The 461,373-nt window shown below is 31.6% G+C and carries 427 protein-coding genes, 11 pseudogenes and 5 riboswitches (2 of these 443 cut by a window edge); of the genes and pseudogenes, 125 read left to right on the top strand and 313 right to left on the bottom strand.

The annotated features are described in order from the left end of the window. From rpsK to rpsJ, 27 genes are all read right to left on the bottom strand, one after another. A protein-coding gene (rpsK, locus tag MHI13_RS03325) for a 30S ribosomal protein S11 (protein WP_000101625.1) crosses the window boundary here: on the bottom strand, nucleotides 1-209 show its 5' portion. Its footprint begins 181 nt before the window's first position; only the first 209 of its 390 coding nucleotides appear in the window; its start codon is at nucleotides 207-209; the stop codon falls past the left edge of the window. A gap of 23 nt (nucleotides 210-232) precedes the next feature. Next, the gene (gene rpsM / locus MHI13_RS03320; protein ID WP_002448629.1) at nucleotides 233-598 is read right to left on the bottom strand and encodes a 30S ribosomal protein S13; all 366 of its coding nucleotides are present in this window, start codon (nucleotides 596-598) and stop codon (nucleotides 233-235) included. 22 nt (nucleotides 599-620) lie between these two features. Continuing rightward, nucleotides 621-734 (bottom strand): 50S ribosomal protein L36, encoded by a 114-nt coding sequence (gene rpmJ, locus MHI13_RS03315; protein WP_001829709.1) that lies wholly within the window; start codon nucleotides 732-734, stop codon nucleotides 621-623. A 31-nt stretch (nucleotides 735-765) separates the two neighbouring features. After that, nucleotides 766-984, bottom strand: a complete 219-nt coding sequence (infA, locus tag MHI13_RS03310; RefSeq protein ID WP_001829792.1) for a translation initiation factor IF-1 — start codon at nucleotides 982-984, stop codon at nucleotides 766-768. Between the two features lie 199 nt (nucleotides 985-1,183). Next, nucleotides 1,184-1,834 carry an adenylate kinase gene (locus MHI13_RS03305; RefSeq protein WP_002448556.1) on the bottom strand — a complete coding sequence of 217 codons (651 nt, stop codon included), beginning with the start codon at nucleotides 1,832-1,834 and terminating at the stop codon, nucleotides 1,184-1,186. Between the two features lie 18 nt (nucleotides 1,835-1,852). After that, the gene (secY, locus tag MHI13_RS03300; RefSeq protein WP_002448596.1) at nucleotides 1,853-3,145 is read right to left on the bottom strand and encodes a preprotein translocase subunit SecY; all 1,293 of its coding nucleotides are present in this window, start codon (nucleotides 3,143-3,145) and stop codon (nucleotides 1,853-1,855) included. Continuing rightward, the gene (gene rplO / locus MHI13_RS03295; RefSeq protein ID WP_017174842.1) at nucleotides 3,145-3,585 is read right to left on the bottom strand and encodes a 50S ribosomal protein L15; all 441 of its coding nucleotides are present in this window, start codon (nucleotides 3,583-3,585) and stop codon (nucleotides 3,145-3,147) included. The genes secY and rplO overlap by 1 nt, the downstream gene beginning before the upstream one ends. A gap of 19 nt (nucleotides 3,586-3,604) precedes the next feature. Next, nucleotides 3,605-3,784 carry a 50S ribosomal protein L30 gene (rpmD, locus tag MHI13_RS03290; protein WP_001096576.1) on the bottom strand — a complete coding sequence of 60 codons (180 nt, stop codon included), beginning with the start codon at nucleotides 3,782-3,784 and terminating at the stop codon, nucleotides 3,605-3,607. Between the two features lie 16 nt (nucleotides 3,785-3,800). Beyond that, a complete protein-coding gene (rpsE, locus tag MHI13_RS03285) occupies nucleotides 3,801-4,301 on the bottom strand; it encodes a 30S ribosomal protein S5 (RefSeq protein WP_002448405.1) in 501 nt (166 codons plus the stop codon). Between the two features lie 20 nt (nucleotides 4,302-4,321). Further along, the gene (gene rplR / locus MHI13_RS03280) at nucleotides 4,322-4,684 is read right to left on the bottom strand and encodes a 50S ribosomal protein L18 (protein WP_017174843.1); all 363 of its coding nucleotides are present in this window, start codon (nucleotides 4,682-4,684) and stop codon (nucleotides 4,322-4,324) included. 31 nt (nucleotides 4,685-4,715) lie between these two features. Then, a complete protein-coding gene (rplF, locus tag MHI13_RS03275) occupies nucleotides 4,716-5,252 on the bottom strand; it encodes a 50S ribosomal protein L6 (RefSeq protein WP_002448579.1) in 537 nt (178 codons plus the stop codon). 24 nt (nucleotides 5,253-5,276) lie between these two features. Continuing rightward, a complete protein-coding gene (gene rpsH, locus MHI13_RS03270) occupies nucleotides 5,277-5,675 on the bottom strand; it encodes a 30S ribosomal protein S8 (RefSeq protein ID WP_002448514.1) in 399 nt (132 codons plus the stop codon). A gap of 31 nt (nucleotides 5,676-5,706) precedes the next feature. Further along, the gene (locus MHI13_RS03265; RefSeq protein WP_001140799.1) at nucleotides 5,707-5,892 is read right to left on the bottom strand and encodes a type Z 30S ribosomal protein S14; all 186 of its coding nucleotides are present in this window, start codon (nucleotides 5,890-5,892) and stop codon (nucleotides 5,707-5,709) included. A gap of 22 nt (nucleotides 5,893-5,914) precedes the next feature. After that, nucleotides 5,915-6,454 carry a 50S ribosomal protein L5 gene (gene rplE / locus MHI13_RS03260; RefSeq protein WP_002448593.1) on the bottom strand — a complete coding sequence of 180 codons (540 nt, stop codon included), beginning with the start codon at nucleotides 6,452-6,454 and terminating at the stop codon, nucleotides 5,915-5,917. Nucleotides 6,455-6,479: 25 nt separating this feature from the next. Beyond that, nucleotides 6,480-6,797, bottom strand: a complete 318-nt coding sequence (gene rplX / locus MHI13_RS03255; RefSeq protein WP_002448459.1) for a 50S ribosomal protein L24 — start codon at nucleotides 6,795-6,797, stop codon at nucleotides 6,480-6,482. Nucleotides 6,798-6,832: 35 nt separating this feature from the next. Beyond that, entirely contained in the window at nucleotides 6,833-7,201 is a 369-nt protein-coding gene (rplN, locus tag MHI13_RS03250) for a 50S ribosomal protein L14 (protein ID WP_002432661.1), read from the bottom strand. Between the two features lie 31 nt (nucleotides 7,202-7,232). Then, complete coding sequence (gene rpsQ / locus MHI13_RS03245) at nucleotides 7,233-7,496, bottom strand: 30S ribosomal protein S17 (RefSeq protein WP_002448443.1); 264 nt, start codon at nucleotides 7,494-7,496, stop codon at nucleotides 7,233-7,235. 26 nt (nucleotides 7,497-7,522) lie between these two features. Continuing rightward, a complete protein-coding gene (rpmC, locus tag MHI13_RS03240) occupies nucleotides 7,523-7,732 on the bottom strand; it encodes a 50S ribosomal protein L29 (RefSeq protein WP_037545088.1) in 210 nt (69 codons plus the stop codon). Further along, the gene (rplP, locus tag MHI13_RS03235; protein ID WP_002448374.1) at nucleotides 7,722-8,156 is read right to left on the bottom strand and encodes a 50S ribosomal protein L16; all 435 of its coding nucleotides are present in this window, start codon (nucleotides 8,154-8,156) and stop codon (nucleotides 7,722-7,724) included. The genes rpmC and rplP overlap by 11 nt, the downstream gene beginning before the upstream one ends. Nucleotides 8,157-8,158: 2 nt before the next feature. Continuing rightward, on the bottom strand, nucleotides 8,159-8,812 hold the full coding sequence (gene rpsC, locus MHI13_RS03230) for a 30S ribosomal protein S3 (protein WP_017174845.1): 654 nt from the start codon (nucleotides 8,810-8,812) through the stop codon (nucleotides 8,159-8,161). Nucleotides 8,813-8,835: 23 nt separating this feature from the next. Beyond that, on the bottom strand, nucleotides 8,836-9,189 hold the full coding sequence (gene rplV, locus MHI13_RS03225; RefSeq protein WP_001829734.1) for a 50S ribosomal protein L22: 354 nt from the start codon (nucleotides 9,187-9,189) through the stop codon (nucleotides 8,836-8,838). A gap of 30 nt (nucleotides 9,190-9,219) precedes the next feature. Next, nucleotides 9,220-9,498, bottom strand: coding sequence for a 30S ribosomal protein S19 (rpsS, locus tag MHI13_RS03220; RefSeq protein ID WP_002448348.1), 279 nt, complete (start codon nucleotides 9,496-9,498; stop codon nucleotides 9,220-9,222). A 64-nt stretch (nucleotides 9,499-9,562) separates the two neighbouring features. Continuing rightward, nucleotides 9,563-10,396 carry a 50S ribosomal protein L2 gene (gene rplB / locus MHI13_RS03215; RefSeq protein WP_002448473.1) on the bottom strand — a complete coding sequence of 278 codons (834 nt, stop codon included), beginning with the start codon at nucleotides 10,394-10,396 and terminating at the stop codon, nucleotides 9,563-9,565. Nucleotides 10,397-10,432: 36 nt separating this feature from the next. Next, a complete protein-coding gene (gene rplW / locus MHI13_RS03210) occupies nucleotides 10,433-10,708 on the bottom strand; it encodes a 50S ribosomal protein L23 (RefSeq protein ID WP_002448403.1) in 276 nt (91 codons plus the stop codon). Next, nucleotides 10,708-11,331: a 50S ribosomal protein L4 gene (gene rplD, locus MHI13_RS03205; protein WP_002448327.1), complete on the bottom strand. Its 624-nt coding sequence runs from the start codon at nucleotides 11,329-11,331 to the stop codon at nucleotides 10,708-10,710. The genes rplW and rplD overlap by 1 nt, the downstream gene beginning before the upstream one ends. 27 nt (nucleotides 11,332-11,358) lie before the next feature. Continuing rightward, a complete protein-coding gene (gene rplC / locus MHI13_RS03200; RefSeq protein ID WP_002448523.1) occupies nucleotides 11,359-12,021 on the bottom strand; it encodes a 50S ribosomal protein L3 in 663 nt (220 codons plus the stop codon). A gap of 27 nt (nucleotides 12,022-12,048) precedes the next feature. Beyond that, nucleotides 12,049-12,357 carry a 30S ribosomal protein S10 gene (gene rpsJ / locus MHI13_RS03195; protein ID WP_001118667.1) on the bottom strand — a complete coding sequence of 103 codons (309 nt, stop codon included), beginning with the start codon at nucleotides 12,355-12,357 and terminating at the stop codon, nucleotides 12,049-12,051. A 385-nt stretch (nucleotides 12,358-12,742) separates the two neighbouring features. On the opposite strand from rpsJ, the gene MHI13_RS03190 reads away from it, so the two are divergent. Beyond that, nucleotides 12,743-13,132: a hypothetical protein gene (locus MHI13_RS03190; RefSeq protein ID WP_019835779.1), complete on the top strand. Its 390-nt coding sequence runs from the start codon at nucleotides 12,743-12,745 to the stop codon at nucleotides 13,130-13,132. Between the two features lie 57 nt (nucleotides 13,133-13,189). Here the strand turns inward: MHI13_RS03190 and MHI13_RS03185 are convergent, their stop codons facing one another. Further along, entirely contained in the window at nucleotides 13,190-14,524 is a 1,335-nt protein-coding gene (locus MHI13_RS03185; RefSeq protein WP_002448576.1) for an NCS2 family permease, read from the bottom strand. 112 nt (nucleotides 14,525-14,636) lie between these two features. After that, nucleotides 14,637-16,772 carry a DNA topoisomerase III gene (locus MHI13_RS03180; protein WP_070547827.1) on the bottom strand — a complete coding sequence of 712 codons (2,136 nt, stop codon included), beginning with the start codon at nucleotides 16,770-16,772 and terminating at the stop codon, nucleotides 14,637-14,639. Nucleotides 16,773-17,058: 286 nt separating this feature from the next. On the opposite strand from MHI13_RS03180, the gene MHI13_RS03175 reads away from it, so the two are divergent. Then, nucleotides 17,059-17,922 (top strand): GRP family sugar transporter, encoded by an 864-nt coding sequence (locus MHI13_RS03175; RefSeq protein WP_017174849.1) that lies wholly within the window; start codon nucleotides 17,059-17,061, stop codon nucleotides 17,920-17,922. A gap of 21 nt (nucleotides 17,923-17,943) precedes the next feature. Continuing rightward, nucleotides 17,944-18,735: a glucose 1-dehydrogenase gene (locus MHI13_RS03170; RefSeq protein ID WP_070547825.1), complete on the top strand. Its 792-nt coding sequence runs from the start codon at nucleotides 17,944-17,946 to the stop codon at nucleotides 18,733-18,735. A 68-nt stretch (nucleotides 18,736-18,803) separates the two neighbouring features. On the opposite strand, the gene MHI13_RS03165 is transcribed toward MHI13_RS03170, so the two are convergent. Continuing rightward, a complete protein-coding gene (locus tag MHI13_RS03165; RefSeq protein ID WP_070547823.1) occupies nucleotides 18,804-19,712 on the bottom strand; it encodes an AEC family transporter in 909 nt (302 codons plus the stop codon). A 132-nt stretch (nucleotides 19,713-19,844) separates the two neighbouring features. Here MHI13_RS03165 and MHI13_RS03160 point away from each other — a divergent pair, with 132 nt between their 5' ends. Both MHI13_RS03160 and mspA read left to right on the top strand, forming a co-directional pair. Beyond that, complete coding sequence (locus MHI13_RS03160) at nucleotides 19,845-20,012, top strand: SE1832 family protein (RefSeq protein ID WP_101804312.1); 168 nt, start codon at nucleotides 19,845-19,847, stop codon at nucleotides 20,010-20,012. A gap of 72 nt (nucleotides 20,013-20,084) precedes the next feature. Next, nucleotides 20,085-20,402, top strand: coding sequence for a membrane stabilizing protein MspA (mspA, locus tag MHI13_RS03155; RefSeq protein WP_019834800.1), 318 nt, complete (start codon nucleotides 20,085-20,087; stop codon nucleotides 20,400-20,402). Between the two features lie 67 nt (nucleotides 20,403-20,469). On the opposite strand, the gene MHI13_RS03150 is transcribed toward mspA, so the two are convergent. The 3 genes from MHI13_RS03150 to MHI13_RS03140 form a co-directional block, all read right to left on the bottom strand. Then, nucleotides 20,470-23,643, bottom strand: a complete 3,174-nt coding sequence (locus MHI13_RS03150) for an efflux RND transporter permease subunit (RefSeq protein ID WP_049420248.1) — start codon at nucleotides 23,641-23,643, stop codon at nucleotides 20,470-20,472. A 106-nt stretch (nucleotides 23,644-23,749) separates the two neighbouring features. Continuing rightward, a complete protein-coding gene (locus MHI13_RS03145) occupies nucleotides 23,750-25,012 on the bottom strand; it encodes a lipid II:glycine glycyltransferase FemX (protein WP_049420244.1) in 1,263 nt (420 codons plus the stop codon). Between the two features lie 414 nt (nucleotides 25,013-25,426). Continuing rightward, complete coding sequence (locus tag MHI13_RS03140) at nucleotides 25,427-26,197, bottom strand: VOC family protein (protein WP_019834797.1); 771 nt, start codon at nucleotides 26,195-26,197, stop codon at nucleotides 25,427-25,429. 170 nt (nucleotides 26,198-26,367) lie between these two features. Between MHI13_RS03140 and MHI13_RS03135 the strand changes: the two genes are divergently transcribed. Together MHI13_RS03135 and MHI13_RS03130 are read left to right on the top strand one after the other, a co-directional pair. Continuing rightward, the gene (locus tag MHI13_RS03135; RefSeq protein WP_048682439.1) at nucleotides 26,368-26,811 is read left to right on the top strand and encodes a MarR family winged helix-turn-helix transcriptional regulator; all 444 of its coding nucleotides are present in this window, start codon (nucleotides 26,368-26,370) and stop codon (nucleotides 26,809-26,811) included. After that, nucleotides 26,798-28,003, top strand: coding sequence for an MFS transporter (locus MHI13_RS03130; protein ID WP_048762095.1), 1,206 nt, complete (start codon nucleotides 26,798-26,800; stop codon nucleotides 28,001-28,003). The genes MHI13_RS03135 and MHI13_RS03130 overlap by 14 nt, the downstream gene beginning before the upstream one ends. Nucleotides 28,004-28,077: 74 nt before the next feature. On the opposite strand, the gene MHI13_RS03125 is transcribed toward MHI13_RS03130, so the two are convergent. The 7 genes from MHI13_RS03125 to MHI13_RS03095 form a co-directional block, all read right to left on the bottom strand. After that, on the bottom strand, nucleotides 28,078-28,428 hold the full coding sequence (locus tag MHI13_RS03125; RefSeq protein WP_017174859.1) for a SarA family transcriptional regulator: 351 nt from the start codon (nucleotides 28,426-28,428) through the stop codon (nucleotides 28,078-28,080). Between the two features lie 232 nt (nucleotides 28,429-28,660). Continuing rightward, the gene (moaA, locus tag MHI13_RS03120; protein ID WP_017174860.1) at nucleotides 28,661-29,683 is read right to left on the bottom strand and encodes a GTP 3',8-cyclase MoaA; all 1,023 of its coding nucleotides are present in this window, start codon (nucleotides 29,681-29,683) and stop codon (nucleotides 28,661-28,663) included. 14 nt (nucleotides 29,684-29,697) lie between these two features. Beyond that, nucleotides 29,698-30,303 carry a molybdenum cofactor guanylyltransferase MobA gene (mobA, locus tag MHI13_RS03115; protein WP_017174861.1) on the bottom strand — a complete coding sequence of 202 codons (606 nt, stop codon included), beginning with the start codon at nucleotides 30,301-30,303 and terminating at the stop codon, nucleotides 29,698-29,700. A gap of 2 nt (nucleotides 30,304-30,305) precedes the next feature. Continuing rightward, nucleotides 30,306-30,539, bottom strand: coding sequence for a molybdopterin converting factor subunit 1 (gene moaD, locus MHI13_RS03110; protein WP_017174862.1), 234 nt, complete (start codon nucleotides 30,537-30,539; stop codon nucleotides 30,306-30,308). Then, nucleotides 30,540-30,989, bottom strand: coding sequence for a molybdenum cofactor biosynthesis protein MoaE (locus MHI13_RS03105; protein ID WP_048762097.1), 450 nt, complete (start codon nucleotides 30,987-30,989; stop codon nucleotides 30,540-30,542). It abuts the gene before it with no gap. Next, complete coding sequence (gene mobB, locus MHI13_RS03100) at nucleotides 30,976-31,467, bottom strand: molybdopterin-guanine dinucleotide biosynthesis protein B (RefSeq protein ID WP_017174864.1); 492 nt, start codon at nucleotides 31,465-31,467, stop codon at nucleotides 30,976-30,978. Before mobB ends, MHI13_RS03105 begins: the two co-directional genes overlap by 14 nt. Next, the gene (locus MHI13_RS03095) at nucleotides 31,464-32,723 is read right to left on the bottom strand and encodes a molybdopterin molybdotransferase MoeA (RefSeq protein ID WP_017174865.1); all 1,260 of its coding nucleotides are present in this window, start codon (nucleotides 32,721-32,723) and stop codon (nucleotides 31,464-31,466) included. The genes mobB and MHI13_RS03095 overlap by 4 nt, the downstream gene beginning before the upstream one ends. A 142-nt stretch (nucleotides 32,724-32,865) precedes the next feature. Here MHI13_RS03095 and moaC point away from each other — a divergent pair, with 142 nt between their 5' ends. Further along, on the top strand, nucleotides 32,866-33,360 hold the full coding sequence (gene moaC / locus MHI13_RS03090) for a cyclic pyranopterin monophosphate synthase MoaC (RefSeq protein ID WP_048762098.1): 495 nt from the start codon (nucleotides 32,866-32,868) through the stop codon (nucleotides 33,358-33,360). An 87-nt stretch (nucleotides 33,361-33,447) separates the two neighbouring features. On the opposite strand, the gene MHI13_RS03085 is transcribed toward moaC, so the two are convergent. The 5 genes from MHI13_RS03085 to modA form a co-directional block, all read right to left on the bottom strand. Continuing rightward, nucleotides 33,448-33,954: a MogA/MoaB family molybdenum cofactor biosynthesis protein gene (locus tag MHI13_RS03085; RefSeq protein ID WP_017174867.1), complete on the bottom strand. Its 507-nt coding sequence runs from the start codon at nucleotides 33,952-33,954 to the stop codon at nucleotides 33,448-33,450. A gap of 13 nt (nucleotides 33,955-33,967) precedes the next feature. Further along, nucleotides 33,968-34,972 (bottom strand): ThiF family adenylyltransferase, encoded by a 1,005-nt coding sequence (locus MHI13_RS03080; RefSeq protein WP_048762099.1) that lies wholly within the window; start codon nucleotides 34,970-34,972, stop codon nucleotides 33,968-33,970. 101 nt (nucleotides 34,973-35,073) lie between these two features. Beyond that, a complete protein-coding gene (locus MHI13_RS03075; protein ID WP_017174869.1) occupies nucleotides 35,074-35,679 on the bottom strand; it encodes an ATP-binding cassette domain-containing protein in 606 nt (201 codons plus the stop codon). Beyond that, complete coding sequence (gene modB, locus MHI13_RS03070; RefSeq protein ID WP_017174870.1) at nucleotides 35,680-36,351, bottom strand: molybdate ABC transporter permease subunit; 672 nt, start codon at nucleotides 36,349-36,351, stop codon at nucleotides 35,680-35,682. An 11-nt stretch (nucleotides 36,352-36,362) separates the two neighbouring features. Continuing rightward, nucleotides 36,363-37,154: a molybdate ABC transporter substrate-binding protein gene (gene modA, locus MHI13_RS03065; RefSeq protein WP_017174871.1), complete on the bottom strand. Its 792-nt coding sequence runs from the start codon at nucleotides 37,152-37,154 to the stop codon at nucleotides 36,363-36,365. Nucleotides 37,155-37,341: 187 nt separating this feature from the next. Here modA and fdhD point away from each other — a divergent pair, with 187 nt between their 5' ends. Next, nucleotides 37,342-38,136, top strand: a complete 795-nt coding sequence (fdhD, locus tag MHI13_RS03060; protein ID WP_049379341.1) for a formate dehydrogenase accessory sulfurtransferase FdhD — start codon at nucleotides 37,342-37,344, stop codon at nucleotides 38,134-38,136. A 38-nt stretch (nucleotides 38,137-38,174) separates the two neighbouring features. Here fdhD and MHI13_RS03055 read toward each other — a convergent pair whose 3' ends face one another. The 7 genes from MHI13_RS03055 to MHI13_RS03025 form a co-directional block, all read right to left on the bottom strand. After that, nucleotides 38,175-38,939 carry a GNAT family N-acetyltransferase gene (locus MHI13_RS03055; protein WP_070547815.1) on the bottom strand — a complete coding sequence of 255 codons (765 nt, stop codon included), beginning with the start codon at nucleotides 38,937-38,939 and terminating at the stop codon, nucleotides 38,175-38,177. Nucleotides 38,940-38,974: 35 nt separating this feature from the next. After that, nucleotides 38,975-39,520: a biotin transporter BioY gene (locus MHI13_RS03050; protein ID WP_070547813.1), complete on the bottom strand. Its 546-nt coding sequence runs from the start codon at nucleotides 39,518-39,520 to the stop codon at nucleotides 38,975-38,977. A gap of 74 nt (nucleotides 39,521-39,594) precedes the next feature. Then, nucleotides 39,595-40,536, bottom strand: coding sequence for a nucleoside hydrolase (locus MHI13_RS03045; RefSeq protein ID WP_017174875.1), 942 nt, complete (start codon nucleotides 40,534-40,536; stop codon nucleotides 39,595-39,597). A 90-nt stretch (nucleotides 40,537-40,626) separates the two neighbouring features. Next, nucleotides 40,627-41,772, bottom strand: a complete 1,146-nt coding sequence (locus tag MHI13_RS03040; protein ID WP_070547811.1) for an acyl-CoA dehydrogenase family protein — start codon at nucleotides 41,770-41,772, stop codon at nucleotides 40,627-40,629. Between the two features lie 145 nt (nucleotides 41,773-41,917). Further along, nucleotides 41,918-42,262, bottom strand: coding sequence for a transcriptional regulator, SarA/Rot family (locus tag MHI13_RS03035; RefSeq protein ID WP_017174877.1), 345 nt, complete (start codon nucleotides 42,260-42,262; stop codon nucleotides 41,918-41,920). 274 nt (nucleotides 42,263-42,536) lie between these two features. Next, nucleotides 42,537-43,265 carry a transcriptional regulator, SarA/Rot family gene (locus MHI13_RS03030; protein WP_049379339.1) on the bottom strand — a complete coding sequence of 243 codons (729 nt, stop codon included), beginning with the start codon at nucleotides 43,263-43,265 and terminating at the stop codon, nucleotides 42,537-42,539. A gap of 177 nt (nucleotides 43,266-43,442) precedes the next feature. Further along, on the bottom strand, nucleotides 43,443-44,168 hold the full coding sequence (locus MHI13_RS03025) for an AraC family transcriptional regulator (RefSeq protein WP_340761011.1): 726 nt from the start codon (nucleotides 44,166-44,168) through the stop codon (nucleotides 43,443-43,445). 747 nt (nucleotides 44,169-44,915) lie between these two features. Here MHI13_RS03025 and MHI13_RS03020 point away from each other — a divergent pair. After that, a complete protein-coding gene (locus tag MHI13_RS03020; RefSeq protein WP_049414033.1) occupies nucleotides 44,916-45,698 on the top strand; it encodes a CHAP domain-containing protein in 783 nt (260 codons plus the stop codon). A 302-nt stretch (nucleotides 45,699-46,000) separates the two neighbouring features. Here MHI13_RS03020 and nhaC read toward each other — a convergent pair whose 3' ends face one another. Beyond that, nucleotides 46,001-47,386 (bottom strand): Na+/H+ antiporter NhaC, encoded by a 1,386-nt coding sequence (nhaC, locus tag MHI13_RS03015; RefSeq protein WP_048680488.1) that lies wholly within the window; start codon nucleotides 47,384-47,386, stop codon nucleotides 46,001-46,003. 56 nt (nucleotides 47,387-47,442) lie between these two features. Next, nucleotides 47,443-48,513, bottom strand: a complete 1,071-nt coding sequence (locus tag MHI13_RS03010; RefSeq protein WP_002448510.1) for an NAD/NADP-dependent octopine/nopaline dehydrogenase family protein — start codon at nucleotides 48,511-48,513, stop codon at nucleotides 47,443-47,445. A 776-nt stretch (nucleotides 48,514-49,289) separates the two neighbouring features. Here MHI13_RS03010 and MHI13_RS03005 point away from each other — a divergent pair. The 4 genes from MHI13_RS03005 (at nucleotide 49,290) to MHI13_RS02990 (ending at nucleotide 51,874) form a co-directional block, all read left to right on the top strand. Then, nucleotides 49,290-49,985, top strand: coding sequence for a CHAP domain-containing protein (locus MHI13_RS03005; RefSeq protein WP_411847819.1), 696 nt, complete (start codon nucleotides 49,290-49,292; stop codon nucleotides 49,983-49,985). Nucleotides 49,986-50,189: 204 nt separating this feature from the next. Further along, nucleotides 50,190-50,519 carry a DMT family transporter gene (locus MHI13_RS03000; RefSeq protein WP_048681895.1) on the top strand — a complete coding sequence of 110 codons (330 nt, stop codon included), beginning with the start codon at nucleotides 50,190-50,192 and terminating at the stop codon, nucleotides 50,517-50,519. Between the two features lies 1 nt (nucleotide 50,520). After that, nucleotides 50,521-50,835 carry a DMT family transporter gene (locus MHI13_RS02995; RefSeq protein WP_017174884.1) on the top strand — a complete coding sequence of 105 codons (315 nt, stop codon included), beginning with the start codon at nucleotides 50,521-50,523 and terminating at the stop codon, nucleotides 50,833-50,835. Between the two features lie 79 nt (nucleotides 50,836-50,914). Continuing rightward, on the top strand, nucleotides 50,915-51,874 hold the full coding sequence (locus tag MHI13_RS02990; protein ID WP_017174885.1) for a 2-hydroxyacid dehydrogenase family protein: 960 nt from the start codon (nucleotides 50,915-50,917) through the stop codon (nucleotides 51,872-51,874). Between the two features lie 56 nt (nucleotides 51,875-51,930). Here the strand turns inward: MHI13_RS02990 and MHI13_RS02985 are convergent, their stop codons facing one another. From MHI13_RS02985 to MHI13_RS02955, 7 genes are all read right to left on the bottom strand, one after another. Beyond that, nucleotides 51,931-53,055 carry an FAD-dependent monooxygenase gene (locus tag MHI13_RS02985; RefSeq protein WP_017174886.1) on the bottom strand — a complete coding sequence of 375 codons (1,125 nt, stop codon included), beginning with the start codon at nucleotides 53,053-53,055 and terminating at the stop codon, nucleotides 51,931-51,933. A gap of 20 nt (nucleotides 53,056-53,075) precedes the next feature. Further along, entirely contained in the window at nucleotides 53,076-53,867 is a 792-nt protein-coding gene (locus MHI13_RS02980; protein WP_017174887.1) for an N-acetylglucosaminidase, read from the bottom strand. Nucleotides 53,868-53,890: 23 nt separating this feature from the next. Then, nucleotides 53,891-54,112 carry a hypothetical protein gene (locus MHI13_RS02975; protein WP_017174888.1) on the bottom strand — a complete coding sequence of 74 codons (222 nt, stop codon included), beginning with the start codon at nucleotides 54,110-54,112 and terminating at the stop codon, nucleotides 53,891-53,893. A gap of 165 nt (nucleotides 54,113-54,277) precedes the next feature. Beyond that, entirely contained in the window at nucleotides 54,278-54,745 is a 468-nt protein-coding gene (locus MHI13_RS02970; RefSeq protein ID WP_017174889.1) for a DUF1641 domain-containing protein, read from the bottom strand. A gap of 1 nt (nucleotide 54,746) precedes the next feature. Further along, nucleotides 54,747-57,698, bottom strand: coding sequence for a formate dehydrogenase subunit alpha (gene fdhF, locus MHI13_RS02965; protein WP_070547808.1), 2,952 nt, complete (start codon nucleotides 57,696-57,698; stop codon nucleotides 54,747-54,749). Between the two features lie 254 nt (nucleotides 57,699-57,952). Then, the gene (locus tag MHI13_RS02960; RefSeq protein WP_340761006.1) at nucleotides 57,953-58,900 is read right to left on the bottom strand and encodes an LCP family protein; all 948 of its coding nucleotides are present in this window, start codon (nucleotides 58,898-58,900) and stop codon (nucleotides 57,953-57,955) included. 115 nt (nucleotides 58,901-59,015) lie between these two features. Continuing rightward, entirely contained in the window at nucleotides 59,016-59,795 is a 780-nt protein-coding gene (locus MHI13_RS02955; protein ID WP_048762118.1) for an inositol monophosphatase family protein, read from the bottom strand. Between the two features lie 368 nt (nucleotides 59,796-60,163). Between MHI13_RS02955 and MHI13_RS02950 the strand changes: the two genes are divergently transcribed. The 3 genes from MHI13_RS02950 to MHI13_RS02940 all read left to right on the top strand — a co-directional run bounded on the left by MHI13_RS02950 (nucleotide 60,164) and on the right by MHI13_RS02940 (nucleotide 62,514). Next, nucleotides 60,164-60,859 carry a helix-turn-helix transcriptional regulator gene (locus tag MHI13_RS02950; protein ID WP_017174893.1) on the top strand — a complete coding sequence of 232 codons (696 nt, stop codon included), beginning with the start codon at nucleotides 60,164-60,166 and terminating at the stop codon, nucleotides 60,857-60,859. Nucleotides 60,860-60,964: 105 nt separating this feature from the next. Further along, nucleotides 60,965-61,318 carry a hypothetical protein gene (locus tag MHI13_RS02945; protein WP_017174894.1) on the top strand — a complete coding sequence of 118 codons (354 nt, stop codon included), beginning with the start codon at nucleotides 60,965-60,967 and terminating at the stop codon, nucleotides 61,316-61,318. A 323-nt stretch (nucleotides 61,319-61,641) separates the two neighbouring features. After that, on the top strand, nucleotides 61,642-62,514 hold the full coding sequence (locus MHI13_RS02940; protein ID WP_017174895.1) for a MurR/RpiR family transcriptional regulator: 873 nt from the start codon (nucleotides 61,642-61,644) through the stop codon (nucleotides 62,512-62,514). 215 nt (nucleotides 62,515-62,729) lie between these two features. Here the strand turns inward: MHI13_RS02940 and MHI13_RS02935 are convergent, their stop codons facing one another. Next, the gene (locus MHI13_RS02935) at nucleotides 62,730-64,118 is read right to left on the bottom strand and encodes an amino acid permease (protein ID WP_070547806.1); all 1,389 of its coding nucleotides are present in this window, start codon (nucleotides 64,116-64,118) and stop codon (nucleotides 62,730-62,732) included. A 326-nt stretch (nucleotides 64,119-64,444) separates the two neighbouring features. Between MHI13_RS02935 and MHI13_RS02930 the strand changes: the two genes are divergently transcribed. Beyond that, a complete protein-coding gene (locus tag MHI13_RS02930) occupies nucleotides 64,445-64,789 on the top strand; it encodes a hypothetical protein (RefSeq protein ID WP_017174897.1) in 345 nt (114 codons plus the stop codon). A 4-nt stretch (nucleotides 64,790-64,793) separates the two neighbouring features. Continuing rightward, the gene (locus tag MHI13_RS02925; RefSeq protein ID WP_002448560.1) at nucleotides 64,794-64,982 is read left to right on the top strand and encodes a hypothetical protein; all 189 of its coding nucleotides are present in this window, start codon (nucleotides 64,794-64,796) and stop codon (nucleotides 64,980-64,982) included. A gap of 56 nt (nucleotides 64,983-65,038) precedes the next feature. Here MHI13_RS02925 and MHI13_RS02920 read toward each other — a convergent pair whose 3' ends face one another. From MHI13_RS02920 to MHI13_RS02910, 3 genes are read right to left on the bottom strand one after another with little or no spacing between them, the layout of a single operon-like run. Further along, nucleotides 65,039-65,230: a hypothetical protein gene (locus MHI13_RS02920; protein WP_080979238.1), complete on the bottom strand. Its 192-nt coding sequence runs from the start codon at nucleotides 65,228-65,230 to the stop codon at nucleotides 65,039-65,041. Between the two features lie 5 nt (nucleotides 65,231-65,235). After that, on the bottom strand, nucleotides 65,236-65,880 hold the full coding sequence (locus tag MHI13_RS02915) for an HAD-IA family hydrolase (protein WP_017174898.1): 645 nt from the start codon (nucleotides 65,878-65,880) through the stop codon (nucleotides 65,236-65,238). Between the two features lie 49 nt (nucleotides 65,881-65,929). Beyond that, nucleotides 65,930-66,844: a bile acid:sodium symporter family protein gene (locus MHI13_RS02910; RefSeq protein ID WP_017174899.1), complete on the bottom strand. Its 915-nt coding sequence runs from the start codon at nucleotides 66,842-66,844 to the stop codon at nucleotides 65,930-65,932. A gap of 285 nt (nucleotides 66,845-67,129) precedes the next feature. Here MHI13_RS02910 and MHI13_RS02905 point away from each other — a divergent pair, with 285 nt between their 5' ends. Next, nucleotides 67,130-67,660: a hypothetical protein gene (locus MHI13_RS02905; RefSeq protein ID WP_070548453.1), complete on the top strand. Its 531-nt coding sequence runs from the start codon at nucleotides 67,130-67,132 to the stop codon at nucleotides 67,658-67,660. Between the two features lie 45 nt (nucleotides 67,661-67,705). On the opposite strand, the gene MHI13_RS02900 is transcribed toward MHI13_RS02905, so the two are convergent. Next, complete coding sequence (locus MHI13_RS02900; RefSeq protein WP_017174901.1) at nucleotides 67,706-69,307, bottom strand: alpha-glucoside-specific PTS transporter subunit IIBC; 1,602 nt, start codon at nucleotides 69,305-69,307, stop codon at nucleotides 67,706-67,708. Between the two features lie 201 nt (nucleotides 69,308-69,508). On the opposite strand from MHI13_RS02900, the gene MHI13_RS02895 reads away from it, so the two are divergent. Beyond that, on the top strand, nucleotides 69,509-70,270 hold the full coding sequence (locus tag MHI13_RS02895) for a MurR/RpiR family transcriptional regulator (protein ID WP_048679170.1): 762 nt from the start codon (nucleotides 69,509-69,511) through the stop codon (nucleotides 70,268-70,270). Nucleotides 70,271-70,327: 57 nt separating this feature from the next. Here the strand turns inward: MHI13_RS02895 and MHI13_RS02890 are convergent, their stop codons facing one another. The 6 genes from MHI13_RS02890 to hutG all read right to left on the bottom strand — a co-directional run bounded on the left by MHI13_RS02890 (nucleotide 70,328) and on the right by hutG (nucleotide 76,226). Then, the gene (locus MHI13_RS02890; RefSeq protein WP_070548455.1) at nucleotides 70,328-70,846 is read right to left on the bottom strand and encodes an SRPBCC family protein; all 519 of its coding nucleotides are present in this window, start codon (nucleotides 70,844-70,846) and stop codon (nucleotides 70,328-70,330) included. Between the two features lie 121 nt (nucleotides 70,847-70,967). Beyond that, nucleotides 70,968-72,260 carry a Na+/H+ antiporter NhaC family protein gene (locus MHI13_RS02885; protein WP_017174903.1) on the bottom strand — a complete coding sequence of 431 codons (1,293 nt, stop codon included), beginning with the start codon at nucleotides 72,258-72,260 and terminating at the stop codon, nucleotides 70,968-70,970. Between the two features lie 96 nt (nucleotides 72,261-72,356). Next, nucleotides 72,357-72,968 carry a flavin reductase family protein gene (locus tag MHI13_RS02880; protein ID WP_017174904.1) on the bottom strand — a complete coding sequence of 204 codons (612 nt, stop codon included), beginning with the start codon at nucleotides 72,966-72,968 and terminating at the stop codon, nucleotides 72,357-72,359. 77 nt (nucleotides 72,969-73,045) lie between these two features. Further along, complete coding sequence (locus tag MHI13_RS02875; protein WP_019835630.1) at nucleotides 73,046-73,927, bottom strand: SDR family oxidoreductase; 882 nt, start codon at nucleotides 73,925-73,927, stop codon at nucleotides 73,046-73,048. Nucleotides 73,928-74,015: 88 nt separating this feature from the next. After that, the gene (locus MHI13_RS02870; protein WP_019835631.1) at nucleotides 74,016-75,134 is read right to left on the bottom strand and encodes an amidohydrolase; all 1,119 of its coding nucleotides are present in this window, start codon (nucleotides 75,132-75,134) and stop codon (nucleotides 74,016-74,018) included. 156 nt (nucleotides 75,135-75,290) lie between these two features. Next, on the bottom strand, nucleotides 75,291-76,226 hold the full coding sequence (gene hutG / locus MHI13_RS02865; protein ID WP_054105729.1) for a formimidoylglutamase: 936 nt from the start codon (nucleotides 76,224-76,226) through the stop codon (nucleotides 75,291-75,293). Nucleotides 76,227-76,482: 256 nt separating this feature from the next. Between hutG and MHI13_RS02860 the strand changes: the two are divergent. Continuing rightward, nucleotides 76,483-77,311: pseudogene (locus tag MHI13_RS02860) on the top strand (lysostaphin resistance A-like protein); the annotation flags it as partial. 271 nt (nucleotides 77,312-77,582) lie between these two features. Here the strand turns inward: MHI13_RS02860 and MHI13_RS02855 are convergent. Beyond that, the gene (locus MHI13_RS02855) at nucleotides 77,583-78,272 is read right to left on the bottom strand and encodes a ribose 5-phosphate isomerase A (protein WP_049382599.1); all 690 of its coding nucleotides are present in this window, start codon (nucleotides 78,270-78,272) and stop codon (nucleotides 77,583-77,585) included. Between the two features lie 160 nt (nucleotides 78,273-78,432). Here MHI13_RS02855 and MHI13_RS02850 point away from each other — a divergent pair, with 160 nt between their 5' ends. Beyond that, a complete protein-coding gene (locus tag MHI13_RS02850; protein WP_049434493.1) occupies nucleotides 78,433-79,089 on the top strand; it encodes an MOSC domain-containing protein in 657 nt (218 codons plus the stop codon). 55 nt (nucleotides 79,090-79,144) lie between these two features. On the opposite strand, the gene MHI13_RS02845 is transcribed toward MHI13_RS02850, so the two are convergent. Then, nucleotides 79,145-80,155, bottom strand: a complete 1,011-nt coding sequence (locus MHI13_RS02845; RefSeq protein ID WP_048680392.1) for an aldose epimerase family protein — start codon at nucleotides 80,153-80,155, stop codon at nucleotides 79,145-79,147. Between the two features lie 29 nt (nucleotides 80,156-80,184). Beyond that, nucleotides 80,185-80,511 carry a YnfA family protein gene (locus MHI13_RS02840; RefSeq protein ID WP_070547984.1) on the bottom strand — a complete coding sequence of 109 codons (327 nt, stop codon included), beginning with the start codon at nucleotides 80,509-80,511 and terminating at the stop codon, nucleotides 80,185-80,187. Between the two features lie 293 nt (nucleotides 80,512-80,804). On the opposite strand from MHI13_RS02840, the gene MHI13_RS02835 reads away from it, so the two are divergent. Next, nucleotides 80,805-81,413: a DNA-3-methyladenine glycosylase gene (locus tag MHI13_RS02835; RefSeq protein WP_049382598.1), complete on the top strand. Its 609-nt coding sequence runs from the start codon at nucleotides 80,805-80,807 to the stop codon at nucleotides 81,411-81,413. A gap of 61 nt (nucleotides 81,414-81,474) precedes the next feature. Here MHI13_RS02835 and fni read toward each other — a convergent pair whose 3' ends face one another. Both fni and corA read right to left on the bottom strand, forming a co-directional pair. Further along, nucleotides 81,475-82,524, bottom strand: a complete 1,050-nt coding sequence (gene fni / locus MHI13_RS02830; RefSeq protein ID WP_019834785.1) for a type 2 isopentenyl-diphosphate Delta-isomerase — start codon at nucleotides 82,522-82,524, stop codon at nucleotides 81,475-81,477. Nucleotides 82,525-82,558: 34 nt separating this feature from the next. After that, nucleotides 82,559-83,506 carry a magnesium/cobalt transporter CorA gene (corA, locus tag MHI13_RS02825; protein WP_017174915.1) on the bottom strand — a complete coding sequence of 316 codons (948 nt, stop codon included), beginning with the start codon at nucleotides 83,504-83,506 and terminating at the stop codon, nucleotides 82,559-82,561. Between the two features lie 121 nt (nucleotides 83,507-83,627). Between corA and MHI13_RS02820 the strand changes: the two genes are divergently transcribed. Together MHI13_RS02820 and MHI13_RS02815 are read left to right on the top strand one after the other, a co-directional pair. Further along, nucleotides 83,628-84,107 (top strand): thioesterase family protein, encoded by a 480-nt coding sequence (locus tag MHI13_RS02820; protein WP_017174916.1) that lies wholly within the window; start codon nucleotides 83,628-83,630, stop codon nucleotides 84,105-84,107. Next, the gene (locus MHI13_RS02815; protein ID WP_017174917.1) at nucleotides 84,107-84,523 is read left to right on the top strand and encodes a hypothetical protein; all 417 of its coding nucleotides are present in this window, start codon (nucleotides 84,107-84,109) and stop codon (nucleotides 84,521-84,523) included. Before MHI13_RS02820 ends, MHI13_RS02815 begins: the two co-directional genes overlap by 1 nt. A 51-nt stretch (nucleotides 84,524-84,574) precedes the next feature. On the opposite strand, the gene MHI13_RS02810 is transcribed toward MHI13_RS02815, so the two are convergent. Further along, nucleotides 84,575-85,474, bottom strand: coding sequence for an alpha/beta hydrolase fold domain-containing protein (locus tag MHI13_RS02810; protein ID WP_048682300.1), 900 nt, complete (start codon nucleotides 85,472-85,474; stop codon nucleotides 84,575-84,577). A 194-nt stretch (nucleotides 85,475-85,668) separates the two neighbouring features. On the opposite strand from MHI13_RS02810, the gene MHI13_RS02805 reads away from it, so the two are divergent. Further along, nucleotides 85,669-86,304 carry a hypothetical protein gene (locus MHI13_RS02805; RefSeq protein ID WP_017174919.1) on the top strand — a complete coding sequence of 212 codons (636 nt, stop codon included), beginning with the start codon at nucleotides 85,669-85,671 and terminating at the stop codon, nucleotides 86,302-86,304. A gap of 76 nt (nucleotides 86,305-86,380) precedes the next feature. On the opposite strand, the gene MHI13_RS02800 is transcribed toward MHI13_RS02805, so the two are convergent. Further along, nucleotides 86,381-88,474 (bottom strand): DHA2 family efflux MFS transporter permease subunit, encoded by a 2,094-nt coding sequence (locus MHI13_RS02800; RefSeq protein WP_340760998.1) that lies wholly within the window; start codon nucleotides 88,472-88,474, stop codon nucleotides 86,381-86,383. 12 nt (nucleotides 88,475-88,486) lie between these two features. Further along, on the bottom strand, nucleotides 88,487-89,134 hold the full coding sequence (locus tag MHI13_RS02795) for an HlyD family secretion protein (protein ID WP_048682185.1): 648 nt from the start codon (nucleotides 89,132-89,134) through the stop codon (nucleotides 88,487-88,489). Between the two features lie 120 nt (nucleotides 89,135-89,254). On the opposite strand from MHI13_RS02795, the gene MHI13_RS02790 reads away from it, so the two are divergent. After that, on the top strand, nucleotides 89,255-89,806 hold the full coding sequence (locus MHI13_RS02790) for a TetR/AcrR family transcriptional regulator C-terminal domain-containing protein (protein ID WP_017174922.1): 552 nt from the start codon (nucleotides 89,255-89,257) through the stop codon (nucleotides 89,804-89,806). A gap of 53 nt (nucleotides 89,807-89,859) precedes the next feature. Here the strand turns inward: MHI13_RS02790 and MHI13_RS02785 are convergent, their stop codons facing one another. The 3 genes from MHI13_RS02785 to MHI13_RS02775 all read right to left on the bottom strand — a co-directional run bounded on the left by MHI13_RS02785 (nucleotide 89,860) and on the right by MHI13_RS02775 (nucleotide 93,011). Next, nucleotides 89,860-91,065, bottom strand: coding sequence for a multidrug effflux MFS transporter (locus tag MHI13_RS02785; RefSeq protein ID WP_017174923.1), 1,206 nt, complete (start codon nucleotides 91,063-91,065; stop codon nucleotides 89,860-89,862). Between the two features lie 20 nt (nucleotides 91,066-91,085). Beyond that, on the bottom strand, nucleotides 91,086-92,450 hold the full coding sequence (locus tag MHI13_RS02780) for a zinc ribbon domain-containing protein (RefSeq protein WP_019834778.1): 1,365 nt from the start codon (nucleotides 92,448-92,450) through the stop codon (nucleotides 91,086-91,088). A 99-nt stretch (nucleotides 92,451-92,549) separates the two neighbouring features. Continuing rightward, the gene (locus MHI13_RS02775; RefSeq protein ID WP_049415279.1) at nucleotides 92,550-93,011 is read right to left on the bottom strand and encodes a MarR family winged helix-turn-helix transcriptional regulator; all 462 of its coding nucleotides are present in this window, start codon (nucleotides 93,009-93,011) and stop codon (nucleotides 92,550-92,552) included. 171 nt (nucleotides 93,012-93,182) lie between these two features. Here MHI13_RS02775 and MHI13_RS02770 point away from each other — a divergent pair, with 171 nt between their 5' ends. Next, nucleotides 93,183-94,139, top strand: a complete 957-nt coding sequence (locus tag MHI13_RS02770; protein WP_019834777.1) for a YdcF family protein — start codon at nucleotides 93,183-93,185, stop codon at nucleotides 94,137-94,139. A gap of 69 nt (nucleotides 94,140-94,208) precedes the next feature. On the opposite strand, the gene MHI13_RS02765 is transcribed toward MHI13_RS02770, so the two are convergent. Both MHI13_RS02765 and MHI13_RS02760 read right to left on the bottom strand, forming a co-directional pair. Beyond that, nucleotides 94,209-94,874, bottom strand: coding sequence for an ABC transporter ATP-binding protein (locus MHI13_RS02765; RefSeq protein ID WP_017174927.1), 666 nt, complete (start codon nucleotides 94,872-94,874; stop codon nucleotides 94,209-94,211). Further along, entirely contained in the window at nucleotides 94,874-95,929 is a 1,056-nt protein-coding gene (locus MHI13_RS02760; protein ID WP_019834776.1) for an ABC transporter permease, read from the bottom strand. The genes MHI13_RS02765 and MHI13_RS02760 overlap by 1 nt, the downstream gene beginning before the upstream one ends. A 130-nt stretch (nucleotides 95,930-96,059) precedes the next feature. Here MHI13_RS02760 and MHI13_RS02755 point away from each other — a divergent pair, with 130 nt between their 5' ends. Both MHI13_RS02755 and MHI13_RS02750 read left to right on the top strand, forming a co-directional pair. Further along, nucleotides 96,060-96,734: a response regulator transcription factor gene (locus MHI13_RS02755; RefSeq protein ID WP_049415276.1), complete on the top strand. Its 675-nt coding sequence runs from the start codon at nucleotides 96,060-96,062 to the stop codon at nucleotides 96,732-96,734. Further along, a complete protein-coding gene (locus tag MHI13_RS02750) occupies nucleotides 96,727-98,100 on the top strand; it encodes a sensor histidine kinase (RefSeq protein ID WP_049415270.1) in 1,374 nt (457 codons plus the stop codon). Before MHI13_RS02755 ends, MHI13_RS02750 begins: the two co-directional genes overlap by 8 nt. A gap of 52 nt (nucleotides 98,101-98,152) precedes the next feature. On the opposite strand, the gene mqo is transcribed toward MHI13_RS02750, so the two are convergent. After that, nucleotides 98,153-99,631: a malate dehydrogenase (quinone) gene (mqo, locus tag MHI13_RS02745; RefSeq protein WP_070547996.1), complete on the bottom strand. Its 1,479-nt coding sequence runs from the start codon at nucleotides 99,629-99,631 to the stop codon at nucleotides 98,153-98,155. Between the two features lie 311 nt (nucleotides 99,632-99,942). On the opposite strand from mqo, the gene MHI13_RS02740 reads away from it, so the two are divergent. Then, nucleotides 99,943-101,088: a glycosyltransferase family 4 protein gene (locus MHI13_RS02740; protein ID WP_070547998.1), complete on the top strand. Its 1,146-nt coding sequence runs from the start codon at nucleotides 99,943-99,945 to the stop codon at nucleotides 101,086-101,088. A 49-nt stretch (nucleotides 101,089-101,137) separates the two neighbouring features. Here the strand turns inward: MHI13_RS02740 and MHI13_RS02735 are convergent, their stop codons facing one another. Next, nucleotides 101,138-102,739, bottom strand: a complete 1,602-nt coding sequence (locus MHI13_RS02735) for an L-lactate permease (RefSeq protein WP_048680371.1) — start codon at nucleotides 102,737-102,739, stop codon at nucleotides 101,138-101,140. A 355-nt stretch (nucleotides 102,740-103,094) separates the two neighbouring features. Here MHI13_RS02735 and MHI13_RS02730 point away from each other — a divergent pair, with 355 nt between their 5' ends. Further along, complete coding sequence (locus tag MHI13_RS02730; protein ID WP_048680374.1) at nucleotides 103,095-104,780, top strand: CDP-glycerol glycerophosphotransferase family protein; 1,686 nt, start codon at nucleotides 103,095-103,097, stop codon at nucleotides 104,778-104,780. A 55-nt stretch (nucleotides 104,781-104,835) separates the two neighbouring features. On the opposite strand, the gene MHI13_RS02725 is transcribed toward MHI13_RS02730, so the two are convergent. After that, a complete protein-coding gene (locus MHI13_RS02725; protein WP_048680377.1) occupies nucleotides 104,836-105,351 on the bottom strand; it encodes a GNAT family N-acetyltransferase in 516 nt (171 codons plus the stop codon). Between the two features lie 176 nt (nucleotides 105,352-105,527). On the opposite strand from MHI13_RS02725, the gene MHI13_RS02720 reads away from it, so the two are divergent. Together MHI13_RS02720 and tatC are read left to right on the top strand one after the other, a co-directional pair. Beyond that, the gene (locus MHI13_RS02720; protein WP_017174935.1) at nucleotides 105,528-105,752 is read left to right on the top strand and encodes a twin-arginine translocase TatA/TatE family subunit; all 225 of its coding nucleotides are present in this window, start codon (nucleotides 105,528-105,530) and stop codon (nucleotides 105,750-105,752) included. After that, nucleotides 105,721-106,449 (top strand): twin-arginine translocase subunit TatC, encoded by a 729-nt coding sequence (tatC, locus tag MHI13_RS02715; RefSeq protein ID WP_071560781.1) that lies wholly within the window; start codon nucleotides 105,721-105,723, stop codon nucleotides 106,447-106,449. Before MHI13_RS02720 ends, tatC begins: the two co-directional genes overlap by 32 nt. Before the next feature lie 69 nt (nucleotides 106,450-106,518). On the opposite strand, the gene MHI13_RS02710 is transcribed toward tatC, so the two are convergent. The 3 genes from MHI13_RS02710 to efeO are packed head-to-tail and all read right to left on the bottom strand — an operon-like array spanning nucleotide 106,519 to nucleotide 110,307. After that, a complete protein-coding gene (locus MHI13_RS02710) occupies nucleotides 106,519-108,249 on the bottom strand; it encodes an FTR1 family protein (protein WP_048680379.1) in 1,731 nt (576 codons plus the stop codon). Further along, complete coding sequence (gene efeB, locus MHI13_RS02705; protein ID WP_061544266.1) at nucleotides 108,230-109,456, bottom strand: iron uptake transporter deferrochelatase/peroxidase subunit; 1,227 nt, start codon at nucleotides 109,454-109,456, stop codon at nucleotides 108,230-108,232. Before efeB ends, MHI13_RS02710 begins: the two co-directional genes overlap by 20 nt. Further along, on the bottom strand, nucleotides 109,453-110,307 hold the full coding sequence (gene efeO, locus MHI13_RS02700; RefSeq protein ID WP_048680382.1) for an iron uptake system protein EfeO: 855 nt from the start codon (nucleotides 110,305-110,307) through the stop codon (nucleotides 109,453-109,455). Before efeO ends, efeB begins: the two co-directional genes overlap by 4 nt. Before the next feature lie 318 nt (nucleotides 110,308-110,625). Here efeO and MHI13_RS02695 point away from each other — a divergent pair, with 318 nt between their 5' ends. Then, complete coding sequence (locus MHI13_RS02695; protein WP_002448474.1) at nucleotides 110,626-111,621, top strand: acrylyl-CoA reductase family protein; 996 nt, start codon at nucleotides 110,626-110,628, stop codon at nucleotides 111,619-111,621. 90 nt (nucleotides 111,622-111,711) lie between these two features. Here the strand turns inward: MHI13_RS02695 and MHI13_RS02690 are convergent, their stop codons facing one another. Beyond that, entirely contained in the window at nucleotides 111,712-114,090 is a 2,379-nt protein-coding gene (locus tag MHI13_RS02690; RefSeq protein ID WP_170076296.1) for a DUF1542 domain-containing protein, read from the bottom strand. Nucleotides 114,091-114,469: 379 nt separating this feature from the next. On the opposite strand from MHI13_RS02690, the gene MHI13_RS02685 reads away from it, so the two are divergent. Both MHI13_RS02685 and MHI13_RS02680 read left to right on the top strand, forming a co-directional pair. Further along, nucleotides 114,470-114,871, top strand: a complete 402-nt coding sequence (locus MHI13_RS02685; protein WP_071859956.1) for a sporulation protein — start codon at nucleotides 114,470-114,472, stop codon at nucleotides 114,869-114,871. Between the two features lie 56 nt (nucleotides 114,872-114,927). Continuing rightward, a complete protein-coding gene (locus MHI13_RS02680; RefSeq protein ID WP_167805733.1) occupies nucleotides 114,928-115,089 on the top strand; it encodes a hypothetical protein in 162 nt (53 codons plus the stop codon). Between the two features lie 2,291 nt (nucleotides 115,090-117,380). On the opposite strand, the gene MHI13_RS02675 is transcribed toward MHI13_RS02680, so the two are convergent. From MHI13_RS02675 to MHI13_RS02600, 16 genes are all read right to left on the bottom strand, one after another. Next, nucleotides 117,381-117,953, bottom strand: coding sequence for a terminase small subunit (locus tag MHI13_RS02675; protein WP_002448435.1), 573 nt, complete (start codon nucleotides 117,951-117,953; stop codon nucleotides 117,381-117,383). A gap of 10 nt (nucleotides 117,954-117,963) precedes the next feature. After that, on the bottom strand, nucleotides 117,964-118,293 hold the full coding sequence (locus MHI13_RS02670) for a helix-turn-helix transcriptional regulator (RefSeq protein ID WP_285327746.1): 330 nt from the start codon (nucleotides 118,291-118,293) through the stop codon (nucleotides 117,964-117,966). Then, nucleotides 118,290-118,727, bottom strand: coding sequence for a pathogenicity island protein (locus MHI13_RS02665; protein ID WP_285327747.1), 438 nt, complete (start codon nucleotides 118,725-118,727; stop codon nucleotides 118,290-118,292). The genes MHI13_RS02670 and MHI13_RS02665 overlap by 4 nt, the downstream gene beginning before the upstream one ends. A 54-nt stretch (nucleotides 118,728-118,781) precedes the next feature. After that, on the bottom strand, nucleotides 118,782-118,994 hold the full coding sequence (locus MHI13_RS02660) for a hypothetical protein (protein WP_002448371.1): 213 nt from the start codon (nucleotides 118,992-118,994) through the stop codon (nucleotides 118,782-118,784). Then, on the bottom strand, nucleotides 118,994-119,584 hold the full coding sequence (locus tag MHI13_RS02655; RefSeq protein WP_285327748.1) for a pathogenicity island protein: 591 nt from the start codon (nucleotides 119,582-119,584) through the stop codon (nucleotides 118,994-118,996). Before MHI13_RS02655 ends, MHI13_RS02660 begins: the two co-directional genes overlap by 1 nt. A gap of 14 nt (nucleotides 119,585-119,598) precedes the next feature. Continuing rightward, nucleotides 119,599-120,351 (bottom strand): hypothetical protein, encoded by a 753-nt coding sequence (locus MHI13_RS02650; protein WP_285327749.1) that lies wholly within the window; start codon nucleotides 120,349-120,351, stop codon nucleotides 119,599-119,601. Between the two features lie 9 nt (nucleotides 120,352-120,360). Continuing rightward, complete coding sequence (locus MHI13_RS02645) at nucleotides 120,361-120,693, bottom strand: hypothetical protein (protein ID WP_002448465.1); 333 nt, start codon at nucleotides 120,691-120,693, stop codon at nucleotides 120,361-120,363. Between the two features lie 416 nt (nucleotides 120,694-121,109). Next, complete coding sequence (locus MHI13_RS02640) at nucleotides 121,110-121,754, bottom strand: pathogenicity island protein (RefSeq protein WP_285327750.1); 645 nt, start codon at nucleotides 121,752-121,754, stop codon at nucleotides 121,110-121,112. A 1-nt stretch (nucleotide 121,755) separates the two neighbouring features. Beyond that, the gene (locus tag MHI13_RS02635) at nucleotides 121,756-122,277 is read right to left on the bottom strand and encodes a hypothetical protein (protein ID WP_002448496.1); all 522 of its coding nucleotides are present in this window, start codon (nucleotides 122,275-122,277) and stop codon (nucleotides 121,756-121,758) included. Nucleotides 122,278-122,590: 313 nt separating this feature from the next. Continuing rightward, a complete protein-coding gene (locus MHI13_RS02630) occupies nucleotides 122,591-124,300 on the bottom strand; it encodes a DUF927 domain-containing protein (protein WP_242577428.1) in 1,710 nt (569 codons plus the stop codon). Nucleotides 124,301-124,313: 13 nt separating this feature from the next. Beyond that, entirely contained in the window at nucleotides 124,314-125,183 is an 870-nt protein-coding gene (locus MHI13_RS02625; RefSeq protein WP_242577429.1) for a primase alpha helix C-terminal domain-containing protein, read from the bottom strand. 93 nt (nucleotides 125,184-125,276) lie between these two features. Further along, nucleotides 125,277-125,609: a hypothetical protein gene (locus MHI13_RS02620; RefSeq protein ID WP_242577430.1), complete on the bottom strand. Its 333-nt coding sequence runs from the start codon at nucleotides 125,607-125,609 to the stop codon at nucleotides 125,277-125,279. A 3-nt stretch (nucleotides 125,610-125,612) separates the two neighbouring features. After that, a complete protein-coding gene (locus MHI13_RS02615) occupies nucleotides 125,613-126,026 on the bottom strand; it encodes a pathogenicity island protein (protein WP_242577431.1) in 414 nt (137 codons plus the stop codon). Then, the gene (locus tag MHI13_RS02610; protein ID WP_181383309.1) at nucleotides 126,016-126,174 is read right to left on the bottom strand and encodes a hypothetical protein; all 159 of its coding nucleotides are present in this window, start codon (nucleotides 126,172-126,174) and stop codon (nucleotides 126,016-126,018) included. Before MHI13_RS02610 ends, MHI13_RS02615 begins: the two co-directional genes overlap by 11 nt. Before the next feature lie 16 nt (nucleotides 126,175-126,190). Further along, the gene (locus MHI13_RS02605; protein ID WP_054105604.1) at nucleotides 126,191-126,463 is read right to left on the bottom strand and encodes a helix-turn-helix domain-containing protein; all 273 of its coding nucleotides are present in this window, start codon (nucleotides 126,461-126,463) and stop codon (nucleotides 126,191-126,193) included. A 3-nt stretch (nucleotides 126,464-126,466) separates the two neighbouring features. Next, complete coding sequence (locus MHI13_RS02600; protein ID WP_054105605.1) at nucleotides 126,467-126,676, bottom strand: helix-turn-helix domain-containing protein; 210 nt, start codon at nucleotides 126,674-126,676, stop codon at nucleotides 126,467-126,469. A gap of 163 nt (nucleotides 126,677-126,839) precedes the next feature. Between MHI13_RS02600 and MHI13_RS02595 the strand changes: the two genes are divergently transcribed. From MHI13_RS02595 to MHI13_RS02580, 4 genes are all read left to right on the top strand, one after another. After that, nucleotides 126,840-127,544 (top strand): helix-turn-helix domain-containing protein, encoded by a 705-nt coding sequence (locus tag MHI13_RS02595; RefSeq protein ID WP_054105606.1) that lies wholly within the window; start codon nucleotides 126,840-126,842, stop codon nucleotides 127,542-127,544. A 140-nt stretch (nucleotides 127,545-127,684) separates the two neighbouring features. Next, the gene (locus MHI13_RS02590; RefSeq protein ID WP_242577432.1) at nucleotides 127,685-129,076 is read left to right on the top strand and encodes an SAP domain-containing protein; all 1,392 of its coding nucleotides are present in this window, start codon (nucleotides 127,685-127,687) and stop codon (nucleotides 129,074-129,076) included. 13 nt (nucleotides 129,077-129,089) lie between these two features. Beyond that, the gene (locus MHI13_RS02585) at nucleotides 129,090-130,313 is read left to right on the top strand and encodes a tyrosine-type recombinase/integrase (RefSeq protein WP_285327751.1); all 1,224 of its coding nucleotides are present in this window, start codon (nucleotides 129,090-129,092) and stop codon (nucleotides 130,311-130,313) included. A 175-nt stretch (nucleotides 130,314-130,488) separates the two neighbouring features. Continuing rightward, nucleotides 130,489-131,175 carry a DUF3800 domain-containing protein gene (locus MHI13_RS02580; protein WP_285327752.1) on the top strand — a complete coding sequence of 229 codons (687 nt, stop codon included), beginning with the start codon at nucleotides 130,489-130,491 and terminating at the stop codon, nucleotides 131,173-131,175. A 147-nt stretch (nucleotides 131,176-131,322) separates the two neighbouring features. Here the strand turns inward: MHI13_RS02580 and ebh are convergent, their stop codons facing one another. From ebh to MHI13_RS02545, 7 genes and pseudogenes are all read right to left on the bottom strand, one after another. Then, entirely contained in the window at nucleotides 131,323-139,521 is an 8,199-nt protein-coding gene (ebh, locus tag MHI13_RS02575; protein WP_285327753.1) for a hyperosmolarity resistance protein Ebh, read from the bottom strand. A gap of 404 nt (nucleotides 139,522-139,925) precedes the next feature. Next, on the bottom strand, nucleotides 139,926-140,327 hold the full coding sequence (locus tag MHI13_RS02570; protein WP_048683321.1) for a GNAT family N-acetyltransferase: 402 nt from the start codon (nucleotides 140,325-140,327) through the stop codon (nucleotides 139,926-139,928). A gap of 88 nt (nucleotides 140,328-140,415) precedes the next feature. Beyond that, nucleotides 140,416-140,832 carry a DUF2871 domain-containing protein gene (locus MHI13_RS02565; protein ID WP_019834838.1) on the bottom strand — a complete coding sequence of 139 codons (417 nt, stop codon included), beginning with the start codon at nucleotides 140,830-140,832 and terminating at the stop codon, nucleotides 140,416-140,418. A gap of 128 nt (nucleotides 140,833-140,960) precedes the next feature. Then, entirely contained in the window at nucleotides 140,961-141,572 is a 612-nt protein-coding gene (locus MHI13_RS02560) for a YcnI family protein (protein WP_048762147.1), read from the bottom strand. A gap of 16 nt (nucleotides 141,573-141,588) precedes the next feature. After that, entirely contained in the window at nucleotides 141,589-142,836 is a 1,248-nt protein-coding gene (locus MHI13_RS02555; protein WP_048762149.1) for a copper resistance CopC/CopD family protein, read from the bottom strand. A gap of 154 nt (nucleotides 142,837-142,990) precedes the next feature. After that, nucleotides 142,991-143,152, bottom strand: a pseudogene (locus MHI13_RS02550) (MATE family efflux transporter); the annotation flags it as partial. Nucleotides 143,153-143,258: 106 nt separating this feature from the next. Beyond that, a pseudogene (locus MHI13_RS02545) lies at nucleotides 143,259-143,606 on the bottom strand (YhgE/Pip domain-containing protein); the annotation flags it as partial. Between the two features lie 135 nt (nucleotides 143,607-143,741). On the opposite strand from MHI13_RS02545, the gene MHI13_RS02540 reads away from it, so the two are divergent. Both MHI13_RS02540 and MHI13_RS02535 read left to right on the top strand, forming a co-directional pair. Continuing rightward, the gene (locus MHI13_RS02540) at nucleotides 143,742-144,365 is read left to right on the top strand and encodes a TetR/AcrR family transcriptional regulator (protein ID WP_002448440.1); all 624 of its coding nucleotides are present in this window, start codon (nucleotides 143,742-143,744) and stop codon (nucleotides 144,363-144,365) included. 24 nt (nucleotides 144,366-144,389) lie between these two features. Next, nucleotides 144,390-145,331, top strand: coding sequence for a magnesium transporter CorA family protein (locus MHI13_RS02535; protein ID WP_002454917.1), 942 nt, complete (start codon nucleotides 144,390-144,392; stop codon nucleotides 145,329-145,331). A 41-nt stretch (nucleotides 145,332-145,372) separates the two neighbouring features. Here the strand turns inward: MHI13_RS02535 and MHI13_RS02530 are convergent, their stop codons facing one another. Further along, a complete protein-coding gene (locus tag MHI13_RS02530) occupies nucleotides 145,373-146,815 on the bottom strand; it encodes a sucrose-specific PTS transporter subunit IIBC (protein WP_019834834.1) in 1,443 nt (480 codons plus the stop codon). Nucleotides 146,816-147,872: 1,057 nt separating this feature from the next. Between MHI13_RS02530 and rsp the strand changes: the two genes are divergently transcribed. The 3 genes from rsp (at nucleotide 147,873) to MHI13_RS02515 (ending at nucleotide 150,974) form a co-directional block, all read left to right on the top strand. Then, nucleotides 147,873-149,978 carry an AraC family transcriptional regulator Rsp gene (gene rsp / locus MHI13_RS02525; RefSeq protein WP_049379325.1) on the top strand — a complete coding sequence of 702 codons (2,106 nt, stop codon included), beginning with the start codon at nucleotides 147,873-147,875 and terminating at the stop codon, nucleotides 149,976-149,978. 44 nt (nucleotides 149,979-150,022) lie between these two features. Further along, entirely contained in the window at nucleotides 150,023-150,445 is a 423-nt protein-coding gene (locus MHI13_RS02520) for a pyridoxamine 5'-phosphate oxidase family protein (RefSeq protein WP_002488735.1), read from the top strand. 175 nt (nucleotides 150,446-150,620) lie between these two features. Next, entirely contained in the window at nucleotides 150,621-150,974 is a 354-nt protein-coding gene (locus MHI13_RS02515) for a DUF4889 domain-containing protein (protein ID WP_070547909.1), read from the top strand. Nucleotides 150,975-151,101: 127 nt separating this feature from the next. Here the strand turns inward: MHI13_RS02515 and MHI13_RS02510 are convergent, their stop codons facing one another. Both MHI13_RS02510 and MHI13_RS02505 read right to left on the bottom strand, forming a co-directional pair. Beyond that, complete coding sequence (locus tag MHI13_RS02510; protein WP_017174953.1) at nucleotides 151,102-152,379, bottom strand: cation:dicarboxylate symporter family transporter; 1,278 nt, start codon at nucleotides 152,377-152,379, stop codon at nucleotides 151,102-151,104. 366 nt (nucleotides 152,380-152,745) lie between these two features. After that, nucleotides 152,746-153,105, bottom strand: coding sequence for a DUF3139 domain-containing protein (locus MHI13_RS02505; RefSeq protein ID WP_049382386.1), 360 nt, complete (start codon nucleotides 153,103-153,105; stop codon nucleotides 152,746-152,748). Nucleotides 153,106-153,386: 281 nt separating this feature from the next. On the opposite strand from MHI13_RS02505, the gene MHI13_RS02500 reads away from it, so the two are divergent. Together MHI13_RS02500 and MHI13_RS02495 are read left to right on the top strand one after the other, a co-directional pair. Then, the gene (locus tag MHI13_RS02500) at nucleotides 153,387-153,830 is read left to right on the top strand and encodes a MarR family winged helix-turn-helix transcriptional regulator (RefSeq protein WP_002448339.1); all 444 of its coding nucleotides are present in this window, start codon (nucleotides 153,387-153,389) and stop codon (nucleotides 153,828-153,830) included. A 233-nt stretch (nucleotides 153,831-154,063) separates the two neighbouring features. Beyond that, the gene (locus tag MHI13_RS02495; protein WP_002488807.1) at nucleotides 154,064-154,480 is read left to right on the top strand and encodes an Hsp20 family protein; all 417 of its coding nucleotides are present in this window, start codon (nucleotides 154,064-154,066) and stop codon (nucleotides 154,478-154,480) included. Nucleotides 154,481-154,739: 259 nt separating this feature from the next. Here MHI13_RS02495 and MHI13_RS02490 read toward each other — a convergent pair whose 3' ends face one another. The 18 genes from MHI13_RS02490 to MHI13_RS02405 form a co-directional block, all read right to left on the bottom strand. Further along, nucleotides 154,740-155,897, bottom strand: a complete 1,158-nt coding sequence (locus MHI13_RS02490; RefSeq protein ID WP_017174955.1) for a nitrate/nitrite transporter — start codon at nucleotides 155,895-155,897, stop codon at nucleotides 154,740-154,742. 256 nt (nucleotides 155,898-156,153) lie between these two features. After that, complete coding sequence (nreC, locus tag MHI13_RS02485) at nucleotides 156,154-156,807, bottom strand: nitrate respiration regulation response regulator NreC (protein WP_070547908.1); 654 nt, start codon at nucleotides 156,805-156,807, stop codon at nucleotides 156,154-156,156. 25 nt (nucleotides 156,808-156,832) lie between these two features. Continuing rightward, nucleotides 156,833-157,843 (bottom strand): nitrate respiration regulation sensor histidine kinase NreB, encoded by a 1,011-nt coding sequence (nreB, locus tag MHI13_RS02480; RefSeq protein WP_202596555.1) that lies wholly within the window; start codon nucleotides 157,841-157,843, stop codon nucleotides 156,833-156,835. A gap of 33 nt (nucleotides 157,844-157,876) precedes the next feature. After that, nucleotides 157,877-158,329, bottom strand: a complete 453-nt coding sequence (gene nreA, locus MHI13_RS02475; protein ID WP_017174957.1) for a nitrate respiration regulation accessory nitrate sensor NreA — start codon at nucleotides 158,327-158,329, stop codon at nucleotides 157,877-157,879. A gap of 20 nt (nucleotides 158,330-158,349) precedes the next feature. Next, entirely contained in the window at nucleotides 158,350-159,039 is a 690-nt protein-coding gene (gene narI / locus MHI13_RS02470; protein WP_017174958.1) for a respiratory nitrate reductase subunit gamma, read from the bottom strand. Beyond that, nucleotides 159,032-159,607, bottom strand: coding sequence for a nitrate reductase molybdenum cofactor assembly chaperone (gene narJ / locus MHI13_RS02465; RefSeq protein ID WP_002448445.1), 576 nt, complete (start codon nucleotides 159,605-159,607; stop codon nucleotides 159,032-159,034). Before narJ ends, narI begins: the two co-directional genes overlap by 8 nt. Beyond that, nucleotides 159,600-161,159, bottom strand: a complete 1,560-nt coding sequence (gene narH, locus MHI13_RS02460) for a nitrate reductase subunit beta (RefSeq protein ID WP_002488804.1) — start codon at nucleotides 161,157-161,159, stop codon at nucleotides 159,600-159,602. Before narH ends, narJ begins: the two co-directional genes overlap by 8 nt. Continuing rightward, nucleotides 161,149-164,832, bottom strand: coding sequence for a nitrate reductase subunit alpha (locus tag MHI13_RS02455; protein ID WP_070547906.1), 3,684 nt, complete (start codon nucleotides 164,830-164,832; stop codon nucleotides 161,149-161,151). The genes narH and MHI13_RS02455 overlap by 11 nt, the downstream gene beginning before the upstream one ends. A gap of 206 nt (nucleotides 164,833-165,038) precedes the next feature. Next, entirely contained in the window at nucleotides 165,039-165,989 is a 951-nt protein-coding gene (cobA, locus tag MHI13_RS02450) for a uroporphyrinogen-III C-methyltransferase (protein WP_017174960.1), read from the bottom strand. After that, the gene (gene nirD, locus MHI13_RS02445) at nucleotides 165,980-166,294 is read right to left on the bottom strand and encodes a nitrite reductase small subunit NirD (protein WP_061815425.1); all 315 of its coding nucleotides are present in this window, start codon (nucleotides 166,292-166,294) and stop codon (nucleotides 165,980-165,982) included. Before nirD ends, cobA (MHI13_RS02450) begins: the two co-directional genes overlap by 10 nt. A 2-nt stretch (nucleotides 166,295-166,296) precedes the next feature. Further along, a complete protein-coding gene (gene nirB, locus MHI13_RS02440) occupies nucleotides 166,297-168,702 on the bottom strand; it encodes a nitrite reductase large subunit NirB (protein WP_070491918.1) in 2,406 nt (801 codons plus the stop codon). A gap of 210 nt (nucleotides 168,703-168,912) precedes the next feature. Further along, on the bottom strand, nucleotides 168,913-169,626 hold the full coding sequence (locus MHI13_RS02435) for a sirohydrochlorin chelatase (protein WP_049379318.1): 714 nt from the start codon (nucleotides 169,624-169,626) through the stop codon (nucleotides 168,913-168,915). A 124-nt stretch (nucleotides 169,627-169,750) separates the two neighbouring features. Further along, nucleotides 169,751-170,569, bottom strand: coding sequence for a formate/nitrite transporter family protein (locus MHI13_RS02430; protein WP_002448547.1), 819 nt, complete (start codon nucleotides 170,567-170,569; stop codon nucleotides 169,751-169,753). Nucleotides 170,570-170,693: 124 nt separating this feature from the next. Beyond that, the gene (locus MHI13_RS02425; RefSeq protein ID WP_002448340.1) at nucleotides 170,694-170,876 is read right to left on the bottom strand and encodes a hypothetical protein; all 183 of its coding nucleotides are present in this window, start codon (nucleotides 170,874-170,876) and stop codon (nucleotides 170,694-170,696) included. Between the two features lie 71 nt (nucleotides 170,877-170,947). Next, the gene (locus MHI13_RS02420; RefSeq protein WP_019834821.1) at nucleotides 170,948-171,418 is read right to left on the bottom strand and encodes an SRPBCC family protein; all 471 of its coding nucleotides are present in this window, start codon (nucleotides 171,416-171,418) and stop codon (nucleotides 170,948-170,950) included. 111 nt (nucleotides 171,419-171,529) lie between these two features. Next, nucleotides 171,530-172,045, bottom strand: a complete 516-nt coding sequence (locus MHI13_RS02415) for a YceI family protein (protein ID WP_019834820.1) — start codon at nucleotides 172,043-172,045, stop codon at nucleotides 171,530-171,532. A 299-nt stretch (nucleotides 172,046-172,344) separates the two neighbouring features. Further along, a complete protein-coding gene (locus MHI13_RS02410) occupies nucleotides 172,345-172,941 on the bottom strand; it encodes a thioredoxin domain-containing protein (protein WP_049382396.1) in 597 nt (198 codons plus the stop codon). A gap of 24 nt (nucleotides 172,942-172,965) precedes the next feature. Further along, complete coding sequence (locus MHI13_RS02405; RefSeq protein ID WP_017174967.1) at nucleotides 172,966-173,325, bottom strand: DUF4467 domain-containing protein; 360 nt, start codon at nucleotides 173,323-173,325, stop codon at nucleotides 172,966-172,968. A 267-nt stretch (nucleotides 173,326-173,592) separates the two neighbouring features. On the opposite strand from MHI13_RS02405, the gene MHI13_RS02400 reads away from it, so the two are divergent. Together MHI13_RS02400 and MHI13_RS02395 are read left to right on the top strand one after the other, a co-directional pair. Continuing rightward, a complete protein-coding gene (locus MHI13_RS02400; RefSeq protein WP_017174968.1) occupies nucleotides 173,593-174,840 on the top strand; it encodes an aminoacyltransferase in 1,248 nt (415 codons plus the stop codon). Between the two features lie 40 nt (nucleotides 174,841-174,880). Beyond that, nucleotides 174,881-175,303, top strand: a complete 423-nt coding sequence (locus MHI13_RS02395) for a MaoC/PaaZ C-terminal domain-containing protein (RefSeq protein ID WP_017174969.1) — start codon at nucleotides 174,881-174,883, stop codon at nucleotides 175,301-175,303. Nucleotides 175,304-175,405: 102 nt separating this feature from the next. Here MHI13_RS02395 and MHI13_RS02390 read toward each other — a convergent pair whose 3' ends face one another. From MHI13_RS02390 to MHI13_RS02375, 4 genes are all read right to left on the bottom strand, one after another. Then, on the bottom strand, nucleotides 175,406-176,137 hold the full coding sequence (locus tag MHI13_RS02390; protein ID WP_017174970.1) for an amino acid ABC transporter ATP-binding protein: 732 nt from the start codon (nucleotides 176,135-176,137) through the stop codon (nucleotides 175,406-175,408). Further along, nucleotides 176,134-176,853 (bottom strand): amino acid ABC transporter permease, encoded by a 720-nt coding sequence (locus MHI13_RS02385; RefSeq protein ID WP_002448600.1) that lies wholly within the window; start codon nucleotides 176,851-176,853, stop codon nucleotides 176,134-176,136. Before MHI13_RS02385 ends, MHI13_RS02390 begins: the two co-directional genes overlap by 4 nt. Beyond that, the gene (locus tag MHI13_RS02380; RefSeq protein WP_070547903.1) at nucleotides 176,834-177,634 is read right to left on the bottom strand and encodes a transporter substrate-binding domain-containing protein; all 801 of its coding nucleotides are present in this window, start codon (nucleotides 177,632-177,634) and stop codon (nucleotides 176,834-176,836) included. Before MHI13_RS02380 ends, MHI13_RS02385 begins: the two co-directional genes overlap by 20 nt. Nucleotides 177,635-177,752: 118 nt before the next feature. After that, nucleotides 177,753-179,192, bottom strand: a complete 1,440-nt coding sequence (locus tag MHI13_RS02375; RefSeq protein WP_070547901.1) for an MDR family MFS transporter — start codon at nucleotides 179,190-179,192, stop codon at nucleotides 177,753-177,755. 95 nt (nucleotides 179,193-179,287) lie between these two features. Here MHI13_RS02375 and MHI13_RS02370 point away from each other — a divergent pair, with 95 nt between their 5' ends. Beyond that, the gene (locus tag MHI13_RS02370; protein ID WP_017174973.1) at nucleotides 179,288-179,386 is read left to right on the top strand and encodes a putative metal homeostasis protein; all 99 of its coding nucleotides are present in this window, start codon (nucleotides 179,288-179,290) and stop codon (nucleotides 179,384-179,386) included. A 133-nt stretch (nucleotides 179,387-179,519) separates the two neighbouring features. On the opposite strand, the gene MHI13_RS02365 is transcribed toward MHI13_RS02370, so the two are convergent. Continuing rightward, nucleotides 179,520-180,206 carry a 2,3-diphosphoglycerate-dependent phosphoglycerate mutase gene (locus tag MHI13_RS02365; RefSeq protein WP_017174974.1) on the bottom strand — a complete coding sequence of 229 codons (687 nt, stop codon included), beginning with the start codon at nucleotides 180,204-180,206 and terminating at the stop codon, nucleotides 179,520-179,522. A gap of 348 nt (nucleotides 180,207-180,554) precedes the next feature. Between MHI13_RS02365 and MHI13_RS02360 the strand changes: the two genes are divergently transcribed. Next, the gene (locus tag MHI13_RS02360; RefSeq protein ID WP_017174975.1) at nucleotides 180,555-180,998 is read left to right on the top strand and encodes a hypothetical protein; all 444 of its coding nucleotides are present in this window, start codon (nucleotides 180,555-180,557) and stop codon (nucleotides 180,996-180,998) included. Between the two features lie 40 nt (nucleotides 180,999-181,038). On the opposite strand, the gene MHI13_RS02355 is transcribed toward MHI13_RS02360, so the two are convergent. From MHI13_RS02355 to MHI13_RS02345, 3 genes are all read right to left on the bottom strand, one after another. Further along, complete coding sequence (locus MHI13_RS02355) at nucleotides 181,039-181,914, bottom strand: cation diffusion facilitator family transporter (protein ID WP_017174976.1); 876 nt, start codon at nucleotides 181,912-181,914, stop codon at nucleotides 181,039-181,041. 181 nt (nucleotides 181,915-182,095) lie between these two features. After that, entirely contained in the window at nucleotides 182,096-182,476 is a 381-nt protein-coding gene (locus MHI13_RS02350; RefSeq protein ID WP_017174977.1) for a GtrA family protein, read from the bottom strand. 2 nt (nucleotides 182,477-182,478) lie between these two features. Further along, the gene (locus MHI13_RS02345) at nucleotides 182,479-183,975 is read right to left on the bottom strand and encodes a hypothetical protein (RefSeq protein ID WP_017174978.1); all 1,497 of its coding nucleotides are present in this window, start codon (nucleotides 183,973-183,975) and stop codon (nucleotides 182,479-182,481) included. A gap of 150 nt (nucleotides 183,976-184,125) precedes the next feature. On the opposite strand from MHI13_RS02345, the gene MHI13_RS02340 reads away from it, so the two are divergent. From MHI13_RS02340 to MHI13_RS02320, 5 genes are all read left to right on the top strand, one after another. Further along, the gene (locus tag MHI13_RS02340; protein WP_070547899.1) at nucleotides 184,126-185,271 is read left to right on the top strand and encodes a glycerate kinase; all 1,146 of its coding nucleotides are present in this window, start codon (nucleotides 184,126-184,128) and stop codon (nucleotides 185,269-185,271) included. 15 nt (nucleotides 185,272-185,286) lie between these two features. Next, complete coding sequence (locus tag MHI13_RS02335) at nucleotides 185,287-186,009, top strand: hypothetical protein (RefSeq protein WP_002488783.1); 723 nt, start codon at nucleotides 185,287-185,289, stop codon at nucleotides 186,007-186,009. Nucleotides 186,010-186,149: 140 nt separating this feature from the next. Beyond that, nucleotides 186,150-187,346 (top strand): multidrug effflux MFS transporter, encoded by a 1,197-nt coding sequence (locus tag MHI13_RS02330; RefSeq protein WP_145423080.1) that lies wholly within the window; start codon nucleotides 186,150-186,152, stop codon nucleotides 187,344-187,346. A gap of 225 nt (nucleotides 187,347-187,571) precedes the next feature. Next, nucleotides 187,572-188,237: an iron-sulfur cluster repair di-iron protein ScdA gene (scdA, locus tag MHI13_RS02325; protein ID WP_070436313.1), complete on the top strand. Its 666-nt coding sequence runs from the start codon at nucleotides 187,572-187,574 to the stop codon at nucleotides 188,235-188,237. A gap of 539 nt (nucleotides 188,238-188,776) precedes the next feature. Next, nucleotides 188,777-189,388, top strand: coding sequence for a C39 family peptidase (locus MHI13_RS02320; RefSeq protein ID WP_017174981.1), 612 nt, complete (start codon nucleotides 188,777-188,779; stop codon nucleotides 189,386-189,388). 51 nt (nucleotides 189,389-189,439) lie between these two features. Here the strand turns inward: MHI13_RS02320 and MHI13_RS02315 are convergent, their stop codons facing one another. Then, the gene (locus MHI13_RS02315) at nucleotides 189,440-190,252 is read right to left on the bottom strand and encodes a metallophosphoesterase (protein WP_017174982.1); all 813 of its coding nucleotides are present in this window, start codon (nucleotides 190,250-190,252) and stop codon (nucleotides 189,440-189,442) included. A gap of 306 nt (nucleotides 190,253-190,558) precedes the next feature. Between MHI13_RS02315 and MHI13_RS02310 the strand changes: the two genes are divergently transcribed. Further along, nucleotides 190,559-191,959 carry an amino acid permease gene (locus MHI13_RS02310; protein WP_070468509.1) on the top strand — a complete coding sequence of 467 codons (1,401 nt, stop codon included), beginning with the start codon at nucleotides 190,559-190,561 and terminating at the stop codon, nucleotides 191,957-191,959. Nucleotides 191,960-192,093: 134 nt separating this feature from the next. Further along, nucleotides 192,094-194,190 carry a cation:proton antiporter gene (locus MHI13_RS02305; protein WP_070547895.1) on the top strand — a complete coding sequence of 699 codons (2,097 nt, stop codon included), beginning with the start codon at nucleotides 192,094-192,096 and terminating at the stop codon, nucleotides 194,188-194,190. Between the two features lie 53 nt (nucleotides 194,191-194,243). Here the strand turns inward: MHI13_RS02305 and MHI13_RS02300 are convergent, their stop codons facing one another. Next, nucleotides 194,244-196,070 (bottom strand): APC family permease, encoded by a 1,827-nt coding sequence (locus MHI13_RS02300; RefSeq protein ID WP_017174985.1) that lies wholly within the window; start codon nucleotides 196,068-196,070, stop codon nucleotides 194,244-194,246. A 272-nt stretch (nucleotides 196,071-196,342) separates the two neighbouring features. Here MHI13_RS02300 and MHI13_RS02295 point away from each other — a divergent pair, with 272 nt between their 5' ends. Further along, nucleotides 196,343-197,836, top strand: a complete 1,494-nt coding sequence (locus MHI13_RS02295) for a serine hydrolase domain-containing protein (protein WP_049414010.1) — start codon at nucleotides 196,343-196,345, stop codon at nucleotides 197,834-197,836. Nucleotides 197,837-197,933: 97 nt separating this feature from the next. Beyond that, the gene (gene yidC, locus MHI13_RS02290; protein WP_017174987.1) at nucleotides 197,934-198,776 is read left to right on the top strand and encodes a membrane protein insertase YidC; all 843 of its coding nucleotides are present in this window, start codon (nucleotides 197,934-197,936) and stop codon (nucleotides 198,774-198,776) included. A 56-nt stretch (nucleotides 198,777-198,832) separates the two neighbouring features. Here yidC and MHI13_RS02285 read toward each other — a convergent pair whose 3' ends face one another. The 3 genes from MHI13_RS02285 to MHI13_RS02275 all read right to left on the bottom strand — a co-directional run bounded on the left by MHI13_RS02285 (nucleotide 198,833) and on the right by MHI13_RS02275 (nucleotide 201,996). Next, the gene (locus MHI13_RS02285) at nucleotides 198,833-199,306 is read right to left on the bottom strand and encodes a DUF1440 domain-containing protein (RefSeq protein ID WP_017174988.1); all 474 of its coding nucleotides are present in this window, start codon (nucleotides 199,304-199,306) and stop codon (nucleotides 198,833-198,835) included. A gap of 100 nt (nucleotides 199,307-199,406) precedes the next feature. After that, on the bottom strand, nucleotides 199,407-200,339 hold the full coding sequence (locus MHI13_RS02280; protein ID WP_048678842.1) for a 2-dehydropantoate 2-reductase: 933 nt from the start codon (nucleotides 200,337-200,339) through the stop codon (nucleotides 199,407-199,409). A gap of 256 nt (nucleotides 200,340-200,595) precedes the next feature. Next, nucleotides 200,596-201,996 carry an MFS transporter gene (locus tag MHI13_RS02275; RefSeq protein ID WP_017174990.1) on the bottom strand — a complete coding sequence of 467 codons (1,401 nt, stop codon included), beginning with the start codon at nucleotides 201,994-201,996 and terminating at the stop codon, nucleotides 200,596-200,598. 264 nt (nucleotides 201,997-202,260) lie between these two features. Here MHI13_RS02275 and MHI13_RS02270 point away from each other — a divergent pair, with 264 nt between their 5' ends. The 4 genes from MHI13_RS02270 (at nucleotide 202,261) to lrgB (ending at nucleotide 206,178) form a co-directional block, all read left to right on the top strand. Continuing rightward, nucleotides 202,261-204,015: a sensor histidine kinase gene (locus MHI13_RS02270; RefSeq protein WP_070547893.1), complete on the top strand. Its 1,755-nt coding sequence runs from the start codon at nucleotides 202,261-202,263 to the stop codon at nucleotides 204,013-204,015. After that, entirely contained in the window at nucleotides 204,016-204,786 is a 771-nt protein-coding gene (locus tag MHI13_RS02265) for a response regulator transcription factor LytR (protein ID WP_017174992.1), read from the top strand. It begins immediately after the preceding gene. Nucleotides 204,787-205,021: 235 nt separating this feature from the next. Next, entirely contained in the window at nucleotides 205,022-205,477 is a 456-nt protein-coding gene (gene lrgA, locus MHI13_RS02260; protein ID WP_340760989.1) for an antiholin-like murein hydrolase modulator LrgA, read from the top strand. After that, nucleotides 205,477-206,178: an antiholin-like protein LrgB gene (gene lrgB / locus MHI13_RS02255; protein WP_002448343.1), complete on the top strand. Its 702-nt coding sequence runs from the start codon at nucleotides 205,477-205,479 to the stop codon at nucleotides 206,176-206,178. The genes lrgA and lrgB overlap by 1 nt, the downstream gene beginning before the upstream one ends. Nucleotides 206,179-206,241: 63 nt before the next feature. Here the strand turns inward: lrgB and MHI13_RS02250 are convergent, their stop codons facing one another. Genes MHI13_RS02250 through MHI13_RS02235 form a run of 4 tightly spaced genes read right to left on the bottom strand, consistent with a single transcriptional unit; the run spans nucleotide 206,242 to nucleotide 209,818 of the window. Then, nucleotides 206,242-206,919, bottom strand: a complete 678-nt coding sequence (locus tag MHI13_RS02250) for an ABC transporter permease (RefSeq protein WP_002448417.1) — start codon at nucleotides 206,917-206,919, stop codon at nucleotides 206,242-206,244. A gap of 2 nt (nucleotides 206,920-206,921) precedes the next feature. Continuing rightward, nucleotides 206,922-207,860 carry an osmoprotectant ABC transporter substrate-binding protein gene (locus tag MHI13_RS02245; RefSeq protein ID WP_017174995.1) on the bottom strand — a complete coding sequence of 313 codons (939 nt, stop codon included), beginning with the start codon at nucleotides 207,858-207,860 and terminating at the stop codon, nucleotides 206,922-206,924. 24 nt (nucleotides 207,861-207,884) lie between these two features. After that, nucleotides 207,885-208,520: an ABC transporter permease gene (locus MHI13_RS02240; protein WP_017174996.1), complete on the bottom strand. Its 636-nt coding sequence runs from the start codon at nucleotides 208,518-208,520 to the stop codon at nucleotides 207,885-207,887. Continuing rightward, a complete protein-coding gene (locus MHI13_RS02235; RefSeq protein ID WP_017174997.1) occupies nucleotides 208,520-209,818 on the bottom strand; it encodes a betaine/proline/choline family ABC transporter ATP-binding protein in 1,299 nt (432 codons plus the stop codon). Before MHI13_RS02235 ends, MHI13_RS02240 begins: the two co-directional genes overlap by 1 nt. Before the next feature lie 447 nt (nucleotides 209,819-210,265). Between MHI13_RS02235 and MHI13_RS02230 the strand changes: the two genes are divergently transcribed. The 3 genes from MHI13_RS02230 to MHI13_RS02220 all read left to right on the top strand — a co-directional run bounded on the left by MHI13_RS02230 (nucleotide 210,266) and on the right by MHI13_RS02220 (nucleotide 214,714). Further along, on the top strand, nucleotides 210,266-211,321 hold the full coding sequence (locus MHI13_RS02230; RefSeq protein WP_029376761.1) for a 2,3-butanediol dehydrogenase: 1,056 nt from the start codon (nucleotides 210,266-210,268) through the stop codon (nucleotides 211,319-211,321). A gap of 298 nt (nucleotides 211,322-211,619) precedes the next feature. Then, nucleotides 211,620-213,263 carry an APC family permease gene (locus MHI13_RS02225; RefSeq protein ID WP_048762191.1) on the top strand — a complete coding sequence of 548 codons (1,644 nt, stop codon included), beginning with the start codon at nucleotides 211,620-211,622 and terminating at the stop codon, nucleotides 213,261-213,263. A 101-nt stretch (nucleotides 213,264-213,364) separates the two neighbouring features. After that, nucleotides 213,365-214,714, top strand: a complete 1,350-nt coding sequence (locus MHI13_RS02220; RefSeq protein ID WP_145423078.1) for a carboxylesterase family protein — start codon at nucleotides 213,365-213,367, stop codon at nucleotides 214,712-214,714. 48 nt (nucleotides 214,715-214,762) lie between these two features. On the opposite strand, the gene MHI13_RS02215 is transcribed toward MHI13_RS02220, so the two are convergent. The 5 genes from MHI13_RS02215 to lnsB form a co-directional block, all read right to left on the bottom strand. Beyond that, on the bottom strand, nucleotides 214,763-215,938 hold the full coding sequence (locus MHI13_RS02215) for an MFS transporter (protein WP_048682568.1): 1,176 nt from the start codon (nucleotides 215,936-215,938) through the stop codon (nucleotides 214,763-214,765). A gap of 131 nt (nucleotides 215,939-216,069) precedes the next feature. Further along, entirely contained in the window at nucleotides 216,070-216,846 is a 777-nt protein-coding gene (locus MHI13_RS02210) for an ABC transporter permease (protein WP_017175002.1), read from the bottom strand. Next, the gene (locus MHI13_RS02205) at nucleotides 216,839-217,501 is read right to left on the bottom strand and encodes an ABC transporter ATP-binding protein (RefSeq protein ID WP_017175003.1); all 663 of its coding nucleotides are present in this window, start codon (nucleotides 217,499-217,501) and stop codon (nucleotides 216,839-216,841) included. The genes MHI13_RS02210 and MHI13_RS02205 overlap by 8 nt, the downstream gene beginning before the upstream one ends. A gap of 129 nt (nucleotides 217,502-217,630) precedes the next feature. Next, nucleotides 217,631-218,440 carry a CPBP family intramembrane glutamic endopeptidase gene (locus tag MHI13_RS02200; protein WP_048678923.1) on the bottom strand — a complete coding sequence of 270 codons (810 nt, stop codon included), beginning with the start codon at nucleotides 218,438-218,440 and terminating at the stop codon, nucleotides 217,631-217,633. A 22-nt stretch (nucleotides 218,441-218,462) separates the two neighbouring features. Next, nucleotides 218,463-219,245: a CPBP family lipoprotein N-acylation protein LnsB gene (gene lnsB, locus MHI13_RS02195; protein WP_070547889.1), complete on the bottom strand. Its 783-nt coding sequence runs from the start codon at nucleotides 219,243-219,245 to the stop codon at nucleotides 218,463-218,465. A gap of 183 nt (nucleotides 219,246-219,428) precedes the next feature. Between lnsB and MHI13_RS02190 the strand changes: the two genes are divergently transcribed. Further along, complete coding sequence (locus MHI13_RS02190; protein WP_070547887.1) at nucleotides 219,429-221,009, top strand: FMN-binding glutamate synthase family protein; 1,581 nt, start codon at nucleotides 219,429-219,431, stop codon at nucleotides 221,007-221,009. Between the two features lie 53 nt (nucleotides 221,010-221,062). On the opposite strand, the gene MHI13_RS02185 is transcribed toward MHI13_RS02190, so the two are convergent. Further along, complete coding sequence (locus MHI13_RS02185; protein WP_445684211.1) at nucleotides 221,063-221,530, bottom strand: DUF1307 domain-containing protein; 468 nt, start codon at nucleotides 221,528-221,530, stop codon at nucleotides 221,063-221,065. Between the two features lie 155 nt (nucleotides 221,531-221,685). On the opposite strand from MHI13_RS02185, the gene MHI13_RS02180 reads away from it, so the two are divergent. Continuing rightward, a complete protein-coding gene (locus MHI13_RS02180) occupies nucleotides 221,686-222,762 on the top strand; it encodes a M42 family metallopeptidase (protein WP_017175008.1) in 1,077 nt (358 codons plus the stop codon). A 387-nt stretch (nucleotides 222,763-223,149) separates the two neighbouring features. On the opposite strand, the gene MHI13_RS02175 is transcribed toward MHI13_RS02180, so the two are convergent. Then, on the bottom strand, nucleotides 223,150-223,968 hold the full coding sequence (locus MHI13_RS02175) for an SDR family oxidoreductase (protein ID WP_019834997.1): 819 nt from the start codon (nucleotides 223,966-223,968) through the stop codon (nucleotides 223,150-223,152). A gap of 215 nt (nucleotides 223,969-224,183) precedes the next feature. On the opposite strand from MHI13_RS02175, the gene ppx reads away from it, so the two are divergent. Beyond that, entirely contained in the window at nucleotides 224,184-225,725 is a 1,542-nt protein-coding gene (gene ppx / locus MHI13_RS02170; protein WP_070547884.1) for an exopolyphosphatase, read from the top strand. Between the two features lie 102 nt (nucleotides 225,726-225,827). Beyond that, nucleotides 225,828-227,993 carry an RNA degradosome polyphosphate kinase gene (locus MHI13_RS02165; protein ID WP_070547882.1) on the top strand — a complete coding sequence of 722 codons (2,166 nt, stop codon included), beginning with the start codon at nucleotides 225,828-225,830 and terminating at the stop codon, nucleotides 227,991-227,993. 56 nt (nucleotides 227,994-228,049) lie between these two features. Here the strand turns inward: MHI13_RS02165 and MHI13_RS02160 are convergent, their stop codons facing one another. Both MHI13_RS02160 and MHI13_RS02155 read right to left on the bottom strand, forming a co-directional pair. After that, on the bottom strand, nucleotides 228,050-229,282 hold the full coding sequence (locus tag MHI13_RS02160; RefSeq protein ID WP_070547880.1) for an acetylornithine deacetylase: 1,233 nt from the start codon (nucleotides 229,280-229,282) through the stop codon (nucleotides 228,050-228,052). 122 nt (nucleotides 229,283-229,404) lie between these two features. After that, nucleotides 229,405-230,100 (bottom strand): SDR family oxidoreductase, encoded by a 696-nt coding sequence (locus tag MHI13_RS02155; RefSeq protein WP_070647434.1) that lies wholly within the window; start codon nucleotides 230,098-230,100, stop codon nucleotides 229,405-229,407. A gap of 156 nt (nucleotides 230,101-230,256) precedes the next feature. Between MHI13_RS02155 and MHI13_RS02150 the strand changes: the two genes are divergently transcribed. Further along, nucleotides 230,257-230,538, top strand: a complete 282-nt coding sequence (locus tag MHI13_RS02150) for a DUF1413 domain-containing protein (protein ID WP_017175015.1) — start codon at nucleotides 230,257-230,259, stop codon at nucleotides 230,536-230,538. 155 nt (nucleotides 230,539-230,693) lie between these two features. Here MHI13_RS02150 and MHI13_RS02145 read toward each other — a convergent pair whose 3' ends face one another. The 22 genes from MHI13_RS02145 to MHI13_RS02040 form a co-directional block, all read right to left on the bottom strand. Further along, nucleotides 230,694-230,885, bottom strand: coding sequence for a hypothetical protein (locus MHI13_RS02145; RefSeq protein WP_002448449.1), 192 nt, complete (start codon nucleotides 230,883-230,885; stop codon nucleotides 230,694-230,696). Between the two features lie 246 nt (nucleotides 230,886-231,131). Further along, a complete protein-coding gene (dcm, locus tag MHI13_RS02140) occupies nucleotides 231,132-232,202 on the bottom strand; it encodes a DNA (cytosine-5-)-methyltransferase (protein WP_242276220.1) in 1,071 nt (356 codons plus the stop codon). A gap of 199 nt (nucleotides 232,203-232,401) precedes the next feature. Further along, complete coding sequence (locus MHI13_RS02135; RefSeq protein ID WP_145423076.1) at nucleotides 232,402-233,364, bottom strand: phospholipase D family protein; 963 nt, start codon at nucleotides 233,362-233,364, stop codon at nucleotides 232,402-232,404. Between the two features lie 2 nt (nucleotides 233,365-233,366). Further along, entirely contained in the window at nucleotides 233,367-234,056 is a 690-nt protein-coding gene (locus MHI13_RS02130; RefSeq protein ID WP_070647429.1) for a hypothetical protein, read from the bottom strand. A 1-nt stretch (nucleotide 234,057) separates the two neighbouring features. Beyond that, complete coding sequence (locus MHI13_RS02125) at nucleotides 234,058-235,014, bottom strand: hypothetical protein (protein WP_070647427.1); 957 nt, start codon at nucleotides 235,012-235,014, stop codon at nucleotides 234,058-234,060. Nucleotides 235,015-235,016: 2 nt separating this feature from the next. After that, on the bottom strand, nucleotides 235,017-237,053 hold the full coding sequence (locus MHI13_RS02120) for a hypothetical protein (RefSeq protein WP_145423074.1): 2,037 nt from the start codon (nucleotides 237,051-237,053) through the stop codon (nucleotides 235,017-235,019). Then, nucleotides 237,050-239,818, bottom strand: coding sequence for a Z1 domain-containing protein (locus MHI13_RS02115; RefSeq protein ID WP_145423072.1), 2,769 nt, complete (start codon nucleotides 239,816-239,818; stop codon nucleotides 237,050-237,052). The genes MHI13_RS02120 and MHI13_RS02115 overlap by 4 nt, the downstream gene beginning before the upstream one ends. Before the next feature lie 182 nt (nucleotides 239,819-240,000). Beyond that, entirely contained in the window at nucleotides 240,001-241,242 is a 1,242-nt protein-coding gene (locus MHI13_RS02110; protein ID WP_070491828.1) for an LlaJI family restriction endonuclease, read from the bottom strand. Further along, the gene (locus MHI13_RS02105) at nucleotides 241,235-242,737 is read right to left on the bottom strand and encodes an McrB family protein (protein WP_070491825.1); all 1,503 of its coding nucleotides are present in this window, start codon (nucleotides 242,735-242,737) and stop codon (nucleotides 241,235-241,237) included. Before MHI13_RS02105 ends, MHI13_RS02110 begins: the two co-directional genes overlap by 8 nt. 60 nt (nucleotides 242,738-242,797) lie before the next feature. After that, entirely contained in the window at nucleotides 242,798-244,315 is a 1,518-nt protein-coding gene (locus tag MHI13_RS02100) for a DNA cytosine methyltransferase (protein ID WP_070647423.1), read from the bottom strand. After that, nucleotides 244,308-245,303, bottom strand: a complete 996-nt coding sequence (locus tag MHI13_RS02095; protein ID WP_145423070.1) for a DNA cytosine methyltransferase — start codon at nucleotides 245,301-245,303, stop codon at nucleotides 244,308-244,310. Before MHI13_RS02095 ends, MHI13_RS02100 begins: the two co-directional genes overlap by 8 nt. Before the next feature lie 535 nt (nucleotides 245,304-245,838). Next, a complete protein-coding gene (gene galU, locus MHI13_RS02090; protein WP_017175024.1) occupies nucleotides 245,839-246,705 on the bottom strand; it encodes a UTP--glucose-1-phosphate uridylyltransferase GalU in 867 nt (288 codons plus the stop codon). 157 nt (nucleotides 246,706-246,862) lie between these two features. Continuing rightward, on the bottom strand, nucleotides 246,863-248,218 hold the full coding sequence (locus MHI13_RS02085) for a gluconate:H+ symporter (RefSeq protein ID WP_145423068.1): 1,356 nt from the start codon (nucleotides 248,216-248,218) through the stop codon (nucleotides 246,863-246,865). A 43-nt stretch (nucleotides 248,219-248,261) separates the two neighbouring features. Then, a complete protein-coding gene (gene gntK, locus MHI13_RS02080; RefSeq protein WP_054105871.1) occupies nucleotides 248,262-249,800 on the bottom strand; it encodes a gluconokinase in 1,539 nt (512 codons plus the stop codon). Nucleotides 249,801-249,822: 22 nt separating this feature from the next. Further along, complete coding sequence (locus MHI13_RS02075) at nucleotides 249,823-250,503, bottom strand: GntR family transcriptional regulator (protein WP_049334723.1); 681 nt, start codon at nucleotides 250,501-250,503, stop codon at nucleotides 249,823-249,825. 117 nt (nucleotides 250,504-250,620) lie between these two features. Further along, nucleotides 250,621-251,343, bottom strand: coding sequence for a MerR family transcriptional regulator (locus MHI13_RS02070; RefSeq protein ID WP_049413696.1), 723 nt, complete (start codon nucleotides 251,341-251,343; stop codon nucleotides 250,621-250,623). 91 nt (nucleotides 251,344-251,434) lie between these two features. Beyond that, complete coding sequence (locus MHI13_RS02065) at nucleotides 251,435-252,310, bottom strand: alpha/beta fold hydrolase (protein ID WP_145423066.1); 876 nt, start codon at nucleotides 252,308-252,310, stop codon at nucleotides 251,435-251,437. A 123-nt stretch (nucleotides 252,311-252,433) separates the two neighbouring features. Then, a complete protein-coding gene (locus MHI13_RS02060; RefSeq protein ID WP_049413692.1) occupies nucleotides 252,434-253,135 on the bottom strand; it encodes a GTP pyrophosphokinase in 702 nt (233 codons plus the stop codon). Nucleotides 253,136-253,290: 155 nt separating this feature from the next. Beyond that, complete coding sequence (locus MHI13_RS02055; protein ID WP_070549160.1) at nucleotides 253,291-253,704, bottom strand: DUF2188 domain-containing protein; 414 nt, start codon at nucleotides 253,702-253,704, stop codon at nucleotides 253,291-253,293. 72 nt (nucleotides 253,705-253,776) lie between these two features. After that, nucleotides 253,777-255,714 (bottom strand): FUSC family protein, encoded by a 1,938-nt coding sequence (locus MHI13_RS02050; protein WP_170999980.1) that lies wholly within the window; start codon nucleotides 255,712-255,714, stop codon nucleotides 253,777-253,779. Between the two features lie 95 nt (nucleotides 255,715-255,809). Beyond that, complete coding sequence (locus MHI13_RS02045) at nucleotides 255,810-256,094, bottom strand: putative quinol monooxygenase (protein ID WP_002448351.1); 285 nt, start codon at nucleotides 256,092-256,094, stop codon at nucleotides 255,810-255,812. A gap of 177 nt (nucleotides 256,095-256,271) precedes the next feature. Further along, nucleotides 256,272-257,552, bottom strand: coding sequence for an MFS transporter (locus tag MHI13_RS02040; RefSeq protein ID WP_017175033.1), 1,281 nt, complete (start codon nucleotides 257,550-257,552; stop codon nucleotides 256,272-256,274). 347 nt (nucleotides 257,553-257,899) lie between these two features. Next, a riboswitch (TPP riboswitch) is annotated at nucleotides 257,900-258,009 on the top strand. Between the two features lie 67 nt (nucleotides 258,010-258,076). Here MHI13_RS02040 and MHI13_RS02035 point away from each other — a divergent pair. The 7 genes from MHI13_RS02035 (at nucleotide 258,077) to MHI13_RS02005 (ending at nucleotide 264,565) form a co-directional block, all read left to right on the top strand. Further along, on the top strand, nucleotides 258,077-258,667 hold the full coding sequence (locus MHI13_RS02035; RefSeq protein WP_048679547.1) for a thiamine phosphate synthase: 591 nt from the start codon (nucleotides 258,077-258,079) through the stop codon (nucleotides 258,665-258,667). Then, entirely contained in the window at nucleotides 258,660-259,775 is a 1,116-nt protein-coding gene (gene thiO, locus MHI13_RS02030) for a glycine oxidase ThiO (protein ID WP_049382419.1), read from the top strand. Before MHI13_RS02035 ends, thiO begins: the two co-directional genes overlap by 8 nt. Continuing rightward, nucleotides 259,759-259,959 (top strand): sulfur carrier protein ThiS, encoded by a 201-nt coding sequence (gene thiS, locus MHI13_RS02025; protein ID WP_017175036.1) that lies wholly within the window; start codon nucleotides 259,759-259,761, stop codon nucleotides 259,957-259,959. Before thiO ends, thiS begins: the two co-directional genes overlap by 17 nt. 1 nt (nucleotide 259,960) lies before the next feature. Continuing rightward, nucleotides 259,961-260,728 carry a thiazole synthase gene (locus MHI13_RS02020; RefSeq protein ID WP_019834971.1) on the top strand — a complete coding sequence of 256 codons (768 nt, stop codon included), beginning with the start codon at nucleotides 259,961-259,963 and terminating at the stop codon, nucleotides 260,726-260,728. After that, nucleotides 260,728-261,726, top strand: coding sequence for a HesA/MoeB/ThiF family protein (locus MHI13_RS02015; RefSeq protein ID WP_145421651.1), 999 nt, complete (start codon nucleotides 260,728-260,730; stop codon nucleotides 261,724-261,726). The genes MHI13_RS02020 and MHI13_RS02015 overlap by 1 nt, the downstream gene beginning before the upstream one ends. Nucleotides 261,727-261,843: 117 nt before the next feature. Next, nucleotides 261,844-262,455, top strand: coding sequence for a DedA family protein (locus MHI13_RS02010; protein ID WP_002448460.1), 612 nt, complete (start codon nucleotides 261,844-261,846; stop codon nucleotides 262,453-262,455). Between the two features lie 145 nt (nucleotides 262,456-262,600). Further along, nucleotides 262,601-264,565, top strand: coding sequence for a fructose-1,6-bisphosphatase (locus MHI13_RS02005; protein ID WP_002448538.1), 1,965 nt, complete (start codon nucleotides 262,601-262,603; stop codon nucleotides 264,563-264,565). 56 nt (nucleotides 264,566-264,621) lie between these two features. On the opposite strand, the gene MHI13_RS02000 is transcribed toward MHI13_RS02005, so the two are convergent. Further along, on the bottom strand, nucleotides 264,622-266,406 hold the full coding sequence (locus MHI13_RS02000) for a cation:proton antiporter (RefSeq protein ID WP_002448595.1): 1,785 nt from the start codon (nucleotides 266,404-266,406) through the stop codon (nucleotides 264,622-264,624). 282 nt (nucleotides 266,407-266,688) lie between these two features. Here MHI13_RS02000 and MHI13_RS01995 point away from each other — a divergent pair, with 282 nt between their 5' ends. Together MHI13_RS01995 and aldA are read left to right on the top strand one after the other, a co-directional pair. Continuing rightward, nucleotides 266,689-267,774, top strand: a complete 1,086-nt coding sequence (locus tag MHI13_RS01995; protein WP_002448392.1) for a YkvI family membrane protein — start codon at nucleotides 266,689-266,691, stop codon at nucleotides 267,772-267,774. A gap of 75 nt (nucleotides 267,775-267,849) precedes the next feature. Next, entirely contained in the window at nucleotides 267,850-269,274 is a 1,425-nt protein-coding gene (gene aldA, locus MHI13_RS01990; RefSeq protein ID WP_340760983.1) for an aldehyde dehydrogenase, read from the top strand. A 59-nt stretch (nucleotides 269,275-269,333) separates the two neighbouring features. Here the strand turns inward: aldA and MHI13_RS01985 are convergent, their stop codons facing one another. Next, the gene (locus MHI13_RS01985) at nucleotides 269,334-270,290 is read right to left on the bottom strand and encodes a metal ABC transporter solute-binding protein, Zn/Mn family (protein WP_049379280.1); all 957 of its coding nucleotides are present in this window, start codon (nucleotides 270,288-270,290) and stop codon (nucleotides 269,334-269,336) included. Nucleotides 270,291-270,471: 181 nt separating this feature from the next. On the opposite strand from MHI13_RS01985, the gene MHI13_RS01980 reads away from it, so the two are divergent. Together MHI13_RS01980 and MHI13_RS01975 are read left to right on the top strand one after the other, a co-directional pair. Beyond that, a complete protein-coding gene (locus MHI13_RS01980; RefSeq protein ID WP_002448625.1) occupies nucleotides 270,472-270,753 on the top strand; it encodes a GNAT family N-acetyltransferase in 282 nt (93 codons plus the stop codon). Between the two features lie 127 nt (nucleotides 270,754-270,880). Then, nucleotides 270,881-271,687 carry a VOC family protein gene (locus MHI13_RS01975; protein ID WP_145423064.1) on the top strand — a complete coding sequence of 269 codons (807 nt, stop codon included), beginning with the start codon at nucleotides 270,881-270,883 and terminating at the stop codon, nucleotides 271,685-271,687. Nucleotides 271,688-271,719: 32 nt separating this feature from the next. On the opposite strand, the gene MHI13_RS01970 is transcribed toward MHI13_RS01975, so the two are convergent. The 3 genes from MHI13_RS01970 to MHI13_RS01960 all read right to left on the bottom strand — a co-directional run bounded on the left by MHI13_RS01970 (nucleotide 271,720) and on the right by MHI13_RS01960 (nucleotide 275,252). Beyond that, nucleotides 271,720-272,628 carry a phosphate/phosphite/phosphonate ABC transporter substrate-binding protein gene (locus tag MHI13_RS01970; protein ID WP_049416339.1) on the bottom strand — a complete coding sequence of 303 codons (909 nt, stop codon included), beginning with the start codon at nucleotides 272,626-272,628 and terminating at the stop codon, nucleotides 271,720-271,722. A 331-nt stretch (nucleotides 272,629-272,959) separates the two neighbouring features. Further along, nucleotides 272,960-274,453, bottom strand: coding sequence for an aldehyde dehydrogenase family protein (locus MHI13_RS01965; RefSeq protein ID WP_017175047.1), 1,494 nt, complete (start codon nucleotides 274,451-274,453; stop codon nucleotides 272,960-272,962). Nucleotides 274,454-274,583: 130 nt separating this feature from the next. Beyond that, nucleotides 274,584-275,252 carry an NAD(P)H-dependent oxidoreductase gene (locus MHI13_RS01960; RefSeq protein ID WP_079335305.1) on the bottom strand — a complete coding sequence of 223 codons (669 nt, stop codon included), beginning with the start codon at nucleotides 275,250-275,252 and terminating at the stop codon, nucleotides 274,584-274,586. Between the two features lie 317 nt (nucleotides 275,253-275,569). Between MHI13_RS01960 and MHI13_RS01955 the strand changes: the two genes are divergently transcribed. Beyond that, nucleotides 275,570-276,562 carry a D-lactate dehydrogenase gene (locus MHI13_RS01955; protein ID WP_017175049.1) on the top strand — a complete coding sequence of 331 codons (993 nt, stop codon included), beginning with the start codon at nucleotides 275,570-275,572 and terminating at the stop codon, nucleotides 276,560-276,562. Between the two features lie 89 nt (nucleotides 276,563-276,651). Here MHI13_RS01955 and MHI13_RS01950 read toward each other — a convergent pair whose 3' ends face one another. After that, the gene (locus tag MHI13_RS01950; protein WP_049419625.1) at nucleotides 276,652-277,461 is read right to left on the bottom strand and encodes a Cof-type HAD-IIB family hydrolase; all 810 of its coding nucleotides are present in this window, start codon (nucleotides 277,459-277,461) and stop codon (nucleotides 276,652-276,654) included. A gap of 177 nt (nucleotides 277,462-277,638) precedes the next feature. Beyond that, a complete protein-coding gene (srtA, locus tag MHI13_RS01945) occupies nucleotides 277,639-278,244 on the bottom strand; it encodes a class A sortase SrtA (RefSeq protein ID WP_017175051.1) in 606 nt (201 codons plus the stop codon). 148 nt (nucleotides 278,245-278,392) lie between these two features. Between srtA and MHI13_RS01940 the strand changes: the two genes are divergently transcribed. Then, nucleotides 278,393-278,890, top strand: a complete 498-nt coding sequence (locus MHI13_RS01940; RefSeq protein WP_017175052.1) for a GNAT family N-acetyltransferase — start codon at nucleotides 278,393-278,395, stop codon at nucleotides 278,888-278,890. 397 nt (nucleotides 278,891-279,287) lie between these two features. On the opposite strand, the gene sdaAA is transcribed toward MHI13_RS01940, so the two are convergent. From sdaAA to pgsB, 10 genes are all read right to left on the bottom strand, one after another. Then, nucleotides 279,288-280,190: an L-serine ammonia-lyase, iron-sulfur-dependent, subunit alpha gene (gene sdaAA / locus MHI13_RS01930; protein WP_019835129.1), complete on the bottom strand. Its 903-nt coding sequence runs from the start codon at nucleotides 280,188-280,190 to the stop codon at nucleotides 279,288-279,290. Between the two features lie 13 nt (nucleotides 280,191-280,203). Beyond that, on the bottom strand, nucleotides 280,204-280,890 hold the full coding sequence (locus MHI13_RS01925; RefSeq protein ID WP_017175055.1) for a serine dehydratase beta chain: 687 nt from the start codon (nucleotides 280,888-280,890) through the stop codon (nucleotides 280,204-280,206). Between the two features lie 2 nt (nucleotides 280,891-280,892). Beyond that, nucleotides 280,893-281,936, bottom strand: a complete 1,044-nt coding sequence (locus tag MHI13_RS01920; protein WP_017175056.1) for a PTS sugar transporter subunit IIC — start codon at nucleotides 281,934-281,936, stop codon at nucleotides 280,893-280,895. A 388-nt stretch (nucleotides 281,937-282,324) separates the two neighbouring features. Next, a complete protein-coding gene (locus MHI13_RS01915) occupies nucleotides 282,325-282,618 on the bottom strand; it encodes a hypothetical protein (protein WP_019835131.1) in 294 nt (97 codons plus the stop codon). A gap of 243 nt (nucleotides 282,619-282,861) precedes the next feature. Next, nucleotides 282,862-284,343, bottom strand: coding sequence for a xylulokinase (gene xylB, locus MHI13_RS01910; protein WP_048762243.1), 1,482 nt, complete (start codon nucleotides 284,341-284,343; stop codon nucleotides 282,862-282,864). A gap of 190 nt (nucleotides 284,344-284,533) precedes the next feature. After that, nucleotides 284,534-286,132 (bottom strand): gamma-glutamyltransferase, encoded by a 1,599-nt coding sequence (locus MHI13_RS01905; RefSeq protein ID WP_070547869.1) that lies wholly within the window; start codon nucleotides 286,130-286,132, stop codon nucleotides 284,534-284,536. 1 nt (nucleotide 286,133) lies between these two features. Continuing rightward, on the bottom strand, nucleotides 286,134-286,295 hold the full coding sequence (locus tag MHI13_RS01900; RefSeq protein WP_002488200.1) for a hypothetical protein: 162 nt from the start codon (nucleotides 286,293-286,295) through the stop codon (nucleotides 286,134-286,136). Then, complete coding sequence (locus tag MHI13_RS01895) at nucleotides 286,285-287,355, bottom strand: CapA family protein (RefSeq protein WP_017175060.1); 1,071 nt, start codon at nucleotides 287,353-287,355, stop codon at nucleotides 286,285-286,287. Before MHI13_RS01895 ends, MHI13_RS01900 begins: the two co-directional genes overlap by 11 nt. A gap of 23 nt (nucleotides 287,356-287,378) precedes the next feature. After that, complete coding sequence (pgsC, locus tag MHI13_RS01890; protein WP_017175061.1) at nucleotides 287,379-287,831, bottom strand: poly-gamma-glutamate biosynthesis protein PgsC; 453 nt, start codon at nucleotides 287,829-287,831, stop codon at nucleotides 287,379-287,381. A gap of 1 nt (nucleotide 287,832) precedes the next feature. Continuing rightward, on the bottom strand, nucleotides 287,833-288,990 hold the full coding sequence (gene pgsB, locus MHI13_RS01885) for a poly-gamma-glutamate synthase PgsB (protein ID WP_017175062.1): 1,158 nt from the start codon (nucleotides 288,988-288,990) through the stop codon (nucleotides 287,833-287,835). Nucleotides 288,991-289,340: 350 nt separating this feature from the next. On the opposite strand from pgsB, the gene MHI13_RS01880 reads away from it, so the two are divergent. After that, on the top strand, nucleotides 289,341-289,646 hold the full coding sequence (locus MHI13_RS01880) for a hypothetical protein (protein ID WP_048762467.1): 306 nt from the start codon (nucleotides 289,341-289,343) through the stop codon (nucleotides 289,644-289,646). Nucleotides 289,647-289,927: 281 nt separating this feature from the next. On the opposite strand, the gene MHI13_RS01875 is transcribed toward MHI13_RS01880, so the two are convergent. Next, the gene (locus MHI13_RS01875) at nucleotides 289,928-290,905 is read right to left on the bottom strand and encodes an alpha/beta hydrolase fold domain-containing protein (RefSeq protein WP_048682925.1); all 978 of its coding nucleotides are present in this window, start codon (nucleotides 290,903-290,905) and stop codon (nucleotides 289,928-289,930) included. 161 nt (nucleotides 290,906-291,066) lie between these two features. On the opposite strand from MHI13_RS01875, the gene MHI13_RS01870 reads away from it, so the two are divergent. Next, on the top strand, nucleotides 291,067-292,029 hold the full coding sequence (locus MHI13_RS01870; RefSeq protein WP_017175065.1) for an L-lactate dehydrogenase: 963 nt from the start codon (nucleotides 291,067-291,069) through the stop codon (nucleotides 292,027-292,029). A gap of 54 nt (nucleotides 292,030-292,083) precedes the next feature. On the opposite strand, the gene MHI13_RS01865 is transcribed toward MHI13_RS01870, so the two are convergent. Then, nucleotides 292,084-292,410, bottom strand: a complete 327-nt coding sequence (locus MHI13_RS01865; RefSeq protein WP_017175066.1) for a thioredoxin family protein — start codon at nucleotides 292,408-292,410, stop codon at nucleotides 292,084-292,086. 206 nt (nucleotides 292,411-292,616) lie between these two features. Here MHI13_RS01865 and MHI13_RS01860 point away from each other — a divergent pair, with 206 nt between their 5' ends. Beyond that, the gene (locus MHI13_RS01860) at nucleotides 292,617-293,669 is read left to right on the top strand and encodes a zinc-dependent alcohol dehydrogenase family protein (protein ID WP_048762247.1); all 1,053 of its coding nucleotides are present in this window, start codon (nucleotides 292,617-292,619) and stop codon (nucleotides 293,667-293,669) included. Nucleotides 293,670-293,843: 174 nt separating this feature from the next. Here the strand turns inward: MHI13_RS01860 and ptsG are convergent, their stop codons facing one another. The 5 genes from ptsG to cidR form a co-directional block, all read right to left on the bottom strand. Beyond that, nucleotides 293,844-295,871, bottom strand: coding sequence for a glucose-specific PTS transporter subunit IIBC (gene ptsG, locus MHI13_RS01855; protein ID WP_017175068.1), 2,028 nt, complete (start codon nucleotides 295,869-295,871; stop codon nucleotides 293,844-293,846). 269 nt (nucleotides 295,872-296,140) lie between these two features. Next, nucleotides 296,141-297,880: a pyruvate oxidase gene (locus MHI13_RS01850; protein ID WP_017175069.1), complete on the bottom strand. Its 1,740-nt coding sequence runs from the start codon at nucleotides 297,878-297,880 to the stop codon at nucleotides 296,141-296,143. Nucleotides 297,881-297,929: 49 nt separating this feature from the next. Next, a complete protein-coding gene (locus MHI13_RS01845; protein WP_002449420.1) occupies nucleotides 297,930-298,616 on the bottom strand; it encodes an LrgB family protein in 687 nt (228 codons plus the stop codon). A gap of 2 nt (nucleotides 298,617-298,618) precedes the next feature. Continuing rightward, nucleotides 298,619-299,008, bottom strand: coding sequence for a CidA/LrgA family protein (locus MHI13_RS01840; protein WP_017175070.1), 390 nt, complete (start codon nucleotides 299,006-299,008; stop codon nucleotides 298,619-298,621). A 203-nt stretch (nucleotides 299,009-299,211) separates the two neighbouring features. Beyond that, entirely contained in the window at nucleotides 299,212-300,096 is an 885-nt protein-coding gene (gene cidR, locus MHI13_RS01835) for a cidABC operon transcriptional activator CidR (RefSeq protein ID WP_049414289.1), read from the bottom strand. Nucleotides 300,097-300,320: 224 nt separating this feature from the next. Between cidR and MHI13_RS01830 the strand changes: the two genes are divergently transcribed. Together MHI13_RS01830 and MHI13_RS01825 are read left to right on the top strand one after the other, a co-directional pair. After that, on the top strand, nucleotides 300,321-300,536 hold the full coding sequence (locus MHI13_RS01830) for a sterile alpha motif-like domain-containing protein (protein WP_002454831.1): 216 nt from the start codon (nucleotides 300,321-300,323) through the stop codon (nucleotides 300,534-300,536). Between the two features lie 216 nt (nucleotides 300,537-300,752). Continuing rightward, nucleotides 300,753-301,187, top strand: coding sequence for a CHAP domain-containing protein (locus MHI13_RS01825; RefSeq protein ID WP_054105890.1), 435 nt, complete (start codon nucleotides 300,753-300,755; stop codon nucleotides 301,185-301,187). A gap of 73 nt (nucleotides 301,188-301,260) precedes the next feature. On the opposite strand, the gene MHI13_RS01820 is transcribed toward MHI13_RS01825, so the two are convergent. Next, complete coding sequence (locus MHI13_RS01820; RefSeq protein WP_070547868.1) at nucleotides 301,261-302,538, bottom strand: hydroxymethylglutaryl-CoA reductase, degradative; 1,278 nt, start codon at nucleotides 302,536-302,538, stop codon at nucleotides 301,261-301,263. A 1-nt stretch (nucleotide 302,539) separates the two neighbouring features. Then, complete coding sequence (locus tag MHI13_RS01815) at nucleotides 302,540-303,694, bottom strand: thiolase family protein (RefSeq protein ID WP_019835142.1); 1,155 nt, start codon at nucleotides 303,692-303,694, stop codon at nucleotides 302,540-302,542. Nucleotides 303,695-303,806: 112 nt separating this feature from the next. On the opposite strand from MHI13_RS01815, the gene MHI13_RS01810 reads away from it, so the two are divergent. Beyond that, a complete protein-coding gene (locus MHI13_RS01810; protein ID WP_054105891.1) occupies nucleotides 303,807-304,973 on the top strand; it encodes a hydroxymethylglutaryl-CoA synthase in 1,167 nt (388 codons plus the stop codon). Nucleotides 304,974-305,094: 121 nt separating this feature from the next. Here MHI13_RS01810 and MHI13_RS01805 read toward each other — a convergent pair whose 3' ends face one another. Then, entirely contained in the window at nucleotides 305,095-305,616 is a 522-nt protein-coding gene (locus tag MHI13_RS01805; RefSeq protein ID WP_019835144.1) for a methylated-DNA--[protein]-cysteine S-methyltransferase, read from the bottom strand. A gap of 151 nt (nucleotides 305,617-305,767) precedes the next feature. Then, nucleotides 305,768-306,232, bottom strand: coding sequence for a hypothetical protein (locus MHI13_RS01800; RefSeq protein WP_017175077.1), 465 nt, complete (start codon nucleotides 306,230-306,232; stop codon nucleotides 305,768-305,770). A gap of 327 nt (nucleotides 306,233-306,559) precedes the next feature. Between MHI13_RS01800 and MHI13_RS01795 the strand changes: the two genes are divergently transcribed. Further along, entirely contained in the window at nucleotides 306,560-307,108 is a 549-nt protein-coding gene (locus MHI13_RS01795) for a TetR/AcrR family transcriptional regulator (RefSeq protein ID WP_017175078.1), read from the top strand. Between the two features lie 71 nt (nucleotides 307,109-307,179). On the opposite strand, the gene MHI13_RS01790 is transcribed toward MHI13_RS01795, so the two are convergent. The 4 genes from MHI13_RS01790 to pruA all read right to left on the bottom strand — a co-directional run bounded on the left by MHI13_RS01790 (nucleotide 307,180) and on the right by pruA (nucleotide 311,369). Then, nucleotides 307,180-307,368: a FeoB-associated Cys-rich membrane protein gene (locus MHI13_RS01790; RefSeq protein ID WP_017175079.1), complete on the bottom strand. Its 189-nt coding sequence runs from the start codon at nucleotides 307,366-307,368 to the stop codon at nucleotides 307,180-307,182. Nucleotides 307,369-307,379: 11 nt separating this feature from the next. Further along, nucleotides 307,380-309,374 (bottom strand): ferrous iron transport protein B, encoded by a 1,995-nt coding sequence (gene feoB, locus MHI13_RS01785; RefSeq protein WP_017175080.1) that lies wholly within the window; start codon nucleotides 309,372-309,374, stop codon nucleotides 307,380-307,382. Nucleotides 309,375-309,378: 4 nt separating this feature from the next. Then, nucleotides 309,379-309,606, bottom strand: a complete 228-nt coding sequence (locus MHI13_RS01780; protein WP_002449375.1) for a FeoA family protein — start codon at nucleotides 309,604-309,606, stop codon at nucleotides 309,379-309,381. A 218-nt stretch (nucleotides 309,607-309,824) separates the two neighbouring features. Further along, complete coding sequence (gene pruA / locus MHI13_RS01775; RefSeq protein WP_145423062.1) at nucleotides 309,825-311,369, bottom strand: L-glutamate gamma-semialdehyde dehydrogenase; 1,545 nt, start codon at nucleotides 311,367-311,369, stop codon at nucleotides 309,825-309,827. A gap of 270 nt (nucleotides 311,370-311,639) precedes the next feature. Between pruA and MHI13_RS01770 the strand changes: the two genes are divergently transcribed. After that, nucleotides 311,640-312,590, top strand: a complete 951-nt coding sequence (locus MHI13_RS01770) for an NAD-dependent epimerase/dehydratase family protein (protein WP_048681963.1) — start codon at nucleotides 311,640-311,642, stop codon at nucleotides 312,588-312,590. A 43-nt stretch (nucleotides 312,591-312,633) separates the two neighbouring features. Here the strand turns inward: MHI13_RS01770 and MHI13_RS01765 are convergent, their stop codons facing one another. The 3 genes from MHI13_RS01765 to MHI13_RS01755 form a co-directional block, all read right to left on the bottom strand. Further along, entirely contained in the window at nucleotides 312,634-315,141 is a 2,508-nt protein-coding gene (locus MHI13_RS01765) for a glycosyltransferase (RefSeq protein WP_145423060.1), read from the bottom strand. A 226-nt stretch (nucleotides 315,142-315,367) separates the two neighbouring features. After that, complete coding sequence (locus MHI13_RS01760) at nucleotides 315,368-315,961, bottom strand: sugar O-acetyltransferase (protein ID WP_054105897.1); 594 nt, start codon at nucleotides 315,959-315,961, stop codon at nucleotides 315,368-315,370. Between the two features lie 95 nt (nucleotides 315,962-316,056). After that, complete coding sequence (locus tag MHI13_RS01755) at nucleotides 316,057-316,926, bottom strand: SDR family oxidoreductase (RefSeq protein WP_019835151.1); 870 nt, start codon at nucleotides 316,924-316,926, stop codon at nucleotides 316,057-316,059. 190 nt (nucleotides 316,927-317,116) lie between these two features. On the opposite strand from MHI13_RS01755, the gene MHI13_RS01750 reads away from it, so the two are divergent. The 3 genes from MHI13_RS01750 (at nucleotide 317,117) to copZ (ending at nucleotide 320,143) form a co-directional block, all read left to right on the top strand. Continuing rightward, on the top strand, nucleotides 317,117-317,323 hold the full coding sequence (locus MHI13_RS01750; RefSeq protein WP_054105898.1) for a hypothetical protein: 207 nt from the start codon (nucleotides 317,117-317,119) through the stop codon (nucleotides 317,321-317,323). Nucleotides 317,324-317,457: 134 nt separating this feature from the next. Continuing rightward, complete coding sequence (locus MHI13_RS01745; protein ID WP_017175087.1) at nucleotides 317,458-319,845, top strand: heavy metal translocating P-type ATPase; 2,388 nt, start codon at nucleotides 317,458-317,460, stop codon at nucleotides 319,843-319,845. Between the two features lie 88 nt (nucleotides 319,846-319,933). Continuing rightward, nucleotides 319,934-320,143 (top strand): copper chaperone CopZ, encoded by a 210-nt coding sequence (gene copZ / locus MHI13_RS01740; protein ID WP_049419633.1) that lies wholly within the window; start codon nucleotides 319,934-319,936, stop codon nucleotides 320,141-320,143. Nucleotides 320,144-320,180: 37 nt separating this feature from the next. Here copZ and MHI13_RS01735 read toward each other — a convergent pair whose 3' ends face one another. The 6 genes and pseudogenes from MHI13_RS01735 to MHI13_RS01710 all read right to left on the bottom strand — a co-directional run bounded on the left by MHI13_RS01735 (nucleotide 320,181) and on the right by MHI13_RS01710 (nucleotide 327,143). After that, complete coding sequence (locus MHI13_RS01735) at nucleotides 320,181-321,179, bottom strand: D-lactate dehydrogenase (protein ID WP_019835153.1); 999 nt, start codon at nucleotides 321,177-321,179, stop codon at nucleotides 320,181-320,183. A gap of 27 nt (nucleotides 321,180-321,206) precedes the next feature. Further along, nucleotides 321,207-322,376 carry an aminotransferase class I/II-fold pyridoxal phosphate-dependent enzyme gene (locus MHI13_RS01730; protein WP_017175090.1) on the bottom strand — a complete coding sequence of 390 codons (1,170 nt, stop codon included), beginning with the start codon at nucleotides 322,374-322,376 and terminating at the stop codon, nucleotides 321,207-321,209. Between the two features lie 68 nt (nucleotides 322,377-322,444). Then, a riboswitch (SAM riboswitch) is annotated at nucleotides 322,445-322,559 on the bottom strand. A gap of 63 nt (nucleotides 322,560-322,622) precedes the next feature. Further along, nucleotides 322,623-323,234, bottom strand: a pseudogene (locus MHI13_RS01725) (phytoene desaturase family protein); the annotation flags it as partial. A gap of 115 nt (nucleotides 323,235-323,349) precedes the next feature. Further along, complete coding sequence (locus MHI13_RS01720) at nucleotides 323,350-324,078, bottom strand: hypothetical protein (RefSeq protein WP_054105900.1); 729 nt, start codon at nucleotides 324,076-324,078, stop codon at nucleotides 323,350-323,352. Nucleotides 324,079-324,504: 426 nt separating this feature from the next. Continuing rightward, nucleotides 324,505-325,974, bottom strand: coding sequence for a phosphate--AMP phosphotransferase (locus MHI13_RS01715; RefSeq protein ID WP_145423058.1), 1,470 nt, complete (start codon nucleotides 325,972-325,974; stop codon nucleotides 324,505-324,507). A 110-nt stretch (nucleotides 325,975-326,084) separates the two neighbouring features. After that, on the bottom strand, nucleotides 326,085-327,143 hold the full coding sequence (locus MHI13_RS01710; protein ID WP_019835156.1) for a PTS transporter subunit IIC: 1,059 nt from the start codon (nucleotides 327,141-327,143) through the stop codon (nucleotides 326,085-326,087). Nucleotides 327,144-327,432: 289 nt separating this feature from the next. Between MHI13_RS01710 and MHI13_RS01705 the strand changes: the two genes are divergently transcribed. From MHI13_RS01705 to MHI13_RS01680, 6 genes are all read left to right on the top strand, one after another. After that, nucleotides 327,433-327,999, top strand: a complete 567-nt coding sequence (locus tag MHI13_RS01705; protein WP_019835157.1) for a TetR/AcrR family transcriptional regulator — start codon at nucleotides 327,433-327,435, stop codon at nucleotides 327,997-327,999. 157 nt (nucleotides 328,000-328,156) lie between these two features. Then, nucleotides 328,157-329,101, top strand: a complete 945-nt coding sequence (locus tag MHI13_RS01700; protein WP_054105901.1) for an LLM class oxidoreductase — start codon at nucleotides 328,157-328,159, stop codon at nucleotides 329,099-329,101. Nucleotides 329,102-329,113: 12 nt separating this feature from the next. Further along, nucleotides 329,114-329,350 carry a DUF896 domain-containing protein gene (locus tag MHI13_RS01695; protein ID WP_054105902.1) on the top strand — a complete coding sequence of 79 codons (237 nt, stop codon included), beginning with the start codon at nucleotides 329,114-329,116 and terminating at the stop codon, nucleotides 329,348-329,350. A 381-nt stretch (nucleotides 329,351-329,731) separates the two neighbouring features. After that, nucleotides 329,732-330,433 carry a class I SAM-dependent methyltransferase gene (locus tag MHI13_RS01690; protein ID WP_070548504.1) on the top strand — a complete coding sequence of 234 codons (702 nt, stop codon included), beginning with the start codon at nucleotides 329,732-329,734 and terminating at the stop codon, nucleotides 330,431-330,433. After that, nucleotides 330,402-330,827: an NUDIX hydrolase gene (locus MHI13_RS01685; protein WP_002449463.1), complete on the top strand. Its 426-nt coding sequence runs from the start codon at nucleotides 330,402-330,404 to the stop codon at nucleotides 330,825-330,827. Before MHI13_RS01690 ends, MHI13_RS01685 begins: the two co-directional genes overlap by 32 nt. Beyond that, entirely contained in the window at nucleotides 330,820-331,689 is an 870-nt protein-coding gene (locus MHI13_RS01680) for a DMT family transporter (protein WP_070548506.1), read from the top strand. The genes MHI13_RS01685 and MHI13_RS01680 overlap by 8 nt, the downstream gene beginning before the upstream one ends. 91 nt (nucleotides 331,690-331,780) lie before the next feature. Here the strand turns inward: MHI13_RS01680 and MHI13_RS01675 are convergent. Beyond that, nucleotides 331,781-331,954: pseudogene (locus tag MHI13_RS01675) on the bottom strand (VOC family protein); the annotation flags it as partial. A 52-nt stretch (nucleotides 331,955-332,006) separates the two neighbouring features. Beyond that, on the bottom strand, nucleotides 332,007-332,861 hold the full coding sequence (locus MHI13_RS01670; RefSeq protein ID WP_070548508.1) for a fructosamine kinase family protein: 855 nt from the start codon (nucleotides 332,859-332,861) through the stop codon (nucleotides 332,007-332,009). Nucleotides 332,862-333,086: 225 nt separating this feature from the next. On the opposite strand from MHI13_RS01670, the gene MHI13_RS01665 reads away from it, so the two are divergent. Continuing rightward, entirely contained in the window at nucleotides 333,087-334,157 is a 1,071-nt protein-coding gene (locus MHI13_RS01665) for a quinone-dependent dihydroorotate dehydrogenase (RefSeq protein ID WP_048762268.1), read from the top strand. 71 nt (nucleotides 334,158-334,228) lie between these two features. Continuing rightward, a complete protein-coding gene (locus MHI13_RS01660) occupies nucleotides 334,229-334,504 on the top strand; it encodes a hypothetical protein (RefSeq protein WP_070548510.1) in 276 nt (91 codons plus the stop codon). 52 nt (nucleotides 334,505-334,556) lie between these two features. Here MHI13_RS01660 and MHI13_RS01655 read toward each other — a convergent pair whose 3' ends face one another. From MHI13_RS01655 to alsS, 4 genes are all read right to left on the bottom strand, one after another. Further along, the gene (locus MHI13_RS01655) at nucleotides 334,557-335,273 is read right to left on the bottom strand and encodes an epoxyqueuosine reductase QueH (RefSeq protein ID WP_017175101.1); all 717 of its coding nucleotides are present in this window, start codon (nucleotides 335,271-335,273) and stop codon (nucleotides 334,557-334,559) included. A 258-nt stretch (nucleotides 335,274-335,531) separates the two neighbouring features. Beyond that, the gene (locus MHI13_RS01650; RefSeq protein WP_017175102.1) at nucleotides 335,532-336,464 is read right to left on the bottom strand and encodes a zinc ribbon domain-containing protein; all 933 of its coding nucleotides are present in this window, start codon (nucleotides 336,462-336,464) and stop codon (nucleotides 335,532-335,534) included. Nucleotides 336,465-336,589: 125 nt separating this feature from the next. Further along, nucleotides 336,590-337,294: an acetolactate decarboxylase gene (gene budA / locus MHI13_RS01645; protein ID WP_002449310.1), complete on the bottom strand. Its 705-nt coding sequence runs from the start codon at nucleotides 337,292-337,294 to the stop codon at nucleotides 336,590-336,592. A gap of 28 nt (nucleotides 337,295-337,322) precedes the next feature. After that, on the bottom strand, nucleotides 337,323-338,987 hold the full coding sequence (alsS, locus tag MHI13_RS01640) for an acetolactate synthase AlsS (protein ID WP_070548512.1): 1,665 nt from the start codon (nucleotides 338,985-338,987) through the stop codon (nucleotides 337,323-337,325). 740 nt (nucleotides 338,988-339,727) lie between these two features. Here alsS and MHI13_RS01635 point away from each other — a divergent pair. Then, complete coding sequence (locus MHI13_RS01635; protein WP_070548514.1) at nucleotides 339,728-341,179, top strand: APC family permease; 1,452 nt, start codon at nucleotides 339,728-339,730, stop codon at nucleotides 341,177-341,179. 126 nt (nucleotides 341,180-341,305) lie between these two features. Here MHI13_RS01635 and MHI13_RS01630 read toward each other — a convergent pair whose 3' ends face one another. Then, nucleotides 341,306-342,643 carry an aspartate aminotransferase family protein gene (locus tag MHI13_RS01630; RefSeq protein ID WP_070548516.1) on the bottom strand — a complete coding sequence of 446 codons (1,338 nt, stop codon included), beginning with the start codon at nucleotides 342,641-342,643 and terminating at the stop codon, nucleotides 341,306-341,308. Between the two features lie 202 nt (nucleotides 342,644-342,845). After that, nucleotides 342,846-343,661, bottom strand: coding sequence for a MetQ/NlpA family ABC transporter substrate-binding protein (locus tag MHI13_RS01625; RefSeq protein WP_002449288.1), 816 nt, complete (start codon nucleotides 343,659-343,661; stop codon nucleotides 342,846-342,848). Between the two features lie 108 nt (nucleotides 343,662-343,769). Then, a riboswitch (SAM riboswitch) is annotated at nucleotides 343,770-343,876 on the bottom strand. A gap of 147 nt (nucleotides 343,877-344,023) precedes the next feature. Here MHI13_RS01625 and MHI13_RS01620 point away from each other — a divergent pair. Together MHI13_RS01620 and MHI13_RS01615 are read left to right on the top strand one after the other, a co-directional pair. Then, nucleotides 344,024-344,449 (top strand): hypothetical protein, encoded by a 426-nt coding sequence (locus MHI13_RS01620; protein WP_070548518.1) that lies wholly within the window; start codon nucleotides 344,024-344,026, stop codon nucleotides 344,447-344,449. 166 nt (nucleotides 344,450-344,615) lie between these two features. Continuing rightward, nucleotides 344,616-345,236 carry a cell surface protein gene (locus MHI13_RS01615; RefSeq protein ID WP_285327761.1) on the top strand — a complete coding sequence of 207 codons (621 nt, stop codon included), beginning with the start codon at nucleotides 344,616-344,618 and terminating at the stop codon, nucleotides 345,234-345,236. Between the two features lie 156 nt (nucleotides 345,237-345,392). Here the strand turns inward: MHI13_RS01615 and MHI13_RS01610 are convergent, their stop codons facing one another. Both MHI13_RS01610 and MHI13_RS01605 read right to left on the bottom strand, forming a co-directional pair. Next, nucleotides 345,393-346,727 (bottom strand): putative glycoside hydrolase, encoded by a 1,335-nt coding sequence (locus MHI13_RS01610; protein ID WP_070548521.1) that lies wholly within the window; start codon nucleotides 346,725-346,727, stop codon nucleotides 345,393-345,395. A 192-nt stretch (nucleotides 346,728-346,919) separates the two neighbouring features. Next, nucleotides 346,920-347,411, bottom strand: a complete 492-nt coding sequence (locus MHI13_RS01605) for a topology modulation protein (RefSeq protein ID WP_017175435.1) — start codon at nucleotides 347,409-347,411, stop codon at nucleotides 346,920-346,922. A gap of 175 nt (nucleotides 347,412-347,586) precedes the next feature. Between MHI13_RS01605 and MHI13_RS01600 the strand changes: the two genes are divergently transcribed. After that, entirely contained in the window at nucleotides 347,587-348,477 is an 891-nt protein-coding gene (locus MHI13_RS01600; protein ID WP_002449395.1) for a fructose bisphosphate aldolase, read from the top strand. A gap of 141 nt (nucleotides 348,478-348,618) precedes the next feature. Here MHI13_RS01600 and lqo read toward each other — a convergent pair whose 3' ends face one another. From lqo to betB, 9 genes and pseudogenes are all read right to left on the bottom strand, one after another. Next, a complete protein-coding gene (lqo, locus tag MHI13_RS01595) occupies nucleotides 348,619-350,121 on the bottom strand; it encodes an L-lactate dehydrogenase (quinone) (RefSeq protein ID WP_002449218.1) in 1,503 nt (500 codons plus the stop codon). Between the two features lie 314 nt (nucleotides 350,122-350,435). Further along, on the bottom strand, nucleotides 350,436-351,266 hold the full coding sequence (locus MHI13_RS01590; protein ID WP_017175436.1) for a pyruvate, water dikinase regulatory protein: 831 nt from the start codon (nucleotides 351,264-351,266) through the stop codon (nucleotides 350,436-350,438). A gap of 6 nt (nucleotides 351,267-351,272) precedes the next feature. Beyond that, nucleotides 351,273-353,897 carry a pyruvate, phosphate dikinase gene (gene ppdK, locus MHI13_RS01585; RefSeq protein ID WP_017175437.1) on the bottom strand — a complete coding sequence of 875 codons (2,625 nt, stop codon included), beginning with the start codon at nucleotides 353,895-353,897 and terminating at the stop codon, nucleotides 351,273-351,275. Between the two features lie 213 nt (nucleotides 353,898-354,110). Beyond that, nucleotides 354,111-355,703: an acyl-CoA synthetase MbcS gene (gene mbcS, locus MHI13_RS01580; RefSeq protein ID WP_017175438.1), complete on the bottom strand. Its 1,593-nt coding sequence runs from the start codon at nucleotides 355,701-355,703 to the stop codon at nucleotides 354,111-354,113. 131 nt (nucleotides 355,704-355,834) lie between these two features. Next, nucleotides 355,835-356,272, bottom strand: a complete 438-nt coding sequence (locus MHI13_RS01575; RefSeq protein ID WP_202596562.1) for an antibiotic biosynthesis monooxygenase family protein — start codon at nucleotides 356,270-356,272, stop codon at nucleotides 355,835-355,837. A gap of 119 nt (nucleotides 356,273-356,391) precedes the next feature. Beyond that, complete coding sequence (locus MHI13_RS01570) at nucleotides 356,392-356,598, bottom strand: YozE family protein (RefSeq protein WP_017175440.1); 207 nt, start codon at nucleotides 356,596-356,598, stop codon at nucleotides 356,392-356,394. Nucleotides 356,599-356,721: 123 nt separating this feature from the next. Further along, a pseudogene (locus MHI13_RS01565) lies at nucleotides 356,722-357,903 on the bottom strand (amidohydrolase). A gap of 129 nt (nucleotides 357,904-358,032) precedes the next feature. Further along, the gene (betA, locus tag MHI13_RS01560; RefSeq protein ID WP_002449442.1) at nucleotides 358,033-359,739 is read right to left on the bottom strand and encodes a choline dehydrogenase; all 1,707 of its coding nucleotides are present in this window, start codon (nucleotides 359,737-359,739) and stop codon (nucleotides 358,033-358,035) included. A gap of 136 nt (nucleotides 359,740-359,875) precedes the next feature. After that, nucleotides 359,876-361,366, bottom strand: a complete 1,491-nt coding sequence (betB, locus tag MHI13_RS01555) for a betaine-aldehyde dehydrogenase (protein ID WP_049382377.1) — start codon at nucleotides 361,364-361,366, stop codon at nucleotides 359,876-359,878. Between the two features lie 239 nt (nucleotides 361,367-361,605). On the opposite strand from betB, the gene cudC reads away from it, so the two are divergent. Continuing rightward, nucleotides 361,606-362,160: a choline uptake/conversion transcriptional regulator CudC gene (gene cudC / locus MHI13_RS01550; protein WP_017175444.1), complete on the top strand. Its 555-nt coding sequence runs from the start codon at nucleotides 361,606-361,608 to the stop codon at nucleotides 362,158-362,160. 93 nt (nucleotides 362,161-362,253) lie between these two features. Here cudC and MHI13_RS01545 read toward each other — a convergent pair whose 3' ends face one another. From MHI13_RS01545 to MHI13_RS01465, 17 genes are all read right to left on the bottom strand, one after another. Then, complete coding sequence (locus tag MHI13_RS01545) at nucleotides 362,254-363,876, bottom strand: BCCT family transporter (protein ID WP_017175445.1); 1,623 nt, start codon at nucleotides 363,874-363,876, stop codon at nucleotides 362,254-362,256. A gap of 411 nt (nucleotides 363,877-364,287) precedes the next feature. Next, nucleotides 364,288-365,580 (bottom strand): anaerobic C4-dicarboxylate transporter family protein, encoded by a 1,293-nt coding sequence (locus MHI13_RS01540; RefSeq protein WP_017175446.1) that lies wholly within the window; start codon nucleotides 365,578-365,580, stop codon nucleotides 364,288-364,290. 165 nt (nucleotides 365,581-365,745) lie between these two features. After that, complete coding sequence (locus MHI13_RS01535; RefSeq protein WP_017175447.1) at nucleotides 365,746-365,988, bottom strand: hypothetical protein; 243 nt, start codon at nucleotides 365,986-365,988, stop codon at nucleotides 365,746-365,748. 203 nt (nucleotides 365,989-366,191) lie between these two features. After that, nucleotides 366,192-366,974, bottom strand: a complete 783-nt coding sequence (locus MHI13_RS01530; protein WP_049382376.1) for a CHAP domain-containing protein — start codon at nucleotides 366,972-366,974, stop codon at nucleotides 366,192-366,194. Between the two features lie 426 nt (nucleotides 366,975-367,400). Beyond that, nucleotides 367,401-368,000: an adenylyl-sulfate kinase gene (gene cysC / locus MHI13_RS01525; RefSeq protein WP_048680071.1), complete on the bottom strand. Its 600-nt coding sequence runs from the start codon at nucleotides 367,998-368,000 to the stop codon at nucleotides 367,401-367,403. 18 nt (nucleotides 368,001-368,018) lie between these two features. Then, entirely contained in the window at nucleotides 368,019-369,197 is a 1,179-nt protein-coding gene (gene sat / locus MHI13_RS01520; protein ID WP_049415760.1) for a sulfate adenylyltransferase, read from the bottom strand. 45 nt (nucleotides 369,198-369,242) lie between these two features. After that, nucleotides 369,243-370,118 carry a sulfite exporter TauE/SafE family protein gene (locus MHI13_RS01515; protein ID WP_049415761.1) on the bottom strand — a complete coding sequence of 292 codons (876 nt, stop codon included), beginning with the start codon at nucleotides 370,116-370,118 and terminating at the stop codon, nucleotides 369,243-369,245. A 21-nt stretch (nucleotides 370,119-370,139) separates the two neighbouring features. Beyond that, entirely contained in the window at nucleotides 370,140-370,751 is a 612-nt protein-coding gene (locus MHI13_RS01510; RefSeq protein ID WP_054105909.1) for an NAD(P)-binding protein, read from the bottom strand. 33 nt (nucleotides 370,752-370,784) lie between these two features. Beyond that, nucleotides 370,785-371,549, bottom strand: coding sequence for a uroporphyrinogen-III C-methyltransferase (gene cobA, locus MHI13_RS01505; RefSeq protein WP_048761808.1), 765 nt, complete (start codon nucleotides 371,547-371,549; stop codon nucleotides 370,785-370,787). A 36-nt stretch (nucleotides 371,550-371,585) separates the two neighbouring features. Further along, nucleotides 371,586-373,307: an assimilatory sulfite reductase (NADPH) hemoprotein subunit gene (gene cysI / locus MHI13_RS01500; protein ID WP_054105910.1), complete on the bottom strand. Its 1,722-nt coding sequence runs from the start codon at nucleotides 373,305-373,307 to the stop codon at nucleotides 371,586-371,588. 18 nt (nucleotides 373,308-373,325) lie between these two features. Continuing rightward, complete coding sequence (locus MHI13_RS01495; RefSeq protein WP_049419645.1) at nucleotides 373,326-375,179, bottom strand: assimilatory sulfite reductase (NADPH) flavoprotein subunit; 1,854 nt, start codon at nucleotides 375,177-375,179, stop codon at nucleotides 373,326-373,328. 163 nt (nucleotides 375,180-375,342) lie between these two features. Beyond that, nucleotides 375,343-376,074, bottom strand: a complete 732-nt coding sequence (locus MHI13_RS01490; RefSeq protein WP_054105911.1) for a phosphoadenylyl-sulfate reductase — start codon at nucleotides 376,072-376,074, stop codon at nucleotides 375,343-375,345. A 217-nt stretch (nucleotides 376,075-376,291) separates the two neighbouring features. Continuing rightward, nucleotides 376,292-377,029: a zinc-ribbon domain-containing protein gene (locus MHI13_RS01485; protein ID WP_054105912.1), complete on the bottom strand. Its 738-nt coding sequence runs from the start codon at nucleotides 377,027-377,029 to the stop codon at nucleotides 376,292-376,294. Nucleotides 377,030-377,096: 67 nt separating this feature from the next. Then, a complete protein-coding gene (locus tag MHI13_RS01480; protein WP_186363336.1) occupies nucleotides 377,097-377,852 on the bottom strand; it encodes a zinc-ribbon domain-containing protein in 756 nt (251 codons plus the stop codon). A gap of 189 nt (nucleotides 377,853-378,041) precedes the next feature. Further along, nucleotides 378,042-379,148: a 5,10-methylene-tetrahydrofolate dehydrogenase gene (locus tag MHI13_RS01475; RefSeq protein WP_070548525.1), complete on the bottom strand. Its 1,107-nt coding sequence runs from the start codon at nucleotides 379,146-379,148 to the stop codon at nucleotides 378,042-378,044. After that, on the bottom strand, nucleotides 379,145-380,347 hold the full coding sequence (locus MHI13_RS01470; RefSeq protein WP_054105914.1) for a 5,10-methylene-tetrahydrofolate dehydrogenase: 1,203 nt from the start codon (nucleotides 380,345-380,347) through the stop codon (nucleotides 379,145-379,147). The genes MHI13_RS01475 and MHI13_RS01470 overlap by 4 nt, the downstream gene beginning before the upstream one ends. 89 nt (nucleotides 380,348-380,436) lie before the next feature. Further along, nucleotides 380,437-382,029 (bottom strand): solute:sodium symporter family transporter, encoded by a 1,593-nt coding sequence (locus MHI13_RS01465; RefSeq protein ID WP_054105915.1) that lies wholly within the window; start codon nucleotides 382,027-382,029, stop codon nucleotides 380,437-380,439. A 276-nt stretch (nucleotides 382,030-382,305) separates the two neighbouring features. After that, nucleotides 382,306-382,407, top strand: a riboswitch (TPP riboswitch). Between the two features lie 123 nt (nucleotides 382,408-382,530). On the opposite strand from MHI13_RS01465, the gene MHI13_RS01460 reads away from it, so the two are divergent. Continuing rightward, on the top strand, nucleotides 382,531-383,280 hold the full coding sequence (locus tag MHI13_RS01460; protein ID WP_054105916.1) for a 3-oxoacyl-ACP reductase: 750 nt from the start codon (nucleotides 382,531-382,533) through the stop codon (nucleotides 383,278-383,280). Nucleotides 383,281-383,343: 63 nt separating this feature from the next. Next, entirely contained in the window at nucleotides 383,344-384,636 is a 1,293-nt protein-coding gene (locus MHI13_RS01455) for an LLM class flavin-dependent oxidoreductase (protein WP_054105917.1), read from the top strand. Between the two features lie 95 nt (nucleotides 384,637-384,731). Here MHI13_RS01455 and MHI13_RS01450 read toward each other — a convergent pair whose 3' ends face one another. The 7 genes from MHI13_RS01450 to MHI13_RS01420 form a co-directional block, all read right to left on the bottom strand. Beyond that, nucleotides 384,732-385,496, bottom strand: a complete 765-nt coding sequence (locus MHI13_RS01450) for a DUF4064 domain-containing protein (protein WP_070519038.1) — start codon at nucleotides 385,494-385,496, stop codon at nucleotides 384,732-384,734. Between the two features lie 92 nt (nucleotides 385,497-385,588). Beyond that, entirely contained in the window at nucleotides 385,589-387,544 is a 1,956-nt protein-coding gene (locus MHI13_RS01445) for an FtsX-like permease family protein (protein ID WP_054105919.1), read from the bottom strand. A gap of 1 nt (nucleotide 387,545) precedes the next feature. Next, entirely contained in the window at nucleotides 387,546-388,295 is a 750-nt protein-coding gene (locus tag MHI13_RS01440; protein ID WP_002488212.1) for an ABC transporter ATP-binding protein, read from the bottom strand. Between the two features lie 131 nt (nucleotides 388,296-388,426). Continuing rightward, the gene (locus MHI13_RS01435; protein WP_054105920.1) at nucleotides 388,427-389,323 is read right to left on the bottom strand and encodes a sensor histidine kinase; all 897 of its coding nucleotides are present in this window, start codon (nucleotides 389,321-389,323) and stop codon (nucleotides 388,427-388,429) included. Nucleotides 389,324-389,328: 5 nt separating this feature from the next. Then, nucleotides 389,329-389,994: a response regulator transcription factor gene (locus MHI13_RS01430; RefSeq protein WP_002454771.1), complete on the bottom strand. Its 666-nt coding sequence runs from the start codon at nucleotides 389,992-389,994 to the stop codon at nucleotides 389,329-389,331. A 12-nt stretch (nucleotides 389,995-390,006) separates the two neighbouring features. Next, complete coding sequence (locus MHI13_RS01425) at nucleotides 390,007-390,174, bottom strand: hypothetical protein (RefSeq protein ID WP_002488268.1); 168 nt, start codon at nucleotides 390,172-390,174, stop codon at nucleotides 390,007-390,009. A gap of 170 nt (nucleotides 390,175-390,344) precedes the next feature. Then, the gene (locus MHI13_RS01420) at nucleotides 390,345-390,518 is read right to left on the bottom strand and encodes a hypothetical protein (protein ID WP_176743953.1); all 174 of its coding nucleotides are present in this window, start codon (nucleotides 390,516-390,518) and stop codon (nucleotides 390,345-390,347) included. Between the two features lie 71 nt (nucleotides 390,519-390,589). Next, a riboswitch (SAM riboswitch) is annotated at nucleotides 390,590-390,691 on the bottom strand. A 208-nt stretch (nucleotides 390,692-390,899) separates the two neighbouring features. Between MHI13_RS01420 and MHI13_RS01415 the strand changes: the two genes are divergently transcribed. Then, complete coding sequence (locus MHI13_RS01415) at nucleotides 390,900-392,375, top strand: alkaline phosphatase (RefSeq protein WP_054105921.1); 1,476 nt, start codon at nucleotides 390,900-390,902, stop codon at nucleotides 392,373-392,375. A gap of 107 nt (nucleotides 392,376-392,482) precedes the next feature. Here MHI13_RS01415 and MHI13_RS01410 read toward each other — a convergent pair whose 3' ends face one another. The 19 genes from MHI13_RS01410 to MHI13_RS01320 all read right to left on the bottom strand — a co-directional run bounded on the left by MHI13_RS01410 (nucleotide 392,483) and on the right by MHI13_RS01320 (nucleotide 409,527). Continuing rightward, nucleotides 392,483-393,427 (bottom strand): LCP family protein, encoded by a 945-nt coding sequence (locus MHI13_RS01410; protein ID WP_054105922.1) that lies wholly within the window; start codon nucleotides 393,425-393,427, stop codon nucleotides 392,483-392,485. After that, entirely contained in the window at nucleotides 393,414-394,628 is a 1,215-nt protein-coding gene (locus MHI13_RS01405; RefSeq protein WP_054105923.1) for an O-antigen ligase family protein, read from the bottom strand. The genes MHI13_RS01410 and MHI13_RS01405 overlap by 14 nt, the downstream gene beginning before the upstream one ends. Nucleotide 394,629: 1 nt before the next feature. Further along, nucleotides 394,630-395,838 carry a lipopolysaccharide biosynthesis protein gene (locus tag MHI13_RS01400; protein WP_054105924.1) on the bottom strand — a complete coding sequence of 403 codons (1,209 nt, stop codon included), beginning with the start codon at nucleotides 395,836-395,838 and terminating at the stop codon, nucleotides 394,630-394,632. Next, nucleotides 395,831-396,925, bottom strand: a complete 1,095-nt coding sequence (locus tag MHI13_RS01395; RefSeq protein ID WP_070519033.1) for a glycosyltransferase — start codon at nucleotides 396,923-396,925, stop codon at nucleotides 395,831-395,833. The genes MHI13_RS01400 and MHI13_RS01395 overlap by 8 nt, the downstream gene beginning before the upstream one ends. Before the next feature lie 32 nt (nucleotides 396,926-396,957). Beyond that, nucleotides 396,958-398,205, bottom strand: coding sequence for a glycosyltransferase family 4 protein (locus MHI13_RS01390; protein WP_054105666.1), 1,248 nt, complete (start codon nucleotides 398,203-398,205; stop codon nucleotides 396,958-396,960). 13 nt (nucleotides 398,206-398,218) lie between these two features. Further along, complete coding sequence (locus tag MHI13_RS01385; protein ID WP_054105667.1) at nucleotides 398,219-399,406, bottom strand: ATP-grasp domain-containing protein; 1,188 nt, start codon at nucleotides 399,404-399,406, stop codon at nucleotides 398,219-398,221. Between the two features lie 13 nt (nucleotides 399,407-399,419). Then, a complete protein-coding gene (locus tag MHI13_RS01380) occupies nucleotides 399,420-399,920 on the bottom strand; it encodes a GNAT family N-acetyltransferase (protein WP_054105668.1) in 501 nt (166 codons plus the stop codon). Between the two features lie 3 nt (nucleotides 399,921-399,923). Beyond that, nucleotides 399,924-400,520 (bottom strand): sugar transferase, encoded by a 597-nt coding sequence (locus MHI13_RS01375; RefSeq protein WP_054105669.1) that lies wholly within the window; start codon nucleotides 400,518-400,520, stop codon nucleotides 399,924-399,926. Beyond that, entirely contained in the window at nucleotides 400,520-401,734 is a 1,215-nt protein-coding gene (locus tag MHI13_RS01370) for a DegT/DnrJ/EryC1/StrS family aminotransferase (protein WP_054105670.1), read from the bottom strand. The genes MHI13_RS01375 and MHI13_RS01370 overlap by 1 nt, the downstream gene beginning before the upstream one ends. Before the next feature lie 18 nt (nucleotides 401,735-401,752). Continuing rightward, on the bottom strand, nucleotides 401,753-403,042 hold the full coding sequence (locus MHI13_RS01365) for a nucleotide sugar dehydrogenase (RefSeq protein WP_081002153.1): 1,290 nt from the start codon (nucleotides 403,040-403,042) through the stop codon (nucleotides 401,753-401,755). Then, the gene (locus tag MHI13_RS01360; protein WP_054105671.1) at nucleotides 403,032-404,879 is read right to left on the bottom strand and encodes a polysaccharide biosynthesis protein; all 1,848 of its coding nucleotides are present in this window, start codon (nucleotides 404,877-404,879) and stop codon (nucleotides 403,032-403,034) included. The genes MHI13_RS01365 and MHI13_RS01360 overlap by 11 nt, the downstream gene beginning before the upstream one ends. Nucleotides 404,880-404,912: 33 nt before the next feature. Further along, a complete protein-coding gene (locus tag MHI13_RS01355; RefSeq protein WP_054105672.1) occupies nucleotides 404,913-405,680 on the bottom strand; it encodes a tyrosine-protein phosphatase in 768 nt (255 codons plus the stop codon). Continuing rightward, nucleotides 405,677-406,384, bottom strand: a complete 708-nt coding sequence (locus MHI13_RS01350) for a polysaccharide biosynthesis tyrosine autokinase (protein WP_054105673.1) — start codon at nucleotides 406,382-406,384, stop codon at nucleotides 405,677-405,679. The genes MHI13_RS01355 and MHI13_RS01350 overlap by 4 nt, the downstream gene beginning before the upstream one ends. A gap of 12 nt (nucleotides 406,385-406,396) precedes the next feature. After that, a complete protein-coding gene (locus MHI13_RS01345) occupies nucleotides 406,397-407,059 on the bottom strand; it encodes a YveK family protein (protein ID WP_054105674.1) in 663 nt (220 codons plus the stop codon). Between the two features lie 392 nt (nucleotides 407,060-407,451). Further along, entirely contained in the window at nucleotides 407,452-407,553 is a 102-nt protein-coding gene (locus MHI13_RS01340) for an SE2200 family small protein (protein WP_017175470.1), read from the bottom strand. A 160-nt stretch (nucleotides 407,554-407,713) separates the two neighbouring features. After that, the gene (locus tag MHI13_RS01335; RefSeq protein WP_049334832.1) at nucleotides 407,714-407,992 is read right to left on the bottom strand and encodes a hypothetical protein; all 279 of its coding nucleotides are present in this window, start codon (nucleotides 407,990-407,992) and stop codon (nucleotides 407,714-407,716) included. After that, a complete protein-coding gene (locus MHI13_RS01330; protein ID WP_002449400.1) occupies nucleotides 407,989-408,606 on the bottom strand; it encodes a DUF1361 domain-containing protein in 618 nt (205 codons plus the stop codon). Before MHI13_RS01330 ends, MHI13_RS01335 begins: the two co-directional genes overlap by 4 nt. A gap of 254 nt (nucleotides 408,607-408,860) precedes the next feature. Next, nucleotides 408,861-408,998, bottom strand: a complete 138-nt coding sequence (locus MHI13_RS01325; protein ID WP_176743954.1) for a hypothetical protein — start codon at nucleotides 408,996-408,998, stop codon at nucleotides 408,861-408,863. A gap of 73 nt (nucleotides 408,999-409,071) precedes the next feature. Next, nucleotides 409,072-409,527 carry a MarR family winged helix-turn-helix transcriptional regulator gene (locus MHI13_RS01320; protein ID WP_070548527.1) on the bottom strand — a complete coding sequence of 152 codons (456 nt, stop codon included), beginning with the start codon at nucleotides 409,525-409,527 and terminating at the stop codon, nucleotides 409,072-409,074. Nucleotides 409,528-409,674: 147 nt separating this feature from the next. On the opposite strand from MHI13_RS01320, the gene MHI13_RS01315 reads away from it, so the two are divergent. Both MHI13_RS01315 and MHI13_RS01310 read left to right on the top strand, forming a co-directional pair. Further along, on the top strand, nucleotides 409,675-411,315 hold the full coding sequence (locus tag MHI13_RS01315; RefSeq protein ID WP_070548529.1) for an alpha-keto acid decarboxylase family protein: 1,641 nt from the start codon (nucleotides 409,675-409,677) through the stop codon (nucleotides 411,313-411,315). A 221-nt stretch (nucleotides 411,316-411,536) separates the two neighbouring features. After that, nucleotides 411,537-411,944 (top strand): serine O-acetyltransferase, encoded by a 408-nt coding sequence (locus tag MHI13_RS01310; protein ID WP_049334853.1) that lies wholly within the window; start codon nucleotides 411,537-411,539, stop codon nucleotides 411,942-411,944. Nucleotides 411,945-411,992: 48 nt separating this feature from the next. Here MHI13_RS01310 and MHI13_RS01305 read toward each other — a convergent pair whose 3' ends face one another. Then, the gene (locus MHI13_RS01305; protein WP_049437053.1) at nucleotides 411,993-413,135 is read right to left on the bottom strand and encodes a CapA family protein; all 1,143 of its coding nucleotides are present in this window, start codon (nucleotides 413,133-413,135) and stop codon (nucleotides 411,993-411,995) included. A 242-nt stretch (nucleotides 413,136-413,377) separates the two neighbouring features. On the opposite strand from MHI13_RS01305, the pseudogene MHI13_RS01300 reads away from it, so the two are divergent. Further along, nucleotides 413,378-413,512: pseudogene (locus MHI13_RS01300) on the top strand (DUF4870 domain-containing protein); the annotation flags it as partial. A gap of 43 nt (nucleotides 413,513-413,555) precedes the next feature. Here the strand turns inward: MHI13_RS01300 and MHI13_RS01295 are convergent. From MHI13_RS01295 to isaB (MHI13_RS01285), 3 genes are all read right to left on the bottom strand, one after another. Next, nucleotides 413,556-414,317, bottom strand: a complete 762-nt coding sequence (locus tag MHI13_RS01295) for an alpha/beta hydrolase (RefSeq protein ID WP_070519028.1) — start codon at nucleotides 414,315-414,317, stop codon at nucleotides 413,556-413,558. A gap of 136 nt (nucleotides 414,318-414,453) precedes the next feature. Next, nucleotides 414,454-415,689, bottom strand: a complete 1,236-nt coding sequence (arcA, locus tag MHI13_RS01290) for an arginine deiminase (protein WP_054105836.1) — start codon at nucleotides 415,687-415,689, stop codon at nucleotides 414,454-414,456. A 252-nt stretch (nucleotides 415,690-415,941) separates the two neighbouring features. Next, nucleotides 415,942-416,466, bottom strand: a complete 525-nt coding sequence (gene isaB, locus MHI13_RS01285; RefSeq protein ID WP_070548531.1) for an immunodominant staphylococcal antigen IsaB family protein — start codon at nucleotides 416,464-416,466, stop codon at nucleotides 415,942-415,944. A gap of 331 nt (nucleotides 416,467-416,797) precedes the next feature. On the opposite strand from isaB (MHI13_RS01285), the gene MHI13_RS01280 reads away from it, so the two are divergent. Continuing rightward, the gene (locus tag MHI13_RS01280) at nucleotides 416,798-417,196 is read left to right on the top strand and encodes a YolD-like family protein (protein WP_070548533.1); all 399 of its coding nucleotides are present in this window, start codon (nucleotides 416,798-416,800) and stop codon (nucleotides 417,194-417,196) included. A gap of 45 nt (nucleotides 417,197-417,241) precedes the next feature. On the opposite strand, the gene isaB (MHI13_RS01275) is transcribed toward MHI13_RS01280, so the two are convergent. After that, a complete protein-coding gene (isaB, locus tag MHI13_RS01275) occupies nucleotides 417,242-417,763 on the bottom strand; it encodes an immunodominant staphylococcal antigen IsaB family protein (protein WP_070548535.1) in 522 nt (173 codons plus the stop codon). 202 nt (nucleotides 417,764-417,965) lie between these two features. On the opposite strand from isaB (MHI13_RS01275), the gene MHI13_RS01270 reads away from it, so the two are divergent. Continuing rightward, on the top strand, nucleotides 417,966-418,472 hold the full coding sequence (locus MHI13_RS01270) for a hypothetical protein (RefSeq protein ID WP_070548536.1): 507 nt from the start codon (nucleotides 417,966-417,968) through the stop codon (nucleotides 418,470-418,472). 55 nt (nucleotides 418,473-418,527) lie between these two features. Here MHI13_RS01270 and MHI13_RS01265 read toward each other — a convergent pair whose 3' ends face one another. Beyond that, nucleotides 418,528-421,356 carry a YhgE/Pip domain-containing protein gene (locus MHI13_RS01265; protein ID WP_070548539.1) on the bottom strand — a complete coding sequence of 943 codons (2,829 nt, stop codon included), beginning with the start codon at nucleotides 421,354-421,356 and terminating at the stop codon, nucleotides 418,528-418,530. 264 nt (nucleotides 421,357-421,620) lie between these two features. On the opposite strand from MHI13_RS01265, the gene MHI13_RS01260 reads away from it, so the two are divergent. Then, a complete protein-coding gene (locus tag MHI13_RS01260; RefSeq protein WP_070548541.1) occupies nucleotides 421,621-423,822 on the top strand; it encodes an amidase domain-containing protein in 2,202 nt (733 codons plus the stop codon). 54 nt (nucleotides 423,823-423,876) lie between these two features. Here MHI13_RS01260 and MHI13_RS01255 read toward each other — a convergent pair whose 3' ends face one another. The 3 genes from MHI13_RS01255 to MHI13_RS01245 all read right to left on the bottom strand — a co-directional run bounded on the left by MHI13_RS01255 (nucleotide 423,877) and on the right by MHI13_RS01245 (nucleotide 428,651). Beyond that, nucleotides 423,877-425,454 carry a YfcC family protein gene (locus tag MHI13_RS01255; protein ID WP_070548543.1) on the bottom strand — a complete coding sequence of 526 codons (1,578 nt, stop codon included), beginning with the start codon at nucleotides 425,452-425,454 and terminating at the stop codon, nucleotides 423,877-423,879. Nucleotides 425,455-425,725: 271 nt separating this feature from the next. Continuing rightward, on the bottom strand, nucleotides 425,726-427,921 hold the full coding sequence (locus MHI13_RS01250; protein ID WP_145423049.1) for an LPXTG cell wall anchor domain-containing protein: 2,196 nt from the start codon (nucleotides 427,919-427,921) through the stop codon (nucleotides 425,726-425,728). A gap of 118 nt (nucleotides 427,922-428,039) precedes the next feature. Next, nucleotides 428,040-428,651 (bottom strand): metallophosphoesterase, encoded by a 612-nt coding sequence (locus tag MHI13_RS01245; protein WP_054105831.1) that lies wholly within the window; start codon nucleotides 428,649-428,651, stop codon nucleotides 428,040-428,042. Between the two features lie 256 nt (nucleotides 428,652-428,907). Between MHI13_RS01245 and MHI13_RS01240 the strand changes: the two genes are divergently transcribed. Further along, nucleotides 428,908-429,792, top strand: a complete 885-nt coding sequence (locus MHI13_RS01240) for a LysR family transcriptional regulator (protein WP_054105830.1) — start codon at nucleotides 428,908-428,910, stop codon at nucleotides 429,790-429,792. 253 nt (nucleotides 429,793-430,045) lie between these two features. Beyond that, nucleotides 430,046-430,213: a hypothetical protein gene (locus MHI13_RS01235; protein WP_002449294.1), complete on the top strand. Its 168-nt coding sequence runs from the start codon at nucleotides 430,046-430,048 to the stop codon at nucleotides 430,211-430,213. A 101-nt stretch (nucleotides 430,214-430,314) separates the two neighbouring features. Here MHI13_RS01235 and MHI13_RS01230 read toward each other — a convergent pair whose 3' ends face one another. Continuing rightward, nucleotides 430,315-431,493, bottom strand: coding sequence for an MFS transporter (locus MHI13_RS01230; RefSeq protein ID WP_054105829.1), 1,179 nt, complete (start codon nucleotides 431,491-431,493; stop codon nucleotides 430,315-430,317). 212 nt (nucleotides 431,494-431,705) lie between these two features. Here MHI13_RS01230 and MHI13_RS01225 point away from each other — a divergent pair, with 212 nt between their 5' ends. Both MHI13_RS01225 and MHI13_RS01220 read left to right on the top strand, forming a co-directional pair. Then, nucleotides 431,706-432,059 (top strand): DoxX family protein, encoded by a 354-nt coding sequence (locus MHI13_RS01225; protein WP_054105828.1) that lies wholly within the window; start codon nucleotides 431,706-431,708, stop codon nucleotides 432,057-432,059. Between the two features lie 139 nt (nucleotides 432,060-432,198). Then, nucleotides 432,199-432,552, top strand: coding sequence for a hypothetical protein (locus MHI13_RS01220; RefSeq protein WP_002449196.1), 354 nt, complete (start codon nucleotides 432,199-432,201; stop codon nucleotides 432,550-432,552). Between the two features lie 50 nt (nucleotides 432,553-432,602). On the opposite strand, the gene MHI13_RS01215 is transcribed toward MHI13_RS01220, so the two are convergent. The 14 genes and pseudogenes from MHI13_RS01215 to MHI13_RS01155 form a co-directional block, all read right to left on the bottom strand. Further along, nucleotides 432,603-433,079 (bottom strand): peptide-methionine (S)-S-oxide reductase, encoded by a 477-nt coding sequence (locus MHI13_RS01215; RefSeq protein ID WP_054105827.1) that lies wholly within the window; start codon nucleotides 433,077-433,079, stop codon nucleotides 432,603-432,605. Between the two features lie 25 nt (nucleotides 433,080-433,104). Continuing rightward, the gene (gene gtfB, locus MHI13_RS01210) at nucleotides 433,105-434,445 is read right to left on the bottom strand and encodes an accessory Sec system glycosylation chaperone GtfB (RefSeq protein WP_070519021.1); all 1,341 of its coding nucleotides are present in this window, start codon (nucleotides 434,443-434,445) and stop codon (nucleotides 433,105-433,107) included. After that, nucleotides 434,442-435,947 carry an accessory Sec system glycosyltransferase GtfA gene (gene gtfA, locus MHI13_RS01205; protein ID WP_049382162.1) on the bottom strand — a complete coding sequence of 502 codons (1,506 nt, stop codon included), beginning with the start codon at nucleotides 435,945-435,947 and terminating at the stop codon, nucleotides 434,442-434,444. Before gtfA ends, gtfB begins: the two co-directional genes overlap by 4 nt. Nucleotides 435,948-435,964: 17 nt before the next feature. Further along, nucleotides 435,965-438,355, bottom strand: coding sequence for an accessory Sec system translocase SecA2 (gene secA2 / locus MHI13_RS01200; RefSeq protein WP_054105825.1), 2,391 nt, complete (start codon nucleotides 438,353-438,355; stop codon nucleotides 435,965-435,967). Next, on the bottom strand, nucleotides 438,336-438,887 hold the full coding sequence (asp3, locus tag MHI13_RS01195) for an accessory Sec system protein Asp3 (protein WP_049382160.1): 552 nt from the start codon (nucleotides 438,885-438,887) through the stop codon (nucleotides 438,336-438,338). The genes secA2 and asp3 overlap by 20 nt, the downstream gene beginning before the upstream one ends. Continuing rightward, a complete protein-coding gene (asp2, locus tag MHI13_RS01190; protein ID WP_049382159.1) occupies nucleotides 438,871-440,433 on the bottom strand; it encodes an accessory Sec system protein Asp2 in 1,563 nt (520 codons plus the stop codon). The genes asp3 and asp2 overlap by 17 nt, the downstream gene beginning before the upstream one ends. Continuing rightward, nucleotides 440,423-441,991 carry an accessory Sec system protein Asp1 gene (asp1, locus tag MHI13_RS01185; protein WP_054105824.1) on the bottom strand — a complete coding sequence of 523 codons (1,569 nt, stop codon included), beginning with the start codon at nucleotides 441,989-441,991 and terminating at the stop codon, nucleotides 440,423-440,425. Before asp1 ends, asp2 begins: the two co-directional genes overlap by 11 nt. A 9-nt stretch (nucleotides 441,992-442,000) precedes the next feature. Continuing rightward, the gene (gene secY2 / locus MHI13_RS01180) at nucleotides 442,001-443,200 is read right to left on the bottom strand and encodes an accessory Sec system protein translocase subunit SecY2 (protein ID WP_054105823.1); all 1,200 of its coding nucleotides are present in this window, start codon (nucleotides 443,198-443,200) and stop codon (nucleotides 442,001-442,003) included. A gap of 242 nt (nucleotides 443,201-443,442) precedes the next feature. Then, nucleotides 443,443-443,715, bottom strand: coding sequence for an LPXTG cell wall anchor domain-containing protein (locus MHI13_RS01175; RefSeq protein ID WP_235444184.1), 273 nt, complete (start codon nucleotides 443,713-443,715; stop codon nucleotides 443,443-443,445). Between the two features lie 2,985 nt (nucleotides 443,716-446,700). Then, a pseudogene (locus MHI13_RS23440) lies at nucleotides 446,701-449,670 on the bottom strand (hypothetical protein); the annotation flags it as partial. Nucleotides 449,671-450,771: 1,101 nt separating this feature from the next. Next, a pseudogene (locus MHI13_RS23435) lies at nucleotides 450,772-454,329 on the bottom strand (hypothetical protein); the annotation flags it as partial. A 2,634-nt stretch (nucleotides 454,330-456,963) separates the two neighbouring features. Further along, a pseudogene (locus MHI13_RS01165) lies at nucleotides 456,964-457,065 on the bottom strand (KxYKxGKxW signal peptide domain-containing protein); the annotation flags it as partial. 247 nt (nucleotides 457,066-457,312) lie between these two features. Next, nucleotides 457,313-458,499, bottom strand: a pseudogene (locus MHI13_RS01160) (transposase). Between the two features lie 284 nt (nucleotides 458,500-458,783). Next, a complete protein-coding gene (locus MHI13_RS01155; protein ID WP_054105637.1) occupies nucleotides 458,784-459,266 on the bottom strand; it encodes a GNAT family N-acetyltransferase in 483 nt (160 codons plus the stop codon). 626 nt (nucleotides 459,267-459,892) lie between these two features. Here MHI13_RS01155 and MHI13_RS01150 point away from each other — a divergent pair. Beyond that, the gene (locus MHI13_RS01150; protein ID WP_256277557.1) at nucleotides 459,893-460,018 is read left to right on the top strand and encodes a hypothetical protein; all 126 of its coding nucleotides are present in this window, start codon (nucleotides 459,893-459,895) and stop codon (nucleotides 460,016-460,018) included. Nucleotides 460,019-460,338: 320 nt separating this feature from the next. On the opposite strand, the gene phnE (MHI13_RS01145) is transcribed toward MHI13_RS01150, so the two are convergent. Together phnE (MHI13_RS01145) and phnE (MHI13_RS01140) are read right to left on the bottom strand one after the other, a co-directional pair. Then, a complete protein-coding gene (gene phnE / locus MHI13_RS01145) occupies nucleotides 460,339-461,166 on the bottom strand; it encodes a phosphonate ABC transporter, permease protein PhnE (RefSeq protein WP_017175496.1) in 828 nt (275 codons plus the stop codon). Further along, on the bottom strand, nucleotides 461,163-461,373 hold the 3' end of the coding sequence (gene phnE, locus MHI13_RS01140; RefSeq protein WP_054105638.1) for a phosphonate ABC transporter, permease protein PhnE. It continues 590 nt past the right edge of the window; only the last 211 of its 801 coding nucleotides appear in the window; its start codon lies beyond the right edge, outside the window — the gene reads right to left on this strand; its stop codon occupies nucleotides 461,163-461,165. The genes phnE (MHI13_RS01145) and phnE (MHI13_RS01140) overlap by 4 nt, the downstream gene beginning before the upstream one ends.

Raw genomic sequence — 461,373 nt, 5'->3', positions numbered from 1 at the left:
GCAGTTTCAGATGCCATTTGAGCAGCGAATGGTGTTGATTTTTTTGATCCTTTGAAACCTAATGCACCAGCTGATGACCAAGATAAAGCATTACCAAATTCATCAGTGATAGTTACGATTGTATTGTTGAATGTTGAACGGATGTGTGCTACACCATTTTCAATATTCTTTTTAACTCTACGTTTACGAGATACTTGTTTACGTGCCATTTATATTTTGCCTCCTTTACCTATTATTTTTTCTTATTAGCTACAGTTTTAACTGGGCCTTTACGAGTACGAGCATTGTTTTTAGTTTTTTGACCACGAACTGGTAAACCACGACGGTGGCGAATACCACGGTATGATGAAATTTCCATTAAACGTTTAATGTTTAAGTTTTGTTCACGGCGTAAGTCACCTTCTACTTTATAACCGTCAACTACTTCACGGATACGACCTAATTCGTCATCTGTTAAATCTTTTACACGTGTATCAGCTGATACGTTAGCTTCTTCAACAATTTTTTTAGCTGTTGAAGTACCGATACCATATACGTAAGTTAATGAAATAACTACGCGTTTTTCACGTGGAATATCTACTCCTGCAATACGTGCCATATATTTTTACACCTCTCTTTTATTAACCTTGTCTTTGTTTGTGCTTAGGATTGTCACAAATTACCATAACTTTACCTTTACGTTTAATGACTTTACATTTTTCGCAAATAGGTTTTACTGATGGTCTTACTTTCATTTTTATACCTCCCTATATTATGGAGTGACGATTATTTATAACGATACGTAATTCTACCGCGTGATAAATCATACGGAGACATTTCTACTGTTACTTTGTCGCCAGGTAGAATACGAATATAATTCATTCTAATTTTACCACTTACATGTGCTAAAATTTCATGACCATTTTCTAATTCTACTTTAAACATAGCATTTGGTAAAGTATCAAGTACTGTACCTTCTAATTCTATTACATCTTGTTTCGCCATTGATTAACTTCCCCCTTTTTACAATAGTAAGGTAATCGTCAATAGACAACTTCAACGATACGAATCTAATATAGTGAATAGTTATTATAAGTTTAACAAAATGCGGGAATTATGATCGTCATACGACACTCAAAAAATAAATTCTTGCCAGAGAAACCTAATCAAAGTTCACATAAATCTAGATCGCACATTAGTTGACCTATTTTAATTGATCTAAGATATCAATGACATCTTTGGTTACTTCGTCAATATCTTTCGCACCATCAATGTTTTTCAATACGCCTTTTTCATCGTAATACTCTAAAATTGGCTTAGATTGTTTAACATTAACGCTTAAACGATTAGATACTGTTTCTGGATTATCATCTTTACGTTGATAAAGTTTTCCACCATCGATATCACAAACACCATCAACCTTTGGAGGATTAAATACAAGATGATAAGTTGTACCACATTTCTCACAGATACGACGACCTGTAAGACGATTCATTAGCTCTTCCTCAGGAACTTCAATATTGATAACAGCATCAATATTTCTGTCAAGCTCAGACATAATGTTGTTTAATGCCTCAGCTTGCTCAATTGTTCTAGGGAATCCATCTAATAAGAAACCTTTTTTTGCATCGTCTTCAGAAATTCTTTCTTTAACGATACCTACAGTAACTTCATCAGGGACTAATTCTCCACGATCCATGTATGATTTAGCTTCTTTTCCTAAATCAGTTTCATCTTTAATCGCTTTTCTGAACATGTCACCAGTAGATATATGTGGTATTGGGAATTTCTTAACAATTTCACTCGCTTGAGTACCTTTACCAGCTCCAGGTAAACCCATTAAAATGATATTCATAAATTGCCCTCCTACAAATTATCTACCACCAAAGCCTTTATATTCTTTTTGACTCACTTGTGCTTCAAGTGATTTCATAGTTTCAATTGCTACACCAATAACGATTAATAAACTTGTACCACCAATTTGAATTGATTGAGGTAAATTCATAAATTTTGTCGCTATAATTGGAAGAATAGCAATAACTGCTAAGAAAATAGAGCCTACAAAAGTTAAGCGATAAAGTACTTTAGTAATATATTTTTTTGTTTGTTCCCCAGGTCTAATTCCTGGTACATAACTACCTTGTTTTTTCAAGTTGTCAGCCATTTTTTCAGGATTAACTTGAACAAAGGCATAGAAATATGCAAATGCAATAATTAATATAACATAAACAATCATACCATAAGTGTTTGAAGGGTTAGCATATTCTGCAATATTTTGCGCCCAATCAGCTTTAGGGAAGAACAATGTTAATGTTCTTGGCAATAAGAAGAATGCCATCGCAAAGATGACTGGAATAACCCCTGCAGAGTTTACTTTTAAAGGTAGATATGTTGCTTGTGATCCTAAACGTTGTGCAGATTGTTTTTTAGCATACTGAATTGGAATTTTACGTTTCGCTTCCAATACATAAATCGCTCCAATTGTTAATAAAATTAATCCAACAATTAAACCGATGACTTTTAACCATGCTAACGTTGTATCGTCATTACCAACAAATGCTTGTTGCACAAATTGGATAATTGATGATGGCAACGTTGATAAAATACCTGCAAAGATAATGATTGAAATACCATTACCTACACCAAACTGTGTAATTTGATCACCAAGCCAAATTAAAAATGCAGTTCCAGTTGTTAAAACTACAGCAATCAATAAATAACTCATGACAGATTGATGAATAATCAATTTACCGCCTAAATAGTTATTAAATTGAAATGCCATACCAATTGACTGTATAAATGCCAATATGATAGCGAAATAACGTGTTACATTGCTAAGCTTTCTTTTACCTACTTCACCTTGTTTAGCCCATTCAGTAAATTTAGGGACAATGTCCATTTGTAATAATTGCATTACGATAGAAGCAGTGATGTACGGCATTATACCCATAGCAAAGATAGAAAAGTTCTTTAAGGCTCCGCCACCAAACGTATTAAGAAGAGCAGCGACACCTTGATCAGAACCTTGCTGTTCAAAAGGCTCAGGATTAACTCCAGGAGCCGGAATATAAGTTCCTATTTTGAATATTACTAACATTGCTAATGTGAAGAAAATCTTGTTTCGAACTTCTTTAGTTTTAAAGAAGCTCATAAACGTTTGAAACATTAGATCACCTCGTGTGCTCCACCTTTAGCATCGATAGCTTCAACCGCTGAAGCTGAGAATTTGTGAGCTTTCACTGTCAATTTTTTATCAAGTGAACCATTACCTAGTACTTTAATACCAGATTTTTCATTCTTAACCACACCAGTTTCAACTAATAAAGCTGGAGTTACTTCAGTACCATCTTCAAATTGATTAAGTTGGTCTAAGTTAACAATAGCATATTCTTTACGATTAATGTTAGTGAAACCTCGTTTTGGTAAACGACGGAATAAAGGTAATTGTCCACCTTCAAATCCTGGTCTTACGCTACCACCTGAACGTGCTTTTTGACCTTTTTGACCGCGACCACTAGTTTTACCATTACCTGTACCAGCACCACGACCTACACGATTACGTACACGACGTGAACCTTCAGCTGATTTTAACTCATGTAATTTCATTATTTAGGCACCTCCTTAATTATTTTTCTTCAACTGTTAATAAGTGTTTAACTTTGTTGATTTGCCCACGAATTGCAGGGTTATCTTCAACAACTACTGAACTATTAGTCTTTTTAAGACCTAATGCTTCAACAGTTTTACGTTGTGTTTCAGGACGACCAATAACACTACGAGTGAGGGTAATTTGTAATTTAGCCATTATTTATTTTCCCTCCTTAATTATATAATTCTTCTACTGATTTGCCACGTAATTTCGCAACATCTTCAGCGTTTTTAAGGTTTTGTAAACCATTTAATGTCGCACGTACCATGTTGATAGGTGTATTTGAACCTAATGATTTACTTAAGATATCAGTGATACCTGCTAATTCTAATACGGCACGTACTGGACCACCAGCGATAACTCCTGTACCAGGTGCAGCTGGTTTCATAAATACGCTACCAGAACCATAACGGCCAGTGATAGTGTGAGGAGTTGTTCCTTCTACACGTGGAACTACTACTAAATCTTTTTTAGCTGCTTCTACAGCTTTTTTAATAGCTTCTGGTACCTCTTGAGCTTTACCAGTACCGAAACCTACACGACCATTTTTATCTCCTACTACTACTAATGCAGTGAAACGGAAACGACGTCCACCTTTAACAACTTTAGCAACACGATTAATTGTAACAACGCGTTCTTCAAATTCTTTCGTTTCTTCTTCTCTACGAGCCATGTATTTGTCCCTCCTTTAAATTAAAATTCTAATCCGTTTTCTCTCGCAGCTTCAGCTAACGCTTTAACGCGACCATGATATAAATAGCCACCACGATCAAATACGATTTCTTTGATACCTTTATCTGAAGCTTTTTTAGCGATTACTTCACCAACTTTAGTTGATAAATCAACTTTAGAAGTAGAATCACTAGCGATATCTTTATCTTGAGATGAAGCTTGTACTAAAGTTTCACCTTTAACATCATCAATAATTTGTGCATAAATATGTTTGTTTGAACGGTATACATTTAAACGTGGTTTTTCAGCTGTACCTGATAATTTAGTACGCACACGAGCATGTCTTTTCAAACGCACTTTGTTTTTATCAATTTTACTGATCATTGTATTACTCCTTTCTTTAGAGAGTTATCTATTATTTACCAGTTTTACCTTCTTTACGGCGAACATATTCACCTTGGTAACGGATACCTTTTCCTTTATAAGGTTCTGGAGGTCTTACTGAACGAATATTAGAAGCGATAGCTCCAACTTGTTCTTTAGATACACCAGATACTGTAACAGTTGTATTTTTCTCTACTGCGAAAGTAATGCCATCTTCAGCTTTAATTTCAACAGGATGAGAGTAACCAACGTTTAATACTAAGTCATTACCTTGCATTTGAGCACGGTAACCTACACCAACAAGTTCAAGAGTTTTAACAAAACCTTGAGAAACACCTTGTACCATATTATTTAATAACGCACGAGTTGTACCGTGAACTGTTCTATCTTCTTTAGAATCAGTAGGTCTTACAACTTCTAGAGTGTTTTCATCTTGTTTAAAAGTCATTCTTTCATCAAAAGTTCTAGTTAATTCACCTTTAGGACCTTTTACAGTAGCTGTTTGTCCGTCAAAAGTTACTGTAACGTCACTAGGGATGTCAATAATTTTCTTACCAACACGACTCATGTTATGGCACCTCCTTATTTATTATTACCAAACGTATGCGATGATTTCTCCACCAACGTTACGTTTTCTAGCTTCTTTATCAGTGATAACACCTTCAGAAGTTGAAACTAATGCGATACCTAAACCATTTAATACTTTAGGCACTTCGTTCGCTTTAGCATATACACGTAAACCTGGTTTTGAGATACGTTTTAATCCTGTGATAACACGTTCATTGTTTTGACCATATTTTAAGAATAAACGAATAACACCTTGTTTATCATCTTCAACGTATTCTACGTTTTTAATGAAACCTTCATTTTTTAAGATTTCAGCAATTTGTTTTTTAATATTTGATGCAGGTAATTCTAATTTCTCGTGACGCACCATGTTTGCGTTTCTTACACGAGTAAGCATATCTGCGATTGGATCTGTCATAGTCATTTATTGTTGCCTCCTTTCAAACTCTTTTATCTTACCAGCTAGCTTTACGTACGCCAGGAATTTGGCCTTTATAAGCTAATTCACGGAAACAAATACGGCATAATTTAAATTTACGATATACAGAATGTGGACGACCACAGCGTTCACAACGAGTATATTCACGTACTGCATATTTTTGTTTTTTCTGTTGCTTAGCAACCATAGAAGTTTTAGCCACTTAATTAGCCTCCTTTTAGAGATTATTTACGAAATGGCATACCGAAGTTTGTTAACAATTCACGAGCTTCCTCGTCAGTGTTAGCAGTTGTTACGATAACAATATCCATTCCTCTTACTTTACTTACTTTATCATAATCGATTTCTGGGAAAATTAATTGTTCTTTAATTCCTAAAGTGTAGTTACCACGACCATCGAAAGCTGTTTTAGAAACACCTTGGAAGTCACGTACACGAGGTAATGAAACTGCGATTAATTTATCTAAGAATTCATACATTCTTTCTCCGCGAAGTGTTACTTTTGCACCGATTGGCATACCTTCACGTAAACGGAATGTTGCAACTGATTTTTTTGCTTTAGTGATTAATGGTTTTTGTCCAGTGATTAATTCTAACTCTTCAACAGCATTATCTAACACTTTAGAGTTTTGAACTGCATCACCAACACCCATATTTACAACGATTTTTTCGATTTTTGGTACTTCCATTACTGAACTATAGTTGAATTTTTTAACTAAGTTTTGAGTAACTTCAGTATTATATCTTTCTTTTAAACGGTTCAAAGTGGATCCTCCTTTCAACTAGTTATTAATTATTAGATTTGATTTCTTCGCCAGATTTTTTAGCGATACGAACTTTTTTACCATCTACAAATTTGTAACCAACACGAGTAGGTTCATTTGTTTTAGGATCTAATAATTGTACGTTAGAAACATGGATTGCTGCCTCTGTTTCTAAGATTCCACCTTCAGGATTTAATTGAGTTGGTTTTTGGTGTTTTTTAATAACGTTAACACCTTCCACAACGACGCGGTCTTTTTTAGGTTCAGTAGCGATTACTTTACCTTCTTTACCTTTATCTTTACCTGCGATAACTTTAACGTTGTCACCTTTTTTGATATGCATGTGGGCACCTCCTTAAATATTATGGTTTTTATAAATTATAGTACTTCTGGTGCTAATGATACGATTTTCATGAAGTTACCTTCACGTAATTCACGAGCAACAGGACCAAAGATACGAGTACCACGTGGGCCTTTGTCATCACGAATAATGACACATGCATTTTCATCAAATTTGATATAAGAACCATCGTTACGACGTACGCCTGATTTAGTTCTAACAACAACAGCTTTCACAACGTCGCCTTTTTTAACAACGCCACCTGGTGTTGCATTTTTAACAGTACATACGATGATATCGCCAATGTTCGCTGTTTTGCGACCAGATCCACCTAATACTTTGATTGTAAGTACTTCACGAGCACCAGAGTTGTCTGCTACTTTTAAACGCGTTTCTTGTTGGATCATTAGTTAAACCTCCCTTATCTCTAATCTTGTATTAAATAATTACTGATTCTTCAACAATTTCTACTAAACGGAAACGTTTTGATGCTGATAAAGGACGAGTTTCTTGAATTCTAACAATATCTCCTAATTTAGCTGAATTGTTTTCATCATGAGTTTTATATTTTTTAGAGTATTTTACTCGTTTACCGTATAATTTGTGTGTTTTGTAAGTTTCAACAAGTACAGTAATTGTTTTGTCCATTTTATCAGAAACAACTTTACCTACATAAACTTTACGATCGTTTCTTTCACTCACTTTTGTAACCTCCTCTTTCTTATACTTTATTTATTAGCTTTACTTTGTTCAATTTCTCTTTCACGAGCAACAGTTTTTAGACGTGCAATTGTTTTTCTAACTGTACGAATACGTGCAGTTTCTTCTAATTGACCTGTAGCTAACTGAAAGCGTAGGTTAAAAAGCTCTTCTTTTGAAGATTTGATTTGTTCTTCGATTTCTGAAGTGGTTAAGTCTCTAATTTCCTTAGCTTTCATTTGTTTCACCACCCAATTCTTCACGTTTTACAAACTTAGTTTTTACTGGAAGTTTGTGACTTGCTAAACGTAATGCTTCACGAGCTACATCTTCAGATACACCAGCGATTTCAAATAAAATACGACCTGGTTTTACAACTGCGATCCAGCCTTCAACAGCACCTTTACCAGCACCCATACGTACTTCTAAAGGTTTTTTAGTGTAAGGCGTATGTGGGAAGATTTTAATCCAAACTTTCCCGCCACGTTTCATGTAACGTGTCATAGCGATACGAGCAGATTCGATTTGACGAGATGTGATCCAAGAAGTTGTTGTAGCTTGTAAACCATACTCACCAAATGTTACAAAGTTACCGCCTTTAGAACGACCAGTTGTTTTTGGACGATGTTGACGACGATATTTAACACGTTTTGGTAGTAACATTATTATTTTCCTCCTTCACTAGTATTCTTAGTAGGAAGAACTTCACCACGATAAATCCATACTTTAACACCTAATTTACCATAAGTAGTGTCTGCTTCAGCATGTGCATAATCAATGTCAGCACGTAAAGTATGAAGTGGAACAGTTCCTTCTGAATATTGTTCAGCACGAGCGATGTCAGCTCCGCCTAAACGACCTGATACTTGAGTTTTGATACCTTTTGCACCAAGTTTCATAGCTCTTGTAATAGCTTGTTTTTGTACACGACGGAATGAAGCACGATTTTCTAATTGACGTGCGATATTTTCTGCTACTAAACGAGCATCCATATCAACTTTTTTAATTTCTACAACGTTGATGTGTACTTTTTTATCAGTTAAGTTATTTAATTTATTACGAAGTTTTTCAATTTCTGAACCGCCTTTACCAATTACCATACCAGGTTTACCAGTGTGGATTGCGATGTTAATACGGTTAGCAGCACGTTCAATGTCAACGTGAGAAACTGACGCTTCTTTTAATTCGTTATCAATGAATTTACGGATTCTTAAATCTTCGTGTAATAAAGAAGCGAAATCTTTTTCAGCGTACCATTTAGCTTCCCAATCACGGATAACTCCAACACGAAGTCCGATAGGATTAATTTTTTGACCCACAGTATTCCCTCCTTAAATAGTTATTAAGCTTCTTTAGCTTCTTCTTTACCGTCACTTACGACGATTGTAATGTGGCTTGTACGTTTGTTGATTGCACTTGCACGACCTTGTGCACGTGGACGGAAACGTTTTAAAGTTGGTCCTTCATTTGCATATGCTTCTTTAACAACTAATTCATCTGTATTCATGTCATAGTTATGTTCAGCATTTGCTAAAGCGGACATTAATACTTTTTCAATTACTGGTGATGAAGCTTTATTAGTTAATTTTAAAATAGCAATAGCTTCTCCAGCATTTTTACCTCTAATTAAGTCAAGAACTAATCTTACTTTACGAGGTGCGATTCTGATTGTTCTAGCAACCGCTTTTGCTTCCATTAGGATATCCTCCTCTACTTATATATATTATTATCTACTAGTTTTTTTATCGTCAGCTGCATGTCCTTTAAATGTACGAGTTGGAGCAAATTCACCTAATTTGTGACCAACCATATCTTCAGTTACATAAACAGGTACATGTTTACGACCATCATATACTGCAAAAGTATGACCGATGAAATTTGGGAAAATTGTAGAACGACGTGACCATGTTTTGATTACTTGTTTCTTTTCACTTCCGTCTTGAGCTTCTACTTTTTTCATTAAATGATCATCAACGAAAGGTCCTTTTTTAATACTACGAGCCATTTGGGCGCCTCCCTTCTTATTGTGTGCGTGCAGCTGTTAAGCCGCACACTCAAATAAGTTGTTATTATTTTCTTTTACGTCCACGAACGATAAGTTTATCAGATGATTTTTTACCGCGACGTGTTTTCTTACCAAGCGTTGGTTTACCCCATGGTGACATTGGAGATGGTCTACCGATAGGAGCACGACCTTCACCACCACCGTGTGGGTGATCGTTAGGATTCATTACAGAACCACGAACTGTTGGACGGATACCTTTCCATCTTGAACGACCAGCTTTACCAGCGTTAACAAGTTCATGTTGTAAGTTACCAACTTGACCGATTGTAGCACGGCAAGTAGATAAAATCATACGTACCTCACCAGAACGTAATCTGATTAATACATATTTACCTTCTTTACCAAGTACTTGTGAACTTGCACCTGCTGAACGAGCAATTTGTCCACCTTTACCAGGTTTTAATTCGATATTATGAATTACAGTACCAACTGGAATATTTTGTAATGGTAAAGCATTACCAACTTTGATATCTGCTTCAGCACCACTTTCAACTGTTTGGCCTACTTGTAATCCTTTTGGTGCGATAATGTAACGTTTTTCACCATCAGCATATACTAATAAAGCAATGTTAGCTGAACGGTTTGGATCATATTGGATTGAATCAACTTTAGCAGTGATTCCGTCTTTATTACGTTTGAAGTCAATTACACGATATTGACGTTTATGTCCTCCACCATGGTGACGAACTGTTAATTTACCTTGATTGTTACGACCCGCTTTTTTCGGTAGCGGTTGTAATAATGACTTTTCAGGTGTAGTCTTCGTGATTTCAGCGAAGTCTAACGTAGTCATATTACGACGACCATTTGTAATTGGCTTATATTTTTTAAGAGCCATTGTCGCTTACCTCCTTAATGGTAATATTATTTTATTTTAGTTGAATAAGTCGATTGAACCTTCTTTAAGTTTTACAATCGCTTTTCTTCTTTTATTTGTATAGCCTTGATAACGGCCCATACGTTTTTTCTTTGGTTTGTAGTTGATGATATTTACACTTTCAACTTTAACGTCGAAAATTTCTTCAACTGCAATTTTAACTTGAGTTTTGTTAGCACGAGTATCTACGTCAAAAGTATATTTATCTTCAGCCATTGCTTCAGAAGATTTTTCAGTGATTACGGGGCGCTTAAGAACATCTCTAGCTTCCATTATCCGAGCACCTCCTCAACTTTTTTCGCAGCTGATTCAGTAATGATTACACTGTCAGCGCTAGTGATATCTAATACGTTTAATCCTTGAGCAGTACTTACTTGTACACCAGGAATATTACGTGCAGATAATTCAACATTTACATCTTCGTTTTCTGTTACTACTAACACTTTTTTAGGTTGTTCAAGTGTAGTTAAAACATTTTTGAATTCTTTTGTTTTTGGTGCATCAAAACCAAAAGTATCAACGATTGTAAAGTTGTTTTCTTGAACTTTGAAAGATAATGCAGAACGTAATGCTAAACGACGCATTTTCTTAGGCATTTTGTATGAATAGCTTCTTGGAGTTGGTCCGAAAACGATACCACCACCACGCCATTGTGGAGCACGGATTGTACCTTGACGTGCACGTCCTGTACCTTTTTGTCTCCATGGTTTACGTCCACCACCACGAACAGCTGAACGATTTTTCACTGCGTGTGTACCTTGACGTAAAGAAGCACGTTGTAAATTGATTGCTTCGAAAAGAACACTGTTGTTTGGTTCGATTGCGAAAACTGAATCGCTTAATTCAACTGAACCAGATTTTGATCCGTCTACTTTTAATACATCATAATTAGCCATTATGCTTTTTCCTCCTTTCGCTACTTATTATTTATTACCTTTTTTAATTGAAGATTTAATTTCTACAAAACCTTTTTTAGGTCCAGGTACATTACCTTTTACTAAAATAACATTGTTATCAGTATCAACTTGAACAACTTCTAAGTTTTGAACTGTAACTGTGTTACCGCCCATACGTCCAGGCATTTTTTGACCTTTAAATACTCTTGAAGCATCTGAAGCCATACCTACTGAACCTGGAGCTCTGTGGAAATGAGAACCGTGAGCCATTGGTCCACGACCTTGACCATGACGTTTAATTGCACCTTGGAAACCTTTACCTTTTGAAGTTCCTGTAACATCAATAATGTCTCCAGCTTCAAAAGTATCTACTGTGACTTCTTGACCTACTTCGTATTCATCAACATTAACGTTTCTGAATTCACGAATGAAGCGCTTAGGTGCTGCGCCAGCTTTTTTAGCGTGACCTTCAGCTGGTTTATTTGCATATTTATTTGATTTAGCATCTTTTTTATATGCTTGTTTGTCTGCAAAACCTACTTGGATAGCATTGTAGCCATCAACTTCTTCAGTTTTCTTTTGTAATACTACGTTTTGATTTGCTTCTACTACTGTAACAGGGATTAATTCACCGTTTTCTCCGAATACTTGTGTCATCCCAATTTTTCTTCCTAAGATTCCTTTGGTCATCGAAAGTCCACCTCCTAAATTGATCTATTATAATTTAATTTCGATGTCTACACCAGATGGTAAGTTTAAGCCCATTAAAGCATCAACTGTTTTTGGTGTTGGGTTAACAATGTCGATTAAACGTTTATGTGTACGTTGTTCGAATTGTTCACGAGAATCTTTATACTTGTGCACCGCACGAATAATTGTATAAACAGATTTTTCTGTTGGTAACGGAATTGGTCCAGATACATCTGCACCAGAACGTTTAGCAGTTTCAACAATCTTTTCTGCTGATTGATCAATTACACGGTGATCATAAGCTTTTAATCTGATTCTGATTTTTTGTTTTGCCATAATTTTCCCTCCTTGTTCGTCTACATTGAAGTGATAGACTTCTCCACGAAAACTATCTCACACAACGCCATGGCAAAGCGGCCGGGTGTGTCAGTAACCTTTCGCTTCATCGCTTTCTTTAAGTCCAACATTAAATATGTTACAAGAAAAACACTGATAAATCAAGGTTTTTCTTTAACTTTTTTTATTTACGTCTAACACATACTTAAGTATTGTACTGGAAATTTTTATGTAGTTCAACCATTTTGAGTAAATTTTTTCCCTTTTTTCTATAAACCTTTATAATAGATATAGAGAGTAATGAATTTTGAAATTATAGCTATACATTTTTAATGCTAATTTATTTTAAAATTCATGAACTTTATCGGAGGTGAATATAATATAAATGAAAAGAAATGTGAAACTTACTTTAGCAATTATTAGTATCTTCTTAATAGCTAGTGAATTTTTCTATGGTATTCCTTTTTTAGGAGGCTCAGTTATTCTTGGCTTTGGTTGGCAACCTTTATTATTAAATGCTTTACTTTATCTTATTTTAGGAATCATTCTATTAGTAGATTCTCAAAACACAATTAAGCCAATGGCAATGATTCCATTTATTGGATTAATTGGATCATTTGTTGCTTTTCTACCTATTATTGGTATGTTTACGCATTGGGTACTCTTTTTCTTAATGGTATTCTTTATATTTGTTGTGCTCAACGCACCAACTTACATTCCAAATAAAGATTCTAAAGTTATTTATACTCAATACAAAGATGATAAAAACAATTAATAATTTCAATATTAAAAAGACACATTTAATTCAAAAATTAAATGTGTCTTTTTATGTCTAACCGTGTACAAACACGAAGTATAAAATAAATAATACCATTAATACATACATGATAGGATGAACTTCTTTATGTTTTTTAGTAATTAACATTGTTATTGGATAGAAGATAAACCCACATGCAATACCTGTAGCAATTGAATATGATAAAGGCATCATAATGATTGTAATAAATGCTGGTACTGCTACTTCAAATTTTTTCCAATTAATTTCAGCAAAGTTTGCCGCCATTAAAATACCAACTACAACTAACGCTGGTGTTGTTACTGCACTTGTAACGACTTCAATTAGTGGACTAAAGAATAATGCTAATAAGAAACAAAAACCAGTTATGATACTTGCAAAACCTGTACGTGCTCCTACTGCAACACCAGAAGTAGATTCAATATAAGAGGTTGTTGTAGTTGTACCAAAAATAGCCCCAACAATTGTAGCAAGTGAGTCTGCAAATAATGCTCTTCCAGCTCTTGGTAACTTATTGTCTTTCATTATACCTGCTTGGGTTGCTACTGCTACTAAAGTACCTGCAGTATCAAAGAAATCAATAAAGAAGAACGTTAAAATAACAATAAGAAATTGGATAGTAAATAATTGGCCTGGATCTTTAAATGCTTCAAAAGCTGCTCCAAATGTAGGTGTAATACTTGGAATTTTACCTACAATACCTGATGGTGTATGAATTTGACCTGTAATCATCCCTACAATTGCAGTTATAATCATACCAATAAAAATTGAACCTGGAACCTTTCTAGCATATAAAATGATTGTTATAGCAATCCCAAATATAGCTAAAAGTACTGATGGTTTAGTTAAATGACCTAATGTTACAAGCGTTGAATCATTTTTTACAATAATACCTGCACTTTGTAAACCTACAAAAGTAATAAATAGCCCTATACCTGCCGAAACCGCCATTTTCATTTCATAGGGTATTGCATTAATAATTATTTCCCTCAATCCAGTTGCTGTTAATATCGCAAAGAATATACCTGAAAATAGCACACCTGTTAAACCGATTTGCCAAGGAATTCCCATTGTTAAAACAACTGTAAATGCAAAGAACGCATTTAACCCCATCCCTGGGGCAAGCGCAATCGGATATCTTGCAATCAGTCCCATGAATAAAGATCCTACAAAGGCTGCTAATGCTGTCGCTACAAAAATGGCACCTTGATCCATTTTCATATCACCAGATATACCTTTAACACCTGCTAAACTTAAGACTTGAGGATTCACGGCTAATATATAAGCCATTGATAAGAAAGTTGTGATACCACCGATGATTTCTCTTTTGTAGTTAGTACCATACTCGTCGAATTGGAAGTATTTTTTCACAGCTTTAAACTCCTTTTTTTGAAATACTTTAATAGTTTAATATTACTTACTTAAAAAAACAATACTAAAAACGAACTTTTATCGACTTATTTCATTATAAGTTCGATTTTAGTTAAAATTTTAAGTTCTTTAATGCATCTTTAAAAGGATTATTATCCAATTCATCATGATTATTCATATATTTTTTCATATCTTTTTTAGAAACTTTACCATTATTTTTATTTTTCAATCGTTGATCCATTTGTGCTTGGGTTTCAGTATGACCGCATACACATCGGTAGACCGCTTCTTTTCCTCTTCCAAACAATGTCATTTTCTTTTTACAGTTAGGACAACGTGCATTCGTTTTACGTTGAATATTCTTTTTAGTATGACAGCTAGGATCTTGACACACTAGCATTTGTCCGTTTTTAGTTTTTACTTTTATCATAAATTTACCGCAATTGGGACATTCAGTAGAAGTTAAATTATCATGTTTATATTTTTGATCACTATGTTTGATTTCCCCAACAATTTCTTTAGTAAAATCTTTCATCTCATTAATAAATTGTTTAGCGTTATATTTACCTTTCTCAATAGAAAGTAATTTTTCTTCCCATTCTGCAGTCATTAAAGGAGAAGTCAGCGCTTTAGGAGAAAGCTCTAATATTTGTTTTCCTTTAGATGTCACTTTTAATTTCCCATCTTTTGATTCTATTGCATTAATATTGAATAGTTTTTCAATAATATCTGCACGCGTCGCTACTGTTCCAATTCCTCCCGTCTTATGAAGGGTATTAGCGTACTTTTTGTCATTCAATTGAATATAATTTTGTGGGTTTTCCATCGCCTTAAGTAAGCTACCTTCATTGAAATATTCAGGTGGTGTTGTTTCATGTTCGTTTACTTTGACTTGTTGTACATGATAGGTCTCTTCCTTGCTAAAAGTGATAGCCTTATTAGCAGTTGAATCATTGTTACTAAGTGCTTTAAATCCTAATTTACGTGTGACGTTTTTGGCATGTTTAAATTGATATTCTCCCACTTTTAAAAAAACCTGTGTCGCTTCATACTGATAAGGATCCATTAATGTTTCTAAAAATCGTTGTGCAACCATTAAATATAGTTTTGTTTCTCTGTTAGTTAATGTATCAAAGTTGGGTCTAATTTCAGTTGGGATAATCGCATGATGGTCTGACACTTTTTGATTATTAAAAATATGCATCTTAGTTGTAAATGACTTAGTCAATAACTGACGAGCATGTGATTTATAATCAGTCGCTAATAAGGCTTGGAGACGTTCTTGTATGGTATCTGTCATATCGTTAGACAAGTAGTTAGAATCTGTTCTTGGATATGTTAATAGTTTATGACGTTCATAAAGACTCTGTAAGGTATTTAAAGTTTCTTTGGGTCCCATTTTAAATCGCTGGTATGATGCTTGTTGTAAATCAGTTAAATTATATAAAGGTTTTGCGTAAGATTTTTTTTGCTTAATTGAAACATCTTCAATCTGACCTGATTGTCCTTCTATTTTTTTAGATAATTTTTGTATTTCTTCTTTATTAGTAAATCTTTGATTCGTTTGAATATCAAATATAGCGTCATTTACATTTAAAGAAAGTGTGTAATACTTTTGAGGTTTAAAATGATTAATTTCTTGTTGTCGATGATAAACCAGTTGAATCGTTGGTGTTTGTACTCTTCCTAATGAAAGTTGAGCATCATATTTAGTTGTCAGTGCTCTAGTAGCATTAATACCCACTATCCAGTCCGCTTCACTTCGTGCAAGAGCTGCTTGATACAAGTGATTATATTCACGTCCATCTTTTAAATGTTTAAAGCCTTGTTGTATTGCTTTTTTAGTCACCGAACTAATCCATAAACGTTTAATTGGCTTTTTATTTTTTACTTTATCTAAGATGAGACGTGCTACCAGTTCTCCTTCACGTCCAGCATCTGTAGCAATAATAATGTCTTTCACATCTTTATTTAATATTAAAGATTTTACAATTTTAAATTGTTTACTTGTCTTACCTATGACCACAGTATGCATTTGCTTAGGTAATATAGGTAAATCTTCTAATTTCCATTCTTTATATGTTTTATCATAATGTTCTGGTTGCGCATTTGTTACTAAATGACCTAAAGCCCATGTCACTATATAGCGATGATTTGCAATATATCCATTATGTTTTTCTTTAATATTTAGTGCTTCTGCAATATCTCTCGCTACTGAGGGTTTTTCCGCTAGAATTAATGATTTCATTCAAATTTCCTTTCGCATTCTTACTTTTTATTTTCATACGTTTAATATTGTAACATGTATAGCAATAGTGTTACTTTCCATCTCAACTTATTAATTTAAAGTAAAACCCCTATATTAAATTCAGCTTACTAAAATACTTAGGCTATACATTTTTATAATATTAGTCTTTTATATTTTATAAAAAAATGAGCAATTGCGTTTTATATCAATCACAAATAATATAAAATATTCACCAAGTGTTATGGAAAGGAAAGCACTTATTTTTGAAAAGGAGAGTGAGTAATAAATGCAGATTATTAACATATTAATCGCCTTATTACCTGCATTATTTTGGGGAAGTCTCGTATTAATCAATGTATTTGTAGGAGGAGGTCCATACAATCAAATTAGAGGTACAACGTTAGGTACATTGGTTATTGGTTTAATCTTACTTCTTACAGGTCATGCACAATTTGATAACCCTACTGTCATCATTGTAGGGTTAATTTCTGGTGCAATGTGGGCATTCGGTCAAGGAACTCAATTACAATCTGTTAACCTTGTCGGCGTATCTAAAACAATGCCTATTTCTACTGGTTTACAATTAGTAGGTACAACTTTATTTAGTGCTATCTTTTTAGGTGAATGGAGTACTGGATTACAAGTTACTTTAGGACTTATTGCAATGGTTTTATTAGTAACAGGAATTGCCCTTACATCACTAAAAGGAAAAAATGAGCGTTCTACAAAAGATCCTAATTTTAGTAAAGCAATGGTGATTCTAGTTGTAGGTACATTAGGTTATGTAGGTTATGTAGTAATCGGGAATATATTTGGCGTAAATGGTACTGATGCCTTATTCTTCCAATCAGTTGGTATGGCTATTGGTGGATTTTTACTTTCAATGAGACATGAAACAAATATTAAATCTACCACACTTAATATTATTCCAGGGATTGTTTGGGGAATAGGTAACTTATTTATGTTCTATTCTCAACCTAAAGTTGGTGTAGCAACAAGTTTCTCATTATCACAATTATTAGTTATAGTTTCTACTCTTGGTGGTATATTCTTATTAGGTGAGAAAAAAGATCGACGCCAAATGATTGGGATTTGGTCAGGTATTGCGTTGATTATCATCGCAGCAATTATATTAGGAAACTTAAAATAAGTATATTGAGGAGGTCATACAATGTTTTCTGAATTAGAAAATAAAGTTGTTGTTATTACTGGCTCTGGCAGTGGCATAGGAAAAGCAATGGCGGAAGTTTTTGGTAAAGAAAAAGCGAAAGTAGTCTTAAATTATAGATCAGAAAGTCATATGAAAGAACTTGATGCCCTTCAAGAAACAATCAAAAAATCTGGCGGTGACTCAATTACGGTGCAAGCCGATGTTTCAGTCGAAGAAGATGTGAAACGATTAGTAGAAACGGCTGTTAAAGAATTTGGAACAATTGATATCATGATTAATAATGCTGGTTTTGAAAAAGCCACTCCAAGTCATGAAATGTCTATGGCTGAATGGCAAAAAGTTCTTGATATTAACTTAACTGGTGCATTTATTGGTTCACGTGAAGCGGTAAAACAATTTTTAAAAGAAGATAAGAAAGGTATTATTATTAATACTTCAAGCGTGCATGATACCATTCCTTGGTCAAATTACGTTAACTATGCTGCAAGTAAAGGCGGTCTTAAGTTAATGATGGAAACAATGTCAATGGAATATGCCCAACACGGTATTCGTATTAATAATATCTCTCCAGGTGCCGTTGTGACTGAGCATACAAAAGAAAAATTCTCTGATCCAAAAACACGTGCCGAAACATTAGAAATGATTCCAGCTAGAGAAATCGGTGATGCAAAAGATGTAGCAAACGGTGCATTGTTCTTAGCTTCTAATTTAGCTAGTTATGTTCATGGAACAACATTATATGTTGATGGTGGTATGATGAACTATCCTGCATTTATGGGTGGAAAAGGGTAATCATACTATAAAGTAAAAAAGCAAGCGATGATTAAAAATCGCTTGCTTTTTTCATATATATATAGTTTTTATACAAAGATAGCTTGATAAATATATATAATAATAATACTTATCACAATAGAAATATTAGTAACCATTCCAACTAATGGCAATGTTTTATATTTAAACTGAATTGAATATGGAATAATTGCTACACCCACAGGAAGTAACCATGTAATTAATAACGTTGTTTTAATCATATCATCCGATGTTGGTAAGAAAAAGTGGACTAATAAACCAGCAATACATCCAAGTCCGTAATGGACAATTAAATATTTCACTGCAATTGGTAAAAATTGTTTTTCAATTCTGAAGCTCAACATAATTCCAAGTAAAATCATTGATAATGGCATGTTCGCTTTAGAAATAATGGTAAAAAAGTCAATTGAAGCTTTTGGTAAATGAATATTAGCCATATTAAGTATAAACATTACAATATAAGTAACGAGTGGTACTGAAGAAATTAACTTTTTCCCTAAAAATTTGAAATTAAATTGATCACTACCTTCACTGTAATAACTACCTACAAAGTAAGTGACTCCAAACATAATAATTGCCCCACCGATATCGGCCATACCAAAATAAATCATACCATTTTCAGGCCAAATTGTTTCTACAAGTGGATAAGCAAATAAACCAATGTTTAATGACGCTGCCATCATACCTACTGAACCCTTGACATGATTATCATATTTTCTAAATAATGAAACCATAATTACTTTGGCCAATATGCCATAGATGAGCATCATAATTGGTAAAATAGAAAATGATAAATCAAGATTCGCACTATTTAAATTGACAATAACTAAAGAAGGTAATGTGACATTCAATACAAGCGTAGACAATACTTGACTATCTGCAGACTTAATAAAATTAATACGTTTAAGTAAGTAACCTAATGCAATTAACAAAATAATTATTATAAATTGCTCAGTCACAATTCATCCCTTCTTCCCTAATATTCCATTACAACTAATTACTCTAACACAATTAACAGTATTTTTAGAAGTTACTTGTTTCATGCTATAATCATTACTAATCATATTAATAAATAAGGAGTTCGACTAGACATGGACTTAGAATCACAATTAGCTGAGCTTAAATACGATTATATTCGTTTACAAAATGATTTAGAGAAAAAAGAATCACTAAATCAACAGATTGATCCTTTAGTAAAACAATTAGAAGAAATTGAAAAAGAAATTTCAGACATACGTTCAAAATTACATCAGAAATAATTTTTCAATATATCTAGGCATGAAAGTTCATGAATGCTATGATATTAGTCGTAATAGAAAGGATGTCATCAAGTGAAAATATACTTAATTTTATTACCCATACTGTATCTTATTGTAAGTTATATCAGTATTTTTAAAATGAAATCAATGTTCGTACATATTTTACGTCTTATTATGGGAATATTATTATTATTTGTAGTAGCTATCACTACGATCCAATTTCCTAGTGAAAATTGGTGGGTATTTGTTGTATTGCTTCTTCTTGTAGGAAATGTAGAAGTTACAGCTTTTAAAGCACTTAAAAACGATTATAAAGGTGTTTCAATTTTAAATATTATATCTATTATTATTTTTGTAATATATATTATTTTAACTTTTACTATGTATTAATAAAAAAGCAATTGAACGTATGTGCATACGTCTCAATTGCTTTTTTTGACTTATCCTAAATTTATCTTTATTTACGTGTAAGTTTGTTTTTTAAAGTAAAGAGTATTTCATAGATAACTGGCACTACGATTAAGGTTAGTAGTGTTGATGATACTAATCCACCTATGACTGTAGCGGCCATTCCTTTAGAAATTAGAATTGAACTATTTTGCCCAAATAATAATGGTAATAATGCACCGATTGTTGCAACTGCAGTCATCAAAATAGGTCTAATTCGGGTTCCACCCGCTTCAATTAAAGCTTCTTTCATTAACATACCTTGTTGTTCATTTGAAATCACTCTATCAATTAATACAATTGCATTTGTAACAACAATACCAATTAACATCAACATACCAATTAAACTTGGTACTGAAATGGTTTCTCCGGTAATCAATAATGCAAATACTATACCAATAGCTGTAAATGGTAATGAGAATAGAATTGTAAATGGTGCTAAACCACCTTTGAATGTGATAACCAACACAAGATACACAATAACAATAGCAATAAGCATTGCAAAAGCGAGTTGGCTCATAGCTGTATTAATATCATCTGTTGCACCACCAACATTAAACTTAACGTTATTAGGTTTATCAATTGTATTGATTTCACGCATCACTTTACTAGAAGTTCCACCAACATCAGAAGCGGTAATTTTACCTGAAATTGTTGTAGCATAATCGCCATCTTCTTGAACAAGTTTACTTGGTGTTGTTGTTTTGTTTAGACGTGCAATATCTTTTAATTTAACAGTTTCTCCACTTGGTGCATGTAAGTCGATGTTTTCTAGTTTATTTTGAGACCAATTTGTTTGTTTATTCTGTTTTACTTTTACATCTATATTATTACCATTTTCTTTAACAGTTGTAATTGTTTTTTCTGGTAAGTTCTCATTTAAATTCAATGCTAATTGTGCAGCTGAAATACCTTTATCTGTTGCTTTATTTTGATCTACTTTGATTTCATATTGATCATAGGTTTGTGATAAATCTGAATTGACATCTGCTACACCTTTAATGGATTTCATTTTATTTTCAACTTTAGTTACTGTACTTCTAATTGCATCAGTAGAAGATCCTTTAACAGTTACGTCCACTGAATTGTTTCCAGCTCCTGTACCTAAGTCTTGATTTTTCCATTTACCTGGGTTTTTCATTTTAGAAAGATGTGTAACCACTTTATCTGGTTCTTCCTCAAAGTGCGGCGTATCCGAATCATATTCCACCATAATAGCCATGCTATTCGTACTTCCCGTTGGATCTGCTGGAGAAGGTCCCCCTACAGAAAATTGAACTGTTTTAACTTTATCTTTACTTTGAAGGTATTTTTGAGCTTTTTCAGCATGTTTAAGTACTGCTTCTTCAGTTTCTCCTGGTTTAGGTGTATAAGTTAACGCTAAAAACTTATCTTCCCCTGTAGAAATATAACTTGTTCCTAATTTAGCTGCACCAATTCCTATACTCGCAATTAATATAACAATACTAATAATAAGAACAAGCCATTTATGATTAAGTGACCAACCAAGTACTCGTTTATATCCCTTACTAATCCCTCCTAATTTATTTTCTTCATTAACATTGCCCTTTATGTTTATTCCATTTTTAAAGAATGTTGAGGCAAGGGCTGGCACAACAGTAATAGAAACAAGAAGCGAAGCCAGTAAACTAAATGTGATAGCTAACGCAAATGGTCGGAACATTTCACCTACTGAGCCGGAAACAAAAGCTAGCGGTAAGAAAACTATAATTGTAACAATCGTAGAAGATAAAATAGGTTTAAATACCTCTCTCGTTGCACTAATAACTAAATTGTTCCCTTTTAATTGTTCACTTGGATCTGATAATCGTCGATAGATATTTTCTACTACAACAATAGAATCATCTATGACCCGACCAATCGCAATCGTCAATGCACCTAAAGTTAAAATATTAAGTGATACATTACTTAATTTCAGTGCAATAAGTGCAATCAAAATAGATAACGGAATTGAAACGATAGATATCGCTGTTGTTTTAATATTTCTTAAGAATAATAAAATAACAATAATTGCGACGATGGTACCTAATGCCGCTTTTTCAATCATAGTATATAATGAATCTTCAATTGGTTTAGCTGTGTCCATTGTTTTTGTAGCTTTGATATCACTATTATTCTTAACAAACTCGTCTATTTTCTTTTGCGTTGCTCTAGCCACTTGAACTGTATTTGCATCTTGTGCTTTCATTACTTGTACGTTCACTGCGTCTTTACCATTTGTTTTTGAAATAGAATCTCGTTCATCGCCCACAGTGATGTTAGCTAAATCTTTAAGTGGCACGCTTGGCATTTGACCATTTGTTCCTTTTAAAGAGCTATTCGTTTGCGATTGACTTGCACTAGATGATTGACTACCTTCTTGGCCAGTACTACTAATACTATTATCGTTAGAATCACTTGATTGTCCTTGGCCTGCTATAGAAAGCGGGATGTTTAAATCTTTTAATGCACTGACTGATTTAAATTGACCATCCACAACAAGGGATTTTTCATTATTTCCAAATTGGAATAAACCGAGTGGTGTTTCTCTTGTCGCTGTCTTAATGTAATTTTCAACATCCTCCGCAGATAACCTTACTTTATCCAATTCCTTTTGTTTAAATTTTAAAGTAACTTGACGTGTAGTTTGTCCATTCAGTTGTGCACTTTGAACACCATCAACAGTTTGAAGTTTAGGTATTAATTGTTCATTAATTTCCTTTGTAGTGGTTCTTAAGTCATTACTCTTATTTGTAAATGAGTAAGCTACGATAGGAAAAGCATCGATAGAATTACGTATTAATTCTGGTTCGCTTACTCCATCCTTAAAATCGATTTTGTCTATTTCTTTTTTCAGTACTTCTTCAGCTTTATCCATGTCAGTTCCGTTGTTATATTCAACTTTCACAATTGAAGCATTAGGTATCGATTGTGTTTCTACACTTTTTACATAAGCGAGTGATCTGACTTGTTTATCAATTTTCGAGCTAATTTCACCTTGTGTCGTTTGAGGTGTAGCGCCTGGCATCGTCGTTTGGACAGAAATAATTGGGTTTTCAACATCAGGTAATAATTCTAATTTAAGTTTAGCACTTGAATATATGCCACCTATAATGACTAAAAGAACCATTAAGAAAATAGCAAACTTATTACCTAATGAAAATTGAAGCATTTTTTTAATCATTTAATTACTTCTCCTATAATAAGTTATTAATATTGGTAAAAAAATCTGAACGTTTCTTTATAGAATCGTTCAGATTAAATACTGTATCTACAATACTGTAAATTAATTATTTACGTTTTAATTTGCGAGAGAGTTTAATTTTGGCTTTTGTAAGTCTTGGTTTAACTTGTTCGATTAATTGATATAACGGCTGATTTAAGACATAATCAAACTCACCAATTTTTTCACTTAAATAAGTGCCCCATACACGTTTAAAAGCCCATAATCCATAGTGTTCAGAATCTTTTGATGGATTATTATCTGTGCCACCAAAGTCATACGTTGTTGCACCATGATCTCTTGCGTATTTCATCATTTCATATTGCATATGATGGTTCGGTAAGAAATCACGATAATCATTTGAAGAAGCTCCATATAAGTAATATGATTTTTTACCTGCAAACATAAGTAATGCGCCTGATAAATATACGCCTTCTGGATGTTCTTGATTTAATCTTTCTAAATCTTCTTTTAATTCAGTTGTCTTAGAAATCTTATTTTTTACATCATTTAATTTGTTAGCTGTTTTTTTATCATTTGGACGTGCTTCTGACTTCGCTTCTAGTTTAGCTTTTTCTGCTTCTTGAGCTTCTAGATCTTTATTCGTTTCATCAAGCACTTGTTGTGGCTCTAATTTCACTAAGAATAATTCTGCATCCCCATCTTCATGTAATGAGTCATAAATATTCTCAAAATAGCTAATATCACGTGTTAAGAAGCCATCACGTTCACCCGTAATTTGCATTAATTTCGCAAATGTTTTAAGCCCTTCACGATTTGAGTGTTCAACTTTAGTACCTCGTTTAAGCGCCAATCTAACTTTAGAACGATTACGACGTTCAAAGTTTTGAATAATTTCATCATCCGTCTTATCAATAGGTGTAATCATTGTCATACGAGGTTGAATATAGTCTTTTGATAATCCTTCTTTAAACCCTTTATGTTTAAATCCAAGCATTCTTAAATTTTTAAGTGCTTCTGTGCCATGTTCTACTTCAACATCTGGATCAATCTTAATCGCATACGCTTTTTCTTCTTTAGCGATTTTTTTGGTTTCATTTAAAAGTGCTCTCAGTACATCTCTATCATTATAATCGGCTACGAATCCACGTGATACGTAGCATAATGTAAATGGTAACTTCGGTATCTTTTTAAATAATAACTGTCCTACACCTTTAATTTCACCATTTTCACCTACTGCCACACATTTTGAATACCATCCAGTTAAGCGCTTTGTCTCTGCCCACTTTGTCAGTTGCAATAAATCACCATTCGGATGAGTTTTTACAAATTCGTCATGTTCCTGATTTGTGATATTCATCTTTTCCATGCTATATAAAACTCCTTTATCTTTGCATTACTTATCATTATACATTGTAGATTTGAGAGTGTCGACAAACTCATAATAGAAGTTGAATTTTCTTCAAAAAGCTATTCTTTTTGTTATACTTAATGAATGAAAAACACTACTATTTTTTATTAAAGAGGTTTTTAAAATTGAGAAATATAATTTTACTTATATTTATTGTATGTAATGCTATTGCAATAATTTATACAATGGCTCATCCTTTAACTATAAATTTTTTTAGTCTGAGAGTGATGTTTGTCGCTTTATCACTTGTACTTACCATTTTATTTATATTATTAAAAACAAATCGTTTTTCTTTAATATTAAGCTTAATCTCTCTAGTACTAGTTTTTATTCATATTGCTTTTATCGCACATAGTACTTATACCTATCTATTTAATTAGTTCCTTCATTCGGTTCGAAACGATATTTGGCTCCTTTAATAATAATTGAATAAGGAGTCGTAGTTTCATTATCTTTAAAAACAATGGTATTGTATCCAGATTGAGCCGCATCTTGAATCCGATAAACGATAGTATCCCCCTCTAATTTTAAGTCAGTGTAGTTCTCATTTTCTTCTATAATGTCCATATTAAACCAGCTTTGCCACTTAGTTAAGGTTTTAGAGCGTTTAGAACTATCTATAATAATTTTATCAATTTTAAATTGTTTCTGAAAAAATGAGTCTAAATTTTGCATATGATCGACTTTATTTTTATTCCACTCAATAAAAAAAGGTGGCCTAACCATATAGTCGGGATCAGCGATATAGAGTAACTTCCATCTTATCTTTTCACCCTTTTTATCTTCTCTGTCCATATGTATAGGACCAATCGTATCAATATGACGTTCGTTTAAAGATTGTTTTACCCTCTCTATATCTTCCGTTCTAAATGCCATTGTTTTAAATCCTTGCTTAAAATCATCTTGAACAATTTTCGTTGCAAAAGCGACTCTACCCTCTTCAGTTTTAGCTTCTTTCTTTAACTTTTCGACATCTTCAACATCTAAGAGTTCGATGTAATTTCCATTTATATAAGTTAAACGATTGAAAGTGCCATATTGATGATGCTTGCCTCCAGAATGAATTTTTAATAACTCACCTGGATATTTAAATCCTTTTAATTGATCGACGTAATGAATCATATGATCAAATTTCAACTTCATTTATCAATATCCCCTTTACTAATTTAAACTTAATTGTATTTTAACAAATTTCACTATACTTTACTCTATAACTTATATTTAGTGTTGAAAAATGAATGAAATCGGCGTATAATATTTTTCGTCATCAATTAGTTAGCCTTGCTAACTATTTTTGAGGGAGATAATTCAAAATGCTCACAAATGAATTTTTTAATAGTTTTATTGGTATTTATCGTCCTTATATTAAACGTACTCAATCTATATTAGATCAGTTTGGTCTACATACAGGTCAGTGGTTAGTGCTTAAAGATATTGCTACATATGACCAAACGACTTTAGTTCAAATATCTAAACGTCGTTTTATTGAAAAACCAACTGCGCGTAAAATTATTAAAGTACTATTTGAAAAAGATTTACTTTTGGTTACTCCAGGTACTGACAAACGTGAAAAGCTATTAAGTTTATCTGAAAAAGGACAGCAATTATTTGAGAACATTAATGCTTGTATTACACCTATTCAAGAAGATTTAATCCATCAATCTAATATATCTAATGATGATTTGGATCACGTCATAGCAATTATGAAAAAATTACATAACACATTATTGAAGGGGGATCCTCATGAATCAGACTAGTACTACTAAACAACCTATTTTTACTAAAAGTTTTACGATCAATTTTATGATTAACTTCTTTGTTTATTTGTGTATGTACTTATTATTAGTTATCATCGCTGATTATTCTAAAACATCCTATCATGTGTCGGACAGCTTATCTGGACTTGTTGTAGGACTATTTATTATCGGATCATTGATAGGACGTTTTGGAACGGGAAAGTATGTCAATCGTTTTGGTCCTAAAAAGATTTTAATTGCTGGTTTAATTTTTCTAATCATTACTCAGTTACTTTATTTTATCCCAGGATCGATAACCATCTTGATGTTAGTACGACTCCTAAATGGAATTGCTACAGCTATCGCAACGACAGCTACAGGTACAATTGCTGCACATGTTACCCCTGTAGAACGTAAAAGTGAAGGCATTAGCTTATTTTCACTAAGTCTTGTTCTTGGATCAGCCATTGGTCCTTTCTTTGGAATTTTATTATTGAAATCATTCTCAATTAATTTACTATTTCTTATCTGTCTTATACTAGGAATTGCAAGTTTAATTGTTTCAGTCTTTATTAAAATTGACTTTAATCCTACTAAAAATGCAATTGATAGAAAAGTAGCCCAAGCTTCTGGTTTCAACATTCATAATTTCATTGCTAAAGAAGCTGTACCAGTAGCAATTGTGATGATGATTATCGGGTTGAACTATGCTTCAATCCTAACATTCTTAAAATCTTTTGCTGAGCAACGTCATTTGTTAGAAGCATCTAGTTATTTCTTTATTTTCTATGCGGTCGCTTCATTAATCACTCGACCTATTGCTGGTAGGATGATTGATGCAAAAAATGAAAATGTTGTGGTTTATCCAGCATTTCTTGCCTTAATTATCACATTTGTTTTATTAGTATTTAGCTATAATGGTTGGGTATTATTACTTGCTGGCGTGTTCTTAGGTATTGGCTATGGAAATCTCTCTTCTTCTATGCAAGCCATTGCAATTAAAGTGTCACCTTCAAGTAAATATGGAATTGCAACTTCAACTTACTTTATTGGATTAGATATTGGTATTGGTTTTGGTCCATCGTTGCTTGGATTATTTACAGGTTCAATCACGTATACTCAAGTTTATTTCATTATGGCTATTGTAGCCGCTTTATGTACGGTACTTTATTTAATTGTTCATGGTAGAAAAGTGAATGGTAATACGTATTAATCTTTCATTTAATATATAAAAAGAAGCACCCCTATGATTCGTTATAGAATATTAGAGGTGCTCTTTTTATTTAATTAATTTGCAATACTAATAGCTTCAATTTCATTTTTCATTTTATCTAATACTTTTTGTTGCGACGCATTAAAGAAATAAAATACTTGTCGTTCATCTGTTTCAGAACGTAATTTAGAAATTAATTCTTTCTTGTAAATTTTGCGGATGATGACGTCAATTTTACTTGTATCCCATAACATTTCAAAATGTAATGTATCGCGTAACTCTTTTCCGCTAATTTTTTTACCTTCATACACTTTAAATAAAACAACAAATTCCTCAATAGAAATTTTATACGTCATTTTCAACCAATGCTTCAATTGACTAAGTTCTCTTTCCGCTTCAATAAAGCGAGTCACTTTATTATTCATAGTACATGCCTCCAAAGTTGATTCTAAGTTGTATAAATACATAATATAATAAAATTGCTTAATTTAATTATATAACATATGCACAATTTAATCTATTACAAATATTAATTTATATCTGTTTAGTGATTAATATAAATTACTTTGAAATTATTAAAATTAATTAAAAATACTATCAAATTAAAATACAGAAGTAAGTGATATCACATATGATTATCACTTGCTTCTGTATAGATTAACCACCAATATAATTCATATTAATTTTCTTTCGTTGTCGATTTCTTACTGTTTGTTCTGTTCGTTCATCTGAATAACGATCATCACGTGCTTGCCATAATGAAATGAGCGTGTCTTTTAATTTTTGATGTGTAGCACCACTACGCAATAATGATTTAATATCAAAACCATCAATCACACTAAATAAACATCCATAAAATTTCCCATCAGATGATAATCTTGCTCTTGTACAAGTAGAACAAAATGAAGCTGAAACACTTGTGATTAGACCAAACTGTGCACCATTATCTTTATGTCTATAATATGTGGCAACTTCACCAAAATATTTAGGTGGAAGAGGTTCTATATCAAACTCTTCTTCAATAGTAGATAGCATTTCTTCTTTCGTAACAACTTTACTAAAATTCCAACCATTATCATTACCTACATCCATAAATTCAATGAATCTTATTTGAATATGTTTATCTTTAAAATATTCAATCATAGGTAGGATTTGATCATCATTAATTCCTTTTTGTATCACTACATTTACTTTTACATGAAATCCAATAGATATTGCATAATCAATTTGTTGCAAGATGGTAGAAGCTTTAATGTTACGGTTATTGATTGCTTGAAATACTTCATCATCAATTGCATCTAAACTTACATTAATTCTACGCAATCCTGCATCATACAACTTTTGACCATGTTTTTTTAAAAGTAAACCATTAGTGGTCATACCAATATCTTCAATACCTTCAATATGATTAAGTTTTTCAATTAATTTATATAAATCACGTCGTAATAAAGGTTCTCCACCAGTGATTCTTAATTTTTTCACGCCTAATTCAGCATAAACTTTGGCAATTGTTGTAATTTCATCAAATGTAAGTAATTCCTCTTTAGGTAAAAAAACAAAATCATCACCAAATATTTCTTTTGGCATACAATAATCACATCTGAAATTACAACGATCTGTTACAGAAATTCGTAGATCTCTTATAGGACGTCCTAATTTATCTTTAATTTGGATCGTCATTAACGTGTCCCCCTTTAATCATTAATCTGATGAAGTAAAGTATTCAAATCATCTTGATAATTAATATTTTTAGACCAATTTTTTAAAGGCTGAACCTCTTTAGTATCTAGAAAACATGTTATCACATTTTTATATACATGCTGTAAACTATAATCATTAGAATTGAGTGCTTTTTCAATATTCGAAATGACTCCTCGACTATAAAAAGCAATGGTCGGTATAGGTTTATCATCGTCTGAATAAGCTATAATATCGGCTTGATGTTCCATACGCTGTGAAATTGTAAATTGATATAGTTGACTTATTGCTTCTTTAGTAATCATAGGAGTATCTACAGAGACCACAAAAAATAATTCTTCATTATTATAATGTTTCATAACTGTGTAGATTCCTGATAACGGGCCTTTATCTGCATGTGTTTCTTCATCTACCATAATATGTTTATACTCAAATTCATTCTTAAGTTGTTTGTTTGTACTTATAATAATATCGTCAAATAAATTCGTTTCTGTTAATGTGTTAATAATTCGTTTATAGAACATTTCCCCGTGAATACAAGCAAATGCTTTAGGACTACCAAAACGTTTAGAGTGTCCCCCAGCTAGAATAATTGCTTTCATATTTAACCACCACTAACTGGAGGTATTAACGCAACAACATCATCTTGCTTTACAATATCATTAAGTTGAACAAATTCTTCATTTACAGCTACTTGAAATTTTTTATCACGAATGGATGGGTGACGTTCAAATAATAATTCTTTAAACGTTTCTACTGTAATATCTTCTATTAAATCAATGTCTTCTGAATTCATTTCTAATATTTCTTTTATTTCTGCAAAATATAATACTCTCATTTAAGCCTCTCCTTTAGTTGCTTGACTATAATCTCCTCTTTGATGTCCTTGCCATTCTGCACCGTCTTCCCAAATTTCTTTTTTCCAAATTGGCACAACTTCTTTAATTCTTTCAATCGCATACTCATTTGCACGATAGGCATCTTTACGATGTGGCGAAGAGACAGCAATCAATACTGCAATATCAGAGATTTGTAGGGGACCAATACGATGTACAATCGTTGTTATCGTTCCTGGCCAACGCTGTGTAATTTCTTCTCCAATTTGTTTTAGTTTTTTTTGAGCCATTGGAACATAAGCTTCATACTCAAGATATTCTGTTTTCACCCCTTTAGTCCATTCGCGAACATGACCTGTAAATACAACAACAGCTCCTTGATGTTCATTTAAAGTAAATGTTCTATATTGTTCGGGCTCAATTGGATTCGTCACGATTTCAAATTGTTTCATTTTTATGTTCATCCTTTCGTTTCATCCATTTTAGTAACCATTGCTCATAGTTTTTTAAAGCATTCTCATTATTATAATTATAAAAATATTGAACATGTGTAAGAAGTCTCAGTTCTTCTAATTCTTCTTGGGTTTTATATACCACTATTTTGTCATAATCCTCATTTTTAAACCCTTCAACTAAAATAACGTCATAACTAATAGTTACACTTTCTTTTATCAGTTGTTCAAGCGACGGCTGATTTCTACGTGTTACTGTTTGTTGATAAGCAGATCCTTGAACAATACTCTGATCTGCACCAGCTTCAAAATGTTTCATATGATCCACATTAGATGATTGAAGTGTAATATCATCTTTTTCATGTCCGTGATGTTTAATCGTCACAATGTGATAGCCTTGAGATTTTAAAAATGTAATAGATTGTTGTAACAACGTTGTTTTACCCGAATCTTTAAAACCAACTATTTGTAAAATCATAATGATAGTTCCTCTTCGAAAACATTCGATTCAGTTAAAATAACATCTACCGTATGGCCGGCTTTAAATCCTCTTGTACCCCCTGGCAACATAATCATTGCATTACTATGTGCTATTGCTACCACAGCACCCGATTTATTAAATCCGGATGGAACCACAGTCGCACAATTATGAGTAAAAGATGCAGTTGCTCGAATAAATCTTGTAAATGGATTGGCTTTCGCAAAATCTTCCATTAATGTTGCTTTCACAACTTGAGGGTAAACTGCTTTGGCTTGCATCATATGTTGCACTGCTGGTTTAACAAATAATTCAAAACCAGTAAAACAAGCCGATGGATTCCCTGATAAACCAAATAAATACGTCTTATTTGCAACTGCCACAGTTGTCACACTTCCAGGACGCATCGCAATTTTATTAAATAACACTTCTGCTTGAATTGCTTTGTATATCTTTGGTAAAAAGTCATAATCTCCTACCGAAACGCCTCCAGTAGTAATGACAATATCATGATCTTTCATTGCTTTAGTGATGACTTGAATACTACTTTCTAAGTCATCTTGTTGTATACTATAAGGCTCTATCGTTAATCTCATTTTATCAGCTAACGCTTGTATCATCGGACCATTAGAATTTCTAATTTTTCCTGGTTGTAATTCTTCGTCTACATTCAATAATTCGCTTCCAGTAGCAATAACTGCAATACTTGGTTTTAAAAATACAGGCACTTCTGTATAACCATAGGTCGCTAGTACTGCAATAGCTCCAGGATTAATGACTTGTCCTTTTTTTAAAACGATATCTCCTGTTTTAGTTTCTTCTCCTTTTAGCGACACATTTTCATTCTCTTCAAAAGGTTTTCTAATCGTAAATGTATCTCCATTTTCCACAGTTTGTTCAAACATCACTACTGCATCTGCACCCTCAGGAATTTGAGCGCCTGTCATAATACGAACTGCTTCATTTTCTCCAACTGTTTTATGAGATACTGTGCCTGCACCAATATGATCTATCACTTTAAACGTTTTACGATTTTTTGAAAAGGCACCAGCCGAATCTTCACTTCTTATAGCAAAACCATCATACGGCGATTTATTGAAACGTGGTATATCATAAGTTGCTACAATGTCTTCTGCTAAGACATATCCTAAACTGTCCTCTAATGATATATTATTTTGTTGAGTATATATATCTTGTTTTACAATACGTTCAATTGCTTCTTTAATAGGTATTGGTTTTCTTTTTTCAACTACCATTTTATCAACTCCAATTACACGATAAATTCATGCTATACTATTTTATAAACTCAGTAAGATAATGATGTACTCATTAAAAATAAATGTTTATAACTTTATTTATATGTTATGATTTTTTAGATATTTCTATAGGAGGCTATTTATGTCAAATTTTACACATATCAATCATCAAGGTAATGCAAAAATGGTTGATGTTTCTAATAAAAGTATTACAAAACGTATCGCTAAAGCGCATTCAAGCATCACAGTGAATGAGACGATTTACCGTCAAATTATAGACAATACAAATAAAAAGGGTAATGTACTTAATACTGCTCAAATTGCAGGTATAATGGCTGCTAAAAATACATCGACTATTATTCCTATGTGTCATCCATTGCCCTTAACTGGAATAGATATTGAATTCTCTTGGAATCAAGCAAACACACCACGCCACTATCAATTAAGCATTACTGCTACGGTTTCTACTACAGGTAAGACTGGTGTTGAAATGGAAGCTTTAACAGCTGCTTCAGTTACAGCTCTCACAGTATATGATATGACAAAAGCAGCTGATAAAGGAATGATCATTGGTGACACATACCTTGAATCAAAATCTGGAGGTAAATCTGGAGATTATCACCGTCAATGTGATTAATCTTTATGATTTTCTTCTATTATGATAGTCATAAGCAGCATTTTCAATTAGGGAAACCTATGATTTACAATGCTTTTTATGACTATTTTATTTATGGAGTTCATAAACCATATGATTTAATTCCGGAATAATGAGTTTAGTCATTGCTAACTTTACTGCCCCAGTTGATCCCGGCAACGTAAAGATTAATTTACTCATAACTGTTCCCGCTAATGCTCTTGAGAGAAGCGCTTTTGTTCCTACATCTTCCGTATAACTTAAATATCTAAAAAGTTCGCCGAATCCTTCAATTTCTTTATCTAAAAGTGGTTTTACAGCTTCTATAGTCACATCACGTTGTGCTATACCAGTGCCTCCAGTCGTTATAATGACATCAATATCTGATGCTAACCATTCGTCAATTTGAGATTGGATGTCTTCCTTGTCATCTTTAATGATATGATAGTGTTCTTCTGTCACTTCTATATTCAGTTCTTTCAAACACTTTTGAACTAATTGACCGCCTTTATCTGTTTCTTTATTTCGTGTATCAGAAATTGTTAACACTGCACATTGAATTGTTTTTTTAACTTCTTTGTTATCATGCTGATGCATCATCATTCTCTCCTTATCCAAATAGTTGATTGATTAAATGTATTGCTTCAGATTTCTTAGTTGTACCATGAATCAACATTCGCCCACCCTCAAAATATACAATTCTATGTTTTTTAAATTCAAATACTAACATATATTGGTTTTCATGGTAACGAATATCGAGTGCTGTAAGAAAATCAACTAATACTTTTTTTGTAATGTCTTTATTTTCATATTGAACTGTATCTCTACCACACAAAGTTGCATATGAAGTCGAATGAGCATATAAATACGGAAAGCTAGGATTCTTACCACAAGTTGGGCAATCATCACGACGCATTTTACTATAACCAAAAGAACAATGTGTATTCTCCCAAATATCTCCATATGTCAGCTTTGTGGGAATCTGTTTACCAATCAATATCTTTAAAGCATCCCGTAATTGAAAACTTGTGGTCATCGTTACGGCTGGCTGAATCACACCGACAGTATCACATGTCAGATTTATAACTGGTAACTGAGGCATTAAACAATTAAAGCAAGGGGTTTGACCTGGAATAAATGCAGTTTCTACATAGGTACTTTGAACTACTCCACCATAAATCCAAGGAATGCGATACCTATAGGAAAAATCATTGATTAATTGTCTTGTTTCAAAATTATCCGTTGCATCAATAATCAAATCTACACTCGTTGCATATTGCTCTAAAAATTGAGCATCTACATGTTCAATATAAATATTCATTTTTATATCAGAACGAATATGTTTTAAGTGATCTTGTGCAGCAACCACTTTTGGCAGCATACGATCTGCATCACTTTCTGTAAACAATGTCTGTCTTTGTAAATTACTATATTCAATATAGTCTCTATCCACAATAGTCAACTCTTGAATACCAGCACGAACAAGTCCTTCAGCTACATGGGTACCTAAAGCGCCCATTCCAACAATCAATACATGTTTCTGATTAATGGTTTGTTGTCCATGTTCTCCAATATCTTTAAATAAAATTTGTCTTGAATAACGTTCTTGAGTCATTATTTGAAACCTCTCTCAACATTCTCTCTTCTTTTTATTATAACGAAATAGGAGTAGGACAGAAATCTAAAACGTTCTAAACTTCGATATCCTACTCCTATTTATTTAATTTGAATAATTTCATCTGCTAATACTTCTGCTTCATAATTAGAGTGCGTTACAAAAATAATAGGTATACACCATTCCTCATGAATTTGCTTAACTAGATGGATGCCTTCATCTCTAGAAATATCATCTAAACTTGAAAAAGGTTCATCAAGTAAAATTAAATTGGGTTTCGTGCTTAAAGTTCGCGCGAGTGCTACACGTTGGGCTTCCCCACCAGACAGTGTCGGCGGAAATTGATTTATTAAATGGCTAATATTTAAACGTTGAATAAGCTCATCAATATGTTTAGACTGTTTAGTCATAAATGTAATATTCTGAAGAACCGTCATGTTAGGAAAAAGTTGATAATCTTGAAATAAATAGCCAATTTGGCGTTGTTGAATCTTTACATTAATATGGTTTTCAGTATCCACTAATAGATGATTATCAATATTGATATAAGCCTCATCTGGTTGTCTTAATCCCGCAATGATATTTAATATTGTCGTTTTTCCAATACCGGAGGGACCTTGTATTGCATATATTTTAGCTTTTGTATCTTCAATGTTAATATGAATCAACGTTTGCTTTAACTGATGTTGTAATTTAACTTGTAACATCTAGTCTACCTCCTGAACTTTATCACGATTCGCAAAATTCAACATACTAATGACTGTAATAGAAAATGCAACGAGTACAAGTACCCATAACCATGCCTGATTCTCTTTTCCTTGTTCTACTAAAAAATAGATTTCCAGTGGCAGAGTATTGGTTTTATTTGGAATATATCCTGCAACCATCAATGTTGCACCAAATTCTCCAATAGCTCTCGCAAAACTCATCATAATACCCGCAATAATTGAGCGTTTAGATAATGGTAGAATTAAACGATAGAAGATTTTACGTTCACTTGCTCCCATTGTTCGTGCAGTATTTAACATTTTAGGATTAATACTTCGAAATCCTTGAATAGTATGTTGGTACATCAGTGGAAAACTAACAATGACAGATGCAATTACTGCACCTGTCATTGTAAATACTACGGGTAAGTGAAGTACATTTTGAAAGAATTGGCCCACAAATGTTCTAGGTGAAAAAACAATAATAAGTATAAACCCTAGTACTGTCGGTGGTAAAACAATAGGTAATAATATTAAGCTTTCAAGAAATTGAGTTGCATGCCCTTTTCTTTTATATAACGTTCTACAAATAAAAATTCCTAATATAGAGACAATTATCGTACTGATAAATCCTACTTTAATAGAAATCCATAGAGGTGTTAAATCAGGCATATGTCATCCCCCTATACTTTAAAGTGATATTCTTTTAAAATATCTTTCGCTTTTTTAGATTTTAAAAATTCTATCCATTCTTTAGCAAATTTGTTATCTGATGTTGCTCCCGCTTCATAAGTGATAGGTTTTTTCAAATCCGCTTTTTTAATCTCATTTACTTTATCTGTTCTTTCATTATTCGTATATAAATCGGTCTCATATACAAATCCCATTTGAGTATTACCTTTTTCAACGTAATTTAATACTTGTTTAACGTCTTTGGCATATACAATTTTATCTTTTACATCACTATATAAATGTTGATTATCTAAATATTGTTTCGCATATTTACCTGCTGGTACAGTTTTCACTTCACCAATAGCTAATTTTTCGTTGTCTTTTAAATCTTTTACTGAAGCTTGATCACTGTTTTTATCACCAATCAATACCAACTGATTATGTGCGTATTTATATGTATTATGAGCTTGATTATGTTTTTTCAACATATCTACATCTTTCGTATTTGCAGACATAAAGACATCAGTTGGTGCACCTTTTTCAATTTGTTGTCTTAAGGCCCCTGATCCACCATAATTAAATGTTACATTTACATTTTTATGTGTTTTTTCAAACTCTTTCTTTAATGCTTTACTTACATCACTTAAACTTGCTGCTGCTGAAACTTTCAATTCAGTTTTAGGATTATCACTATTATTTGACTTTGAAGATTGCTTGCTATTGTCATTATCTTTTGAATTTGAACAACCTGCTATAATGATAATGAAAGTCCCTAACACCGCTAATAATCGTTTTACAGTCATTTATTTTTATGCCCCCTATTCAATCAAATATTATACGCTTTTTATATCTTTTGAACAGTTTTACCGTATTTTATATTTATTTCTAAATTTTAAAATATAAAGTTTTATATAATCATTCAATATTGAAATACTTTTTGTGAATATAATGATACAGTATAAAGTAGTTATAACCAAAGGGGAGACATTCATGGATAAAGATGCCGTTCAAAATCAACCAATTATTAGGTATGAAGATGAGCAACTCATCGAAACTGAAGACAGCTATGTAACCGAATTTCCATTAACGATTATGGTAAATGGAAAAGAATTTGCTACAGTAATCTGCAGTCCGACACATTTAGAAGAGTTAGTCATAGGATTTTTAGCATCTGAAGGAGCCATTTATAAAAAAGAAGAAATTAAACATTTACAAATTGATGATAGTAAAGGGTTTGCTCATGTAGAATTAACTAAGTCATTAAGCGACCGTTTTGAGTATTCTACAAAGCGCATGGTTGCTTCATGTTGTGGAAAAAGTCGAGAATTTTATTTTCAAAATGATGCAGCAATTGCTAAAACGTCTATGTCTAATATCATTCTCACTCCAAGACAAATTTTAAATATGATGACAGGTTTACAAAGTGCAAGTACCTTATTTAAACAAACAGGTGGCTTGCATAACGCAGCAATTAGTGATGGTGAGGCATTTTTTGAACATCGTCAAGATATAGGTAGACATAATGCCTTAGATAAACTTTACGGTTTTTGTCTTACTCATCAAATTCCTGTTAGAAATAAAGTACTTATTTTTAGTGGACGCATATCATCTGAAATTTTACTAAAAGCAGCTAAAATCGGTGTCGGTGTTATATTATCGAAATCTGCACCTACCACATTGGCAATAACACTGGCACATGACTTAAATATTACTGCTATTGGTTTTATTAGAGGTGATTCTTTTAATATTTATAGTCATCCAGAACGTGTAAAAGGAGTGAATTAGAATTTATTATAAATTCATTTTTCACTCCCTACTTTTATTTATATCGCATCTTCTTTGACTATCTGATATTGAAAGCTTTGAAAAATATAGCCTTGCTTTATATACATGTCTTTTGCTGTATCATCGCCATCTGCCACTAATATGACTGGTCGAGAACCGGCTAAATGGCCTACATAGGACTGCATCGTAGTACCTATTCCTTTATGACGATAGTCTTCTAAAACGCCGAACCCATCAATTTCAACAGTTTCATCTGTAACTATAACATCCAAAATCCCCACAGGTTTATGAAGATAATATGCAACTATACGAGTGACGTCATCTATTTGCTTTAATATTGCTTCTCTCGTTCGTTCTTCACTTTCTTTAGTAAACGCTTCGCCATACGGTTTTGAAAATTCATTGTAAACACTTAGATAATCTTCCATATTGAATGAAGTTACAGGTTCAATATCTACCTGAATATTGCTCTCAAATTGTTTTAATGTAGCACTGTCTATCGCATACAATTCAAGTAGTCCTAATTGAAATCCTTCATTGCGTATCGCTTCTAACCATGTAGAATGAAGTAATTGGTTTTCTGGAAATGTAAAAGATAAATGAGAAGAATGTTGTTTTTTATGCAAAATTCGTTGTTTCTCCATATCTGCATACCACTGATTAATTGAAGGTAACGTTTTGTACTGCCACTTATTCATGTGATATGTAATTGGATCAGAAGGTGTTAAATATATAATATTCAACTCATTTTCTAAGTATATTTTTCCATTTTCTTTAATCTGCTTCATTGTTATGTGTGTCATAGCAACCATCACCTTACTATGTATATTTTGTACTATTATATCAAATTCTTAAAACGTGAATGGTTAAGTAATGTTGTACCAATCAAGCTTGCAATAATCGCTTTAATGATATCTCCTGGAACAAATGTAAATGACAATAAGAATGCTTTACTTATAGGCATATGTATAATGAACCCCATAATGATTGTTCCTACAATATCTAATAATAAAACACCAAATACAAGCATACCAATAAATAATGTAAAGAAATTAATATGATTTTTAAAACGATCTCTTACTAAACCTATAAGATATGCCACTACTGGATATAAGAATAAAAATCCTGCTGAAGGACCTGCAAACACACCTATTCCGCCACGTCCACCTGATAATAATGGTAAACCTGTGGCTGTTAATAATAAGAAGATAATAACACTGAGTGCGCCATATTTACGTCCTAATATAACTCCTGCTAAAAAGATACCTATATTTTGTAATACAATTGGTACAGGCATAAATGGTAATGGTATTCCGGGTACTAGGCCTAAAATACAAATAACCGCTGTCATTAAAGCTGTATATACTAAATTTTTTGTACTCATTTGATTTCCTCCTTTTATGAAGAAAATTATACCACTTATGTAAACTGTTTTATATAAAAAGTTTACATTTGAAGTTAATGAGATACTTTTTTAGCTAAAGACGTGATATAGTTGAAGAATTCGTCATGATTGACATGATTAACGACACGCACTATACGTCCATCATCACTCTTATATGTACGTCCTTGACTTGGTCCTTTTGTATATACATCTACTTTAAGTTCTATAGAATCTGTTAAGCTTTCTTTACCAATTTGAGCAGTCGTCAATACATCCCATAAAAAATAAGTAGAGTTTGTGACAAAATGAGTAAGAGGAGGTACAGCTGCATAACTGATTCCTAAAAAATCAACTCCTATAAACTGACGTTGATTTGCCCACATTTGACGAATAGCTGGCGTCAATGGTACTTGATTAGTGCTTTCTAACGCTACCATTTCTATCTTGATAGACGTATCAAATATTGTTTTAACAGCTTCAGGATCCCAAAAAGCATTCCATTCAGCTGTGCCATCATGTTCGGGTTCTTCTACATTTCCCTTTTCTAAAAATGTTCCTCCCATCCAAACTAACTTTTCAATATTGTTTACTATTGCTTTATCATGTTTGATTGCTTTGGCTAAATCGGTTAACGGACCAGTAAACAATAAAGTCACCTTTTCTTTACTATTATTTAATACATTAATAATATCCTCATAAGCTTCAAATGTACTCGTTACAGAACGTTTATCAATCCATTTCTCATTTAAAATAGGAAGCGCATCCATAAAAAAGGCATGCATTCTCCAGTCTTTCGGAAAAGGGTTAACTCCTCTTTCATATGAAGGAGCTACATCAATAGATAAATTTGAAAAACGATTTATAATTTTACATGAAGCACTTAGAGAAGGTTCTAAATAACAATCTGCACCGATTGTACTTACACCTACTAATTCAACATTATCCATTTGTAGTAATAAGAATAGTGATATTAAATCATCAACGCCGCCATCATGATTAAAATATATTTTAGTCATTAAATCCCTCCAAAAATATGTAAAAAAGCTATGATTACATTATACGTAATCATAGCTTTCTTTAAACATATTATACATAAAAAATTCATTCTACATTAAATCAAGTATAGATTTTGCAATATTCGTATATGCTGCATCTTCCATAGGAGGATTATGTAGGCCCGCACGCATATTACGATAATAGCGTTGTAATGGACGATCCATTTCTAAACTTTTCGCCCCTACTATTCGCATAGCAAGATCCACTACTTCTAATCCTTGATTCATGACTAAAATTTTACTTGCAGATGTTTCATTCCAAATATTAAGTGTTTCATTATATTGATTGTAACCTCTAGCTGTGCTCCATAAAAAATGACGAGCAGATAATAAGAGTGATTCCATTTTTCCAACATTTTGTTGTACAGTAGGTAGCGTAGCAATTGTTCCATCAATACTATTAGGGGAATGCGTTTTGGCAAACTCAATAGCATAATCTCTCGCTGCTTGGGCAATACCTAAATATACACTTGGTATATGTAAAATCCATCCATTGGGTTGCGGTTTATGTTTCGTTTCTACAAAGTTTTCAAATGGAACTATAACATCATTTAATACTAAATCATGACTTTCCGTTGCACGCATCCCTAACATATTCCAATTATCTGCAATTTCTAAACCTTTACTCTCTCTAGGAATTAAAAAGAAGCCTACTTCTTGAATATCTTCTACAAATGCAGCAACAATATAATGTGTCAATGCTTTACTCATAGAAGTAAATGTTTTCACACCATTTAATTTATATCCGTCTTTAGTTTTTATTGCATGCGTAGCAGGTCTTCCACCACGAGTAGGACTACCAGTATCCGCTTCACTTACTGCTCTATTTACAAGTGCGCCATTTTTTACTTCTTTTGCAAATTGATCAAGCATAGTTTGACTCCACATATGCTGTTGATATAATTGCCCTACAACGCTTAGATGCCAGCCTATAGATAGTGCTGTAGCGCCATCTATGGCTCCAAGATACGATTGTAAAACGACCATATCTTCTATGGTTGCACCTTCTCCACCATATGATTTAGGTAAAGTTAACACACTATAACCTTCCTCTACAAGCCATTTTATATTGTCAAATGGGAATTTAGACTCAATATCTTCTTTTGCTGCTCTTTGTTTAAATGTATCTTCAATTGTTTTAAATTTTTCAATCCATTTTCTTTGAATATCACTACTTATTAAAAATGAATCTAACATGACTATCACCTATTCGATATTTGATATATTTAATCATAGTTTAACACTCGGTTTTAATAATATAAAGCATCTCATTCACATAGTATAATAGAATTAAAAAAGAGTGGACAGACATTCTGTCTCACTCATTTACCCCATCATCATTCTATTGTATATATTTCTCTAATTCAGCAATTAAAGCATTAATTCTCCCGCGTTGCTCTTTTGTTACATAAACAATAACTGTTCTTTCATCTTGTATACTACGTTTTTTTGATAATAATTGTAAATCTTTTAATTTTTGTAATGCTTTAGTTAAGTAATAAGGTTTGAATTCTGAATACGTTGCAATTTCTTTTGAAGTAATTTCATCTTTTTTACTTTTAACAATATAATTTAAAATATAAATTTCTTCATAATTCAGATTATATTTTTTCTTAGTGTCTTTAAAAAACTTTTTCACTTGAAATGTTGCGTTAACTAAATCATTGATGTCTTTAATTTGTCCCATATTCTAAACCACTCCTCTGATGTACATCTAGTTGCTAAAAGGTTCATGTATACTACTACTACAACACTAAACATTTCTTATGCTATAAAAATTATTTTATAACATTTAAGTATAATATTTCAATATTTTTATGAAATTAAAATGATATTATATATTAAAATCTCATTTGCCAAATTAAATTATACATAATTATTTCATGTGTTATACACCTAAAATAACTAGTAATGTAAGAGATAATCTTACATTACTAGTTATTTTTATTTTTTGAAACAAATTATAATGTTAATTCCTTTTTTATCATTTTACTACAATGACTCAAGATATAATGAATCTCTTCCTTTTTTGACATATTTAACTTTATACACACTCTACGTTCATCTAGATCATCTCTTTTTTTCAAAATATAACCACTTTGTTGTAATCGTTTAATTACTAAATTTATATTTATAGACTGACAACGCGAAAAATAGTTTATCGATTTCAACGAGATATCATTTTGATTCAACCAAATAATGCCTAAAACAAGCAAATCATTTAAACTTAACTGATAGTGCTTAATATTTTTTTCAATCTTACTTAAAACTTTATAAATAGTAATTAGATATGTTAACTTGCAATAATTCATATTCTTGATTGATGTTTTAAGATAGTTATTTTCAAGTAATTCTCCAATTTCTAATAATAAATGATTCATTTTTCTTTCATACATTTCTACAGGCAAGATTCTTAATCTTCGTTGATCATTTGCATCATAAGATTTAAAAATCCAATTTTCGTGATACAAATGGCTCACAAGATAAAGTAAAGTTCGTTTAGATAAATACGTTTTTTTCATTAGTGTTTCAATATCCATACCTTGATGGCTCGTTTTATGATAATCAATAATAGCATATAGTACATTTAGGTGTTCAATATTTAGGTTTTTAGAATATTTTAAAAGTTCATCGACTGCTTTATAAAATAAAAGATAAAATAATAGTACATCCATATCATTTTTTGTCATGATAGTCGCCACCTCGCAATTTATACAACAATTCTAGAAGACAGACTTTAGTATTGCGATACAATTTTAAAGTGTTACAAGTTTATCTCTATATCATACATATACTTACTTCATATTAAGTATGAGTAAAGGTCTAAATACTTTATCTTTTTACTTATTATTGGACTTAATCCTATTTTAGGTATGATAGTTACTTTTGGCCTCAGCTATAAGTAACTGTGCTTCATAATCTAAAGATATTTCAACCGTTTCGGTAGTCTTATATATTGGAGCAAATTGTTTTTTTCGTGCTTGACCTGGAGTCATCCCATATTTTTTACTAAATAATGCAATAAATCTCGGAAAATGATTAAATCCATGTTTATAAGCAATATCTTGAATAAATTCACTGCTATCTAAAATATCAAGTAAACATAATTTCAAACGAATATCATTAATATATTGAGCAATATTATGATAAGGTGTATGAAATTTAATCACTTGACTTAACTCTTTGTTAGACATATCAAGTGAATTCGCTAATGCTTGTTTATTAATCTTTTCATGATGATGTTCGATAATATATTCATGAACTTCATCTACAAGTGGATTGTCTAGTTTATAGTTTTGACGATGTTTTCTTTGAATATAACCTAATTCTACACATAAATGTTTAACTAATTTATCCCTTATGTGTGGAAGTCGAGGTTTTCGACTTTCAAATTCAAGAAGATTAATAATAAATGATTCTAATTGTTTTCGTTCAATAGAAGAAAATTTATATCCTTTTTGTCTGATATAATCGTCTGCAAACCTTAAATAATCTGTAAATGAAATTTCTATTATTGCAATAACAGAGTTCATTTCGCCTTCTATCGAATATAAATCATTTAACATAATAAATACGAGATCTCTTTTTTTCATATTATATGTATCTAAGTCTAAATTTATTTTTCCAGAACCCTTTAACCAATATATAAGTTTGATATTGGATTCTTTTTGTTTTACTATTCTCGTATTTTTTAAAAGCTTTACCGAAAAATTATCTATCATACGTCTTTCCTCTCGTTTGTAATATAAAGACTAGATATAAGCGATGACATTTCTCCCCTTTATTCATCACTTAATTCTATTGAATTATCGCCTCGATACTTATGCATGCGTATCGGAGATCTATCTTCATATACAATTTTATGTTTTATTTCGGTATTAGCAGTAGCAATATTTTGACTTATTTTATCACTTTATTATCTTATAGTATGATTTTATTATTTTTCAATATAAACTTACTTTATTTATATATAAAGAGGACATATAAAATGATTTTTTAGTATTTGTTTAATCAAGGAATCATTCAATAGGCTAAATTATTTTGTTATAACTTATTTTTCTATTATTTTACAAAAAGATTACAAGAAAATGAGTATTTTTTTCATATTCTTCTGTAAACACTGTCATAATAGCTTTTTTTATATTAAAAAATATTACTAATAATTAAATTTACAAGCTTTTATATTATCGAAAAATTACAAATCATTAACATTCCCCACAAATTGTAATTTTTTTGATAAAGTATTTCTTGTCGTTAAGTAAAATGATTTAAAGACTAAGTTAACAAATGACTATTAAATATAAAATAATATTAATTTAATTCTCAGGAGGAAATTTATAATGAAAAAAATCGCTACAGCTACAATCGCTACTGCAGGAGTTGCCGCAATTGCTATCGCCGGACAAGGACATGAAGCTCATGCAGCTGAACAAGGATATAATCCAAATGATCCTACTTCATATAGCTACTCTTACACTATCGATCAACAAGGTAACTACCATTACACTTGGAAAGGTAACTGGAGCCCAGATCGTTTAAATCATTCTAACTATAATTACAATTATAACTACAATACATATAATAATTATTCTAATACAAATTCAACATATAGTTATAACAACTATCATACTAATAACTCAAATCAAGTTGCTAGTAATCCAACACAATCTTACACAACAAATAATCAACAAACTGGTGGTTTAGGTTCAGCTTCTGCTTCTACTTCTAATAATAATGTAAAAGTAACTACTGTAACTGCACCGTCATCAACAGGTGTTTCAATTTCTAACTCTGTTAGCTCAGGTAGAAACTACTATACTTCTGGCCAATGTACATATTATGTATATGACCGTGTAGGTGGTAAAATCGGTTCAACTTGGGGTAACGCAAATAACTGGGCAAATGCTGCAGCATCTGCTGGTTACACAGTAAATAACCGTCCATCTGCAGGTGCAATTATGCAATCTACTGCTGGTGCTTACGGTCACGTAGCATATGTTGAAAGTGTAAATAGTAATGGTTCAATCACAGTATCTGAAATGAATTATGGACATGGTGTAGGTGTAGTAACATCTCGTACACTTTCTTCAAGTGAAGCTGCTTCATATAATTTCATTCATTAATTAAATTGATAAAGAAAAAAGATTTAGAATTCAATATGAATTCTAAATCTTTTTTTATGCATACATACAAAAAGCGTTCGAAACTTTAGTGTTTAGAACGCTTTAAGTTATCATATTAATCAAATTCGTTATTATGGATTGAATTCTCGCCACAAAAATTAAATCCACTTTTAATTCATTTTTTAGGATATCTAAAATGAATGTATTTTTTTAAATAACATCGCTACTATGTTTCTCATTAATACTTTAATCCTAATTTGTTATTTCCATATTGTAAGGGAATTAAACATCGAATTAATCATTTAATTTATTTTTTTACGTATTCCAATGCCAGTAAATCCATAAATAATTGCTAATATAGAACATAAATAACATGGTACTGCCCAAATAAAGAATTGATCAACTGAAACTCCTAATTGTTGCGCATAGTAAATACCAGATGTTCCCCAAGGAATTAATGGTAGAACCATAGTACTGGAATCTTCTAATGTACGAGATAAATTACTTCTATCTAAATTCATATCTTCAAACATGTCTTTCATAAGTACCCCAACCATAATAATAACAATTGACGCCACACCAGCAGCAAACACCAACATTAGGGACGATAGCACAGTAATAAGAACGAGGGTACCAACAGATTTAACACCTTTTGCAACAGTTTGTAACATTACATCTAAACAACCAGATTTCTCTACAATACCTGCAAATGCATAACCACAAAAAATGGTCACAATGATTTGTGTCATACTCATCATTCCACCTTGTTCAATCAATGTTTTTGCATTTTCGGTAACATGAGAATGCCCAGTCATAGATGATGTAAAACCATCAAACGTTGCTTTAAAACCATCTACAAATTTAAATCCATTATTAAACTTACCTATCAAAATAGCACTCAACGCTGAAACAAGCATAGATGGAACAGTTGAAATTTTAAATATTAAACAAATGATAATCACAATTAAAGGAATCCATACAAAAAAATTAATATTATAAATACTAGATAGTTCATTTAAAAGTACTTTTATTTGCTTAGTATTTACATTACCTTGGGAATTTAATCCTGCAAAAAACCATACGATAAGTCCAATGATTGATGCTGGAATGGTTGTCCACATCATTGCTCTAATATGAGAAAAAATGTTTACTTTTGTTACAAGTGCAGCAAGATTGGTTGTATCTGATAAAGGTGACATTTTATCTCCAAATACTGCACCTGCAATAATTGCACCTGCTGCCATTCCTTGATTTATACCAAGTTGACTTCCAATAGATATTAAGGCAATCCCAGCTGTAGACGCAGACCCCCAAGCTGTTCCGGTTGCTAAACTACATATAGCCGAAATGATAAATGCTGAAATTAGAAAATAACTAGGATTCAAAAACTTAAGTCCATAGTAGATTAATGCAGGTACAGTACCTGCGTACATCCAGCTACCTACAATAATACCTACAGCCAAAATAATGAAAATAGCAGGCATAGCTGTTGTCAATCGATGTGTAATTCCTTCTTCCAAATCCTTCCATTTTAAACCAACACGCATAGCAATAAAAGCAGCGTAGGTTGAGGCGATAAGTAACAATACTTGAATAGGGATATTGAATTTAATAAATCCAATTGTAACAACTATTACCATGACAATAATTGTAGATATTGCTTCTAGAAATGTGGGTTTTCTTTTCATATATCTGCTCCTTTTTCTTTTTTCTTAAGACCTCTTTTCTATACCAAACATTATACTTATTTTAATCCTAATTTATCTAAACCAAGTTCTTCTACTGTTAGCCCTTCATTAAAGAAATCACGTTCGAGAATAGTCGAGGCAATCGTAATTATCGCATCAATATTCGGTGTATCTACACCAATTTCACGTCCTAAACTTGACCATAATACAAGTCCATATGCGATATCTTCAGTAAGATAACGATTTTCTACAGAGTTCGGTCCTGGAATTTGTGAAAATACAGGACTTGTATTAAATAAACGATTTAGCGGTTCATCCTCGTCTTTACGTTCTAGATAACCTCGTTGAATACGCGCTTCTTTAGCAGTTAATAATTCAAAACCTAATTTACGCCCTAAAGTTAGACGTTCTAATTCTACAGCATGTAAAAGTCGCACTGTGTGTTTTGTGATACCTTCTTTATATAATGCAAATGTATCTGCATAATCTATACGACCTACATTTAATAGTGTAGGAGCTGGATGAACTTCAGGATTTCCATTTTCTAGATTCGTTTTCCACAAACTTTCTTCTTTTACTAATTGTGGATACAATTGGCTCACTTTATCAAAACATTCATTTAACTCTCTCTTATTGTACGTTGAGAAAAAGACTTTTCTTACATTAAGAGATAAATCCACTCGAGCCTCTTCAAAATCTACACGTGTTCCGTAAGTAAGGGTATTAGCTTCTGCATATTTAGGTTGAATATTAATATGACGTTCCTCTAATACATTCATAAATCGAATTGATCCCATAGCTGCTGCGATATTAAAGAAAATAATTTGTTCCGCCGTTATATAATGAGACATCACTTTTGCATAATATTCAATGTAAGATGAAGGAATCACTACTTGTATCACTTCTGCATCTTTTAATACATATTCAATATCATCACTAATATTTGTAAAAGGTACAAACGTTTCATGACCTTCATTATTAAAATCAAATCCACCTTTTTCTAACGCTCTATCAAATTTGTGAATTGATGAATTTCGACAATATAATTTGACTTCATGTCCTTGATTGACCATATCTACTGCAGCTGTAACCGCACCATTTCCTGATCCTACTATTGCAATTTTCATAGTTATCATTCCTCATTTCTCTATTTAGAATTTTTAATAGTCATCTAAAAAAATTATTATCAATAAATAAAGATGCAGATATAAATACTGCATCTTCAAAATAGTATTATTTTATTCTATAGCCTAATTTAAATTTTTACAAACACTATTAGTAGTATGATATCACATAAATCTCCATAAATGTAACCGCTTATCCTTTAAGTATATACCTATATATATAATAAGTTTATTACAAGGTGCTGTAATATAAATTCTATTAATATTTTCAAAAAAATTAGAAAATGTATAGCAAACATGCAGTTTGCAAGAAATATTTCATTAAGAAATATTAAACAGATTTTTATTACATAGTTGTACAAGAATTTTGAATTTCATTTACGGTAAAGTAACAATGCCTTACTACATGTTTTTATCTGATAAAGTATGACTTGTCGTTAACAGCGACAAGTTAATGTTAAAACATATTCAACATATCGCTAAAATTATCCTATTGTTGAATAGTATTTGGGAGGACTTTATTTATGAAAAAATTAATTACATTATCAACACTGACAGCAGGAATTGGAGTCTCTGCTTTTGGATTAAATATACATCATGCAGATGCAGCAGAATTAACTCAAAATCAAGCTACTCAACAAGTGAACCAACAAAAACAACATAATAATGGTGAACAACAACAAAATTTAAATCACCAACAAAATCAGAATCAACTTCAAAAGCAAGACTATAATCATCAACAAACAAGTCAATCTAATATAGCACATCAAGCACGTCAAATTAATCATTCAACTCTAAATAATCAAAGATATCATTTTGGTCAATCAAACTACAACGCACAAAACCAACCTACTCAACATTTGAATCACCAAAAGCAAAATCATAACGTAATTCACTATAATCAAGCAAAATCTAAAAAAATCGTCACTAACAAGCAAACACCTTCTCATTTCACTAATACTGTTTACTCAAACAATCATACAAATTCTAATCTATATTTAGCCAGTCATACTACAGAAGATGTAACTAGCGCCACATCTACAATGAATAAATTAAATAGTGTATCTCATACTACGTCATCTAGTAGTTCATCTACTGCAAATTCCTCAAGTGTAACGAGTACATCAACTAAGACAACATCTTCAACTAAGAACAACTTGTATACCGCTGGTCAATGTACATGGTATGTATATGACAAAGTGAATGGTGCTATTGGTTCAACATGGGGTAACGCAAATAACTGGGCAAATGCTGCAAAAGCAGCTGGATACACAGTTAATCATCATGCTGAAGCAGGTTCAATTTTACAAACCACAGCAGGAAGTTTAGGACATGTGGCTTATGTAGAAAGTGTAAATAGTGATGGATCAATTACAATTTCAGAAATGAATTACACAGGTGGCGCATACGTGACTGATACACGTACAATTTCAGCAAGCGAAGTAAGTGCTTATAATTATATTCATTTATCGTAAATATCTAAGATTGATATAACTTGAATATAAATATATTACCGTTTAAGATAACCTTTAAGATTATATTTTCATTAATTTAAAAGTGAGAAAATGAATTCATAATGAATTCTTTCTCACTTTTTTATTTTCTAAAATTGCATAACTCATAATTGTTTGAGAAAATATTTTTACTTATCAAAAATATTATAAGGAGTAATGGATATAATGCAATGGTTAAAGGTCATTTTATCTGGATTGATAGAAGTTGTTTGGGTTACGTGTTTAAATTACGCTCATAATACGTTTACTTGGCTCATCACTTTATTATTTATTGCTTTAAGTTTTTATTTAATGCTTTCTGCGACAAAACAACTTCCAGTAGGTACTGTTTATGCTGTCTTTGTTGGTATAGGCGCTGCAGGAACAGTTATCGTTGATATGTTATTTATTAATCACGTCATTTCACTTATGAAATTATTATTTATTATTTTATTAATTATAGGTATTATCGGATTAAAGCTTTCTACTGATGATCAATCTGAAGGAGGTCTATAAAATGGCGTGGTTATACCTTTTAGTTGCAGGATGCTTTGAGATTTTAGGTGTTGTTTTCTTAAATGAACTGAATCGTACACATAAAAAAATATATATTCTACTAGGTGCGCTTACTTTTATATTTAGTTTTAGTACTTTAAAACTATCTATGCAGACGATTTCGATGGGAACTGCCTATGCAATATGGACAGGGATCGGGACTGCTGGAGGTACCATTGTAGGTATGATTTTCTATAATGAATCAAAAAAATTTATTCGTATATTTTGTATTGGTTTAATCTTAATATCCGTAATTGCTTTAAAAATAATACAGTAACTTTATTCATATAAATTCTTTGTGTCCCTATCTTTCTTCCATTATACTTAATTTGAAAGAATACAAAGGAGTGAGATGGATGGAAAAAGTATATATAGCTGGTAAAATTCCAGAAGCTGGTTTAAATCTACTCAAAGAACATTTTGAAGTAGACATGTATGAAGGTGAAGGTATCATCGATAAAGAAACATTAAAAAAAGGTGTCAAAGATGCTTCTGCTTTAATTAGTATTTTATCCACTAATGTAGATAAAGAAGTAATTGACAGTGGTGAAAATCTTAAAATTATTGCCAATTATGGCGCTGGATTTAATAATGTAGATGTAGATTATGCACGTGAAAAAAACATTGATGTTACAAATACACCAAAAGCATCTACAGCTGCAACTGCTGAATTAACATTCGGCTTAGTATTAGCAATTGCTCGTCGTATTGTTGAAGGTGACAAACTTTCTCGTACAAAAGGATTTGATGGTTGGGCGCCATTATTCTTTAGAGGCCGTGAAGTCTCAGGCAAAACACTTGGTATTATCGGATTTGGAGAAATTGGTAGTGCAGTAGCTAAACGTGCAAAAGGATTTGATATGGATATCCTTTATACAGGTCCTCACCAAAAAAAGGAAAAAGAACGTGAAATTGGTGCTAAATACGTTGATTTAGATACATTATTAGAACACTCTGATTTTATTACAATCAATGCTGCTTACAATCCAGATATACACCACATGATTGATTCAGAACAATTTAAAAAAATGAAATCTACTGCTTATTTAGTCAATGCAGGGCGTGGACCAATCGTTAATGAACAAGCACTTGTTGATGCATTGAAGCATAAAGATATTGAAGGTGCAGCTCTCGATGTGTATGAATTTGAGCCAGATATTACTGAAGGCTTGAAATCTTTAGATAACGTAGTCATTACGCCACACATTGGTAATGCTACGTTCGAAGCTCGTGAAATGATGTCTAAAATTGTAGCTAATGATACAATTAAAAAATTGAATGGTGAAGAACCGCAATTTGTTGTTAATAAAAAATAAGGTTAAATAAAATAAGGAGTTATCATAGAATCCATAGTGAATTCTATGATAACTCCTTATTTGTCTTTTGTTTTATATAAAAATTTAGTTTGACCACTAAAAAATCGTTTTGGCATACGTTTCATGATAGCATTACGCAATGCAACAACTAGTTTATTATCTTTTTGAGCGATATTTCCGACTTTTCGAGAACGTTTTATTACTTTTTTAGTATGTTTTACACGTAATTTATTATATCGCTGTAATGCTTTTTCTAAGTCATAAGAAGCGATACAATTAGCTAAAACGATAGCATCTTCCATTGCTTGTCCTGCGCCCTGACCCATGTTTGGCGTCATTGCATGGGCAGCATCTCCTAATAAGACTGTACGACGATGTACAAATGAAGTTAAAGGTTTTAAATCATATAAATCGTTTTTAATAATACCTGTTTCACTTTGTTTATCTAACAATGCCCTCACTTGATTAGGATAATGATTAAAATAAGCCTGCAAATGTGGTTTTTCAAATGATACATATTTAGGATCTTTTTCATTTGCATTAATTGTAATAAACCAATAGGCTTGATTATTAATTAGAGGCACAATGCCCACGCGTCCACGTCTTCCCCAATATTCATCTGCTGTATATTGATTCATTATGTCCGCTTCATCTATCATTCCTCTAAAGCACGTATAACCTTGATAAATCACTTTAGAGTCTGGGAATAATGCTTTTCTAACGATTGAATGAATACCATCCGCTCCAATACATAAATCAAACGTCTGACTTGCATGTTTTGAGAAATGAAGCATTGGCAGTTCAGATTGAACATCCACTTTAGTCACTTCATAATCAGTAAATACAGTATTAGGTTTTACATATGAAGATATTAACTCTATTAATGACTGACGAGATAATGTCACATTTAATGTTCCCTCTTTCAACTTAGCAGATGTAAGCAAATCACCTTTATCGCTATAGATATTTAATGATTTTAAATTTTGTCCGGCATTTTTGATACCTTTAGCTAAATCATGATTACCGAGTTTTTTTAAAACGTTATCACCGATACCAATACCTGCACCTACTTCTTTAATATCAGTCTTTCTCTCAAAGACTTTGACATCATGCCCTTGTTCTTGTAAAAGTGCTGCAACCGTTAAACCTCCGATACCAGCACCTATCACTGCAACTTTCATTCTATTACACCTCAATATCTCTATTTATTAGATATATAGTAATTCCTACGTATCTTATCTTTTTTTATACCCAAACGTTCATAATCTTTTTTCATATTATCTGCAATTTTATCTGCCCACTCAATATCACTCGCATATTGATGAGACCCTGGATTTTTAGGATTCCATCTCATTTGATAAAGCGTAATTTGTTCGTTTTCAAAATATTGATGACGAATAAAAGCTGTACCGCCCATAATTGCTTTACTTGGTGTTGTCCAATTATGTTCTTTAGCATAACTATGACCAGTAGCAATGGCATCTTGATCAAATGCACCAATTCCAAAAAAATTATAGTATTTATGATTATTCTCTTTAATACCATTAGCCAGTTCGGATTGACCATTTGCTGTTTCTATGATTGCATGATTCATTAAATATATAATATTCACTTGATACTTATCTTGGGCTTTTAAAAATGTTTGAGCCTGATCTGTTAAAATACCTTTATTTTTAAGTATATGTTTTACCTCATCTTCATTCATTGGAACCGTTTTAGATAGATCCATATATTTTAAATCATTGTCTTTTTTAGAAATACTCATTGCTCTTTTCACTTCATTATTATTCGCTAGAACAAACTGATTATTTTTATCAATGGTATTTAATTGGTTCGATTGGGTTTGCTTTTGAAGGGCCTCTTGAAAACTGTATCTTCGATCATTACGTAGTATATCCTTATGATTGATACAAAGTAATACAATCAATATGATGAGAACAATAATAAAAAGTATAATAGATAAACGTAACTGATTACTATTTCTATATTTCATAAATTGAAATTCCTCTAATTGTCTTATTTAGATAACATACTGTATGCAACTATAATAGCAATAATGACGATGGCAAACGAAATATTAATAATAATTTTCATGCCCGTACGATCTCGAAATAAAACATTAAAAATAACAAGACTAATTGCCAATGAAACGGCAAACATTGCTATCGCTAACATTAATTTCATCATAATTAAAAATATAATTCCTAATACAACAAAAATATTAGAAATAATAGTCATTATTTTAATAATATTTGGATGAATAAGTCCTCTCTCCTTACACTTTAATTTATACACTCTACTTTATCATAATAGATGTATACTATATTTTACAAATTCATTTCTAAAAAAACTCCTCAACATAAGTCATTTCGTTCTTATATTAAGGAGTCGTATATATTCAATTTATTCTTTAGACATACCTTTAAGTAAATTTATCATGTACGTTAAGCTACGATTCATATCATCATCTTTTAATACACTCATTAAGCTTCGTATTGTCGTTTTGGCATTTGGACTTGCTTGATTAGCTACGTGTAAGCCACTATTAAGTTTATTTAAAAATTGACTTAGTTCTTTAACTTCTAAATTCCCAAGCATAAATACCATTGGAGCTAAATTTGTAATGAGTCCAGTATACATATCTTTATTTAATTCCGTAGCGAATTTATTTATAATAACTTGACGACCTTTAATACCACCGTTAATAGCATCTAAGAGTTTTGCATCATCTAAATTTTTAATAATACGAATAGCTTTTAAAATACTATCCTTATTTTCAACAATTGCATCTGTAACTTCATTCAAACTTTCCAACTTAAGTTGTTCTTTTGATTTTTCAAGACGATTAATTTTAGTTATTCTTTCAGCCATATTAATCCACCACATTTCCTGGGAAAATATAATCCTTACGTTTCCATTTTTTCTGAACTTGGACACTATATTGCGGATGACGATGTTTATCTACACGGAAATTCGTTGGATTTAAGGGAGATTTACCTTTTCTAGTTATAACCTCTAAACGACAATGTGTACGTTTATAAGATGGTGTGTGTGTAGCATAATCCACGTCACTATTAGTTAATTTATTTATAGCACCTATATCGCCATTACTCATAGCATCATTATTTAAAGGAATATATATTTCTTTTCCTTTAACTCTATCAGTAATTGTAGCAACTAAAGTAGCTTCTCCTGTATCAGAAATAAGTTTTACTTCTGCACCCTCATGGATATCGCGATCTTTGGCTAATTCAGGTGAAATTTCTACAAATGCGTGAGGCATTTTATATTTAATCATTTCTGTTTGATATGTCATATTTCCTTCATGGAAATGTTCTAGTACGCGACCATTATTTACATGTAAATCATATACTTCATCTTCTTTAAAGAAATTATCAAATGTTAATTCAAATAATTTTGCACGTTTATTATCGAAATTAAAGCCATCAAGATATAATGTAGGTTGATCTGTACCATCTGGTGCTACAGGCCATTGTAAACTGTTAAAACCTTCTAATCTTTCATAGCTAACACCTGAATAAGACGGTGTTAAGCGTGCAATTTCGTCCATGATTTCTGAAGGATGACTATAATTCCAATCAAAGCCCATTCTTTTAGCAATCAATTGGAAAATTACCCAGTCAGGTTTTGAGTCACCTAAAGGTGATAGTGCTTGATTAATACGTTGGATTCTACGCTCTGTATTTGTATATGTGCCATCTTTTTCTAATGAAGGACTAGCTGGTAACACAACATCTGCATACGTTGCTGTAAATGTTAAAAATTCATCTTGAACTACCAAAAATTCAACTTTTTCTAATGCAGATTGTACATAGTTAATATTTGAATCTACAATTCCAGTATCTTCACCATACAAATATAGTGAATGAATTTGTCCTTCATGAATACCATCCATCATTTGATGATTATCTCGACCAGGCGTTGGATTCAATGTAACACCATACTCTTTCTCAAATTTCGATCTAATTTCATCATTGTGTATCATTTGATAACCTGGAAATTGGTCCGGCATACTTCCCATATCACTTGCACCTTGAACATTATTGTGGCCACGTAATGGATAAGCCCCTGTGCCAGGTCTTCTATAGTTACCTGTTACAAGAAGAAGATTTGAAATTGCTGTACTTGTATCACTACCAATATCTTGTTGTGTGACACCCATTGCCCAACAAATAGCTACAGATTCTGCTTTTGCGCATTCTTCCGCAAAACTAATTAATCGCGCTTTTGAAATTCCTGTAACCTCTTCAGTATATTCTAATGAAAATGGAGTTAATGACTCATAATACTCATCAAAATTGTCAACCCACTCTTTAATAAATTCAATATCATGTAAATGATGATCGATAATATATTTTGTCACAGCGCTCAACCATACTAAGTCCGTACCAGGTTTAGGTTGATAAAATTCATCTGCACGTTCAGCCATTTCATGTTTACGAATATCAAAGACATGCATTCTTTGTCCAAACAATTTCTGTGCACGTTTAATTCTTGAAGCAATAACTGGATGTGCTTCTGCTGTATTTGTACCAATAAGTACCGTCATAGCTGCTTTTTCCAAGTCATCAATAGAACCTGAGTCCCCGCCATGTCCTACCGTTCTAAATAATCCTTTTGTAGCAGGTGCTTGACAATATCTCGAACAATTATCAATATTATTTGAACCAAATACTTGGCGAGAAAGTTTTTGCATTAAGTATGACTCTTCGTTTGTACCTTTTGAAGAGGCGATAAATGCTAGGTGATCGCCACCATATTCATTTTTAATGCGCTTAAAGTTCTTTTCTATAACATCGAGGGCTTCTTCCCATTCAACCTCATGAAATTCACCATTTTTACGTACTAAAGGTTTAGTTAAACGTTGATCCGAATTAATGTGTCCCCACGAGAATTTGCCTTTTACACAAGTAGAGATTTTATTTGCTGGAGAGTCGTGTGATGGTTGAACTTTTAAGATTTCTCTATCTTTTGTCCATACATCAAATGAACATCCTACACCACAATATGTACATACTGTTTTATTTTTGTTAATTCTTTCTTTACGCATCTCTGCTTCAGAATCCGACACAGCAAATAACAATCCATCACCTGGTTCAGCTTTTTTAGTTAAATCAATCATAGCTGCTAATGAACCCGGTTCTGTATCAGTTAAATATCCTGCATTGCCCTCCATATTGACTTCCATCATTGCATTACATGGACACACTGTCGCACATTGACCACATGATACACAAGACGATTCATTTATTGGAACATCATTATCCCAAATCACACGTGGGTGCTCACGATCCCAATCTATAGAAAGTGTTTCGTTAACTTCCACATCTTGACATGCTTCTACACATCTACCACATAGGATACATTGGTCTGGGTCATAACGATAGAAAGGACCATAATCTTTCTCATAAGGCTTTGTTTTATATTCATATGATTGTTCTTGTAATCCCCATGCATCCATTGCATTGTGAATCTCACAATCACCGTTATTATAATCACATACTGTACAATACAGCATATGTTTTTCTAAAATTCTATCTAATGCTTCTTTTTGGCTAGCTTTCACTCGTTTATTTTGAGTATTGACTGACATCGGACGGTCAACTACTGTACTACACGCTCGTTCAACTTTACCATCAATTTCAACCATGCAAGTATCACAGGTTTGAATTGGACCCATGGATTCGTTATAGCAAATTGAAGGAACGAAAGTATCACGAGATTTAATAAATTCAAGTAAATTTGTTCCAGGTTCTACAAGGTAATCCACATCATCTAGGGTTAAAACTAAATGTTCTTGCATTGCTTTCCCCACCTTATATTTATATTCCATAAACAACCAATTTCATTAAGATTCTGTATTATTTCCCCATATTCAATACAGAATTAATATTATTGTATAACTAAAATCATATAATGTTAAGGCTTTCAATCATATCTATTGACCTTTCTTTATTCTTTTAAATAAAGAATATACTTTTAAATTTTTATATCTTTAAATAAAAAATCTGAGACCTATAAATTAGTCTCAGATTTTTTAATTGCTATATATTTTTTTTATTTTTTCAAATTATTATTTAATACCTCTGTCATTTGCACTTTTGAACTTTCATTAGGAATAAAATACCATAATCCATCATTTTGAATACTACCTGTCCCTTCTAGCTGATGACGATTAACTGTATCATTAGCCTCTTTATAATGACTTCTAATTTCATTTAAATCCCCTAATGTTAAATCAGTTGTGACGTTCTTTTGAATTTGAGTAATTAATGATGGCAAATGTGTAATCGCTGAAGAACTAACCATTTTATTTGCCATAGCTTGTAAAACTAGTTGTTGACGTTCTTGACGTCCAAAATCACCACCTGCACCTGTTTCTTTACGACTTCTAATAAATGCCATGGCTGTATCTCCATCAACATGAGTAGATTGCCCTTTAGTAAATGTTGTACCTTGAACTGTAAATGTATCATTACTTACTATGTTAACACCGCCTACCGAATCAATCATGTCGTGTAATCCATCCATATCAATAGTAGCGTAGTGGTCTATTGGCACATTCATTAGTTTTTCTAATGATTTAACAGCCATGGTAGGCCCCCCATAAGCGTAAGCATGATTTATTTTTTCAGTTGTACCTCTTCCTACGATTTCTGCTTGAGTATCACGTGGAATACTTACAAGCTCAGTCGTTTTTTTCTTTGGATTCACTGATAAAATCATTATTGTATCACTACGTTCACCATCATTTGTGCTTTTACGTTGTGCATTAGAGTCAACACCAAATAAGGCAATTGTAAATGGATCTCCATTTTTTAAATTAACATTATGAGAACGCAATTCAGATTGTTGACGATGAAGCGAGTTATGAATTTTATTACCTGTTATCAATATTGTTGTCGCGATAACGGCTACAGTAACGACAGCTAACACAACAAGTATACTAATAATCCATTTCATTATTTTACTAGAGGAACGTTTTTTTCTATCAGGACGTTGCATCTTCCTCCTCCTATTCTACTTATATTAAAATATATCTCCATTATTATATATTAAATGATTTAATTTACTATACAACTTTAGTAGGAAATATATTAAATAACTAAGAAGAGAAGGATTAGTGTTTATCATTAATAATAGCTAATATCTCCTCGTAGCACCCTTTATTACTAATAATAAAGGGGCCACCTTTAGCGAAATCAAGATGTTGTCCATCCATCTGTGTCATCACTAATCCTAATTCTCTGGCGAATAAAAACTGTGCTGCGATATCCCAAGGTTTAGGATTAGTATTAAAATGTGCTCCAAATTGTCCTTTTATCACTCGCACTGAATCTAATCCGCAAGCTCCTATATATCTCACACTAAAAGACGATTGATACAAAGCTTTACTTAATTTTTCATTCACGTATTCTGAACCAAATGAAACAATAGTATCTTTAAGCGATAATACTTCTGGAGACTCAAGTTTGACATTATTCATGAAGGCCCCCTTACCTTCAATTGCTTTATATATTATTTTATGAGCGTAGTCATAAATATAAGATAATTTAGGTTGTCCATTTTCAAAGTAAGCTAAAATAATACAATAATCTTCTTGTTGTTTCACTAAATTGGCTGTTCCATCAATAGGGTCCATAATCCAAAGGTGTCCCTGATAAGGTTCAATACCCTCATTATTTTTTTCTTCAGCTAATAACTGATGTGTAGGAAAATACTTTTCCAGATAGGCCTCGAAATCATTTTGTATTTGTTTATCTACATTTGTAACTAAATCGAATCGATTTTCTTTTGTTTCTGTAACCATGTTTTTAATTAAATTAGGAATAATACCATCTAAATGTTGGAACCAATCCGTAATATGCTTATCTATAAATTGAAGTTGTTGTTTTTGCATGATGTCACCTCAACGTTTTTATTCATCTTATCATATAACATATTATTTTTTTTAAATAAAAAATCGGCTAGTCATTTGCTAGCCGACAAAATAGAAAGGAAAGTAAGTAATAAATATTGAAGATGTTTCGATGTAACCCGAACGATTCACCTTGAGCTATCTGTTATACAGCCCCTACCCCTTTGTTTGAAATCGTTCTACCCTGTTACAAATACTATATTAGCATAATTATCTAATGATTGTAAGCGTTTTCTAAATAAAAATAGTTTATTATTACACTTCCAATCAACTTATTACTAAAAATGTCTTGAATCTCAGTCTTATGTTATAATTAATGTAATATGTAATGTTCATAGGTGGTGAGTATATTGAATAAAATGGAAAGACAAAATCAAATTATTTCATTAATTCAACAAGGACATAAAATCAATGCGTCTGATTTAGCAAAACAATTTAATGTCTCTACCCGTACAATTACTAGAGATATTGATGATTTAGAATCTAAAGGAGTTCATATATACGCTCATAAAGGAAGACGCGGTGGATATGAAATTCAAAATACTGATCATTATTTTCATCTTAAATTAAATGAATCCGAACTTATTGCACTATTTTTAACTTTGCAAGAAAGTCAATCTCACTCTACATTACCTTACACTCAAGACATTCATTCAATTATGAACCAATGTTTAAAAACACCTAATACACAAATGCTAAAAATACTGAAACATATCTCCAATAATATTAAATTAGAAGATACACATTCTCTAACATTACCACATTTGTTTTCAGATATTTTAATTTATAGTAACGAAAGACATGTTATGCTTGTTGACTTTTCAGAAAATAATGAAATTACTGCAGAAAATGTGATATTCATCGGCTTACTGTGCCGTAACGGTCAATGGTTTGCTATTGTTTATGAAATTGGATTCGGTAGAACTCGTGAATTATCAATATTAAATATTGTTGATATTTCTTATTCATTTGAAAAAAAAATTCAAACATACGATATTACTATTCATAACTATAAGGAATTTCTACAACCTAAAAACAATGAATAAAGTGAGTATTGAAGAAATTTTCGTGTATTCTCACTTTCATTCTCAAATACTAAATGCTTACATACCAAATATCCTTAACACCCTCTTTTAAAGGATGAGTATACCATGCATTATAAAACCTTAATATACGATCAACACATTTTAATTCAATTATTAATTTTACTAGAAAAAGCTAAATATTATTATTTTATGGACATAGCACATTTATCTTTGGGAATTAAAGATTACAATAATTTTATTAATCATTGTCGTGCGCATTTTAAACATAATCAAATAAATAGTATTTCATCTCATTGTTCTGATTCACAAACGTATTGCTTCGAACAATACAATGAATTGATGACTCATTTAAAACAAATCCCTCTTCAAAATTTTAAAAATGGAAATTTAATCGTCGATTTGCAAGAACGTCAAAATCATATTTATAAAGTTTATAATCAAATTAATAATTATCAATAACCTTATTTTTTCGATAAGTTTAGTAGGTAAATTGTCATTGTAATTTATAGTATGTATAATAATGCTTGATTAATATTAAGTAAAAACTGCATACTGTTTTTTAATTCACGAAATAATGTCATATTGGTGGGAGAATATCACATTATTTCGGTAATCCTGTTACGTAAACCTTTACTTAACTTAATCACTTTACAGTTATTTATCGATATTTGTGGGAATTTAGATGTAATATATGATGTATTCACATGCCTAGATAGAGATGTTTTCATTTTCATCTATCTATTTATGATGAAAGAAAAACTTTTAATAAATTAGGTGATTGGATGACAAATATTTTAAGTAGGATAGATGAAGTCTACGCTTCGTCTTCTAAAAGTGAACAGAAACTTTCACGTTTCATATTAAATTCTCCACATAAATTAGTTTCAATGTCTAATGAAGCGATTGCAGATGAGCTTAATATTAGTGTGTCTACTATGAATCGTTATAGTCAAAAATTAATTAATCAAAATTTTAAAGCTATACGCGATGAAATTAAGCAATGGTTTCCTAAACAAGTCACACCGTATAATATCAAGTTAGTAGAAAATGAATCAGTAGAAAGCTTAAAACAAAAATTATATTTTCAAACTAAAGCGTCGTTAAAACAAAGTAATCATTTTATAGATCACCAAACTATTGACGCTATTTGCGAAACATTTAAACAGGCACATACCATTTTTCTATATGGTTATGGGAGTTCATACGTGTGTGCGCTTGAATTTTATCAGAAATTGTCCCGTATTGGTCTCAATATTCAATTAGTTCAAGATACACATTTACTAACTACAATGTTGTCTACACATAATAAAAATGATTGTGTCGTTTTTATTACCCATAGTGGTGAACAGAGCGAACTACAAGCAATGGTAAAAGTCGTTAAAGATTTTAACCTTTCAATGATTACAATTACAAGTTCTAACAATAATTCAATTGCAAAAGATTCTGATTTAGTTTTAACGTATAATGAAGATTATAAAAACGAACTGTGTATGAGTGCGACAACTGCATTGTTTGCACAATTATATACGATTGATATTATATTTTACCGCTTTATAGCACGTAATTATCACGCTTCTTTAGACTATATGACACAGTCAAAGATTTCATTAGATAATTACCACAAGTATTTATCAAAAATTGAATTTAAACATTAATAAAAAAGGAGTGGGATAAAACTCATTGTTCCACTTCATTCCCAACTTATGTTGGGCGTCGACGTTCTTTTTGAATGACTTTATGTTGGGGTCTCGGTCTACAATTAAAAAAACTTGATATTAGTCTATGTTTAATTTAGGGATTTACTATCCAAACGTTAAAAAATCTGAGACGTTTATGCACGTCTCAGATTTTTTATTATATATTTTTATCGTTATTTTACTCTTTTTATAGCATCATTTTTGTGATGACCGCGAATAAAGTAATACACTGTAACCCCTGCTAAGACAATAATACCTATAACCACTGAAATAACTGTGTCTTTATTAAATAACATACCAATTAAAACAATGAGTAAAAAGATAATTGTCATAACACTAGAAATTGTGCCTCCTGGCATTTTAAATGGATGATTTTCAACCTGTTCTGGATGTAATTTTCTGAAACGAATATGACTGATTAAAATCATAAACCATGGAATCATACCTGGTAAAATAGATGCACTATAAACATACACGAAAATACTATCAGCGCCTTTTATAAATAAAGGTAAAATAACATTTAATAATGCTCCAATTAAAATACCAATTGCAATAGTTAATACAGGATAAAATGGCACACCATTTTTCATTACACGTGTAAAGATTTTAGGCATTTGCCCTTTTTGAGCAAGTGTATATATCATACGACTTGCACTAAAAATACCAGAGTTACATCCTGATAATGCAGCAGTTAATACAACAAAGTTGATTAAACCTGCGGCAAATGTAATACCAATTTTAGAGAATGTAGCTACAAAAGGACTACCAATACTTTCTAATTGATTCCAAGGGTATATTGAAACAATAACAAAAATAGCACCTATGTAAAAAATTAATATACGCCATATAACACCATTTACAGCACTTTTAATATTCTTTTGAGGATTCTTTGTTTCACCTGCAGTAATACCAATTAGCTCAACCCCTTGATAAGAACCAATAACGATTGAAAGTGCAAAGAAGAAACCAACTAATCCATTTGGCATAAATCCACCATGTTTCCATAAGTTAGAAATACCGATAGGGTGTCCTCCATTACCAATTCCAAAGAAAATCAATCCTAATCCAGCAATAATCATTAATACAATTGTTACCACTTTTATCATTGCAAACCAAAACTCAAATTCTCCAAACGCTTTAACTGAAGCTAAGTTTGCTATTAATAATAATACTACTGCAATCACGCCTGGTATCCATTGTGGTAAATGAGGGAACCAATAATTCATATACTCACCTACGGCAATGACTTCACTCATCCCAACGACAATCCATTGGAATATATTACTCCACGCTGTCATATAGCCAGCAGCTGGATGTATGTATTCACTAGCAAATGTTGCAAATGAACCTGTTGTTGGATTTAAATAAATCATTTCTCCCATTGCTCTTATTATTAAAAATAAGAATATCCCTGCGATTAAATACGCAAAAATAACTGATGGTCCAGTCCATTTAATTGTACTTGTTGCCCCCATAAATAAACCTACACCGATTGTCCCACCCAGCGCAATCATTCTAATTTGACGTGCACTCAGTCCCCTATGTAATTCATTATTATCCATAAAAATACCCCATCTCTATTTGGACTAAGGTGCGATACTTTTAACCTTTAGAAAATATTTATTACGTTTTCTTAGTCGACATATCCTTTACCTTATTGAAGTTATTATACTATAATTTTCAGAAAATAAAATATATTTTTTAAATTCTGTCGAAAGCGGTTTCGTCAATTTACTTAAATTTTTTTACTTTTTGCAAAAATGAATAATCTAATATTTGTGTTATTGGGTTATTTTTAGTTGAGAATCATATTACTAAATTAATATATTTAATTGATACTTTAGCAGTATGCTATACTGCTTATATAGACTTAAAGGAGTTTAACCTTATGCAGCATTTATTAAAAAAGGATATGAAGGTATCTATTATTTTTGCTATTGTGTTCTTTTTACTGAACTTTTTTAGTGAACAACAACACATGGTAAGTTTGCTTATACTACGAACGCTTTTAGCAACTTTAGTATTTTTCTTACTATACTTAATTGTATTTTCAATCTTTAATTCTGATCAACGTAAAATAAAATTTAGTATTACTTTATCTATCGCTGTTATAATCTTTTTAATTATAGGAACATTATTATCTTCTCCAAAGTTCGGTGTTTTAACAGGAATCTGTGTAGGTATTATTGCAGGATTTATATGGGAATGGATTGAAAAAAGAAAAGGAGAATAAATATATGTCAGTCACTATTGGTATAATATTAATTATTGTTTTATTATTTTTAAGTCTCATACCAAATTATAATGCAATGAAACAAGCTAAATCTCAAGGATCTAAAAGCACTAGATTTACCGTAATGGTAGGTATTGATGCGATTTTAATTGTTTTATTAGTCTTTACAATTATTCTAAAAATAATTATTTAATAAAAAAGGAACCTTAGAAAAAGGTTCCTTTTTTACTGTTATATTGGTCAGTCACTTTATAATTTGCCTTGTAACAAAAAGAAATACGCTATAAAAGCAAGTATAAGATATATCATTGATCCTAACATGAATGAACGTATACGAACTCTAAAAGGAATACGTTTATTAAATATTGGACCTAAAACAAGATTTCCTATTCCGATAATAATGGGTCCAGCTAAAAAGAAGATGATTAATTGCGACGACATGTCATTCACACATGACCCTTTTCAAAAAAACGATTTATAATTTCTTCGCCATTTAAATCTTTACCAATATATGGAATAGTTGAGAAATCTTGTTTTTGAGTCATATCATTTGTATTTACTATAACATCTAATCCAGCGCGAAAAGCAGCTGTAGCACCATTTACAGAGTCTTCAATAGCTAAACAATGAGTTGGAGAATAATTAAGTTGCTGAACCGCAGTCAAATAAAGTTCTGGCTCTGGTTTTACATATTCTACACTTTCTCTCCCAACAATAATATTTATATATTCATCTAAACCTAAACTCTTAAATACTGGAAAAATATCCTTTTTATAACTACTTGTCGCAATTGCCATAGGAATATGACGTTGCTTCAAGTATTTCATTAATTGTTTAATCGTAGGATTAATTTCTAATTGATTACTTGTTTGATGATGTTCTTTATAAATAATTTCTTTATTATCTTTTCCAATCGTCTGTTCCAAATATTCGTGTAAATCCTTTGCTTCTCCACCAATATTTTCACGGTAAAAATCGAGTGTAATTGGTGTTGCTTTATGACTAATTAAATGCTTATTAATAATATTAAATAAATGTTGTTCAGTATCGACAATTGTACCATCAAAATCGAATACTATTGCTTTATACATGATATTTCTCCTTTAAACTTAATATTATAGGTAAGTTTAACATATTACATTAACGTTTAGACCAATATTTGGCAAGAATAGGTCCAGAAATATTATGAACAAAACTGAATACAGCTCCTGGCACTGCTGCTAGTGGACTAAAATGTACAGTTGCCAAAGACACAGCTAAACCTGAATTTTGCATTCCAACTTCAATAGAAACGGCCTTTTTGTCTCTTCTATCAAGTTTGAATACATGCGCTAAAACATAACCTAATAAATAGCCCACTACATTATGTAAAATGACTACAATAAAAATAAGGAATCCAGTTTTAAGAATTTGTGATTTACTCCCTCCAACAACAGCCGCTAAAATCAATGAAATCGCTACTACAGAAATAATTGGTAAAATTTTAGTAGCTTCCCGAGTTACTTTTTTGGAAGCAAGTTGTAAAAGGAATCCTATGATTATTGGTAATAAAACAACTTGAATGACCGACCATAACATACTTAAAAATGATACATGTAACCACTCATGAGCAAATAAATAAATTAAAGCCGGTGTTACAAATGGTGCTAATAAAGTAGATACACTTGTAATCGCTACAGATAACGCGACATTAGCATTAGCTAGATAACTCATGACATTACTTGATGTTCCGCCAGGACAACATCCAACTAAAATCACTCCAATTGCTAACTCAGCTGGTAAATTAAATATTTTAGCAATAGTATAGGCCAAGGTAGGCATAATAGTGAATTGTAAGATCACTCCGATAATAACAGACCTCGGCTCTTTAAAAACTAATTTAAAATCACTAGGTTTAATTGTCATTCCCATGCCTAACATCACAATTCCTAATAGCCATGGGACGAATTGACCCATCGTCGCTAGTTGAGTTGGAAATATAAAACCTATAATAGCAGCAATAAACATCCATAATAAAAATGTCTTAGTTGCAAATTCACTTACTTTACTTAACATAATGTCACCCTCTTATTTTAAATAATGAAATAAGAGTATCACAGGAGAAAAAGTAAAACAATGAATTTTCAGAATATTTAAAAATATGTATATTTTTATTTTTTCTCTTTTAAATAGAGTTACGAATATATTACAAAAATATTAAATTAAAATTCATTCAAAAGTCGTAGTGATAATCATAATAAAGAGTGATACAATCAGACTGTATATGGGAACGACGTGTTTCATTTTAAGAATGATAATGACATGAAGACTACATATTATTAAGAATTGGGAGGTTCTTGCATGTGGATAGATAAAGTTGAAACTTACATTCTAAATATTGTAGGTTTGCAATCAAGATCGACTAAAAAACAATTAATGAAAATTTGCAGAAATGTTCAATTTTGCGAATCATTTCAATACAACATTATTAAATATAACAATACTCCAGCCCTTGAAATCAGTTTGCCTAAACAACAATTGCCCTATTTCATTAGTTTTTTAAGTTTTTACCAAATTTCTATTTACCAAATTCTTTCTTCTAGAAATACACACATCTTATTGGATTCTGGACAATATTATTCTTCTTCTAAACGCTTTAATTTATGTATAGATGGATTACAAGATGCTTTTATTAAAGATAAAGTTATTGATATAATGACATATTTCTCTAATCAATATGATTTAACTTATACATTAAACAATAATTATGCTAGCGTATGTTGTAAACCAGAAATATTCTCGAAACTCATTCAGTTTATTGCTTGTCGAAATATTGATATTTTATCAGCCACATATAAAGCTCGCGCATTACATAATGCACGTATTTCTTAGAATACTAAAAGGGTCGAAACAAAATGTTTCGACCCTTTTAGTATCTTATTTTTTGTCATTTTCATCAAATACTAAGTGTTCAAATGCTTCTCGTACTTGTGGTACGGTCATCCCTACAACTACTTGTACATTCTTACCACTTTTTACAAGTCCATGTGACATTTGTTGATGTGTAAAATATGCAGTATCTTCTACTTTTGATTCGTCATTAACAGTTAAGCGTAAACGTGTTGTACAATTTGTCACATCTTTAATATTTTCTTTTCCACCTAAACCTTCTAAATAATAATATGCTTTTTCTTCATATTCATTACTAGGCTCAAAACCTGAAGTGTCTGTACTATCTTCACCTTTTTTCTCTTTATAATCTTTTTTAGAAAATAGTTTCACTTCTTCTTCAGCACGACGTCCTGGTAATGGAATATCAAATTTTAAAATAAGATATCTAAATACAAAGAAGTAAATTGCTGAGAAAATTAAACCAATAATAACTTGAGCTACATAAGTCATCCAGTGATTTTGTCCAAGTGGAATCCAGTTTGTTGCAATAAAGTCAAGTAGTCCTCCACCCATATTACCAACTACTCCAAAACCATACATGATTGTATCCATTGTTGCAGCTAATAATGCATGAATAACAAATAAGAATGGTGCAATAAATAAAAATGTAAATTCTAATGGTTCTGTAATACCAACTACAACAGCAGTTAATGTAGCAGGTATCAATAATGCAGCTACTTTTTTACGATTTTCTTTAGGTGTTGTAGAATACATTGCTAAAGCAATACCAATTGCGCCAAATACTTTACCATTACCTTGAAGCATGAAACCATAATGGAATTGATCTTTTAATGGTTTGCTACTTTCGGCAAATTGATTTAAATGTCTAAACCATTCTGCTTTTAAACCATCTTTTGCTACAACTGGACCTACTTCAATTGGTGCATAAACAAAATGGTGAAGTCCAGTAGGTATTAATACACGTTCTAAGAAATGGTATAACCATACGCCTATATAACCAGAAGCAATAATGAAGTGTTGTAATGATTCAATTCCGCTTTGAATCGTTGGCCACACTACACATGTAATGGCTGCTACAGGTAACATAACAAAGAATGAAATAGTGACTACAAATGTTAAACCTTGGAAAACACCAAGCATTTCAGGTAATTTCTTACTGTAATATCTATTATGTATCCAAGTTACAATAGCTGAAATAATGATACCACCTAAAATATTAGTATCTAATGTTGGAATACCTGCAATTGCTTTTAAACCTGTAACATTTTCAACACCTTTTTGTAAGTTTGCACCAAACGTATGTGGCCATTGCGTTAAAATGGTATTGATAAATGTATTAAACATTAAGTAACCCATTAAAGCTGCTAATGCTGCGTGACCTGGTGCTTTTTTAGCAAGTGAAATTGGTAAACCTACTACAAATACAATTTCCATGTGATTAAAGATAACCCAACCACCAGATTCAATGACTGACCAAAATTTAAACCAAAATGTGTGACTGTCTGCCAAACCACCCATTATTGTTGGGTTTTTAAATAGTGTTGCAAACCCCAATATAATCCCGAAGAATGCAAACATTAATACTGGAACTATCATTGCGCTCCCAAAACGTTTTATTGCGTTCATATGCTGACCCCCAAATCTAAATATCATAGTTAATCATATGATATTGCACTTTTTTAAGCGCTTTCTTAATATCTTAATTCTATTATAGTAAACGCTTTCATATATACAATGATATTGACTCATTTTGAAATATTTTTGTATAATCAGTTTATATTTTCTATAGATGAAAAAATTTTCAATATTATAACTTGAGGTGTTTATATGTTATTAGATGAGAGAGTTAATACTAACTTTGATAAATTAAATGACAATGATCTTCATATAGCTCATTTTGTTAATACACATATAGAACAATGTAAAACTTTAAAAATACAAGAACTATCACAATATACACATGCATCAAACGCAACTATTCATCGTTTCACACGTAAATTAGGCTTTGATGGCTATAGTGATTTTAAATCTTATTTAAAATTTGAAAGTCAATCTTTACATGAAGTTCCTACCGATTCAATCAAACAATTTAAACAAGAAATTGAAACAACATTTACTTACCTAGAAAGGGTAAATTTTAACCTTATTACTGAAAAAATTGATAAAGCTACCAATGTATACTTATATGGTACTGGACGAGCTCAGAAAAATGTAGCTGAAGAAGCACAACGTATCTTATTAACTATGCATAAAAATGTAATTGTATTGCATGATGAACATGAGATTAAAATGGTACTTAACTACTCTAATGAAGATGACTTATTTTTTGTGATTTCTTTATCTGGAGAAACTCACCAATTAACTGAGATTACTAATTTACTTCAATTGCGCCAACGTTATTTTATTTCTGTTACAACCATGAAAGACAATACATTAGCACAAAAGGCAAATTATAATGTTTACGTTTCTAGCCATACATTTTATTTATACAATGATATAGATTATTCTAGCTTTATTAATTATCATATCTTTTTTGAAACGCTACTAAGAAAATATAATGAGCGAAAAGAAAACGGTGAATTACAATAAATAAAAAGACCTATTAAGTAATAACTGACTTTTACTCAATAGGTCTTTTCATTTTAATTAAAGTAACATATCATTGTCCTCTACATATTGATCTAAAACTTCATTCATTCGATCAAACATTAATTCTAAACCATGTGCAGTAGAATCATGATATTCTTTCTTTTTATGTTTATATTCTAAAGCCGTTAAACGACGTTCTTTTTCTACTATAGATTGATAGTAAAAGAACATTTGCGTACCGCCTGATTCACGCTCTTCAAATTCTACTTCAATAGCATCTTGACTATCGCTTAATTCTGGCATTCCAATAGTCATTTTGATGTATTCATCGGATACTAATTCTTCATATTTACCTTGAATTACATTTTGTTTACCATTACGAGCATCTACTATTCGATATTGTCCACCTTCATGAATATCTGCATCAAATAATTTATTTGTTCGTTGGGAGGTCATAAACCATTGCTTTAATAAGTTTATATCTGTCCAAGCACTATAAACCAATTCTGGAGAATATTTAAATAAACGCTCAATATGAATCTCAACTTGTTCATTTTCTACATTATATTTTGCCACTCATCTCACCTACTTTCACTCTTAGTTATATTTTAACGCATTTATAAATACTACCAAAATTTCAACTATCAGAAATTAAAAAAAATATAAATTTAGATGATTTTAACTTGTTATATATCATTTATTTCGTCTTAAGACGTGGAAATCTAAATACAATTGCTAGAATTCCACAAATGCCTAATAAAATTGAATAAATACAATATGGCAACATACTAAAAGGAGATATTCCAGCGACACCCGCTGCTGCAATAAGTTGAGGGCTATAGGGTAACAGACCTTGAAAACATCCAGCAAAAATATCAAGAAGACTTGCTGATTTACGAGGATCTACTTCATACTCGTCGGCAATATTTTTAGCCAATGGTCCTGACATAATAATTGAAATTGTGTTATTTGCTGTAGCGATATCCGCTACACTCACAAGACTAGCGATACCAAATTCAGCACCACGTTTCGATTTCACTTTCGATTTCACAAAATTAAGCAACCATTCTACACCGCCATTATGTTGAATAAGACCAACAAGCCCACCAATAAGTAAAGCTATAATTGCAATATCTTCCATTCCAATAATTCCTTTTGATATAGCAGTTAATAAACCTTTCCAATTGAAAGAACCATCAATAAGACCAATGATTCCAGAAAGTATAGTACCACTAATTAAAACTACGATAACATTCACACCAATGACGGCTAAAACAAGCACTAAAATATAAGGAATGACTTTCACTAAGTTATAATCATATTGCTTAGAATGATCAATATGTACACCATTTGTTAAGAAAAATAAAATGATAATTGTTAGAATTGCACCTGGTAAAACAATCCAAAAATTAACTTTAAACTTATCGCTCATTTTTGTTTTTTGAGTACGTACTGCTGCTATTGTGGTATCTGATATCATTGATAAATTATCACCAAACATCGCACCGCCTACTACTGTTCCCATCGCTAACATAGCTGAAATATCAGTTGCCTGAGAAAATCCAAATCCTACAGGTGCAAGTGCTGCGATAGTTCCAACTGAGGTTCCCATAGAGATAGAGACAAACATACAAATTATAAACAATCCTACAATAATAAAATTTTGTGGTATGAGTGATAGTCCTAAATTAACTGTAGACGTAACACCACCCATTTTTTCAGCAGTAGTTGAAAATGCACCTGCTAAGATAAAGATGAAAACCATTAGGACAATATTTGAATGCCCTGCTCCTTGGGTAAATATTTCAATCTTTTTTGAAAATTTTTCTTTTCTATTCATCATTAATGCTACAATCACAGTAATCGTTATCGCAACATTTAAAGGCATATTACTAAAATCTCCAGTAGCGATTCCTATTCCTAAAAATAATGCAATAAATAGCACAAGAGGTAGTAGTGCCCATGCATGCCCTTTATTCCCTTCTTCCATATTTAACCTACTTTCCTTAATACTAATTGAATTTATATTTAAAGGTACAAGATTCATATATCATCGTCAATACAATTACATGTAAAATTCATATTATTATGATTCTGGACGTTTAATTGTAAATGTGTCTCCGAGTTTAGAATAATTATTTCCCGCTAAACGTGCTACCGGTTTAAGCTGATTAAAATCAATTTTACTATCCTCAAAATAGACATCTTCATTTATATGATACATAACAACTTCTCCTATAATTAAATCCGCACCATCATTTTTAGTACCTAATTGAATCATTTGATCTAATTTACATTCAAAACGAATATTAGCTTCTTTCACAGCAGGCGTCTGTATAATAGATGAACTGATAAGAGTCAATGATGTGCGTTCTAATTCATTGTCTTCGTATTTTAAAGGTGCAGCCGTCTCATTGATATCTTCAATATTGAATTCATCTGTAATATGCACAACAAATTCTTTTGTTTTTTCAATATTTATAGCAGTATCTTTACGCTTACCATTACTTCTTTGTGCTGCAATTGCTATCATAGGTGGCTTATTATTCACTACATTGAAAAAGCTAAATGGTGCACCGTTTAAATTACCTTTTTCATCTTCCGATGTTACAAACGCAATAGGTCTAGGTATAACTGAACCACTTAATAATTTATAATTTTGAATATCTGATAATTGATTTGGATTAATCCCTTTCATTTTTAATTCTCCTTTATAAAATAAAAAGCGAGAGATTTCTAAAAATCTCTCGCCAGTATACTTAACGTTTAACTAAATTAGTCGATTTGAATACCACCAGTAACGCTATGAACTTGACCAGTTAAATAACTACCATCTTCTGAAGCAAATAATACATATGGTCCCACACATTCAACAGGTTGACCTGCACGACCTAGTGGAGTAGCTTGGCCAAATTCTGGTATTGCTGATTGAGGTTGTCCACCACTGATTTGTAAAGGTGACCAAAATGGTCCTGGCGCTACACTATTCACTCTAATACCTTTATCTCCAAATTCTTCAGAAAGACTTTTTGTTAATGAAATAATTGCTGCTTTAGAAGCGGCATAATCATGTAAAATTGCAGCAGGTTTATACCCTTGCACCGAAGATGTCGTTGTAATTGAAGCACCTGGTTTTAAATATTTAGTTGCTGCTTGAGCAGTCCAAAAAATTGGATACACATTTGTTTCAAATGTTTCAGCAAATTGTTCAGTCGTAAATCCATGAATATCATCATGATACTGTTGATGACCTGCAACAAGAGTAATGTTGTCTAAGCCACCTAATTCATTATAAGCTTGTTTTACTAAATCATAGTTAAACTGCTCATTTCTCACATCTCCAGGGATAAGCACTGCTTTTCTTCCAGCTTTTTCGATGACTTCTTTAACTTCTTGTGCATCTTGTTCTTCACTTGGTAAGTAGTTAAGAGCTACATCAGCGCCTTCTTTAGCATAAGCAATTGCTGCTGCACGTCCAATACCAGAATCGCCACCAGTTACTAGCATTTTATAATCTTGTAAACGGCCATGACCTTCATATGATTCTTCACCACAATCTGGTTTAGGTGACATTTTATATTGATAACCTGGTGTTTCTTGTTCTTGTTTTTTATAATCAGAATCTTTAAATTTAGTTCTTGGATCTTGTGCACCCATTAAAATCATCTCCTATTTAATCACTCAATACAGCTTTACCACATTAAATAGTAATTAAATCATAATTCCAAAAATTTTCTAATAAATATTATGCTAATAATTGATAAATCAGTTCTATAAAATAATCAGGTGTTTTTTCTAAAATACGTTCATCTGGATTGTATTTTGGATGATGTAAATCATATTCGCTATTCGATCCAATAAATGCAAATACCCCTGGATGATGCTCTAATAAACCAGAAAAATCTTCTCCAATTGTATACGGATGTTCTAAATCAATTACTGTGTATCCTACTTTTTTTGCCGCTTCTTTAGCATGTTTTGTAAGCTCTACGTCATTAATAACTGCGCCTGGTAAACGTGTATAAATTAATTCAATCTCTATATTAAATAATTGTTCTAATCCTTTAGCAATATCATGCATACGTTGTTCAATATAATCTTGTACTTCAGGTTTGAATGAACGTACCGTGCCTTGAACATAAGCATTATCTGCAATAACATTCCAAGTATTACCTGAAGACACTTCTCCTATTGTAATGACAGCACTATCAAAGGCAGATAAATTACGACTAATAATTGTTTGCAAACTTGTAATTAATTGCCCTAACGCCATTACAGGGTCATTGCCTTGCTCTGGCTTGGCAGCATGAGCTCCCTTGCCATGAATTTTAAATTCAAAACGATCTACAGCAGACGTAATAGGACCAGATTTAATTGCAAATTCTCCAATATCTAATGTTGGATAATTGTGAAATCCAACAATCGCTTGTACATCATCTAATGCATTGGTTTTAGCCATGGCTTTAGCACCATACCCAAGCTCTTCAGCTGGTTGAAATAAAAACCTTACTCTTCCATTTAATTGTTCTTCTTCTTCTTTTAACTTGGTAGCAATAGCTAAGATACTAGCCATGTGAATATCATGTCCACAAGCATGCATCACTCCATCATTAGTAGAAGTAAAGTCTTGACTAACTTGCTCCTGAATAGGTAACGCATCAATATCAGTACGAACAGCAATACATTTTTCTCCTTGTCCTATTTCTGCTACTAGGCCCGTTTCCATTGGAATGTCAATCATTTTAATATTGTATGAAGTTAATATATCTTTTATACGTTGCGTCGTTTTATATTCGTATTTTGATAACTCAGGATATTGATGAAACATGCGTCTCCATTTTACAACGTCGTTAAAACTTGTCATCAATGTCACTTCCCTTTCTCTAAGTCCAATAAAATGTTGTATAGTCTATAGTATCATAATTATCAAACTTTTCTTATAACTAAATAAGAGTAGATATCCATTACTTAGAATGGTGGACTACTCTTATCTAAAAGTTCATTTCAATTTTTAAAATAACTACTCTATAAAATGGTGAATAAAATTCGCTGCAAGTTGAGCAGTACGATGATCAATATCATAATTTGGATTGACTTCAGCAATACTAATAGAAGATGTCTTTCCACTTAATATAACGCGTTTACCTATATTAAATACAGAATGAGGATTCAATCCGAGGACAGTAGGTTCACTTACTCCAGGTGCAAATGCACTATCGATGGCGTCCATACTAATTGTAAACATAATCGTTTCATGCTGATGAATAAAACGTTCAATCTTATCTTTAATGGTTGGAGACAAATCATTTAAAATTTCATCTGCATATACATAGATAATTCCTTTTTCTTCAGCATATTCATATAGAGAACGTGTATTTCTACCTTGAGATAAGCCTAAAACTAAGTAATCAACATTATCATCTTTTTCTAAAATTTGTCTGAACATTGTACCAGAATTAGATTGTACATCAGCACGCGTCTCAAAATGTGAATCGATATTAATAATGCCAATAGAAGCATCAGGATAAGTGTGTCTCGTTGCTAGGTATTGTGCGTATGCGATATCATGTCCTCCACCAATAAAAAAAGATTGGTGATGCTGTTGAATAACTCGAGCAGCCAAATCTCCCATTTCTTCTTGAACTTCACTTAGAGAACCTTTTGTATATTCTACATTTCCATAATCAACAAGAGATTCACATTCACTTAAATCAGGTAATTGGGCAAACGCTTTTTTTATTTCGTCTGGTCCTTTTTTAGCACCAATTCTTCCTTCATTCAGTTCAATCCCTTTATCAACGGCATAGCCTAACAAACCTACACCAACTTTATCAAAACGATTTTCTATTTTTTCTAAATTAGCAAATGTGACGGTCTGAAAATGCTTAAACTGCTTAGGATCATTTTGACTATCTACTCTTCCTTTCCATAGTTTTGGATTGCTTTCACTGTACATAATATTAGATGCCTCCTAATTATTTAAGGTTATCTTAATCATATAACATATTTTATACAATCAATACCCATTTTTATTAAATTATTTACCCTTTAATTTATGATTCAGACATTAAATATTAGTTTCAAAAATTTAAAAATAATTCAATACTATTACATTTTAATGATATTTAAAATGGACAATTTATTTATCCCCTTGTAATATGTATAATATTAAGAAAAGAATATATATGGTTACCCTAATGGAGGTTACATACATGAAGACGAAACGTATTTCAGGATTTCAATGGACTTTAACAATTTTTGTATTTTTCGTTGTTACAATGGCATTGTCTTTAATCCTGCGAGACTTTCAAGCATCTATTGGTATTAAACGTTTTGTGTTTAGTATTAATAATTTAGCGCCATTTATTGCTGCAATAATTTGTATTATTGCATTTAAAAATAAGCGTACTCAACTAGCTGGTTTGAATTTCTCTATTGATATTAGAGTTATTGAACGTATAATACTTGCGTTAATTTTGCCGCTCATTATTTTTATTATTGGAATGATGAGTTTCAATAGATTTGCTGATAGTTTTATTTTATTACAAGCCAATGATTTATCAGTATCTGTATTTACAATTATGATTGGTCATATTTTCATGGCTTTCTTTGCTGAATTTGGATTCCGTTCATATTTACAAAATATTGTTGAAAGTAAAGTCAATACATTTTTTGCTTCAATCATTGTAGGTTTAATGTATTCTATTTGGACTATTAACACGACATATGGAATGCAATATGCAGGTTATCACTTCTTATATACATTTATGTTTTCAATGATTGTCGGTGAATTAATTAGAGCAACTAAAGGTCGTACGATTTATATTGCAACGTTATTCCATGCTGCAATGACATTTGCTCAAGTATTCTTATTTAGCGAAGAAACTGGCGACTTATTCTCTATGAAAGTTATTGCTTTAAGTACTACAATTGTTGGTATTATTTTCATTCTTTTAAGTTTAGTCATTCGCTTTATCTTATATAAAACAACAAACCAATCATTAGATGAAGTAGAACCTAATAATTATTTAGACCATGTAAATGATGACATAGATGATTCAAATAAGATATCTAATAGTGAATTGGATAAAAAAGAAACGTCACATCAATCGTTACAAGAAAATAATGTGACTCATACACAGACTAATGAATCTGAAGTCCAAGACGGTGATCATCATTTAAAATCATCTTCTAAATATACAGAAAATAGACGCTCATCTGTAGTGGATAATGTAAAAGAAGAAATCAATGATATCCATAAATCTAATAAATAAAAAGAAAAGAGAGGAACTTAAACATGTTCCTCTCTTTTTTACTTCTTATTAATTACTTTAATTCCTTCTTGAGTGCCAATAATCGCTTGTGTTGTCATATCTAAAAAATAACCTGTTTCTAGCACACCTGTGAGATGAATTAAAAATTCATGTAATTGATAAGGATCTATCTTACTTTTTAATTCACAGTCTAAAATATAATTCCCATTATCTGTAATAAATGGTATATCCTCATTCATTCTTCGTTCGACTGAGATATCATTATATGCTTCAATTTTTTTAGATATCAGTAACCAGTTAAATTTATCAACTTCAATAGGTAATTTGAAAGTTTCACCTAAGTAATTTACCATTTTACTTTCGTCTGCTAAAACTATAAATTGTCTTGCCATTTCATCAATGACTTTCTCTCTGAATAAGGCACCACCGCCTCCCTTAATAAGGTTTAAATCTGAATCGATTTCATCTGCACCATCAATAGCTAAATCTATATAAGTAATATCATTAATATCAACCACATTAATATTATATTGTTTAGCAAGAAATTCACTTTTATTAGATGTACATACACCTGTAACATTTAAATTATCTTGTTGAATACGCTCTGCAATCTTAGGAATCAATAGTTCAATTGTACTTCCTGTTCCAATTCCAAGAATCATATTATCTTGGATTTGAGCTACTGCATCATCTGTCGTCATTAATTTGAGTTCTTTCGCATCCTTCATCGGTACTATAACTCCTTTTCATATACTCATTTATTATTTTACACTAGCCTTTTTAAAATACCTAGGTCTATTTTACATTCATTTAATTTATCAAAAGATATTTTTATACTTTTTAAAAATATAGTAAAATAACAGATATGATAAAAAAGGAGACCATAACATGATTCCGGTATATGCTATTTCAACTGGTAAAATTAAAACTTTAAACTATGATCAAAAACGTCCAATGCATTCTGCTTTAAATAAAACAATGTTTTCTGGAAAAATGTGGTTATCTTATACAGGGTTCAGTGAGGATGAACAAGCTTATAAGGACCATGGTGGTCCACACAAAGCTGTTTGTTGTTTTAGTAAGAAAAATTATGCAATGTATAAAGATGATATTAATATACTACCTGATTATGCAATGTTTGGTGAAAATTTAACTCTCGTTGACCTTGATGAAAATGATGTGTATTTTGGAAATCAATATCAATTAGGAGAGGCAATTGTAGAAGTTTCTGAAATACGTGAACCTTGCTGGAAGATTCAAAGAAAGTATGGTATTAAACATTTAGTTAAGCGGATGTCATCCTCAGGTAAAACAGGATTTTATATGCGTGTTTTAAAAGAAGGTTATGTGCAGCAACAAGATCATTTATTACTCCTTAAAACTGCTGAATCTCCTACACGCTTATCTGTTCAAAATTTGAATGATATTTATTATAATGACCGTGAAAATATAGATCGTTTAAATAAAGCTATTAATAATCCTTACTTATCTCCTAAACGTATTGAAAAATTGAAATTATTAAAAGAAAAAGCAATGAATAAATAGAAACATACCACTATCACTTAATGTCATAGTGGTATGTTTCTGAATAAAAATAAAGTTATTTTTCTGAAATATGATATATTGTCTTCGCATAAAATGGAACATTAGCTTTTAGAATTGATTTAGCTTTATTGCCTTCATTATTAATATCATTAGGTAAGTATTGTGTTTCTAGCGCTACACCTGAATGAGGTTTATAAATATTAAAATCACTCTTCCATTCTGATGTATCATTAAAAGTAAAAATTACTATATTAGTCATTGTTGTTTCTACATCTAACGCAAACTCGTTATTTTCAACGATAAGACGATGATGACCAATATCAAATGGGTGATCGAGACCTTTATTAAAATGTATTTGTTCTTTAATTTGTTTATCTTCAGAATTAAAAATATCTTGAAATTGAATAGGTCGATGATTAAATCGTTCTAATAAATCAATAGGCTGTTGACTGGAAATAAGATGGTTCTGATCAATAGGATACATTTTTAATTGTTCACTTATTATAGAGTGATTATCAATGACATTATTATCTCTATTTAGATTAAAGTACACATGATTTGTAGGATTGAATAATGTATCTTCATTTGATGTTGCTTCATATTCAATCGTCCAGCGATGTTCAACATCATATGTATGTATAACCTTAATCATCATATCTCCAGGATAACCATCCTCTTTTGATTGTATCTGAAGTTTAAATATAACTTTAATATTTGTTATATTATTTTGTATTTCATAATCAAACAACCGTCTGTCTAAACCATTACTACCGCCGTGAAGTTGATTAGTCATTTCATTTGCTTCCAATTGATAATATTTATTGTTCAAATTAAAAGAAGCATTTTCAATACGTCCTGCATATCGTCCAATAGTAGCTCCAAATTTATATGGATTTTCAGGGTAAAATTCATCCGCTTCTACTTTATTACCTAACACAATATTATTATCATGATATTTCCAACACACAATTCGTGCTCCATAGTTTGTAAATACAATATACGTATCGTCATTATCTATTTTAATTAAATCTATACCATGATTTTGTTTCTCTACTTCAACTATCATTACTTACGTCTCCCTCTCAACACGCTTGATCAGGCTCTATTTGGTAAAATCATTATTAATACACCAATAATGCATACAACAGCACCTAAGACATCATACTTATCTGGAATTTGTTTATCAAATACAAATGACCATATGATACTCATTATAATAAACACTCCGCCATATGCCGCATAGACACGTCCAAAGGTTGGAAACACTTGAAATGTAGCAATCACACCATATAAGACAAGTACTAGTCCACCAATACACCCTAACCAACTTAATTGTCCTTCCCTTAACCACAACCAAATTAGATAGCCTCCACCAATTTCACAGAGACCTGATAATACAAAAATAAATATTGAATATATCATTTCTTTATTCACCAACTTTTGAAAAGTTAGTTTCATTGTAGCAAACTGCTTTAAATTTCATCTATTACTTTTAAACTTTGACTTTATCATCAATACATATTGTTACACTTTTTTAATTAATATTCCATAGGTTTTATATAAATTAAAAATGTAAACGCTATCTATTAAATGTTTTTTCATTCTCTATCAATGTATTTAATATTTTCTAACTCTAACATTTTCCACTATAATAAAATTATTAAAAAATTTAGACAAGCATCCAAATGATTCATTTAAAGAAAGAGGTATTTATATTGGACTTTGTAAATAAACCAACAATTGAAACGGCTAAATCTTTATTAGGCGTTAAAATTAGTTATCAAGATCATACACAAACTTATAGTGGCTATATTGTCGAAACAGAAGCTTATTTAGGTTTTAAAGATAAAGCAGCACATGGATTTGGTGGGAAACAAACGCCTAAAGTCACTTCTTTATATCAACGTGGTGGAACCATATATGGCCATGTTATGCATACGCATTTACTTATTAATTTAGTAACACGTGAAGAAGGTATCCCAGAAGGTGTCTTAATACGTGCAGTTGAACCTGAAGATGGTATCGAAACTATGAAAATCAACCGAAATAAATCTGGTTTCGAACTTACAAATGGGCCAGGAAAGTGGACTAAAGCATTTAATATTCCTAGAGCAATAGATGGTTCAACAATTAATCAATGTCGTTTATCTATTGATGTAAAGAATAGAAAATTTCCTAGAGAGATTGAAGAAAGTGCACGTATAGGTATCCCAAATAAAGGTGAATGGACAGAAAAACACTTAAGATATACTGTTAAAGGAAATCCATATGTCTCTAGAATGAGAAAATCTGATTGTCTATTACCAGAAGAAACATGGAAGTAACACCTCATTCAATAAAAAAATCGCTTTTGAAAAGGTCATCCTTCTTCAAAAGCGATTAATATTATCCACGTTCAACTTTTAAATGTCTTTGTTCTATCCAAGACATTAACTTACTATCAAAAACAATTTTACTTTGTTTTAAATCATTAATATCTTTAGCATCTAACATTGTCATAATAGATTTCATATGGTCTATAAATGATTCTACATATTCAATGGTACTAGTGATACCAGCATGTTCAACTTGATTTAAAAATGGACGTGACATGCCAACAGCTTTTGCACCTAAAGCTAAACTTTTAATTGCATCTAAAGGTGTGCGTAATCCACCACTTGCAAATACATTTAGTTTATCTTGATAACTTATACTTTCAAGTAGTGATTCTACAGTCGATTGGCCCCAATTTGAAAGGTAATCCATGTCTTTATTTGAACGACGCTCATTTTCTATCGTGACAAAATTAGTGCCACCCTTTCCACTCACATCTACATACGTCACGCCTATATTTACTAAAGATTGTAGTAATTCTTTACTCATGCCAAATCCTACTTCTTTAATGATAACAGGTACACTCACGCGTTGAACAATTGCTTCCACATTTTCTAACCATGTCGAAAACTCTCTATTCCCTTCTGGCATCACTAATTCTTGTGGTGCGTTCACATGTACTTGTAAAGCTTGTGCGTCTAATAATTCAACTGCTTTAACAGCTTTATCTACTGGTACATCTGCGCCTACATTACTAAATATAATGCCCTCAGGGTTTGTTTTACGTACAATACTAAATGATTCAGCCATCTTAGGATTTCTTAAAGCTGCATGTGTAGATCCTACAGCCATAGCTAAGCCTGTTTCTCTAGCAACGACTGCTAACTTTTCATTAATTGTCTTAGTCCAATCACTTCCACCTGTCATTGCATTAATGTACAAGGGAAATGTCATATCAAAATTTGAAGTATGACTCGTTAAATCCACTTGATTCACATTGATATTTGGAATTGAATGATGTACAAACCTCATACGGTCAAAATCTGATTGAGGGACATCTTGTTGTGCCATTGCAATTTCTACATGTTCATTTTTTCTTTGCTCTCTTTGGATATCACTCATGTAACAACCTACTTTCCTTAAACTATGTTCTATATTAAAACCACTTTTTCTTTTTAAAGAAGAGAATTAATGCAATTGAAATGAGTAACATTATAGTTAAACAAATAAAATAACCATAATGCCATTTTAACTCTGGCATATATTCAAAGTTCATTCCATATACGCCTACTATAAATGTTAAAGGAGAAAATATAACTGACACGAGTGTCAATACTTGCATAATACTATTCATTCTAAAAGAAGAATAAGATTCAAAATTTTCTCGAATTTCATTTGTCATTTCTTGAGAGGTTCTAATAATATTATTTTGTTTAATAATATGATCATCAATATGTTGAATATACATTGAATGTTTATAATCTACAATTAAGTTACCTTCAGTCTTAATTGTATTCACAAGTTCCTGCATTGGGAATAATACACGTTTTATTTTTATAAGATTAGAACGTAATTGAAAGACATTATCCATTACTTTTTTACTATGTGTATCATCTACATGTGCATCTTCAAAGTTGTATACCTCATCTTCAATGGTATAAACAAAATCAAAATATTTATCTACCATCATATCAAGGATATGTATAACGATATCAGCACAATCTAAATCTGGATCATGTTTACGCGCATTCATCTTGACAACTTCCATTAATGATTCAAAATGATGTTGATGATAAGTAATTAATGTTTTTCCGTCTAGAAATACGTTCAATGCTATAGGAGTAAAATTATCTTTATGCATACTATGAAATACCATGTATTGGTAATCATCATAAGATTTATATTTAACTCGTGGTACCCCTTTAATGGCATCTTCTAATTCTAAATAGTTAAAATTATAGTTTTCAATCAAAAAATCATTTTCTTTGGATGTTGCATCTTCAAAATCCAACCACACAATAGTAGCATTATTAGGTACATCACTGATTTGTTCAACTTGAGTTAGTGGTTCGTCCTTAGTTTGATATCGAATTATCATGGTCATCTTTCTGTTTCCTCCTATTTAACCATACGGTTATCATTCTACCATGAATTAAATATTGTGTATGTGTTATTTTATGTTAGTAAAGTATTTTTATAAAATTTTAAAGAAGGGATAAAATATTATGAACTATCCATTTATTATTCATAAAAGTGTAGTATCTTCTCAAGTTGATTTTAACCAACATATGCACGATGCAGAATATAATTCAGTTTTCAGTGAAGTTATTAGTGAATTTAATCATTATAATGGTTTATCATTGAAAGAAAGAGAAGCGCTTAATTATACAACATTTACAGTCGAAGAACATACAACCTATTTAAAGGAATTACACTTCGAAGAATCATTTTCAGTTCGTGTTCGTATTTATAATTATGATGAAAAACGTGTTCACTTCTTTTTAGAATTATTTAAAAATGATGAAACTTTAGCTGCAACAAGCGAAATAATGATGATGGGTATTAATCGTTCAACACGCCGACCTGCTTCTTTCCCCGCACACTATAAATCTAATATCCAAATATACTATGATTCTCAATATGATAAGCGCTGGCCTAAATCATTAGGACATCAAATTGGCATTCCAAAGAAAGGAGAGGCATAATGACAGACACTATTTCTGAAATCTTAGAAAACACACTATTTGACCTTAGTGATACACTTAAAATACATTTAATTGAATTAAATGAAAACCGTTCACTATTTATGAATGGACCTAGTCGAGAGCTCATTCAACGAACATTTAATATTAGTTTTTACCAAGGACAAAAACAAGCGATAGAAGCATTAGATAGAGAAATTAAAACGACTACGGATGAAAATGATTTAATAGCTAATCTAAAAAGATATTCGCAAGACGTTGAAAAACAACTTTTAAATGTAATAGAGTTACATACTACAACTTATGAACCCAAAGAAAACTTAAGATTGGCACAATCTCTCGATACTTATTATCATTGTAAAGGCCAACATGATATAATTAGTGAATTATTATCGCAAGTCAATAAATATTCAATATAAAAATATAGGACTAAAGTAAAATCTAACTCGATTCTACTTTAGTCCTTATCATTATTCATGAATTGCCTTATTAATTTGTTTAATCACCTTATGAGATTCATGAATTGGGAATAACGCAAAGTCATGAAACATTTTTGGATACTCAAAAAATTGTATAGATTGATGATGCGTTTCCAATTCATATGCCAAACGTTGCATATCTGGATAATAAATTTCCTTACCACCACCAAACATTATAATTGGTGGCAATCCTTGTTTTATTCCATATATCGGCGAAATTAAAGAATTTGATAATGGTTCTTTATCACTCCACACATTCATTATGTTTTGAAGCCCTTGAATATTAACAAAGCGATCTTTTTCAACCAAATATTCAGTAATTTGAGGATTTGTCATTGTTGCATCAAGCATCGGAGAAATTAAACATATTTTGTATGGTAAAGGTTTGTCATTTTCTACTAATTGTTGTACATAACTAAGTGCAAGTGCTCCACCAGTTCCATCACCCATAATAACAATGTTTTCATTATTAACTTCACTTAATAACGATTCATATACATTATTAATTGCTTTAAATGTATCTTTAAGATGAAACTCTGGTGCTTTAGGATATATCGGTAAAACGACCTCATATAAAGTGTTGAGTGCAAGTTTATCCATTAATCTCCAATGGAATGGAGAAGGTTGTAACGTGTTATACCCACCATGAATATACAAAATTTTCTTTTTAGTTTCGTGACGAAAATTAAATCTAAACACTTGCATATCTCCTAAAGATAATTTATCAAGATTTGCTTTCACATTTAAAGTTGGAGGTTGCTTATGTTTCGCTCTATTAATATCTTTTCTACGCTCCATAAACGAGTTAAACTCGTCTTCACTCTTAAACTGAATTGAGCGATTATGTAGTAAATATTTATTAACAATTCTATTTACCATGCGTGTTTTCATAAAATTTTTACCTACCTTATAAATTTATAAAATTAATCAAACTTTATTACAGAAAGCTTAAAAAAACGATATAATACTATTTATATGATTAAAAATGAGCAATCTAGTTCATATAATTGCCTATTGCATATTAAATTCAGTATAAATGAGTCAACTATAGAAAACAAATGAATGACGGCAAAGGAGTAATAATAATGCAAAATCAAAATCCTAATAGATATCAAACAAATCGCCCCCCATATGTCCGTGTTAACCAACAAGCTTATTATGGTAAAAAGAAAAATTCGTGGATAAGTTTAATTATACATATCATCATTCTTATACTTGTAGGGATTACTTGTTATAGCATGTATAAACAGCCTATTCTAAATTTTGTTCTTGCAAATCAAGCGATTGATTTCTCTGAGATTAAAAACTTTCAAAATACAACTACTCAGATTGGACCGCTCAATATTAATATTAGTGAAGTCGCTAACTTACAAGGTATCATAGATAAATTTATTCTAGCCTTTAATATATTTTTCGTTTTATGTATTCTTAGCATGATTATTTCAATTTTAACCATTGTATTTAATAGAACGATTTTAAAAGTGATTAATTTCATCGTTATCGCTGTTGTGTTAATGATTGCTTTTTCCTTTAGTTATACAATTCAAATGGTAGGAAACCAAGTATCTCAGAACTTGCATCATTTTTTCTTAGATTTAGCACCAAATCAAATTATTACTGAAGCAGATGCTATTCACAATGCATTGATCTTACTTTCAAGTAGTTTAGCATTATTATTTATAAGCTTTTTCTTTAGAAATCGTCATCCTAGAATCAAATAGACATCTCATCTCATTCTATATTTAATAAAATAAAAAGGTATTGAACGTTTTATATGTCCAATACCTTTTTTATTTATTAAAATTTATTACTTTCTTTACTCATCAATCTGTTATGTTCAGCTTCAGCACCTTTTTTTCCTTTTAAGAATAAACTTAAAATGAATGCTAAGGCACTTAATGCTGTAGCAATCCAAAATGCATCATTGATACCTTCGATTGAGGCTAATTTATTTACATAAGTCAAGATAACTTGTAATGCACCTTGTTGACCTCCATATTGTGCGGCCATTTCACGTACATGATCTTGAATGACTGGATTAGTTTTATCTAATTCAGTTGCAAATGCATTAAGATGATTTGTAGATTGAGTTGTCATTACAGTAACAAGAATCGCAGTACCAATTGAACCAGCTAATTGTCTCATCGTATTTAAGAACGCATTACCATGAGAAATTAAGCGAGGTGGTAAAGCATTGATAGCTGCAGTCATTAACGGCATCATAACAAACGCCATACCTAGCGAACGTATTACATAAATACTCATAATATGAAGATAAGAAGTATCCATATTCAATTTTGTTAATTCATACGTTCCATAAGTCATCACTGCAATACCGAATAAAGCAAGTGGTTTAAGACCAATAGTATCAAGTAATTTACCAGCAACAGGTCCTAATACCCCCATTAATAATGATCCTGGTAATAATAGTAAACCAGAATCTAATGCTGAGAAACCACGTAAATTTTGAAGATATAATGGTAATAAAATCATACCTCCGAATAAACTCATCATTACTACCATGTTTATAACAGTAGTAAGTGTGTATGTTGGTGATTTTAGCACTTCTAAATTAAGCATTGGTGCTTTCATTGTTAATTCACGAATAACAAATAAGATGATGAACACAACACCAATGATAAACATTATAATGATTTCAGTTGAACCCCATCCTTTATTACCAGCTTCACTAAAGCCATATAATAAAGCACCAAATCCAATTGTACTATATACGATACCACGATAATCTGCTTTAGGATTGATTGTTTTTTGATAAATTTTGAACCATGCTAATCCAAATAAGAAAGCAAGTAGTCCTAAGATAAACATCATATAAAACATAACATTCCAATGATAATTTTGGACGATGTAACCAGATAATGTTGGCCCAATCGCTGGAGCAAGAATCATTGCGATACCCATTGTTCCCATTGCCACACCACGTTTTTCAGGTGGGAAAATGATAACAATTACATTAGATCCTAATGGCATTAATATACCTGCGCCAATCGCTTGTAAAACACGTCCTCCCATCATAATTGGGAAGTTAGTTGAAATACCACAAACTAATGAGCCAAGTGTAAATAATGCAAGCGCTATTAAAAATAGCTTACGATATGAATATTTATTAAATAAGAACGCACTTATTGGTATTAAAATACCGTTTACTAACATGAATCCTGTCATCAACCATTGACCAGTTGAAGCAGAAATATTGAATTCTGTATTAATTCTAGGTAAAGCTACATTAAGTAATGTTTGGTTTAAAATTGCGATAAACATACCAAACAACATAGCAGCTAAAATTTTACCTCTTGTAATCCCTTTACCGAAAACAAAATCTTGGTTTTGATTTTTTATACGTTCGTTCACACGTCCTTCTTGTGAATCAGGATTAATAGGTTCATAAATAGAATCTTTGGAAAGATGTTGATTATTAACATCTCTATCATTATGATTTACTGTATCTTCAGAATGCGTATTGCGTTGTTCATCATCTGAGTAGTGTAAGGAATGTGACGTTTGTTTTTGCTCAGGATGAATTTGTTCTGAAGATGAATCTTGTTGCTCTTGTTCTTCTTCAAAATGATTTTTTCTTTTATCATTATTGATATCGTTATCTTCCTTATAATGAGATTGATCATTATTAAAGTAACGTTTTTTCTCTTCACTGATTTGAGAAGAGGATGCATTCTTTGCATCGTTATTTTGTTCTAAGTCACTCATTTTAAATTTAGATGGATTATTTTGACTCTTAGATTCTTCATTTACTTGTTGTCCCTTTGATTGATTTAATTTAGATTTATGACGTGATTTCAACACGAATAAATTAATTAAACCAACTAAAATGACCGCTGCAACGATATATCCAATAATGAAGGTCACTGTCATTTTATGACCTCCTTAGTCTTTATGAATTTTAACTTCAGCGTTCATTCCAGGAACAACATTTTTAGATGGTTGTGAATCTAAAGAAATTTTCACAGGAATCACTTGTGAAACTTTAGTATAGTTACCGTCACTGTTTGATGATGGCATTAATGAGAAACTATTTGCAGTTGCTTTTCCGATTTCTTTAATTTTACCATCGATTTTAGAATCTTGACCGTCGATTGTTACATCAACTTTATCGCCTTTTTCAATGCTACTTAAATCATTTTCATCGATATTAGCTGTAATGTATAAATCATCTAAATTATATGCATAAGCAATTGGTGAACCTGCTTGAGCGATAGAACCTTCCATTCCATCAGTTTTAGCAATTGTACCATCTTGTGGCATTTTAATTTTTTGATCTTGAGTTTGACCATCTTGACCTTGAGCAGTTACTTCTGCCACTGTGTCACCTTTTTTCAATTGATCACCTTGTTTTGCGTCAAAAGATTTAATTTGTCCAGATGCTGGACTCGCAATTTTAATTTGATTACCGTCAACTTTAGCGTTATCAGTTGTTACATAGCTAGTTGCATTATGATAGAAATAAAATCCAACTACTCCGATAATAACTAAAGCAACGATAGTAATGATATTGATTAACACCATTTTCTTCATTGAACTTTCCTCCTATTTGCTTTTAAAAATCACTTTATATATTATAAAGACATATCAGTAAAAAAAACACCAACAAAACTTAAAAAATTGTCGGTTATTTTTTAAATTTAGGTGACATGCATGAAATTAAAAGCGAAATATAAAATTATAATAAGTATGATCGATTTGCTAGAAGATTATCCCTTCGAACAAATTTCAATTAAAATGATATGTGCACAAAGTAAAATTAATCGTTCAACATTTTATGATAATTTTCAGGATAAATATGACTTATTGTCTACAATCCAAAGTTACCATCTAAATAAGTATGAAAAATTATTAAAAACACTTTCTAATAATTTTCACAATATAAAAAAAGAGCCTGAAAAAGTATTTAAGTTCTTTCATATTATTCTTAAATATATATATAGAAAGAAATCTTTTTTTCACGCTATTTTTATCTCAAATCCAAATAGAAGTTTAGTTATGGACTACTTAGATATTACAAAGAAATATTACGATAAGATTTTAGTTGAAAATGAAACCTTAATTCAAAATAGAGGACTTTTTATTTCTTATACCATTAGCGGTCAAATTGGAGTAATTCTTTATTGGCTAAGAAGCGGTTGCCAAGAAAGTCCTAAAGAAGTAGCAAATTCTTTATTATCCAATACAATTAAGTTACAGAGATAATAAAGAAGGGAGCAAGACAGAATCAAATTAAACTCTGTTTTGCTCCTTTTTATTTATCTTTTTGTTTTAAACACTTTAAAATTAATAAGGTGTAAAATAACAAGGATTACAATTGCACTAATAATGATTGTTAGATAAGGCATACTGTTATATTCTCCTTTTACATTTACCAAAGGTGTAACAATACCTCCAAATAAAAATTGTACAAGTCCTAATAAACTTGAAGCACTACCATTACCAGTGGTACTTTCCTCCATCGCAATAGAAAACCCTAAAGTAGCTACACCTGTAACTGGAGCTACTAATGTTATAAAACCAATCACTAAAAAAATGAATGATCCATGTTGGATGAGCGTTAACGAAACAATACATACACCAATAATTTGGATACATGTCAATAACCTTAAAAGTGTTTGCGTATGAATATAATCTACTAATTTTCCTGTTAATTGACTAGAGACGATTAATGTTATTCCTATTCCAGCAAACATCCAACTAAAATGCAGTGGAGAGACACCATAAATTTTTTGAACTAAAAACGGTGAAGCAGAAATATAACTAAATAATAAAATAAATGAAACACCTTGTATGAGCATGGGTAGCACAAATCGTGGTGTACCTAATAAGCTTTTAAAATTCTGAAATATCACTTTGATACCACTGCTATCTCTATACTCTAAACTTAACGATTCTGGTATTTTTGTTAGACTCCCCATTACCATTAATATACCGAAGATAGTTAATATAACAAATATGACTCTCCAAACTGCTACACTTAAAATGATACCTCCAAGCGCAGGCGCAATAACCGGAGCAACACCATTAACTAGCATTAATAAAGATAGGAATTTAGTTAATTCATTACCTTTATATAAATCACTTGCAATGGCTCTTGAAATAACTGCCGCGCCTCCCCCAGTAATACCTTGTAAAAGTCTTAAGATAATCATAAGCCATATGTTATGAACAAATATGATTCCGAGACTTGCAAGAGTAAAAATGGTCATAACGATAATTAAAGGTTTTTTACGCCCCAAACTATCGGAAATCGGTCCTACAAATAAATTACCAATTCCAAGACCAATCATAAAAAACGATAGTGTTAATTGAGCATGAGCTGTCGTAGTGTTGAAATCATTTTTCAATTCAGGTAAACCGGGTAAGAACATATCAATCGCTAAAGGTCCTATAGCAGTCAACATACCTAGAATAATAATAAATAACAAGGAATGCTTATCTTGGTTATGTCTTTGTTCCATTTAAATATTCTCCTTAGTATCTATTTAATGTTTATAATTTGTAATATTCCATTATCTTTATTTTCTTCTATTTCATAAGTGACATATTCTATTTCTCCGCGTTGATTAATTTGTTGTACTTTAGCTTTAATAATATCTCCACTTTGAGTTGCACTTAACAACTGTGAGAACTCAAAATGCTTTGAATCACTTAAATGATTTTTTATATCTATATATGCATCAGACTTATTTTTTAGAAATGGACTTATTATATCAAAATTTTGTTGATTAATAGCATTATTTAGAGCATAAGCATATTGATTAAAAAATGGTTCTAACGTAACTCTAAGTATACTTTCTTCTTCAGTTTTCTTTGAAACATAATCAGAAATTTTATCTTCATCAAAGTCCAGTATGGCACTATTAATGTTTCCTAAATCTTTTGCTTTTATTGTTTTACTTGTAGACGTAAATGTTTTGTCTTTAACCATACCTGTAGCTGAAACACTAATGTCTTTATTTTGAGGATATGGACCATATATTTTTGATGCATCATATTTCATTTCTTTATCATTAATAGTTACTTTTAATGTGTTTTTATCTAAGTCACTTTTACCCTTTAATTTAACTTTAAGTGCAGCTTCGTTAAAGTTCTCATTAACATCCACAGTATTTCCTTTAGCATATCTAAAATCAAATTTCATTTGACCTGTAAAATGACCATATTCCGTGTCTTTTTCAGCATCGATAGCATAAACACCTGGAATGTATTTGCCAATAGAAGTTGCTTGATTCGCCTTTGCATGAATGACTCTACGTTTTCCACCAGCTTTAAATTTATATTTTGTATCTATTTTCGGCTTAACAATAACCGTTTTTGTAGGTGGTCTATAACTCATGTTATTAAAGATTAAAAAACGCGTTCCATTTTTACTAATTTTTAATACATTTTTATCTGTTTTTGTTTGTATATAGGCAGAATCATGATTACTTTTATTTAATTTATCTGTTGTGTGTTTGACATCGTGAATAAATTTCATCATTCCAACTTCATCTTTAATATATTGAATATAAACACTTGCTTCTTCATCATCTACAGGAACATCTTTAGTACTAATTAATGTCGCTACTTTTTGAGCGTCATTGTTATCAATCGCGTTTACAAGAATTTTAGTTTGAGCTTCGGGGGAATTGAAATTTCTTAATAGTATGAAAACAATACCAATTAAAACAACAATGAAAGCTATAATGACCCACGGAATAAACTTTTTAAATTTTAAATTAGATTGTTCTGATTGAGAGGACGATGTTGCTTTATTTTTTTCTTTTGGTATCATATTTCCACAATTAGAACATTGCTTATCACTTTTATTTAATTCTTGTCCACAATAAGGACATTGTTTCATTTTCTCATCAACTTCCTCTCATAAGATGCAATGTCATTTATATTTTTCACACAAATATTATAACCCTTTTTTCTTGTGGAGATAACTTCCGATTAACGTTTATTTTACCTTAGCATTAAACTGCTTCACACGTTCATCTATAATATAAAGCACACTCAGAGCTTTTTCTATATCACTACTAGATAAGTCTTTAACCATATCATTCACAATTTGACTTATAATTTCGTTATTTTCTTCCGTATATTGGTGCCCTTTCTCTGTTAAGACAATATACTTTAAACGTTGATCTATTTTATCGTTAGGCTTCTGTAATGCAACAAAGTCACTTTCTATTAATTTTTTTATACGACGACTTACTGCCGCTTTATTAACCCCTTGTTTTTCAGTAATTTCTGTTATAGATAAAGCTTGATGATGACTAAGTAATCGTAGTACATTCGATTGCTCAGTAGAAACACCATATTTTACTTGTTGATCTTTTAAAAGTTTAGACGTTAATGTATTTGTATCGTCTATGAAATGTTTCATAAATTCAATATGATTTTTTGAGATTCTATTCATTACAAATCTCCTTACTTAAATAATTTCATATATTATGTAGTTAATTTTTATACTCTGTTAAATAATATCAATAATTTTCCACGTTGAAAACAAATAGAAAAATATAATAGTTGCTAAATTGTGACCCTTTCATTACATTTAAATATATAAATAGATATGAGGTTATTAAATATGCTAGCAATCATTTTATTATTTATTGTTTTAATTATTATCCTAAGTGTTTTGTTTAATATAAGACATTTTATCTCCCTTTCTTTTTTTATTACAAGCGTGATATTATGTTTCACCATTAATCTCATTAATATAATGACCATGACTCTACCAACTGGATTGTTTATATTAATTATCATTTCTACCATCGGTTTGCTTGTCAAACATTCTCATCTATTTAAAATAAAAAAAGGAACCCGTTTCTTAAACAAAATGTTTCGTAGATTAATAAATGGTGTCTTATTTATTGGTATATTTATATATCTTAGTACAATACCATTATCTATTTTAAATGGCATGTTTTTATGGATTGCTTTAATTTTATTTAGTGCTTGTTACACTTTCATTATATATTTAATTTTTTCTTCTGCATTTGGACGTGCTAAAACCCATAAACAATATGATGTGATTCTTATACTTGGCGCAGGTATATTCACTGAAACAGTCACTCCTATGCTAGCCTCTAGACTGGATAGAGCTTTAAAAATCTATAAAGTACAGTCGCATAATTGCAACATATTGGTAAGTGGTGGTCAAGGTCCTGACGAACCAATTTCAGAGGCTTTAGCAATGAAGAATTATCTCATGAAATGTGGCGTGTCATCTTCTTCAATATTGATGGAATCACAATCAAGCAGTACATATGAGAACTTTTTATATTCTAAATCTTTCATTAATACATCGTTTGAAAATGTCCCTAATATTTTATGTGTGACGAGTCAGTTTCATATTTTAAGAGCCTTACGTCTTGCACAAAAGTTAAATATAAACATAATAGGATTAGGAAGTTCAACGCCTTATCATTTTCTAGATAAAGCGCTTTTACGCGATTTCCTTGCACTTATGTATCAATATAAATTACTTTTGACTTTGTATTTAGTTGGACTATTTATAGTATCAATTTGGATATTACTTTAATATACAAAAAGTCTGGATCATTTTCTTATATGACCCAGACTTTTCCATCATATTCATACTACTCACTTTTTAATTAAGTATTTTGCCGTCTTCTAATTTTACGACGCGATCAGCATAGTCAAATAATCGCTCGTCATGTGTAATCATAATACCTACCATCTGTTCAGATTTTATACGTTCCCTAATCATCTCTACTACTTTCGTAGCACGACTTGCATCTAAGCTTGCTGTTGGTTCATCAGCAAGAATGATTTTAGGATTATTTGTAAAGGCACGCATAATTGCTACACGCTGCTTTTCTCCTCCTGATAACATATGTGGAAATGCATTCAAACGATCTTTGAGACCAATTTCTGTTAATAAATATTTAGCATTTGAAGCAGCTTCTTTTTTATTTACTCCCGCTTCCTTAGCAATAACAGTGAGTTGCTCTTCAACAGTTAGATAAGGAACAAGGTGTGATGCTTGAAAAATAAAACCAATATCATTAAGTCTTAATTCTGTACTATTTTTATAATTTGAATACAAATCATGACCTTCATATAATATCTTACCATCAGTAGGTGTCAACAACCCACCTAATATATTTAATAGTGTCGATTTACCTGAACCTGATGCACCATTTAAAATAATAAACTCTCCTGGTTGAACTTCTAAATTAATATCCTTTAATACGTTTGTCTTCGCTAAACCTTCTCCAAATGTTTTACTAATATGTTCGAGTTTTAATGTCATTATTCCATACCTCCAATAGCATCAATTGGATCCACTTTTAATACTTTGATAAATGATAGTAAGGCACCGATACATCCTACAATAAGAAAAATAACAATCATTAATAAAATTGTACCGTAACCTAAATAAAATGGCATAGTCACTGGCATAATTAAACTTAATATTAAAATAAGTATTGTGGCTAAAATAACACCCACCATAGTAGTTAAAATAATCTCTATAATTAATGAGCTTAATAAATGTCTCGTTTTAATTCCTACTGCTTTTAATATACCTATTTGTGAGATTTTTTGGATGGTCATAACATAAAAGAATGCACTTAATACAATTGCTGTAATCACGAACAAACTAATTATCATTAAATTCAATGGCATTTGTTCTGCTTGGTAACTTGCAATGTTATCAGTCAATGTTTTTTCATTAACAGTTGTTACATTAGAAATATCATTTATTCTATTTTTATCTTTTTTACTTAATTCTTTAACTGGATAGAATGTAGAATAATTTTTATTAAGTGCTTTAAAATCTGAATGATTCATCATAACCATTGAGCTATGAGAATACATTGTATCTTCAATAATACCACTTACTTTATAATCTTCTTTATGACCTTTAAACTTAATCGTATCCCCTTTTTTTACATCTTGTCCTGTTAATTTATCATTTATTGCAACTTCATGTGAGTGATTAGGATATCGACCTTCTTTTAAAGAGGGACGACCTTCTTTAGAGGTAGAGAAAGTAAGAATATCTTGATCTTGTTGTTTTAATTTTAATGTTTGAGGTCCAAGATGTGTTGCTTGTTGATTTATAATATCTTCTATCTTATTTTGTTGATTTGAATCAAGTTGTGATTTTTCAATTTTAGGTTCTTTCATTTTTTCAATAATATATGTTTGTGCATTTTGATTGTTTAAAAATGACACATTTTCTCTCGCTAAACCTTGAGCTAAACCATTAATAAACAATACCATACTCCCTAGTAAAAAGATGATTAGCATAATTAATATATATCGAAATTTATAAAATTTTATTTCTTTCCAAGCTAAATTCATTTCTTTTTTCCTCCCTATTTATCTTTATTAAACAGTATAGAGAGTAAATATGAACTGAATATGAACAACAAAGAAAATTGTCTTAGATTTTAAAGATTCGTATAATAACAAGAAAAGGAGCGAAAAGTAAATGATAAAATGTTTAATTGTAGATGATGATCCAAAACTCTTGCATTATGTTTCTAAACATTTAGAAGCGGATCATATAAAAACAGTGACACATTCGAGTGGAGAACAAGCTTTAAAATATCTTAATCATCATCTTGTGGATATCGCAGTTGTAGATATTATGATGACAGGTATGGATGGATTTGAATTATGTCAATTATTAAAAGATCGCTATCAATTACCAGTTATTATGCTTACAGCACGAGATGCATTAAGTGATAAAGAACGCGCATTTGTCAGTGGCACAGATGACTATGTAACTAAACCATTTGAAATTAAAGAATTATTATTTAGAATTCGTGCCGTTTTGCGTCGTTATCAAATTAATATACAAAATAAGATTGAAATAGGAAATGTTAGTTTAAATGATGAATTTATGGAGGTAAGTGTAGAATCTAAAAAAATGAATCTTCCTACTAAAGAATTCCAACTTCTATTTTTATTGTGTACTCATCCAAGACAAATTTTCACAAGAGAGTCTATTATTGAAAAAATTTGGGGTTTCGATTATGCAGGCGATGAAAGAACAGTAGATGTTCATATTAAGCGTTTAAGAGCACGCTTAAAAAAATTAGAAGCAACTATTGAAATTCAAACAGTAAGGGGACAGGGATACAAGGTGAATAAAGATGTTTAAAACATTATATAGTCGCATTGCGATTTATACTATTACTGTGATTATTTTTAGTGCATTAGTTAGTTTTTTCATTGCAAATATATATTATCATTTCAATCTCAAAGAAAATAATGACACTAAAATTATGCGTACGTTAAAAGAAGCTCGTACATACGAACATCAACTTCCTTCAAAATACGTAAAGTCTTATTTTCAACATTTAGGACAAATGAATTATCAAATCGTTACCGTCGATAAACAAGGACAAAAAACATTTTATGGTGAACCTTTTAGAAAAGATACACTGTCCTCATCATCTATTAACCAAGTTATGCGTGGTCATGATTATCACGGTATAAAAAACAAACCTTTTGAATTATTTGTGACAGGTTTCTTTGATAACGAAACAGATAACACGGTGGGCATAAGATTTTATGAAGACCATGAACCTATAGCAGTATTTATGCGGCCAGATATAGGTAAAACATTCGGCGAGTTTAGAATATTTTTATTTGTATTACTTATTTTCTTATTGCTGATATCTATTTCGCTTGTTATTGCTTCAACATACTCGATCATTAAACCTATTAAAAAGTTAAAAATGGCGACAGAACAATTAATGAATGGGAATTTTGAAACACCCATTTCTCGTACACGTCATGATGAAATTGGAACTTTACAGTTTCGCTTTGATACCATGCGTCAGTCATTAAAACAATTAGATGACATGCGTCAGCATTTTGTTCAAAATGTTTCACATGAAATTAAAACACCTCTTACACATATTGAAAGACTATTAACTGAATTACAATCTGCGCATTCAGAAGATGAACGTCATAGTTTAATCAATGATATTCATTTAGAAATTACACGTCTTAGTAACTTAATAAAAGAACTACTATTACTATCTGAATTAGATAATGCGAATCACTTATCTGTTGACGATAAATTAGAATTATCTTCACTTATTACTGATATCATTCGACATGAACAATACACGATTGATGATAAATCATTGATGTTATTATCTGATATGCATAACATATATTTCCAGGGAAATCGTCGCCTTTTACATCAAGCATTTTCGAATCTAATTCAAAATGCTATTAAATATTCAGATATAAATGGCATTATCGATATTACTTTGAATCAAGAAAATAATCATATTATTTTTGCGGTAACAAATGAAGGACAAACTATTTCTAAACAAGCGATACCACATCTATTTGATCGTTTTTATAAACTCAATGCTAGTGATAATAGTAATGGTTTAGGACTAGCAATTACTAAGTCCATCATTGATTTACATCACGGTAAAATATGTGTATCTAGTAATTCTGAAAGTGGCACGACATTTAAAATTCTATTTCCACATACCCTATTTTAACTTATTAGACAAAAACAGGCAGTGTTAAAAAGGACACTACCTGTTTTTTTGATTATTTCACATTTAAATATTTTCTTACTTCTTTATTTACTGCGTTATAAACTTCTTCATGCTCATTAAGTTTAAGTCCATACGATGGAATCATCTCTTTAATTTTTGGAATCCAAGCATCAAATTCATTTTTGTAACAGCGTTTTAATACATCTAACATGATGTCGACAGCTGTTGAAGCTCCTGGAGAAGCACCTAATAATGCTGCAAGTGATCCATCATCAGAAGTAATGACCTCTGTACCAAATTGTAAGTTCCCTTTACTATCTTCTGTATCTTTAATCACTTGAACACGTTGTCCAGCAATAACAACTTCCCAATCTTCGTCTCTAGCATTCGGTAAAAAGATTCTTAAATCATTCATTCGATCTTTATGACTAAGCATTAATTGAGAAACTAAGTATTTAGTTAAATTGAACTCTTTAACTCCTGCTGTTAACATCGTCACAATATTATTCGGTTTAACAGAGCGAATTAAATCTAAATTTGATCCTGTTTTCAAAAATTTAGGTGAGAAACCTGCAAACGGTCCAAATAATAGAGAGCGTTCTCCATTTACAAATCGTGTATCTAAATGTGGTACAGACATCGGCGGTGCTCCAACATCTGCTTTACCATATACTTTTGCATAGTGACGTTCAATAACGTCTTCGTTTTTACAACGTAAGAAAAGACCACTTACTGGGAAACCACCTACATGTTTAGACTGCTTAATTCCAGTTTTTTGTAGAAGTGGAAGACTTGCTCCTCCAGCACCAATGAACACAAACTCAGATTCAAACGTGTGAATTGTATTAGACTTCAAATCTTTGACAGTCACTTTCCAATAACCATTATTTAATCTTTCAATATTTTGAACTTCTTGATGATACGTAACATCTACTTTATGTTCTTTTAAATTAGAAATTAATTTTTTAGTGAGTGCTCCAAAGTTTACATCTGTACCAGTTTCATCCCGAGATAATGCAATAGGAACGGGTGATGTTCTACCTTCTACCATTAACGGCACCCATTCAACAATTTTATCTCGATCTTCTGTGATTTCCATTTTTTGAAATAAAATATTTTCTTTTAAAGCTTTTACACGTTTTTTCAAAAAGTCTACGTTTAAAATACCTTTAACAAAGCTCATATGTGGCACAGATTGAATAAAATTACCTGGATGTTCTAGTTGACCAGTTCTGACTAGATAAGCCCAAAATTGTTTAGATACTTGGAACTGTTCATTAATTTTAATTGCTTTTGTTACATCAATACTGCCATCTTTATTTTCTTTTGTATAATTCAATTCACATAGAGCTGAATGTCCTGTTCCAGCATTATTCCATACATTAGAACTCTCCTCACCTGATTGTTCCAATTTTTCGAAAATTTTAATTTCTTTTTCTGGAGATAAATCTTTTAGTAATGTTCCTAATGTTGCGCTCATTATTCCGCCACCGATTAAGATGACATCTGTTTTGCTATGTTCTATACTCATAACAACCCAGTCCCCCTTTTATAATCACATCTTCAGTCGAAATAAACACGACCATTTTTAATTTAAAACGCTTTCTTTTATCGATAAAAAAATAAATATTAATTTGACGTTAAAAGCGTAAATAAAATTTTAATTACTATAGTAATTATATACATAATTTCTCTTTGAAAAAAGTATTTACACGAATTATCACATTATTTTATCTCTATTTTCAAAAATATTTTAATTTTATTATAAAGCTTACAACATTTATACAGTTGGTTTATTACATGCTATAATTTTTATAATATTATTAATAACGAGGTACAATCATGAAATCATTTACTTTTTTAATGCATAATATATACGCCTTAGGTGGCACAGTTAAAGCAATTACTGAATTAGCAAATACCTTAGCGGACAAAGGTCATAACGTTGAAATTATCTCTGTTTTTAGAGCTAAAGATAAGCCTTACTTCAAACTTAATTCTTCTATTAAAATAAAACACTTAGTTGATTATAGACTAAAACCACAAAATGTGATTTCTATCTTCATGAATCGGCTTAATAAATACACTCCTTTATTAAAGCCTATCTACCTTTCAAAACATGAGCCTGGTTTAAATCAATTCTCGAAGTATATTGAACATAAATTGATACGCGCAATTAATGATATAGATACCGATGTACTCATAGGTACAAGAGCAAGTTTTAATATATTTATTTCTAAATATTATCATGGACATGCAATGACAATAGGTATGGAGCATATGAATTTAAATGCCTATCCCAAAGCATATCGACAAGAAATATTAGATGCTTATCAACATCTAGACGCACTAACCACTTTAACTCATACGGATAAAGACCATTATGAATCATTCATTAAAACGCCTGTATATGTCGTCCCTAATATTATTCGAACTAAAAAATTAAATCTACCTAAAAAAAATATTATTTTAAGTGCCGGACGTCTAGAATATGAAAAAGGTTATGATATTTTAATCGAAAGTGTCCAACTCATTAAAGATACGCTTAGACAGAAAAAATATAAAATTGAGATTTATGGTGAAGGTCAAGAACATCAACATTTACAAGAAACTATTAATCATCACCACCTTAATGACTTAATAACTATACATCCAGCTACTCAACACCTTAATGAAAAATTAGCGCAAAGTCGAATGACTGTCGTTCCTTCACGAAATGAAGGATTTGGAATGGTCATATTAGAAGCAATGGCTCAAGACAATATTGTTATTAGTTTTAAAGATACACTTGGACCTTCACAACTGATTCAACATAATAAAAATGGTTATTTAGCAGACTATGCGAATGCACAATCATTAGCAAAATATATTGATCTTGCTATTCAAAAGAAAGAGCATTCAGAAAACATGATTAAATCGAGTCATCGAACTCTTGAACATTATTCTCCAGATAAAATTTACGATTATTTTTATTCTATTTTCAAATAAAAAAGGATTGCAATCGGAATTCTCCGAATTGCAATCCTTTTAATGATATCTACATAAATATAGATAAGATAAATGTCCAAATACAGATAAAGATAAGTAATCCTATACTGTATTTCAGAGTCATTTTAAGTAATTCTGATTCTTTACCTACTTGTTTTACAGCTGCTGTTGCAATCGCAATAGATTGTGGTGAAATCAATTTAGCTGCAACCCCACCAACAGTATTAGCTGCAACAAGTAATGGTGCACTTGTACCAATTTGTTGTGCTACAGAAGCTTGGATTGGTGCAAATAATGAGTTGTTGTTTACAACTGATCCTGTCATAAACACACCGATCCAACCTAATACTGGAGATAAGATTGGGAAGACGCCACCTGCTTTTGCAATACCTTGACCCATAGCTGCACTTAAACCGCCATAAGTTGTGATTTTAGAAATTGCTAAGATGAAGCAAATTGTTACAATTGGTAACCATAATTCTTTAAATGCTTCGACAAATAAACGACCTGCATCACCAAAGCTAACTTTTTTAGACATTAATACTGTAATAATAATTGTTAGTAAAATGGCAGTACCAGTTTGACCAATAAAGTTAAAAGTTAACATAATTGGTTTGTGTGTAACATCACTGTATGTGCCTGGTAAATTGAAATTAAATACTAATGCTGATAAAGGACCATTTGGTGCAAATAAGTTTTTGAAGAATGTTGCACTCCAAATCATAACAATAACAGTTAAGATAATGAATGGACTCCATGCGTATAGAATTTCTTTACCACTATGCGGTTTAACCGCTTCTGGTTTAACATCTTTTTGAATTCTAAAGATATTTTTCGGTTGAACTTTTTTAGAAAATACTGCTAAAACTCCCATTGTTACTAATGGTGGGATAATATCAGCTAATTCTGGTCCAACAAATACTGTAATTAAACCTTGTAATACAGTAAACGTAATTGATGCTACCAAAATTTGAGGTAATGTTTCTTTAATACCTTTAAATCCATCGATAATAAAGATTAATAAGAATGGAATAATAAAGTTAATAATTGCCAAAGTTAAAGTAGATGTTTGAGAAACAGCCATAGCTTGTACGTGACCTGGTAAATGAAGTGTATTCACAATACCTACTGGAATACCGATTGCACCAAATGCACCTGAAGCCGCATTAGCAATTAAACATAACATTGCTGCTTGTAAAGGTTTGAAACCTAATTGAGCAAGTAATAATGCACAGATTGCAATTGGCACACCAAAACCAGCAGCACCTTCTAAGAAACCATTAAACGCAAAACCAATTAATAGTAATTGAATACGTTGGTCTTGAGAGATACTCATGATACTATCTTGAATTGTACTAAATTGACCTGATTCTTGAGTCGTTTTATATAATAAAACGGCCATGATAACAATATAACCAATGGGAATAATACCTTGATAGAATCCTTCGATTACACCGCCTGTCGCAATACCACCTGGTAATTTAAAGAATGGGATAGCGATAAGTAAAGTCACTACTAAAGTAGTAATTGCTGCATAAATACCTTTCATTTTAAACACTGTTAAACATAACAAGAATAAAATGATTGGAATCGCTGCAATCAAACTAGATAACACTAAGTTACCAAAAGGGTTAAAAGAATGTACTAACATAGTTTAAACGCTTCTTTCCTTAATATTTTATTATATTGATGAATTATCTAGCTAAACAACTAAAAATTCACTTTTCTAATTTTAACAGGTATTCACAAAAATTAACATATTGTATTCAAGTTAAAATTAGAATATTACACTTTTTATTTTTGTGAATATTTTCACAAAAATAATATAACATTTCTTATCACAATTGACAATACTGTAAAAATAATTTATGTCAACAATAGTAGTAAAATCTATTTGAATTTTCATTAATATATGATTTTATATGATCATTCATGTAAATATGAATTTTTTAAAAGTGCATGGTAAAATAAAAATATGAAATTTAGGAGTTAAAGGATAATGCATAATGATTAAACAAATAAATATATCTAATATGGCACATCTAGATATACAACTTAATAAAGCTAAATCTGCAGGGTATTCACATTTTATCCCCTATTCTAACGAAATAAAAATTAATCAAGACATGCTTAATGCTGTCCCATTAGGTGAACATTCTATTGCGGTTGATTACACAATCCATGGTGTTTACCTTAATGATTGTCGTTATTTTGGGAATGATAAATTAAGTTTTCTCGCTTGGATGAATAATATTAATCATTATCCAAATATCATTTATAATATTGATACTGCGCTGATTTACCTTTCAAAATATCAAATTCAATCTATTATGGATCTAGCAGTCATCACTATTTTAAAAAATGAGATCGATATAGATGGACATGTTGTTTTTGATTTTATTGAAGAATTACAGACATCTAGTTCATTTTGGAATTCATTAGATACACGAGAAATTAAAATTGCCAATCACTTTGATTTAAATAAATTAGCTTATATCCACGGCCATTCGATTCCATTTCCTAAATATAAGCATCCATTAGCTGACGAAACTCTTCGTTTTGCTGATAGCTGGCTTGTAACAACAAAATTTAAATTACCTAAATGGATGTACAATAAAATTCATCAACGTGCTATTCAAAATCATAAAAAATTAAGTTATATCTATACTAAAGATACATCCAAATTGAAAAATCATGTCGTATTTTTAGGATTCGATTATGGCTATAGAGGTAACTCTAAATACCTTTTTAATTATTTTGTAAAACGAAATCCAACAACAGAAGCTTATTACATTACTGACGATAGACGTGGACCGTATTTCCTTCCCATTGATGCAGAACATAATAAAGAACTTATTGAAACTGCAAAAATTGTAGTCATTGAAAGTTATATGCCTGAAGCTTACCAACCTAATGGTACAGTCATTCAATTATGGCATGGTACACCTATTAAAGAATTATTTTTAGATAGTAAAGAACCTTATCAAAATCAAACTATTTATAATTACAGAGCAAGAAAATATAATAAATGGAAACACCAATCATATGTCTTATTAGATTCAAAAGCTTCAGAAGGTTTATTTGAGACTGCTTTTCCTAATGAAACGGTTCAATTTCTTCCTTTTGGTTATCCAAGAGTAAGTTATTTACTAAACTATAAAGATAATCAAAATCAGCAAAGAAAAATACGTGAAAAATTAAAACTCAATCATACAAAACCTGTTTTATTATATGCGCCAACATGGCATAAAAATACAGAATCATTTACGCCTTTAACGATGACACCAGAGTTACTAGAAAAATACTATGTGATATATAAGGGGCATATTGAAGGTGATGATGCTATTCCAGAAGGTGTCATTGAGGCTCCTATGGATATCGAAACACAAGACTTAATCTTAGTATCAGACATTGTACTTACTGATTATTCTTCTATCATTTTTGATGCCCTAACTATTGATAAAAAAGTTTGTTTATATACTCCTAACCACGAAGAATATAAAGAAGAACGTGGCGTCTATATTGATGTGCTGAATAGTCTAGCAAAAGTTTGGTACACAGACGAAGAATTGTTACTAAATCATTTAATTCATGATAGGATTCCTACCATTCATCAACATGCACTTATAAATCGTAATAATCAATCTCTAAAAAAATTAACTCAACTTATGAGAGATATTTTAGATAAATAATAAAGCACTAAGCGTACAGAACTTTTCTGTACGCTTAGTGCTTTATTGTGTTATTTTAAATTTCTTTTTCCATAATTAAATCCGTGTCTATTACATTACCATTAATAAAATCATGTTGTCCTGTAATTTCAAAGCCTTGCTTTTTATAAAAGCTAATGGCAGAAGGATTATTTTCCCAAACACCTAACCATATTTTTGATTTATTATACTCCCTTGCTTTATCAATCGCTAATTGAATAAATTGACTTCCTCTCCCTCCACCTTGGTAATCCTTATCAAAATAAATGCGCTGAATTTCTAAATATTGATTACCTTTTGGTTCAGTTTGTGTTTCATTAATATTTAATTTTAAATAACCAGCAATCTCATCATCGACCTTATAGAAATAGTGAAATGATTGATGATGTTCGATTTCTGATAATAACTTCGTTTCATTATAGTTTTCTTCAAAAAATTTTTTAAAGTTTTCATCAGTATAACTACCTTTAAAAGTATCATAAAATGTTTTTTCTGCAATTTTTCTTAACTCACTTACATTATCTTGTTTAATTTCTTCAATTTCTTCTTTCATATTTCCCCTCTTTTATTGTACTTATTTTTTCACAAAACTAGATAATACCTTATTCCTTATCAAACACATTTTAAACACTATATTAAATTATTTTATTATAAATTAAAATATATATTGATAATAATTATCAATAAGTATAAAGTAAAGATAGACTATATTAAAGTGAGGTGTTTAAGATGTTTCATGAGTTATTTATATTAGGTATTGCTGGACCTACCAGTTTAGTCATTATTAGTATTGTTGCATTAATTATTTTTGGTCCTAAAAAATTGCCACAATTTGGTAAAGCGATTGGCAGTACTTTAAGAGAATTTAAGTCTGCAGCTGAACATATTGATTCAGATGAGGTAGAGGAAACACCCAGTAAACATTCTAAACAACAGCGAGACAAATCAAACTAGTTCGACCTTACTCGCACATTTTGAAGAATTAAGACGACGTTTAACTAATATACTTATTTCATTTTTAATTTCTTTGCCGTTAGTATACATATCATCTAAATGGTGGATCACAACTTTTGTTTATCATATTAAACGCACTCAAGTTGTTTTACATACTTTTTCATTCACTGAAATGATTCAAATCTATATACTAATCATTAGTTTTGTAACTTTATGCTTAGTTCTTCCTATTATTTTCTATCAATTATGGGCATTTATATCACCAGGGCTTCATCGACGTGAACGTCTTTTTATTTATAAATATAGTTTATTATGTACTGCGTTATTTATCATTGGTGTCGGTTTCGCCTATACTATCGGATTTCCGTTAATTATAAAATTTTCATTAACATTATCGAAAACAATGTATATTCAACCGGTGATTGGTTTTAATGCTTATTTACATGAATTAATAAGGTGGTTATTTATATTTGGTGTCGTCTTTCAATTGCCTGTGGTTTGTATGGGACTAGTTAAAATGGATGTTATAGATATTAAACAATTACACCAATATCGCAAATATATTTATTTTACTTGTTTCATTATTGCTAGTATTCTTGCACCACCCGATATCACTTTGAATCTATTTTTAACTTTACCACTCATTATTTTATTTGAAATAAGCATTCTTTTAACTAAAATAACTACTCGACATTAATGAATTCGAATCAAATGCAAAAGTCTCAAACGAGTGAATTAATCCACTCATTTGAGACTTTATTTTAACTTAGATATGATGCTTTGGTTTAGTATGTTTTAAAGTAAAATAAGCAATTAATAGTATATAAATTAATTGTGCACCCATCGCTTCAATACTTGGATAAAAACCAATGATATTAAGTGTTGGAATATGTTCAATACTATGTTGTGTTATCATTCCAAGTAATTGTAATTTTTGAATACTAATTCCTAACATTTTAAATGCCATAATAAATATTAAAATAGAAAGTACTCTAAAAATGAGATATATAGGTATCAATCGTATAACTGTTTTGAATAACAATGTAAATATGATTAATATAACAATGGCTAGTATAATTCCTATAACAAAATCTAAAGTTTTTATACTTCCCATCATTCCCATATAAAAGATAATGACTTCAACGCCTTCTCTCAAAACGGATATTAATCCAATTGTACCTAATAATGCTAAGTTTCTATTACTTATTGCATGGTGATACATTTGTTGAATCATATCATTCCATCGCTTAGCACTTGAACGTCTATGCATCCATATACCCACAATATACATTAAAACAACTGCTATTATTCCCAGTGCTGCTTCCATACCTTCACGTAATAATCCATTATTTCCTAGTACTTGAATAAAGATAAGTGCTAATGCGAGACTTAAAATCAAACCTAATATAGCGCCACCAATGACACTTGTTGTCCCTTTAGTGTCTCTAACATTTCTTGTCATAGTTGTTAATGTCAATATGATTAATAATACTTCTAATCCTTCACGTAAAAAGATAATCATTACATCTATGGATGAATACGCTTCTTCACTTACATTATCTTTAATTTCAGAATTTATTTTTATTAAACTTTCTTTAATGCGATCCTTATTACTATTATCTAAAATACTTTGATAATATGGAATTTTATCTTCAATTTTTGTATATAAACTACTGTTTTTAGTTTGAATTTTGCCTTCAACATAAGGCCATATTTGTATAAATTTAGTCAGTGCCTCATCTGATTGTTTTAACTGATGACTCTCAATACCTTTGATTGCTTTCTCTAATTCAATATTAAGTTGGGTAACTTTATATTGCTTTGTTTCGGTATTTGATTGCTTTTTATCAACAGTATCAATACTTGTTTTAAATGTCTTCCAAGCATTATCTACTTTTTTTATGTCTAATGGTTCTTTTTGAATAGCTACACGCAATTGCATCAAGTACACTTCTATTTGTCCATATTTATTCTCATCATAATTTCTAATGGCCGTTTCATGATTTTTCCAAGTTTGATTTAACATATTATTAATAGACTGTAATTTTGATCTATCTTTATTTTTTATAGCTTCTTGAATTATATTATCTTTTGTGTCAATTTGTTTTTTTAAATTTTTAATATCTTTATTAATATCATCAGTCGATACTGAGCTTTCGTAAACGATGAGAGATTTTGTTAACTCTGATAACGAGTCGATTTGTTTATTTGTAGTCGTTGCTTGATCAAGCATATGAAGTTTCGATTTAACATCTTTTCCTTTTTTATTTTCTTTAATATTTAAAGACATTATTTTATGTTTTACTTCATTCAACACGTTTTGTTTTTCGTTATAATTTAATTGTTTGTGCTCTAACGTCGATTTCGCATCAGAGATAGCTACATACGCATCATTTAATTGACTATCATTTGCAACACTAACTGAAGTCAATGAAAACAGACGTGTAATAATGATTAAGAGAGTAATTATCGATATCCTAATTAAAGAGTGTTTCACCGATATAACCTCCCTTTTGTATCCCTGGTAATACAAGAAATGATGCAGAACCTCGATGTGTGATATATTCATTTAATTTATCATTGTGTCCTAAATTATTTTGAATATCGATAAACTGTTGAATAGATTTTTGGAAACAAATAAACATGAGTCCAGTATCTAAGTCACCTGTTTTAGCATTTGTACCATCATTATAATTATATGCTCTACGTTTAATAGAAGTTTTTACTTCACGAGCTAAACGTGTATGCGCATTCTCATCGATAACATACTTGCCCTTATTATTTTTAGCATTTAAATCAATATTATCGAATTCTTTCTTACCTGTTAGAGGTGCACCTGTAGAACGTTTACGACCAAATGTTGCTTCTTGCTCTTCTAGTGCGGTACGATCCCATGTCTCAATATGTATTTGGATTCGTCTTATAATGCAATACGTTCCATTTTCTGCCCATCCATTATCAATAAATACATATTTTTTCAAATCGTTATTTTTTCGTGGATTAACTGTACCATCTTTAAATGCCATTAAATTTCTCGGTGTTTCATTTTTTTTAGCAGAAATAAAACCATGTTGTGACCAACGAATTTTAATGATGTCTCTAAAAGGTCGTATTAAGTTATGTATAGCATGAAAAGTAACTTGAGGATCATTTGAACATGCTTGAATCATAATATCTCCATCACTATACTCTTCATCTAATTGATCATTAGGAAAATGAGGTATATCTCTAAAATCAAATGGAATTTTAGATGATAATCCTATTTTTTTCAAAAAAGACTTACTCACGCCATATGTTAAAGTGAGTTTACTAGCATCTAATCCTATTGATTCACCAGTATCTACAGGTGGTAATAGTGTATTGTTACTATTTTTTCCAATAATAGCACCGTCAGTCATACTAACAGACATTTGAGTCCATTTTTTAAACATATCTTTAATTAATGTTTGATCTTTGGACTTTAAATCTAATGCAATGAAATTACAATTTTTTTGAGTTGGTGTAGTAATACCAGCTTGAATATGTCCATAAAATTCATATGAATCGTTTTCTTCACTTTCAGGAGTATCAAACATCGATTTAAACGAAAAGATACTGCCTACACTACTTGCTCCAATAACAGCACCAGCACTTCCTATACCTAGTAACTTTAAAAATGAACGTCTAGTCATTTGAGGGTGATTTTTATGATTTATATTACTCATTCTGTAATCACAGCCATTTTACTTAATGGTTCTCCTAGTGAGTTAACTGCATCTGATAACGCTTTTCTATCTTCTTTAGTTATTGCACTATAATCTTTATAACCATTATTATTTTTATATTTATTAAGTAATTGATTCACTTTATTAAAATTATCCATAATTGTAGAACTCAATTTTTTGTCTTTCTTTTCTAATTCAGATTTAAATAATTCATAAATTTTTTGAGCACCTTCGATATTTGCTTTAAAATCATATAAATCGGTGTGAGAGTATATCTCTTCTTCTCCAGTAATTTTTGATGTAGATACTTCATTTAATAAATCCACTGATCCTTGTAGCATTAACTTAGGTGTAATATCTAATGTATCTATTTTAGCATCTAATTCTTTAGCATCTTTTAGTAATTGATCAGCATCCTTCTTAGTCATTTCATCTATTTTATTTTCTTGATAAAGAGATTTTTCAATTTTATGATACCCTGTCCACTTATCTTCTTTTTTCTCTTCTTTCATATCAGCTAGGCGGGCATCGATTTTAGGATCTAAATCGCCAAATGCTTCAGCTACGGGTTCAGAACGTTCATAATACATGCGTACTTTAGGATACAAAAATTTTGCTTTTTCAATATCATCTGCTTTTATTGCAGATACAAATTCTTCAGTTCCTTTTAAAAACTGATCTAACTGTTCATTTGTATATTTTCTATATTCTTTAGCTGCTTTCTGTAATGCTACTTTATTCTCATTTGTAGATTTTTTTGAAGTTTTCTCATTAGCATTATCGTGATTATTATGACCACAAGCTGTTAATAGTAGTGATGATGTTAGTAAAATAGTTGGTAATTTCTTCATAATAAATTCACCTCATTAAAATTTAGTGATTATCTTTTGATGTTAAATATTTTAAAATGTATATTCTCTACATCTAAATTTTAAAATTGCAGTTTTATATCTCTATCAACATGATTATTATCAAGTGATAATCATTATCAATAAAATTATATATTTATGCTGTTTTACTGTCAATATAATTATTTTTTATCAAAATACAGACTATTTTATATTTAATTTATATAAACTTTTTAACTTAATGACTCATTTAAAATGTGGTATGGTTATTTAGGATATGCAATTAACATCTAATTTTTTATTTTTAAGGAGTACGATTTTATGAGTGTAAATTTCAAAGCGTTTATGGTTGAAAAAGATAATGATGGCACTGTCACAAGTGATTTCAAAGATTTATCAATCAATGATTTACCTGAAGGTGAAGTTTTAATAAAAGTTCAATATTCTGGTATTAATTATAAAGATGCCTTAGCCACTGTTAAAGATAGCGGTGTACTTAAATCATATCCAATGGTTCCTGGAATTGATTTGGCAGGTACAGTCGTAGAATCTGATGACCCTACAATCGAAAAAGGTGAAGAAGTTATTATTACTGGCTATGATTTAGGCGTCAATCATTACGGTGGATTTAGTGAGTATGCCCGTGTTAAATCAGATTGGATTGTTAAATGTCCTGAAAATCTAACACTTGAAGAAGCGATGATTTATGGGACTGCTGGTTACACAGCTGGTTTAGCAATAGAAAAATTAGAAAAAGCAAACTTTATGACACTTGAAGGCGATAAAGTACTTGTACGTGGCGCTTCTGGTGGTGTTGGGTCTTTAGCTGTAATGATGTTAAATGAACTTGGTTATAAAGTTGTAGCAAGTACTGGAAATAAAAAAGCTACAAATAAATTAAAAGAATTAGGAGCAAGAGAAGTTATCGATCGTATTTCTGAAGATAGTAATGAAATATTAGGAAAAAGAACTTGGCAAGCTGCTATTGATCCTTGCGGTGGTCCTGGAACACCTTATATAGCAAAGCATCTAACAAATGGTGGCGGTGTTGCATTAATTGGTATGACTGGAGGTAACCACTTTGAAACTTCAGTATTTCCATTTATTCTTCGCGGTGTAAGCGTCGTTGGACTTGATTCAGTTATGACACCAATGAAATTACGTCAACGTGTATGGAGAAGATTAGCAACTGATTTAAAATCTAATAAATTACATGAAATTAAAAATACAATTGCTTTTAAAGATTTAAAACATTCTATTGAGACAGTACTTAATCATGAAAACGCTGGAAGAATTATTATAGATTTTGAAGCATAGTTCATATTTATTTAATAAAAAAAGAGCAAGAAACCCAGTTTATAGTGGTTTCCTGCTCTTTATTTTTAAAGATACTAAGTTATATCTTTTTTATCTTTTATTCTTGTTATTTTTTTGTTTTTTTCTACGATTTTTTAATACTAATCCTAGACCAACTAATAGTGTCATTAATTCAATCTCTAATTGAATAGATGTACTTTCTGAACCAGTATCAGGTAATCTATGTGATTTAGATAAATGACTGTTATTAGATTGAATACCGTCAATATTTGATTGATTTTGATTATTGTCTTTATTGTTATGACTTAAGATGTTTTCAATTTTATCAATATCAAGCATATTCAATTTGTCCATTAATTGTTGGATAATTGAACCGATATCATCAATATGTGATTTATCAATTTCTTTTAACGTATCACGTCTAAGTTTTTCAAGATAATCAATTAATTTAGCTTTTTGTTCATCTGTTAAATCTTTGCGTGCTTTAATTTCTTTAATTTTATTATCTATTAACGCATTAGTAATTTCTTTTGCAACAATTTTCGCTATATTATCTTTGCCCTCTTTAAGTTTACGGTTAATTTCATTGATGTCATTGGCGTTATCAATGTTTTCAAGCACTTTTTGTAAAGTTTTATCTATTTCAGCTACCACTTTTTGTTTCTGAGCATCAGTTAAGTTAGAATTATTTAGAATTTCTTGATGTTTTTTATTAGCAAAATCAATAATTTCTTGTTTAGCCAAAGTTTTAGCATCAATTAATGCTTTTAATTTATCGATTTCTTTTTGAGTATTATTTTTAATCTTATTAAGGTCTGTTAATGTAGTTGCATTATTAATCTGACCTTTTGCATTTTCAAGAAGACGCTCTAATTTAGATTTAAGTTTTTCTTTATCTTCTTTAGAAAGGTTAGGATTGTTGTCAATTTCATCTTTCAATCGGTTAACTTCATTTTCTAACTCTACTAAAGCTTTTTGTTTAGCTAATTCAACTTGATGTTTTCCATCTAAATCATATTTTGCTTTTTTAATATCTTGAATTAATTTATTAATTTCTTCAAGTGATGCATTTGTACCAATACCTTTATTTATTAAGTCTTCAGCTTTTTTAATAAGTTCATCGTAAGCGGATTTTTTATCTGGTGAAGCTTCTGAATAATTAACAGAATGCTTGATATCTAAATTATCAGCTATTTCATCAATTAAATGTTTCATAGCTTTATCCACTTCTTTAGCTTTATTAATAATTATATCTAAATTATCACGTGAATTTTCATTATCTACCATATTGTTAAACGCATCTTTTTGTGCATTGTTCAAATGTTCTAAGTTTTCCAATATGTGTTTAACATTATTTCTAGCATTTTGTAATTTTTCTGCACCATTTAAATTATTTTTAGCATCAATTATCTTATCTTTAAGTTGATTTATCACGCTAGGATCAATAATAGGATTTTTTGCATCATTAATTAGTTTTTCAGCTTCTTTTAAAGCATCATCATAGGTATCTTTTTTATCTTTATCTCCATCAGTATAATTAATACTTGCTTTGATTTTATCTTTTTCAGCGATGTTTTCTTTTAATTGTTTCATCGCATCATTTAATAAATTAGTATTATGTTTAATATTTTCTAATTCATCAGAAGTTGTAGAAGCTTTTGTCTTTTCTATTAATTTATCCTTCTGTGATTCTGTTAAATCAGTTTGTTGTTTAATTTTTTTAATGACAGCATCATAATCTAATATTAAGTCATGTTTAGCTTGTTCAAGTTCATCTTTAGCACGTTTCACATTTTCGATAGTTTTATGAATTTCATCAACTGTTGAAGTTAGGTTATCAATAACTTTTTGTGCATTAGCTAATGTATCTTTTGCTTGACTTAATTTATTTCTATAATTTTCAACAGAATCACTAGTCATATTTTTAGTTTCAGGCACCTGATTAATGCTTGTTTCTAAATTGTTTTTAGCATTATTCAATAAAGTTTTGTCTGGAATTAAATCATGTTTAGCTTGTTTTAATGCAACTGTAGCTTCATTTACTTTAGCTATTGCTTGCGCAATTTCCCCAGATGTTGCATCGTCATTTTCAATCACTTTTTGTGCGTCTCTGCTGACTTGTTCTGCTTCTGCTTTTTTCGCTCTATAATTATCTGCTGTTGCTGGCGTCATTCCTGGCGTTGGATCTTCCTCGCTAGTCGCTGCATCTAATTTCGCTTTTGCTTTCACTAATTCACTGTTGTTTTCTTTGTCGTGAAGTAAACTAATGGCATTATCTAACTTAGGTTGTACCGCGTCAATTTTTGCGATAGCCGCTGTTACTTGTGCTGGTGTCGCATTGTCATCATGAATCACTCTATCTGCTTCTGTTTTCGCTGCTTCAAGTTCATCATGAATTTTAGCCATTTCATTATTATATGCAGTCACGCTCGCCGGTTGTTTACCTTCGAAAACACCATAATAAATCATTATATTTCTAACTCATTCAAAATACTATTAAACCAACAATTATAACCTTATAAAATTATTTTTTACATTCACACCTTTGCCCTTTGTTTCATATAATTGCCCTTTTTATGCCCTTTGTACATTACTTTAAAAGAACATGTATCACCTTATTATATTTCATCGCAATATAATGTGTCTCTCAGCATCTTAAAATAATTAATAACTTAATATTTTATATACGTTATACATTTTAAATTAGTAAAATGATAGAATTATTTATATATTCGATATGGCAATTACTCTATCACGTTTGAGCCGTTGAGAGTTTTTAAATTGCATAGAGTGGATTAGTGTTATGGTAATTGTATAATTAAAAAATAATCAGAAAGGATTTGATTCTATGTTTGAAAATCTTCTTGCTTCTATTGGAATAAACTCTGTGAAGGTTGAAACTTTAGTAAAAAATAAAAGTATTCATAGTAATGATACTTTGGAAGGAATTGTAAGAATAGAGGGTGGTAGTTCTGCTCAAACTATTAACAAAATTTCATTAACTTTAGTAGAAAGATATGAAAATCCTGATAAAAATAGTCAATTTCCTGTTTTAGAAAATGAATTACAAACATTTACATTACACACAAATGTTGAATTAAAAGAACACCAAACAATAACAGAAGAATTCAAATTTAATATTTATGAATATGACTTTAAAAGCGAACCAAAACATTTAATATTAAAAACACATGCATATGTAGGTTATTCAGTTGATGCTTATGACGAAGATAAAATTGTTTTTAAATAAAAAATTGATGTTTTTATAAAATCTTATTATTAAAAACAAACCAAAGGGGATATATTATGAAAAAATTCTTAGCATTAATTTTCGCAAGCACATTAATTTTAGGAGCATGTGGCACTAAAGATGTAGAAGAGAGCGCAAAGAAAAAGAAAGATCCTAAAACTGAAGTAGATGATAAAGGTAGAGCTAAGGGTGAAGAGATTGAAAAAGAGCTAGAATAATATTATAGGTAGTAATTCAAGAATTATAATTTCAGGGTAGTTCGCCTACCCTTATTATTTTTTTACTTCCTAATTGTCAAAAAAACGCCATCTTGTAAGTGACGTTTGAACTATTTCATTATTTATCATATTTATTATCTTTAATTTTGAAAATATCTCTTATCAATTCGCTACTTCCTATCCAATTAGAAATAGTGCTCATAATAAAGTTTGCTAACTTTCCTATTAGTTCCATAGACATATCTCCTTTAATATCTCTACTTTACTAATACCACTATTCAACTTTTTTAATTATAAATAAATATCCTATCATCATCTAACTTCACAGATGGTACTATTCTTCTATCTACACCATTCTTCACTAACAATAAATTAAAGGATAGTATAATGCCTACCCTTTCTGCTGCATTTAGTTCGTTCCATATCTTTATTTCCTTATACGTCATTAGATCAATTAGCGTCATGTTTCTCCACTAACTAAATGAATTTTTCATGCAGTTCCTCTCACGAAAGGTTACATAAAGTATATGTCTATTAAATAAAGTAGAGGTATGTTAAAATAATTCGTAGTTAACATTACTTTCATTGAAACTTAGTCTTACTAGTCGTGTACTAGTGAGGCTTTTTCGCATACAAAAAGGGGCTTTACGCCCCTAAGAGTTATGCTATTTATGAAAGCTTTTAAAGTGTCGAGATTGCCTAAACATACAGTATTTTCGATGGAGAAGAAATACTTAATGGAAAGGAAAAGTCGCCAGTTAGACAATCTCAATTGTTATTATTACACACTAATTTTTATTTAGCCACACTATTATAATAAAAATTATTAATTTGTATGTAATAAAGTAATAAAAACGTTTCACTCCTTACTTTTCATCTACACTCTCACTTAGTCCGTCATGAGCTAAGTTGAGAGTGCTTTTTTACGCAAAAAAAGAAGCTAACCAATTAAGGTTAGCCCCATTGTAGTTGAGATAGAGTAAAAACTCTATATGTACGTAAAGAAGTGAGAGGTCTTAAACCTCTTTTGCTATTATCTCATTATTTATATATTTGTCTACAATAAGATAAAAAGCTATGCCCAATGGACATAGCAAAGAAAAAATGACTCACATATAGAAAAATATAATATAGAAGTGCTTCATAAGGGAACAACTTCTAATGTTATTATACGCATTAAATTTATTCATTGTCTACAATTTTTACAGTATCTATAAATTGTTTACATTCTCACTCCCCACATTTGGGGATAATAAAACTAATACTAGATCATTATGTATGCTGCGTTGCCATTTTGACTACGCAGAGAAGCCACAAACTTCTTTTCTGAATTAGATAACCGACATTTCGGTTTTCTAATGCACTAACTTAGTGCGTCAGCTATTAAATTGATTAATAAGTCTATATTTAAATTTCTGATACGCTAACTTGACGTATCAGCTTTTAGAAGCGAAATACAACTTTCAATATATTCCCTTAATCCAAATTGTTTTTAGTAAATGCATTTATAATAACAAACTCACATTTGAGCTCATTACATATAATTAAAAGGTACCCCTAATTTGAGGTACGCTTTTTGTTTTACAAACCACTTCCCTATTTTAAGGTACTGGTTACAAGTAGACTTTTAAGTTCGTTTGTTATTGTATGAAATGTAAGGTTTTGACAGGTTATAAATAAAAAGACTGCACCCAAAGGATACAGTCATTTTAAAGGATACTCAATTTTGAGTAGTAAATTTTAGTAGCTACGGTTATTATCTTATAAAAGGCTCTAAATGTAAATAGAAAACGCTTACTTTTTATAACTAAAAAATAATACTACTCAAATATGTATACCTTACTTACTTCTTTTTCTTAAGAGATTTAAAGACTAGAGCTAAAATTAAGAATATTAAAGCAACAGTGAGAACTGACCCCATTTATATTCCCTCCTAGATATCTTTAAATTTGATACTAACAAACTAATCCCTTAATTAAAACTAAATACAAAATAAAGGGTACTGCAAAATACTAATACCTTAATTACTCATAAATAAAAGTACATATTCAACAAAGACTACGTACTTTTACACTGTTATACATTAATGACTAATACCTTAACTTAATCAAAAATGATTAACTTAAATATTTTTAAACTCTTTTTTGAACAATAATTTTGGTCACACAAAAAAGTTTAATCAAAAAGCACCTACTCAAAATTGAGTAAGTGCTATTTTCATGATCATTCTTTAATCTTCTTCAGGCACATCATCAATGAATATCGATGTAGTAATTTCTACCTCATGCTTATCAGTCCTCATCTGGAATATCATTAATAATCATTGTTCTATTAGGGTGTTGTTCGTGTATTTCATCTAGTGCTTTACGTTTTTCTTCTTCCTCATCTTCTGGCCACTCACCTATATTAATAAAAATTGGTGTGTCCGTAGATAACTCTTTCTTATCAGTAAATAACTTATGATACTTACCTAACATATCTCTAGCACGTAAACGGTCACTAGGCTTAATAGGTACTTCCACCATTTCTACATGCTCATTGTACACTAAGTTCATTTTGTCAGTGTCTGGGTTGCGTTGAAACTCACCACGTTTAACAACGACCTCTCTTACTTCACTCTCATCTCCTACTGCTGCATTACTTAGGATATGAAGTAGTTCGTTAGCAGATAGTACACCTTCATCAATCACTTTCTTACGTTGCTCATCAATGTACTTAGCCACTTTTTCATTCTTAAGCAACCTACTACCTTGTACAGTTGCAGTATGAGGACTATAACCAGCCTTAATTGCACTTTGTGTTACATTTAGTGTCTTTAGGTATTCAGATATAAACTTTTCTTGTCTAGGGTTTAAATCACTCATGTTATCCCTCCTATAATTTATCTAATAAACCATTCAATAGTTGACGTATTCTTTCTCTACTTAACTCAAATATCTTTGCAATTTCATTCATAGATTTCCCTTCACATAGTAAGAAAAATATGTAGTATTCCCTTCTAGTTCCTACTGCATAAATAAGCTGATCTAGTTCATTAAAGAATACTTGATTACCAGTATTCTCACTTAGTTCAAAAGGTTCGACTTCATCACTCAGTGAAAAGAAATCATCTATATTAGTATCATCATAACTTACAACATTTGACGCTTTCTCTTTGTGATAGTCCATTATAAACTGTTTAATCGCTTGTTTATCGTACATCATGTAGCAACACTTACTTTATGCTTATAAGCGTATAAATCACGTTGTAGGCGTTCTATAAGGTCATAATCTATGACTGAGCCATTAGACTGCATATAATACATGACTTCCTTTTGTTCACTAGGTGTATATCGCTTAATACCCTGTTTTAATTGCTGCATGTTTCTATTCGATTTTGTTTTGAAACGATGTAACTTCTCTTTTTCATCAATTATATTAATCACTAGCTTTTCTAGTGGGTATGATATAGACACAACGCCATGAACATCACTTGTAGTCATATGTGAGATATTTAAGTGATACATCATCTCTATTTGTGTTGTAATGGCCTTAATCTTGGTATTTATAAACTTAGGGTTATATTCTGTTAGCAAAGTATATTCAGATATTTTAGTTTCATGATAGGTTAGTGAGTAGTTTACTCTTTTAAGGTTCATGTATGCACCTCACAAATAAAATGAGCCTATCGCTAAGGATAGGCGTGTATGATATTAACCTTTGATAATGCGATTTTCTCTAGCCATCTGCATAAAACTTACATCTCTTTTTGATTTTTGTGATAATTCTTTTCTACGTTGTTCATTATTATTTTGGTTAATTTGAGCCTCAACGACATCTAATAATTTATCACGATCTTTATCTGACAAATCAGTTTCTAACATGATGTGATTGGATACCTTATCTAAATTGTGTTTTCTAGTCATTATTTATCACCTCTAAATTTAAGTTTATGATTGTATTGATCTGTGAATGGTAATTCTATACCTGTAATGTATGGACTGTACAGAATATCTCTAAAGTGATTTCGCAATTCCCTTTTTACTTCATCATCTTCATCAAAGTTTTCTCTATGATATGGAATAGTGTAACGGTTATACTCTTCTTCGTATTTAGCATTTAAATCATTAATTTCAGTTAATACTGTGTTAAATTCTTCAATAATTGGCTTGAATTTTGCTAATATACGTTCTTTGTCTTTTTTGTACAAATGAGGTAAATCTGCTTGATGTTTAATGAGTTCAATCGCCTTTTTACGTCTAGCCTCGTCAAACACTTCTTTTTTAGTCGATAAGCGTTTCTCTAACGCTTTTAATTTCTTCTCATTACTGTCAAATGTATTATAGAGTTCATCAGCTTCATCATCTTGTGAGTTAGCGATTAGTTCTTTATATTTAGCTTTATCTTCTTTAATTCGTTGTATAAGTTCCTGACGTTCCTTTTCAAGTTTGTCGATACTCTCTCTCTGACCTATGACATATTCGTTGTATTCATCAAAATATTTTGCAGTTTTCAATTAAATTCCTCGTTTCAATTAGTTTTTAAGCCTATTTCTCTTATGTAGTTATATGGCTTTTTAATCTCTTTTTGTGGTAATCGTTTCGGTATAGTTTGCAGCAATATCAAGACTTTCTCAAAGTCGATATTATTTTCATTTCTGTTATAAATAAATTCTTTAAATGATTTCTTATCTAGATCATTCAACTTTGCTACAAACTCATCATTATTCATATTCTTTTCAATAGCACCATCTTCTTTTTCCCTGAGTGCTTTATCTTGGTTAAGCGTCAACTTATGAGGATAAGTCTTTACTTTTTGACGCTTGTCATTTATATATGAATAATTGTTTTCTATACCTTTATTACGTTCATTTCTATTTGCTTGAATATATTTGTATAGTTCAATCTTAAAACGCTCTATCACGTTCATATGAGCCTCTGAGCGTGTATTAATATAATTTTTAATATACTTTTGTTCTTTAGTAGAGAAACGCCCTAGAACAGTATAAAAAGCGTTTAATTCTCTTTGACTTTTCCTCTTATACCGTTCTAATTTCTGACGTTCTTCTAATATAGCGATTGCTAGATTTTCAACGGAATAACTCTCATAGTAAATACTTTCTGATACAGTATCACTACATAAACTAGGTGTAGTTCGGTCATACATATCTTCTATATCACTTTCTATGAGTGCTATTCTTGATTGAATGTAGTAAGTATTAAATCTAGTGAACAATTCGTAATCGCTAACTTTCTCTTGGATAATTTCAATCGCTGCACTCACTACATCACCTTAAATCTCAGTCTTCTTTAAAGCCTCATATCGTTTCATACTGCCCTCAATATGACGCTTTATACTTAGTAAGGCCAATTCCTTTTGTTCTTTCGACTTTATCCAGAAATAGCCTCTAGTATCTTTCTTATAGCTATATCCGATTGGATAGCCATAATCTACAACTAAACTATTAATAGTATGTTGTAACCATCTTTCATTGTTTTTAGTAAACTCCATATTCAATTGATTGAATATATTTTGTTTAGTAATAATATTGTGCTTAGTGTTACGTAATACATTTAATACTTTAATATGATCTTGAGTTAATTCTTTTTCAATTGTTATTGTCATTATTTAATACCTCATTTTTTAGTTATTTTGAGCAGACCTAATTAAATGAGGAGGTAATAAATGAAAATCTAGTGAATTTGCATTTTTTAACTATTGTATTCGTAATTTCAGAGAACAAGAAAACTAATCAAATTATATAAAAGTATAATTACTTCTATAACACTATTATACTAAATTTACACTTAAATTACAAACGTATGTTCTTATTTTAATAACATTTATATAACTTCTTAACATTCCATTTAACACTATAAATAAAGCGTTTATACTACTTTTCATATAATTTCACACACTTTCTTTTATAGAACAAATGTTCGTTTTTTACCTAAGCTCAATCTAAAATCATTAACAAATCTTAACAATTACGATTTACATATAAAAAAGCCATGCACCTACTAAGTGCATGACCTATAAAATTACGCTTTCACATCTTTATAATAAGAATGTTTCAACTCATTTAATCGTTCAATTAATACTTTACTATCGACTTCATTTGCCTGTTCATTCTGAATAAACTCAGTAATGATTTTCAAGCCCTCAACTAATTCTGGTACTGGTTCATTAATTCCAGTAGCTAACTGATACAACGCTTCCATATTACCTATAACATCTGCATTACTAGATTGAACGTCCTCCAGTTCAGCTATATTGAAATCTCTACTCATATAATCGAACATATCGCTATTGTTACTTTCTGCAAAGATTTCTAGGCCATACATGAAATAATCATTATCAAACATGAAACTAGCCATCATATCGCTTATAGTGTCATGTGTACCATCAGGTAATTCATAACCAGCATAATACCCCTCAATGCTCTCTATTAGTTTCTCAGTATGCTTTTCTGAAGCAATCTCAAAAGTTTTTCTCACTTCGCAATCTTTTATCAATACATGAGCATACATCTTCCCTTTACTTACTAGATACACAACATTAAATGGATCGTTATATATCTTAAATGAAAAAGGTAATTTATAACTACTTTCACATAGTCCAGTAAAATATCTTAATAGTGTTGCTGCTCTAGTTTCAAATTCATTTGCTATAATTTCAACGTTCATACTATACACGTTCCTTTCTTCTAATCATTAAATTTTCGTTATCTTTTCCAACTTTACCGATACTTTTAAAATTATATCTTTCAAAATATTTTGTATTTTTATCGTTCTCAGTCCATAAGCAAGCCTCAAGATTTAGCTTTGTAGAAATTGCCAATATATCTTTTATTAGCATTTTTCCATGTCCTTTTTTAAGTGAATTTAAGTTATCTATTTCAATGATCCAATCACTATTAAAATATTGACTAAGTAACGGATTAGGCTTTCTAATATTAAACTTTATGAGTGCTTTGAAATCTTTAGTTATCAATGATATATCCCCACCAAAACAATAGAGATAATATTTTTTGTTTAATAAAATAACTTCTTGAATAAAGATTTTGTGAGTTTTAGTAGAATTAGTTAAAAGACTTATAATCAAACCTTTAGCCATGTTCTCTTGTTCCTTCTTCACATGCTGCTGAAATTTATTATTATTTATAAACATCTTAAATTGTTGGTGTCCTATTTCTGTAATTGTTGGCATACTTGACCTCCATATTAAATTGTTGGGAACTATTTCCCGTTAAGTCCCCATATCTATTTTTTATCGGGAACTGTTCAAACCCTTGATATATATAGTTTTAATAAACTTAGTTCCCGTTGTCCCCGTTAATTATTTTTTATAGTTCTGTATTTTATAATTAATTACTCTAGTTATTTTTTTAAATCATATATACCATTTATATATAAGTGGGAACTTCGGGAACTATTAGACTTAAAGCCTGATAATATAGCATTTATTGAGTTCCCGTTTATATCTTTTGAACGGGTACTCAACGGGAACTATTGGGAACTTATTAATAATCTGAATAAGGATAGTTTGAACTTGAAAAGTCGAACCCTAGTTCTTTAACTATTTCATTTTTTATAGCAAAACCTCTATGTTTAATATTTGAATGACTAATTTTCATTTGTAGACGGTCTTTTTCATTTTTAACTAAATACCCTTTCTTATCCCATTGTTTTGTTATAGTATGCATTTCATGGCCTAATATGTCTTTCACTGTATCGCCTAAAATACATAGGTAACCACGTTTATATACTGCCTTAATCTCCCCATTTTTCACGTGACTATATCCATCACCAGTGATGTTATTTCGATGAGCGTCTAAATATTGCAGCATATCCTCAAGTATTTGCTTAGGTTTATCTATCGTTTTATTATTCTTCAACATATTTTCATATGCTTGGTTAATAATCTTATAGTAGTCATGTTCAAAGCCATCAATATCATTAAGAATTTCACCAGTAAGCTGTAATAAGGCAAAGCACTTTCCAATACGTTGCATTACTTCGTTGATACCTTTTTCATTAAAGTATCTTAAATAGCTTTCAAAACTTTCTTTATATTCATCTTTTTTTGATTGATATTGTTTAATAAATTCAATTCCTAGAGTTCCGTAATTCTCTCTAAATTCATGATCTAACGAGATGAAATCATAATTATCTGGATAAGGTTGTTCTTCTAAAGTAACAACACGAGCAGATACTCCAGCCTTATCATCTGCCATATTCGTAATTGAAGCCTCACCAGTAGAAAGTAAAATATTTTTCCATTCTTTCTTTTCATCAATAGTTAATTTTTTATTACTTCGACTTTTACTCTCACCACTTGAATAGTTATAGACTGCATTAGCTATAAAATTAGGTGATATATTACGTGTATCATCTTTAAACATTGGAAATGAGTTTAAAAATGATGCCATAGCCTCAATACTATTTCTAGTAGAACTCCATGTAGTTGTGAGATCAGTAGTCCCCCACACACTAGCTACTAAATTTAAAGTGAATGTTTTACCTGTTGAAGTACTTCCAGCAAGTTCAACAATGAATGGCATAATATCAAATTCATAAAGTAATACTGAGCCTAGTGAGGCGTATAACATCACCATAACCATAGGTAAATCTTTAATTTTTACAAATACCTTTTCTGAATAGTCACCAAGCGTTCCTTTACTTTTAAAAGAATTAATCAGTTTTTGAAAACCTCTATCATTGTTATGCAACTTCACATTACTATTTTCCATTTGATCTTTGTATGGATATATGAAGTAATCTTTTACATGTCCTAATCGAGTTGCTACTTTTATGTTAATTGGTGGACTATATCTTTTTGACTGATTAATATAATCAATTAATTTTGATGAAGTATTAGAAGTTACATCTAGTTTTCTATTCACTAGTTTGAGGAGTTGTTTACTATCAGTGATTTCTTCGGCAGTAACATTTAAATTCACTGGTGTTCTATTATCAAAAAAGAGCATATTATAACTCACTTCACCATTTTCAATATTTTCATACCTAGTATTGATTTCTGGAATAGTAGTAGTGATAAATCTTTCTTTATCTGGTTCACCATCTTTTCTACTTGGGATAATTTGATAAAGTGCTGCACCATAACTATTAGGTTTTACTTTGTAACCATCTGGAATAAAATCGGGAGTATATGTCTTTTTATTCATATTCTCCTTAATTTCGTTCATAATTTCATTATTAGTAAAGTTCATAGAAAACTCCTCTCTAGTTGTTATAGTGTTTTTTCATAATTGAATAAAAAGTAGCGTTTATCTCACGTTCATTCATTGGTGGTGTGCATGATTGTCCCCACATCTGAGCGAAAGAATAAATAATGTGTTCATTTACTCTACGCTGAAATAAGTGGCCTAAAAGACTTGCTAATGAAGAATTACGCCCACCTTCACTAACGCCAAATGCTTTTTCTTCCCAATGACTTGCGTCACGTCTTTTAAAGTTTTGAGTAGAATTTTCTTGAGTAGAAATATCAAATAATTTAGCCCACTCTTTAAGTGTCGATTTATCTATAATTGCAGCATCGTTAAATTGAAATTCAAAAGGACTTTCATTACTTTTTCTAACTGGTAATGCCATAGCCCTAGATGGTTGATAACTGCCCTCATCAATTTTGCACGCAATTTTTTGTGCTAATGTTCTTACATATGCACGATATTCATTTGTACTTATACGCTCACTCAGTGGCACGTACAAGCGTATTCTAGGGCTTTCATTTGTGTGTCTGAATGTTGTATGCCAAAACCATGCAAAGCCCTCTAATTCGCTTCTAATTGACTTGTGTAACCTGTTTAAATCATCTTCATCATCATAATCAAGTACAAGTACATCTCTATAAAGTACATTGTCATCATTTCTATATTTTCGATATTCATTACCTTTATCATCTACACCATCAGCAACATCACCATATACTGCTGTCCCTCTAGCGTACTTATTTCCATTATTTTGTGGAATGGATAAACGACTAATTAATTCACTCCACTTAGGTTGAGAGAAGTTTTTGAATGAAGTTGATTTTTCGTTTCCATACCAAACCACACTCACTTGAGTATCATTTTCTAATTGAATTACGCTCAATTTTATACCTCCATGTATTAAAACAAGAGCAAAGATGTTATAATACAAATGGAGTATTTTCTTATTGCTCTTGTATTTAATAAAATTTATATATTATGCGTTACTTTCGCTTTGGTCGGTTGGAAGTGACGCATTTTTTAATTCATCTATTGCGTTGTTATAATGATGTTCTACTTGTTCAATCATTGAACTCACATCAGTAAAGATTGAATTGATTACTGCGAGATAAACAAAATGATTTTGAATACTTTCATTTGCAGTATATGCTGCTACTTGATCGTTAGACGCAACTAGCATTTTTTTATATTCCTCAGCACGTTCCATTTCATCTGCTACTAAGTTTCTGAGTGCGTTGAGTTTAGAAGTTAAATCTGCACTTATTACCTCATCTTTAATTTCGTGAATTTGATACTTTAAATTTTTCATTTACTACTCCTCCAAACTTTCAGCAAAAATTGTCATTTCTTCAATAGCTATTTTTAAGTGTTCAATATCATCTTTAGTTAAGAATTTACCAATATTAGAATCTTCGTAAATGATAGGGAAATCTGTGAAAGTATCTATTGCTGATAGTAAATCTTCGTATTCTCGATAATCTGCAAGAATTTCAAAAATTTCATTATCACTTAAATATGGATATTCACTTTTAATAACTGATAAATTTTTAATATGACGTTTTTGTAATAATTTAATCATTTTACTAGTATGTTTTTTACCATTCACCATATGCTCATAGTTCAATTTGCCTTTAATATTTTTAAAATCTTGATTAGTTAAGTTTTTCATTTTTCCATTTTCCTCTCTGAAATTATTTGTTATGTTTAATTTTTGATTAATGTTCATTTACTACTCCTCCATTTTCTTCAATATTTAATGCTGCAATCACACTACCTAACATGTAAATAGTGAAAGCTACATGTATTCCTAAAAGCCAACCACTAAGGAATGAAATTACTGAAATTAACATTAATTTGACTATGAATTTAGCCATGTTTTACCACCTCCAATTAAAGCCAACCTTTATGACGTTTGCTTAAATATTCTTTAAAGCCATCAATAGAGATAACTGTCATAGTAGATGACAAGCTGTAATATAGATCTTCTACACCTTTGTTATCTTTATCATATTCTTTGAGAATTCTATTAACCGATGAATAAGAAATCCCAAATAGTTTAGCAATGGCATTAGGCTTTGCCATGATTGGCTTTACTATCACTTGTTTAGGTTCAGTCACTACATTTTCTTTAGTTGGTAAATCTTGCAGCTTTACATGTGGCATAGTTTAGGCCTCCTCTTTTTCTTTAATTCCAAAAAATTCATTAGGTGTAACTTTGAAATAGTCACACAACTTCATGACAATTTGCATATCTGGGCTTTTAGTTCTTTCATGATATAAACCATGAATTGTAGTTCTTGAAATTCCAGTTTCTTTGCTTAATTTCAAAGCACTAACTCTATCTCTACCCATTAGCATGCTTAAATTGTTGTTCATATAAACACCACCTTTGTTAATGATAACTGTGTACTGTTAAAGAGTACAATATAAAGTTAACACCTTACATATATTATTGTCAATAGTTTTAAAAGATTTGTTATAACTTATTTTTGTTTGTATTCAAATACAATGTGTTTTATTATAAAGTAGAGGTGAAAAAATGAAATTTTCAAAACTTTTAAAAGATATTAGATTAGAAGAGAATATTTCAGTAAATAATCTTTCAAAGCTATCTGGTGTATCAAATGCTTATATAAGTAAATTAGAAAATGACAAAAGAAATTTCCCTACCATAAGAACTTTATACTTATTATTAGCTGGTTTAAAAAACTCAAAATTTAATGATCAATCAAAGTCATCTGAAGAAATAAATGACGAAATTAAGAAAATTCTATATAAGTTTTTATCTGCTGAAGATAGTGAATTTGATAAAAAAGAATTTGAAAGTATCTATGAAAACTTCATTACTTTCTATGAAGATATGCATAAGAAAATTGACAATAAAGATGAGAAAAATAGAAAAAAGAACTTTTTTGAATATGAAGATAATGAAAATAAAAAACAATCTTTAAATTTAGAAAAACCTATAAATGATTTAGCTTTTCATCTAAATGATGATTTAAATGAAAAGTTTTTCAATGGTGTATTATTAGATGATTATGACAAAAATACGATAAATGAAATTCTTCATTCCTTTTTAATTAATAAACTAAATCGTGAAAAAGATTATTTAAGTGAAGATATTGAACAGTTACAAAAACAATTCAACGATTTCAGAAAAGACGCTATGCTAAATGAAAAACAATTAAAATTATTTGCCAATCATAACAGTATTCAATCTCTCAAAGAAAACGATAAAAAATAACTAAAAGAGGTTTACATATGATATGCATTTATTAATAAAAGTTAAACTTATCATTTAAGGTGGTGGTTCTATCGAACAATGTCTAATACACCATAGAAAAGTGAATATAAAGGGTAATAAATTTTGGGAGTTAAAAAGAGATGAAAAAAATACTTTATTATTTTATATTAATATCTTCTTTCTTTATGATTATTGGTGGAATTGGTAAAGTTTCTCAAGATGGATTGACATTTCCAGATATTTTTACGTTTATAATTTTTATATCGCTTATTGTATTTAGTATAGTTAAATTGTTTAAACATAAGAACTTAGATTATAAAAGTAATAAATCCAATAATAATCACAAAAATATATCTAATTCTGAAACAACTCGATTAAATAACGTTCAAACAAATAGTCATATTAAGAAGGATAATGTCCCACATGATACTGAAATCAATAATAGTAAAAAAGTGAAACAGACAAAACCAATAACAAACAGTAAAACTAATACATCAAATAAAAACAAAATAAATTTGAATGAAAATGTTCAAAAACATAATAAAGTCTTAGTTTCAGAAGTTAAAGATGATAATAACAACAACATTCATAATTCTGATTTAAATGCTAACGATATTTTAATATTACATTTAAATAAAAACAGAAAAGTTGGCAAAGAAGTTAAAAATCATTTTTATTTGTTAGAAAATCAAATTAATGTAGATAAAATTCTAAATAAATTGATCAACTTAGGCTTTCTAGATATAAAATCGAATTTTGATGTTTCTTTACCTTATCTTAAAGTTCCTGAGTTAAAAGATATATTAAGAGAATATAAACTCAAATTAGGTGGAAATAAGCCAGAATTGATAGAAAGAGTCAAAACTAATATAGATGAAAATGCAATTGAATTGCCACAAGTATATGTTCCAACTTCAAAGGGGAATGAAATAATTAGCGAAACGGAATATATTTTACACTTTTATAACAGCCCAATTATTTCATTAGGTTCAGCACATAAAATTGCAAAAGAAGTATTAAATGTAGATGATAAGATAGAGTATATTTATTTGTATTTATTACAACAAAATCAAAAATCAAAAAACTCGGATCATAGAACAGAAAACATCATAAATAATTTAGTGTTTTACTATAAAAAGACTAATAAAAATAAAAACGTTATAAGAAAATATACTAATTATTCTACTTATTTATCAGTAGCACAAGGTATTCATTCAGCGGCGTTCTTATACTCTGATGAAGATAACATTATAGATAGATTATTTATATATTTTAATTATCATCTTGAATATTATGAAAACATGCTATTTATTGACAATGTTAGCAGAAGTTTATTTAAAAACTTATTCTATGAAGATGTTAATTCTTTTGAAGATACAGATAAAAACTTTTGTGATGATATCTGTGAATTATTATTTGCTCAAATTTATAATAATAAAAATATCACTTTAAATGATCTTCCAACTATAAACTACATTTTAGAAAAAATTAAAAAAGAAAATGAACTAAGAATAACAAAATATGATTTTTAGGAGGCTCACTCACATGTGGCATGAGAAATTTACTAATAAACATGGTGAAACTAAATATCGCTATTATGAGAAGTATAAAGATCCACTCACAAACAAATGGCGACGTGTTAGCGTGGTACTTAATAAGAATGGTAAGCAGTCACAGAAAGAGGCTCAGAAACGCTTAAATGAGCGTATAGAAGAAAAGCTAAATAATAAGACACCTACTACACTCAAGACGCTAACTTTCCATGCTGCATGTGATGAGTGGTTTGAGAATTACAAATTAGTATCTGGTGCTAAACAATCAACTATAAGAGCAAAAACATACAGACTTGTTCACATCAAAGAGCGAATAAATGAGGATATTCTTGTCGATAAAATGAATGCTCAAGTTATTCAAGATTACATAAATACATCAATGAAAGAAAATAATATTAAACACATTACAATTAAAGTCAATGTGAGCCTTATAAAGAGCGTATTGAAGTTTGCTCAGCAAAGATACAATATCTCAGATATATCATATATAGATAATGTGTCATTACCTAAGAAAGCAGTAACTAGAGAAGAAATCAAAGCTAAACGTGAGAATTACCTAGAAATGAATGAAGTACATAAACTCATTGATGAACTTAATCATAAGGCAAGCACTAGTAATAAAGGCTATATTAAACGCTCATATATGATGACTGCATACATTACTGAGTTTCAAGTATTGAACGGTTTAAGAATTGGTGAGTTATTAGCACTCCAACCTGAAAACATTGATTTTAAGAATAAAAAGATTGAGATTGATGGCACAATAGCATGGATAACTAAAGATGGTGTACGTGGCTTTAAAGATACAACTAAGACTGAGGCCTCTTATCGCACTATTTCTATTACCACTAGAAGTTGCGAGATATTGCGTAAGGTAATGTTGGAAAATAAGAAATCGGCTAAGTGGGATAGTAATTTTAAAGAGAGAAATTTTATATTTACAAATAGCAAAGGCAGTCCTATGCCCTTATCGTCTATTAATGCTAACATTAAGAACGCTGCAAAGAATATAGGTATTGAAAAAGATATTTCAACTCACACTATGCGTCATAGTCATATATCCTTATTATCACAATTAGGCGTGTCACTGCGTGCAATAATGGATCGTGTAGGCCATAAAGATTATAAAACAACTTTACAGATATATAGTCATGTTACTGAACAAATGGATAAAGATATGATGAGTAAGTTAGAGAAGTATGAAAAATTAAGTTAATTATCAAAATATTGATAATTAATTTAAATAATGTTATATTATATTTGCAGATAAAAACTATGCTGTACACTTACCTAACCGAATTAACGTTTAAGCGGCCTGTGTGGTCGTCGGTGGTAAGGAGATTGAGGGCGGATAATTCCGTCCTCTTCTTTTATATGTGAGGTAGAATTTTATGAATATAACTGTTTATAGTGATGAGTCTGGTGTGTTTGATAAAAATAATGAAAAGTATTTTGTTTTTGGTGGTATAATTTTTTTAGATATAAATATAAAAGAAAGAGAGAATCGAAAATACATACACGTAGAAAAATCTATTAGAAGAAACAATACATACGAAAGTAAAGAATTAAAATCTACTACTCTATCGAATAAAGATAAGGGTAAAATTTTTAGATCTTTAAATAAATGTATAAAATTTGGCGTCATAATTGACTTGGAAAAGATTAACAACGATATATTTTCACATAAAAAGAATAAGCAAAGATATCTAGATTATGCTTTTAAAATTGGCTTGAAAAGAGCTTTACAATCTCTAATCAATAGTGGAGATATAATTCCAAAAGATGTAAAATATTTAAATGTACTTTGCGATGAACATACAACTGCAACTAATGGTCTTTATGAACTACGAGAAGGTTTAGAACAAGAGTTTAAATGTGGTACTTTTAACTTTAATTTCAATAAATTTTTTCCACCATTATTTAAAAATATCGATTCTGTAAATTTATGTTTTTGCGATTCTAAAAAAAAGGCCTTAATCCGAGCAGCAGATATTGTTGCAAATAAAATTTATTTTCATGCAAATATAAATAAAGTTGATGATTTAACACACAAAGTAATTATTACAAAATTACCTTAATCAGTAGAATTGAGACTACCATTTATGTATGGTAGTTTTTTTTATTTCTTTCATATAACGCCCTTATTCTGCCCTTTTTTATGTATAAATAAATCAAAAATAACCTATAAACGCTGATATATCAACGTTTCATAAAATTTATGTTATTTAACCTTCGGTAACACCTACATGATTTAATCCTGGACGTTTTTGTTCTAACACTGACTTATCTGCTTTTAATGCATTTTTTGCTTCAGTTAATTGAGTTAATGCTTCTTCTACTTTCGCTTTCTCATTTCTGATTTCTTCAGCTGTCGCATCTCCATTGTTAATCACACCTTGGGCTTCTGAACTAATTCGCTCTGCTTCTGCTTTTTTCGCTCTATAATTATCTGATGTTACTTGTGTCATTCCTGGCGTTGGATCTTGTTCTGCCGTTGCTTCATCAAGTTGACGTTTTGCTTCAACTAAAGCACTATTATCTGCTTTATTTTGTAGCAATGAAATTGCATGTTGAATTTTCAATGAGACATCATTAATATTATTTGTCGCATTTGCAACATCAGTATTCGTTGCTCTATCATTTGATAACACTTCATTAGCTCTTCTTCGAACTGCTTCAATTTCATCATGCAAATGCTGCATTTCATTATTATATGCACTCACACTTGATGGTGTTTTACCATTAGTGTCTCCTTGTGCGTCAAGTTTAGGTAAAGCATTTCTAATACTCGATTTATCTGCATGGGTTCTAATTGGTACATTTACAATTTCTATACTTCCATCTCTATAAGTAATACGTGTTGGTACTGTTTGTGTTGTATCACTCTGTAAATTTGTAGGTAAACTTACTCCTTCGTTTACATTAGCATGATCTTTATTATCTACATTAATCGCATTATTAAGTTCCTCATTACTAACTCTTTCACCAGGTTCTTTGACTATCTCATGAATGATAACATCATGATGTTCTGGTCCCACAATTCCAACTGTATTATGACTGAAATTATCGTCACTTCCAGCAATAGATTCTGTATTAATCAGTACATGCGGTTTTAAAGAATTAGCTTTAAATGTCACTTTACCTGTTCTAGAATCAAGTGTTACATAATCTAGCTGATTATTCATCGACCATTGATTTTGATTATTTTTAGTTACAATTAATTCTCTAGATTGTTCTGTACTATTACCAATTTTTTCTACATAGCTAATTTTAACTTTATCTGTAGGATTTTTTGTTGTTGATGCATTAGCATTGTTTGGAATAACTTCGAACTCACCATTTTGTTTAAATACAAATGTTGTGTTAGATGGTGTTGCTGGCTTAACTTTGTAAGTCGCACTTATAGCAGCTTCACTTGTCAATTCTCCATTACCTGTCGTTGATTCAGTGTTAATCAATGTATCATTTGGAACTGACATTTTGTCATAAATAATTTTACTACCATCTGGAGAAACTGATAAACCAGGTGTGTTTATAGAATCACTAGCTTTTGTCCATTTGCCTGTATTATTTTTGACAAATGTGCCAATAACTTGATTTCCTTTTTTAACAGTAATTCTATCTGGATTTACAATTATATTTCCAGCATTAACGCCTAAGTTTTTACCTGCCCCTGGTGAAATGACTACATCACCAACATCATTTTGTGTAACAATTGCTGGATTTGGAACTGCATTTGTCACTTTAAATATTGCTGTATCAGAAGTAAAAAATACATGATTTTGGTTATCTAATACTTCAAAGCTCGCTTCTTTTTTGAAAGCTTGATTTGGATGTGCTAAATTTGACCATTGTTCGTTATGAGAAGCTGTGGTATTTTGAGTCCAAACAAGATGGAAACCATCTGTAGGTAAACCATTCGCATTTTCTAATACGATATAATTATTAATATTTCCATTTCCTTCAAAACTTGTTCCTACAATCGTACTATACTCTGATTTTTTAAATTTATATTGATATTCATATACTTTTACTGGGACATTATATACGTGATTAATACCGTTATACCTTACTTCAGCAGTTAAGCTTTGAACGCCAGCAATATTATTACTTGGAGCATTATTATTTTTCCAAGTCACTGTAGCCCCATTCATATAATTATTTTCAAATGTCACATAATTTGCTGCGTCATCGCCATAAGTTAACGCGTGACCGACCACATCACGTTGTGGTGATTTAGCAGTGGCTGGTGCATAAATGGTTACTGGAATAGAAACTGTTCTCGTTTCTCCATTACTCAATGTGACAATGACACGTTTAGTTGTAGTACCAATTGTGTTTTTCCACTGATTAGCATTCTGTTCCCATTCTACTCGTATGATATCTGAATTCGATTTAATGTAAGTTCTAGGATTATTTAAATCAATATTATCCCCTTTAACAAATTTTAATCCGCCGTCTACCGCTTCAAGCTGTTTTGTTACAGGTGAAGATGCACTTAAATCTGATTCTATTGATTCTGAACGTGTTGAATTCACAACAGAACCATTATTATTTTGTTCAGTAATCGTTAAATGATCAACCGTGATAATTGATTTAGCTTTAATATTACCAAGTGGTAATACTCCTGGAATTGTAATAGACACTGAACCATCACGATTTCTAGTCATAGTTGTATCACTAATTTCTCTACCATCTTCAGTATATAGTTTAACCTGTGCATTATTTGGAACATTATTTACTTTAATAGATTGTCCAGATAAATCAGCTTTATATTTTGTACTTAAAGCATCAATTGAAGGCGTAGTTGGTTTCACTTTAAATAATACATTAACTGGCTCTATTTGACCGTTAGGATATACCACATTAATTGTTTCTGTGAAAATACCTGGACTATTGGATAATGGTCGTCCAGAACCAGCGGCCCAATTGAAGTTCATACCCGATGGTAAATAATTTGCAATACCTTCTACAAATGAACCTGCAGCAAATGATGATCCTTCATTTGAAGACAAGAAGTTTCCATTTACTGTTGTTTGATATACTCTTTTTGGTTTCGCTTTAACTACTCTATAGCGTGTTTCTTTTTCAATGGGTGTTGTTTCACCATCAAATAAGATATTTGCTCTTAAAGTTTGTGAAACACCTACCGTTGTAGAGTTAATATTTGGTCCATTACCAATCCAAGTCACGGTAGCATCTGTTAAAGGCTGACTATTATTTACAACGAAGAAATCACTATTATTTGATCCTTTACCACTTGGGAATGGCTGGCCTTGTACTGTAAATAATTCTATCCCTTTTACATTAGGAATAACATGTTTTACTGGTACAGTAATGGTTGTTCTTGAATTATCTGCATAAGTGATAGTCACTTCAACATTTGCATTATTACCTGAGCGACGAACATTACTAATTTCTCTACTTCTTATTTCATTACTACCATCTGAAATGTAATTTCTATTTGTAATTGATTTCGAAATATCTAGACTATTAAAAATTGCTTGTCTATCCGCCTCTGATAAACTTGCATTGTTACTAATATTCGCTATACGTATTGGATGCGACTCATCAGCAGTAGTCATGACACTATATTTATCTTTTAATGGTTTAATTAATACATTAAATACAGCCGTTGCTTCGTTATCACTACCATCTGTTACTTTAACTTTCACTTGTTTAGACGTTGGGGTAGATACATTAGGGGCAACACCACTTAATGTCGAATGGTTTGATACATTCATAGGTATTTGACTGTCATTAGGTACAGTAACATTTTTAATACCAAAGTTATCAGTTAATGTAAGTGTATTTCTGAAAGTCTCTCCTGAAAATACAATATGATCATTATAATTATCTAATACAATATTTGGCGTTACTTTATCAGTTGGCACAAACACAATATTAATCACATTGTTTGTTGATGTCATTGATTGTCCAAGACGTTGGATATAACTTTTCACACCGTAAGGAGCTAAATACAATTGTTGTTTGTCTATTGCACCCATAATTCCATTACCAGTACCATTTTGTTTAAGCACTTTATCTAAATGGAAACCAGCTGCTCCATTCATATCTGGAATATCACCACTAATAACCGTTGAATTACTACTTGTATGTCTATAATCACTATGTCCAACATTTGAATTACCGTATCCAGTATTGCTATCAACTAAGTCTAATACTTGAATTGGTTGTCCATCATATGTAAATGGACGTTCTCCATCTGTATAGATACTGTTACCTCTAGAATAGCCTACTGGTTTAGATCCATTTCTCGATCCTGCTTCTGCTAACATTTTCTCTTGACCTTCTATGTGGTTTCTCAACCCCGCATGTTTAGGTGTTGCTCTTAAAAGTGATAATACGTCATTGCCTGTTATTCTTCTCCCAGTCGTTGCATCATATCGATAAATTATTGTTTTACCATCTGGAGACCACTCAAATCCGCCATCTGTGTCTCTTCCATTAAGTTTTTGACTTGTCCAAGTCACAGTATAATCATTACGTAAATTTATCCATTTTAAGAAATCCATATGATCAAATGTTGAAATAAATTGTTTTGTTAATTCACCTTTAGTCATCGTCACTCTTACACGACTTGGATTATTACTCAAAGGTTCATCGTTTTCAATTCTGATATCACTATCATTTAGATTTAATTGTGGATTAGCAGCTTTAAAGGCATTTCTAACTTGTGTAATTTCATCATTACTTAAATTTTTAGTTGTGGAACGATAAACACGTTGATTTTCTGCTAATGTATTGACATCAACTACATTAACTTTAATTGTCAAACGTTCTGAACTATGGTTGTATGCATTCGATGCATCTACGTTATAAGTATAAACCCCAGCGTTTAGACGACTCATTGCTTGAGCTGATGGTATTGAACTTCCATTAATAGTTGTAAACGCATTATTAGGAATATCTTGTCCATTACTTAATGAGAAATATTTTCTTAAATCAGGTCCAATTGTATACTCTTGACCCTTAGCAATTGTAATAAATGCTTCTTTTGTATTTGAACTACCTGGCTCAGTATATATTGATTTACGTTGTGGTCTATATGTAATCACTTGAGTCGGATCAATGATACGAGTCGAACCATCTTTAAATGTCAAGACTACTCTACCATCATTACCAACCATATACGGGTTAAGTGTACTTAAAAATGATGTCAAACTACTATTTTTAGCTTTAAGCGAGTTAATGATATCATTTCTTTCGCTTTGCGAAATACTATTAGGATTACCCACTGTTTTCAATTCTTGCTGGCTAAATAACTGAACTGGTTTATCATCTGATAACTTTCCAATATGAAGATGATATGGACTTACATTAGTATTATTACCTGCTCTATCATGTGTTACAGGTTGAACAAGAATATCACTGTTCCATGTTGCATTATTAGAAATCGTTCCAGTAATCACTAAAGTACCTGCGTCTCCAGAAGTATCTCTATTAAATACTGCTTGTAAACCACTATTTTCAGTGATAGATGCATCTTCCACACCTGAACCATATGCATTGTCAGAAACAGGAATTGAAATATTAACGTTATCTCCACGATAATATTTATCTTGAAGGCCTCTTACGTCACCAAAAGTTGGCGGTGTAGTATCTAGTCCTACATTAATCGAATTACTAAAGTTGGATTGCACTGGATCTTCATAGTATGTAATTGCTCTAATAACCCCATTATTAGGTAAAGGATTAGTATAATCACTTTCTTCAAATGTCACCGTGCCATCTAAGTTTGCCATCTTTTCTGCGAGTACAGTATAGCCTAAAGGTGATGTGCCAGGACCTGCACCATCTGTACCACCTGAAACTAAACGTACTTTTGCTCTCTCATCTTGTGGTACATGTGTCACTGTAATAGTTGGTTTTTTACCACCTTTTTGTCCTAATTGTGCCGCAAGTGTTGAAATAACTGGCGGATTGGGTTTGGCAATGACTTCAAAGATTTTAGTTTCATTACCAATTCTCGCTGTCATCACATGGCGTCCTGGTGGCAATTGACCAACCAATACTTTATTTTTCTCAAGTTCTGTATTGGGTCTATCTACTGCATCTTCAATTCGTAGAGAGGGTGGATATCCAGAGATTTCCCATACATTTGCAGACTCGTTACTTTTAAATTGAATCCGAATATTTTGATGATAATCCTTACTATTACCATTAGTCACTGTATTAAGCATTTGACCTTCTTGTTGTAAAAAGACAGCATGATGTGCAGCTTGTGATTCAGGTGAATTCTCTTTATTATCGGGTGCATTATCTGAATAGAATCCAATAGATTGTTCTAACTTTGGTTTGACAAATAAATTTACTTTTTTGATTGTTTCACCATTATGGTATGCATCACTTACATTAAACCCAACAAAAATTTCAATTGGTCTTCCTGTTCTCGCAGCCTCTTTTAATTTTTCTTCAGAAAACATTTCATGAATTTCATAAGAGTTAAGCGGATTTACACCAAAATTACCTCTATAACGATCAGTAGGCACTCTAGGGAATAAACCCATTACATGATCACTAGGGTTACTTAGATAACTTGAAACATCTTCAGCATATTCGTGTGTAGCGAAATCGCCATCTAAGTAATGTTTTTTCATTATTCTACGCTCTGGCACATCATAAGCTGATTCAACATGGTCAATATGCAGTACGCGATCGATAACATCTACAATTTTAGTTTTACGATCATTATACTGTTCTAGCGGCTCTAAATATAATTGGTTATAGTTGTTGATTTCATTAAATTCAATCCCTCTACCACCTGCTGCATAATATAATCTATCTTGTGAGCTACCAGACGTTTTAAATTGAATGGTATAACTATCTGTTCCTCTAGCTTGAAATGCATAGATATGATCAATACCTTGATTATGATCTACTTGCCCAGTTAAATAACGATAAATATCGTCTCCAGCTACTTTAATTTTATTTGGAACACCTTCTCTTTCAAAGAATGTAAATGGTTGATTTTCATTACCACGTGCAAAATCCCCTAAATTATAAATATGATTAACTGAATCGTTATAGAACTCACTTCTATTCAAAGGATTTCCTTGTCTGAAATTATATGCACTAGAAGTAATACCACCAGCAGAATCCCACATTCTTGATAATGCTTGATCTCTACCGTCTCCAGTACCAGATGATGATGTTTCATGACCATTTACATCTGTGGTAGTAAAACGTACTGGTCCCGTTGGCGTTTGACCTTTAGGTAAACCAAACCAAAATACCATGCCATTACGTTTAATATGATACTTATTAAAATTAATCGTCCATAAATATCCATCATTTTGTCTAATTGATGAAATTTCTGCAATACCTCTAACACTAGATGGACTCATATTTCGATAATGAGAACGTGTAGCGTAATATGGTGCACTTTTATTCGTTGCATGTAAAAACGTTCCTGACCAATAACCGGAACCATCATTTTCATTTTCTACATACCATTCTTTTTTAGCATTATTATACAAATCTGAATTCTTTTTTACTTTTGAGCCAGGTTTTGGTCTAGAGTTATGAACTACTGGCGGGGTATAAGTATTAGCAGTATTGCTAGGGGGTCTCGTCCCACCTTGTCCACGTACAGGACGTCTACTTGATCTTACAGCACGTGCTTCTCTATTTGCTCTTGTACTGATTGTACTTACTTGTCGTTGTGGTAATGAACCGATTAAAGCGTTAGCTTGTTCTATTTCTTTATATAATTCATTTATTAATGCTTGGTTTGTATTATCATTAGTACTAAAAAAGTCATTAACTTTGTCAAATGTTGCTTTAATTTTAGCAACTTTTTTATTATCAGATTGTTCTCTATCAATTTTTCGATATTCAGCGTAAGAACGGTCATAAGCTGCTTGAAGTTTATCAGCATCAATTGTTGTTAAAGTTGAAGATACTAGTGTATCATCTGATGCTTCTCTATCTTCGTAACGAGTACGATTACGGTTGTCATGACTATGTCCTTCATTTACCTCGGTTACATTTATATCATCTAATTTATTTAGTTGAGATTTAGCTTCATTGTTTTCTTTTAAATCTGTTGTTGTATGAGATGTATCTTTGTTTTCGTTTTGAGATGAAAATGATGTTAAATCATTTGTTAATGTATCTGTAGTCTGAACTTTATTTAGAGTTTCATTGTTTTCTTTTTGACTCTCAGATACAAGTAAAGCTTTAGGTTCTGTGTTAGATTGAACTTGCTTGTTACTTGTCTCATTTGAAGTTTGTTCTTGGGCTCTAGCTTTTGCTTGAATCACTTGCGCATCTTTTTGTAGTTGTTCACTGGCGTGTGCTTGAGGTGAACCTAAGAAAATTAATGTCGCAATAACAGTTGAAAAAGCACCGACTGTGTATTTACGGATACTAAACTTCTGTAATTTTTCTCGATAATTCACAGTGATTATTCACTCCTATTCTTGATGTTTATTCTTAGCTGTATAGGTGTAAATGATGAAACATTTTTATTTAAAATATAACTATATTATGACTCAATGTCTCACAATCATTTACTATATTGTACTGAACAATAGGTGTATTTGTTCATTTATATATTATCATCATTCATTTTATATGTGTATATTATTTTATGAATATTTTATTAAATAATATATTTAATTTATGTACTAGATGTACTTCAAATAATTGTTTCAGCTTTATTTAGCTTATTAGAACTTAAAAATTCATTTATATTTTGTAATCTAAAAGCCATCACCTAGAGGTTTTTATTTAGAATATCTACGTAAAGCATAATCTAGATATAACATAACGAACTTAAAAGACATTTAATCTCATCTCTTTTTTAATATTTTTTAAACATTCCACCAGATTTGGGCTCGGTAGATTGAAATCCAAACTTCTTATATAATTGATCAGCTGGATAATCTGCAATCAGACTGACATATGTCCCTTTTTCTGCATGATTTTCAATAAATGCCATCACTTGTTTTAAGATTTCTTTCCCAAAACCTTGTCCTTGATAATATGGATGCACAGCAATATCTATAATCTGAAATGCAGTTCCCCCATCTCCAATGACTCTACCCATCCCAATCAATGTTGATTCTTCATAAATAGTAATATTAAAACATGCATGAGGTAATCCTTTTTGTGCTGCTGCTTCTGATTTAGGACTCATGCCCGCTTTTACTCTTAATTCACAATAATCTTTAACATTTGGCGGATGATTTGAATAATGAATCATTAAGACGTCCTCCTCTTGTAGTCTCTTTATGCTTAATTATAAAAAAAGACACAATAGGTTTAAATCTATTGTGTCTCAAATTATTATTTTAATCTCTTTGTTCTTTTAAAATGGCTTGTCTTAGTAAAAAGAAAAGTAATAATAAGCCAGCAAGCATTCCTGTATGACCGATACCTGCAAATCCAGCAAATGCTTCTGGTGAAAAACTTTTTCCAGTGACTTGGTAAGTACCTTTTGTCAGCATCATTCCCACAGTAACAATAACACCGATATTGTATACAATGAAGAACCAATTAAATAAATAATAACTACTTAACTTAAATACTTTTTCAAGCGGAAGTAAAATTAAAAACATAAACATACCTAATATTAACGTATGTGTGTGAACAAGCGCTAGTTGCGTATCGCCCGTAAAATCATGTGCTTTCGTTAACTCTCTGTAGTAAAATCCACTTACAAGTCCAATAATCATATAGACTAAAAAAGCGTATAATAATCTGCGCATAAAAATCCTCCCTTACTTCAATTATTATAATCGATTATCTCTATCTTTAAAGTGACAAAATTTTGTAATCAAATCAGGTTATAAAAAATGACCTCTAGCAAGTACTAGAAGTCACTTTATTATATGTCTTATTTATTTCTTGCATGTTTAAATAATGCAACTAAAGATAAAATAATGGCAACAAGTGAAATAATCCATAATGCGATAGAACCACCTGAAGATGAGTGACTTTTTTCATCTTTTTTAGCGTTGTCTTCTTTAACAGTTACAGCATTTGCATTTTTTTCCACTTCCAATGTTGGAGCAGGATGTTCACTATTCGCTTTACCCGTCCATTTTACCTTATCTTTATTATCGTATGTCTGCACAGCTTTAAATGAATATGTGCCTTCTTCTTTAGGACTTGCTACAAGAAGTGGGAATTCGATAAATTCATTAGGACCAATGCCTTTATCTTTCGCTTTCCAGGTGATTTTTGTGATATTACCTTTTTTGTCTTTATCTAAACTATATTTATACCCTTCTACGGGTTGAATATTTGACACTTGTACTTCTTTTGGAATATCTAATTCGACTTTTTCAGTATGATCTTTTTGTTCAACAGGTACTCGAACATCCACTTTTTCATAAGATCCAGGTTCAACTACTTTTGGATTTATCGTCACATGTGCATCAGCATATTTAAATAAACCTAGTGAAAAGAAGAACACTAAACCTGAAGCAAATAATTTTTTAAACATATTTTACAATCTCCTTTTATGGAATATTAATTTGACTCATAATAACACCAACAAGTATTAAAATAATACCAATAGAAACTTCGATAATTAAAGAGACTTTATTAATTCTATAACGTTTGTTTAAGGCGCGCGTTGTTTGCATAAAACCTAAAGCCATCATAATTAATGTTCCTACGATTTTAATTATTAATAATATTGTCCATGTTTGCATATTAGACCATATTGATAGAATTTTAGTTTCATCCATCGACATTAATATACCAGTAACTATGATAACTGCAACAGCAGCTCCATTCACTTTAAATAAGATTTCGCGTAATAAATCAACTGCATCTCGTTTTTTAGTAAATACTGAAGAAAACAAATAAATTAATGCGCCTAGCCATAAACTGATACCAGCTAAATGTAATGTTCTAAGTATAATTGACCAAACAGGAACACTTTGAGACCAAGCATGTCCTGACATACTTAAAGCTAAAATCATAATAATCGAAATAGCCCAATACCATGTTCGTTCCATATTTCTTAATACAAACAATCCACTTAGAATAATTAAAGCAATTGCGCTCAGTATATATGGGAATTGAATTAAGACACTTGGATTAAATGTTAAAACTGAATCCAAAATATCAGATGATAGAGTCATCAGATAGAGTACAAGTGACATAATATATGCCATCATCATGATTAATGATACAGCGACATGTCTAGGGAAAATATCAAATGTTGATAAATTATTTCTACGTGCAATACCGTTTAACCAATACAAACCAACTAAAATAATTGTTGCGCCTTCAGCGATATATCTAAACACACCAAACCAAAATGCAGGCGTTTCATATGCAACAGGAGTAGTATCTACACCATTGGCTGTTTTTTTACCAACTGAAAATTCAAATTGATCACTAATTTCATGACCATCAGCAGATACAGTGTGCCATTTAATTTGTTGTGTACCTTCTTTTAATTGCTTGCCTGAGAAAGATAAAGTATCTGAATGTCCTGATGTATTTGGTTTAATATCAGCAATTTTCTTTCCTTTATCATTATATATCGTTATCCCTGAATATTCGGCATTTACCGGCTCATTAAATGTTAATTTGATTGTATCTGGTTGTTTTGATACGAGACCGTTTTGTGCTGGGGTTGTTTTTTCTAAAGTAGCGTGCGCAGAAGCTATTTTTGTCATACTCGGCACGAATAAAAATAGGAACATCATCAATAACGCTATAGCTACTTTAGAACTTCGCTTTAAAATGACCATTGACGTCCTCCTATAAAAAATACTCATTTAACAATAATAAAGTAATATAACTTATTTAACAATAATTATTGTAATATGTCATCGTTTATATAAATTTAAAGCGAGCTAAATAAGAGATCTTCTCCCTTATAGCTCACTTTAATATCAAATTATTTTATTCTTCTACTAACGCCTGCGTGTCCACAGTTAACTTGTGTCTTAACATATATACAATAAACATTGCTAATAATGAACAAATTGTTTCAGTGATTAATAATGACCATACAACCCCTATTAAACCAAACAACGCATTTAATATAAATAGTACTAGGATAATGTTTCGTTTCATATACTAACACACTAACCCAATATTAATAATTATATTCCATTTGTGCCTATCTCATTTAGTTAGATATCTAAATAATATAATACACCTTTTTTCAAATAATCAACTGCGTTTTACTCATTGCATTTTTTGAAAAATCTTTATTAAAAATAGCTGCGCCGTAATATTTATTATCATTAAGCCCTTTTTTAATATCTGATTCTTTATCTACTTTAATCCATTTAATAGTATCAGAATCACTATCCATTAATTTATCTTCAATTGTTTTACCAATATTTACTTTATTACTTTGGATATCTATACCTTTGTCATTATTTACCACTGCAATCGGTATTTGTTTTGGTTTTGGATTGAATGCAGGATAAAACGCTAAAGAGAATATCACTAATAATAAAATAGCTACAATTGGTGCGAACCATAGTAATTTACTTTTAAAAATATTCATTTCTACTTACCTACCTATACTTATTGAACAATGTGTTGAATATTTAATACCTTGTAAATTATAATGAGATTATCACTTCAATACAATAATCAATAATGATCATATTGTTAATTAATTATAAAGGATTGATGCAGAATGAAAGAAGACCGGAGAGTTCGTAAGACGAGGTCAGCAATTAAGTCTTCATTTATCGAATTATTAAATGAAAAGGAATTAGAAAAAATTACAATTCAAGATATTGCAGATCGTGCAGATATTAATAGAGGTACCTTTTATTTACATTATGAAGATAAATATTTATTATTATCAGATATGGAAGATGAATTTATTTCTCAAATGACATTCTTAAATCATCTTCATAATATTATGGGAAAAGATCCAGAAGATACTGCTAAAAATTTTATTAATATTATTTTAAAAAATATGCTTCAACATATTTCGGATAATATTACTTTTTATCAAACGATCTTACAATTAAATAGGAAGTCAAAACTTGAAGAAAAAATTTATTCCTTAATCGGGGAAAATATGCAAAAATATATTAGTACAAATCATGAGATTGAAGGTATACCAGAAAAATATTTTCATAGTTATGTTGCTGGTGCAACAATATCTACTGTTAAATTTTGGGTGAATGATCCCCACCGTCTTTCAGTTGAAGATTTAACCAATCATATTTTTAAAATTATTTATAATGGACCTTTAAGAATCATGGTTCAGCATCAATATAAAGCTTTAAATATTGACACAGCGAAATAAAGACTAAGAAAGGAACTATCGATTATGTTGACTGCATATAAACACTCAACTACTAATGAAATAGTTGAAACAAATATAAACCAATCTGCATCATGGATAAATGTTGTCGAACCTGATAGAGAAGAAATTGAGCAATTAATTGAACAGTACAATCTGCCAGAAGATTTTATTCGTGATCCTCTTGATGCAGATGAAAGTGCACGTATTGAATATGATGAAGATACTGGCTATTCTCTTATTATTGTCGACTTGCCTATTGTAAGTTCTACGAATCGTCATGTTCTCTCATTTGTTACCATTCCTCTAGGTATTGTGATTGGAAATGGTGTGATTTTTACAATTTGTGATGCTGAAAATGAATTTCTTGAAAATTATTCAAGACAAGATAACGTAAATTTAAAATTTCATAGTCGCTTTGCTTTAGATATTTTACTTACTATTTCAAATCACTATAACAGAAACTTGCGTCTTTTAAATAAATCAAGAATCCGTATTGAAAGAGATTTGAAAAATAGTATTACGAATAAACAACTTTATCGTTTAATGGAAGTAGAAAAAAGTTTGGTTTACTTTTTAGCAGCTTTAAAAGGGAATGATACGATTATTAAAAAATTATTCCGTTTGCCTGCAATTAAACGTTTTGAAGAAGATGAAGATTTGTTAGAGGACTTAGTCATTGAAAATAACCAAGCGATTGAAACAACTGAATTATACACAGGTATTTTAGAAAGTATCACGTCTTCGTATTCTTCATTACTTTCAAATGAAATGAACAATATTATGAAGACATTAACTCTTTTCACGGTATTACTGACACTACCTACCCTTGTCTTTAGTTTCTTTGGTATGAACGTTCCATTACCTATTGATGATAAGAGTTACGTTTCGTGGCTGGTTATCGTAGGAATCTCTTTAATATTAGTCACTATTGTAAGTATTTTCTTATGGCGTAAGCAAAAACTTTAATAAAAAAGTAACCCTTGCAATGTATCGCAAGGGTTACTTTTTTATTCTGCTGCAGCTTTGTAAGCTTTTCTTCGTGATAAAACTAAAGTGACAATCACTGCAATTATAAACGCAATAAACATACCTATGAAATAATGAAGCCAACCAGCATGAGCTGGGTTAATTGAAATAAATCCAGGTAATCCTGCAGTACCTAAAGCAATGGCTTTAACTTTGAAAAACGAAATGTAGGCTGAGCCTATAGCTGAACCTGTTATTGCACCAATAAATGGATATCTTAATTTTAAGTTAACTCCAAATAAAGCGGGTTCAGTAATACCTAAAAGAGCTGAGATACCAGCTGCTGAAGCCACACCTTTAAGTTTCTTATTATTTTTAATAATTAAGAAAGCAGCAAGCGCTGCCCCACCTTGTGCTACATTTGACATTGTAGCGATTGGGAAAATAAATGATCCACCTGTTTTTGCTTGATCTGCAATTAAAGTTGTTTCTACTGCAATAAAACTATGGTGCATACCAGTAATCACAATTGGAGCATAAAATAATCCAAAGATAAATCCACCAATTGCACCTCCAAATTCATATAACCATGTTAAACCATCTGATAACCAATAACCAAGCTGTCTAGTGATAGGTCCTACAAATAAGAAAGTTAAGAATGCTGTACTCAATATTGCAAGTAAAGGCGTTAATAAATTATCCAATACAGTAGGAATGATTTTACGTAATCCTTTTTCAATAGTTGCTAAGATATAGGCTGCCACAAGCATAGGTAACACTTGTCCTTGATATCCAACTTGATTAATATGTAATCCAAATAAATCCCAATGTGGAATAGCCTTACCCGCTTCAACTGCTTTAGGAAAATCATATGCACCCATTAATGAAGGATGTACTAAAATCATTCCTAACGCTGCACCTAAAAATGGATTGCCGCCGAATCGTTTCGATGCACTAAAGCCAATTAAAATAGGTAATAGTGTAAACGGTGCATTAGCAAAAACATTAATCATATCTGCTAATCCAGCGAATTGACTATGAACATCTATAAATGATTTATGATGATAGAATAAATCTGGCGCTGTAAGTAGATTATTAATACCCATTAATAATCCACCGGCAACGATGGCTGGTATAATTGGTACGAATATATCTGACAACATCTTAACAAAACGTTGTAAAGGATTCATATGCTTCGACGATTTGTCTTTTACATCAGCAGTTGTTGATGGCTCTTTTCCTGTTATTTTTTCTAACTCTGCAAATACTTTATTGACTGTTCCTGAGCCGATAATAATTTGATATTGTCCTCCTGTAGAAAAGGTTCCTTTAACTACATCCATTTCAGATAACTTTTTTTCATCTATAATACTTTCATCTTTTAATACAAGTCTTAATCTTGTGGCACAATGGGCCATAGCATCTAAGTTATCTTCTCCGCCTATCGCTTCTAATATATCTTCAGCCGATTTCTTATAGCTCATTCTACTAACCTCCTATATATGAAACTCATTTTAATATTCATTATATAATTGTAATCGGTTCCAAAAAACAAAGCAATATCTTATAAATATTTTATATAATTAATTTTAATTTATATTTTAATTTAATGAAAAGGTGAAAGTAAAATAAAATTCAATGTCTCACTTCTACAATTTAACCTCACTTTGTGTTGGATATTAGTTTCTTTATGAACATCTTTGTACTAGAGCGCCTCTACTAGAGTTTAAAACTTGATCTACTGTATTTTCAATTTAATTACTACTTGCTAATACATCAAAAAACCTGGGACAACGCATGTTGTCCCAGGTTTTTTTAATACTAATTCTGACATTCTTAACTTTGAATATGTTTCGTGATGTTTAATTAAGTAAAAGTATATTTAGATGTTATGATGTAAAATTGTTACACATTAAATAGAAATTTTTGGGGAGTTATAATGATTCTAAATATAATAGTTAGCTACTGTTAATACCTTTTATATTTGCATGCATCTTTTATTCTAAGTTGCTTACTCTACGGAGTGATGTCATTTTCTCTATTTAAAATACCGTAATCGTTCGTTTCATTAAACTATTGTATATCGGTTGCTAATGCTCTAAGATGTTGTGTCTTGATATACATTTAAATAGTGATTTTAAATATATGGGGCTCATATCAAATATATAAGTAAATTCATTCTTGATGCTATATATTCAAATGATGTTGTATCGTGATGTATGTACAGAATTAGTCATTTTTAATTTCAAGTGAATCATTGTTTAATAGCTTATATCTCTTCACTCAAAATCTATATTTATTATGCATTTAAATTCGTTTCATTGACCTACTAAAAATTTTCAATAGTCTCATGCGACATTCTAAAAAAAATAATAATATTGTGCATCTATAAAATTGTTAACGTTTTCACTTAAAAATAAACGAAATTTTTTTATTTTTAACTATTAATATCTCTTTTATTTTCATATATAATAACTCTTATTATTCAAACAGACCTAAATCCCCGCTTACAAATACTATACTAGATGAGGAGACTTATTTATGAGCAGTACTCTTTTTTTACATGAAAATATTACTTCTATGCCTAGGAGAAACATCAACCATGTGCTTATATTATTTTCTTTAACTAATGAATTAGAAATGACAATCAATGGAAAGTATCACCCATTATCAAATCATATTGCAATCATTAATCAAGGTGATTTATATCAAATTAATAAAGGAAGAAATCTGATTGAGCTCAAAATACCAATGGCTTACTTTTATCTTGAAGACTCTGCTTTTTTTAATTGCCACTTTGATGCACATCTCTTACAATCAAGTCATTTTATCAAATCAATCATTTTAAATAATATAGAACATATGTACAACACATCTCATCATGATGACAAAGTTATTCCAAAGATCATACAAACTTTTTATAAAGAAGCAGTTATTAGACATCCTCATATATATATTCCAAAGATTCCTGTTGAACAGCACATCTTAATTAATATACTTACATTCATTCATGATCACATCACTTCCAATATTTCTCTACAAGATATTGCAGCACATGTACTTATTTCTGAGTCATATTGTTCAAATTTATTTGTACGTATATTGAATATTAATTTTAAAGATTATTATACAAGTTTGAAAATTAATCATGCTATTAGATTACTCATTTGTACAAATGACTCTATTACAAGTATTTCTGAACAATCCGGTTTTAGTAGTCATACCAATTTTACTAATCAATTTAAAAATTATCTTAATTTAAGTCCAAAACAATTTCGTTCTCAACTGAATCATTCTGATCCTATATCTGCGATACGACTGAAGAGTGACATTGAACCTAAGCATTTTGAATTAATCTCTCAGTTTGAAACAACTGAACAATTATCAACCGAAACAACTATCATTGATCTTGAGCAATTAGAAGCCTTTCAACATACTCAATCTTCAAAGGCATTTATTCATTTTAAAAATATTAATGAATTATTCCAGTTTGTTTTTAATGATCATTATGATATCGATTTATCTTATTTACCTAAACCAGCCATTTTGATTAATGATATGAGTGATATGAATCAACATTCAATTAACGGAAACTTACTCAATCGCTGCTTCGAAAAATTATTTGAAAAAAATATCAGTTTAGCTGTCATTATCAAAAATAAATCTGAGTTCACTACTTTTTACGATTTAATTATGACGTTTCTAGAAAATAATCAAGATTATAAATGGAATAAAAAAAGTGTACGATTTATGCTCGTATTTGATACCAAGTCAATGACTATCCAAGATATTCATCTATCATATTTAAAACTTAGAAACAAAAATCGTTCGATTAAATATGGTGTTTTAGTGGAAGGATTATTACATCAGTACGAAAAGTTACAAGAAGTCTATGATACAATGAAGCGTCTTAATTTTGATTACTATTTTGTTGACATTGAAAATATTGATACGAAAAATATATTAATTGAATACCAACGTGGATTTACTCATGCAAATACTCATTTCGAAAACTACGTTCATTTTATAAAGAATTCTAATATACCTTCGACCCAATTTGTCTATAGTAGCTTATCATTACGTTGCTTTAAGTATACAAATGACGGTAGGCATCCACTTCAACTAGCAGATTTAGTTTGTCATTTAACGGCGCTATTAAAATATGGAGGTGGTATTTGCTATCACCTTTTTGAAGATGATCCGATGTTTATTGCATTATTTAATCGACATGGGAGTTTACTTCCAATTATGCATCTTTATCAATTTATTGCAGCATTTATCGATGTGCCTATCCATATTTCAAATAATTACTTAATGAGTCAAAAAGATGGAAATTATCATTTTATCTTATTTAATAAAATTAATGATCGCTATTTGTCTGACAGTAAACAGCATTATCAAATACTAAATAAATTAAACGAAAACAGCTTAATCATCGCAAATACATTAAATAAAGAACATGGGACGATCCATCAATTAATGTCTCAAGATAATTTACCTGTATACATTGAAAAAAGTATTATTCATCAGTTAGATAGATGCAATCAACCTAAAACAGAACTATTTATACAAGAAGAAACCAATCATCCATTTAACATAACGTTGCATCATGATGAAGTGAAATATATTTATATCAAATCTGTTTAAATTTAATTTTAAAAGGATATAAATACAATAAGGAGATGATTAGTTTGGACAAACAAAAAGTGACTCAAGCGATTGAGAAAGTTTTAAATACTTCTAAAATTGGCGTATTATCAACTGCATATAATAATAAACCGAATAGCAGATATATGGTGTTTTATAACGATGGTCTTAATTTATATACAAAAACAAGCAATGAAAGTTCTAAAGTAAAAGAAATTCAAAGTAATCCAGAAGCATATATTTTACTAGGATATAATGAAACAACAAATAATAGTTTTGTTGAAATAGAAGCAAGTATTGACATTGTAGAAGATCAGAAAGTCATTGATTGGTTGTGGGAAACACAAGACAAAACATTCTTCGATTCTAAAGAGGATTCTAATTTATGTGTGTTAAAAATAAATCCAAAAACGATTACTTTAATGAATGATGATGATATTGATACACCAATCACAATTGATCTTTAATTTGATTGTTAATAAGAGTAGATAGAATGTATCATGAATTCTATCTACTTTTTTTTGCTTATTTATAATGCTTCATTTATATTAGTTGAAGTACAATTGAATTTTTGTGAAACTTTTATTGCAATTTAATTCTATTTTTTGTATAAATAAATTAATATATTTAAGGAGAGTCTTAATGAAGAACAAAAAAGGTTTAGGGTTAGGAATTTTTTTAATTGCAATTATGTTAATTGTTAGCATTATTTTAGTCATTGTAATGCTAAATGGTCAGCAAAAAGAATCCTACTATGGCTATATGAAAGATAGTCACACTATTGATAAAATGGTAAATGAACAAACTGAAAAAGTAGAGAAAAATGTTAAATTACCTTCTAACACTAATGTAAAAGTAAAAAAAGGCGATTTTGTCTTTTTAATAAAAGAAAAAGGTTCTGATTCATTTTCTAGAGTATCAAAAGTAAATCATGATGAAGTGCCACATGGTCTCATGATGAAAATTCATGAAATGCATGATATGAAAGGCATGTAACTTTTGATATATTAGGCAGTATAAAGAGCGAGATAACATTCATTTAAAATCAGTTATCTCGCTTTTTCTTTTTGAATAAAAAAGCATCGCTTATCCAAGCGACGCTAAAAATGTCAGATTTCTTTTTTTAAATTGATTCTAGATATTTCTTACCTTTTTCTTTATCATAAACATGTTCCCATTTAGAGATAACTACTGTAGATAATGCATTACCAATAACGTTCACACATGTACGAACCATGTCTAACAAACGATCTACACCGATAATTAACGCAAGACCTTGAGCTGGTAAGCCCATTGCCCCCAATGTTGTTAATAACACTACGATAGATACTCCTGGCACACCTGCCATACCTTTAGATGCAACCATTAATGTCACCATTAAAATGATTTGTTCAGATAATGATAAGTGAATACCATACATTTGAGCAACAAATAAAGCGGCGATAGATTGATATAAGGCTGATCCGTCTAAATTAAACGAATATCCAATTGGTATAACAAAAGAAGTCACTTCTTTTGGTGAACCAAATTTCTCCATTTTATTCATCATTACTGGTAACACTGCTTCAGAACTTGAAGTAGAGAATGCAAGTAATAATTCATCTTTAAGTATTTTAATGATTGAGAAAATACTAATTCCACAAATTCTTGCTACAATACCCAAAACAACAATAATGAAGAAAATCATCGCAAACACAACTACTAAAACAAGTTTAGCTAATGGAATTAAAGCTGAAGCACCGAATGTCATAACAGTTGTACAAATAAATGCAAATACACCAATTGGTGCTAATTTTAAGATTTTATTAATCATCCAAAATACGGCTTCTAATGTACCGTTTAAGAAACCTTTAACTGGTTCAGCTTTTTCTCCAATCGCAGCTAATCCCAAACCAAAGAATACTGCGAAGAAAATAATTGGCAATAACTCACCCTTAGTTAAAGCTTCAAAAATATTAGTTGGTATAATATTTACGATTGTATCAATAAAGTGGTTACCGTATGTAGATTGTTCTGCGGCAGACGCAGTTGATTGATATTTAGTAATATCGCCTTTAGGTAACTTATCAGGATCTAATCCAATTCCTGGTTTAAAAATATTACCAATAATTAAACCTAAACCGATGGCGATGGTTGTAATAATTTCGAAATAAAGAATTGATTTCCATCCATAGCTTCCTATTTTTTTCGAATCCCCTAAATTCGAAATAGATAAAGCAAGTGAACAGAATACAATTGGGATGATGATCATTTTGATTAAATTTAAGAAAACGTCACCGAAAGGTTTAATATAATTTGCAACACCTGTTTGTCCAAATAATAATAAACCAATTACTACACCTAGCACTAATGCAATTAATACTTGCATAGGTAGGCTAACTTTTCTCTTGAACAGAGTCACGTTGAAACCCCCTTCTTCTGACATCGCTTAATTATATCAAATTATTCAAAATTCGGATATAACAAATTAAAAACTATTAAATAATATACATATTTAATTTGGCAAAAATAATTAATTAAAAACAGAAAAGTGAGAATATTTTTAGAATATAGATGTTGGAATTCAATCACTATCTTTAACCTTCTCAATGTAAGAGCGGTTTATAAATGAATGACATTACTCTAAAATCTTTTTTAACTAACTCGTTTACCTTTACCATTTAACAAAAAATTTCATTTAAAAAAACAATATCTATTTTTCTATAGATATTGTTTTTTTGAGTAGTAATCATCATTAATATCTCTGGTTCTACGTATTGATTATATATTATGGCTTATAATTTTGGTTGAAATAGTTATGTTTTGCACCTTTAATACTTTTCTTGGTTTCCGTATCAAATCCTTCAACTAAAATACCTTTACGTGTACCAATTGGCTGAATGATATATGTTAAATTAGGTTCGTCTTTAAACACTACTTGTTTATAATAAACGCCTCTTTTAGCACTATATAATGTTTTTTCTGATTTAATTTTATCTTTCAAATGTTTTTGTTCTATATAATTGTCTACAAGTTGCACATTTTTATGCCCTTGATACGCTTTCGTTCCAAAGAAGAACGCAATAGCTACTACAAGAGAAATAGCTAATATAATAATAATTCTAATAATCTTTTGCTTCTTACTCATCAGAGCACTCCTTCATCCTCTTACTCAATAAAATAGCTTCTTTTATCATTTAAATAATTATGAATGAAATAGTAACTTTTTTAAAGTGATACCTCTTTTTTGTAACAAAATATACTAATAATTTAATTTAGAATTTGAAATAAATCAACATTCTAAATTTATATGTAGATTTAGTTAAATTTGTTTTTAAATTTATTAAAAAACTTATATAATACTCTGGATATAGTCTTGACAATAGGTATTGTTCATACTATCTTTAAATAAGTTGAGGGGGGAAAAATATGTATGTAAAGGACAGTTATTTAAGTAAACAGTTATGTTTTTTACTTTATGTTACTTCAAAAGAGGTAATTAAAAAATATACTCACTATCTAAAAGAGTATGATTTAACATACACAAGTTTTATGGTTCTTATGGCTATTGAAAACGACGAAAAAATAAACATTAAGTCCCTTGGTCAACGCGTCTTCTTAGATTCTGGAACTTTAACGCCTCTCTTAAAAAAATTAGAGAAAAAAGGTTACGTACAACGCATGCGAGAAAAAGAAGATGAACGTAATTTACAAATTTCATTAACTCAAAATGGTAGAGACATTAAACCAGTATTAGAGCAAATTTCTAATCAAGTGTTTAATGATTTTGATATTTCTGACGATGAAGCGGATGGCCTTGCTAGTAGCTTAAGACATATTATTTCAGAGAACTTCGGCTCTAATGCTGAATAGTTAATACACATGACAAAAGCTAAGTAATTATTGTTCCTTCTTTCTTTTATTTTCTAACTAATACATAATATCGACGTCTTTTGTCATGTTTCTTTATTCCACATCTTTCACTTTTTAATTCTTCAAACTTTCAAATTGCTTTTACTTTACGTGTAGTATCTCTATTTATATAATGATATTGTAAAATTTCAATATATTTTATGACATATTACTCTGAAAAGGAGATTTCATATATGAATAATAGAGAATTTTTTGATCAAGCTATTTTTAAAAATAATCCAAGAGATGTATTTCGTGATCTAGGTGAACAAGTATTTAACCAATTTTCAACTAAAAGCTTCCCAACAAATGTTTACAGTCAAAAAAATCAATATGTTCTAGAAGCCGAATTACCTGGCGTAAAGAAACAAGACATTCATCTTAAATATGAACATGCTACTTTAACGATTAAAGTAATTAAACAAGTATCTGAGCAAACAGGTAGTGTTCAATTAAGTGAACGCTCAAGCGGAGAATTGGTAAGACGCTTTGAATTCGAAGATATTAATAAAAATCAAATCAAAGCAAGTTATGAAGATGGTGTTTTAGTGGTGATTTTACCTAAGAATGTCACTGAAGAAGACGAAGGTACTACAATTACAGTAGAATAAATAAAAGAAGTTGAGATATAACTTTCAGAAAAATAGCCAGTAAATGAGTGATGAGACATTCATTTACTGGCTTATTTATAATTCTTCGTATTATTGCCTTACTCTCTTAGAGGGTAGTTTCAGCTTGTGTTATTATTTCAACCTCTCATCAAACAAAGTACGTTGTATTCATATTTCATTTTACATTAGATTATTGAAAACATAGATACTTAGCATAAGCTAATAAACAAACGTAGTGCTAGTGCACTACGTTGTTTATTTATTTTGCGTATTCTTTTTTGTAAAGATGACCCATTGTAATAAAAGCAAGTATTCCAAATACAGCTAGTAAAATAAATGCTAAATGACTTGAACCTGTCAATGAAGTAACATACGTGATAACAAGTGGTGGGAAGAAACCACCTAATCCTCCCATCATAGAAACAATTCCATTTGCAGTACCAGATTCTTTAGCAAAGTAAGATGGCACAAGTTTAAAGATAAGTCCATTTCCTAATCCAGCACAAATACTAATTGTTAAACAACCTATAGTAAATAAGGCAATATGACTTGAAATACCTAAAATAACTGCACCGATAATCATCACAACAAAATCTATCATCAAGACTTTAACCGCGTTGAATTTATCTCCTAAAATCCCACCCACAGGTCGTAAGAATGTTGCCAATGCGATAAATACTCCTGATCGAATACCTGCATCTACTTTATCTATTCCGAAATTATTAACTAAATAGTTAGGTAAGAATAAACCAAATGCTACAAAAGCACCAAATGTAATAAAGTACCATAAACTCAAATAATATAGTTTGTAGTTTGAAGATAAATCTTTAACTTGAGCGCCTAAAGGCACTTTAACTTTAGGTTCTTTAGCATCTCCAAGGAAAAACATTAATATTGCAAAAATAGCGATAATAATAAGATAACTTCTTACTGTTGTTTGCCATCCTACAATACCTGCAATAGGAGGTGCTAAGAATGATGAAATTGCTGTACCAATGTTCCCCATTCCATAAATACCATTTGCTAATCCTACTTTGTCTTTTGAAAAATATTTAGGAACTGAAGTGACACCTACAGAGAAAATGGCTCCTCCTACTCCTAAAAAAAATCCAGACGCCATTAACATACTAGGCGATTGGGCTTGTCCTAAGAAGAAAATAGGAAATAATAATATAATAAAACTACAAAAGAATACCCATTTAGCGCCAATAATATTTGTTAAATAACCAAATGGTACACGAAGAATCGATCCTAGGATAACTGGTATCGCTAAAATAATTGATAACTGTCCTGGATTAATTTTAATATCTTGTGAAATGTATGGCATCAATGGAGAAATAATACTCCAAGCCATGAATCCAACTACAAGACTTAAAGTTTGTAACGTAAGTTGAAAACCACCCTTAGTTTTATTCATTTTTTCACCTTCATCAATGTTTTATTTTCTATTATCGATAATTAAATCACATATCAATATAGCCAATTTGTGTGATTAATTACTGATTACAGTTAAATTTTAATCACTTTGTGAAAATATGAACATAAGGAGTTTCCCTTATACTCTCTAATAATCCCCCTATATTTAAATAATAAGACAAAGAAAAACCAACACATGAATATCATGTGTTGGTGAAATATAATATAAGTGTCATTATTTAAGTTATTCAATATATTTAAAAGTCTAAAAGTTTCTTTTTAAGCGCATATTCTACAAGCTCTGGTTTAGATTTTAAATTTAATTTAGTCATAATATGCGTTTTATGTGCCTCAACTGTTTTAACGGATACAAACAATTTTTCAGCAATTTCTTTATTTCCATATCCCTTTGCAATTAATGGTAATATTTCTAATTCTCTTTTAGAAAGTATTTTGAAAGGATCATTGGTTGCTTTTTCATCTTGATTAGAAACATTTACAAATTCATTTACTAATGACGTCGTTAGTTTCATATCAATATACGTTTTACCTTTATACACTGTTCGTACTGCTAAAATCAGTTGTTCATCTGGTGAATTTTTTAAAATATATCCTTTAGCACCATTTCTTAAAACATGAAATAGATATTCTTCATCATCATACATTGTTAAAATTAATATTTTTGTTTCAGGAAAACTTTCAGAAATTTTGCTAGTAGCAATTAAGCCAGACTCACCAGGTGGCATACTTAAATCCATAATTAATACATCCGGTTTGTATTCCATCACTTTCTGATATGCTTCTACTCCATCAGCAGCCGTAGCTACAACTTCCATATCTTCTTGAAAGTTTAATATCATAGAAAAACCTGTTCTTACTACTGCATGATCATCTGCAATTACTATTTTCAATTATAAGTCAGTCCCTTTACATTCTCTAGAGTGGTACTTCTAAAGTGATAATAGTTCCTTTTCCTAAATGTGTTTCTACATTCACTTTTCCGTTTACAAGCTCTGCTCTTTCATTCATACCATACAATCCTAGTCCTGTACCTTGTGGTTGAGAATTCGGATCAAAACCTTGACCATGATCAATCACTTCAGCTATTAATAAACGTCCAACCTCCTGGACAAAGACATCTACCGAACTTACGCCTGCATATTTTAATGCATTAAATACCGCTTCCTGTACCACACGGTAAACAACCGTTTCTACTTCACTATCATATCTTTTATCTTTAATGTTAGATTGATATACAATTTGCATACCATAATTATTTTCAAATTGTTTAAAATATGATTTAAAAGCCGCTTCCAAGCCTAAATCATCTAGAGATGAGGGTCTTAATTCAACTGATAAATGTCTTATATCATCAATCAATTTAGACATTAATCCCTCAATACGTTGCGATTGTTGGACAAGTTCTGAGGATTCTTTTTGATATTTCAGCAATCTGAGTTCAACATCAATATTTAGCATTTCTTGTACAACACTATCGTGTAGTTCTCTAGAAATACGTTTTCTTTCATTTTCTTGCGCGGAAATTGTTTTTCTCATCATCTGACGTTGATACATTTTTTCTTGTCTTTCAATTTGCGGCGAAATATCTTGAAGTGTAAATGCATATATCTCATTATCTTCATCAATCGCTTGATAAGAAGCTGTAAATGGTCGAACTTTATGATCTACTGTTTTCATAAACACTTGAAAATTGATATCGTTTGGTTTAGATGTGTCTAAATAACAATTTTTGCAACTTTGAAGTTCAAATTCATTTGAATACCCTTCACAACGATCACAAATCGCATTTGTCATCGCACTATAATTATTATCTTTTGAAATAATTTCTTCAGCGGCGTCATTCATTGCAATGATTTTTCCTTCTTTGTTTACAAAAACAATTTTTTCATTTGTAGTTTCATAATATTTTTTTAGTAAGTCTTCCATTTGCAGATTATATAACTCTAACACATATATCACCTAGATTTCTTCATTAAATTCCCACAAACGGCCTTTAATATTTAATTGATTAATCACTTTAGGCAATGTTTTACTACCTCTTTGTCCTAATAATAACACGCCTGCAACATGCTGTTCATGCCATAATGGTATAGCAACGAGCGCGTTTAAGTTTTCACTCATCAAAATAGGGTACTTAATTTTTTCTTCTGGTGTTATTGTTTTGGAAACATTTTCTATAACCATTCGCTTTCCTGTTTTCATGACTGTCCCAGCTAAGCCTCTGCCTTTTCTCAAAACAATCAATTTATAACGACTGTTTAAATTACCTGAAACATATTGCCATTTAATAGGTCCAGAAGGTTCGTGGTTTTCATATAGTGCAACAGCAGCAAAATCACAGTTTACTTTTTTTCTAAGTGTGTCAAGTTCCTGCTGAAAATGTACCGGTTCAAACAAAGGTTCCGGAATCATATATCGTACTCCTTTTATATTTAATGTGCACGAGGTGCTTTATGTTTTCTATATACAATATAACGTCTATTTGTATATGCTAATGGAATACTCCATACATGTACAAGACGTGTAAATGGCCAACAAGCTAATATTGTAAATCCTAATAAGATATGAATTTTAAATGATAATGGAACGCCTGTCATTAGTGCTGCATTGGGTGAGAATGTAAATAAGTGTCTAAACCATATAGAAATCGTTTGACGGTAATCAAAGTCAGTTACCATTGCATTAGTAACTAAAGTTGAGAAACATCCCATAAATATAATCAATATTAATAAGAAATTTACGAAAATATCAGAAGCTGAACTTAACTTTCTCACATTACTAATCGTTAAACGTCTTGCTGTTAAAAGTAACATTCCAATTAGAGTCATTATACCAAAAATACTACCAATATAAACAGCTCCAAAGTGATATGTACTTTCGCTTATGCCAAGTCCATCTATCCATTTTGCTGGAATAGCTAACCCCACCACATGACCAAAAAATACTGGAATAATTCCTAAGTGAAATAACAGACTGCCCCATTTAAGTTGTTTTTTTTCTAAAAACTCACTCGATTTTGCAGTCCATGAAAACTGATCATATTTATATCGAGCAATATGACCAACGATAAAAATTGCCACACATAAATATGGGTAAATAATCCAAAGAAATTGATTAAGCATGATGTGTCACCTCTTTTGGAATGTCTAAACAAGCTTTTAATGTTTCTCGTAATGCACGAATCACATAAGCGTAAGGATTATTCTCCTTAGCTAATTGATTTGCCATTTCATATGTACCATCTTCAATAATCATAATCACTAACTCAATATTGCCTTCTGCACGAGGATCATTATGCCAACTTGCTACATGTAAAAACTGCAACATCAATGGTAGATAATCTGATAATTCATTATCTACCATTTTTAATCCAAACATTTCATAAAGTACTTTTAGTTTTGCGAGCATTTGACCTCTTTCTTTTTGAGTATCAAATTTATTGTAAGTCATATAAAGTGGTGATGTTTTATTGAAATCAAATGTATCCGTATAAATTGCTTTAATTTCAGATAAAGTAAATTGGTACATAATTTCACGATATTTCATTAAATCTGCATATCCTGGATGCGAAGGATGAATCGTTTCTTCAAATGTATTAGGATGAAATGTTAATTTTTCTGGAAAATTAAGTTGTTGTGCAAGATATCCAAAACTTTCTTGATAGTATTTAAATTGTGTTAGATTAATCACGGAAAATACCTCCATAGAAATTCTCATTATAAATCTCTTGACCAGATTTTCCTGACGTTGAACCTACTGGAACACCGCAGCCTTCACAATTATCTCCGAAATATTCACCGCCATATCCTTGGCTACCTTGAGCGTGATACGTATCTAAATAGGTTTCTTTATGTGAAGATGGTACAACAAATCGATCTTCATATTTAGCTAAACCTAATAGACGATACATTTCTTTTGTTTGAATTTCTGATAAACCTAAACGTTCTAATCTAGAAGTATCAAATGGTTTGTTTGTGACTTGAGCACGCATATAACTTCTCATCATTGCCATTTTTTGTAACGCTTCTTTTACTGGCTCTACTTTACCTGCTGTAAATAAGTTTGCTAAATATTCAATAGGTAAACGCATTTCTTCGATGGCCGGGAAAATCATATCTGGATTTTGACCTGAATTTTTACCTTCAAAATAACTCATAATTGGACTTAAAGGCGGGCAGTACCATACCATTGGCATTGTTCTAAATTCAGGATGTAATGGAAATGCCAATTTATATTCAATCGCTAATTTATACACAGGTGAATTTTGAGCAGCTTGGATCCATTCATAACTGATACCATCTTTTTCTGCTTGTTCAATCACTTCTTCATCAAATGGGTTTAAGAAGATATCAAGTTGTTTTTCATATAAATCTTGTTCATTTTCAGCTGAAGCCGCTTCGTGTACACGATCAGCGTCATATAATAAAACGCCTAAATATCTCATTCTTCCTGTACATGTTTCTGAACATACAGTTGGCATTCCTGCTTCAATTCTTGGGAAGCAGAATGTACATTTTTCAGCTTTATTTGTTTTCCAGTTGAAATATACTTTTTTGTAAGGACAACCTGTCATACAGTAGCGCCACCCACGACATGCATCCTGATCGACTAAAACAATACCATCTTCATCTCTTTTATACATAGCCCCTGAAGGACATGAAGCAACACAACTAGGATTTAAGCAATGCTCGCATAGACGAGGTAAATACATCATAAATGTTTCATCAAATTGGAATTTGATATCTTCTTCAATTCTTTGAATATTTGGATCTTCTGGTCCTGTTACATGTCCGCCAGCTAAATCATCTTCCCAGTTTGGTCCCCATTCAAGATTTAGTCTATCTCCTGAAATCAATGAATGTGCTTTTGCCACTGGTGAATGTTTACCTTCTTTAGCTGTGGTTAAATGTTCATAATTATAAGTCCATGGTTCATAATAATCTTTGATTAACGGCATATCTGGATTATAGAAGATTTTACCTAAGGCAATTTTAGACCACTTACTACCTGATTTAAGCTCAAGTTTACCTTTTTTATTTAATACCCAACCACCTTTATAGTGCTCTTGATCTTCCCAACGTTTTGGATAACCTACACCTGGTTTGGTTTCTACATTATTAAACCACATGTATTCTGCACCCGGTCTATTTGTCCAAGTATTTTTACATGTCACACTACATGTATGACACCCAATACATTTATCTAAATTCAATACCATTGCAACTTGCGCTTTAATCTTCAAGCCAATTTACCTCCTTCATTTTTCTAACTGCGACGTACACATCACGTTGGTTTCCAATTGGTCCATAGTAATTGAAGTGATAACTAATTTGTGCATATCCTCCAACTAATTGCGTAGGTTTTAGGTGAATTCTTGTAGGTGCATTATGTGATCCCCCACGAGTATCAGTAATCTCAGAACCTGGTGTTTCAATGTGCTTATCTTGAGCGTGATACATAAACATTGTACCTTTCGGCATGCGGTGTGACGTTACCGCTCTTGCAGTTACAACACCATTTCTGTTATAAACTTCAAGCCAATCATTATCATTGATACCATGTTGCTCAGCATCTTCATTAGATAGCCAAACCACTGGACCTCCTCTGAATAGAGTCAACATACGTTCATTATCTTGATATGTTGAATGAATATTCCATTTTCCATGAGGTGTTAAATAACGTAGAACAAGTGCATCTTGTCCACCTTTTATCTTTTTATCTCTTGCGCCAAATACCATTGGTGGAAGTGTTGGTTTATATACTGGTAAGCTTTCACCAAATTGCTGGAATACTTCGTGATCGATATAGTAACTTTGTCTTCCAGTGAGCGTTCTAAAAGGTACAAGTCTTTCAATATTTGTTGTAAATGGAGAATAACGACGATTATTTTTATTAGAGCCTGGGAATACTGCTGTTGGGATAACTTCTCTTGGTTGAGCTGTAATATTTAAGAACGAAATTTTTTCAGATGCACGTTCTTTTGAAATATCCTTCAATTCCATTCCAGTTTGATTTTCTAAATCTTCATATGATTTTTGAGATAATTTACCATTCGTTGCCGAAGAGATATTTAAAATTGCATCAGCTACTTTACGTGCAGTATCAATACGTGGTCTATCGTTTCTAACAGAATGTTCATCGTCATCATTCCACGTACCAATCATACTTTTTAGCTCTTCGTATTCTTCTTTAACGCTAAAACTAACGCCGTGTGCCCCTACTTTACCTTTCTCAAGTAAAGGTCCTAATGTAACGTATTTATCATAAATTTTAGTATAGTCACGTTCTACAATAGAGAAGTTAGGCATAGTTTTACCTGGAATACCTTCTACTTCACCTTTAGACCAATCTTTAACGATACCGTATTCAGAACCTAGTTCTTGTTTAGAGTCATGTGCAAGTGGTGTAGTTACCACATCTTTAAATGTACCTGGTAAATAATCTTTAGCCATTTCTGAAATTGCTTTACTCAATGTTTTGTAAATGTCCCAGTCAGAACGTGACTCCCATAATGGATCAATTGCTGGATTAAATGGATGAATAAATGGATGCATGTCGGTTGAAGATAAGTCATGTTTTTCATACCAAGTTGCTGCTGGCAGCACAATATCAGAATATAAAGGCGTTGCAGTCATTCTAAAATCTAATGATACAAGTAAATCTAATTTACCTACTGTATCTTCTCTCCATTTAATTTCCTCTGGTTTATCATCTTCATTCGGTTCAGCCATTAATCCTGAACGTGTACCAAGTAAATGTTTCATAAAGTACTCTTGACCTTTAGCTGAACTTGAAATTAAGTTAGATCTCCAAACAAATAATGTTTTAGGATGATTTTTTCTTAAATCTGGGTCTTCAATAGCAAATTCTGTTTCTTTATTTTTCACTGATTCAATCGCACGTTTTAAAATAGCTTCATTTGAATCATCGCCCGCATCTTTTGCTTCTTCACCAAATAACAAACTGTTTTTATTAAATTGTGGATATGAAGGTAACCAACCTAAACGTGCTGCTGTCACATTATAATCTGCTGGATGCTGATGTTTAATGTTGTTAGCAAGTGGTGATTTCAATTTATCTACATTAGATTCTTCATATTTCCATTGATCAGTTGCAAAATAGAACCAACTTGTACCATTTTGTAAACGTGGTGGACCTTGCCAATCTTTAGCGAAAGCTACAGTATTCCATCCTTCAATTGGACGACATTTTTCTTGCCCAACATAGTGAGCCCAACCTCCACCATTAACACCTTGGCATCCACATAATAGAACTAAATTCAATACAGCACGGTAAATGGTGTCAGAGTTGAACCAGTGGTTAATCCCCGCACCCATAATAATCATCGAACGTCCTTTAGTATCAATAGCATTTTGTGCAAATTCTCTTGCTACTTGTGTCACTAATTCTTGTTTAATACCTGTGACGTTTTCTTGCCATGCAGGTGTATATTTAGATTCACTATCTTCATAAGATTTAGCTTCTAACTCATGACCAAATCGTTTAATACCATATTGACTAGCCATTAAATCATATACTGTAGCAATACGTACTTCTTTACCATCTGCTAATTTAACTTTTTTAGTTGGGATAGGTCGTTCGAAAATACCGTCTCCTTGACTATCAAAGTAAGGGAATTGAATGGTTTGTAACTCATATTCTTCTTCTGCAACAGATAAAGCTGGATCAATTTTACTTCCATCTTCTGTTTCAAGTTTTAAATTCCATTGTTTGCCTTCTTCCCAACGTTGACCCATTGTACCGTTTGGAACCACAAGTTTGTGGCTAATCGCATCGTGAATAACTGGTTTCCACTCACCATTTTCACTTTTTATACCTAAATCGCTTGCACGTAAAAATCGTCCTGCCTTATAACCATTCTCATCTTCATCCAGCATCAATACAAATGGCATATCTGTATATTGCTTTGCATAATTAACAAACATATCACTTGGTTTATCTTCATAAAATTCTTGTAAGATGACATGCGTCATAGCTTGAGCAACTGCGGCATCTGTTCCTGGATTAGGTGCTAACCAATTATCAGCAAATTTAACATTTTCTGCATAATCTGGTGCTACAGAAATCACTTTTGCACCTTTATAACGTACTTCAGTCATAAAATGGGCATCAGGCGTACGAGTAAGTGGAACGTTAGAGCCCCACATAATGATGTAAGAAGCATTGTACCAATCACTTGATTCAGGTACATCAGTTTGTTCACCCCAAATTTGAGGAGATGCAGGTGGTAAATCAGCATACCAATCATAAAAACTTAACATTTCCCCGCCTAATAAATTAATAAAACGCGCACCAGATGCATAACTAATCATCGACATTGCTGGAATAGGTGTAAAACCAGCGATTCTATCCGGACCATCTTTTTTAATAGTATAAAGAATTTGTGCTGCGATAATATCTGTTACATCTTTCCAACTTGCACGTACATGTCCACCTTTACCACGTGCTTCTTTATATAATTTAGCTTTCTTTTCATCTTCAACGATAGATGCCCATGCGGCGATACGATTTCCATTATTGTCTTCAAGTGCTTCTGTCCATAGATCTAATAGTTTACCTCTAATGTAAGGGTATTTTACACGAAGTGGGCTGTATTCATACCATGAAAATGACGCGCCACGTGGACATCCACGAGGTTCAAATTCAGGCATATCTGGACCACAACTTGGATAGTCAATTTGTTGATTCTCCCACGTAATCACACCATTTTTAACGAAAACTTTCCACGAACATGATCCTGTACAGTTTACGCCATGTGTGGTTCTTACTACTTTATCGTGACTCCATCTTTCACGATACATTTTTTCCCATTCTCTACTTTTACTTTCTAAAACTGACCAATTTCCATTAAACGTTTCAGTTGGTTTGAAAAAGTTTAATCCGAATTTTCCCATTTATATAAATCCTCCTACCTGCAAAGGTAATACGTTACTTATGTCCAATGTTATTTAAAGAAATTTCATTTAAATTGTACATTTTTTCACATGGTTTTTATATTAGGGAATTACCTATTTCATATAAAAGAATCCCTAAAAAAAGTGAGATAACACACGTTTTAAATATCGTGTTATCTCACTTATGACATTCGAAGCGTAAAGAACTACACTTCAATATATTTAATATTTTGGTGCTGCGTTATGATCGATTCATATAAATACTTTTGTGAAGAATGATAAGTTTCATCATATTGAATTAAGCATTTTAAATACTGTTGAGATAAGTCTTCTGCTTTTGAAAGGGCTAAGTCTTTATTCCCTTTAATAACGTACAATGTTTCATCTATTGTTTGTTTTGAGTGTATAATCTTTTCGTCATCCATATAGTTAATGATATGGCCTAATATACAAATTCCTGGATCATGTTTCATATTAAGCTTAGATAATTGATGTTCAATAGTGCTTAGTTTACCAACCACTATGGTTTCGTTATAACACGTAGCATTAAAAATGATAGCAATATCATAATCTTCTTTAGTATATCTTCTAATTTGATTAATAATATCATTTAATCGTTTAATTCCCATATAAATTGCCAAAGTACCACCATTAGCTAAATTACGTATATCCATGTCTTGATCAATATCATCTTTAAAATGACCTGTGGAAAATGTAACACTTGGTGCTACTGAGCGCATCGTTAAACCTAAGTCTAATGAAGCTACCGCTGCACTCGCAGAAGTTACCCCAGGTACAATATCATAAGCAATCTGATGTTCTTTTAAAATGTCTATTTCTTCAGTTACTCGGCCAAACACTGCTGGGTCTCCACCTTTTAAACGTACAACAATTTTATACTTTTTCGCTGCTGCTACTATTTTTAAATTGATACCTTCTTGTTGAATATGTTTAGTATAAGGTTTTTTTCCAACATCTATGATTTCAGTAGTTGGCTTTGCATATTGTAATATCAATGGATTGACAAGACGATCATATAAAATAACATCTGCTTGACGAATTAATCGTTCTGCTTGTTTAGTTAGCAAATTAGGATTGCCAGGACCAGCTCCAATTAAATATACTTTTCCAAATTCACTTTTAGTGACTAGAGACATATAAATACGTCTCCATCTTCAATTTCAACTTGATATGTTTCAACACAACCTGTATCAGGTTCTTGCACTTCACCCGTATTCAAATCAATTTTTTGATCGTGGAGTGGACAATAAACATATTCTCCACTTACAGTACCTTCAGATAACGGTCCTTCTTTATGTGGACACACATTATTAATAGCATGCACTTGTCCATTTTCTGTTAAAAATATACCGATTTGTTTATCTTTAACGATAACCTTTTTACCAATTAATGGTGTTAATTCATCCATAGTTGTTACTTTAACTTTTTCCATTACACTCATCCTCACACTTTCTCGACTTCAAATATTTTTTGTGCTTCTTTATTTTCAACAATAGCTTCCCAAGGTTCTTCTTCAAGTGCTTGTTTTGCATCCATAATTCTATCAAAAAGTTCTTTTTGACGTTGTTCATCTAAAAGCACTTCTTTAACATGATCAAATCCTAGTCGTTTAAGCCATGGTGCTGTTCGTTCAGCATATATTCCAGTCTCTCTGTAATATTGCATAAGCGCACCACAAAGTTGTACCACTTGATCTTCTGTTTCAACAGTAGTAAGTAATTGACCTACAGTGACCTCTGTGCCACCGTTACCGCCAATATAAATTTGATAGCCATTTTCTACTGAAATGACACCAAAGTCTTTAACGCCTGATTCTACACAGCTTCTTGGACAACCAGAAACACCCATTTTAAATTTATGAGGTGTGTCTATGTATTCAAATGTTTTTTCTAATCGAATACCTAAACGTGTAGTATATTGTGTACCAAATCGACAGAATTCTTTACCAACACAACTTTTCACAGAACGCGTTTTCTTACCATATGCAGAGGCAGAGCGCATACCTAAATCTTTCCAAACTTTTGGTAACTCATCTTTTTTAAGACCATATAACCCTACACGCTGAGACCCTGTTACTTTAACAAGAGGCACGTTATATTTTTTCGCTACTTCACCTAAACGAATTAATTGGTCAGCATCTGTGACACCACCACGCATTTGTGGAATCACTGAGAAAGTACCATCATTTTGAATATTTGCATGATAACGTTCGTTCGCAAATCTTGATGCTTTTTCATCTTGGTGTTCATGAGGATATACCATATTTAGATAGTAGTTAATAGCTGGGCGACATTTTGGACAACCATTTTTATCTTTAAAATCAAGTACATGACGAACTTCTTTTGATGTTTTTAAACCTTTAGCTCTAATTTGGGTAACAATTTCATCACGTGTTAAATCAGTACATGCACAAATACCCGTTGGTTTAGCAGCTACAAATTCATCACCTAATGTACATTTTAGTATTTCTCCAATTTGTCCTTTACATTTACCACAAGAATTTCCTGCTTTGGTTGTTTTTGTAACCTCATCTACAGTAGTCAACCCATTTGTTGTAATTGCATTGACAATCGTACCTTTATCTACACCATTACAACCACAAATTGTTTCATCATCAGGCATATCTGCTATTGAAGTTCCACTTTCTTCTCCGCCTTTATGTAGAAGTGACACTAGTGTGTAGTCCTCTAGTGATTCATGTTTTTTCATCATATTATAAAATCTTGAACCATCATCTGTATCGCCATATAAAACGGCACCTACCACTCGACCATCACTTAGGTAGACTTTTTTGTAAATATTATCTACACTGTTAAAGATTTCGATACCGTGTACAGTTTCATCTTCAACGATTTGTCCTGCACTATATAAATCACAACCTGATACTTTTAAAGACGTAAATGTTGTAGAACCTTTATATCCTTCAGTCTCTTTACCTGTTAAATAATCAGCAAGCACTTTACCTTGTTCATAAAGAGGTGCAACTAAACCATATACTTTACCGTTGTGTTCCGCGCATTCACCCACGGCATAGATATGTTCATCAGATGTTTGCAAGTAATCATTAACAACGATACCTCGATTCACTTCTAATCCCGCTTCACGAGCTACTTCGGTAAATGGACGTATACCAACAGCCATAACGACTAAATCCGTTTCTATTACTCTACCATCAGCTAGCTTAATAGCTTCTACATCATCTGTTCCTATAATTTCTTTAGAATTTGCTTGTAGTTCAATATGCATGCCTTGACGTTCTAAATCAGCTTTTAACATATCTCCAGCTTTACGGTCTAATTGCATTTCCATCAACCATTCTGCTAAGTGAAGAACTGTTACATCCATACCTTGATCCATTAATCCTCTTGCACATTCTAATCCAAGAAGACCTCCACCAATAACAATGGCACGTTTTTTTGTTTTAGCAATTTCAATCATACGCTCAGTATCTTCAATTGTGCGCCAACCGATGACACTTGGTAATTCTGATCCAGGTATAGGTAAAACAAATGCCTTTGAACCCGTCGCAAAGATACAGATATCATAAGCTACAGTGATACCTTTAGATGTAGTGACAGTTTTGGATTGTCTATCTACTTTTTCAACTGGATCATCTACAATTAGTTCAATATGATGTTCTTTATACCAGTCATAATCGTTCATAATCGTTTCTTCAACTGTCATTTTCTTTTGTAAAATGTTGGATAACATGATTCGATTATAATTAGGATAAGGTTCTTTACCAATAATTGTAATGTCAAATTGAGAATCTGAACGTTCTAAAATTTCTTCAATTGTTCTTAAACCAGCCATACCATTACCAATCATTACGAGTTTTTGTTTAGCCATATCAATGCCCCTTTTATTACATTTAATTATGATTAACTTCAAATATTTTTGAACTCACTATTCTTTACAAGGCTATTTTATACCATATTCTTTTAAAAATGTGATTATTTTCACATTTAAATGTAAAATCGGGGATTTCCCTAATAAAAAACACCTTCCATTACATGAGTAAGGATTTAGCACTCATATAATGAAAGATGTATGTAGTTACTATACTGTTAATTCTTTTAATCGCTCTCGAATAATCGATTTTAAAATAGGGTCGAAATTAATAGACGGAGTCATGTGCAATTCATTAGCAATATCCATCTCTGATATAAGACCCTTTACTTTATTAACTAAACGTCCATCATATAAAAACATTGGAACCACAATAAGATGACGATATTGTCTTGAAAGTTGATCTAAATCATTTTTAAACGTAATATCTCCATATAACGTACGGCAATATATAGGTTTGTCTTGCTTTAACTTAGTACTAAATTCTTTTAGTTCATCATGTGCTTTAGTATAAGAAAAGCTACCATGTGCAATCAATACAACTGCCACATCTGACTCTTTATTCATATCCACATCATTAATACGTTGTTCTACTAAATCCACCATATATGGATGCGTACCAAGAGGCGCACTAATTTCATATATTATATTTGGATGTGCTTGTTTAATGTTTCTTAACATCTCTGGAATGTCTACAATGTAATGCATGGCTGAAAATATAAGTAAAGGTACAACTTTAAATTGCGTTTCCCCTTTTTCTATTAAATTAGTAATCGTATTTTCAACGCTTTTTTCTTCACTTTCAATAAAAGCAAGCTCATAAGCGTAAGTTTCATCTTGTAATAAACTATCTATAAATTCACCGAGTGCTTTATTTTGATCTCCTTTTCTCATGCCATGAGCTACTAGAATATTCGCAACCAAATGGTTTCCCCCTTATTATTTTAATGTTGATTAAAATAATAAGATTTTCTGAATATTAAGTCAATATGTTGGGGATTAAAAGAGCGGAAATGTCTCTCGATATTTCCGCTCTTTGATCGTCTTACTATGCTTTTATACTGTCTCTTTTTCCGTTTAAATAGGCATAAACAAGCCCTACAAAAATACCTCCACCAATATAGTTACCTACAAAAGCAAATACGATATTTTTTAGCACATCTATCCATGATAATGCATCACTATTATAAAAAATCATTCCTGCATATAATCCAGCATTAAATACAACGTGTTCATATCCCATAAATACAAATACTATCACACCAACAGCAATGAAAAATGCGCGCGCTAAACCTTCTTTAAAAAGCATTGAAACATAAATACCAATATTAATAAAGAAGTTACAGAATATCCCTTTGATAAGAATATTTAACCAAGTTGATTCTACCGTTTTTAAATGTACTGTTTTACTTAGACTTGCAACCATTTCAGGTGTCATCACATGTGTACCCTTCATTAATAAGAATAAAATAAACCCACCTATAATATTTCCAATAAAACAAAATAAGAATATGTATAACATTTTTTTAACTGCAATGACTTTGTAGTACCATCCGACAGTTAAATACATAAAATTACTAGTAAGTAATTCTGAATTAGTTAGAACAATAAGAACTAAAGCTAAACTAAATGAGATTGCTCCTAATAAATTAACAAGTCCATCATTTGTTCCTGCAAACTGTGTTTTGATTGCTAACATAAATACTGTAACAATAGCTAATAAAAATCCTGACATCATTGACTTTAGTAAATATCGTCCAGGTGTTTGAGTTGCCATAACTTCTTTCATTTGTACCTGTCTTACAGCCGCTTTAATAAGATCTTTTGTAGTATATGTATCTTCAATTGTTGTATGGTTACTTGTCATATTCCCTCTCCTTAATTCATTTATAATTTTATATTATATATAGTGAAGTGCATTTTGAATAGAGAAGATTAAAAAAGAGCAACATATGGAGGTTTATTTTCCATATCTTGCTCTTGTCATGATATTAATGTGCTTTTTTTAATTTTGAAAAATAACGTAATCCTGAAGCAAAAATACCATAGCCTAATGCCGTTCTTAAAATATATTTTATGACGCCATTATTTAAACACTTTGAATTAATTAATAATGTTGGAATTAAAGTACTAATTGAAAATAATCCCAGCACTTTTAAATATCTTTCTTTCATACTATATCATCCTCTTTTCAATATTATTATAACTTAAAAGTTCAATTTAATTTTGACATCCTCGTGACGATTTATTCATTAAGTAAGACTTCTAGTTGATCTAATGTTGAATTCATACCTGCTTCTATTCCCATACCTACTGCTTGTTGAGCTGCTTCTTTAGTTGGAAACACTGACGTAGACGTAATAGTAGTCATTTGTTTATTATCTGAGTTAAAATTGATTGAAATATGCATACCAGGTAAACGCGTATCTTTTTTTCCCTCAGGTGTAGCAAAGTAATCAAAGTATTCAAGATACTTCGGACGATCCACTTTTCGATATTCTGTTAATGTATAGCTTGTCTGTTCTGAGGTTTCTATTGCAAAGAAGGCTTCCCCGCCTTCTTCAGTATTAAAACGATATACTTTTGTCTTAGCGCCTTGAGGATGAAACCATTGCTCAAATAACGATGGATTTGTATAGGCATCAAATACATCATTGATAGGAGCTTTAAATGTTCTTTTAAAAATTATTTTATTTTCTTTTACATCGATTGACATCGTTATCTCTCCTAATTTCTAAAATGGTGATTTCTATAATTTAACAACTATTATATTTTAAGACAATAAAAAAACAGGCAAAGTTAGAACTCTGCCTGTTTTTTAACTTTATTATTCTTCAATAGGAAATTCTAAATCGAATTCCACATTTAATGTTTTACCTAATAAGAAACCACCAGTTTCTAATGGTTGGTTAAATGTAACACCATATTTTTCACGATCAAGTTCGCCAGTAATAACTAAACCTGCTGTATTTTTATTATTAAGTGGGTTTAAGCTAATACCTTTATAATCTAAATCGAATGTTTCTTTTTGTGTTTGATCTTTAATTGTTACATTACCAGTAACTGAATGGTCATCAACACTAATAATTTCAAATTTAATTTCAGGATATTGTTCAACGTTTAAGAAATCTTCACTTTTAAGATGATTATCACGATCTTCTACTTTAGTATCAATAGAATTAGCTTGAACAGTAAAAGTGCCTTTTAAAGAACTTAAATCATGAAAGTCACCTGTAATATCTGCATCAAAATCGTTAAAACGTCCTTTTACATTACTAATTACAAGGTGTTGTATTGAGAAATTCACACCTGAATGAACTGGATCTAAATTAAAGTTAGCCATTTATTTTCCCTCCAATAGTGAAATGATAAAACTAATAGTATTCATTTTATCTATCTTCTACTTTAATATAATTATTATACTCAGTATATTAAATAAATCTAATGAAAATGACAAACTAAACGACTTAATTAAAGTAAATTAATTGTTCTAACTTTATTTCTTTTATCTCTATTCCCTTTTTTATAAAAATAATGATTTTAAATGTAAGATTTTTAAATATTTCATAAACTATATAAAAACATAATTAAAAGACCTAATTTAATATTTAAACAACACTAAGTTAGGTCTTTTGTATTATGCTATAAATATTGTTTCCATTCTTTAACTTTATAAGGGTCTTCTACTTTTTTACCATTGATAAAAACTGTTGGAACAGATTGAATATGATTTTCTTTTGTTAACTTTTTCTGTTTTTCTGCTTCCTTCCAAGCATCGCTATTTTTAGTTTTATATTCTTTTTTTATGCGATCTTTTTGTTTTTGAGAAATATTTAATTGGTCAATTTCTTTATCTAGTAATGTTTCAGTAATCCAATGTTTTTTTTCTTCTTGTTGATGAGCATATATATTTTTTTGGAATGTAAGATATTCTTTTGGTGCAATAGATTGAATAGCATTCCCTGCTCTAGAGCCCATTAATGAATCTTTTCCAAGAAAACTTGCATTAATAAATTGATATTCCACTCTATTTGTATCAATATAATCTTTTTTTATGATAGGCATGACGTTATCTTCAATTTTCTTGCAATAAGGACATTTATAGTCTCCATATTCTACAATTAAAATTTTTCCATTTTTCGTATGAGCTGGGGTTGTTTCTTTTTTATTTCGAGAGCAAGCGACAACGATAATGATTAAACATATGATCCCAGCTCCAATAAAAATCAATTTTTTCATATATACTCCTTAAGATTGTTTCAATTAGTTAAGATTTTCTTCCTTATAATCCGAATCATGTGTACTAATATATTGTTTCGTATCAAAGTGCTCTAAATAAGTTGCCTTCTTGTCTTTAAATTGATATGTATAATAATGCATTTCATCGTTATTACTTAATGGTCTATATGCTAATACAACATATTTACCTTTTTCATACACATATATATTAGCGTCTTTTTTATCAAAGTGTTTTACCACATCGCCTTGTTCATTCCTAGCAAGTCGTTCTTGTTTTTTATCTTGTAGTTTTACAGCTTTATCTATTTTATTAGCATATTCATCATTACCGCAGCCCGCTAGCAATATGACACATACACTTAATGATAAAATCAATCTTTTCAAATATGTTCACTCCTACTTTTTCTAATCTAACCTAATATAACTCTTACTATTATACTATGCTTATACTGATTATCATACAGTGGTTTTGCAATATAAACTAGACTATTAAAAAATATTATATTTTAAGTTTTATAGTTATATATTTTAAAAAATAATTATTATCTAATACTAAAGTACGAGTAAATTAATTTACTAAATGTGTGTAATAATAGAACTAATTTGATAAAATAGTTTAGAATTCTTAAAAATACAGAGGAGTAGATAATCATGAAATTCGTAAGTTTAACACCTGAAGAATTTGAAAAATTCACATCCGAACATTTTTCTCACTATACACAATCTCGAATACACTTGGATAATAGAAATGAGATGAAACATGATGTACATGTTGTAGGTGTTAAAGATGATAGTGGAGATGTCATTGCAGCAACATTAATGACTGAAGCACGCGCATTAAAATTTTATAAATATTTTTACACACATCGTGGTCCAGTAATGGATTATAGCAATATCAAACTGGTTCACTTCTTTTTCAAATCACTAACAGAATATTTAAAAAAACAAAATTGTCTATTTGTTTTAGTAGATCCATATATTTTAGAAAACCTACGTAATGCAGATGGAGAAATCTTAAAAAGCTACGATAATCGTGCAGTGATTAAAACACTTGAAGACTTAGGATATAAACATCAAGGATGGTCTGTAGGTTATAGTACAATGAGTCAAATTCGTTGGCTGTCTGTACTTGATCTTAAAGATAAAACTGAGGAACAATTACTAAAAGAAATGGACTATCAAACACGTCGTAATATTAAAAAGACATATGAGATGGGCGTAAAAGTTAAAACATTACCTATGGAAGACACACATACTTTCTTTGAACTGTTCCAAATGGCTGAAGAAAAACATGGCTTTAAATTTAGAGATGAGCCTTATTTCTATGAAATGCAAAAAACATATAAAGATCATGCCATGCTAAAATTAGCTTATATCGATTTAAAAGATTATTTGTCTACTCTACAACATAAACATGAGGATTTAACAAAACAACTTACTGAAATTGAAGAAGCTTTAAAAGAAAGCCCTAACTCTAAAAAGAACAAAAATAAACGCAATCAACTTCAACAACAATTTGATAGCAATGAACGTAAAATAAACCAAACAAAAGATAAAATTGCAGCAGAAGGTGAAGTATTAAATCTAGCAGCTGCATTATATATCTACAATGAACATGAAGTATATTATTTATCTAGTGGTTCTAATCCAAAATATAATGAATATATGGGGGCCTATCGTTTACAGTGGGAAATGATTAAATTTGCTAAAGAGCATAACATTGACCGTTACAACTTCTATGGTATTACTGGAGACTTTAGTGAAAATGCTGAAGATTATGGTGTCCAACAGTTCAAAAAAGGCTTTAATGCTGGTGTTTATGAATATATTGGTGACTTCATTAAGCCAATTAAACCTGTTCTTTATCATACTCAACAATGGATCAAAAATAGAAGATAATCATTGCATTATAAGTATACTTTAAGGTAGGCATATAACTATGAAATACAGTATGTTTTCTATAGGAGATACATTCATTAGTAAACATTACAAAATAACTGAGAAAGAAATATTAGAGTTTGCTCATCAATTTGACCCTCAATATATGCATCTAGATAAGAAAAAAGCAGGTCAAGGAATGTATAAAGGGATTATAGCATCAGGTATGCATACCCTTTCTCTCTCCTTTAAACTTTGGATTGAAGAAAATAAATATGAAGAAGACATCATAGCAAGGACTCATTTAAATAATGTAACCTTTATTAAACCTGTTTATCCAAATGATAACTTATATGTAAAAGTTAAAGTTTTAGATAAAAAATTAAAAAAACAATTTGGTAGTTTAACCGTTGAAGTTATGACATTTAATCAATATGAGAATAAAGTACTTCAATTTGAGCTTACTGTTTTACTATCAGTTTAAAATAATAAACATTTCTAAAGTCTATTTATGTGAAGAAAGAAAGCATTATTCAATAAAAAGAATCGTCGTTCAAGATGAAATATCTCAAACGACGATTCTTTTTTAATTTTTATTAATTACATTTAAAAAACGTCTTAATTCATCAGTTTTAGGATGATTAAATAATTCTTCAGGAGACCCTTCTTCACCAATTTCTCCGTCGTGAATAAATACAACTTTATTAGATACTTCTTTTGCAAAACGCATTGCATGAGTAACTATCACCATCGTCATGCCTTCATTTGCTAATTCTTTAATAACTTTCAACACATCATTTACAAGTTCAGGGTCAAGTGCAGATGTAGGTTCATCAAATAACATCACTTTAGGATTCATCGCTAAAGCTCTCGCAATCGCCACACGTTGTTGTTGACCACCAGAGAGTGCATGAGGACGTTGATCTTTAACATGTGTCAAACCTACTTTTTCAAGTAAGTCTAATGCTCTATCTCTAGCTTCTGATTTACTCATTTTCTTTACAGTTACTAAACCTTCCATCACATTTTCTAAAGCCGTTTTATGTGGAAAAAGATTATAACTTTGGAATACCATACCTGATTGTTTACGTACTTCAATTTGAGATTTCTTATCTTTAGCAGTATAAGTTTTATCATTCACAGTAACGTTGCCTTCAGTCGGAATCTCTAACGCATTAATCATACGCAATAATGTAGTCTTACCCGAACCGGAACGACCAATTAATGTGACAACTTCACCTTTTTTTACATTCAAATCAATACCTTTAATTACTTCTTTATCATTAAAAGATTTATGAATATTGGATAACTCAATCATGCCTTATACCCTCTTTCAATATATGATTCATAGAAGCCTTGGATGACTGAAATAATAAAACAAACAACCCAATACATCACAGCTACGAGAATATAAATTGTAAAGTACTCGTATGTTGTAGAAGCAACTTCTTGCGCTTTACGGAACATTTCAGCTACTAAGATAAATCCTAATAATGAAGTGTCTTTAATTAATCCTAAGAATGTGTTACCTAAAGCTGGAACTGAAACACGAATCGCTTGAGGTAAAATAATACGTTGAATCGTTTGACGATAATTCATTCCAATAGAGTATGCCGCTTCTGTCTGGCCTTTTGGAATAGAAATAATACCGCCACGGATAATTTCAGATGCATATGCACCCACATTTAAAGACAATCCAATAATCGCTGAAACAACAGAAGACAATGTCCATTGTTCGTCTGCATTTCCAGTAATTAGACGTCCAAGTTCTGGAATACCATAAAAGATAATAAAGAGTTGTACAATCATTGGTGTCCCACGAATAATAGATACATATACACGTGCAATTCCTCTTAATACTTTACTAGACGAAATACGCATTAACGCCGTAAACAAAGCGATAATCAAACCTAAAATAAATGTCACAATTGTAATTGGAATAGAGTATTTTACTAAACCTTCCAACATGGGTCCAAATGCTTGAGTTGCTGCATCTAATGCGTGTTGTTGTTGACTATTTAGGCTCAGAAACATTTTCACCGAACCATTTCTCACCAATTTTTGCTAGTTCACCATTCTCTTTAAGTTTTTTCAAACCATCGTTGAAATCAGAAACAACTTTATCATCAACACTTTTAGAGAATGCAAATGCTGATTTATTTTGTTCTGCATCACCTTTGATTGCTTTAATTTTAGCATTAGGTTTTTGTTTTTTATAATCTAAATAAGATAAGCTATCATTAAAAGTACCATCCACACGTTTAGATAATAATAAATCAATAGACTGGTTGAAACCATCTACTTTAGTGATGTTAGCACCTTTATCTTTAGCAAGTTTTCCGTAGTTAGAAGTAAATGTTTGCGCTAATTTTTCACCTTTAACATCATCAAATGATTTAATATTCTTCTCATCATCACGAACAACTAAGACACCACTTGAATAAGTGTAAGGGTTAGAGAATTTATATTTTTCTTTTCTTTCTTTATTAATACCCACTTGGTTTGCAATGACATCAAAACGTTTTGCATCTAAACCAGCAAACATTGAATCCCAAGATGTTTCATTAAATTTAAGTTTATATCCTTCTTCTTTCGCAACAGCTTTAATTACATCAATATCATAACCAGTTAACTGATCTTTTTTGTTGTGAAAAGTAAAAGGTGCATAAGTCCCTTCAGTTCCTACACTTAATGTTTTTTTATCACTATTACTGCTACTTGATTTTGAATCACTATTTTTGTCAGATGAATCACTATTACCACATGCGGCTAATACAAAAATAAGTGTCAAAGCTACAAATAAAAGTCTTTTCATTAATAACTCCTCCATATTCCTATTAAATTAGTCAGAATAAATTAATTCTAATCTCATCAATATGAATAGTCAATAACTATTTAAACTATTAAATAAAATAGAATGTTTAGATATGAGGTTAATAACTTTCTTCATTTATATCTTTTTTTCGTTTAAGTAAAAAAGTTAATAATAAACTAACGACTGTGATAATCACTGCAAATAAAAAGCCAGAATGATAACCATGTATCATTGCGTCTGTTTGAATATGTTTCATCATCTCTGTTTTAGCCATTCCTTGATAATCACTTGGTGTCGGTTTAAAATGCTGACTTGCTACACTTAAAATTGTTACTAAACCAGCTGTACCAATAGAACCCGCTACTTGTTGAATCGTATTTGTCATTGAAGATCCATGAGCATTTAATTCTGGAGTTAGTTGGTTCATTGTATGCGTCATTACAGGCATTAACCCTAAAGCAATACCAATCATACGAATCGCATAAATAGTTGCTAAAACAATTGTTGACGTATGCTCATCCATCACTACAAAGTAGGACGTCGTAATCGTTACAATAATCATACCTATCATTGAAAGTACTCGTGCTCCAAACGTTTCATATAAACGCCCAGATATGATGGACATGATTGCCATTACAATTGCTCCGGGTAACAATATCAAACCAGAATCAACAGGCGTACGTTGCAACACATTTTGTACAAACATAGGTAAGACCGTTTCAGATCCAATCATTGAAATCATCGTTACAGCCATAATAGCAATACCCACTGCGAATTGACTATTTTTAAATACTTTAAAACTTAATAGAGGGGTTTCAAGTCGTTCTTGTCTCCAAATAAATAAAACTACAAAAATAATGCCTAAAATAATAGTGCTCAGAACGACTGGGTCATTCCAACCTTTCTGAGAAATAGAACTTACCCCATATAACATACCACCGAATCCGATAATAGATAAGATAATGGATAGCATGTCAATGGGCGCTTTTACTTTTACTCCAACGTTTTTAATAAAAATTAAAGCAAGTATAAAAGTCACTGCTAAAATTGGAGCTACAACATAAAACAATGCTCTCCAATTAATGTATTCAACCAAATATCCAGATAATGTAGGTCCAATCGCTGGTGCTAAACCAATCACTAATCCAAACATCCCCATATATTTTCCACGTTCGTGCGGTTCAAATATATCTAATATAGTCGTCATCATTAGTGGCATCATAATACCAGAACCTAATGCTTGGATAATTCTTGCAATTAATAAAGTAGTGAAATTAGGGCTAAATCCTCCTAGTAAAGTGCCTAGAAAGAATATAATAATTCCAGTTAAGAAGACCTGTCTTGTTGTATAACGTTGAATAATAAATGCAGATAATGGAATAACTACTCCATTTGTTAGTAAGAAGGCTGTTGTGAGCCATTGTACTTGAGAATATGCAATATGAAAATCTTTCATTATTCTCGGTAATGCTGTGGTCAACAAGGTTTCATTTAATAAACCAAAAAAACCACCTAATAGCATAGTGAAAATCATAATTAACTTTTTACTATGCGACATGGTATCATCTCCTTATTTTTATTTTATAAATCGTAATAATTACTATTTACATAAACCATCTTTTCCTTTATTCTTTATAAAAAGGAGGACTATTTATGAAACAAGATTTACAAACTGCACGTCGCAACTTAAAAAGTTCTAATATTAAAACACGCAAACGTGCATTAAAGATGATTAAGCAATATCGACGTTAGTTAAAACCGTTTAACTATTTTTACAAACAATCTTACTCCACTACATTAATAAAAGACTAAAGCACTTCTTTAATGCTTTAGCCTTTTATTGTATCTACTATATTACAATAAATAAAAATTCTTGCTCACACTTTTATAAATAATAATGATTAGTTACTTTTAAATCATCATCTAATTCATAAATTAACGGTGCGCCAGTTTTAATTTCATAGCCTATAATGTCTTCATCTGATACGTTTTCTAAATATTTAATTAATGCTCGAATAGAGTTACCATGTGCTGCTACAAGTACAGTATCCCCATCTAATAAATGTTGTGAAATATGATCAGTCCAAATTGGAATGACACGCTCTAATGTTGTTTTTAAACTTTCAGAGTAAGGCATCATACGATGATCTAAATGACGATAACGACGATCATTTAAATAAGATTGACGTTGTTCTTCAGTTTGTGCTGGCGGTAATACATCATAAGAACGTCTCCATTGATGAACTTGTTCTTCACCAAATTCCTTACGGGCATCATCTTTATTTAACCCTTGTAATTTTCCATAGTGTCGTTCGTTCAAGCGCCAACTTTTATGAACGGGAATCCATTCTTGGTCAGATTCAGCTAATAAATATTGAGTCGTTTCCAATGCTCTTGTTAATAAAGAAGTATAAGCAACATCAATTTCAATTTTGTTTTCTTTTAATTTTTTACCTGAAGTGATGGCTTCATTTCTCCCTTGTTCTGACAGTTGAACATCTTCCCAACCGGTAAATAAATTTTTCGCATTCCATTCACTTTGTCCATGGCGACATAAAATTAATTTTGGCATAATATAACACTCCTTAGGTTAATAGAAAGTTAATGAGTATAACGATTGAATTATAAATACTTTCCTCATTATTTAATTTAATATCTATTTATCTTTACACCATTATTATAGAACTATTTCACTTTTTTTCATAATAGGACTACTTATAATTTAATTCGGAATATATGATAAACGTTTGAGATATTTGTTACTTCGTGTTCATATTTGATAATGATTCTTGATATGACAGTAACCTATGTCATTAAATTAACTGTTATAGTGAACATACCGTAGTCAACATCTAGATTTATTGGGATGCAATGTTTTAATTCGAACATTAATATCCAAATCACAAAGGAGTTTTTTATCATGAAAAAATCAATTTTTGCATTAATGACCATGCTCTCATTAGGTGCCGCTGGATTAGAAAGTGGCCAGGCACACGCAGAAGAGGTATCAACATCCCCTTCTCAACAACATCAATACCAATATCATCAAAGTCATACATCTAATTTAAATATATCAAGTTCAAACGCGACAACTTCTAGTACTTCAAGTCGTACACAATCAGTATATCAACGTTTCTTAGCTGCTGGAGGCACAGAAGAAATGTGGGAGAAAATTGTACTTCCTGAATCCGGCGGTAACCCTAATGCATCAAATGGTCAATACCATGGATTAGGCCAAACTAACCAATCATGGGGGTATGGATCAGTGGAAACCCAAACTAAAGGCATGATTCAATATGCAAAAGAACGTTATGGATCAATTGGAGCAGCGATACGTTTTAGAGAATCAAATGGTTGGTGGTAAATTGAATCAAAAAAGAGCAGGAGTATACTCCCGCTCTTTTTTATTTCTCATTTAATGTATTTGGTTCTGGATGAACATATACAGACGATATACCATTATGTTCTAAATGTGTTTCTACTCTATCGCAAATATCATGCGCTTCTTGTAATGATAAATTTGCATCAACTACAATCGTTACATCTAAAAAAATGCTACTGCCGTGATAACGTCCTTTTACATTTTTTACTTCTCTTACATCTGTAACTTCTTGAACAAGACTTCGATATTCTTCTAAATCTTGTTCCTTAAATCCATCACTCAATGCAAAAATTGAATCTTTAAATATCCCAAACCCAGTATAAATAATTAAACATCCTAATACAGTAGCAAGTATCACATCAATAATAGGTAGACCAAATTGTGTAAATAATAATCCAATAGCAGTACCAATACTGACTAAACCGTCAGATAAATTATCTTTTGAGGCCGAGTCTAATGAGCTACTTTTAGTTTGTTTTGCAAGTCTATGATTAATAGCATAAACACCAATCATAATGACACCACTCATCATACTAATAATAATCGTAATAAAATTTGGAATATGGTGTTCATTTGTCAACATTCGAGGTGCATTTTCAATCACTACTTGGATACCTACAAACATAATAATGAATGATACGAAAAGCGTTGAAATATTTTCAGATTTCAAATGACCATAAGGATGATTTTTATCAGCTGGCTTAATTGAAATCTTTAACCCCACAATAACAGCGATAGATACAACAATATCAGTCATATTGTTCAATGCATCTGCTCTTACAGCTGCCGAATCGTACACATATCCAGTAATATATTTTGCAACAGATAAAACGATATAAACAACTAAACTTAAATAAGCGCCTCTTTGCGCCAATTTAAGATTTTCGTTTTGGGTCATATCTAGCTAACCACCTTAAACACTTAGTATTACTAGTATGTACTATCAAAATTTGAATTACAATATTTTTTTATTTCTATCATTTTTATAAAAATAAGCTAATTAATTTTTTAGTCAAACCTAATTTCCTATTTATAAAAAAAAGAGCTAGAAGTACACAATTCTAGCTCTTTTTTAAATTTTAGTCTTTTAAAATCCATTTAGATAATATAAAAGTAATCGGAATTGTAACGATAAGTCCTACAAACGGTGCAATTTCAGAAGGGAAATTAAACCATCTTACAAAGATATATAAAAACAAAGATTGCATTCCCATATTTACTACTTGTGTTAATGGAAAACTTAAAAATTTCTTAAGGGTTGGTTTAACTCTATAAACGAAATAACAATTTAAATAATAAGAAATAATAAAACTTACTATAAATCCAATAATATGACTCACCATATAGTGAATGTGTAATAATTTTAGTAAAATGAGATACACTAAATAATAATCAAGTGTATTAATCCCACCCACTATGACGAATTTAATTATTTCATAGTGCGTTTGTTTTAACTTCATAGTTAATCTCCTCTGTCTTCTATTACATTAATATCAAACGGCAATATTTTAAGTTGTTTATTATTTGAAATTTGATAGTACTCTTTGAAATTTTCCTTTTCGATTTCTTCAGTTGGAGTCATTTCATAGAAATATGTCTCAAATGGCAAATGTTTTACAATAATTTCATTTCTATGTTGTTGAATTTGAGTTTGAATATTATTTAATCTAGCTTCATATTTAAAATGCACAATCGTAAAAATAGCAATAAATACGAATAATAAACATCCTACACAAATTTTAAGAATATTATCATAGCTTTGTTTTAAAGTATGTAATTCAGTAACTAAAGTAATCAATATCACACACCACATTATATATACAATAAAGAACTGTTGAGACGTTACCTCTGAAATGAAAAAGATAGGTATAGCACTTAAAATAATAGAAATAAAAGCAACTATTAAAATAATACGATAGTAGCTATCTGTAACTATAATAAAACTAGCCATACTTATACTGACGAAAAAGCTAAAACATAATAAGAAATTAATTAGACCATAACTTGTAATCAAAGTTGTTTGATTAAAATTAAAGGGTTCAAAAATAAATATCTTGTATATAGGCAATACAAGTATACCAATCATTAATATCATTTGTCTGATTTTAGAAAACGTTTGAAAGCGAGTATTTTTTATAAGTAACCCAATTATAACAATCGCAATCATAGACACTATGATAATATGATTAAAAAACATATAACGTGGAAGGTCATTTAATATTGTAACTCTTAATTTATGAACATAACCTAAGCCATCAATGTGTGCTCTCATTGCTTGAATGTCACTTAGATAATTAATGTACGTCTGGTTAATCAACATGATTAATGTACCACATAATGATAATAGAAACCCTATTAATAAATTAAAGTTAATTTTACGTTTTAACACAAAATAAGCAATTAATGTCGTGAATAAAGCCAAATTAACGAAAAAAGTTAATGATTCAGCAAATAATTGCCCACTGAAACAACTGATCCAAAATAAAATGACATTGTACATTTTTAGTTCATCTTTTATAAATAAAATTTGACTTATAAAATACAAATTATAGAGAACACATATCATTCCAAAAGCATAACTAAAAAAGTAGCCAAAGCTTCCATAACTCTCTGAAAAAACTGAATTAGGTATAATAAGCAATAACATAGTTGCAAGCATGAGATGACGGATTGAAAATGTTTGGCGTATCAATTTGAGTATTAATAAAATAATGCTTACTGATATTATTGAATACATAATCATACGTAATATTACCGAACGCACTGCTACAAGTTCAATTAAATTACTAATATAACGTCCATTCAAATTATCAAAATGATGATAAAAGGTACTTATGCCTTGATGACTTCCAAAAAACCAATCGATTCCATGTAAAGGAATAATTAAACCTAAGTAACCGTAAAATAATAATAACCCTATGACCCAGATGTAAAATTCGTGTTGTTTAAAGTTAGACATTTACACTACTCCTCCACTACAATAATGTTACATTATAGTGTTTAATCAATTCTATTTAATTAAATACCATTATATACTTTTTTTATATTTTAAACATTAAATCATTTTAATTTAGTTTTTTATTTATAATTTTAATCAGAAGTGATCTCGTTGAACATAAACAAAATGGTTATTGCGCCAGATTCATTTAAAGAGAGTATGTCTGCTAAACAAGCTGGATTAGCTATAGAACAGGGTTTTAAAAATATATTCGGTGATGCGCTTAAAACAGAGGTTATCCCTATGGCAGATGGTGGCGAAGGTACAACCGAAGCTTTAATAGAAGCATTAGATGCGACAATTCATAGCATTAAAGTACATGATCCACTTTTTAGAGAAGTGACTGCATCTTATGCTCGTTCGAGAGATAATCATGTGGCTATTATTGAAATGGCAGCAGCTTCAGGATTAGATTTAATTCGTACAGATGAACGTAATCCTTTAATTACTACAACATTTGGCGTTGGCGAATTAATTAAAGATGCTCTAAACCATAATGTGACTAAAATTATATTAGGCATAGGGGGGAGTGCAACAAATGATGGTGGTAGTGGTATGCTGACCGCTCTTGGCGTAAAATTTCTAAACTCTGATAATGAAGAAATTGAACTTGGTGGTGGCGCTCTTGCTCATTTAACTCATATAGATGCGTCAAATTTAGATTATAGATTAAACGACGTTACCTTTGAAGTGGCATGTGATGTTACAAATCCTTTATTAGGTTCTAATGGTGCAACATATATTTACGGACCACAAAAGGGAGCAACTGAAAAGATGATACCAAAGTTGGATTCCGCACTCGCAAATTATCATGATATGATAGAGAAAGCATATCATAACAGTGTTAAAGATATACCTGGTGCTGGAGCTGCCGGTGGATTAGGAGCTGGTATTCTCACTTTCTTCAATGCGTCATTATCTAATGGCATCGATATTGTCTTAAAAGAAACGCAATTTCTTCAAAGCATTAAAGATGCCGATTTAGTTATTACAGGAGAAGGAAAAATAGATGTACAAACGATTTATGGTAAAACACCTATCGGAGTGGCAAAAGCAGCCAAACAATTCGACTTACCTGTTATTGGTATATGCGGTAGTTTAGGAAAAAATTATCAAGCCGTATATCAACATGGAATTGATACTGTGTTTAGCATTATAGAAACGCCATCAGAACTCCCCTATTTATTAGAAAATGGAGAACGATTCTTAACACAAACTGCTGAAAATATTGCTCGATTAATTAAGTTAAATGATTAAAAAGAGGTGAAATCTATGAAACGTACTGAAAAATACAAAGATTCATATCAATACGATGATCAATATCAACAACGTAATCAAAAAAGTCGCGAGTATCAACAACGTCAACAGAGACGTCAAAGTGAAGAAAATTACAGAAGAAATGAACCTCGTCAAGAGTATCATCATCAAAATCAGGGCGATTATGATGAAAATGCTAATCGTTACTATAACGATCGTGACTTTAGACGTGAACAATTACTAGAAGAAGAGAATGAAAAAAACAAAAAATCAAAACGTTGGTTAATCGCTATTATTGCAATTCTTCTTTTAATTATTGGCATTTTTGCGACTAAATCTTATATTGATCATAAAAAGGAATCGGACAATAAACAACATACGTATAATGCAACAAATGATGTATCTAAAAATTATCAACAAGAAGTTCAAAATCAAAGCGATAATATCAAGAAACAAGTTGAAGATGCAAAAAATGATATTAAAGATAAAATAGACACTGAATCGCGTCTTAGACAAATTCAATCTCAAATTGATAAATTAAAAAATAATGAGATTACTAAAGAAGACTCTAAATTAACTCAATTTTATCAAGACCAAGTTAATAAATTAAAAGAAGCAAATAATGCACAACAAAACAACGCAAATGAAAACAAAGTGAATGCGCTATTAGATGATGTCAATAATAAAGTAGATGATATCAAGAAAAAACTAAACAGTATTCTTGGTAATAATAATTAATATTCTTATGTATTGTGATAAATTTCAGCTCTAAAAAAATTGATTAAATCAATCTTTTTAGAGCTTTTTATATTTGAAATTACATATTTTCTCAAAAACCTATATAATGTACATTGCAAATCTTTTCAAGGAGTACAATTATGCATAACTCAACACATACTAAATTGCCGATGCTATTACTCATCGTTCTAGGAACAATGACAGCATTTGGTCCAATGATTATAGATATGTATTTACCCGCTTTACCAGCAGTTCAGCAACAATTTAATACATCAACATCAAGCATACAACTCACCCTATCCTTTGCAATGATTGGCCTAGCGCTTGGACAGTTTATATTCGGACCTTTATCAGATGTATTCGGTCGAAAAAAAATTGCACTAATGATTCTTAGTGTATTCGTTTTAGCTTCATGTGGTGCGATATTTATTACAACATTTCCACTATTTTTATTGATACGTTTGGTACAAGGATTAACTGCCGGAGGTATTATTGTTATCGCTAAAGCTTTCGCAGGAGATTATTACCAAGGAAATACTCTAGCTAAATTTCTTGCTTCTCTTATGGTTGTAAATGGTATAGTGACTATTTTAATGCCTTTACTTGGAGGTTTATCGCTTTCTCTTGGCTCATGGAGAATTATCTTTGTTATTTTAACAGCTATTAGCATGATCATGTTAGGTGGCGTTACTTTCAATATGCCGACCACACATCATTCTGAGGACGTCACTTCCAATTTTAAACATATATTTTCTGACTTTGGGCGTTTGCTTAAACGACCAAGATTTATTATTCCAATGTTTTTGCAAGGATTAACTTATGTTATGTTATTTAGTTTTTCATCTGCTTCTCCGTTTATCACTCAGAAAATATACCATATGACGCCTCAACAATTTAGCGTAATGATTGCAATCAATGGCATTGGTTTAATTGTTGTGAGTCAAATCGTTGCTTTGCTTGTTGAACGTATACATCGTTTTAAAATCTTAATTTATTTGACTTTCATTCAACTTATTGGTGTACTTCTCGTTGTATTTACTTTGATATTACAAGGTCCATTGTGGCTCTTATTAGTCGCTTTCTTTTTAAATGTTTGTCCTGTCACTTCAATCGGCCCCTTAGGATTTTCAATGGCTATGGAAGAACGTACTGGTGGAAGTGGAAATGCTTCTAGTTTACTGGGTTTATTCCAATTTATCCTTGGTGGTCTAGTGTCTCCTTTAGTTGGTCTTAAAGGACAGTATAATGTAATGCCTTATCTCACAGTAATTGTTATCACAGCAATTCTCATAGTTTTACTTCAATTTTTATATTTTAAAAAATATCAACGTATCTAATATATTCTTATATTAATAAACGTAATCTAGCATCCATTTTTAATATAAACATCGACTGCTAATATGTTAAAAAATATTTGAGACAATTATTATATCTCAAGTATTTTTTAACATTCACAAATTTGTAATGACTTTTCAACAAATACATGACAACTTATTCTTCTCTAATTGAAAATGATTATTATTTACTATAATAAACTATAGTTAAATAAGGAGGATTTATTTATGGTCACTAAAGATTCAATTGTTGCTAATGTCGTTACTGATTTTCCATTAAGTTCGGATGTTTTCAGAAAATACGGAATAGATTTTTGTTGTGGTGGAAATATCTCAATTAAAAATGCAGTAAAAAATAAAAAAGTAAATGTCGATACAATTATAGAAGAAATTAATCATTTACCTGTACATTCAACAGGAAATATCAACGTTAAATATTTAGATGTCCCTTCCTTAATTCAATATATTCAATCACGTTACCATGAAACAATGCATGAAGAATTTAAAAACCTTTCACCTTATGTCACTAAAATTGCAAAAGTTCATGGACCAAACCATCCATATTTACTTCAATTACAAGAGTTATATCGCCAGTATCGTGATGGTATGCTTGAACATATGGATAAAGAAGATAATCATGATTTTCCATTACTCATTAAAATTGCACGTGGTGAACAAGTTAAGAATGCGCATCAGGTTATTGAAAGTTTAGTTGAAGATCATACTCAAACTGGACATCTATTAGAAGAAATGAGCGATTTAACAAATCAGTATCAGCCACCTAGTGAAGCATGTAATACTTGGCGTTTAGTCTACACACGCCTTGAACATTTAGAACGTGAAACACATGAACATGTACATCTTGAAAATCACGTATTATTTAATAAATTTTAATTTGTATTAACGATAACATGCATCCTAGAAAAATAAGATTGACTTACTTTTTTAACACAATCAGATTAAATAAGAAGCTATGACATCTTAAGGACTAAACCCATATCTACAGAATCAAAAGAAAGCAGGTCCTTTAATGTTATCTATCGGTATAATGTGCAATAAAGATTTTTGACGCAATAAACATAACATAAATGATATTGTTCATGCCGCAAAATAAAATAATACTTGGGAGTTTGCATATATTCATTTTTAAATGCATAACTCCCAATTTTATTTTATATTAACTGTTCAATCTTTCTGTTGCATATTAAAAATTAGTATATGAATAAGATACATTTTAAGCATGATATCTTTAATCACTTTTGGGTTTGAATTTTTAACATCAATTACTATATCAACATTCTTCTTATTGTCTTAAATATGTTGACCCACATTTTGTTAATACAAAGAATTCAAATGATTATACGCTACTCTAATCAAGGTATATAATAAATTTACTTTAAAACAATGTTTTACTGACATAAAGGAGAACGTTAATGAATAAAAAATTATTATCAGTTACGCCTAAAAGTCAACTTTTTCCAATCCCTATGATTATGGGTTGTGAAGGCGTTTCTGCAGCTATGTTATTACAATATAATCATCATAATATTAAAGCTACTGATATTATGAAACATTGGCCTACGCATCCAAATAATCCCTATAAAGGCTATGTTGGTCACCATTTACTTGTTAAGTTTGGTCATCACCAAACGATTTTCCCTTCTGCTTATGTTCCATATTTACAAACATTTGATTCACGTATCGTAGATGGCACTGGTACGAATTTAGAAGAATTAGAAACTGTGATTGATCAAGGACAACCGATTCTTATGTATCATACAAGCTTAGGTCAAAAACCTTCACGTAAAACGTTTAAATTTGATAACCACACGCGTCAGCTTGTGTCTAACATTCACGTTACATTACTTATTGGATATGACGACACACATTACTATTATATTGATCCTTTATGGAGTCACTTTTTAAGAAAAATAATTGTGCCTGCATTAGTACCTAATCGCTTCCAGATTATAAAAATTAAAAAAGAATTCATGGAGCGTAGCTTTAACGCCCCTGGTAAAAAATGTATCTATGTAAAACCATAAATTAAAAGAGCAAAAAGCGACTGTCTTCTGAACGTCGTTTCTTGCTCTTTTTTATTCTATTACAAAGTCTATTAATGCATGATTCATTTCTGAATATATATCTGCTGTTCGCCATTCTCTTTTATAACCTAAACAAGGACATAAAAAGGTTATATTATTTTCTACTAAAGATTTACGAAAATGAACATGCCCCATAATACTGTATTTAATCGGAAACTGTTGATATAATCGGTCGAAATCTGATGTACCTATAAATGCATTGAAAAAATCAAAAATACGATGAGGGGTAGGTACTACAAATTTAGAATGTGTCACAATATGTGTCATTAAAATAATTTGTTTATCTTGAAGTTGCTCCAATGCTTGTTTAACATGCTTAGCCGCCTTTTTGGATAAAATCGTATCATCTTCATCCCAATCGATTTTCACTTTATCTTGCCAAGTGGCCCCATAATATTTCCCTTTTTTTAATCGAGTTTCTTCAAACTTTTTATCAGCGTAACTGTAATCATACCAAGCAGTATGGCCTACAATAGCCCAATTATCATTAATTACATATGGATGATCCAACAAACACTCTGGCTTTGTTCTATAAAAATCATAAATATCTTGAGATGTCGTTCCATCCTCTGCTTTCCAATAATCATGATTTCCTGGAACAAATAATATGGGAATATGTAAAGCAGTTTTTAAATCTTTAATAAATTGATAGCTATCTCTAAAATAATTCGAAATATCTCCTGCAATTAATAGTAAGTCAATCTCTCTATGTTGAACTACTTTAATCAATGTTTCTAGATATACATTTGATTTTAGTTTAGGATGTCTGTCTATATGTAGATCAGAAATCGCTCCGATTCTCATTCCTCTACTCCTCTAATACATTTTTAAATTTTATCTATTATGCTATAGATTATTATAAATATAAATTATTCTGTTTTTCATAGTTGTATACACACATTTGTTTTTTTGAAAATTAAGAGTATAATAAAATTAACTTTTAACAAAGTTACATATTTAACAAAATTTAAAAAAGTAAACTTTTAAAAATCTGAATATTCTAATTAATTACAAATTGATCTTCACTCTTTTCCACTTTGTTAAACAAGTTTTTAAAATTTAAAGAAAGCGCTTACGTAATTATCGTGTGGCTTTCTGAGGGGGAAGTCTATGGCAAGACAGTTAGAAAGAGAATTAAGTAATAGACACATTCAATTAATTGCAATTGGTGGTGCTATTGGCACAGGATTATTTTTAGGTTCTGGACAAACGATTTCGTTAACAGGGCCATCCCTACTAATCACCTATCTAATTATTGGTATAGTGTTATTTGCTTTCATGAGAGCACTTGGAGAATTATTACTTAGTAATACACGTTTCAATTCATTTGTAGATATTGCCAACGAATATTTGGGACCATTCGGTGGTTTTGTCATTGGTTGGACATATTGGTTATCTTGGATTGTTTCAAGTATGTCTGATTTAACGGCAATGGGACAATATTTTAGTTTTTGGTTTCCAAACGTTCCTCACTGGCTAACTGTATTATTTATCGTACTCTTACTTATTTCATTTAATATGCTTGGTGCAAAATTATTTGGAGAGTTAGAATTTTGGTTCTCTATTATAAAAATTATTACTATTATTGCTATGATTATCGTTGGCTTAGTTATGATTTTCTTTTCATTTAAAACGTCATATGGACATGCGTCTTTTAGTAATCTTGTAAATCATGGTGGTATTTTTCCAAATGGACCAGCTGGATTTTTAATGTCATTCCAAATTGCTGTCTACTCATTTATCGGTATTGAACTAATAGGTGTTACAGCTGGAGAAACTAAGGATCCTCGCACAGTGATTCCAAAAGCAATTAATAATGTACCTGTTAGAATTTTATTATTCTATGTGGGAAGCTTACTTGTGATCATGTCAGTGATTCCTTGGAATAAGATTAACCCTGATGCAAGTCCATTTGTAATGTTATTTAGTATGATTGGCTTACCTTTTGCAGCAGGACTTGTTAACTTTGTCGTATTAACAGCAGCCGCTTCTGCAACGAACAGTGGTATTTATTCAAATAGTCGTATTTTATTTGGATTATCTAAACAAGGACTAGGACCCAAAATGTTAAGTAAGACAAATCATCATAGTGTGCCTTACTTATCAATGCTTGTATCTTCTGGGACATTACTTTTAGCCGCATTATTAAATTTTATCTTTCCAGATGCAATTCAATTATTTATTTATGTCACTACACTCTCAACTGTATTATTTATAGTTGTTTGGGCAATGATTATTATTTCTTACATTATATATGTACGAAAAAATCCTGAAGAACATAAACACAATAAATTTAAACTTCTAGGCGGTAAAGCACTGGCTTATGTTATTCTTGCATTTTTCTTGTTTGTATTTGTGTTATTGTTCTTTAGTGCTGATACGAGAGTAGCCATATTTATTTCACCAGTTTGGTTTATATTCTTATTCTTGTTCTATAAAAAGTATAAGAAAAATGCTGAATATTTAGCTGAAAAAACACGTCAGCAACCTCGAGAATCAATCAATCATTAGATATTTTATTAAGCGGAACTGAATTCAGTTTCGCTTTTCTATGTCTTAAGAATGACATATACTAAAATATCTCATTATTTTTTTAATCATGATAAAATATTAAGTATTTAAAAAAGAAAGGAGTCATAATACATATGGAATTGTTAGAAGCTTTTTTATTATTTATACTTGCCGTTATCATTAGTTCTATTATTTATCATCGCTTCCCCAACATTCCAACAGCTTTCATTCAAATTGCCTTAGGTGTAGCGCTATTCATCTTCCCCATTCCACTACATTTTAAATTTGAACCAGAAGTTTTTATGATGGCTGTCATTGCCCCACTCTTATTTGTGGAAGGGACACATGTTTCTAGAGAAAAGCTTTTAGAATACCGAAAACCTGTCGTGCTTATGGCCATGGGATTAGTATTTACAACTGTGATTGGAGTTGGCTTTTTCATTCATTGGATTTGGCCTAATTTACCGATGCCAGCTGCTTTTGCTATTGCAGCTATTTTATGTCCGACAGATGCAGTTGCTGTATCAGCCATTACTAAAGGTAAAGTATTACCCAAGGGGTCTATGGCAATTTTAGAAGGAGAGTCTCTATTAAATGATGCTGCAGGTATTATTTCTTTTAAAATTGCAGTGACTGCTCTGGTGACAGGTAGTTTTTCAGCTATAAATGCAATTGGTCAATTTCTACTCTCAACATTTCTTGGTATTTTAGTAGGTGCAATAATTGGCGCTTTAGTCGTCAGTTTACGTGTTTACCTCACTTCTAATAAAGGTTTAAAAGATAGTAATACATTGACTTTCATCCAATTACTTACTCCTTTTGTCATTTATTTTATTGCTGAAGAAGTTCATGCTTCTGGGATTATTGCAGTTGTGGTAGCTGGGTTGATTCATGGTTTAGAACGAGATCGTCTCATTCGCGCCCAAACTGAATTACAAATGAACTATAATCAAATTTGGAATACATTAAGTTATGCATTAAATGGCTTTGTCTTCGTCGTTTTAGGATATATTGTGCCAGAAGTTATTTTGGAAATTGTACGTAATGAACCACAAAATTTAGTTTTTCTAATTGTGGTAGCATTCCTTATAGCATTTGCCATCTATATCTTTAGATTTATTTGGGTCTATGTTTTGTTCAAAGATTTTTACTATCCGAAAAATGTTGAAGCATATCTCGATGACGAAGAAGAAACACAACCACCAAAACGGAGTCGTTATGCATTTATTATGACTTTGTGTGGCATTCATGGAACGATTTCATTGTCAATGGCATTAACATTACCATTCATTATTAACGGCAATCAGAACTTTGATCATAGAAATGATTTACTCTTTATTGCTTCAATGATGGTACTTATCAGTTTAATTTTTGCACAAATGATCCTTCCATTCATTACGCCATCCGAACAACAATCACACTTCAAAGGTATGAGTTATCAATCAGCTAAAATTTTCATGATTCAACATGTTATTCGCACATTAAAAGAAAAAGCAGATACACACAAAGATATTGATTATCGACCTATTCTGAATCAATATTTTAATGAATTATCATTTTTAATCGACATGGAAAGTGATGATAAAAATACGAAAGAATTACATCGATTAAGAGACATTGCAGAAGATGTTGAAACTGAGACGCTTCAACAGTTAATTAAACAGGAGCGTATTACTAAAAAAGATTTAAGTGATTATCGCAAAGTAATGGAATTAACACAATCATTTAGAGAAATGTCTTTTATTGAGAAATTGAATCGTTTTAGTAAGTTAATCATACTTAGATTTAAAGCGCGAAAAGATTCACGTAAAAGTGTGAATCAATCATCATTTGAACAACAACGCTATACTGACAGAAAAGAATTAAGACATAACTTTAAAAAAGTACAACACATCATACGTATTGTTAATCGTCAGGTGACTTTAAGACTTCAAGAAGAACAAAATAGCACAAATGTTCTCGAAGTCAGTTTAATTATCAACCAATATTATGCATTATCACGTAAGTTAAGACAACATCATAATCGAAAACGTCAAAGTGAGGAAAATAAATTCATGTATGAATTAAATACTCAACAACAATATGATGCCAAATTAGATGCATTGTATACTCAACGTCAAATTTTAGATGAATTGATTTCTAGAAATAAAGTTACAAATGAAATTGCCGCACAATTACGTGAAAATATTAACTATAATGAAATTGTACTTGCCAAGGAATTAAATCATTAATATATAGAAAGAACTCAAGAGACCTGTATCTCTCGAGTTCTTTTTATTTTCTTCTACTTTTGTAATTTATAAGGAACCGTCGCTAAAATAACATTTTTTTGATAGAATAAATGCATTTTTAATCGCAAACTCGTTTGATTGTGTAAAAAGTTATGCCATGGTTTTTTAGGAATAAATTCAGTGACAACCACTGTGATGACATAGTTTTGATCATTCGCTTTTTTATTAATTTTATCGATAAATCGAGAAATCGGACGAATGACACTGCGATATTCTGAGTGTAACGTCACTAGTCTAATATCTGGATATTGTTTATTCCATTTTTCAATAAATAAATTATCAGTTTGATCTCCGAAAGATACATGTACAGCAATCACATCATCTGCAATCATATGTGCATAATAAATAGATTTATTTAATGCTGTAGTGATCGTATTAACGGGTACAATCGCTAGATTTTTATCGACCACTGGCATATCTTGAACAATTTTAGTTGTGCTAAGTTGCTCAGCAATATCCTTGTAATGTCTATTAATACGCGTAAATATATATACAACAATCGGTAAAAAAATTAAGATTGGCCATACTTGGTTAAATTTCGTAATTAAGAAAATCATAAATACGATAAAAGTAATAGTACCCCCTATAGCATTTGCAATAAGTTTAGTAGACCATCCTTTTTCACGACCACGAATCCATTTTAAAACCATTCCATATTGAGCTAGTGTAAATGGAATAAACACACCTACTGCATATAAAGGAATAAGATTTTCAGTTTTACCATGGAAAAAGATAATAAGCAACATTGCACAAATGCCTAATGTAATAATTGAATTTGAATAACCTAAACGGTCTCCTCTTACGTTAAACATACGTGGCATATATTTATCTTTTGACATACTTGCAGCTAACATTGGAAAAGCTGTGAATCCAGTATTAGCTGCAAGGACAAGAATCATGACAGTCGTTACTTGTACAAAATAATATCCTACATTATGCCCTAAAATATTCATTGCAAGTTGAGATAATACAGTTGTTTCAGTCTGTGGCATAATACCATACCAATATGCTAATCCCACAATACCTACAAGTAAGAAAGCTAATATCATTCCCATAGTAATTAACGTTTTAACTGCATTTTTAGATCCAGGATCTTTAAAGTTTGTTACTGCATTCGAAATGGCTTCTACACCTGTTAGAGATGATGCACCTGAAGAAAATGCTTTAAGTAATAAAAATAATGTGACACCTGGCACTGCGGTTCCTACTGTCGCCTGCATATGAGGTTCTGCTTGTCCGGTTGCCACTTGCCATGTTCCAATAACAATCATGACTATTAATCCAATTATAAATAAATAAACTGGATAAGAGAGCACAGTTGCTGACTCTGTTAAACCACGTAAATTCATTATTAGAATAAATAGTACCAATAAACATGCAATGAATACTTTATAGTGATATAACCCTGGAAATGCTGCAACAAAAGCATCCGCACCTGATGAAATGCTTACTGCGACGGTTAAAATATAGTCTACTAATAAAGAGCCACCTGCAAGCAATCCCCATTTTTCTCCTAAATTTGTTTTAGAAACCATATACGCTCCTCCGCCTTTAGGATAAGCATATATAATTTGACGATATGATAGAATCAATGCTGCAAGTAGCACTAAAACAGCAGCCGCAATAGGTAATGTATACCAAGATGCAATAGCGCCAACCATAGATAAAGTAATTAAAATCTGTTCTGGACCATAAGCTACTGAAGATAATGCGTCAGAAGATAAAATTGCTAAAGCCTTAAAGTTACTTATTTTTTCATTTTTTAAGTCTCTATTTTTTTTTGGCTTACCAATAATAAGTCTTTTAAATTGAGTGAACATAATCCATCCTTACCTCTTTTTATATTCATTTTTAATGGATAAAATATACTCCTATTTAGTGAAAAAGTATACATTTACGTGGAAATAATATAGTATAAATTACATTTTAAGTAACTTTTTACAATTATATTTTTAGAGTATATCTTTTTTTACTAGTTATAAAGAGGTATCAACAGTATTTAATATTTGTATAGAGCGGTTTAAGTTTAAACTTGCTATACTATTTTTAGAGGTTTAATTTTAAGGAGTATTAAGTAAGGAAGTAAGGGAAAATGAGAAAAAATTTTATCATGCTTGGGATGATTTTATTAGTAGGAATCATTATTCTTTCCATAGCTATTAAATTAAAACCTAGTTATTCAATGTTTAGTCCATCGTCACAAAGTTATATCGATAACATGATTGTTAATAAAATGAAAGACGATCATATTCCAGGAATGTCCATTCTTATTGTAAAAAATAATAAGACGATTCTTAATAAAGGCTATGGTTTTTCAAATATTAAAAAGAAATCCAAAGTCACACCAAATACGCGTTTTGAAATTGCTTCAAATACCAAAGCATTTACGGGTTATGCAATAATGCAACTTGTTGAGGCACATAAAATCAATCTCAATGATAAAGTCAGTCATTATATTCCAGGTTTCTATATGAAATATAATCATAAAAAAGTAGATATCACAGTAGATCAATTGATTGCTCAAACAAGTGGTATTTCAGGAGACATCACAAATGATGACAAAATCACAAAAGACACAAACAGTCTAGAAGGCCTTGTTCATAGTATCAAAGGACGTAACTTAGATGCTAAACCTGGCAAGCAATTTGAATATTCCAATATGAATTATGATATTTTAGGTTTGATTGTTCAAAAGGCTTCACATCAATCATATGCGACTTACTTAAACACACATCTTTTCACTCCATTACATATGACACAATCAACTGTAAAGGAAAGTAATATGAAAAAGAACAATGATGCTCAAGGGTATGTAATCAAAAAAGGAAAAGCTTATGCTGATAGTCCTGAATTTAATTTAGGAGATAATCCAGCTGCCTATATGATGACGAACACGAAAGATTTAGCCTCTTGGTTGAAGTTTCAACTTAATCCGCCAAAAAAGGTAGCATCATTAGTTCAACTAACACATCAACCTAAAGTTAAAGCAATAGATAATTCTCAAGACGTTCACTATGCAACAGGTTGGTTTATTGATGATAATCATTCAGAAACAATTGTATATCATCCTGGCACACTTGAAAACTATTCTTCATATATTATTTTAAATCCAAAAAAAGATTATGGCATTGTAGTCCTTGCTAATAGCTATTCAAAAAATGTAGCCGAACTTGCACAGCATCTCAATACACAAATGAGTAATGGTCAACATATTAAAACGTTACAATATCTTATTAATCAGTGGAATATCCTATTTATCATCATCACTATTATTTTGCTAATAGCTGTAGCAAGTGTTTTTCTAATAATCTATCGTTTAATTTTTAAATTTAAGTCTATTCATTTTAAAACGATGTCTCGTGGATTACTCATCAAAATAAGTATGATGCTGTTAACTTTTACACTTATTTTAGCGATTCTCCACTTACTTCCAACACTCTTATTATCAAATTCTGATTGGCGTTTTATGATGTCATGGTTACCATTACAAGCGAAAATAACATTATTTAGCTTCGTCTTATTACTGACAAGTCTATGGAGTTATTTTATCCTAAACATCATAACGCGATCCAAACGACCAATATAATCTATTAAAACATGTATTTCTTCTTTTCTTCATTATTATGTTAAGCTTATATCACTAAGACTAAGATTATTAAAGACCAGTGTATAGGAGTTTAAATATGAAAAAGAAATGGTTCTTATTACCGATGGCCTTAATAATGCTTGCAGGTTGTGACTATTCTCATAAAGAAGAACAACACGGCCTATTTTATACTATATTTGTAAAACCGATGGATGCTTTACTTCATTTCTTAGGACATACATTCAATGAAAACTATGGTTTAGCTATTATCGTCATTGTATTTATATTGCGTTTAATACTGATGCCACTCATGTGTATTCAAGTAAAAAATATTCATGTTATTCGTGGCAAAACAGATGTCGTAAAACCAGAAATTAATAAAATCCAAGAAAAAATTAAAGAAGCTCAATCGCCTGAAGAACGACGTGCAGCAAATAAATTATTAATGAAAAAATATAATGAGTATGGAATCAATCCTTTTAAAAATTTAATTGGCACATTTCCAATTTTAATTCAAATTCCAATTCTTCTCGGATTATACACATCAATTAAATATCCAACAAGTGGTGGTATTACTCAGCATCCTCATTTTTTATGGTTTAATTTAATGCATACTGACATAATCATGACCATCATTGCAGCTGTGATGTATTTTATACAACCTCTTGTCAACTCAATTCATTATCCTAAAAATGAACGTCGATCTTATTATGTCATGATGGTCTTATCCCCTTTATTTATTACTTATGCATCATTACATTCAGCATCAGCGTTAAGTGTATATTGGGCTATAAGTGCAACGTTTTTAATTATTCAAATGCATTTTGCTCATAGCCATTATGCGAAAGTGGGTAAAATTGAGGGAGAAAAATTAAGACAACGCATAGAAACAAAGCGTCAAACTACTTCAGAAACATCCTCAAGCACTTCTAACCATTGATAAGATCAATTATATCAAAAAGGAAGCGCGTGACTATCACGCGCTTCCTTTTTTATTTATCGATGACTATTTCGTATTAAATCAATCGTATTCATCCAAACAATATGACCTAATAATTCTGAAATGCGTTCTTCTTTAGGTAAATCTTTAACTTGTGGTGTTAGATTTAATTTAGGCAGTATATATTCATGAAAAGCAATATGAATCAAAATACCGAAGAATGTACCTCTTAATGTCGCCACTTTTGGACACTTTTCAGCAAGTAATCCATATACCATAGCATTTGCAATTGAAAAGCCATAATGAATACCCATGACAGTTATAGGTATATCGTTCTCGTTATAACGGTACGTAGCATGTTTAACATTGTCAGGTAAATTCAATTTATGCAGTAATGTCATTGGTGGTGGTTCTTCTTCACGTTGTGGCGTTCTTGGAGGGATGAGTGCTTCCCATCCCATTTTAACTGCACCACTTAATAATCCGCCAATAACACCCGTCATGATAACTCTTTTCGTTGATTGTTTCATTAATTTCACAACTCCTTATCTCACTATATATTATATTTACCCTTAATGATTACAAATTAAAAAGTGAGTTAATCACTTTTAACTCACTTTTGCATTCTATTTACTTAGCTTGACGTTGCTCTTCTTTGGCATGTACCATGTTCGCTACAAATTGATTAATTGGCGCATCGATATGATGTTCTGAACCTAAGCGAGCCACTGCTCCGTTAATGTAATCAATTTCAGTACGTCGATTATTATTAATCAAATCTTGATACATTGATGGGAAATGTGGACCTACTTTATCATTTAAATCGACAAGATAGTGATAGACTTCATCTGCATTTAAATGTACACCATCAACAGTAGCAACTTCTACTATCTCTTTAGTAATGTCATATACAAGTTTTCTTGCATATTCACTTTCATTTAATGTTGATAAACGACATTCTAAAATTGTACATAGCGCATTTGCTGTCCCATTTACACAAATCTTCTTCCAAATAGATTGTTGCAAGTCTTCACTTTTATGTGGATTGAGCTTCGCTTGTTCTAATAGATTATATATCACTTCAACATTATTCTGTCCCTCTGGCACAAGAGAACCTATCTCTACTGGACCACTACCCATTAAATGAGTATGTCCAGGTGATTCTAAGCCGGCCGTCCACGTAGTTACACCACGAACAATACGTGATTTATCTACATAATTTACAATACGTTCTTCATGTTTTAGACCATTCATTGTACAAACCATAATTGTTGTATCATGAATATGTGGCTGGATATGTGTTAGCATGCTCTCAAGTTGCATAGCTTTTGTAAATAAAAATACAATATCAAATTGAAGATCACTTGGTATTTTTGTATCTTGATACATAGGAATATTTAAATGATAGTCTTCTCCATTTATATCAATATGTAAACCTTCATGTTTTACAGCTGTTGCTTGTGGCTCCCAACCATCAATGAGTGTCACATCATTACCTTGGCGATATAACATTGCACCGAAACCACTTCCCAACGCTCCTGAACCAGCAATTGCTATTTTCATAATATTCGACTCCTTCTTTTAATATTATTTTTAAAATACTACTTTAATAAAGTATCGTCAATAATATAAACAGAATATTCTAAATAATTTGATAAATTTAGAACTTTTTTTATTTTTCAATAATTGACGTAGAAGTCATTATCCCCCTGTATAAGTACTCATTATTATGTTTACATTTATTCTTTTATTCAATATAAAAAATCTGAGGTACTCTATTCGCACCTCAGATTTAAATTTTATTAATATCCAGTTTTAATTAAGCACGTTTAGCTTTATTTGGAATTAAGAAGAAAATGACAAAGAAAGCAGTTAAAACGATGATGGCATTAAAGAGTACGCCCGCTAAACCACCAAGTTCTAAATTCATTTTCGCTGCACAAACACCATAAATCGTACTTGATAAAGCTACACCAAATGCATTTCCTAGTGATGAAGCCATTTTATACAATCCAGAGGCAACACCCACTTTATCATCTGGCGCTTGATCAACTGCTGTATCTGTAGATGGTGTGGCATACATACCAAGCCCAATACCAAATAGTAGGTAACCAATAATACTTGAAATAATATAAAACAAATTAGGTAAGAAGGTGAGGGATAAAAGTAGTAACCCTAAAAATGTAAATCCACTACCTATAAGCAATGGCTTTTTAGCACCTAATTTTTGTAATAGTTTTTCACCTACACGAATCATTACAAGCACTGCTACTAAATAAGTGATAGAGATTAAACCTGCTTGTAATGAAGTGAAACCTAAATGACTTTGGTAATATGTATTTACTACGATAAGCGTACCACCTGCTACTCCATTTAGCATGAAGTTTGAAAGTGTAGCACCACTATATCCTTTATTCTTAAATAAACTAAAATCAACAAGTGGGTTCTCAGTTTTAAATTCACGAAGAACAAAGAATATACCAGCAATTAAAAATATTCCAAATAACGATAGAATGACAGGTGATAATAATCCACGATCAGAAGCTTGTGTTACCATCACATTGACACTTAATAATGTAATAACTAATAAAATCAAACCTATAAAATCAAATTTTGAACCGCTATTGTCTGTATCCGTATCTGGTTCATTTTTTGTTTCTGGCGTGTGTTTAATTAAGAAAAATGAAAGTATTGACAAAGCAATAGAAATAATAAAAATCCATTGCCATCCTATTGTTGAAGCGATAAATCCACCGAACAATGAACATATTCCACTTCCGCCCCATGAGCCAATAGACCAAAAACTTAATGCACGTTGTCTTTCTTTTCCTATGTAATATTCATTAATTATCGCAAGAGTTGATGGCATAATGAATGCACCTGATAAACCTTGCAAAGCACGTCCAATCAGTAATAACCATGGAACTGGTGTAATAATCAATAATAATGAACCAATGATATTTAAGCCTAGTCCCAAATAAGTCATTTTGACGCGACCAAATTTATCAGCAACATCTCCAGCACCTACAATAAACAAACCAGAAAATAAGGCAGATAAGCTCACTGCAATATTAATGGTACCCAAATCGGTATTAAATGATGATTGTAGTGTTGGCACAATATTAAGTAACGATTGCGCAAACAACCAAAATGTTAATACACTAATAATAATTCCAACGAGTAACCGATTATCTCCCTTAAATTCTTTTGAAGACTCCATTATAAAAAAATTCCTCCTACCTTGCCCAAAAACTATATAATTTTAAACTACATTAAAATTTTATCATAGCTTACTATAATGGGATATAAAAATCTTTTTTTCTTTTTAAATATTATTTTCCAAAATAAATTATCATTTAATATAAATTAAGTGCTAAGTATTTATAAGTGAACATTTTAAACTATCAACTTTAAATTTTCCATACTATAATAAAAAGTGTAGTAAAAATTTTGAATTTTATTAATATACTTAATAGGTGCAAAAATGTTTAATTTATTTATTTTATTACTTGAACGTGTAGGCTTAATTATTATTATTGCTTACATTTTAATGAATATTAATCACTTCAAGACGATTATGAGTGCACGTGAAAAATTACGTGCTCAAATAGAACTCACCATCTTATTTTCATTATTCGCAATTATTTCTAACTTTACTGGAATTGAAATTGAGCATGGCAAAATTATTTCTAGTAATATTTACTATCATCTAAATAATGAAACGTCACTTGCGAATACACGGGTATTAACGATTGGAATGTCTGGTTTAATTGGTGGTCCTTTTGTAGCGATTATCGTTGGTATTATCTCGGGCTTATCACGAATCCTCATTGGTGGCGCAAATGCTTATATTTACCTATTTTCATCAGTCATCATTGCATTAATTTCTGGATTTTATGGATATCGCACCATGAGACATAATCGCTATCCAACTGTTTTAATAGGTGCCATGATTGGATTAATAAACGAAAGTATTCAGATGGCTTGTATTTTAATTTTTGCTGATGATGTTTCTAATGCTTGGGCATTGGTAAAATTTATTGCTTTACCGATGATATTAATTAATAGTATTGGAACTGCGTTATTTTTATCTATTATTCTGTCTACTTTAAAACAAGAAGAGCAAACACGTGCAATTCAAACTCATGACGTCCTTGAATTAGCAAACAAAACACTACCTTATTTTCGTTCAGGATTAAATGAAAAATCTGCTCGTCCTGTAGCTGAAATTATACTGAGGCTAATGAAAGTATCTGCTGTGGCAATTACTAATAAAACCGATATTTTAACACACGTAGGCGCGGGTAGTGATCATCATGTCGCTAAAAAAGAAATCATTACTAATTTATCTAAAGAAGTCATACGTACAGGCCAATTAAAAGAAGCCAATTCAAAAGAGGACATTGGATGTAATAATCCGAATTGTCCACTTCGAGAAGCTATCGTTGTGCCCTTAATGACGAATGGAAACGTCGCAGGTACTTTAAAATTTTATTTTACAGACTATAATCATATTACGACATCAACTAAACAACTTGCTCGGGGTTTAGCAGATATTTTTTCAAGTCAATTAGAACTGGGACTGGCCGAAACGCAAAGTAAATTATTACGAGATGCTGAAATTAAGTCTCTACAAGCTCAAGTTAATCCACACTTTTTCTTTAATGCGATTAACACCATTTCAGCACTTGTACGTATTGACAGTGAAAAAGCACGCAAGTTACTTTTGCAATTGAGTCAATTTTTCAGATCAAACTTACAAGGTGCGCGTAATAGCACGATTACTTTAGAAAAAGAATTACAACAAGTCAAAGCATATTTATCATTAGAGCAAGCACGTTTTCCAGATCGATTTACAATTAAATATCATATTGATGATGCCTATAAACAAGTATTAATTCCACCATTCATCATTCAAATTTTGGTGGAAAATGCAATTAAACACGCATTCAAACATCGACGAAAAGATAACATTGTTTGTGTAGACGTTCAATACAAAGAAGCCTCATTAAAACTATCAGTTAGTGATAATGGACATGGTATAGCGCCTGAAAAATTACCCTCACTTGGACAAATCAGTGTGGCTTCAGAAACTGGAACTGGTAGTGCACTAGAAAACTTAAATCGCCGTCTCACTGGTTTATATGGTTCTAATGTAAAATTACACTTTGATACATCTAAGCACGGAACAACAGTATCCTGTATGATTCCATATCATTTAATCAAGGAGGAACGTTAAATGAGGACACTTATTGTTGACGATGAGCCATTAGCACGTAATGAATTACATTACTTATTAAATGAAATATCTGATTTCGAAATAATCGATGAAGCTGAAAATATTGAAGACACTTTAGAAAAACTGCTCTGTCACACCTATGATTTAGTGTTTTTAGATATTAATTTAATGGATGAAAATGGGATTGATTTAGCTCATAAAATTCGAAAAATGAAACAACCCCCTTATATCATTTTTGCTACGGCACATGATACGTTTGCAGTAAAAGCATTTGAATTAGATGCAGTTGATTATATATTAAAACCTTTTGAATTAGAACGAATTGAACAAGCAGTTCAAAAAGTAAAACGATTATTAAACGCTAAACAACAGATTCAAACATTGTCAGACCCTATCCACTCTCCACAATCACAAACGAATACTTCTTCTTATACTAATCATCAAAGTGTACTTCCTATCGAAGTGGATGAGCGTATTTATGTCATCAATTTAGACGATATTGTTGCAATTTCTGTGAACAATGGAATTTCGACTATTACGACTTTAAAAAAAACATATGAAACGACAGAACCGCTCAATTATTATGAGAAGAAATTACCTAAGCAGTTGTTTATAAAAATTCATAGAGCTACGATTATTAACAAGCAGTATATCGAAAGTGTCGAACACTGGTTTAATTATACGTATCAAGTGACAATGACAACGAATGTTAAATTTCAAGTTAGTCGTTCATTTATGAAATCATTTAAACAAGAAATTGGTCTTGCTTAATATATATTCTAAGTTAGCTTTTAACCTAACACTTCATATGATCAAGTGTTAGATTAAGAGCTTTTTTAATGCCATCATAGTTCATTTATTGTTCTATAAACACTTTCTGATTTTCAACTGGAAAATACTGCAACTCACCTATTAATTTTCGTAACTCACTTCTAAATCTAACTCAAGAAAGCGGTTTCATTTTATACTAACATCAAGAGAAAAGAAAAAGAGGGAGAGTATCAATATGGCGAAAAACAATTCAACTACCGCTAATACTCAAGGAAATAAGAAAGCAGGTAAAACTTTCAATTTCTTTATCCAAGTATTAACTATTGTTGCTGTATTATTTGTTTCAAAAATTATTGAATCATTTATTCCGTTTCCAATGCCTGCATCGGTAATCGGACTCGTATTATTATTTATTTTATTAAGTTCAGGAGTCGTAAAATTACGTCAAGTAGAGGGTGTGGGAACCGCTCTAACAAATAATATCGGCTTCTTATTCGTACCAGCCGGTGTATCAGTTATTAATTCGTTACCACTTTTAAGTCAACATCCAATTTTAATTATTCTATTAATTATTATTTCAACATTATTATTATTAGTCAGTGTGGGCTATGTATCACAATTATTTGTAACAAAAACATTATTCCCTACTGAAGAACAAAATGAAAAAACACGACTTAAGGAGGAAAACTAATGGCTGATCACTTAGGTATTACAACACCTTATTTTGGTATTTTAGTCTCATTAATTCCATATATTATTGCACAATATTTCTATAAAAAAACAAATGGCTTTTTCCTACTGGCACCTTTATTTGTAGCGATGGTGGCAGGAATTGTCTTTTTAAAAGTAACAGGTATTAGTTATGATAACTATAAAATTGGTGGAGATATTATCAACTTCTTCTTAGAAGCTGCAACAATTAGTTTCGCGATTCCACTTTATAAAAAACGTCAAGTACTTAGAAAGTATTGGTTACAAATTTTTGGTGGTATTGCTGTGGGTACACTAGTAGCTTTAATCTTAATCTATTTAGTTGCAACATTATTCCACTTAGGTGATCAAATTAGTGCGTCTATGTTACCTCAAGCTGCAACAACTGCGATTGCCTTACCAGTATCTGACGGTATCGGTGGTGTAAAAGAATTAACATCATTAGCAGTTATCCTTAACGCTGTCGTTATTTCAGCATTAGGTGGAAAAATTGTAAAAATGTTTAAAATTTCAAATCCAATTGCACGTGGTTTAGCTCTTGGTACAAGTGGACACACACTTGGTGTTGCCGCTGCTAAAGAACTAGGAGAAACAGAAGAATCAATGGGAAGTATTGCAGTAGTAATTGTAGGTGTGATTATTGTTGTAATCGTACCACCACTTGCTTCACTATTATTCTAATAAAAAAAGCGTTGCTGACGAACTAAGTAACAACTTAGTCATCGTCTAAGCAACGCTTTTAATTTATCTTAAACTTTGTACTTGTTTACTAGAACGATGTGTGGGATCTAATTTTTTCTCTAATAAACGTAGACCAATATCAATTAAAATCGCAATTAATGCAATTGGAATCGCACCTGCAAGAATAAAGACTGTACCATCAGTAGAATTCGTTCCACGAATAATAATGTCTCCTAGCGTCGGTGCACCAATAAATGAACCAATAGCAACAATTCCTATTGCTACAACAAGTGCAATACGAATACCACCGATGATTACAGATAGCGATAGTGGAAGCTCAATCATACGCATAACTTGGTTATTGGTCATTCCCATACCTTTACCTGCGTCTTTAATATTGTAGTCAACTTCTGTAATACCTGTGTAGGTGTTTTTTATGATCGGTAGCAAGGCATATAAAAATACTGCAAATACAACTGTTGATGGACCGAGTCCTAACGCCAACATAAGTATGGCAAGCATTGCAATAGCTGGCACGGTTTGAATAATATTAGCAATAGTAATCACTGGCCATGCTATTTTTGAATAACGTGCAATTAAAATACCAATTGGAATGCCAATAATACATGCAAACAATACTCCATATATAGACATCAATAAATGTTTAAAAAAGAGTTCCATCAGATAGCCAAAATTCAAAGTGTAATATTCATAAAGCGAACTTAACACATTCCCTTTCACTGTTATTGACCACCTTTCTTATCTTCAAAATAGTTATGTTTTTTAATAAATTCTTCTGCAATGACGGCTGGTTCTTTTCCTTTTCCATCTGCTTCATAATTCAGTTTTTGCATTTCTTTTGTACTTATTGTATTTTCTAATTTTGTTAAAGCTTTATCAATCTCTGGATGGTCTTTAATTAATTCTTCTGTGGCTAATGGACTGCCATCATATGGAGGGAAAAAGTTACGGTCATCTTTTAAGATTTTCAAATTATATGCCGCAATACGTCCGTCTGTGGAGTAACCAACGGCAATATCTAATTTTTTGTTTTTAAGTGCATCATACACTAAACCAATTTGCATTGGACGTGCACTTTTGAACTTAAAGCCATACTCTTTTTGGAAAGCTGGGTATCCATCTCCGGCACGATTCATCCATTGCGTATCCATACCCAAGCGTAACTGATCTTTATATTTTTCTAAGTCTGATACTTTTTCTAAGTGATATTTATCAGCAGTTTCTTTTGTTACCATAAACGCATACGTGTTTTCAAAGCCAAGTGAATGATAATATTTTTGATCATATTTCTTTTTAAATAATCGCTGTGACTCATCCATGGCTTTATTCGCATCTCTAGTTGGGGGTGCATCGAGTACACTGGTTAACTCTGTTCCTGTAAAACGCACCGCTGACATATTAGCATCTCCACGCATAAGTGCATTATGTTGAACAATACTTGAACCTAAATTTCCAATAATGATTGGTTTGATATCTCCATTTGTATAATGTTCAATCATTAATTTCTCAATATTTGCTACTATTTTGGTTTCACTACTTTCAGTCGCTGTAATTTTCACACTGTCTTTCGAATTACTGTCACCTAAACCGGGTAAGCCGCATCCAGATAATACTACGAGAGACAATGCAAGAACGATAAATATATATTTAATATCTTTCATAGCTGTTCATTCCTCCCTTTTAAACTATCTAGATACTTTAAGACCTTTAGGTACAGCCCATTTTTCAACTAAAGATAATAAGAAATCCACAATCAGTGCCAAGCAAGTCACTAAAATTGTAGCACTAATAATCATTGGTGGTTCATAGAGAGTTAAGCCATTAAATACTAAATCACCTAAACCACCTGCACCAATATAACTCGCAAGTGTAGCCCAGCTAATGACATATACACTTGCAAGACGTATACCACTAATAATTAATGGTAAGGCAAGGGGTAATTCCACATCTTTCATTAATTGAAGTTTTGTCATCCCCATACTTGTTCCAGCTTCAATAATGTTTTTATCAATATTTTGAACTCCTAATACTGTATTATTTAAGATAGGTAATAATACATAGATAAATAAAGCTACAATTGCTGGTGTCTTACCTACACCAAAAATTGGAATCATAAGCGCTAAAATGGCAAGTGTTGGTACCGTTTGAAGTACACCTGCAATAGTCAATACAACATTCGCCGTACGTTTTGTTTTTGATAATAAAATACCAAGTGGTACAGCTACGACAATAGCAATAAGTAACGAAATAATAGAAATATAGAAATGTTCTATCGTTTTCGATACGAGTTCTTCTCCGTATTGTGCAAAAAAGTCTCTCATTAACGATCCACTCCCGTATCATCCGTATTATGGGTATGTTCTCTATCTGTTCCGTTCATAATATCTTCATGATAACGTTGTGTACCTTGTGTTGTTAAACGTTGTTGTGTTTCATTTTGACGTTCATTCTCTCGCTCAACTTCATTTGAATAGGTTTTAGAAGAGTGACTCGTTTCATTCTCTTCACCCCAAATGGAGTCATACACAATATCTACTAAGTTTGCTCGTGTAATCAGTCCAATTAATGTATCATGATCATCTACTACAGGCACATTACGTACATTACGCTTTAAAATAGTTCGCACTGAATCTTGTAGTTTTGAATCGATATGTACTTTATAAACATCACGCTGCATCGTATCAATTAATTCTTTACCTTGACGTAATCCTTGATTTATATCTTCAATATCTAAAAACCCTAAAAGACGATGTTTATTATTCACTACAAAAATAGTGTCTATACGATGGGTTCTCATAATATTGACTGCATCATTAAGAGAATCGTCAGCTTGAATAGTAATTGGTTTGATCATTGCATCTTCAACCGTTCTCATGTTTGGTCGATCTTGAATCAGTCTATTTTGTCCAATAAATTCTCTAACAAAATCATTTGCTGGATATCTTAAAACATTGTCCGGTGTATCATATTGAACGATCTGGCCTTTCGACATAATACAAATTTTGTCTGCTAGCTTAATCGCTTCATCCATATCATGAGTTACAAAAATAAACGTTTTTCCTAACTTTTTTTGTAAATCTTTAACTAAATCTTGTAACGTATCTCTAGTTATAGGATCTAATGCACCGAACGGTTCGTCCATCAAAATAATGTCTTGTTCTGCTGCAAGCGCTCTAACTACACCAATACGTTGTTGTTGTCCACCCGACAGTTCAGACGGATAACGATCTAAGTAATCCTCAGGTAAATCGACTAATTTAATCAACTCTTTTGCTTTAGCATCTTTCTTTTCTTTAGACCATTTTAAAAGTTTTGGAACGAGCACAATATTTTCTCTGATAGTCATATGTGGCATTAATCCAATTTGTTGAATCACGTATCCAATACTACGACGTAATTCTACTGGATTCATGTTACGTACATCTTTACCATTCATTTCAATTGAACCCTCTGTAGGTTCAATCATGCGATTAATCATTCTTAATGCTGTTGTTTTACCACTACCACTTGTTCCAATAAATGCAACAAATTCTCCAGCTTCAATATTTAAAGAAATATTATCGACTGCTTTCTTATTTCCAGAATAAATTTTAGTAAGGTTCTTTATACTAAGCGTCATAGGATGTCCCCTTCTATCGTATTAATGATGGAAAATTTTAAATACAAAAAAGCCAAAGTATTCTATTTTTGATTGTCTCAATCAAGAACCATATGGCCATTGCGTAATAAAGTTTTAAAAAATTGCATTTTAATAGAAATCGTTAAAATTCCACCACCTATACTTATATACCCTTTATAATTTTTTGAAACATTATTTATATGTAATAATTAATTTTTTTACCTAATTATTTTTTTAAGTTTTTAAATTTAACATTACTTATATACAACTATTCTTTGTAAATAGTACATTCCAACTTTTTTATATTGTCTACAATTAAAGTTCGAAAAATTGTCAAATTTTTCTAAAGTGTTTAACAATTCATTTATATATATTTGAATTTCTGAGTTCCTCGTATTAATCTATAATTACAAAGTGTTTTTTATTATGAAAGGGATGTTATATATCATGAAAGCAGCAGTATGGTATGGTCAAAAAGATGTTCGCGTTGAAGATCGTGAACCAAAAGAATTAAAAGATAACGAAGTAAAAGTTAAAGTATCTTGGGCTGGTATTTGTGGTACTGACTTACACGAATATTTAGAAGGTCCAGTATTTATTTCAACTGACAAACCTGATCCATTCTTAGGTCAAAAAGCACCTGTAACTTTAGGACATGAATTCTCAGGTATCGTTGAAGAAGTGGGGAAAGACGTTACAAAATATAAAAAAGGTGACCGTGTCGTTGTAAACCCAACTGTTTCTGCACGTGAAAAAGAAGAAAATTTAGATTTATATGATGGGTATACATTCATCGGATTGGGTTCAGATGGTGGTTTCGCTGAATTTACTAATGCACCTGAAGACAATGTGTATCACTTACCTGAAAATGTGTCTGCTCAAGAAGGTGCATTAGTTGAACCAACAGCAGTAGCAGTGCAAGCTGTTAAAGAAGGTAACTTATTATTTGGTGATACAGTGGCTATCTTTGGTGCAGGTCCAATTGGTTTATTAACAGTCGTTGCAGCTAAAGCAGCTGGTGCTAGTAAAATCTTTGTATTTGATTTATCAGAAGAACGTTTAGCTAAAGCTAAAGAAGTGGGCGCAACTCACGTTGTAAACTCTGGTAATACTGACCCATTAGAATTCGTAAACGAACATACTGAAAACGGTGTAGATGTAACCTTTGAAGTAGCTGGTGTTGGCGTAACATTAGCACAATCTGTAAAAGTAACACGCCCAAGAGGTAGTGTTGTCATTGTTTCAATCTTTGCACACGAAGTTAACTTTGATCCAATGTTATTGACAAACTCTGGTGTTAAATTAACGTCTACTATTGCTTATACACCAACAACATTCCAACAAACAATTGATTTAATCGCAAATGGCAGCTTAGATGTTAAGAGCGTTGTCACAGATAAAATTGAATTAGCTGACATCGTTGAATCAGGATTCAATCAATTAGTTAATGATAAATCACAAGCTAAAATCCTAGTTAAATTAAATGGTGACCAAAAATATTAATTAAATGTTTTAACCCTGTAAAGAAAACTTCTTTACAGGGTTTTTTGTATTATTTCAAATCATAAGATTCTATGCCTATCATCTCTATTTTTATTTATCATTTATTCCCTTTCTACATCGGTTTCACTACATACTTTTTCATAACATTATCATCATTATATTATAGAAAAAATTTAATAAACTCCTTTTAATAATATTTTGAAATCTCTTAAATATTTAGTTTGACTAATTAAATGATAAGCGTATAATTATATCGTGTTTTTTTTATAAAAAATAAAATAAATTAAAAGGAGTATTTATGGGAAAGAATAAAAACGATAATAAAATTAGCTTGACGCAACTCGTGTTACTCGGTTTAGGTTCGTTAATTGGTTCTGGTTGGCTCTTTGGAGCTTGGGAAGCATCTTCAGTTGCTGGACCAGCAGCCATTATCTCATGGGTCATAGGCTTCATAGTTATTGGAACGATTTCTTATAACTATATTGAAATAGGAACAATGTTTCCACAATCTGGTGGCATGAGTAACTATGCTCAATATACACATGGTTCATTACTTGGCTTCATTGCTGCATGGGCAAATTGGGTCTCACTCGTAACGATTATTCCAATTGAAGCAGTATCTGCAGTCCAATATATCAGCTCTTGGCCTTGGGACTGGGCTAAGCCAACTCAGGCATTGATGCATAATGGTTCTATAAGTACAGTTGGTTTATTTGTTGTTTACATTATCATCATTGTCTTTTCATTATTAAATTATTGGTCTGTAAAATTATTAACCTCATTTACAAGTTTAATTTCTGTATTTAAATTAGGGGTGCCACTCCTAACAATTATTATGTTAACGATCTCAGGGTTTGATGCAGGAAACTATGGTCATTCCTTGAATACATTTATGCCATATGGTAGTGCTCCTATCTTTGCAGCAACAACAACATCAGGTATTATCTTCTCATTTAATGCATTCCAAACGATCATTAATATGGGCTCAGAAATTAAAAATCCTGAGAAAAACATTGCACGTGGTATCGGCATTTCACTAATATTAAGTGCAATTTTATATATTATCTTACAAAGTACATTTATCACTTCAATGCCACAATCAATGATTCATTCACATGGTTGGCACGGTATTAACTTTAATTCACCATTTGCAGACATGGCAATTTTATTAAGTATTAATTGGTTAGCCATTTTACTTTATATTGAAGCCGTAGTATCTCCATTTGGTACTGGTGTATCATTTGTAGCCATTACTGGTCGCGTATTAAGCGCTATGGAAAAAAATGGTCATATTCCTAAATTCTTAGGAAAAATTAATTCAAAATATAATATTCCACGTGTTGCGATTGCATTTAATGCTGTCATGAGTATGATCATGGTAACGTTATTCCGCGATTGGGGGGTACTTGCAGCTGTTATTTCAACTGCAACATTAGTAGCCTATCTTACAGGTCCTACTACCGTTATTGCGTTACGTAAAATGGGGCCTAAATTGCATCGTCCCTTCCGTGGTAAATTATTAAAAATCATGGCACCTTTATCATTCGTATTAGCATCATTGGCCATTTATTGGGCAATGTGGCCTACTACAGCAGAAGTTATTTTAATTATTATTTTAGGTTTACCAATTTACTTCTTCTATGAATATAAAATGAATTGGAAAAATACTAAAAAGCAAATTGGCGGTAGCTTATGGATTATTGTCTATCTTATTTTATTAGCTGCTATGTCATTTATAGGTAGTAAAGAATTTAAAGGTATGAACTGGATTCACTACCCATATGACTTTATTGCTATTATTGTGTTGTCCCTCATTTTTTATAAAATTGGTTCTTCAAGTCACTTCAATAGTATTTACTTCAAACGTGCTAAGAAAATCAATAAAAAAATGAAAGATGGTTCGCCAGAAGAAGCGGAAGCAGCTGCTAAAGGTAACGAATAATCATTCAAACGTCTGAAACAAGTTAGAGAATAGTCTCAACTTGCTTCAGACGTTTTTTTTAATGTTATATTAGATATAAGATAAGTATGGAGATGATACTGTTGACCTTAATTAAAACACATGGCGGAGATATTAAAGGCTATACTAAAAAGAAAATTAATTACTTTCTCGGGATTCCTTATGCTAATCAACCTATCAATGAACATCGATTTAAACACTCGAAATGCTTAAAAACTTGGAATAAGACCATTGAAGCAACATCGTTTAAATCTATACCACCACAACCCTACAACAAACTCGAAACCTTCTTCTCATCACATGCTCAATTATTTAATCAAAGTGAAGACTGTTTATATTTAAATATTTGGTGTCAAAATAATCAATATAACAATAAGCCTGTCATTATCTATTTTTATGGTGGTGGCTTTGTGAACGGACATGGTTCTCAGGAACTTTATACACCTGAACATATTGTTGAACAACATGATGTCATTGTCATTACGTTTAATTATCGTTTAGGTGCTTTAGGATTTTTAGACTGGTCTTACTTCAATAGCGATTATAATAAAAACAATGGTTTGTCTGATCAAATTAATGCACTCAAATGGATACATACGTTTATTAAATATTTCGGTGGAAATTCAAACAATATAACATTAATGGGACAGTCTGCTGGTAGTATGAGTATTATGGCATTAATGCAACGACCAGAATTAGATAAATACTATCATCAAGTGATGTTATTAAGTGGAACGCTACGTCTTGATTCTCATTTATTAGGACAAAAGAAAGCAGCCCATTTTGCCTATCTGAAAGATACCTATTTTCCTAAAAAAAGAATGACTCATTTAACAACTTTAGAGATATTATCATTAATGGCTTATGATGAAGCATCACGCGGAAAATCAAAAGGTCTTGAATTGATTTATGCACCTATTCAAGAGTCAAACATGTCTTGTCCCCTTTCTCAATTTACTAAACCGGTTGTTATAGGTACTACGAAAGAGGAAGGCAATATTTATATTCGCAATGAATCTAGAAAATTATCACCTGAGCGCTTTGTGGAAGTCATGACATTAAATGATATACACCTTCACATTTCTCAAGCTCAAACTGGTAAAGACCAAGCCCGTATGGTGACAACGCATTATTTTGAAACACCTGCAATTTCATTTTTAAATCAACTTGACAACAATCTCCATTGTTGGAAATTACGTTTTGACTGGTGCCTTTCTAATGCATCACCGTTTCAATCTGCTTATCATATTTTAGATTTAGTGTTTTGGTTTGGAAAATTAGAGATTTTAAAAGCGCATGGTGTGAACTCATTAGAACATGAACGTCATCTCAGTAAACACATGATAGATGATTTAATCTATTTTGCGACATACCACACTATGCCGTGGCCATCTTATTCTCCTCAAACACCTTATTGTTATATATATAAATAAAAAGAAGCGGAACAATGAATTCAAAATGAATTCTGTTCCACTTCCTACTTAATTTTTTATATAAGACATATTTTTTAAACTTATGACAATAATAAGACCCATAGCTCCAACCATCGCGCTCACAATCGTGACTGCTTGAACAGAGATATTTGAAACAACGAGTCCTCCAATAATGCCCCCAAATCCTATTCCCGCATTCAGACTCGACATATTCCAACTCATCACTTGACTCGTATCACCTTCAACGTGTTCAATTATACCACTTTGAATTGCTGGGTTGGTACTCCACTGTACAATATTCCATATAAACAATCCAATTAATAATAGGGTAACAGTATGCAAAATAAGATTCATTATCAACATCATAACTATAAAAATAGAAAAGGCAATGATTAGCCAACGTTTACTGCTAAGTTTATCTGCTAATATGCCACCTAACGACGTACCAATCACTCCTGCAATCCCATTCACTAATAACGCCAATGATACAAATCCCATTTGATGACCATGATTCAAAATAAGAGGATTAATATAAACAAATGTCACAGAATTTGCTACTAAAATTAAAAAAGTAATTGCTAAATATTTGACTACCTCCACCGGTCTTAAAATTTTAGATGTATTTAGCTGTTTATTTGAAGTTGAACCCCATTGACGTTGAACTTGATTTAATTCTGATGTTGATGGTAAATACACCATCATCAGTACACCGGCGATCACACTCACAATAATAATAAATAAGAACGTAAATCTCCAACCTATTGCATCCCCAATCATCGTACCGATCGGGACGCCAAATACGTTAGCCCCACTAAATCCAGTATAAACGACACCAATCATTTTTCCTCTGTTTTTAGGTATCGTTAACATCGCTGTTAAAGCTAAGACTTTAACGATAATGAGTGACGCGGCTGCTGAAGATAAGATACGTCCAATCACTAAAATAGTAAAGTTAGGCGCCACCGCAATCATGGCATTTCCAATGATAAATGCAACGAGTGTCCATAATAAGACCGGTCGTACTGCAAAGCGATTCGTAAGCTTAACAAGTATGGGGCCACAAATAGCAAATGTTAATGCATATAAAGTCACAAGCTGACCAATAATCGCTTCAGAGACACCGAGATCTCCACTCATTAAATTCATAATTCCTGCAACCATCATCTCAACCATACCGACGATAAACACACTAATAATGAAGGTTGCCACTCGCATGACAGACATGCATAGAACTCCTTTCTTTATATATTTTGGTATAAAAAAACAGTTACGCAATGGTAACCTTTATCATTCGTAACTGTTTCATTATATAATAATTTTTTAAATTTTTGTGCGAAAAAATATGTCATTGAGATTTAGTTATTGTCTTTTATATTCGTTGTACGTGCTACGAGTTGATGACGTGCATTAAAGAATTGACCATAACTTAAATACGTTGCAATCAATGCAGACATAATCGTTGCAGTAGTATGAATAAACACAACAAGTAATTGGAATTTGATGGCTTGTAATGGTGCCATACCTCCAATAATTAATCCTGTCATCATACCCGGAATAGACACTAATCCATATGTTTTTACAGAATCAATTGTTGGAACAATCGCTAAACGAATACTTTCACGAATCGCCCCTTTAGACGCAAGCTTTGGCGTTGCTGCTAATGTTAACTTAGATTCAATATCATCTACATCTCGAACGAACGCACGATCTAAATTTTGATATGCCAAATTAATGGCAATTAAACCATTATTTGCAAGCATACCACCGATAGGAATGACATCATTTGCTTTAAAATCGATAGCACCAGCAAGCACTGCACATACTAACGGAATTGCTGTTGATATAAATATAGAAACAAAAGAAATCCAAAACACATGATGCATAACAGGCGATGCACGATGAATTGTATTCCAAGAAGCGTTAATAATAATGACTAATACTGCAATCAATAATATCCATACTTGATCAATTTTAAAAATATATTCTAATATCAATCCTAAAATTAATAATTGAACCACCGCTCTAATCGAAGCGACGACTAAATCTTTGATAATATGTAAGCCTTCTTTATATGAAATAATAATAGGAATTAATAATAATAATGCTGTTAAACAAAGCGCTGTATTACTCATTATGACTTAACACCTCCTCATTTGTAATCTGACCATCTTTAATAGTAATTCTTCTTTGGAAATTTCTCATACTTTGATCATTACTATGCGTAATCCATAATATAGCGACGCCTTCATCTGCTAATTTAAAGATAATATCTTCAATTTTTTCTTTATTTTGCGTATCAAGTGCACTCGTTGATTCATCTAGAAGTAATATTTCTGGTTGATACATTAACTGGCGTGCAATAGCAATACGTTGACGTTCTCCACCAGACATATGTTTTACTTTTGAATCTAGACTATAGTTTGACAAGCCGACTTTATTAAGTAAATCATTCGCTTTATCTTCATCAAATTGATCATGATGCGTTAATGCTGGGAAAGCCATATTATCTTCTACTGTCGTTCCAAATAATTCACTTTGTTGCATCATGTAACTAATTTTAGAACGTAATTCTTCAGGACTGTACTCATCATATGGTTTTCCTTTAAATAACAATTCTCCTTCAGTCGGACTAATTAAATTGTTGAGTTGCTTTAAGAATGTACTTTTTCCGCTTCCAGAAGGACCAACCACTGCAACGGTTTCACCTTGATCTAATTTAAAATTAATATTATTGAGTATCGTTCGTTGATCTGCTTTGTAGGTCAGATGTTTTACTTCTAATAACACAAGCGTTTCCTCCTTATCTTTACTCTTTAATGAGATGACATATTCTTTTTTATCATAACAAAAAAAGAGGCAAAGTAATGAAATTCAATGTTACTATTTTTTGAATTTCAATGACTCTACCTCTTACTCTTAACCCCAAATGATACTCATAATAATCGCTATAAAAGAAATAAAATTATTTATCATATGAAGGGTAATCGTCATCGCTAAATTTCGACCACTTAAGTGATATGCCACAACAAATCCTGTAGCCATAATTAAATAAGGACCAACTTCAAATGGTGATGATGCACTTGTCATATGTAATCCTGCAAATCCGAGCACTGACACGACATACATCACACCATACGTTAATTTTTTACCTAACTCATGAATTAACAAATGTCTAAATAATAATTCTTCTACAAAAGGTGTAATAATCACAATATCTAAAAATAAAACAGGCCAAAGCCAATTGATTTCAAACATTTTAATAATCATTTTGTTATTTTCTGTATCATCAAACTGATATTGTTTCGGTAAAAATTCCATTAAATAACCATATGCGCCTTGCAACAAATAAAGGGCCACCATCACAATGATAATGAGTGGAATATGTTTTTTTAAAGCTTTGAATCGTGAGATGGCAATAGGAATAATGGTTTTGCGATGCATTAAATAAAAGACTACTAATACAAGACATTGACCAATTAACGTAAAGACTTGGGCATATCCTAAATAATATTTTGTAAACTTACTTTCCGATATATGACCTCCTGTGATGCCTGAAATTATTCCCATCACAATAAATGTAAGAATCAACGGAAAAACAATATTCATGACTAAATATGTAGGTATGAGCCAAAAATCACGTTTAACAATACGTTTTGAATCAAATTCATTTCTTATCGGTCGCTGCTCTGAGGTTTGGTAGTATGTATCATTATGTTCCGAAGTCATATAACTCTCCTATTCTTTCTATTTAAACAAGCTTATCAATCATTGTAATAATAAATATGATGAGTTGTACAGTACTATGATAAAGATAGGACGCTGCTAAATTTTTCCCACTTTTCATATATACAATCATTGCACCTATTGAAATAATCATGTAAGGTATGGCTTCCAATATTGAAATTAAATCATATACTTGGACAATAGTTTCTATTAAGACACTAACAATCATCATTACTAAAAGATTAAATTTTTTACCTAATTCATGAATCAATAGATGACGAAATAGTAACTCATCAATTAAGGGGCGTAATAATACTACTGAAATAAAAGTGAATATCAGTGCACTTGGATGAATAAACAATCCTTCTAAACGACGTTGTGCTTGTGTGTCTACATAGCCAAAAGGATGCGGTAATATGTGTGCCAATGCATTAAAACCATAATATAACATCACACTAACCATTACGATGATGATCATAAATTTCAAATACTGATGAATCGCAATACGATATTGTCGTCGTACAACATTCGCAATATAAAACTTATGTAATGTGAAAAATAATCCTAACACAATAAATTGGGCAATCACAAAACTTAGACTTAGCATCACATTATATAAATAAGATGGCGGTGGTTGTTGGGTAACCATAGCCGTCACACCTAATACGCCAAAAACAATAATAATAGGCGTTAAAATTTGGAAAAAGATAAATAAAGGAATGAGTAGAAAATCCTTTTTTATTATTTTAGGACTACTCCATCGATTTTTTGATACCACTTGTGTGATCACATCTTTTTCTTTTTTCATATATCACCTCAACGATCTACGCATATAGTACTTTATCATTTAAAAACATTATTGTCATAAGAGATTCTAACTTTTCCACAATTTGATATTTAAAGATAAATATTAAATCTATTTATTTATATTTGTAAATAAAATTTTTTGATGTAAGATTTACAGTATAAAGAGAATTGAGGGGGGATGGGCATGACAACTTTACTTACTGTCATGCAATTTATAGTTAATATTCTTATTATTATGGTGTTACTTTCTATATTAATGGTTGGGTTATATCTTTTATTCAAAGATAAAAGACAAGAACAACATAGTGTGTTACGTAACTTTCCTGTATTAGGCAGAGTACGTTACTTTTCAGAGAAAATAGGACCAGAATTACGTCAATATTTATTTGCAAATGATACCGAAGGAAAACCATTTTCAAGAAATCAATATACTGATATCGTTTTAGCAGGTAAATATCATTCAAGAATGACTAGTTTTGGTACAGAAAAAAACTATGAAGAAGGCTTTTATATTCGAAACGCTATGTTTCCATTACAAAAGTCAGAACTTCAAATTGATAACCATTCAATGATTTCAACATTTATTTATTCAATCGATAATGAACGATTGTTTAAGCGTGAAGAACATCGTGAGAATAAACACATCGATCCTTATTATTTATCAGATGATCATGCAGTTATTATAGGCGAAGAATTAGCACATCCCTTTAAAGTCAAACGTTTAGTAGGCCAATCTGGTATGAGTTATGGCTCATTAGGTGGGCGCGCGATTACTGCATTATCTCAAGGACTTGCACGTGCTGGCACATGGATGAATACAGGGGAAGGTGGATTATCTGAATATCATCTTAAAGGTGGCTGCGATATTATTTATCAAATTGGACCAGGTTTATTCGGCGTGAGAGATAAAGACGGTGGTTTTAGTGAAGAAGCTTTCTTAAATGTGGCAAACCATAAAGAAGTTAAAGCATTTGAAATTAAGCTTGCACAAGGTGCTAAGACACGTGGTGGTCATATGGAGGGCAATAAAGTTACAGAAGAAATTGCTAAAATTCGTAATATCGAACCCTATAAGACAATCAACTCACCTAACCGCTTCGATTTCATTAATAATCCAAAAGAGTTATTAGAATTTGTAGCTAAGTTGCAAAAACTCGGTCAGAAACCTGTGGGCTTTAAAATTGTGGTAAGCAGAGTTGATGAAGTTGAAGCCCTTGTTCAAGAAATGATTAACCTAGATATTTATCCAAACTTTATTACTGTTGATGGTGGTGAAGGTGGAACAGGGGCAACTTTCCAAGAATTACAAGATGGTGTTGGCCTCCCACTTTTTACTGCCCTTCCAATCGTTACTGGTGTTTTAGAACGTTATGATGCACGCAAATATATGAAGATATTCGCATCTGGAAAACTTATTACACCAGATAAAATAGCCATTGCACTTGGACTTGGTGCTGATTTATGTAATATTGCAAGAGGTATGATGATCAGCATTGGTTGCATTATGAGCCAACAATGTCATTTAAATACTTGCCCAGTTGGCGTCGCAACAACGGATCCTAAAAAAGAAAAGGCTTTAATTGTTGAAGAAAAGCAATATCGTGTCACAAACTATGTGACGAGTTTACACGAGGGATTATTTAATGTTGCAGCTGCAATAGGTGTTAAAAGTCCAAATGAAATTACAGAAGATCATATTGTGATTAAAAGAAAAAATGGACATATTGAAGATATCGCAAGTTATAAATTAAAACTTATTCAATAGTCAACAAAAAAGTGAGACAATCTATATCATCGAAAGGTTGTCTCACTTTTTTATTATTCTTCATTCATATTGCTTTTTTTCTTGAATCCAATTTTTTTAAGTTCTTTGACCGTACCATCCATTGTCACTTTTTTATAGTTTTTAGAATAATGTGCTAATGCAAAGTAACGACTAACATCTTTTAAGTTTGCTTTGTTATAATCAATATCTATGTTTTCAACTATTTTTTGATGCCTACTACTTAGCGTATATGTTACGCCCTTTTCCCCTTTTAATGGACGATAGTCTTTAAAAGATTTTTCACCTTCTTGTTTAGACATTCCCAGATCATCATATTTTAAAGTACTGACAGTTGATTGTTTAATCACTTTATTTTTTTTATAAGTTAATGTTGTAAGAACATGCTTACCATCAATCTCACCTTCGTATGTTTTTGAACGTGATTGACTACAAGCCCCTAATATACAAACACTTAACACTGACAACCCAAATAATGTTAAGACTTTTTTCATTATGCTCATCTACTTCCCCATCTTTAATTTTAAACAAATTATATCACTTACCAACTATGAATGGGATACATTTAATTTGCATAGATATGATAAACTATTGTTCATAAAATTCATTTTATCCATGCTACAATACACTTAACAACGTTTTTAGGAGGACTCAATGTATGAAAGAATCTATCGAATTACTAAAAACATTAACAGATGTTAATGGTATCGCTGGTTATGAATACCAAGTTAAAGAAAAAATGCGAGACTATTTAACACCTATTAGTGATGAGATTATCGAAGATGGTTTGGGTGGTATCTTCGGTAAAAAGGAAAGTAAAACGGGATCTAAATCATTAATGTTAGCTGGTCATTTAGATGAAATTGGATTCATCGTCACTAAAATTGACAATAATGGGTTTATTAAATTCCAACCTATTGGCGGTTGGTGGAGCCAAGTGATGTTATCTCAAAAAGTAACCATCACGACTGACGATGGTAAAGAAATACGAGGTATTATTGGTTCTAAACCTCCACATGTACTTGAACCAGAAGCACGTAAAAAGTCTATCGATATCAAAGATATGTTTATTGATATTGGTGTTAGAAGTAAAGCAGATGCTGAACAATACGGTATTGAAATTGGAAATATGATTACACCTTATAGTGAGTTTGAACAACTTGCAAATGGTAAATATTTAACTGCCAAAGCATTTGATAATCGATACGGTTGTGCACTTGCTATTGACGTACTTAACAATCTTAAAGATGAATCGATCGGTATTAATTTATATGCAGGTGGCACTGTACAAGAAGAAGTTGGTTTACGTGGCGCTAAAGTCGCAGCAAATAAAATCAACCCCGATTTAGCTATCGCAGTCGACGTTGCGGTCGCATACGATACACCTGGAATGGCACAATATGGTAGTGATACAGCCATTGGTGACGGCCCAGTAATTATTTTAATGGATGCTTCAAATGTGGCACATCAAGGCTTACGTCAACATATTAAAGAAGTGGCAAAAAAACATTATATTACGGTTCAATGGGATACTACACCACGCGGTGGTACAGATGCTGGTAGTATCCATGTTGCTAACGATGGTATTCCAACAATTGCTATTGGTGTGGCATTACGCTATATGCACTCAAATGTATCTGTTCTTCATACAGATGATTATGAAAATTCAGTACGATTAATCACTGAAATTGTACGTTCTTTAAATGACCAAACGTATAATCAAATTAAATGGTAATTTGAATATTGAAATGTTACATCTACTTATGTTAATATCACATTAACGAGTATTAACGTCATAACGATGCGAACCCCTAGTCTATTGCCCTAGACTAGGGGTTCTTTGTGTATTGGATTATCTGCCGTCTTTTTTATTCTTATATTGTTCAAACCAATAATCAAACAATATATTGAGCCACCTATTTAATATAGGTGCAATAACGAGTACAAATATTAACGTCATAACTTCACCTCCTTTAAACGTACTACCGTCTAAAGGAAAGACGACGACAATATTATACCATTTTTATAAAATAGAATTATTTATCTAAATACATAAAAAGCGAGAGACAGCCTCATACTGAAGCCTTCTCTCACACTTAAACGCTAATATATCCACTATGATTTATTCTACAGAATGTTTCCATTTATCTTCACTTAACATTTCACCAGGCCAAGTGTATGCCATCACACCACCATCAATACGAATCGTTTCACCTGTAATAAATGAACTATCATCTGATGCTAGGAAAGCAACCAATTTACCTACTTCTTCAGGTTGTCCTAAACGACCAAGTGGAGTGACCCATTTCTGATTATCGCGGAATGTTTTACCCGCTTCGTCTTCAGACGTACCAGCTAAATGATCTACAAGCGGTGTTTCAATAGTACCTGGTGCAATCGCGTTCGCACGAATATTTTCACGGCCATATTCAATCGCAATCGATTTAGTGAAATTAATGACGCCACCTTTAGCGGCATTATAACCAGAACGATACAAGTCTGCTGCTTGTCCTGAGAATGAAGCTGTATTAATGATTGAACCTCCATTATCCAACATTAATGGTAATAAGAATTTCGTTACTAAGAATGTACCTCTCATATCGACAGACATAATTTTATCAAATACTTCAACTGGATATTCATGAATACGTCCTGCCCCATTATCTACACCTGCATTGTTGAAGATAATGTCAATGTGACCATAGTCTTGTTTAACTTTATCAGCAAAATCTTTCACTTGTTGATCTTGAGAGATATCAACTTTATAAGCTGTCGCTTTACCGCCCTCTTGATTAATGTCATCTACAGTTTTTTCTAATTCATCTGAAATATCAAGTGCTAAGACATGTGCTCCTTCTTGCGCTAACACTTTTGCCGATGCTTGTCCAATACCTGTACTTGCACCTGTGATGACTGCAATTTTATTTTCTAAACGTCTCATCTTGTCACACTCCTAGTGAACTTGTTTTCTAATACAACCTTATTCTTCCACTAAATAGTTCAGATTAAACGTGATACTAAAAATGAAATCGTTTTACAATTGAATTCTTTTCTATATCCAAAGAAATGTAAATATGATTCGTATCTTTTTCTATTAATAAAATTCATGTAAAATAAAACTATAATAGGAAGTATTGAAAGACTTAGGAGGCCATGATGGAAGAACGTATAGGATTAATAGATATTGGCTCGAATACGATTAGATTAGTTATCTTTAAATTTAGCAAAGAGGCAGGATTAAATGAATTGCTCAACATTAAAACGCCTGCTCGCTTGAGTCAATATTTGACAAAAGAAAATAAAATGAGTCAAGAAGGTATTAAAGTACTCATTGAAGCATTACGCAGTTTTAAATCTGTATCTGAAAAATTTAAAGTAAAAGAATTACATCCTATCGCAACAGCAGCAATTCGTCAATCTGAGAATAAGGATGACATTGTTAAAAAAGTAAAAGATGAACTTGATATTGAAATTTCAATTATCCCTGAAAAAGACGAAGCATATTATGGTTATTATGCTATTACTCATACTACGGAAATTGAAAATGGCGTATCTGTAGACATCGGTGGCGGTTCAACTGAAGTTACTTTATTTAAGGATAAAGAATTATTTGAATCACACAGTTTTCCTTTCGGTGTAGTAACATTAAAACATAAATTCTTTGATGGCAAAGATCACAATGATAAAGGCGCGATCAAAGATATGGAGAAATTTCTATCTCAACAATTTAGTACATTAGATTGGCTTAAAGATCAAGATGTTGCATTAGTCGGCGTCGGTGGTTCTGCACGTAACGTAGCACGTATTCATCAATCCGAACACGCTTATCCTATAAGTGGTGTACACAATTATACAATGTCAGATAAAGATATTGATGAAGTGTACAACGTTATACGTAAAAGTTCACGTGATGAGTTAAATAACCTAGATGGATTAAGTCGCGATCGTGCAGATATTATTCTTCCAGCGGTGTCAGTATTTAAGACACTTTATAAAAAAATAGATGCGAAGCAATTCACATTTTCAAGAAATGGCTTACGTGAAGGTTATATTATTAAACAAATTCGCTCACGCTATCCAGATGTATTTGACAAAAATAATGTGCGTAAAGAATCGATTTATTTCTTAGCCCATGATTATCACATCGAAGAACATAGCTCACAAGGTCGTCTAAAATTAGCACAATCTTTATTAAAACAATTACTTGATTTAGGTGATTTAAAGATTAATGACACAGAGCAACGTCTCTTTGAAGAAGCGACCTATATTTATTATTTAGGTAAATTTATTGATTCAGATTCAAGTTCTCCACATACGTATTATATTATCGCGAACTCAATGATTAATGGTTATACACATAAAGATCGCGTTAAACTCGCCCTTTTAGCAAGTTTTAAAAATAAATCTTTACTTAAGTTCTATTGTAAAGAAACAGATTGGTTCAGTAATAAGGAAATTGAAACAATTCAAGCACTAGGTGGCATTATTAAATTTGTGAATGCTTTAAATATTTCACAAACTAGCTTTGTTGAAGACGTGACTTTAAAAGAAACGAAAAAAGGCAATGACGATTATGAACTGACCGTACATTATACTGAAGGTGAACCGATTGCTGAGAAATATCAAGCATTAAGACAGAAAAAGCATATCGAAAAGATTCTTAAAGGATCAGTATCCATTGTCTTTACAAAATCTTAAAATTTGTATGCTATATTATAGGTAGATAGTTCTGTCATAGACTATATATTTTTACAAATAGAAAGATTGATAATCGAAGAAATGACGAGGTGTATTTTGAATATGCAAACTCAATTGGGAGACTATGATATTAGCTTGCCGAAGTACTATAATAATCGCGAACTCAGTTGGTTAGATTTCAACTATCGTGTATTACAAGAAGCTTATGATAACAACAATCCACTATTAGAAAAATTAAATTTCGTATCTATCTTTAGTTCGAACTTAGATGAATTCTTTATGGTGCGTGTGGCTGGTTTAAAAGACCAAGTAAAAATGGGATTCGATAAACCTGAAAACAAAACACAAATGACACCACAAGAACAAGTAGATGCGATTCAAGAAAAAGCTAAAAAATATGTCAATATACAATATGAACGCTATAACGAACTTATCGAAGAATTACGCAATTATGACATTGTTATGTGTAAACCAGAAAACTTATCTGACTCTATTTTAAGCAAGTTAGAAAGAGATTTTAAACTAACTATTTTACCAACGTTAACACCACTTGGTATAGATGCATACCATCCTTTCCCAAAACTAAATAATAAAAGTCTAAATATCTTCGTAGATATCGATACAGATGATGCCATTAACTCAGCGATTGTTCAAATTCCATCTCTTATCCCTAGATTTTTAACTTATAATGAAGGTTCAAAACAATATGTAGTCATGGTAGAAGATGTCATTACACACTTCATTAATCACTTATTTACAGGCTATGAAGTATTAAATACCTTTACATTTAGAATTACTCGAAATGCTGATTTAACGATTCATGAAGATGGTGCTGAAGACTTACTTATCGAAATTGAACGCTTCTTAAAAGAACGTAAAAGTGGTTCTGCTGTACGCTTAGAAGTCGACAATCGTACAGCGTCTATCGAAGATTTAGGATGGTTAACAGACACTTTAGAAGTGGATGAACAAGACGTTTACTTACTTAATGGACCTTTAGATTTAACATTTATCTTTGGCTTAGTTGACCATCTATCCCATAAATTGAAATATTTAACATATGATAAATATACACCACAAATTCCACGTTCATTAGGTAACAATAATGTGTATGATCTTGCATTAAAACGTGATGTCTTTTTCCATCACCCATACGAATCATTTGAGCCTATCGTAGACTTTATTCGTGAAGCAGCTGAAGATCCTAACACGATTGCGATTAAACAAACGCTTTATCGTGTAAGTAAAGATTCACCCATTATTAAAAGCTTAAAAGAAGCGGCTGAAAATGGTAAACAAGTGACTGTACTTGTAGAATTAAAAGCACGTTTCGACGAAGAAAATAACGTTCATTGGGCACGTATGTTAGAAGATGCAGGTTGTCACGTCATTTATGGTATGACCCATTTAAAAACACATAGTAAAATTGCTCTTGTCGTTAAACGTATCGGTGGCGAATTAACTTCATTCGTACACTTAGGTACAGGTAACTATAACGATAAAACTGCAAAACTATACACAGATATGGGTGTCATTACGACAGATAAATTAATTGCTGAAGATGCCATTAATTTCTTTAACTATTTAAGTGGTTACTCAGTTAAACCTGAATATAATAAATTAATTGTCGCACCATTCGATATTCGCGACGTCTTTATTGATCGCATTGATAAAGAAATTGCAAGTCATCGTCAACATGGTAACGGTAAAATTATGATGAAAATGAACTCCTTAACTGATAAGGCCATCATTGAAAAATTATTTGAAGCATCTCAAGCGGGTGTTAAAATTCAACTCATTATTCGCGGTATCTGTTGCCTAAAACCAGGCATTCCAGGTGTCAGCGAAAATATTGAAGTTGTCAGTATTGTAGGTCGTCTATTAGAACACTCTCGTATTTACTACTTCTACAATAATGGTGACGAACGTATTTATTTATCATCTGCAGACGTAATGACACGTAACATGATTAAACGTGTTGAAATCTTATTCCCTGTAGAAGATAAAGAAATCGGTAAACGTCTTGTAGACTTTATGAATTTACAATTGTCTGATAATCAAAAAGGTCGTTATCAAGATCAGTATGGTGAGTATCATTACGTTCAAAATGATTTATCTCCATTAAATTCACAAGCTTACTTGATGAAAGAAGCAGTTAAATATGGTAAAAAGCTAAAAAAGGAGACAACCCAGCCTTCAGGAATGCCCGTCGTTTCCAAAAGAAGAGCTAGCTGGGTCAATCGTCTTCGAAAAACATTAAAAAAATAATGTGATTATAAAATAGCCAAGTCGTGTCATTCAACAGCACGACTTGGCTTTTTAATTTATTTCTCAGGATGTTCATACCAGTGTTTTAAGAATGAATATAACACATTACTATAAGTTTGAAGTTCTTGTGCTTCTATCTTTTCATCCACACTATGGGCTTCTTCTAAACTACCTGGACCATATAAAATGGTTGGAATATCAAAATGAGCTGTCCAACCTCCATCTGTCACTGTGGTACTCATACCATGTTTCATTTCGCTATGATGAACGTGATAATGCGCATCTTGTAATTGTTTAAAGCCTGGATGTTCTAATGGAATAGTGAAACTTGGGAAAATTTCTCCCTTATCTTCTATCATTGATTCACCGCCCCATTCGAACTGTAACGGGTTCTCTCTCAACCAAATGTCTGCATCTGCAACACGATTTAAATACGTTTCTATCTCTTTTGTAACGTCTTCATAACTTTCATTCGGTAAATAATGAACCGTAATCCATAAACGACATTCATCAGCAATAAAAGCAGGATGACGTCCCCCTTCAATAACTGCTGGATTAATCGTATTCGCACCTGGTGGCATGCCAGGACTATGTTTCATTACTGCCCAGTGTTGTTCAAGTTCATTCAGTGCTTGAATGATTTTAGTCATTTTTTCAATTGCACTCGCACCAAATAAACCTCCGCCAGCATGAATCGTTTGACTACGTGCACCATCATGAATGGTATTCTTACTTTTAACAGTAATCCACCCTGTAATGACCCCGCCTTGTCCAAGTGCCATATTTTCACTTGTATCTAATACTAATGCTAAATCTGCTTGAGGACCGATTTCACATGCGCGTTTTGTTCCCGCTTCACCCACTTCTTCTCCTACTACAGATTGCACGACAATGTCTCCTTTAGGTCGTCGTCCTTCTTGATATAGTTTTTCAAGCACATAAAACAGCGAGGCCATACCGCCTTTCATATCACTCACACCACGACCATAAAGCCATCCCTCTTTTTCAGTCAGTTGAAACGGTGGATATTGCCAATTAGAATCATCGTCCACATTTGCCACATCTACGTGACCATTGAGAATTAATTTAGGTGCATCCTCATCTTCCCCGTTTAATGTTGCGACGATAATACTATCATTTTCATATAAATGTTCACGTTGAATATCAAAGTTTAGTGTTTTTAATATGTGCTCAATCTCATCTTGTAAAGGATCCGTATTACGTCCAGGAGGACTCTCCGTATTATATTTGACTAATACATCTAGCAATTCAAATAAACGTTGTTCCATTACTTTATCACCCTTTTAAGTTATATGATCTTTCAATATAAGTGTAACATTTCAACACTAATATTGACTAAAAAAGGAGCGTTCCCTACCATAGGCAAGAAACGCTCTTATTCTCATTAGATTTAAACTGGACGAACGATGACTTCATTAACGTTCACATGTGCAGGTTGTGTCACTGCATAAATCACCGCATCAGCTATATTCTCAGGATCTAATTTCTTTCTATCACCAAAGTCATATCCTTCTGTCATAGGCGTATCTACCATTCCTGGTAAAATACTTGTTGATTTAATGCCTGTTCGCGCAAGCTCTTTTTCTAAAGCTTCTACGATACGTAATACAGCAGATTTCGTTGCACTGTATAATGCACTTGTCTTATTAACTTCAAAGCCCGAAATAGATGCCATATTGACAATATGACCACTAGATTGTTCTTCAAAATGAGGAAGTACGGCATTCAGACCATATAATAATCCTTTAATATTCGTATCAACCATTTTATCCCAATCGTCTACTTTGTAATCTGTGATTTTAGAAGATAAGTTAATGCCTGCACAATTAACAAAGATATCGACTTTTCCAAATTTAGCAATCGCATTTTCTACGAGCGCATCAACGTCATCACGATACATCACATTGGTTGGCGTAATAAGGTAGTCGCCTTCATTCAAATGTTCTGCAACACGTTGTAACTTCTCATCACTACGACCAGCTAGTACAACTTTAGCGCCTTCTTCAGCAAGTCGTTTGACTGTTGCTTCACCAATTCCACTACTCGCACCTGTAATAATCGCAACTTTATCTGTTAATTTAGCCATATTCATCATCCTTTATTGTTGTTTATTCATTCAATTTCCATAATTCTCTATAAATAAACGTCTGTATCAATTTAAAGTCTCAATTATAGATTGTAATTTAAAAGTAAACGTAATAAAGTGAAGATATATATTACTATAAATAAAGGGGAATAGAATATGTCTGTGATTGCGAAAGATTTTAGTCCATTAGTTCAAGCATTACGTCAAAAAGTAGGCCGCACAAGTTTTTCATTTCGTTTCGAAGATTTATTTACTAAAGAAGAATGGTTAAACATGAGTGTCAAAGAACGCACACGTCAAGAAAGAGAATTTATTGCACGAATGGATCACATTCCAAATATTCGAATGCCTTTTTCTAGTGAAGAGGGCTATAAGTTCAAATTGTATAATCAAGAGTATCAATATAACGAAGTGAAGAACAACTTTAAATCTTTATAATAAAAAACCCACATCAAGGGAAGTGAGATGTGGGTTTTAACACATTATCCAAAAATGATTGGGGGTATATTTAGGGTATGCCCTCGATTGCTCACCAACGAGGGCATGACATTATACGTTCATGAATGTTATAGGAGGTCATTCAATTCTGTATTTTAATTTGTAACTAGTGTTTTACGTTCGAGACCATAGAAGTATAAACGTTCAGCATCTAAATACGACATTGAATCAATTGTCATATATCCATCTTTTATATCACTAATTAATCCTTGGTTTACGCCTGTTTTTAAATAAATATCGTAGCTACCTTCTTCAGAAAAAATAACGCCTTCTATTACCTTTCTCATTAGTATCACTCCAATTACTTATTCCTTACAATTCTTATCATACACGCTTTTTTTTATTTTAAAAGGGGTATGTGATGATTTTCACAAATAGTTCAATAATTTAAAAATTTGTTTGTTCATTTTTTCACATGTAAGTTGAATTTAAATGATAAGTATGTTAGGGAATAGAAAAATGCGTGCAATTTGCTCCTTTAGGAATGTCGCAAATTGCACACATAAATAAAAGACTTAAAAACATACTAAGTCTTAGCTTTTAAGAAATTGATTATTTAGAATCGTCTTTTCAATTTCTAGCATTTGAGAAAATATTTTTTCAAGAACATTCACAACGATACTATTACCAGCTAAACGAATAAGCTTAGAATTAGGTAAGATTTTTCTATCATTTTCAAAAACAATATTATTTCTCATTAAGTTATTAAAATCTTTTTCATCAAAACCCATTAATAAAAAACATTCTCTAGGAGTAAGGTTTCGATACATTTTATTTTTTTCTACCAAATTGATTTGATCATATAAAATAATACCCGAATTAGGATGTCTATCTTGTTTGGTAGTAATAGTTCTAGCAATAGTATTATCAAATGCAATATTATCTTTAGCAAGATGTCTATTTAATTTTAATATTTTTTCTCGAGATGGAGTAAAAGTTGGAGTGCTTTCTATAGCTTCATGTCTATATATATCATTATTATAATCAAGCTTTAAATACTCAGATAAAGGATGAAAGTTAATAGACTGATAATGTTCTAAGTTATTTTCAAATAAGTATTGTTCTAATTTTCTTTGTTGATATTCATTATTGACTTTAATACTCATCATGTAAGTTCTTATTCGACTTTGTGGCACTCCAAAATTTCTAGAATCTAATGTATATATTTGATTTACATATCCCAAAGATTCTAAAAACTCACACCACTCAATAAAATTATCTTTATGCTTATCTGATAAAATTTCACTTACGTTTTCCATTAATAAGAAGTTAGGTAGCGTTTTATCTTGTTCAACATACTCTTTTAATATTCTTTCAATTTGCCATAATAATGTGCTTCTATTATTGGCATTTCTATCTATACCACCTTCATTTTTATGCCAATGACCGCTTTTTGATAAATCTTGGCATGGAAACGAATATGTAAGTAAATCAGCATCAGGCAAATCTATAGCTTTTACCGAAGTGATATCTACTAAATTATTTGTTCTTCCAATTGCAATTAATATTGACTTAAGTTGAGTCATATTTAATGCACTTAAACCTCTTTGAGTCATCGGTTGTTTTCCATCATTAGATAAACTATATTTTGATAAAACCTTCAAAATAGATTCTCTCGTATGATGTCTTAGTGGTTTAAGATCTTGTGAACCATTATGAATGATATCATATGCATATAAAGCGCCAATTTCCCATTCAACAGTTGCTACTACTGAATAATCAATATTTAAGTTTTTTAATGCTTGAGCTTGGCTGCCTATACCACTAAACGTTTCTATTACTCTAAAAATTTTAATTCCCCCTTTAATTTGTAAATGTTAATAAATATTTATTACTATCAACTTTTTTGAAAGTAAAGAATTTATAACCAAAATACTCTAGATGTTCGTGAGTTATAGGGGTTTTTTCTTTTAAACCAATTATATTACTAAAATAATCATACAAATTAATATTTAGAAAATGTAATTCTCTATTAAATTCCCCATCTAATTTACCTTTTATAGATTCTCCCTTAAAATCAATGATGTCAAGTTCAGCATCTTGAATAAAAAAGCTTTTCATATCAGCTACATTATTATAATTAGATTTAATTAAATGAGGTTTCCTATTAGAAAATTCGCCATTTATTCCTGAACTATCCCATCTCTTATTAGCTTTTAAAGGTACAACAATTGGTAATTTAATAAAAACATCTGAATTATCCACTTTTAAGTCAGATTTTATATTATTTTTTTTATTAAATTCTTTAATATTTTTTTTAATAGAATCGATATCATTAAAAATATCTTCTCTTAAATTTCTTTTATCTACAATTTGCAAATACTCATTTATTGATTTATCATTACATAATTTTGACTTCTTTTTTTGATCATCGAATAATTCATTTAAAGACTCATTAGTTTCACATAATAATTCATTATTAAATATAAATCCATTTTCTGTAAAGTTTGCAGAGCCCGCAAAGCTTTTAGTCTCTTCACTGTTAGAAAAAACATATGCTTTAATATGAGTTAAAGCTGCCTTATACTGATAATAAATATTTACATTTTTATTTATACTCATAATTCTTAAATACTGTTTATGATTAGCTCTTAATACGCCTTCTTGACTCATACCAATGAATAATTCTATTTTTAAATTAGGAAATTCTTCTATAATTCGTTCTAAAAAAGATGCTGAAGCATATCCTGAAATAATCGATAACTTATCATAAATTTTACAGTTTTCTTTTAATACATTTAAATATAGTTCATTATTATAAATCATTACTATTGGACCTTAGCCATTTTAAATAAACTATCAACATATTTTTCGATTCCCCCATCTACTAACTCAGGAGATGTAGTAAGAATTTTAGCAGTGTTTAATTTTAAAACTGTTCTAAATAAATTTCTTGAGCTATCATTATAATTTGCATATTGTTTCATAATTTCTCTAAATAATTCAACATTATATCCTAAACCTGGTCTTTCAACTAATTGAAGTATAGTATCAGTCGTATTATCTATTAAAATTTTGTAAGTTTCGTCAATACTATTTTGCCATGACAAATGAATATACCACCATATCGTTTTCAACCAAATTCTACGTGACGTTTGATAAAAGTGAGAAGCATTCATTCCCCATCTGGCATGTACAATATCTGGTATCACTTTAATAGATAAAAATCTCCAAATTTCGTCATTTGCCGCTACTCTATTAGAAAAATCGTCATCTTTTCTTAAAATATCATATAACTTTAATCCAAATAAAACGTCAAATTGATAGTCCAATTTATTCGCATTATCAAAATTATATTCATCATATAATGAATCTCTAGCTTCAATTAATTGTTCACGTAAATGTTCAAATTCTTCTGGAGGATTAATAGGTTCAATTTCATTTATATTAACGACTAGTTTATCAAAGTCTTTATTGGCATTACTTATATCGTATCTTACATTTTCCCAATTAATCATATTAATTTGTTTCCTCCTGATTTAAATTTTCAATACCATTCATAAGACTATTTTGTATAGAAAATATATCACTAGTATCTACATTAAAAGTTTTTACCCAATATGAAACAGCTGAAAGAATTGTACCAGGAAGTAAATTTCCTTCATCTTCTATAGAATATTGTTCAATGAGAATTACTTCTTGAATAATAAGGACCATAGCTTGCATAATAATGTGATTCATATATCCAAGATTAATTTTTCTTGTTTCTTTTTTCACTTCTGAAAACAGAGGATGTTTAATATTAAATGCAATACTTACATTAGATGCATCTAATGTATCTTCATCTGGCGATATCCAATTTTTTTCAATTTTCCACAATGGTCCTTCTTTATCTTCAAACTCTGTAATAGGAAAACTAGATCCTACTCCATCCACTACTAATTCAATAGGATTTAAATCTTCATAAGATAAAGTCATTCCTTGTGTATTTGCCATATATGGTAGCGTATCTTTTACTTCTTTTAAGTATAAAAAGAAATCTAGATTGATTACTCCTCTAATCGTTGAAGGCTCAAAATTATAATCAAATGTAATTTCTAGTTTATTTGCTTGATTTTTAAAAGATGCAATTCTCACTGTTTCTTGAAAGCTAGAGCTTTTTGAATAAATATGTACTGCTAAACCTATAGTATTATCAGTACATGTGATACCATCTTTACCGAATAATAAATATGGTTTTTCAATAATCAATTTTTGCTCTAATCTAAGATTGTTATCGTAAGGAGACCACATTGAGTCAAATTCATTAATATTAATAGAAACTCCATTTTCGCTATCTATTGAAATTTCTTTTTCTTCTTCCAAATCATTAGAAGAATAATATAGTCTGAGTTGTTCGAATTTAACCCCTGCTTCATCAATAAACTTCTCATTTAGCTTTCTATATAATGCTATTTGATTTGTCGAAAGAGTCAAAATTAATCATCTCCTTTCTCTTTATATTTATCTGAAGCTATAGAAACATTAGGTATAAAGTCTAAGGTATTAGTTTTTATAACCATTTCTCCAGAGACAATAACTTTATCGTTACTCATATTTTTTATAATAAATTCATCTAAATTATTAGACTCTTGATAAATTGATATTTGTTCATCATTAAATTGTTCAATATTTTTATTTAAAATCTGTTCATTAATTTTATTTATTTTAATGTCACTAATTTCAAAAGGAAACTGAATTTCTTCTCCCATCGTTTTTATCCAGTCTTTTTTCGTCATTTTTTTCTCTTGAGATAAAACTTCAAGATAAACAACACTAGTAGCTGTATTTTTAATACTTGCTTCAAACTCTACTTTCACTGTATTTCTATCAATTGGTTCAGAAGATAAAATATTGATATCAGCTAATCTATTCTTATCACTTGAGATTCTAGAATTAGTATTATTTTGTCTCTTACTTGTAGAAGTTCTTCCATAATTTTTTGGAGGTAAAAATAACTTACCAAATTTTCTCGAAATGCCTGACGTAGCTGATGATTGTTTTTCACTATCATTACCTTGATAAAAATCACTTATTATTTTACTTGTTGTAATTTTCATTCTATTTATAATACCGAATCCATCTTCGTCTATCCAATTAGCATGGTCAGCATTTTCTGTTGCTCTTAAATATTGTTCAAGCTTATCATAGCCTTCTTTTTGAAATTTTATTGCTAATGGTCCTTCCGAATTAGGTACAAAAAAACCAATTAGTAAATCATTTTCATTAAACAAACTTGCTTTAGGTGCCCATTCACCATCAATACTATACTCAACAATCATCCCTGGTTTTCTACAATAAGCAATTATTTTAGAACTATTTTCTAAGACTTTTTTCTCATTTTTTAGGCCAATTAATTCTAGCGGTGAATATCTATTATCAGGGGGCGTCATTTTAAGCTCTTCTTTAGAAACTTTTTTAAAAGCAATATGTCCTACCGGTGTCTTGCTCGGCTTATCCATACCATTTTTCTTTAGATAAATGGGTTGAGTGACTATTGTTTTGTCTCCACTTTCTCCCTTTAAAGCACTTGTATATAAATCTTTCATCATTTCAAAAAATGGTTCTATATTATAGTTATCAAGTAATGGTTCTTCATTTACTCGTGCAATTAATTTAGAATTATTAACTAACTTTCTATATTCTTCATTATTTAATCTTGGATTATACCATCTTTGAATTGCATATTTTAATGCTAGCTCTTTATCTTCTTCCCAAGGATAAAGCTTTTCCTCATCTTCATTTAAATTAAAATCTTTTAAGTAAGGTATGATAATCGTTGTGCCTGTTTCTTCGTTTGTATATTGACTTAATCCAAATATTTCTAAGAACGCTTTAATTTTTTCTGAATCAGTCAGAGGAAAGATTCTTTCATCTGATTCATCTTTATATTCTCCCCACCAAGCAATACCTCTTACATTATTCGGTAATAGTTTTTCTTTTTGTTTTGGACTTTCTATAAGCGAAGCAATTAGTCTTTCTTCAAAACCATTATCAGTCTTCACGCGAGTATAATAGATAACTATTCCTGCTCCAATTCTGAAATAACTCGTTTTTCCTAAACCCCAGCTACCACCTGCTCCTTCTGCTTCTTGATTTTTGCCTATACCAAATACTAATTTATAAAAATTACTTTTATTTAATTCTTCTGGGTCAGTAGAACTATAATTCCCTGTTAAACCAGAAGTATTTTCATCTCTTATTGCAATGAAATTTTCATATTCCTTGTATTTACTATTTAAATTGTCTTCTATACCTTCAAGGTTAGTTGCAAGTTGATAAGAATTGAAATTTCCTAATGTAAAATCTACAATTGTTTCACTACTTTCTGGTAGTGTAGCATCTAAACTATTTTGTAAAGACTCTCTAACCATAAGATCTACAATAGGTAAACTCTTATTTTGTAACGATCTTAAAATTGCATCACCATCTTGAGCCATGCTTTGTAAGTCATTGGGAGCATTCTTTAATTTCATTTTTCTTTCTCCTCATTCTTAAAATCTTCTTTAAATTCATCTTCATCTATCATTTCATCTTTAAAATCAATTTTTGCAGAAATATAAGTAGTATTATTACCTTTAGAGACTCCTGGAAGCATAATATTTATTCCAATAATGTCCTCTGGAAAATCTAGTTTTTCTCTAGATTCTGGATTTTTGACTTTAATATCCTTATCTCCCTTATTAATTCTATAAATAATTAATTGAGGCACATTACCATATCCATTTTTTTCCCTAGTATTACGAACATCTATCATTTTAGCTGATCTTCCTTCTTTTTTTTCAAGAGGAGATTCTATATCAGAATATAAATCTTCTGGTACTCTTAGGGTGCCAATTGAAATTGTATCTCCTTGACTTCTTTTAACCAATTTCGTACGAACAACTGAATTCACATGAAATCCATTGATATTCCACTTATGGTTTTCTGAAGAAGAAACTTTTCCTGTTCCTGATAAAATAACACTCCAACCGTTAAGGGTGCCTCCATTTGTTTCGAGCCATTCAATTAAGGCAGGTAACGCTCGCATTTTAGTATCTATTTGTGATACTTTATAATCTTTTAAGAAAGCCTTAATTTTCGAATTATCAACATTTCTCCATATAAGTTTATTATTTTTAACCTCACAGTTCTTTAACTCTTCAAGAAAGCCTTTTGTTATATTTAAATTATGTTTTAACATGTCATTATTTTTTTCGAAATATACTGTTTGACTATTAAATCCAAAAAAGTCAAATTCTCTTTCAATAGATGACTGTTGTTTATTGTTTGATGTAATTCTAATTAGTTGATAATCTGGTGAGTTCTTGATACGTGGAGCGTAGTCTATAGGTGTATTTCCATTGATGGCATATTGTTGTATTTCTTCTCTTAATTCTTCATTCATTTGACTTAAAAATAAGAAGCGTCTGTTAGCATTTTCATCTAACCATACTCTAGGAAAAATTTCATATCCTTTTCTATAACCAAACCATCTTCCCATTTGCATTAAAGTATCGGCTTGATTTGTGGTACGTAAGAAATAAGTAGTAGTTAATCCTTCTAATGTTAAACCTCTTGATAAAGTGTTTCCGCCTATAACAATAAATGCTGGGGCAACCTCAGGCATATTATTTTTATCAGGATATATTAATCTTACTTGTTGATTATTTACTCTTGTTCTACTATTATCTATTGCTAAATGTATTCCATTATGAAATACTGGGGCCTTTTCCTCATTTAATGGTATATAACTTATAAATTCATCATCATCAAGAGAAATCATTTTAATTAATTGTTCTTTAACTTTTTCCCATACCGGATATTCTGGCACAAGCTCTGGTGTAGAATAACTTCCCATACCCTTAAGAAAAACTTGTTTATTCATAACATATTGTTCAGATTCATATAATTCATGAAATTCTGATAACACTTGTTCGTCAAAATTATCTTTTAAATATTTAATATAATTTTGAACTTTGTCAGCAATGATTTCATGATGATCTATTTTAAAACTTGTATGTATTAACATACTAATAGGTTTTTTTAGTGAATATGTTCTTATAGCACAAACCGTCAATATAAACCATCTTATTGAATCCTTAAAACTTCTTGGTATATTTTGTCCAGTTTCACCCTTTTGAATATCTTTTATCAAATTTGCATCTGTTTCACTAATTTCTTTTATAATTTCAACTTTTGGACTTTTTTCTGGCTCTTCCATACCAAAAATTTGTGTAGGTCCTATATAATCTTCAGATGGTTCTAATAAAGTTATAAAGTCTTTAGGATATAACGAGTCTTTACTAGTTTCATTTAATACATTTGCATAAGGAGTTGCAGTATAAGATATATAATTCATCGCTAAGAATGATTTATCATTCACTAATTTTTTAATTAATTTATTAATTGTTGAATTTTCTTCTTCTATATCTTTAGTATTAATACTTGCTTGATCAGCTTCATCATCTATTACTAGTATTCTCAATTGCTTTGCTTTATTAGGGTCTGATTTTAGCCATTTAATCAAGCTTTCCAATCTACCTTTATTTTTCAGACACACAGTAAAATACTTATCCCTAGAGTTATTACTTAAATTATATTTGCTAATATCGTGTTCTGGTTCTCTAGATCTAATAGTCGGGTTATCTACACGTGTCCAATCCAAATTTCTTAACTTCACATTTTTTAAATCATCGTATAGTCTTGAAGCTGTTTGTCGTCTTAAGTTTTCTATAACACCTGATAAAACAATGAAATAATTAAAACCATTATCAGCAGCCATAGCCATCAATCCTGCCATATTAGCTGTTTTTCCAGACTGAACATTACCAACTACTAAACCCTTTATAGGTCCGCTCTCTCGAGTATCAAATTGTAATGATTTTAATATCTCAAATGAAGATTTTTCTATATTAGTAATTGATTTTTCAGAAAAACCTTTATCTTCAAGTTTTTGTTTATATGTTTGCCAAGATGAATAAATAGTATTAGGTATTTTAGCATCATTTTCGGCGTTTCTTCCTAATTTGACAATATTAACTTCCTTTTCTAACTGATACATTTCTTCAACAAGTTCTTCCCATTCTTGTACTGTCAATCTCTCAGCAATCAAAGCAGAAGATAGATTATCTAACATTAGTTGTGTATCGGTATTTTCATTACCTAAGTTTTTGATCTCTTCCCAACTTTGACCTATCTTATTTAATCTATGATGAATATGATTTACATATACTTCGTATTTACTATCGTTTATTTTCATAAATATCCCCTTATAAAGTATTTTTAATATATTAATTATATAATATGTATATGTATAAATAAATATATTGCAAACCATAATACTATAAAACAAAAAAGATATCATAAAATACTGGCTTAGCAGTTTTTTATGATATCTTTATTTAATTCATAACCTTCAAATTAAATATTCTATCTCTAATATCAATTTTTTATATTGTTTTCAATTTTGTTTAGCAAATATACTAATGATTTTCTTTTAAGATATGATTTTATTACTAATTTTATATCTATAACAAAAGCGTACACATAATCAAAATCATCTTCGTAATTTTCTACTGAGGTTCTTCCTATATATTTTATTTCTTTATTTAAAGATTTAGGTAATAAAAAAATATTTTTAATACTATCAAATTCTTTAGATAAAGAAAGTCTATAATACATTTGTTTTACTATGCTAGACCATCCAGGTAAACTAGATATATCATTTTTATTGATTAAATAGTATTTTGCATCAATAATAAATAAATTTTCTTTTTTTTGTTTTAAAATATCAGGTATTTGATCAAGTTTTCTAACCTTTCCATTAAATTCCCAATAAGGTTTAGGAACTTTATCAAATAGAATTTTATCTTCTTCAAAAGTAACTCTTAGCATTTCTTCCCAAACAGTATAAAAATATGGTGTGGCTAAGACAAATTCGAAATTATTATCTCTATAAATTTCTAGATAAGTAATTAATCTTTTTAATAATTCAATATTTCTATCTATAAAATTTTTTTCTAATTCTTTTTGTAATAGCTTAATTTGAATATTCTTATCTATTTCAATATATTGATGATTGAAATTTCCTTCAAAAGTAAATAACCACCCAAAAACTTTTTCGCATTCATACATAATATTATTATGTATAATTGAAATAAGTTCATCATTATTAATTACGCTTTTTTCCGAAATTAAATCCAACTGAATTAGTTCGTCATTTTGAATATATGGAGTATATTTTTGAATAGATTTTTGCCAATTTATTTTACCTTTTTGATTCTTTTTGATTATTTTATCTTCTAATTTATAAATACCGTTAGCTTTAAAATCATTGATTAGCCACTCAACTAAATTTATAAATTGTGAAGTATTAGTTTCTTTACCTAACCAATCATATTCATAATCTTCTAATAAAACTTCATTTTTATAATTAATTAAACATTCGAATAATAACTTTGCAAAATTTTTATAGTCAGTAAAATCTCTATCTTTGTAACCTTTAGGTAAGAATAAATAAAATTTATTCTCTAAATTAATTATTCCACATATTCGAGCTTTGTATTTAGTAACTTCTAAATTTATTTTTATAGTATTAAAATAATTTTTTTCTAATAAACTTTTAGGAACTTGAGTTTCACAATAAACTTCTCCTTCAATAAATATCTTATCAATATTATTCATTTTCTTGATTTCCTAAATTAACCTTTTCTAAATTTTGAATTTCTTGTTTTAATTCAGGAGCGAATATTGACAGTCCATTTCTTTTAAATTCTTTAATTAATTGTGCGAATGTATATATATTAGGAAAAAGTAATTTACGATTATATCTAACAACATCATCCCATAAATATATAAGCAATTTACTTGCTATCAAATCTTCATCTTGTAGTTCTTTTTCATTTAAAAACCATTGTCCTATAAGTTTATCTTCTTCAATCCCATTTCTTGATAAAAACATATTTAGTGCTTCACCGAAATCTTTCCAATAAACATTCAACGAATCAATTTTTTCATTATATAGATTTTCATTATTAAAATTAATTGGCATATATTTAAATTCCCAACGTCTTTTAAAAGCACTATCTAGTACTTGAACTCCTTGATCTGAACTATTCATAGTAGCAATTATACTCATATTTGAAGGAATAATTATTTCACTTATTCTAATATCTTTTAAATTATTACTCAGATAATTCATCACATCTTTATTTACTATTCCATATTTACTATTTCCTTTATCATCTCTATCTAGGAGTTGAAAAATATCACCAAATACAGCAGCAGTATTAGCTCTATTAATCTCTTCAATAATTAAGCCAAAACTCTCCTCTGGATTTTGCATAGCTTTTAATAGTACATTAGTAAATGGTCCAGGAACAAAATCATATTTTACTTTTCCCTCGTCACTAACTGGTCTTAAGCCTCCAACAAAATCAAAATATGTATACTCTGGATGAAAAGTAACTCTATCATAATTAGGATAGTCTACATTAACTTGATATGATTTGCCTGTTCCAGGCGCACCATAATAGATAATATTTTTTCCGCTACTAATTCTTTTATCACGAATTAATAAACTTGTATCTACAAAAGTTGAGTTCTTTCGGTTATCTAAATTGAAATAAGTCCCTTCGATTAACTTGACATTTTCAAATTCACTTTTTTTCATTATAAAACCATCATATACTAATTCTTTTTTTCTTTTCAGTAATATTAATACATCATTTTCGTCAAAACATTTTCTGAAATTTACAAATACTTTATCTGATTGGCTAGTGTTACCTAATTCTAACTGAGGACTATTAGGTCTACTATATTTTATAGAAGCTTTACCGATTATTGTATCGTCTGAAAAATCAAATTTGTTTTCTTCATTTACATATTTTATATTGCTTTTATGTATAACTATAGGTAATCTCAAAATATAAAAAGACTTCATTTTTTGTTCTCTATATTCTTCTTCTACATAACGATGTATTATAATATGTGGAAAAAAATCAAAATTTTTATTTCCAGTAATAGCTATATGTGATTGATGTGACTTACTATCTTTTTTAATAATATTAGTAGATGCTAACTTTTTTATTAATATGGCATCGTAGTTTTCTTCAACTATATTTAGATTGCAATATCTTCCCAAAAATTTCTGTATTAGAACAAACTGTTGAGTATACATTGAATCCTCCTTTTATTTCGTTTATATCTATAAAAAAAATACTACTAAAGATGAATTTAATCAAACTTTAGTGGTATTTTCTTTAAGAAAATTATAGATTTCTTCACCAATTATTTTACCCATTAAAGGGGGGACACTATTTCCAATTTGTTGAAAAGTCTTGGTATATGCACCTAAAAAGAAATAATCATCTGGGTATGACTGAATTCTAGCTGCTTCTCTTGGAGTTAAACCTCGCGCTTGAAATGGATGAATATACATATTACAGTCAAATTTCATATGAGCTGTAATGGCTTTACAGTATTTATCTGGAATTAATTTATAGTATTTATCCTTAAATATATGACTTCTACTCTTATAAGGCATGATATCTACAATTCTAGGACTATCTGACTTATCACCAGGAAGCATTCTTGAAAAAATTTCTATATCTCTGTCATTATTATATCTAGCTTTATGATTAAATATAAAACCATTTTCATAGCCATTATTTATAGTTTTAACATATTCACTTTTTTCTTCTTCAAGATTTCTATCTATAATATACCCAGACTCTTTATCACCTTTAGTAGAATTTTTTTTACGAGAAGCACTTACTTTTTTCAAATCTCTAATTGCAGGAAAAAAGCTATTGTCTAATTTGAAATTTTTAAATTCAATTTCATTTAGTAATTTCTTAGCATGATTTTCTGTTATTTCAGATATATCCTTTCGAATACCTATAAAAATTAATCTTTCTCTATTTTGAGGAATGCCCATATTTAATGCATTAAGCACTTTATAACTTATATAGTAATTAGCATTTTGACTATTAACATCGGAAATTACTTGTTCAGCTACTTTTTCCATTCCCCTCACATTTTCCATTATAAATGCTTTAGGTTTTAAAATATGAATTGCTTGAACATAATATTTATAGAGATTATTTCTAGGATCATCTATAATTCTTTGTCTATTAGCATTTGAAAATCCTTGGCAAGGAGGCCCACCTATTACTAAATCTATATCTTCTTCAATATATTTTTTTATATTTCCAACAATATTTTCAATTCCATCTAAAATTATATTCTTACCTTCTATTTCTGGATGATTAAAATGATAAGTTCTTAAAGCTGTTTTATCTACATCATTTGCAAGCACAGATTGAAAACCTGCTTGAGAAATACCTAAAGACAACCCTCCTGCCCCACAAAATAAGTCTACAAAAGTATATTTTTCTTTAAACTTATCAGTCGATATTTCATTTCTTAATTTTAAACAAAACTTTTTTAATTCTACAATATTAGAAATATCAATATTTATTAATTTATTTATTTCACTAACTAATTTTTTAAGTAACGTCTCTCCGATAATCCCTTCCAAATCTTGAATATTTTCATCAGTTCTTAAGATCCCAAAATCCCTTAATACTCTTATCGTTTCCTCACTTATTGATTGCTCATCTTTATCACTTATGTCTAGTAATTTTATTGTATTTATAAGATGTTCAACCATTTCAATAAACTCTTTTTTTTGCAAAATTTCTCTATCAAATACATTATTACTAAAAGCTAAAGATTTTATCTTCAATTTATTCATTATTCCTTTCTAGAAATTCATTTATTGATCGTGCTAAATAATAACTAACATTAACAGCAACAGCATTTCCGAATTGACGATATAATTGTGTATCTGACACTACGTATTTCCAATCTGAAGGAAAACCTTGTAACTTCCTACATTCATTAGGAGTTAATCTTCGAATAGAAGATATTTCTTTTTCATGAGTATCTTTAAATAAGTTTCTATTTTTTTCATCTATATAATAATTATCTTGATTTGCTCTATGCATTTTGTGCATTGTAGAAGTAAGCGGCCTAGCAATTTCTAGTCCAATCTCTGATTTTGAATAATATTTTCCACTTCCATGAGCTAATATAGTTGGGAGTATTTTTTTTGATAAAAAATACTTTTTTTCAACATGTTTATCTAAAATGTCATAAACAGTACTGTTTAATTCAATAGGTGATGGAAATACATAATTATTATTATTTTGAAAATAGGTTTTAAGAATACAAACCATAAATACTCTTCTTCTAGTTTGAGGAAGACCGAAATCTTTAGCATCAAGCACTTTAGAGTAAACTTTATACCCAAGATCATCTAATATTTGAACCATCTTTTCATAAGTTTTCCCATTATTATGTGTTAATAAATTTTTAACATTTTCTAAAACTAAAATCTTTGGTTTTTGTTTATGAAGCTTAATTATTTTTTCAATAGTAAAAAAAAGCGTTCCTCTTTGATCTTGAAACCCTAACTTTTTCCCCATTAAACTAAAAGGTTGACATGGGAAACCAGCAATTAATATATCATGCTTAGGTATAGTTTTATATATATCATTTAGATCTCCTTCATAAATATTTGAATTAATATTTTCTTTATATGTCTGTACTGCATACTTATCAAAATCATTTGCCCAAATAATTTCAAATCCTTCGTAAATAAATCCTAAATCTAGACCACCCACACCTGAAAATAGACTAACAACATTAAAATTATTTTTCTTTTTTAACTTTCTTTCCATTAAAAATCTCCTCATTTAAGGAACATATGTTCGTTTTTAAATATTTAATTTTATTTTAACTATTTATTAATACATGTTCAATTAATTTAACTAATAAAATTTAAATATACATCTTGTATGTTAAAAACTATTTAATTTTATTTTCTATTGCGATAACAATCATAAGATTACAAAAAAATTCAATTCAATATTAATGTCTATCTAATATCTTAATTTTCCCGAAAAGTGCTATTATTAGTCGAATTATTGCTATTGCAACATCTATGATATTCAAATTTTATATTATATAATAAAAATGTCTTAGGAGAAGTCCTAAGACGCTGAGGAAAAGTTTCTCAGAAAAAAATTTTCTGGGATGTTGAGGATTTATGATTAGAGAAGTGTTTGTCGACAATTTATATCTTCTCTAATTAGGGCACGCCTTAGCGGAAAATAGGGTGTGTCCTGTTTTTAGGTTTAGTTTTGATGAGATTGAAGTGTCTAAGAAGATTGAAGAATAACCACTTGTTCTTCAATGTCTTAGGCACTTTAATTATTATAATCCTAAATGTTTAATAAATGTTACGAGTTCATCTTTCATTTTAGGATCTTTTAACGCATATTCTATTGTCGTTTTAACGAAGCCTAATTTTTCTCCAACATCATAACGATCACCATCAAAGTCATATGCATACACTGGAACAGCACTATTCATACGTTCAATCGCGTCGGTTAATTGAATCTCATTACCGGCGCCTTCTTTTTGTGTTTTTAAATAATCGAAAATTTCTGGCGTTAAAATATAACGTCCCATAATCGCTAAATTAGAAGGTGCTGTACCTTGTTTAGGTTTTTCAACAAATTGTCTCACCTCATAGCGACGACCCTGTTTCTCTAATGGATCAATTATGCCATAACGGTGAGTCACATTTTCAGGCACTTCTTGCACTCCAATAACAGAATGTCCTGTTTCTTCATATATATTCATTAATTGTTTAATCGCTGGCTCTTCAGATTCCACGATATCATCGCCTAATAATACTGCAAACGGTTCGTTACCAATAAATTGACGTGCAGTATAAATGGCATGTCCTAATCCTTTTTGTTCTTTTTGGCGTACATAGAAGATATTCGCTAAATCTGTAGAATAATGTACTTTTTCTAGTAAATCTGTTTTACCTTTTTCTTCAAGGACCATTTCTAGCTCTTTTTGATTATCGAAGTGATCTTCAATCGCACGTTTATGTTTACCAGTCACAATAATAATATCTTCAATGCCTGCACGTGCCGCTTCTTCAACAATATATTGAATCGTTGGCTTATCTAAAATAGGAAGCATTTCCTTAGGCATGGCTTTTGTCGCTGGTAAAAAACGTGTTCCTAAACCAGCCGCAGGTATGATGGCTTTCTTTATCTGTTTCAAACTCGAATATCTCCTTTGCACATTCTGTCTTTTATATTATAAGTAAGTTTATCATTCTTTTATTGTCATTCATAGCGATTGACTGTATTCTTTCATGATATAAAAAATAAGAAGCAAGATTGAAATTCAATGATTTCTCTCTCACTTCTTTGATAAGTTATACAAATAAACTAATGAATAAGATAAAGATGATGCCCGATACTGAAATGATGGTTTCAAGTAATGACCAAGTTAAGAATGTTTCTTTCACAGTCAATCCGAAATATTCTTTAAACATCCAGAATCCCGCATCGTTAACGTGTGATAAGATAACGCTCCCTGCACCAATGGCAAGTACGACAAGTGCCACATTGGCATCTGAATGTTGTAATAATGGTAAGACGATACCTGTTGTTGAAATTGCTGCGACTGTTGCTGAACCTAGTGCGATACGTAATACTGCAGCGACAATCCATGCTAATAAGATAGGTGACAGGGTTGAGCCTTCGAATAACTTAGCAATCGTATCCCCTACACCGCCATCAATGAGAACTTGTTTAAATGTACCGCCACCACCAATAATTAAAATCATCATCCCAATTGGGTAAATAGCATTCGTTACAGATTTCATAATGTCATCCATTTTTCTTCCTCTATGTAAGCCCATTGAAAAAATAGCAAAGATGACTGAAATTAACATCGCTGTACCTGCTGTACCGATAAAGTAAATGATTTGTTCAAACAGATTTTTAGCATTTTCATGTCCAGTCACTAACTGAACAACCGTTGATAATAACATTAAAATAACAGGTAATACAGCAGTGAGTATACTTAAACCAAAACTTGGCATTTCAGATGCTTTAAATTCTTTTTGTGAACCAAGTGCTGAAATATCCCCTTCACGTGTATAAGCAGATGGGATGAGTTTTTGTGCAAATTTATTAAAAACCGGACCTGCAATGAGTGTCACTGGAATGGCAATGATAATCCCATATAGTAACACATGTCCAATATTCGCCTTTAATTCTTTTGCTATAACTACTGGACCAGGATGTGGTGGTAAAAAACCATGTGTCACAGATAATGCTGTTACCATAGGTAATCCTAGTTTCAGTGGTGACACTTTCGCACGTTTAGCAATTGTAAAAACAAGTGGAATGAGTAATACTAATCCTACTTCAAAGAATAATGCAATACCAACGATGAAGGCTGCAATTAACATTGCCCATTGAACATGTTTTGGTCCAAATTTATCAATCAGTGTATCCGCAATACGGTTGGCGCCTCCACCATCTGCCAGTAATTTACCAAGTATTGCGCCTAATCCAAAAATGAGTGCAATATGACCTAGGGTGCCGCCCATACCTGCTTCTATCGTTTCCATTACTTTATTTAAAGGCATACCTAATAAGATGGCCGTTACAATAGATGTAATAATTAATGAAATAAATGTGTTGAGTTTTAAGAAAATAATCAATGTTAATAGTAATACGATTCCAATAACCACACTTGCTAGTGTCCATATTGTTCCCATTTGTCTTCTCCCCTTTAATGTTTCATTTATTTAAATACGTCGATTAATTCATATGTTTACGTTGAAAATCTGCAATTTCTTCATAGCGATCTTCGAGTGTACGGCTTAAGTTTATGAATATCGTTACAAGTTGTTGATACATATTTACTGTATCTTGGTTCGGTTGATGTGCATAAGTCGTACCAACCATATTTTCGATAATTGAATAATCTTCAATATCTCCCAATGCTTTTAAACCAAGGACACACGCACCTAGACAAGAACTTTCATAACTTTCTGGTACGATGACATCCGTATCAAAAATATCTGCCATCATTTGACGCCATACTTCACTTTTCGCAAAGCCACCTGTTGCTTTAATCGTATTTGGTGTTTCATTCATTACTTCGATAAGTGCTAAATAAACGGTATAAAGGTTATACAACACCCCTTCAAGTGCAGCGCGTATCATGTGTTCTTTTTGATGTGACAATGTTAAGCCAAAGAATGAACCACGCGCATTCGCATTCCATAAGGGTGCACGTTCTCCTGCAAGATACGGATGGAAAATTAAGCCATCTGCACCTGGCTTAACACGACTCGCTATTTTAGTAAGCACATCGTAAGGATCCACTCCCAAGCGTTTAGCTGTTTCAACTTCACTGGCGAGTAATTCATCTCTTAACCATCGAAGAATGACACCCCCGTTGTTGACCGGTCCACCAATCACATAATGGTCTTCATCTAAGACATAACAGAAAATGCGACCTTTATAATCTGTACGCGGCTTATCAATAACTGTACGAATCGCACCTGATGTCCCAATTGTGACTGCAACTTCCCCTTTTTTATAACTATTGACGCCTAAATTTGATAACACGCCATCACTTGCGCCAACTACAACCGGCGTATTTTCATCGATGCCCATCAATGTGGCATAACGTTTTTTCATCCCTTTTAAAATATGGGTCGTTGGTACAAGTTGAGGCAATTGAGAGGCTGAAATACCGAGTAATTCAAGTGCTTCTTGATCCCAGTCTAATTGCTGTAAGTTAAACATACCTGTTGCTGAAGCCATAGAGTGATCAATCACGTATTCTCCATAAAGTTGATAGAAAATATATGTTTTAATATCCGCAAACATTGCAGTATTTTGATAAATATCTGGTTGTTCATGTTTCATCCAAAAGATTTTAGAGAGTGGTGACATAGGATGAATGGGTGTACCTGTGCGTTTATAAATGTCATGTCCCCCATATTGCTCATTTATCAAGTCAGCATATTGATTCGCACGATTATCCGCCCAAATCATGCTTTCAGTTAAGCGCTCGTGTTGGCTATCTAATGCAATTAAGCTATGCATTTGCGCACTAAAAGAAATGAGTTTAATATCTTCTTTATGCACCCCAGATTCGCGAATCACATGTTTGACTGTCATTAATACGGCATCGAATAATTCGTCAGGATTTTCTTCTGAAACATCAACATTTGGCGTATGTAAAGGATAGCCAATATGATGCTTTGTAATAAATTGACCTTGTTCATCATAAAGTACTGACTTCGTACTTGTTGTTCCAATATCTACTCCAATCATGTATTTCATATGTATTCCTTCTTCCTTCTATTTATTGTAACCAAAAGCTTTCAATATCCTTACCTACATCGTCAAAGTTTAAATGAAACGCTTCTCTTAACGTATCCGTATCATAACGTTCTACCGCTTCTATAAATATCGAATGATTACGGTGTATTCTGTCAAAATCTTCTTTATTTGTTCTCATTCGCTCTCTCATTGAACATAATACAAGTACTTCTACAATGGGTTTCAAATGATTCCAAAATGTTTGAAGGTAGTGATGTCGAGAGGCGTGAATCAATGCTTCATGAAATTGAAGATCATGTTGCGTAAAGGATTCAGCATCTTCAAATTGAACAGCGACTTTCATCATTTCTAAATGTTTTCTCATTTCTTTAATCACTTTTTTTCTATCAATATGCTTTAATTTTGAAAATGCAAAGGATTCAAGCATTAATCTCAAATCATATAATTCTTTCTTTTCTTGTTCACCAAATTCAAGAACCCTTGCACCCATACGTTCGAGGTGAATGAGTTGATTCGTTTGCAGCAATTTAAATGCATCTCTAACTGGAGAGCGACTGACATCGAATTGTTTAGCCACTTGATTTTCAGTTAGTAATGTATCGGGTTCAAGCGTACTATTAACAATCTGAAACCTAAGTTCCGCAGCGATACTTTCCCCTGTAGTCATTCTGTTTTTCCATTGTTTCGGATAATGCTGTTCCATGTTTTCACCTCAATACGTTAACTTGTATACAAGTATAGTAATACACCATTTTAAATTTTGCAAGCGCTTACTTTTTTGTAATTTAAAAAACCTAGCTCATTATAAGCCAGGTGTTTATTACGATTCGTTTTGGTATACTTCGATACAATAATGTGTTTGATGGCAGTTAGGACATTTTAGTTGTCTTGTTTTAGGTGTATGTTTCGCTTTTACGAAAACACCTAATGTAGGTTTAAATGTATGGTGACAATTCGGACACAGATATAACACCTTTTTTAAATATATTGCTGTCAGCACAATGGCATATGTGATTAAGATGGGTAATATAACAATCAATGGCTTAATTGAACGTCTTAATAGACTTAATAGTAAACCACTATATTGTATTATTCCTAAGATTCCAACACTTATCCAAATCTTTTTTCTAAAGTATGTTATTTTATATTCTTGTTTCATAGCATCATCAATATCAGTAAGATGGTTTATAGGCGCACTTGACTGTTCAGAAATGTATGTTTCGACTTTTTCAATTTGATTTAACGTATGACTGTACATCTCTACTTTTGAATGTAACGCATCTTTTCTCAATGAAAGTAATGTTTTAAACGTGTTCATATTTGTATCTTCATCAAGTAATGTCTTTATTTCATCTAACGTACATCCTAATTGTTTTAATACTAAAATCAGTTCAAGCTGCTTTACATGTTCGTCAGTATAATATCTGCGATTAGAGTCAGTTTGTCGATGAGCTATAAGTAATCCTCTTCGATCGTAATATTGTAATGTTCGAATCGTGACTTTACTCTGTTTTGCCAATTCTCCAATCGTATAGTGTGACATATCATTCACCTCCTACTGTTAACATAGCTAATGACGCTACGTCATAAGCAAGTATTATTTTAACATTTGCTTATGAAGTCTGCCGGTGGTCTCATTCTTCTTGAATCCACTGTTTAATGTGGTCAATAATACCTATTGTGCCATTAGGCAGATTATCCAAGACAGCAGGAAAGTCGATATGTCCGATACCAGAATATATGACTTCATTTACTTCACCGCCATATTTTTTATACATTTTCATTGTTTCTTGTGAATCCGTGTAAGGAATGATTTCGTCATCTTCACCTGAAATAAATAAAAGTTTAGGAAATTGTTCTATTTCTTCTATATCTGGAAGGTAATCTGCGTTTGTAGAATAAATAATATCTGTAATAATTGTTTTAATGGGTGCAATATATGAAAATAAATTACGAATGCTATTATTTTTGTTATGAAAAGATTTTTTCAAAATATATTGCGGTAAATTTTTAAAAGCAATCATCTCATCTTTAAAATGATCTCTTTTACTATTTGAAGTAAATAAACGTGACAACATGCTTTGATTTGGTGTAATACGTGCGGCGCTATTTAAATAAACTAGATGTGAAATAGGTAAAGTATTAAATTTTAATAAGCGTGTGCCAATCATCCCTCCCATAGAATAACCTATGATAACTAAATTTTTAATACCGTATGTTTCTATAACTTGTGAAAGCACATCATTGATACGCTCAGAATAATCATCTAACGTATGTTGTTCTCTTACAATGTTAGAGCTTTTGCCTCTACTTGGACAGTTAACAAAAATCAGGTTGTTGTCTCTAAAATAAGGTTCAAACAACAACATAATGCGATATGTCATCATTGCTCCATGTATAAATACGATGGTTTTATCTGCATCCTTATTTCCGGCAAATGCGACTTCAATGTGTTCACCCTTAAATTGTTTTAGTTCATATCGTTGTGACTTAAAATTCTGCTCAATCATTTTAAAACTCCAAAAAATATATATTACTATTCATTTATTTTATCATAAAAATATATCATTTTATCTTACATAAAAAAGCGAAACAATAGCTATACGTTTCTATCGTTTCGCTATATTACTAAACTATTTATCTTTATCTTGAATGTCTGAGTGAATGGTTTGCATTTTTGCTTCGACATCTGAGATTTCTACTGCACATTCTTTAAGTTTATCTTTATAGTCCTCAGTATTGGTATTATTTTTATAACGAATTTTATGTTCTAAACTTGCCCACATGTCCATACCTATTGTTCGAATTTGAATTTCTACTGGTGTAGCCTCTACTCTATCGGCTAGAAAAACTGGAATCGACACGACTATATGAAGACTGCGATAACCATTTTCTTTTGGATGTTCAATATAATCTTTACGTTTAAGTAATTTAACGTCCTCTTGTTTTAATAATAACTTCTCAATCACATAAATATCTTCAAGATAATTACACACCACACGGATACCAGCGATATCTAAAATATTGGTTTTCGCTGTTTCTGCATCTATAGTTAAACCTTTACGTTGCAATTTTTTAACTAAACTCGTCATTTCTTTGACGCGACGTTCCATATGATGAATTGGATTATGTTTGTAAATATGATTAAAATTGTCATCTAAAATATCTAATTTTGTACTAATCTCTTTTAATGCAGAAGAGTATAAATGATCGAGTTCTACGAAACCCACGAGTTTATCGAATGCTTCATCTCCATTCTTAAACTTATTAATATTTTCTTTGAATTCACTGCGTAACTCTTCAATGTACAATGATGGTTTTCTCTCTACGTACATATTTGTTGCCTCCTTTAATCATCACTGTATATTATATCTAACTCTTAAGTGAACTAAAAATGATAACCTAGACTTTACGCTACTCATTTAGTCTGAGTCATTTAGTCATAAAAAAAGCCGAATAGCAGATTTAATTGCTATTCGGACTTTATACATTATTCATCTTTTTTATGTTCAATCACTTGTGTATCACGATTATCAGCAATTTCTTTAGCACGTTGTTTTGCTTCTTTTTTAGTACTAAATGTATCAGACGCTTGTTTTGCATCTTCTGTTTTGACTTTCCATTCATGATCTTCATAATATACATGAACATCTTCATCATTCAGTTCAGGTCGTGCTGATGGATCTTTTTGATGTTGAGTAATATGTTTATGTTTTAATTCTTCTAATTCTTCTTTACTGGCATCTTTGTACCATTCTTCTGCTTGTTTTGTTGCAATAGGAATAGCGTCTCCCTCTTTGTAGCCATCTTTTAACATCGCATTTGCAATATCAATTGCTTTTTTACGCTCTAATTCATCTAAATGTTTCCAAGTTTGTGGATAATCATCCATTGTCCAAGGCATGATGTCACGCTCCTCTATAGTGTTTAGTAAGCTTTACCACCCTACGCTATAATGAAACGTCATACATTGATATTAAGCGTCCACCGTTTTCTGATGATTTGTATGATCAACGTCTTTACGTGTTGCTACACAATTATCTTGTAACTTCATTAAGGCAGATTTTAAATAATTATACTGTGGTAAATCCGTCAATTCTTTTTCATTAAGACTACCGCGTAATTCAAAATGTTTTGCTACATTTTCAAATGTGACAAGATATTCTCCCATTTGTTTTTCTGAAATGCGTTGACGTTGTTTGTCTTGCATTGCACGCATTAACATAAAGCTAATTTCTTCTAAGGCAAAAATACTTGGATAATAATAACGAATGGCCTCTTTACTTGAGAATAATTCACCATTAGCTGAATTGTACACTTGTGTCATGTTATTCATTTTTACAGATAATGATAAACTTTCTGTTCTATCACGTGCTGTATCTTGGTATTTATTTTCTGAAAATAAATATTGGAAAATAACCGCTTCTTTACGTACCACTTCTGCAATCACAGTAGGTAACATGGTTGACGCATTTTTTCGATTAATGATTAAAACACCAATGACCGCAATCACAATCCCGATCAATACGTCAACAATTCGTGTATACGCAATATCAATGGATAAATTACCAGAGGCTAAACCATTTAACAGGATGACTTGTGTTGTAATAAAAATAACTGCAAAAGCATAATTTGCTGCGACAAATCCTTCTGTCATCATAGCAGACAGCCCCATTAAAATGACTGCGACAATTAAATGAGGTTGGAAAAAGAGTATGGCTGATAGAAGTAAAGTCCCTACAATTGTTCCAAGACCACGTGCTAATGAACGGTCTAACATCCGAATCGTCGTTAATCCTAATAATACTGTATGGGCGGATAATGGAATCCAATATGAACGTTGGATATTGAAAAATAACGAGACAAAAATAGCTGCGCCCATAATAACAGCATACGTTAATGCATTGCGGAAAATAATGGAATCGAGTGTTAAGTTTTGAACGATACGTTTACTATATAATGGCTTACGAATACTCGCTTCAGATTCTATTTGTTCTGGTTGTAATTGTGCAATTTCGTCTATTTTAAGTATGTGTTGCATCAAACTTTCAAATGGTTCATCCACATCGACTTTTTTCGTCCATTTTTCTCGTTTTGAAGATAATTTATAGGCATTTCTTGTAATCATATCCATCATCTCAATCAATTCTTGAGGGATGGGACGAATATTTTTTTCATTTAGTTCAAGTAACTCGGCATAAATTCCTTGGGCTGATGTATGAAGAAGCAATAACTTTTCAAAGCGAGAACTTAACTTTTCACTCATCGCAGTAGTCGATGTAATCAATAGTTTCTCTGAATTTTTAAATTTCGTTACTGTGTCTTGTGAAATGTCTTTAAATTTTTCAGCATCATTAAAGTGATGCATTAAATTATTAATCGTCTGAAAGTCAGAGGTAATCGCTCGATCTTCAGCTTTTTGTTTTTGGAATACAATAGTTAAAATGACGACTAATGTCGCTAACATTCCTCCAATAAAAATCGCTAAGCCACGAATCGGTGCTTGTTCTGGAGCGTCAGGTAAGTTACTGGATAAGCAAAATGTAACTAAAAAGAATGTGGATGAAGGACCCGCAATTTTTAACACATTAAATACATAGAATGGAATGACAGTAACGATTAATAATAATACGCCGTACAGAACTGGCTGATTGACAGTTAATGTTCCAAGCATCATACAAATGGTAAAGGATAACGTACAAATAATGACTGTTCTTAACATGGATTGTGCTGAACCTTTAAATACATAAGTATGTGCCAAAGTTCCAGTTGCTACGAGTAAACCAAAACTAAAATGTCCTAGTAAATACCCTATCAATGTTGGGATAATCATTAATAATCCTTGGCGTATACCTTTCCATAGATTAATTTTAGGCTTATCAAACCTTATTAATGAAGCAATCACATGTCCCACTACTATCTTTCCTTTCATTTTTCATACATCTTATCATAACATGAAAAACGCCTTGCCTAAGCACAAATATCACTTAGACAAGGCAAGTTTAGTTATTATTTTGTTTCTGCTACATCAATGACAGGTTCTTCAGCGACATATTTTCCTATATTTTCACTAAATGCTTTGAAATGATCTGAATGGTTATGTGCTTGAACCGCTTCTTGGTCTTTATAATTTTCAACAACAACGAATGTGTTATGTTCTGCTACATCTTCATAATGAGCATAAAATGTATTACCCGGTTCTTGACGTGAACTTTGAACTAATTTGTTCATTAAATCTAAATAGTCATTACGCACATCTTCTTTAATTTTAAGTTTCGCATTAATAATAATCATATAATCACCTTCCAAATATAATTATAACGTTTTACCCGTCTATTATAAAAAGAAAACGATAGTAAGAAGAAAGGCCGCATTGATTTTCAATTCAGTCATCGATAGTCAATATATTAAAAATGCCTGAGACAACTGATGATGTCCCAAGCTTTTACTTTTGTAGATAATGTATAAATATTATTTAATATGTCTACTTTCGTCTTTAATTAATGGTTTGTCTGGTGTCACGAAGAACCATAATACAGCTGCAATCACCGCTGGAATAATTAATAATTGGAATGTCATTGTCCAGCCAAGTGATGATACTAATGCACCTGCTAAAAACGGACTGATTAACGCACCAATATTTCCCCATAAGTTCATCCAACCCGATACTGTACCAGCAAAGTTACGTCCAATGTCATTTGCTGCTGCCCAACTCATTCCCATTGAAATACCCATACCACCTAAGCCAAGTGATAACCAAAAGATGGTCACATATAAGTTTTGTGTATGAACTGCAAAGAAGATGGAGATAGCAAATACGATAAAGCCAACAATTGCAATTAACCCTCTCGCTACAAAACGACTTTGACCGCTATGCAAAATTTTATCTGAAATCGCACCCGCAGATAAAATTAAAATAAACATAATAAACCATGGTAAAGCACTAATTGTCATATCTTTAAATTGTACATGATATTGCTCAGTTAAATAAGTAGGTAACCAAATTAAGAATAGAGCAATAACAAATTGAACTACGAAATATTGCCCTGCAATAGCATAGAAACTCATGCGTTTAAAAAATTGATTCCAAGGTGCTACGGATTTAGTTGTTTCTACTAAATCACGATGTTGCATGATATACTGTTTTTCTGCTTCATTGACCATGCGATGTTGCTCAGGTAAATCTTTAGCAATAATTGCCCAAAGTGCTGCAATCACAATACCAACCGCACCGAAAATATAGAATACAGCTTGCCAGTTAAATGCATTAACAATTGCGATGGTAACTACTGGTGCTAATACTGGACCGAAATATGATCCTGCTAACAACGCACTCGATGCTCTCCCTTTTTCATCTTTAGCAAACCAAGTTGAATTGAATACTGCATTAGATGGATACATTGGCGCTTCTCCGATACCAAATAAGAAACGTACTAAATATAATAGACCATGATGTTTAATCATTCCCGTTAAAATTGTAAATGCACTCCACCATAATAATGCGATTGAAATCATCTTACGCGGACCAAACTTCTCTGCTAACATACCTGAAGGGACTTGCATCAATGCATAACCCAGTGAGAAGAATGAAGCTAATAAACCAAATTGTTGCTTTGTCATGTGAAGATCTTCCATCATTTGAGGTGCAATAAATGAGATATTAGATCTATCCATATATGCAATAACCCCAATAATAAAGAATGCGATAGCGAAATACCAACGAACCTTACTTTTCTTTTGTCTTTGTACCATAATTATTTTTCCTGCTTCCCTTTAAAATTGTGTTGATTCTACTTATACGTTGACAATGAAAACTCCCAATCACGTCTTTCCCTGTTGTTTCCAACCGCCTTTCGAGCCTCATCTCATAGGCTTTCTGATATATTTTTTATAATATTAACAGTTTTTGTAAACGTTTACAATTACTTTTTGAATATTTTTTATTTAATTTATACATGGCTATATAAAACGTGGTTTCTTGATTAAAAAATATATTACTATAAATCTAATTTATTTTTGTATTTGAACTCTATTAAAAAAGGTTGTAGAATAAAAATGAAGCAAAAATGCTGATGTTTATTTTAAACACAACTGAATAAACGATCCACTGGAAGTGCCTTTGTTTAAGGCTGAGAGTAAAGAACGAACTTTATAATTCCTGGAACCTGATCCAGTTTGTACTGGCGTAGGAAAGTGGCGACTAGGATATCGTAAAGTTAAACAAAACGCTATTTCCCTACTGCAGGGAAATAGCGTTTTTTGTTTAATAAGGAGTGATGTTCATTTTTATAGCGATAACGAAATATAAAGATTTAACCAATGATGATGTACAACATTTTCTTGATATCTCGGATGGAATAGATGGTTTATTGTTTCGTACTCCCATGTCATCAAGTGATTTGTCTTCATTTTTAACATCACTTATAGAAAAAGGATTCCCTAAATCAAAAATCATTATTCATAGTGATGTACATTTACTTGAACAACTTCACCTCTCTCATATTCATTTTCGAGAAATGGATGAAGATGCATTTAGCTATAAATCAACGCATCCAGAGATTGAAGTAAGTATGTCTACACATTCAATTGAATCTGTTAAAGCAGCTTATGAACACGATCTTGATTATGTCTTTTTTGGTCACATTTTTAAGACACCTTCAAAACCTAATCAATTGCCTCGATCAAAAGCAGAGATTCAACGTGTGTTAGAGATTCCTATTCCCATTTATGCCATTGGAGGTATCACTGAAAAAACGATTCCTCAATTACCTCATGGTTTTAAAGGAATTTGTGCGATTTCTTTTTTTATGAACGCATCTTTACAACAAATTGAACTGTTGCGAAAGGAGTGGTTGAAAGATGCATGATGTTTTAATCATAGGTTCGGGCGTGATTGGCATGTCTATTGCGCGACAATTAAGCCAATCTCACCTTGACATTGCACTTATCGATCGTGACGTGCCAGGTAAACACGCATCATATAAAGCAGGTGGTATGTTAGGTGCTCAAAATGAATTTACTGAAGATACTGATTTATTTAGACTTGCTCTTGAATCACGAAGTCTCTTTCCACAATTATGTCAAGATTTAGAAGATGAGACAGGTATTGATATTCAGTTTCAAAATTCAGGATTAATTAAAGTGGCTAATCGTCCTGAAGATGTTGAAAGTTTAGAAAAGCAGTATCAATTTTTAAGCGGTTTAGATTCTAGCGTCATTGTTCTTTCAGATGAGGAACTTACTCATTTAACGAATGGTACAGTAACATCAAGTGAAATGGCTATTTACATTCCACAAGATGGACAAATTAATGCCAATCACTACACTAAAGCTTTATTTACATCTTTAAAGCAACGTCAAATTAAGCGATATTTTAATACAGAGGTACAATCTGTTCATCGCCAAAATGGGTACTACGATGTTGAAACGTCACAAGGCACATTACAAGCTAAGAAAGTCATTGTGGCAGCGGGCGCATGGACATCTAAATTATTAACTCAATACTCATTACCTAGAGATGTAGTCGGTGTAAAAGGTGAAGTCTTACTGATTGAAAATGATCATTTGGATTTAAAAGAAACCGTATTTATGACCAATGGCTGTTACATCGTACCAAAATATCCAAATCGTTTCTTAATTGGTGCCACAAGCGAGTTTGATAACTATTCAGTTGGTAATACAGACGATGGTATCTCTTGGTTACACCACTTTGCAAATGAACGTATACCAGAACTCGCACACGGCAAAGTCATTAAACAATGGTCTGGTGTCCGTCCATATACTGAAGGAGAAATACCGATAATGGACCGTATTGATGAAGATTTATATGTGATTTCTGGTCATTATCGTAACGGTATTTTACTTTCGCCTATTATTGGTCGTGATATCGCCAATTGGATACTCACCGGTGTTAAACCGCGTCGATATGAATCATTTAGTGCTTCAAGGAGGTTAAATCATGAAGTGTATCATTAATGGGGACACATTCAATTTTGATTCAGAACAATCTATTACATCTGTACTTGAATCTCTTGAATTAGATCCTAAACGTGTCATTGTCGAACATAATAAAACTTTAATTAAACAAGAAGACTACGATCAACATACAGTACGTGAAGATGATCGATTAGAATTATTAGAATTTGTTGGAGGCGGATAAAATGTTTAACATTGGACCATTAGAAATTAAATCTCGTTTATTATTAGGTACAGGAAAATTTGAAGATGAAGCTACGCAAACAAAAGCGATTGAAGCAGCAGAAGCGAATGTGCTGACTTTTGCTGTAAGACGTATGAATTTATATGATAAAAACTTACCTAATCCATTAGCAAATATTAATCTTAAAGACTTTATTACTTTTCCAAATACAGCCGGCGCTAAAACTGCTGAAGAAGCGATTCGTATCGCTGAAATTGCAAAACATGCTGGCGTATGTGACATGATTAAAGTCGAAGTGATTGGTGACGATGAAACATTGTTACCTGATCCATTTGAAACATATGAAGCATGTAAAGTGTTATTAGAAAAAGGTTATATCGTATGTCCTTACATTTCTAATGATGTCGTATTAGCGAAACGTTTAGAAGAATTAGGTGTTCATGCTGTCATGCCACTTGCTTCTCCAATTGGTACTGGACGTGGTATTAATAACCAACTTAATTTAAGTTACATTATTAAAAATTCAAATGTTCCCGTTATTGTGGATGCTGGTATTGGTTCACCAAAAGATGCGTGTCATGCGATGGAATTAGGCGCTGATGCTATTCTTTTAAACACTGCAGTTTCAGGTGCAAAAGACCCTGTTAAAATGGCTGAAGCAATGAAACTTGGTATTCATGCAGGTCGTCTCTCATATGAATCAGGACGTATTCCAGTAAAATATACAGCCCAAGCATCAAGCCCTACTGAAGGTTTAGGATTCTTATAATGCAACGCTATAACCGTCAATTGCGTTACCATGCATTTGGAGAGGATGGCCAAACTGCCCTCTCCAATGCAACCATTTTAATACTTGGTGCAGGCGCGTTAGGAAGTCACGTTGCGGAGCTTTTAGCACGTATGGGTGCACATCATTTAGCCATTGTCGATATGGATATCGTTGAATTATCTAATTTACATCGCCAAGCACTCTATACTGAAGATGATGCTCATCATATGGTCCCTAAAGTTCACGCAGTTAAACAAAAGATTGAACACATTAATTCAAATGTAAATGTTCAAACTTATTATCAAGAAATTGACTCTACAACTATTGAGGATATTTTAAAAGCCGTCAATCCTGATATTGTCATTGATGGTATGGATCATTTCAAAATTCGTTATCTTATTAATGAAGCCTGTCACAAACATCATATTCCGTGGGTGTATGGTGCTGCTGTAGGCAGTAAAGGTACCGTTTACGGCATTGATTTCAAAGGACCTTGTTTGAAATGTTTATTAAAACAAATTCCAACCAGTGCAGAGAGTTGTGCTATTAACGGCGTATTACCGCCTGTGATTACACAGGTAGCAAGCTATGAGGTCACAGAAGCGATTCGTTATTTATCTGGTCATGGATTTTCTCATAAGTTAATTACTCTTGATGCATTTCATATTGATTATAAAGCATTGAATATCGATATTTTAAAAGATGATGAATGTGACGTATGTGGTAAAGGTCATTACGAATTATTAGAAACGAAACAACAACAGAATATTGAAAGCTTATGCGGAAAAACCTACCTATTTAGATATCAACCTACTGCTTTTGACTATGCTGAACATTTCCCAGGTGATATTGTGAAGTCAACCTCATTTGCAAAACTAATTAAAGACGGTAATTATGAAATCACCTTATTCAAAGATGGTAGAATGAATGTCTATGGCGTTGAAGATGATAATGAAGCAGAACAATTGTATCATCAATATTTAAAATCCTTAAAATGAGTTGTACAATCCTTATTATGTTATCACAAGCAATTCATAGTAAATTCCTATATAATGAATTTACTATGAATTTTTTATTCGAGTAATGTTCAATAACGGAGGATTTTTAACTTTATAATGGAACAAATTATTACAAATTTTATAGGTCAATGGGGTTATGCAGCCATTTTCATTCTTATTTTATTAGAAAATGTCTTACCTGTTGTGCCTTCTGAAATTATATTAACATTTGCAGGTTTAATGTCAGTTAAATCAGGTCTTTCAATTTTAGTCTTATTTATTATTTCAACAATTGCTTCATTTATCGGTTTACTTATTTTGTATTATTTATGTCGTTTAATTAAAGAGGAAAGTATTTATCGATTTGTTGATAAGTATGGTAAATGGTTCAAACTTAAAGGAAATGATGTGAAACGTGCGAACGACTGGTTTAAACGTTATGGCGCGTGGGCAGTTCTATTATGTCGTTTCATTCCTGTTTTACGTGTATTAATCACTATTCCAGCAGGTATCAATAAAATGAATGTTGCAACATTTACGATGTTATCTTTATTAGGCACAACGATTTGGAACTTTGCCTTAATTTTACTTGGTCGTCTTCTTAGCGATAGTTTCGATGTATTAATGTCTGGCATCCATACATATTCTTATTTTATGTATGTGATTCTTATCATTATTATTCTTTATGTACTCTATCGTCTATTCTTCAAAAAAAATAACGCTAAATAAGTACATTAATTTTACTTTCAAATTAAATTTACAACAATTCAAGCATCACTATTGAAAAAGTGATGCTTTTTAACGATAATTTATGTAAGCGGTTTTATTACTCTGCTTATTATCTAATAAATTTCCCATACAGGAGTGAAATCAAATGTCTCAATCTACGGAAAGTGAATTAAAGAAAAAGTATTTGGATTTACTATCTCAGCAATTTGATAGTCCTGAAAAACTTGCAACAGAAATTATTAATCTAGAATCCGTTTTAGAATTACCAAAAGGTACTGAACACTTCGTCAGCGATCTTCATGGTGAATATAAATCGTTCCAACACGTATTAAGAAATGGCTCTGGTAATGTCCGTGCTAAAATTAACGATATCTTTTCAGGTAACATATCTCAAAAAGAAATAGATGATTTAGCTGCACTAGTGTATTATCCAGAAGAAAAATTAAAGCTCATTAAGAATGACTTTAATTCAAAACGTGAGTTAAATGAATGGTATATCCTGACAATCGAGCGTTTGATTGATTTAATCACATATTGTTCTTCAAAATATACGCGTTCAAAACTACGTAAAGCTTTACCTTCAGAGTATACATATATCATTGAAGAGTTGCTTTATAAAAATAACGAATTTAACAATAAAAAATCGTATTATGAAACACTCTTAAATCAAGTTATCGAGCTTGAGCAATCAGATGATTTAATCATTGGATTATCTTATACTATCCAACGCCTTGTCGTGGATCATCTTCATGTTGTGGGTGATATCTACGATCGTGGTCCAGAACCTGACAAAATTATGGATACATTAATTGACTACCATTCTGTTGATATTCAATGGGGTAATCATGATGTACTTTGGATTGGCGCTTATGCAGGTTCTAAAGTGTGTTTAGCCAATTTACTACGTATATGTGCCCGCTACGATAACTTAGATATTATTGAAGATGCATATGGTATTAATTTAAGACCACTCCTCACTTTAGCTGAAAAACATTACGATGGCGATAACCCAGCGTTCAAACCGAAAAAACGTCCGGATAAAAAAGTGGGCTTATCTAAACACGAAGAAGCACAAATTACTAAGATTCACCAAGCCATTGCAATGATTCAATTTAAGCTTGAAATGCCAATTATTAAACGTCGCCCAAGTTTTGAAATGGATGACCGTTTAGTTTTAGAAAAAATAAATTATGATACAAACGAAATTACAATTTATGGTAAAACGTATCCTTTAAAAGATACTTGCTTTAGTACGGTGGACCCTAAAGATCCTGCAAAATTATTACCAGAAGAAGAAGATGTTGTTAATAAATTATTACTGTCTTTCCAACAATCTGAAAAATTAAAACGTCATATGGCCTTTCTAATGCAAAAAGGTAAATTATATCTCCCTTATAATGGAAATCTTCTTATTCATGGTTGCATTCCTGTAGATGATAATGGCGAAATGGAATCTTTTGAAATTGAAGGTGTAAAACATAAAGGCCGTGATTTATTAGATGTCTTTGAACGTCACGTGCGCTTAGCGTTTAGCGACAAAGAGAAAACAGATGATTTATCTACGGATCTTGTATGGTATTTATGGACAGGAAAATACAGTTCTTTATTTGGTAAACGTGCCATGACTACATTTGAGCGCTACTTCATTGAAGATAAAGCGTCTCATAAAGAACCGAAAAACCCTTATTATTACTTACGTGAAGATGTTGATATGATTCGCAAAATGCTAAAAGATTTCGGACTTAATCCTGATGAAGGTCGTATTATCAATGGACATACACCAGTAAAAGAAATCGATGGCGAGGATCCTATTAAAGCTAATGGGAAGATGTTAGTCATTGATGGTGGATTCTCAAAAGCTTATCAATCTACGACAGGTATCGCAGGTTACACGTTACTTTACAATTCATTTGGTATGCAGCTTGTAGCACACCAATTCTTTGATTCTAAAGAGAATGTCTTATCTGATGGTGCTGATGAACTATCAGTACGACGTGTCGTTGATGAAGAATTACAACGTAAAAAGATTAGAGATACGAATGTCGGTAAAGACATTATGGAACAAATTCGCATGTTAAAATTATTAATGCACGACAGATATTTAAAATAAACCTATAATCATAATGCCCAGCAACAGTTCAAATGAACTGTCGCCGGGCAATTTTATTATTTATATACGTTTCTTAAAATACCATAAGTTCCATTGTCGTACTCATCCATTGATTTTGTACTCCTATGGAATGTCGCTTCTTTATCGTCATTAATGTGATAAATAATCATATCTTTATCTGTAATATCATGATATGAAGAGGCTGGAACTTCGACAATATTTTGATTCGTAATCACATTGTCAAACCATCTTGGACTATGCTTTTCATCGAATAAAATATGATTACGAAGCGGTCCATTTAAATTATTACGTGCTTGATCATCTGTAAAGGATACTGGCATCATATTTACATTATTTAATCCAAATTCTGGAACTAACTCATTAAATGCAAGACTATTAAAAATAAATGATTTGGTCATTAATAAGCATTTGTTATAGCGAATTAAGTCTGCATACATACGATCACTACTTGATAATAAATTTCCTTTAAAAATTTCAAAGCCGAGTTCTTCAGCTTTATCAGAAGTGTTACTAAACAAGTTAAACACCATCACTGGAATACCATGCGATTGTAACTGTCTACCTAAGTGATAAGAGAATTCGCTCTCACCTACTAAAATGACACCTGGAGGTTCAGTACTTGCTAAACCAAGCATTTTACTTATTGGTGTAAAGCTAAAACCATATATGACTACGGTAATAAATACTAAACCAAATGTTACCGGTGTAATATAAGATGCCATTTTCATATTATCATTTAAGAATAATCCACCGAAAAATTGTGCTACAGTTAATACGACAATCCCTCTTGGTGCCATCATGGCTACAAGCGCACGCTCTTTTTTAGTGATTTCAGTACCAATAGTAGATAATAAAACAGCAATGGGACGTACTAACACAATCATGACAAGTGAGAAAATTACAAGCTTCCATGATAATACATTCATCAATACAGATGGTGTTAATGATGATGTTATTAAAATAAACACCGTTGAAACTAGAATGGACGACATATTTTCAATAAAATGATCTGACTCTTTATAAATTAAATCATGTCGTTTATAACGTGCCATCATTAATCCAAAAATGGTTACTGCCAGTAAACCAGATTCATCGAGAATTTGGTCACAGATGCTAAACACGAGCAATATAAACACCAACTGAATGGAAGGCATTAAATTTTGTGGTATGACATCGCGTTGGATGAGCCAATTGAAGAAGAATGAAGCACCAAAGCCAATTAATGCTACAATCAACATTTTAAAAATAAATATAAAGAGTAATTGGAAACCAAAACCTTGTCCAATGATTTGATACACATAAAATGCAGCTAATGCTAGTATTGGACCAAGTGGATCAAGTATAATACTTTCCCAACGTAAAACAGTATCTACACTGTTTCTAACTTTGGCTTGTTTTAACAGTGGCTGAATCACTGTTGGTCCAGTAATAAGAAGTAATCCTCCCATAACAATAGCGATAGAAATAGGAAAACCTAAAATTTTATGTAAGGCAATGGCTCCAAGAATCCATGCAATTGTGGCGCCTATCGTAATAATACGTATAACCGCCTTAGAAATGCCTTTTAATTCTCTAAAATCTAAATTACTACTTCCTTCAAATAATATGATTGCTACCGCAAGAGATACAATTGGACTAAATATCTCTGAACCTAGCGTATGCTCAGGATTTGCTAGTCCTAATATGGGTCCCACTAATAAACCAACAATCGACATTACTACAATCGAAGGCCATTTAATTCGATTTGCTAACCATTGACTGAAGATACCTAATGCAAGAAATAATACAATAATTAGCATTACAGGTAAATCAAATAACATATCTACACCTTCCTTATTTAAATTGAATATATTGCAATATCCTATCAAACTTTACTGAATAATGTATAGTATATTAATTACATTTTTTAAACAACATTTATATAAGAACTATAAACTATTATATACCCCATATAACTTAAAATTTATACAAATTCTTTCTAATGTATTTTTGAGAAATACAATGTTCATTACAAGTAAACTTTAATATTTATTTTTAACAAAATGTCCTTTAAAATAGATTAATATATTCTCATGTGTTTGATTTAGAAAGGATTTTTAAAAATGAAAGTTTTAAAAGAGTCGATGATCGTAGCATTTGCCTTTGTAGGCGTTGTCGTTGGTGCTGGTTTTGCTACAGGTCAAGAAATATTCCAATTTTTCACAAGTAACGGTCAATTCAGTGTCTTAGGGATTATGATTACAGGATTAATCATCACACTAGGCGGTATGTTTGTCTTAAATACTGGTTACAACATAAAATCACATAATCATTCAGAATCCATTCATTATTATTTGCACCCTATGATTGCTCGAGTATTTGATATTGTCCTAACATTATTTTTGTTTTCACTCGCTATTATTATGAGCGCGGGCGGGGCATCTACAATTCAAGAAAGTTTTCATTTACCTTATTGGCTTAGTTCACTTATTCTCGTCGGTCTGATTTTAGTTACATTATTTTTAAAATTTGATCGTTTAATTGCAGTATTAGGTATCGTTACACCTTTCTTAGTTATCGTCGTCACAATTATTGCGATATATTATCTTGCAACTGGCCATCTTGACTTTGAAAGTGCAAATCAATATGCACAGCATAAATCATCTATTTCACTTGGATGGTGGTTTGATGGCATCAATTATGCCAGTTTACAAATTGCTGCTGCCTTCAGTTTTCTAAGTGTCATGGGGGGACGTTTACATGACCAACGTGCTTCTATTTGGGGCGGATTAATTGGTGGCGTCATTATTACATTTTTACTTTTAATGATTAATTTAGGCTTAATGACAAAATTTAATGATATTAAATCCGTAGCGCTTCCAACCTTATTACTGGCACGACATATCTCACCTATTTTGGGAACTATCATGTCTATTATTATGATTCTAGTGATTTATAATACTATTGTAGGCTTAATGTACGCATTCGCCTCTCGTTTCACAACACCGTTTTCAAAACAATATTTTGTACTTATTATCGTCATGACAATCGTGACGTTCATTTGTACATTTATCGGCTTTATTTCACTCATTGGCAAAGTATTTCCAATTATGGGGTTATTTGGCTTTATTCTACTCATTCCTATTTTATATAAAGGGGTTAGACATTTTAAATATTCAAAAAAAGAAGGTTCAAAGGGAGAACATTAATCTCCTTTTGAATCTTCTTTTTTTATAGATTAAATTTAATACTTTACGGGAATAATAGGTATGGAGGTGTCGTTAATGACGAATCAACTATTTATTAATAATGAATTTGTAGAAAGTAAGTCAAACGAAACAATGGACGTGATTAACCCTGCTACGGGAGAAACAATCGATACGATTACATTCGCTACTGAAGAAGAGGTAAACGACGCAATTGAAAAATCTAAACACGCTCAACTTGAATGGGAAAAAGTACCAGCTCCTACACGTGCTGAGCATGTAAAATTATTAATTCCTTTACTTGAACAACATAAAGATGACATTGCTCATTTATACGTTAAAGAACAAGGTAAAACAATAGTACAAGCTAAAGGTGAAATTGATAAATCAATAGAATTCATTGATTATATGGCAAGTTTAAGGATGAGTAACAAAGGTGAAGTATTACAAAATAGTATAGTAAACGAAACCATTCAACTGACAAAAAAACCTATCGGTGTGACGGCTGGTATTGTACCTTGGAATGCTCCAATTTTAGTGCTTATGCGTAAAGTGATTCCAGCTATTGTAACGGGTTGTTCTGTCGTTATCAAACCAAGTGAAGAAACAACATTATTAACATTAAAAATCGCTGAACTTTTCCGTGATTCAACTATTCCAGCTGGTCTTATTCAAATCGTTCCAGGTACTGGCGAAACAGTTGGAACACAATTGGCAACTCATAAAGATATTCAACTTGTTTCATTAACAGGTAGTATGGGAGCAGGTAAAGCTGTATTCAAAAACGCAGCTGACAGCATTAAAAAACTTAACTTAGAACTAGGTGGAAATGCGCCTGTTCTTGTCACACAACACGCTGACTTAGATAAAGCTGTTGATTATATCGTTACTGCACGTATTAATAACGCTGGTCAAGTATGTACATGTCCAGAACGTATCTTTGTTCATGAAGATGTACATGATGACTTTATTAACAAAGTGAAAGATAAAATGGATGCGCTTCAAGTTGGAGATCCATATGATGAAAACACTGACTATGGTGCAATCATTAATCAAAAACAATTAGATAGTATTGATGATAAAGTTCAAGAAGCAGTAAAAAATGGAGCAGATTTAGTGTTAGGTGGTTATAAATTAGACCGTGAAGGATTCTTCTACGCTCCTACTATTTTAGATCATGTAAAAACGACTGATAGTGCTTTTAAAGAAGAAATTTTTGGTCCTGTTCTTGCTATAACTACGTATACAAACTTTGATGACGTTATTGATATGGCAAATGATACTAACGCTGGTCTATCATCTTATATTTTCTCTGAAAACTTAAAAGAAATTATGACAGCTACTGAACGTTTAAAATTTGGAGAAGTGTATGCGAATTGTGAGGCAGAAGAAGCAGTCAATGGTTATCACGCAGGTTGGAGAGAATCTGGCCTTGGTGGTGCAGATGGTATTCATGGTTTTGAAGAATATTACAATACAACTGTAAGTTATATTAGATGGTAAATTAAAAATAAAAAAAGAGAGCAAGAAAGAATGGCGTTACATTCTTTTTTGCTCTCTTTTTATTTATTTAATGCTTTATCAAGGGCTTGAATATTTTTTTTCATAATAGATTGAAACGTGAGTGTTTGGTCTTCTGATTGAGATTGAGACAATACTGCTAAATTATTAAAATTTACAGGTTGTGTTTGTGTCTCTTGACGAATCACATCGGTTATTTTTGAAGAAATATTTTGTTCATATAAAATATACGGTTCATGTGTGTCTTTTATTTGATTAATGAGCGCTAAGATGTCTTTCTGACTTGGCTCTTTATTATTCATACCACTAACCCCTTTTTGTTCGAAGTGATAACGTCGCGCTAAATATCCTAATGAATCATGAGAAATAATTACTTTATCTCGTTTAGGACGCGTCGTTATATTAGATAATGTATGGTCAATTTGTTTTAAATCTTCAACTAATTGTTTATAGTTATGCTCATAATATATACGATGTGTAGGATCTTTGTGAACTAAATCATCTTTAATTTTCTTTGCGAATTGTTGATCTAGTATTGGATCAAGCCAAACATGAGGATCATATGATGTTGCTTCATGATGATGTCCATGTTCATCGTGATCATCGTCTTCATTCAAAAGGATTTGTTTATTTAAACTATTTGCAACCGCCAATTTCATATCATTATTATTCATTGATTTTGTGATTTTAGCCGCTACTGGATCAAGATGATCACTTGAATAAACAAATAAATCACTCTTTGCAATATTAATCATATCGCGTTGACTAGGTTCATATGTATGCATATCAGCACCCGGTGGATAAATCGTATCTACATCCACATATTTACCACCAATTTGTTTTGTAAAGCTTTCAAACGCAAAAACCGTAGTATAAATTTTCAATTTATTCTCAGTTGTTACCTTTTTATGTTTGTGAGTGATATCGCGATTTGTACTACAAGCAGATAATATGAGGCACAAACACATTAAACTGATGATTGCGATCATCTTCTTCACACAAACCCCTCCAAAACGTAATAATTTCGTTCTCAACTATATCTGTTCTTTTATAAAAAAGCAATGACTTTGTATTTAAATTTTTTATAATTTTTATATTCTAAATTTTATTTATGTAATGTTTTAATTTAGCGGAAATGTGATAAATAATACTAAGACATTATATAAGGAGTGAAGTAATATGGCTGAAGAAATTAAACAAGGTAACAATAAATTTTATGTAGGTGAAGACGAAAATAATCCTAAAGCAGAAATCACTTACAAACAAGTTGATAACAATGAAATTGAAATCGATCACACTGGTGTATCTGATGAATTAGGTGGTCAAGGTTTAGGAACTAAATTAGTTGATGCAGTTGTAGAACATGCTCGTCAAAATAACTTAAAAATTATCGCTTCTTGTCCATTTGCAAAAGATGTATTAGAAAAAAATGATAGTTACCAAGATGTTTATTTAGGATAAAAGTAAAATATCATCCTCTAGAGAATGATTCTCTAGAGGATTTTTTAATCAAGTTATTTATCTTGTCTCTTAGTAACTATTCTAGTGTATTTAATATACTTAGTATAAAAAAGAGAGGCTATGATACATGACTACATTTCATTCAAAAGAAGCAATGCAAGTGACGAACGTCACTTTAAATGTTAAAGATTTAAACAAAATGAATCACTTTTATTCTGAAGTACTCGGTTTTTCTATTAAAAAGAAAACTGACACACAAACTATTTTTAATGTTGGAGAACATGGTCACACGTTAACGCTTCATCTTTTAGATCATGGACGTCATCCTGAATTTAGAGAAGCTGGCCTTTTTCATATCGCTTATTTATTACCTTCACGACAAGATTTAGCTAACTTCCTATATCATATGAGTAGTTTAAATCAGCCTGTTGGTGGCGGTGACCATTTAGTAAGTGAAGCACTATATTTCAATGACCCAGAAGGTAATGGTATTGAAGTCTATCAAGATCGCCCTTCTAGTGGTTGGGAATGGGAGAATGGCTTTATTAAAATGGATACTCTTGAAGTTGATGCACAAGATTTAATTTCACATCGTACTGAAAATGGTTGGCAAGGTTTTCCATCAGATGGAAAACTAGGACATCTCCATTTAAAAACACATAATTTGGTAGAGGCTCGTCAATTCTATATTGATCAACTTGGTTTTGAACATATTTCAAATCTCCCTCAAAGTTTATTTATTTCTACACAACACTATCATCATCACATTGCTGTGAATACATGGCAATCTAATCAAGTGAATCCAGACAATAAGAACACTTATGGATTAACACATATTGATATCTATCAACCTCACGCTAAAGAAACGAATTTAACATCACCTGAAAGGTTTAGTATGACTATTCATGGAGATGTGAGTGTGGTTCCTGATTAAAAAAAGGTTGGATGACAATCATCCAACCTTTTTTAATCTACGAAATCTCGATATTTTCTTACAGTATCAAAGTCACTATCTTTTGCTTTTTCATAACCTTGATGACCATAAATATCACTAATAATCTGTTTACCTTTTTTTGTATGACTTATATTAATGAATGCTTGACTAATTTTATTTTTCCATTTGTTACTCATGTCATTACGTACTGAAATGGTATCATTAGGAATTTTCTTTGTACGATAAATCACTTTAGTTTCTTGATAAATATCGGGATCATCTTTTTTTAAATCTGCCCGAGCATCTTGATATGTAGCAACAGCTTCTACATCATGATTTAATAATGCAATTAATCCCTGATCATGACCTTTCACTTGTTGAATTTGAATATCAGACTTTTTTATTCCTTTTTCCATTAATGTTGCTAAAGGATAAATATATCCTGACGTTGATTCCACATCTTGCAATGCTATCTTCTTATCTTTCAAATCTTTTAAATGATTAATATTACTATCTTTACGAACCACAATTTGAGATCGATAGTAATCTACAAGGTGATGTGTTTGATTCCCTTTATTATCTACTAGGTACCCTTTTGACTTTAACAATACATCTGCTGCATGAGCATCATGAGCTAATGTGTAAGAAACAGGAGAAATAAAAGCAATATCGATTTTTTTCGATTTCAATCCTTCTATCATTGTATTATAATTTGTTGCTATATGTACTTTTACAGGAACCTCCAGCTCATCAGATAATAATTGTTGCAAAGGTTTTACTTTAGCGTTAAGAATTTGAGCATTTTGAGATGGGATAAACCCAACAGTTAATGACTTAGGTGTATATGCTTCTTTAGGATGCTTTACATTGTCAATGTTTGAACAACCACTTACTATAATTGTAATAACTAAATAAATAACTAAAAATTTTAAACGTTTCATCATTTTTCCTTTTCAAAATATATAATGTATTTAAACTTTATCAAACTTAAAATATAAAGACGTATTTATAATATATTAACCACCAATATTTAAATTGAAAATACAATTTATATTAAATTTTGATTTCAGTTTGAAGATCTTAATATTTAGATTTTCATCAGAAAGCCTTCATATAAGTTGAATTGGGGTTACCAAGAGGACTATACAACTTCAAAATAAAATCCGTCATACTTTTCTATTTCTTAATCATACTTCATAAAAAAATGCCGACAAAGTATACACCTTTGTCGACATTTCAAAACATTTATTAAACTATTTAATTATACTTTAATTAGTATAAGCCTTTTGTTTCATTACTTGTATCAATAAAGATGTTTTTAACTTGTTGATAGTTTTTAATTGCATCTTTATAAACTTCACGGCCGATACCAGATTTTTTATAACCACCAAATGGCGCACCAGCTGGAATTTGATTATACGTATTAACCCAAATACGTCCAGTACGAATTGCTTTTGCAACATTTAATGCACGAAGTAAGTTTGTAGTGAAGACACCACCAGCTAAACCATATTCTGAATCATTAGCAATGTTAATTGCTTCTTCTTCATCTTCGAATTTTTCGACTACAACAACAGGTCCAAAAATCTCTTCTTGTGCTAATTTATGACTATTATCTGAAAGTTCAATGATTGTTGGTTCGAAGAAGTAGCCTTTATCTAAACCATTATCAGTAATACGATGTCCACCCGTTAAAATATTTGCTTTGTCATCTTCTTCTGCTAATTTAATATAACTTTCAATTTTTTCAATTTGTTCTGGGCCAGTCTGTGCACCCATTTTTGTATCTTCAGCGAATGGGTCACCTACTTTAATATTTTCGAACGCTTCTTTTAATTTTGGTAATAATTTATCATATAAAGATGATTGTACTAATAAGCGTGAACCGGCACTACATACCTCACCTTGGTTGAATAGAATACCTAATTGAACGCCTTCAATGACTTGATCTAAATTTGCATCATCAAAGATAATATTAGCACTTTTACCGCCAAGTTCTAATGTAGTCGGCACAATACGTTCAGCACCTGCTTTAGCAACACCATAGCCTACATCAGTTGAACCAGTGAATGATAATTTATTTACACCTTCATGTTTGAAAATCGCATCACCTGATTCTGAACCTTTACCAGTAATGACGTTGACTACACCTTTAGGTAACACATCTTGAAGAATTTTAGCTAATTCAATTAAGCTTAATGGTGTAGAAGATGATGGTTGAATCACCACTGTATTACCTGCTGCTAATGCTGGACCTAATTTCCAAGATGCAAGTAAGATTGGGAAGTTCCATGCTACTACTGCACCTACTACTCCCACAGGTTCATTTACAACTAAACTCATAGTGTTATGATCTATTTGATTAACCGAACCTTCATCAGTCGTTAATACTCCTGCAAAATATTTAAATTGTTCAGCTACTTGAGGAATATCGATCGTTGAAGTTTCACGATAAGGTTTACCATTTTGAAGTGATTCAACTGTTGCTAGATGTTCCTTATTTTCTTCAATACGACGACTAATTTCTAATAAATAATCTGCACGTTCTGCTTTAGAAATTTTACTCCAGCTATCAAATGCATCATGTGCTGATTGCACTGCTTTATCAACATCTTTTTCATTTGCTTTAGCAACTTTAGCTAATTCTTCACCATTTGCTGGGTTAGTTACCGTAAGTGTTTCTCCGCTTTCACTTGGTTGGAATTCGCCATTTATAAATAAATCATATTGTTCATCTAAAAAATCTCTAACATTTACTTTTGCCATACGTTTTCATCCCTCTTTCTTTGTTTATAAATAAATCATAACGTAACTCTCTATAAAGTAATGTTAAATTCACTTCATCATTGATACGTTTTGTATATTTATTATTTACCCTTTTTTTACAAAACTATGCTTAATTTAACCATTCAATTACATCTTCTTGTGGTTGACGTGTTTTAGGTTTTGTAGGATTCTCTTTTCTGTAACCAAAAGCTACCATAACTGAAGGTGCAAACTGATTACTATCAATGATTCCTTCATGTTCTAATAACTCAGTTACGCCATCTAAATCGAAACCTTCCATTGGACAGGAATCAATATTCATTAATGCAGCTGCTGTCATCATATTACCTAATGCAATGTAGGTTTGTTTAGACGCCCAATCCAAAATGGTTCTAGCGTTGTCATTAATATGAAAACGTGTTTGGAATCCCTGTACTTTATCTTCAAACATTGGAATGGTGCTCTCTTCATACTGCTTAATCCCTCTAATAAATGACTGTACATAATCAGACGTCTGTGTTACATTCTTACGAGCTAAAATTAGTACAAAATGACTGGCAGATTTAAGTTGCTTTTGTGCACCAGAACTATAAGGTATTAATTTCTCACGCAGCGTTTCGTTTTGAATCACAAGAAATCTCCAAGGCTCAAGGCCTAACGAACTAGGAGATAATCGTCCTGCTTCAAGAATTGTATTAAATTCAGAATCACTTATCTTTTTTGTTGTATCGAATTCCTTAGTAGCAAATCTAAATTTAAACGCATCTATAATGGTATTTTGAATCTGATTGATAGTCATCCACTCCTCTATTAAAAATCTTACTCAAATTATAAAATACAAACTATTTTAGCCAAAATAATTAGCTCAAAATGATTTGTCTAATTCTAAGTTGTAATATTTCATTTTAAATGATATTTTATGTATATAATTTCACATTATACAAAATAAAAAATCCTTTTTAATTGATTTGTGAACTAATTCACAATATAATAGGGTTGTAAGTTTTGTTAGAGATAATATTTAATGATTTTGTACCAAATCTCTTACTTTAACTTTAGTCTTACGTATTTATTAAATTTTAACTTTTTTATACAAAATGAAATGGGGTTATTTTAATGACAAAAATTATGTTTTTCGGAACTCGTGATTACGAAAAAAAAGACGCTTTAAATTGGGGTAAAGAACACAATGTAGAAGTTGTTACTTCTGAAGAAATTTTAAGCGAAGACACAGTAGATCAATTAGAAGGTTTCGATGGCGTAACTACAATGCAATTCGGTAAATTATCAGATTCTGTTTATCCTAAACTTGAAAAATACGGTATTAAACAAATCGCTCAACGTACTGCTGGTTTTGATATGTATGATTTAGATCTTGCAAAAAAACACAATATTGTAATTTCTAACGTACCAAGTTATTCACCTGAAACAATTGCTGAATACTCAGTATCAATCGCTTTACAATTAGTACGTAAATTCCCTGCAATTGAAAAACGCGTTCAAGAACATAATTTCAAATGGGCTGCACCTATCATGTCTACACCTGTTAAAAACATGACTGTTGCAATTATCGGTACAGGCCGTATTGGTGCTGCAACTGGTAAAATTTATGCTGGTTTTGGCGCAAAAGTAGTAGGCTATGATGCATATCCAAACAACTCATTAGATTTCTTAGAATATAAAGATTCAGTTGAAGAAGCCATTGCCGATGCTGATATCATTTCTTTACATGTACCTGCTAACAAAGAAAGCTTCCACTTATTCAATGCTGACATGTTTAGCAAAGTGAAAAAAGGCGCTGTATTAGTAAATGCCGCTCGTGGTGCTGTTATTGATACACCAGCTTTAATTAATGCTGTAAATGATGGTACTTTATACGGTGCTGCCATTGACACATATGAAAATGAAGCTGATTACTTCACATATGACTGGACAGGTAAAGAAATTGAAGATAAAACGTTACTTGAATTAATTGAAAATGAAAACATCTTAGTGACACCTCATATTGCTTTCTTCTCAGATGAAGCAGTTAGAAACTTAGTTGAAGGTGGATTAAATGCTGCATTATCTGTCATTAACACAGGTAAATGTGACACTCAATTAAACTAAGATTTAATATATAAAAAGGCCTGGGACAACTTATGATGTCCTAGGCCTTTTTTATGTGTTAGTAGTCGACTACTGAATGAGACGACGAATTATTCTGTCTCACTCTTTAATACTTTTTCTTCTATAATTTGAAGTACCCCTTGTTCATCATTACTTGGCGCTATAAATTTTGCAATATCAAATAATGATTGATCATGGCTATTTGCCATAACATAACTATGCTCTGCAAATTCTAGCATATCTTTATCATTGTTAGCATCACCGAATGCCATTAATTCAGATGGTGACATTTCCCATTTTTTTAACAAACGTTTTAACGCTTGGCCTTTTGTCATATTAGGCATAATAATATCAATACTATCATGGCCACTTGAAACCAGTTTAATTTCTTCTTTAAACTTTGTTTCTAAATCTGTATCCAAAGTGGGATGTGTCTCACGATTAATATTTAATGCAATCTTCACATATTCATCATTAGGTAAAGGTTGAAATGTATCTATTTCTTCTAATTGACGATAATAAAAATGGGCATCTTTTTTAAAGGCTTCTGACGTATCTTTTAAAATATATGCACTTTTAAGTCCACATACAATGAATTCGTCGATATGTTGATCAAGATGAATATAATTCACTACTTTTTCATATATGGTTTGATCAAAACTACGGTAATTATACAATTGATTACCATGATAAATCACTGCACCATTCTCAGAAATGAAGTACATGTCTCGCTCTCCAAAAATAGACTTTAACTTAGCATATTGATTACCACTGGCTGCAATAAATTCAATATGTCTTCGTTTTAATTCGTGATAAATTATCTCAAAGCGCGCTTTGTCATATTCTTTATTTGTATCTAAAAATGTCCCATCCATATCTACTGCAATGGCTCTAATCATGAGTGGTTTCCCCCTTACAATACTTTTCATCGTCCATTATATCCACCTTATGATTGGGATTGAAGTCAGTACTTGAAGAGTGAAACTATATTCACATTTAGAAATTACATACAAAGAATAAAATTTTATGCATAAAAACCGCTCATCAATGAGAAGATGAACGGTCAACTAAAATATTTATTTAATTTGTTTAGCTACGAAAATTTTTCTTTTTTCCCAAACGCCTGTTTGTTGATTATAATTATCACACGTTATTAATGTCAGTTGATTAGTTTCCCCTTTATGTTCGTCCAATACTTGAACATCTTCAGGATCTACATCTCGAATGCTTGTCATTTTATATTCTCGAGTTTCATCTCCAACTTTAAAATAAACTTTGCTGCCTTTTTTTGCTGCTTTTAAATTTGTAAATTGGTAATGTGGACGATCAGTAAATGTATGTCCTGCAATAGAAATATTTTGATCATCAAGTGATTCGTCATCTTCTGCAAAACTTACACCTCTATTAAGTTGTTCAGGTGTCGCAGGACCAGGATAAACAGGTTCTTTGATTTCCGCATCGGGTACACTGATATACCCTGCCATTTTCGATTTATCTTTTGGAATCGTAGGTTTTTCTTTTGATGTATTGCTTTTATCATTTTTATCATATTGTTCTATTTTATCGTCATTATCTTTTTCATGTAAGTAATTATCAATATATGGTTTCGCAAATAAATATACTGCTACTAATATCAAAATCACACCAATAATGGTCATGAGTCGATTTGTCCAATTTTTCACTAAGTAGTACTCCTTTAATTTTAAAATTCTTAATTCATAGTATATCATTTATTTTTCTAAATAAAATGTTAGATTATATGACATATATTTGATTTAACTTCATGCAAGTGCTTAAATTAACAATAAATACTATAAGTAGGTGCTTATCATGATTAGAAAAGCAGAACGTAAAGATTTACCTGATATATTAAATATTTATAATGATGCCATACTGAATACAACTGCTGTATATACTTATAATCCACAAAGTCTTGCTGAACGAGAAGCATGGTTCGAAACAAAAGTGCTTGCAAACGAACCTATATTTATATTTGAAATAGATAATAAAGTTGCTGGGTTTGCCACGTATGGTCAATTTAGAAATTGGCCTGCCTATTTATATTCTATTGAGCATTCTATATATGTAAATAAAGACTATCGTGGAAGAGGCGTGGCATCACATTTACTCGAGCATTTAATTGATGATGCTAAACACCGCCAGTATCGCACTATAGTTGCAGGCATAGATGCATCAAATGAAGCAAGTATTAAACTTCATGAAAAATTCAATTTTAAACATGCTGGTACGATTGAAAACGTAGGCTATAAATTTGAACGTTGGCTTGATTTAGCTTTCTATCAATATGATTTAAATACGGATAAATAACTCATAAAAAAATCGAGATCTTGTTATTCACATAACTGTCTCGACTTTTTTGTTTATTCTTCATCTCTAAGGCTATCTATTTTTTCATGTTTTCTATTTTCAAGCATAAAACACACATAGTAAAAAAGAAATACAAACATTATACTCATGGACATTGATTGAAGTAAAAGATTCTCCCAAGTTCCTTCGATCGTCCATACACGCGTTAACGTTGTATTAATGATGAAGGCTAAAAATAAGAGATATAATCTAAGCATATCATCATCCCCTTTTGAGTTATTTTATATCCAAAAGTGAAATATTGCAATTACTTTTTTGAAATTTTCTGATAATTTAAGGCGTAAAAAAACCACTCTTGAATATGTTGTCATTCAAGAATGGTTTAGGATTTTAAATGTTATGAAAAACTATTGACTGGGTCTTCTGCATTACCAAAGATTTTTTGTTTAATGGCTTCTCCTGTTGGTGTACCTGCTAAACCACCTAGTCCAGTTTCTCTAAGTTGTGCAGGTAAGTTTCGCCCTACTTTGTCCATCGCTTCGATGACTTCATCGACTGGAATTCTACTTTTCACACCAGCTAAAGCTAAATCAGCTGAAATTAATGCATTTCCTGAACCAATGGCATTACGCATGACGCATGGAATTTCAACAAGTCCAGCCACTGGGTCACACACAAGGCCTAATAAGTTACTAATAGCTAATGCCATCGCATGACCTGAAGCTTCTGGTTCACCACCAAAGACAGATACTGCAGCTGCTGCTGCCATAGCTGATGCTGAACCTACCTCTGCTTGACAACCTCCCGTTGCTCCAGCAACACTCGCATTATTTGCAACCACACGTCCAAATAATGATGCAACAAATAGAAAATCAATCATTTGATCTTCTGTTAAACCATGTGTTTTTTCTAATTTAAATAATACGCCCGGAATCGTACCGGAGGAACCAGCTGTCGGTGTTGCACAAATAATCCCCATTGCTGCATTGACTTCATTTGTTGCTACAGCGCCTTTAACTGCTTCCATCATTTCATGGCCTGATAAAGCATGATAATTCTCGTTGTAATCACGGATTTTAGCTGCATCATGTCCCGTATAACCTGTGACACTTTCTACCCCATCTCCTGTAGTCCCTTTAACTACAGCATCACGCATGACTTGTAAATTTTCTTTCATTAAATCTCTAACTTCATCACGTGATTGACCTGATAATTCCATTTCTTCTTGAATCATAATATCCGCGAATGACATATTGTTTTCAACAGCATAATCTATAGTTTCTCTAATTGAATCGAACATTTTTAATCCTCCTTTATTTTATATAGGATATATTTAAGTGATTATATTTTTCTTTGATTTGATTTAATGTTGATTCTTTGATTGCTTTTGTTAACGGTAAAACAACTAAACTATTATCATCATCTGTTTCAACCAATTCTTCGTCTATACTTACGCCAAGTTCGTTTACTTCATTTAAGAAATGATTCACTTCCGACTTATTTTTAGATCCATCCATGACTAAAATGGGTAAGCCATGATTAAAGTTAACATCTATACCTTCAACACTAATTCTTCTCAATTTAATGGTACCGCCACCTATAGAATTACCAATCACTTCAATATGACGTCCATTTGCTTCAGCAATTAAATAAGCACAATTTGGATGTTCTCCAATACTTTCTCCATCTTCTTCAATAATGTCAACATGAATACCTAAATCGTTAGCAATAGTTAATGAATCTTTAATTCGATTATCGAACGTACTATAACCCATTGCACCACCTACAATTGCTAAATCTGTACCATGCCCTTGGTGTGTTTTTGCGAATGATTCATAATAATGAATTGCTAATGTTTCTGGTTTAATGCCTCCGAGTACATTAAAAGCAGCATTCCCTATTTTTACTGCTCCAGCTGTATGAGAACTTGAAGGTCCCATCATGACTGGTCCAATAATATCAAACGCACTTTGATAGTCATAACTTTTTTTAGTAGCCATTCTTAAACACTCTCCTTAGGTTGTTTTTGTTTAGATGGTAATTTGATAGATAAATCCATGAGATTGAATTTTTTAATCAATGTACTGATCACGAACGCCAAAATGATACTTGAAATTGCTACAGCAATGATTGTAATTACTGCTTTCATAGGTGTATTAAAGCCAAACAATACAATTGCACCAGCAATTGGTGTAGCCATACCTTTTACATTTATTACTAGTCCACTAAATGTTACAATACATGCATTTACTACACCAATCAAGGCATTTGTTCCATATAATTGTAATGGATATTTAGCAATTAAATCAATTTGAGTGAGCGGTTCAACAAAAACTGCAAATGCTTTAGATGGACCACCAATGTTTAATCTACTAAACATCACGTAGTTAACAAATGAAGCGCCTGTACAAGTTAATGCACCGATTGCCATTGGTACACCTGTTAAACCTAATAAGCTTGTCAGTACCATTGAACTTAATGGTGTCATACCTGTAACTGGAATGACTAATCCAAGTATCACTGCTAAAGCGTATGGATGACTATCTCCTACAGCAGTAATTGCACCACCAATTTGTTGCAATACAGCCATTACTCCTGGGCTAATGACTGTTGCTAAGCCAAATGCAACAGCTGGAGCAATTAAAATAACTGCAATTAAGTCTAAACCTTCTGGTACTTTTTTCTCAATAAATTTAATACCAAATGAAATAATATACGCTGCAATAAATGCTGGTAATAATTTAAAATCATGTAATACTAAACCAACGATAACTGCAAATACTGGTGAAATACCTAAATTAACACATGTCAAAATTCCTACTGCAACGCCAGCTAAACTCCCTGCTAAATCTCCAATCACTTGGAAGAAGTGAATATGGAAAACGCCACCTATCGCATAACTTAAGAATGCCTGTGGCAAGAAAGTTGCACACGCTGCTCCCGACAGTGCTTGTAATCCTTGTTTCCCATATGGTGCAAAGTTTAAGAAAAGTGTCATTACAATTAATACTAATACAAGAGTCCCAACGCCTAAAATAATATTCATTTCCCGATAACCTCTTTCTCTCTAATTTCCTAGCCAATGTCATAGTACACCCCTTGGAAAACGTTTTCAACACCTAATACAGTAAATCTAAAATTTATTTGTGAAATAATTCACATTTTAAGTATTTTAACGAATTTAATTTTCATGTAAAAAAAATTAGACGCAAAATATTAATTTTGTTCATAAAAAAACAGTAGAAACGAGAAATATACTCACTTCTACTGAAAAAGATGTTTATAAATACACTCAGTTATAATACATCTTTTAGTAATATGAATGTTCACCACTTGATTGAATTTTATCAATTATTTATTGTTTTCTTACTCACTCTATTTCTTAATGGGGTGGATCTCTTATACACACAAACATACTTAACTATATCGTTTTACTATTCTAAAACGTTAGAATAAGTTGTTATATTTTGCGTATCGATGAGTGTATACATGATATAAAATAACTCATGAAAATTATTGAAAAAAAGTTGAAAGGATAGAAATGGCGTTTCTAAACATGCATACTTATTATAAATTGTACGAATGTATACATAGTATTCTAGTAATAATCGTTTAAATAATAAATTTAGGAAAAGATTCATAGAGGGTTTTAAATCATTGGAATTTAAATAAAGCGTCTCAATCATATTTACGTGTGATAGTTGATCAATGAAATGAGTATTGTTCATAACTATCACTCCTTTCCATACTTAACAGATAATGTTATTTGGAATGAGGAATTTATATATATTATTTAATATCTATATTAGGTTTTTGTCAATATATTTATTAAAAAATATAATATTTTAATTATAATAAGGGATATTAATGGGAATTTACTATTAAAAAGTAGGGACATAAAAACGATATCTGTCCCTACTTTATCATCTGATTCTTCGAGTTTCTTTCTAAATAATCATGTGCTAAACACTTTAAACCTTTAATAATGCTTCTGTAAGTTGATGTGTATGTTGATAGATTTGTTTATAAATATTGTAATAAGATTCATATTGTTGATGTCGTTGCAAATTTGGTTCATATATATGTTCAACGTCTATAAATTGCGCTACACAGTCATCAAAAGAATCAAACCATTGTAATCCATACGCCGCAATCATTGCTGCCCCCATACTTGGTCCTTCTTCATGCTTCAATTTACGTATAGATGCATTAAAAATATCAGCTTGCATTTGAAGCCAAAATTCACTTTTTGCTCCTCCACCAATTGAAGTAATATGTGTAATTTCTTTTCCCGCTTCTCGCATCAATTGAATTGAATCATATAAAGAAAAGGTAATACCTTCTAGTACCGCTCGTGCAAAGTCTGATTTAGAATGGTTACCGCTAATGCCAATGAAACTTCCTCGAATAAATGCATCGCCATGTGGTGTACGCTCACCAGCTAGGTAAGGTGCAAATAATAAACGATTTGCACCTATTGAAGAGGTACTCGCTTGTTTAACAATTTCATCAAACGTATCGTTCTCAAAAAATGTTCTCTTTAACCAATTAAGACTATATCCTGCAGCCAGCGTTACTCCCATTGCATAATATGTATTTGGAACACTATGATCAAAAAAATGTATATTATTTTTATAGTGCGTTTGATTACTTTTTTCTACGTTTACGATTACACCAGAAGTACCAATACTACATAATGTATCATTATCATTGATTATACCTGCACCAATTGCACCACAAGCATTATCTCCACCCCCAGCAAATACTTTTACCGAAGATGTAAAACCCAGTTCACTCACTAAGGGTTCTTGAATAGTTCCAACTTCGTCTGTGGATTTCACAAGTGAGGGATAAACATCTCCTATATCAAATGTATCTCCAACTTCTTTTGACCAATCATGCGTTTCTGGATTAAGAAGGAGCGTACTTGCAGCGTCAGAATATTCCATGTGAATCTTACCTGTTAAACGATAACGTACATAATCTTTAGGAAGAACGAACACATCTACTTTCTTCCATAGTTCAGGTTCATGAGTACTTACCCACATCATCTTAGGAAGTGTAAAACCCTCAAGAATCGGATTTCCATTTAATCGCTCTCCATAAACCGATCTAATTTGCTTACATTGTTCTGAATTACGTGTATCATTCCAAAGAATAGCATGTCGTACAGGGTGACCTTCTTTATCTAAAGCTACTAGCCCATGCATTTGCCCTGAGAATGAGATACCCTTCACTTTATATAATTTCATTTCATCAGAATGATTTAACTGATATATGCCTGTTTTAACTGCATTAAACCATTCCTCTGGATCTTGTTCACTATATCCAGGTTGGGATTGTATTAAATTTAAAGGCACACTTGTTGAAGTAATCACATGGCCTGATTGATTTACCGCAATAATTTTAACTGCGCTAGTTCCAAGATCAATACCTAATACTGCTTCTTTCATACGACTCACCCTTTATATCACTATTCATATAATTATATTAATGACAATTTATTATTTTTATATTTTCTATTATATATAAATTAAATTTAGCTATCTATGTATTTATGATAGCGTTTTAAATAATTATTTCAATACTTATTTTAAGTAAATAAAAAAAGGACAAAAACCGATTGATTTTTGTCCCTTTTTATTATCTGTTTCCTACATCTTGTCCAACTTCCACTGTTCTATCTTGCTTGTTATAAACCGCACCTTGAACACTACCAAAGTTAGGATCGTTACGTTTTTCTTCTACACCAAAACCTAGACTTTTGAAAATATTGACATCATTATCATCCATAGCATTTTCATAGAAGATTGTTCCACCATCATTATAAAAACGTGGCTTATTAATAGATTCTTGTAACGTCCCATTTCCTCTTAAATAATCTACAATGACTTCATTAAGAATCGTTGGAATTTTATTTCCTCCAGGCGAACCAATACCCATATAGAAGTCGGGTCCAACAATAATAGTAGGTGACGTATAAGAACGTGGTGCTTTATGTTTCTCACCATAGTTTGGACTGTTTGGATCTGTTGAAAAGTTTGTTAGCGAGTTGTTCATGTAAAAACCTTCTTTAACATATTTACCTGTTCCAAAGAAGCTTGATAATGTATTTGTAGTACTTGCTAACTTACCGTTCTTATCAATCACTACAAAGTGCGTTGTACTTGTGTTATCAATACGTTGTGTATTGAAGTCACTACCTTGTTCGTCAAAATTGATACCGTTAATCTTATCTAATAAATAATCTTGAGACAAGTACGTATTGCTACTAGATTCTTTGCCATTAACAATATCTCTATTTCGATACATAATATCACGAGATTTGACAATCCCTGTAATATAATCTGTACGATCATTTGCAGAATTTACGCTTTCATCAATCTTCAAACCTTGTTCCATTAAGATTCCACCTAATGGGTTAGATGCAGCATAAACAGTATTGTTTAAATATTTTGTACTAATAGGTTTCTTTTCTTCTGTCTTTACTTGTTTAAAATCCTCTTCAGTGAGTTGATTTTTTAATTGTTTAGATATACTTTTTCCAATATGATTATAAAAATAATCCGGTCCTTTATCTCGAATTTTCTTTAAAGTATTTGCTAAAGCAGGTTGTTTTACAATTGCACCTTCACGAACTGTACGCTTGCCTTTAAAGAAGGGAGAGTTTCGATCAATGTCAGAACCAAATAATTTCAAGCTACGTTCTAACTCTGAATCTACTTCAAAGCCATCTTCAGCTAATGGAATGACATAGTTTAAGATTTTTTTCTCATCCATTTTACCTTCTTTTTCATGCATATCATGTAAACCGCGTACAAAACCAGGTGTCCCTATTTTATCTCCCTTTTTGTAATTAAATGAAGATGTTGTTTTATATTCATACATGCGAGGTTCTTCACCATTTTTACCATCGTAGGTAAGTGTAGCGCCGCCACCACCTAATCCAGATGAATGAGGTTCTGTTACTGCAAGCGCGTATGCGACACCTTCCGCTGCGTCAACTGCATTACCACCATCTTCAATAATTTTATTACCTACACGTGTTGCGATCGCATTGTTTGAAGCGACACCATACGTTTTTTGCTCATCAGAGGTTGCTGATTTACGGTTAGCAATCTTGTTTTCATATAGATCATCTTTATCAAGTTTATCTTCTTTATTAAAAAAATAAAATATAAATGAGATTAAAATTGTAATCACTAAAATGACTGATAGTGTCACTTTATTATAGATATTCATACTACTTGGCCCCTTTAGATAAATATTGCTCCGTGGCTTTATTTAATTCATTTTTTTCGTAATTATCGAGACCTTCATTTGCTCTAGCAAATGTAACCATTAATAAAATAGCAATAATAATGAGTGTTGTAACAATAGGTAACCAATGTTGTTTAATATTCAAAAGAATACCCCCCATTCTTTTCTTTCAGATGAATTGTTTTATCTTTAATATTATTGTAATAACGTTGTGACTCCATACTATTCATATGATCTTTTGTTAATTTTCCATCTGCAGAGCGAACAGGTGTAATTTGAAATTGATGATGCTGACCATCCCAATCATGTTGAACCACTATACTTTTTTGATTTTTTGATAGAAAATCAGCAGAGGTTAAATTTCCTAAACTATAAAAAATACTAGCATGTTTATATTTCTCAATACTTTGTATAACTGTATTATGGCCAATGATTACATCTGCACCTGCATCAACTAATGCATGGGCATAAGCTTTTTGGCGATCTGTTACATTACGTTCGTTAGGAATCCCCCAATCTACGTTCACAACTACAAGATCATTGTTTTCCTTTAAGTTTTTAATTAATGGTACAAAAATTTTGGGATCTAAGCTAATAGATGTCGTATTTTTTAAAGGATCTTCATAATACGATTCAATATCTGTGAACGAAACATTAGCGACTTTTTTATTTTTAACTTTTTGTTGCACTGTTTTACTATTAATTGGATTCGAACCATTTCCAGTTAAAAAATTATAATCTGTTTGTGCTTCAACTTTTTTGGATAAATCTTGTGCTTGTACATTATCTATAGTGCTATTAATTAAATTGATACTTTTAATATTTTGTTTTTTTAAAAACATAATGTTTTCTATGTTTTTGTTTATATTTTCTTTAGGATTTTTAGAAAATTGGTTCACATATAAAGAAGCTGTGGAAAAATCACTTTGTTGTAATGGCTGTCTTAAACTTTTAAAAACATCATTTAAATTGACTTTTCTGATGTCATTATTCAAAGTGATATTTCCTAAATATGTATTTCTAATACTATTACCCGAATGTGGCATCGCCTCTACAGGTTCAACTTTAACAGCTCGAATAGCAAAAATTAGAAGTACTACTGTGATAACTAAGACAATAAACGTATACAAAAAGTTTCTTCGTTTATGTCGTTTCGATTGCTTAAGTAACCATTCGCTCGCTGATAATCGTTTTTTCTTTTTCATTATTATGCGCTCCTCGCTCGCGATTAATTAATAAAGCTATATAAGAACAAGATGACATAAGTAATACATGTTAATAACATTGTCGTAGCTAATGTAATTACAACACCTTGTTTTTGAATGGTATTGGCAATAATACCAGGAATAACAACTCCGATACCTGAAACCTCTACAACTTCAAATGGAGTGAGTGGATAAATTAAATCAAAAACAAATTTTAGAACCATACCAGTTAAAATCATCGCTGCAAATTTACGTCTACCATAAAGAATGACCCATCTACTAATACCAAACGTAACAATAAAATAAGTGAGACAACTAATGACCAACACAGATAGTAACATAATGGGTTGATCAAAAATAAGTGCTAAATAACCAGGTACAACAAGACCTGCGGGATTAATCCCAAATTTTTCTGCAAAAATTAAACTTAATACAATACCAACAAATAGGGAAAAGTATAATTCCGAACCTATCATTTTATTCTATCCCTTCTATAAATTCTGCTATTTTTCCACCTGGACCATGAATATTTCCAACACAAAATATGAGTGCCTGATGTGATTCACTAAGAATCGCTTTTTCTATATCTGAAAAATCATGATTTTCAAGGTTTATGTATGTTTTTTCAGGTAGATGTTGCATTAAATCTGTAACCATTTGCGTGCTTTTTCCTGTACAAATTAAGGTATCGAATTCGACGTCCTCAATAAAATTCTCAACGAACTGTCGCGTTCGATCCACCCTGTCAGAACGACAGTTAAGAATCACTACTTTTTTTGTATAAGGATAATCGTATGATTCTACTTTATTTAATATCGCTTTCGTAGACTGAGGCTCATTAGCAGCAAACGCATTAACAAATACATTTTTTGTGTTATTTGCATTAAAATATTTAATTTCAACCGCTCCTGGATCAGGAGGTGCATTTAACATGCCGCGCAGTGCAACGTCTTTTTCAACTCCTACAGCTTGCGCTACACCTAAAGCGATAGCGACATTATCAGGAAATACTAAATAATTAAATTTCCTTAAGTATGATTCAGGTATATCATTTTTATCTACAACAATAAGTTCAGTTTTACGTTTTTTAGCTTCCTTAGCAAAAAAGTCTGTAAACTCATCCTTCATGACTACTAATTTTCCATTTCGGGGAATCGTTGCAGTAAATGCTTGAGCAATATCTTGAAGTGTCGGCCCTAATACGTCCATATGGTCTTCCATAACATTGACAATGACACCAATATTCGCTTTTACTAAATCTTCTTGAAAGACAATTTGATAATCTGGATTCACTGCCATACATTCATTAACAAGCGCATTGCCTTTTTGCTTAACTACTTTTTGCACAATGTCTCTTTGTTCTCCTATGTTGGCGCCTTGCGGTTTTCTAAGGACAGGATATTCTTTCTCTGTAAACCAATACAACATTCTGGCATCAGTGCCTGTTGTTTTACCAATGACATGATATTGATCTTCTCGCAAAATACTATAAATCATTCTTGTAATAGTTGATTTACCACGAATACCATTAATATTTATTCGTAGAGGAATCTTATTTAAACGGTGTGTATGTCGCTTTTTCTCTCTAATTCCTAGAAATAATATCAAAGCGATACAAATGATAATGAGAATCAAACTGAAGTCCCTCTCTTTAAACATATTTTTTCTTTCATTTAATATTATCTTAATGAATGCGTTAAACACTTTAATAAGGGTATGCTATCATCTTAATATTTAGTCAGTTTTAAAAATGTAAATATTCAGTTAAAAATAGTATAAAATTATAAAAAAGTTAATAGAATATCAATATTTTCTCGAATAAATTATTGATTATTTCAAATTAATATCGACAAATTTAATTACCTTACATTTATTAATAGTAAATCGATAAATATTTACTTCTTATTTACATTTACTTAAAACTCTCATGTTAGTTTATAAGTAAACATTGCTATGACTCTAGGAGGACATAAATGGATAAATCTATGGCTAAACCTGTTAAAATTGCAGTTGGCATTTATCTTTCTTTAGTTTTACTGGCTTGTTCTAGTTATCTCATCTTTATTTTGATTGGCAGTCTACAAGGAAATGACATGAGTAATTCTGTATTAGATACTGATCATCGTTATATCAACAACAGTTCTCAATCTTCTCACGAGACAATCAATAAAAACAAATCACCACATTCGACTTCAAATTTTACTGAAATAGAAAAAGAAGATGCCCTATCTTCACATAACGATACTATTAATACTGAATATAAAGAAACAGATACTAACTCTAGAGAATAATACAAGTTAGTATCTGTTTTTATGTTTATATAAAATGCGAATTAATATGTTACTTACTGCTAGACTATTAATAAGTGACATGTTTTTATTGAATTTTGCTGAAATTTTACAACCTAAACATTCGATTTTCAATGCATTTCAAATTCTTAGAATGATATTCATTTTACTCATTATTTTATTATTATCTTTTTAAAAAAACAGCCTAGTCATATGTGCTATCATAGATGTTTTATTCTTTATTCGAGTGCTTTTAAAAATAACACCAATGTTCAAACTAGTATTTAATCTTTTCCCATTATATTTTTCAGTTGTGTAAAGAACTTTTGACGTTCTGGTAATGGGAAAATAGGATAAATATGGAATAAGTTATAACCAGGTGTAAAATCATGTTCAATTCCTTTATCATTTAACATTTTAGAGAGCTTTAATGCATCTGGATATAACGTTTCTTTTGTGCCTATAAAAATAGATATACGACCAAGACCCTCTAAATCTCCGTTAATTGGCGATATTTTATAGTCTTCTATTGGCGTATCACCAGACCATAATTGAATGAAATATTTACTTCCTTCAATTCCTAGCATAGGATCTACTTTTTCATATTTTTTAGCTTCAGGATTACTAAATGTTGCATCAAGAACTGGAGACAGCATCACAATATGTCCTGGTTGTGGTAATTGTGTTTCTTTTTTAAGATATTGTGCAAATGATAAAGCGATTTGACCGCCTGCTGAATCTCCCATTATCGTCATATGTTGCGGATTTTCAACTTCCAATATTTCTTTTTGATAAATATTTTTTAGTAATTCAAATGTTGTTCGATAGTCTCTGTGAGGTACTTTAGGATAAACAGGCATAATCACTCGTGCATCCAATTCTCCTGCAAGTTGATCAATAAAATCAAAATGATTATCTAATGGATCTTGGAACCAAGCACCACCATGAATGTAAAGCACAACATCTTGATGAGGTTCTCTTTTATCATTAACAATATATGTGACAGATCCATTAATACTTCTAGTATGCGCACGATGTTTAAATTCATAATCCGTCCCATCATATTTACCAGCTGTTAAAGGTTTAACTTCCTCTAATGCTTTTTTAGCATCATTCGTATTTTCAAATGTTTTTTTCATTCCAGACATACGAATATATTTTTCAGTAATAAAGCTTTGATAACTGCGTTTTTCTTTTACTTTAATGTAAGCTAAAGTTCCAAGAATTGCAGATGTCGCTACGGTTAATAATCGTTTTTTCATCTTTTGACCTCCTATACTCTATATTATTATATACCTCAGAGTCGTTATATTTTAGTAAATCGCTTATTCAACTTTTAAATATTTAAAAAAGTAGTGATAAGTGCTATTCTAAATATAATTATCAGAATTTTTATTCTATTTTAGAAAGTAGGTTATGCTGAATGAAAAGAAATAAAATTGTGCTGATTGGTAGTGGATTCGTAGGTTCTGCGTTTGCACATGCAGTTGTAGCTAAAGGACTAGTCGATGAACTAGCTATTATTGATATTGATGAAGATAAAGCAAAAGCAGATGTATGGGATTTAAATCATGCTACACCTTTTGGTGATAAGTTTGTAGATGTACATCTTGGTTCGTATAGTGATTGTAGTGATGCTGATATCGTCGTGATCTGTGCAAGTGCAAAATTAGATAAAGGTGACACACGTTTAAAATTATTAGAAGATAATGTGAATATCTTTGTGCCTATGATTCAAAAAGTCATTGCTCATGGTTTCGATGGTTATTTTGTACTTCCATCTAATCCAGTCGATATTATGAGTTATGTTATAAAACGTGTGTCTCAATTTCCTAAGAATAAAATTATTGGATCAGGAACTTCATTAGATACAGCTCGCTTCGAATTTTTCTTAAGTCGCACGTTTGATGTGGCACCACAAAATGTCTATGCGCCTGTTATTGGCGAACACGGCGATTCTCAAGTAGCTGTTTGGTCTCATGCTCAAATTGCCGGTGAACCTGTCCTTGATTTACTGAATAAAGGAGTAGACCAAACCACGTTCAAACAATCTATCGCTTCGCAAACCACTCAAGTGGGATATGATATTTACGTTCGAAAAGGTACTACAAACTTTGGTATATCATTAAGTTTAGTACGTATTGTAGAAGCTATTTTATTTAATAAAAATGTGATTATGAATGTTTCAAGTTATCTTGAAGGTGAATATGGACTAAATGACCTTTATATTGGAACGCCAACAGTGATTAACGGTAATGGTGCTGATCGTGTCATTGAACTGAAATTGGAAGAAGATGAACTTACTCGTTTCAAACAATCAAGTCATATTATTTTAGAGCATCAACAACGTGCTGATGCTCTCATTGAATCAATTTTAAATAAATAGTAATAAAAGAGCCTAAACACAACAATTCATTTATCGTGTTTAGGCTTTCTTAACTTATTTTAAACTCTCATGCATTAAACTTAATTGGTGCTCAAAATCTTGCATATCAATAAAACGCGCTTGTCGATGCATTTCTTTTCCGTCCAAAAATATTAAATCCACTGGAACAGTAAATATAGATAGTTCTCCCGCAATAGCTTCTACATTAGATTGATTGATAACAGCAAAATGGACTTTAGAATAATCATTGACGATATCTTCAATTTGTGGCAATACCGCATGACATACTGAACAATGATTCCGCATAACATGAATCACTACTAATCGATGCGTTTGAATAAATTGATGAAATTGTTCAATACTTTCAATATTTTTAGTCATATTTTCACCTACTTATTTAATTTAACGGTCTCGTTCTCTTATACATACTTATTTTACGATGTTACACTTATTTTTTCATCTAAATCCTCTTGTTAAATACGTTCAACAATAGTTCAATGATTTTCTCTTCAAAATAGAATACATCTTATTAAATTAATGTTATAATGTTTGTGAAATAATTCACAATTTATATTGGAGGAATCAACATGAAAGCTTACATCTATGAAAAACCTGGCGTAGCTAAGCTCGTCGATAAAGAAAAACCAGTTGTTACGGAAAGTACTGACGCTATTATTAGAATGGTCAAAACAACAATTTGTGGTACTGACTTACATATTATTAAAGGGGACACACCTGAAGTTCCTCAATATACGACATTAGGTCACGAAGGTATTGGTATTGTTGAATCTGTTGGTTCGAATGTCAATAACTTCAAAGTCGGCGATAAAGTCATTGTGTCTTGTATCTCATCTTGTGGCAAATGTTATTACTGTAAAAAAGGTATCTATGCTCATTGTGAAAATGGCGGTGGATGGATATTAGGTCATCTTGTTGATGGTACGCAAGCAGAATATGTGAAAGTCCCTTTTGCAGATAATTCTTTATATCATGCTCCTACTTCTTTACCTGATGAAGCACTCGTGATGCTTTCAGATATTTTACCGACTGGTTATGAAATTGGTGTATTAAAAGGAAAAGTAAAACCTGGTAGCACTGTTGCTATTGTAGGTGCTGGACCAGTTGGATTAGCTTCTTTATTAACTGCTCAATTCTACTCACCTTCAAAAATAATTATGATTGATTTAGATGATCATCGTTTAGCTACAGCCAAAAAATTTGGAGCGACTCATACAATTAATTCTAGTCATGTGAATGAAGCAATTAAACAAATCAAAGATATCAATCATCGTGGCGTCGATGTTGCTATTGAAGCAGTTGGTATTCCAGCAACATTTGATTTATGTCAAAAGTTGATTGGCGTCGATGGAACAATTGCTAATGTTGGTGTTCACGGCTTACCCGTTCAATTTGATATCGAAAAATTATGGATTAAAAATATCAACGTTACAACTGGTTTAGTTTCTGCTAATACCACTGAAGAATTGTTGGAAGCACTCAAATCTAAAATCATTCAACCTGAACAACTCGTGACACATTATAGTAAATTAAGCGAAATTGAAAATGCTTATGACTTATTTAGAAATGCTACAGATCATAAAGCAATCAAATTATTAATTGAGAATGATATAACTAAATAATGTTGTGTATTAAATAAAAAATAAAAGAGAAAGATTTCTTTTTGAATTCGTCGCCCTACTATAGCAAAGAGAACTAGCATTGAAAACCTTGAGACAACACCTTTTCAATTCAGTCATCGACCGCCAATACATTAAAAATGCCTGAGACACATATGATGTCCCAGGCTTGTTTTATTATTTAATTGTCATAATACGCTTACCAGGATCTACTGAATCAACATCATCGAATGTTAATGTTTTATCATCTTGATTTGTAATAATCACTGGTGTGACAACACTTGGCGCATGTTCTTTTAAGTATGCTAAATTAATCTTCATTAATGGTTGACCTTGTGTAACAGGTTCATTGACATCAACTAAACTTTCGAAGCCTTCACCATTCAATTTCACTGTATCGATACCAATATGAATTAATACTTCAATTCCTGTATCAGATTCTAAACCGATGGCATGTTTCGTTGGGAAAATTGTTTTAACTGTACCATCAAATGGTGCTACAATTTCGCCTTTTTCAGGAACAAATCCAATACCGTCACCCATCATTTTTTCCGAGAATACTTTATCTGGAACTTCAGATAATGGAATGATATGACCCGTACCTGGTGCATAGATATCCGTTTCTTTTACCTCTTCCAACTGTACTGGCTCATCTGATGTATCTTCAGTCACAGTGGTTTCACTAGGTTTTGTGATGTCTCCATTCATAATGCGTGCCATATCATGTTTAATTTGATCTGATTTAGGACCAAAAATAGCTTGCATATTATTTCCTACTTCAAGCACCCCTGAAGCACCAAGAGCTTTTAGTCCTTCAACGTCTACTTTAGACTTATCATTGACTTCAACACGTAAACGTGTAATACAAGCATCTAAATGCTTGATATTTTCTTTACCGCCCATTGCATCTAACACATCAAAAGGTAATTTACTTGCAGATGTATTAGCTACAGAGGCTTGTTTATCTTCACGACCTGGCGTTTTAAAGTTGAATTTAACAATTAAGAATCTAAATACAACATAATAAATAACAGCGTAAACTAATCCTACTGGAATCACTAACCACCATGGTGTTTTATTTGGAAGAATACCTAATAAAACAAAATCTATGAATCCTCCAGAGAATGTATATCCTAGATGTAAATGTAGTAGATAAAGTGTTAAAAATGATAATCCATCAAGTACTGCATGAATAAAGAATAATAATGGTGCTACGAATAAGAATGAAAATTCTAACGGTTCAGTAATACCAGTTAAGAATGATGTTAAAGCTGCTGATAACATCAAACCTCCAACTACCTTTTTATTCTCAGGTTTAGCTGTTTGATAAATTGCTAATGCTGCTGCTGGTAATCCAAACATCATAACAGGAAATTCACCTTGCATGAATTTACCTGAAGTTAAATGAACACCTTCACGTATTTGCTCAATAAAAATACGTTGATCTCCTCGAATAATTTCTCCAGCTGCATTTTTCCAAGAACCAAATTCAAACCAGAATGGCGCATGGAAAATATGATGTAAACCAAATGGAATAAGTAATCGTTTAATAAATCCAAATAAGAATACTGCCAATCCAGTATTAGATTCTAACAAACCTGTACTAAATGCATTTAATCCATTTTGAATGAATGGCCAAATCCAAGCCATTGGGAAAGCTAAAATAAACGATGTCGTTGCCATCATAATCGGCACAAAACGTTTACCCGCAAAGAACCCTAAATACGATGGTAAGGAAATATTATAAAATTTGTTATAACACCAAGCTGCTAGAGCCCCTATAATAATCCCACCAAACACTCCAGTTTGAAGTGTAGGTATGCCTAAAACATTTGCGAATCCTTTAGATGGGTCTTCCAATTGTGCTGGCGTAACATTTAAGAATGCTCCCATTGTTTTATTCATAATAATAAATCCGACAAAAGCTGCAATGGCTGCTACACCATCTCCACCTGCTAGTCCTATTGCTACACCGAGTGCAAAAATGATAGGTAAGTTATCAAAAATAATACCACCAGCACCTGTCATCATGTTAGCAATATTTTGAATTACTCCATTTTTAATAAATGGAAGATAATGCTGTAATGCTTCACCTTGAAAAGCTGTTCCAATTGCTAGTAATAATCCAGCTGCAGGCAAAATTGCCACAGGTAACATCAATGCTTTACCAATACGTTGCAATTGTCCAAATAGCTTTTTAAACATTTTGATTCAATCCTTTCAATATATCTTTTTTACGCATTAAAAAAGCATGACCAAATAAGCCCATCATTTATGACAAAAATAATGATAGCTTATCTGCTCATGCCTAATCGAATAGTAACACGCAGTTCTTTTTTAACAATTTAATTATACCTATAATATAAAGCGTTTTCAATATCTTTTTTACTAATATTTTACATTTTTTTAATTTAAATATTCATAAAAAAACACTGACAAAAGCATTACTTTCGTCAGTGTTTCGAATCTATGTCTTATAAGAAACGTTTAGCAGCTACAGAGATTGGTGGTACTTTATCGAAGTCAAATTCTTTGTCTTCTGTGATAGATCTGTAAGCCCATTTACCATAACCATATGCTTCTTCGTTAACGATTTGACCTGGTAATGGCGCAGCGTTTGGATCAACATGTACATCAACAACAGTTGGTACATTTTCATTTAATGCTGCTTCAACAATTTCATCAATACGGTTAGGGTCTTTTAATACATAACCTTTACCACCAGCAGCTTCAGCGAATTTAGCATGATCCATATCAGAGAAGTCGATGGCATATTCTAATTCACCAGCAGCTTGTTGTTCATATTTGATGAATGATAATTGTTTGTTATTTAATACGAAAATTGTCATTGGTAAATCGTATTGAACAGCAGTTGCGAAGTCTTGCATTACCATTTGGAATGCACCGTCACCAGTAATTGCAATTGCTTGACGACCTGGGTAAGCAATATTAGAAGCAAGGGCACCTGGAAGACCGCAACCCATTGTACCTAACCATGCTGAGATAATAAATTTATTATTAACATTTAAGTCTAAGTAACGTGTACCCCAAACAGTTGAAGTACCAACATCGATTGAGTATACAGCGTCATCTTTACTGTAATCATTGATAGCTTTCATTAAGCGTTCTGGACGAATTGGAGCACTTGTATTATTCATGTCTTTTTCCATCCATTTATCCCATACAGCTTTACGTTTTAACGTCTTGTCTAAGAATGAACGACGAGGTACTGGTTTGATTGCTTCAGTTAATTGATGGAATGCTAATTTAACGTCGCCAACAATACCAACATTAATATCGAAACGTTCACCGATTACGTTTGGATTTGTGTCGATTTGAATCGCTTTAATATTTTTCTTAGGTAAGTAATTTGCATAAGGGAAGTTAGTACCAGCCATAATTAATAAATCAGCATCTTGAATAGTTTGGTAAGACGTTTTTGTACCAATTTTACCTAAGTTACCCACACTGTATGGATGTGAATCAGGTAAAACAGTTTTAGCTGGTAATGTATGAATTACAGGGATTTTAGCTGCTTCAATGAAGTCTTGTAATTCAGTTGAAGCATTTTTTGCACCTACACCAACAAGCATAACTGGTTTTTTACTTTTGTTAATTAATTTGGCAGCTTTTTTAATGCTACGATAAGATGGTGTTGGTAACACTGGTCTAGACGTATCTACTGGACGATGTGTAGTGTCTTTAATTTTTTGAGTTAATAGGTCATTTGGACAAATAATAACTGCTACACCATTTTTTTCATATGCAGTACGAATCGCTTCGTTTGTAATTTCAAATAAGTCATCACCTTTTTGAACTTGATGATGGAATACTGCTACGTCGTCAACCATTTTAGAAATGTTAGTTTCTTGGAAGAATTTTGTACCTAATAATGTACTATTCGTTTGACCTGTAATAATAAGTTGAGGTACACGGTCCATTTTAGCGTCATACATACCATTTAACAAGTGAACAACCCCAGGTCCACCAATACTTAAAGCTACACCGATTTTACCTGTTAACTTTGTATATGCTGCAGCTGATAAGCTTGCAACTTCTTCATGACGTACATGATAAAATTTGAAAGTATCTCTAACTGTTCTTAAATTATCTACTACTGCATCAACTGAGTCACCTGGAATACCCCATAAGTGATCAATATCCCAAGCTTGTAATGCTTTAACTAATGCTTCATTTGCTTTAATCTTCGCCATTGATTAAATAGCCCCTTTCCTAAATATACAATTTGTTTCTGTATTCCCTTTAGTAAAACAACTTAATCATAATTGGAATAAGAATTGAACTAATAACTGCTGTTAAAATCATTCCAATTGAGCTAAATGCGCCAGATTCGATGTCGTGTTCTAACGCTTTTGCAGTTCCAAAAGCATGTGATGCATTTCCATATGTTAAACCTCTCGCGATTGATGTTTTAAATTGACCAACCTTAAGTAGCATTGAACCCATCATACTACCTATCAATCCAGTAGTAATGATAAACAGTACTGTAATCGTATCTGTACCTCCAAGTTCTTGAGAGACTTCAATTCCTACAGCAGCTGTAATTGATCTAGGTAGTATAGTTACGATTGTTTCTTCTGAGTAACCTAATAACTTTAACGAACTAAACACTAACACAAAATTCAATATCACGCCAGCCATGACGCTTGAAAAAATGACCCCAATATTTTCTACAATCTTATCTTTATTTTTATAAAGTGGATAAGCAAGACATACAACAGTGGCATTTAATAGATGGTTAATCCATTGACCGCCAATCATGTAATCGTGATAGTTTTGACGTGTTAAAAGTAAAACAATAATTATTCCAAGTGAACCGATTAATGCTGGATTCAATAATGGGTTATTATATTTACGTTGTAATATTTGAGCAAGTTTATACATTACAACAGTTAATAATATCATTAAAACGCCTTTTAATATATCCATTTTTAATGATTTCCTTTCTTAGTATGAGGTTTTTTCTTAGACATTGTTTCAGCAATAAATCCAGAAACAAGTGCCACACAGCTTGTACCAATAATAATCAAGAGGAAGAAAATAATATAACTTGTAGTGATATTAGAAACAATATCCATAATTCCTACAACTGAAGGAATAAAGAAGAAGACCATTGTGGTTAATAAGAAGTCGGCTCCTTTAGAAACCCATTCAACGCGAATAATTTGAAAATGTAATAAAATATAAAATAATATCATACCGATAATACTTCCTGCTAATGGTATATGTAGCCATTTTTGTAGCAGTGAACCTATAATACTAATCGCTACCACCAATACGATTTGAAGAATAATCTCTATAATATTTAATGCTTTTTTCAAAACGACTGACCTCCATAAATTTGTCGAATTTGTTACAGCGATTTTTTAGTCTATATTCAAGATTGTAATCTATATTGATAGATTATAAAAATATTGATTTTATATATAACTTATAGTTATTTTCTATGGAACCGTTTTAAAAATAAAAAAATAGTGAAAAAACCTAGGTTAAGGTTTTTCACTATTTGTAAAAAATGAACTGTTTATTTGTTTTCTAATCTTTCAGTCATAAATTGTATCCATTTAGACGTTGCATAACTTAAAAGTTTATTTTTTTTCCAAATTGCTCCAAGTTCCCAGCTCATACCTGAATCTTCAATTTTTATACTTTTAATCTTATCTTTTAACATCTTGGCAATATGTTCTGGTAAAATACTGACGCCTAATCGTGCTATTACTAAATATTCAATGAAATTCCATTGTGATACATTGGACACTGTATTTGGGATAAAACCAGCATTTTTTGCAGCAGCTATAATTTTATCATTAAGATAAAAGTCCTCATTGAATAATATAAAATCTTCATTTTTCAAGTCAGCCATAGTCACAGATGAACGCTTAGCTAACTGATGTTCTTCACTCACTATAAGTCTTAAATCTTCACTGTATAAAGACACATAGTCAAATGTGTTCTCATCTATAGGAATGGTCGTAATGCCAATGTCTATTTGATCGTTAACCAAACGATTTTCAATCGATTTACCCCCACTTTCATTAAGACTATAGGTAACGTTTGGATATAATTTATGAAACTCCGCCAAAATATTAATAAACTGTTGCATATCCATCACCGCTGACATTCCAATATTAATATGACCTGTTTCTAAACCAAGCAAGCCATTAATTTCATTTGGAATATTATCATATAATGCTAAAATCTCTTCACATTTTTTATAAAACACTTTTCCTGCATCTGTAAGAACTAAATAACGCTTTTGTCGATCGAATAAAGGCATGTCTAATTCATTTTCAATATCTTTTATTGCTTTACTTATAGTTGGTTGAGCAATATATAAAGATTTAGAAGCATTCGTCATACCACCTTGATTCACAACTTCCATAAAATATTTCATATGCTTGATATCCAATTGCTCACCTTCTTAAAAAATTCTTTTTTTATTATACATTATTTTTGTAAGAAAAATGTAAATTCATTAGATTTTGAATTCATTCGATAACTTACTCAAATATGTATACTTTATGGAAAAATAATATTTATAAATAAATTATTTTTCATATAAACAAAACTATATTTTCAAATTACAAAAAATGTTATAATCAAAATCGGCTCAAATAAATATGAGGTGATGAATTGAGCTTTTACGAATTTATGCAAAATTTTATAGGCGATGACACACCATTAGGTGAATTGGTAAATTGGATTAATCAAGATAACACTTTTCCTAAAGACGTGAAGAGCCAAAACGAAATATTGCTATATTTTCGAACAAATCCGTGTCTTGAAAACATACCAGTGACTAGTGTTAAAAGAGCATTAGCTGTTTTTAACCAATTCACAGATGTATGATTTCAACAAAATGTAGTTATACATTACATGGAAGTATCATCTCACTAAGGCGCCCTTGTGGCGTCTTTTTTATGCACAAATTTAGCTACAATATATTACGTATATTTCAGAAGTATTACAGTTATTTGTATAATTCATTCCTTATATTGTATTACAACTTTTTAAATAATATTATTATTTTAGATTTTAAATTATTTAATTTTTGAGGAGAACTTAATGAAAATTAAAACATTCATTTTACGTCTAATATTAGCTACGACAATTATTTTTACTGGCACTTATACATATCAAAATGTTGAACATACACATACTTCTGAAGCAGCTGGTTATAACTATTATAATAAATATCAATGTACTTGGTGGGCATATAAACGCCGTGTTCAATTAGGTAAACCGGTTTCAAATCAATGGGGCAATGCAAAAAACTGGTACTATAGAGCTCAACGTGCTGGTTATAGAACAGGACATAAGCCTAAACGCTATGCTATTATGCAATCAACTGCAGGATATTACGGTCATGTTGCCATCGTTGAACGTGTTTACAGTAATGGAAAGATTCTTGTTTCAGAATATAATTATAACCGTCCACTAGCATACAGTACGCGTTATATTAGTGCATCTGCTGCGCGTAATTACAATTACATTTATTAATTGACACAACATAATAAGCCATGAAAGTTTAGTGATGGAATCTCTTCTATTTCTAAATTTTCATGGCTTATTTTTAAGATTGGCGTATTGATTTTAAAATGCGTTCTGCCGCTTCAGTATTTGCTTTAGGTTCTTGTTTGAGTTGCTCAGCAACTTTTGAAATTTCTTCACTTTTAGCGCCTACAACAATCGCTAATGATTTATATTGCAAACTCATATGTCCTTTTTGAATACCTTCTGAAACAAGGGCTCTACAAGCTGAAAAGTTCTGTGCTAAACCTACTGCAGCTACTACATGTCCTAATTCTCTAGCAGACTCAACGTTGAGTAAGTCTAAAGACGCTTTCGCAACTGGTAATACTTTCGTTCCTCCGCCAACAATGGCTAAAGTCATCGGTACTTCAATTGTGCCCACAAGACGTCCTCGGGCTTCATCATATTTCCACGTAGCAATACCTCTATACTGACCATCGCGTGCTGCATAAGCATGCGCACTTGCTTCAGCACCTCGTGTATCATTACCTGTAGCTAGAACAACGGCATGAATTCCATTCATAACTCCTTTGTTATGTGTTGCTGCCCGATGAATATCGACTTGTGCAAGCACTGACGCACGTTCCATTCTCTTAGCTACTTCTTCACCAGAATAATCGCCGCGATTTAAATCATTGATATCAATCTCACCTTCTACCCTTACAACAGAAGACGTTGCATGATTAGATAAGATACTCATTAATATCTCTTGATCTGTTAACTCATTTTTTAGATAGGCTGTCACTGCTTCTAAAATGGTATTAAGCATATTTGCACCCATCGCATCTTTAGTATCAACAAATACTTTAAGAGACAATAACTGTTCATTAGGAAATGCATCTATGTCAATACCACGATAACCACCTCCACGATGGATGATAGAAGGATAGGCTTCATCTGCAATACGTTTAATTTGGTTTTCTTGTTTTTGAATACGTTGTGTTAAGTCTTCTGTATCTTTAACATCATCAAATACGATTTGTCCGATCATCAAGCGTTCACTTTTTATCGTTTTAAATCCTCCAGTTTGGTTAACAAGTTTCGATCCATAACTCGCAGCAGCAACAACTGATGGCTCTTCAACCATCATAGGTACCACATATTCTTTCTCATCTACAATAATTTTAGGTAATAATCCAACTGGTAATGTGCCTTGGCCAATGACATTTTCGATGAGACTGTTTGCCACTTCCTCATCAATAACTGGATTGCTTAATAATGTTTGATAATTCGTTTTATCTAACCACCCGTAGTCTACTAATTGTTTTAATTTATCTTCTCTTGATAAATGACGAAAGTTTTTATCTAAACTTTTCATATTAATGTACTCCCTTTTCAATCATTAAAGCAATACCTAGTCCTCCGCCAATACAAGCTGTTGCGATACCTGTATGTTGATGTTCTTGTTCTAAAGCATTCACAAGTGTTGTAACAAGACGTGCACCACTTGCACCAATAGGATGTCCTAGCGCGATGGCACCACCATAAATATTTAAAATGTTATCAGGTATTTTTAAATGATCCTTAACAGGTATACTTTGAGCTGCAAATGCTTCAGTCATTTCTATAATATCAATATCATTAATGTGTTGATGTGTTTTTTCTAATAATTTTTCTACTGCATAAAAAGGTGCATACCCCATGTATTGTGGATCGCAACCTACTTCAGCGTAATCGCCTACTATGCCAAGAATTTCAAATCCATGTTCTTTTGCAAATGTTGCTTCCATTAAAATAAGGGCAGATGATCCATCATTAATACTTGAAGCATTACCACCAGTGACTGTTCCATTCTCTTTAAATATTGTTTTCAAAGTAGATAATTTTTCGACACTACTATTTGGTCTTATACCTTCATCAGAAGTCATCTCATTACCTTCAGCGTCTGTCATTTTTATAATTTCATTATCAAATTTACCTTCTTCAACTGCCTTTGCAGCTTTAGCATGAGAATGGTTAGCAAACTCGTCTTGCATTTCACGTGTTACATGATATTTTTCGGCTATATTTTCTGCTGTGACACCCATTGGAACATAATGGAAAGCATCCGTTAATCCATCATGCATAAAACTTTCTACAGGATCTTCTCCGTCTTTTAAAATAAGTTTAGGTGCATTAGTCATACTTTCAACACCACCAACAGCAACGACTTTAGCTTCCCCTAACTGAATAAGTTGCTTCCCTAAAATAATTGCTTTCAGTCCTGAACCACATACTTCATTAATCGTCATCGCTGGAGTTGTATCAGGAATACCTGATTTAATAGCAATTTGTCGTGCAGAATTTTGTCCTATACCACTTTGTAAGACATTTCCGAAAATAACTTGTTCAATAAGAGCTGGATCGATATCAATTGATTCAATAGCTCCTTTTAAAGCTGTTGTACCTAGTTCAACAGCTGAATAATTTCTCAATTTCCCTTTATATCTGCCAATTGGCGTTCTTTTAGCACTTACAATAGCGATTTGTTTCATTCTTTATCTCCTTGCCTGTAGTATATATATAATTGTATTTTAGTAATTTATTTTGGTAAAATACAGAGTATTGTATTGTTAAAATTAGACTATTCGAAAGGATGACATGCCTGTGAATATAGGTATCGATAAAATCAATTTTTATGTCCCTAAATACTATGTAGACATGGCGAAGCTTGCAGAAGCTCGTCAAGTTGATCCAAACAAATTTTTAATTGGGATTGGACAAACACAAATGGCAGTAAGTCCAGTATCTCAAGATATTGTATCAATGGGAGCCAATGCTGCTAAAGATATTATAACAGAAGATGATAAAAAACATATTGGAATGGTTATCGTTGCTACTGAATCTGCTATCGACAACGCTAAAGCTGCAGCAGTTCAAATTCATCATTTATTAAATATCCAACCTTTTGCACGTTGTTTTGAAATGAAAGAAGCTTGCTATGCAGCTACACCTGCAATTCAACTTGCTAAAGATTATCTTGCAAACCGTCCTAACGAAAAAGTATTGGTCATTGCAAGTGATACAGCACGTTATGGTATCGAGTCAGGCGGTGAACCTACACAAGGTGCTGGTGCAGTGGCAATGTTAATTTCACATCAGCCTCGTATTTTACAATTAAACGATGATGCTGTTGCTTATACAGCAGATGTGTATGATTTCTGGAGACCGACTGGCCATAAATATCCACTTGTTGCAGGCGCGTTATCAAAAGACGCATATATTGAATCATTCCAAGAAAGTTGGAAAGAGTATGCACGTCGTGAAGATAAATCATTATCCGATTTTGAATCATTATGTTTCCACGTGCCTTTTACTAAAATGGGCAAAAAAGCATTAGATTCTATCATTAATGATACTGATGAAACGACTCAATCTCGATTAACGTCTGGTTATGAAGATGCTGTATACTATAATCGCTATGTAGGTAATATATATACTGGATCACTTTATTTAAGCTTAACTTCATTACTTGAAAACAGAACTTTAACTCCTGGTCAAACAATTGGATTATTTAGTTATGGTTCTGGGTCTGTGGGAGAATTCTTTAGCGCCACAGTAGTGGAAGGTTTTGAACAACACTTAGATAAAAAAGCACATCAAGCTTTATTAAATGAACGTCAAGAAGTATCTGTAAAAGAATACGAATCATTCTTCAGACGTTTTGATGATTTATCTTTCGATCATGAGATTGAAAACGTAGAAAACGATAAAAATATCTTTTATTTAGAAAACATTGAAGATGATATTAGATATTATCATTCTCCTGAATAATGTATATCACTCAGATATTAAAAAAGATGGGACGACGAACTCAAAATGAATTCGTCATCCCATCTCCCCCAACACATTATAAACGCCTAAGACAACGAATTATGTCTTAGGCGCCTTTTATTTATGGTTTAGTTGTGTATAATGGTCGATATAATTGACTCATATTCACATTTTCAATTTCTAACAATTTAATTTTATTATCAATTGTTCCACCATATCCTGTTAAACTACCATCTTTTCCTACAACGCGATGACAAGGAATGATGATAGAAATTGGATTTTTTCCTACCGCTCCACCTACAGCTTGTGCAGACATTTTTGGTTTGTTTAATAATTGACCGATATGTTTGGCAATCGTTCCGTAAGTAGTAAGCTCTCCATATGGAATCGTATTAAGATAAGCCCATACTTCTTGTTGAAAAGGTGTACCATGAGGTTGTAAAGGAAAATCAATCTCTGGATTATTTCCTAAGAAATAGTCATCAAGCCATCGTTTTACTTTTTTAAAAATATATAATTCATGATTTGTAGGAAAACGTAAATGTGTGTATTGATATAAATATTCTAATTGCATCACTACTTCTCCGTCTGTAATGATTTCTAAATTACCTACTGGAGATTGATAAAGCATTGAATAAGACATATAGCTTCCTCCTTACTCTATTGTATTGTAATAAAAAATAAGAAGCGAGACTGAATTCATTTGAATTCCTCTTCTCGCTCCCATTAATCCATTCTGACACATTTATTAATAACTTTTTAATACTAAGTTTATTTTAATAACACAATAATTCTTAATTGAAGTTATATAATTCATAACCTTTATCTTTAGCATATTCTAATGCTAAAATTTCTAATATATTGATAAACGCTGGCTCATCTTTCACATTTACATATTGGAATTTTAATCCATAATCTTCAGCTGTGATTGATTTAATATCGTCTTCGCTTACACCTTTTTGTTGAGCTAAGCCTTTTTTAAATTTTGTTGTGCCTACACCAGATTTTAAGTTATATTGTCCCATTTTATTAAATAAGTCTTTCGTAATAGGTTGATAACCTGTTGAATATCCTCCAGTTTGACCTACAAATATTGGTGTTTTTTTATCAAAAATAACATATACACCAAATTTATCTTGAACTTTTTCACGATCTTGTTTACTAAATGATAAAGCATTATTTTTGTCATACTTAAATAATTTTTTAAGTTGCTTTTTATTATCTTCTTTAATTTGATCTAATCTTTTACTACCTTTCATATTATACCATCCTCCAGTATAGAGTATTTTTATCTTTTATCGAATTAACATTGAATCATTCTATAAATAATACTATTTTTCTATAATTTTTTAATTTTTATTTATAATTCTAATTAATTTCTTTAAATTTTGTATACCCTATTCATCCTAGTTAAAACTTTTCTATATTGTAAATTATTTAATGCTAAACATAAAAAATCATTTCTTTTATTAAATTATAATTTATTAGTTATTCTCTATTTATTTATAGATATTTCTATTCTATAATCATATATTATGTATCTCTATATAAATATTTTATAGTTTACATGTTAGGGGAGAAAGACATTGAATGATAAAGATTTAAGAGTGATAAAGACTAAGAAAGCGTTAACGAGTAGTTTATATGCTTTACTAGAAATAGAACCCTTCTCTTCTATTACAGTTCATAAAATTTGTGAAAATGCTGGTATTCATCGTACTACATTTTATAAACACTTTTATGATAAATATGAACTACTCGTCTATTTACTTGAAGTCATTGGGAAAAATTACTTTGCAATTGATATTAAGGAACGTATTAATCGTCCGTTTCAAGTTTTGTCTAATTCATTAAATCGTGAAACATTGTCTAGAATCGAATACATGCAAGAAGAGGATAATGAATACAACAAAGTTAGAAATCAGTTTCTTATAGATATTATCAAAAATGATTTTTATGAAAATATGGATCGGATAGCACTTGAAGAAACCATTCCTAAAAGCTTAGTTTTCTATGTTTTTGGTTCAATTATAGATGGTTTTTTAGAGTGGCAAAAAAATGAGGAGACAACACTTACACCTAAAGAAATGGATGAAATTTTTCATAAATTAGTTAATATTAAAACGATTAATTAATGATCAAACAATCGTTATATCGTTTTAGTAAATAAAACCCGTCGAATTAATTCAACGGGTTTTATTTATTATTAATTATTGTTTTTTATATGATTTAATTTTAATTCATTTAACTCGCTAGATGCATTAATATCACAACTACAATCTGTATCACAACCACCACATTTTCCTTGAGTAGAGCGATTAAAGAATTTATATAATGTATACGCAGCGTAACCAAAAATAGCAACAAAAATGATTACGTTTATTAATAAAGTCATTGTCATCATCCTTATATAAATAGTTTTGTTATTTGATAAAATGCAAATGTTAATATATACGCTGTAAAAATTGGATAAATTAATGCTGTAAGTGTCCATTTCCATGATGTTGTTTCTTTACGAATTGTTGCAACAGTTGAAATACATGGCACATATAATAATATAAAAATCATAAAGGCATAGGCAGATAAAGGTGTGAACTGTTGTTGAATGACATTCACTAAACCACCTTCACTAGAAGAATACAGGATAGCCATAGAACTTACAATGACTTCTTTGGCTAAGAATCCTGGAATTAACGTAGCGCCTGCTTGCCAACTACCAAATCCTAATGGAGCAATTAGATGTCCAAAGAATTCTCCAATACTATGCATGAAGCTTTCATCAATCTGTACATTCACCCCATGAGGACCGATGTAACTCAATGCCCAAATGACTACAGAACCACCAAAAATAAATGTACCTGCTTTTTTAACAAATCCTTTTGCTTTTTCCCAAGTACTTCTCCATAACGTTTTAACTGATGGCACTCTATATGTAGGTAGTTCTACAATAAATACGGAATTCTCACTTTTAAGAATAAACTTGTTAAGTAATGTACTTACAATTAATGCCACTACAATTCCTAATACATATAAACTTAGCACTACAAGAGATTGATACTTTTCAAAAAATACTCCTACAAAAATAGCATATACTGGCAATCGCGCCGAACATGACATGAAAGGTGCAATTAAAATAGTGATGAGTCTTTCTTTTTCATTTTCAATACTCCGTGTTGCCATAATACTAGGTACATTACAACCAAATCCAATAATCATTGGAATAAATGATTTACCACTTAATCCTATTGATTCCATTGTTCTATCCATTAAAACTGCAATTCGTGCCATATATCCTGAATCTTCTAAAAGTGAAATAAAGAAGAATAATACAATAATTTGTGGCACAAATACTAAGACTGAACCTACTCCAGCTACAATACCATCTGTAATCAAATTCTGTAGAAATGGCGCAACATGTATATAATGCATGCCTGCCTTTAACCAGTCTGTGAGCGGTCCGCTAAAGAAAGCATCGAGCTGATCTGATAATGGTGTTCCTATCCAAGTAAAGGTCGTTTGAAAAATCAGCCACATAATGACTAGAAATATTGGAATACCTAAGTATCTATTCATTATTATTTTATCGAGTTTTTCAGTTAAAAATTGCTGTTCTTCATTCGGATATTCAACGACACCATCTAATAGACGATCAATGTATTGATTTCGAATTATTTCAATATGTTGTCGTATTGATATATCTAAGTGTTGACTTAACTTCTCTTTAATAGGTTCAATTTGTTCGGAAATGACTGAAGGTAGTTCTCGCTCGATTTCCGGATTGTCTAATAAATACTGAATTGCTATAAAGCGTAAACGTTTTGAAGGATATTCTGTATGTGCTTGAATGATAGAAGTCATTTGCTTAATCGCATCTTCAGTTTCTTTACCATAACTGATTTTGAAGTTACGTTTTTCTTTTGGATTTAAAAAAGACAATTCATTTAGCAATTCCTCCGTACCTTTTCCTTTACGAGCAACAATGGGAAATACAGGTACTTTCAGTTTTCTCATTAGACCTTCATATTTAATTTTAATACCTCTTTGCGTTGCCACATCTACCATATTTAATCCAATGATAATAGGTTCATTTAATTCCATTAATTGTATTGTAAGTTGAAGGTTTCTCTTTAATTGACTGGCATCAATAATGTTAATCATACCTGTAAATGTATTTGTCATCAGATAGTCTGTGACGATTGTTTCATCTTTAGAAATAGGTGATAAATCATAAATACCCGGTAAATCGATTAAATTGCCAATATCTTTCTTTAATTGTCCAACTTTCTTTTCAACTGTAACGCCACTCCAGTTTCCAATGTATTCATACGAACCGGTTAGTGCATTAAACAATGATGTCTTTCCTACATTTGGATTACCTAATATACAGAAGCTTTCGTGCATAGGCTTACTCCTCTAACATAATTAAACGTGCATCACGTTGACGAATGCTTACACATTGGCCATTAATTTCAACAACACTTGGTCCATTTAACAAGCACTTTTGTTTAATACTGATTTTACTACCTACATTTAAGCCAAAGGCACCTAAACGATATAGCATATTTTTATTTTGAATATCAATTTGTTTAACTACATACTTTTTATCTTTTGATGCAGTGCTTACATTTATCATTCCAGTCACACTTTCTATTTGTAATTAATAATCATTCTCAACACTTAAATTATAACCTTTTTCACTTACTTTTACAATCATTTATTTATTCATTTTTCATAAATTTTATATACGATTCATACATTGTTTAGCGTATTTATTTTCTTATTTAGACTATAAAAAAAGCTATGGAAAATCGAACGAATTCGACTTTCCACAGCACCTACCACTTAGTTATGTTAGAACATCTCTGATACGACTTTTTGTTCTAAGAAGTTTAATAAATAGTCAGGACTGCCTGTTTTAGCGTCTGTACCTGACATTTTGAAACCACCAAATGGGTGGTAACCTACAACAGCTGCAGTACATCCACGATTTAGATATAAGTTACCTACATCAAATTCATTTACAGCTTGAATCCAATGTTCACGATTGTTTGTGATGACCGCTCCTGTTAAGCCATAATCTGTATCATTTACAATATCAATGGCTTCATTAAAGTTATTGAATTTGGTGAAGCCAACTACAGGGCCAAAGATTTCTTCTTGCATCACTTGATCAGAAGATGTTAATCCTGAAATGATTGTTGGATGGATAAAGTAACCTGTTGAATCATCCACTTCTCCACCAATTTCAATTTTTCCTTCTTTACTACCAATTTCAATATATTTTTTAATTTTATCGAATTGTTTTTTATTAATAACAGGACCCATAAATGTATTATTGACAGTATTACCTATTGTTAAATCTTTTGTTAACTCAATTGCTTTTTCTAAGACTTCATCATAAACAGCGCTATGCACAATGGCACGTGAACATGCTGAACACTTTTGACCGGAGAATCCGAACGCTGACGTTACAATAGAGTGTGCAGCTAAGTCTGTATCTACACCTTCATCTACTACAATCGCGTCTTTACCACCCATTTCAGCAATCACACGTTTTAAGAAAGTTTGACCTTCTTGCACAACTGCACTACGCTCGTAAATGCGTGTTCCTGTTGCACGAGACCCTGTGAATGTCACAAAATGTGTATGCACAGAATCAACTAAGTAGTCACCAATGTCTTTAGGATCACCAGGCACAAAGTTTACCACACCTTTAGGTAAGCCTGCTTCTTCTAAAATTTCAATCAGTTTATATGCAGTAAGCACTGTGTCTTCAGCAGGTTTCAATAACACTGTATTACCTGCAACCACTGGTGCTAATGTTGTACCTGCCATAATTGCAAATGGGAAGTTCCAAGGTGGAATGGTTACACCTGTACCAATCGGTTTATAGAAATATTGATTGTGTTCACCTTCACGATCTAAGACCGGTTTACCATCTGCAAGTTCCATCATTGAACGAGCATAATATTCTATAAAATCAATACCTTCAGCCGCATCTCCAACTGCTTCATCCCAAGGTTTACCCGCTTCATACACCATGACTGCTGCAATTTCTTCTTTACGACGACGAATGATTGCTGCGACACGAAGCATTAATTCAGCACGATCTTTGTGTGACCATTTACGCCATGCGTCATAAGCTTTGTTTGAAGATTCAAATGCGTTATCTACATCGTCTTTTGTCGCTTTTGACACTTTAGCTACTAATTCAGATGTATTCGCTGGATTAATTGAATCGAATGTATCATCTTTAATGATATGTTCACCATCAATGACAATAGGAAGCGTTTTACCTAAACTATGTTTTACTTTTTCTAACGTTTTTTGAAATCTTTCAACATTTTCTTGCACAGAAAAATCAATACCAGGTTCATTTTTGAAAGGTACTACCATACTTCATTACCCCCTATATGTTTCTAAGTATTTAAATTCATTCTCTAACCCTTTGTTTCTTAATCATGATATTTTCTATCATTAACTTCATTTTACTATGCTTACTCCTTCATTTGCAACCGCTTACAAAATTGTTTGTTTGACCTTTTATTCAAATACTAATGTAGCCCTATCAATACACTCTATTATATAAATAATTTATAATTTAAATAAAATAAAGTATAATAATCACAACACAATTAACCGACATCTAGAAAAGGAAGTATATATATGAAAGCACTTATCACTGGTGGAGCAGGCTTTATTGGCTCCCATGTAGCAGAATATTTTATGAAACATGACACAGAAGTACATGTTATTGACAATTTAAGTTCCGGTTTTTTAAAGAATATACCTTTTGTGAACAATGAACATATTTATATTAAAGACATCACCGATTTTGAATTTGTAACACAGTTAATACAAAAAGAACAATTTGATTTTGTCATTCATTTAGCTGCTATGGTGAGTGTAGTAGAAACTATCGAAAAGCCAGAATTATCCAATCGTATTAATATAGATGCTACTGTCAATATATTAGAAGCAATTCGAACATATAATCCAAATATTAAAAAAGTCATATTTGCTTCTTCTGCAGCTATTTATGGTCATCTACCCGATTTACCTAAATCCGTAGAACAATCTAAACCATTTCCATTATCTCCATATGCTATTCAAAAGTACGCTGGAGAACAATATGCTAAGATTTATAATCATTTATATCAAATTCCTTGTACTTGTCTAAGGTTCTTTAATATTTACGGTCCTAGACAAAATCCAACATCTGATTATTCAGGAGTCATTTCTATTATGAATACTAAGTTTTTAAATCATTCAACCTTTACATTTTATGGAGATGGTGAACAAACACGTGATTTTGTTTATATCGATGATTTAATCAATGCTATATCAATTGTTCTTAATACTACTCTAACGGATGGTTTTATCTATAATGTAGGCACAGGAACACAAACAAATTTGAAAGCTGTTTTTAAATCGTTTGAAAATGGCTTTGATTATCATATACCTTATCAATTTGAAGCTCCACGTCTTGGAGATATTAAACATTCTTGTGCTGACATTACCCCACTTAAATCATTAGGTTACAAACCTAAATATAGTATTGAAGAAGGTATTACAGCTTATTTGACTTATAATAAACATAACAACATCACTATTTAATAGAAAAACGGTTAGCTTTTATTAATATGCTAACCGTTTTTTACTATTTGAGTAGTTTATAAAATTCTTTAAGTGCTAATTGATTATATTCTTGTGCGTTAAACACTTCATATTGAGATGGTTGTTTTTGAATACACTGTTCTAATGCGACGGTGATATCATCAACATCATGACTCACAAGAGCACCATATTTACCATTACCGAGTACATAGCGGTTTGCTATAATATCTGACGCGATAATATTAACTTTTAAAGTTAATGCTTCAAGTAATACCATTGATTGTCCTTCATAATGAGACGTTAAGCAGAAGACGTCTGCTTGTTTCATGATATAGTATGGATTCTTCCTTTGACCTAATAAAAAGACATGTTTTTCTAATTTCAACCTTTTTATTTGTTGTTCTAATTGAACACGGATAGGACCTTCCCCCATAATATATAACTTTGTATGCGGATGACTGACATGTACTTTACTAAATGCATCAATAAGTAAGTCGAAGCCTTTTTCAGGTGATAATCGTCCTGCAGTTACAATTTTGAAATCGTCTTCCTTAAATGGTACTGAACTTATATCTCCATTATTGATGCGTACGAGTACGGATTGGTGTTGTTTTTCAAATTTTTCAGAGTCATCTAATTTTAATTGATTGATTTTATTCAAATTAATCGTATTTCTGGAAGTGACAAATTTCTTATTCAATGATTTATCATTCATCTTCTGTTTATTTTGATCTTTAGAAGCATCGGATACACATACTAATTGATCAAATTGACTATACAGCGAGAGTACACCTTTTAAATTTTGATAATGTATTTTAACACCGTTAACTTTTCTTTTCATATCTGCTTTAATATCACTATGTAAATAAATCAATTTACGTTTTACTTTTGTTGCTAAAATTAAATTAGCCCAAAACATAGAATACCCACTAAAATCAATCGCATAGTCGAATTGGCTATGACCTAATACTTTTCGCATTTCTCTTTCGTATACTTTCTTCGGATATATCAAATGCTCTAACGTACTTTTTAATCCTCTCTGTCTTACGAAATCGATCCTATACGTTTCTTTCAATGATGCTGCTAATGGAGGTACTCTCAAAATAATTCTAACGTTCTTATTAATACTATTTAAGTTATTTAAAACTTCAAGATTTTTACTTTTATTAGTAAACAATGTAATGTCATATGTTTCATAATCGACATTTTCTAATAAATTAATGATAGACGTTGTAATACCATTATTTTTCATACCACCAGGATAAATTAACACTCTTTTCTTAGCACAGATCTTACGTTTAGGACGCTTACGTTTACCCTCAAATAGTATGTTAATAAGTGTTTCAGTAACAGTTCCATCATCTAGATAGGTATATTGATTTTTAAAATATTGATATTTGTTCTTCACTGAATCTTCATCATATACTTTTTGCTTAATCGCTGTAATCACATCTTCAATATGATGAGCGACAGGACCAGGTAGGTCACGATTAGCAATATACATACCTCGTGATGATTGATATTCATCCAAATCTGGAGTATAGAAGACAATCGGTTTATTGGTTACTAAATAGTCAAAGAAGATACTTGAATAATCTGTAATCATTAAATCAACGATCGCTAATATTTCATTGGTATCAAAATAATCAGGAATTAAATAAGGTTTTAAACGTTTTATTTTAAGCGCGTCTTTATATAAATAAGGATGTACTTTGACTAATACTTGATAATCTAGATGATATTTAAGTTTTTCAACTTCTTCAACGATATGATTTAAACTTGCTTCTGGTGCATTGACATCCTCGCCTCTCCAAGTTGGACAATACAATAAAATACTTTGTTCTTTACTAATATGAAGATAATGATTCAACTCGCTAATTATGTCTTTTCGATTTGAATTTAAAGTTAAATCGATTCTAGGATATCCAATTTCCAAAAATTCTCCACCATAAATATTTTCAAGTCTAAAGGCTCGTTTAAAAATCGTCGTCGTATGGTGATTAGGACTAATTAAGTAATCGCTGCTTAAAAAGTTTTTAATAATATTTTGAGAACCATATAGACTATTTTCAATGTCTAATCCCATATATTTTAAAGGTGTCCCATGCCATGTATTGATATAGATTTGCTTTGGTTTTTTAATGAAATAGGATGGAAAAGTAGAATTATTAATTAAATACTTACTCTCCGTTAATGCTTTCAAATATTCTCTTGATTCTTTAATAACAAACTCTACATTTTTATAGTGCTTAAATCTTGCTTTATAAAATAGCAATGTTTCGTGATGATCTACTACCCATATGTGTTTATATTTACGATAACGAGGTTGCTGAATTAAACTTTTAAATATTGCATATGGACTATCTGTGATACTTTTTCCATCTCTCACTTGATATAATATCTGATATTCCTTAACATTATTCTTTTTATAATATTTAGCGTAAGTCATTACTTTACTTGTATAAGCAGATTTATTTTTTCTTTGTATTGGCGTAAATAAAAAATTCAATTTACGTCTTAATTGATTTGTAAGACATGTCTTAAGTGTCATATTCATTATCCTTTCTAAGTTGCTTTTATTTCTCTTAAGTTGTTTCATTAAAATGAATTGAACGATTTCAATGATGCACATATAGTAATACACACATTCAGCACTCTACAATTATATCATTTAATTATATTATATAATAAATATTTAATTTCAATACACATTGTTATTTTATATAAAAAATCAACCTTTAAGTATACGTGTTCCTACTTAAAGGTTGGTTACTATATTATTCAAAGTGATTAGGCATATTTATTGTTTCATTTTGGTCAATCGTTCTTATCACTTTTGCTGGCACTCCAGCAGCTAAACTATTCGGTGGAATATCGTTTGTTACAACACTACCTGCTGCAATAACTGAGCCATCACCAATTGAAACACCTGGCGTAACTGTCACACTCGCACCAAACCAAATATTACTTCCTATATGAATAGGTTTTGCCAATTCCCATCCTTTATTACGATCTTGATAATTAAGTGGATGATGTGCTGTATATAGTCCACATGATGGTCCTATAAAGACGTTATCGCCAATCGTAATGCCACCACCATCCATTAAATAACTATTGCTATTGATAAACACGTTTTCTCCAACTTTTATATTCCAACCATAATCTGTGTCAAATGGACTGCTGATTGAAAGTTGTTTCGCTTCATAGCCAAGTAATTCTTTTAAAATCGCTTGTCGTTTTTCTCTATCACTAGGTCGCGTATGATTATATTCAAAGCATAAGTCTTTAGCACGCTGTCTGTCCATTCTTAATTCCTCATCAAAATTTGCCTCATACCATTCGTGTGCTAACATTTTTTCTTTTTCAGTCATTGTCTTTTCCTCTTTTCTTTCTATAAATATAAAAAGTATTCTCCCTACGGTTATACGTAGACAGAATACTTTATTATCTTCGTAAGTACTACATACTAAGACGTAATATAGTCGCCACCATTAACATGGATAATTTGACCTGTAATATAAGAACTATCTGCATAACTTGCTAAGAATACATAAGCTGGCGCAAGTTCAGCAGGTTGACCACGTCGACCCATTGGTGTATCTCCACCTTGATTTTCTACCTTATCTTCATCAAATGTTGATGGAATTAATGGAGTATAAATTGGACCTGGCGCTACACCATTAACACGAATTCCTTTTTCCATCAATGATGTTGCAATAGAACGTGTGAACGACACAATAGCACCTTTCGTTGCTGAGTAATCAATAAGATGACCAGAACCACGATAAGCCGTTACACTTGTTGTATTAACAATTGCATCACCTTTACTTAAATGAGGTACTGCAGCTTGTGTTAAGAAAAACATCCCAAAAATATTTGTTTTAAATGTTTCATTGAAATGTTCTGGTTTAATATCTAAAAAGTCTTCATTAGGAAATTGCACGCCGCCATTATTTACTAATATATTGAGACCACCAAAATCGTTAACAACATTTTCAATAAGTTCTTTTGATTGATCAGCATCTTTTAAATCATGAGAATATGCTTTTGCTTTAACGCCGATTTCTTTTAAACGATTGACAGTATCTTCAGCATCTTCATGTTCATTATAATAACCAATAGCTACATCAGCGCCTTCTTTGGCATATAAAATCGCTACTGAACGACCAATACCGGAGTCACCACCAGTAATTAATGCGACTTTTCCTTTTAGTTTACCGCCTGCTTTGTATTCTTCCATTTCAGCAATAGGTCTAGGATCCATGTCTTTTTCAGAACCTGGTTGTTTTTCTTGTGTATAACCTTTAATTTTTTTATGAAAATCTAATAAGTCCATACATCTTCACTCCTTCTTTATTTACTTAACCGTTCCCATTTCTTTAATTTTTAAAACAAAATGATTACACTTACTACTTTTGAATGATATAAAGTCCATACTACAGATGCATGAAATTTTAACATAGAATCTTTATAATATAATTAATCTAAAAATGACTCATATAGAGATAAAAAAGGAGTGTTACAATATGAAAGGCATTCTAAAGGGTATCATTACTATTCTTATCATTTTAGGGCTTGTAAAAACAGTTCAAGATTATGATTTAATGAATGAAGCTAACCAATACTATAATGAAGCTAAAAGTGGTGAACTTATACAATCTATCACTCACCCAAATTTCAATAATTTTAAAGATTTAGATTTAAGTCATTTTAAACCATCTGATTTCTTTTAATATTCATAGCTATCATGAATAAAAGAACAATGTACTCATTTTATTTAGAGTAACGTTGTTCTTTTTTTATTAAGCAAGGTCATTGACTAATATACCCTAAGGGGGTATATTGAAGATGGTAGGAGGACAAAAATATGACTCAAAATCATCAAATTACCTTGAATATCATTGGTATGACATGTGCCGCTTGTTCTAATCGTATTGAAAAACGATTGAATAAAATAGATGGCGTTCATGCTCAAGTGAATCTGGCAACTGAAAAAGCAACCATTGATTATCCTAATGATCAATATGAAGTAAGCGATTTTATTGAAACGATCCAAAAATTAGGATATGACGTTGAAACAGATAAAAGTGAACTAGACGTTATAGGTATGACGTGTGCCGCTTGTTCTAATCGTATTGAAAAAGTATTAAATAAAACAACAGGCGTTAAGCAAGCAACAGTCAATCTAACCACAGAACAAGCAACGATCGATTATTATCCAGGTCAAACTGATGTTGATACGCTCATTGGACGAATACAACATCTCGGCTATGATGCTAAACCTAAACAATCAAAAAAAGAACAAGCTTCTCGTAAAGTTCAAGAATTAAAAAGAAAACGTAATAAACTCATTATTTCAGCAATATTAGCTTTTCCATTACTTTTAACTATGCTTGTTCATTTATTTAATATACCGTTACCTGAAATATTTATGAACCCTTGGTTTCAATTTATCTTAGCCACTCCCATTCAATTTATTATAGGATGGCAATTTTATGTTGGCGCATACAAGAATTTACGTAATGGTGGTGCCAATATGGATGTTCTTGTAGCACTTGGTACTAGTGCAGCTTATTTCTATAGTATTTACGAAATGAGTAAATGGTTATTAGATTCAAACACACAGCCCCACCTTTATTTTGAAACCAGTGCTGTTTTAATCACTTTAATTTTATTTGGCAAGTATTTAGAAGCACGTGCAAAATCACAAACAACACATGCTTTAAATCAATTATTAAATTTACAAGCCAAAGAAGCACGTCTTATTAAAGATGATGGAACAGAAACAATGGTTCCGCTTCAAAATGTTCAAGTTGGAGACACATTACTTGTTAAACCAGGAGAAAAAATCCCAGTAGATGCGAAAGTCATTAAAGGGACAACAACAGTAGATGAATCTATGCTAACTGGAGAATCCATGCCTATAGATAAAACCGTTGATAATGAAGTGATTGGTGCAACACTAAATAAAAATGGTGTCATTACCGTTCAAGCAACAAAAGTAGGTCAAGATACTGCTTTATCTAATATTATTAAAGTAGTTGAAGAAGCGCAAAGTTCAAAGGCACCTATTCAACGTTTAGCAGATATAATTTCTGGCTATTTCGTACCTATTGTTATTGGTATTGCCGTACTCACTTTTATCATATGGATTATCTTCGTTCATCCTGGTCAATTTGAAGATGCACTCGTTGCCATGATCTCTGTATTAGTCATTGCTTGTCCATGCGCATTAGGACTTGCAACGCCAACTTCTATAATGGTTGGTACAGGACGTGCAGCAGAAGAAGGTATCTTGTTTAAAGGTGGCGAATATGTAGAACGTACTCATCAAATTGATACAGTTGTATTTGATAAAACGGGTACATTGACACATGGTACACCAGAAGTGACTTACTTTAAAGGTGATGATACTTTATTACAATATGTAGCTTCTGCTGAAAATAATTCTGAACATCCCTTGGCAACCGCGATTGTTAAGTACGCTAAAACAAAACAGCTTACTTTAACAAATATAGAGCACTATGAAACATTACCAGGTCATGGTATTAAAGCTACAATCAATAATAAGACATTATTCATAGGCAACCGATCATTAATGTCAAATCATCATATTGATACAGCATCTTTATTAGATGAAATTACCCAAATTGAACAAAAAGGACAAACTGTCATGTTGATTGCATATGATCAGATATTACGTGGTTATATCGCTGTAGCAGACACTGTTAAATCTGAAGCCAAAGTTGCAGTTCAAGAACTAAAAGACATGGATTTACGTACGGTAATGATTACAGGTGATAACCACTCTACAGCTCAAGCTATTGCAAATGAAGTTGGTATTGATCATGTTATCGCCAACGTTCTTCCGGAAGATAAAGCTAAACATGTTGCTCATTTTCAAGATAAAGGTGAAAACGTTGCGATGGTTGGCGATGGTATTAATGATGCACCTGCTTTAGTTCAAGCAGATATTGGTATTGCCATGGGAACAGGTACTGAAGTCGCAATTGAAGCAGCTGATATTACTATCTTAGGTGGAGACATTGCCTTAGTACCTAAAGCTATTCACGCAAGTCATAAAACGATTCGAAATATTAAACAGAATCTTTTTTGGGCGTTCGGTTATAATGCTGCTGGTATTCCTATTGCTGCTATGGGCTTACTCGCTCCATGGATTGCTGGTGCAGCGATGGCATTAAGTTCTGTAAGCGTTGTAACTAATGCATTACGTCTAAAACGAATGAAATTATAAATGAATTTTAAACTTTATACTTTCATAAAAATTTAAAAAGCGTAAAATATGGGTATAGTAATTATGAAATATTCGGAGGTGACAATCAATGATTAATAAAGTCATTAAAGTAGATGGTATGAGTTGTGAACATTGTAAAAATACAATCGAATCAGCATTAGCTAAAATTAATGGTGTCAGAACTGCTGAAGTAGACCTTGATAAAAACGAAGTTCGTGTAGATTATAATGATGAACTTGTTTCAACAAAAGACTTACATGACGCTATTGAAGATCAAGGCTATGATGTTAAAGAATAATAAAAAAGTTGGAGGTAATACTCCAACTTTTTTTATTTTAATTTACCCTTAGTTTAGTCGTACCACTAGTTAAAACATCCATAGTTGCATCAAGTGCATCTACTATGAGATTTTTGACAGCTGCTTCTGTATAGAAAGCAATATGTGGTGTTAAAATAATATCTTCTCTTTTGATAAGTTGCTTTAACAGTACATCATCTATCTCTTTTCCACGATAATCACCTGGGAATAATCCTCTTTCATATTCATATGTATCTAATGCAGCCCCTTTAATTCGACCACTATCTATAACAGAAAGTAAAGCTTGTGTATCTACAATTGATCCCCTTGCCGCATTCACAAATACGGCACCTTTTTTAAAATTTGAAAAAACAACGTCATTAAACAAATGATGATTATATTTCGTAGCTGGAATATGCACGGTAACAATATCAGCTTCTTTAATTGCTTCTTCTAATGTATCTTTATAATCAACGAATTTTGCTAAAGCGTTATTTGGAAATGGATCATAAGCAACAACCTTGCTGTTATAACCTTTTCCAAAAATTTCTGCCACAATCGAACCTATGCGTCCAGTACCAATTACTGCCACAGTTAAGTCTCGGATAGATTGTGATAATATAGAAGGTTCCCAACGAAAGTCATAATTATGCACTTTATGTTGAATACGTTTTTGATACCTTACAATATTGATGGCTTGTGTAACAGCAAATTCAGCAATTGAACTTGGAGAATACGAGGGTACATTTGAGATAATGATGTCGTACTTAGTAGCTAAATCTAAGTCATACGTATCAAATCCTGCACTACGTTGTGCAATTTGCTTAATTCCATATTGTTTCAATTTCGCAAAAATCTCTTCTGTAATTGGATGTTGTTGAGATAACGATAGACCATCAAATCCTTTTACAGTATCAACTGTTGTCTCTGTTAACATTTCTTTGGTTAAATCAACATCAACATTGTTTTGTTTCGCCCACTCGTTAATATATGGTATATCTTCATCTCTTACACTCATAATTTTAATTTTGGTCATATATTGATCCTCTTCCTTCATAATTTTTTAACTATGCTTTGCTTTATACATATCAGCTAGGTCAATTAACCTACTAGCTGCTTCTTCTAACCATTTATCATCTAATGCAAGTGAGATACGCACGTAATGTTTTCCATTTTCACCAAATGGTATACCTGGAGCAACTAAAATAGATTTCTCTTTTAATAAATATTGTTCAAAGGTTTCACTATCATAACCTGGAGGTGTACGTAACCATGAATAGATACCGCCTTTAGAATGCACAAATGGTAGATGGGCTTCACTTAATTTTGCTTCAAACTTATCTCGACGCCGTTTAAATGTTTCATTCTGTTCTTCTAAAAATTCATCATAATGATTAAGTGCATACGTCGCTGCATCTTGTAACGCACCAAACATTCCAGCATTTGTATGCGTTTGATATTTCTTTAATGCTTGAATCATGTCTTTATTTCCTACTGCAAAACCCACTCGGAAACCTGACATATTATATCCTTTTGAAAGTGAGAAAATTTCAATAGCGACATCTTTACCGTGTTCTGAAGCAAGTATGCTTGGATTTTTAGCATCAAAGCCAAAAGCACTATAAGCAAAGTCGTGCACAATTTTTGTATTTGTACCTTTGAATCGTTCAATTGCTTCATCAAATACTTCTTTTGTAGCCGTTGATCCTGTTGGATTATTGGGATATGTTAAATAAACAAGCGTTGTGTTGTCTAGTACTCTCTTATCTACATTATCCCAATTTGGCAAATAATCTGGAGGATCTAAATTTAATGGAACCGGATTGGCATCTGCGAGCATCACTCCTGCTAAATAATCTGTATATCCAGGATCCGGAAGTAGCACATTTTCTCCAGGATTAACAACACATGTAGGTAAAGCTACTAGTCCATTTTTTGTACCATATAAAATACATACTTCATCTTCTTTATCTAATGTCACATTGTACTGACGTTGATAAAAATTAACAATGGCCTCTTTAAATGATTCTTTACCATGAAAGGCACCATATTTTTGATTTTCAGGAATCCGAATCGCTTCAGAAAAATGCTCAATAATACCTTCTGGTGTTTCACCATCGGGAATGCCTACTGCCATATTAATAAGTGGTAAAGGGCCATGTTCTACTTTACGTCCCATCGTTTTTCCAAAATAGCTATCAGGAATGGCTGCTAATCTTTTTGAAATAACCATGTTATTCCTCCTTAAATAAAAAGCTATATACCACTTTTGTGTGGCATATAGCTTCATGAGATATATGTCACTTATCTTTGAGGTTATTTATTATCCTCTTGGAGTTAGCACAGTACTTTATATTTATGAAGCCTGTTGCTGAAGTTTCATTGGGCCAAATCCCTTCACTTCTCTCGATAAGTTCTTACGTATTAAGTCTTATTTTAACATTACACTGATAATTGTCAATTTTCAGATTTATTTATTCTATTTCATATTTTTTATATCTTCTAACATAGCCTCTGCTGTTATTTTAGCACTTGTTAATACAATGGGTACGCCTGCGCCTGGATGTGTACTTGCGCCTGCAAAATATAAATCTTTATAATCACGGGACACGTTAGGCGGACGGTAATAATTACTTTGTGCTAAAGTAGGCATTAATCCAAAGGCTGTACCGAATTTAGCATTATAATGTGTTTCAAAATCTAAGGGTGTAAAAATAGTTTCGGATACGATATCGTTACGTAATCCTTTAAGTGATTCAATTGTTTCTGTTTTTTTGTAAATTTCATTTTTAACCTGTTCAATTATGGCTGGATTGTTCCAATCGATTTGACCTGTTTTAAGCTCAGGTACTGGCATTAAAATGTACATACTTGTTTTTCCTTCAGGAGCCAATTCCTCATCTTCAACGGAGGGGAAATAAAGATATATAGAAGGGTCTTTCGGCAATCTTCCTTCAAAGATATCGTCAATATTCCCTCTAAAATTTTCAGCAAAAATCACATTATGCAAATGAACTTTATCTTTCAAATCTCTGTTTACTCCTGCATAAATTAAAAATGCAGAACATGAATAATCCATTTTATCTATCTTTATATGTATTAAGCAAGAAATTAAAAATATTATATTAAAAAATAAAAAAGGAGAACGACATTGTCGTCCTCCTTTTTTGATAACTCGATGTCCTATCCAGTTATCTACTTAAATCTTACCACCAACCGTGACCTTGGCGGAAAGCAATTGCTGCGTCCCATGAACCATAACGTGATTTAGCATAGTTAGCCATACCTTGAGTTTGTGTAGCTACTGAACCAGTACCCCATGCTTCTTTAGTTTGACCTAAACCTCTGTAACCAATTGGGTTAACAGCATTTGGATTACCACCTGATTCAGGCATTACGATAGCATTCCAAGCAGCTTCAGTACCACCGTTAGCTAAGAATTGAGCTTTAACTGATCCACCAGTTGAAGCAGTTGAGTATGAAGTTGTTTTTGGTGCTGAGTATGAAGTTGTACGAGCACTGTAGTTATTGTAGCTAGACGTTCTTTGTACTGGAGCTGAAACAGCTTTTACATTTGAAGTGCTAGCTTGATTATTTGAACTTACTGATTGAGTTGAAGCTTGATTATAAGACTCAGTGTAGTCAGTAGTTGATTGAGCTGTGTCAGCACCACCAGTGTAAGTATAGTTCCAAGACCAAGTGTTACCATTTGAAGTAAAGTTATATTTGAAACCGTCTTTTACGAATGAAATGTTATATGCACCAGCTTGTACTGGGTGAGCATTTAATTCAGATGGGTTATTTTGAGCTAAGTCAGCTAAATGAGAATAGTTAGTTGTTTGTTCTGATGCATGTGCACTGTGATCGTTTGTTAAAGCATATCCTGTTAAACCTAAAGTTACTGCTAATGACGAAGCGATTACTGTCTTTTTCATAATAAATAATTCCTCCAAAATTGAAATATATATTTTCGTTATGTTTCGTTCTTTATTTAAGATTAATTTCTGTTTTGATTTGTTGTTTAACTTTTGACAATAGCTACTATAACACAAAATTCGTAGAATAGTATTACGCTTTTTTTACAAAAAATTACAATTAATCCATCATTTTGTAATATTGAAATATATTAAATACTTCCTGTAATATATAAAATCTATCAATATGGAGTTTATTTTTATTATAAATTAACGTTTTACAATACTTTCTTACAAAAATTACAATACTTTAACATCATTAGTAATATTACAAATTAATGTTTTGTTACATTACTGTAATATTTTTAAAGTGTAATTGGCTATTTAAATTCTTTACTTTTGATAAAAAAACAAGAGCTTGTACGTATTAAGTTTCCTTATTTATTTTTAATAATCCTTTACTCCCCAAAGTACCTTTTCACAATTACGAATAATATATTTTAGTATCTCAATACGAGAGGTTTTTTTATGATCAGCAGGGACAACAAGCCATGGCGCATAGGATGTATTTGTTTTCTCAACCATATCGTGACTTGATTCCACGTATAAATCCCATTTTTCTCTATTTCTCCAGTCTTCATCTGTAATTTTCCATTGTTTATTAACATTTTCTTGACGATCTTTAAAACGTTTTAATTGTTCTTCTTTATCTAATGTAAGGAAGAACTTTAAAATAATCGCTCCTTCATCTGTCCACATTTTCTCAAATGCGTTTATTTCATCATATGCACGTTGCCATTCATCGACAGTAGCAAAACCTTCGACACGCTCTACCAATACACGACCATACCAACTTCTATCGAATAATTCGATGTGCCCAGTTCTTGGCATTTCTTTCGCAAATCTCCATAAATAATGATGTTTTAATTCAACATCTGTAGGGGCACTAATGCCATTCACTCGATAACCCGTTGGATCTAATTTTTCTCTAATTCGTTTAATATTTCCGCCTTTACCAGCTGCATCCATACCTTCAAATACTAAAATAAGTGGAATCTTTCTATCATATAAAGCGAATTGAATTTCTCTCATACGATTTTGCAATTCCTCAATGAGCTGTTTATATTCATCTTTTTTTACTTTATCCACCTTTCTATCAAAAAGGTATGTTTTAAAATTAGAATGAAATTTACCGTCTCGCTGTTCTTCTTTTTGCTCATGCTTCTCAATCGCTGTTTCAAGACGTTTGATAATATGTTCATACATTGTTTCAATCGCTGTTTCAAGACGTTTGATAATATGTTCATACATTGTTTCAATCGCTTTTTCTCTTTCGGTATAATCAATGATTTCCCATGCTTTATCATTTTTTATAAATTGACGCATGTCTTTAAGATAAATATCTGTTGAAAGTACATTACTATATTCTTGAACTTTCCAACGCGTCAATGGATTATCTTTGGTTTGTTGAATATGTTCTTGACGTTTTTCTTCATTAATTTCTATGAAAAACTTAATGATTTCATAGTGATCTCGTTTAAGCATATTTTCAAAAGAAGAAATTTGTTGTTTGAGTACATCATAGTTTTTATATTTGTCGTGTTTAATTTTATTTTCTCTATAATCTAGATAATGAGAATACCAGCTTCTAAAATAAATATTTATATCACCTTTTTTAGGTAAGGTATTCCAATATTTTTGTAAAAATTGATATCTTAAATCATCCTGTTTAGGTGACTGTGTCGCAATAAATTGTGTATACTTCGCATCTAAATTTAATAATAACTCATTAGATAAGCGCGTCTTCCCAGATGCAGGTACACCTTCAAATAATATCATCACTGGAATGCCTAGTTCATGTGTACGTCGTGTTAATTCTGCTGTTTTTAATGCTAAAGCTTCAATTTTTTTCGCCATTAACCCTTCATCCTTTTAATCTTTTTTCTATTTTATTGTAACATTATTGGCGTTTATCGTTTAAATTTAAAAATGCCTGAGACAATTCATCATGTCCCAGGCTAATGCGTTTATCCCATAAATTTGTAAATATCATTTGTAAATAATTTTAAGACTCTGCGTAAAATAACATCTAGTATAAATGCTGTTACTAAAGGTACAACAAAAAATCCAATAATAATTAGTATGATACTCATAACAGCTGAATCGACGTGTAAAAATTTAAATGCACTAATCGGCCCAATCATACCAATAAATCCAAACCCAGCAGACTCTTTTGTTCCAGCAATACCGATAAGACTACCAACTACACCAGAAACCGCTGCGGTAATCAAAATAGGTAGCATAATAATTGGATATTTCACCATATTTGGCATCATCATTTTCACGCCACCAAAGAAAATAGAAATTGGTACTGCAACACGATTTACTTGACTTGTGCCAATAAGTAAAACCGCTTCAGTAGCTGAAATACCAATTGAAGCTGAACCGGCTGCCAAACCTGTAATACCAATGGCAATAGCAATAGCTACTGTTGATAATGGGGAAATAATAATAAAACTAAATACCATTGAGATTAACATACACATCAATACAGGTTGTAATTCAGTGAAACTATTAATCATATTACCAATCGCAATATTTATAGTATGTACATATGGTAGGATGAGCACACCAATTGTAGCTGAGAGACCTCCAACAATTGTTGGATAAACAATCAATGCCATACTTCCTACACGTTTTTCAATAAGTAGAATAAATAAAACTGCAATTGCTGCAGTAATCATCGTATTGATTAGATCACCAATACCTGCAATAATCCAAGCCCCATTCTTAAATTGAGCAGCACCACTTCCTACATAAGCTGCACTTGATACGACTGCAATCGCAAGAGGAGTCATATTAAATTTAATCGCAATTAACGCACCTACTAATGCTGGTACAGTAAATTGTAATGCTTGAACAACATGTAGTAATGTTGCAAAAATAGGATGGTGATGCATAAGAGCTTTAAAGATTTCACCTAAAATGGCATTCGGTACTAAACCTACCACAATCCCAATAGCCACTCCGGAAAGTACTCTAAAAATAAAATCTCCAACGCTTATTTTTCTAAGTTCTGTTGTCATTCTTATACCTCCTATAATATTTTGTTATTGTATTAAGTAATGATAAAAAATACTATAACACATTTTCTAAATTTTCAGAATATTTATTTTATCATTTTCTTAAATTTTTCTGGTTTTATGGATATTTTAAGAATTTTGACCAACAATATGTATGTAATTTAAAAAGAAAAAACGAGTTGCTTCTATTATAATAGTTTAAAATAGAAAGAGTAATCATACTCTTTGACAACCTTCTTTGTTCGTTTAATAATTTAAAGTAATCACATTTTAAAATGAAAGGGATGTCTTTGTGCCAAGCAATAAAATGGATCCAAGAGTCATACGTACAAAACAATTACTCGTAGAAGCATTTCTAAATGTGTCACAAGAAAAAGAAATGACCCAAATTACAGTAAAAAATATTACTGACCGTGCTACTGTTAATCGGGCTACATTTTACGCACACTTTAATGATAAATATGAAATATTAGATTATTCATTATCAATGACTGTTCTTAAAGATATTAAAGAAACGTTGTCTATTTCAGAAACGCTCAATGGTCAGATTATCTCTAAATTATTTGTCTCGATAGCATATTATTTGGAAAATGTACAAAATGCTTGCAAACTCAATCGTGAGACATTTTGTAACCATGCTCATAAATGCATTAACAACGAGTTGGAAGCTATGTTTACCCTTATGTTACAACATAAATATCCCGAGCACGATTCTAGTATTATTGAAAATAGCGCAAGCTTTTTAGCCGCTGGTTTATGTGGACTGGCAAGACATTGGTTAGATACAAGCGAACTAAGTGCTGAGCAATTTATTGATCAAAACTTACCATTTTTACTTCACCATATTACAAATCTATAATTCTATAAACAACACTTACAGTCTTAATGATTGTAAGTGTTGTTTTATAGAAAAGCATGCGACTTGCATAAAATGATTATTTAGGTTATATTATAAACAACACTTGTTGTTTAGATAATAAGTGTTGTTTATATAAAGTTTAGTTAGGAGGGATGATATGTCCAAGATAGAAAATCATGAGGGTTTTAAACGTACCTTTAAAAATCATAAATTAACATTAGGTCTATCCATACCATTTGATAGTAAAAATAAAGAGCATATTGATTTTAACGAACAAGTGAAGTTTGCACAACAAGCTGAACGATTAGGATTTACAAGTTTATTCGTAAGAGATAATCCACTATATAGTCCTCATTTAGGATCTGTAACTGAAAATTACGACCCATTTGTTTTCCTAACGTATTTAAGTGCGTTTACCTCAAAAATTGCACTTGGGACCAGCAGTATTGTGGCAACACTACGTCATCCTATCCATTTAGCTAAATCAGCAGCCTCACTTGATCTTATTTCCAATCAACGTTTATTACTCGGTATGGCTACCGGTGATCGTTCTTTCGAATTCCCTGCATTTAAAGTAGATGAAAGTGCATTAACAGAACGTTATCAAACAACCATTCAATCATTAAGAGCACTTTGGCAATCACATTCTCCCAACATTTCAAATTCAATTTTTGAATTATATGAGGATTCTGGGTTACAAGTATTGCCTAAACATCATACGATTCCGATGTTTGGTACAGGCTACTCAAGACAATCCATGTCCTGGTTACAACAGCATATGGATGGTTGGCTATTTTACGCACAACCTTTTCAAGATCAAAAGAAATTAGTTGAAGCTTGGCATAGTGGTACCGACCGATTCAAACCGTTTATGAATATTCTAATGATTGATTTATCCCAAAATCCAAATGAAACCGTAAAACCGATTAAAGGTGGTTTCCGTACTGGACGTAAAAATTTACTACAAATATTAAAAGCTTATGAATCCATTAATACAAATCATATTATCTTAAGATTTACAAATGATGATCGTGATATCGAAGCACTTATAGAAGAAGTTGGAACATATATCACACCCCATTTTCCAGCTCATACCATTTAGGAGGAAAAATTAATGAGAGAATTATTAGAAAGAATTAATCAATTAGCAAATAAAGAAAAAGTGGAAAGTTTGAGTGTTGAAGAAAAACAAGAACAACATCAATTAAGACAAGAATATTTAGGAATGATTAGAGGCCAAGTCCTTCATACGTTCTCAACTATGAAAGTTGTCGATCCACTTGGTCAAGACGTTACACCTGATAAAGTGTATGACTTAAGAGAAGAATACGGCAATATTCAAAAAAACTAAAATTTTATTATCAAGACTTAGACTGCCTTCAAAGTTCTGACTTTGAGGGCAGAGTTTTTATGTCCATATTTTGAGTAAAGTTCTTAATTGAATCACAGCTCATTTTGTTGAAACCCTTTCCTAGGGAAAATATAAAGTAGTTCTTTGATTTTAATAATTAAAACTACTTAATGAAGTAATTGCTCACTTATGTTCGTTTATGCGACTGATTCTATATGCCACTCAACAAATATATTTCATAGTCTATCGTAGAATAGTCCAAGCCACAAATGTTTATTTATAAGATATATTCAGGTATAGAATCAAATATCATAACTTATCACGATAATAATTATGATATTATATAAAATAAATATATAAAACAACTAAGAAGGTGCATCTATGAATAAAGTATCATATAATTTCCCACCATCAAGAATTGAAAGAGCAAAAGATAAATTAAAAACATTTATTTATAATGAATATTATTTTAGTCCAGGAGATAAAGTATTAGAAGCTGGATGCGGGGATGGGGCCATCCTATTCAAACTTATTGAGAATTATAAAATTGAAGGACATGGTATTGATATTTCTGAAAATGCAAAAAGTATTGCAACTGAGTATATGATTAAAACTGGAATCAAATTTAAGTATGTTATTGGAGATGTTCAAAATTTACCTTACCCTCAAAATACATTTGATACAGTTATTTCATTAGGTGTTATAGAACATTTTCTAAACCCTGATAAAGTCATGAAGGAAATGTATAGAGTATTGAAAACTAATGGACACCTTATATTAATGACACCAAATAAATATTCGTTTGGTATTTTAGATAAGAAAATAAAAATTTTATTAAAAGTTTGGAAATTTGGTTATCAAACGGAATATAGCGTAAATGATTTAGAAAAGATAGCTAATAAATATGGTTTTAAAGTAGTCTCACGAAAGACTTTTAAGAACGACTCAATCAGTTTTAAACTGATTTCATCAATTGATCAAATATTAAATGTTTTTAATAAAAATTTTGGATTCTACAGTTATATCTACCTCATAAAGGAGGTAGATAAAAATGATTATAAATCATATCAAACTTCAATTTAATGAGACAGTTACAAAATATGATTCTGTTTTAATTGTTTTAACCTATCAAGGACATCTTGTTTTTGTTAAAAATAAAAAAAGAGCATGGGAATTAACAGGAGGTAAGGTAAACCATAATGAAACGATGAATGAGACAGCTATCAGAGAGGCTTATGAAGAGTCTGGCGCTGTCATCAATGAAAGTGATATAGACTATTTAGGTTACTATATACTACCAAATGGCCATACCACTACAATTACAAAAGCTGAAGTAAGCTATTTTAAAGATATACCGAAATATTCAGAAACTACTGAAAGAATACTTACGAAAGAACCATTAGACAAAAATTTATTATCATTTCAAGATGGGTTATATGAAGAAATTTTTAAATATTTAGGGGCATACCATGAATAAGGTTAAAAAAGGGTATTTATTTAATATTATTTCCATAGCAATCATGTCTTTAACCCCAATATTAAACAAACTTTCACTCACTGATTTATCACCTATTCAAGCAAGTTTTTTTAATGCTTTGTTTTCAACTTTAATATTATTAATAACTGTATTACTCGATAAAAGTAAAATAAAAATCTATCATAACAAATTTATATGGCTCTTAGGTATTACTAATACAATAGGTAATTTACTCCAATATGTAAGTTTAAGTTTGTTAGATCCAGTTAGTGTTGGATTATTAGGAAGATTTTATATTATATTTGCGTTGTTTCTTTCAGTGCTCTTTCTAAATGAAACGTTGTGCAAAAACGATACCTTTCCTATAATTTTTGCTGTTATAGGTTCATTCTTGATTACTCATTTTTCAGGTGATTTTAACAGTATATTAGGTGTGATTGTCACCCTATCTTATACATTCTTTTTTGCGCTAACGAATATGTTAGCTAAAAAGACCGTCAAAGACATTGATTCTAAAACCATCTTACTATACAATCAGGCGACTTCTACTTTGTTGCTAGGTATCATATTAATTGTGACTAATCATTTACATACCATACATATAAGCATAGGCTTGTTCTCTATTTTACTTTCTGCTTTGTGTAGTGGCGTAATAGGACTTTTATTATTTTATGAAGGTTTGAAATACATTTCGTTTCGTGAAGCGAATATTATAAGAACCCTCAATCCTATATTTGTGTTTATATTTTCTTTCCCGTTTTTCCCTTTACCATTAACGCCTAAATTCATAACCGGCGCGATTTTAATCATTATTTCTATTATTTATATGAATCTATATAAAGATAAAAAAACGTCTTCATGATAACTTTTTCATTAAAAATGCGCCCCACCATTAGATCTCATTCTAACTTTGGGGCGTATATTAATTGGCGTATTTTATAAAATTAATTGAACTAACAAACTAAGAAATTATATTTATGTCCATCTGGATCAGCAAATGTTGCACCGTAATAACCTTGAGAAGTCTTAGGTTCATCAATCACCTTACCACCTAACGCTTTCACTTTATGCAGTAATGTATCCACTTCATCGTTCGTTTTAACATCTAATGATATGATGACTTCATTAAAGACGAAAGAAAATACTTCGGATTAAGACGACTTAACCCGAAGTATTTTATTAGGCCAATATGTGATCCATTGAACGATTCACACTACTTGCATACATACCACCAAATTTAACTAAATGCACCATGAATAAATATAATCTATAGAACTCTAAGCGTTTTTCTGCTCCTTTTCCTAAAGGATAATGCTTTTCATATTCATTATAAAACTCTTGTGTAAATCCACCGAAGACAGTAGTGATACCTAGGTCAAATTCTCTATCTCCATATAACGGGGCTGGATCAAATAAAGCGGGACGCCCATCTTTTAAAAACATATAATTACCGCCCCATAAATCACCGTGTAAAAGAGACGGTTTGCTATTATGATTTTCTAATTCATTAATCATAACAGAACGTACTTGTTCGTATACTTTATTATCTTCTTCATTCCATAAATTTTTACGTAATAGTTCATCCCTTAAATGATCCATACGGCGTTCTACAAAAATTTCACTCCAAGACTCTGACCATGTATTATCAAATGAGACATCAGCCCCTTCATAAGGTAACTCGAATCCAAACTTACCTTCTGACTGTTGATAACTATGCATTTTGGCTACAAGTTGTCCTAATTCTTTTTGACTTCCTTTACTGCCTTCTTCTAAATAACTGAGTAATAGATACGCATCGCCATTAATTTCGCCGTTTTCAATCACTCTTGGTGCTGTAATATCTGCTTTTTCAAATGCTTCTAGTCCAGCCATTTCGGCAGCGTAGAAAGAGGGTTTACGATTTCTTTGAACTAATAAAAAATATATATCATTGTTTGTTGTAATTTTAAATGCTTCATTTACATCTCCACCACTTACTGGTGAAATATCTTGAATACCCTCTAAAGGTAATTGATTTTTCCATTCTGATTTCATTAATTATCCTCCTTAGTCCAATTCTTTATCTACTATTCTATTACCTAAATGGATGTGCTTTAACCTTTGTCATTCCAAAATGATTTAAAGTTAGGCAATTTTTCAAACACTTTCAAATTTGACTATTCATTTTTAATCGAACGTGCTAGTCTATTAAAGGAATGTTTTTTCAATGATATTAAATGAGGATCGTAAGCCTCAAATACAATGAAATGGAGCATTATTATGTACAAATTAATTAAACCTCTTTTATTCAAAATCGAACCTGAAAAGGCACATGGATTAACAGTAGATGCCTTAAAATTCACTCAGAAAAACGCTTTTTTACTACCTTTTGTAAATAAATTATTTACATATGAACACCCCTCTCTTTCACAAAACATTAAAGGGATAACATTTAAAAATCCAGTTGGTTTAGCTGCTGGTTTTGATAAATCATGTGAAGTGCCTAAAGCACTTGAAAATGCTGGTTTCGGTGCTCTTGAACTTGGTGGCATTACACCTAAACCACAAGATGGCAATCCTAAACCGCGTATGTATCGCTTACTTGAAGATGATGCCTTAATCAATCGTATGGGCTTTAATAATATGGGGATGAATAAAGCTTTATGGAATTTAAGACGTCATGCTTACACTATTCCTGTAGGTTTAAATGTGGGCGTTAATAAAACGACACCTTACGAAGAGCGTTATCAAGATTATATTAAAGTCATCGATGCGTTTAAAGCAGATGTATCATTTTTCACTGTGAATATTAGCTCACCTAATACTGAAAACTTACAAAGTTTCCATGATAAAGATGAATTTTCAATGTTATGTCATGCTTTAACAGATTATAAAGCACAACACGAAGTGAATGTCCCAATCTTTTTAAAGTTAACTTCAGACTTAGAACTTGAAGGTTTTAAAACTATTTTACCTCAAATTACAGAAACCTTTGATGGTATGATTTTAGCCAATACCACACGTCAACGTGATGGATTATCTTCTCCAAATAAAGTAGAAGACGGAGGATTAAGTGGTCGACCTTTATTTAAACGTAATTTAGAACTTGTAAAATGGGCTTATCAACAAACGAATGGCGAATTTTTAATCATTGGTACAGGTGGTATTTTTAGTGCACAAGATACTATTCAAATGATGCGAAATGGTGCGTCACTTGTACAAATCTACTCATCCCTCGTGATAGAAGGCCCTGGTTTAACTAAAAAGATTAATCGAGATATTGCTAAATATTTAAAAGCAAACCATTATAGTCATATTAGTGAGATTATTGGACTAGATGCTAGACGTTAAAATATTTCACTAAACGATAAAGTGTACTATACTAATATTACACGTAGCACGTACTATCGGAGGGTATGTTGATGACTATAGAAGATAAACAAACAAAGTCACAAACTAAAGATAAGAATAACATTGAAGATGCCAAATCTTCTCAAGAATACGATAATAGTATCGGTTACAATGGTGAAAAGAAAACAGCTTTGGATCTTGAAATTGAACGTGAACTATTAGAAATGATGGAAAATAAAGATCCTAAACCTGAAAAAGAGAAGAAAGGTATAAAAATTGCTGGACTACTATCTGCCCTTGTTATTGCTATTTTAGCTATTGTGCGTTTTATCCATCGTACGTTATAACTAAAAGCGAAGGAGTAAGAAAGAATGGTTAACTCATTCTCTCTTACTCCTTTTAAAATTGTTCTAAAAATGCTTTAGCTTCTCGATTAATTTTTTTAAAATCAATACCTTGTTCCATCGCTGCAAATACACATCCGCAATAACATTGTCTAAATATATTATAATCATTACACATTTCTATAGACCGTTCGTAACCTTTATTTTTCTTAAAATCACTAGGTAAATAATATGTATTGTATAATCGTTGAACTTCCATACCGAGTTCGTTAATTAATTGAGCATTCTTTTTAGGAGATAATGTTAATGCACTACCGAAATAATCATATCCATACTTCACTGCTGCTTCTGCGACAAGCTCTAAACGCATCTCAAAACACGCTGTACAACGTTTTCCACCTTCAGGTTCTTCAGTAAGACCACGCGATTTCGCCATCTTCATGAATTCATATGGCTGATAATCAGCTTCAATATATTTTACCGAATATCCAGTCTTCTCATTAAAATCTTTTACAAATTGTGCTTGGACTTTGGCACGTCTTAAGTATTCATTTTTAGGATGAATGTTAGGATTAGCAAAATAAATAGCAATATCTGCATACTGAGATAGATATTCTAATGTATATGTGCTACAAGGTGCACAACAACTATGTAATAAAATTTTAGGGCGAACGCCTTCACGCTCCCATTGATTAATCAGTTTTTTCAACACCCTATCATAATTGATTTTTTGATTTTTCATCTTCTTAATCATAGGTTCAGCATTTAACATTTCTCAATTCTCCTTATAAAATATTATATATTATTTTTAGTTTGAGACTTATACAATAAAAATATATCAGATATTATCGACTTACTATATCTTGAACTTTTTTAATAGCCTCATCTTCTATTTCTTTGAAAATTTTTATTGCCCTATGTATTTTTTATATTATTTCTTAAAGATGGTGATTACTTAAATTCATTAATGACACGCGTATCACATTGAGTACATACATTTTAAATTGGAACAAATTTACTTCCATAATGCTTACAATAAGCCACTAAAACCTCTTCCAAATAATCTACGTAGTACTCCGAAATCATCGAATTGACTAATTAACGATGATCCAAATAAATGTAATGCAAATCCAATAATAACGAAAAATATGATAACACCGTAAAAACTAGGGATACGTAATTTTCTATTTACACTATATTTAGCAATTAAATATATACATGATGTGAATAATAAGATAATCGAAAATACTCCTAATACCCCACTTAAAATATAAAGTTTTAAAAATAGTGAAATAAATCCTAACAAAAGTATAAGCACTGATAATGTATTCGTTAAAATAAAGTCTGACAAAACTTTTTTAATTTGAAAAGGTTGAAGTACAGTTAAACGTATCACTCCATAAGTAATAAAGAAAAGAATAGCTATAGCAATAGCGATGCCTAGTATTACTCTTAGAACAATAGTAAATACTCCTGAAACGATATAACCAAAACTATCTTCAATCATAAAATGAATAAAAAATCCTAAAATTAATAAGCCCACTATCACTAATGAAGCTAATAATGAGTAACTAAATGAATGATGACTCTCAATGATTGTATCATGCCGTTTAAACACTTGTTTAAAGAATTTTTTACTTTCTTCGACAACAGATTTAACTTTTTGACTTGAAGCACTAGGATTACCATAACGTTGTTGATAAGATGTATAATCAGGTGCATCTTGCGTTTGAGATGACTCAATATTGTTGTATTGATTCACTGTAGGCTGTTCTTTTGATATAGCATTTGGCGAAGTAACAGAACTTGAAGTAGAGTGATTTACACTTTTGTTTATATGACTATCCAAGTTTAATGATTCTGGTGTTGTTGTAGATGGTGTAATCTGATCTAATTTCGTTCCACATTCTCCACAAAATAAATCTCCTTGTTGATATGACTGACCACAATTTGGACATTGCATCCTATATACCTCCATAAACATAAAATTCGAAATCATTATACCATTAAATTGAATTGCTTAAAATATTATTTTAATGAAATAAAAAAGTTCGAATCTTAAACGATTCGAACTCTAATGATGATATATTATTCAGCTTCTCTAATTTCTGCATCGATATCTGCATAATCAATTTCAGTATTAGTGAATGTTTTATTATCGATTGGGAAGTGTTGTTCAAATGTTTCAAAGTTTTGAATTTCAACTTTTACATCATCTACTTCAAAATCTAAAATGTGTCCGCCGAAATTACGATCATCGTTGGCGAAATGAATATGGAAACCACCAGAACCAATACCATGGAATAATTCAGGTGTAAAGAAGCCAATCACTGTACCGTTAACATCTTCCTGAGTTTCTTCAGGTTGTCTACGTGCTGAATCAATTAATCTTGTATATGGTGGTTCTTGTTTTGGCATCATACGAACATGCATTTTTTTAAATTTACCAGTGATTTTTACTGCTGAGAATAAATTATCACTTAACATATGTTCTTTTACTTCATTTAATACTGTTTCAGAATCTTTATTAGAAGTTTCATAAGATTCATCTGCTTCAAATTTAGTAATTGTTGCAAAAGGTGTTAATTCATCACCTTTAAGTTTAACGAATTCTTTTTTTTCATTTGCATGGTAAGCTTCTCCATTAATGAAGATAACTTCACCGTCTGAACCTGTAAGTGTTGCTAGTCCTGAATCACCATGTTTTAATAATTCATCGATTGTGGCAGTTCCTTCTAATAAACCTGCCATCAATGTACCTAATGTACCATGTTGATATAATACATGACCCATATTAATATTCACTCCTATTTTTAGAAAATTAATTTAAAGAATCTGGTAACATATTTGTTGATAATTTAATATTATCTTTATAATTTACTGGAATATCAATTAAAACAGGTCCTTCTGTTTCGTAACCTTCTTTAATTGCAGCTTCAAGTTCTTCTGGGCTTGTTACTCGAATACCTTTCGCACCAAATGACTCTGCATATTTAACATAATCTACTGGACCAAATGCTACACCAGCTGCACGTTTATATTTCATTTCTTCTTGGAATTCAACCATGTTGTATTTACCATCATTCCAAATTAATTGAATGATATTTAATTTTTTACGTACAGCAGTTTCTAAATCTTGACCTGAGAATAAGAAACCACCATCACCAGCAACTGATACAACTTGTGTGTTTGGACGTACTAATGCAGCTGCTATAGCCCATGGTAACGCAACACCTAAAGTTTGCATACCGTTACTGAATAATAAATGTCTTGGATTGTAACTTCTAAATTTACGAGCCATCCAAATATAGTGACTACCTACGTCTACTGTAACAGTTGTATCATCAGTTAACGTTTTTTGCATTGTATTGATAATTTCTACTGGATGTAAAATACCGTCTTCATGTTCATATTTAATGCCAGTAGCTTCGATAATATTTGCTCTTAATTCTTCTAAGTCATCTAAATGTTTTTGATCAATAATTGGTTCAGATACTTTTTCTGACATCATTTGAATTGTACCTGCAATATTACCTACTAATTCTTTTTTAGGACGTAAGTAATTTGTAATTTCAGCATGCACTTCGTCAATTGAGATAATTTCAGTATCTAATTCTTTATTCCAGTTACTTGCTTCGTATTCAATTGGATCATAACCGATTGCAACTACTAAGTCAGCTTTTCTTAGTAATTCGTCACCCACTTGGTTACGGAATAAACCAACACGACCAAAGAAATGGTCTTCTAATTCACGACTAATCACACCAGCACCTTGGAAAGTTTCTACAACAGGTAAGCTTGTTTTTTCAACAAATTTACGAATTGCTTCTGTTTCTTTTTCACTAGAACTTCTCATACCTGCAAGTAATACAGGGAATTTAGCATCTTTAATCGCTTGAAGCACTTCATTCACTTCTTCATCTGCTGGTACCCCTAAATGAGGTTTTTCTGGTAAGTCGATTGCTTTACTTTGCACTTGAGATGAAATAACGTCTTGTGGAATACTAATGAAACTTGCACCATTTTTACCAGAAGTTGCAGTGCGGATTGCATTTGTCATAACTTCAGATAATGATTCAGGATCTTGAACCTCTGCACTATATTTAGTTGATGATTTTAGTAACGCAGCGTTATCTACAGCTTGGTGAGTAAGACGTAATAAATCATTTCGTTTAACTTGACCACCGATTGCTAATACAGGGTCACCTTCTGAAGTAGCTGTTAATAATCCAGTTGTTAAGTTACTTACCCCTGGACCACTTGTTACTAATGCAACACCAGGTTTACCTGTTAAACGTCCAACGCCTTGTGCCATCATTGCAGCATTTTGTTCGTGACGTGTAACGATAAGTTCTGGGCCATCATCTTCTAATGCATCGAATAAATAGTCGATTTTTGCACCTGGAATACCAAATACATAATCCACATTATTATTTTTTAAAGTATCAATGACCATATCTGCAGCAGAATAGTTTTCTTTAGCCATTTTATATTCATATCCTTTCAAGTTTACATTTGTAATTTAAAGTTTTTATTTCAAAATTACTTTTCTATTTTTTTATACTCAATTAAAAAGAAGCCACACACATGTCTATTTTTTTAGGGAAAAAGAGGGAAAGACTTAGTCACATGTTAATTGCGGCTTCTTTATATTTAAATAACTTCAATTTTTAAAGTTGAAGTGTAACCTCAGTTAATTAGACATATTCAAATATGAGATGGGAGTTTTCTATTATATATGTCATGTTTAAGGGAATGATAGTAAAACATACTTATTAGAACATTTGAATACGTTGTAACTTTATTACGTTTCTTATTATAGTACGCATCGAAACATTAATAAAATACATATTTTCGATAGTAACCATTCCATATTGGAATAGGTCAATATACTTTAACCATTGTAAAATGACACAATTAAAAAGGTCTAATGACTTGACTTGTCTTCTATAATTATAGTACCAATATTGATATAATTACTACTTTTTTATATTTTTAGAGTAAATATACTCTTTTTTGTTGTTTTTATTTTAGATTTATCTGATATAATCAAATCTATCATTTAAATTTTCTAGTTATGTATTCTTGTTTAATAAAAAGTAAGAAAACTTGAAATTTTCAGAAATTTTAGACAAAATACCGTTCTTTTATGCTATGATAATAAATGTTATATAGCTAACAAGCTAATTAATTAAATTTTAAACTTATTAGTGGAGGTTCATAATTATGGCCAGTTTTTTCAAAAATTTTACTAGAAAAGAAGATCCCACTATCTATCAAAGTAAAGATGGACATTTAAAACGTACGTTACGTGTTAAAGATTTTCTTGCATTAGGTGTAGGTACTATTGTATCAACATCCATTTTCACTTTACCTGGTGTAGTAGCAGCAGAGCATGCTGGTCCAGCCGTAGCTTTATCTTTCTTATTAGCTGCAATTGTTGCTGGTTTAGTTGCATTTTCATATGCCGAAATGGCTGCAGCCATGCCTTTTGCTGGTTCTGCATATTCTTGGATTAACGTTTTATTTGGTGAATTCTTTGGATGGGTAGCTGGTTGGGCATTACTTGCCGAATACTTTATTGCCGTTGCCTTTGTAGCTTCTGGTTTTTCAGCCAATTTAAGAGGACTTGTGTCTCCTTTAGGTATTGCGTTACCTAAGTCTTTATCTAACCCTTTTGGTGCAAATGGAGGAATTATAGACTTAGTTGCAGCAATTGTTATTATTTTAACTGCATTATTATTATCTCGTGGTATGAGTGAAGCTGCTCGTATCGAAAATATTCTTGTTATTTTAAAAGTTCTAGCGATTGTTTTATTCGTTATTGTTGGATTAACAGCAATTCAAGCAAGTAATTATGTTCCATTTATTCCTGAGCATAAAGTCACTGCAACTGGTGATTTTGGTGGATGGCAAGGTATTTATGCAGGTGTATCAATGATTTTCTTGGCATACATAGGATTTGATTCAATTGCTGCCAACTCAGCTGAAGCTATTAATCCGCAAAAAACGATGCCACGTGGTATTTTAGGATCATTAATCATTGCGATTGTTTTATTCGTAGCTGTAGCTTTAGTATTAGTTGGTATGTTCCATTATTCAAAATATGCTGGGAATGCTGAACCTGTTGGTTGGGCACTTCGTCAAAGTGGACATGGTGTAGTAGCAGCAGTAGTTCAAGCTATTTCAGTCATCGGTATGTTTACAGCATTAATCGGTATGATGTTAGCTGGTTCACGTTTACTTTATTCATTTGGTCGTGACGGATTATTACCTTCTTGGTTAGCCAAATTAAATGATAAACATTTACCTAATAGAGCGCTTGTTATTCTCACTATTATCGGTGTTTTAATTGGTTCCATGTTCCCATTTGCTTTCTTAGCTCAATTAATTTCAGCAGGTACATTAATCGCATTTATGTTTGTATCTATTGCAATGTATAGTTTAAGAAAACGTGAAGGCAAAGATTTACCAATTCCAGCATTTAAAGTACCGTTCTTCCCTGTATTACCTGTCATTACCTTTTTATTAGTCTTGCTTGTATTCTGGGGATTAAGTTTTGAAGCTAAACTTTATACATTAATCTGGTTCTTAGTTGGTATTGTTATTTATGTATTCTATGGTATTAAACATTCTAAAAAGAATGATGAAGATGATTATGTCGTACCAAAAGATTAAGATAATGAACTACTTATATTTCTCATATCCCCTTTAGAAACATTCAATTGTTTTTTAAGGGAAGTATACTGAAAAGAGCAAGAAAAGACATTCACTTAATGTCTTTTCTTGCTCTTTTAATATATTTTACCAACCTTGTCCTTCTATACTATATTGATTTAAATTACCATCTTGTAGTGCTTGAAGCGCTTCTTCAATAACATCTAACGCTTTATCTAACTGTTCATAAGTAATAACGAGTGGCGGTTGAAAACGTAAGACGTTCCCAGCAACTGCAATAATCACTACACCATGTTCAAAACAGTAATTACAAATTTTCAATGCTTCTTCAGCAGCTCTTTCTTTTGACTGTTTGTCTTTAACAATATCAATTCCAATAGATAACCCAATACCGCGCACATCTCCTACGTAATCGTATTGATCTACCCATTGATTCATACGTTGACGCACGTAGTTTCCTTTTTCAGAACTAGCTGTTAGTAAGTCGTCGTTTTCTATCATTTCAATCGTAGCAAGAGCCGCTTCACAACTTACTGGATTTGCCCCTGTCGTAAATAGATGTGCTGGTGCTTCAAGACTTTCAATAATTTCTTTTCGACCCACAATCGCTGACATTGGTAATCCACCTGCTAATGATTTACCAAATGTAATGAGGTCTGGTGTAAAGTTAAAGTGGTCCACAGAGCTCCAAGAACCTGTACGACCTAATCCTTGTTGGATATCATCAACAGCAATTAAAATACCGTATTCTCGACATAACGCTTCAAGTGCTTCAAAATAGCCTTCTACTGGTTCTAATAGTCCACCATCTCCTTGAATCGTTTCTAACACAATACAAGCTACTTCCTCAGCTGGAACATATTTAGCAAACATCTCTTTCAATGGCGCTAAATATTCTTCAACAGTGTTTGATTTAGATTGTTCAAACATCCCTCTGTATTTATCTGGAAATGGAATATGATAAAAACCATTTAATAAAGGGCCATAATGTTTACGCATATTTAAACTGATAGCCGACATTGATAACGCTCCAAATGTAGAGCCATGATAAGCATTTGTAAAGCTGATAATATAGGGTCGTCCCGTATAAGCACGTGCAAATTTGATAATACCATCATTCGCATCCGAACCACTCAAACCAAATGTGACACGTTTTTCATAATCACCTGGCGCAATATCGCATAACTTTTTAGACAGTTTCACTAAAGGCTCGTGATACATATATGCGGGGGTATAATGAATAAATTTATCTACTTGCTTTTTAATCGCCTCTGCTACCTGTTGTGGTGCATGACCCACATTTTGTGAGCTTGCACTAGCTAACAAATCGATGTATTCTTTTCCATCTATATCTACTAAAGTTGCTCCATATCCATGATCAATCACTAATGGATAATATTTTATACGTCCTGAAGTAGCAAAATACTTGCTCTCTTCTTTTATCATATCCTCTGCTTTACTCAAATTGACTCATCCTCTCCCAAAGTATCAACAACTTATATCTAACTTTCTTTATTGACTTCAATTCTTGTGATAATAATCAATATCTTACTAATAATTGTCAGATTTGTAAATATTTTCAGAAAAATTAAAATATATTGTTTCTATCTTTTAAACAATGATAAATATAAATCATAAAAGGCCTCTAATAGAGACCTTTTATGACTTATTTGTTTTCGTATGGAATAACATCATCGCCATATTCTTTTTTAATATACGCTTTGATTTCTTTAGATTGCATAACTTTTAATAATGTTTGGAATTTTTCATCATTTTTATGACCTTCTTGCACGGCAATCGTATTCGCAAATGGTGATGATTTACCTTCCATAACAATAGCATCTTTAGACGGTTTTAAACCATTATCAAGCGCATAGTTTGAATTTATAATGACTGCAGCTCCTTCACCATTCTTATATGTTTTTGGTAAAAACTCTGCACCTTGTTGATGGTTAAATTTCAAGTGTTTTTTATTTTCAGCAATATCCTCAAATTTTGCATTTTCAATTTTAACGCCTTTTTTTAATTTAATTAATCCTTCATTAACAAAGAAAGATAAAAAACGTCCTTCTTCTGCAGGATTATTAGAAACGTAAATCGTCGATCCATCTGGAATGTCTTTTAAATTTTTATATTTTTTACTATATACACCCATAGGCGTCGTAAACACTTTACCTAATTCTTCAATTTTATAACCATGACTTTTCTTTTCAGCATTCAAATATGGGACATGTTGGAAGAAGTTCGCATCAACATCACCTTTATCTAATAATTTATTAGGCACCTTATAATCATTAACTTCTTTGACTTCTAAATCATATCCTTTTTTCTTCATTTCTTCCTTAGCTTTTTTTAACACATCACCATGAGGTGCTGGCGACGCTGCTACGGTAATTTTTTTATTATCTTCTTTCTGATTTCCACAAGCTGCTAGCGTTATCGTTACTAACAAAATACTGATCATACCTATTAATTTTTTCATATGTATTGACACCTTTTTATAAATTTTCAATTCTCATTTCCTCTTACTAGATATGTAAAGACATAAAAAAATACTTTCAACTATTAAGAGAAAGCATCGACACACTTTCTCTCATCTTCTAAAGTATGATTAACTTTATGTGAATTAGCACCATGTCATACAATGACGGTTGCTGGGTTTCGTAGGGCACATCCCTCCACCACTCTTGATAAGAGTTAATAGATTATTGAATTATTAATAACTTATCATTGATTTAAACTTTGGTCAACATGTTTTTTCAATATTCTAAAAATTTAAAAAGTGTTAAATCTAATATTTCAGGGAATATTCTTATAGTATGTATATAAGAAGGAAGGAAAATTATGATCCGTTATTTTTATCATTGTCTTAGTGCTTTAGTTATAAGTATTATCTTATTAATTACAATGACTATCATGGATGGCATAGTTCAATCGACTCATCTTACTTTATTGTTAATTAACATCGATTTCTTAATTGATCCAAGCAAAACGCCGTTATTATTAGAACTAGCCATTCATGTTTTTATAGGATGGTTAATATATTTTATTTTCTTACTTATTTATCACGTCTTTAAACCATTATATAAAATAAGTTATGTCTTATTAATGATTGTTTTTGGCTCTCTTTATCCGTCACTCGTCGTTATGGCAAAGCGTTCATTCTTTCACTTTAGCTGGAATGAATACGGTTTATGGATGATTGCTCATATTATTTTTATGATTTTAATGGCTTGTTCCATTCCATATTTTTCTAAAAAGAAGTATTAATGTCCTATATAAATCATGTGATAAATATTGATTTAATGTTTACAAATTATTTATTCTTTAAGTTAAGTTAAAGATTTATTATGTTTTTTTTAAAATCCCTGTTTCTGATCTATTCAAATGCTACACTCTAGTTGTAATTGATCATGAATGAAATGGGGTTTTCATTATGAAGAAAGTATCTTTCGTTGCATCTACACTTTTAACAAGTACAATGCTACTTACAACGACTCAATCTGTAGAAGCACATACTGCTAACTTAGTGACTAAAGAAAATGCTAAACAAATTGCTACAGAGGCATTATCTAATAGTGGAGGTAATCCAAACCTACAACGATTGGGTCGTACTGTTGACAAAGGCGCATACTTTGAAATTATAAGTCATAATAGATTAAATGAAGGTAGTGGAATGTATAAAGTTCATAAAAATGGCGAAGTTGAGTACAAAAATGGTAGATATAGTGACTTTAATCAACTTCAAGATACACGCATTCATGCAGAATCAGGTATCGCTAAAGCCGCTAAAACAACCTCTTCTAATCATAAACAAGTTCATTCTGTTGATTGTGCACGTGAACTCAACCGTTATTATGTAGGAACGGTTGCTTCTTCTGAGGTACCATCATCTAAGTCACTTAAAGATACTCAAACATCACAATCTTCTGTTAAAACGCTCCCAAGTACTGGAGACGTTACACAACAACACTCAACTCAACTTTTAGCCTCACTTCTATTAGTTATGGGAACTTCATTATTACTGAAACAAAAACATCATAGTCATTCTTATTGATCTACTAAACATTTTTAATAAATAAAAAAGGAGTGAGTCAACGAATTCAAAATGAATTCTGACTCACTCCTTTTGTTTAATCATGATTTCGTTTAAATAGTTCTACAAGATAAATCATTTCCATACTAAATTAATATACAAGAAACTGTCTCTATATTATTTATTTTTATTATCCGCTTGTTCATTATCTTGACTATCAGAATGTTGATCATCTTTGTTTTTAGTTTGTTCTACACCTTCAGGGTCTTGTTCTTTAGCATTGCCTTTTTTTGGATTATAATTAACACCTTCTGTATAATCATTACCTGCATTCCATAATAAGAACTCATTCACACCGTTATCTTTTAAAGCTTGAACTTCTTCAGATATCGCTTTTGCATCATAATCAATATAATTACCAGCCCCTAAATATGAAGCGGTAAAGTCTTGAATCCATGGTCTTGAAATAGGCTTATCTTTACCTAATGTATCTAATAAACTATTTTCTTTTTGAATATAGCGATTAACTGTTTTATATGGCTCAGTATCTGGTGCTTGTAAACCGAAATCTCCATTACTCCAATGAGATGGATAAATCATTGATGAAATGGCATCTACATTTTTAGAAATTTTAGGGAAGCTTTGACCAATACCAGGTGCATTTTCAACTAATGCAGAATAACCAAATACATCAGCTGACACATTAACTCCCATTGGTTTTAATTCTTTATTTGCGTATTCTAAGAATTTAGTAATTGTATCCACACGTTGATCGCCTGAACTCATCTGACTATTTTTATATTCACCTTTATTATAAGTTAAGCTATCTGCTTGATTTTCAAATCCTTCTGGGAAGCGTACATAGTCAAATTGAATATCTTGGAAGCCTGCTTTTGCAGCTGCTTTTGCAACATCAATATCATACTTCCATACTTCCTTCATAAATGGATTAACAAAGCTATCCCCTTTACCATTTGTCCAAACAGAACCATCACTATTTTTGAATGTCCATTCAGGGTGTTCATTTGCTAATTTTGTATCTTTAAATGTCACAATACGTGCAATTGGATAAATATTATTATCATGTAGTTTTTTTAATAATTTTTTACCATCTACAATATCAAGCGTATTTTTATCCACTTGTTTATTGCCTGTATTTAATTTCATAGTAATGTTACCTGTATCATCTTTCACATCGATAACCATGGTATTTAAATTAGAATCTTTGATTAATTTAACTAACTCATCCATTTTAGCACCCTGTGTAGAATTACTTGTTACATAAATCCCTTTAACACCATCTTTAGGATACTCTACTTTATTTTCATTTGTATTTTTATCATTATTCTTTTTCAATGCATCACTTTGACTATTACCACTTTTATTACTAGATTGCTCATTTTTCTGATTTCCATCTTTTTGTCCACTATCAGATGCATTATCTCCATTACTACAAGCCGCCAATAATAGAGCACTTGTTGTTAATACAGCAAAAATTTTATTTTTCTTCATTACTGTTCCTCCAAGAAAGTATATAAGTATTAATTAAGAACTTAGTTATCATATATAAACGATTTAAAAATAAAGACTAACTTCAATTAATAAGAACTTAACTTACTTTAGAATAGCATATTTTAACAAAAAATATACGATACACTAAAGTTTTATAAAATATTCTATTTAATATTTACATATATTAAAATTTTAAAGAAAACGTAAAGATAATGCTTTAGAATCATCGATGATCCACTGAACATTTGGTATTGATCTTTTCATTTGTTGCATGATAAATTGCTCATTATTTTTAGGAAAATCCCAAATATACTTAATAAATTCAAAACTTAATGTTTTAGGATTTCCTCCGATATGTTCTCTGTTAAATAGTGAATATATGTAACGCTTGATTACTCTAAGTATACATTTTACTCTTGGTTCTTTAATCCATATGACTTTAGTTGCATATTTTAATCTCATACTAAGTGTACTAGAATAATTTCCATCAATAATCCATTCCTCTTTTACTACAATAGATTCAAGTTTTTGTTTTAATTCTTCAAAAGTAATGACGTTTTTATTATTAAGCCATTGAATTTGATCAATATGGTAAAGTGGCAGTTGATATTTTAAATGTAGTTGATATGCCAATGTTGATTTTCCAGAACCAGGGCTACCAATAATTAATATACGTTGTTTCATAACAATCCCCTTTGAATATGTTTGAATGTTTACATTAAATGTATAAATACGGTAATTTCATAAAATTGTAAATTGTTAATTAAGAAATTTCAATAATTAATTACTTTATACTTGAGAATATTATTATTTTTTACGATAATGATATTGAAAGTTTATTAAAGGAGTGAAAGGCATAATGAATAAAGAACAATTAGAAAAAGTAAGTCATGGGAAAGGATTCATCGCTGCATTAGACCAAAGTGGTGGTAGTACTCCAAAAGCATTAAAAGAATATGGTGTAAACGAAGATCAATACAGCAATGATGACGAAATGTTCCAACTTGTACATGATATGCGTACACGTGTTGTCACTTCACCTTCATTTACTTCAGATAAAATTTTAGGTGCGATTCTATTTGAACAAACTATGGATCGTGAAGTTGAAGGTAAATATACTGGTGACTACTTAGCTGATAAAGGTGTCGTTCCTTTCTTAAAAGTCGACAAAGGTTTAGCTGAAGAGCAAAATGGTGTCCAATTAATGAAACCTATCGACAACTTAGATGAAACTTTAGACCGTGCAGTTGAACGTCATATCTTCGGTACTAAAATGCGTTCTAACATCTTAGAATTAAATGAACAAGGTATCAAAGACGTTGTTGAACAACAATTTGAAATTGCTAAAAAAATCATTGCTAAAGGTTTAGTACCTATCATTGAACCTGAAGTAAACATTAACGCTAAAGACAAAGCTGAAATCGAAGAAGTATTAAAAGCTGAACTTAAAAAAGGCTTAGATTCTTTAAATGATGATCAATTAGTAATGCTAAAATTAACTATCCCTACTAAAGCTAACTTATACAAAGAATTAGCTGATCATCCAAATGTTGTTCGTGTTGTTGTATTATCTGGTGGCTACAGCAGAGACGAAGCAAACAAATTATTAAAAGACAATGATGAATTAATTGCAAGCTTCTCACGTGCATTAGCAAGTGATTTACGTGCAGGCCAATCAAAAGAAGAATTTGATAAAGCTTTAGGCGATGCAGTAGATTCAATCTACGATGCTTCAGTAAATAAAAATTAATAGTCAGATTTTTATTTAAAAGTGATGAGTCACGTGCTCATCACTTTTTTCATGTTTTTAAGCAGTTATAACCATTAAATTTATTTAATAAAAAAACTGTTAACAGAACGTGATGTCCTGTTAACAGTTTTCTAATTTTTCTTATTTAGCATTAGTATTTTCATAGAAACCTAATTCTAATTGTTTAGATGTTAAACGACGAGTTTTTCTCATTAAGTCAACATCATGAATTAATGATTCACCATATGAAGGAATCATTTTTTTGATTTTTGGTTTCCATTCATCTAAATATTGTTCGAAGTTTCTTTCGATAACTTCTAACGCTACTGAAACTGATGTAGAAGCCCCTGGTGATTCACCAAGTAAAGCAATGATAGAGTGGTCTTTAGAGTCAACCACTTCTGTACCGAATTGGATGAATCCTTTACCTTCTTTTTCATCATCTTTAATAACTTGTACACGTGTACCAGCAGTATATACTTGCCAATCTTCATCACGAGCTTCAGGGTAGAACGTACGTAAGTGGTTCATACAACCTTCTTTAGTCATGATGATTTGGTCAAATGAATATTTAAGTAATGACATATTCTTAACTGCTGCAGCTAATAACGTAGTGATATTGTGTGGTTTAACTGATTTGAATAAATCTAAGTTAGAACCGTGAATTAAGAATTTAGGGCCAACATTTGCGAATGGTCCGAATAATAATGTTCTTTCACCATCGATATAACGAGTATCTAAGTGAGGAACAGTCATTGGTGGTGTGCCAGGTGGCTCTTTACCATAAACTTTCGCATCATGTTGTTCGATAACTTCTGGATTTGTACAAGCGATAAATTGACCAATGATTGGGAAACCACCGATATGTTTACCTTCTTCGATACCAGTTTTTTGTAATAATGGAATAGATCCACCACCAGCACCGATGAATACATGGTCAGCTTCTTTAGTAAAGACTTTATTGTTAGCTAAATCTTTAATTTTAACTTGCCATTTACCGTTAGATAAACGTTTGAAGTCTTGTACTTCATGATTATAGTTGACGTTTACGTTTGAATCGTCGTTTTGTAAGTTATGTGCCATTTTACGAGTTAATTCACCGTAGTTAACGTCAGTACCTTCGTCGATTTTACTAGCAGCCATTAAGCCATCATCGAAACGACCTTGCATCATTAATGGAATCCATTTTCTCATTACTTCGATGTCTTCAGTGTATTCGATATCATCGAACATAGGGAAATCTTTCATTTTTTCGTAACGTTCTTTTAAGAATTGAACGTTGTTTTTACCACGTACGAAACTGATATGTGGTAAAGGATGAATGAAATCTCTAGGATCTTTAATTTGTCCTGATTCTACTAAATGACCCCAAAATTGTTTAGAAATTTCAAATTGTTCGTTAATTTCTTTTGCTTTTTCAATGTCAATCGTACCATCTGGTTGTCTTACAGTATAGTTTAATTCACATAATGCAGCGTGACCAGTACCAGCATTGTTACGTTCATTTGAACTTTCGATACCTGGACGATCTAAACGTTCATAAAGATCGATGTTCCAGTTAGGTACAAGTTCATTGAACATAGATGCAACTGTTGTACTAATTACACCAGCACCGACAATAATCATATCTTTTGATTCTGTCATGTTTGTACACCTCTCCAAAAATTATGTTTCACAATATATTATAATTACCTGTTGCTCTTGTTTCCCTAATATCTAGTAATCAATATATTGTTTTAGTAATGTGTTAAGTCTTTCATTACTATGTTAAAACAAATATAGTCAATTGTAAATCAGAAAAACTTAAATATTCGAATTAATGAATTCATTATCATTAAATTAAGCAAAAAATTTATCAATATAAGTTAAATAGTAAGAATAGTTGAATGATCAAAGTTTTATTATAACATGATGTCATTACAATCACTTAATGATTTACTTACAACCTTATATAATGATTATTTATTATTTTGTAAAAACTTTTCAATATAAAAAGCTGATTCTTCAATTGATTTATACTCAGTATTAATCACTGTAGCATTTAATTTTTTAAATACTTCTTCTGCATAACTGAGTTCTTCTTTTATACGATTTAAATTATTATATTGAGACTCTTTCGACAAACCTAATGTTTCAGCACGACTTTTTCGTATATTTGCAATATACTGTGGACTTGCAGTTAATCCAAATACTTGTAACCCTTTTTGCTTAAAAACACTGTCTGGAATACTAACTTCAGGTACTAAAGGAATGTTTGCTATTTTGTAGCCTTTATTCGCTAAATACATACTTAATGGTGTCTTTGAAGTACGTGATACCCCTACAATCAACGCATCCGCTTCGCCTATATCAGAAAAATGCTTACCATCATCATATTTAACTGAATATTCAATCGCTTCAATACGCTTAAAATAAGCTTCATTTAACTTTCTTAACGCACCACTTTCCATCAATGGTTTTTCACCTGTCACGTGTTCAATAATGCTAATTAAATCAGACATATAATCTACATATGGGATATGATGTTCTCTAGCAAATTCGTGACCAAGTGCATTAAATGATTCACTTACTAATGTCGTAGCTACTATTGCGTGGTGTTCTTTCGCTAAATTTAATATATTTAAAAATTCTTCCTCATCTTTAATATAAGGAAATTTTTTTATTTCTACATTATTTAAATCTGGAAACTGGGTTAAAGTTGCATGAATCATACGTTGAGCAGTTTCTCCAATTGAATCTGAAACAATAAATAATTTTAAATTATGTGCTTGTGACTCGACTTCATTCATTTTTGATTACTCACTTTCCTCCACTTGACTCTGAGCAGTCGCTAAAATTGCTCCTGGAATTCGGAATGGTGAACATGATACATAATCAATTGGTAAGTGATTGAAATAATGAATAGATTTTGCATCTCCACCTAATTCACCACATACACCAATCTTAATATTTTCGTTCACTTTCTTTGCCTGTTTAACTGCCATTTCAATTAGTTTTCCAACGCCATCTTCATCTAATGTTTGGAACGGGTCAAGTTTCAATATATTTCTTTCAGTATACACATTTATAAACTTCCCTGCATCATCTCTAGAAAAACCAAATGACAATTGTGTTAAATCGTTCGTACCAAAGCTGAAGAAATCACAATATTTTGCTAATTCGTCTGAAATAAGACATGCACGAGGCGTTTCGATCATTGTTCCCATTGAGTAATCTACGCTTTCTTGATGTTGTTTTTCTAATTGATCAATAGTCTTAACAAGGTTTTCTTTTAAAGTAGTAAATTCTTCGACTGTAGACACTAACGGAATCATAATTTCTGGTTTACACTGAATGCCTTCTTCTTTTAATTTAAATACACTTTCAATAATCGCTTCTACTTGCATTTCATATAACTCAGGGTATGTGATGGCTAAACGACAACCACGATGTCCAAGCATTGGATTCACTTCGTTTAAATCCACAATGCGTTTATCTAATGTTTCCTTTGAAATATTTAATTGCTTCGCAACATTCGCAATATCCTCTTCAGAATGTGGTAAGAACTCATGCAATGGCGGATCAAGTAAACGTACTATTGTAGGATGTTCACCTGATAATTTAAAAATTTCTTTAAAGTCTTCTACTTGATATTGTTTAATATGATTAAGTGCTTCGAGACGGTCTTCACGAGAGGATGATAAGATGAAACGTCTCATCTCTACTAGTCGCTCAGCCCCAAAGAACATATGCTCTGTACGTACTAATCCGATGCCTTTAGCACCAAATTGGTAACCCACTTTAATATCTTGAGGTGTTTCTGCATTCATACGTACTTTTAAACGAGCTGTCTTTTCTGACCACTCCATAAATTGATTGAATGACTCGCTATGCTCAGCATTGACTGTTTTAATCTCACCTAAATAAATGTCACCTTCTGAACCATCAACTGAAACCATATCTCCTTCATGTAGTGTTTGATTGCCATAGTATACCGTCTTAGCACTCGTATTAATTTCTAAATCAGAACATCCTGTCACACAACATTTACCCATTCCACGAGCTACAACTGCTGCATGAGACGTCATGCCACCATGTGTGGTTACAATCGCTTCACTTGCAATCATACCTTCAATATCTTCAGGAGACGTTTCTGGTCTCATCAAGATCACTTTTTTACCTTGATCTGATTGTGCTTTCGCCTCTTCAGCAGTAAATACAATTTGACCTGTTGCAGCACCTGGACTCGCAGGTAATCCCATTTTAGATACAACTGTTGCTTCTTTTAATGAAGACTCATCGAAATTAGGATGCAACAGTTGATCAATTGATTTTACTTCAACTTTTTTCATTGCTTCTTTTTTAGTAATAATACCTTCATTCACTAAATCTACAGCAATTTGAATAGCTGCACGTGCTGTACGTTTACCATTACGAGTTTGGAGTAAATATAATTGTCCATTTTCAATTGTAAATTCAATATCTTGCATATCTTTATAGTGTTTTTCTAATTGTTTTGTCACATCTACAAATGCTTGATGAACCTCTGGCATTTGATCATGTAATGTTGAGATATCTTTAGGTGTACGAATACCAGCAACAACATCTTCTCCTTGTGCATTAAGTAAATATTCACCAAATAATTTATTTTCGCCAGTCACTGGATTACGCGTAAAAGCAACACCTGTTCCACTATTATCTCCACTATTACCGAAAACCATTTCTTGGATATTTACTGCTGTGCCGATGTCATGTGGAATATCATTTAAATCTCGGTAAATACGAGCACGATCATTATCCCAAGATTTAAATACAGCTTCTATAGCTTCTTCCAGTTGTTTCAAAGGCTCTTGTGGGAAAGGTTTATGTACTTCTTCTACATATATTTCCTTAAAGCGCTTACAAATTTCTTTTAAACCCTCTGCACTAATGGCAGCGTCATTCTCAAAATGATGTTGTTTTTTATACTGTTCGAAATATGTATCAAATGCTTGCATAGGTACACTATATACGACTTCACCAAACATTTGTAATAAACGACGATAACAGTCATAAGCAAAACGTTTATCCCCAGTTTTTTTAGCTAATTTTTCTACATTCTCATCATTTAAGCCCAAGTTTAATATTGTATCCATCATTCCTGGCATAGAAATTTTTGCACCACTTCTTACAGAAACAAGTAATAAATTAGTATCAGAAGAGAATATTTTTCCGGTTCTCTCTGAAAATGAAGCCAAGTGATCAATTAATTCTGTTTTGATGTCAGTAGATAATGACTTACCTTGTTTTAAATACTCAATACATGCTGTTGTGGTAATGGTGAAACCATCTGGTACAGGTAAACCTAAGCGTTTCATTTCAGATAGATTAGCTCCTTTACCTCCCAATACATCTCTCATTGATTTTTGTCCTTCATCAAACGCATAAATATATTTAGTCATTATAAATCACCTCAAATTTTTATTATGTCATACTAATTATTTAAAAGTATGTCATAATAACACGTGAAATACAATTAAAATTATCTTTATTTTTAATTTTTCTAAATATAGACAAATTTTCAATATTCATGTTATCTGATACATCAGTATTCTCATCATAAAAAAACACTGATAAATTAGTGACATACTAATTTATCAGTGTGGTGAATATGATTATTTATTTTGAGCGTTGTTATATTTTGTGCGTTCAGCATCGCGTAATTCAACACGACGAATTTTGCCAGAGTTTGTTTTTGGTAAATCTTCTACAAATTCAATCGCACGTGGATATTTATATGGTGCGACTACTTTTTTAGAGAAAGTTTGTAACTCTTTCACTAAATCATCACTTGGTTTATAGCCCTCTTTTAAAATAATAAATGCTTTAACAATATTGCCACGAATTGGATGTGGACTTGCTACAACTGCACATTCTTTTACCGCTTCATGATTTGTGAGTGCATCTTCAACTTCGAAAGGTCCAATAGTATAACCAGAACTAATAATAATATCGTCACGGCGACCTTCAAACCAGAAATAGCCATCTTCGTCGATATGTGCTAAATCTCCAGTAATGTAATAATCTCCTGCATGTGCCTCTTTTGTACGTTTCTCATCTTTAAAGTAACCTTTAAATAATCCAGGGAAATCAAGTGGTAATGCTATATTACCTTTTACATTTGTATCCACTTTGTTTCCATCATCATCAACAACTGCTACACGACTACCCGGAATAGCTTTACCCATAGAACCAGGACGTGGTTCTGTATCTTTTAAGAAACCAATTAGTAACGTACTTTCTGTTTGTCCATATCCGTCACGCACTGTTAAATTAAAATGTTTACGGAATTGTTCAACTACTTCTCTATTTAATGGTTCCCCTGCAGATACTGCACTGTGTAAATGATCTAAATTGTATTGATCTAAGTTATCTAATTTTGCCATCATACGGTATTCTGTTGGTGTACAGCAAAGCACATTAATTTTAAAGTTTTGTAATAGTGATAAATAACGGGAAGGATTAAATTTACCATTATACACAAATGCTGTCGCTCCTGATCCCATAATAGATAGGAATGGACTCCATACCCATTTTTGCCAACCAGGTGCAGCTGTTGCCCACACTAAGTCATCTTCTTTTATAGCTAACCAATGTTCAGGTGCCATTTTCATATGAGCATATCCCCAACCATGAGAATGTGTAACAGCTTTTGGATTACCTGTAGTTCCAGAAGTGTAAGATAAAATAGCAACATCATCTCTTGTTGTATTGGCTATGTCTAATTTATCACTTTGCTTTGCTTTTTCATCTTCAATACTAATCCAATTCTCTTGATTTCCGTTAATCACAAATTTTGTTAATTCGTTATATTCTTCAATATCTCTAAATTCTTCTATAAAATCAGCTAATACAATAACTGCATTAATTTCTCCATGCGTAATACGATATTGTAAATCCTTTGTTCTTAACATTTCAGAACTTGGGATAATTGCAATACCTAATTTTAATGCTGCAATATAAAGTTCATACGTGATGATAGCACGTGGCATCATGATTAACACTTTATCGCCTTTTTTTAGTCCATGGTTTAATAATACATGTCCTACTTTATTAGCGTTTTTAATTAATTCAGAGTATGTAACACTAATGGGTTCTTCTACACCGTTTTCATAAATAATTGCTTGTTTACTTTGATTTGAAGCATGTTTTTCTATTTCAGATACAATATTATATGTCTCTGGTGCTAATAAATTTAAATGATTCATTACTTTATTTTCCTTCCAATTTTTAAGTTTTCATCGTTCATAAAATCACACATCTTAATTTCACGCAATCCTATGCGGTATTTGTTTTAAATATAAAAAAGATTAAGTTTCTATACCAGTATATTACTTTTTTAGAAACTTAATCTTTGAATATTAAATATATTATCTATATCAACATTCGTTTCTAAATTAGCAAGTTCTATTCTTACATTATAAGATAAATCGCGATTAACTATTTTATTATCGACACCTTGTTTAGTGCCTCTTTTTTTATGCGTTTTATCATAAGCGGCTGAACTTTGCCAATCATAGAACGATTGTCGATCTTTCCATAACGTCAAAATAATATAATGACGATGCTTAGTTTGAGGACGTAAAAAACGTAAAGCTTTGAATCCTGGCACATCTTGTAAATATTTAGTGCGCTCTAAAAATTTAGATTCAAATTGAGGTTCATTACCTTCATTAACAAACAAGTGATTCAAAACACATATTGAATCGTTTGTTAACTCGTTTATTGACTCAAGTACTGTATATAATTGAACATCATTATTTTTTTCGATAGACATAGTCCGTTCTTCTTTTTCTTCTATTACATATGTTTTATAACTATCAGTTAAAGTCACTTCTTAGTTCCTTCATTTCTTAACTAGCTTTAAGCTATCATTTTTAATTCTGCTATTCATCTCTATCTTCCTTCATATAATGAAAGGGAACGTTTAACAATTTCTAAGAATTCATGATCCAACATCGACGTCTTAGAAAAGTAATCAAGTATATTTTCAGCAAGATATTCATGTTTTGGAAAATTTTGGTCTTGATTTATCCATGATGCAAGTTCACCTAATGGGGTCTTATCATCAATAAATCCTTGCATAAAATCATAAAAACTCATCAACTCACCCCAATATCTAGATATAGGATAATACTATCATGACAAATTCTTTAATACTAGAGTATACACTTGACTTCTACTTTAAAAATGTAGAATTATTGCTTAAATATATATTTTGACTGCTTATTCAATAGTTAAATAGTTTAATACTACTGCACCTACTGCTTCTGCTGCAACTAACATACTTGACTCATCAATCGTAAATTTAGGATGATGATGTGGATATGCTTTACCCTCTCTCGGTTTTGCTCCAGAATATATAAAAGTACTTGGCAATGTTTTAGCATAAAAAGCGAAGTCTTCAGATGGCGGTTGAGGTTCGCATACTTCTATGCCTTTAACATCAGCTAATTTTGCTTGGTTAATGGTTTCTGCAACATATTCAGTAAAGTCAGGATCATTATACAATGCAGGATAATCTTTACTAAATGTAAATTCACAATTTACACCAAATGTTTCTTCCAAACCATGAACCATTTGTTTTAAAGCCGTTTCAATACGATCGCGTGTAGCATCTGTCAAAGCGCGAACGTCACCTTCAATGGTTATTTTATCTTTAATCACATTAAATTGACCTTTACCATCAAATGATCCAATTGTGACGACACCCGTTTCAAATGGATTAAGGCGACGTGAGACCACTGTTTGAGCGGTAGTAACGAAATTAGCTCCCGCTACAATCGCATCATTTGCAGTATGCGGAGAAGAACCATGTCCTCCTTCACCTTTTACAATTAATTTAAAGTAAGAACGTCCTGTTTGAACGTTACCCTTATGATAATAGACTTTACCAGGAGCCATATTAGTCATCACATGGGTGCCTAAAACATGATCAACGCCATCCAATACGCCATCTTCAATCATACCTTTAGCTCCACCAGGTGGCATTTCTTCAGCGGGTTAATGAATAACAATTACTTTGCCACTGAACTGAGATTTCATTTCTATCAATGTTTCTGCCAAAATAAGCATATATGCTGTATGTGCATCATGTCCACACGCATGCATGACTCCCTCGTTTTTAGAAGCAAATGATAAACCAGTATCTTCTTGAATGGGAAGCGCATCAAAATCTGCTCGAATAGCAATCGTTTTCCCAGGTTTACCACTATCTATCGTTACTTTTACACCATTTTGTCCTATATTTGTTTCTACCTTACACTCTTTATCTTTATAAAAATTAGCAATATATTTGGGTGTCTCAGTTTCATGAAATGATAACTCAGGATATTCATGTAAATGTCTTCGAATCTCGATCATACGCTTTTCCTTATCTTGTAAACGTTGCACTAAATCTTTAATCATTTCATATCACTCCTTCTCTGTCATTCATTATATGCCTTTACGTATTAAAAATGTTGTAGAAGGGGATATTTAAAATAAAAAGGTTAGAATCATCTTTGATTCCAACCCTTATTTCATATAACTATCTTATTAATGTTTATAGTATGGATCGAATTCCATTGCTCCAGCATTCTCGTCACTAACACCATGTTTATAGTAATCAACATATTGTGGTTCTAATGGTTTTTTACCACGAATGATATCAGCTGCTTTTTCAGCGAGCATTAAAACTGGTGCATGAATATTACCATTAGTAGTGCGAGGCATAGCAGATGCATCAACGACACGTAAATTTTCCATGCCATGTACTTTCATAGTTAATGGATCTACAACTGCCATTGGATCTGACGCTGGCCCCATTTTAGCACTACAAGAAGGATGTAAAGCAGTTTCGCCATCTTTACGTACCCAATCAAGAATTTCTTCATCTGTTTGTACAGATGGTCCTGGTGAGATTTCACCACCATTATATGGATCCATCGCAGGTTGAGATAAAATATTACGTGCTACTCGAATTGCTTCAACCCATTCTTGTTTATCTTCTTTTGTTGATAAATAATTGAATACAATACTTGGTTTTTCAAATGGATCTTTTGATTTAATTTTTAAACTACCACGTGAATTTGAATACATAGGACCAACATGTACTTGATATCCATGCGCCACCGGTGCTTTTTGACCATCATATCTTACAGCAATTGGTAAGAAATGGAACATTAAATTTGGATATGCAACTTGATTGTTAGATCTAACAAAAGCACCACCTTCAAAGTGGTTTGAAGCTGCTGCACCTTTACGTGCAAATATCCATTGTAATCCAATCCAAGGCATACGTTTTACATCTAAGCTTGGTTGTAGTGAAACAGGCTGCTTACATTTATGTTGAATATATACTTCTAAATGGTCTTCGAAGTTTTCTCCAACACCAGGTAAGTGCATGCGTGGTTCTATACCTTTAGATTTTAAGAATTCAGAATCACCGATACCAGACAATTGCAATAACTGAGGTGTATTAAATGCACCACCTGAAAGAATTACTTCACCGGCATTCACAGTATGAAGCTTACCATTACGTTTAAACGTTACACCTGTAGCTTTCTTACCTTCAAAATGTATTTTAGTAACAAATGCACGTGTTTTAACTGTTAAATTTTTACGCTTCATTGCAGGACGTAAATAGGCACGTGAAGCTGAAACACGACGGCCATTATGTACTTGACTATCAAATGGACCAAAGCCTTCTTGTCTATATCCATTGACGTCGTTTGTTTTATGATAACCTGCTTCAACACCTGCATCGAAGAATGATTTAAATAATGGATTTGTGGCTGGTCCACGTTTTAATTTAATCGGACCGTCATGTCCTCTATATTTATCATATGGTGCAGCTCCAAATGTTTTTTCTAGTTTTTTAAAATAAGGTAAACAATGTGCAAAGTCCCAAGTTTCCATTCCTTCTGGTTCAGCCCAGCCTTCATAATCCATTGGATTACCACGTTGATAAATCATACCATTAATTGAACTTGAACCACCTAATACTTTACCTCGAGCATGGTCTACCTTACGTCCCATATGCGGTTCTTCTTCAGTTTGGTATCTCCAATCGTAAAATGGATTTCCTGAAGGAAACATCAATGCTGCAGGCATTTGTATAAATAAATCCCATGGATAATCACTACGTCCTGCTTCTAGTACAAGTACTTCTTTATTTTTATCTTCTGACAAACGATTTCCCAATACTGATCCAGCGCTTCCTCCGCCAATAATTACGTAATCATATGATTGATTTTTACTCATATATTGTCGTCCTCCTATAAAAATATAAATCTTCTATTTAAATACAATTTAGTTTGATTTGATACGTCTTTATTCTTCAAAACAAATGGACCGTAAAATAATACGTCTACGGTCCTTTATAGTTAAATTGTAAAAGTTATTTACTAAAGAAATTTACAGGTTCTGGATTTCTATTTGTAAGAATATGTTTAGAGATTAAGTATTCTTCTAATCCTTCTTTACCTAACTCACGTCCAATACCAGATTGTTTATAACCACCCCATGGCGCTTGAGCGAAGTAAGGATGGAAGTCATTAATCCAAACTGTGCCTAGTTTTAATTTATTAGCTACACGTTGTGCTTTTCCTATATCTTTAGAAAATACTGCACCTGCTAAACCATAAATTGAATCATTTGCGAGTGCAATCGCTTCTTCTTCATTATCGAACCCTTCTACTGTAACAACAGGACCAAATACTTCTTCTTGAACAATTCTCATATGAGTATCGCAATTAGTGATTACAGTTGGTTCAAAGAATAAACCATCTTTTAAATCTTCATCGTCTGGACGTTTCCCACCGATAGCAATTGTTGCACCATCATCTTTAGCAACTTTCATATATTTTTCAATTTTATCTCTATGTTCTGGAGAAATCACTGGACCCATTTCTGTGTCACTATCAAATCCATTACCTAATTTAATTTTTCCAACACGTTCAATTAAAGCTTTTTCAAATTTTTCTTTTATATTGTTATGAACTAAAATTCTTGAACCTGCTGAACAAACTTGACCTGCATGGAAATATCCGCCATTTAATGCTTGATCTACAGCTAATTCAAAATCAGCATCATCAAAAATAATATTTGGATTCTTTCCGCCAAGCTCTAATGCAATATTAGTTACATGATTTGCAGCATTCTTCATAATGTGTTTACCAGTTTCAATTCCACCTGTAAATGATACTAAATCAACTTCTTTATGACCTGATAATGTATCTCCTACTTCTTCACCACTACTTAATATTAGGTTGATAACCCCTTTAGGGAATCCAACCTCTTCCATTAATTCAAATACACGAATTGTTGTTAATGGCGTAATTTCACTTGGTTTCATTACTAATGAGCAACCAGTTGCTAATGCAGGTGCAATTTTCCATGAAGCTTGTAATAATGGATAATTCCAAGGCGTAATTTGTGTAACTACACCTACAGGTTCTTTAACAAGTTTACTTTCAGTGTTAGGTATTGGAGAATCAATAATTTCTCCTCCGTCTTTATCCGCCAAACCTGCAAAATAATTAAACACATTTGCAATATCATCCATATCTGCATAAGATTCCTCTAATGTCTTACCAGTATCTAGTGTTTCTAATTTGGCTAATTCATCACGATTTTCTGTAATTTTATCAGCAATTGCTCTTACTTTTTTACCTCTGACTTCACTTGTTTCTTGTGACCACTCACCATTTTCAAATGAACGACGTGCTGCTAAAATAGCTTGCTCAGCATCTTCCTTAGTACCTTCAGTAACAGTGAAAATCACTTCTTGATTATATGGATTAATAATATCTCTAGTATTTTTGTTAGCGCTCTCTACCCATTCACCATCGATATATTGGCGATTAGACAATGCTTTTACAAGTTCCATCATACTACCTCCGTTAAGTTTGTTAAATTTTTATTTAACGAATTTTACAAAAGTAGCTTATCATATTTTTTACGTCATTGCAAAAAGCATCTTTATATATTTTTTTATATTATTTTAAATATTATGGAAATTAAAATTGACTTTTGAAACTCATAAGAAAAAATCATATAATGAGTGAGAATGTAAAATTTGTGTTAATATTTCACATCTTATGAAGATCAAAATAAGTGAGGTGCAATATGAGCAATTCTAATAATATCAATCAAAAAATAGAGGAAGCGAAAGATTTAGTTATCAACTCAATTGGTGAAACAATGGATTTATATGGTACAAACCGTAGTGTTGGTAATCTTTACGGTACGATGGTTTTTGAAGGCAGTATGACGCTTGATGAAATGCGTGAACATTTACAAATGAGCAAACCTAGTATGAGTGCTGGTGTAAAAAAATTGCAAGAATACGATATCGTTAAGCAACAATTTACCCGTGGCAGTCGCAAACAACATTTTATAGCCGAGAAAGATTTCTTTAATTTTTTTCGAAACTTTTTCACACAAAAATGGGAACGTGAAGTCGATACAAATTTAGAAGCAACGAAAAAAGCAGAAAACATTCTTCAAAACATAATACAAACTAATAATTTAAGTGGAGAAGAAAAAGAAAAAATAGATCGTATACAATCCCAACTGAACCACACAAAATTATATTGTAAATGGTTAGAAAATTTAAGCTCTGCGATTGAATCTGGAGACATTTTCGAACATTATCCTATACCAAAAGAAGAAGAGTTATAACTTAATTCATTATCAATATTATTCAAAAATCCTCAGAAATTAGATTTATTATCTAATTTCTGAGGGTTTTTAAATGTACTATCATTTTTTACATTATAAATTATCGTCTTCAGGGTCTGATTTAACTTGAACAATACGAAGTGAACGGCGCTCTACTTCTTTTAGTTTATCTGCTCTTGTTTCCAGTTTAATCCGATCTTTATTAAGTGTGATAATAAAGGATATCATCATAAACGTAAATATAAATAGAAGGGGTACACTTGCTAATAATGAAGCAGTCTTTAATACTTCAAGAGCTCGTTCTCCACCAACTAACATAAGGGAGAAAGGTAATAGACATAAAGCAAAAGCCCAGAATAAACGATTAGCTTTTAATGGTTCCCCTATTACCTTCTTCTGAGAAGCAGCCGCTAAAATATAAGAACCTGAATCAAATGTCGTTGCTAAGAATAAAAATGCAGATATTAAGAACAACACTATAATTAAAGAACCAAATGGCAATTGATGCATAACTTCTATAATTGTTGCTTCAGTACTATGTTTATTTAAAAAATCAACCACATTAAACTGTCCACTAATTTGTAAATAAACAGCATAATTACCAAAAATTCCAAAGAATAAGACACATCCCAATGTACCATAAGCAATTGTTCCTAATATGACTTCTTTGAGACGACGACCTTTTGAAATTCGAGCAATAAATAAACCAATAAATGGTGCATATACAAGCCACCATGACCAATAAAATATAGTCCAATCTTGAGGGAAATTTGTTTCATTACGGTTTCTAATTCCACCAAATGGCTCCATCCAAGTTGCCATATGGAAGAAATCTCGCATCATATTCCCAAAACCAGTTAAAGTTGTTTCCATAATAAAGATTGTTGGACCTACAATAAATACAAATGCAAGTAATAAGAATGATAACCATACGTTAATATCACTTAATTTTTGTATTCCTTTTTTCAAACCAGTATAAGAACTAATTGCAAAAATGACTGTGATTGTGAAAAGTATAATTGAGCGAATAACCATATTGTCTCCATCTATACCTGTTAATCGTTCAATTCCAGAAGAAATTAATGGCACACCTAATGCTAAAGAGGTTGCTGCTCCTCCTAATAGTCCAAATATAAATAAGATATCTACTAATTTACCTAAAAACTTATCAGTTTGTCCTTTCAATACTGGACGACAGGCTTGACTAATTTTATATACTGGTTGTTTCTTTACAAATACTAAATAGCCAATAGGCAAAGCTGGTAATACATAAATCGCCCATGCAATAGGTCCCCAATGGAACATACCATATTGCGTTGCATATGTAAGAGCCTCATCAGTCATTCCTTTAGCACCATTTGGAGGTACCTGATAATAGAAGGCCCATTCGATAACACCCCAATAAAGAATATCTGAACCAATACCTGCACAAAATAGCATTGCAGCCCAACTAAAATTATTGAATTCAGGTTTATCACTTGCTTTTCCTAAAGTCACATTACCATATCGACCGAAAGCAATATAGAGTACAAAGGATAAAACGGCTAAACCTATAAATAAGTAAACAGATCCTATCGAGTTAGAAATAGCACTATTTATATCAGTAATAACTTTCTCACTTGCACTTGGAAAGACCATCATAGGTATAACTGCTGAAAGCAAGACAATAACAGTACCTATAAAGGTGGGCCAATCCATTATTTTTTCTTTTTTCAACTAAGATCCTCCTTTGAATATTATATGTACGACTTATATTTTATTTACGTGAATGATTCACATGATGACAATATCTAAAATTAAATAAAAATGCAAATTACATTCATAAAATTATTTTAGAAAACTGAATATTTATATATTTTATTCCATTGAAACTATCGAAAAAAATTAACTATATCAACATTGTTAAATTAAAAATAAACGTTTTGAACAAATAATAAATTATAAACATTGAATTTTTATTCATTTTTAATGAATATATATTTTTTTGAAATTCTCTGTTTTAAAATAAAAATAAGAGAAGAATACAATTCTTCTCTTCAATATTCAAAAAGGCACAAAAGGCCTTCTCAATCTATTAAATTGTCATGAAACTTTAAATCGTTTATATTACAAATACTCTATTATAAACTAATATCCTAATATTATTTTTATTATAAAACCAACAATAACTGAAACACCTATTGCAAAGAATCCTGGAATAATAAAGCTTGTAGGTCGTGTACGTCCTGTTTCATCTAAATTAACTGCAAATAATAACGTTGGTTGCGCAGGTATAACAAAGTTAACATTTAATGTTTGTACCATTGCTACAAAATACATGGGTGGAATTCCCATACTCATGACGATGGGTACCATAATCGATGCTGTTGCTGTTTGTGAAATAACAATCATCGCTACTACAGCTACAAGAATAATCACAAGCCAGGGCATATTTTGAATCGTTTTGCCAACATCATTTTGTATGATATGTAAATTATGAGGTGCGTTAAATACTGTCGCACCTAACCAACCAGGTCCGAGTACTGCAAATAATGCACCAATAGCAGATTGTGTAATATTTGAAGATAGAATATCACTCGTATTCACTTTCAACATCAATAAATTAATTGCTGCACTTAAATACATAAAGAATTGTACAATCTCTGTCATTGATACAGTGACATCTTTTCCATTGACATTAAATGAAGGCATGAATTGAGGAAAAATACCAAACGTAAGAATACCAAACACACACAAAATAAATGCTAAAACACCTATCTTTACTCTAGTAGAAAAAGCATGATTTACATCAACGTCAGGTGTATGAGCAATTTCACTTTCAGTAATTGTATTTTTACGTCCTACAAACGTACAAAATATACTTAACATAAACATAGTGATTAATGATGTAGGTAAGACAATACTCAAATATTGACCCATTGAAATTTCATGACCTGCAAGTACTGAAATAACGTAGGCTGTTGCAGATGCAGCTGGACTACAAAGTAAAGCCAAATTAGCAGTTAGTACTGAAGCAATCAGTGGTCGCTTAGGTTGGATTTTAGCTTTTACTGCGGTTTGAGCAATAATAGGTTCTAGTGATAAAGCAATATTTGCAGTCCCTACTCCAAATACGAAGACAAATACAATCATAGGCGCAATAAAAATAATTGATTTTGGAAATCGTTCAATAATTTTCGAAGCAAGATAGACAAGATAATCAATTCCGCCTGTAGCTTGTAGCGTTCCTCCAGCTATACCAATTGCCAGAATAATTAGTACTGCTGTAACAGGGGCAGAACCAGGAGGAAGTTGAAATCCAAATATCATAATCAGTTGGGCCACAATAGCAAAAATACCACAGCCTAAAGCACCTGCTGTGCGCAATCCTAGCATAATGGCTACAATCATTATGATAATTTCTACTATAAACAGTAGCATTATAATAACTCCTAACTTTAAATAGTTCATGTGAATTTTTTAACATATATATTTTATCACTTTTATTTGTTAAAAGTATATAATTGCATAAAGTTAATTAATATAAATATTTTGATAAGAAAAAACCTTTAAAAATCAAAAAGATTCTTAAAGGTTTATCAATATTTATTGTTTTTTATAATCTTCTTTGAGTGATGCACGACCTTCTTCATCATATACTACGTCATCATCGGTATGCCCTTTTGCCATTTTAAGATTTTTCTCAATACGTGCTTCTTCTTCTTTTTTAGAACGACTTCTATAAAAGCGTTCCTCAAAAAGTGAACCCCAAATGAGACCAAATATGACGCCAATCGTAATTACCACAATTGCGATCACTAGGATCCATTGAAGTACTCCTAACGCCATTGTGAATCACCACCTTTATATTTGAACACTATAGGAATTAGTAGTTATATATTTCCCTTTATAAAGTGATTTAAATCATATTAAATGTAATTTTTAAAAATAAAAAAGAGCAAGGTAGAATTCGTTTTGAATTCATATACTTGCTCTTTTAAACATCTTAGTCATTATTTTAAACCAATTTTTTAATAGTTCATTTCCTTAAATTATGAAATGTAATTGTATGAACTTGCTTGACTTGCTGAAATTGTACGTGTAGATACTACACCTACGCCTTGATAGTTCATTTCAGATACTGTAACAGAACCATCACTATTTACACTTTCAACATATGCAACGTGACCATAACCACCTTGAGTCGTTTGCATTACAGCACCTGCTTTAGGTGTATTGTTTACAGTATAACCAGATTGCGCTGCTGCGTTAGCCCAGTTATTTGCATTTCCCCAAGTATTACCAATTGTGCCACCAACTTTGTCATATACATAATATGTACATTGACCCCAAGTATAGTAATTCGCACCTGAATTTGTTTTACCTGAGAATGCTTGAGTTGAAGCAGTTGATTGTGTTCTTGGTGCACTTTGAGTTGTAACTTTTACATTACTATCTGATGTTGACGCAGTGTTAGCGCCTAAACCACCTGTCGTATTATTAGTTGTATAAGATTGATTGTTGTTAGTAGATGTTTGGTTATTATTTGTTGTATATGAATAATTACTATTGTAATTATAGCTATTATTATTGTAATTATTATAGCTAGATTGACTATTATTTGAATCATTAGTGTGATTTAAACGATCAGGACTCCAATTACCTTGCCATGTGTAATGATAGTTACCTTGTTGATCAATTGTATAAGAGTAGCTATATGAAGTTGGGTCATTAGGGTTATATCCATTATTTTCCGCTGCATGTGCGTCATGATGCGCAAATCCAACTGTAGCGATTCCGGCTGTGGCGATAGTTACTGTAGCGATTTTTTTCATAATTAAATATCCTCCTAGAATTTTAAAACATTCTTCTTTTATTTATCACGTGGCTACTTTCAAATGACATCTCAATATTAAATTACTTCGAATTATTTTTTCTCGTTAATTAACGACAAGACATACTTTATCAGATAAACAAGCGTTTGTGGGCGTTGTTAATACCTTGTAATTGAATCATAATAATACGACGGTTTTTGTAATTAAATCTCTCTTTTGTTACATCATCAAAACACTTTAATATCAATCTTTTTATCAATTTAATCAACAGTGTCATTACAAATGATGTAATATATCTGATTATTTTAAATATGTTTTATTTCATAACATAGGGGAATATTATTTATTATTTTCAAGAATGTATAGCAAAAAACGAGTGAGATAACATTCATTTTGAATTCGTTATCTCACTCGTTTGGTTATTCATTAAATATATTGGTGTTCTTTTAAGTAATTAAGAATATGTTCAACTGATTCATCTATACTTTGTGTTTCAGTATTAATAGTTATTTCAGGATGTTTTGGCGCTTCATAAGGTGCACTAATTCCTGTAAATTCTTTAATTTCACCTGAACGTGCTTTTTCATATAAACCTTTAGGGTCTCGTTTCTCACATTCTTCTACACTACACTCCGTATATACTTCAATGAATTCTCCGTCTTCTAGAATGTCACGTACTTCATCACGATCTTCTCTATATGGAGAAATAAATGCAGTAATTGCAATTGTTCCTGCATCTACAAGCAATTTACTTACTTCACCGATACGACGAATATTTTCTTTACGGTCTTCTGGACTAAAACCTAAGTTTTTATTTAAACCGTGACGGACATTATCGCCATCTAATCGATATGAATGTTTACCTTCTTCAAATAAAGCTTTTTCAAGTGCCACAGAGATTGTTGACTTACCAGAACCAGATAAACCTGTAAACCAAATGACAGCACTTTTATGATCATTTTGACGTTGTCTATCTTCTTTAGTTACTTCTGAATCATGCCATGTAATATTTGTTGATTGACTCATTTTATATACTCCCCCAAATTACTTTTGTCTTAATCCTTTAATTAATACTTCTGCAACTTCAGGTCTTGAGAATTCTTTTGGTAATGATTCGCCATTACGTAATTTTTCTCTTACTTTTGTACCACTTAAATGTACATGGTCTGATGCATCGTGTGGACACGTTTTAGCTGTAGCCATATTGCCACATTTTTCGCAGTAAAATGCATGTTCAAATTTTAAAATATGAATATCTAATTCATCTTCAAATTGAGAGATAAGCTCTTGTGCTTCATAAGTACCATAATAATCACCAACACCTGCGTGATCACGTCCAACAATAAAGTGTGTACAACCATAATTTTTACGAACTGTAGCATGTAAAATTGCTTCACGTGGACCTGCATAACGCATCGCTGCAGGATAGATAACTAAACGTGCTCTATCTTTAGGAAAGTAATTTTTCAAGATAGCTTGATAACTTTCCATACGTACATCTGCAGGGATATCATCTGCTTTAGTTTCGCCAACTAAAGGATTTAATAATAAGCCATCTACAATTTCTAATGCAGATTTTTGAATATATTCATGTGCACGGTGGACAGGATTACGTGTTTGGAATCCGACTACTGTTTTCCACCCTAAGTCTTTGAATAATTGACGTGTTTCAGCAGGATCTAAATGATAATCTGAAAATTCATCATGTTTAGGACGATTTACTAATTGAATAGGACCTGCTAAATAAACATTTCCTTTTTCATATACTTTTTTAACACCTGGATGGGCTTCTTCAGTCGTACCGTAGACATTTTGAGCTTCTTTTTCTTTATCATACGTATATTTTTCTTCAAGTTTTAAAGTACCATAAAGTACGCCATCTTCACCATATAAAGCAATATCATCACCAATATTAAGTTCATTCGCCTGTGCCTCAGTGACAGGTAAAGTGATAGGAATACTCCATACTAGTCCATTTTCAAGATGTGTATCTTCAACAACTTTTTTATAATCCGCTTCCCCCATAAATCCAGTAAGTGGACTAAAGCCACCAATAGCTATTAATTCTAAATCTGAAATTGACCAAGGATTTAAAGTTAATGATTTAAAAGCGTTCGCTTTTTCAATTAATGCTTCTCTTTCTTTTCCTTCTACAACTCGATTAATTAACTCTCCACCATGTGGCTTAATTGTATAATTGATAATATCTTCATTTGTTGGCATCGTTGATAACTCCTTTTCTAATTATTTTGATTAGTTTACTCGGCTTTATTTATAAGAAAAAGACAATTTTTTGTTACGAATAATAGTAATAATAACTAATACAATAATCGCACAAATAATTGCGAATCGAATAACATTTGTCACTGTAGTGTCTTGGATGAAATACGTCATTAAAGCATTACTATTTGTAAAAATAATAAGACCACTTACACAAATTGCTAAAATATTAATGGGTAATATTTTAGTTAAATAGGCTGAAATTGGTGCGGCAATCATACCGCCTATACTTAATGCAATGACAAACCACCAATTAATTTGAGTAAATCCTAAAAAGATAATAAAACTTAATGATGTTGAAAGTGTTACAAAAAATTCACTTGCAGACACTGTACCAATGGCATAGCGTGGTTGAATTTTACGACTTGCAAGTAACAACGGTGTATTGACTGGTCCCCAGCCTCCACCACCGATGGCATCTAGAAAACCAGCAACGGCCCCTTGTGGAACAAGTTTCGCACTACTAAGTGTGCCTACGTGTGTATGAATGGCTTTGTGACGTTTAAATAAGAACTGATACAAAATATAAAAACCCATTGAAAGTAAGAATAGTGCTATATAAGGTTTAATATAGTCACCATGTATTTGAGTTAATAATGCTGCACCGATAAATCCACTGATTGATCCTGGTATTGCGAGTTTCAACATGGTTGGCTTATGTACATTTTCAAATTTCCAATGTGATGTACCAGATGCAGCAGTCGTTGCTATTTCTGAAAAATGTACCGTTGCTGAAACAATCGCAGGTGCTATGCCGTATGTTAATAATATAGATGATGAGGAGGCACCGAATCCCATTCCGAGTGATCCATCAACAAGTTGTGCTAAAAATCCAGCTAATGCAAATATAAACAATTTTCTCATATATCACATATCCCTTCATACCTAAACTTGCAAATGAAGCCATCGTGTGAATTCTCGTTGCTTAACCTCATCTAAATACTCATCAGATAAAATGTGTTGTAATAACTCCTGTTTCCTAGATGGCTCGATTGATAATCGTTTAATTAGTTGTCTACTTTCATATAAAAAATCAATATACATTTCATATGATTCATCGTACATATCGCTTATTCTTGAAATAATTTTTTTATTCAATTTAGGACTTGCTCCATTGGTTGACACGCTAATAGAAAGTTTTCCACGTTTTAAAATACTTGGAATCGTAACATTTCCAACTTGGGCTTTCGAAGCATGATTACACAATGCATGATGAGGAACACTTTCTAACACCTTTGTATTGACGTCGTTATTATTTGTGGCAATCACTACAAGGTCGGCATGTTCAACATCTTGTGGCTCAAATTCTTTTTGACTCCAAGTGATATTTTCGTTATCTAATAATTCTTTTAAAGTTGTTGAAATATTAGGACTAACAATATGAACATCAGCACAATATTCGATTAAAGTTGAAGCTCGTTTCGTTGCAACTTTCCCGCCACCTACTATGACAATCGATTTCTGGTTTAAATCAATCATGAGCGGCATATGGTTCATATTGTCGTCCTCCTATATTAGATATTTTTCAAATTATGGTAATGTCATTTCAACATCTGATACTTGTTCTTTGAACCAGCTAATTTTTTGGCGCATATTTACAACATCACCAATCACAATCATTGCAGGATTTTTGATTTCAGATGCACGTTGTACAATGCTACCTAATGTTCCAGTGACTGTTTTTTGAGAAACTGTTGTCCCTAAATGTACTAACGCTACAGGTGTATCTACTGACTTACCATGACGCACTAATAGTTCACAAATTTCAGGCAAACGTTTTACACCCATATAAATACACAATGTTTCAGGACCATGCGCTAAATGTTCCCAATATGCTTCTTTCGTCATACCTGGTTTATTCACAGCTGTAACAAACGCAACTGAGGAACTATAATCTCTGTGAGTAACAGGAATTCCTGCATAAGCAGGAGCTGCAATTCCTGATGTAATACCAGGAACAACTTCAAATGGAATTTGATTATCCGCTAATATCTCTGCTTCTTCACCACCACGTCCAAAAACGAAAGGATCGCCACCCTTTAATCGTGTAATGGTATGACCTTTTTTCGCTAAATTCACTAACATACGATTTGTTTCCTCTTGTGGCAATGAATGCTTATTTGGATCTTTACCACAATAGAAGAACTTTGTGTTTGGTTTTGCAAAATCTAAAATCTCTTTATTTACTAAGCGATCATATAAAATCACATCTGACGCTTGAATCGCTTTCATACCTTTTACAGTTATTAAATCAGGATCACCAGGTCCTGCACCTACAAGATAAACCTTTCCCATCTTATCACCCCGTTCGCCTTCTATTTCTTTAAAAAATCAGCTGTGAAAATCTCTACCATCATGAACTTTAGCTACTACACCCGAACGAATAACGAAGTCACCGAAATGTTCACCTTCGAGACGTGATTTTCCATAATCCATTAAAATTGGTCTTAAGCTTTCAAGGATTTCCTTTTCATCGATGTTTTCTTTGTATAGTTTATTTAAGCGATCACCGTTAAAGCTTCCGCCTAAATACATATTATATTTGCCAGGCGCTTTACCAATAAATGCAATCTCAGCTAATGCAGGTCTTGCACAACCATTAGGACAACCTGTCATACGTATAGTAATCTCTTCTTCACTAACACCAGCTTCATCTAATAAATCTTCAATTTTAGATAATAGCGTTGGTAAATAACGTTCTGATTCAGCCATTGCTAAACCACAAGTTGGAAATGCTACACAAGCCATTGAATTACGTCTTAAACCACTATAATTTTTACCATCAGTTAAACCGTATTTATCAATAAGAGATTGAATATCTGCTTTTTTCTCTTCAGTTACATTAGCAATAATTAAATTTTGATTTGGAGATAATCTAAAATCACCAGTATGTGTTTCTGCAATTTCTCTTAACGCCGTTTTTAACTTATAGTCTTCTGTATCTTTTACACGTCCATTTTGAATGAATAATGTATAATTCCATACACCTTTTTCACCTTCAATCCAACCTAAACGATCGCCATTATGTTCAAATTTAAATTCACGAGCTTCACTGATTTCCCAGCCTAGACGTGTATTTAATTCTTTAACAATATTATCTACACCAAAACGATCTACTGTGTATTTAAAACGTGCATTTTTACGATTTGAACGATTACCAAGATCACGTTGAATTGTAAGTAATACTTCACATACATCTATGACTTTATTTTTAGGAATAAATCCAGCAATGCGTCCTACTTGAGGGTATGTATCTGGATTACCATGCGTCATACCCATGCCGCCACCAATAGCCACATTAAATCCAACGAGTTCATCATTTTCTACAATTGCAATTAAACCAATATCTTGTGAAAATACATCAATATCGTTTGATGGTGGTACGGCAATACCAATTTTAAATTTACGTGGTAAATATTTTTCCCCGTACATTGGTTCTACTTCTTCTTTAGAATCAAGCACTTTCTCTCCATCTAACCAAATTTCATGATAGGCATTCGTTTTAGGTAATAAATGATCACTGATAGCTGTAGCATAATCAAGTATTTCTTTATTAATATTTGATTGATATGGATTTGGGTTACACATTGTATTACGATTGACATCCCCACATGCTGCAATCGTATCTAACACTGATTCATTAATTTTTTTCATAGATGATTTTAAATTTCGTTTTAAAATACCATGAAATTGGAATGTTTGACGTGTTGTTAATTTCAATGTATGATTCGCATAATTATTAGAAATATCATCCATTGCAATCCATTGTTCAGGTGTTGCTTTACCTCCAGGTAGTCGCACACGAATCATGAAAGCATATGCAGGTTCTAATTTTTGTTTACGACGTTCATCACGTACATCTCGGTCATCTTGTTGATAGCTCCCATGAAACTTAAGTAATTTGGTATCATCATCAGAAATAGCACCAGTTAAAGGATCTGCTAAACCTTCTTCAATCGTACCGCGTAAATAATTACTTTCAGTTTTTAAATGTTCTAACGCATCAAGGTTTTCATTTAACTCATCAGCAATTTGTTTAATCGTTTTAGCCATTCACTCTCCACCCTTTCTTTAGTACACGTCACGTTGATAACGTTTATCTTTTTTCATTTGTTTTAAGTAGCTTTCAGCATCTTCTTCAGTTAAATTTTGTTCTTTCACTAATACATTGCGAATAGCTTGATGTACATCTTTAGCCATATTTTTTTCATCACCACAAATATAGATAGATGCACCTTTTTCTAACCACTCATTAAATTCTTTACTATGTTCAGCAATGCGATGTTGTACATATACTTTTTGATCTGTATCACGGGAGAAAGCGACATTCATTTTTTCAAGAACACCATCTTTTAACCATTCTTGCCATTCTGTTTGATATAAGAAATCAGTAGTAAAGTGTTGATCGCCGAAGAATAACCACGTATTACCTTTATAACCATATTCTTCACGTTCTTGCATATGTGCTCTAAATGGCGCAATTCCTGTACCAGGTCCTATCATAATAACAGGCGTATCTCCATCTTTAGGGAATTTAAAGTTTGGATTACGTTTAAGATAAATTGGAACAGTATCTCCTGGTTGAATACGTTCAGCAAATTGAACGGAACATACACCTGAACGATCTCTACCGTGTGTATTATATCTTACTGCACCAACCGTAATGTGAACTTCATCAGGTAATGATTGATAACTACTTGATATAGAATATTCTCTAGGAGGTAATTTTCTAAGGATTTGATATAAATCTTCAGGTTCTAATTCTTCAGGTGGGAAATCATTGAGTAAATCAATAAAATCTCTACCTTCAATATAATTTTGTATCCACTCACTATCTTGAACTTTGTCTTCTAACGCTTCATTATCAAAATATGCTGCTGCATTTTGAAGTAATGGTCTCGTTAATTTTGTAATTTCAAAGTAAGATGTTAATGCTTCTTCTAAAGAAATCGTATCTCCATCTTCTGAGATTTGAATTTGATCTCCCGGATCCCATCCTAATGTACTCATCAGTAATTCAACTAAAGCTGGATCATTTTGTGGTAAAACGACTAAGCAATCTCCTACTTCATATTCTTCACCAAAATTATCTAATAAGAATTCAATATGACGTGTTTCTTTATTCGATCCTCTACCATTTAAATTAATATTTTCTAATACTTCAGCTTGGTATGGATTCGCTTTTGAGTATTTTTTCTCTTTCGCAGATTTAATTGATTCACTTACAACTTGTTCACTTTGTGTACCTTCAGGTGCTGAGTCAATAGTATTAATGACATTAGCCATCCATTTTTCGGCATCTTCTTCATAATCCACATCACAATCAACACGTTCATATAATCGTTCGGCACCAAGTTCTTCAAGTTTTTTATCAAAATCTTTACCTGTTTGACAGAAGAACTCATAAGTTTGGTCACCTAATGCAAGTACTGAAAATCTTACTCCCTCTAATTTAGGGGCTTTTCTACCATGAATAAATTCATGTAATTCGGCTGCATTATCCGGTGGATCTCCTTCACCTTGTGTGGAAGTAATAATAAATAAATCTTCAACATTTTTAAGATTTTTAGGTTTAAATTCATCCATGGCTTTTAACGTTACATTATGTCCAATATTTGAAAGACGTTCTTCAAATATTTCTGCTAAACCTTGTGCATTTCCTGTTTCTGAACCATATAATAATGTAATCGCTCGTTTTTCAGGTTGAATTGTTGGTTCATTTTGTTGAAGCATTGTTTCAGTATCCTTTGAAACAGCTCCTATTTGTGAACCTTGTGTGTCAGATGTTCCTGATGTAAGTTGTTGATTTGCGACTAAATAGCCACTTAACCATACTTTTTGTTCTGGTGTAAGTGTCTGTAATAATTCATTAATTTGTGTGGCTTGTCCTTCAGTAAAAGGACTATTGGTAACACTTAGATTCAATTCATCCACCTCTATCATTTCAATCTTTATTTTGTTTTAAAATACTTACTATCTCTATATTATGTAATCTATATTCGACTTTCCAGTAAAAATCGAATATAGAATATTTTTAAATCCTTATCAGAATACTATGTTTTTTGTATAAAATTTTTTAAACCTTACGTCACGGTTTATCTGCAACATGAAGTCCACATTCTGTTTTTTCAAAACTTGACCAACGTCCTGCTCTGGAATCATCTGAATTGAATACTGGCGCTGTACAAGGAATACAACCAATACTTGGATAATGCTGGTCATGCAGTTCATTATAAGGTAAATCGTGCTGTTTAATATAATCCCAAACGTCATCTTCCGTCCAATAAATTAAAGGACATACTTTAATCGATTTAAAACGTTCATCTTTATTAACGAAATTTGTTTTAGCACGAGTCGGAGATTGATCTCTTCGTAGTCCCGAAATCCAGGCAATCGCCCCACCTAGTACCTCTTCTAAAGGTTTAATTTTACGAATATAACAACATTGATTTGGATTATTTTTCCATAATGCAGGATTGTATTTCTCAGCTTGTTCTTCAAGCGTCAATTCTGGTTTCTTCATTTCAATACGTAACTTAGGAAAACGTTCTTTTACTCTATCAATTAAATCGTATGTTTCTTGAAAATGTAAATCTGTATCTAAAAATACAATTTGAGCATCTGGTTTAATTTGATAAATCAAATTAATAAGTACCATGCTCTCTGCCCCAAAACTACATGAGTAAACGATATCTTCACCATACGTAGTATAAGCCCATTTTAAAATTTCATAGGCACCCTTTGTCGCGTCGTCAGTAGAAATGGAGTCAATAAATGGATCACCATCAAAACTCTCATACGTTATCTTTGATACTGACATAAACCTATGGTCCCTCCTCAGTATTTACAAATTTATTAATCTAATACCTATCAGAATTGTCAGAATAATATGCTAATACTTTAACGAGTTTTGAGGAGAAAGTCAAGAAAGTTTAGGGAATATTTGCTTTAAAATAAAAATACATTTTTTATTCGAACTAAAAAAATAATATTAATAAAAAAAGTGCAATATCCTATTATGGACTCGCACTTTTTTATTAATATTCTGGAACCGCAAATATAAGTCCCACCTTATCTCCATCTAAATATACTACAATTTCATAACCATTTCCTTTGATATTGTTATAAACAATATCTCTAAAATTTTTTTTATCATAATTATTGTAATGACTTATAAATTCTTCTTCACTTATATTATTTGGAGCAATTCCCACTGAAGTGACAATCTTTTCTTTAGAGTGTGGATCGTAATTAACTGCCAAATCTCCATACTTAATAGATTCATGATCCATACCATCAATATGAATTTTTCCTGTTGATTTTCCAACTATCCTCTCAACTTCCTTTTCAGTCATTCCTGGCTTTATCCCCATATATCCATTCAATGTATTTTTATGCATGAAATTTTCTAAGAAATCATCACTCATTACATTAATCTGTGGTGATTTCTTATTCTCTATCGTTTCTTTCCCTTCCTTATCAGGATCATTTGGAACTTTACCTTCTTCACTATCTTTTTTAGATACTTGATGCACTGGTGTATCTTTTTTAGGTGCATCTACTGGTCTGACAAAAAAGTAATAATACGTCGAACATGCTACGACAATCATTGCAATAACTAAAATGACAATTACAATAAAAGACCATTTTTTTCGCTTTGAATTAGTGATCATTTGATTTCTATATTGCTCAAATGCTTCTAGATCATTCCCACATTGATTACAAAAGCGTTGAGTTTCATGAATATGATTCCCACAACGTGGACAATATTTCATTTTATTACCTACTTTCACTTCTTGAGGTTAAATTCTTAGATGCTTGTGAACATGTTGATATCTGTTTTTATCTTTCAGCTAAGCACTGAATTTTTGCAATATGATTGCCATCAATATCAACTGCAACTAAATATCCGTTACTTTTATCATTGTTATAAATAATTTCAGTAGGTGTATAACTATCATATGAATAATAGCGACTTAAAAAATCATCTGCTTTTACATTATCTGGGCTTACGCCTACTGCTATTACCTTACCTTCTTCATTATTAGGGCTATAATCTACTGTAATATTTCCATATTTCGTTGATTTCCATTTGAACCCTGGCACTTCCAATATGCCTGTAGGTTTACCTATTAATTTTTCAACTTCATTTTTTGTCATACCTACCTTAATACCATAATAGCCGTCTCTACAATCACTCTTTAAATATGTATTTTCAAAATCTTCGGACATCACATCAATATTTGGAGACTTCATACGTATCTCTTTATCATTTTTTTGTTTAGATTTTTTCTCTCCTTGTCTCACTGTCTTTTTGATGTCTTCTTTAGTTTTATGATGTGTGCTTGTCACTTCCTCACTCTTTACCATTTCTGGTTTCACAAAAAAGAAATAGTATGTTAAACCTCCAGAAATTAAAATAGCTACTATAAGTATTACGAATAAAATATATGGCCACCTTTTGTTTTTTTGAGATGCCGCACTTTCATATAATTGATTCTCTCTATATTGTTTAAAAACTTTTAAATCACTACCACATTTATTACAAAATGATTGACCTTCTTTAATTTGATTTCCACATTGTGGACAAAATTTCATGATGTTACCTACTTTCTTTCTTATGATGCACATAATTCTGTTCGTGTTGTAGGTTGTCTGTGTCTTAGTTTAATCCATTCACACTTATATTTATTCATTATTTTAAATGACTTTAAAGATGTTTTCTATAAATTTATTATATTATATAAAAAAATAATAATGAAGTGTTTCTCACTTCATTATTACTAATTAGTTATTCTTTTCATAACGTACTTTTTGACGGTAACCATATGTGCTTTCTTTAATTAATTGATCATTAAGCAAACCTGCACCTATTGCTCCTGCAACAGTAGATATTGAGGTTGCAAACCAAGGAATACTTAAATAAAGTTGAACACTGGCTGGTCCTTTTAAACCTACTTGTTGTCCTAAGAATCCTGGAGGTAATAACACAAGCTCTGCTATTAAGAATAATAAATATAAAATCATATAATATATAACAATGGCTATCAATAAAGTCATGATGGTTGTTAAATTATATAACATTACAATTCTTTTATGCTTAGCTTTTTTTGTAGATTCCCATAGACCATGGGAGACCATTATCCAAACGAGCATACCTAAAATTGCCATGATGGAAATTCCAAATAATCGCCATACAGAAAAATCAAGCCCCATATTCCACATGGTTGAAAAAATCAATCCGAATGCGCCTGTCGTAAAAGCAATCGCTACAATATTACTTAAACTTGCCATCATATTCAGTGGGTTATTCGCAAAGGTCATCCCACTGACAAGTCGTATCATTCCAAGACTGCGTGAATTTGATAAATATCTTAAATGATTGTTTCCTGTTTCTTTTAAATGTACTTCTGTTTTCTCAATACGTGAAAAAGGAAATTGTTTATTGATTTCTTCCTTAACCCTATTATTGTCATCATAACCTATATGCGCTCTTTCAGAATAATGAAGTTCATTAATAATGGTTACGATAGCATGTTTAAAGCGATTCTTTACAGGACGCCATCCAAATGCAGGATATGAAAATATTGCAGCGCCATTTTTTTTATTAATATCTAAAGCAAGTACGTTTTGATGATAGAACATAGGTAAGTCTGTAATTCCTACAACATAATCCCATTCTCTTTTATTATGATAATCTTGAATTTTTTTGAATATTTCTTCCACACTTTCCGCAAAACCAGTAAGAGGATCCACCACGAGATCAACTTTCCAGTCACGTTGATGATTATCTTGTTCTGATAATATATTGGGTATGTCATTAATTAAACTTTGTGCTAATTTCTCTGTCACTCCTGGCGCCACAACGAGACCAATTAATTTTTCTTCACTCATGTTGTTTCCTCCTCTCTATGATCTTGTTTTTTATGTTCATCTTGTTGATTATCATTATTTTGTTTATTGGATGCACTTTCTTCAACTTGTTGATTTGATGCATCATGAGAAGATGATTGAGCTTGTTCTTTTTCTTTCTTCTCTTGTTCTGCTTCTTTATAACGATGATATTGTCGATACGAATAAGTAATCTGACGGATTTTCTCTTCATTCTCTACAGTAGACCCCATTGCCCCAGCAAGTAAACCTAGTGAAGATACAAACCATACTAATTTTACATAATTTATAAACGTAAAATGAGGATGTGCACTAGTCCATTGATTAAATAAACTTGGTGGAACAAATAATGATACACTTATCGCTAATAAAAGATATAAAATAATATAATTTAAAAGTGTAATAATAAATAATGTGAATATGGTAGTGAAATTATAAATATAGCGATACACACGCTGCGATTTAGCTGTTTTACGTTCAATCAATTGATGTGCATAGAGTAACCAGCCTGTCATACCTAGGATAGCAATAAGCATAAGTATAATAAATCTTACTATAGAGTACTGTATACTCAGCTCCCAAGGCATGGAGAAAATCGATACATAAGTCCCAGTTGCAAAAGCAACTGAAATAATCTTTTTGAAATTAAAAATATTTTTCCATGGTTCATTTGCACGTGTTAACCCTAAAATAAGTTGAATCCAACTGAGAATAAACCATCGATGAATATAACGTTGCTTTGGCGTTTCATCTTCATTTGGTTCTACTGCTTTAGGATGTATAAGCGGATGAATCTTGGGAGCTACTCTTGAAGTTGAATAATACAATTGTTCAATAATAGAAGTTAAACTATTTCTTAATTTTCGTCGTAGATTGATCCAACCTAATGAAGGTAAAGATAGCATCGCTACTTGTTTATCATTATTAAAATCACTAATAACTACTTTATTTCCAGAAATACTTGGTAAATCTGTAATACATACAACAAAATCCCAATCATGTTTATCTTTCATTTTTGCTGCTTTATCAATGCTTTCGTGTACATCTTCAGCTGAACCAATCATTAAATCAACGTGTAGTTGAAATACCCATTCTTGTTGATCATTCACACGTTGATTCAGCTGTTCTTTTATATCTGGAATAACAGCTTCTACATGTTTACGAGATACACCAGGTGAAGGTATCAAACCGATTTTGTGCATTGTGTTATCCTCCTTTCTTTATAGATATATAAAGTGAGGTGTACGTCAAAAAGTCTACTCTTTTCAAACATACACCTATTTATAAATGATTATTTAGCAAGTACAAGTGGTGAAAAAATAATATATACAAGTACGACTAGTCCTAGAACAATACCTCCTGCAACATAACGATATTTCCAAGGTGTCAGATCTACTTTAGCTTTATTAGTATTTAAATCAAATGTATTGGAAGGTTTAAATTTATTAAAGACAAGTATAATTGCTAAATCAATAAAGAACATAAAACTAAAAGTATATAAATAATTTAATTGTGGTACCATAAAACTAATTGCAGCATATAACACAATGTGTGTAACTAAAGCTACTTTAGCGCCTAGTTTAGATGTATGCTTAGAATAAAATGCAACTAAGACCAGTGCAAGTACCGGCATACTATATACACCATTGAACTGTTGCACAATCGCATATAATCCACTTGGGAAAAGTGCAATAAGTGGAGATATACCTACTACAATAACACCAATCACAACTGTCGCGATATGCCCGACACGTGCAATATGTTGATCCGAAGCACGCTTACCAAAAATAGGTTTATAAAAGTCTAAAGTAAAGAGTGTTGTTGTACTGTTTAATGATCCAACAAATGAACTTAATATAGCTCCAAAAATAACTGCCCCGAATAGACCATAACCCCAATCAGGTAAAATCGCCTGAATCAATGCAGGATATGCATTATCATTAGATGTTATACCTCCGTTGAAATAATTATATGCAATAACACCAGGAATCACCGTAAAAATAGGACCAAATACTTTAAATAAACTTAAATATATCGCACCTTTTTGTGATTCTTTTAAATTCTTACCAGCTAAGGCTTTTTGTACAATCATTTGGTTCGCACACCAAAAGAATAAATTATTAAAGAACATACCAAAGAATAATGTTGGCCATGGAACAACATCTGAATCAATGGCCCCAAAAGCGTTTAGTTTTTCAGGCGTACGTTGGACCATGTGGTCGAATCCTTTTACAAAATTCCCATCACCTAAATGATGTAAACCTAAAATTGTAATAATCAAACCACCTATAATTAATCCGACACCATAGATTGAATCACTAAATGCGCTCAGTGACAAACCACCGATAAATAAATAGATAACACCTACTGCACCAATGACAAATGCAATAATAATCGTTGCTGTGGCATCACTTACTCCTAAGTATTCCCCAATACTAAACATTTTATTAAATACTAATGAACCAGAATATAAGACAACTGGTAAAAATGATACAACATAAGTGAAAATAAACAATATAGAAACGAAGCGTTTAGTAAAGGTACCATAACGCATTTCAAGTAATTCAGAAATGGTATCCACACCGTACCTTAAATATTTGGGTAAGAATATCCATGCAAGTAAGACAACGGCTACAGCAGCTGTGACTTCCCAAGCCATAACTTCCATACCCTTGCCATAACTTTGACCATTCTGTCCTACAATTTGTTCTGTAGATAGGTTGGTCATAATAATTGTTGAGGCAATCGTAAATCCTGTTAAACTATTGCCTCCCATAAAATAGCCACCTGCACTATCAGTCTTTATTTTCCTTGAACGCCAAAATGCATAAAGGCTGACTCCAATAACAACGGCTAAAAATAAAATAATTGCTAACCAATTCATAATAAATGTCGATCTCCTTATTTTTTAAAATAAAAAAACGTTAAACTTTCATTTAACGTTGGATAACTAATCTATTCTATGATGTACATGTCTTGTGCCTTATTTATTTTAAACACAGAATATCTAATTTTCAATTATCATATTTAAATTTATTATATAAATAAATTATATAAAATATTATCTTTAAATTTGATGATATTTTTTATGTTGTTGAATATTATATGGAAGCGCTTGACTTCTCATAATAGAAGTCATAAAGTGAAACTATAGTTAAATCATATGCACTAGGGGTGTTTTAAAACTGAGATGAGGTGTAACCTCAAACCCTTTGAACCTGAACTAGCTTATACTAGCGTAGGAAAGTGTCGTATAAAATAAGATGACCTGTTGAGATGTGTCAAACTGTTCTCAATAATGATATATCTATTTTAATGCAACTTTCCTAATGTGAAGGTTGCATATTTTTTTGCTGTAAATGAAGTAAATGGAGGCACGATATTTATGACGAGAACAGTATTAGTAACTGGAAGTAGCCGTGGTTTAGGAGCGGTCATTGCAAAAACATTAGCTAAACAAGGATTTGAAGTTATCATTAATTACAATCAAAGTCGTGAAGCAGCTGAACAATTAGCACATGAGATTGGTGAAAACGCCATTGCTTTACAAGCAGATGTCACACAACGTGACGAAGTCGATCGTTTAGTTAATGAGGCAACACATCATTTTGGAAAAATTGACGTTGTTGTCAATAATGCATTAGTTAATTTTAAATTTGATCCAAATGCGCAAAAGGCATTTAAAGACTTATCATGGGAAGACTACCAACAACAAATTGATGGTACACTAAAAGGCGCTTTTAATGTTACTCAAAGTGTCATTCCACAATTTATAGAGCGTGGTTCTGGCACCATTGTAAGTATTGGCACAAACTTATATCAACATCCTGTTGTACCATATCATGAATACACAACAGCTAAAGCTGGGTTGATTGGGTTCACACGTAATATTGCAGCCGAATTAGGGCAATATGGTATTACTGCTAATGTAGTGTCAGGCGGATTGCTTAAAACAACTGATGCTAGTGCTGTCACTACACCAGACGTTTTTGATTTAATTGCACAGACGACTCCATTACGTAAAGTGACTACCCCACAAGATGTTGCTAATATGGTCGCTTATTTAAGTAGCGAAGCAGCAGATGGTATGACTGGTCAAAATATTACTGTCGATGGTGGTTTAACCATGAATTAATATATAACTGGTCTTCCTTATCTTAGAATAGAAATAAAATAAACATTGGAGTGAGAAATTAAATTGACTCATCAACATCAACTTCATCTCGGCGTATTAATCTATGGATGTGGTCATCATCAAGCTGCTTGGCAACTTCCCAATTCAAGTATTGAACGTATCGGTGATATTCAATACTATCAAGAATTAGCTCAGTTATCTGAAAAAGGGTTGTTAGATGTAGTCTTTTTCGCAGATAATCAGTCTTTTATTCCTAGCTATACTTCTATGCCAAGTTTTTGGTTTGATCCACTGATTAACTTAACTGCTATATCTCAAGTCACACAACATGTTGGATTAGTTCCTACCATTTCAAGTACATTTTCTAATCCATTCACTGCAGCACGTCAGTTACTTAGTTTAGAACATATTAGTGGTGGACGAGTGGGATGGAATTTAGTCACTTCCATGACAGATGCCGAAGCTCAAAATCACAGCATGGAACATCTACCCAATCATGATGAACGCTATAAAAAAGCTGAAGAGTTTGCTCAAGTCATGAATGGATTGTTTGATTCTTGGCATACTGAAGATTTCAAACCCAATCGGCATCATCATACAATGATAAATCGCAATATCAAACCGCTTCACCACAATGGCAAATATTTTCAAGTTGATGGACCATTAACAACACCAAGTAGCATTCAGGGAAAACCTGTGGCCATGCAAGCAGGTGCATCTAAACAAGGTATTGCATTAGCTACAAAATATGCAGATGCAGTATATTCTGTTTCTTGGAATATGAAGCAAGCAAAACGGTATCGCGAGCGCTTAGATAGTGAAATGGCACAACGTGACCATCAGCGTTATATTAAAGTCTTTCCTGGACTAGTCACTTATGTAGGTCATACACATGAAGAAGCATTGAAAAAGAAAGCAGAACTTGATCAACGACTTCCTATCAAAGCCGCTTTAAAGCAACTCAGTTTTTTCATTCAACAAGACTGTAGTCAGTGGGAATTAGATGCTCCTGTGCCTAAACTACCTTCTTTAGAAGAGTTTAACGGTCCCGTCGGTCGATATGAAACCATCTTAGAAATTATTCAAGATAAGCAACCTACTGTCAGAGAACTGCTAAGTTACCTTAATGCGGGGGGTGGACATCTGACACTCATAGGTACGCCAAAAGAAATTGTAGATGAAATGGAACGCTGGTTTAATGCAGGTGTTGCAGATGGATTTAACTTAATGCCACCTTCTTTACCAGATAGTTTAAACGACGTAGTTACACTCATTGTACCTGAATTACAACGTCGTGGCTTATATCGACATCAGTATAAAGGTTCTACACTAAGAGAACACTTAGATTTAGTTTAAGGTCTAATATATTTTATCCAAACCATATAGTAGAAATTAACGTAAAAAGCGATGGTATTAACTTAGGAATACCATCGCTTTTATATATCATATTATTAATATTTGTATGGATCGTTATCTTTTTCTTCTTGAAGCTTTCTTGCTTCATCTTGAATAAAATCATTACTTCGTTTATTCGTTTTATGATTTGAATAACGTTGATCACGATAGTCGTCATCATTTGAATCATTTACGTGTGTATCGTGGTATCTTTCATTATTATTGTCCGCTGCTTGATCTTTATTTGAATAATGATCTTTAATATAACGTTGTTGTTGTCTTTCTTCTTCTTCATTCAAAATGAATGCATTATTATTTGCATTTACATCATGATGGTCTCTTCTGTAATGATCATTATAACCGCCATTGCCATACATGTCATGCTTAGGTTTACGAACAAGTAACATAATACCAGCAATTAACCATAAAATTAAACTAATCCAGTTTGTAGCAATCGCTAAAATACCTGCAATAATTAATAAGATACCTGCAAGTTTAGGTTTTTTATTAATTAAAATACCGCCAATAATTGCAAGAATTAATGGGATGAACGCACCCCATGTAAAGAAATTAAATAAACCACCTAATGCATCCATACCATTATTTATTTCTGTTATAGAAACCTGATTGTCTTGTTTTTGAGCTTCATTAATAATTTGTTCTTTAAAATCAGCATTACCAATAAAGGGTTTAATCATTAAAAATATAATTGCAACTAATGCTTGAATCGCAACACCTATCCAAGTAAGAACGTGTTCCCCTGTACGTTTAATGTTATTGTTACTATTTCTATTTGTTGTATCATCATATTGTTTTACCATTATTCCGCCTCCTTTTTTTATCCTTATACCCTACTGCCTAAAGTCTTACACTCATTTATATATAAGAATGAGGATTTCTTTTTACTAATATATCAACGATGAATGAGACGATAATATACACGAGACGTCATTACATACATCAAAGCATAGATTATCATTACAAACACTAAGACACCGATATAAGTTGTTAAAAATAATTTTATATCATTAACATCTAAAATACCAAGCAAAGTATAAATCATTTTAGAAGCACATAGTACATGTATCATAGATATTATAATAGGTAAAGTAAAAATAATAACTACTTGGTCATTAATAACCGATTTAATTCGTTCTCCTTCTAAACCTACTTGACGCATAATTCGATAGTTTTTTCGATCTTCATATCCCTCAGCAATATTTTTGTAATACATCATCGTAAATGTACCAATCATTAAGACTAAAGAAACAATAGTTCCAACAAAAATCAGACCGCCATAAATATCAAACATTTCCTTATTTAATTCATCTTTATTATCAATTTGAATATCATATTGTTTCATCAATTTAGACTTAATATGATCTATGGACTGTGTATCTTGTGTTTTAAGATTAAAAGCAATGTATGAGTTAATATTTGCTGTTGTTTGATAATAATGAATCAATTGACGTTGTTGATTTACATTATGAGTAACAAGTGTGACTCCACCTGGAACTGGAAATGAAAAATGATCACCTTTTAACTGATTTGTTTTAAATGTTTGATTCATTAATTTGATATGGTCTAATTTTTGAAACATGAAATGATTCGCTAATATTCCCATTTCATTATGTTTCAGTCGCAGGTGCGTATGATTGATTGTATTGTAATCTTTCTGATTCATTACAATTAAATATATACTATCTAAATCCAATGGACTGTTTTCATTATCTCGCTTTACAAATGAACCCTTCTTATAAGTGACTGCAACACTTCCACTTGTATATTCTCTGAAAGCATCAACATCAGCATGTCTCTTAATCTCATTTTCTAGCTGACGTACTTTGTGTTTGCTCGTAGTACTATGATGCACATCTCCACTCAATTCAATACGATATTGTGTTGGCATTAAATGATTCGCACGTTGGTCTACACTACGATATGTAGCAACGCTCATTCCTAGAGTCACAATAAGAAAAGTACATAGCATGGTTAAACTAGCCAAACCAATAGAATTAGAATTCATTCTTGAACTTAAACCAGAAATAGTAAAAAAATATTTAGGTCGATAATAAACACTCGGAATCTTTTGAAGCCAATCTATCACTAAAACACTCAATGATATAAATAAGCAATACGTTCCTATTGTCACTAAAATAAGAGCAATAAAAATATTACGTAGAGAAACCAAAATGAGTGTATCTTTTAAGGCAATCATATAACTGTCAACAACAGTTATGATTCCAACAATCAATAAGATATAGAGTAAAGGTTTGGGCCATTGTTTTTCCGTTGGATGTTGCTGCTGTATTAACTTAATAGGACTTTGAAAAGTGATTTTTATATTATTAACAATAAATAAAAATAGCATCATTATTGCTAACATCAACAAGGTGTATCTCATTGCACTTATATCAAATGGATATTTTTTTAAAGAGACCTGCGTATAACCTAATATTCTATTTAACGACATATAAGTTAATGCACCAAATAAATAACCACCTATAATACTCAGACACCCAATGATAATATATTGATATATTCCTTCTATAAACAGCATTAACCTAAAATGCTTTTTTTCCATACCCAAAATCATATTCATGGCCAGCTCTTTTTGACGACGTCGCATAATAAAACGATTAGCATAAAGAATAAAAAGGAGGCCAAATAGACACATAAAAAAATTTCCTATACTAATAAAAACCGGAATTACATCACTATGCTTATGAATCGAAGTATTCATGTTTAAGGATAATAAAATAAATTCAATACCAAATAATGTACTGATGACTAGAATAAATGGAATTATAATATGACGCTGTGTCTTAAAATTCTGAATGACTAACGTCCAAACCAAGCGAAAAGTCATTTTAATCACCACTTTCGTGAAGCATTGCTAAACTATCAGCAATACGTTTTTGAAACTCTGATTGTAGTTCCTCCCCTCGATAAATTTCATGATATAAACGGCCATCTTTAATGAACAAAATACGTTTGGCATAGGAAGCATCCACAGCCGAATGTGTCACCATTAAAATGGTTTGCTCATTTTTATTAATATCTCTAAATAGTTCCATAATCGTTTTAGATGTTTTAGAATCAAGTGCACCTGTAGGCTCATCTGCGAGTAACAAATCTGGTTCATTAATCAGTGCTCGACAGATAGCCACGCGTTGTTGTTCTCCTCCTGATATTTCAAAAGGATATTTATTAAGAAGTGGTTCAATATGTAACTGATAACTTAAGCGATAAAGACGATGACGCATCGTTTGATGTGAGCGATTCGCAAGTACAAGTGGCATTAAGATATTATCTTTATTTGTCATCGTCGGTAAAATGTTAAAATCCTGAAAAACAAAACCTAAATGGTCTCGACGGAAATAAGCGATTTCTTTATTACGCAATTGACGGATATTTTGCGCGTCAATCGTTATCGTACCTTCAGTAGCTTTATCATAAGTTGCAATTAAATTAAGTAAAGTGGACTTCCCAGATCCAGATTCACCCATAATCGCTACAAATTCACCCCTATCCACATTAAATGACATGCCATTTAATGCGGTAGTAGCATTCAGGCCTCTTCCAAATATTTTTTTTACATTATTCACGTCTAACAACATGATATCCATGCTTCCTTTCTTTTCATTGAACTCTTTAATTTATCCCTTACTTCTATCATAAAACAAAAAGAAACCAGTAACATTAATCATTTCTTAAAAATGTTACTACCTATCCTTACATTATTGAAAGTTTAATTATTTTCTGGGAAATGTATGTCAAATGTAGTTCCTTCATGGAGCGTTGAAGATACTTCTACTTTATGATGTAAATGTGCCGATATATGTTTAACAATAAATAATCCGATGCCACTTGAATGTTGATGAAGTCTTCCGTTATAGCCTGAGTACCCTTTATCGAAAATTTTGGGAAGATCGGCTTTACTAATGCCTACACCGTTATCTCGTATAGATAGCACATGATTTTCGTTGTTAAACGTAATCCAAATATCTTTACCTCTTGCATATTTCAAAGCATTATTAAGAATTTGTTCTATCATGATCGTACACCATTGAACATCAGTCAGCACTTCATCTTCACAGCGTGTGTAATGAATGTTTGTTTTTTGGTCGATAAATTGAATCGAATATTTCATAATAAGCGGTTTAACGAGATCGTTAATGGTCACTTTTGAAAAGGACATATCCGTTTCTTGATTCATCAATTTTAAATAGCTGAGTGCAAGACTCGTATAGTTATCAATTTGTATAATTTCTTGACGCACGCGATTCACTACATTATCTTCATTTCTTTCTAAAAGGAGTTTTGAAGCGGTAATAGGTGTCTTCATTTGATGCACCCATGTTAGAAAATAGTTCTCAACGTTGACTTGATATGCAGCTTGTTCATTTTTTACACGTTGTAATTCATCTTCTAAGTGAGCAACTTCTTCTTTTAAAGACATTGCTTCTTGAAAGCCACTAAGTTGAATCAACCAAAAAATAATCATTATGAAAAGAATAATTGCCATACCTAGAAAGAATGCGTTGAAAGGCAAATTAAAAAGAAAAAAAATCACCAAAAAAAGTAATAGAAATAATGCTACTATCATCATTTGATGACGTATCGATTTTATAAATGCTTTTAACATCATATTTACACCTTATATCCTACATTTTTCTTTGTCTCAATGAAATCAACAATACCGATAGATTGCAGTTTTTTACGTAGGCGTGTCATATTTACTGCTAACGTATTATCATCAATAAAATTCTCCGATTCCCAACATTTTTCAATAATTGCTGTACGATTGACATATTTTCCTTCATTTTGAAATAATTTATTCAAAATTTGTAGTTCAGTAAACGAAAGTTGTACAGAGTCATTGTTGTAGTATAGTGTGGCTTCATCAACAACGAGCTTACACCCTTTAACAGTCATCTCATTATTTGAAACCGTTAAATCATATGTTCTACGAAGCAATGCTTGAATTTTCGCTATAGTAAGTGACAAATTAAATGGCTTTTCAATAAAGTCATCTCCACCCATTTGAATTGCCATAATTTGATCCATATTATCAGTACGCGAACTAATGAAAATAATTGGGACATTAGATACTTTACGTATCTCTTGGCACCAATGATAACCATTAAATGTAGGTAAATTAATATCTAATAACACAAGTTCAGGTTCTGCAGTTTTAAATTCTTCAAGAATATTATCAAACTGCTTAGCAATACTCACTTCATAGTTCCAATGTGAGAGTTCATTCCCTAGACTTTCTGCAATGACGACATCATCTTCGACAATCAATACTTTCATTTTTTTCATCCTTTATTTTGCGTCATGATCATTATTGTCATTAGGATTAGACATTTTATTTTTTTCTTGTTCAAATTTATTTTCTTTATGTTTTGTTTTTTTCTTACGTTTTCTTTCTTCCATAATAGATAATGCGATAAATACAACTATCAGTAAAGGAGATAACATTACGAATATCATTATTGATTCACCTCTATATATTTATTAATGACATGATTTCTTTAACTTTATTTTAACGCTTTTTCTTTAAATTGAATATATTCGAGATTAACTGTTTCATAAAAAAGTAAAAGGAGCGAGATTCGAATTCATTTTGAATACGCCGTCTCACTCCCATGCTTCTTTTACTTTTAATCTTCTTTATTTAAAATATGCTTTCTAATATCTTCTATGGTGATCGCTTCTTTAATTTGTCTTTTGATATCATTGATTTTTGCTGTTCTTCTCATACTTCCTGCCCAACTTTTAGGACTATGCTGTTCCCAATCATCTAATTCTTTAAATAGTTCTTGTAATGTTGTCATATGTTTACCACCTTTTTTTAATTTGGGTAAATAAAATAGCCCTCCTTAAATAAGAAGCGCTTGTCGACATCTTCTTATCTTTCAGGAAAATCCTGTTGGATGTAGCACCTCACGCAAAGCGCAGTTGCTGAAGTTTCATAGGGCCAATTCCCTCCACTTACTCTTAATAAGATCAAACTATTTTATTTAATACTATTATAGCATACATTTTCAATTCTTTATATTAAATTGATTTATTAAATCATAGAATATGATAAGTTAATAGTTTTTTACAATACCTTAAACTAAAGTTTACTAAATACTTACTTCAAATCAAATAAAGTTTCTTAATATAAAGATGTAAGTAATCTATATTTTACATATTAGGGGGCTTTTTTAATAATGAGTTTCATCAATAAATTTGGAAAAACCACAGTAGCAACTTCAATTCTAGCTGCTTCAGTATTAGGTACAACACATGTGTCATTCGCATCTGGTGCTGGACAAGGTGCTCAAGATCAACAAGGTCAAAATGGCGATTACATGGCCATCGGTAACACTAAAAATCCTAAAAATGTGATTTTCATGGTTGGAGATGGTATGGGTCCTTCTTATAATTCAGCTTACCGTTATTATGCAGATAATCCTAATACCAAAGAATTAGATCAAACTGCTTTTGATAAATATTTAAAAGGGACTAACCGTACTAACCCTAATGATCCTAAAGAAAATGTCACTGACTCAGCTGCAGGTGGTACAGCTTTCGCTACAGGTCATAAAACATATAATGGTTCAATCTCTGTAGATAATGATAAAAAACCTTTAAAATCAGTATTAGAATATGCTAAAGAACAAGGTAAATCAACTGGTTTAGTGACAACAGCAGAAGTCACTGATGCAACCCCAGCTGTGTATGCGGCACATGTAGATGATCGTGATAAAAAAGATGACATTGCACAACAATTTTATAATGATAAAATTAATGGCCAACATAAAGTAGACGTTATCTTAGGTGGGGGCTCTAAATACTTCGGTAAAGAAAATGGTCATTTAACTGAGAAATTCCAAAAAGATGGTTACGACTATGTAACCAATAAAACTGACTTAGCTAACTCTAAAAATGATCAAGTATTAGGTTTATTTGCTGAAAAAAATATGCCGTTACAAATTGATGCACCACAACAAAATCCATTATTAGCAGATATGGAAGACAGTGCATTATCTAAATTAGAAAAAAATGATAAAGGATTCTTCTTAATGGTAGAAGGCGCTTCAATTGATAAATCTGGTCATCCTAATGATATCACTGGTGTCATGTCAGAAATGAGCGGCTTCGATAAAGCATTCCAAAACGCTATCGACTATGCGAAAAATCATAAAGATACATTAGTTGTCGCAACTGCTGACCACTCAACTGGTGGTTTATCCATCGCTAAAGGTAAAGATTATGTATGGAATCCAGACGCTATTCATAAAATGAAACATTCTGGCAGTTACATGACTGAACAAATTGCTAAAGGTAAAGACCCTGAAACAGTAATCAATGAAGGTTATGGTGTCGACTTCCCTAAAAAACAATTAGATAAAGTTAAAGATGCAGCGAAAGAATTAAAAGACGTTAAAGATAAAGCTAAAAATGACGATGATCCAAAAATTGCAGAAGCAACAACTCAATTACAAGATGCAATTCAAAAACCAATTAACGATGCATCTCATACTGGTTGGACAACATATGGTCACACTGGTGAAGATGTAAATACTTATGCATATGGTCCAGGTGCTGATAAATTCCGTGGTAACATTGATAACACAGATAGTGCAAAAAACATCTTCGACTTCTTTGGTCAAGATGTCACGTCTAACCAAAATCAACAATAGTATTGAGTTCATAGATAAGACGCTCTCTATAATTGAAGCGTGTCTTGTTTTATGGTCAAAAAAGCACTTTAGCAAGTAAAAAACTGCTAAAGTGCTTTTTTACATCATTAGTTCATTTCTAAATTATCTTTAATTTTTTGTTTTACTTCGTTTAAGCTATCTTTATTGGGATAGAAATAGTACAATCCGTCGTCACCTTTGTCATCTTGACCATCAATGATTAAACGTTCTACATTATTATCAGCTTTATTATAATCAGATCTAAATTTATTTAATTCGATAAAACTTAAATCTGTTCTTAAATTATCTTGTGCTGCTTTAAATATACTGTTTAATTTTGTTACTGAATTCATTGAGAACGCTTCTTTAGCAACTGAAGTAATGACTTGTTGTTGACGTAATTGACGTCCACCATCACCGCCAGCGCCTTCTTCTTTACGCGCACGCATGTATGCTAAAGCTTGCTTACCATCCATGTGATATTGCTTACCTTTTTCGAAATGAAACGGTGTAGTTGATTTTGTCGTAAACGTTGCATCACTTGTGATATCCACGCCACCGATTTCATCTACAACGGTTTTTACCCCATCCATATTTATTGCAATATAGTGATCAACAGGTACATCCATTAATTTTTCAAGCGAATTCACTGCCATTTTAGGGCCACCATACGCATAAGCATGATTGATTTTCTCCGTTGAATCGTGACCCACAATTTCAGTTCTCGTATCACGTGGTACACTTACCATGACTGTCTTGTTATCTTTTGGATTAATCGACATGAGTACAATCGAATCACTACGCTGTCCTAAATTTTCTTGATGACGTTGTGCATCATCATCAATACCATATAACACAACGGTCATTGGATCGCCATCTTTTAAATTTTTTTGTCTTAGTTGTGAGTGATCTCTATCTAATGGTTCTTTAATTGAATTGTTCAACGAATGGAATTTTAAGAAAGTTAAAACAACTAAACATATTATTATTACTAAAAATATAATCAAGATAGTAAGAATAATCTTAAATATAGGCGATTTATTTTTCATTATTTATAACCTCTTTTTTATTTTTATCATTACTTTTGCTCGTAGTAACACCTACACCTGTTGCTATAACTAACCATTGCAATAATCCTATAGAAAGTTGATTTTGTACTAATGTGATTTCAAAAAGTTGATGAGCTAATATCGCAATAAAAGCTGCAGCAGACAATTTTACTAATCTATTCGAACCTTTACTTACGTAAGACATGAATATTGTAAATAATATCAATATAAATATTAGTAAACCTAAATAACCGATCTGAAGTGCCATATTAATATATAGATTATGAGATGAAGCCTCTCTGCCAATCACATCAGTTGCTACTGTATTTGGACCAAAACCAAAAATTGGCCTTAAATCTATAAGGTTATTTAATCTTCCCCATATATCAGCTCGTCCAGACATTATACTCTTACCAGTATGTTCTAACATCCATGCTTCTAATTTTCCATATTGACTCCAATTTGGCAACTTAGGGTATACGAACACAATTGAACCAAATGAAACAATAATAAGTATAAATAAAAAAATACTTAATCCTTTATTTTTAACTATTGTATTCCAAATAAAATAGATTATTGCTCCAATAAATATAGATAATAACACTGATCTTGTGTCACTTGCTAATAATATAACCAATGCAATTAATAGAAATATATAAGGAATAAGTCTTTTTTTAGTAGTAAATATTCTTAATAATATAAAATAAATAGCTATAAACATAAAAGGTCCCAAGATATTTGAATTAGGATAAATACTTGAAAATTCTCTTCCAAATCCTTTCGCTATCCATACTAAAAAGTGAAACAATACAAATACAATACTAATTCTATAAATTAGAAGAATTACCTTATTATTCCATTCACTATTTGAGAAATATAAATATACTCCTATACAAGCTACAAATTCAAATGTATTGGTAATCCCTTTATTTCCTAAGCCATTTTGAGAAGAAACTATTGATACAATAATATAAATAACCATTAGAAATAATATAATAATATCAGAAATTTTTATATAACGTTTATATAAAATTCTTAGAAAATAAAAGATATTAGTAAAAGCAATGACTAAACTCAAAGCTAAAATACCTATTTTAGAACCGTTAGCATTCAAAGATCCAATTAATAGAAGAATAAATAACAAACTAAGTATCCAATTATTTAGTGACTGATTTTTTATTTTTTTTGAATTATCTTCTCCCACACTAATTTCTTCCTTTCTTCATTGAGATACTTATTACTAATGAATTTGTAGTTAATAACTTAAGTAACATCGATATTATAGTGGACCAACAAAAGCCATAAATCCCATATATATAACTCCCATAGAAAGCTAATAAGATATAAATCAAAGCATATCCTAATTGTATATAAAGAATTATTTTAGAGTTGATCATTCTCATTGAAAAAGGGTGAAAAATACTAATAAATATCTGTAACAGACAAATTAGAACTACTAAATTAATAATTAAATACACTTTTTCAAAATAATTATGATATAAAATATAAACAACTAACAATGATGAATACTTAACTATGAAAAACATAGGTATACTTACAATAATAATCCCTATATTTATTTGAATAAATCTTTTTAAATTTTTATTTCCATTATCTACTGTTAAATATGAAAGAATTACATTGTTAATCGGGGTTGTCACTAATCCAATCATTTTACTAGCTGTTGAAGCTATAAAATAAACATTGACTAATACTGGTCCAATGATGGGTAATAAAATGAAACGATCTAGATAATTTAAAATGTTAATAACAATATTAATAAACGAAAAATTTAAGTAATCTTTTAAAATATTTTTGTTTTCAGATTGAAAACTGCTTCTCTTTAAACTAAAATACTTCAAAAAAACTGTTTTTCTTAATAAATAAATTAATCCAAATACTTCTCCTAATAAAAAAACAACTGAGTATAACTTAATAAATAAAAAGATGATGATTCCAATAATATATCCTATTAACACACTTAAATTAACAAATAAAATGTTTTTATAGTTTAAATTTTCACGAAAATATACATTTAAATAATATCGTGATGTTAGTAGTAAAGAAAAAATAATCATCAATAATATATTTAAGTTAAAAGTTTTACTATAAAATACACATATAATAGTAAAGACTATTATATTTATTATTAATATAGCTATAAAGTATTTCGAAAAAACATTTTCTCTATCTTTATAATCAAATCCTTCTCTATGTAACAATCTGACATTATTTAAAGTATTACCTAAACTAGTAGCTATTACTATAGCTATCCCATACAAAACTATTAGTAATGCAAATTCTTTACTATTTGCTACTCTACTAATAATAGGAAATGCAATTAACTGTATTGCAACAACTACTAAAAGATTAGAGATAATATTTAATGATGAATCTTTTAAAAATTTATTCATTTTTTACACCTAAATATAATTTATCATATAGTTTTCCAATTCTAATCCAATTAAATTCTTGTAAGAAGTTTTTATCTTTCAAATTATTTTGAATTGACTCATAATTTTTGATTATATATTCTAAACCATTAATAATACTATTAACATCTTCAGGATTAACTGATTTTCCATATTTATTATCATCAAAATATTTATCTATTCCTTCATTTCTAGTATAAAGAATAGGTAAATTTTGACTTAAAGCCTCTACATAGACTAATCCAAAAGTTTCTTTAAAAGAAGGCATAGCAAAAACATGGAAATCATTCATAAGATTAATTAACTCATGTTTACTTTTAGTTCCTAAATATTTGAATTTATAGTTCTCTTTTAATTTATTATAATAATCTTTATTAATTATTTTTCCTACTACAGTCAATTCAATATTATCCATATTATTTATCGCTTTTAATAAATTATGAAGGTTTTTATCTTTATATATTCTAGCTATAAATAATACCTTCACTTTATTTTCTACGATAGTTTTAGATTGTATATTTGGATTATCAATCCACAATTGGTCTATACCATTTGGTATTATTAATGAATTATTTAACTTAGATTTAAGTTTTTCATTATCTTTATATATTGATAAAAGTTTCTTTCTATAAGAATGATTTGGAAATATGACTTGTTTCGAATGTAATATTGTTTTTAAGTATAAATTTTTTAAATGTTTTTTATATTTTAAACTATAATTTATATCTGTATTTCTTATTGTTAGAATATAAGGAGTTTTATATTTTTTATAAATTTTTAATGCTAATATACCATCATTAGTCAAAGTATGGGCATGAATTAAATTTAAATCTTCTAATAAAATATTTTTTTTAAGATATTTAAATGATTTATCTAATCTCTTAAAACTTAAAATAGAATCAGTTTTATTAATAAATACAGGTTTTAATACTTTATATTTTGTTTTATTCTCTTTTTTATTTCTTAAAGGATTATAAATAATATGTTCAAAATTGGAAGACATTTCATTAAGCTGATTTTCATATAATTTTGAGTATAAAAAATTAGAATTCAAATGTAATATTTGCATCTTTTTCACCTAACAATTTTGTTTTTATTTCTTTAATCTTTTGTTTTAAAACGCACTGCAATTTCTTCTAAATATTTTTCGAAATTATTATAAACGTTTTCTGCATTAAATGAATGTTCAAATAAATTTCTTGCATTTTTAGCATGTTGTTTTTGTAGTGTTTTAGATTCATAATAATTTTCTATTAATTTTATAAGTTTTTCTGTGGAGTCATATTCAAAACCGCAATTATTTTCATTTAATAAATCTGACATAATTCCTGGAACGGAAACTAAAATTGGAAGAGAAGCAGACAAATATTCACCAAATTTATTTGGAGCATTTAATCTAAAGTTCATACTATTTTTATATGGTGCGATTCCCACATTAGAGGTAGCTATTAAAGAAGCTATTTCGTCTTTACCAACCCATCCTGGAATAATTACATTATTATTATTGTTATATTTTTCAACAAAATAATTATATTTTTCACCAGTACCACATAATACAAATTTAATTTCTTTATTTTGTAATTTATCTATAGCCCCTTCTAAAGTTTCTAAATCAAATTGTTTACCAAAATTACCTACAAATGTCACTATAAAATCATCTTCGTTAAGATGATACTCTCCCCAAAACTCATTAAATCTTTTTTTGTAACTTTCTAAATCAAATTTCGGATAGGCAGTGTGGAATGGTATATCATATTTTCTCTCATTAAGATCACTTATTTTTAAACCGTAATTTACAAACCCTTTTGTTACACCTGTTATTGCTGTTGTATTATTAAGAACTTTTTTAAGATTCTTTTTAGAGTTATTAACTAATAACTTTACTAAAAAGTGAGATGCTCTCGGTGTAACTTCGTAATAAATTTCTGGCCATAAATCTCTAATATCAATAATAAATGGTATATTATTTTTTTTAGAATACTCTTTAACATTTTGAGCAACTTCGATAGGAGACATTGTGCAAAGTATTAAATCTGGATTTTCTAATGCATTAGCATAATGTTTGAATTTTTTTCCAAAAGCTTTAAAATGCATGAATCTAGCTAAAGAAACATTTTTCTTATATCCTTTTGTAGATAAGAGTAATAATTTAGATCTAGTATATAAGTTTTTCACTTCATCTTCTTTCGATCTAAAATTTTTATTATAATGATCAAAGTTAGACGAAAACCAAATTACTTTATGCCCTTGTTGATCTAATATTCTAGTTAAATTCCCCATTCTTCTCAACCTAACGTTATTATTATCAGTAGGCAGAGGTTCTCCATCTGAAACTATCCAAATGTTCATTTTATAACCACCTTTAAGATTCTATTTCTATTTCAATATTTTTTATTAGTTTTTTACAAAGATTTAGGGCTTCCTTCGAATTGTTAGCTTGACAAATAATATATCCTATTCTACTTGTGCTACTATCTGCTAATCCTAATTCATCTCCAATGTTTGCAGATAAAGCTACTTCAATAACTTGTGGATGGTTTTTAACACTATCTGGGATAATAGCTTTTTTTAATACTCCTGGACGACTTTGTATAAAATGAACAGCACTTCCTTTATTAAGTATATTGTTCATACTAGGTAAAGGTTCATTCACACTTTGTTTTAAATGTGCTTCTAAAATGTCTATGCCAGTTGCATATTTTACTAAGTGACTTGTAATAAAATCTCCACCAAGTCTCGCTCCGACTTCAACAACTTTGGGTCCATCTTTTGTTACCATGATTTCTGTGTGTGAAGGCCCTGTTTCAATGTTTAAAGCTTTGTTAGCCGCTATTGCTAATTGACTTATTTTAGTTTTAATATCTTTATCCTTAGTACTTTGAATTTTATGAGCATTTTCAATAAAGTGTGGAGCACCTGTCGTAATTTTATCAGTAATAGCTACTACTTTAGTTTCTCCTTTACTTGTTAAAGTTTCTACTGAAACCTCTTCTCCTTGCATATATTCTTCAACTAGTATAGTTCTATTTCTAGAGTTTTCAGTTGCATGTTTATAAGCTTTATCAATATCTTTTTCATTTTCTAATAAAAAGATTCCTCTACTACCAGAAGAATCTACAGGCTTAATAATTTTTTTACCTTTTATATTTTTTAGTGCTTTTTTATAATCTTCTTTATTATTAACTAAAAAATATTTAGGTATGGCCACATTTTCTTTATTCAATGCCTCTCTCATTTTAAATTTGTCTGTTGCTTTAATAGCAGTATCATAACTTATTGTATTTAAATTAAGTTTTTCACCAATATAAGCAATTGATCTCATTGGCATATCCGTAGCAGCAGTAACTATGCCATCCGGTTTTTCTAATTCAGCTACTTTTAACAAAGCTTCAGTATCAATTGTACTAACTACATATTTTTTATCTGCAAATTCAAAACCCTCTGCATTAGGATTCATATCGGCCACAATAGTATAATAACCTAATTGTTTTGCTGTTTTTATCAAAGGAACTTGTAAAAAACTTGCACCTAGAATGATAACTTTTTTCATATTTAAAACCTCATCATTCATTAATTTTAGACATTATAATTTTGTCATAATATTTTCCATCTTGAAATTTACTTTGTCTTAAAATACCATCTTTCTTGAAACCTAATTTTTCATACGTTTTTATTGCACCTTTGTTATATGAAAATACTTCTAAATATAACATATGTAAATTAATTTTATTAAAAGCAAATTCTATTAATAACTTAAGAGCTTGAGTGCCATACCCTTTTCCCCAATACTCTAAATTGCCTATATATATAAACAATTCAGAGTTTCGATTAACCCAATCTAAATTTTTAAAACCTATAACTCCAATTGGGATTTCATTATCTATCTCAATAATAAATAGTCTGTTATCTTTTTCTAACATTCGATTTTCAAACCAATTTTCATGTTCTAATTCTGTTATAGGATAAACTGTACCAATTAAATATCTCAGTTTATCGTTTTTCATCCATTCTAAGATTAGGTTGCTGTCACTCTTTTTTAAAGCTCTTAAATTAATTTGAGACATTTATTAGCTCTCCTTATTATTAATATTACTTCTTTTTAATACACTTAAAATTGTTTTCCAAATAATTATACAGTCAAATTTAAATGATACATTATCAACATAATAGACATCATTTTTAAACTTATATACTTGAGGGATTGAGTTTCGGAAGAAAGCTTGATTATAACCAGTAATTCCCGGCTTCACTTCAAGTTTTCTAGATTCATCATTTTTATAAATTTCTAACGCTTCAGGAGTATCTGGACGCGGCCCTACAATACTCATGTCACCCTTTATGACATTTATCAGTTGGGGAATTTCATCAATACTTGTTTTTCTTAGAATTTTACCTACTCTCGTAATTCGACTATCATTTTCCGAATTATAAGTCGAACCATCTTGATTTCTAATATCAGGTGCATTCATTTTCATAGATCTAAATTTATACATTAGAAACTTAGATTTGTTTTTTCCTAATCGATAGCTTTTATAAAAAACTGATCCATTATCATCTAATTTAATTAATAATGAAGTACCACTTATAACTAAACCTACAATTGGCATAGCTACTAAAGATAATGTTAAATCAAAAGCACGTTTATAATGAGTTTTATAATTCATTATTTCGTCACCTCATCAATTACATCTAAGTATGTTTTTGCAACATACTTTGCATCCTCATCAGTGATTTGTAAATGCAAAGGTAAAGATATTTCATTTACAAATTGATTATAAGCATTTGGATAATTAATAATATTAAATCCTAAATTTTTATAAGCAGTTAATAAAGGTAGTGGTTTGTAATGAACATTAGTTGAAATTCCTTTTTCAGCCATTTTTTTAATGATAAGATTTCTTTCTTCTGCGCTTATACCACTTACTCTCGTTAAATATAGATGTCCTGATGATTCTCTTTCTTGTTCATAATGCTTTAAAATATTAATATTATTTTTATTTAATATTTCATCGTAAATAGATATGATTTCTTTTCTTCTGTTAAGAATTTCTTTGTATCTTTCTAATTGAGCAATTCCAATTGCTGATTGAATATCAGTCATATTACATTTATATAATGGTGCAACAATATCATATTCCCAATTTCCTGCTTGAGTTTTAGCCAATGCGTCTTTAGATTGGCCATGTAGACTCAACAACATATATTGATTATAAACTTCATCATCGTCTAAATTTTTATTTAACTTCCAAGTTACAGCTCCACCTTCGGCAGTTGTTAAGTTTTTAACTGCATGAAAAGAGAAGCATGTAAAATCAGCTACACTTCCAATAATTTTCCCTTTATACTTAGCGCCAAATGAATGTGCACCATCAGCTATAACTACAATTCTATTAAAAGCTTTTTGGAACTGATTATTTGCTTTAAATAAGTTTTGTTTTTCTTCAACGATTTTAAATATTTCATCATAATTCACTGGTTTTCCTGCTATATCTACTGGAATTATAGCTTTAGTTTTTTCTGTAATGCTATTAGCTAAAGCTTTATAATCCATTTCATAAGAATTCTCAGCAGTATCTATCATTTTTATATTTGCTCCTACATGAAAAACTGAAGCTGCTGTTGCAGTATACGTATATGCTGGAACAATTACTTCATCATCTTTTCCTATACCTAACAATCTAAGAGTCATTTCTAATGCTGCAGTACATGAATTTAATGCTACAGTTCTAGCACTATTTACAAAGTTAGTGATATCTTTTTCAAATTGTTTAGTTTTTGGTCCAGTAGTTATCCAACCTGATTTTAGTACTTCAATTACATTATTAATATCTTCTTGATTAATAGATGGAGGTGAAAACGGAATATTTTTTTCTGTCATTTTATTTTCTCCTTTCTTTTATAATGACCAATAAGATACTTTACTATTTTCATATTGCTTAAATCTATTTTTTAAATCCACTATTATTGCATGTTTTTCATTTAATAACTTTAAGAACTTATCATCATTGATTTCTTTAAATTGCTTATGATTTACTGAATATACTAAAACATCAATATCTCTGCCAACTTCCTCGATATTAGATGTATAAGTTGCTTTGATATTTTCTAAATCCGGTCTAAAAGCTTCCATGTATGGATCAATAACTAAAGGTTCAATTCCATATTCATTTAATTCTTCAATCATATTTATAATTTTAGAATTTCTAAAGTCTGGAGTATCTTCTTTGAATGTTAAGCCAAATACTACTACTTTAGGGTTGTTTGCCATTCTATTTTTAACTAATTCTTTAATTAAATTTTCTCCTACAAAGGTAGACATGAAATTATTTATTTTCCTACCTGCTGCAATGATTTGTGAATGAAATCCAATGTTCTCTGCTTGATAGATGAAATAGTATGGATCAACACCAATGCAATGTCCTCCAACTAATCCAGGTGTAAATCCTAGAGCATTCCATTTTGTATTCATAGCATCAATTACATCAAAAGTATTAATATTCATACGATTAAATACTTGAGATAATTCATTCATAAATGCAATATTAATATCTCTTTGACTGTTTTCAACTACCTTAGCACTTTCTGCAACTTTAATACTTGGAGCCTTATGAATTCCTGCTTCAATAATTGCACCATATGTTTCTGAAATTGTTTTAAGTGCTTCATCATCTATACCCGAAACAATTTTCACAATATTTTTAACTGTGTTCTTTTTATCCCCTGGATTAATTCTTTCTGGTGAATATCCAATTTTAAAATCTTTAATACCTTCTAAACTAGAGATTTTTTCTAATAAAGGCATACAAATATCTTCTGTTACTCCAGGATAAACTGTAGATTCATAAACCACTATATCTCCTTTTGATAAATAACGTCCTACTAACTCCGTAGCACCCTCAATTGGTGCTAAATTAGGAGTATTATCCTGTTTTATTGGAGTTGGAACAGTAATAACATAGAAATTCACATCTTTTAAGTCTTCTTCATTTGAAGAAAATTTCATAGTTGTATTTTTTAATCCTTCAGAACCAACTTCACCAGTTGGATCAATATTATTATTATATTTTTCAACTTTTTCTTTATCAATGTCAAATCCAATAACATCAAATTTTTCAGCAAAAGCTACAGCTAAAGGCATTCCTACGTATCCTAAACCAATTACACCAATTTTAGTATTATTTAACATTTTCATTACCATCCTTATCATTATTTATAAAATCGATTTTATTGTTAGCAAAATCTATTAAAAATTGTTTATTAAAATTATTCTGTAAATTACATATAATTTTATCTAATTCTTTTGAGTTTATTGTTGTGACTTTACCACGATATATTTTTTCATATACTTGTTCAGGGTGTACTTCCTCTTTATTCATCAACTCTTCATATAATTTTTCACCTGGACGAATTCCAGAAAATTCAATTTTAATTTCATCTTCAGTTTTTCCACTTAACCTAATTAGATTACGTGCTAAATCAACTATCTTTACTGGTTCTCCCATATCAAGCACGAAGACTTCTCCACCTTGTGCTAATGCACCAGCTTGTAGTACTAGTCGTGATGCTTCAGGAATCGTCATAAAGTAACGAGTCATATCTGGATGCGTCACTGTGACAGGTCCTCCAGCTACAATTTGTTTTTTAAATAATGGAATGACAGATCCTCTTGAACCTAAAACATTTCCAAATCGCACAGCTACAAAATCGGTCTTACTATTTTCATCATTGAGACTTTGTACGACCATTTCAGCCATACGTTTAGATGCACCCATGACATTAGGTGGATTAACCGCTTTATCAGTTGAAATCATGACAAACTTTCTCACGCCAGCTTTTTTAGCGGCAGTTGCTACATTTCTAGTCCCAAGCACATTATTTTTAAATGCTTCCGATGGGTTATATTCCATTAATGGCACATGTTTATGAGCGGCTGCATGATAAATCGCATATGGTTGATAATTGTCTACTATTTCTTGAATATGTTGAGCATCTTGAACATCTGCAATGACTGGAATAATTTCAATTTTATCTTTATACAATTTTGTTAACTCTTGATGAATTAAATAAATACTATTTTCACCATGTCCAAGTAATATCATTCTTTCTGGTTCGAATTTACATACTTGACGACATATTTCAGATCCTATAGATCCTCCGGCTCCAGTGACTAATATTGTTTTATGCGTTAGTTCTTTTGAAATCATGGCCATATCTAACTCTACTGGTTCTCTTCCTAGTAAATCTTCAACTTCTACACGTTTTAATTGATTAACCTCTAATTCTCCAGATAATACAGACTCTATACTTGGCATTTTGAAGATATCAACCCCAGTACTGTTACATAGATCAGTGATTTCTTTCAATCTAGCTGGTGAAAGCGTAGGTATAGCAATGATAATTCTTTTAATACGATATTTTTCCACTAGATTAGGAATATCTTTAATCGTGCCCTGTACTTTAACTCCTCCAGTAATAGCTAAATTCCGCTTTTGTGGATCATCATCTACAGCTAAGACAGGTTCTAATCCCATATCCGGGCTTCGTAACATTTGTCTTATTAATAGTGACCCACCGCGACCTGCGCCTACTATCAGTGTTGGCTTTTTCTTTTTTTGTTTCCCAACTATAAATCCGCGGCCAATTCTCCATGAAATTCTTGATCCTCCTATAAGAATCAGATGCATCATCCATGTAATTAAATACAATCTAAAAAATGGTGGATGTCCTGTAAAAAGAGGTACAATAATTATTGTTGAAATAATAGAACACGTTACCGCTTCAACAATAATCAATAATTCATTCACGCTCGCATATTCCCAAGCACGATGATAAAGGTTAAATATGTATGCAAATACATGATGTGAAATCAGTAATATAATTGAAGTGAATATTAAAATTTTCTTTGAATAGCCCTCAAAATATGGCTCTAATATACTGTAACAAATAAATACAGACAGGGTTACAATAATTGAATCTATAATAATTAAAATTAAAAGCCGTCCTCTTGCACTTAATTTATCCAACTTAACTCTCCTCACTTAGAATGTGAAATTTGATTAAAATAAATTAAAAAGTTTTTTCTGTGTATATTCTTGAGTTGGCTGTTTTTTTGGTACATCTTCATTATCTATAATAAATTTCGCATTATTCATTAAATTATGAATTTCTTCATGATATTTTTTTAACTTTCTTTCTTCAAATAGACGATTCATAATGAAAGGTCTTTTTTCCACATGGTGTGCATCTGAGGCAACAAAATGTGTTAAGTTATTTTCAATCATATCTATACATTTTTTTTGCGTCTTCTTCCCATGATGTCCCATTAGTGAAGCCGTTGTTAACTGACTTAACGCGCCTGCATTGATTAATTCATAAAGGACATCTAAATTGGTACTAATTTCTTTATTTCGTTCTGGATGTGCAATGATTGGCACATAGCCTTTCGATTGTAATTCAAAGAATAAACGACCTGTATAATGTGGGACATGTCCGGATGGTAATTCGATTAATAAGTACTTAGAATGATTAAGACCAATAATTTGCTTGTTCTCTAATTGATGTAAAATTTGGTCACTAATTCTTATCTCTTGTCCAGGATAGATATTAATTCCTATATCTTTAAATTCATCGATACTCAATACTTCATCCATTTTAGGTACGATGTCTTCATAATAATTATCAAATTGTGGACTTAAATGATGAGGAGTAGCAATAATATCTGTAATCCCCTCACCTTTAGCTTGTTTCAACAATGAAATCGTCTCTTCTTTACTCTTTGATCCATCATCTAAACCAATAAGAATATGATTATGTATATCTATCATGATTTAATCTCATCTCCATAGTAATGGTAATAACTAGAAGATTTTTCTTTAGCTGTTTTATTTAGTACTGCACCAATAACATGTCCATCGGCTTGTTCAACGAGTTGTTTAGCTTTTTTAACTTCATTTCGATTATTTTTCTGAGCATCAATAATTAACATACAATTTGGTACATATTGTAAAAATACTTGTGCATCTGTAACAGAAATGATTGGTGGCGTATCAATTAAAATAAAATCGTATTCCTTTTGTAAATGTTCAAAAATCTTTTTAAACCTTTTAGAAGCTATTAACTCTGAAGGATTTGGTGGAATGGGACCAGATGTTAGTAAATCTAAATTCTTCACTCTCGTAGATCTAATTGCTTTATCAAAATCTGAATTTCCAATAATTAAATTAGATAATCCATCATAGTTTGATGTTTCAAAATGATAATGTTGTGTTGGTTTACGCATATCTCCATCGATAATTAAAGTTTTATATCCAGCTTGTGCATAAGTAATCGCAATATTTGCAGACACAATACTTTTCCCAGCTGCTGGTTTTTCAGAAGTAATCAGCACACTTTTAATTTCTTCAGCATTTGAGAACATAATATTTGAACGAATACCTCTTACTTTTTCGCTAACAATTGATTTAGGGTTATCTTCTACATATAAAGGTGTCTCTAATGCTTTACGTTTTTCTTTTTTTCTTTTAGCCATAAGATTTTCTCCTTATTTTAATTTTTGAATTGAACCTAATACAGGAATATTTAATTCTCTTTCAACGTCTTCTTCTGTTTTAATTCGTTTGTCGAATAATTCTTTCATTATAATAATAAAAATCGCTAATATTATGCCTAAAATAAGTCCAATAACTAAATTAAGTATTAAACTTGGTGAAACTTTTGATGCAGTTCCATCAGCTGAAGATAAAACTGAAACATTATTTACATTCATAATTTTTGGCATTTTATCACTAAATACTTCTGATATATCATTAGCTATCTTTTCCGCATCATTTTTACTATCACTTTTCACATTAATATTTAAAATTTGTGATTGTGCTTGCGTAGTCACAGTTAACATTCCTTTGATATCAGAAGAAGAAAATTCATCATTTTTTTTTGCTACTTCATCTAAAATACGGGGACTTTTAACTATTTCCGAATACGTATTAACTAACTGAATATTACTTTGTACTTCTTGAGCCATTAATTCCGAATTTTTTTCTTTTTGATTTACTAATACTTGAGTATTAGCCTCGTATTTTGGTTTCATTAAAAACATAGTTATTAATGCACTAATTAAAATGAAAATAAGTGGTAATAAAATAAGTAATTTTAAATTTTTTCTTAAAGCTGTTAAAAATTTTGATAAACTTAACGAGTTTTCCATATTAACCTCCAAAACGTTTTTCAATACTAATTTTATATTTTAAAAAATATTTTTACAATAGCTTTTCTATAAATATATTTTTAAATCTCTAAATAGTTTAATATATATGTAAACATTTAAATTTAACCATTACATTTTATCTTATAACTTTAATATCAATACATTTTTAAAAAAATGTAAATATCATGTAAACTATTGTATTTTATTTGACAATTAAATTTATTATATAATAATGTGTAGACATTATTTGTCTTTAAGAATTATTTAATTATATCTGCGTTGGATAAATTGTATTCAGCTATATTAATTTAAATTTAATAATTTTTATGTATATTAAAGATATATAAAAAGCCAAGAGATTTTCATTTAAGAAAACCTCTTGGCTTCATTTATTAATATTCAATATTTGGCATTTCGTTTACTTTGTTTTGATATTTTTTGAAAGCAATATAGCCTACAAAACCAATAATCGTTGTAACTAAAAGTTTTTTCATTATTGTCACTCCTTTTAATTTTTAGCGTACATTAGATTTGTTTTGTCAAAAAACAAGTCTATACTAAATCTATTATACACTCATTTGGTATTATTTTTAAAGTCAATCGAACAAATTGCGTTATATTTATGTCATTTTAGAGAAGGGATTGAAAACATATTTAATTTTTCATCACAAATACACAAATATATATCGCAACAAACTCTAAGAAAGTAAAAAGATAAATATATTTTAAATTCAGCTTTTCTTTAAGTGGTACCTCCCAATGTGGATACTTACGTTCATAATAGACATTTTGAACAAAAAACAATCCTAAACCTAATGGTACATAAGTAATCATATTTTTATACTTTGAATCTAACTCTATGTCACTAAGAAAATGCTTAATTATTACTTGTAATATAATCACAATGACTAAGAGGAGTAGTATGCGAATCATTTTATTAATCGTACTCCTTTCACAAATAATATAAGAATGGCTTGTAATAATACCATAAGCATAATAAAAATAACACTTTTTAAATCGATGGCATCAAACACTTGATGCGTAATCGTTAATGGTCGTGTAATCAGATAAACTGTATGGAATCTTAAAAAACGTCCAACATATATGCCTATCCCATTTAGAAACATTAAACTCAGTACTAAGCATCGATTAAGCCATATATTAGAAGTAAAATGTTCTAAGCTGATAAATATAAAGATCATACAATAGATTGCAAAAAAGACACCTGCCAGTAAATACGCAAACGCAAACCATTCAATTAAATTTAAACTGACTAAGAAATTGAATTTAAAATTATTAAGATGGATTAAGTCTGTAACCATATAGAACGTATTGGGAACTAATAGTATAAAAATAAGTGCAAATACAATAAATAAAGGCCACTCTTTAGTTTCCTTTGGTTTAAATAACTTTAAAAGTAAGCAAAGCTCTAGAGGAATATAGGCTAAGAATAGATTTAATGTCATAAAGTTAAGTATTCGCGGTACAAACAATGAAATAATAAAAAGCACTATAAAATAAATTCTTGCGATATAACGTGGTGCCACATTCTACACTACTTTCTTTCTATAAATGAAATAAGGTTAGAAAATTAAAACGCTAACATGTGATATCTTAACATTCTACTTTACTCTAACCTCTTCTATATTAAAACATATACTTTCGAATTGCATTATTTATGGCTATCGTAAAATGATCCATTGTTGATGTCCAATTTTTTCATTTTTACGTGCTTTTGACGAATCATCACCATTACTAAAAAATGATTTTCGAAGATCTAGTGTTAATTCTAATTGACCCCTTAACATTTTATATTGTAATCTGCAATATTATTTGGTTTTATTACAGTCAAATATCCTATCGTACGTTGTACATTAAATGTATATATCTTTAATTCTTTTGAAATAAGTTGAATTAACTTTTCATCTTTATTGATCATAGACAGTATATTTTCTCCTTAAAATTGTATAGAAACAGTTGAACTGTCGATGTACATCCGTTTAGCTTCTTTTTTATGATTCTTTTTCATCTTTTAAATGTTTAATATCTTGAAACCCTTCACGATAATTCGATAATTCTTCCATGATCGCATACCAATCTTTTCCAATTTTTTGGAACGTTTGTTGCATTAATTCATCTTGTGCTTTATTTAATTTCTCTACTAGTTTACTTCCTTTAGGTGTTGGAAATAATTGTTTTACTCTGCGATCTTCTTCAGATTGTTGTTCAATGATTAAGCCTTCTTCTTTTAACTTCTTCAATGTCGCGTGAGACCCTTGCTTTGATATTTCTAACGTGTTTAGTAACTGCTTAATCGTAATACCAGGCAATTTATTGATAAAAAATAAAAAGCGATGGTGTTGTCGACTCATATCATATTTTTCGATAATTTCATCTGCAGTCGTCACAAACGTTTTATAAGCGAAATAAAATAGCATATGCTCATAATCATTTTTATTTCGATCCATATTCACTCGTTCCTTTTCAAAGTCATTATTAATTATTATAGTAAATTTTCTAACGACTTTCATCAAAAGGTCAATAATATTGACTTTATTTATAACCAGGCTTATCCTATATATGTAAACAAAAGCAATACAAAGGTGGAATTGAATATGAAACAACGTGTAGGACAATATTTAATGGATGCAGTACATGAAGCAGGTGTCAATAAAATATTTGGTGTGCCAGGAGATTTTAATCTAGCATTTTTAGATGACATCGTAAGTCATAAAGGCGTTGAATGGGTTGGAACAACGAATGAACTAAATGGTGCTTATACCGCTGATGGTTACGCACGTATGAACGGACTAGGCGTACTCGTAACAACATTTGGTGTTGGAGAATTAAGTGCCGTCAATGGTATTGCAGGTTCATATGCAGAACGTGTTCCAGTCATTGCTATCACAGGCGCACCAACAAGAGCTGTTGAAAAGGCAGGCAAATATGTGCATCACTCTTTAGGTGAAGGACGCTTTGATAGCTATCGACACATGTTTGAACCGATTACAACAGCACAAGCCTATATCACGCCTGAAAATGCAACAACTGAAATCCCTAGAGTAATCAATGCAGCGCTTCAAGAACGTCGTCCAGTACACATTCACTTACCTATTGATGTGGCTATGTCAGACATTGAAATTGAACAACCATTCAAAGTTGAAAAAGCACCTCAACAAGATGTAACTCAATATGTAGATATGGTGGCTGATCAATTACGTTCAGCTCAACAACCATTAATTATTGCAGGTCATGAAATCAATAGTTTTCATCTACATGATGAATTAGAACAATTTGTCAATAAAACGAATATTCCAGTTGTTCAATTATCGTTAGGTAAAGGGGCATTTAATGAAGAAAACCCACACTATATGGGTATTTATGATGGGGAAATTGCTAAAGATGACATTAAAGACTATGTCGATCATAGCGATGCTATTTTAAATATTGGTGCCAAATTAACTGACTCAGCTACTGCAGGCTTTTCATATCAATTTGATATTAATGAAGTGGTCATGATTAACCATCGCCTATTCAAATTAAACGATACGATTGATACAGAAATTGCATTGCCTGAATTCTTAGAAGCGTTAAATACGATAGATTATACAAATAAATCTTCATTTCCTTCTTACCAACAACCAGAATCAAATGACTATGAATTAACTGATGATATGTTAACTCAAGATATTTACTTTAAAATGATGCAAGACTTTATTGGTGGCGATGATATATTAATCGCAGAACAGGGAACATCCTTCTTTGGGGCTTACAGTTTAACTTTACCTAAAAATATGTCATTTATTGGTCAACCTTTATGGGGTTCAATTGGTTACACATTACCAGCTACATTAGGTTCTCAAATAGCTAACCCACACCGTCGTAATATCTTATTAATTGGTGATGGTTCATTCCAATTAACTGTTCAAGAATTATCAACAATGATTCGCCAAGATATTAAACCTGTGATTTTCTTAATTAATAATGATGGTTATACTGTTGAACGTCTCATTCATGGTATGGAAGAGCCCTATAATGATATCAACATGTGGGATTACAAAGCATTACCAAACGTATTTGGTGGAGATAGCGTGAAAGTCCATGATGTTAAGACTTCAAAAGATTTAAAGGCTGTCTTCGATGAAATAAATGAAGATCAAGAACACATGCACTTCACTGAAGTCACAATGAAATGGGATGACGCACCTCAAACACTACGTGATATCTCTAAATCATTCGCTAATCAAAACAAATAATGGATATTGGGAGAACAATTAAATAAATTGAAAGCTACTATGCATGTCAATAGTTAAACACATAGTAGCTTTATTTAATAAGTTCTATTATAAATATTTTAAATAAAAATTAAATTTCACGTGTTTAATTTTTATTCAAACTCTTTTTTTAATTATTGATTATTTTGGAAAATTTATTTATTATTTACATAAAGTAGAGGAGGTCGTAGACTGTGTCTTTAATGAATAAATCTATTTTTCTAATGACTAAGCTTCAAAAACATAATATTCCAGTTATTCCTAGACTTATGCAACAAATGAATCGTTTAATTTTTGCTACTGATGTTCCTAGAACAGTTAAAATTGGTAAAGGAACAAAATTTGCACATAGTGGTTTAGGATGTGTAATACATGAGAGGGCTATAATTGGGGATAATTGTAAAATTCTTCAAAACGTTACAATTGGTGGACGTAGTAAACATGGTACTCCTGTAATTGGTAATAACGTACTTATAGGAGCTGGAGCCACAATATTAGGTGGCATAACAATAGGTAATAACGTTAAAATTGGTGCTCAAGCTTTAGTAATGGAAGATGTTCAAGATAATCAAACAATTGTCGCACAAAAAGGGACAATTTTGAATAAATGAGTTAAAGGCGACTATATATGTCATTAATACATATTTAGTCGCTCTTTTTTATAAACTTTTTTCATTTAAAAATTTATTATCGATAACATCTTTTGTAATATCCTGTAAATGTTTGACATTCCATTCACTGTCTGAATCATACTGTAGTCCATGTTTCTGTGCTAATTGCGATGTGTAATCATCAAGATTATAAATTTTAAAATGTTGTCGTGTTTGTTTATTGGTAGGACGTGCTTGTTCGTAATGATTGACCATGCTTGTCCATTTAACATTCCCTATATGTACACCTTTAGGTTCTTTTACTACATCGAAGTTTATCCTTCCTAACAATTGATTATTTTCATCTCCACTATACTGTCCATTTAAAAAATTACCTAAAGAATACGCTACCAACGTTTTATGATGATGATTTTTTGCTTTAACCCACTTTACTGGTTGAATCACATGTGGATGCGTACCAATGACGACGTCTACACCTTCATTTGCAAACAATTGAGCATATTTCTTCTGTGTCTTATTTGGTTTATGATGATTTTCATTTCCCCAGTGTGCCGACACCATGACTACGTCGCTTTGTTGTTTTGCTTTTCGTATATCCTGTTTAATAGTAGCTTCGTCAAACGTCTTTACTGTATATGGATCGTTTGAGACCATATCATTTGTTCCATACGTGTAACTTAATACACTAATTTTTACACCATTTTTAGAAATAGTATGTATACGATTCGCCTCTTTTTTCGAATTGTATATTCCTGTAAACAATACTTCATTATCAAATTTTTTCCAAGTCTGTATATGATTTGTAATTCCTTGATTTCCTTGATCTAAGGAGTGATTATTTGCACCATTAATCACATCGAAACCAGTTACAACAATGTCACCTGCTACTTGACTAGGCGTGTTGAATCGTTTAAATCCTGAAAATGGAATATCATCTCCACCAAGCGGAGACTCTTGATTTACAAAAGCTAGATCAGGTGTAGTTATATCGTTCTTTATATTAGAATACATTGGTTTAAAATTAAATGAGCCATCAGAACGTTGTGCATCATTATAGACAACAGGATGAATTAAATTATCTCCCACTGCCACAACTGATAATTTCTCACTGTTATCTTCAGCAAGAGCCATACCACATATCAGTGAAAATACTAGAAAAATAACGACTGAAGTGATGTAATATCTGTACACTAAACTTACGCTCCTTATTAATTTAGAGTAGCTTCTTTTATATTCACGAAAAACCTAAAATAATTAATACTTGTCATTATTTTAAGATACTCAAAATAATAACTCAAATTAGTTTATGAATTAATAAATAAGAAATAGAAAAAGTATCTATTTCTTATTTTTGGTTATCTATTATTACCAGATGTATCAACATGTTTGATGGGTTGATCGATGGCATTCGCTAATTTGAAAGTTTAGTTTTAACTGTAGTGTTAATTGGTTACTTAACTTTATTCGTTGTAGGTATTGCTGGTTTTGTCTATACTATTTTAGCTATTCTTGCAATGAATAAAGACGAAGATTATGTCGTACCTTTAACTATTGAAATTATTAAATAAATAAAAAAATATCCCTCTGTGAATATCTCACAAAGGGATATTTTTATTTCTCTACTAACCATTCAATTGTACGTTCAATTGCTTTGTCCCAAAAAGCATAATCATGTTCCCCAGGTCCTTCTTCATATTTATAATTGATACCTTTTTCATCTAAATATGTCATAAATCGTTGATTATCATCATATAAGAAGTCTTCTGTGCCACATTGAATAAAAAGTTCTGGAAGTGTTGCGCCTTTATCAACCGCTTCATCCACTAAGTGATAGGTATCTAACTCTGTACCTTTAACTTTTAAAGCTTCACCGGCAATGGCTTTGGGATCAAAGTCATTCCACTCAATATCGAGTAATGATTTTACATCAAATACTGCTGATAATGGCGCTGCTTTAGAAAATAAATGGCTTTGAGTTAAAGCAAATTTCATGGTTCCGTACCCCCCCATTGAATGACCTGCAATAAAATTATCTTCTCTTTTTTTAGATACTGGTAACACTTGATGTGCATAATTGTAAATTTCTAATATATAGTCATAGTAGCTATGACCAAAAGCCATATTTGCATAACCACTGTGATCTGCATTCGGCATAATCACTGCCAACTGATGTGCTTCTGCATAACGTTCGATACTTGTGAAACGCATATACGATGTCGCATCACTTGATAAACCATGTAATAGTAATAACATTTTTAATGGTTTTACAGGTTCATGTTGTTTAAAAAAGCTATCGTCTTCTGGAACGATGGCTGTAAACGATTGATTCATCCCAATCGTAGGTGATTTATAATTAATAGTCATAAATGCCATATTGTTTCGTCCTTCCAATTTATAAGTATGATATCTATTTTACACTTTTTGTAGACTAATGGAATGTTTTTTAATATAAAAAGACGCTAGCCAAATGACTAACGTTTTTGATTATAACTTGTTTCACGTGAAAACATTATATATCTTCTCTAAATAAAGGTTGACTCATACATCTTGGACCTCCGCGACCACGTACTAATTCACTGCCTTTAATTTCAATCACTTTAATACCTTTATCACGTAATAATTGATTAGAGACATAGTTTCTATCGTATGTCACCACAACGCCTGGGCGAATACATAATGTATTAGATCCATCGTTCCACTGTTCTCTAGCACCGTCTATGACATCTCCATTGCCAGTAGGTATCAATTCTACGTTATCTACACCTAATGCATTGGCTAACGTTTCTCGTAGCTGTCTAGAGTGTGTAATTTTAATATCATCTTTCATTTCATCTTGCTCAATTGTAAAGATATTCAAGTGATTCTCTTCTTTAAAAATAGCTGCATGCACTGTAAATTTGTCATAATCAATCATTGTAAATACAGTATCTAGATGCATAAATGTACGACTATTAGGTATTTCAATCGCAAGTACTTTTTTAAATGTCGTATAGTCGTCTTTAAATATATTTCTTGCTAGTCGCTCAATGGCTTCAGCTGATGTACGTTCTGAAATACCGATAGCTAATACGTCTTTAGAAAGCACAAGCTCGTCTCCGCCTTCGATGTTAAACGGTGATGTACGATCAAGCCACACTGGTATATCTGCATCTTTAAAACGAGGGTGATATTTTAGAATATATGTCATAAAAATAGATTCACGACGTCTTGCGCGCCAATACATACGATTGATCGACATACCTCTACCAATACTCGCTTGTGGATCACGTGTAAAATATAGATTAGGCATCGGATCTAAATAGAATGGATAACGATCATCTAAATATTCCACTAGATGCGTTGTTTCAAGTTGAATGTCCTCTTTACGTATCCCAGACATCATTGTTTCAATTAATGCTTGATTTGATAATGTTGAAAAGTATGTTTTAATTTCTTTCTCATGACCTAAAATTGTTTTTTGAGATTCTGATAAAATATCATCAATCAATTGCTGTCTTACATCTTCATTTTCAATCGCTTCAGCAGCAAGTTGTTCTAGATAAACGACTTCTACCCCTTCACTTCTAAGTGTTTCTGCAAATTGATCATGCTCTTCTTGCGCCACTTTTAAATATGGAATATCGTCAAACAACAATCCACTTAAATGATCAGGTACTAAATTTTCTAACTCTTTACCTGGTCGTTTTAATAGCACTGTTTTTAATGTACCGATTTCATTATTAACTTGAATTGGCCCCTTTGTCATTTGTATTCCTCCTTCAAGTAAATGGTATATTTATTGTAATTATCATGAAGCAGTGGTTCATAATATACATTTCATGTATATAATTCTATCGTAGCACTAAATGTTAATTTCCAATAATAAAACCTTTTAATTATCGATCAGAAGACGATTTTAAAATTTTAACTTGAAATACCTTTATATAATCATTTAATATTTATTCGCCTATGTGTATAAAAAATGATTGAAGCGAATACGTTCACTTCAATCACCCATTTAATTCATTGCTTTTTGTACTGTACTATAGCCTAATACGACTCGGTCTACTTTACCTTTATTAACATCAAACCAAACTGTCATACCATTTTGTTTAGGTTGATAATAATAAATACCTGTTGTGTTGTTGTTACCATTATCAATTTTTTGTAGCTCTTTACTATATACTTTTTTAAGTTGTGTTAATGAAAGTTGACCTTTGACTTCCATATCTAATAACGAGGCAGTTTTACCATCTTTAGATACATTTCTGAAGTATTGATCATATTTCAATACCGATTTATTAGATGTTGTCGATTTAATTTTAATGCCATTAAATTTAACATTTTCAGCTTTAATCGCATTTTTAAAATTTTTATCTAATACGAATGAAGCATTTTGACCCGCATAACCATTATAGTTGTAATATGATAACGTTGCTGCGTGTGCAGTCGGCTGTTGAACAAGTGCATCTGTGACGCTAGCACCTAATAGTGTACTAAACGCTATTGTTGTAGCTACACATACTTTTGTTGTCTTTTTCATATGCGTCTTCCTCTTTCTCTTTAAACTACTCATATCATACTTCATTACTCATATCTATACAATCATTATAGCAATTGGTTATCTATTTAAATATTTTTTTATAAAATTGTGTTATACTATAAATAGGAGTAATAGTTCTATTTACTCCTTCATAAAAAGTTATACTACGTCATAACATTAGACCACGAGTTTACTTCCCCTTTGTTAAACTTGTGGTCTTATGATATATAAATTCATTATTTTAATTTTTAAATATAAGATTTATTTATATTATGAGAAACCACTTCAATAATACGAACATATGTTCTATAATATTATCGAGGTGATTTTAATGATTCCTGATCAATACAAACATGAAACAGATTATCGTAACATTCCTAGAGAATATTTAGACGCTAATATACCACAAGGACGTGGCATGATTAAGTGGGCACCTTTTACAGTGATGCCTGAACAATATGAACGAATAAAAACTTTTATCGAAAATCAAAATAAAATAACGATGCCCTCTTTGTCGGATGATCAATTCAATATTCTGAATAGACGATTAATCGAAAAATATACAACTCATCAACTCGCTATGATTAGTTATTTTAGAAATGGTACGATTCATTCTATTGCAGCTTATATTAAACGTATTGATATTTTAAAGCGGTATATTACAATTAGTAATGAGAATGGCTCACAAACAATGCAACTCGAATTTGCAGTATTATGTCACATTGAATAATAAAAACGAGCGAGAATTGAACTCAATTCCGCTCGTATTTATCATTTATTTACTTGTTGTGACACCTTCATAGCCAATATTTACTTCTACTGTTCTTCCATGTGTTATAACAAAAGAAACAATTAATCCATCTTTCTTAGGTTGATATTCGAAAATACCACTTTTTTTATCACTTGGAGTACCCTTTACCTTTTTAAAATCTGAGCCATACGCTTTTTTCAATTGATTATATGTCAAATCTCCTTTAACACTAAATTGAACTTTATTCGCCTTCTTGCCATCTTTACTTACACCAGTAAATTTTTGGTTATATTTTTCAAGTTCTTTATTACTATGCGCTTTTTCAAATTTTATTCCATTCATTGTTACATTTCCATATTTAACTGCTTTAATAAACTGTTTATTTGTTACAAATTTTGCGTCTTTATCAACATATCCGTTATATACATAATATGGCTTTGTAGCTGCATGAGCTGTATCCTCGATTGGTAAAACAGTTGTACTTACGCCTAATACTGTCCCAAATGCTAAAGTAACTGATGCTATAGATTTAACTATTTTATTCATGATTGTCCTTCTTTCTCTAATGAATTTTTATTTCACTATTATTATCTCATACTCTTTATCTTAATTCACTGTACTTTAGATGTATCTATCACAGAATTATGTAAATAAAATGTAATATGATTTGGTTATATAAATACTACCTATTTGTTGAACTTTGATTATAATAAATTAAAGAAATGAATTAAAAATGGAGGACTATAATTTGAAAAAAATATTAGCAACTATAGTCATTATATTACTTATTGTGGCATTAGGATTTTCAGTCTTTTTTGCAGCCACTCATTCTAATCAATCTGACCCAAATCAAACACAATCTACTAAAAAGAAAGATAAAAAAGAAACTACTTCTGAAAGTCATACAGTTCAATCTAATGAAACAAGTCAGTCTGACAATGGTACCAATGCGCAATCCGAGCCAACCAGTCAGTCAATACAAGAGGACCAACAAGCGACACAACGTCACTCTACTGTTCAAATTACACAGCCAAAAACAAGCGAATCATCAACTACGTCACAATCACAACATCGTTCAGAAAGTAACACATCAAAACAACCCACATCTCAAAGCACAGAAGACAAACCATCTTCAGAGCAAACATCAACTGAACAACCTTCAACAGAAGAAAAACCTTCATCACAACAAAGTACGCAGTCTTCAACTGAAAGTCACACTAATCGTAGTAGTGAATCTAATAACAAGTCTAATTAAAAATAATAGCCTGACTGATAATGATATTTCATTATCAATCAGGCTCTTTTATTTTCTATTCTGTTACTTTACTTTCTTCTACGCGTTTTGCAATCTTAGTCATAATTGGATCTAAGAATGGTTTAGCAATAAATCCAATTAAGAAGAAACCAAGACCGAAGAGTCCAAATATGATTAATTTTGTAATTAAAATTTCCGGTACAATACCACCGACTACTTCACGTAAACAATCAATTAAATACGTAAATGGTAAGTACGGCGAAATGTTTTGGAAGAACTTAGGTAGTGTAGCCACTGGGAAGGTACCGCCGCCACCTGCAATTTGTAATACTAAAAGAATAATGGCTACAGCTTTACCTGGGTTACCCAGTATAGATACACACGTATAAACAATGGTATTAAACACAATGGCTCCAAATAATGCAACGAGTACAAAGAGCAATGGTGATTCTACTTGCGCATGAAGTAAGAATAAGTCACCTGTTGTAACAATGAGGGTTTGTAATACACCCATCAAGATAAAGAACATTCCTTTACCAAGATATTCTTGCCGTTTCGTTAACTGATCTGCTAATTCTTCATGTTTGTTATGCACTGTTAATAAACTCACTAATAATAAAGCGCCTACCCAAATGGATAATGCTGTATAGAATGGTGTCATCCCTGAACCATAATCTCTGACTGGGAAAACATCCACAGTTTTCTTATTAATTGGGTTTGCGATAACATCTGCTTGTTTTTTCAAATCATTTTTTAGACTATTAACAAGCTTATCTACTGCATCGTCATCGTCCAATTGATTGAATATATCATTAGCCTTATTTAAATCTCTTTCGATACCAGGTAATTTTGTTTGTGCAAAGTTCGCTAAATTCGCTAAAGCTTCTTTTGCTTTTGGTTGATTCTCATCTAATAAATCTACTGCATTATCATACTTATCAAATAATGTTGGTAAGTTAGCATTAACAGTAGCTGTTGCATTCGCAAGACGTTGTTCTAAATCAGGTAAATCATTACGTACAAAGTCTGCAGCTTTTGCTACATTTTTTCGTACTGTTGGGAAGTAATTTTTAGCAGTTTGAGTTGCTTCAATATATCCCGCTTCAAGTGATGGTAATTCACTTTGAAGTGTTGCAATACGAGTTTGACCATTACCTACAATATCTTGACCTGCTTGAATCACTTGATTAATCGTATTTAATTTAGATTGCACATCTGATAATACAACTTGGCCTTCACTTAATTGTTTTGTAATATCATTAGAAACTACAAGTAAACGATGATTTAAATTATCTTTAATGTAATCTCTATAACTACCTAAACCAGAATTTAAAGCTGGCAAGCTTCTTAATACATTAATAGACTCCGCACTACCTTTACCACCACTTGATAATGCATCAATCAATTGGTTAGTAGAACGTAACGTATCATTAATACGGTTATTGGTACTTTCGATTCGTTTAATTTGTGGTGCTAAATTCACATGTTCACGTTGTTGTAATTCTTTTAATACATCAATCAATTGTTGATTGTATTTTGAAGTGTTTTCTAAACGTCCTTTAATATTTCGAAGCATGTCATTATATTCTGTTGGACGATTAGAGGCAATGACACCATACGTTATATCTCTTAATGCTTTTACATCAGATTGTGATGCCTTAGCTTGCTTATCCGCATTTGAAGATAATGCAAGTAATGCTTCAGCAAGTCCACTATTCATTGATTTAACATCTTCATTCGAAAGAATCTGACCATTAGGTAATTGATCATTATTCGAACTATTACTTAGTTTTTGAATCGTATATTGAGGCATACCGTTGTCATTAGTTGTCGCACTTTGTTGTCGTAAATTATTATTCACATTACCATTAACTGCTTGTGCTCGCCTAGTTGCCTCTTGATAATCCCCAACACGTTGCTTAGCCATACCTAAATAACCTTGTGCATCGTTAAGTTGTTGATTCGCTAAGTCTAATCCTTGACTCGCAATCTCTATCCCTCTATTAATTTTAGGGAACGTCTGAGGAATATCATCTGCTGCTACATTCACTAATTTCTGAATGTTAGGCATATATTCATTCAATGCGAGAATGAGTTTTGCTTTTTGATTTAAAGAAGGAATCGCTGCATTGACATCATTTAATTTTTGTTGAGCATTTAAAATATCATCTTTATAGTTATCTAAATCACGGAATTGATTCGCATATCGATCAAGCTGATCTTGATGATCATTAAGATAAACAATTCTATCTGCAATTTTATTCAATTTAGGTAAAGATTGATGGGCAGTATAGACTGCATTTTTAATTTTATCGATAGTTGGTACTTCGTCTTCAATTTGAAGACCTACTTTATTTGCTGCTTTCAATAATGCTTTCGTTACAGTAGTATTAAATTGTTTATTGGCTTCATCAACAATAATTGTCGAACCGGTATCAGTCATTTTAGGGGCGACAGCATTAATTTTTTGGTTCACTTTATATGTAATATCTGCTTTTTCCGGATGTTTACGAAGTGTTCCCGTAATTTGATGTGTAAATTTCTTAGGTATATAAATTCCTGCATAATATTTACCCATTCGTATTTCATGATCTGCTTTCTCCCGACTGACAAATTGCCAATCAAATTTATCATTGTTCTTCAATGTGTCTTCGAGCGTATTACCTACATTAATTTTCTTACCTCGAATTTTATCGCCTTGGTCTTCGTTTACAACTGCCACTTTAATATGACCTGTATTACTATATGGATCCCACATTGCCCATAAATTAAACCATGCGTAAAATGAAGGTAAAATTGCCAAACCGCCTAGAATTACCCAAGCAGCAGATGTTTTAGCGACACGCTTTAAGTCTGTCAAAAATAGTTTAAACGCGTTCTTCATTTTCACTCTCCTAAAAATGAAATATTAAGAATTTATATCAATATGATTTAAAACATTGTTTTTTATATCGTAGAATTAGTATAATACTTTTATCACGAATGCCGTAATTAGTTGATATACTTCAACAATTAAAATGGTACTCATGCATTATAGCAGAAAATAATTTTAACGACAAAGCTAATGCTACGTTAAAATACGATAGAAATCGTCTGACTTAAGACGGATTTATAAAATATATTATACAAAAGTAAGGAGCGTTTATTGATGTCGAAGCAAAAATTCATGATATATTTGCTAACTACAACTCTGGTTTTACCAACATTTACGTCTAGTGTTGCTCAAGCTGAAGAGACTACAAAACAAACTAAAACATCTGAATCAAATAATGAGGATTCAACTTCTACATCAGAAACAACACGTACTGAAAGCAATGAAATTCCATCTTCAGAAAATTCAACTTCTGATAGCTCTGATAATAATAAAAAGCAAGACCCTCAGTCAAAAGAAAGTCAATCAGACACAGTTTCAAATGAAGATGCCGCTTCTCATTCTAAACCATCATCAACACATTCGAAAAATAATCGTTCATCTCATACTAAAGATGAAGACACGTATCATACACCATTATCTGTATTTAACATGAATGGTTCAAATCATTCATTCTCATCAAACTTTTTAGATCCTAGTCACTTTGAAAATGGCTTCAGTTTAACAAGTTTGATTTCATCTTTATTCCATTTTGATGATGATATTTCTAAATATGAACATGTTGAAAGTGATTCATCTTCATCTAATACTAATGATGACAAAAATGCAACGAATACAACTTCTTCAGATGAAGATCGTACTGAATCATCACATCAACACACAACAATTGATCCATCACCTCAAGACTCATCTGATAAGTCAAATAGTCATACCACACCATCAAATCAATCTGAGGTACTAACAGAAAATAACCAGTCAGATCAATCGTCTGAGTCATCATTTAAATATAGTAACAGTAATAACAATTATTCAACTGATGATTCTAGCGTAAGCAAAGCCTTAGATTCATTGAATCAATTAGCTTCAGATTTAAATGATTCTAATACTAATGAGTCCTCGACATCTGAAAATAGCAATCAATCAACATCACAGCAAACAACAAAAAATACAACATCTCAAACCTCTCAAGAAGAGCAAGCAACACCTAATAAAGATCGTCAACAATCAGAGGATGTACTAGATGCGCTTCTTGATAAATATAGTGATAAAGCAACACAAACACATAAAGACTATACATCATCTAAAAAAGACAGCACATCTCAAGCATCACAAAATGAAGATTCAAAAAAAGATACATCAACAACTCAAGACCAACTAGACACAAATAAAGACAATCCACAATTACCAACGGAAAAACAACTAAAACATAAACAAGAAGCACCACAATCATTTGAAAATGATTTTAAACAAAGTAATACACGCGCTATAAGTTTATTCCAAGACGTACCACAATTAGATGGGAACAATGTTACTAATGGAAAGATGGCAGTGGTAGAAAATAAAGCAACACGTGAATTTATTACATCTATTGCTAAAGATGCGCATAAAATTGGGCAAGATAATGACATTTATGCTTCTGTTATGATTGCGCAGGCCATTTTAGAATCAAGTTCAGGTAATAGCGCTCTTGCACAAGCACCAAACTACAATTTATTCGGTATGAAAGGTAGTTATAAAGGCGCTTCAGTTAACTTCAATACACTTGAAGCTAGTAGCGATAATCATATATTTAGTATTAATGCTAGTTTCCGTAAATATCCAAATCTTAAAGCTTCATTAAAAGATTATGCTGATTTAATCAAACACGGTATTGACGGTAATCCTACAATTTATAAATCATCTTGGAAAAACATTGCACCAAGTTATCGTTCAGCAACACGTCATTTAAGCCAAACTTATGCGACTGATCCAAACTATGCAACGAAATTAAATAGCTTAATTGAACATTACAATTTAACTGATTTTGATAAGAAACACATGCCTGATTTAGATAAATACTCAACATCAATAGGAAGTAGTGGCACAGATGTTTCAGGAAGTGCATTTAAGCCATTTTCAATTTCAGATGTTGCTTCACCGTATCCATATGGTCAATGTACTTGGTATGTGTACGAACGTGCTCAACAATTTGATAAACATGTAGGCGGTCATTGGGGCGATGCACATAACTGGGATAATAGCGCTGAAGACGCAGGGTATAATGTAAGTACAACCCCTAAAAATCATACAGCAGTTGTATTTGAAGCAGGTCAATCTGGAGCAAGTGGGTTATATGGTCACGTTGCTTTCGTTGAAAAAGTCAATGATGATGGATCAATCATTATTTCAGAATCAAATGTAAAAGGATTAGGTATTGTATCATATCGTCAAATTGATGCGGATACTGCCTCATCTTTACACTACATTCAACCTAAATAAATGCATAACAAAAGCCATTGAGTTTCAAAAATTTGAAACTCAATGGCTTTTTTATTATGAATATACTAATACTTGGGCAACTAATAAGCCACCGCCAAAGATAAATACAAAAACGACAATTGGCCATACAAATTTAAACCAATGTGAATATTTCATATCCAACATTTGTAATGTAGCCATAATCAATCCTGTTGGTGCTAAAAATAGCATCGCATATTGTCCAAATTGATACGCTGTAACAATCACAAATCGAGGGATACCTACTGTATCAGCAAGTGGTGCAAATATTGGCATCGCCAGTACAGCTAATCCTGATGATGAAGGAATAATAAATCCTAGGAAGAAAAAGATAATCAATAATACAAGAATAAACAGTGGTCCATTCACATGTTTTACAAGTGATGATGAAAAATTTAACACTGTATCTGAAATCAGTCCATCATTCATAATCCTATTAATACCACGTGCAAGACCAATGATTAATGATACGCCTACTAAGCTTGATGCACCATTAACAAATGCATCGACCACTTTTTTCTCACCTAATCCATTCTTACCTAATGCGACAATAAGCATAATCACAATGGTAAAGGCTAAAAACATAGACGCCATAATCGGGAACCACCATCCCTGAGTCATGACGCCCCAAACCATAATTGGGAAGGGCAAGATAAAGAGTATTAAAATAATTTTTTCACGTAAGGTAAAGATACTGTCTTCACTATTATTCTTAATCACTGACCATTGTCGTTCAAACTTCACTTTATCATCATAAGTGTATGATCGTTTCGGATTTTTTTTTATGCGTTTTGCATACCAGTATAAATATCCAATCGTAAAGATGGTTGCTACAATAAGTCCAGCAATACGCCAATATAATCCATCTACAAAGGTTGTTCCTGCGGCATTAGAGGCGATGACTACTGAAAAGGGATTAACTGTTGAAAACGTACTCCCAATAGAACTCGCCAAGAAAATAGACCCTACACATATAATAGAGTCATAGCCCATCGCTATAAAGATAGGTACCAACACTGGATAGAAAGCGACCGCTTCTTCTTCAATGCCACATAACGTTCCACCTAAAATCATTAAGATAGATACCATAAAGACCAGTAAAAATTCATGTCCTTTAGTTTTTTTAGTTAATGCTAATAATCCCGATTCAAAAGCACCACTCGTTTGTACGACGCCTATTAAACCACCAAGCACAAGAATAAATACCATGACATCGACAGCTTCAATCGTTCCATTTACCATACTTGTCGTAATTTGATCGGGACCCGCTGGCTTTTGTTTCAAGCGCTCGTAAGTTCCAGGAATCGATATCGGTTTATTGATAGCACCTGATTTAAATTGATTCACATCAATTTTGACACCTAATTTATCAAGTTGCTCTTGTGTCCCTGGGACTGTCGTTGTTTTATGATGTGCATCGACAATCTTAAATTCATGCGCTCCTGGATTATAAGAAAGCTTAGAATACGCACCTGCTGGCACAATCCAAGTTGCTAACACCGCAATAATGGTTAAAATAAATAATATTGTAAATGCACCAGGCATTTTTAATCGAAACCGTTTTTTCTCTTTTTTATCAGATGCTATATGCGATACGCGTTCACTGTGTTCCATGCTCCCCACCCCTTTAATCTTAATCACTTCAACATGTGCCACGTCATAATTACAATTGAGTCATTTTAAAATTGTTTTTTCACACTTCAAGTTTATGTCTAATGCATATGACATTCAATGATGATGTAAAGTAAATTGATTATGATTCATACTTTGGATACATCTTTTACATATGTTGAGTTGTCCATTTAAGTGCAACAACTCAACATATAAAAATAGAGTAAATAATTAATGTTCAATGGCATTAATTATTTACTCCTATTTATTTGGTTTAGTTATTAGATTTGTGATGTTTACGACGACTGAACCATACAAGTGCCCCGCCTGCAATAGCAATCACTGCTGCAATCGGAATCCAGTTTTTCTTAATGGCTTCACCTGTTGCAGGTAATGATAAATTTCCATCACTATTAAATAAACCGCTAAGTAAACCATCATCGCCTAAATGACCTAATGATAAGCCTTGTGTTGGATTAGGAATATCACTTATACCGTCAAGTAAGCTGTTTCCATTTGTTAATCCATCAAGCAAACTACTACCTGAAGGAAGATTGCCTAATAGACTTGAACCAAGATTTGAACCACTTGTGTTACCCGTAATACGATCTAATAATGATGGGCGATTTACAATTGGATCAAGAATATAATTTAATCTATTTTTGGCTTGACCTAAGCTATTTTGAAGTTGTAATAATTCATTTGCTTTACCGTTAATTGTACTTTTCACTAAATCCAAAGCATTCGCTTTGTCAGATTGTACTCTTGAAATAATATCAGCTAAAGCTTTCGCTTTTGCTTGGTTTAATTTTGTTGCTAACATTGTTTCAATAGCTTGTTTACGATTAGACGTTTTATCTAAAATATCATTTAAAATATCATCACTAGACACAAGACCATGTTGATTAAATGCTTGTTTTAAGCGATCAACAATTTGTGAATTTGTTAAATGGTCATTGGCTAATCGTTTCGCAATAGTAGCCGCTTCATTTTGCCCTAAACGTGTAGATAAAATTGTTTTTAATAAATCCTCTTTATTAGTAGCTTGTTCTAACATAGATTTTAAAATGTCATCACTCGTTGTTGAAGTTAATCCATCAATTTGTTTCATAATCTGATCTGCAATTTGTTTATCAGACTGCCCTTTTGTTTTAATATTTTTCAAGATGTGTTGTGCTTCATTTTTACTAAACACGCTATTTAATATATCTTCAGCTGCATGTTGTTTGTCAGACGCTTGTTGCAAACGATTAAGAATAATATCACGGTTATTCTCTATATTTTTACGTACAGTTTCAATGTCATTATCAATAGCTTGTTTATCTTTTTTCGCTAAATCAGCTTGATGTTGAATGTTATCACGTAAATCAGATAATTGATCTAATTTACGATTGATATATAAATGACTGGCATCATCTTTACTATTTTCAATTTTAGCAATAGCTTGATTAATTTTTTCAGTTTCTGATAATTGGTGATTCACTTTATCAAATTGATGATGTCGTACATCTGTATCTAAGTCTTGATCTTTATGCGTATTGTTTAATTTAGCTAATTCATCTAATACATGATGGTTTGAATTAGAATGTGTTGTGTCTTCTGTTATTGGCGCATCTTGAGTGCTAGATGATTCAGTTGTCGCCTCTTCAGTATTATTGTCATCACTTGGTAATTGGTTTGAATTGTTTTCTTTTGAACTTTCCATGTCTTTTTTAGCACTATCGATATCATTTTTAATACTATCTAATTTATCAACAATAGAAGTTTCTGATTTAGAAGAGGTTGGTTGATTTGAAGGATCCTCAGTTGTTGGTGCTTCTTTTGATGATTCTTCCGTAGTGGATTCCTCTTTCGTTACTTCATCAGTTGTGTTTTCAGAAGTATTTGATTCAGAAGACGAAGATTCATTTGATGTTGTTGCATCTTTTTGTTGACCGCTATCAACTTTATTAGATAGAACATCTAAATCTGATACGATGTTATCTAAATCATTTGATATATTAGATGTATCATCAGCAGAAGTGTCGTGACTTGTTGTAGCTTTTTCTTCTGTTGACGCATCTTGAGTGCTAGATGATTCAGTACTATTATCCTTGTTTGAAACGTCCGTTGTGTTTTCTTGTGCTGTTGCTTTATTTTCTTTTTTCGCTTCTTTGATTATATTTTTAATTTCAGTCTGATTTTTAGCACTTTCAATATCTTCTTTATAACTTTTTAACTCAACTGCACTTAAATGTTTTAGTTGCTTAATGTCTTTTTTCGCTTTATTAATTGCATCTTGTAAATCTTTTTGAACATGTGTTGAAGTTTCAGAAGTTGCTGTTTCTGCATCTTGTGTTGCTGCAAATGCATCTTTAGTAAACCCGTAACCTACAAGTGAACTACTTAATATTAAAGCTGAACATGACACTTTTAAATACGAACTTAACTTCGACATTTTACGATTTTCGTTTTGCGTATTTTTATTCATTAATGCCACCCTTTTTTAGTGATATTCCATTTCATTATATAACATTTTACATAAAACTTGAATGTCTTATTATATTTTTATTTATTTATTTTCATCAAAGATTAAACATCATTAACTATTATATGTTTAAGCGTTTTATATTCATTTTTCGAATATTCGTTACCTCTACTGAATACTGATATTGACCTGTTAAATCAATCAGCGATAAAAACTTATTATGTCCTGCGCCTGTATCTATAGATAGTTCATTTTTATTTTTATAAATGTCGTCTTTTTTTAATCCATAGCGATAATTCGGTACATGGCCATGAACTAGATATTTATTTTTAGGAATCTGACGATTAAGCGAATGTGAATAATGCCCAGTAGTATATTCTTTAATCTGCTTATTCAAAGGTTTATTGGTATCTATTCCTGCATGTGCAAAAATATAATTACCAATCACTTCAACAGCAGATAATTCACGTAAGAACGCATGCCAACGCTTAATCTTTTTATTTTTACTATTTAACCAGCGCATTTCATGGTTACCTGCTAAAGCAATCGCACCACGTCGTTTTAACCTTTTAACTAATTTTAATGTTCCAAATGAATCCGGTCCATTATTGACATAATCCCCCATAAGTACGAGCTGATCTTTTTTGGGATTATATTTTGCTCGTTTTAAAAGTGTGGCAAGGGCTTTTCGATGTCCATGAATATCAGAAATCACAAGTAGCCTTTCTGACATGTAAATCTCTCCTTAAATGTAAATTCTTTATGTTGTAAGACTTGTTACGCAACATTGTTATTACCCTTAATTTTCAATTTAATACATGAGAGCGTAACAGAATTCTGATTCAATTCTCTACTGACAATACTGTATAGTCCATTATACTGTATCAACATTAACTAACTTTAAACAATTTATTAACGTAATCTCAAAATTCTTTCTTTAATATAAATAATAGAATAGAAAAAATTTATATATTTTGGGGAATTAATTTATGAATACAAAACAAATGATGATTTTTAAAAATTTTGTTGAATTGCAGAATGAAAATGCTGTTGCTGAAAAACTGGGGATAACGCAACCAACTGTAACATTTCATCTAAAAAATTTAAATAACGAACTTGGAATACCTTTATATTTTAAAAAAGGGAAATGTTTCAATTTAACCGATGCTGGAGACTTACTTTATCGTAATTCTAATAAAATGCTAAATTTAATTGATGAAACAACAAATATGATTGAAGAATTCAAACAATCTAAACGTGGAACTTTACGCGTTGGAGCAAGCCATGCACCTATTTATAGTATTCTTCCTAGCACTTTTAAAAAATATATGCACGATTATCCAAATATTGATATTAATTTAATTGTAGATACTGCTCCTATAATACTAAATAAAATAAAAGATAGAGAGATTGATATCGGTGTTATTTCAGAAAAAGGATTCAATGAAAAAGAATTGAAAGTGAAACGTCTTCAAGAAAATCCACTTGTTATCGCAATGGATAAAAGACATCCTTTGGCTTCAAAAACAGATATTTCATTAGAAGATTTAAATGCGTATCGTTTCATTATTCATAGTAGTGGTTCAACACGAGAAAGTATTGATGATTGGCGAAAAAACAATTTTATTGATTTAAATGTTCATATGGAATCAAATAGTATTAGTAGTATATTAACAATTATTAAAGATTCTAATTATCTAAGTCTTGTAAGCCAAAGCACCTTATTCCATCATCCTAATATTATTGGTAAGTCATTAAAAGAAGGCCCACCTTCAAGCTATATCTCTATCGTTTACCGGGCAGATCATCGTCTCACTTCTCTTATTCAAAACTTCATGACATTAATCTATTCTTTAAAAAATGAAAGTATTTAGACGTCAATGATATGCAAAGATCATTTATATAACCAAAGGAGTAGAAAACAATTCTTTTAGAATTCATTTTCTACTCCTTTTAATTATTTTATTAAATGTAAATTTCTTATAAATTTTATTAATAAATAACTATAAAAATGATAACATTTTTACATTATATTAATAAATCGCTATAAAAACTTGTTTATTCCTAATATAATAAAATTAAGAGAACACCGTTTTCATTAATTTTGATATGAAGGAGGCTGAGTTGATGCTTATACTTTCTATTATTTTACTAGTAGTTGGTATCATACTCATCTCTATTAGTAGCTTTGTCGCATATAGACAAGATATTGATCTTAGAGAAAAAATATATTTACCTGGCGTTTTATTTGTACTCATTGGTGCAATTTGTCTGATCGGATATTTCGTAGCTTAAGTTTATACATAAGTTATAGGGAGTATGTCAATAGATCCTAAATGAGTGTTGTCACACTCCCTGTATTTTTTCATTGGTCATTCTTTTATATATCATATATATTATCGTATTTCATTTTTTCTACCTGGTAAAAGTAAAGCGACTATAAGAGCGATGATGCCGATGGTCGCAATCATTATAAATTGTAATGTGAAATTAGATAATGGTTGAATAAGAATCATCAATAATGGCGCAATGGCTGTTCCTAAAAACAGAATAAAGGTATTAACAGATAAGAAGAAACCTTGATTTCGATTGACAACCATACCTACTTTTGAAATAGTAGATGGAATTGCAAACGCAATACCTCCTACAAATAATACACTCCATATCACTAATAAAATAACATTTGTAGTGAAGCCCATTAAAATAAGAGAAACTATACTGACAATTAATGCGCCTACGATAACATGTTTAACTCCTGTACGATCACTCATACGTCCTGCTAATAATGAAAGTAACATCCCAATAATACCAAAGAGTTTAGCATTAATGGCTGTTGCTTCCGAGCCACCCACAATATCAGAAGTAATATAATGATTAAAGATTGTATACATACTAATAAACATTGTAAGTAAAGATAAAGAAATAAGATAACATAATATGACTATTTTATTATCTTTAAAATCTTTAAAGTTTTTAAAGAAACCTACTAGTTTGAGTTGAGGATTTTTCACTGGACTTTCTGGAATATATTTATATATAAGTACTGCTATAAAAATGTAAAGTAACGTTAATATAAAATACACCATATGCCAATTAGTATAACGTACTACAATTTCACTCAAGTTTTGGCCAATGACACCAGATAACATAAAACTTGTACTAATAAAACTAATCGCAGTCACACGTTTTACTGGGGAATACGTTTCAGTGACATAAGTAATAGATACAGGTGAAAAAGCTGCCGCGCATATACCTTGAATTGCACGAAGAATAATAAGTAGTGTGAACGAATGAATGAAGCCTATAAGTAAACATATGATGACGAGTCCAATAAGTCCAAACAAAATCGTACGAATACGTCCAAATTTTTCAGAAATTGTACCATAAAATAGACAACTTAGTGAATACGTAATTGAAAAGATCACACCATTTAGAGAGGCAACAGCATTTGAAATGCCAAAATCTTTTGCGAATACCGAGGTAAGGGGTAAAGCAGTATATAAACTTGCCATAACAATAATACCCGAAATAAAGAAAATTGTAGTCATTCGATTATAATTCATCGATGTTTCCATAATATAACTCCTTTCATAGATTTTGTCACAACAGTATTATTATGACACGTTCAATATAGTTTCTAAAGTGTACTGATTAACACTTTCTTATAAAAAGGTAATTATCTAACGCTTTTTATTGACTTTACTTACCAATAATCATATAATTTCTAGTATAAAAATTATACTTATTTTATAATAAAATAATTTAACTAAAAAAGGAGTACTTATTAATGATCTTACGTTATGCTGCAAATTTAAAACTTGCAAAAGAATTATATGATTCATCAAAACCAAAATTACAAGGTAGCCAAGAAATGATTGATACATTTAAAAATGTATTTGGTTTACCAGAAAAATCAGTTAAATTAGCAGGTACAGTAGAAGCTACTGCTGCTGCATTATTTGTTGCAAGTTTCTTAAACAAAAATATTTCTCGTTTAGGTTCTATTGCAACATTTGGCGTATTAGGCGTTGCAGCTTACAAACACTTTGAAGCTGGTCACGGTAAAGAAGGCGCACAACACGCTTTAGATTTACTCGGCTTAGCTGCTTTAAGTTTTGCTGATACGTTCGGTAAAAACTAATTCAATAACTATATAAATAAAAACGTTCAGCGTGAATGCATTACACACATTTATGCTGAACGTTTTTATTTAACTTTTTTTAACGCGACTTTTATACTTAGTTTAACTAAAAAATATGATATAAAGGAGCATTTTGATAATGATATTACGTTATGCTACCAATTTAAAACTCGCTAAAGATTTGTATGCCGCTTCAAAACGTAAACTTACCGGTAACCCTTACACTAAACAACTATTTACACAAGATTTTAAATTATCGGAACGTGCAATGAAATTAGCAGGTGTGATTGAGTTCATTGCATCGGGTTTGTTTGCCACAAGTGTCTTGCATAAAAATATCTCTCGCTTAGGATCACTTGTCACGTTTAGTGTATTAAGTGTTGCAGTATACAAACGCCTTGAAGCAGGTCATGGTAAGGTTGGCGCACAACATGCTTTAGATTTATTAGGTTTAGCTGCACTTAGTCTTATCGATACATTTTCTAAGAAATAATAAAGCGCACATGGGACAACGAATACGATATGAATGCTGTCCCATTCCTTTTAGTTGTATTTATTTAATATACTTTTAGAGATGTGACATAATGATATATCTTCAGGATGTTTATCTAATCTATCTTGATGTTCGTCTGCACTTTTAACATAATTTTCTAAAGGACGTACTTCCACAACGATTTTATCTCTATCTGAACGTTGTTGAATGAATTGTTGTGCTTCTTTAAGATGGTTCTCATTTTCACTATAAACACCTGTACGATATTTAGGTCCTTTATCTACGCCTTGCTTATTCAGACTGTATGGGTCTATGATTTCAAATAAATAATGCATTAAATCATGAATTGAAGTGATGTCAGGATTAAAAACTGTTTTAACGCATTCTACATAGCCATCATATTCATCATCAAGTCGCTGCGTCATTCCATTCGCACGTCCTGCTTCAGTAGCCATAACACCTGGCAATGTTTTAATAAATGCTTGTACACCCCACAAACACCCTCCAGCTAGATATACTGTTTCCAATGTATCACTCCTAAACTCTAAATACTTAAATTAATCCTAATATTTGTTTTAAAGTCTTTTTAAATTGTCGTTTATCAATTTGATTATTGTGTAACTTTTGTTGTTTAAGTCGTTCTTTAAATTGTTCTTTATTTTTCACAATAATATTTAAGATATTACTTAAGTCATGATAGTGTTGCATTGAAATTATATTGTCATCTGCCACAAAAGAAGGTCGATGTATTGTTTCTTTATAACCAAGTATCAGTTGATTGTTTAACATAGCCCTTTCAAGTGCATTTAAAATTTCGCCACCATGATTAACATCTAAATAAATGTCACATTTTTTAAACAAACGATCAACTGTTTTTGGCGTAACTGTTGGATAAAGCACTACATTTGAATACTGCTCTAAATTTAATAATTTAGAAGACATTTCAGTTATCGCGCCGATATGAAATTCAAACTCTGGATGTAATTTTATCAATTCTTCAATATATGGAATATCATCGGAATTTGTTAAATTCAGTATGCGTTTTGTATATTTATTATTCCTTTGATAATCATATAAATATCCCGCTGATTGAATATTATCTATATAATTTGCTTCGATATGGCTTATAATACGTTCATATTCTTGTTTATCTGGAATAATAACCGATGTCTGACATTGCTCTTTATCTAATAGGAGTTTCATATTTCCTGGGACATGACTCTCACTATTTTCTTGCCAAAATAGTACGGCTTGTTTAATAAAATCAGAATAATAAAGTACAAAAAATGGGGTTGCAAGAGAATTAATAATAATCTTAGAAATATCTATATCTAATTGATTCAAAAAGAAAATAATGAAGTCATGTTTGGATGCAAAGAAATAAGATTGACCCTTCCAATCCAGCACAATGTCTTTGGTAACAAAGTTTTCATATATGACTTCTTTACCTTCACGATTCACATATGTTTTTAAGATGGGTTCTTTTTCTAAATCATATACCGTTTGTGCAAATTTGACTCCCTCTTTAGTGTAATGATCGACTGAACGTAAACGATCTTTTTCATCAAACCATTCAACAAAATTTACAATTCTATTTTTAAAATGTTCACGGTAAAATATGCGTCCTCTCACTTTGCCATTATCAATAATTTCTGCAATATTTTGATTTCCCGCAATTTCCCATAAAGGAGGAATATTCACCTCATTAAAAAAAGTTGGTGTATCATCTTTAAATTGTTTATAATTAGCAAAAAATTTATAAGGTGATATGACATCATCAGGTAAAAAACCATTGTCATCCATCACAATTGTTGGATGTCGATAATCTGCAAGATACAGAGATTGTTGTAATTTTTGTGATGCATCATTAAATGTTTCAAATAAATTAATCATTGTAGCACCTCATTAATTAAATTTTGCCATTTTTGCGTGATATTTGTTGTTTCATAAGGTTTTGCAATTTTATAAGACATGTCATGAGGACGTGTTAATCCTTTATTGAAATATTGAATGATTTTTTTTGCCATGCTATCAGTAATATCTTCTATATTTTGATTGTCTTTATCGATTGGAATGAGATATCCATTCTTACCCTCTTCAATAAATGTAGGATTGCCGTAATTGACTTCAAAACCTATCATACCAAGACCAGAACCTACTGCTTCCATTAAAGTAAGCCCAAACCCTTCACTTGTAGAAGCAGAAACAAATAATTCATAATTCATATAAATATCATCTAAGTTGACATGTCCTTTTAATTGAATATAATCTTCTGCATGATTTTCTTTAATAATATTTTCAATATTTGATTTTTCGCCACCATGCCCATATATATCAAACCTTAATTTAGGTACTTCTTTTTTAGCTTTAATTGCTGCTTTAACAATCCAGTCTACATGTTTTTCACTAGCCAGTCTTGAGGCAGTTAACATCGAGTAAGGTTGACGATGTTCCTTAGGATAATTAAGCTGTTGCAAACTGCCTACTGGAATCGTGCGTATTCGTGGTTGATATGATGTGTATTTTTTAAATTGCTCAGATAAGATTTTATTTTGTAAATCTGTGGCCGTAATATAAAAATCAATAAAAGGTGCTTTAGAAAATACATATTCATAGAAATTATTCCATAAAATATGAGTATCATCTGTTGAATTTTCACTATAATGTTCAGCGTGAACTACAATTCCTACTTTACTAGGACCTTTATTTTCAAGAATAGCTTGCCCTACTTTTGTAGAACGATCAATAATGACTATATCATCCGAAGTTAAATGTAACTGTTGCATGAAATAAGCTACAAACTGTTGTTTACTGTATAATCTAGCATCATCAAACACATATATACTCGAATTTCCATCAATATACTCTCGATATACCACAGAACCATCTTCATTATAAAACTGTCTCATATACACTTTGGCACGATTATCCTTTGGTGCATAATACTCTGAAAACGTACGAACATAACTATAATAATCTTTTCGTATCAGCATTCCATTCACAACAAACTCAGCACGATCTACAACTTCTTTATCTTCCTCTTTTAAATAGCAACTTACATAAGATTGATTATTACCAATATATAAACGTAACACTTTTCCTGTTTGAATACGTGCAGTAACAGGATTACCTAAATCTTGAATCAGTTGGTCAATCGTATATGTCGTGGGTGCTATCTTAATATCACTAAAATATTGATATAACCATATAACCTCATCATCTTTAAAGCCAATATTGTGGGTTAATGTTTGAATATTTTCAGATGAAATAAAATCTAAAAAAATAAATTTAGCTGATTGATTAATTTGTCTTAATAATTTGGCGCGATAAGCTTGTGCATATTCTACTCCACTACTTGCCCAGCCAATTCCAAAATTTATATTATAAATGGTCACTAAACAACACCTCAACTTTATGGGAAATGTATCACTAAATCTTGCTTTTTATCAAATGTTAAAATGCTTAGACATAAGTTTCGAATCATTTCTCTTTTAATATTCATTGTCATATGTTCATATGTTTCTAATGCTACTCTATGATATTCAAAAATCGCATTACGTTGGCCGTTTTGACGATTATTCACACTTGCTTTTAATTGTTGTAATTGATCTACTTGATTGATCCATTCGACATCAATAGCTTTAAGGATTGCTTTTTGTAAAAATCTTAATTTTAAATACGCATCATTAACAGTATTAAGATTCTTTTCCAATTGTTTATTAAATTGCTGAAGAAGGAAATTGATAATACTTTCTCTAGATTCAAGATATTGAGTCATCGTTTCATCTTTAAAATTAAAACTTAGATGATTGTAAATATAATGAATTACATCGTTTTCAGTGACTATATACTTTGTTTTAATGTCATATTCAAAAACATCACGTGCTAATTGTTCAAAATCAAATTCTTTAAAATCATCTATTGCCAAAATACGATCACGTTCTTTATATATATGTTCACGTTGGATACCTATACTTTTCTCAAACTCATTTGCCATTTCTCGATTAACCATCGCTGTTTCTTCAGACACACGTTGTGCTTTTTTCACAATATTTCTCACTTTATTTCTAAAAAATGGACTATATTGTAATTTTTGGTAATCTATTTTTTTGATTTTATCATTATTAGCCCATTTGGTATTACTCCATCGTTTTACAATATAATCATCTAACGAAACATATATTTGAGACTGTCCAGGATCTCCTTGTCTTCCAGCACGGCCACGGAGTTGTCGATCCACTCTACTATTTTCCATATGTTCATTAATAATAACTGCTAGTCCACCTAGTTCGTATACCCCGTTACCAAGTTTGATGTCTGTTCCTCTTCCTGCCATACTTGTAGACACGGTGACAGCTTCTTGCTGTCCCGCTTCTGCAATCATTTGTGCTTCTTTTGCTACATTTTGAGCAATTAATAAATTATTCGGGATATTTTGTTCAAATAATTGGGCAGAAAAAAATTCAGCAGCTTCAGCGGTGCGCGTAATAAGTAATACGGGTTGCTTCGTTTGATGAATATGAATTATCTGTTCAAGTATTGCTTTGTTTTTATCATCAGATTTCACATAAACTCTATCTTCTTTGTCTTCGCGTATAATTGGATGATGGGTTGGGATTTGAATCACTATTTTTGAATATAATTCAAAAAATTCTTTTTCTCCAAGTTTTCCAGTTCCTGTCATACCTGAAAATTTATTAAATAGCTTAAATAAATTTTGGAAAGTAATTGTTGCCATAACACTAAAATCTTGCGATAATTCGACATTTTCTTTTGCTTCAAGTGCTTGATGTAGTCCGGATTGAAGCTTAGTACCTGGCAACATCCGTCCAGTAATACGATCGATTAATACCACTTCTCCGTTATAAATAAAATAGTCTAAGTTATCTTGAAAAAGATACTTTGCACGTAATGATAAGTTAATAACACGGACTAAATCGAAATATTTAATCTTATACATATTGTCGACTTTAAAATAATGATTTGCTTTTTCAATTCCTTCTTTAGTGAGCCAAACTTCTTTCTTATTTAAATTTACTTTAAAATGCTCATCTTCTTCTAATGTCTCAATAAATAATTTAACAATATGAAATAAATTTGATTGAACACGTGGTGCACCTGAGATAACAAGAGGTGTTTGCGCCGCATCTAATATGATAGAGTCAATCTCATCGATGATTGCAAAATTAAGTTCTGGCAAATATTTTGCATTAATATGGTCAGCAAGATTATCAAATAAATAATCGAATCCTAAACGCCCATTCGTCGTATAGACAATATCGTGATTATATAATTTCTTTTTTTCTCCCTCATCATATTCATAATCAGGTATATCTACAAAACCTAGGGATGCTGTTAAACCTAGCCATTCGTATAATGGCTTCATTTCTTGTAAATCTCGATTCGCTAAATAATCATTTGTCGTAATAAGATAAGCTGTTTTCCCGCTTAATGCATTTAAATATAAAGGCATCGTTGCAGTTAATGTTTTACCTTCACCTGTTTGCATTTCAGCGATATTTCCTTGATGCATCACTATAGCGCCCATGACTTGTACGTCTTTTGGATACATATGTAACACTCGTTTAGATGCCTCACGTATCGTAGCATAAGCTTCTGGTAATAATTGATTTAGAGATGATTTTTGATCTTTTAATCGTTGTTTAAACTCGATAGTTTTGGCTTGAAGCGCTTCATCAGAATATGTGGCAAATAATTGACTATAGCGATTGACTTCAGATAGTAGTTTATCTATTCGTTTTAAGCGCATACGATTAATCATATCATTCAATCGATTTGCCATATGATATCCCTCCATTAGTAGTGTTGGTCTGATGAATAACTTTATTTATTATTTCAATTTTATCTGTAGTGGTATCATGTTTAGGATGTTTATTTTCTGACTCATTAATAATGATATTATGAAATAAAAGAAAATTTAATCCAGAATTGATAAGTTCAATTTTATAAGCATAGGCTTCTTGAGGAAATTTAAATTCTGTGATTTCATCTTCCTTTTCAATAATTAAATACGACAATTCAGAATCATTTTTTCGATAAAATGTGACTTTAACGTATGCAGCACGTGGAGGTTGAACGTCGAAATTTAGTTTAATTTCATAATGATACCCTTTTCTTAAAATTGGAAGAGAGGGTACTGCCTTGTCTATATCAAAGCGTGTGAGCATATGCCAAGCATGAATCACTGTTCCTGAAGGCATAAGCGGGTTTTTAAACAACGTACCTTCTTTTTTAAACTGTAATATCGTTCCATACATAAATGTTGAAGGATGGATATAGCGCCATTCAATACGATAATTATTTAGTGCTTGCATGTGAATCTCTCCCAAAACTATCTTCTAAAATCATATTATAAAAGTTAATAAACCAGTTTGTTATTGTTGGTGAGTCATCATTATGACGACCTGGTACACCACGACTCATCACATGTGCACGTTGTTTGCTTAATATAGGTGATATATTGTGAAATGCCATGGCATCATAATCATCATGCTTCATGTATGCAATTGCAAATATGGTATCTGAAAGATGACTATGTTCTAATTTATTCCAAAAACGTTGATCCATGTTAGCAATATCTTGTTTTGAAATCCCCCCCTCATTTGCTAATAACACATCATTAGCAGTGCCAAATTCATTAGGGCGAAGTAGTTTCATATTATTCGCAATCGTACCAATATTTATAAGTGGTTTACCTATAATAACTGCAGCTGGTTCAAGCACAGTAGCATAATAAAGTGCACCAAATGACCCCATAGATAATCCAGATAATATTAAATCATTGTCTTTAAATTTTAAAAATCCTAAAGCTTCTTTGATTACCTTAATGATTTTTTGTTCATACTCCTCTGATCCTAAATAAAATGCGCCACCTTCTAGCCTTGGATCACTAATTAAGATAAATGGGGCATTCATTTTATTCATCATATAAAAACCTTCGAATCCTTCGGCTGGTCGATACCCACTAAAATAAACATTAAGTGGTGGTTTCATATCACCCGGATTAAAGTAATACATAAATTCGTCCCTAGAATCATCTGAAAATCGTTGTCCCCCCATAATAAATTGACCCATTTCAAGACGTGACCATCTCTTATGTACTGCTCCAACACTAAGCTTACCTTTTCCTTTTGCTTTAAGTGACACACTTATATTAGCTTGATAAGATAATCGTGGTAATTGAATGGGGTTCAATAAGTCTTTTTGGTGATAGTGAAAGGTCATTTCTGGTATATCCGTTGATCCAAATGGAAATATTCGTAGCGTATATTCAAGATCAATATCTCCTTCTATCGTATATTCAGGCCAAATTTCGTTAACTATATTTGCATCATTAACAAGATTTTGTGTCCATGTAAGTAATGGTGTAAACTCCATTCCAAAATCTCCCTCAAGTACGAGTGCCTTATTTCCTTGATAATGATATTCTCCTTTAAAACTAGGATTGACCATTACTTTTATAGGAGAAACTCTATCACCATATTGTTTCACGAAAGTGACTGAAAATAATTTATGGTGTAACATTTCTTCATTTTCATAATATAAAGGTTTTATTAATTTAGATCTTACTAAAGAATCATTTTCAAAGAGATCTGACCATACATGAAAATCTATGACTGTATTATGCGGGACACTCACTAAATGTAATAGTTTCATGAGTGATTGTGAATATGGACTTTGCACAAAGACAAGATTGAATTCACCATAGACCTTTATAATCTCTTGAACTGCATCAATATATCCACTTTCAAAATGAAATACTGCATCGTCAAGATAATCCCATTCGACATCTTCTTTTTCCTTAAATAGTGAACCCAAATCATGTCCTCCTATTTGTAGTACTCTAAATTTACGTCCCATTATTTTCACCTTCAATCAAATGGTTTAACTGTGTAATAATCTTAGAAGAACTGAAGTCTTCACTTAATTTTATAGAGTGTGCAAATGAATAATTCCAATTTTTAAGATTTAATAGATAGAAATCTAGAGCCATAATCAATTCAGACGTATCATTAATAATTAAACCGTTTAGTTTATGGTCAACATAATTCGTTTTAAGTTGATTTATTTGCGGAATACCTACACTGATACTTGAAATTTGCAAGTATAAGTCAGGCTCATTTCCTAAGTCTATCATTACTCGTAAGTGAGACATTTCTTTCAATAAATGCTCCTCAAAAGGTACAAAAATAAGTTTAATATATTCAATTTCTTCAACTTCTGTTTCTAAAATATCTCGTACTTCTAAAGATAACTGTTCCTCATTTTTATTTAATTGTTCGTTAGTATTTTTAATTTTATAAGTAAGCCATTCTGGAATATCAGTATCATTTTTTCTAGTTAATAAATGCAATCTGATATTTTCTCTTTCTACACTATATTGTATAAGTATATCTATTAATTCTTTGAGTCTTACTTCATTTAAACTATCTATCCAAACTCCAATATTGGTTTCATAGAGTTGACTACTCATATTAGGTAGCGTTTGTACATCGAAGGGTGTAATACGCATTAAACTAAAGTGGTTAGCGATATCATGCTTTTTCACAAAATCTTTAATAAGTTGTTCATTTTCTAATGTATCTACAATACAATATTGTGCCTGAATAATAGATTGTAATATTGATTCCTCTAATGTTCGATTACGTTGAGTAAATACTGAAAAACAAAGATTTTTTAAATCAAATATCTTGTTAATCATGTCGTTATGATGTTGATCAGCTGCGACGATGACGTTGTCATGATGTTCTATATATTTAAAATAATATTGACTTAATTTTTCATAAATAATCTCTTCAATACTCGAATACTCTATTTTTTCAAATTGACTATAAAAATCACGAGAAATTTCAACTTTTTGTGTTATAAGACTTTGTATCATAATAGTATGACCATTAATATCTAGATATTCTTTATAACTAGGTTGTCCATTATTTTGAAACTTTTCAATTGAAGAAATGAATCCTCTATCATCAAATAAATATTTAACTTGCAATGACTTCTCTTTATATGTTTCTATTTCGAAGAGATAACCTTCTTGGCTAAAATTCATTTTAGAATAAGTAGTTTCACTGGTAATTGCTATAACTTGAAATGGCGTATAGATAAACTCGGTATCTTCTGGCCATTCTAAATCTCTATAATCTATCGCTTGTGGCGACATTTGGGCTACCCCTTGAATATCATCAAAAAGTGACCAATAAGACATTTCATATACTCCGTGTCTATGAAGAAATAATCTTAGCATCGGTTGATAATTTAAAATAATGGTATTGAACTGTGAATTATTTTTTTGATGCATAGAAATTAAACTAATCATATCGTCAAATTCTGTGACTTTTCTTTTTATATAAAACGGTTGTGTAGTGCTATTCCACCAATTTTTAGAGTCATACCATGCAGGTATAAACTGTTTCATAACAATCTCCTACCAATATTTATTTAAAATTTCTTTATAACGGTCAAAATATAAATATGTACGTATTGTTTCTCCTATATTAATACTGATGTATACCAATATAATAAGTTGTGCTGAAAAATATATTTCTTTAGAAAAACCAGGTGCAAGTAATGTCAAATACATTGGAAAAGCAAGAATCAATGCTACGATAATTGCTCCAATCCAACATACTTTTCGAGCTTTACGATTTAAAAAACGTTCAGTATCCTTGCCTGGATAAATAGTGTCAAAGTAATTTCCATTTTTTAAAAATTCATCAGCTTTTCTTTTCGTATTAATTAAAAAGCGAGACAAGACATAGTTCAATATAATTTGAATAACAAAGTAACTTGTTATACCTATTGGATTAGAAAAACTTAAGAAATACAAATTCAAATGCTTTCCAAAAATTGCTCCAATAAGGTGGATTAAATTATTTAAAAGTACGAATACAGATAAGCTCATCATAATTGAAATACTACCCGCTGGATTTAATTTCCAAGCTAAATACGTTGGCGATTTTTTATTTGCATTATTCATAATATCTCTATAACTAAGTCTATACTCTGTTAATTCAATAAATAACAATAATAATAAGGCAATTATTAAAGCTATAATGGTTAAAATAATTAGTAAAGGATTGATGTGTATGCTTTCAAAATGCTGATTATTAAATAGTGATTTAATTAAGCTTATAAGTACAATTGGCATAGGTCCAGCGATGCCATAAGTGATATTCTGGTCAGCTAACCAAACTAATAGCATGGCACCTGTAATTAAAGTCAGCATGAGTAATATTATATTATTATCTTTAATAAAATTATTATTTATATATGTGTTAATTACATAATAACTTTGAAAACCTGCAAATAGTAACGTTAATATTCTCTCTTTATAATGTTTTTCTGCACGTGTTTGTTTCGTTATTTTATCTATATTTCTATAACTCAATAACATGATTAGAATTAACGATGTTAACCAAGGACCTAGACCTAATGAAAAAATATTTAAATTTGTAAGATCTCCTCCAACGTTAGATATAGCAAGTTTAAAAAAGCTATCATTGCCACTATGAAAAGAATTAGAACTAACGATTGAAATATGACTTCCTAAAATATAAATGACTAAAATAAAACACGTAAAAATAATTCTTTTATATAACACTTTATATTCTTGTTCTTTGAACATAATTCCACCTAAATTTTTAAAATAACGTTTGTTTAATTATATCAAAGAGACTAAAGACATAAATTATTTTGGTACTTAAATTAAAACTATTTACCAAATATTATGCTTTAGTCTCTATTTTTTAGAAAAGACACCTGACTCATATTAATAGACATTTAAATCCTTCGTTATAAACAACTATTAATTTTTCAATTGTAAGAGAGAAGTCATTAGCCTTTTAAAGTTCTCTTACTTTTTAATTATTAACGTCTTTGTCTATCATTATCTTTTTTATTTTTACGAGATTTTCTAATCATACCTAAACCAGTCAACATTGCTGCAACAGCTGAAACAAGTATTGAAGAATTTGAATTGTCTTCACCAGTTTCAGGTAAATCTTCATGGTGTTTAGGAAGTTGAGAATGACTATGTGCATGATGCATTGAATGTTGCATTTCAGATGCGCTTGTTGAATCGCTCACACTTGTTGATGCTGACTCACTTAATGATGTGCTTGCACTTGTTGAGTCATTCACACTTGTTGATGTTGATCCACTTAATGACGTACTTGCACTTGTTGAGTCACTCACACTTGTTGATGTTGATCCACTTAATGATGTGCTTGCACTTGTTGAGTCACTCACACTTGTTGACGTTGACTCACTTAATGATGTACTTGCACTTGTTGAATCACTCACGCTTGTTGATACTGATCCACTTAATGATGTGCTTGCACTTGTTGAATCACTCATGCTTGTTGACGTTGATGCACTTAATGATGTGCTTGCACTTGTTGAGTCACTCACACTTGTTGATGCTGACTCACTTAATGATGTGCTTGCACTTGTTGAATCACTCACGCTTGTTGATGTTGATCCACTTAATGATGTGCTTGCGCTTGCTGAGTCTGAAAGACTCGTACTTGTTGATCCACTTAATGACGTGCTTGCGCTATTTGAATCGCTCACGCTTGTTGATGTTGATGCACTTAATGATGTGCTTGCACTTGTTGAGTCACTCACACTTGTTGATGCTGACTCACTTAATGATGTGCTTGCACTTGTTGAATCACTCACACTTGTTGACGTTGATGCACTTAATGATGTGCTTGCACTTGTTGAGTCACTCACACTTGTTGATGCTGACTCACTTAATGATGTGCTTGCACTTGTTGAATCACTCACGCTTGTTGATGCTGAGTCGCTCGCACTTTCTGATGCTGAATCTGATGCGCTTGTTGATGCTGAGTCACTCGCACTTTCTGACGCTGACTCACTTAATGATGTGCTTGCGCTTGCTGAGTCTGAAAGACTCGTACTTGTTGATCCACTTAATGACGTGCTTGCGCTATTTGAATCGCTCACACTTGTTGATGCTGATCCACTTAATGATGTGCTTGCACTTGTTGAATCACTCACACTTGTTGATGCTGACTCACTTAATGATGTGCTTGCACTTGTTGAATCACTCACGCTTGTTGATGTTGACTCACTTAATGATGTGCTTGCACTTGTTGAATCGCTCACGCTTGTTGATGTTGATTCACTTAATGACGTACTTGCACTTGTTGAATCGCTCACGCTTGTTGACGTTGATCCACTTAATGACGTGCTTGCACTTGTTGAATCGCTCACGCTTGTTGATGTTGATTCACTTAATGACGTACTTGCACTTGTTGAATCGCTCACGCTTGTTGACGTTGATCCACTTAATGATGTGCTTGCACTTGTTGAATCACTCACACTTGTTGATGTTGATTCACTTAATGACGTGCTTGCACTTGTTGAATCACTCACACTTGTTGATGCTGACTCACTTAATGATGTGCTTGCACTTGTTGAATCACTCACACTTGTTGATGTTGATTCACTTAATGATGTACTTACACTTGTTGAATCACTCACACTTGTTGACGTTGATTCACTTGATGATGTGCTTGCGCTATTTGAATCGCTCACGCTTGTTGACGTTGATTCACTTGATGATGTGCTTGCACTTGTTGAATCACTCACGCTTGTTGATGTTGATCCACTTAATGATGTGCTTGCACTTGTTGAATCACTCACACTTGTTGATGCTGACTCACTTAATGATGTGCTTGCACTTGTTGAGTCACTCACACTTGTTGATGCTGACTCACTTAATGATGTGCTTGCACTTGTTGAATCACTCACGCTTGTTGATGTTGATCCACTTAATGATGTGCTTGCGCTTGCTGAGTCTGAAAGACTCGTACTTGTTGATCCACTTAATGACGTGCTTGCGCTATTTGAATCGCTCACACTTGTTGATGCTGATCCACTTAATGATGTGCTTGCACTTGTTGAATCACTCACACTTGTTGATGCTGACTCACTTAATGATGTGCTTGCACTTGTTGAATCACTCACACTTGTTGATGCTGAGTCACTTGATGATGTGCTTGCACTTGTTGAATCACTCACACTTGTTGATGTTGACTCACTTAATGATGTACTTGCACTTGTTGAATCACTCATGCTTGTTGACGTTGATGCACTTAATGATGTGCTTGCACTTGTTGAGTCACTCACACTTGTTGATGCTGACTCACTTAATGATGTGCTTGCACTTGTTGAATCACTCACGCTTGTTGATGTTGATCCACTTAATGATGTGCTTGCGCTTGCTGAGTCTGAAAGACTCGTACTTGTTGATCCACTTAATGACGTGCTTGCGCTTGCTGAGTCTGAAAGACTCGTACTTGTTGATCCACTTAATGACGTGCTTGCGCTATTTGAATCGCTCACGCTTGTTGATGTTGATGCACTTAATGATGTGCTTGCACTTGTTGAGTCACTCACACTTGTTGATGCTGACTCACTTAATGATGTGCTTGCACTTGTTGAATCACTCACACTTGTTGACGTTGATGCACTTAATGATGTGCTTGCACTTGTTGAATCACTCACACTTGTTGATGCTGACTCACTTAATGATGTGCTTGCACTTGTTGAATCACTCACGCTTGTTGATGCTGAGTCGCTCGCACTTTCTGATGCTGAGTCTGAAAGACTCGTACTTGTTGATCCACTTAATGATGTGCTTGCACTTGTTGAATCACTCACGCTTGTTGACGTTGATTCACTTGATGATGTGCTTGCGCTATTTGAATCGCTCACGCTTGTTGACGTTGATTCACTTGATGATGTGCTTGTACTTGTTGAATCGCTCACGCTTGTTGATGTTGATTCACTTAATGACGTACTTGCACTTGTTGAGTCTGAAAGACTCGTACTTGTTGATCCACTTAATGACGTGCTTGCGCTATTTGAATCGCTCACGCTTGTTGACGTTGATTCACTTGATGATGTGCTTGCGCTATTTGAATCACTCACACTTGTTGATGCTGACTCACTTAATGATGTGCTTGCACTTGTTGAATCACTCACACTTGTTGACGTTGATGCACTTAATGATGTGCTTGCACTTGTTGAGTCACTCACACTTGTTGACGTTGATGCACTTAATGATGTGCTTGCACTTGTTGAGTCACTCACACTTGTTGATGCTGACTCACTTAATGATGTGCTTGCACTTGTTGAATCACTCACGCTTGTTGATGTTGATCCACTTAATGATGTGCTTGCACTTGTTGAGTCACTCACACTTGTTGATGCTGACTCACTTAATGATGTGCTTGCACTTGTTGAATCACTCACACTTGTTGATGTTGACTCACTTAATGATGTACTTGCACTTGTTGAATCACTCACACTTGTTGATGTTGACTCACTTAATGATGTGCTTGCGCTATTTGAATCGCTTACGCTTGTTGATGCTGACTCACTTGATGATGTGCTTGCACTTGTTGAATCACTCACGCTTGTTGATGTTGATCCACTTAATGATGTGCTTGCGCTTGCTGAGTCTGAAAGACTCGTACTTGTTGATCCACTTAATGACGTGCTTGCACTTGTTGAATCGCTCACGCTTGTTGATGTTGATTCACTTAATGATGTGCTTGCACTTGTTGAGTCACTCACACTTGTTGATGTTGATCCACTTAATGATGTGCTTGCGCTATTTGAATCGCTCACGCTTGTTGACGTTGATTCACTTGATGATGTGCTTGCACTTGTTGAATCACTCACGCTTGTTGATGTTGATCCACTTAATGACGTGCTTGCGCTATTTGAATCGCTCACGCTTGTTGATGTTGATTCACTTAATGATGTACTTGCACTTGTTGAATCACTCACACTTGTTGACGTTGATTCACTTGATGATGTGCTTGCGCTATTTGAATCGCTCACGCTTGTTGACGTTGATTCACTTGATGATGTGCTTGTACTTGTTGAATCGCTCACGCTTGTTGATGTTGATTCACTTAATGACGTACTTGCACTTGTTGAGTCTGAAAGACTCGTACTTGTTGATCCACTTAATGACGTGCTTGCGCTATTTGAATCGCTCACGCTTGTTGACGTTGATTCACTTGATGATGTGCTTGCGCTATTTGAATCACTCACACTTGTTGATGCTGACTCACTTAATGATGTGCTTGCACTTGTTGAATCACTCACACTTGTTGACGTTGATGCACTTAATGATGTGCTTGCACTTGTTGAGTCACTCACACTTGTTGACGTTGATGCACTTAATGATGTGCTTGCACTTGTTGAGTCACTCACACTTGTTGATGCTGACTCACTTAATGATGTGCTTGCACTTGTTGAATCACTCACGCTTGTTGATGTTGATCCACTTAATGATGTGCTTGCACTTGTTGAGTCACTCACACTTGTTGATGCTGACTCACTTAATGATGTGCTTGCACTTGTTGAATCACTCACACTTGTTGATGTTGACTCACTTAATGATGTACTTGCACTTGTTGAATCACTCACACTTGTTGATGTTGACTCACTTAATGATGTGCTTGCGCTATTTGAATCGCTTACGCTTGTTGATGCTGACTCACTTGATGATGTGCTTGCACTTGTTGAATCACTCACGCTTGTTGATGTTGATCCACTTAATGATGTGCTTGCGCTTGCTGAGTCTGAAAGACTCGTACTTGTTGATCCACTTAATGACGTGCTTGCACTTGTTGAATCGCTCACGCTTGTTGACGTTGATTCACTTGATGATGTGCTTGCACTTGTTGAATCACTCACGCTTGTTGATGTTGATCCACTTAATGACGTGCTTGCGCTATTTGAATCGCTCACGCTTGTTGATGTTGATTCACTTAATGATGTACTTGCACTTGTTGAATCACTCACACTTGTTGACGTTGATGCACTTGATGATGTGCTTGCGCTATTTGAATCGCTCACGCTTGTTGACGTTGATTCACTTGATGATGTGCTTGTACTTGTTGAATCGCTCACGCTTGTTGATGTTGATTCACTTAATGACGTACTTGCACTTGTTGAATCGCTCACGCTTGTTGACGTTGATCCACTTAATGATGTGCTTGCACTTGTTGAATCACTCACACTTGTTGATGTTGATTCACTTAATGACGTGCTTGCACTTGTTGAATCGCTCACGCTTGTTGATGTTGATTCACTTAATGACGTGCTTGCACTTGTTGAGTCTGAAAGACTCGTACTTGTTGATCCACTTAATGACGTGCTTGCGCTATTTGAATCGCTCACGCTTGTTGACGTTGATTCACTTGATGATGTGCTTGCACTTGTTGAATCACTCACACTTGTTGATGCTGACTCACTTAATGATGTGCTTGCACTTGTTGAATCACTCACACTTGTTGACGTTGATGCACTTAATGATGTGCTTGCACTTGTTGAGTCACTCACACTTGTTGACGTTGATGCACTTAATGACGTGCTTGCGCTATTTGAATCGCTCACGCTTGTTGATGTTGATTCACTTAATGATGTACTTGCACTTGTTGAATCACTCACACTTGTTGATGTTGATCCACTTAATGATGTGCTTGCACTTGTTGAGTCACTCACACTTGTTGATGCTGACTCACTTAATGATGTGCTTGCACTTGTTGAGTCACTCACACTTGTTGATGTTGATTCACTTAATGACGTGCTTGCACTTGTTGAATCGCTCACGCTTGTTGATGTTGATTCACTTAATGACGTGCTTGCACTTGTTGAATCACTCACGCTTGTTGATGTTGATTCACTTAATGATGTGCTTGCACTTGTTGAGTCTGAAAGACTCGTACTTGTTGATCCACTTAATGACGTGCTTGCACTTGTTGAATCGCTCACGCTTGTTGACGTTGATCCACTTAATGATGTGCTTGCACTTGTTGAGTCTGAAAGACTCGTACTTGTTGATCCACTTAATGACGTGCTTGCACTTGTTGAATCACTCACGCTTGTTGATGTTGACTCACTTAATGATGTGCTTGCACTTGTTGAATCGCTCACGCTTGTTGATGTTGATTCACTTAATGACGTACTTGCACTTGTTGAATCGCTCACACTTGTTGACGTTGATGCACTTAATGACGTGCTTGCGCTATTTGAATCGCTCACGCTTGTTGATGTTGATTCACTTAATGATGTACTTGCACTTGTTGAATCACTCACACTTGTTGATGTTGATCCACTTAATGATGTGCTTGCACTTGTTGAGTCACTCACACTTGTTGATGCTGACTCACTTAATGATGTGCTTGCACTTGTTGAGTCACTCACACTTGTTGATGTTGATTCACTTAATGACGTGCTTGCACTTGTTGAATCGCTCACGCTTGTTGATGTTGATTCACTTAATGACGTGCTTGCACTTGTTGAATCACTCACGCTTGTTGATGTTGATTCACTTAATGATGTGCTTGCACTTGTTGAGTCTGAAAGACTCGTACTTGTTGATCCACTTAATGACGTGCTTGCACTTGTTGAATCGCTCACGCTTGTTGACGTTGATCCACTTAATGATGTGCTTGCACTTGTTGAGTCTGAAAGACTCGTACTTGTTGATCCACTTAATGACGTGCTTGCACTTGTTGAGTCTGAAAGACTCGTACTTGTTGATCCACTTAATGACGTGCTTGCACTTGTTGAATCACTCACGCTTGTTGATGTTGACTCACTTAATGATGTGCTTGCACTTGTTGAATCGCTCACGCTTGTTGATGTTGATTCACTTAATGACGTACTTGCACTTGTTGAATCGCTCACGCTTGTTGACGTTGATCCACTTAATGACGTGCTTGCACTTGTTGAATCGCTCACGCTTGTTGATGTTGATTCACTTAATGACGTACTTGCACTTGTTGAATCGCTCACGCTTATTGACGTTGATCCACTTAATGATGTGCTTGCACTTGTTGAATCACTCACACTTGTTGATGTTGATTCACTTAATGACGTGCTTGCGCTTGCTGAGTCTGAAAGACTCGTACTTGTTGATCCACTTAATGACGTGCTTGCGCTATTTGAATCGCTCACGCTTGTTGATGCTGACTCACTTAATGATGTGCTTGCGCTATTTGAATCGCTCACGCTTGTTGATGTTGATTCACTTAATGATGTGCTTGCACTTGTTGAATCACTCACACTTGTTGACGTTGATGCACTTAATGATGTGCTTGCACTTGTTGAATCACTCACGCTTGTTGATGTTGACTCACTTAATGATGTGCTTGCACTTGTTGAATCACTCACACTTGTTGATGCTGACTCACTTAATGATGTGCTTGCACTTGTTGAATCACTCACACTTGTTGACGTTGATTCACTTGATGATGTGCTTGCACTTGTTGAATCACTCACACTTGTTGACGTTGATTCACTTAATGACGTACTTGCACTTGTTGAATCGCTCACGCTTGTTGATGTTGATTCACTTAATGATGTGCTTGCACTTGTTGAGTCTGAAAGACTCGTACTTGTTGATCCACTTAATGACGTGCTTGCACTTGTTGAATCGCTCACGCTTGTTGATGTTGATTCACTTAATGATGTGCTTGCACTTGTTGAGTCTGAAAGACTCGTACTTGTCGATCCACTTAATGACGTGCTTGCACTTGTTGAATCACTCACGCTTGTTGATGTTGACTCACTTAATGATGTGCTTGCACTTGTTGAATCGCTCACGCTTGTTGATGTTGATTCACTTAATGACGTACTTGCACTTGTTGAATCGCTCACGCTTGTTGACGTTGATCCACTTAATGACGTGCTTGCACTTGTTGAATCGCTCACGCTTGTTGATGTTGATTCACTTAATGACGTACTTGCACTTGTTGAATCGCTCACGCTTGTTGACGTTGATCCACTTAATGATGTGCTTGCACTTGTTGAATCACTCACACTTGTTGATGTTGATTCACTTAATGACGTGCTTGCACTTGTTGAATCACTCACACTTGTTGATGCTGACTCACTTAATGATGTGCTTGCACTTGTTGAATCACTCACACTTGTTGATGTTGATTCACTTAATGATGTACTTACACTTGTTGAATCACTCACACTTGTTGACGTTGATTCACTTGATGATGTGCTTGCGCTATTTGAATCGCTCACGCTTGTTGACGTTGATTCACTTGATGATGTGCTTGCACTTGTTGAATCACTCACGCTTGTTGATGTTGATCCACTTAATGATGTGCTTGCACTTGTTGAATCACTCACACTTGTTGATGCTGACTCACTTAATGATGTGCTTGCACTTGTTGAGTCACTCACACTTGTTGATGCTGACTCACTTAATGATGTGCTTGCACTTGTTGAATCACTCACGCTTGTTGATGTTGATCCACTTAATGATGTGCTTGCACTTGTTGAGTCACTCACACTTGTTGACGTTGATGCACTTAATGACGTGCTTGCGCTATTTGAATCGCTCACGCTTGTTGATGTTGATTCACTTAATGATGTACTTGCACTTGTTGAATCACTCACACTTGTTGATGTTGATCCACTTAATGATGTGCTTGCACTTGTTGAGTCACTCACACTTGTTGATGCTGACTCACTTAATGATGTGCTTGCACTTGTTGAGTCACTCACACTTGTTGATGTTGATTCACTTAATGACGTGCTTGCACTTGTTGAATCGCTCACGCTTGTTGATGTTGATTCACTTAATGACGTGCTTGCACTTGTTGAATCACTCACGCTTGTTGATGTTGATTCACTTAATGATGTGCTTGCACTTGTTGAGTCTGAAAGACTCGTACTTGTTGATCCACTTAATGACGTGCTTGCACTTGTTGAATCGCTCACGCTTGTTGACGTTGATCCACTTAATGATGTGCTTGCACTTGTTGAGTCTGAAAGACTCGTACTTGTTGATCCACTTAATGACGTGCTTGCACTTGTTGAATCACTCACGCTTGTTGATGTTGACTCACTTAATGATGTGCTTGCACTTGTTGAATCGCTCACGCTTGTTGATGTTGATTCACTTAATGACGTACTTGCACTTGTTGAATCGCTCACACTTGTTGACGTTGATGCACTTAATGACGTGCTTGCGCTATTTGAATCGCTCACGCTTGTTGATGTTGATTCACTTAATGATGTACTTGCACTTGTTGAATCACTCACACTTGTTGATGTTGATCCACTTAATGATGTGCTTGCACTTGTTGAGTCACTCACACTTGTTGATGCTGACTCACTTAATGATGTGCTTGCACTTGTTGAGTCACTCACACTTGTTGATGTTGATTCACTTAATGACGTGCTTGCACTTGTTGAATCGCTCACGCTTGTTGATGTTGATTCACTTAATGACGTGCTTGCACTTGTTGAATCACTCACGCTTGTTGATGTTGATTCACTTAATGATGTGCTTGCACTTGTTGAGTCTGAAAGACTCGTACTTGTTGATCCACTTAATGACGTGCTTGCGCTATTTGAATCGCTCACACTTGTTGATGCTGATCCACTTAATGATGTGCTTGCACTTGTTGAATCACTCACACTTGTTGATGCTGACTCACTTAATGATGTGCTTGCACTTGTTGAATCACTCACACTTGTTGATGCTGAGTCACTTGATGATGTGCTTGCACTTGTTGAATCACTCACACTTGTTGATGTTGACTCACTTAATGATGTACTTGCACTTGTTGAATCACTCATGCTTGTTGACGTTGATGCACTTAATGATGTGCTTGCACTTGTTGAGTCACTCACACTTGTTGATGCTGACTCACTTAATGATGTGCTTGCACTTGTTGAATCACTCACGCTTGTTGATGTTGATCCACTTAATGATGTGCTTGCGCTTGCTGAGTCTGAAAGACTCGTACTTGTTGATCCACTTAATGACGTGCTTGCGCTATTTGAATCGCTCACGCTTGTTGATGTTGATGCACTTAATGATGTGCTTGCACTTGTTGAGTCACTCACACTTGTTGATGCTGACTCACTTAATGATGTGCTTGCACTTGTTGAATCACTCACACTTGTTGACGTTGATGCACTTAATGATGTGCTTGCACTTGTTGAGTCACTCACACTTGTTGATGCTGACTCACTTAATGATGTGCTTGCACTTGTTGAATCACTCACGCTTGTTGATGCTGAGTCGCTCGCACTTTCTGATGCTGAATCTGATGCGCTTGTTGATGCTGAGTCACTCGCACTTTCTGACGCTGACTCACTTAATGATGTGCTTGCGCTTGCTGAGTCTGAAAGACTCGTACTTGTTGATCCACTTAATGACGTGCTTGCGCTATTTGAATCGCTCACACTTGTTGATGCTGATCCACTTAATGATGTGCTTGCACTTGTTGAATCACTCACACTTGTTGATGCTGACTCACTTAATGATGTGCTTGCACTTGTTGAATCACTCACGCTTGTTGATGTTGACTCACTTAATGATGTGCTTGCACTTGTTGAATCGCTCACGCTTGTTGATGTTGATTCACTTAATGACGTACTTGCACTTGTTGAATCGCTCACGCTTGTTGACGTTGATCCACTTAATGACGTGCTTGCACTTGTTGAATCGCTCACGCTTGTTGATGTTGATTCACTTAATGACGTACTTGCACTTGTTGAATCGCTCACGCTTGTTGACGTTGATCCACTTAATGATGTGCTTGCACTTGTTGAATCACTCACACTTGTTGATGTTGATTCACTTAATGACGTGCTTGCACTTGTTGAATCACTCACACTTGTTGATGCTGACTCACTTAATGATGTGCTTGCACTTGTTGAATCACTCACACTTGTTGATGTTGATTCACTTAATGATGTACTTACACTTGTTGAATCACTCACACTTGTTGACGTTGATTCACTTGATGATGTGCTTGCGCTATTTGAATCGCTCACGCTTGTTGACGTTGATTCACTTGATGATGTGCTTGCACTTGTTGAATCACTCACGCTTGTTGATGTTGATCCACTTAATGATGTGCTTGCACTTGTTGAATCACTCACACTTGTTGATGCTGACTCACTTAATGATGTGCTTGCACTTGTTGAGTCACTCACACTTGTTGATGCTGACTCACTTAATGATGTGCTTGCACTTGTTGAATCACTCACGCTTGTTGATGTTGATCCACTTAATGATGTGCTTGCACTTGTTGAGTCACTCACACTTGTTGATGCTGACTCACTTAATGATGTGCTTGCACTTGTTGAATCACTCACACTTGTTGACGTTGATGCACTTAATGATGTGCTTGCACTTGTTGAGTCACTCACACTTGTTGATGCTGACTCACTTAATGATGTGCTTGCACTTGTTGAATCACTCACGCTTGTTGATGTTGATCCACTTAATGATGTGCTTGCACTTGTTGAGTCACTCACACTTGTTGATGCTGACTCACTTAATGATGTGCTTGCACTTGTTGAATCACTCACACTTGTTGACGTTGATGCACTTAATGATGTGCTTGCACTTGTTGAGTCACTCACACTTGTTGATGCTGACTCACTTAATGATGTGCTTGCACTTGTTGAATCACTCACGCTTGTTGATGTTGATCCACTTAATGATGTGCTTGCACTTGTTGAATCACTCACGCTTGTTGATGCTGAGTCACTCGCACTTTCTGATGCTGAATCTGATGCGCTTGTTGACGCACTTTGTGAATTAGCTGTACTTGTTGACGCACTTTGTGAGTTAGCTGTACTTGTTGACGCACTTTGTGAATTAGCTGTACTTGTTGACGCACTTTGTGAATTAGCTGTACTTGTTGACGCACTTTGTGAGTTAGCTGTACTTGTTGACGCACTTTGTGAGTTAGCTGTACTTGTTGACGCACTTTGTGAATTAGCTGTACTTGTTGACGCACTTTGTGAGTTAGCTGTACTTGTTGACGCACTTTGTGAATTAGCTGTACTTGTTGACGCACTTTGTGAATTAGCTGTACTTGTTGACGCACTTTGTGAATTAGCTGTACTTGTTGGATCAGTTACATTAACTTTTTGACCATTAAAGAAGTTTGTCCCACCTGTCACAGATGTAGAGTATGGGTTAAATGTAAAAGAAGTGTCTCCACTAGAATTGATAGGAACTGTCCAAGTTGTGGTTAAACCATATCCTTGTTTAGCTTGGAATCCATTCATTTGGTAGCCGTTTGCCCAAGAATATCCACTACCCTGTTTGTTTATATTAGTTGTGTTTGCTTTTGGATTACTAAGTTGAGCACCTGTTGAATCGGTAATATAACTTGTCGCTGTTGAAGGTGTTCCATATGCACTACCTAGTGTAAACATCGTTTGATAAGTTGTTCCTGTGTTGTATATTGCGTAACTATTAGACAATGCTGTAGGTATTTCAACCGTCTTAGTAGCAGGATTATCATAAGTAACTGTATACGTAAACGTCATAGACGTTCCATTATTTACAGTTGTTAATTTATAATAAATTGGAATATTATAATTTGTATCAGTCCCTGCACCTGTATAAGTATTTGTAGTTGAAGTTGCTGCTGCTGCTGCGAATGTTGTTGTTGCCAATCTACTAAATGTTCTAAGTTCTAGTGGTGCTGTACTTGTAGATGTACTTGTTGAATCGCTCACTAATAATGTAGAACCTAAATCTGTACTTATCTGACTTTCTGAAGTACTCGTTAACTGTGACGTCGTTGAATGAGTAGAAACTGTTGAACCACTATTACTGTCTGATGTAGAATTTGATGACGTTATACTATTGGATTCTGTCGAATTTTTTCTTATTTGATTATCTTTTGTACTCGTTGACGTATTGCTATTATCACTGGTTGAAGTACTACCTTTTTGACTATCAGTAGATGTAGTGTTGGCTTGACTATTAGTATCTTTCTCTGAAGTAGCGCTATTATTACTTGTTGAATTATTAGTAATTGATGAACTTGAAGCTTTAGTATCAGAATTTGACATCGAGCTATCTTGCTTTTCAGAATTTGATGTAGATTTATCTGACGTTGAATCTGTACTTGTGTGACTATCTGTTGTAGATGATGAAGTACTTTTTTCTGTTGAATCTGTACTTGTTTGACTATCTGTTATAGATGATGAAGCACTTTTTTCTGTTGAATTTGTACTAGATGTAGCATCTTCGGAGGTACTTGTTTGACTTGAAATAGACTCAGTTGTTGAGGTTTCAGAGTTTGTAACTGTGGTTGAGTTTTGATTTGCGACTGTTTCACTATTAGATGCAATTTCTGAAGTCATAGGTGTTTCTGAGGCTGCAAAAGCATGATGATCATTTAACATTGCAAATGTAAATGCACCCCCGACGAGTCCCGTAGTCTTCAATGCTTGTGTTTTTAAGTTATGCTGGGTTGATTTTGGCAAATCATTTGTCTTTTCAACATCTTTATCAAAAAATGATAAACCTAAACTTCTTAATAATTGAAGTTCTCTAATACCTGCTTTAACCCAATGTTTCCCTGATTTGTAAAGTTTAACTCTAGCTTTTTCTTCCCCAAAAGAACGTTTAAAATCTCTTTCTTTTTTTGACATAATATTCTCCTATATTTCTAATTAATTTGGTTCTAACTAACTTTTATAGTTCAATAGAATTTTAATCATTATATTACTATTTACATGTATATATCAACACAAATAAATGTATTTTGCAAAAACTTTATAATTTAAAATTTTGTTCATTTATTAAAAAATATGTAGTTTTATAAATATTTCGGATTTATATTTCCATCATTGAAATCAAGATAATTGTAATTATATTGATTATAAGTATTAACTATAATTAAAAAAGAGTCCGGGACATAAAGTTCCAGAATAAGGAAATAAAGACAATTTCTATTGAAATAATATAGAAATGGTATTTTTTAGAATTTTTTGATTATTTTTAGTTTGCTGAGCTGTTACTTTTCTTATATAAAGTGCCATTAGCACAAATCCTAGCTCTCTTTTGGCTTTATTTATCCCTCGAATAAACATTCAAGTGAAACCCAAAATAACCTTTATAAATCCAAAACAGGCTCCACATCAATTTTTCTTTGACTGTAGATGATTTTTATTTTTGGTTCTGAAAGCTTTTTATTAATTTGGGTTTTAAAATATTCCCTGTTATAATTCTTCATTATCTTTGAATTGAATTAAAAAATGGTCTCATCGTTCTTGTATTAGTCGGATTTTGATACACATTATAAGATAAAACAAATTGAGAATTTGTCGCTATTTATAAATTATATCCTAGCTTGAGTTGTCCATTTTTCATATAATCTTCTTTCACTCTCATAAATGTGGCATCATGGTCTTTTTTAGAATAACGATTTCTATCCTTTAAAATAGATTTTTGGACTTCGTATCTATGCTTTTGCTTAGAGCAATCATTAATTTGCTTTTTATATTTTTTAATTTTAGTTCTTTTGAGCCGTATCTATTTTCTTTTTTTAGTACATTTTTTCGTTATCAATATGTTGGTTTAAATCTTCGATTTCTTTATTTAAATGACTACCAATCAAATCTATTTCTCCTTTTGTTAAGTCATTATCATGCTCTTCTTTAATCTCAAGTATGATTTTATTTGTCACCCATTCATGATAGAGTACTTTAGAATCTTCATTCATCCTTGACTCATGGTTTTGAATACTCTTTTTCCATACAAGTGTATATCGATTGGCATTTGCCTCAACTTTCGTACCATCAATAAAAATGGCCTGATCATCTATAAAATTTTGTTTCAAACACTGACTATGAAATTGAATAGATAATGATTCTAATAAAACATTTATTCTTGGATTGAATCTAAATCGATTAATCGTTTCATTAGAAGGCTTTTGATTTTGTGATAACCACATCATTTGGTTGGTATGATGTGGCACCACGATGATGTCTGAATTCATCGAATTCAGTCTTAGGAATGGTTTCTACAATATCATTGACATATCGTGAAATATCATTTGTGGGGATAAGAACTGAAGTTTTCATTGGTAGAGTAAGTTAAGGCATGTTATAATCTTTATACATAAGGCACCTAGTTAATTTAGTTTAGTGATGTTTATTAAATTATACGAAAGTGCCCTATTTTTTTAAATATTTTAGGGAGACTCTTGAGGGAACAGTACAAGCTGAAGACTACAGGCTGAAACTGTCCCCTAAGAAAGCGAACCAACAATACGTAGTATTGTAAATAAAGAAGCTAATAAATGATTTATAATAAACTCATTTACTGGCTATTTTGCTAGGAATTATGTCCCAGTATCCATTAATTTTTATAATTCTTTTACTAAATTATACCAAGCTACATTTGCATGAATAGAATCTGATAATCCTTCATTAATATATCCATGCGATTCATAAAAACTTACTAAAGTATCGCGACAAGTGAGAGTGACTCCAAAACGTGCATGTTGCCTTGCTATACTCTCAAAATCATTTAACAGTTGGCCTGCAATGCCTTGATGTTGAAAATCTTTCGCTACAACTAAACCGAGTACACTTAAATAACCACCCATATTGGGGTTAGGTCTAATTGATGCAAATAAATCATCTGTAATACACTTATTCGAAATAACTGGACCATTAATATAACCAACAATTTGATTATTTTCTTCTGCAACAATAAACGTATCCGGAATGATTTCAATACGCTGTTTTAAAGCTTGAGTTGTTGCTGCTTCTTCTTTAGTAAACCCTTCATTTTCTAATTGAATTAAACTTTCTAAATCACCTGCCACTACATTTCGAAAAATCATGTTCTACACCCTTTCAATATCATCATATAGTTTTATTTAATAGCGATTTATCCTATCAACTTTTAAGTGTATGACAAAACTGTCATATAGATGATAGGGAATATTAAGGTTGTTTTTTTATGAATATGTTAGTTTATAAATGTACATAGGTATGGTTATTTTTGAAAAATAAAATCATTATCTTTATGTATGTAGAATGATCATTACTAAGAACTAACTGCCTTTGACTATACATCACTTTAAATAGGTATTCGGTACAACACTTATAGCAACTTCATTCATTTTTTCACATCCTAGCAGAATATTGATTAACAATATCATTATCATATACCTCATCAGCTTATTGCTTCAAAGAACAATACTAATTAATCATGACCAAAACAAATGACTCATTACATCTAGAAATGATTACAACATAAATCAGAGTATTAACTATAACATGAATCACATTCCCGTCATCCGTTAGAATCAACACACATGTTTTTATAATGTTTCAGCCCCACAGTGAAATCTATCTGAAGACAAGTATCGGTTTCAATAGTCTTGCATAGGAAAATGGATGAAGTAAAGACACCTTAGAAAATAATGACAACGATTTTAATAGTTATGTTGAAAAACAGAACTTAATGAAACAGCGAACAACGACGATTCAACTCCATGATACTAAATTAAATGCTATTCAAACAACACGTTATTCTGACAACACGATTTATGTATCGAATCACACATCCATGAACCACCGCATTATTTAAAAACAGAACCTACACTTAGTTATCATCATTCACAACCCTTAAATAACGTTACATATTCTTTAGTAACGCCCCTTACTAAAGCATATGACACTAATACTTCAAAATATAATGATTTTAGCATATTCACTCTTATACTAGCCTTAGAAGTATTAGCTTTAGACGCGTTATTCCTAAAAAATATTAACTGTATTTTTCTAAGTATCTGTTACTAATACTGTAACAACATTTCTTTCATGCATTATAAAAGAGCTATTGTCCAGTTTTCTAAGTTCTGGCAATAGCTCTATTTGTTTATAAAAATGTTCAAATTATATTTTCTATTACACAATACGTTTACGAATAGCTCCCGAGATAAAGTCAACAATGGCTACCATAATCACTAAGCCGATTAAGATAATCCCTACTCGATCCCATGAACGTGTTTGAAGTGCAAAGATTAGTGGTGTACCAATACCCCCAGCACCGATTAAACCTAAAATAGATGCTGAACGTAAGTTTAATTCAAAACGATATAAAATAAGGGATAAGAATGAAGGTAAAATTTGAGGAATCACCGCAAATACAAGTGTTTTAGTTTTATTCGCACCACTTGCTTTTAAAGCCTCGGCTGAAGAGAAGTCTAAACTTTCAATATCCTCTATAAATAATTTACCTAACATCCCTACTGAATGAATACCTAATGCAAGTACCCCTGAAAATGAACCAGGACCTACTGCTTTTATAAAAATTAACGCCATAACAATTTCAGGGAATACACGAATGACACTAAGAATGAATTTAGTAATCCCTGTGACTGGTCGAACTTTTACTAAATTACGTGCACCTAAAAATGCGAATGGTATACAAATTACTGCTGCGATAAATGTACCAATAACAGCAATGGCAAACGTTTCAAGTAAACCACGAAGTAAGTCTTCTCCAGCTGGAATATAAACGTAATCCCAATCGGGGTGGAATAATCCATTAAAAATAGATTTAAGAATTTCAATTGATTTAGATTTTAATTCTAAAGCAGGCATACCTGCAAAACCCCAAACAATGATAGCTAAAACAACAATGGTAATCAGCCAATGTTTAATCATTCTTTGTTTGTGTTCCTTTGATCTCACTGGATATTTCTTTTCTAACTGATGCTGTTCTTGTGTCATGCGAGTCTTTCCCTCACTTTCGAGCTGACATAGTCAATAATGACAACAATGACTAAAGTGAACAGAATAATCATCGCTGTTTTTGGATATTGGAATAATCCTAAAGTTGAGTCGTAGAATAAACCGATACCACCAGCACCTACTAATCCAAGAACTGCTGAGGCACGAATATTAATCTCAAATGCAAATAATACATAAGATAAAAAT

Source organism: Staphylococcus sp. FSL K6-0223, assembly GCF_038008285.1.
This window is presented reverse-complemented; position numbering and strand designations above follow the sequence as displayed.

Coding starts and splice junctions, on each gene's coding strand:
- rpsM (WP_002448629.1), bottom strand. CDS start 598: ATGGCACGTATTGCAGGAGTAGATATTCCACGTGAAAAACGCGTAGTT.
- rpmJ (WP_001829709.1), bottom strand. CDS start 734: ATGAAAGTAAGACCATCAGTAAAACCTATTTGCGAAAAATGTAAAGTC.
- infA (WP_001829792.1), bottom strand. CDS start 984: ATGGCGAAACAAGATGTAATAGAATTAGAAGGTACAGTACTTGATACT.
- MHI13_RS03305 (WP_002448556.1), bottom strand. CDS start 1,834: ATGAATATCATTTTAATGGGTTTACCTGGAGCTGGTAAAGGTACTCAA.
- secY (WP_002448596.1), bottom strand. CDS start 3,145: ATGTTTCAAACGTTTATGAGCTTCTTTAAAACTAAAGAAGTTCGAAAC.
- rplO (WP_017174842.1), bottom strand. CDS start 3,585: ATGAAATTACATGAGTTAAAATCAGCTGAAGGTTCACGTCGTGTACGT.
- rpmD (WP_001096576.1), bottom strand. CDS start 3,784: ATGGCTAAATTACAAATTACCCTCACTCGTAGTGTTATTGGTCGTCCT.
- rpsE (WP_002448405.1), bottom strand. CDS start 4,301: ATGGCTCGTAGAGAAGAAGAAACGAAAGAATTTGAAGAACGCGTTGTT.
- rplR (WP_017174843.1), bottom strand. CDS start 4,684: ATGATCAGTAAAATTGATAAAAACAAAGTGCGTTTGAAAAGACATGCT.
- rplF (WP_002448579.1), bottom strand. CDS start 5,252: ATGAGTCGTGTTGGTAAGAAAATTATTGACATCCCTAGTGACGTTACA.
- rpsH (WP_002448514.1), bottom strand. CDS start 5,675: ATGACTATGACAGATCCAATCGCAGATATGCTTACTCGTGTAAGAAAC.
- rplX (WP_002448459.1), bottom strand. CDS start 6,797: ATGCATATCAAAAAAGGTGACAACGTTAAAGTTATCGCAGGTAAAGAT.
- rplN (WP_002432661.1), bottom strand. CDS start 7,201: ATGATCCAACAAGAAACGCGTTTAAAAGTAGCAGACAACTCTGGTGCT.
- rpmC (WP_037545088.1), bottom strand. CDS start 7,732: ATGAAAGCTAAGGAAATTAGAGACTTAACCACTTCAGAAATCGAAGAA.
- rplP (WP_002448374.1), bottom strand. CDS start 8,156: ATGTTACTACCAAAACGTGTTAAATATCGTCGTCAACATCGTCCAAAA.
- rplV (WP_001829734.1), bottom strand. CDS start 9,189: ATGGAAGCAAAAGCGGTTGCTAGAACAATCAGAATCGCACCTCGTAAA.
- rpsS (WP_002448348.1), bottom strand. CDS start 9,498: ATGGCTCGTAGTATTAAAAAAGGACCTTTCGTTGATGATCATTTAATG.
- rplB (WP_002448473.1), bottom strand. CDS start 10,396: ATGGCTCTTAAAAAATATAAGCCAATTACAAATGGTCGTCGTAATATG.
- rplW (WP_002448403.1), bottom strand. CDS start 10,708: ATGGAAGCTAGAGATGTTCTTAAGCGCCCCGTAATCACTGAAAAATCT.
- rplD (WP_002448327.1), bottom strand. CDS start 11,331: ATGGCTAATTATGATGTATTAAAAGTAGACGGATCAAAATCTGGTTCA.
- rplC (WP_002448523.1), bottom strand. CDS start 12,021: ATGACCAAAGGAATCTTAGGAAGAAAAATTGGGATGACACAAGTATTC.
- rpsJ (WP_001118667.1), bottom strand. CDS start 12,357: ATGGCAAAACAAAAAATCAGAATCAGATTAAAAGCTTATGATCACCGT.
- MHI13_RS03190 (WP_019835779.1), top strand. CDS start 12,743: ATGAAAAGAAATGTGAAACTTACTTTAGCAATTATTAGTATCTTCTTA.
- MHI13_RS03180 (WP_070547827.1), bottom strand. CDS start 16,772: ATGAAATCATTAATTCTAGCGGAAAAACCCTCAGTAGCGAGAGATATT.
- MHI13_RS03175 (WP_017174849.1), top strand. CDS start 17,059: ATGCAGATTATTAACATATTAATCGCCTTATTACCTGCATTATTTTGG.
- MHI13_RS03170 (WP_070547825.1), top strand. CDS start 17,944: ATGTTTTCTGAATTAGAAAATAAAGTTGTTGTTATTACTGGCTCTGGC.
- MHI13_RS03160 (WP_101804312.1), top strand. CDS start 19,845: ATGGACTTAGAATCACAATTAGCTGAGCTTAAATACGATTATATTCGT.
- MHI13_RS03150 (WP_049420248.1), bottom strand. CDS start 23,643: ATGATTAAAAAAATGCTTCAATTTTCATTAGGTAATAAGTTTGCTATT.
- MHI13_RS03145 (WP_049420244.1), bottom strand. CDS start 25,012: ATGGAAAAGATGAATATCACAAATCAGGAACATGACGAATTTGTAAAA.
- MHI13_RS03140 (WP_019834797.1), bottom strand. CDS start 26,197: ATGAAGTTGAAATTTGATCATATGATTCATTACGTCGATCAATTAAAA.
- MHI13_RS03135 (WP_048682439.1), top strand. CDS start 26,368: ATGCTCACAAATGAATTTTTTAATAGTTTTATTGGTATTTATCGTCCT.
- MHI13_RS03130 (WP_048762095.1), top strand. CDS start 26,798: ATGAATCAGACTAGTACTACTAAACAACCTATTTTTACTAAAAGTTTT.
- MHI13_RS03125 (WP_017174859.1), bottom strand. CDS start 28,428: ATGAATAATAAAGTGACTCGCTTTATTGAAGCGGAAAGAGAACTTAGT.
- moaA (WP_017174860.1), bottom strand. CDS start 29,683: ATGACGATCCAAATTAAAGATAAATTAGGACGTCCTATAAGAGATCTA.
- mobA (WP_017174861.1), bottom strand. CDS start 30,303: ATGAAAGCAATTATTCTAGCTGGGGGACACTCTAAACGTTTTGGTAGT.
- moaD (WP_017174862.1), bottom strand. CDS start 30,539: ATGAGAGTATTATATTTTGCAGAAATAAAAGAAATATTAGAAATGAAT.
- MHI13_RS03105 (WP_048762097.1), bottom strand. CDS start 30,989: ATGAAACAATTTGAAATCGTGACGAATCCAATTGAGCCCGAACAATAT.
- mobB (WP_017174864.1), bottom strand. CDS start 31,467: ATGATTTTACAAATAGTTGGTTTTAAAGATTCGGGTAAAACAACGTTG.
- MHI13_RS03095 (WP_017174865.1), bottom strand. CDS start 32,723: ATGGTAGTTGAAAAAAGAAAACCAATACCTATTAAAGAAGCAATTGAA.
- moaC (WP_048762098.1), top strand. CDS start 32,866: ATGTCAAATTTTACACATATCAATCATCAAGGTAATGCAAAAATGGTT.
- MHI13_RS03085 (WP_017174867.1), bottom strand. CDS start 33,954: ATGCATCAGCATGATAACAAAGAAGTTAAAAAAACAATTCAATGTGCA.
- MHI13_RS03080 (WP_048762099.1), bottom strand. CDS start 34,972: ATGACTCAAGAACGTTATTCAAGACAAATTTTATTTAAAGATATTGGA.
- MHI13_RS03075 (WP_017174869.1), bottom strand. CDS start 35,679: ATGTTACAAGTTAAATTACAACATCAGTTAAAGCAAACGTTGATTCAT.
- modB (WP_017174870.1), bottom strand. CDS start 36,351: ATGCCTGATTTAACACCTCTATGGATTTCTATTAAAGTAGGATTTATC.
- modA (WP_017174871.1), bottom strand. CDS start 37,154: ATGACTGTAAAACGATTATTAGCGGTGTTAGGGACTTTCATTATCATT.
- fdhD (WP_049379341.1), top strand. CDS start 37,342: ATGGATAAAGATGCCGTTCAAAATCAACCAATTATTAGGTATGAAGAT.
- MHI13_RS03055 (WP_070547815.1), bottom strand. CDS start 38,939: ATGACACACATAACAATGAAGCAGATTAAAGAAAATGGAAAAATATAC.
- MHI13_RS03050 (WP_070547813.1), bottom strand. CDS start 39,520: ATGAGTACAAAAAATTTAGTATATACAGCTTTAATGACAGCGGTTATT.
- MHI13_RS03045 (WP_017174875.1), bottom strand. CDS start 40,536: ATGACTAAAATATATTTTAATCATGATGGCGGCGTTGATGATTTAATA.
- MHI13_RS03040 (WP_070547811.1), bottom strand. CDS start 41,772: ATGTTAGATTCATTTTTAATAAGTAGTGATATTCAAAGAAAATGGATT.
- MHI13_RS03035 (WP_017174877.1), bottom strand. CDS start 42,262: ATGGGACAAATTAAAGACATCAATGATTTAGTTAACGCAACATTTCAA.
- MHI13_RS03030 (WP_049379339.1), bottom strand. CDS start 43,265: ATGACAAAAAATGATATGGATGTACTATTATTTTATCTTTTATTTTAT.
- MHI13_RS03025 (WP_340761011.1), bottom strand. CDS start 44,168: ATGAAAAAAAGAGATCTCGTATTTATTATGTTAAATGATTTATATTCG.
- MHI13_RS03020 (WP_049414033.1), top strand. CDS start 44,916: ATGAAAAAAATCGCTACAGCTACAATCGCTACTGCAGGAGTTGCCGCA.
- nhaC (WP_048680488.1), bottom strand. CDS start 47,386: ATGAAAAGAAAACCCACATTTCTAGAAGCAATATCTACAATTATTGTC.
- MHI13_RS03010 (WP_002448510.1), bottom strand. CDS start 48,513: ATGAAAATTGCAATAGTAGGATCAGGAAATGGTGCGGTTACAGCTGCA.
- MHI13_RS03000 (WP_048681895.1), top strand. CDS start 50,190: ATGCAATGGTTAAAGGTCATTTTATCTGGATTGATAGAAGTTGTTTGG.
- MHI13_RS02995 (WP_017174884.1), top strand. CDS start 50,521: ATGGCGTGGTTATACCTTTTAGTTGCAGGATGCTTTGAGATTTTAGGT.
- MHI13_RS02990 (WP_017174885.1), top strand. CDS start 50,915: ATGGAAAAAGTATATATAGCTGGTAAAATTCCAGAAGCTGGTTTAAAT.
- MHI13_RS02985 (WP_017174886.1), bottom strand. CDS start 53,055: ATGAAAGTTGCAGTGATAGGTGCTGGTATCGGAGGTTTAACGGTTGCA.
- MHI13_RS02980 (WP_017174887.1), bottom strand. CDS start 53,867: ATGAAATATAGAAATAGTAATCAGTTACGTTTATCTATTATACTTTTT.
- MHI13_RS02975 (WP_017174888.1), bottom strand. CDS start 54,112: ATGACTATTATTTCTAATATTTTTGTTGTATTAGGAATTATATTTTTA.
- MHI13_RS02970 (WP_017174889.1), bottom strand. CDS start 54,745: ATGGCTGAAAGAATAACTAAAATTAATCGTCTTGAAAAATCAAAAGAA.
- fdhF (WP_070547808.1), bottom strand. CDS start 57,698: ATGCAAGAACATTTAGTTTTAACCCTAGATGATGTGGATTACCTTGTA.
- MHI13_RS02960 (WP_340761006.1), bottom strand. CDS start 58,900: ATGCAACGTCCTGATAGAAAAAAACGTTCCTCTAGTAAAATAATGAAA.
- MHI13_RS02955 (WP_048762118.1), bottom strand. CDS start 59,795: ATGCAAAAACAACAACTTCAATTTATAGATAAGCATATTACGGATTGG.
- MHI13_RS02945 (WP_017174894.1), top strand. CDS start 60,965: ATGCATTATAAAACCTTAATATACGATCAACACATTTTAATTCAATTA.
- MHI13_RS02940 (WP_017174895.1), top strand. CDS start 61,642: ATGACAAATATTTTAAGTAGGATAGATGAAGTCTACGCTTCGTCTTCT.
- MHI13_RS02935 (WP_070547806.1), bottom strand. CDS start 64,118: ATGGATAATAATGAATTACATAGGGGACTGAGTGCACGTCAAATTAGA.
- MHI13_RS02930 (WP_017174897.1), top strand. CDS start 64,445: ATGCAGCATTTATTAAAAAAGGATATGAAGGTATCTATTATTTTTGCT.
- MHI13_RS02925 (WP_002448560.1), top strand. CDS start 64,794: ATGTCAGTCACTATTGGTATAATATTAATTATTGTTTTATTATTTTTA.
- MHI13_RS02920 (WP_080979238.1), bottom strand. CDS start 65,230: ATGTCGTCGCAATTAATCATCTTCTTTTTAGCTGGACCCATTATTATC.
- MHI13_RS02915 (WP_017174898.1), bottom strand. CDS start 65,880: ATGTATAAAGCAATAGTATTCGATTTTGATGGTACAATTGTCGATACT.
- MHI13_RS02910 (WP_017174899.1), bottom strand. CDS start 66,844: ATGTTAAGTAAAGTAAGTGAATTTGCAACTAAGACATTTTTATTATGG.
- MHI13_RS02905 (WP_070548453.1), top strand. CDS start 67,130: ATGTGGATAGATAAAGTTGAAACTTACATTCTAAATATTGTAGGTTTG.
- MHI13_RS02900 (WP_017174901.1), bottom strand. CDS start 69,307: ATGAACGCAATAAAACGTTTTGGGAGCGCAATGATAGTTCCAGTATTA.
- MHI13_RS02895 (WP_048679170.1), top strand. CDS start 69,509: ATGTTATTAGATGAGAGAGTTAATACTAACTTTGATAAATTAAATGAC.
- MHI13_RS02885 (WP_017174903.1), bottom strand. CDS start 72,260: ATGGAAGAAGGGAATAAAGGGCATGCATGGGCACTACTACCTCTTGTG.
- MHI13_RS02880 (WP_017174904.1), bottom strand. CDS start 72,968: ATGAAAGGGATTAATCCAAATCAATTATCAGATATTCAAAATTATAAA.
- MHI13_RS02875 (WP_019835630.1), bottom strand. CDS start 73,927: ATGGGTGCACAAGATCCAAGAACTAAATTTAAAGATTCTGATTATAAA.
- MHI13_RS02870 (WP_019835631.1), bottom strand. CDS start 75,134: ATGACAAGTTTTAACGACGTTGTAAAATGGAGACGCATGTTTCATCAA.
- hutG (WP_054105729.1), bottom strand. CDS start 76,226: ATGTACAGTGAAAGCAATCCAAAACTATGGAAAGGAAGAGTAGATAGT.
- MHI13_RS02855 (WP_049382599.1), bottom strand. CDS start 78,272: ATGAAGGATGCGAAAGAACTCAAATTAATGACGACAGATGATGCAGTA.
- MHI13_RS02850 (WP_049434493.1), top strand. CDS start 78,433: ATGATTCCGGTATATGCTATTTCAACTGGTAAAATTAAAACTTTAAAC.
- MHI13_RS02845 (WP_048680392.1), bottom strand. CDS start 80,155: ATGATAGTTGAAGTAGAGAAACAAAATCATGGTATAGATTTAATTAAA.
- MHI13_RS02840 (WP_070547984.1), bottom strand. CDS start 80,511: ATGATATATTCAATATTTATTTTTGTATTATCAGGTCTCTGTGAAATT.
- fni (WP_019834785.1), bottom strand. CDS start 82,524: ATGAGTGATATCCAAAGAGAGCAAAGAAAAAATGAACATGTAGAAATT.
- corA (WP_017174915.1), bottom strand. CDS start 83,506: ATGACCATGATAATTCGATATCAAACTAAGGACGAACCACTAACTCAA.
- MHI13_RS02820 (WP_017174916.1), top strand. CDS start 83,628: ATGAACTATCCATTTATTATTCATAAAAGTGTAGTATCTTCTCAAGTT.
- MHI13_RS02815 (WP_017174917.1), top strand. CDS start 84,107: ATGACAGACACTATTTCTGAAATCTTAGAAAACACACTATTTGACCTT.
- MHI13_RS02810 (WP_048682300.1), bottom strand. CDS start 85,474: ATGAAAACACGCATGGTAAATAGAATTGTTAATAAATATTTACTACAT.
- MHI13_RS02805 (WP_017174919.1), top strand. CDS start 85,669: ATGCAAAATCAAAATCCTAATAGATATCAAACAAATCGCCCCCCATAT.
- MHI13_RS02800 (WP_340760998.1), bottom strand. CDS start 88,474: ATGACAGTGACCTTCATTATTGGATATATCGTTGCAGCGGTCATTTTA.
- MHI13_RS02795 (WP_048682185.1), bottom strand. CDS start 89,134: ATGAAGAAAATGGTGTTAATCAATATCATTACTATCGTTGCTTTAGTT.
- MHI13_RS02790 (WP_017174922.1), top strand. CDS start 89,255: ATGAAATTAAAAGCGAAATATAAAATTATAATAAGTATGATCGATTTG.
- MHI13_RS02785 (WP_017174923.1), bottom strand. CDS start 91,065: ATGGAACAAAGACATAACCAAGATAAGCATTCCTTGTTATTTATTATT.
- MHI13_RS02780 (WP_019834778.1), bottom strand. CDS start 92,450: ATGAAACAATGTCCTTATTGTGGACAAGAATTAAATAAAAGTGATAAG.
- MHI13_RS02775 (WP_049415279.1), bottom strand. CDS start 93,011: ATGAATAGAATCTCAAAAAATCATATTGAATTTATGAAACATTTCATA.
- MHI13_RS02770 (WP_019834777.1), top strand. CDS start 93,183: ATGCTAGCAATCATTTTATTATTTATTGTTTTAATTATTATCCTAAGT.
- MHI13_RS02765 (WP_017174927.1), bottom strand. CDS start 94,874: ATGACATTAAAACTCGAACATATTAGTAAAACATTTGGAGAAGGTTTA.
- MHI13_RS02760 (WP_019834776.1), bottom strand. CDS start 95,929: ATGAATTTAGCTTGGAAAGAAATAAAATTTTATAAATTTCGATATATA.
- MHI13_RS02755 (WP_049415276.1), top strand. CDS start 96,060: ATGATAAAATGTTTAATTGTAGATGATGATCCAAAACTCTTGCATTAT.
- MHI13_RS02750 (WP_049415270.1), top strand. CDS start 96,727: ATGTTTAAAACATTATATAGTCGCATTGCGATTTATACTATTACTGTG.
- mqo (WP_070547996.1), bottom strand. CDS start 99,631: ATGAGTATAGAACATAGCAAAACAGATGTCATCTTAATCGGTGGCGGA.
- MHI13_RS02740 (WP_070547998.1), top strand. CDS start 99,943: ATGAAATCATTTACTTTTTTAATGCATAATATATACGCCTTAGGTGGC.
- MHI13_RS02735 (WP_048680371.1), bottom strand. CDS start 102,739: ATGTTAGTACATTCTTTTAACCCTTTTGGTAACTTAGTGTTATCTAGT.
- MHI13_RS02730 (WP_048680374.1), top strand. CDS start 103,095: ATGATTAAACAAATAAATATATCTAATATGGCACATCTAGATATACAA.
- MHI13_RS02725 (WP_048680377.1), bottom strand. CDS start 105,351: ATGAAAGAAGAAATTGAAGAAATTAAACAAGATAATGTAAGTGAGTTA.
- MHI13_RS02720 (WP_017174935.1), top strand. CDS start 105,528: ATGTTTCATGAGTTATTTATATTAGGTATTGCTGGACCTACCAGTTTA.
- efeB (WP_061544266.1), bottom strand. CDS start 109,456: ATGAGTAATATAAATCATAAAAATCACCCTCAAATGACTAGACGTTCA.
- efeO (WP_048680382.1), bottom strand. CDS start 110,307: ATGAAGAAATTACCAACTATTTTACTAACATCATCACTACTATTAACA.
- MHI13_RS02695 (WP_002448474.1), top strand. CDS start 110,626: ATGAGTGTAAATTTCAAAGCGTTTATGGTTGAAAAAGATAATGATGGC.
- MHI13_RS02690 (WP_170076296.1), bottom strand. CDS start 114,090: ATGATTTATTATGGTGTTTTCGAAGGTAAACAACCGGCGAGCGTGACT.
- MHI13_RS02685 (WP_071859956.1), top strand. CDS start 114,470: ATGTTTGAAAATCTTCTTGCTTCTATTGGAATAAACTCTGTGAAGGTT.
- MHI13_RS02680 (WP_167805733.1), top strand. CDS start 114,928: ATGAAAAAATTCTTAGCATTAATTTTCGCAAGCACATTAATTTTAGGA.
- MHI13_RS02675 (WP_002448435.1), bottom strand. CDS start 117,953: ATGAGTGATTTAAACCCTAGACAAGAAAAGTTTATATCTGAATACCTA.
- MHI13_RS02670 (WP_285327746.1), bottom strand. CDS start 118,293: ATGATGTACGATAAACAAGCGATTAAACAGTTTATAATGGACTATCAC.
- MHI13_RS02665 (WP_285327747.1), bottom strand. CDS start 118,727: ATGAACCTTAAAAGAGTAAACTACTCACTAACCTATCATGAAACTAAA.
- MHI13_RS02660 (WP_002448371.1), bottom strand. CDS start 118,994: ATGACTAGAAAACACAATTTAGATAAGGTATCCAATCACATCATGTTA.
- MHI13_RS02645 (WP_002448465.1), bottom strand. CDS start 120,693: ATGACAATAACAATTGAAAAAGAATTAACTCAAGATCATATTAAAGTA.
- MHI13_RS02640 (WP_285327750.1), bottom strand. CDS start 121,754: ATGAACGTTGAAATTATAGCAAATGAATTTGAAACTAGAGCAGCAACA.
- MHI13_RS02635 (WP_002448496.1), bottom strand. CDS start 122,277: ATGCCAACAATTACAGAAATAGGACACCAACAATTTAAGATGTTTATA.
- MHI13_RS02630 (WP_242577428.1), bottom strand. CDS start 124,300: ATGAACTTTACTAATAATGAAATTATGAACGAAATTAAGGAGAATATG.
- MHI13_RS02620 (WP_242577430.1), bottom strand. CDS start 125,609: ATGAAAAATTTAAAGTATCAAATTCACGAAATTAAAGATGAGGTAATA.
- MHI13_RS02615 (WP_242577431.1), bottom strand. CDS start 126,026: ATGAACATTAATCAAAAATTAAACATAACAAATAATTTCAGAGAGGAA.
- MHI13_RS02610 (WP_181383309.1), bottom strand. CDS start 126,174: ATGGCTAAATTCATAGTCAAATTAATGTTAATTTCAGTAATTTCATTC.
- MHI13_RS02605 (WP_054105604.1), bottom strand. CDS start 126,463: ATGCCACATGTAAAGCTGCAAGATTTACCAACTAAAGAAAATGTAGTG.
- MHI13_RS02600 (WP_054105605.1), bottom strand. CDS start 126,676: ATGAACAACAATTTAAGCATGCTAATGGGTAGAGATAGAGTTAGTGCT.
- MHI13_RS02595 (WP_054105606.1), top strand. CDS start 126,840: ATGAAATTTTCAAAACTTTTAAAAGATATTAGATTAGAAGAGAATATT.
- MHI13_RS02590 (WP_242577432.1), top strand. CDS start 127,685: ATGAAAAAAATACTTTATTATTTTATATTAATATCTTCTTTCTTTATG.
- MHI13_RS02585 (WP_285327751.1), top strand. CDS start 129,090: ATGTGGCATGAGAAATTTACTAATAAACATGGTGAAACTAAATATCGC.
- MHI13_RS02580 (WP_285327752.1), top strand. CDS start 130,489: ATGAATATAACTGTTTATAGTGATGAGTCTGGTGTGTTTGATAAAAAT.
- MHI13_RS02570 (WP_048683321.1), bottom strand. CDS start 140,327: ATGATTCATTATTCAAATCATCCGCCAAATGTTAAAGATTATTGTGAA.
- MHI13_RS02565 (WP_019834838.1), bottom strand. CDS start 140,832: ATGCGCAGATTATTATACGCTTTTTTAGTCTATATGATTATTGGACTT.
- MHI13_RS02560 (WP_048762147.1), bottom strand. CDS start 141,572: ATGTTTAAAAAATTATTTGCTTCAGGTTTAGTGTTCTTCTTTTCACTA.
- MHI13_RS02555 (WP_048762149.1), bottom strand. CDS start 142,836: ATGGTCATTTTAAAGCGAAGTTCTAAAGTAGCTATAGCGTTATTGATG.
- MHI13_RS02540 (WP_002448440.1), top strand. CDS start 143,742: ATGAAAGAAGACCGGAGAGTTCGTAAGACGAGGTCAGCAATTAAGTCT.
- MHI13_RS02535 (WP_002454917.1), top strand. CDS start 144,390: ATGTTGACTGCATATAAACACTCAACTACTAATGAAATAGTTGAAACA.
- MHI13_RS02530 (WP_019834834.1), bottom strand. CDS start 146,815: ATGAGCTATAAGAAATCGGCTGAAGATATATTAGAAGCGATAGGCGGA.
- rsp (WP_049379325.1), top strand. CDS start 147,873: ATGAGCAGTACTCTTTTTTTACATGAAAATATTACTTCTATGCCTAGG.
- MHI13_RS02515 (WP_070547909.1), top strand. CDS start 150,621: ATGAAGAACAAAAAAGGTTTAGGGTTAGGAATTTTTTTAATTGCAATT.
- MHI13_RS02505 (WP_049382386.1), bottom strand. CDS start 153,105: ATGAGTAAGAAGCAAAAGATTATTAGAATTATTATTATATTAGCTATT.
- MHI13_RS02500 (WP_002448339.1), top strand. CDS start 153,387: ATGTATGTAAAGGACAGTTATTTAAGTAAACAGTTATGTTTTTTACTT.
- MHI13_RS02495 (WP_002488807.1), top strand. CDS start 154,064: ATGAATAATAGAGAATTTTTTGATCAAGCTATTTTTAAAAATAATCCA.
- MHI13_RS02490 (WP_017174955.1), bottom strand. CDS start 155,897: ATGAATAAAACTAAGGGTGGTTTTCAACTTACGTTACAAACTTTAAGT.
- nreB (WP_202596555.1), bottom strand. CDS start 157,843: ATGGAAGACTTACTAAAAAAATATTATGAAACTACAAATGAAAAAATT.
- nreA (WP_017174957.1), bottom strand. CDS start 158,329: ATGATTCCGGAACCTTTGTTTGAACCGGTACATTTTCAGCAGGAACTT.
- narI (WP_017174958.1), bottom strand. CDS start 159,039: ATGCTTAATCAATTTCTTTGGATTATTTACCCATATTTATGTGTGGCA.
- MHI13_RS02455 (WP_070547906.1), bottom strand. CDS start 164,832: ATGGGAAAATTCGGATTAAACTTTTTCAAACCAACTGAAACGTTTAAT.
- cobA (WP_017174960.1), bottom strand. CDS start 165,989: ATGTCTCTAGTCACTAAAAGTGAATTTGGAAAAGTATATTTAATTGGA.
- nirD (WP_061815425.1), bottom strand. CDS start 166,294: ATGAGTGTAATGGAAAAAGTTAAAGTAACAACTATGGATGAATTAACA.
- nirB (WP_070491918.1), bottom strand. CDS start 168,702: ATGGCTAAACAAAAACTCGTAATGATTGGTAATGGTATGGCTGGTTTA.
- MHI13_RS02430 (WP_002448547.1), bottom strand. CDS start 170,569: ATGACAAGTAACCATACAACAATTGAAGATACATATACTACAAAAGAT.
- MHI13_RS02425 (WP_002448340.1), bottom strand. CDS start 170,876: ATGAAAGAAAGATATTTAAAAGTGCTGGGATTATTTTCAATTAGTACT.
- MHI13_RS02420 (WP_019834821.1), bottom strand. CDS start 171,418: ATGTCAATCGATGTAAAAGAAAATAAAATAATTTTTAAAAGAACATTT.
- MHI13_RS02415 (WP_019834820.1), bottom strand. CDS start 172,045: ATGGCTAACTTTAATTTAGATCCAGTTCATTCAGGTGTGAATTTCTCA.
- MHI13_RS02410 (WP_049382396.1), bottom strand. CDS start 172,941: ATGAAAAAATTGATTTTTATTGGAGCTGGGATCATATGTTTAATCATT.
- MHI13_RS02400 (WP_017174968.1), top strand. CDS start 173,593: ATGAAATTCGTAAGTTTAACACCTGAAGAATTTGAAAAATTCACATCC.
- MHI13_RS02395 (WP_017174969.1), top strand. CDS start 174,881: ATGAAATACAGTATGTTTTCTATAGGAGATACATTCATTAGTAAACAT.
- MHI13_RS02390 (WP_017174970.1), bottom strand. CDS start 176,137: ATGATTGAGTTATCCAATATTCATAAATCTTTTAATGATAAAGAAGTA.
- MHI13_RS02385 (WP_002448600.1), bottom strand. CDS start 176,853: ATGTTTCTGAGCCTAAATAGTCAACAACAACACGCATTAGATGCAGCA.
- MHI13_RS02380 (WP_070547903.1), bottom strand. CDS start 177,634: ATGAAAAGACTTTTATTTGTAGCTTTGACACTTATTTTTGTATTAGCC.
- MHI13_RS02375 (WP_070547901.1), bottom strand. CDS start 179,192: ATGTCGCATAGTAAAAAGTTAATTATGATTTTCACTATGCTATTAGGT.
- MHI13_RS02370 (WP_017174973.1), top strand. CDS start 179,288: ATGAAACAAGATTTACAAACTGCACGTCGCAACTTAAAAAGTTCTAAT.
- MHI13_RS02365 (WP_017174974.1), bottom strand. CDS start 180,206: ATGCCAAAATTAATTTTATGTCGCCATGGACAAAGTGAATGGAATGCG.
- MHI13_RS02360 (WP_017174975.1), top strand. CDS start 180,555: ATGAAAAAATCAATTTTTGCATTAATGACCATGCTCTCATTAGGTGCC.
- MHI13_RS02355 (WP_017174976.1), bottom strand. CDS start 181,914: ATGACCCAAAACGAAAATCTTAAATTGGCGCAAAGAGGCGCTTATTTA.
- MHI13_RS02350 (WP_017174977.1), bottom strand. CDS start 182,476: ATGAAGTTAAAACAAACGCACTATGAAATAATTAAATTCGTCATAGTG.
- MHI13_RS02345 (WP_017174978.1), bottom strand. CDS start 183,975: ATGTCTAACTTTAAACAACACGAATTTTACATCTGGGTCATAGGGTTA.
- MHI13_RS02335 (WP_002488783.1), top strand. CDS start 185,287: ATGAAACGTACTGAAAAATACAAAGATTCATATCAATACGATGATCAA.
- MHI13_RS02330 (WP_145423080.1), top strand. CDS start 186,150: ATGCATAACTCAACACATACTAAATTGCCGATGCTATTACTCATCGTT.
- scdA (WP_070436313.1), top strand. CDS start 187,572: ATGGTCACTAAAGATTCAATTGTTGCTAATGTCGTTACTGATTTTCCA.
- MHI13_RS02320 (WP_017174981.1), top strand. CDS start 188,777: ATGAATAAAAAATTATTATCAGTTACGCCTAAAAGTCAACTTTTTCCA.
- MHI13_RS02315 (WP_017174982.1), bottom strand. CDS start 190,252: ATGAGAATCGGAGCGATTTCTGATCTACATATAGACAGACATCCTAAA.
- MHI13_RS02310 (WP_070468509.1), top strand. CDS start 190,559: ATGGCAAGACAGTTAGAAAGAGAATTAAGTAATAGACACATTCAATTA.
- MHI13_RS02305 (WP_070547895.1), top strand. CDS start 192,094: ATGGAATTGTTAGAAGCTTTTTTATTATTTATACTTGCCGTTATCATT.
- MHI13_RS02300 (WP_017174985.1), bottom strand. CDS start 196,070: ATGTTCACTCAATTTAAAAGACTTATTATTGGTAAGCCAAAAAAAAAT.
- MHI13_RS02295 (WP_049414010.1), top strand. CDS start 196,343: ATGAGAAAAAATTTTATCATGCTTGGGATGATTTTATTAGTAGGAATC.
- yidC (WP_017174987.1), top strand. CDS start 197,934: ATGAAAAAGAAATGGTTCTTATTACCGATGGCCTTAATAATGCTTGCA.
- MHI13_RS02285 (WP_017174988.1), bottom strand. CDS start 199,306: ATGAAACAATCAACGAAAAGAGTTATCATGACGGGTGTTATTGGCGGA.
- MHI13_RS02280 (WP_048678842.1), bottom strand. CDS start 200,339: ATGAAAATAGCAATTGCTGGTTCAGGAGCGTTGGGAAGTGGTTTCGGT.
- MHI13_RS02275 (WP_017174990.1), bottom strand. CDS start 201,996: ATGGAGTCTTCAAAAGAATTTAAGGGAGATAATCGGTTACTCGTTGGA.
- MHI13_RS02270 (WP_070547893.1), top strand. CDS start 202,261: ATGTTTAATTTATTTATTTTATTACTTGAACGTGTAGGCTTAATTATT.
- MHI13_RS02265 (WP_017174992.1), top strand. CDS start 204,016: ATGAGGACACTTATTGTTGACGATGAGCCATTAGCACGTAATGAATTA.
- lrgA (WP_340760989.1), top strand. CDS start 205,022: ATGGCGAAAAACAATTCAACTACCGCTAATACTCAAGGAAATAAGAAA.
- lrgB (WP_002448343.1), top strand. CDS start 205,477: ATGGCTGATCACTTAGGTATTACAACACCTTATTTTGGTATTTTAGTC.
- MHI13_RS02245 (WP_017174995.1), bottom strand. CDS start 207,860: ATGAAAGATATTAAATATATATTTATCGTTCTTGCATTGTCTCTCGTA.
- MHI13_RS02240 (WP_017174996.1), bottom strand. CDS start 208,520: ATGAGAGACTTTTTTGCACAATACGGAGAAGAACTCGTATCGAAAACG.
- MHI13_RS02235 (WP_017174997.1), bottom strand. CDS start 209,818: ATGACGCTTAGTATAAAGAACCTTACTAAAATTTATTCTGGAAATAAG.
- MHI13_RS02230 (WP_029376761.1), top strand. CDS start 210,266: ATGAAAGCAGCAGTATGGTATGGTCAAAAAGATGTTCGCGTTGAAGAT.
- MHI13_RS02225 (WP_048762191.1), top strand. CDS start 211,620: ATGGGAAAGAATAAAAACGATAATAAAATTAGCTTGACGCAACTCGTG.
- MHI13_RS02215 (WP_048682568.1), bottom strand. CDS start 215,938: ATGTCTGTCATGCGAGTGGCAACCTTCATTATTAGTGTGTTTATCGTC.
- MHI13_RS02210 (WP_017175002.1), bottom strand. CDS start 216,846: ATGAGTAATACAGCGCTTTGTTTAACAGCATTATTATTATTAATTCCT.
- MHI13_RS02200 (WP_048678923.1), bottom strand. CDS start 218,440: ATGACTTCGGAACATAATGATACATACTACCAAACCTCAGAGCAGCGA.
- lnsB (WP_070547889.1), bottom strand. CDS start 219,245: ATGAAAAAAGAAAAAGATGTGATCACACAAGTGGTATCAAAAAATCGA.
- MHI13_RS02190 (WP_070547887.1), top strand. CDS start 219,429: ATGACAACTTTACTTACTGTCATGCAATTTATAGTTAATATTCTTATT.
- MHI13_RS02185 (WP_445684211.1), bottom strand. CDS start 221,530: ATGAGCATAATGAAAAAAGTCTTAACATTATTTGGGTTGTCAGTGTTA.
- MHI13_RS02180 (WP_017175008.1), top strand. CDS start 221,686: ATGAAAGAATCTATCGAATTACTAAAAACATTAACAGATGTTAATGGT.
- MHI13_RS02175 (WP_019834997.1), bottom strand. CDS start 223,968: ATGAGACGTTTAGAAAATAAAATTGCAGTCATCACAGGTGCAAGTACA.
- ppx (WP_070547884.1), top strand. CDS start 224,184: ATGGAAGAACGTATAGGATTAATAGATATTGGCTCGAATACGATTAGA.
- MHI13_RS02165 (WP_070547882.1), top strand. CDS start 225,828: ATGCAAACTCAATTGGGAGACTATGATATTAGCTTGCCGAAGTACTAT.
- MHI13_RS02160 (WP_070547880.1), bottom strand. CDS start 229,282: ATGGAACAACGTTTATTTGAATTGCTAGATGTATTAGTCAAATATAAT.
- MHI13_RS02155 (WP_070647434.1), bottom strand. CDS start 230,100: ATGGCTAAATTAACAGATAAAGTTGCGATTATTACAGGTGCGAGTAGT.
- MHI13_RS02150 (WP_017175015.1), top strand. CDS start 230,257: ATGTCTGTGATTGCGAAAGATTTTAGTCCATTAGTTCAAGCATTACGT.
- MHI13_RS02145 (WP_002448449.1), bottom strand. CDS start 230,885: ATGAGAAAGGTAATAGAAGGCGTTATTTTTTCTGAAGAAGGTAGCTAC.
- MHI13_RS02135 (WP_145423076.1), bottom strand. CDS start 233,364: ATGATTTATAATAATGAACTATATTTAAATGTATTAAAAGAAAACTGT.
- MHI13_RS02130 (WP_070647429.1), bottom strand. CDS start 234,056: ATGATTAATTGGGAAAATGTAAGATACGATATAAGTAATGCCAATAAA.
- MHI13_RS02120 (WP_145423074.1), bottom strand. CDS start 237,053: ATGAAATTAAAGAATGCTCCCAATGACTTACAAAGCATGGCTCAAGAT.
- MHI13_RS02115 (WP_145423072.1), bottom strand. CDS start 239,818: ATGAAAATAAACGATAGTAAATACGAAGTATATGTAAATCATATTCAT.
- MHI13_RS02110 (WP_070491828.1), bottom strand. CDS start 241,242: ATGAATAATATTGATAAGATATTTATTGAAGGAGAAGTTTATTGTGAA.
- MHI13_RS02105 (WP_070491825.1), bottom strand. CDS start 242,737: ATGTATACTCAACAGTTTGTTCTAATACAGAAATTTTTGGGAAGATAT.
- MHI13_RS02100 (WP_070647423.1), bottom strand. CDS start 244,315: ATGAATAAATTGAAGATAAAATCTTTAGCTTTTAGTAATAATGTATTT.
- MHI13_RS02095 (WP_145423070.1), bottom strand. CDS start 245,303: ATGGAAAGAAAGTTAAAAAAGAAAAATAATTTTAATGTTGTTAGTCTA.
- MHI13_RS02085 (WP_145423068.1), bottom strand. CDS start 248,218: ATGGGAACAATATGGACACTAGCAAGTGTGGTTATTGGAATCGTATTA.
- gntK (WP_054105871.1), bottom strand. CDS start 249,800: ATGAAATACATGATTGGAGTAGATATTGGAACAACAAGTACGAAGTCA.
- MHI13_RS02075 (WP_049334723.1), bottom strand. CDS start 250,503: ATGGAACAGCATTATCCGAAACAATGGAAAAACAGAATGACTACAGGG.
- MHI13_RS02070 (WP_049413696.1), bottom strand. CDS start 251,343: ATGTCACACTATACGATTGGAGAATTGGCAAAACAGAGTAAAGTCACG.
- MHI13_RS02065 (WP_145423066.1), bottom strand. CDS start 252,310: ATGATTGAGCAGAATTTTAAGTCACAACGATATGAACTAAAACAATTT.
- MHI13_RS02060 (WP_049413692.1), bottom strand. CDS start 253,135: ATGTACGTAGAGAGAAAACCATCATTGTACATTGAAGAGTTACGCAGT.
- MHI13_RS02055 (WP_070549160.1), bottom strand. CDS start 253,704: ATGCCTTGGACAATGGATGATTATCCACAAACTTGGAAACATTTAGAT.
- MHI13_RS02045 (WP_002448351.1), bottom strand. CDS start 256,094: ATGATTATTATTAATGCGAAACTTAAAATTAAAGAAGATGTGCGTAAT.
- MHI13_RS02040 (WP_017175033.1), bottom strand. CDS start 257,552: ATGGTACAAAGACAAAAGAAAAGTAAGGTTCGTTGGTATTTCGCTATC.
- MHI13_RS02035 (WP_048679547.1), top strand. CDS start 258,077: ATGTTCATTTTTATAGCGATAACGAAATATAAAGATTTAACCAATGAT.
- thiO (WP_049382419.1), top strand. CDS start 258,660: ATGCATGATGTTTTAATCATAGGTTCGGGCGTGATTGGCATGTCTATT.
- thiS (WP_017175036.1), top strand. CDS start 259,759: ATGAAGTGTATCATTAATGGGGACACATTCAATTTTGATTCAGAACAA.
- MHI13_RS02020 (WP_019834971.1), top strand. CDS start 259,961: ATGTTTAACATTGGACCATTAGAAATTAAATCTCGTTTATTATTAGGT.
- MHI13_RS02015 (WP_145421651.1), top strand. CDS start 260,728: ATGCAACGCTATAACCGTCAATTGCGTTACCATGCATTTGGAGAGGAT.
- MHI13_RS02010 (WP_002448460.1), top strand. CDS start 261,844: ATGGAACAAATTATTACAAATTTTATAGGTCAATGGGGTTATGCAGCC.
- MHI13_RS02005 (WP_002448538.1), top strand. CDS start 262,601: ATGTCTCAATCTACGGAAAGTGAATTAAAGAAAAAGTATTTGGATTTA.
- MHI13_RS02000 (WP_002448595.1), bottom strand. CDS start 266,406: ATGTTATTTGATTTACCTGTAATGCTAATTATTGTATTATTTCTTGCA.
- MHI13_RS01995 (WP_002448392.1), top strand. CDS start 266,689: ATGAAAGTTTTAAAAGAGTCGATGATCGTAGCATTTGCCTTTGTAGGC.
- aldA (WP_340760983.1), top strand. CDS start 267,850: ATGACGAATCAACTATTTATTAATAATGAATTTGTAGAAAGTAAGTCA.
- MHI13_RS01980 (WP_002448625.1), top strand. CDS start 270,472: ATGGCTGAAGAAATTAAACAAGGTAACAATAAATTTTATGTAGGTGAA.
- MHI13_RS01975 (WP_145423064.1), top strand. CDS start 270,881: ATGACTACATTTCATTCAAAAGAAGCAATGCAAGTGACGAACGTCACT.
- MHI13_RS01970 (WP_049416339.1), bottom strand. CDS start 272,628: ATGAAACGTTTAAAATTTTTAGTTATTTATTTAGTTATTACAATTATA.
- MHI13_RS01965 (WP_017175047.1), bottom strand. CDS start 274,453: ATGGCAAAAGTAAATGTTAGAGATTTTTTAGATGAACAATATGATTTA.
- MHI13_RS01960 (WP_079335305.1), bottom strand. CDS start 275,252: ATGACTATCAATCAGATTCAAAATACCATTATAGATGCGTTTAAATTT.
- MHI13_RS01955 (WP_017175049.1), top strand. CDS start 275,570: ATGACAAAAATTATGTTTTTCGGAACTCGTGATTACGAAAAAAAAGAC.
- MHI13_RS01950 (WP_049419625.1), bottom strand. CDS start 277,461: ATGATTAGAGCCATTGCAGTAGATATGGATGGGACATTTTTAGATACA.
- MHI13_RS01940 (WP_017175052.1), top strand. CDS start 278,393: ATGATTAGAAAAGCAGAACGTAAAGATTTACCTGATATATTAAATATT.
- sdaAA (WP_019835129.1), bottom strand. CDS start 280,190: ATGTTCGATTCAATTAGAGAAACTATAGATTATGCTGTTGAAAACAAT.
- MHI13_RS01925 (WP_017175055.1), bottom strand. CDS start 280,890: ATGGCTACTAAAAAAAGTTATGACTATCAAAGTGCGTTTGATATTATT.
- MHI13_RS01920 (WP_017175056.1), bottom strand. CDS start 281,936: ATGAATATTATTTTAGGCGTTGGGACTCTTGTATTAGTATTAATTGTA.
- MHI13_RS01915 (WP_019835131.1), bottom strand. CDS start 282,618: ATGAACAATACTCATTTCATTGATCAACTATCACACGTAAATATGATT.
- xylB (WP_048762243.1), bottom strand. CDS start 284,343: ATGAAAGAAGCAGTATTAGGTATTGATCTTGGAACTAGCGCAGTTAAA.
- MHI13_RS01905 (WP_070547869.1), bottom strand. CDS start 286,132: ATGAATATCTATAATAAAGTGACACTATCAGTCATTTTAGTGATTACA.
- MHI13_RS01895 (WP_017175060.1), bottom strand. CDS start 287,355: ATGAAAAAGAAAAAACGATTATCAGCGAGCGAATGGTTACTTAAGCAA.
- pgsC (WP_017175061.1), bottom strand. CDS start 287,831: ATGATAGGTTCGGAATTATACTTTTCCCTATTTGTTGGTATTGTATTA.
- MHI13_RS01880 (WP_048762467.1), top strand. CDS start 289,341: ATGGCTAAACCTGTTAAAATTGCAGTTGGCATTTATCTTTCTTTAGTT.
- MHI13_RS01875 (WP_048682925.1), bottom strand. CDS start 290,905: ATGAAAAAACGATTATTAACCGTAGCGACATCTGCAATTCTTGGAACT.
- MHI13_RS01870 (WP_017175065.1), top strand. CDS start 291,067: ATGAAAAGAAATAAAATTGTGCTGATTGGTAGTGGATTCGTAGGTTCT.
- MHI13_RS01865 (WP_017175066.1), bottom strand. CDS start 292,410: ATGACTAAAAATATTGAAAGTATTGAACAATTTCATCAATTTATTCAA.
- MHI13_RS01860 (WP_048762247.1), top strand. CDS start 292,617: ATGAAAGCTTACATCTATGAAAAACCTGGCGTAGCTAAGCTCGTCGAT.
- ptsG (WP_017175068.1), bottom strand. CDS start 295,871: ATGTTTAAAAAGCTATTTGGACAATTGCAACGTATTGGTAAAGCATTG.
- MHI13_RS01850 (WP_017175069.1), bottom strand. CDS start 297,880: ATGGCGAAGATTAAAGCAAATGAAGCATTAGTTAAAGCATTACAAGCT.
- MHI13_RS01845 (WP_002449420.1), bottom strand. CDS start 298,616: ATGGATATATTAAAAGGCGTTTTAATGATATTATTAACTGTTGTAATG.
- MHI13_RS01825 (WP_054105890.1), top strand. CDS start 300,753: ATGAAAATTAAAACATTCATTTTACGTCTAATATTAGCTACGACAATT.
- MHI13_RS01820 (WP_070547868.1), bottom strand. CDS start 302,538: ATGAAAAGTTTAGATAAAAACTTTCGTCATTTATCAAGAGAAGATAAA.
- MHI13_RS01815 (WP_019835142.1), bottom strand. CDS start 303,694: ATGAAACAAATCGCTATTGTAAGTGCTAAAAGAACGCCAATTGGCAGA.
- MHI13_RS01805 (WP_019835144.1), bottom strand. CDS start 305,616: ATGTCTTATTCAATGCTTTATCAATCTCCAGTAGGTAATTTAGAAATC.
- MHI13_RS01800 (WP_017175077.1), bottom strand. CDS start 306,232: ATGAAAGGTAGTAAAAGATTAGATCAAATTAAAGAAGATAATAAAAAG.
- MHI13_RS01790 (WP_017175079.1), bottom strand. CDS start 307,368: ATGACTTTATTAATAAACGTAATCATTTTTGTTGCTATTTTTGGTTAC.
- feoB (WP_017175080.1), bottom strand. CDS start 309,374: ATGCACGAAAGCTTCTGTATATTAGGTAATCCAAATGTAGGAAAGACA.
- MHI13_RS01780 (WP_002449375.1), bottom strand. CDS start 309,606: ATGATAAATGTAAGCACTGCATCAAAAGATAAAAAGTATGTAGTTAAA.
- pruA (WP_145423062.1), bottom strand. CDS start 311,369: ATGGTAGTACCTTTCAAAAATGAACCTGGTATTGATTTTTCTGTGCAA.
- MHI13_RS01770 (WP_048681963.1), top strand. CDS start 311,640: ATGAAAGCACTTATCACTGGTGGAGCAGGCTTTATTGGCTCCCATGTA.
- MHI13_RS01765 (WP_145423060.1), bottom strand. CDS start 315,141: ATGACACTTAAGACATGTCTTACAAATCAATTAAGACGTAAATTGAAT.
- MHI13_RS01760 (WP_054105897.1), bottom strand. CDS start 315,961: ATGACTGAAAAAGAAAAAATGTTAGCACACGAATGGTATGAGGCAAAT.
- MHI13_RS01755 (WP_019835151.1), bottom strand. CDS start 316,926: ATGGACTTATTAGATTTTCATAAAAAAATTAAAGGTTATACACAAGAA.
- MHI13_RS01750 (WP_054105898.1), top strand. CDS start 317,117: ATGAAAGGCATTCTAAAGGGTATCATTACTATTCTTATCATTTTAGGG.
- MHI13_RS01745 (WP_017175087.1), top strand. CDS start 317,458: ATGACTCAAAATCATCAAATTACCTTGAATATCATTGGTATGACATGT.
- copZ (WP_049419633.1), top strand. CDS start 319,934: ATGATTAATAAAGTCATTAAAGTAGATGGTATGAGTTGTGAACATTGT.
- MHI13_RS01735 (WP_019835153.1), bottom strand. CDS start 321,179: ATGACCAAAATTAAAATTATGAGTGTAAGAGATGAAGATATACCATAT.
- MHI13_RS01730 (WP_017175090.1), bottom strand. CDS start 322,376: ATGGTTATTTCAAAAAGATTAGCAGCCATTCCTGATAGCTATTTTGGA.
- MHI13_RS01720 (WP_054105900.1), bottom strand. CDS start 324,078: ATGAAAAAGACAGTAATCGCTTCGTCATTAGCAGTAACTTTAGGTTTA.
- MHI13_RS01715 (WP_145423058.1), bottom strand. CDS start 325,974: ATGGCGAAAAAAATTGAAGCTTTAGCATTAAAAACAGCAGAATTAACA.
- MHI13_RS01710 (WP_019835156.1), bottom strand. CDS start 327,143: ATGACAACAGAACTTAGAAAAATAAGCGTTGGAGATTTTATTTTTAGA.
- MHI13_RS01700 (WP_054105901.1), top strand. CDS start 328,157: ATGTCCAAGATAGAAAATCATGAGGGTTTTAAACGTACCTTTAAAAAT.
- MHI13_RS01695 (WP_054105902.1), top strand. CDS start 329,114: ATGAGAGAATTATTAGAAAGAATTAATCAATTAGCAAATAAAGAAAAA.
- MHI13_RS01690 (WP_070548504.1), top strand. CDS start 329,732: ATGAATAAAGTATCATATAATTTCCCACCATCAAGAATTGAAAGAGCA.
- MHI13_RS01685 (WP_002449463.1), top strand. CDS start 330,402: ATGATTATAAATCATATCAAACTTCAATTTAATGAGACAGTTACAAAA.
- MHI13_RS01680 (WP_070548506.1), top strand. CDS start 330,820: ATGAATAAGGTTAAAAAAGGGTATTTATTTAATATTATTTCCATAGCA.
- MHI13_RS01670 (WP_070548508.1), bottom strand. CDS start 332,861: ATGAAATCAGAATGGAAAAATCAATTACCTTTAGAGGGTATTCAAGAT.
- MHI13_RS01665 (WP_048762268.1), top strand. CDS start 333,087: ATGTACAAATTAATTAAACCTCTTTTATTCAAAATCGAACCTGAAAAG.
- MHI13_RS01660 (WP_070548510.1), top strand. CDS start 334,229: ATGACTATAGAAGATAAACAAACAAAGTCACAAACTAAAGATAAGAAT.
- MHI13_RS01655 (WP_017175101.1), bottom strand. CDS start 335,273: ATGTTAAATGCTGAACCTATGATTAAGAAGATGAAAAATCAAAAAATC.
- MHI13_RS01650 (WP_017175102.1), bottom strand. CDS start 336,464: ATGCAATGTCCAAATTGTGGTCAGTCATATCAACAAGGAGATTTATTT.
- budA (WP_002449310.1), bottom strand. CDS start 337,294: ATGGGTCATGTATTATATCAACATGGTACATTAGGTACATTGATGGCA.
- alsS (WP_070548512.1), bottom strand. CDS start 338,987: ATGGCTAAAGAAAACTATTCTGCTGCAGATATGGTCATTGATACTTTA.
- MHI13_RS01635 (WP_070548514.1), top strand. CDS start 339,728: ATGGCCAGTTTTTTCAAAAATTTTACTAGAAAAGAAGATCCCACTATC.
- MHI13_RS01625 (WP_002449288.1), bottom strand. CDS start 343,661: ATGAAAAAATTAATAGGTATGATCAGTATTTTGTTAGTAACGATAACG.
- MHI13_RS01620 (WP_070548518.1), top strand. CDS start 344,024: ATGATCCGTTATTTTTATCATTGTCTTAGTGCTTTAGTTATAAGTATT.
- MHI13_RS01615 (WP_285327761.1), top strand. CDS start 344,616: ATGAAGAAAGTATCTTTCGTTGCATCTACACTTTTAACAAGTACAATG.
- MHI13_RS01610 (WP_070548521.1), bottom strand. CDS start 346,727: ATGAAGAAAAATAAAATTTTTGCTGTATTAACAACAAGTGCTCTATTA.
- MHI13_RS01605 (WP_017175435.1), bottom strand. CDS start 347,411: ATGAAACAACGTATATTAATTATTGGTAGCCCTGGTTCTGGAAAATCA.
- MHI13_RS01600 (WP_002449395.1), top strand. CDS start 347,587: ATGAATAAAGAACAATTAGAAAAAGTAAGTCATGGGAAAGGATTCATC.
- lqo (WP_002449218.1), bottom strand. CDS start 350,121: ATGACAGAATCAAAAGATATGATTATTGTCGGTGCTGGTGTAATTAGT.
- MHI13_RS01590 (WP_017175436.1), bottom strand. CDS start 351,266: ATGAATGAAGTCGAGTCACAAGCACATAATTTAAAATTATTTATTGTT.
- ppdK (WP_017175437.1), bottom strand. CDS start 353,897: ATGACTAAATATATTTATGCGTTTGATGAAGGACAAAAATCAATGAGA.
- mbcS (WP_017175438.1), bottom strand. CDS start 355,703: ATGAATCATTTAAATTTATTAGCACCAGAGACATATAATATTGTATCT.
- MHI13_RS01575 (WP_202596562.1), bottom strand. CDS start 356,272: ATGTCTATCGAAAAAAATAATGATGTTCAATTATATACAGTACTTGAG.
- MHI13_RS01570 (WP_017175440.1), bottom strand. CDS start 356,598: ATGAGTTTTTATGATTTTATGCAAGGATTTATTGATGATAAGACCCCA.
- betA (WP_002449442.1), bottom strand. CDS start 359,739: ATGAGTAAAAATCAATCATATGATTACGTAATTATTGGCGGAGGAAGC.
- betB (WP_049382377.1), bottom strand. CDS start 361,366: ATGGAACTTGTAAAAGCATTGTCTAATCGCCAATATATCGATGGTGAA.
- cudC (WP_017175444.1), top strand. CDS start 361,606: ATGAGCAATTCTAATAATATCAATCAAAAAATAGAGGAAGCGAAAGAT.
- MHI13_RS01540 (WP_017175446.1), bottom strand. CDS start 365,580: ATGCTACTGTTTATAGTAGAAATTATCATAATGATTGTAGCCATTATG.
- MHI13_RS01535 (WP_017175447.1), bottom strand. CDS start 365,988: ATGGCGTTAGGAGTACTTCAATGGATCCTAGTGATCGCAATTGTGGTA.
- MHI13_RS01530 (WP_049382376.1), bottom strand. CDS start 366,974: ATGAAAAAAATCGCTACAGTAACTATCGCCACAGCCGGAATCGCTACA.
- cysC (WP_048680071.1), bottom strand. CDS start 368,000: ATGAGTCAATCAACAAATATTACATGGCATGATTCAGAAGTAACTAAA.
- sat (WP_049415760.1), bottom strand. CDS start 369,197: ATGCCAACAAATGAAGATATTATCAATTATACAATTAAGCCACATGGT.
- MHI13_RS01515 (WP_049415761.1), bottom strand. CDS start 370,118: ATGAGAAAATTGTTTATATTTGCATTAGCTGGATTTTTAGCACAACTT.
- MHI13_RS01510 (WP_054105909.1), bottom strand. CDS start 370,751: ATGAACCATATGCCGCTCATGATTGATTTAAACCAGAAATCGATTGTC.
- cobA (WP_048761808.1), bottom strand. CDS start 371,549: ATGGGAAAGGTTTATCTTGTAGGTGCAGGACCTGGTGATCCTGATTTA.
- cysI (WP_054105910.1), bottom strand. CDS start 373,307: ATGGCTAAAACGATTAAACAAATTGCTGATGAGTTAAATGAAAACCTT.
- MHI13_RS01490 (WP_054105911.1), bottom strand. CDS start 376,074: ATGTCAGTATCAAAGATAACGTATGAGAGTTTTGATGGTGATCCATTT.
- MHI13_RS01485 (WP_054105912.1), bottom strand. CDS start 377,029: ATGAAATATTGTCCACGTTGTGGGAATCATATTCATGAAACTCAACGC.
- MHI13_RS01480 (WP_186363336.1), bottom strand. CDS start 377,852: ATGAAATTTTGTCCACAATGTGGAAATCAAATTAAAGAAGGTCAATCA.
- MHI13_RS01475 (WP_070548525.1), bottom strand. CDS start 379,148: ATGAGTGAAGAAAAATTAATTGGTCTCGTTGTGGCGCCAGGAGTGACA.
- MHI13_RS01470 (WP_054105914.1), bottom strand. CDS start 380,347: ATGCACAAAATCGGTTTGATACCTTCACCTGGTGTATCTCGTAAACAT.
- MHI13_RS01465 (WP_054105915.1), bottom strand. CDS start 382,029: ATGAATTGGTTAGCAATTATTTTATTTTTAGCCGTTGTTATTGGAGTC.
- MHI13_RS01460 (WP_054105916.1), top strand. CDS start 382,531: ATGACGAGAACAGTATTAGTAACTGGAAGTAGCCGTGGTTTAGGAGCG.
- MHI13_RS01450 (WP_070519038.1), bottom strand. CDS start 385,496: ATGGTAAAACAATATGATGATACAACAAATAGAAATAGTAACAATAAC.
- MHI13_RS01445 (WP_054105919.1), bottom strand. CDS start 387,544: ATGACTTTTCGCTTGGTTTGGACGTTAGTCATTCAGAATTTTAAGACA.
- MHI13_RS01440 (WP_002488212.1), bottom strand. CDS start 388,295: ATGTTGTTAGACGTGAATAATGTAAAAAAAATATTTGGAAGAGGCCTG.
- MHI13_RS01435 (WP_054105920.1), bottom strand. CDS start 389,323: ATGTTAAAAGCATTTATAAAATCGATACGTCATCAAATGATGATAGTA.
- MHI13_RS01430 (WP_002454771.1), bottom strand. CDS start 389,994: ATGAAAGTATTGATTGTCGAAGATGATGTCGTCATTGCAGAAAGTCTA.
- MHI13_RS01425 (WP_002488268.1), bottom strand. CDS start 390,174: ATGATATTCGTAATGTTATCTCCTTTACTGATAGTTGTATTTATCGCA.
- MHI13_RS01420 (WP_176743953.1), bottom strand. CDS start 390,518: ATGACAACATTACAAGAACTATTTAAAGAATTAGATGATTGGGAACAG.
- MHI13_RS01415 (WP_054105921.1), top strand. CDS start 390,900: ATGAGTTTCATCAATAAATTTGGAAAAACCACAGTAGCAACTTCAATT.
- MHI13_RS01400 (WP_054105924.1), bottom strand. CDS start 395,838: ATGAATAAATTTTTAAAAGATTCATCATTAAATATTATCTCTAATCTT.
- MHI13_RS01395 (WP_070519033.1), bottom strand. CDS start 396,925: ATGCAAATATTACATTTGAATTCTAATTTTTTATACTCAAAATTATAT.
- MHI13_RS01390 (WP_054105666.1), bottom strand. CDS start 398,205: ATGAACATTTGGATAGTTTCAGATGGAGAACCTCTGCCTACTGATAAT.
- MHI13_RS01385 (WP_054105667.1), bottom strand. CDS start 399,406: ATGAAAAAAGTTATCATTCTAGGTGCAAGTTTTTTACAAGTTCCTTTG.
- MHI13_RS01380 (WP_054105668.1), bottom strand. CDS start 399,920: ATGTCTCAAATTAATTTAAGAGCTTTAAAAAAGAGTGACAGCAACCTA.
- MHI13_RS01375 (WP_054105669.1), bottom strand. CDS start 400,520: ATGAATTATAAAACTCATTATAAACGTGCTTTTGATTTAACATTATCT.
- MHI13_RS01370 (WP_054105670.1), bottom strand. CDS start 401,734: ATGACAGAAAAAAATATTCCGTTTTCACCTCCATCTATTAATCAAGAA.
- MHI13_RS01365 (WP_081002153.1), bottom strand. CDS start 403,042: ATGTTAAATAATACTAAAATTGGTGTAATTGGTTTAGGATACGTAGGA.
- MHI13_RS01355 (WP_054105672.1), bottom strand. CDS start 405,680: ATGATAGATATACATAATCATATTCTTATTGGTTTAGATGATGGATCA.
- MHI13_RS01350 (WP_054105673.1), bottom strand. CDS start 406,384: ATGGCTAAAAGAAAAAAAGAAAAACGTAAAGCATTAGAGACACCTTTA.
- MHI13_RS01345 (WP_054105674.1), bottom strand. CDS start 407,059: ATGGAAAACTCGTTAAGTTTATCAAAATTTTTAACAGCTTTAAGAAAA.
- MHI13_RS01340 (WP_017175470.1), bottom strand. CDS start 407,553: ATGAAAAAACTTTTAGTTACAACGATTATTGGTTTTGTAGGCTATATT.
- MHI13_RS01335 (WP_049334832.1), bottom strand. CDS start 407,992: ATGATTCGCATACTACTCCTCTTAGTCATTGTGATTATATTACAAGTA.
- MHI13_RS01325 (WP_176743954.1), bottom strand. CDS start 408,998: ATGATCAATAAAGATGAAAAGTTAATTCAACTTATTTCAAAAGAATTA.
- MHI13_RS01320 (WP_070548527.1), bottom strand. CDS start 409,527: ATGGATCGAAATAAAAATGATTATGAGCATATGCTATTTTATTTCGCT.
- MHI13_RS01315 (WP_070548529.1), top strand. CDS start 409,675: ATGAAACAACGTGTAGGACAATATTTAATGGATGCAGTACATGAAGCA.
- MHI13_RS01310 (WP_049334853.1), top strand. CDS start 411,537: ATGAATAAATCTATTTTTCTAATGACTAAGCTTCAAAAACATAATATT.
- MHI13_RS01295 (WP_070519028.1), bottom strand. CDS start 414,317: ATGGCATTTATGACTATTAATTATAAATCACCTACGATTGGGATGAAT.
- arcA (WP_054105836.1), bottom strand. CDS start 415,689: ATGACAAAGGGGCCAATTCAAGTTAATAATGAAATCGGTACATTAAAA.
- isaB (WP_070548531.1), bottom strand. CDS start 416,466: ATGAAAAAGACAACAAAAGTATGTGTAGCTACAACAATAGCGTTTAGT.
- MHI13_RS01280 (WP_070548533.1), top strand. CDS start 416,798: ATGATTCCTGATCAATACAAACATGAAACAGATTATCGTAACATTCCT.
- isaB (WP_070548535.1), bottom strand. CDS start 417,763: ATGAATAAAATAGTTAAATCTATAGCATCAGTTACTTTAGCATTTGGG.
- MHI13_RS01265 (WP_070548539.1), bottom strand. CDS start 421,356: ATGAAGAACGCGTTTAAACTATTTTTGACAGACTTAAAGCGTGTCGCT.
- MHI13_RS01260 (WP_070548541.1), top strand. CDS start 421,621: ATGTCGAAGCAAAAATTCATGATATATTTGCTAACTACAACTCTGGTT.
- MHI13_RS01255 (WP_070548543.1), bottom strand. CDS start 425,454: ATGGAACACAGTGAACGCGTATCGCATATAGCATCTGATAAAAAAGAG.
- MHI13_RS01250 (WP_145423049.1), bottom strand. CDS start 427,921: ATGAATAAAAATACGCAAAACGAAAATCGTAAAATGTCGAAGTTAAGT.
- MHI13_RS01245 (WP_054105831.1), bottom strand. CDS start 428,651: ATGTCAGAAAGGCTACTTGTGATTTCTGATATTCATGGACATCGAAAA.
- MHI13_RS01240 (WP_054105830.1), top strand. CDS start 428,908: ATGAATACAAAACAAATGATGATTTTTAAAAATTTTGTTGAATTGCAG.
- MHI13_RS01235 (WP_002449294.1), top strand. CDS start 430,046: ATGCTTATACTTTCTATTATTTTACTAGTAGTTGGTATCATACTCATC.
- MHI13_RS01230 (WP_054105829.1), bottom strand. CDS start 431,493: ATGGAAACATCGATGAATTATAATCGAATGACTACAATTTTCTTTATT.
- MHI13_RS01225 (WP_054105828.1), top strand. CDS start 431,706: ATGATCTTACGTTATGCTGCAAATTTAAAACTTGCAAAAGAATTATAT.
- MHI13_RS01220 (WP_002449196.1), top strand. CDS start 432,199: ATGATATTACGTTATGCTACCAATTTAAAACTCGCTAAAGATTTGTAT.
- gtfB (WP_070519021.1), bottom strand. CDS start 434,445: ATGATTAATTTATTTGAAACATTTAATGATGCATCACAAAAATTACAA.
- secA2 (WP_054105825.1), bottom strand. CDS start 438,355: ATGGCAAATCGATTGAATGATATGATTAATCGTATGCGCTTAAAACGA.
- asp3 (WP_049382160.1), bottom strand. CDS start 438,887: ATGCAAGCACTAAATAATTATCGTATTGAATGGCGCTATATCCATCCT.
- asp2 (WP_049382159.1), bottom strand. CDS start 440,433: ATGGGACGTAAATTTAGAGTACTACAAATAGGAGGACATGATTTGGGT.
- asp1 (WP_054105824.1), bottom strand. CDS start 441,991: ATGAAACAGTTTATACCTGCATGGTATGACTCTAAAAATTGGTGGAAT.
- secY2 (WP_054105823.1), bottom strand. CDS start 443,200: ATGTTCAAAGAACAAGAATATAAAGTGTTATATAAAAGAATTATTTTT.
- MHI13_RS01155 (WP_054105637.1), bottom strand. CDS start 459,266: ATGATTTTTCGAAATGTAGTGGCAGGTGATTTAGAAAGTTTAATTCAA.
- MHI13_RS01150 (WP_256277557.1), top strand. CDS start 459,893: ATGAAACAGCGAACAACGACGATTCAACTCCATGATACTAAATTAAAT.
- phnE (WP_017175496.1), bottom strand. CDS start 461,166: ATGACACAAGAACAGCATCAGTTAGAAAAGAAATATCCAGTGAGATCA.